The following is a 452,926-nucleotide window of genomic DNA, read 5'->3' on the forward strand; positions in this document are numbered from 1 at the left end:
AGATCAGGCGGCCACTGGCCAGTGCGAACTCGTACAGCTCTGCGCCTTGCTTTCCTTCCAGCCTTGCGATTGGCATGTTGGTGTTTTTGCCAAGGGCGTCAATCAGCCTGAGGATGCGCAGGTCCTCATCAGTTACGTAACGTGGCGTGTAGTAGAGCATCTCAGGCAGCGAGCTGGCACGGGCGAGTTTCAGCTGGCCATCGGCTTCGCGGGTGCCTTTGGATACGCTGAGCGTGCAAAGGCCGTGCTCATTAACGACCTTGTAGTAGAGCGACGGGCCTTTGCGCCTGGCAGGCTCGGCAGGCTTTGTCGGAGCTTCCAGGGCCTCGACCCAATGGGCGAGTTCAGGTGGGAGGTCCAGAGATTGCCGGGCTGCGTCAACCGTTGGGTGAGGGGCATCATGGCTGCCCTCGGCGTAATCCGGCCCGCGCTCCAGCAAATAGAGCGCAGCCGCACAATGCTTGCAGTCTTCGCCCACCGGGCATGAGCAAGTGCCTCGGCACTCCAGGCCATCTTCCGTCATGTCCAGCGTGATGCGCTGGTAGTAGGTCCGGCCGCCGGAACCTGCGCACTGGGCGCGGACGGTCATGTCGAGGATGGACACGATTTCGCTTCTGCCTTCCTCGGCGTAGTCCAGGCCGCGTTGCAGGGACTTGCGGTCAAACGCGAACGTCCAGCCGTCGTGCTCCCGCACAAAGAACTGCGCATCGCTCTCGCTCACATCACTGCTCCATCATCTCCGGGTCCATCACTGGCATTTTAGGCGTACCTGGTGGTGTCACCTTCAGCAGCACCGCCAGGTGCCCACCGTCGAGGAAGGTCAGCTGGCCGCCCTTGACGTTGCTGTTGCTCTGCTTGAACTGCTCGCTTTGCAGCACGCTGCCGTTGCCGTCCAGCTGGTTGACCCAGAAGTTGGCCTCGACCGCAATGAAACGGCCCTCGGCGATGCTCAGGTTGCCTTCGATGGGGAAGTGGCCGAACTGCTCGGTGCCTTCGCCCAGGGCGATGCGGCTGGGCTCGCTGCCCACTTGCTGCTGCCAGGCCTTGTGCAGTAGCACGGTGTAGTCCGCGGTGGCTTCCAGGCGGGTGGCTTCGTCTTCCAGCGCCAGGCGGCGCTCGGCGTCCTTTTCCAGGCGCGGAGCGCCGGCGCTCCAGTCTTCGGGGGCGAACGGGCTGGTGAAGGCGGGCACGCTGTTCTGCCGCACCAGGATCATTTCTACCTGATACAGGCCTTCGGCGAAGGCGGCCGGGGCGAACAGCGCCAGCAGCAGGGTCAGGCAACGGATGGCACGCATGGATCTTCCTTAGGCAGGCTGTGGGGTCAGGCGCTCGAACAGCGCCTCCAGGTTATTGAAGCGTTCGTCGGGGCGTTCCATGGGTACCAGGAAGCGGAACTGGGTGGCGCCTTCGAACTTGTAGCGTTTGGGCTGGCCCTGAATCAGCTTGATCAGGGTCAGCGGGTCGACCGGGGTCTCGGCCTCGAACTCGATCTTGCCGCCGTTGGGGCCGGCGTCGACTTTCTTGATGCCGAGCTTTTCCGCGTGCAGCTTGAGCGAGGTCAGGCGCATCAGGTTCTTGGTCGGCTCGGGCAGCAGGCCGAAGCGGTCGATCATTTCCACCTGCAGGTCCTTGAGGCCTTCTTCATCGGCGGCCGAGGCAATGCGCTTGTACAGGATCAGCCGTGTATGCACGTCGGGCAGGTAGTCCTCGGGGATCAGTGCCGGCAGGCGCAGGTTGATTTCCGGACCACCACCCAGCGGCTGCTCAAGGTTGGGCTGGGTACCCTTGCGGATCGCCTTGACCGCGCGTTCGAGCATTTCCATGTACAAGGTAAAGCCCACCGCCTGGATCTGCCCGCTCTGGCCTTCGCCCAGCAGCTCGCCGGCTCCGCGAATCTCCAGGTCGTTGGTGGCCAGCACGAAGCCGGCACCGAGGTCCTGGGTGTTGGCGATCGCCTCCAGGCGTTTTTCGGCGTCGGCGCTGACCTTCTGCCGGGTTGGCGTCAGCAGGTAGGCGTAGGCCTGGTGGTGGCTTCGGCCAACACGGCCGCGCAGCTGGTGCAGCTGGGCCAGGCCGAACTTGTCGGCGCGCTCGATGACGATCGTGTTGGCGCTGGGCACGTCGATGCCGGTTTCGATGATGGTCGAGGCCACCAGCACGTTGAAGCGCTTGTGGTAGAAATCGCTCATCACCTGTTCCAGCTCGCGCTCGCGCATCTGCCCGTGGCCGATACCGATGCGCGCCTCTGGCACCAGTTCGGCAAGGTCGGCGGCGCATTTCTCGATGGTTTTCACATCGTTGTGCAGGTAGTACACCTGGCCACCGCGCAGCAGCTCGCGCAGCAGCGCCTCCTTGACCGTGCTCTTGTTCTGCTCCATGACGAAGGTGCGTACCGACAGGCGGCGCGCTGGCGGCGTGGCGATGATCGACAGGTCGCGCATGCCCGCCACCGCCATGTTCAGCGTACGCGGGATCGGCGTGGCGGTGAGGGTGAGGATGTCCACTTCGCTGCGCAGGGCCTTGAGCTGTTCCTTCTGGCGCACGCCAAAGCGGTGCTCTTCGTCGATGATGGCCAGGCCCAGGTCCTTGAAGCGTACATCGTCCTGCAGCAGCTTGTGGGTGCCGATGAGGATGTCGATCTTGCCTTCGGCCAGATCGGCGGCGGCGTTGGCCACTTCCTTGGCCGACTTGAAGCGGCTCATCACCTCCACGGTCACCGGCCAGTCGGCAAAGCGGTCGCGGAAGCTGTTGTAGTGCTGCTGGGCGAGCAGGGTGGTGGGCACCAGCACGGCCACCTGGCGGCCGCTGTGTACGGCGATGAACGCTGCGCGCATGGCCACTTCGGTCTTGCCGAAGCCGACGTCGCCGCACACCAGGCGGTCCATCGGCTTGGGCGCCAGCATGTCGGCACGCACGGCTTCGATGGCAGCCTGCTGATCCGGGGTTTCCTCGAACGGGAAGCCGGCGCTGAAGGTGGCGTAGTCGGCGGACGGGTCGGCAAATGCATAGCCTTTGCGCGCGGCGCGGCGGGCATAGATATCGAGCAGTTCGGCGGCGACGTCGCGCACTTGTTCGGCGGCCTTGCGCTTGGCCTTCTGCCAGGCCTCCGAGCCCAGCCGGTGCAGCGGTGCCAGGGCATCGTCGCTCCCGGTGTAGCGAGCGATCAGATGCAGGTTGGCCACCGGCACGTACAGCTTGGCGCCCTCGGCGTATTCCAGGGTGAGGAATTCGGCGGCCTGGCCGTCGATTTCCAGGGTGGCCAGGCCCAGGTAGCGGCCCACGCCATGGTCGATGTGCACCACCGGCGCGCCTTCGCGCAGCTCGGTCAGGTTCTTGATCACCGCGTCGTTGGCGGTTTCGCCACGCTTGTCGCGGCGCCGGCGCTGCATGACTCGCTGGCCGAACAGCGGGCTTTCGGCGATCAGGGCCAGGCCTGGGTCGTCCAGCAGCAGGCCTTCGTCCAGTGGGGCGATGGTGATTGCCAGGCGTTCGCTGCCGGTGATGAAGTCGGCCCAGCCGTCGACGGTATGCGGGCGCAGTTTCAGCCGCTCGAGCAGCTCCAGCAGCACTTCGCGGCGGCCCGCCGATTCGGCGGTGAACAACACCCGGCCGGGGAACTGGTCGAGGAAGTTGGCCAGTTCGGCCAGGGGCTGGTTGGCCTTGGCTTCGATTGCCAGGTTGGGCAGGGCGCGTGCCGGGAAGCGCTCGCGACCCACGCCCGGGTCGAGGTCTTCGGTGCTGACCACTACCCGTGGCCATTGCTTGAGCCGGGCAAAGCAGTCTTCCACCGGCAGGAACAGCTCGGCCGGCGGCAGCAGCGGCCGGCTCAGGTCGCCACGGCGGTCTTCATAACGCCCGCGCACGTCGTTCCAGAAGTGTTCGGCGGCCTGTTCCACGCCGGGCAGCGAGAACACCTGGGTGTCGGCCGGCAGGTAGTCGAACAGGGTCGAGGTTTCTTCGAAGAACAGCGGCAAGTAGTACTCGATGCCGGCGGGGATGATACCGCTGGCCAGGTCCTGGAAGATCGCGCTGCGGCGGAAATCGACATCGAAGCGTTCGCGGAAGCGCGCCTTGAAGCGGGTCACTTCCTCTTTCTGCATCGGGAACTCGCGCGCCGGCAGCAGGCGCACCGAATCCACCTTGTCGATCGAGCGCTGGGTCTCGGGGTCGAAGGTGCGCAGCGTCTCGATCTCGTCATCGAACAGGTCGATACGGTAGGGCAGCTTGCTACCCATCGGGAACAGGTCGATCAACGCGCCGCGCACGGCGAACTCGCCATGCTCGTAGACGGTGTCGACGCAGCGATAGCCACTGGCCTCCAGGCGCAGGCGCATCTGCTCCACATCGATGGTCTGGCCCACGTCCAGCACCAGGCTGCTGCCCAGCAGGAAGCGGGTCGGCGCCAGGCGGTGCAGGGCGGTGGTGACCGGCACCACGAGGATGCCGTGGCTCAGCTCGGGCAGGCGGTAGAGGCTGGCGATGCGCTGGGAAATGATGTCCTGGTGCGGCGAGAACAGGTCGTAGGGCAGGGTTTCCCAATCGGGGAACGGCAGCACCGGCAGGTCCGGGGCAAAGAAGCGAAGTTCCTGTTCCAGACGATCGGCAGCCTGGCTGTCGGCTGTCAGCAGCAAAGTGAAGCGGCCCGCGCTGCTGGCGGCCTCGGCGATGGCCAGGCTGAGGGCGGCACCGGGTAGATTGCCCCAGGTTTGTTTGCCGGCCGTGGCCGACATTTGCGGTAGGCGCAGAACTGACACGGGAGATTGCACTCCAAGCGTTGCGGCAAAGAGATCGATTGTACCGGTGACGGTGCCGGCTGTCAGGTTCGAAAGGGCGTGAACGCTGGCTTGCGTGGCCGCGACAGGCGCTCATTGCCCGTAACGCGTTGGGGCGTCATAATGTAGCCCCTTTTTTCTGTCCCTACATGTGGAAGGTTCCCGTGACTCAGAAGCCCGACCAGTGTCTTGGTGAGTGGATCGATCGTGAAGCCCTGGCTGAAGCGATGATCCCGCTTATCGGTCAGCTCTACCGCAACAACAACGTGGTGAGCTCGATTTATGGCCGTAGCCTGATCAACCGTTCGGTTATCTCGATCCTCAAGGCGCACCGCTTTGCGCGTCATCGTCAAGCCGACGAAACCGAACTGTCCGTCCACGAGACATTCCCCCTGCTCAAGGCCATGAGCGAGCTGAAACTGGGCGCCGCTTCGGTCGACCTGGGCAAGCTGGCCAACAAGTTCAAGCAGGAAGGCAATGGCCGCACTGCCGAGCAGTTCGTCCGTGAAGAACTGGCCGAGGTGGTTGGCCAGCAGAACGCTTCGGCGCGCAAGGGCACCGACGTTGTGCTGTACGGTTTCGGTCGCATCGGCCGCCTGCTGGCGCGCATCCTGATCGAGAAGACCGGTGGTGGCGACGGCCTGCGCCTGCGCGCCATCGTCGTGCGCAAGGGCGCCGAGAACGACCTGGTCAAGCGTGCCAGCCTGCTGCGCCGTGACTCGGTGCACGGCCCGTTCGATGGCACCATCACCATCGACGAAGCCAACAACACCATCACCGCCAACGGCAACCTGATCCAGGTTATCTACGCCAAGAGCCCGAGCGAAGTCGACTACACCCAGTACGGCATCGAAAACGCGCTGATCGTCGACAACACCGGCGTATGGCGTGATGCCGACGGCCTGGGCCAGCACCTGGCCTGCCCGGGCGCTGCCCGCGTGATCCTCACCGCACCTGGCAAGGGCGCGCTGAAGAACATCGTGCACGGCATCAACCACGGCGACATCGCTGCCGATGACAAGATCATCTCGGCCGCTTCCTGCACCACCAACGCCATCGTGCCGGTGCTCAAGGCCATCAACGACCAGTACGGCATCGTCAACGGCCATGTCGAAACCGTTCACTCGTTCACCAACGACCAGAACCTGATCGACAACTTCCACAAGGGCAGCCGCCGCGGCCGCGCCGCGCCGCTGAACATGGTCATCACCGAAACCGGCGCCGCCACTGCTGCCGCCAAGGCACTGCCAGTGCTGAAGGGCAAGCTGACCGGCAACGCCATTCGCGTACCGACGCCGAACGTTTCGATGGCCATCCTCAACCTGAACCTCGAGAAGGCCACCAGCCGCGACGAGATCAACGAGTACCTGCGCCAGACCGCCATGCACTCGGAACTGCACAAGCAGATCGATTACGTCAGCTCGCAGGAAGTGGTTTCGACCGACTTCGTCGGTTCGCGCCACGCCGGTGTGGTTGACGCCGAAGCGACCATCTGCAATGACAACCGCGTTGTTCTGTACGTTTGGTACGACAACGAATTCGGTTACAGCTGCCAGGTGGTTCGTGTGATGGAAGAGATGGCCGGTGTGAACCCGCCAGCGTTTCCGCACTGATACGCTTGTAAGGCAATGAAAAAACGGGAACCTTCGGGTTCCCGTTTTTTTATCCAAAATTTTTGTTGCCTGTGCCGGCCTCTTTGCGGGTAAACCCGCGAAGAGGCCGGCACAGGCAACCGAGAGCCCGAACCTTGCGCACAGCCTTGCTGTTCATCCTCATGCTGCTCACCGCCTGCAACCAGGGCCCCACCCTGGAGCGCCTGGGTGGCCCGACCATGGGCAGCAGCTACAGCATCCAGTACGTGCGCGAACCCGGCGGCCCGGCGCCGGTTCAGGTGCAGGCGGCAGTCGAAACCATCCTGCACGGCATCGACCAGCACTACTCGACCTACCGCGGCGACTCCACCATCAGCCGTTTCAACCAGTTGCCCGCCAACCAGTGCCAGGTACTGCCGCCCGACATGCTCGAACTGGTCAGCCTTGGTCAGCACCTGGCCGAGCAGAGCGGCGGCGCCTTCGACCTTACCGTCGAACCCTTGCTCGACCTGTGGGGGTTCGGCCCCCAGGCCCGTCACGAACAGGTGCCCGACCCGTCGGCCCTGGCCCAGGTGCGCCAGCGCGTGGGCTACCGGCATCTGCACATCGACGGCCAGGCCCTGTGCAAGGACGCCCCGGTGAAGCTCGACTTCAACAGCATCGCCGCCGGCCATGCCGTCGACCTGATCGCCGCGCGCCTGCAGGCCATGGGCGTGGCCAACTTTGTCGCCGAAGCCACCGGCGAGCTCAAGGCCGCCGGCCGCAAGCCCGATGGCAGCCCATGGCGCATCGCCCTGGAGCTGCCACGCGAAGATCGCCAGATAGCCCGCCAGATCATCCCGGTCAATGGCCTTTCAGTATCAACCTCGGGTGACTATCGGCACTATTTCGAGGAGAATGGCCGGCGCTATTCGCACACCTTCGATGCCCGCCTCGGGCGCCCGGTGCAGCACGACCTGGCCGCGGTCACCGTGCTCGATGCCTCGGCGCTGCAGGCCGACGGCTATTCGACGCTGCTGTTGATCCTGGGCCCGGAACGTGGCTGGGATTTTGCCGTGGCGCATGACCTGGCCGCGGTATTGGTGACTCGGGCCGAGGGTGGCTTCGTCTCCCGAGCTACGCCCGCATTCGAACGGGCAGTGAAAGGCGAATGAAAGCGCAAGCAGGGATGATCGCCGCCAGGGAATGGTTCACACATGTAGTGCGGGCAAAATTGGCCTACGACGCGACCAAGGGTTAATGTGCGCGGCGTTCACGCTTGATTAGACTGCACCCGAATTTTCTCATGACGCCCCGGCGGCATGATCGCGCCCCGCGAGCGACCGTGGCTTGCGGGCCAGTTCTGAAGGAGTACGCATGGCTGTCTACAACTACGACGTAGTGGTGCTGGGTTCCGGCCCGGCCGGAGAAGGTGCGGCAATGAACGCCGCCAAAGCAGGGCGCAAGGTGGCGATGGTCGATAGCCGTCGCCAGGTCGGGGGCAACTGCACCCACCTGGGCACCATCCCGTCCAAAGCACTGCGTCACTCGGTGCGGCAGATCATGCAGTTCAACACCAACCCGATGTTCCGTGCCATCGGTGAGCCGCGCTGGTTCTCGTTCCCCGACGTGCTGAAAAGCGCCGAGAAGGTCATCGCCAAGCAGGTAGCGTCGCGCACCGGCTACTACGCACGTAACCGCGTGGACGTGTTCTTCGGCACCGGCAGCTTCGCCGACGAGCAGACCGTCGAAGTGGTTTGCCCGAACGGTGTGGTGGAAAAGCTCAACGCCAAGCACATCATCATCGCCACCGGCTCGCGCCCGTACCGCCCGGCCGATATCGACTTCCACCACCCGCGCGTCTACGACAGCGACACCATCCTCAGCCTCAGCCACACCCCACGCAAATTGATCGTGTACGGAGCCGGCGTGATCGGTTGCGAATACGCCTCGATCTTCAGCGGCCTGGGTGTATTGGTAGAGCTGGTAGACAACCGTGGCCAGTTGCTGAGCTTCCTCGACTCGGAAATTTCCCAGGCGCTGAGCTACCACTTCAGCAACAACAACATCACCGTGCGCCACAACGAAGAGTATGAGCGCGTCGAAGGCCTGGACAACGGGGTGATCCTGCACCTGAAGTCGGGCAAGAAGATCAAGGCCGACGCCTTGCTGTGGTGCAACGGCCGTACCGGCAACACTGACAAGCTGGGCCTGGAAAACATCGGCATCAAGGTCAACAGCCGCGGCCAGATCGAGGTCGACGAGGCTTACCGCACCAGCGTGCCGAACATCTACGGTGCCGGCGACGTGATCGGCTGGCCAAGCCTGGCCAGCGCTGCCCATGACCAGGGCCGTTCGGCAGCTGGCAGCATCGTGGACAATGGCAGCTGGCGCTTCGTCAATGATGTGCCAACCGGTATCTATACCATTCCGGAGATCAGCTCGATCGGCAAGAACGAGCAGGAACTGACCCAGGCCAAGGTGCCGTACGAAGTGGGCAAAGCCTTCTTCAAGAGCATGGCTCGTGCACAGATCGCCGGCGAGCCGCAAGGCATGCTGAAGATCCTGTTCCACCGCGAAACACTGGAGGTGCTGGGCGTACACTGCTTCGGCTACCAGGCTTCGGAAATCGTCCATATCGGCCAGGCCGTGATGAACCAGCCGGGCGAGCTGAACAACCTGAAGTATTTCGTCAACACCACATTCAACTACCCGACCATGGCCGAAGCCTATCGGGTAGCTGCCTACGATGGCCTGAACCGGCTTTTTTGAGCGGCTCCGACCGGTGGCCTGAGCCGGTCGGAGAGACCGATTTCAACCCTGCCCGAGGGTGGTCCTGGCCAAACCGGGAAAGTCTGTAATCAGGCTGTCCACACCGAAGTCAGCGAGCCGGCGCATCAGTGCCGGTTCGTTGACCGTCCACACCGACACATGCAAACCCTGGGCCTGGGCTTTCAGCAGGCGCTCGGGGGTGCACAGCGTCCAGTTCAATGCCAGCAGGTTGCAGCCGTAGTTCTGTGCCACCTTCAATGGGTCGAGCCAGGCGTATTCGGCTACCAGCCCGCGTTTGACGTCCGGCACCAGCTCCAGGGCGGCACCCAGCACTTCGCGTGAGCTGGAGGTAATGGTCACCTTGTCCAGCAGGCCGTACTGCTGGGCCAGTTCGCGGATCGCCAGCACGGTGGTCGCGGCGCGGGTACGCGAGGCGCTTTTCACTTCCAGCTGCCAATGCTCGAACGGGCACTTCTGGAACAGTTCTTCCAGCCTCGGAATCGGGCAGGGCTGGACATGGCCCGGGCCGCCTTTGCGGGCATCTATCTTGACCAGGTCTGCGGCCGGGTGCTCGACCACCTTGCCGCGTTTGCCGGTGGTGCGCTTGAGGGTCGGGTCGTGGATCACCATCAGCTCGTTGTCGGCCGACAGGTGCAGGTCCAGCTCGCAGCGGGTCACGCCATGGGCGAGGCATTGCTGGAAGCTCTTCAGGGTATTCTCGGGCGCTTCGCCCTTGGCGCCGCGGTGGCCGTAGATCAGGGTCACGTTCGTTCCTTCAAATCAGAGAAAAATGGGCTCAGGAGGCGGGGTCGTTCTGTTCCAGCTGCTGGCGCCGTTGCTGCTGCTGGCGTTGCAGGATGTAGCGGGCCAGCAATTGCCGTTGGGCGTCGGTCATGTCGGTGAATTCGGTGCCGACCTCGAAGCCGCCCTCCGGGCGCGGGTCGCAATGGGTGACCTTGCCGCGCAGCAGCAGGCCGTGGGCGCGCGGCATCAGCACCATCTTCACCTTCACCCGGGTGCCGGGGGCAACCGCTGTGGCTTGTGCGAACTCGATGCCGCCCTCGGAAATGACCACCGGCTGGGGCTGGCCAACTTCGCCGAGCAGGGTCTGGGCAACTACTGCGCTAAGCAGGTCGAGGCGTTTGTTCTGTGCGCGCAGGAAAGCGGCGAGGGTGCGGTCCTTCTCGCTCAGCTGGCGCAGCAGGTGCTGCGACTCGAAGTCGGACAGGTGCAGCTCGCTGAGCAGGTTGAACAGAGGCGAATCATCTTGCAACACATCTGGGTCAAGGGCTTCGGCCGCGCTGAGGGGGCTGATTTGAAGTGCGATCCGATCTTCGATGCGGTAGTATTCGCGGCGATCTTCTTCGTCTAATGTCGTCATGGCGAACCCAAGGTAGCGGCGGTGGTCCGAGTGTAAAGCCGCCGTAGGCGCCTCGCCACAAGGACGTTCCCTTTCATCCGAACAAGCCCCGACATGTTCAGACCTCTTTTCGCATTCATCGGCACGCGTTATACCCGTGCCAAACGTCGCAATCACTTCGTCTCGTTCATTTCCCTGACCTCGATGATCGGCCTCGCCCTGGGTGTGGTTGTGATGATCGTGGTGCTCTCGGTCATGAACGGTTTCGACCACGAGATGCGTACCCGCGTGTTGGGCATGATCCCCCATGCCACGCTGGAGAGCGGCCAGCCCATTGCCGACTGGCCGGCCCTTGCCCAACAAGTAAAGCAGAATCCGCAGGTGGTGGCGGTTGCGCCCTTCACCCAGATGCAGGGCCTGCTGACCCACGAAGGCAAGGTGCAGAAGGTGCTGCTCAACGGCATCGACCCGGCCCGCGAGCGCGAAGCGTCGATCATCGACAAGTTCGTCCTGCAAGGCCGCCTGGACCAGCTGGCGCCGGGCGAGTGGGGCATCATGATCGGCGACAAGGCCGCGGCCAAGCTGGGCGTGGGCATCGGCGACAAGCTCACCTTCGTCGCCCCCGAGGTCAGCGTGACCCCGGCCGGCATGTTCCCGCGCATGAAGCGCTTCACCGTGGTCGGTACCTTCCACGTGGGCGCGGGCGAAATCGACGGCTACCTGGGCCTGACCAACATCAGCGACCTGTCCCGGCTGCACCGCTGGAAGCCTGACCAGGTCCAGGGCCTGCGCCTGAAGTTCGACGACCTGTTCCAGGCGCCGCGGGTGGCCTGGGACATCGCCCAGCGCCTGGGGGACCAGGAGTTCTACAGCCGTGACTGGACCCGCACCCACGGCAACCTGTACCAGGCGATCCGCATGGAAAAGGCCATGATCGGCCTGCTGTTGCTGCTGATCGTGGCGGTGGCGGCGTTCAACATCATTTCCACCCTGGTGATGGTGGTCAACGACAAGCGTGGCGACATCGCTATTCTGCGTACCTTGGGCGCCACGCCTGGGCAGATCATGCTCATCTTCATGGTCCAGGGCACGGTGATCGGGGTGATCGGTACCCTGATCGGCGCCGTGGTCGGGATCGTCGCCGCGCTGAACGTGAGCGCGGTGATCGCCGGCATCGAGAAACTGATCGGGCACAAGTTCCTCAACGCCGACGTGTACTTCATCGATTACCTGCCGTCGCAGATCCAGGCCCAGGACGTATACATGGTCTGTGGTGCGGCGCTGGTCCTGAGTTTCTTCGCCACCCTGTACCCGGCCTGGCGTGCGGCCCGCACCCAGCCTGCAGAGGCGCTACGTTATGAGTGAGTCGCGCATGAGTGATAAAGCCGTTCTGAGTTGCCGCAACCTGGGCAAGTCCTACGACGAGGGCCCGGAGTCGGTGCAGGTGCTGTCCGGGCTCAACCTCGAGCTGCACGCCGGTGAGCGGGTAGCCATCGTGGGTAGCTCCGGCTCGGGCAAGAGTACCTTGCTCAACCTGTTGGGCGGCCTCGACCGGCCGACCCAGGGCAGCGTCTGGCTGGCCGGCGAGGAGCTGTCGGCACTGGGCGAGCGTGCCCGTGGCCTGTTGCGCAACCGCGAGCTGGGCTTTGTCTACCAGTTCCACCACTTGCTGCCGGAATTCACTGCCATCGAAAACGTGTGCATGCCGTTGCTGATCGGCCGCACGCCGATCCCCGAGGCCCGTGAGCGTGCCGAGGCGCTGCTCAAGCGTGTTGGCCTGGCCCACCGCTTCAACCACAAGCCGGCCGAGTTGTCCGGTGGTGAGCGCCAGCGGGTAGCGATTGCCCGCGCACTGGTCAACCGCCCCGGCCTGGTAATGCTCGACGAGCCGACCGGCAACCTCGACCACCACACCGCCCAGGGCATCCAGGAGTTGATGCAGGAACTGTCCAGCGCGTCGCGCACGGCGTTCCTGGTGGTCACCCACGACCTCAACCTGGCGCGCCAGATGGACCGTGTATTGAAGCTCGACGACGGCCACCTGGTGGCGATCTGATCGACTGCACGGGGTGGCCGGTGCCGCCCCGTTTTCCTGTTTTCATTGGGTGTTTCCGTACATGTTCAGACCCTTGCCCATCTTCATCGGCGCGCGCTACACCCGAGCCAAGCGCCGCAACCACTTCATCTCGTTCATCTCGATGACCTCGATGATCGGCCTGTCGCTGGGCGTGCTGGCGATGATCGTGGTGCTGTCGGTGATGAACGGTTTCCAGCGCGAAATGAGTTCGCGCATCCTCGGCCTGGTGCCGCATGCCGCCATCCTCGGCGTGCAGCCACTGGACGACTGGCACAAGGTGGCCGACGCGGCCATGCGCGACCCGGCGGTGATGGCGGCAGCGCCGATTACCGAAATGGAAGGCATGCTGTCGTACAAGGGCGCGATGCAGCCGATCCAGGTCGGCGGTATCGACCCGGCCGAAGAGGGCAAGGTCTCGATCGTCGGCCAGCATATCGTCCAGGGCCGCCTGCAGGACCTGCAGCCGGGAGAGTTCGGCGTGGTCATCGGTGAGCTGACTGCGCGGCGCTTCCGTTTGAATACCGGCGACAAACTGACCCTGATCGTGCCGGAAATCAGCAAGGAGCCGGGCGGTATCACCCCGCGCATGCAGCGCCTGACCGTGGTCGGTATCTTCAAGGTCGGCGCCGAGCTGGACGGCTCGCAGGCTTACATTCACGTCGACGATGCCGGCGCCATGCAGCGCTGGGCGCCGGGCCAGGTGCAGGGCGTGCGCCTGAAACTGCACGACCTGTATGCCGCGCCGCAGGTGTCCAAGGCCATCGCTGCCGGGCTGGGCGATGCCTACCGTGCCGATGACTGGTCGCATACCCAGGGCAGCCTGTTCAGTGCCATGAAGATGGAAAAGACCATGATCGGCCTGCTGTTGCTGATGATCATCGCGGTCGCGGCGTTCAACATCATCGCCACCCTGGTGATGGTGGTGAACGACAAGGGGCCGGACATCGCCATCCTGCGCACCCTGGGCGCCACGCCGGCGCAGATCATGGGCACGTTCATGGTCCAGGGCAGCCTGATCGGTATTGTCGGGACGCTGATCGGTGGCGTGCTTGGGGTGGTTGCGGCGTTCAACGTCAGCCAGATCGTCGGTTGGCTGGAGCGGGTGAGCGGGCAGCACATCTTTACTTCGGATGTGTACTTCGTCAGCAGCTTGCCGTCGCAGTTGCAGTGGGGCGATGTGGCGATCATCTGCACTGCCGGGTTGGTGATGAGCTTCCTGGCGACCATTTACCCGGCTTATCGGGCATCGCAGGTGCAGCCGGCGATTGGCCTGGCAGTTTGAGTGACTGTTGAGGGCCTCATCGCCGGCAAGCCAGCTCCCACCCCGACCGCATCGGCCTCAAGCCCTGCGCAGTCCCTGTAGGAGCCTGGCTTGCCAGCGATGAGGCCAGTACAGGCAGTACAAGACGGTCGCCCCCACAGGATTGCATCAAGCTCAAGACCTGCGCTGTACCTGTGGGAGCTGGCTTGCCGGCGATGGGCTGCAAAGCAGCCCCGATGTCACTGGTCTTCAGTGAAATCGATCACGAATCGCGTCCACCCGTCCGCACACTCCGCCCTGATGCGCCCACCATGGGCCTGCACGATCGACCGGGTAATCGCCAACCCCAACCCGGCATGCTCGCTACTGCCTTCCCGCCGCGCCGGGTCCACCCGGTAGAAGCGGTCGAACAACCGTGGTAACACTGCCGGCTCGATAGCCGCCCCGGTATTGGCCACGCCAACCCTCGGCCCTGGCCCCAATGTCACCTTTATCTGCCCACCCGACGGGGTAAAGCGCAAGGCATTGTCCAGCAAGTTGGACAGCGCCCGGCGCAGCATATGCCGGTCGCCCTGCAGCAGCGCCTCACCCTCGCGCAGCATCTGCACGCCGCTGTCCTCTGCCAGCGGCGCGTAGTACTCCAGCAGCGCATCCACCTCCTCATGCAGCACCAGCGGTGCTTGCCCCGGCACCAGCAGGCCATGGTCGGCCTTGGCCAGGAACAGCATGTCGTTGATCATCTGCGCCATCCATTGCAGTTCCTCGAGGTTGCCGTGCAGGGCTTCGCGGTACTCTTCGAGGCTGCGCGGGCGGGTGAGGGTGACCTGGGTGTGGGTCAGCAGGTTGGACAGCGGCGTGCGCAGCTCGTGGGCGATGTCGGCAGAGAATGCCGACAGGCGCTGGAAGGCATCGTCCAGGCGCTGCAGCATGGCGTTCATGGCCGTCGCCAGCTCGGCCAGCTCTTCGGGCATCTGTGCCACCGGCAGGCGGGTGGTGAGCGAGCGCGCCGACACGCTGGCAGCCACCTGGCCCATCTGCCGCAATGGGCGCAACCCGCGGCGTGCAGCCCAGGCACCGAGCAGCGCCGTGGCCAGCGCCGACAGGCCCACCGTCAGCCAGATCAGCCGTTGCATGCCCTGCAGGAAGTGCTGGTGATGGGTGATGTCGAGGTACAGGGTCAGTTGTGGCGACTGCGGGGCGCCTTGCGCCAGGTGCACGGCCAGGCTGCGGTAGTCGGTGCCTTGCGCATGCAGGGTTGCCAGCCCGTCGGGCAGCGGTGTCCGGGGCAGGCCTGTGCGGCTTTCGAACCAGGTGGCGCCGTCGCTGCCGTTGATGCGCAGGGCCAGGTCGGCCTGGTGGCCCAGTTCATCGCGCAAGGCGGGCAGGCGCGCCTGCAGCTCGGCCGGGGTGGAGATGCCGGCCAGCTGGGTGCGGAACAGCGACAGGCGCGAGTCCAGCAGCTGCTGGTCCAGTTCCACGAAGTGCTGCTCGCTGGCCCGGCTGAATATCAGGCCCGCGCCGAGCGAGACAGCGGCGGTGCAGGCGGCGAACAGCAGGGCCAGGCGGCTGCCGAGGGAGACCTGGCGCATCACTCCGCGCGCTCTTCGAGTACATAGCCCATGCCGCGTACGGTATGGATCAGCTTGTTGGGGTGCGGGTCGTCGATCTTCAGGCGCAGGCGGCGGATCGCCACTTCGATCACATTGGTATCGCTGTCGAAATTCATGTCCCACACCTGCGAGGCGATCAGCGATTTGGGCAGCACCTCGCCCTGGCGGCGCAGCAGCAGTTCAAGCAGGGCGAACTCCTTGGCGGTCAGGTCGATGCGCTGGCCGGCGCGCTCGGCGCGGCGGCGGATCAGGTCCAGGCGCAGGTCGGCCAGCCCCAGGGTGGTGTCCTGGCTGGGGCTGGTGCCCCGGCGCAGCAGGCTGCGCACCCGCGCCAGCAGTTCGGAGAAGGCAAACGGCTTGACCAGGTAATCATCGGCGCCCAGCTCCAGGCCGTGCACCCGGTCCTCCACGGCATCGCGGGCGGTGAGAAACAGCACCGGGGTGTCCAGGCCGGCCTGGCGCACGGCCTGGAGGATCTGCCAGCCGTCACGGCCGGGCAGCATCACGTCGAGAATCAGCAGGTCGTGGTCACCGGTCAGGGCGAGGAACTGGCCGGTCTCGCCGTCGGTGGCCAGTTCGGTGGCGAAGCCGGCCTCGTTCAGGCCCTGGCTCAGGTACTGGCCGGTCCGGGCCTGGTCTTCGACGATCAGCAGTTTCATTGGGTGAATTGACTCCAGCAAACGGCACAAAACCCTGTGGGAGCGGGTTTACCCGCGAAGAATTCAACACGGTGCATGGCACCGGCTTTGCCGGTGTTCGCGGGTGAACCCGCTCCTACAGGGACCGGGTGATGCTGAGATGATACGTGACGATGCACCCGCTCGCCCCAAACTGACGAAGATGTAATACCGCTGACTTGCGCTCCAAGGTGGGGTGCAAAACCGGTAGACTAGGGGCAATTTCGAACCTTCAGGTCAGTTTCCATGCATCCCGCTGCCGAACATTCCCCGCTGGGCAAATCCAGCGAATACATTGCCACCTATTCCCCGGAGCTGCTGTTCCCGATCCCGCGTACCGCCAAGTGGGCCGAGCTGGGCGTTACCGCCCAGACCTTGCCGTGGCAGGGTGTGGATTACTGGAACTGCTTCGAGCTGAGCTGGCTGCTGCCTTCGGGCAAGCCGGTGGTGGCGATCGGCGAGTTCGCTATCCCCGCCGATTCGCCGAACATCATCGAGTCCAAGTCGTTCAAGCTGTATCTGAACTCGTTGAACCAGACGGTGTTCGCCTCGCTTGGCGAGCTGCAGGCGTGCCTGGAGAAAGACCTGTCCGCCGCCGCCGGCAAGCCGGTGGGCGTGAAAGTGCGCACCCTGGCCGAGGTCGAGGCCCAAGGCGTGGTGGCGTTGCCGGGGCAGTGCATCGATGCGCTGGACGTTGCCATCAGCAACTACGAACAACCACAGCCAGAGCTGCTGCACTGCAACCCGGAGCGGCAGGTGGAAGAAACCCTGCACAGTCACCTGCTGAAGTCCAACTGCCCGGTCACCGGCCAGCCGGACTGGGGCAGCGTGGTGGTCGAGTACAAGGGCAGGGCGCTGGACCATGCCAGCCTGCTGACCTACCTGATCAGCTTCCGCCAGCATGCCGACTTCCACGAGCAGTGTGTGGAACGGATCTACCTGGACTTGAAGAACCTGCTGCAGCCGGAGCATTTGACGGTGTATGCGCGCTATGTGCGCCGGGGTGGGCTGGATATCAACCCTTACCGCAGCACGAGGGCGATCAGCCCGGACAACAAGCGCCTGGTTCGGCAGTAAGGTTCGCAAGTACGCCGGGGGGCGCTTCGCGCCCCTATCGCGACACAAGGCCGCTCCTACAGGTACAGCGCAAGATTTGGGGCTTGCGCTGTACCTGTAGGAGCGGCCTTGTGTCGCGATAGGGCCGCAAAGCGGCCCCAGTATTTCTAGATCCCCATGCTGTGCAGCGAGTTGGCAATGCTGCGCAGGGTAGCGGTGAGGTCGGGGTGGTCGGCCTCGAAGCGTTCGATCGCCAGGTTCACGCCGTCCACCAGGTTATGGTCTGGCGTGGCTTCCTCAAGCTTCAGTTGCGCCTCGATCTGGCGCGCTTCTTCGTGCAGCGCGGCCAGTTCCTCGTCCGAAAGCGGCACGTTGCGGTCCAGTTGCTCGCGCAAGCTGTTCAGGCGCTCTTGCAATTCGCGGGCAGGCATTGGCAGTTCTCCATCAATGGCTTGGCAAGCCATGGACCTCAGCGAAGCGGCAAAGGTTCTGGCCTGTCTTCAGCGTAATCCACCTGCCGTTGCTTTGCATGATCCGCGTCAATGGTGCTGTATCAGGGTTTTTCGCCCTTGCGCCGGCGTTGGGCGATGTCCTGCAGGCAGGTGTCCAGCGCTTCCAGGTGGTCGATGACCGAGTGCACGCCCAGGCTGAACAGTTCCAGCGTCGCCTTGCCACGGGCCAGGTCCTGCTCCTGCGGGGTCAAGGCTTGCCATTGCCGCGAGCTGCGGTCGCAGAACGGGCTGCAGGCAGCCAGCCCCACCGTCCACAGCCCCGCGTTCAGGCCAGACTGCAGCAGGGGTGGGTCGCCGCTGACCAGCACGCAGCCGTCCAGGCGTTCGCTGTCCAGCGTCATCAGGGCCTGCCAACAGGCGTTCGGCGCCGGCCAGCGCACGCCGTTCACCGAATGCCCCGGCAGCCAGGCGGGCAGTACGTGCGCCAGGCGCTTGCTTTGGGGGGCGTCGAGGTCGTCCAGCCAGATGCACGGCACCTGGCGCTGGCGCAGGCTGGCGAGGGTGGCTAGCGCGCCGGGGGCGGGCGAGGGGGTACCGTTGGCGGCTTGCACCAGGCAGCCGCGCAAGCCGAATAGCACAGCGGTGAAGGCGGGTGCATTGTCCATGGCAACTTCCCTCAAATAGTCCGCAGGCTATTCGGCGATTGTTACCGCCCTGTGACAACCGGCACCGCGCAACAGTTGTTCACAAAATATTGAGCAGAGATGTGTAAAGCTGTTTATCAGCCCGCAAGCCTCTATACTGCCGCCGTACAGCAGCGCACCCGTTTGCGCTTGCGGCCGAGAAATTCGATGGAGAAACACCTATGCGTAGGATCGGTGCCAGTGTGATCGAACGAGTCACCCAGGCCTGTGTCTGCGCCAGCATGCTGCTGGCGCCCGTGGCAGCCACCCAGGCAGCCACCGAGGAAGATCCCTGGGAAGCGGTCAACCGCCCGATCTTCCGTTTCAACGATACCCTCGACACCTATGCCCTCAAGCCATTGGCCAAGGGCTACCAGGCGGTCACCCCGCAGTTCCTCGAGGATGGCATCCACAACATCTTCCGCAACCTGGGCGACGTGACCAACCTGGCCAACGACCTGCTGCAGTTCAAGCCCCATGCGGCGGGCGTGGACACTGCGCGGCTGATCGTCAACACCACCTTCGGCCTGGGCGGCTTCTTCGACGTGGGTACCAAGATGGGCCTGCAGCGCAACGACGAGGACTTCGGCCAGACCCTCGGCTACTGGGGCGTGCCGAGCGGCCCGTACGTGGTCATCCCGCTGCTGGGCCCGAGCACCGTGCGTGACGGCGTGGCCAAGTACCCGGATACCTACACCAAACCCTACCGCTACATCGACCATGTGCCGACGCGCAATTCGATCTTTGCCCTGGACATCATCGACACCCGCGCCGACCTGCTGTCGGCAGAGAAGCTGATCCAGGGTGACAAGTACATCTTCATTCGCAACGCCTACCTGCAGAACCGCGAGTTCAAGGTCAAGGATGGCGAGGTCGAAGACGACTTCTGATCCTGCACGTGCTTGGTCCTGTGCAGTCCCCGTGTAGGAGCGGCCTTGTGTCGCGATAGGGCCGCAAAGCGGCCCCGGCAACTCATGCGGCGAAGCTGAATCCGGGGGCTGCCGCGCAGCCCATCGCGACACAAGGCCGCTCCTACAGGGGGGGGCCAGCAGGGCCATCAATGCATCGCCACAATCCGCAACCCGAACTTCTGCTGCCCGCCCGGCTGGTCGGCAATCCACACCACTTCCGTGCTGGCGTGCAGCCCTTTCAGCGCCGGATGCTCGGACTCGATCCGTACCTCGATATGGTCCCCCACCTGGAAGCGCTGCGGTGCCTGCACCTGCATGCCGCCGCTGGACAGGTCAAGGCACACTGCCGCGATCACCTGGCCTTCGTGCAGAAGGCTGACCTCGGTGTCAATGCGCATGCGGATGAAATCGCGTTTCTCGCCATGGCTGGAGGGCGTGTGGGGCATGCTGCATCCTTCCCGTCGGGTTGCGCTGGTCGACTTTCTTATAACTCTCGGTGATTTGCCCTGTAAAGTGCGCCGGGGTCGACCCTTGCATGCTTGAAACGCCTGCCGGATGGGAGTACCGTCTGCGCCTTACAAGGTAGCTCTCGCAGTTGCCAGACAGTTGCCGGGCAGGTGTTCTTGTCCTACAACTCAAGTAGAGTGTGACCATAAAGAATTCCCGTAGCTGGCCGTCTGCCTTGCCGACACCGCTGCACCAACCTAAATCGGCGCCGTTCGCCCACATGCAGAAAACCAGTGCAACGCTGCTGATCATCGATGACGACGACGTGGTCCGTGCAAGCCTCGCCGCCTATCTTGAAGACAGTGGCTTCAGCGTCCTCCAGGCCGGCAATGGCCAGCAGGGGCTTCAGGTCTTCGAAGAACACCAGCCCGACCTCGTGATCTGCGATCTGCGCATGCCGCAGATGGGCGGCCTCGAACTGATCCGCCAGGTCAGCGAGCGCGCCCCGCAGTTGCCGGTGATCGTGGTGTCCGGTGCCGGCGTCATGAGTGATGCGGTGGAAGCGTTGCGCCTGGGCGCTGCCGACTATCTGATCAAGCCGCTGGAAGACCTGGCCGTGCTCGAGCATTCGGTGCGCCGCGCCCTCGACCGCTCGCGTCTGGTGCTGGAAAACCAGCGCTACCGCGACAAGCTCGAAGCCGCCAACCGCGAACTGGAGGCCAGCCTGCATCTGCTGCAGGAGGACCAGACCGCCGGTCGCCAGGTGCAGATGAACATGCTGCCGGAAAGCCCTTGGGTGGCCGGCGAGTTCGCCTTCGAGCATCAGATCATCCCGTCGCTGTACCTGTCGGGTGATTTTGCCGATTACTTCCGGGTGGACGAACGGCGCATCGCTTTCTATCTCGCCGACGTCTCCGGGCATGGCGCGTCCTCAGCGTTCGTCACCGTGCTGCTGAAGTTCATGACCACACGGCTGTTGTTCGAATTCAAGCGCGGCAGCAAAATGCGCGAGTTCAAACCCTCGCAGGTGCTCAGCCACATCAACCGCGGGCTGATCAACTGCAAGCTGGGCAAGCACGTGACCATGGTTGGCGGGGTGATCGATGAAGACACCGGCCTGCTGACCTACGCCGTTGGCGGCCATCTGCCGCTGCCGGTGCTGCACACCCCCGAGCACACCCGCTACCTGGAAGGCCGCGGCCTGCCGGTGGGGCTGTTCGACGAGGCTACCTACCAGGACCTGGTAGTGGAGCTGCCGCCGCAGTTCAGCCTCAGCCTGATGTCCGATGGCATTCTGGACCTTTTGCCGGGTGATACGCTCAAAGATAAAGAAACCGCCCTGCCGGAAATCGTCAGGGCAGCAGGTGGCAGCCTGGATGGGCTGCGTCAACGATTCGGATTGGCTACGCTTGGGGAGATGCCGGATGATATCGCCCTATTGGTGTTGAGCAGGAACCTTCAATGAGTACCGGTAGAATCCAGTTCGCCGAGCAGAGCGGTACCTTCGTCCTGAAATTCGTCGGTGAAGTGCGCCTGACCCTGTGTTCGGCGCTGGATGCGACGATCGAGAAGATTTTCACCGCATTGAACTTCTCGGCGATTGTCATCGACCTGACTGAAACCGAGAGCATCGACAGCACTACCCTGGGCCTGCTGGCCAAGCTGTCGATCCTGTCGCGCCAGAAGGTGGGCCTGTTGCCGACCGTGGTCACCACCAACCCGGACATTTCCCGGTTGTTGCAGTCGATGGGCTTCGATCAGGTGTTCAACATCGTCGATCGGCCGATCCCGTGTCCGGAATGCCTGACCGACCTGCCATCCCAGGACCAGAACGAAGACGTGGTGCGCTCCAAGGTGCTGGAGGCGCACAAGATCCTCATGGGCCTGAACGACTCCAACCGCGAAGCCTTCCATGACCTGGTCAATGCGCTGGAGCGGACCTGATCTTCAGCCTGTACCGGCCTCTTCGCGGGTAAACCCGCTCCCACAGGTTATGCACCAGTCTTGAGTCATGCACTCACCTGTAGGAGCAGCCTTGTGCTTCGAAGAGGCCAGCACTGCCACAGAATATCTTTTGTCATACCTGCCTCTTCGCAGCACAAGGCTGCTCCTACAGGTACTGCGTTGCATTCGAAACCTGTGTTGCCCCTGTGGGAGCGGGTTTGACCGCGAAGAGGCCGGCAAGACCAACACAAGCATTACCTGCCTGATCACCCCTGCCGCGCAAACTCGGTAGCCTCACCCCCACCCGCATCCAGCTGATACACCCGCGCCGGCCGCCCCTGTTCATCGAAGAACACCTGCCCCAACCCCGCACCATTCCACAACCGCTCGCCAGCCTTGCTATGGCTGGGCGTACGCGGCACCACCTCCATTTCCCGCCGCTTGGTAAACCAGTTGAGCGGCGAGCGTGGCGCATACAGCCAGCGGTTGAGCCGGTCGAGCACATCCAGCAGGCGCCGCGGGAATTCGTTCTTGATCCCGCTGCTGGTCACCTGCCACAAGTGCGGGCTGCGCTGGCGGTGGCGGATCAGCACTTCATAGACGAATGAGTAATGCACATCGCCGGACAGCACCACGTAGTGCCCCGGCGTGCGCGAGTGGCGGAAGATGTTGAGGATGACCTGCGCTGCGCCGCGGTGGGCCATCCAGTTCTCGGCATCCACCAGCAGCGGGTAGCCCAGCCAGCTGAACAGCTTCTGCACCGTCTCGATCAGCTTCACGCCAAAAATCGGCGCAGGCGACACGATGATCGCCGAGGGGTGGTCCAGCAGGGCTTGCTGCAACTCGCTCAGCGCCTCCCAGTCGAGCAGCCCGGACGGCTTGGCCAGGCTGCTTTCGCTACGCCAGCGGCGGGTGCGGGTGTCCAGCACCAGCAAGGGTGGGTTGGTGGGCAGGCTGAACTGCCAGCCCTGGAAGCGCAGCAGTGCGCCGATCAGCTCATCCTGGGTCTGGCTGTTCAACGCCTGGCATTGCCCGACCAGTGGCTTGCAACCCTGCGGGTCGTTACCCCAGGCCTGGCACAGCAGGTAGCCGAGCAGGGCATTGCCGATGATCCGCCGCGAGAAGGGGTGGCCGTAGGCGGTTTCTTCCCATAGCGCCGATAGGTTCCAGTCGTCGGTGATGTCGTGGTCGTCGAAGATCATCAGGCACGGCAGGTGGGCCATCACCCGCGCTACCTGGCCGAGGTTGTCGGCAAACGCCTGGATCAGCGGCAGCTCCTGCCGGTAACGTGCCTGGCGCGGTGCGGTGAGCCCGTCGGGCATGTCCAGGTTCACCAGCTGCCAGGGCACCGGTGACCACACCAGCAGGTACATGGCCATGACCTCGGCGAAGGTCACCAGGTGGTTGTCGGCGTTGCTGGACGAGAATATCGGCTTGCGCTTGCCGCCGAAAAAGCGCTCGCGCAGGGTTTCGTTGCGTTCCTGCGCTGGCAACAGGTCGGCGCGATGGTAATAGCAGGCCGGGTGCTGGTACAGCGCCTGGCTGTCGGGCACCACCGCGCCCTCAAGTTGCTCATCGAACAGGCCCAGCCGCGCAATCAGGCTGTGGATGGCGCGCAGCATCGGGCCGGCAACGTCGTCGGCATAGACCTGGTCGCCGGTCATCAGCAGCACGGCGGGGCGGTCCGCGGGTTTTTCGCAGGCCTGCAGCAGGCGGTCAGCGCATAGCAGGCCATCGGCGGCCGGGAAATGCGGCTTGCGGCAGGAACCGTGCAGCAGGTGGTCGAGCCGATCACGCAGTACCAGGCTTGGGCGCCGGGCGCCGGGGTAGAGCAGGTGCGGCGCCCAGCCTGCGATGCCCTGGCCGTTGATGAGCAGGTCATAGTCGAGCAGCTGGTTGCAGGGCAGCGGCTGGGCGAAGTGGATGTCCAGCAGATGGATGAAGGCGTATTGGCCCACCGCCACCACCTGGCAATCGACCTGGGCCTCGCCTGCCGGGAAGATGAATTCGGGTTGCAGCGGTTGCGTGGCGACCAGCCAGATGGCCAGGCGCTGAGGTTCCAGGCGGCGCAGTACCGGGCCGGCGAGTACGAGGGGCAATGGGGTAGAGGAGGTCATCGACAGCTCTGAGGGCTAACCGGCCCTATCGCCGGCAAGCCAGCTCCCACAGGTACAGCGCTGATCTCGAAGGCTGTGCAGTAACTGTGGGAGCTGGCTTGCCGGCGATAGGGCCATTGAATTCAACAAACTGCTAAAGCCCGGCACTTGATGGGGCCAGACGAAAAACGGGCGGAAAATGCTGAACACTTCCCGCCCGTCAGGCAATCCTGAAATGTATCAGGCCTTTTCAGCCATCAACTTCTCCAGCTTCTCCTGGTCCCGTGCGAACTGGCGAATGCCCTCGGCCAGTTTCTCGGTACCCATGGCATCTTCGTTCATCGCCCAGCGGAACTGGCTTTCGTTCAGCTGCTGCTTGGGCTCGCCGGCATTGCCCGGCTTAAGCACCTGTGGCAGGTCGCCCTGGTCATCGCTGAGCTGCTGCAGCAGTTCCGGGCTGATGGTCAGGCGGTCGCAGCCGGCCAGCTGTTCGATCTGGCCGATATTGCGGAAGCTGGCGCCCATCACCACGGTGCCGTAGCCGTTGGCCTTATAGTAGTTGTAGATGCGAGTGACCGACTGCACGCCCGGATCTTCGGCGCCCACGTATTCCTGGCCGGTGCTCTTCTTGTACCAGTCGTAGATACGGCCCACGAACGGCGAAATCAGGAACACCCCGGCATCGGCGCAGGCCTGGGCCTGGGCGAAGGAGAACAGCAGGGTGAGGTTGGTCTGGATGCCTTCCTTCTCCAGCTTCTCGGCGGCGCGGATGCCTTCCCAGGTGGAGGCCAGCTTGATCAGCACGCGGTCGCGGCCAACGCCGGCGGCTTCGTACAGCTCGATCAGCTTGCGCGCCTTGGCCAGCAGCGCGGGTTCATCGAACGACAGGCGGGCATCGACCTCGGTGGAGATACGACCCGGGATGACCTTGAGGATGCCCGAACCCACGGCCACCGCGAACTTGTCGCAGGCCAGGTCGACATTACCCTTGGCATCGGCCTTCACCTGCTTGAGCAGCTCGGCGTAACCCGGGATGGCCGCAGCCTTGAGCAGCAGCGACGGGTTGGTGGTGGCATCGACCGGTTTCAGGCGGGTGATGGCGTCCAGGTCCCCGGTGTCGGCGACCACGGTGGTGAACTGCTTGAGTTGTTCCAGCTTGGAGGTCATGGGCGTGCTCTGTCCTGTGCAATGACTCGACATTACCCGAGCCCCGACGGCCACTCAAGGGCTCGCGAAGCGCGGTGCGAAAGGTGAGGATTCGAGTCGCAAGCGGCCCCGAGGTTCCGTATGCACACTTCTGAAGCTGTCGCGACCCCTTGTAGGAGCGGCCTTGTGTCGCGAAAGGGCTGCAAAGCAGCCCTGGCAATTTGTGCACCAGCGCTGAAGCCCTGGGGCTGCTTTGCAGCCCTTTCGCGACACAAGGCCGCTCCTACACCCGACCGCGTGAGATGCTTGGGCCGGGTTACCGCCCCTGCAACAGCTCCACCGCCTGGTCGAACACCGCCAGCGGCTCCGCCGCCTTATGGATATCCGCCGACAGCAGCTGACGGAAGCGCCGCGCCCCCTTGAACCCTTGGGCTAGCCCCAGGATATGCCGGGTAACGTGGTGCATCGCGCCACCATTTTCCATGTGCGCGACGATATAAGGCCGCAACTGCGCCAGTGCCTCGCTGCGGCTGACCACTACCGCCTCGCTGCCGAACAACTGCTGGTCCACCTCGGCCAGCAAGTAAGGGTTGTGGTACGCCTCACGCCCCAGCATCACCCCATCGAAGGTTTCAAGGTGTGCCTGGCACTCGTCCAGGGTCTTGATCCCGCCGTTGAGCACGATCTCCAGGTCCGGGAAGTCCGCCTTCAACTGCGCCGCCACGTCATAGCGCAGCGGCGGAATCTCACGGTTCTCCTTCGGCGACAGACCTTCCAGGATCGCGATGCGCGCATGCACGGTAAAGCTCTGGCAACCTGCCTCGCGCACCTGGCCGACGAAGTCGCACAGCTCGGCGTAGCTGTCGCGGCCATTGATACCGATGCGGTGCTTGACCGTCACCGGGGTCGACACCGCGTCACGCATGGCTTTCACGCAATCGGCCACCAGCGCCGGGTGGGCCATGAGGCAGGCGCCGATCATGTTGTTCTGCACCCGGTCACTCGGGCAGCCGACGTTGAGGTTGACCTCATCGTAGCCAGCCTCCTCGGCCAGGCGGGCACAGGCGGCCAGGTCGGCCGGCACGCTGCCGCCCAGTTGCAGGGCCAGCGGGTGCTCGGAGACGTCGTGGCGCAGGAAACGGTGGGCGTCGTTGTGCAGCAGGGCACCGGTGGTGACCATTTCGGTGTAGAGCAGGGTGTTTTTGGAGAGCAGGCGCAGGAAGAACCGGCAGTGGCGGTCTGTCCAGTCCATCATCGGTGCAACGCTGAAGCGACGAGAGGGCTCAGGGCGCGTGGTTTGTGGCTTTGAAGCTGATTCTAGGGGCATTCTGGTCTACGCATTTTTGTGCCGTTTTTTGGGGTTTTTGGGCGTTTTGGGTGTGACAGTGGTCCGAGGTACCACCGCCAATCACGCTTGTACCACCGAAAATCATGGCAACGATCAGAGCAAGGAAAGAGGCCGATGGGACGGTCAACTACACCGTCCAGATCCGCCTCAAGAAAAAGGGTGTCATAGTTTACCAAGAAGCCCAGACATTCGCCCGCAAGCAGGCTGCTGAAGCCTGGGCGAAGCGACGGGAGACCGAATTGGCGGTACCTGGCGCTATCGAGCGGGCCAGCCGCAAGGGGCACACGGTCAAGGACATGATCGAGCGCTACCTGGTCGAAGCCGAAAAGCCCGGCCGTTGGGTGAGACGAAGCGGCGAACGTTGAATGCCATCAAGAACAGCCACTTGGGCGAGAAGGTGGATTCGGACCTCACACAGCAGGTGCTGGTGGATTACGCGCTCTGGCGCATGAGTCCTGAAGGTGGAGGCATTAAACCGCAGACGGCCGGCAATGACCTGGCGCACCTGGGATCGGTGCTGTCCCTGGCCAGGGCGGCGTGGGGGTATGAGATTAACGCGCAAGCCATGCCAGATGCGCGCCTCGTGCTGAAGAAGCTCGGCTACAACCTGAAGAGCCGAGCGGGATCGGCGTCCTACGTTGGATGAGATAGATAAGGTGATAGAGCACTTCTTCGAGATGTTGCAGCGGCGTTCAAGCGTCATCCACATGCCGAAGGTAGTAGCGTTCGCGATTTTTTCGACCCGCCGAATGGACGAGATCACACGCATACGGTGGGAAGATCTGGATGAGCACCGGCAGGCAGTGAAGGTGCGGGACATGAAAAAAACCGGTCAGAAGATCGGCAACGATGTCTGGTGTTACTTGCCGGATGAGGCGTGGATCATTGTGCAGAGCATGCCCCGAGAGTGTCGCGAGATATTCCCCTACAACACTGATTCAATCGGCACAGCCTGGTCGAAGGCATGCAAGATGAAAGGGATAGAGGACCTGCACTTCCACGACTTGCGTCACGAAGGGGTGAGTCGGTTGTTTGAAATGGACTGGGACATACCCAGGGTTTCAAGCGTATCTGGTCACCGTGATTGGAACTCGCTGCGGCGATATACCCATTTGCGTGGGCGCGGGGATGGGTATAAAGGTTGGAAGTGGCTGGATCGGATCATTCAGGCACCGGTTAAACTCGGCGCCCGGGCTGAGTAGGCGGGTGGATAACGATGCTAGCTCTATATGCGCTTAGAGGGGTAGGCATCGGCTGTGTGTCGATTGCGGTCAGTCGCGAACGGCTGCTCTCGACCCATAGCAGCCGTTCGACGTGTCTACGGAACCACCGGCGATTCAGAAAGCCATAAGCTTTTTTGCGGTTGGGGCGCAATTCAAAGCTAAAACCGCTCGTAAAGCCATGGCTCCAAGTCTATTCGCGTTTTCTCGAATTGCCGAATAGCATCCGCCTTGCGTAACGTCATACCGACTTCGTCCAAACCATTCAGTAAGCAGTGTTTTCGGAACGGGTCGACATCAAACGGAACGCGGCTGCCTTGGTCGTCTAGGATCTCTTGTTTCTCAAGGTCAATGCTAAGTTGATAACCTGGTAGGTGCTCCACTGCGACGAATAAATTTTCGACGGTAGCCTCGTCCAGCGCGATGGGTAGAATCCCGTTTTTGAAGCAGTTCCCATAAAAAATCTCAGCAAAACTCGGTGCTATGATCGCCCTAATTCCCCAGTCATGTAGAGCCCAAGGAGCATGCTCCCGGCTAGAACCACAACCAAAATTACCCCGAGTCAAAAGAACCCCAGCGCCTTCAAAGCGTGGCTGGTTCAACGGAAAACTCAAATTGAGCGGCCTCTTTGAACAGTCCTGATAGGGTTCTCCATGGTCAAGATAACGCCACTCGTCAAAAAGATGCTGGCCAAAACCACTGCGCTCGATAATCATCAAGAATTGCTTTGGCAGAATAGCGTCAGTGTCCACATTGGCGCGATCCAACGGAACAACCTTACTTTTTAGGAAAGTGAATGGTTGCATAGTGGCTTATACCTCTCCAATATCGACAAAGTGACCGGCGATTGCTGCAGCAGCTGCCATTGCAGGACTGACAAGATGAGTCCGACCACCAGGGCCTTGACGCCCTTCAAAATTCCGGTTTGACGTCGATGCGCAACGTTCGCCAGCGGTCAGCCTGTCCTCGTTCATGCCCAGACACATCGAACATCCAGCGTCCCGCCACTCAAAGCCGGCATCAATGAAAATACGATCAAGCTTTTCCGATTCGGCCTGTTTTTTGATCAAGCCAGAGCCCGGAACTACTAGCGCTTGCTTAATATTCGATGCTACCTTTTTTCCTGCGACAACGGACGCAGCTAGACGAAGATCTTCGATCCTGGAGTTTGTACACGACCCAATGAAAACTTTATCCAGAAAGATGTCCTTGATTGCCGTCGCTGGCTCTAAATCCATGTACTTCAAGGCGCGCTCAATACTTTGTCGTTTAACTGGATCAAGTTCTTCCTGCGGGGATGGAACGCGTCCGTTGATATCCACGACCATTTCCGGAGAGGTTCCCCACGTAACGTGCGGTCTGATAGCGCTCGCATCCATATGGACCTCTGCGTCGAAGACCGCCCCGTCATCACTGCTGAGGGTACGCCAATAGCGTTCGGCGTCGTTCCACCGCTGCCCCGTCGGTGCCATCGGCTTTCCTCGGATGTACGCAGCTGTCGTATCGTCGAATGCCACCATGGCACAACGCGCGCCTGCCTCGATTGCCAGGTTGCACAATGTCATGCGTGCTTCCATCGTCATGCGCTCGACCGTGGAACCTGCAAACTCAATGGCATACCCCGTCGCTCCGGCGGTACCTATTCTGCCGATTAGTGCTAATGCGAGATCCTTAGACGTTATGTAGGGATTAAGCACGCCCTCGATGGTGATACGCATGCTTTTAAGCTTTCTCATCGAAAGGCATTGTGTGGCCAGAACGTGCTCAATTTCCGACGTACCAATACCAAAAGCGAGTGCAGCAAATGCACCATGGGTCGTTGTGTGAGAGTCGCCGCACACGATCGACATTCCAGGAAGGGTAACCCCTTGCTCAGGGCCAATCACATGGAGAATCCCTTGACGATGATCGTCCATACCGAAAAGCGTGAGGTTGAATTCTTCGCAGTTTCGCTCAAGTGCCTGAACTTGACGACGAGCAATATCGTCCGTAATGCCTTTAGGCCGATCCTTGGTCGGAACGTTATGATCAGCAGTAGCCAACACAGAATCTACACGCCATGGACTGAGACCATTCATACGCAGTGCATCGAACGCCTGCGGACTTGTGACTTCATTGATCAACTGCAGGTCAATGTATAATAAAGTCTGGCCATCATCTGTATCAAGAACTGCATGGCGACGCCAGAGTTTTTCGAAGAGGGTAATCGGGTTCATTGTACTTCTCTTATCAAAGGTCAGCGAATCCGACTCTGCATTTGACCCTGCATTGTGGGGAGGCAAAACAGAGCCGGATACGCGAACGCGGGGAGCACGAATGGGCGTAAGCGCCTACAGAGACACCGTGCCCATAAGTACCTATGCACATTTGATGCTACAGAACGTGGGAGCTTCTGATTGAGCAAGCGCTCGTGCGTAAGGAGTTCTGAGCCTCTACTCAAACTTTCCCGAACCTGGACTTAGAAGGCTAAAGCCAGCAATGGCAATCTTAAAATCATCATTTTTTATCCAAAGTCCTCAAGCTCTCAGGCAAGGCCCAGATCAATAGCGCTGCTGCAATCAGACAGGTAGTACCGATCAAATAAAGCGCCGGTGTCGTGCTGCCGGTAACGTCTTTGATGAAGCCGACCATTACAGGGCTGACAATGCCACCTACCTGCCCCATCGTGTTGATGAGCGCAATTCCCGCAGCAGCTCCCGCCCCTGCCCCAGCAAGCAGTTTTGGAGGGAGTGACCAGAACGTTGGAATGGAGGCGATAATACCTGCGCCCAAAAGTGCCAGCGATACGGTGAGGTAAAGCACGTGCGCCTCGAAAATACCCGCGCTGAAGAAGCCGATCGACCCGATGATTACCAGGCCACATACAAATTTTCTCCGTTCGCCCGTAGCGTCAGACAAACGACCAACCAGCACCATGCTGATAGCACCACATACGTAAGGCACAGCAGTCAACAATCCAATGGTTGTCGCACTTTCGATGCCAGCACTACGAATGAGCTGCGGAGCCCAGAAATTCAGACCATAAGATGCTACTTGGATCAGGAAGTAGATGAACGCCAGCATCAGGAATCCCGGGAGGCGCAGCGCCGTCAGCAGAGACCCTTCGTGCTTGTTCATTTCATGGCTCGCAATCCGGCTAGCCAGGTAGGACTTCTCATCCGAACTCAACCAGTTAGCGTCACTGATGCGGTCTTTCAATGTGATGAGAACAACCAGGCCCAGTGCGATGCAGGGAAGTCCACCTAAGAGGAACAACCAGTGCCAGCCACGCATCTCGAAAAGTCCATCCATATGGCCCAGCACCAAGCCGGAAACGGGGGCTCCAATTAGACCGGCGAATGCCGACGCCAAGAACAGCATGGATGTGATACGGCCTCGGTAGTGTTGCGGGAACCAAAGTGTCAGGTAGTAAAGCACTCCTGGTGCAAAGCCCGCCTCCATGGCACCGATCAGGAAACGCAAGAGGTAAAATTGCCACTCTGCTGTCACGAAGACCATGAGCGCGGTAGCAAGGCCCCAGGACATCATGATCCGGGCGATCCACCGCCTGGCTCCGACCTTATAAAGCATCATGTTGCTCGGCACTTCGAACAACACATAACCCACAACAAATAGGCCAGCGCCAAGCCCGTAGGCAGTGTCGCTCAGGCTGAGATCCGCCTGCAGTTGAAACTTCGCGAAACTGATGTTGATTCGATCAAAAAACGCGAAGAGATAGCAAATCATAATCAGCGGCATCAGGCGCCATGCCACTTTCGATATTAGTTTCTTTTCATCGATGGAGGTGGCGGCAATGCCGTCGCCAGGCGCGGATACGGAAATAGACATTTAGGGTTCTCCAGGTGAGCTTTCTCGAGGGAAGCTCTAATTGTTTTTGTTTTCTGGCTCGCGACGTTTGTCGCTTTGTCAGGTATCAGCCAATACCTAGCGGTAAAGGATGAAGGTCACAATTTCGGCCTGCTTTCGCCACTTGCCCCGGCATCTCATGGCCCAGTAAGGAAGGCAGCGAGCGAGACAACGTGAGCAGATGCGGAAGATCTATTCCTGTGTCGATCCCGACCTCTTCGCACAGATTGACCAAGTCTTCCGTGCAGATGTTGCCTGAGGCGCCAGGCGCGAAAGGACAGCCGCCCAACCCACCCAGCGAAGCATCAAATCGGCGAGCTCCAGCCTCGTATGCAGCCAATACATTACTCAGGCCGAGACCTCGGGTATTGTGAAAGTGCAAGGTCAGCTGCGAGGCAGGGAGCTGGGTCAGCACGCGTTTCACCAGATGGTAGACTTGGCGGGGATTCGCCATCCCCGTTGTATCCGCCAGGGTGACACCTTGCATCCCGAGCTCTTGATACGCATCAATCAAACGGATGACGACATCTTCATCAATGCGGCCCTCGAATGGGCAGCCAAATGTCGTTGCCACTGTGCCGTTCAAGCTGACGGAGCTGCCACGGACGAGCGAAACCACCTCGTTGAATGCAACGAGTGATTGCTCTCGAGTCATACGCATATTGGCTTTATTGTGGCTTTGGCTAGCTGACAACACCAAGTTCAACTCGTCAGCTTTGGAATCCAAGGCCCGCTGGGCACCTTTCAGGTTTGGTACAAGCGCCACATAAACCACGCCCGGTCGACGTTCAATTCCCTGGAACACCGCTTCGCCATCGCGCAGAGCAGGAATTGCCTTGGGCGATACGAATGACCCAGCCTCAATTCGACTGAAGCCACCCAAGGACAAGTCGTTAATGAGCTTGATCTTATCTGCTGTCTCGACCCAGACCGGTTCGATCTGCAGGCCATCACGAGGCGACACCTCTTGGACGATGAGGCGTTGGGAGTAGTCTGTGATCATTGCACTACCCCCTCATCCTTCAGGCGTTTGATCATCTCGTCAGGCAAACCCAGATCACCGAGAACGGACTGCGTGTGCTGCCCAAGGCTTGGCCCCTGCCAATTGATACGGCCTGGAGTGTCGGACAGTTTCGGTACGATCCCCGGCATTTTCACGGTAGCCCCGCCAGGAAGCTCCGCATTCAAAATCATGTCGCGCGCCTGGTAGTGCGGGTCAGCCACGATATCCGCTACGGAGTAGATGCGGCCTGCAGGAACCTCCGCCTTTTCCAAGGCTTCAAGTACGGCATCTATCGGCAGCTTGGAGCTCCACTGAGTGATTGCCTCATCCAGAAGCTCGCACTGAGCGGCTCGACCATCGTTGTGTTCAAGCGCCGGGTCATTCGCCAGATCTGGCCGACCAATCGTAGTCATCAAGCGCTTGTAAATCGGATCGCTGTTACCTGCGATGACTACATACCCATTGTCTGCCGTCGGGTAAGTGTTGGACGGGGCGATGCCGGGCAATGCACCACCGCTACGCTCACGAACATGGCCAAGCATGTCGTATTCAGGCACCAAGCTTTCCATCACGTTGAAGACGCTTTCTGCGAGGGATACATCAACTACCTGCCCGTCACCTTGGCCCGTCTTGACCCGCAATACGGACATGAGCGCACCAATTACGGCGTGCATGGAGGCCAGCGAGTCACCCAAGCTTACACCGACACGGGCTGGTGGAATGCCGGGAGTACCAGTGGTATAGCGGATACCTCCCATGGCTTCACCGATGGCACCAAAGCCGGGACGATCTCGGTAAGGGCCCGATTGACCGTATCCTGAGATGCGCACCAGCGTCAGTTTTGGATTCAACGCGTGGAGCACATCCCAACCGAGGCCCAACTTCTCCAGCGCCCCGGGGCGCAGGTTCTCAATGAGAACATCAGCGCTCTCAACCAGCTGCTTGACGATGTCAATGCCAAACGCTGACTTCAGGTTCAATGCAATCGACTTTTTGTTCCTGGATTGCAGGTACCACCACAGCGACGTCCCTTCGTGCAGTTTTCGCCATTTACGAAGAGGGTCTCCCTGCCCCAAGGATTCGATCTTGATAACTTCGGCGCCGAATTCGGCCATCATGCGGGCAGCAAACGGTGCCGCGATGAGCGTACCGATCTCGATCACCCGAAGTCCGTTGAGAGCAGTCATGGTGCAACCTCTGTTTCTTGGAATTTGAACCAAGATTAGGGGTTCACCTTAGATAAACTCCAACGGTATATCGGAAAGAGGCGTTCGCGTTTCGCGAACACGAGAGGCTAGCGAGGCTGTTGCAGATGGTCGAACAGCAGCTGACTGACCGGCGATAACGCTTCGCCCTCACGCACCAATAGAACCAACGTTCGATCTGACCACTCATCGCTGAGTTGTACGGCTGTCAACCCCAACCCTCTTCCGAAAAGCTCGAACGCCTTGAGTGGCAAAATACCTATGCCCATGTCTGCCTGAACCATGCGACACACTGCGTCGAAGCCAGGGACATGAATACGTAAACGAAGGGGTTGCCCTAAAGCCTTTGCCGCAGCATGTATTCGATTATTGATCGAGCTAGCTGAGTGCAGCCCTATGTGGTCATACATCAGCGTTTCAGCGAATGCGACCTGATCACGTTCTGCGAGGGGGTGATCATTGCGCGTCACCACCACCAGTTGATCGTGACGATATGGCACCTTGTGCAGACCATGGCTCTCGCTGTCCATAGAGCAGATACCCAGGTCAGCGACTCCGTCGATGATCCCCTGCACCACTCCGTCACTCGGACGCTCCTCCAAATCCACCTTTACCTGGGAATGGCTAAGTACGAAATCATGCAGATCCTCCGGCAGGAACTGGATGATTGCCGACAGGTTCGCGAGCATCCGCACATAGCCTCTGAGCCCCTGCAGGTGCTCACCTACCTCAATGCCGACTTTCTCCACTTCAGTCAGGATGCGTCGAGCGTGGTGTAAGAGTGTCTCACCAGCAGCTGTAAGATCCATACCTTTGGCTGTGCGGGAGTAAAGCGGAACACCCAATGCCTCTTCCAGTTCCATCAACCGCTTACTGGCGGCCGATACCGCAATCGCCTCCCTGGCAGACGCACGCGTCAGTGTGCCTTCCTCGTGTACAGCTACGAAGAGCTGCAAGGTGATCAAGTCCAAACGCCGGATCAGCTGCTTATGAAGCATTAGGTTCCCCACACTGGATTGCCAACACACCGTCCTTAATCTCACCAAATTGGCACATAAGGTGGCGGCCTATTTCGCTATGGTAGCGTTTCCAAACCGCCGGTGCGGACAACAAGGCGAAGTACGCTACCTCAACCCGCCTCCTTTTCTGGAATCACGCACGCTCATAGACGTCGTCGACGACCATGACAAAACCTCTTGCTGCATCACCCGAACGTACAGCTTCAATCGTGGCAGCGGCGTGGGTCGCGCATCCACTTCAGGCCTTTTGACTTGTGGTGAAGGGCAGCTATGGGTCGTTAGCTGCCCTCGCCAAAGGCAGGTCCGGGTTGATCGCCGACGATGTCGCCGGCCACCGGCGCCTTGCCAGGCGAGGTGCAATCTCCCGGTTAGCCGGCCCGAAACGTCTTGTTTAATTGCGCACATTCCTTCAGGGCAGCCTCCCGCTGTTGATCTAAGTATTGCGCCAGATCGGCAATATGAATGCCTCGTGCGCTCTTCTGGCTTGTCTCGATCCTAGTGATAGGAAGCTTGATCTGTCCGGCAAGAACCTTCCGCTGAAACATGTCAGGGGTGAGGTGGGTGAAGTAGTCGGTGCACACCTGGTCGATTGGGATGATGGCTAGCCCGTTGTATTGCGCCATTAGCATGAATGCAGTGTTCATGGCTTGCGCCCTCGCATGATGATGAAGCCAGCTGCCTGGCGGGTCTTGGAGCACTGGTCGTGGTTGCCTTTAACGCGAGCTTTCCCGCAGATATCGCAGATGAACGACATGGCGGGACGAAACATCGGCTGTACGCCCTGCGTCGTCCGGGTGGTCGGGGTGTAGCTCTGTGTGGTACTGGCAGCGGGCGGGGCTTAATACCCTGGCTGACAAGGTGCTGCAGGCCGATGACTCGGTGTTCGAGCTGATCACCCGCCGTATCAATGGCGGCCTGAATGGACTGAAGGATCGCCAGACCCTCTACAAGCGTGCGCTTGAGGTGCTGCAGTAATGCCGCTCAATTGGCGTATCGCACTTCTCGCCGCTGCTGTTGGGCTCTATGTGGGCGGGCGAGGGGCCTGGATATGGCAGGCCAGCGAATACGGAAAGCAACTGGCTGAACAGGCTTCAGGTTATGTCCTGCAGTTGGCAGACAAGGATCGAGCTCATGGTCGTGAACGTGAGGAGGCAGCAGCTGCAGCCTTGCAGCAGTTGGCAGCGCAGAAAAGTCAGCGACAAGCCCTGGAAGATCGCCTGCAGGAGCTGGGCAAAACACATTGGAAGGAGATGAACGATGCACAACAGATTCAAGCTCGCCTGCGTGACAGGCTGGCTACTGCTGATTTGCGGCTGTCAGTCCTTGTCGACGCCGGAACCTTTGCCGCCCCGGGTAGTGACCGTGGGGTGCGAGAAGCCGCCGGCACCGGAGGCGTGGTTCATGGAGCCGTTCGCGCCCAACTTGACCCTGCGCATGCTCAACGAATTGTCGGCATCACCGACGACGGTGACCGAGGACTGATCGCACTGAAGGCCTGCCAGGCCTACGTCCGCGAAGTCATCAAATGAAAAGAGGCGAGCCGGGTAGATGCGCCAACATCCAGCCCGGCCCGCCGAACTCGCAGACCATTCCTGCAAGTCCAGCCGTGGCCTCTGCCTTGTGCACAAAGCGCGGCGAGCCTAACACCTGTTTATTCATACAGTAAAGACTTGCATATCTATGACCTCTCCAATCATTCCTTGGATGGGTGGCAAACGCCGCCTGGCCGACCGCTTGATCCCTCTATTCCCCCCTCATGAATGCTATGTCGAAGTCTTCGCCGGCGGAGCCGCGTTGTACTTCATGCGTCCCCAGCCCGCCCCGGTGGAGGTGCTGAACGATCTCAATGGTGACCTGGTCACCCTTTACCGTGTTGTGCAGAACCACCTGGAGGAGTTCGTGCGCCAGTTCAAATGGGCGCTTAGTTCCCGTCAGGTCTTCGAGTGGCAAAAGATGACGCGCCCCGAGACCCTGACCGACATCCAGCGTGCTGCCCGGTTCTTCTATCTCCAGCAGCACGCTTTCGGTGGCAAAGTCACCGGGCAGACGTTCGGTACCGCAACCACCGGGCCGGCCATCAATCTGTTGCGTATCGAGGAGAACCTATCCGCCGCGTGGCAGCGACTCGCCGGCACCTACGTCGAGAACCTGTCCTGGCTCACCTGCGCCGAGCGCTACGATCGAGCACACACGTTCTTCTACATGGATCCGCCTTATTGGCAGACCGCCGGCTACGGCGTGGATTTTCCCTTCGAGGAATACGAGCGCATGGCGGAATTCATGCGCCGCTGCAAGGGCAGGGTGATGGTCAGCATCAACGACCATCCAGACATCCGGCGTGCTTTTCACGGCTTCCACTTCGAGTGTCTGGATATCCGCTACAGCAACACGAACCAGCGTCAGGGCAAGGCCGATGTGACGGGGGAACTGGTTATCATGAATTGGGACCCAGCCCCGCTAGGGCAACTGTTCTGATACTGCACAGGCTCGATGAGCTCTGCTCCCTGATTGCGCACGTTGCCAACCGGCTTGCTCACTGGATGCCACTTGAAGTCGCCAGCTGGGCGGCACCCCAGCTGTGCGATCTCTTCGGCACGCGCTGCTGTTGTAATTGGATCTATCCATTCCCTGGCCAGCTCGGGTCTTAGGACAAGTGGCTTGCGGTCATGGATATTGACCATGCCTTGGTCGGCTGCGGCGGTGATAATCACAAACCCGTCGCGGTCGTCGGGCTCGATCCCTTCATGCACTTCAGCCAGTGCTGCGAAGAACATCGGCTCATCGTCTGCGGCCGTTATGTAATAGGGCTGTTTCCGCTTCGGATCGACTGGGTCGGGTATCCACTCGAACCAGCCGTCAGCCGGTGCGAGAGCCCGGCCTACTGGCCATAGCGCCTTGAAGAATTTCCCCGTCATCACCGTCTCGGCCCGCGCATTAATCGGGTCGGGACGCTTCCCCTTCGCCCAGAAGGGCGCCCATCCCCATTTGACTCGATCCACCCGCAGCCCTGCAGCGCTCTGCCGGATCAGCTCGACCCGTGTTGATGGCGCGACGTTATAGCGGTTGATCCGCTCATGGTCATAGCCATTGATCACCACCAGGTCGAGTGCCAGCTGCCTGAGGTAAACATCCATTGCCTCGTAGATCGAGTACCTTCCGCACATACCTACCTCTAACGTTTATCGGGATCCTCTCGCTCAGACATTGACCGGAGCGCGATCTATCAGTTAACTGTATGTTTATACAGTTTTCCGAGTCCGTCCATCATGTCCATCACATTTTGGGGAACGCCAATCGGTGGCCCCACGCAGTTGCCGGTGTATTCGTTCCGCGTGCCTGCAGGCTTCCCGTCGCCGGCGGCGGATCACCTCGAGCGGCACATTTCCCTGGACGAGCTCTTCGATCTTCGGGCGCCGCATATGTACCTGGTGCAGGTTGAGGGCGACAGCATGCAGGGCGCCGGCATTTACTCCGGGGATTTGCTGATCGTAGATCGTAGTCGTGATGCCGAGCACGGTGACATCGTGATAGCGGCCATCAACACAGAGCCGGTCTGTAAGCGGCTATACCGGCGTAACGGTGTGGTGATCCTGCAGTCTGAAAACCCAGCCTATCCACCGAGGTATGTGATGGAAGGTGATGACCTGGTGATCTGGGGTGTGGTCCGCTACAGCGTGCGTGACCATGCGCAGTGACCAAGTGTTCGCGCTGATTGACTGCAACTCGTTCTATGCGAGCTGTGAGCGCGTGTTCCGGCCGGATCTGGCCAAGACCCCCATCGTGGTGCTGAGCAACAACGACGGCTGCGTGATCGCCAGGTCGTACGACGCGAAGCCATTCGTCAAAATGGGCGAGCCTTACTTCCAGTGCAAGGACAAGCTGCAGCGGCACGGCATTGTGACCTTTTCATCAAATTATGCGCTTTACGGCGACATGAGCGAGCGCGTCATGTCGCTGATTGAGTCGATGGTTCCAGCCGCAGAGGTGTATTCGTTGATAGTGCTTTGCCGATCTGACTGGGGTTCAGGGCAACCTTACCGAGTTCGGCCGCCAGGTGCGTGCCAAGGTGCTTAAGTGCACCGGTATCCCGGTAGGGGTAGGAATTGCCCGTACCAAGACGCTGGCAAAACTGGCCAACCATACCGCGAAGCGCCTGCAGGCGCAGACCGGGGGCGTAGTCGATATCTGCGACCCGTTCAAGCGGGACTGGGTATTGCGCAACACCGAGGTCAAGGAAGTTTGGGGGATCGGCCGGCGGATGACAGCGCACCTTGAGTCGATGGGAATACGCACGGCAATGGACTTGGCCAAGACGGACCCGTGGACGCTGCGCCAGAAGTTCAGCGTGGTCGTTGAGAAGACAGCCAGGGAGCTCGCCGGCACACCGTGCCTAGAGCTCGAGGAGGCTGCCCCGCCCAAGCAAGAGATTTGCTGCAGCCGGATGTTCGGCAAGCGCCTGACTGAATTGGCACCGATCAAGCAGGCGGTGGCCAGCTATGCCGGCCGGGCGGCCGAAAAGCTACGAGGGCAGGGTTCTGTGTGCAAGCGTATGCGAGTGAGCATCCGCACAGGCATGTTCAACCCGGACGAAGCCAAATACGCTAAGGGCGTCCTGGTAGAGCTGCCGTATCCCACTAACGATACGTTGTTGCTCACCAGGGCTGCTACCGAGGCGGTGGACAAGGTCTATCGCCCTGGGTACCGATACAGCAAAGCCGAGGTGCTGCTTATGGATCTGCGGCAGCCGGGCGAGTTCACGGATGACTTGTTCGCGGTAACTCAGCCGGTGGCCTGTGACCGGCTGATGTCGGTGCTGGACGAAATTAATGGCAAGTACGGCCGGGGGACGATGCGTTCGGCCAGCGTCCCCCGCACCCCCGATTGGGTGATGCGCCGCGAGATGATGAGTAGGTCGTATACTACGCGAATCGATCAGCTATGGCGGGTGCGCTGAGCCCGCTTAAGAGCTGATATCGTACCGTTTCTGGTGGGGGAGGTGGCTGGCTGATTTCATGCGCCGCTGCAGGGGCAGGGTAATGGTGGCATCAACGACCATTCAGATATCCAGTATGATTTAGACGGTTTTCCCTTCGAATGTCTTAATCATCACTCCAGCAGTGCGACCCAGCATTAAGGCGAGGCCGAATTGGCTGGAAAGTGCTAGTCATGAACGCGTCCAACGGAGCTAGATTTACTATTCTAGCTCTCGTCGGACGTTGGTAAACTATATGGTTGATAACTACTTTGATCTTGAACGGAGACTCATTAATATTTCGTCCGCTTTGGGGGAATCTTTGAGAGTAGAATAAATCCCAAGGGCAGCTATATTGGCAGTGAAGGCCTGTTCTAAGGACGACGGCTCATCCCTGTATCTCGCACCTGTGGCACAGTGGGCGCTACGGATAAGATATGGATCAATAAAGATGTTGAGCTTTACTCGTATTAACTCGCTCAGGGTTGCGAGGTCGTGACCTTGTGCGCCTTTCGGGTACTTTTCTTCTGCCAGTTCTAAAAAGCCCTTTAACGTCTTTTCAACGCACTGCTGAGACGCCCATCGGCTTTGTGAGTAGCGATCAGATAAAATGTCTTCGGTCGAGGAGCTGTAGTCGTCCTTGCCAGCTTCGAATAAATTTGTAGTCGGGAGGTTGTTTCGCCATTGAAGAGCATGTAAAGCGAACATATGATATCGGTGATGGTTTATTATTTCTGCATCACTTAGCCTGTCAACCATGCCTTGGGGTAAATTATCCACAAGGGTTAAGATGTTTAAGCTCGGTCCGTCTTTGTTCGTGCCTTTTTGATTGCCACGGTTTCCTAAATTTCGGTGTGCGAAGAAATTTACAGTGCCCGCCCACTCACATAAGCGGACTCGCCATATGGCATTGCCGATTTTTGCGGGGACGTCACCTAAAGACAACTGTATTTTAAGCCGCTGTCCTAGGACGTCTTCGTACCATCGATTGGCTTTGGCCATCAAGATATCACCAGCGAAGCCGGTTTGTTCTGCCAAAGAGTCGGGTGGGAAAACCCGTCCACCCCAACCGAATGCCTCCCAGAATTTTTTACCAACGTGTAGGGGGCGCTGATGTGGCTTTACACCTTCGGAGTGGAGTACGCGATCTATCTCCATCATAAGTGCATCGAACTCAGCTGTATTCGCAGGGTAATTCGGCCATGAAAATTTTGGCATTCCGATATAACCTCTGAATCATATGTTCTGCAAGCTTCAAGGAAATCAATTAGTGGTGAAGTTTTTAATGGTTGGAAAGATGCTGCCAGCGAAGCTGCGTGAAGGCTCACTCCCGCAAGCGTTCTATTCCGGATGTGATCCCCTCAACATGGGAATCAAGGGTCGCTAGAACGCCCATGACGTTTTCATGGACGTGGACAGAGCCGCGATGACTTACCCATAGCGAGAGTTCCTCCAGCGCCGCTCTGATGGCAACCTGGTTCAGAAGCATAAGCTCAAGCGTGTCAGCTGTGATTGAGGCTTGTTCATCCATGACCATACTCCTAGTCTGAGAGTTCTTAGGATAGATTAGGGAAAATTCTAGGACGCACTAGACCTAGACAGACCATTCGCTGACGCGAGAATAGCCGTTTTCTGATCTATAGCAGCAAATTGAGAGGGTTGAGGCGGGCTCAAGATCCTATCTCTGGTCGCTGAAGATGCAGTACAGGCAGGGCCTCCCATACATTTCCGTTCTTATGCTGCAATGCGAAAAGGCGCACAAGCCATGATTTCTGCCTTGCGCGCCTTTTTCTGTCCCTTTAGCAACACAATTAAAGTAAGGTTTGCTTTTGTCGCTCAGGTTAAATGGAAATGCTATGTGGAGAGTTCTTTATTGAAAGCGTAGCGCCGGTGTGGTTAAAAAAATCAATGCTTCGTTTGCGGGTAGTAGCTCCGTGTTTCGGCACGCGCGTAGTGATGGCGTAACATTCTCGAGCGTACCGAGAGTACTGGGCTTTGGTGTCGCTTATAGTGGATTTTAATTGGGAAATGGCTTTGTCCAGGTCGCATCCTTTTAATTCTATATATATAGCTTTCGGGGTCGGTTGTTCGCAAGTGATTAGCCAGTCACATTTTTCTTGGTTTTTGGCGATTAGGCAGCCATCAACTTGTATCTTATTCACCTCAAGACGATTAATGTTTAGGATTTCTATGCGGCTTTTATTTTCGCTGACAACAATTTTGGGGTCTGTAACGGTGGTTGTACATAGCGCGTAATTCATTGTTCAGATCCACTAGAAATCATTTTGTTCATGACGTGCTCAAAGTGCTCAGAGATGTCGTCGAGTAAATCAGCGCCTATCATTCTATACTCAGGGTCAGCAATAGGAGTTGAGACGCCATCTAGGATCGTATAAGCTGCAGTATCCTCGAAGCTAATTGGACTACTTGGTCCGTTGAGCTCTACGAAGTCTTCTAGGCTCATATTTCCGTTGGAAATTGTATCGTTGGCCAAAATTAAATTATTAATGGCTGAAAGTATGTATGGGCTATGCGATGTTATGAAGTAGCTATTGTTTGCGTGATCTTGGATTTTAGAGAGAAGTGAAATAACTTTGTTTTGAGCCGTTGGGAAGAGGTGTGCTTCTGGCTCTTCGATGAAGTACATGTCACCTACTGAGTTACTTCTGAGTACAGGCCAGATCATTAATACCAGTAGCATTGGTAGCGACTCTTGCTGGCCTGAAGATGCATTGGCTAAGTTTATCTTTCTTCCCTTTGTCACAATCCAATCTTGTTCGTCTTCGTATTGGTACTTTCCGCTAACGACTGTTTCAAAAATATCAGAGTAATTTGCAACGGCTTCGTCGACGCGGCCAATCAGATATGGTTCTCCGTAAAATCGCTTAGATTGCTCATAAATACGGCCGAAGTCTTTGAGGTAAGGGTCGATTTCAAGGTTGGACGCCAAGAAGGTGAAAATATTTTTCTGAAGATTGGCAAAGAAACTTCGGCTGGCAGGGATAAAAATTGGCTCGCCATTGAAGAATGAATACTCTGATCTGAGTGGCTCGGTGATGTGATTTCGCACCAAGCTCCAGTCTTCTAGGAAGTCATCCTCGGGCGCCTTGAGTTTGTGTTCTTCAGTTTTACGTTTGTATGTGGCTTTTTTTGCATTGAAAGTTTTGGTTAGGTTTTCAGAGTATTTAAGGGTGATGGTTGTCTTGTTTTTTTTATTAGACTTTCCGTCAATGGCTATACTGATTTCACCATTGACGTATAGGATATTGAAACTAGAGCCTTCCCAGGAGTACCTAGGAAACCGCTCTTCGAATTTGGAAAGAATTTTTTTATCAAATTCTCTTTTTGTATCGAAAGTGCGAATGCTTTGGATAAATATATTTGGGATGGTTTTAAAGAAGTTTGTAAGTTTTGCTAATAGACTCTTGCCGTTGGCTTGAGGGCCTATGATGACATTGAGTTTTTTGATTTCTATTTCAGCGTTCTTTAGTACTACGAAGTTTTTTACTTTGAGTTTTTCCACTCGATAATCCCTTATTGTGACTCCAGTGCGATACGTATAATGCAATGGGCCGAACGGAACCCATCTGCATCAAATGAGTGTGGGCAGATTGATATTATTTGCGTTGCAAGTCAATACGCAAAAACACGGTAGCGAGGCCTATTGGTGCGGGTAATTAGGATGACGAACGGCAAGGGCAGAGCAGTTGATGAAAGAGAGGTAGGAGGCGGGCGAGTTGCTGACGGGGGCTATAGGACAACGCGAAGCATTTTCAAACAGCGAAGGGTTATTCGGCGCTTTGGTTTGTCCGCTGAGCTCTAGGTGGACGCAGGCGGAGGGAACCGATTAAGGGCAAGGTCTACTTTGACTGGCAGTAGGAAAGCCGATCAGCTTTTTGCGCATTGGTAGTGGTAAAAAAATGGTACAGGCTCAAGCTAGGAGGGATAGAGGCCAATTGAGTAGCGGGTTTCAGGAAGCACCTGCCCAATCCATCATCGGTGCAACGCTGAAGCGACGGGAAGGCTCAGGGCGCGTGTTTGCTGGGTTAGAGCCTGGGTTTGTGGTCATATCGTTCAACGTGTCTTGTACCAAATTCAGCAGTTTCGAAGGTGTTTGTAGCAATCCGGTTGCGCGCCCTGGCAAAAGTCGACGGCAAGTGCTCGGTGATAGCCAGGGCAGGCAGCTAGTTTACCAAGAGAGCCGGGCATCCGTCTGGACTCGATCTATGCGCGGCCCTGCAGCCTTCTCCCCAGATTAGCCACCAGCCAACTTACTTGAGCGGCACGTAGATATCCGTTTGCCATTGCTCCAGCGGCGTTTCCGGATACACGCTCAAGTAGTGAAAGAACAACGGATGATCCCGCAGTTCCTCGTCGCTCGAAGGCAGCCAGTCCCGATAAAGCGGATAGATGGTTTCGCCAATGTAGTCAGGCGAGCCGGTATGCCGGATCACAGCGCAGCGGCCCGCCGGGATGATGCGTTCGTGCACGCCGAAATCGTTGGGCTGCACGGCTTCGCATATCTCGCCACACACGGCGAAGCGAAAGGCGGGCGCCGGGGTGGTGTCGGGGTTGTCGTAGGGGATGCCGAAGGTTCGGCTGCTGGCCACCGGTGACTGGCGGCTCTGAATGCGCCATTGGCGAAAACGCGCAACGCTTTCACTGACCAGGCCGGGCGCCCCTTGGTGTTCGAGCGCGGCCACATGGGTTTCGGCGAAATCCACGATGCGGATCTGCATGGTGATACTCCTTGAAAGATGAGGAACAACGAAAACCGCACTCCAGGCCTGCCAGTTCGGGGCCTTGGCGAATACGCTCGGTGCCACGCCAAAAGCACGCTTGAAGGCCCTGGAAAAGGCTTCGGGGCTTTCGAAGCCGGCGCCGAAAGCTGCTTCCAGCACGGAGATGGCAGGCGAGGCAACCAGTTGGTGCGCCGCGCGTCGAAGCCTCATCAGTTGCACATACCGTGAAACCGAAACGCCCATGTATGCCGTGAACTGCCGATGGAAATGAAATGCCGAGAAGTGCGCGACGCGGCTCAGGGCATTTACCGACAGGTCACCTTCGAGGTGGCTGTCGATGTAGGCAAGCACGGCTTCGAACCGTTTCGCGTAAGTCGCTTTGTGCTGTGAATCAGTCAACGAACGGAATCTCCGGGAGGTGCGGTGAGCGCTAGCATCCGTTGTTCAGTCATGCAGGCGCCTAGCCGGGATTGCTGTATCGTGGATTGTCTTGACCGTGCCGTGGATGGCACCGGTGCTTTCGGTGTTCGCAGGGGAGGGCAGCAGGGTGAGTGCGGTCGCTGGCGCTTCCGTGCAAGGGGAAGCGCCAGCGTAACCGGCCCGGCATGATCGGTCGACTGGGCGAAGCGGGTCGTTCACGCTGATCAATGAACTCCGAGCATCGCCAGCGCACTTCGCCGCCACTTTCACTGCGGCAGTGCCTGCAGGCGGGAGCTGGTGAGGCAGCACCAGGCCATGCATAAAACCACTGGAGTAAATCAATCTGATTTACAATTGCGTCCCTTTTGCCGAGGCTGACGTTTCGTGGATGCCCTGTCGCTTGTCTTTGAGCACCTGACCGAGTGGGTAATTACGCCCGTTACCGACCAGTTTCTCGGCATTTTCAATATGAACGGCCGTTTCGGGGCCTTGTTCCTTTGCATCTCCTATGGCGCAGCCTACGGTCTGTTCCGTTTCAGGAAGCGGCGCGGCCTGAGCGACGCCCAGTCGTTCTGGCTATTCATCGGCGGCGCCCGGGTACATCTGCATCCCTCGGCGCTGCTGGACTACCGCTACTACTTCGTGCGGGCCATCCTCAAGGTTGCACTGGTGCTGCCCGTCGTCCAACTGGTCGACCCCTACATCCTGCGCTCCGGCGATTACCTGGCCTTTTTCAGCAACCTCTGGGGCGCGCGCCCGCGCCTGGGCGAGAACCTTGCACTGTCCCTGCTCTATGGGTTGGGGGTGTTCCTGCTCAAGGACTTCATCCATTACTGGGCGCACCGGGCCTTTCACTCCCGCTGGCTCTGGGCCTTTCACAAGGTCCATCATTCGGCGCCCGTGCTGGTGCCGGCGACAGCGAGCCGGGTGCATTTCGTGGAAAAGATCGTCGAGAAACTGAGCACCGGCATTGGCATCGGCTTCTACGCCGGATGCTTCTGGTACCTTTGCGGCGGTGAAGTCAGCCGCTACACCCTGTTCGGCGTGACCTACCTTGTGTTCATCTTCAACAGCCTGGCGGCCAACCTGCGGCATAGCCATGTCTGGCTGTCGTTCGGCCCGCAGCTGGAACATGTGTTGAACAGCCCGGCCCAGCACCAGATCCATCACAGTGATGCCCCGCGCCATTTCAACCGGAACTTCGGCACCAACCTGTCCCTCTGGGACTGGATGTTCGGCACGCTCTATGTCACTACACCAACGCCCGAAAACATCCGCTTCGGCACCGTTGAGCAGGACCACCAGCGTTACCTGACGGTCTATAGCCTGATCGTCACGCCCTTTGTCGAAACCGGCCGTAAGGTCCTGATGAAATGCCAGCGCATGGCTGTGCTCGGCGCGTCTGGCAGGGCCGGCCGTTAGCTGATCCCGCGTTTGTTGCGAACCAGCGACCGCTCAGGCGGGTACTGGGCTATCCAGTGCCTGGCAATCTCTTCTCGCCGGCAGATCCACACCTCGTTGTGGCCCTGCACGTAATCGAGAAAGCGCGCCAGCGCCATCGCACGACCAGGATGGCCACTGATCCGCCCATGCAGGCCCACGCTCATCATCTTCGGGTGGTGCGCGCCCTCCTGCCACAACAGGTCGAAAGCATCCTTCAGCAGCCGGAAGAAGTCTTCACCGCAGGCGAAGCCATTGGGCAGCAGATAGCGGGCGTCGTTGTTGACCAGTGTGTACGGAATCACCAGGTGGGCGGGCGAGCCTGGGAGCCAGTAGGGCAGATCATCGTTGTAGGCATCCGAGCTATAGAGAAACCCACCTTCCTCACGCAACAGGCGGCGGGTGTTCTGGCTGACCCTGCCTGTATACCAACCTACGGGGCGTTTACCGCAGATCTGCTCGATCACGTCGATGGTGAGGCGGATATGGCGCCGCTCCTGGTCTTCAGGCATGTCGCGATAGTCCAGCCAACGGTAGCCATGCCCGGCAATCTCATGCCCGGCAGCGCAAAGCGCATGGCCAATCGCCGGGGTCAGTTCCAGTGCTCGGCCAACGGCAAAGGCGGTCAGCGGCAGGCCCCTGGCGCCGAACAGCTCCAGAATGCGCCACACACCTGCGCGCGATCCGTATTCGTACATGCCTTCGACGCTCAGGTCCGGTTCCCCCACACGCGGCGGGCGGCCGGGTAGCTCATGAAGCCAGGCCTCCGACTGTGCGTCGCCATTGAGCATGCATGACTCCGCACCCTCTTCGATGTTGAGTACGAACTGGACCGCGACGCGCGCCCCACCGGGCCATCGCGGGTGGGGTGGGTTGCCGCCATAACCGATCAGGTTGCGAGCGGACATCAGCCCAGCTCGAAGGTCGTGACGGCGAACACACGTTCGTGTGCGATCGCCGGAGGAGGGCCCAGATACATGCGTGCGCAGCCGAAAACCTCGATCATGCCCTGTTGGCGCACAAGCGCCATCGCGGCGGGGTTATTCTCGGGGGCATCCAGAAACAGCGGGCAACCTTGCGCAAATTCTGCCAGGCGTGCGTAGAGGGCATTGGCTGCCAGGGCGTCATCGGCGAACAAGGGGCCGATCTTGTAGCCTTCCCGGCAGCGCCTTGCCACGCCATAGCCGCTAAGCCTGCCCTCGCGGCGGCAACCCACGGCGAGTGCATCGGCCTGGGCTATCCACCCGCTCAGGAAGGCTGCGCGCGGGGCAGGGAAGCAGGTGCGGTCGTAATCGACCACCTCATCGAACGGGAAGGTGGCCAACGGAACGATGTCCTGGTTGTCTACCTGCGAAGGCGCCGGGCGTTCGGTGGCCTTGGCACGAAAACGCATGTTGCGATGGGAGAAGACGAACCCACCCTTGGCGTAGTAGTCCTGCATTGCGAACACGCCGTCCATGCCAATGCTCGCGCCTGGGCGCAGGCGGGCGAGGAGTCGCTCGCGGCGTGCGTGCCAGAGGGTATTGCCCAGGCCTTGACCGCGATACTCAGGCCGGACGATGAAAAAGCCCATGAAACCGAATTCGCCGTTGTAGGAAGTGATGGCACCGCCACCGATCAATTCACCGCCCCAGGACGCTGCAATGAAGGCGGCAGGGTCCGTGGCCCAGAACAGCTCGGCATCGTGAACGCCGGGATTCCAACCCTCACGGGCAGCCCAATCGACGAGCTCGTCCAGTTCGGGACGGGTCATGTTGCGTATGACCAGCTGATTCGACACCGCGAAGTTCTCCCAGTCGCTAACAGGGCGGATGGTTCATCGCCCCTCGGAACCCTTTGGGTATAGCTTCAACGCGAGTATTGATCCAGGCCGTTACGACGCCTGCAGAACAGGCCCCAGTTATCTCTTAGCGTCTGCTTGGGTCGAAAGCAGTCACTCGCGACTGGCAGCTTTCGACCCTAAGCGGACACTCTGACCTTTAAAAAGGCCTGATTTACATTTTCGCGCTAACCTCTAAGCCACCAAGCCACAAGCCCGCTTCGAAGCAACCCTTGCTGCCGCTCACTTCTAGAGGTTCAAAAAGCATGGTCAAACGCTTGGCAGCTTACCCTAGGGCGAGTTGGTGCAACTCCTTGCAACCATTGCCGAAACCTGTGGTGTGCCTATCGCTTTCGACAACCTGTCGCCGATTAACATGGGATGCTGTCCGGTGATCTCCGTTGTCTGCCACCACCATCAGCTTTCGCTTCCACCGGGGGGGTGAATGCATTGCTAACACCGATGTCCGAATCGCGAGATGCCTTTGGATCGATGCGCATAATGTGAAGCTAGGAATGGATTAAATGCATATATCACGAGTAAGTATCAAGAATTTTGCCAACTTCAGTTCACTTGATGTGAATACGGGTAAGAGTATTGTCATTGTTGGAGAAAACAAGGTAGGCAAGAGCAATTTCCTCCGAGCGCTACAGCTAGTTTTGGATCCTGGGCTTTCCGAGCTTGATAGGCAGCTTGGACTGGAGCATTTCTGGGACGGCCTTGGTGAAAAGAAAATTGGCGCAGCAGTAGAAATTTCGGTTGAGCTAAAGGACTTTGATGATAATCCAGATTTGATTGCGGTTCTGGCTGACAGTCTTATCGATATAGGTCCGCCAATCGTTGCACGGATAACTTATAGGTTCAAGCCCAAAGCTGCCCTGAATGGAGACGCACCAAAAAGTCTTTCGGACTATGAGTATTTGATTTTTGGAGGCGATGATGAAGATAACTCAGTTGGCCCGGTGCAGCGGCGCCAACTGCCGCTGGATGTGCAAGTGGCGTTGCGTGATGCAGAAAAAGATCTTTCCAGTTGGAGACGCTCGCCGCTGCGGCCGTTGATTGAGGAACTCACCTCCGATCTCGATGCTGATGCTCGTGAGGAAATTCAACAAATGGTGAGTGAGGCGCAGACTGATCTAGCTGATCGTGACGAGGTGGTTCGAGTCGCAGAGCGTATCGGTCAGCGATTGCTAAACATAGTGGGGAGTAAGCACACGGTTCCTATAAAGTTAGGCTTAGCTCCAACGAGAGTAGATGCACTACTCAGAAGTCTCCGCATTTTGATTGACCATGGTGTACGTAGCATAGGAGACGCCAGCCTAGGCACTGCGAACCTGATTTTTATGGCGTTGAAAAGCTTGGAGCTTGACCGATTGGTACTCAAAGGCGAGCGAAGCCATACCTTTTTCGCTATTGAGGAACCTGAAGCGCATCTACACCCCCATGTGCAGCGCTTAGTTTATCGCTATTTTCTAGATGCCGAGCCCGCGGACGATAACAATCAAGCTTCAAATCTCACTACTATTTTGACTACTCATTCCCCGCATATTGCCAGCGTTGCGCCTATAAGATCAGTGGTGCTTCTGCGACATGAAGCAGGTGCGACTATTGCCACATCTACCGCTAATGCGCCCCTAGATGAATGGGATGAAGAGGATCTTCAGCGGTATATCGATGTTACACGCGGAGAGCTATTTTTTGCCCGTGGTATTATTTTCGTAGAGGGGGATGCCGAGCGATTCCTGATCCCGGCATTTGCCGAGAAGCTTGGTGTTCGCCTGGACGTTCTGGGGGTATCTATATGTTCGGTAAGCGGAACAAATTTCCTTCCCTACATAAAGTTAGTTGGGGCGGGCGGCCTTAGAATCCCGCACGTTATTCTGACCGATCTCGATCCAATCGAAGGAAAGAGTGTGCTTGCCAGAACGCGCCTCATTAACTTGCTTGATCTCTCAGATGGCGATCACGACTTCAATGATCTGGATGACGAGCAAATAATTGCTTTGGCCGAGCAAGCTGGTTATTTCGTCAATAATAGTACATTGGAAGTCGAGCTATTTTTATCGGGCCTGGGTCCTGCGATGAAAGAGATTTTCGAAGGCGAGTGGAATCTTCAACAAAAGTCGAAAGCCATATTAGATGGCTGGATTGCAAACCCTAGCACTTTAGATAGTGCTAAGCTTTTGTCGCGGATCGAACGGATAGGTAAAGGCCGTTTTGCGCAGATGCTTGCGCCATTCGTTACAGTTCGCTCTTGCCCCGCTTATTTTAAACGCGCACTGGAGTATATCTGCGATGCCGTTGCGTAGAGTAAGCGCTGCTTATCTAGCGCAGGCCGAAGAATTGCGCGATAACGTTCAACAATGGGCTGCTTATGAGTCTCGTGGAAATTGTATTGTGTTGGCGGGGCCTGGAAGCGGCAAGACAAAGACGCTCGTGCTCAAGATGGCGCGCGCCCTAGCTGAAGACGTTCGAGCACCACGCGGGATCGCCTGTATCACGTACAGTCAGGAGTGCACGCGTGAACTTACTCGGCGGATGGAGTCGCTCGGGCTGCGGGAGTCGTCCCGTCTATTCATTGGTACGGTACACGGATTCTGCCTGCGCCATCTGCTGATACCTTATGGGAGATTAGCGAATTTAGGTCTCCCCGACCCGATTACTGTTTCGACCACAGATCATTCCCAACAGGTGTTCCTGAGGGTAAGGGCTCGTCTATTTGGTGAAGCCTCCACCCACAGGAAAATTGACATGGATAAGCATCGACGCATCCATCTTGATCGAGCGGCACCATCTTGGCGAGAGTTCGAGGAGCTTGCCACCTTGGCCGAGGCCTACGAAGAGGCCTTGCACCATGATGGTTTTGTCGACTATGAGGATCTAGTTATCTACGGGGAGCGTCTAGTAACTCAACATGATTGGGTCTTGCCGCTCGTTAAGGCATGCTTCCCCATGTTAGCTGTTGATGAGTATCAAGATTTGGGAGTAGGTCTTCATCGCATCGTTAAGCGACTCGCGTTTGACGGAGGAGTTCGCTTATTTGCCGTAGGAGATGCAGACCAATCGGTGTATGGCTTCAATGGTGCCGACTCTAGTCTATTACATGACCTAGCTGAGCGGCCGGATGTCGAATGTATAAAGCTGAAAGTGAACTATCGTTGTGCTGAGGCCATTGTACGAGTGTCTGAACGAGCCTTGGGGGAGTTCAGAGAGTATCGCTCCTACGATCCAGATAGGCAGGCTCATATTGATTTAATCGAGTGTCCTGATGGGTTAACACAGCAAGCAAAGTGGGCGATCGAGAAAATAATTCCTGCTGCCTTGAGAAGACAGCCGGGGCGACAAATTGGCGATATAGCAATTCTTTATAGGAATGCGGGCATTGGGGATGTGGTCGCAGGTGCAGCTGCCGATGCAGGGGTGAGCTTTATTCGTGTCGACACTTCAGCCCCTTACCGAAAGTGTGCTATCACGAGCTGGGTTGAGGACTGCTCAGCATGGTGTGCAGGGGGGGGGCGTGATGCGAAGCCGATGTTACAAGGGTTGATTGATCGATGGTTGGCATTTCACCGCCTACCCCTGGCAGACAATAACGCTCGGATCCACATTAAGAAACTAACTGAGTTTCTGTGGTCTCATAGGGAAAATCGATCAGCTTGGTACTTTGTGAGTGCCATACGTGAAAAACTTCTTGATAACTTGATTGCGGGCAATGCCTGTTTGGTTGACCAGGCTGCTCAGATGGACGCGATGACCCGAGCGCTTCAAGTTGGTGGTATTCTGCATGATCTAGACATGGCAGGTCTTGGCGGGCGCGACGGATCTCCCGATCAGCTGAACTTGTTGACCCTCCATTCCGCAAAGGGATGTGAATACGACGTGGTAATCATGCTTGGTCTAGATGAAGGCACCTTTCATTGGACGAATGTTCAGGGCAATGATCTTCTTGAAAGCCGTCGCCTTTTCTATGTAGGAGTGACACGTGCTCGTGATGAGGTGTATATGTTGTATTCAGGCTGGAACGAGAACCGAGGCCGTCGATACTACTCCGGCCGTTTGCGCTTTCTTGAAGAGCTTAATGCAGACTAAACGAGATGGCGGTGGATGACCCTAGGGGGACTGGTGATCAATAGTCACTTGCCCCGTTAGCTTGTACAATTGTCCGCTTTAGCTCGAAAAATCTGGAACGCTCTAGATAAGGATAATCAATGCTTTCAAAAGCAGAAAAATCTATATTGGTGCGCATTTTTGAGGCCTGTGTGCTGGATCGATCTGTTTTAGAGGCCCTCCCTCCCTTTTCAGCGGCTGGCGTGGTCGAGAATGTCATAAGAGAGACCGACCCCGAAGCCTTCAACAAGGGAGTTTCGGACTTTTTGAAAACCAACACTGGCAAAGATCTTTCTAGACAGACACTGCTAACAGTCATCCGATCATCGCACGTCTTCTGTAAGAATCATGATGACACCAACATCAATAAAAAGCTTTTAACGTTTGTCGATCTTTTCAAAGCGTGTGAAGTTAAGGCTCATAGTACGTTTAAAATACTTCATGGGGCCGACCCTGCTAGCTTACTAGAACCAAAGATAATTGGTCCGATCACTATCTATGCAATTCCGAGACACACCGATCAGATAGAATCTCCTTTTAAGAACTGCAAGCATCAATTTAGAGAAGGGGTTGACAGAGTTGTAGTTGAACATCGCTCAATGGTCAGGGATCAAATAAAAGCTTTGGAGATTGCCAATAAAGCATTTAATACACTCGACTTGCTAATCGCTTTCCTGTTGGGTGATAGAAATAAAACTTACGCTGCGGGCGTTATGCATTTACGTTTTGATCCATTTCAGAGTGCCATAATCACGAGTGCTAATGGTATTTTTGGTGGGGAAGAGGAATTCCTGGGATTTAGGAACAATGTTGATATTCATGATTTGTTAAGCACCGATCTTTACCAAGGTACAGATATGTCCTCTGATCTAATATCAAGTGTAATGGATCCGGGTGATGAGATAGAAAGAAAAATCTCAAGAGCTGTTGAGTGGGTGGGCGAGGCTTATATTGAAAAAAATAAGGCAAGCGCGTTTCTTAAGGTGGCAGTTGCGATGGAAGCGATGTTGAAAGTTGATGAGAAGGGATTAATCAGCGCGTCAATAGTGTCGACAATCGCTGAGCAGTGCGCATTTATTTTGGGGGAGGATGCTGATGATTGCCTTAGGATTGAACATAAAGTAAAAGCAATGTATGGCGTCAGGTCTAGTATTGTCCATAGCGGAAGCAGTTCAGTGGATGATTTGCTACTTCAGGATTTTCTTGATCTAATTCGTAAAATAATTTTCAAAGTAGTTAATCTTAAAGTTTCACTCGACTTAAAAAATGTGAAAGAACTACAAGCGACGCTAAAGAAAAGAAAATACAGTGGAGTCTGGTAATTAAGCATATGCCATGATTATTTAGAGTGGTGATTTATAGAAATTCAACTTTCAGTTTCTTCCGAGGTGGCTAAATTACAGAGAGCGATTTTCTGGGTTGACTACGTCCGCTATGGGTCGAAAGCAGTCATTTAAAACTGATCGCTTCGGCCTCCCAACAGCCTTCACGCCTGCCAAAAAAATCGATCTGGCCTGCATGGACCAAGAACACTGGAAACCTCGCCACCGATAATCTCCTCGCTGGCAAGACGCCCCACTATCGCCGCCAACGTAATGCCAGGGTGCACTGCACACACATAGACGCCACCCACTTTTGGCAGATAACCGATGATGGGAATACCATCGGCAGGCATGGGCCTGAACCCGACACAAGCCCATTCCAGCTCTATTGAAGCAGCCCCATGGAGCTCGTTCTGAATCGCCTTGGCCGTTCGCAGCGCTATCGCTACCGGCTGATTCTCCACTGCGTCGCCCAGATAATCTTCTGCTGCCAGCAACGCACCATCCATGGTTTGCCTCACTTCCATCTCAGGGCTGGAGATGATCGTGCGCACAAGGTTGGGTTGTGCCTTATAGCGGATGAGGAGGGCGGGTGAGGCGTCTATTGGAAGTGTTACTTCCAGCCTGTCCATCAGTTTCGTGATGCCTGTCCCTGCTGCCACTACGACAACATCGGCATCGATGATGCCCATCGTTGTCTCAACTCCGCTCACCTTTGCACGCTGGATTGCAATACCGAGCACTGGCGTTTGAGTGAGCACTTTCGCCCCATAGGCCTCGGCACCCGTGATCAACGCATGCACAGCTGCCACCGGGTCCAACGCCCCCTCTGCTGGTGCATATGAAGCAGACCCAGGTGGGTGTTTGAGATTGGGCTCAAGCTCGAGAATCCGTGATCGGGAGACCCTGTCAGGCGCAGACGGATTACCTGCAACCGACGGTGCTTCGCTCGACATCTCGTTGTAAGACAAGGCGCCAGTCCATCGCACCGTCAAGCCCGGCAGCTCGTTTTCGAGTTGGCGGTACGCCTCGATTGCAGCACTGCGCAGTTGCGCGATGGGGTCCGATTCGGAGGATGAGGTATTGATCCATGCGAATGAACGGCCAGTCACACCCGACGCTATGTTCTTAGCGTCGATCACGGTGACATCCGCACCTTTGCGAGCCAGGTGATATGCCAGTGATGCGCCCACGATGCCTGCACCAATGACAACGACCCGTTTGCCCTGACCAGTTGTCATACCAACCTCCGTTCTGTCGACGTGCCAATGGTAAGGCAGCGGGGGTAATGCCTGTCAGTTAACCAGTTTGGGGCCGCTTTGCGGCCCATCGCAGGCAAGCCAGCTCCCACAGTGATCGCACAACTTCTGAGTTTTACGCGGTCCCTGTGGGAGTTGGCTTGCCTGCGATGGGCTGCCCTTGATGCCCCTCTCCGAAGGTAGCTTGGCGCGGTAGTTCCAGAATGTCTGGAACAGGGCGCCTGCCGTCAACATGCAGTGCGGGATATCCAGCGCTGGCAGGGCGGCCAGCAATGCCCGGTTTATCGGGTTCTCGTGGATGATTGCCAGCACTTGTTCATTGGTCAGTGAATGCATGGGTACCCTCCTTGGTGGCTGCATTGCGCTGGGCTGAGCATTACCTGAATGCCAGGGTGAGTGGCTGTGCGCAACGGATTGCTGCTTGCCGTGATCCCATTGGAAGATCGTCCAGCCCGTTGGGCTGTGCTGTCGCGTAGAAAACTGAATTCGCAAGCGGTCCGCGTACTCTGTGGGAGCGGCTTTAGCCGCGAAGAATCCAACGCGGTGCATGGCACCGGCTGCGCCGGTGTTCGCGGCTAAAGCCGCTCCCACAGGGTCCCTGCTAATGCAATGAGTTATGTGCTGCTATATGAGCGCCCGCCCGCCGCCGTGGCGCTGAGCAGCGCCGGATTTCGTGTAGTTGAATGCCTGAGCGAGGTGTTTCCTTGGGAGGGTTTACCCGCGAACTGGGCAGTCGGGGCTAGTCATGAAAGCGTTGGTTACACAGCTCTGCGCTACGGTGCGGACGATGGGTTCATAATGCATGCTTTTTCGAGTTTCGCAGGCTAGGGCGCCAATTATTGCTCCGGCCAGGTCATCCGGTTGATCAGCATTCACTAACGAGTACTCAGATAATGAAAATTCTTGCCGAAGGGGTCACCGGTAAAGCGCTTTGCGAACACTGCCAGGTAGTGGTGCCTACGTACTATGCCCGTCGTGATGTACCGTTCAGCGATGGTCAAGGGGTGGTCAAGGATATCCTGGTGGGTGTGTGTTTCCGTTGCGATGGCGTGGTCGCCCTTACACCTCAATCTACGCCAGCCATCCGAGAGTCACGCCGTCGTTTCGGATAATCCCGATCAATTGTTATCGCGCCATTCTTTCGCCAGTCGAGCCAGATACTGCATGGTCGAAATATCCCGGGCTTTGGTGTGCGCATCCGGCCATAAAAAGGCCAGTATCAGATAGCGATCTTCATACAACTCGCCCTGGACGTAGATGAGTGCTGCGTCATCACCCGGCCTTCCCATCTTGCAGACTCTGTCATGCTGAGGAACGTTTTTGGGGAATAGGGCAGGTGGGATGCAGATATGGATGTGCATCAGACAAGCCTGAAACGCAAGTGGCGGCTGCGTGTAAGGTACGTCCCGCCCGAATATCGAGGGGATGAGTTGGCGCCTGGATTCGATGTAGCGTAGGAATTCGCTTTTCAACACTTCCGACAAGCCGGGATGTTTCGCATCGACAGGAAGGAAGAACTCTTCAAACGTTTCGGGATGAAATGAAACCTCGACTGGCATTGGTCACCTTACGCCAGTCGGTTGAGCTTGCGGGTAGTGTGATCGGCAAGATCGCGAAGGCCAGGGGCACTCAGTGCGCTCTGGAACTCATCCGGCGTGAGGAAGAACTGCTGGTAGATCCCATCGATGACAACCATTTTGCTGCGTACCTTGGCCACTGCTCGGCGCAGGTTCTGGTGCTCATCGTAAAGAGCGGTTGGCACGTTTGCCGCTTGCAGTCCGCCCTCCAACTGCCTTACCGCTTTGAGCAACTCAGCATTCTTGAGGTATTTGGTCTGGTCGAAGGTATCCGATTTCATGAGTGCAACGACACGCCTCGAATAGATCGACTCCAGGACCAGCCAGCCATGAGTCAGCTCAGCGATTACGCTGCGCAGGTCAGGGGAAGAGGGGGGGGTAGCGCTGGCTTCACGAACCTCAACGGCACGTGATTGAAGTGAGAGAGTTGTGTAATCACCCACCAATGCGAGCGCGGCGACGATGAGCGCCGGTGCTGCTGCTTTGACTGGCATGAATACCTCCATTTGCTGCTCGGATTTTGCTGCGATTACTGAAAACTTGGGGGCAATTATCGGCGTTGAAGCCTGATAGTCAATTGCTGCCAAGTCTGGAAATTGTAAGCCTAAAAAACGTTGAGCGTATGGTTCTGGTGCGTCGGTGTGAGCTGGTCCTACAAGACCGAATCAGTTTTTTCCCCTTCCGTGTAGTCCATTTCTGAATCATCCTTTTCAAGCCGTTTCACCATTGCGATGGAAACCTGAGCCCCCTAGTCTCGCCCTGTCGTTGCAAATTCAACGACCGGGTCTGCAAGCCCGATGCTTGGTTTGGTCTCAGTTTGCTGTTGGCTTCGTTCAACGGTGGCTGCGTGCGGGTGGTCTTCGGGCCAGCCGGGAATCGACCTCCAAGCCCGGTCTTGCAGGCCCGCATGTAGCCGCCACCCTATCATCTGCAAGTGATCTGGCGACGGTCCGACTTGTTATTGTCTGGAGGCTGTCATGCTGAAACTCGTTCCCGATCCACCTTTCTCCACTGAGTCACCCCATCACCTGGAAGACACCCTGATCCAAGCCGCGGAATACGTATTCTGCGCCTTGTCCGTAGGCCATCACGCGATAGCCTCGCTCCCCAGGTCTCCCGCCACGATCATGACCCTCGCGGTCATGCATGAAATGGAGGCTGTGCGCACGCTGCTGGAGTCGGCGATTGCTCAGGTGCAGCTCCGGGGCGGGCAGCCGGTGCATACATTGCACTGATGAGCTGATTTTCAAATTTTGCCAGCCTGGGCGGTGTGGTTTTCCTGCCAGGGACTGCAACCGGGAAATCGCACTGGCCGGCAGATTCAAAAGAGGGTTTCAGATGGACAAGGAATTGGATGACGACACCGGCACACTGGGCCTGACCGTAGGCGCGGCCACGTTCCTGGATGGTGTGCTGGACGGCAAGAAACTGTTCCGCGTAGAACCGGGAAACTGCTGCGACCATGCCATCGAACAAGCGTCGGTCTTGATGGACTGCTCACGGCGAGCATCGTTTATCGGGGTGATGGACAACGAACCGGTGCTGGTCTGGGCTTCGCACTTTCTTTGCGACATGGCCAAGGCGCTGATGGATGACGCGCATATGGGCATGCGCAAGAACCGCTGACCTGCCCCGGGGCGGCGATGTTGTGCAGGCAACAGCGATCCAGCAGCTTGTTCGACCGCATGCAGCCAACATCGCCGCCAATTTCAGCTAACCCATTGAAATAAAAACACTTTAAAGCCTGGCATGTTTGCTGCTCCTGCCTCCTTGAACCCGAGGATCACCAAGGAGCCTTACCATGAGCCAAGCCCCGATCAAGTTCGCCTACTGGGTCCCCAACGTCAGTGGTGGCCTGGTGGTCAGCACCATCGAGCAACGCACCAGTTGGGACATCGACTACAACCGCAAGCTCGCGCAAATCGCCGAACAGGCCGGTTTCGACTACGCCCTGTCGCAAATCCGTTTCACCGCCGGCTACGGCGCCGACAATCAGCACGAGTCGGTCACCATCAGCCACGCGCTGCTCGCTGCCACGGAAAAGCTCAAGGTCATCGCCGCCATCCTGCCAGGCCCGTGGAACCCGGCGCTGGCGGCCAAGCAGCTGGCGAGTATCGACCAGTTCACCAACGGCCGCATCGCCATCAACGTGGTCTCGGGCTGGTTCAAGGGCGAGTTCCACGCCATCGGCGAACCCTGGCTGGACCACGACGAACGCTATCGCCGTTCCGAGGAATTCATCCGCGCGCTGAAGGGCATCTGGACCCAGGACAACTTCACCTTCAACGGCGACTTCTATCGCTTTCGCAACTACAACCTCAAACCCAAGCCGCTGCAGCAGCCGCACCCGGAGATTTTCCAGGGCGGCAGCTCGCGTGCCGCACGGGACATGGCGGCGCGCGTGTCGGACTGGTACTTCACCAACGGCAACAGCGTGGAAGGGATCAAGGCGCAGGTCGACGATATCCGCGCCAAGGCGGCGGCCAACGGCCATTCGGTAAAGGTTGGAGTCAATGCCTTCATCATCGCTCGCGACACCGAAGAGCAGGCGCGTGCGGTGCTGCAGGAGATCATCGACAAGGCCAACCCCGAGGCGGTGCGGGCGTTTGGCCAGGAAGTGAAGCATGCCGGTTCTGCCAGCCTGGAGGGCGAGGGCAACTGGGCCAGGTCCAGCTTCGAAGACCTGGTGCAGTACAACGATGGCTTCAAGACCAACCTGATCGGTACACCGCGGCAGATTGCCGAGCGCATCGTTGCGCTGAAGGCGGTGGGTGTGGATCTGATCTTGTCCGGGTTCCTGCACTTCCAGGAGGAAGTAGCGTACTTCGGCGAACATGTGCTGCCGCTGGTGCGTGAACTGGAGGCCGGGCGCAGCGTGGACAAGGCGGTAGCCTGAAGCCGGGGGCAGGGTGGGCTTGGCACCCTGCCAGTATTGTCTGATTGTCATGCAGGGGTTAGGTTGCTGGGCTCTTTTCAAGGAAGATGACCGATGAAACGGACCCTGCCGCTGGTATTCGCCTGCGCGCTTTTCCCCCTGCAAGCCTGGTCGGCGCTGGAAGTCGGCCAGTTCACCCTGGGCATGCCCAAGCCCCAGGCCATGGCCATTCTGCAGCAGCAGTTCGGTGAAGTTGAGCATTTCACCGGCTATCACTACCAGGTGCCCACCTAGTTCTTTCAGGGGAGCAACCCGAAGGGCGATTACAACCTGGGCGGTATTGCCATCACGCAAGTGAAGGCGTCGTTCAACGAGGCCGACCAGCTTCGCCAGGTGGAGGTGCGGCTGGCCAGTACCGACGAGGCGCGGGTCCAGCAACTGCTGCCGATGACCAGGCAGGCCAAGCCTGTGCCGAACAGTGGTGGCCGGCTCGAGGCGTTTTCCGCTGAAGGTGAGTTGGTGTACTGGGTGGCCAAGGACCGGGACTGGACGGTGGTGACCATCGCCGACAAGGCCAGCTCGGACCAGAACGTCAAGGCGCGGGCCAAGAGCGATGAGCGCTTTGCCCAGCTGAACCGCAAGTTCGACAAGCTGATCGAGACGGCCAAGGCGGTGGAAGGCAAGCACTGATCGACAAAGCCGTGCAGCTTTGAAGCCTTGCGCATACCATGCATTCATGGGACTGCACATAACTCATTGAATTAGCAGGGACCCTGTGGGAGCGGCTTTAGCCGCGAACACCGGCGCAGCCGGTGCCATGCACCGCGTTGGATTCTTCGCGGCTAAAGCCGCTCCCACTGGGTACGCGGACCGCTTGCGAATTCAGTTCTCTAAGCGACAGCGCAGCAGACTGCATAAGGCCAGAAACAACCCGCGTCGGTTTCAGGATGCGCCTGGTCGTTCGCACGCAACCCCCCGGCGCCACAAGTGCCATGCTTGCAGGATGCCTCGGACCAGCGCGCGCAGACGTGCGGCCGCAGGCAAGGAGGCCGCTGGTACCACGCAACCGTGACGTGGCCGGCGCGCCGCAGCAGAACACGCCGGATACCTGCCCTTACAACAATTCAGGCAGGGTCCGTGATGCCGAGGTCCGCTGTATGCCTGATGAATTGCTCCACCTGCCTGTGATCCACCGCATTCTGGCCCGTGACAAGGATACCCCCGGCGCGCTGTTGCCGATCCTGCATGCCATCCAGCACGACATCGGCTACATCCCCGATGCCGCTGTCGCCGAAATTGCCCATGCCCTGAACCTCAGCCTGGCCGAGGTGCGTGGGGTGATCAGCTTCTACCACGATTTCCGCACCACGCCACCGGCGCGCCACACCCTGCGCCTGTGCCGCGCCGAGTCGTGCCAGAGCCGGGGCGCCGAGGCGCTGGCCGCGCAACTGCGCGAACAACTGGCGCTGGACGACCACGGCACCAGCGCCGACGGCGCCATCAGCCTGCGCCCGGTGTACTGCCTGGGCGCCTGTGCCTGCTCGCCAGCGCTGGAACTGGACGGCCAGGTGCATGCGCGCCTTACCCCGGAGCGCCTGCGCGCGCTGGTCAACGCTTGCCAGGAGGACGCAGCATGCTGAAGCTGTATATCCCCTGCGATTCGGTAGCCCGTGCCGTGGGCGCCGACCAGGTTGCCGATGCATTGCAGCGTGAGGCCGAGCGCCGCCAGCTGCCGCTGGATATCCAGCGCACCAGCTCCCGCGGGTTGTACTGGCTGGAGCCGCTGCTGGAGTGCGACAGCGCGCAAGGTCGCCTGGGTTTCGGCCCGGTCACCCCGGAAGACGTGCCGTCCTTGCTCGACGCCTTTACCGGTGAGCCCGGTGAACCTGGTGGCCACTCGCTGGCCCTGGGGCCGGTCGAGGACATCCCTTACCTCAAGACCCAGCAGCGCCTGTTGTTCGCCCGCGCCGGCATCACCCGCCCGTTGTCGCTGGACGACTACCGTGCCCATGGCGGTTTCGCCGGCCTTGAAGCGGCCGTGGCCCTGGACGGTGCCGAGGTGGTCGCCGCCGTGCTCGATTCCGGCCTGCGCGGCCGCGGCGGTGCGGCGTTCCCGGCCGGCATCAAATGGCGCACCGTGCGTGACGCCGGGGCAGGGCAGAAGTACGTGGTGTGCAACGCCGACGAGGGTGACTCCGGTACCTTCGCCGACCGCATGCTGATGGAAGGCGACCCGTTCCTGCTGATCGAAGGCATGATCATTGCCGGCCTCGCCGTGGGTGCCGACAAGGGCTACATCTATGTGCGCTCGGAATACCCCGACGCCATCCGCGTGCTTGACCAGGCCTTCGCCATCGCCCGTGACGCCGGCTATCTCGGCAGCGACGTGGCCGGCAGCGGCCAGGCCTTCGACCTGGAAGTGCGGGTCGGCGCCGGCGCCTATATCTGCGGCGAAGAAACCGCGCTGCTCGAATCCATCGAAGGCAAGCGCGGCATCGTTCGCGCCAAGCCTCCGCTACCCGCGCTGCAGGGCCTGTTCGGCCTGCCGACGCTGGTGCACAACGTACTCACCCTGGCCTCGGTACCCGTCATCATGGCCAAGGGCGCGGCGTTCTATCGCGACTTCGGCATGGGCCGCTCGCTGGGCACCATGCCGTTCCAGCTGGCCGGCAACATCCGTCAGGGCGGCCTGGTGGAACGCGCCTTTGGCCTGACCTTGCGCGAGCTGGTGGAAGGCTATGGCGGCGGCACGGCCAGCGGCCGGCCGTTGAAGGCCGCGCAGGTTGGTGGCCCGCTCGGTGCCTGGGTACCGCCCAGCCACTTCGATACGCCGCTGGACTACGAAGCCTTTGCCGCCATGGGCGCGATGCTCGGCCATGGTGGTGTGGTAGTGGCCGACGACACCCTGAACATGGCCAGCATGGCGCGCTTCGCCTTGCAGTTCTGCGCCGAGGAGTCCTGTGGCAAATGCACCCCGTGCCGCATCGGCTCGACCCGGGGCATGGAAGTGGTCGACCGGCTGATCGCCACCAGCGACATGACCGAACGGCATGACCAGGCCCTGTTGCTGCGCGACCTGTGCGACACCATGCAATACGGCTCGCTGTGCGCCATGGGCGGCATGACCGCCTATCCGGTGGCCAGCGCGCTGAAGTACTTCCCCGCCGATTTCGGGCTGACCCACACGGAGGCCGCGCAGTGATCAATTTCTTCGACCCCGCTTCTGATAAAAGCAGCGACCTCGGCACCCCGGCCCGTGACAGCGAGGTACAGGTCAGCCTGAGCATCGATGGCCGCGCCATCACTGTGCCCGCCGGTACTTCGGTGATGCGTGCCGCGGCCATGCTCGGCACCAGCATCCCCAAACTGTGTGCCACCGACAGCCTCGAAGCCTTTGGCTCGTGCCGCATGTGCATGGTGGAAATCGAAGGCATGCGCGGTTACCCGGCCTCCTGCACCACCCCGGTCAGCGAAGGCATGGTGGTGCACACCGAAACCCCGCGCCTGGCCGGCCTGCGCCGCAATGTGATGGAGCTGTACATCTCCGACCACCCGCTGGACTGCCTGATCTGTTCGGCCAACGGCAACTGCGAGCTGCAGACCGTGGCCGGCCAGGTGGGCCTGCGCGAGGTGCGCTATGGCTACGACGGCGCCAACCACCTGGCCGAGAAAAAGGATGTATCCAACCCGTATTTCGACTACGAGCCGAGCAAGTGCATCGTCTGCAGCCGCTGCGTGCGTGCCTGCGAGGACATCCAGGGCACCTTCGCCCTGACCATCACCGGGCGCGGTTTCGAATCGCGGGTGGCGGCGGCGGGTGGTGAAAACTTCCTCGCCTCCGAGTGCGTGTCTTGCGGCGCCTGCGTGCAGGCCTGCCCGACCGCGACCCTGACCGAAAAGAGCCTGGTACAGTTGGGCCAGCCCGAGCGTGCGGTCATCACCACCTGCGCCTATTGCGGCGTCGGCTGCTCGTTCCGCGCCGAAATGAAGGGCGACCAGCTGGTGCGCATGGTCCCGGACAAGAACGGCGGCGCCAACCACGGCCACGCCTGCGTCAAGGGCCGCTTCGCCTGGGGTTACGCCACCCACCCGGACCGCATCACCAAGCCAATGATCCGCAAGCGCCTGGAAGACCCATGGCAGGAAGTCAGCTGGGACGAAGCGGTGACCTACGCCGCCAGCGAGTTCCGCCGTATCCAGCTGAAGTACGGTCGCGATTCCATCGGCGGCATCACCTCCAGCCGCTGCACCAACGAAGAAGCCTACCTGGTGCAGAAACTGGTGCGCACGGCGTTCGGCAACAACAACGTCGACACCTGCGCGCGGGTATGCCATTCGCCCACCGGCTATGGCCTGAAGCAGACCCTGGGTGAGTCGGCCGGTACACAAAGCTTCGACTCGGTGATGCAGGCCGACGTGGTGCTGGTGATCGGCGCCAACCCCACCGACGCCCACCCGGTATTCGGCTCGCAGCTCAAGCGCCGCCTGCGCCAGGGCGCGCGGCTGATCGTGATCGACCCACGGCGCATCGACCTGGTCGACTCGCCGCACGCCCGCGCCGAGCTGCACCTGCAACTGCGCCCCGGTACCAACGTGGCCATGCTCAACGCCCTGGCCCACGTGATCGTCACCGAAGGCCTGCTGGCCCAGCGCTTCATCGATGCCCGCTGCGAAACCGAAGATTTCGCCCGCTGGCGCGACTTCGTCAGCCTGGCGGAAAACGCCCCCGAAGTGCTTGGCCCGGTCTGCGGCGTGCCTGCCGAGCAGATCCGCGCCGCCGCCCGGCTGTACGCCACCGGCGGCAACGCGGCGATCTACTACGGCCTGGGTGTGACCGAGCACAGCCAGGGCAGCACCGCGGTGATGGGCATCGCCAACCTGGCCATGGCCACCGGCAACATCGGCCGTGAAGGGGTAGGGGTGAACCCGCTGCGCGGGCAGAACAACGTGCAAGGCTCGTGCGACATGGGCTCGTTCCCCCACGAACTGCCCGGCTACCGGCACATTTCCAACGAAGTTGTACGCGCCGAGTTCGAGCAGGCCTGGGGCGTGACCCTGCAGCCTGACCCGGGCCTGCGCATCCCCAACATGTTCGAGGCTGCGCTGGACGGCAGTTTCAAGGCCCTTTACTGCCAGGGCGAGGACATTGCCCAGAGCGACCCCAACACCCAGCACGTCACTGCGGCCCTGCTGGCCATGGAGTGCGTGGTGGTGCAGGACATCTTCCTCAACGAAACAGCCAAGTTCGCCCATGTGTTCCTGCCGGGCAGCTCGTTCCTGGAGAAGGACGGTACCTTCACCAATGCCGAGCGGCGTATTTCGCGGGTGCGCAAGGTCATGGAGCCGCTGGCCGGGAAGGCCGACTGGGAGGCGACCATAGCCCTGGCCAATGCCCTGGGCTACCCGATGAGCTACCGTCACCCGTCCGAGATCATGGACGAGATCGCCCGCCTTACGCCTACCTTCCACCGCGTCAGCTACGCCGAGATCGACCGCCACGGCAGCCTGCAGTGGCCGTGCAACGACGCAGCGCCGGATGGCACGCCGACCATGCACATCGACCAGTTCGTACGTGGCAAGGGGCGCTTCATGCTCACCGGCTACGTGCCCACCGAGGAGAAGGTCAACAACCGCTACCCGCTGCTGCTGACCACCGGGCGCATTCTCAGCCAGTACAACGTCGGCGCCCAGACCCGGCGTACCGGCAACGTCGCCTGGCATGACGCCGACCGCCTGGAAATCCACCCGACCGACGCCGAAAGCCGTGGCATCCAGGATGGCGACTGGGTCGGTATCGGCAGCCGCGCCGGGCAGACGGTGCTGCGTGCCAAGGTCAGCACGCGGGTGGCGCCGGGTGTGGTGTACACCACCTTCCACTTCCCAGAGTCGGGGGCCAACGTGATTACCACCGACAACTCCGACTGGGCCACCAACTGCCCTGAGTACAAGGTGACGGCGGTGGAGGTGGTGAAAGTGTTCCAGCCGTCGCAGTGGCAGAAGCGCTACCAGGACTTCAGTGACGAGCAGCGGCGGTTGTTGAAGGAGCGTCGTATTGCCGAGAAAACCGAGGTGCGCCGATGAGCAGTGAGAATCTGGTCAAGATGGCCAACCAGATTGCCCATTACTTCGACAGCGAGCCAGACCGGGCGCTGGCGGTGCAAGGGATACGGCAGCATCTGCAGAGCTTCTGGACGCCTGCGATGCGCCGGCAACTGGCGGAATGGGCCGAGGCCAATGCAGGGGAGGGGCTGGACCCGAAGGTGCAGGAAGCGTTGGCCTAGCGTTTGGTGTCGAATGGGGCTGCTGCGCAGCCCATCGCCGGCAAGCCAGCTCCCACAGGTACTGCACATGACTCATTGGTTCAGCGAGGCTCTGTAGGAGCAGCCTTGTGCTGCGAAGAGGCCGGTACAAGCCATAGACAGGCTTTGTCAGTACCGGCCTCTTCGCAGCACAAGGCTGCTCCTACAAAGGACGCTTCAAACGAGCGATATTTGTTTTCTGCCCTACAGCGCAGATCAAAAGGGCTGGGCAATCTCCCACAGGTACTGTCGATGTGGGAGCTGGCTTGCCGGCGATGGGGCCCTGACAGATTGAACTCAGCCGCGGGCCAGTTCCGCCAGATGGGCAATTGCCTCCTCGCTCTTGAGCACCAGCACATCCCCCTCCAGCGAATCCAGCACCACCTCCGCGGTATTACCAATCAACGCCCCGGAAATCCCCGTGCGGCACACCGTGCCGATCACCGTTACCACGGCATCGAGCTTCTTCTCGGTATGCGGAATCAGCACATCCGCCGGCCCTTCGGCCACATGCAAGCGGTCTTCGCTGATGTCGTACTCTGCCTGGAACGCCTTGCACGCCTCGCGGTAGCGCTTTTCGATGGTATCGCTCAGCTGGTACACCGGGTCCGACGCCGACAGCATCGGCGACGGATGGGCGCTGATGACGTGAAGCTCGCCTTTGGCCAGCCCGGCAATGGCATAGCCATGGTCGATGATGCTGGCATGCAGGCGGCGGTGGTCCTCGTCCTGGTTGCCCACGTCCACCGCGGCCAGGATCTTGCCGCCGGTCCACGGCCGCTCGCTCTTGACCATCAGCACGGCACACGGGCATTGGCGCAGCAGCTTCCAGTCGCTGGGGGTGAGCAGGGCCTTTTTCAGCGGGTTGTCCGGGCGGTGTTCCTTGATCACCAACTCGCAGCCCTCGGCCTGCTGCACGTAGATGATGGTGTCGTGCAGGTTGTCGCGCCAGGTCTCCTCATGGGTGACGCTGTCGTACCCGTCATCATGCAGCTGGCTGCTCAGCAGGCTCAGCAGCGCGCTGTGGTCATGCCTTTTGTCGCACATCAGCAGGTGCAGGCGGGCGCCGGTGACGCCGGCGATCAGCTTGGCCCGGGTCAGTGCCCGGCTGTGGGCGTGCTCGGGGTCGAGGACGACGAGGATGCTGCGGACGGCTTGCATGGGCGTTAACTCCCTTCAAAGGTGGCGACCAATGCCTGACTATAGTCGGCGCTTCCCCCGCTGGCGCTTGATGTACATCAAGCATAGTCACTGGCGCCGCCCGCCGCCGCCGGTATAATCGCCGGCCCTGCCAGTTCTTTGTGGTTGCACGCTCATGTCCCTGATCCCCGAAATCGACGCCTTTCTTGGTTGCCCGACACCAGACGCCTGGATCGAAGCGGCGCTCGCCGACCAGGAAACCCTGCTGATCGACCACAAGAACTGCGAATTCAAGGCTGCCAGCACCGCCCTGAGCCTGATCGCCAAGTACAACACCCACCTCGACCTGATCAACATGATGTCGCGCCTGGCCCGCGAGGAGCTGGTGCACCACGAGCAGGTGCTGCGCCTGATGAAGCGTCGTGGCGTGCCGCTGCGCCCGGTGTCGGCGGGGCGTTATGCGTCGGGGCTGCGGCGCCTGGTGCGCGCCCACGAGCCGGTCAAGCTGGTGGATACGCTGGTGGTGGGGGCGTTCATCGAGGCGCGCAGCTGCGAGCGCTTTGCCGCGTTGGTACCGCATCTGGACGAGGAACTGGGCCGCTTCTACCACGGCCTGCTGAAGAGCGAAGCGCGCCATTACCAAGGTTATCTGAAACTGGCGCACAACTATGGCGAAGAGGCAGACATTGCCCGCCGGGTGGACCTGGTGCGCGCAGCAGAGGTGGAGCTGATCCAGTCACCGGACCAGGAGCTGCGCTTTCACAGCGGTATACCGATGGCGCAGGCCGCCTGATTCGCACCAGGCAGCCCAGGGGTCAGTGACGGCGGCCCAGCAGCAGGCCGACCACCAGCCCGAGGCCAGCGGAAATGGCCACGGTCTGCCACGGGTGGCCACCGATATAGTCCTGGGTAGCGTCCATCACCGGTTGCGCCTTGCTGCGTACCTTGTCGGCGGCATTGCGCGCCTGACGTAGCTTGAGGCTTACCTGCGCGCGCAGGGTTTCCGCCTCGTCACCCACCAGGGCGGCGCTGTCGTTCAGCAGTTTTTCCGACTCTTCGATCAGCGCCTGCAGTTCGCTGAATACCTGGTCCTTGATCTGATCGCTGTCGGTCAGCGGGGCGTTTTTCCGGGCCATGAACTCGTCCTCGTCGATGGTGTGGCTTGAACAATGGATGCCGGCGCGTCGGGAAAGTTGCGGCGGCTTTGGGCTGTTGCAGTACCTGGGTGTAAGATAGCGGCCATTTTCAAACCTGCAGGTACCTTCATGAGTTTCAATCTGGCCAACATGAGCTTCGAGGAACGGGCGCAGATCGAGGCAGAGAAGGCCCGGCTGTTCGAGCTGTGGCAGAACAACCTGGGCAAGGCCAAGGGCGAAGCGGCACGGTTGATCGCCGAGAAACCACGGCGCAAAGGCAAATGGGCCGAGTGGGTGCGCGCCGAGCTGGATGGCATGTCGCCGCCCGAATACGCCAACATGGTGCGCAGCGAAGTCAACAAGCTGATGGCCGCAGCCAGCGCCAGCCGCTGATCACACCCCGCCAGGCGCCTACCAGTAGGCGCCCTTGGGCAGGTCCAGCTTGCCCTCGTCGGTAAAGCGCACGGTCCCCAGCAGCCCGCCGGCCAGCTTGCCGCGCAGCACATAGGGCAGGCCTTGCAGCGAGTCCACCTGGCCCAGCCCATAGGCCTGGCGCAGGAAGGAAAACGCCGTGATGCTCACCGGCACCACGATCACCGCTTCGCCATAACGGCCGATGTGCCCCTGCTGGTCGCTCACCCCGGCAGCCAGCGGCTGGCCGTTCACCTCCAGGTTCAGGGCGATGCCGTTGTAGTCGATCGGCGCCTCGTTGGGGTTTTGTACCCGCATCTTCACCGCCATGCGCAGTTCCAGCTCCTGCCCGGGCAGCGGCTCGATACCGATCACGCTGATATTGACCGGGTCGCGTGCCTGGAACAGCGCACAGGCCCCCAGGCCGCAGGCCAGCAGCAGGACCAGGAACAGGCGGGCGTAGCGGTGCAGACGGGCAGCCATGGGGTGCGACCTTGCCAGAGTGGGCGAATGGGCAGTGTGGCAAATACGCGTCGGCGTTGAAAGTCTCCGCCCAGATGAAAGATACTGTTTCTCATTAACGCCCGATAACTTCTCCTACTGGCCGTTCCCGAACCCATGCTGACCTCTCCCGCGCCGGGCCTGCTGGCAAGCTTCCAGGAGCACTACGACGACCTGCTTCAGTTCCTGACACGGCGCATGAGCGACCGTCAGCGCGCTGCCGATGTCGCGCAGGAAACCTACCTTAAGCTGGTGAACATCGACCAGCAGGCGGTGCCGGTGCTGCACGCGCGCAGTTTCATCTTCCGCGTGGCCGGCAACCTGGCGATCGATGCCTTGCGCCGCGAGCAGCGCATTGCCGCCAGCCACGACGACAGCGAGCGGGCAGGTGAGGTCGCCTGCCCGGCGCCGGCCCCGGAAGCGGCCTTGCTGGCCCGGGAGCGCTTGCAGATCCTCGACCAGGCGCTGCTGCAGCTGTCCGACAATGCCCGCCAGGCGCTGTTGCTCAACCGCGTCGACGGCCTGACCCAGGCGCAGATCGCGCAGCGCCTGGGGGTTTCCGAAAGCATGGTGGCGAAATACATCGGCCAGGCCCTGCGCCATTGCCGCAACTGGCTCAAACAGGCAGGGGTGGCTGCTGCACTGGTGTTGGCCGTTGGTGTGGCGGGTTGGCAGAAGGCGCCAATGCTGCTGGCGGATTACCACACCGGGGTAGGTGAGCGACAGGTGATTACTTTGGCAGATGGCACGCGGGTGACGCTGAACAGTGCCACAGCCCTGAGCGTGGTGTTCAGCGACCGTGAGCGGCGGGTGGTGCTGGAATCTGGTGAGGCCTTGTTCGAGACCGCCGATGATTCACGGCCCTTTGTGGTCGACACGGCCGGTGAGCGGGTGCAGGGGAGTGCGGCCACCTTCAGCGTGCGTCGTGATGGCCGCGTGGTATTGGCCCATGGCGAAGCCAAGGTTGGCGAGCATGAACTGGCAGTAGCGGCCGATGCCGGTACGCAGATGGCCTGGCAGCGCGGCAAGCTGATCTTCAACGGCAAGCCGCTGGGGCAGGTGCTGGCGGAGCTCGAGCGTTACCGGCATGGGCGGATCGTGTTGTCCGATAGCAAGCTGGCGGCGATGCAGGTCAGCGGGGTGTTCGACCTCGATGAGCCGGAGGCCCTGTTGCGGACCCTTGAGCAGCGTTATGGGCTGAAGGTGACCTACCTGCCGTGGTTGGCCGTGGTTCATTGATTCGCCTGTGCCGGCCTCTTCGCAGCACAAGGCTGCTCCTACAGCGAACTGCGATCCCTGTAGGAGCAGCCTTGTGCTGCGAAGAGGCCGGCACAGAAATAAAAATATTTTCCATTTGGCACTGCAAGTTCCTGCAAGCCAGATCGTCGTAGTGGGACTGATCAGCAACCAATTCTCATTTACGACTTGTCAGGAAGCTCATTCGTGCCTCTGATGCTCAAGCCCTTGCACCGCCGCCGCGGTCCGCTTCACCATGCCCTGATGTCCTGCAGTGCCCTGGCCATGCTGGTCGGCCCGCTGCAGGCGTTTGCCTCGACCGCCACCGAACAGGCCCAGACTCAGGCCCGCCAGGTCCAGCTCGACCTGCCGGCCCAGCCGCTGGACCACGCCCTGACCACGTTCGCCGACCAGGCCGGCCTGCACCTGCTGTACACCACCGGCGACGTCGCCGGCCAATCCAGCCCGGCCTTGCAGGGCAGCTACAGCATCGAGCAGGCCCTGCAGCAGTTGCTGTCCGGCAGCGGCATGAGCTGGCACTTCAGCGATGCCCGCACGGTGACCCTGCGCAAGGCCGACGCTGCGCCGCAGGCGGTCAATCTCAAGCCGATCGAGGTCAGCGTGGCCTCGCGCACCAGCACTGCGATCAGTGAAATCCCCGGCACCGTGTGGGTGGTCGACCAGCAGCAGTTGCGCGAGCAGATCGACAGCGGCGTCAGTTTGAAGGAAGCCATCGGCAAGCTGGTGCCAGGCCTCGACCTGGCGCCGGAAGGCCGTACCAACTACGGCCAGAACATGCGCGGGCGCAATGTGCTGGTGATGATCGACGGGGTCAGCCAGAACAGCTCGCGCGGCCTGTCACGCCAGTTCGACAGCATTTCGCCGTTCAACGTCGAGCGCGTCGAAGTGCTGTCTGGCGCCAGTGCCATCTACGGTGGTGGCGCCACCGGCGGCATCATCAACATCGTGACCAAGAAGGGCGAACCCGGCCCGGCGCGTTTCGAGACCCAGCTCGGTGCCAGCAGCGGCTTCAACAACAGCGACGACCTGGCCACCCGCTTCGCCCAGTCGATCAGTGGCGGCAACGAACGGTTCAACGCCCGCCTGGGGGTTTCCGGCGAGCAGAACGAAGCCTTCTACGACGGCGCCGGCGACCAGATCTTCATCGACAACACCCAGACCGACCTGCAATACAACCGCACCATCGACGTGCTCGGCACCTTGGGGATGCAACTGAACGACCAGCAGAGCCTCGACCTGCTGGCCCAGTACTATGACTCGGGCAACCACGGCAGCACCGGCATTTACTTCCCTAACCTGAACTACAACGCCCCGTCCGACCTGGAAGACGCCGAGCTGCGCAGTGGCTACTCGTCGGACCTGGAGCCGCGCACCCGGCGCCTGCTGCTGAACGCCAACTACCACCACACCGACGTGCTGGGGCAGGACTTCTACCTGCAGGCCTCGTACCGCAAGGAAGACGACAACTTCTACCCGTTCCCGTACTACAACCGCGCCACGCCCACCGGCTCGCGCGGGGTGTACTTCGCCGCCTCGCAGCAGAACTTCGAAGTCACCAGCCTCAAGGGCCTGTTCGCCAAGCAGTGGGACGCGCTGAAGCTGACCTACGGCGTCGACCTGGACCGCGAGCGCTTCAACGCCGAGCAGACCACCTTCAACGCCCAGACGTCGTCCGAGTCGGGTGGCCTGGAGCTGGAAAAGGAAAGCAAGGCCGCACGCTACCCCAGCTACCGGGTCGATGGCGTGTCGGTGTACGCGCAGCTGGACTGGCATGCCACCGAGAACCTTACCTTGTCCGGCGGCGCCCGGCGCCAGCAGATGGATGTGGACGTCAGCGACTTCAAGGGTGTGCCGGGTGGCAGCAACGATTACCAGGTCAACCTGTTCAACGTCGGTGCCATCTACGACTTCAAGAATGGCCACCAGGTATGGACCAACTACGGCGAAGGCTTCGACCTGCCCGACCCGGCCAAGTACTACGGCAAGCCCGGTCTGAGCGTGGCCGACAACCCGCTGGCCGGCATCAAGAGCCGCCAGGTGGAACTGGGCTGGCGCTATGCCGACCTGGACTGGGATGCCCAGGCGGCGCTGTACTACATCTGGTCGGACAAGATCATCAACGTCGACTCGCAGACGCTGACCATCAATGTGGAAGACCAGAAAAGCCGCGACTTTGGTTTTGAGGGCGCGCTGACCCGGCACTTCCAGACCGGCTGGGAAACCGGTGGCACCCTGCACCTGACCCGCTCCGAGGAGGAGGATGTCGATGGCGGCTGGATCAAGCGCGATGCCCGCTATGCCTCGTTGTCCAAGGCTACCGCGTTCGTCGGCTGGAAGGGCGATGGCCGCAGTGCGCGGCTACAGGCCAACCATGCCTTCAGCCTGAAGGACGATGCCGACCACGAGATCGACGGCTACACCACCTTCGACCTGCTGGGCAGCCAGGATACCGGCTTCGGCACCTTCAGCGCCGGCATCCAGAACCTGCTGGACAAGCAATACAGCACGGTCTGGGGGCAGCGTGCGACGCTGTTCTACTCGCCGACCTACGGGCCGGCTTACCTGTATGACTACCAGGGGCGCGGGCGTACCTACACGCTGACCTGGAGCATGGCTTACTGATTGATGTTGTCTGACCTGGCCTCTTCGCGGGCTTGCCCGCTCCCACAGGTACGGCGCCGCCCTCAGGCATTGTGAGGCCCCTGTGGGAGCGGGCAAGCCCGCGAAGAGGCCAGGTCAGGCAAACGACACCAGCAAATCCTGCGCAAACGCCTGCTGTGCCTCGCCAACCGCCTGCGCCCGGTGCCTGGCCAGGGTAAACGGCACCACAAAGTCCAGCCCAGGGTCCAGCGCCCACAACATCCCCTGAGTCTCCCACCCCTGCGCGCAATGGCATGGCAGATAGCCAATATGCCGCCCCGACAGAATGAACGTCAGCACGCTCTCGATCTGCTCCGCCACCGCCATGCTGCGCTGGCTCTGGAACGGCTCACCGCCCTTGAGAAACCGGTACGGATGGCGCACCTGGTCCATCGCCAGCAACCGCTCCCGGCCAACACCAGCCTCACCGAACAGCACATGGCCCTTGCCGCAATACAGCCGTTGCCGCTCCTGGAACAGCGGCTGGTAGTCGAAGGCTGCCTGGTTGCCGGAAAAGTAGCTGATGGCGTAATCCAGCCGCTGCTCCAGCAACAAGCGCTCCAGCTCTGCCGGTGGCGCACTGATCAGTTCCAGCTGCACCGCCTCCTCGCGCCTGCGAAACGCCGCAATGGCCGCCGCCAGCTTCAGGCTCACCGCCTTGTCCTGGTTCTCCGCCATGCCTATGCGCACGGTCCCCAGCAGCCGCCCGGCAACGCCATTGGCCTGCTGGCGAAACTGTTCGATGTTCAGCAATAGCCCACGGGCGGCGTCCAGCAACAACGCGCCCTTTTCCGTCAGGTGAAAGCCACCTTTGCCGCGGCTGCACAGGCGGTAGCCCAGCCGCGCTTCCAGCTGCGCCATGCGCTGGCTGATGGTGGGCTGGCTCAGGCCCAGCACGCCTTGCGCGGCGCTGAAGCCACCGGCCTCGACTACAGTGACGAACAGCCGCAGCAGATGCAGGTCGGGGTCGTGCACTTGTCCGAGCATTACATTGCTCCTGATGAATGTCAGCTTTGCAAACTTGCCATTCCTGCAATGTAACCCGGCTGGCATGCTCGCGGCATCCACCCATTTGCCGAGGTGTTCGCCATGCGTCGATCGTTGTGCCTGCTGTCCCTGGTCCTGGCCTTGCCGCTGCAGGCCGAAGAAAAGGTCGTCAACCTCTACAGCTGGGCCGACTATGTCGCCCCGCAAACCCTCCAGCGCTTCGAGCGGGAAACCGGCTACAAGGTGCGCTATGACACCTTCGACACCACCGAAGTGCTGGAAACCAAGCTGCTGACCGGTGGTAGCGGCTACGACGTGGTGGTGCCGTCGTCAACCGTACTGGCCCGGGCGCTCAAGGCAAATGCCCTGCAGCCGTTCGATCCCCAGGCCATGCCCGGCTATGCCAACCTCGACAAGGACCTGCTGGCCAAGCTCGCAGAGGCCGACCCCGGCAACCGCCATGCCGTGCCCTACACCTGGGGCACCCTGGGCCTGGGGGTGAATGTGGAAGCGGTGCGCCAGCGCCTGGGTGATGTACCGCTGGACAGCCTCGACCTGCTGTTCAAGCCCGAGTACGCCAGCCGGCTGAAGGACTGCGGCATCGCCATGCCCGACTCGCCCCAGGAGGTGATCGGCGTGGCCCTGAACTACCTGGGCAAGGACCCTTACAGCCAGGACAAGGACGACCTGGCCGCCGCGCAGAACCTGCTGAGCCAGCTGCAGCCGTCGATCAGCTACGTCGCCAATGGCCGGCAGATCAGCGACCTGGCCAACGGTAGCGTGTGCCTGGCGCTGACCTACAACGGCGATGCGGCGATGGCCGCCGACCAGGCGCGTCGCGCAGGCAAACCGTTCGAGCTGATCTACCGCATCCCCCGCGAAGGCACGCTGGTGTGGCAGGACAACCTGGTCATTCCCAAGGACGCCCCGCACCCCGAGGCCGCGCGGGCGTTCATCGCCTTCATGCTCAAGCCCGAGTCGGTCGCCGCGCTGACCAATACGCTGTTCTTCGCCAACGCCAACCAGGCGGCCACGCCGCTGGTGGACGAAGCAGTGCGCAACGACCCGGACATCTACCCGTCGGCCGCGGTGCGCCAGCGCCTGTATGCCGACCGCAGCATGGCCCTGGCCGACCTGCGCCAGCGCAACCGCCTGTGGACCGCGTTCCGCAGCCGCCAGTAACCGATAACGACAAAGGAGCTCGACCGTGGAGCAAGCCGTAAACAACGACCAGGCCATGACCCGCGACAGCCTGTATGGCACCGCTGCGGAAAGTACCTACGCCGGTATTACCAGTTTCTCTCGCCGCCGCTACAGCCGCGACCTGCGTGGTGTCGATGTGGTGGTCAGTGGTGTGCCGTTCGATACTGCCACCAGCAACCGCCCCGGTGCGCGCTTCGGCCCGCGGGCGATCCGCGCCGCCTCGGTGCAGCAGGCCTGGGCCCGGCACTGGCCATGGGCGTTCGACCCGTTCGACCACCTGGCGGTGATCGACTATGGCGATTGCGCCTTCGACAGCGGCACCCCGCAGTCGGTACCGGACAGCATCGAGGCCCATGCCACGCATATTCTGGAAGCAGGCTGCGCCATGCTCACCTTGGGTGGCGACCACTTCATCAGCTACCCGCTGCTCAAGGCCCATGCCCGTCGCCATGGCCCGCTGGCGCTGATCCACTTCGATGCGCACAGCGACACCTGGCCGGACGAGGAAGGCAAGCGCATCGACCACGGCACCATGTTCTGGCATGCCGCCCGCGAAGGCCTGGTGGACCCGGCCAGCTCGGTGCAGATCGGCCTGCGCACCACCAATGACGACAGCCAGGGCTTTGCCATCCTCGACGCCCGCCAGGTGCACCGGCAGGGCACCGAGGCGGTGATCGCGGCGATTCGCCAGCGGGTGGGCGAGCGGCCGGTTTACCTGACCTTCGATATCGACTGCCTCGACCCGGCGTATGCGCCCGGTACCGGCACGCCGGTGTGCGGTGGGCTGAGCACGGTGCAGGCGCTGGAGATCCTTGGCGGGCTGCGCGGCATCAACCTGGTGGGCATGGACCTGGTGGAGGTGGCGCCAGCCTATGACCATGCCGACATCACCGCGCTGGCCGGGGCGACCCTGGCGATGGAAATGCTGTGCCTGTATGCGGCGCGGCACAAGGTGGACAAGGGCCAGTAATTCGGCGTCCGTAGGGGCGGTGTGGGAGCGGCCTTGTGTCGCGAAAGGGCTGCGCAGCAGCCCCCAAGGCCCATACTGAAACATCAGGAATCATCTCCACCCGCATTCACACTTTTGCCGCGAACCCTTCGCGCCTTAGGCTATCAAACCCACCAGGCGCGGCATTTTCGTACAGGAGGTGAAGCATGACCCCGACCTTGCCCATCCTGGCCCTCGGCCTGGTGCTGTGCCTGCCCGCGCAAGCGGCCCCCGAGCCGCCCTTGCAACTCGCCGCCGGCAACAACAACCCCTACAACAGCCCGATCCAGCGCGCCAACCCCAACAGCCGACAGGGCAGCATGCCGGCCACGCCTCCCGTGCGCGGCCCGTCCACCGACCCGTACCAGCGCACGCCCACCCTGGACAACCGCGGCATCGGCAATGGCGACAACCTGCGCCGCCAGCAACAAACCCCGAACCTGGAGCCCAGCCGACCACCCCGCGACAACCCGCGCGCGCCATGAGCGCCCTACGAAAGGAATCCTGCATGCTTCGAGCACCCTGGCTTGTAACCCTGACCGCCGCCGCAGTCCTGCCCCTTTTGGCGCAGGCGGCGGCCGAACAGCAGTTTCGCAGTGAAGAAGGCACCTTGACCGTCAGCACCCTGGCCGACGGCCTGCGCAATCCCTGGGCCCTGGCGTTCCTGCCGGGCGGCAAGGACATGCTGGTCACCGAGCGTGCCGGCAACTTGCGGGTGGTCAATGCCGAAGGCAAGGTCGGCCCGCCGATCAGCGGTGTGCCCAAGGTCTGGGCCGAGGGCCAGGGCGGCTTGCTGGATGTGGTGCTGTCGCCGGAGTTCGCCAAGGACCGCACCGTCTACCTGTCCTACGCCGAAGAGGGCAGTGACGGCAAGGCCGGTACGGCGGTCGGCCGTGGCCAGTTGTCCCAGGACCGCGCCCGGCTGGAAAACTTCAACGTCATCTTCCGCCAGCAGCCCAAACTGTCGGAGGGCAACCACTTTGGCTCGCGTCTGGTGTTCGACCGCGACGGCTACCTGTTCATCGCCCTCGGTGAAAACAACCAGCGCCCGACTGCCCAGGACCTGGACAAGCTGCAAGGCAAGATCGTGCGTATCTTGCCGGACGGCGAAGTGCCCAGGGACAACCCCTTCGTCGGCAAGGACAATGTGCGGCCGGAGATCTGGTCGTTCGGCCACCGCAATCAGCAAGGCGCCGCACTCAACCCCTGGACCGGCAAGCTGTGGACCCACGAGCATGGCCCGCGCGGCGGCGACGAGATCAACATTCCCGAACCCGGCAAGAACTATGGCTGGCCGATTGCGACCCACGGCATCAACTACTCGCTGCTGCCGATCCCCGAGGCCAAGGGCAAGCATGTACAGGGTATGGTCGACCCGCACCATGTATGGGAGAAGTCGCCGGGTATCAGCGGCATGGCGTTCTACGACAGCCCTAGGTTCAAGGCCTGGGACCACAATCTGTTCATTGGCGCGCTGGCCACCCAGGAGCTGATCCGCCTGCAACTGGATGGCGACAAGGTGGTGCATGAAGAGCGTTTGCTGGGTGAGCTGAAGGCGCGTATCCGCGATGTGCGGGTGGGGCCGGATGGCTACCTGTATGTGCTGACCGATGACAAGGACGGCGCGCTGCTGAAAGTTGGATTGGGAGATAGCTGAGCCAAAGTCATTTGCACCGGCCTCATCGCCGGCAAGCCAGCTCCCACCTCGACCGCATTGGCCCCAAGCCATGCGCTATCCCTGTGGGAGCTGGCTTGCCGGCGATGAGGCCGGTGCAGATAATGCCGCATGGCTATCGATCCCCATTCCCTCTACCAGCAGGCCCTGACCACCCAGGGCTATGTCGCCGACCCCGCCCAGGCCCGCGCCGTCGAAGCCTTGCAGGCCTGTTTCCAGGCCGTCGAACAGGGCCGCCCCACCCAGGGTATCTACCTCTGGGGCCCGGTCGGCCGGGGCAAGACCTGGCTGATGGACCAGTTCCACCGCTGCCTGCGGGTACCCAGCCGGCGCCAGCACTTCCATCACTTCATGGCCTGGGTCCACCAGCGCCTGTTCCAGCTAAACGGCACCGCCGACCCGCTGCTGGCGCTGGCCGGGGAACTGGCCGGGCAGATTCGCGTGCTGTGCTTCGACGAGCTGTTCGTCAACGACATCGGTGACGCGATCATCCTCGGCCGCCTGTTCCAGGTACTGTTCGACCAAGGCGTGGTGATTGTCGCCACCTCTAACCAGCCACCCGAGCAGCTGTACCGCGACGGTTTCAACCGCGAGCGGTTCCTGCCGGCCATCGCCGCCATCCAGCGGCACATGCAGGTGCTGCCGGTAGCCGGCGAGCAGGACCACCGCCTGCACCCCGGCGCCGAGCGCCAGCGTTACTGGGTGGCGCAAGCGGGGCAGGCCAGCCAGCTGGGCGAGGTGTTCCGCCAGCTCAGCCCCGGCGACGAAGGCCACGATCAGCCCTTGGCGATCGGCTCCCGGCAGGTGCAGGTGGTGCGGCGCAGCGCGCAGGCCATCTGGTGCCGTTTCACCGACCTGTGCGAACAGCCGCTGGCGGCCATGGAGTTCATGGCCCTGTGCGACCGGTTCCCGGCCATCCTGGTGTCGGGCATTCCGGCGCTGGGGGGGGAACAGCGGGCCGGGCGTATTGCCCGGGGCACCGAGGATGCTGCGGCGCGGGTGGCAGCGGGCGACCGCGAGCTGCCGGCGCTGTCGCCCAAGGACGACGCGGTGCGCCGCTTCATAGCCCTGGTCGACGAATGCTACGACCGCCGGGTGGCGTTGTACCTGGAGGCACAGGTGCCGCTGGATGCCCTCTACACTCAAGGGTATCTGGCGTTCCCGTACCAACGGACCCTGAGCCGGCTACGGGAGATGCAACTGCAACGCTTCGCCTGAAAAGGAGCCGAACCATGGAGCCGCTGTCGCATCATCTGCTGACCCAGGCCTACAACAATGGCTGGGCCAACCACCGTCTGTACAAGGCCTGCCTGCAACTGACCCAGGACGAATTCGTCGCCCCCCGCTGCAGTTTTTTCCCGTCGATCAAGGCCACCCTCAACCACCTGCTGACGGTGGACTGGTTCTACCTGCACATGCTCGAGTGCGAGCAGCGTGGCGAGCAGCCCGACGCCGACGGCGAGCGCTTCTTCGACCCCGAACAGCCGTTTGCCACCTGCACCGACCTGCACGCCGAACAGGCCCAGGCCGATCACCGGCTGATCGCCTATTGCCGGGGCCTGCGCGATGGTGAGCTGGCGCGCTATGTGAGCATCGTGCGCCCCGAGCGGGTACAGCGCGAGCAACGGCTGCGGTTGTTGGCGCACCTGTTCGAGCACCAGATACATCATCGTGGGCAGGTGCATGCGATGCTCAGTGATACGGCAGTGAGGCCGCCGCAGCTGGATGAGTTTTTCTGCGAGGAGGAGGCGGTGTTGCGGGCGGCGGATTTTGCCGAGCTGGGCTGGACCGAGGAGCAGGTCTGGAAGATGTGACGGGCCAAAGGGGCTGCTGCGCAGCCCATCGCCGGCAAGCCAGCTCCCACCTCGACCGCGCTACGCTCAAGAGCTGGGCAGCTTCCACAGGTGTTGAACAAAGCTTGAGGTTGATGCGGTCAAGGTGGGAGCTGGCTTGCCGGCGATGGGCCGCAAAGCGGCCCCCAAATTAGATCTAGCGCCCTAACCACTCGACCAGCGTACGGTTGAACCGCACCGGCTCCTCGATCTGCGGCGCATGCCCCATGCCTTCAAAGGTAATCAGCTCACCCTTGGGGATCAGCTTGGCCACCTGCGGCCCCAGCACTGCATACTTGCCCAGCTTCGCTTTCACCTCCGGCGGCGCGATATCACTGCCGATGGCCGTGGTGTCCTGGTCACCGATCAGCAGCAGGGTGGGCATCTGCAGGTCCTTGAACTCGTGGTACACCGGCTGGGTGAAGATCATGTCGTAGATCAGCGCCGAGTTCCACGCCACTGCTTCATGCCCCGGCCCCTTGTTCAGGCCCACCAGCATCTGCACCCAGCGCTCGTACTCCGGCTTCCAGCGCCCGGCGTAGTAGGTCTTGCGCTCATACTCGCGCACGCCGTTGGCATCCAGCTTGAGCTCGCGCGCATACCACTGGTCCACCGTGCGGTAGGGCACGCCCAGGGCTTTCCAGTCTTCCAGCCCGATGGGGTTGACCATCGCCAGGCGCTCCACCTGCTGCGGGTACATCAACGCATAGCGGGTGGCGAGCATGCCGCCGGTGGAGTGGCCGAGCACGATGCTTTGCTTCACCCCCAGCTGTTCGAGCAGGGCATGGGTATTGCTCGCCAGTTGCTGGAAGCTGTACTGGTAATACGCCGGCTTGCTGGAGCTGCAGAAGCCGACCTGATCGGGGGCGATGACCCGGTAGCCAGCCTTGCTCAAAGCATCGATGGTGGTTTCCCAGGTGGCGGCGCAGAAGTTCTTGCCATGCATCAGCACCACGCTGTGACCGTTGGCCTGGCCCTGGGCGGGCACGTCCATGTAGCCCATCTGCAGGGCCTGACCCTGGGACTTGAAGTCGAAATGCTTGAGCGGATGCGGGTAGCTGAAGCCTTCCAACTGAGGACCGTAGGTGGGCGATTCGGCGGCGATGGCCGAACTGCCGGCGAGGCAGGCCAGGGCCAGGGCGGTTGCGCGCAGCATGGGGGCACTCCGTGTAGGGCCATGTAGGAAGGGGCGACTGTAGCAGTCAGTGGACCACGCGGAACGTGAAAGGTGTTACCAGGCGTGAAACCAGCCCAGGGTAATCATCGCCAGCACCCCATAGCGGCCGGCCTTGGCCAGGGTCACCAGCAGCAGGAAGCGCCAGAACGGCTCACGCATGATGCCGGCGATCAGTGTAAGCGGGTCGCCGATCACAGGCATCCAGCTGAGCAGCAGCGACCATTGCCCCCAGCGCTGGTAGCGCTGTTGCGCACGCTCCAGTTGAGCAGGGTTGAACGGGAACCAGTGCTTGTCACGCAGGTGCTCGATGGCCCGCCCCAGCACCCAGTTGACCACCGAGCCCAGCACATTGCCCAGGGTCGCCACCAGCAGCAGGGTGGCCCAGGCCTCGGGCTGGCGCAGCAAAAGGCCGACCAGCACGGCCTCCGATTGCAGCGGTAGCAGGGTGGCGGCGCCGAAGGCGCTGAGGAACAGCGCCCACAGGCTGAGCATCAGTAGTTGGCGACCACGGTGTCCTTGCCGTCCTGGGTCACGCCGATGACCTGGTAGGCATCCTTGTGGTCACCCATTTCCATGCCGGGCGAGCCCATGGGCATGCCCGGCACGGCCAGGCCCTTGAGGTCGTTGCGCTTGGCCAGCAGGCGCACCTGCTCGGCCGGAACATGGCCTTCGACGAACTTGCCGTCGATCACCCCGGTATGGCACGACGCCAGGCGTGGCGCCACGCCCAGGCGTTGCTTCACCTCGCTCATGTTCGGCTCGACATGGTCGTTGACGGTGAAGCCGTTGTCGCGCAGGTGGCTGATCCAGGCCTTGCAGCAGCCACAGTTGGGGTCGCGGTAGACGTCGATGGTCTCGGCAGCCTGGGCCAGGCCGGTGATGGCCAGCAGGCCCAGGGGCAGCAGGTGTTTACGCAGCATCATGAAACACTCCTTCAAAAACGTGGGCGGATACCGGCGACCAGGCCTGTGGCTTGCTCGCGCCCGGTGTCGTTGCGGCCCCAGGGGCGGTCCGGTATCCAGCGGTTGGCCAGCAGCATAGCGCAAGCGGCCTTCAGGCGCAGCGCGGCCTGTTGCCCTTCACCAGCGTTGCCAGGCAGCCAGTCTACCTGCCAGGTACTGGTTCCGGATGCCGGCCTGTCATCACGCTGGCTAACGTGCGGCACACCTATCTGAGAGCCTGCTTGATCATGACCCTACCACTGGACTGCCTGTTGTACTCCAAGACCAATCTGATCGGCATCGGACCAAACCTGTCCGAAGAGGAACGCCTGGACGTGCAAACGTTGCTGGACCATGCCGATGAGTTCGCAAGCCGCTTTCTCGACCGGGACGAACTATGGAAAAGCTGGTTCGACCGCTTCCGCAATCGCCTGGAGAAACATGGCTGCGTAAGGACGGCCGCCCTGGAGTTACCGCCCCAGGTCATCAGGGACCATGACGATTTCGATATCAGGCTCGAGCCCATCGGCACAGGCAGCACACCGACGCTGTTGGCCCAACTGGCGCGCGCATCCATGCAGGAACTGCGAATCAGTGCACACGCCAGCAAGTTCCTGCAGTCGGGTTGGCAGAACGACGTCGCCTCATCCTTTCTGATCACACCCTGCCAGAAGGACGAGGAGGGCCAGATCCATCTGGCGGTCTACTCGTTTCGCTTCAATGGCACCGTGGAGATGCGCGACTTCGGATTCTGGAGCGAGACCCAGCGTGACATCGTCGTGTGGAACACCGGCACTGTTTATCGTTTTGACGTGGAACGTTTTGCCGGTTTCCGTCAGCAGATTCGTAAAGAGTTGGGCGACCGACGGCTTGGTGCCGTTACCAGGATCGAGCTCTAGCCACCTTGCTCAAGCTGGCAGGTCACGCATCAGCAGGCCATATGCCAACGGCACCTGCTCGGGAACAGGAAGGTAGATGGTGTGGCCATCGCCTGGGGCGACCTGAAGCGGTTGCTGCTGGCCGTTGCTCATGTGCTCGAGATCGAAGTGGTAGTTGCCGCGCGGGGTCATCAGTTCCAGGTGGTCGCCCACGGCGAAGCGATTCTTCACCTTGACCTCGGCCAGGCCGTCGACGCGTGCCCCGGTCAGCTCGCCAACGAACTGCTGGCGCTCGGACACCGAGTTACCGCGCTGGTAGTTCTGGTATTCGTCGTGCACATGGCGGCGCAAGAAGCCTTCGGTGTAACCGCGTTGGGCCAAGGATTCGAGGTTGTCCATCAGCGAGCGGTCGAATGGTCGCCCGGCCACCGCATCGTCGATCGCCTGGCGGTACGACTGCACGGCGCGGGCGCAGTAGAAGTGCGATTTGGTACGGCCTTCGATCTTCAGCGAGTGCACGCCCATGGCGGCCAGGCGCCCGACGTGCTGGATGGCGCGCAGGTCCTTGGCATTCATGATGTAGGTGCCGTGCTCGTCTTCGAACGCCGGCATTTCGGTGCCGGGGCGGTTGCTTTCCTGCAGCAGGAATACCTGCTCGGTCGGTGCACCCAGGCCCAGGGTCGGCTGCACTTCGCGCACGATGTCGCCGGTGGCGTTCTCGGTGGCAGGTGTGGCGTCGTATTTCCAGCGGCAGGCGTTGGTGCAGGTGCCCTGGTTGGCATCGCGCTTGTTGAGGTAGCCCGACAGCAGGCAACGGCCGGAGTAGGCCATGCACAGGGCACCGTGGACAAACACCTCCAGCTCCATGCCCGGCACCTGCTGGCGGATTTCCTCGATCTCTTCGAGCGACAGTTCGCGCGACAGGATTACCCGGCTCAGGCCCAGTTGCTGCCAGAATTGCACGCTGGCCCAGTTGACCGTGTTGGCCTGCACCGACAGGTGCACCGGCATCTGCGGAAAATGCTGGCGTACCAGCATTATCAGGCCTGGGTCGGACATGATCAGCGCGTCCGGTGCCATCTCGATCACCGGCGCCAGGTCCTTGAGGAAGGTCTTGAGCTTGGCATTGTGCGGGGCAATGTTGACCACCACGTAGAAGCGTTTGCCCAAGGCATGCGCCTCCTGGATGCCCAGGGCCAGGTTGGCATGGTCGAACTCGTTGTTGCGCACCCGCAAGCTGTAGCGTGGCTGGCCGGCGTAGACCGCGTCGGCGCCATAGGCGAAGGCGTAGCGCATGGTCTTGAGGGTGCCGGCGGGGGCCAGCAGTTCGGGCTTGGCGATAGGGTTCATGTGCGCACCGGAGCAAAAGGCGCGGATGCTAGGGCTGGCAGATACGGCGCGTATTGATTTGCATCAAGGAAATGGCGGCACTTTTGCCAAGGCGCGGTGCACTAATAACGCATAAGCCATGCGAGGACCCGCGATGAACCAGACCGCCCTGCAGAACAAAGCCCTGGCAGTACTGCTGGCGCTGGTGACCATTGCCTTCATCTGGATCCTGCTGCCGTACTACGGTGCGATCTTCTGGGCGGTGATACTCGGCATCCTGTTCGCCCCGCTGCAGCGCCACCTGCTGCTGCGTTTCGGCCGAAGGCGCAACCTGGCTGCGGCGGCCACCTTGCTGGTGTGCCTGCTGGTGGCGATCCTGCCGGTGATCATCACCAGCGCGTTGCTGGTGCAGGAGGGAGCCGCCCTGTACCAGCGCATCGAGCACGGGGAGCTGGATATTGCCGGTTATGTCGAGCGCGGCAAGGACATGCTTCCGGCGTTTGCCCAGCAGGGCCTGGACAGCATGGGCATGGGCAACCTCGACGGGCTACGCGACAAGATCAGCAAGTGGGCCACCCAGGGCAGCCAGGTGTTGGCCAGCCAGGCGTTCAACTTTGGGCAGGGCACGTTCGAGTTCGTGATCAGCTTCGGCATCATGATGTACCTGTTGTTCTTCTTCCTGCGCGAAGGCGCGGAGGTCGCCCGCCAGGTGCGTCTGGCAGTGCCGTTGCCCGAACACCAGAAACGCCGTTTGCAACTGAAGTTCAACCGTGTGGTGCGGGCGACGGTAAAAGGCAACGTGCTGGTGGCCATTACCCAGGGGGCGCTGGGCGGTTTCATTTTCTGGGTGCTGGATATCCCGAGTGCGCTGGTATGGGCGGTGCTGATGGCGTTTCTGTCGCTGTTGCCGGCGGTGGGGGCGGGGATCGTGTGGGCACCGGTGGCGGCGTATTTCCTGCTGACCGGTGCGATTTTGTCGGGGGTGATACTGACCGCGTTCGGTGTGCTGGTGATCGGTCTGGTGGACAACTTGTTGCGGCCGATCCTGGTGGGCAAGGACACGCGCATGCCGGACTACCTGATTTTGGTGTCGACGCTGGGCGGGCTGGCGGTGTTCGGGCTCAACGGCTTCGTGATCGGGCCGTTGATCGCGGCGCTGTTCGTGTCGAGCTGGGCGATCTTCGCGGCAACCAAACCCCGGGTGCAGTTGCCGGAGTAGGGGCGGGCCTTGCTGGGGCTGCTTTGCAGCCCATCGCCGGCAAGCCAGCTCCCACAAGTACAGCGTTGTTCTCAAGATTGTCGCTGGACCTGTGGGAGCTGGCTTGCCGGCGATGGGCCGCAACGCGGCCCCCATGGCCGGGTCAGGATGTTTGCGGCATCTCACCCTTGGCCAGGCGCCGGTTGATGTCGGCGATCACTTCGGGCAGTTCGTTGATGGTGTCGATCAGGTAGTGCGGGCGGGAGCCGGCGAACAGGGCGTGGATGCGCTGGCGCTCGCTTTCCAGCTTCTCGGCGCTCAGCGCGCGGTAGCCTTCCCAGGTCAGCCCCAGGGCATTGCCCGAGCACACCAGGGCCACGGTCCACATGCCGGCACGGCGGCCTTCGAGAATGCCCGGCACGGTATCGTCGACCTTCACGCACGCCGCCACGTCGTCGATACCCAGCGCGATCACGTTGGCCAGGGCCTGGGCCGGCCATGGGCGGCCGTTCGGGGTTTCGTCGGTGGCCACCACATGGTCGGCCACGTAGCCGTTCTGCGCGGCCAGCTCCACCACCTTGTCCATCACCACCTTCGGGTAGCCCGAGCAAGAGCCGATCTTCAGGCCGTCCTGGCGCAGCCCGGTGAGAGTGTCCAGGGCGCCGGGGATCAGCGCCGAGTGCACGGCGATCTTCTCGATCTGCAGCGGCATGAAGCGGTTGTAGATGGCGGTGACATCATCGTCGGTCGGGGTACGGCCGAACACCTTGCGGTAGCGCTCGGCAATTTCCGGCACATCGCACAGGGTGCGGATGTGGTCCCACTTGCCCATGCCCATCGGGCCACGGGCTTCTTCGATGGACACCTGCACATCGAATTCGGCAAAGGCTTCGACAAAGATCTGGGTCGGGGCGAAGGAGCCGAAGTCGACCACGGTGCCGGCCCAGTCGAGGATGGCGGCTTGCAGCTGGGTAGGGTTGCTGTAGTTCATGTGCGCTTGTTCCTGAAATTGGGTGGGCAAAGGGTCAGATGTCCAGCACTTCCATTTCCCGCAGCACCTCGGCCACGGCATTCACGGCGGCCTGCATGCCATCCGCTCCGACCACGCCGATGCAGCCGACACGGAAGGTTTCCACCTGGGTCAACTTGCCCGGGTAGAGGATGAAGCCCTTGGCCTTGATCCGCTCGTAGAAGTCCTTGAACTGGTAGCGGGGATCGTTCGGTGCGTGGAAGGTGACGATGATCGGCGCCTGGATCTCGGCGGGCAGGAAGCTGCGCAGGCCGATGGCGGCCATGCCGTCGAGCAAGGTCTTGCAGTTGTCGGCATAGCGCCGGTGGCGTGCCGGCAGGCCTCCCTCCTCGTTGTATTGCTGCAGCGCTTCGTGCAGGGCAGCGACCACGTGGGTCGGCGGGGTGAAGCGCCATTGGCCGGTCTTGGCCATGTAGGTGTGCTGGTCGTGCAGGTCCATGGCCAGCGAGTGGGCGTTGCCTTCGGCAGCGGCCAGGGCGGTTTTCTCGGCAAACACGAAGCCCATGCCAGGTACCCCTTCCAGGCATTTGCCGGAGGCGGCGATCAGCGCCTCGAAGGGGATGGCGCGGGCATCGATCGGCAGTGCGCCGAACGAGCTCATGGCGTCGATGATCAGGCGCTTGCCGTGGCCTTTGACCACTTGGGCGATCTCGGGCAGCGGGTTGAGGATGCCGGTGCTGGTTTCGCAGTGGATCAGCGCGACATGGGTGATGGCCGGGTCGGCGGCCAGCAGGCGGTCGACGTCGGCGGCGGTGGTCGGCTGGTCTTCGGCGGTTTCGAAGGTGCTGTAGGCACGGCCCAGCACTTTGCAGATCTTCGCCAGGCGCTGGCCATAGGCGCCATTGATCAGCACCAGGACCTTGCCGTCACGCGGCACCAGGGTGCCGATGGCCGCTTCCACGGCGAAGGTGCCGCTGCCTTGCAGGGGCACGCAGTGGTGGCTGGCGCTGCCATCGATGATGGCCAGCAGTTGCTCGCAGACACTGGCAGTCAGTTGGTTGAAGTCGCGGTCCCAGGAGCCCCAGTCCACCAGCATGGCTTGGCGGGTGCGGATTGATGTGGTCAGGGGACCGGGGGTCAGCAGAATCGGGGCGTTGCTCATTCCGTTATTCCTCACAAGCGGTGGGCTGAAACTACGGGGCCTAGGTTGCAATTGGCGCTGTCATCAATCAAATTGTTTGTTGTTATCCGAGCTATAAGTAAGGCCGATAAATATGAACCTGTTCCAGTTGCGTGCCTTCGATGCCGTGGCCCGTGAGGGCAGCTTCACCCGTGCCGCCGCACGCCTGTTCATCAGCCAGCCGGCAGTGACCGGGCACGTGAAGGCGCTGGAGGAGCACTACCAGATCACCTTGCTGCGGCGTACCGCGCGGCGGGTTGAGTTGACCGAAGAGGGCACCCGCCTGGCAGCCATCACCCGCGCCATGTTCGGGCTGGCCGAAGAGGCGCAGGCCATGCTCGAGGCTAATCGCCAATTGCTGACCGGGCGCCTGGAGGTGGCGGCCGATGGCCCGCACCGGGTCATGCCGATGCTGGCGCTGCTGCGCGAGCGCTACCCGGGCATTACCGTCAACCTGCGCTTGGGCAATGCCCAGGAAACTTTGGCGGCATTGCTCAGCGAACATGCCGACGTGGCCGTGCTGACCGAGATCGAGCCGCGCAAAGGCCTGCATTTGCAGAACCTGTGCGAGTCGCGGTTGTGCGCCTTGCTGCCGGCGGGGCATGCCTGGGCCAGCGGCGAAGGTGATTTGCCGCTGGCCGAGCTGCACCAGCAGATCATGGTGTTGCGCGAGCCCAGCTCCACCACCCGGCGCACCTTCGACAAGGCCTGCAGCAAGGCCGCCGTGCAACCTCGGGTGCTGCTGGAGCTGGATAGCCGCGAGGCGGTGACCGAAGCGGTGGCCTCGGAGCTGGGCATTGGCGTGGTGTCGTCCACCGAAGTCGCCAATGACCCGCGGGTAGTGGCGCGCCCGCTGGCCGGTGACGGCCTGGTCAACCAGCACCTGATCGGCTGCCTGGAGCGCCGCCGTGAGCTGCGCCTGATCCAGGCGTTCCTCGGCCTGGCGGCAGGGCTGTGATGGCTGTTTTCAACGGGGCGGCCTAAGATGGCCGGCATTGAGCCGACAGGACCGTTGATGAGCGAGAAAGACACCATTTCCATGCAGCTGGTACGCGAGGCGCTGTTGCAGACCTGCCCCGCTGGCGAGCCCGATATCGGCTTGCTGGCCCGGGCGGGTATCGCCGTCGAACAGCTGCACCTGCCTGCGGCGCGAGTCAGCGCCGAGTCCTATGCCCGGCTCTGGCGCCTGCTGGCGCGGCGCTGCAACGATGAGTTCTTCGCCATGGACCCGCGCGGTCTGCGCAGCGGCAGCCTGGCGTTCATGTGCCGTGCCAGCATGGGCCAGCCGACCCTGGGCGCTGGCCTGGAAACCGCGCTGGCGTTTCTGTCACTGATGCTTGAAGACCTGCAGCCAAGCCTGGTGCGCCAGCAGGGCCTGGCCGAAATCGTCATCAATGAACCGCGTGACACCCCGCGCCGCGCTTTCACCTATTTCACCTTCTGGATGATCGTGCACGGTGTGACCTGCTGGCTGGCCGGGCGACGTATCCCGATCCTGGCCATCGATCTGCGCTGTGCCGAACCGCCGTTCTGCGATGACTACCGGGTGATGTTTTCGGAAAACCTGCAGTTCGAGCGCCCGCGCACACGCATGATCATCGCTGCCGAATGCCTTGAGCTGCCGCTGCGGCGCAGCGAAGAAGAACTGCAGCGTTTTCTGGCCGAGGCGCCGGGCAACATCCTGGTCAAGTACCGTGACCCGGCCAGCCTCGGGCGGCGCATTCGCACCGACCTGCTGCGCCTGGATCCGGGGCAGTGGCCCGATGGTGACAGCCTGGCGCGGCAGTTGTGCCTGTCGCCCTCTACCCTGCGCCGGCGGCTGGCCGAAGAGGGTCAGAATTACCAGGGGTTGAAGGACAGTGTGCGGCGTGAGCTGGCGATTGCCTGGCTGAGCCAGGAAGACGCAGCCATGAGCGAAATCGCCGAACGCCTGGGCTTTGCCGACAGCAGTTCGTTCTACAAGGCGTTTCGCAAGTGGTTCGGCTGCAACCCCGGGCATTACCGTGCGCTGATCCTCAAGCGCGGCAGTGGCGGCTAGGGGACCACGCCTTCCCGCTGCCGGCCGCCGCCGCTGGCAAGCATCGTGACGAGTCGATCACTGACCAGGAAATCGACGATGTCTCAACCTGCCTTGCATCCCAAGTTGCTTCACCCCGCCGAAGACTTCATCGCCCAAAGCTTGCCCGCCTGGTTGAAGGCGGCCAAGCCCAAGCAGCTTGCCAGGCTGCAACTGCGTTTCAATGCCTATCTTGCGAGTCAGAGGCAGATGGCAGGGTTCGCCGACCGCCTGCAGCCTCTGGACCGGTTTGCCAAGCAACTGTTCGAGCCTGCCTTGCGTCAGGACAGCCAGCTGAAGCTGCAGGTTGACCTGGACAAGCTGGTGTGGCGCGAAACACGCGCACGGCTGGATGTGAGAACCGGCTTGATCCCTGATTATCAACCGTACTTCGTGCGCATGCCGGCCTTGCAAAAGCTGTTGCAGAACTTCAAGGCCAACGAGTCCTTCTTCCTCGGCACCGCCTTGACCCTCCCGGGAGCCCACCAGGACGAGCAGGTGGTGAGCGAAGACATCGACCGGATTGTCAGCCTGTGCCGCCAGGTGGATGTCGGCAGCGCCTACCAGCGGCACCTGGCGCAGGTATTGACCCCTGACTATGAAAAAGCCCTGACCACCGACCGGCGCCTGGAACTGGCCGTGGCGGTCGAGATCGCGGCCATCAAGCAGCAGCTGGATCCGCAAGACCTGCTGCTGCTGCGTGTCGCGTGCAAGGATGAACACGCCGTGATCAAGGGGCCGCTGCAGCTGGAGATCGGTGCGCTTCAGGTCCTTGGCTGCCGGGTGGATGGCGCGCTGGCGGTTGAATTGATCGAGCAGTCCCGCCACCAGTCCACGTTTCCCTTCGGGGTACCTGGGCGCTTGAAAAGAGTGATCCTGTACACCCCTGACGATCAGGCGCAACCCCTGCGCGCGTTCACCAACTGGGATGAGGCGAACCGCGTCCTGGCCACGGCGATGGGCAACCAGGACTATCGGCAGGCATTCGTGCGGCGCATTGCCTTGGGTGATCGCGCCACTTGTGAGCAGGCCCTGGCCACCCGCTTGCAGGATGCACAACCTGACCTGGAACCCCGCAGGGTGTTGGAAGCGGGGGACGGTTTTGCGTCGATGGCCGCCTGGCACATTCAGCGAATCAAGGCCGATGGACGTTTCCTAGCGGTGCCCACCGCCCAGGCCGATGACGCGGCTTCGGAGCAGCGCCTGGACGAGCTCAAAGGCGCCGGCCTGGTATTGCTCAACCTGGCGGGCCTGTTCGTGCCGGTCATCGGGGCTTTGCTGCTGGCGGACCTGGCCAGGCAACTGTTGACCGAAACTTTCGAGGGCGTGCGTGACTGGCAGTTGGGCCATCAGCATGAGGCCTTGACGCATATGCTCCAAGTGGCCTTCAGCGTGGCAACCACCGGTGCGGTGGTTGTCGGTGTCCATCTGGCCCGCAGCGCATTCGTCGAAACCCTGGAGCCGGTCATCACCGAAGATGGCCGGCAACGGCTGTGGCGCAATGAGCTGGCGCCTTACCAGGAAACTACTCCACCCGTTCAGCTGACGGAGCTCGACAATGGCTTGCTCGCCGAGGGTGAGCGCCATTGGTGGCGGTCGAATGGTGCCTTGTATCGGGTAAGGCAAACCGCCAATGGCGCTTGGCGCTTGTTGCATGCCGAAGGTGACGCGGCGTTCGGGCCGGTGCTGGAACGTTGTTCTGCGCGTGGCTGGCGGCTGGCTTACGAGCGGCCACTGGAATGGCAGGGCGCCGCGCTGTTGCTCGGGCGGCTCTGGCCGGCTGCGGCCGCGATGGACGCTGTGCGGGTGGAGCAGGTGCTGAAAGTCGCGGATGTCGACGAGGCCTACCTGCGTGGCCTGCTGGTGGAGCGGCGAGCGATGCCAGTGCAGCTGCGCGATACCTTGCAGCGCTTTGCCGTGGACGCGCGCGCGCAAGCCTTTTTCAGCCGGCTGGAAGCGGGGGAGGCCGATACCGATTCCGACTTGTGGCAATGGTGCATCGAAAGGCTGCAGCTGCAGGATGAAACCGTCGAAGAACAGGCGCTGTCGATCGGTGACGCGGCAATCGAGTTGCGTGAGGCGATGCTCGAGCATTTCTCCAGGCTTTACCTGGCTGACGACCCGCTGCTGGGCTTGATCCAGCGCGACTTCCCGACGCTGCCAGAAGCCTATGCCCTCGATGTGCTGGAGCAGGCCACCGAGGCTGTGCGCTTACGCATGCAGGCAGAGTCCCGTCTGCCGCTGGCATTGGCTGAGCAGGCGCGGGTGGCCCTGCAACTGGCGCGCCTGACCCGCATGCGCGAAGCGTTGTACCTGCAAGGCAGTTACCGGCCGGAAGTGGTGGCGCTGGCCTTTGCCCTGCTGCGTCGGCATGGCCCCGGCGCTGCCGGGTTCAACCTGGTGTTGCGTCGTGACCCGTATGCTGGGGCGGCGATGGAACGGCTGTTCGCCGAGACCGACCTTGAGCAGGACGTGGTGCTGGTCAGGCGGGAAGGGCGCTTCCAGCTCTACAACGACAGAGGCTTGCCGGATGAGCGCGAGGTCGCTGCCCCCGAGGGGCTGTTCGAGGTGCTGGCCGCTTGCCTGCCCGTGGAATACCGGGTGCGACAGGGTTGGAATGGCACCGATGCGCCGACCAGAATCCGCGAGCAGATGCAGGCCTGGCTACCCGGTGACCGGCAGGCCCTGCTGCGCCTGCTCGGCTGGCGGGAGGCAAGGCCCATGGCATCGCCCATGCAGCGTTTGGCCGATGGCCGAGCGGGCTATCCACTGGGTGGCTGCCAGTCGTGCATCGGCTCGCCGGAGCGTGTGGTGCGGCAGCGGGTGCGCGCCTTGTACCCCGGTATCGGGGATGTCGGCGTCGATCGCTATGTCCAGAGCCTGTTGGACATGCGCGGGGGCCTGTTCGAGAACCTGCTGCGTGTCGAGCAGGAATACCGCCGCCTGGATGACAGCTTGCTGGCCTGGGTTGCAGAGGTGGCGGGCAGCGCCAGCCGCGCACGCCGACGCGTCGCAGATTCGTTGCGGCGTGCCTGGCAGATGCGCAGCGACCGCGCCGTCGGGGCTATCGGCAACGATGCGGTGCTCAGCCTGAGCATCGTCGCCGTACCGGTGGGCAGCCTGCCTGTATTGCCGATCGGGACGGACTTCTCGCACGTGTCGGAATTGACCCTGTCGGCGCTCGGTCTGGATGCCATCCCGTCGGGGTTCCTCGCCTGCTTCCCGGATCTGCTGTGCCTGGACATGAGCGACAACGCCTTGCGTGCGCTACCTGCGGGGCTGGAGCGGTTGACCGCCTTGCGCCAGTTGCTGATGCCGCGCAACCGTATTCGTATCTCGGAGCCGCAGGCCAATGTGCTGACCGGCCTGGCGCTCTTGCGTTCACTGGACCTGAGTGACAACCCGCTCGGCGACATCAGGCTACAGTTCGAGCGGTTGCCCAGCTTGCGGATCCTGCGTTTGAACCGCGTGCATATGACGGCGCTGCCCCGAGGCCTGGAGTGGTGTGGCCTGTTGGTGTTCGCCGACCTTCGCAACAACCAGATAGCCGAGTTGCCGGCAGCCTTGTTTCAGGCCCCGTTGCAGTTGCGCCGTGCCATGCACCTGGAGGGCAATGCACTGCCAGTGCAGGATCTCGATCGCCTTTATGCCGCCGAACGCCTGCTGGCCACGCCCCGCCCGCAACGGCACGCCCCGGCCCGGGAACAATGGCTGCAGACCCTGGACCCAGCGGCGCGGCAGGAGCAGCAAGGGAAATGGGATGCGCTGAATGCCGAGCCCGGCAGCCTGGCTTTCTTCGAGCTGCTCAGGCAACTGACGAGCACGGCCGAATTCAGCAAGGCGCCGGCCGAACTCGGGTTCAGGGTATGGGCAATGCTGGATGCCGCCCATGCCGATACCACCACGCGCATGGCGCTGTTTGACCTGGCAGCGGAGCCCACCACCTGTGTGGACAGCGTTTCCACCGTGTTCAGCCGCCTTGAGGTGCGCATGCATGTCGAGCAGGCCACCCGCGGCGGCGACCCGATCTCGACCCGCTCGGCACGCCTGCAGCTGGCCAAGCGGCTGTTTCGCGTGCACTGGGTGGAGAAAATCGCCCGGCGAGAAATCGACGCCCGCTACCAGGATGGACGCTGGAGCCGCGGGAACCATGATGAAGAGGAGGTGGAGGTCAATCTTGCCTACCTCAGCGGCTTGGCCCAGCGCCTGGACCTGTTGGGCCAACCTCGCCACATGCAGTTTGGCAGGCTGGCCAACGTGTCGCCGCTGCAACTGGAGGAGGCCTTCAAGGAAGTGCTTGAGGTTGAGGCGGGCGAGCAACGGATCGTGTTCATCAGCGAGCGTGATTTCTGGTTGCCGGTACTGCGGGCAGAGCATGCGGACGACTTCGAAAGCCTGGAAATGCAATTCTCCCTGCGGCTGGAAACACTGGACGAGCAAAGGGAGGCCTTGACCAGTGACGAGTACTGGAACCTGAGCAACGCTCTGCGCGACGAGCGCGAGCAGGCCCTGGCCAGCCTTGCCCAGCGCCTTACGCGCGAAGCGTTCATGGTGCCAGAGGCAAAGTGACGGCCCTTCAGGGGCGGCACGCAGTGTGCCGCCCTGCTTCTACCGCAGGGGTTCCCTCTGCGCAAGCGCCGGCAGGATGCACACCATGCGTGGCTTTCGACAGTCATCCAGGGACCTGCCATGACCCGCGAACCACACGCCCCACAGCCCCCCTCTGCATCTTCCAGCCACTTGCACGACGGTTTCATCGGTGACCGGTTGCCTGCCTGGCTCAAACAGGCCACGCAAAGCCAGATACGCACCTTGCGCGAAAGCCTGGAAGCCCATCATGCCACCCAGGCCCGGTTGCGCGGGATCACCCTGGCGCTGCCGTCACCACAGCAGTTCGCCGAACGGCAATTCGCCAGTTTGTTGCGCGAGCCGCTGCCGGGTGACGTAGCGTTCTGGCAGCTGGAGTGGCTGGAAGTTTCCCATCGTTTTTCGTCCACGCCCGGCGCAGAGCCGCCATTTCCCACTTACGGGCAACGGCGTGAAAACGGCTTGCTCCGCCTGATGCGCAACTTTGCCGTCAGCAACGATTTCTACCTGGGAACCGGGTTGGTCGCGCCGGGGCAGGAACGGGTACTTTCGCGAGGCACCGATGAACTGGTCGAGGCGTGCCGCAAGCTCGATGCCGGGCGCCTGTACCAGCAGGAACTGGACCGCACATTCGATGCCGCGGCACAGCGCATCTTGTGTGAAGACAAACGCTCCGGGCTGCGCCTGGCCGTGCAGGTTGCCGCGCTGAAAGGCGAGATTACCGAGCCGGTCAAGGAGGCATTGCACGCCCTGGTGGATAAACCCGCGGATCGGCGATCTGCCAGCCTCACGGGCCACCCGGGCCTGCTCGAAGCCCTCGGTTGCCCAGTGGCGGATGGTGTGTGGATTCAACTTCGCGACACGCATGGGCAAACGCAGGGTGGCGTGCTCTACCTGCCCAGCGACCCGGTACAGGCGTTGCGACACTTCGACAGCCATGCCTCGATCAACCGCGCGCTGGTGGCCGAGCTGCGCCATGAACCCTATCGCCAGTCATTCAGCCAGTTGATCGGCCTGGATCAGCGTGCCGGGTTCATGCACAAGCTGCGGGCCCGACTGGAGGATGACCAGCCGGACCTGGAGCTCGATGGCAGCGTGCCGCAGCATGACATTTTCCAGGCGCTGGCTGCACAGCAGACAAACCGGGTGAAGCAGGATGGCCGCCTGTTGCTGGTGCCGACCGCCGATGCCGATGAAGCCGCGTCGCGTGAACGGCATGAGGCGTGGAAGGCCGCCGGCCTCGATGTGCTCAACCTCGCTGGCCTGTTCATTCCGGTGGTGGGCGGCTTGCTGCTCGGGCAACTGGTGGCCCACACCCTCTCGGAGGTTTTCGAGGGCACGCAGGACTGGTTGCGAGGCCATCAGCACGAGGCGCTGGAGCACATGCTGGGCGTTGCCGAGATACTGGCGGGCACCGCCGCGACGGTGGCGGGCGTCACCTTCGTGCGCAGCGCGTTCGTCGCGGCGCTGGAGCCGGTAAGGCTCGCCAATGGGGCGGGGCGTTTGTGGTCCCGAGATCTGGCAGCTTTTGCCTCGACCCCTGAGACGATCACCTTGGGTACGGACGGGGCCTATGCTGATGGCGAGCGCCGCTGGATGAAGGCCGACGGGGTCTTCTACGAAGTTCATCGGCCTGACCCCGATGGCCCCTGGCGTCTGCGCCACCCCGGTCGCGAAGAGGCGTACGGCCCGGTCGTGCTGCACAATGGCGAACGCAGTTGGCGCCTGATGCACGATGAGCCCCAGCGTTGGCGCGACCCTGCGAAAATGCTCGATACACTTTGGCCGCGCGATCAACCTTTCGATAAACAGCAGGCGCAGCGGATCTTGCGCATGGCCGGCATCGATGAGGACGAACTGCGCGGCCTGCTGGTGGAAAACCGGCGAACGCCTGCCACCTTGCGGGAAACCCTCAAGGCATTCGATGCCGATGCCCGGATCGACACGTTCTTCCGCAACCTGGAACGCGACACTGTCTCCGATCAGGACTTGCAGCTGCTGGCCTGGTGCGAGGCCCGACCGGGCAGTGTAAAGGGGCGTGCGGCAGTGCTGGCGGACCGGCCAAGGTCGAGCGACCTGCTGTTCGCACGGCTGACACGCCTGCCCGAATCGACGGAGCCTTTGCTCAAGCCGCTGATGGCGCTGGGGCTGCCTGAGCCCTATGCGCGCGATCTGGCCGACGGAGCAAGTCACGAGGCTCGCCAGCTGTTCGTCAGTGGTGGAAAGTTGCCGCAAAGCCTGGCCACCCAGGCCAGGTCGTTGTGCTCGCAGGCGAAGGTGAGCAGGGCGCTGGCAGGGTTTTATCTGCCGAGTGCATATAGCGACGAAACGGGCATGCTGGTGCTGGCATTGCTGAATGTCGAGGCCATTGATGCGTTCAGCCTGGCGTTGAGCAATGCTGCTGCGGATGCCGTGGCGTTGAAACGCATCGGTTCGGTTGGCGATGCGGCCGAGCAACGGGTGCTGGTGCGTGAGCAAGGTGTCTTTGCCCTGTATGACGGGCAGGGCCGAAAACTCGCGATGCAGCCACCTGCTTCCTCATGCATCTTCCAGGCTGTGCTGGCCGCGCTCGAATCGCGCAACCTGCTGGGCCGGTTGGGCCTGGCCGAGAACGCCAATGCCGAGCGCCTGCGCGAGAAGCTCATGGCGCACCTGGGTACCCATGAGGAAATAGCCCGCATGCTGGGCTGGGCGTCGACGGAGCGCTGGTTCAACCCTGGGCAGCGCCTTGCCGATGGCCGCGTCGGTTACCTGCTCAGCGGGCGCGCGGCACTGCCCACCACATCCAGGGAACAACTGCGGGCCGGCCTGAGGCGATTCTTCCCGGGGCTGGGCGATTCGCTGGAAACGCAAGTTGACCGCTGGCTGCTGCAGAATGTGTCGGTCGCCGATGCGCTCCTGGCGCTGCAGGACGATTTTGAGCAGTTGAACCGCGCGCTCAATGGTTGGGTGTCGGCTGCGCTGAGTGACACTTTGCGGGCGCGACGCCAGCTGTTCGCCGAACGATTGCTGCGTGCCTGGCAGGCGCTTGGCGACCATGTGGTGGTCGACAGTGACGGCAAGCGCCAGGGGCTGCGCCTGGTGCTGAATGATCTGCCCACCGATTCGTTGCCGGTCATGCCTGCACCTATCGATTTCTATCACGTAACCAGCCTGGTACTGAGCGAGACGACCATCGGGGTGGTGAACGAGGAGTTTCTGCGGGCATTCACCTACCTGCAGGAGCTGGACCTGAGCCACAACCAGCTGTTGCGCTGCCCGCGCGGGCTTGGCTACCTGACCAACCTGCGCCGGTTGCGCCTGGGGCATAACCGCATTCGCCTGGATGCCCATGCCATCGAAGCACTGAACGGGTTGCCGCTGCTCAGTCACCTCGACCTGAGCCATAACAGCCCGCTGGGGGTGTACGAAATGCGCTTCCATCACCTGCCTCATCTGATCGAGCTGAATTTGCGTCGCTGCGGGCTCAGCGAGTGGCCCAGAGGGCTCGAGTTGTGTGGCTTCCTGCAACGAGCCGACCTGCGTGACAACTTCTTGCGGGGTGTGCCTGACGGCGTGCTGGCCATGCCGCTGGAGTTTCGCCAGCGCATCCTGATTGATGGCAACCGCCTGACCATGGCCGATTACGGCAAGCTCTACGCCTTGGAGCCGCTCCTGGAAGAGCCGCAGGAAGAGATAGGCCGAGCCTGGTGGGTCGGTTCCGACTCCGCCAGCCATGGGCGCGGCGAGCTTTGGGACCGGCTGAGCACCCGGGACGAAAACGCCCGCCTGTTCGATCTGCTGGAGCTTTTGCAAGGCTTGGCGGACTTCAGCTGGCCCAAGGCTTATCTGCTGCGCATGGGCTGGCAATGCCTGTCGATGCTGGAGACAGACGTCGAGTTCGCTCGCCAGGCGCAACTGGCGGCCGACGATGTGGTGATGGATGACAACGGTGCCATCGACCTGTTCAGCCGACTGCTGCGTCTGCATGCCGAGCGCGACGCGGCAGGCGATGGTGCGCAGTCCCGAGGCCCGAAGTTGCTGGCGTTGGGGCGCGCCTTGCACCGCCTGGACCGCCTTGACGAGTATGTCGAGACCGAGCGGCAAAACCTTGAAGGCTTCGCCGAGCCTGCAGTACTGGCGACGTTGGCAATGCGCTACAGGGTGCGCTTGCGGACCAGGCTCAGGTTGCCGTTCCAGCCTGCCAGAATGCGCCTCAGGGCGGCCGCCGTAGGGTTGAGCGAGCATCGGCTGCAGGCGGCAGAGGCAGCCGTGGGAAGGGCGGACGTTCTCGATGATGTAGTGGCCGACTTGTGCACGCGCGCGTTCTGGCAGCGCTTTGTGCAACAGCACTTTGCGCAGCCGTTCAACGACCTGGAGCAACTCGCCGCTGAGCAGCGGGCGGCCCTGGCGGTAAGGCGCGATGAACTGGGTGAAGCACAGTATCTGAACCAGGTACAGGCGCTGGATGCGCAGCTGCAGGCCGATCGGCTGACGTTGCAACTGCAACTGACCCGGCACTACGTGATCAGTCTGGAGCGCGCACCGGGCTGATGGCCACCGGCCAAACCGGTCATCCAGTTTGACAACTTAGGCCATTGCCGCGACGCCAGCGCGGCGCGAACATCGTCGGACCGATGGTTCAACTCCAAAAACAAGAAACCAGGAGTCCGACGATGCGCGATTACACCGAGGCCGCTCGTGCGTTCGACCATGGCCAGGCTGCTGCGGCGGCGCTACATGGCAACCTCGAAGCCCTCAATGCCTGTGTCGAATGTTGCGACCGCCATGCCGGTGAGGGCAAGACCGCACTGGTCTGGGAAGACCGCGAGGGCAACAGCGTGCGCTTGAGCTTCGACCAGTTGCAGGCACTGGCGGCCCGTTTCGCCAATGTGCTCGAAGCGCAAGGCGTGGGTGCGGGTGACCGGGTCGCCGGCCTGATGCCGCGTACCCCCGAGCTGCTGGTCACCATCCTCGCCACCTGGCGTCTCGGCGCGGTGTACCAGCCACTGTTCACCGCGTTCGGTCCCAAGGCCATCGAACATCGCCTGGAGCAGTCCCACGCCCGGGTGGTCGTTACCGACAGCCACAACCGCGCCAAGCTGGACGATGTGCACGCCTGCCCGACCATCATTACCGTCAATGCCCGCAATGGCGAGCTGGACTTCCAGCAGTGCCTGGACAAAGCCGCAGACAAATGCGAGCCGGTCATGCGCTCGGGCAACGACCCGTTCCTGCTGATGTTCACCTCCGGCACCACCGGCCCGGCCAAGCCACTGGAAGTGCCGCTGCGGGCCATCGTCGCGTTCCAGGGCTACATGCGCGATGCCATCGACCTGCGCCCCGAGGACAACTTTTGGAACCTGGCCGACCCGGGCTGGGCCTATGGCCTGTATTACGCGGTCACTGGCCCGCTGTCGCTGGGCCATGCCACCACCTTCTACGATGGCCCGTTCAGTGTTGAAAGCTGCGCACGGGTGATCGACAAGCTGGGCATCACCAACCTGGCCGGCTCGCCCACCGCGTACCGCCTGCTGATTGCCGCCGGGGATGACTTCTCGGCACCGATCAAGGGCCGCCTGCGGGTGGTCAGCAGTGCCGGCGAACCGCTCAACCCGGAAGTGATCCGCTGGTTCGCCGACGAACTGGGCGTGACCATCCATGACCACTACGGGCAGACCGAACTGGGCATGGTGCTGTGCAACCACCATGGCCTGCAGCACCCGGTACACCTCGGCTCGGCCGGCTTCGCCATCCCCGGCCACCGCATCGTGGTGCTGGACGAGCAGGGCAACGAACTGCCCGCCGGCCAGCCGGGCATCCTCGCGGTCGACCGCGAGCAGTCGCCGCTGTGCTGGTTCGCGGGCTACCACGGCCTGCCGACCAAAGCCTTCGTCGGCAAGTACTACCTCAGCGGCGACACCGTCGAGCTGAACCAGGACGGCAGCATCAGCTTCGTCGGCCGCAGCGACGATGTGATCACCACCTCCGGCTACCGGGTCGGCCCGTTCGACGTCGAGAGCGCACTGATCGAGCACCCAGCGGTAATCGAAGCGGCGGTGATTGGCAAACCGGACCCGGAACGTACCGAGCTGATCAAGGCCTTCGTGGTATTGGCCAGCGGTTACCAGGGCAGCGCCGAGCTTGAAGAGGCTTTGCGCCAGCACGTGCGCCAGCGCCTGTACGCCCATGCCTACCCAAGGGAAATCGAATTCGTCAGCGAGCTGCCCAAGACCCCGAGCGGCAAGCTGCAACGCTTCATCCTGCGCAACCAGGAAGTCGCCAAACAACAAGCGCAACAGGCCACCCCTGCCAGCGCCTGAAAGGAACCGATCATGCAGATAGCCAACAAACACTTCATCGTCAGCGGCGCCGCCTCCGGGCTGGGTGCTGCCACCGCGCAGATGCTGGTCGAGGCCGGCGCCAAGGTCATGCTGGTCGACCTCAATGCCCAGGCCGTTGAAGCCAAGGCCCGCGAACTGGGCGAAAACGCCCGTTTCGCGGTGGCCGACATCAGCGACGAGCAGGCCGCCCAGGCGGCGGTCGATGCGGCCGTCAGCGCCTTTGGCAGCCTGCACGGGCTGGTCAACTGCGCCGGCATCGTCGGTGCCGAGAAAGTGCTGGGCAAACAGGGCCCGCATGGCCTTGCCAGCTTTGCCAAGGTCATCAACGTCAACCTGATCGGCAGCTTCAACCTGCTGCGCCTGGCCGCCGCGGCCATGGCCGAAGGGGCTGCAGATGAGGGTGGCGAGCGCGGGGTGATCATCAACACCGCCTCCATCGCCGCCTATGACGGCCAGATCGGCCAGGCGGCCTACGCTGCTTCCAAGGGCGCCATCGCCAGCCTGACCCTGCCGACCGCCCGCGAACTGGCGCGCTTCGGCATCCGTGTGATGACCATCGCCCCGGGCATCTTCGAAACGCCGATGATGGCCGGCATGACCGAGGAAGTACGCGCCTCGCTGGCCGCCGGCGTACCTTTCCCACCGCGTCTGGGGCGCCCGCAGGAATATGCCGCGCTGGCCCGCCACATCATCGAGAACAGCATGCTCAACGGCGAGGTGATCCGCCTCGACGGTGCACTGCGCATGGCTGCCAAGTAAGGAGAGCGAACATGACCCTCGCCAATGACCCGATCGTTATCGTCAGCGCCGTGCGCACGCCCATGGGCGGCCTGCAGGGCGACCTCAAGAGCCTGACCGCGCCGCAGCTGGGCAGCGCCGCCATCCGTGGTGCCGTGGAGCGTGCCGGCATCGATGCTGCCAGTGTCGAGCAGGTGCTGTTCGGCTGCGTGCTGCCGGCTGGCCAGGGCCAGGCACCGGCGCGCCAGGCCGCGCTGGGCGCCGGGCTGGACAAACACACCACCTGCACCACCTTGAACAAGATGTGCGGTTCGGGCATGCAGGCGGCGATCATGGCCCATGACCTGCTGCTGGCCGGTACCGCCGATGTGGTGGTGGCCGGTGGCATGGAAAGCATGACCAATGCGCCGTACCTGCTGGACAAGGCCCGTGGCGGTTACCGCATGGGCCACGGCAGGATCATCGACCACATGTTCATGGACGGCCTGGAAGACGCCTACGACAAGGGCCGCCTGATGGGTACCTTTGCCGAAGACTGCGCCCAGGCCAATGCCTTCAGCCGCGAAGCCCAGGACCAGTTCGCCATCGCCTCGCTGACCCGCGCCCAGGACGCTATCAAGAGTGGTCGCTTTGCTGCCGAGATCGTGCCGGTCGAGGTTACCGAGGGCAAGGAGAAGCGCGTCATCAAGGATGACGAACAACCGCCCAAGGCGCGCCTGGACAAGATCCCGCAGCTCAAGCCGGCCTTCCGCGAAGGCGGCACGGTGACCGCCGCCAACTCCAGCTCGATTTCCGACGGCGCTGCGGCGCTGGTGCTGATGCGCCGCTCCGAAGCCGACAAGCGCGGCCTCAAGCCGCTGGCGGTGATCCACGGCCACGCCGCTTTTGCCGACACCCCGGCACTGTTCCCTACCGCGCCGATCGGTGCCATCGACAAGCTGATGAAACGCACTGGCTGGAACCTGGCCGAGGTCGACCTGTTCGAGATCAACGAGGCTTTCGCCGTGGTCACCCTGGCGGCCATGAAGCACCTCGACCTGCCGCACGACAAGGTCAATATCCATGGCGGCGCCTGCGCCCTCGGCCACCCGATCGGCGCTTCCGGCGCGCGCATCCTGGTGACCCTGCTGTCGGCCCTGCGCCAGAACAACCTGCGCCGTGGCGTGGCGGCCATCTGCATCGGCGGTGGCGAGGCCACGGCCATGGCTGTCGAATGCCTGTACTGAGGTGAATCATGCTGGTAACTGACGAGCAACAACAGATCGCCGACGCGGTACGCGCCTTTGCCCAGGAGCGCCTGAAACCGTTTGCCGAGCAATGGGACAAGGAACACCGCTTCCCCAAGGAGGCCATCGACGAGATGGCCGAGCTGGGCCTGTTCGGCATGCTGGTGCCGGAGCAGTGGGGCGGCAGCGACACCGGCTACGTGGCCTATGCCATGGCCCTGGAGGAAATCGCCGCCGGTGACGGCGCCTGCTCGACCATCATGAGCGTGCACAACTCGGTGGGCTGTGTGCCGATCCTGCGTTTTGGCAGCGAGCAGCAGAAAGAACAGTTCCTCACCCCGTTGGCCAGCGGTGCGATGCTCGGCGCCTTCGCCCTGACCGAACCGCAGGCAGGCTCCGACGCCAGCAGCCTGAAGACCCGTGCACGTCTGGATGGCGACCACTACGTGCTCAATGGCAGCAAGCAGTTCATCACCTCCGGGCAGAACGCCGGGGTGGTGATCGTGTTCGCCGTGACCGACCCGGACGCCGGCAAACGCGGGATCACTGCTTTCATCGTGCCCACCGATTCGCCGGGCTACCAGGTGGCGCGGGTTGAGGACAAGCTCGGCCAGCACGCCTCCGACACCTGCCAGATCGTTTTCGACAATGTGCGCGTGCCGGTGGCCAACCGCCTGGGCGCCGAAGGCGAGGGCTACAAGATCGCCCTGGCCAACCTCGAAGGCGGCCGCATCGGCATCGCCTCGCAGGCGGTGGGCATGGCCCGCGCGGCGTTCGAAGTGGCGCGTGACTACGCCAACGAGCGGCAGAGCTTCGGCAAGGCGCTGATCGAGCACCAGGCGGTGGCCTTCCGCCTGGCCGACATGGCGACGAAGATTGCCGTGGCCCGGCAGATGGTGCTGCACGCTGCCGCGCTGCGCGATGCCGGGCGCCCGGCGCTGGTGGAAGCGTCGATGGCCAAGCTGTTTGCCTCGGAAATGGCCGAAAAGGTCTGTTCGGATGCCTTGCAGACCCTGGGCGGTTATGGCTATCTGAGCGACTTCCCGCTGGAGCGGATCTACCGCGACGTTCGGGTTTGCCAGATCTACGAAGGCACCAGCGACATTCAGCGCATGGTCATTGCGCGCAATCTTTGAAGGAGCAGACTGCATGGCATTCGAAACTATCCTGTTGGATATCCACGGCAAGGTCGGCCTGATTACCCTCAACCGCCCGCAGGCGCTGAACGCGCTGAACGCGCAGATCGTCGGCGAGATCAACCAGGCCCTGGACCAGCTCGAGCGCGATCCGAACATCGGCTGCGTGGTGCTGACCGGTTCCGCCAAGGCCTTTGCCGCTGGTGCCGACATCAAGGAAATGGCCGAGCTGCAATACCCGCAAATCTACGTTGACGACCTGTTCAGCGATTCCGACCGCATTGCCAACCGGCGCAAGCCGATCATTGCCGCGGTGTCCGGTTTTGCCCTGGGCGGTGGCTGCGAGCTGGCGATGATGTGTGACTTCATCCTGGCGGCGGACAATGCCAAGTTTGGCCAGCCGGAAATCAACCTTGGCGTGCTGCCGGGCATGGGCGGCACCCAGCGCCTGACCCGCGCGGTGGGCAAGGCCAAGGCCATGGAACTTTGCCTGACCGGTCGCCTGATGGGGGCTGAGGAAGCGGAGCGTGCCGGGCTGGTGGCGCGTATCGTGCCGCAGGCGGAGCTGGTGGAAGAGGCGCTGAAGGTGGCCGCGACCATTGCCAGCAAGTCGATTCCGGTGAGCATGATGGTCAAGGAGAGCGTCAACCGTGCGTTCGAAGTCACCCTCAGCGAAGGTGTGCGCTTCGAGCGGCGGGTGTTCCATGCGGCGTTTGCTACCGAAGACCAGAAAGAGGGGATGGCTGCGTTCATTGCCAAGCGCGAGGCGCAGTTCAAGGATCGTTGATTGGAATCGGCATTGCCGTTGCTTTTGCTTTTGCTTTTGCTTTTGCTTTGCTTCTAAGCGCACGGTAGCTCAGGCGCCGCCGATTGCGACTTCAGGAGGCCGAGCGAAGGGACTGCGGAGGGAGGTGACGGGCATGGATGCCCGTCAAGCGCTGAGGCCCCATGGATGGGGCCTGCAGCGCGTACTCCCGGGAGCAGGCCCGTAGCGAGGGGACCCCGGAGCGAAGCGTAGGGGCCGGATGATGGGAGCCAGCGTTTTTTGGTTACTTTTTGTCGCGTTTGACAAAAAGTGACCCGCCGTAAGGGCGGAAAGGTGATTAAGCGCCACCTTCGAAAATGAATGTTGACCTTGTTGTTGATGCCCACGCTTGAAAGCGAAGAGCGAAGAGCGAAGAGCGAAGAGCGAAGAGCGAAGAGCGAAGAGCGGAAACGTACTGGTCTTGATCTCGCGCATAGTCCATTTACGATGGCGACGCTTACTCACCTTTTCGCCCTTACGGCGAGTCACTTTTTGTCAAACGCGACAAAAAGTAACCAAAAAACGCTGCGCTCCCATCATCCGGCCCCTCCGCTACGCTACGGGGTTCCCTCGCTCCGGTCTTGCTCCCGGGAGGACGCGCTGCAGGCCCCATCCATGGGGCCTCAGCGCTTGACGGGCATCCATGCCCGTCACCTCCCTCCGCAAAACCTCTGCTCGGCCTCCTGAAGTCGCGAAGATCAAGATCAAGATCAAGATCAAGATCAAGATCAAGATCAAGATCAAGATCAAGATCAAGATCAAGATCAAGAGCCAGAGCCAGAGCCAGAGCCAGAGCCAGAGCCAGAGCCAGAGCCAGAGCAGAGGGCGCCGACTGGCGGAATGTGGGCACCGGAAGCAAATTCGCACCCAATTGCAGTTGCTCCACGCGACGTGGCGCCTTAGACTGCCGCCCCCTGTAAAAGAGTGCCGGTTGGCGCTTGAAGAATTCCGCTGCCGATGCCAAGGCGTCGGCGGCACCCGAATCGCCCAAATGCACATTTTTTCATAGAGAAATCGATGACCAAGGAACAGTTGCTGGCCATGTCGGCCGATGACTACATGAACGCTGACCAGCTGGCTTTCTTCGCTGGCCTGCTGCAGGCGATGAAAGTCGAAACCCATGAACGCATCGAGCTGAGCCGTGCCACCATCGAAGGCCTGGACACCCCGTCGGACCCTGCCGACGTGGCTTCGGTCGAAGAAGAGCGTAGCTGGCTGGTGAACGCCATCGACCGCGACCAGCGCCTGCTGCCGCAGCTGGAAATGGCCCTGGACCGTATTGCCGACGAAAGCTTCGGCTGGTGTGATGACAGCGGTGAACCAATCGGCCTGAAGCGTCTGCTGATCAGCCCGACCACCAAGTACTGCATCGAAGCCCAGGAGCGCCACGAGCAGCTCGACCGCCACCAGCGCCAGGTGTAACCCCGCGCGGTGTGCCAAGCCCCACGGAGCGATCCCTGGGGCTTTTTGCGTTTCTTGCCGGCGGCGGTTTTGTTGCCCTGCACGTAACACTGCTGTACCGGGATGCGCTGTTTCAGCGCCGTAAGCAGGCGTATCATCACTTTATCGTTAGGGTGCTAATTAAATTCCGGAGGGAATGATGAATAGCCGGGTCGATGTAGCCGTGATGATTGGTTCTGGTGTGCCAGCCTCGATGCGGGCGTTGGGTAAACGCATCTGCTGGGTGGTGCTGGTCAATGGCGAACGCCGTGGTACCGCATTTGCCACCCGTGAAGAGGCCTTGGAGTGCCAGGCGGCCTGGCAGCAGTTGAAGAAGGGCCTGGCTGCCTGAGCACCGTGAGTGCTGCCGGCAAGCGAACGGGGTGTTGTTCAGGGCGTTCGCTTGTAAGAAATGTACTTTGCCTCTCGACGAATTTCGGTGTTTTCGTGCATATTCTTTCCCCAGTAATGCGCTGATGGATTGCAGGGCCCGTTCTTACGTGCGCTCTGGCATTGCCTGTCGCATTTTTTCTGGCGGTTTTGCTGTCAGACATTGCGCTTCCCGAATCGGGAATATGCCGAAAGCCTGTATTTGAGGCCAGATCTGGCAAGCCAGGGTAAAGATTCCCGCACGCTGCATCGCCAGCGGGCGCAGACATTTCGCATATCGCTTTATTACTCTTTTCGCCTATCGATAAGAAATGGCCGTGCCTCACCGAGCTTTGGGTGAGGGCGGGTTGTAACCGGTTGAGGATTACTTCATTGGCAGTCAGCACTCTTGATACCCATGCGTTGTTCGCCTTGGGCGACTTGCGCGGTAAATTGGCCCAGCTGTTCCAGGGCCGCTTTGTCTATGTTACGGAACAGAGTCCCGAAGGCCTGTACATGGCCGAAATCGACACCGAAAGCGCATTGGTCGTCGATGACAAGCAGCGTTTGGAACTGAAGGTCGGCGACCACTTTCGCGCCGCCGTGCTGCCCAGCCGCGAAGGCGGCAAACTGGAAATGCGCTTTCGCGAAATCAAGTTGAACGTATATGGCGTGGGCGACTATGCCTTTGTGTCGGTGCCTGAAGGCGAGGGCATCGTGTTCCGTGAAGGCCACGGTGTGATGCTGGTATTCGCCGCACAGCAACAAGTGCAGGAAGGCCTGGGCAAGTTGCTCAAGGCGGTGACCGGCAAGGTTGCCAAATGGCGCAAGGGTGAGCTGACCACCTTCAAGGCCAGTGAATGACCCACAGTGACGACGCGCCTGCCACGCGTGCCGAGTTCCATCGGCAGCACCAGGCGGATGCCGTGGCCGAGGCCGAGCGTTTGCTGGCCAGGCGCGAAGAACTGCAAGGCGCCTGGTTGAACTGGGTGGCAGGGGAATTGTATCGCCTCGACCCGCCGCCTTATGCGGCCATGGTCCGGCGCGAGTTGCAGCGCCTGTCCCAAGGGTGAGGTGGCGACCTGTCAGTTGCCTCGATCGCGGCCGCTGCTGACTTCTTCAGGGACCGGCTCTTTCGCCATGCGCTTGCGGAACAGCGCCGCCCGGGCCAGCAACAGTGTGGTCACCGGCACGGTGATCGACAGCAGGATCGGAATCAGCCAGGCGTGCAGCACCGGGGCTTCCTTGAGCCAGGAAAAGTAGATGATCGAAGCCAGTGCCACGCACCAGGCACCAATGGTCGAAGCCAGTGCCGGCGGGTGCATCCGCTGGAAGTAGTCCTTCAGCCGCAACAGGCCCACGGCACCGATCAGGGCGAACAGGCTGCCGGTCAGCAGCAGCGCGGCTGTGACCAGCTCCAGCCAGAAGGGGAGTTGCAGGGTTTCAGTCATTCGATCACCTCACCGCGCAGCAGGAACTTGGCCAGGGCAAACGAGCCAACGAAACCGAACAGCGCAATCAGCAGGGCACCTTCGAAGTAGGTGTCACTGGCATAACGGATTCCCAGCACCAGCATGGTCAGCATCGCCAGGATGTACAGGTAGTCCAGCGCCAGCACCCGGTCCTGGGCGGACGGGCCGCGGAACAGCCGGATAAGTGCCAGGGCCATGGCCAGGGCGAAGATGAACAGGCTGGCGAGGACAGCATTGGCGAGCAGGCCTGTCATTGGAAAATCTCCATCAGCGGGCGTTCGTAGGTGTCCTTGAAGTGCTGGATGAAGGCCGCCTCATCGTCCAGGTCGAACACATGCAGCAGCAACACGCTGCGGTCCAGGGCCAGCTCGGACCAGACCGTGCCGGGCACCACCGTGGTAATCATCGACAACGCCGCCAGGCCATGTGGGTCGTGCAGGGCCAGCGGGATGTGCACGAAGGCCGAGCGCGGCGGCTGCTTGCCGGCGCGCAGCACGCCACGGGCAACCAGGAGATTGGACATGATCACATCGATGCCGACACGGCCAATCAGCCGGGCGATGGCCAGCGGCCGTCGCACATGGGCATGCTGTGGGCGCAGCGGTGCCATCAGCAGTGGCGCCAGCACGCCGAGCGCGGTTGCCAGCAGCAGGTTGCCGGGGCTGACCGAGAGGTTCAGCAACAGCCACAGTGCGAACAGCGAAACCGATAACAGCGGTGCCGGGAACAGTCGATTCATGGCTGCACCTGTACGTCGAGCGAGGTGGGGCCAGGAATCGGCCGGGCGGCCATCACGGCTTCGATATAGGTGTCGGGGGCCTGCAGGCTGGCGGCGGTGTCCTGGGTGTAGCGCAGCAGCGGCTCGGCCCTGAAGCTGAGGATGAAGCACAGGCCGAGCAGGATGACGATGGGCAGACATTCATAGCGGCGCAGCACCGGCGACGGGCGCTCTTCAGGCTTCCAGAAGCGCTGGATGCCGACGCGGCCGAAGGCGATCAGCGAGGCCATGCCAGACAGGACCAGCAACGCCACCAGGCCCCAACCCGCCATGCCCAGCGGCTGCTCGGCAGGCACGCCCAGCCCTTGCGGGTTGAACAGCGCGCTGATCAGGTTGAGCTTGCCGACAAAGCCCGACAGCGGCGGCATGCCGATGATCAACAGGGCGCAGGCGATGAAGCTGAGGCCGAGGAAGGCCATGGTCCACGGGATGATCTGGCCGATCACCACCTTCTGTTCATCGTCGAGGTTGATACCCTTGGGCGGGTGCAGTGATTCCAGCGGTGGCGGCATGGCGTCTTCTTCGTCGTCCAGCGGTGCTTCGTTGGCCGAGCGCGAACGTTCGACCAGTTCGGCGAGCAGGAATAGCGCGCACAGCGCCAGGGTCGAATTGACCAGATAGAACAACGCCGCGCCGGTCAGCGCCGATTGCGCAAAACCGACGGCGCCGAGCAGGGTGCCGGCTGAAACCAGGATGCTGAGGGCGGCCATGCGCTCCAGGCGCTGCGCGGCCATGATCGACACTGCCGCCACCGCCAGGGTGACCAGGCCACCGTACACCAGCCATTCACCACCGAAGTGCGCCGAGGCCCCGGCCTGCCCTGAGAACAGCAGAGTCCACAGGCGCAGCACGGCATACAGGCCGACCTTGGTCATGATGGCGAACAGCGCCGCCACCGGCGCGCTGGCCGAGGCATAGGCCGGTACCAGCCAGAAGTTCAGCGGCCAGATGCCGGCCTTGACCAGGAAGGCCATGGCCAGGATCGCCGCGCCAGCGTGCAGCAGGCCACGGTCGGCCTCCGGCACCAACGGAATCTTCAGCGCCAGGTCGGCCATGTTCAGGGTGCCGGTCACGCCATACAGCATCGCTGCGCCGATCAGGAACAGCGACGAGGCGAACAGGTTGATGGCAATGTAGTGCAGGCCGGCACGCACTCGGGCGCGGCCCGAGCCATGCAGCAGCAGGCCATAGGAAGCGGCCAGCAGCACCTCGAAGAACACGAACAGGTTGAACAGGTCGGCGGTGAGGAAGGCGCCGTACAGGCCCATCAGCTGGATCTGGAACAGTGCGTGGAAGCTGGCCCCGGCACCGTCCCAGCGAGCGCGGGCAAACAGCAGGGCACTGAAACCGATGATGCCGGTGAGGGTCAGCAGCAGGGCCGACAGGTGGTCTACCACCAGCACGATGCCGAACGGTGCCGGCCAGTTGCCCGGCAGGTAGACACCGATCGATTCCGCCTGGCCCTGGGTGCGCACCCACAGCAGCAGGCTGACCGCGATGGCCAGGCCGGCAAAGGTCGACAGCAGGTTCAGCCAGGCCTTTGTCTGCCGGTGTTTCTCGCCCAGCAGCAACATCAATGCCGCGGTAACCAGGGGCAGCAGGATGGGCGCGATGATCAATTGGCTCATGCCACTCATTCGTCACGCTCCCGGCCATCCACATGGTCGGTACCGGTCAGGCCGCGCGAGGCCAGCAACACCACCAGGAACAGCGCGGTCATGGCGAAGCTGATGACGATGGCGGTGAGCACCAGGGCCTGCGGCAGCGGGTCGGTGTAGTGCAGCAGGTCCTGGGGCACGCCGTCCTTGATGATCGGTTCCTTGCCGATGAACAGGCTGCCCATGCTGAAGATGAACAGGTTGACCCCGTACGACAGCAGGCAGAGGCCCATGATCACCTGGTAGGTTCGCGGGCGCAGGATAAGCCACACTCCCGAAGCGGCCAGCACGCCGATGGCAACTGCAATCACTTCTTCCATCAGACGGCTCCTGCTTGGCTGGTTTTCGCCGGGTTACCCGGGCGGTAGGCGCGCACCGATTGGTGCGCCAGGGCGGTGAGGATCAGCAGGGTCGAGCCGACCACCACAGTGAACACCCCGACATCGAAGAACAGCGCGCTGGCCACGTGCACATCGCCGAGCAACGGCAGGTGCAGGTGGGCGGTATGGGTGGTGAGGAACGGGTAGCCCAGCAGCATGGCGCCCGCGCCGGTCAGGGTTGCGCACAGCAGCCCGGTGCCCATCCAGCGCAGCGGGCGCAGGCTCATCTGCGCCTCGACCCACTGGGTGCCGGCCACCATGTACTGCAGGATGAACGCCACCGACATCACCAGGCCGGCAACAAAGCCGCCACCCGGCTGGTTGTGGCCACGCATGAACAGGTACATCGACACCAGCAGGGCGATCGGCAGCAGCAAGCGCACCAGCACCGCGGGCACCATCATGAAGCCCAGGGCGGTGTCGGTGGCATGCCGCGGGTTGATCAGGTCGGTGACCACGTCGGGTGCCAGCTGACGCTGTTGCGCCGGCAGTTGCATGCTTTCCTTGGGCGGGCGGAAGCGCCGCAGCAGGGCGAACACGGTCAGCGCCACGGCCACAAGCACGGTGATTTCACCGAGGGTATCGAAGCCACGGAAGTCGACCAGCATGACATTGACGACGTTGGTGCCACCGCCCTGGGGTAGTGCCCGGCTCAGGTAGAACGAGGAAATGTCGTTCGGCGTCGGCCGGGTGAGCATGGCGTAGGACAGCACGGCCATGCCGCCACCTACAAGCACCGCCAGCAGCAGGTCGCGCAGGCGACGCATGCGCGCACGCTCGAGGCTGCCCGGCAGCGGCGATACGCCTTCGATTCGCCGCGGCAGCCAGCGCAGGCCGAGCAGGATCAGCACGGTGGTGACCACTTCCACTACCAGCTGTGTCAGGGCCAGATCGGGCGCGGAGAACCAGACGAAGGTGATGCAGGTCATCAGGCCGCAGACGCTGACCATGATCAACGCCGCCAAACGGTGATACTTGGCCTGGTAGGCAGCGCCGATGGCGCAGGCGATGGCGATCAGCCACAGCGCGACAAACACGCCCGAGCCCGGAATCTTCGGTCGGTCGCCCCAGCTGAGACCACTGTAGAGCATGGGGGTGAGGCCGGCGAGGAAGGCGGCGAGCACCAGCATGAACAGCTGCGATTGCAGGCGGCGGCTGGTGAGCAGGCGCTCGATGCGCCGCGCCAGCAGCATTAGCTGCACCTGGCCGTGTTCGAACAGGCGCTTGCCATTGAAGCGTTCGATCACCGGTGGGTAGGGGAAGCGGCCAAGGCGCAGCTGCTTGCGCAGCAGCAGGTAAAGCACGATACCGCCGCTCATGGCCACCAGGCTCATGATCAGCGGCGCGTTCCAGCCATGCCAGATGGCCAGGCTGTATTCCGGTAGGGTGCCGCCCACCACAGGCAGGGCGGCGGCGGCCAGCAGCGGGCCGACCGACTGGGCAGGGAAGATGCCCACCACCAGGCAGGTAAGCACCAGCAATTCGACCGGCGCACGCATCCAGCGTGGCGGTTCGTGTGGTGTGTGCGGGAGGTCCTGTGCAGTGGGGCCGAAGAACACATCGACGGTGAAGCGCAGGGCATAAGCCACGCTGAAGGTGCCGGCCAGGGTGGCGACCACCGGCAACGTGGCCTCGACCCAGGCAGTGGAGCTGATGAACACCGTTTCGGCGAAGAACATTTCCTTGGACAGGAAACCGTTCATCAACGGCACGCCGGCCATCGAGGCGCTGGCGACCATGGCCAGGGTGGCGGTGTATGGCACCAGGCGTATCAGCCCGCTGAGGCGGCGGATGTCACGGGTACCGCTTTCGTGGTCGATGATGCCGGCGGCCATGAACAACGAGGCCTTGAAGGTGGCGTGGTTGAGAATGTGGAACACCGCCGCGACCGCGGCCAGCGGGCTGTTCAGGCCCAGCAGCAGGGTAATCAGGCCCAGGTGGCTGATGGTCGAGTACGCCAGCAGGCCCTTGAGGTCGTTCTGGAACATGGCGGCGAAGGCGCCGAGCAGCAGGGTGAGGGCGCCAGCACCGCCTACGATCCAGAACCACTCTTCGCTGCCCGACAGCACCGGCCACAGGCGCGCCAGCAGGAACACCCCGGCCTTGACCATGGTCGCCGAGTGCAGATAAGCCGATACCGGGGTGGGCGCTGCCATGGCATGGGGCAGCCAGAACTGGAAGGGGAACTGTGCGCTCTTGCTCAGGGCGCCGATGAGGATCAGCGGCAGCAGCACCGGGTACAGCGCATGCTGGCGGATGGTGTTGCCGGCAGCCAGGACCTTGTCCAGGTCGTAGCTGCCGACCACATGGCCGAGCAGCAGGGCACCCACCAGCAGGCACAAGCCGCCCGCGCCCGTGACCATCAGCGCCATGTAGGCGCCACGGCGGGCGTCGGCACGGTGGTGCCAGTAGCCAATCAGCAGGAACGAGAACAGGCTGGTGAGTTCCCAGAAGAACACCAGCTGGATCAGGTTGCCGGAGATCACCAGGCCGAGCATGGCGCCCATGAAGGCGAGGAAGAAGGCGAAGAAGCGCGGCACCGGGTCTTGTGGCGACATGTAGTAGCGGGCATACAGCGAAACCAGCGTACCGATGCCCAGCACCAGCAGCGAGAACAGCCAGGCGAAGCCGTCCATGCGCAGCACCAGGTTCAACCCCAGGCTGGGCAGCCAGAGGAACTCTTCGCGAATCACGCCACCGTGGGCAACCTGAGGGTACAGCAGTGCTACCTGGACAGTGCCGACCAGGGCCACGAGCCCGGCAAGAATGGACTCCGCGTTACGTGCGTTGTGCGGCAGCACTGCTGCCAGGCAACTGCCCACGAACGGCAGAAGCAATAGCACTATCAATGACATAGCGTTCTATTCTGGAGAAGTTTGCAAAGAATCATACGTGCCGAGGGGTTGATCACCAACACGCAAGCTGTCGCAGAATCCTACAAACAGGCTGTGACAAGCTGTTTTTTTATAACAGATTCTTACAAAGCATAGCCGCAGTTGGCGGCTTTACAGGCCAGCCTGGCGTTCACCTTCATCCGTCACTTCCCGCGATTCGGCCACCTCGCGCGGGCGGCGCACCTTGAGTTCGCTGACCACCACCGCGATCACGATCAGCAGGCCGCCGAGCAGTGCCACGCCCGGCAGGCGCTCACCGGCGATGCGCCCGACGATCCCGGCCCATACTGGTTCGCCGGCATAGATGAGGGTGGCGCGGGTGGGCGAGACCGACTTCTGCGCCCAGTTCATGGCTACCTGGATCACCGCGCTCATGGCGCCCAGGCCCACGGCACTGGTCAGCAGCAGCCAGGAAAAATCGGGTATGCGCTCCTGGGTCGGCACGATCATCAGGAACGCCAGCAGCGAGGCGGTCGCCAGCTGCACCACGGTGACCCGGCGCACATCGACCTGCCCGGCGTAGCGGCTGATCAGGATGATTTCGCCGGCAATGGCCACGGCGCTGACCAGGGTTACCAGCTCGCCTTCGCTGAAGTGCAGGCTGCCACCCTCCGGACCGGCCAGCAGCATCAGGCCGATGAACGCCAGGCCGATACCGATGCTGGGCATCAGGCCGGGGCGCCGGCCCAGCACCAGCCATTGCAGCAGCGGCACGAACGGCACGTACAGCGCGGTGATGAACGCCGACTGGCTGCTGCTGATGGTTTGCAGGCCCATGGTCTGCAGGCCGTAGCCGAGCATGATCGACACCCCGATCAGCATGCCGGCCTTCAGTTCGGTGAAGGTCAGCCCTGGCAGCGCCCGCGCCGAGACCACCCCGACGAACAGCGCGGCTGCGGCGAAGCGCAGGCCGACGAAGAACATCGGGCCGCTGACGCTCATCACGTTGTGCACCAGCAGGAAGGTGCCGCCCCACAGCATGGTGATGAACACCAGCACCAATTCGGCCTTGCTCAGGCGAAAGGCAATGGCAGGGGTCGGTTTGCTGCTGGGCTGGCTCATGGTCTTGCGCACTCGGAGGGGGCGGCGCACAATCGCCGCAAAGTGGGCAGTATACTGCGCAATACCGACCAGTGAGCAATATAGTGCACAAAGATTCCTCGCACCGGGCATCGGTGCTGCAACATGTCAGCCTCAATGTACGCAGCCTGCGCAACGCCGCGGGTATGAGCCAGACGGCGTTGGCGGAGCGTTCCGGGGTCAGCCGGCGCATGCTGGTGGCGATCGAGGCGGGCGAGAAGAATGTCAGCCTGACTACTCTCGACCTGATTGCCGAGGCCTTGGGCGTGGCTTTCAGTACTCTGATCCAGGCACCTGACCAGCGCGACCCCGGGCGCATCGAAGAGTTGGCCTGGGCCGGGGAGCACCCGCAGAGTCGGGCGGTGCTGCTGGGCAGCAGCGTGGCGCGGCGCGAGGTGGAACTGTGGGAATGGACCCTGGCACCGGGCGAGTGCTATTCCAGCGAGGCTGATGCCGAAGGCTGGAGCGAGCAGATTTATGTGGCGCAAGGGCAACTGACGCTGATTATCGAAGGGGTCGAGCATCGCCTGCAGGTCGGGCAGTTCCATGTGTTTCCCAGTAACTGCCGGTATGCCTATCGCAACGATGGGGCGGTGGCGGTGCGGTTTGTGCGCAATGTGGTGATTTGATCGAGAGGTGTTGCTGCCTCCAGGGCCTCATCGCCGGCAAGCCAGCTCCCACAGGTTCGCCACTGGCTATGAGCCTGAAGGTGGACCTGTGGGAGCTGGCTTGCCGGCGATGAGGCCCGTATGGGCAACCAAGGTTCGCGGTCAGTCTCCTATCAACTCATCGGTCCTGACCACCTTGGCATAGGCAAACGCCAACGCCGCCATCACCGAATCATGCACCTGCGCCGCCGGCACCCGCTTGCCATCGAACTCCAGTGGCAGCGTGGCACAGGCGTCGTGCGCCACGGTCACGTCGTAACCCAGGTCGGCCGCGGCCCGGGTGGCGGCGTCGATGCACATGTGGCTCATGCTGCCGACGATGGTCAGGGCCTCGATGCCATGCCGGTCCAGCGTGTGCTCAAGGTCGGTACCGAGGAAGGCGTTGACCTTGTGCTTGAGCACCACCGGCTCACCGGCTTGAGGCTCGACCTTGGCATGGATCGCCGCACCCTGCGAGCCTGGCGCGAAGAACGGCGCATCGGCGCTTTCGAACTCATGCCGCACATGCACCACCAAGTCGCCCCGTTGACGCGCTGCCGCCAACAGGCGGGCAGCATTGTCGGCCGCCTGGTCGGCACCATCGAGGGTCCATTTGCCGCCCGGGAAGTAGTCGTTCTGGATGTCGATGATGATCAGCGCCTGCTTGCTCATGCTGCCTCCTGTGGCAGTAGTCGTTGGATGACGTTAGTTATAGGCTGTGTGCACTGACCTGAGGATTGGCGCGAACGACACTATGCAGGCAAAAACTGACAACCCCGCCAGCCTGGACATCGGCCTGCTGCTGTACCCCGGCGCGCAGCGTGCTGCCGTGCATGGGCTGGCCGACCTTTTCCTGGTAGCCAACCGGGTGGTTGCCGAACTGGGTGCTGTCGAGTTGCCGTCGGCGCGTATCAGCTTTTGGCAGGCAGACGAGGCAGGGCGGTTGCAGCTTGCCCCTGAGAGCCCGCCTGCCGCCGCGGCCGATCTGCGGGTGCTGATCATTCCGCCAAGCCTGGAGTCGGCACCACAGGGTGAGCTGCTTGAGCGCCATCGCGCGTCGTTGTGCCAGTTGCACGGGCACGGCACGGTGCTGGCATCGGTGTGCATCGGGGTGTTCTTCATCGCCGCCAGTGGTCTGCTCGACGGGCGCCCGGCCTGTACCCACTGGAACTACGTGCATTCGCTTGCCCAGCGTTTTCCCAAGGTGCGGGTCGAGGCCCAGCAGCCGTTGCTGGACGATGGCGACATCGTCACCTCGGCCGGGCTGATGGCCTGGACCGACCTGGGCTTGCGCTTGCTGGAGCGCTTCATGGGCGCGACGGTGGCGCGGGAAACTGCCCGCTACCTGGCGGTCGACCCGGTCGCGGCGCCACTGCCCGGTGCAGTGTTCAACCCACGCCTGGACCATGGTGATGAAGCAGTGCTGAAAGTGCAGCACTGGTTGCAGGGCAACGGTGGGCAGGATGCCGACCTGGCCAGCATGGCCGCATGCGCGGGGCTGGAGGAACGCACTTTCCTGCGGCGTTTTCGTGCTGCCACGGGGCTACGGCCGACCGAGTACTGCCAGCAGGTGAGGGTGGGGCGTGCGTGCCGCTTGCTGGAGTTCACCCGGCGCAATGTCGAGCAGATCGCCTGGGGCGTCGGTTACCAGGACCCGGGTGCGTTTCGCAAGGTGTTTCAGCGCATCACCGGCCTGACCCCGAGTGATTATCGGCGGCGCTTCGCGGTATCGGGTTAGGGCGCGGGGGCGTTCCCGGTGCGGAAACCGCTTGACCTTGACATAACTTGAGGTTTTACCCTGCTCTGCATCGCGCTGTAGGCGTCCGTCACCAGGAGACCGTTCATGACGGCAACATCCCATGCCCTGTGGTTTACCCAGATGATCGAATTTGAAGTGCCTGGCAAGTTCCAGCAGGCGTTGGCCCAAGCGCTGGTGGCGCGCAGCGAAGAGCTGGCCGCGCGTTGCGAAGGACTGCAGGGCGTCAGTATTCAGGCCAGCGACGATGGCAGCCGGGTGCTGCAGTACCTGCAGTGGCAATCCCGCCAGGCGTGGGCAGCGGCGGCCGTATATTTCGTCGGGGAACCTTTCCTCGACCTGCTTGGCCAGTACCAGGCGCGTGGCGTCAACTTTGCTGCCTACCAGACGCTGCGCAGCCTGGTGCGCGGTGCCGATGGCGGCCTGCATTGCCAGGTGGGTGAGCCTCAGGCATACCAGGGCGCGTAGTGCGGGTAGCGATCCAGGCGGGCGCCAATGACCATTTCGCTGACCCATGCCGCCAGGATCGAACTGTAGGCTTTCTGGCTCTCTTCGCTGGACAGCGCGTGGTCGGCACCGTCGACGATGCGGTGGGTGAGCGAATGGGCGCTGACGAATGCCGAGCGGTAGCTCATCAAGGTGCTGTGCGGTACGTAGTCGTCCTGCTCGGACTCGACCAGCAGTACATCGCCACCGAACTCGGCACAGGCTGCCAGTGCGCGGTTGTCTGCCGGGCCGAGCAGGCGTTGGCGATAGGCGTTCAGCCGTTGCCGGTCGAGGGTTTGCTTGGGGAGGTTCCATTCGTCGTCCCAGTACATCGCGGGTACCCTGAGGGCCAGCCATTTGACCGGCCGCTCACGGGTCAGCAAGGTGGCCAGGTAGCCGCCATAGCTGCTACCGATGATGGCGATGGCACTGGTGTCGACGGCTGGGTGGCTTGCCAGCCGGTCGTATGCCACCAGCAGGTCGGTCAGGTTCTGTTCGCGGGTTACCGTCAGCCGTTGGCTTTCGGTTTTTTCGTGGCCGCGCAGGTCGAAGGTCATGCATACGCAGCCCAGCCCGGTGATATGCCGGGCGCGGGCCAGGTCGCGTTGCTGGCTGCCACCCCAGCCGTGGACGAAGAGAATGCCCGGCATCTTGCTGCCGGGGCTGACCAAGGTGCCGACGATGCTGTCATCCTCGACCTGGAGTTCAACGGTTTCACTTTGAATGGTCATGTTCGCGAATCCGCGCAAATTTGCTGAGTTGTCCGAGTTCACTGTCGTTTCCTTGGTAAAAGAGGGTGGCGTCAGTGGGTAGTTCGGGGGCGCCGAACACTTCATGGGTGGAGGCACGTACCCGTTGCAATGCCGGGTCGTCGGCGAACGCCTGCAAGGCCAGCAGTTCGGCACTGCTGGCACCGCCCAGGCGCCAGGATTGCTCGAGTACGCCGCTGCGCAGGTGGCCCTGTGGGTTCACGCCGCGGGCAATGTCGTAGTTGCGCCGCGAGGCGATGAAGCCGGGGAAGTGCTGCTCGGCGGCCTGTTCGTAGGCCATCGCCTGGTTGATGGCCAGGCGCAGCGGCTCATCCAGCGGCAGTTGCAGCAGTGCCTGGTAGTCACCGCGTACCACTACCAGGTCGGAGCCGCCATACACTTCCGTGCCCTGATGGTCGCGGGTAAGTTGCTGGGTGCCGTGATAGCTGCAGGTCAGGCCGGCGACACGTACCTGGCCAACGCTGAAGGTTTGCACTTCGCTCAGGTCTTCCTCGAGCACCAACCCCCATAGCGCAAGGTCCTGGTCATCCATGCCGGCCAGCAGCGGTTCCAGCTCATCCGCCGTGGTTATGACCTGTTGCCCACGGCCTGCGCAGGCCAGTACCGGCTTGATTCGCAACGGGCCGTCCGTCAGTAACAGCTGTGCGGCGGTCCGTGCATCGGCCTTGCTGAATACGGTGTAGCCGCGCAGCAGGGCGTCGCAGGCTTGCCGTGCGAAGGCATCGGTCCAGCCCGGCGGGAAACTGGCCCCGGCCGGCAGCGGGTGGGAAATCGCCTTGGTCGCCATGTAGGGGTGTGCGACCAGGCCACCGAAAAGGTCCTGTTCGCTGCAGATGCCGAGGGCGGCATGGCGTTCGGGATCGACCAGGGTTTCGGTGGGCAGGTAGTAGTAGCCGTCGGTGGCGCTTGGTGGCTGGCTGGGTTGCACGTGCGGGCAGCCCAGAAGGCGGGCCAGGCCATCGGCAAGCTTCAGGTGCACGGCATGCTCGTGGTCGGGGGTGTGCGCGCGGGTGTCGAGCAGCACCACGCCGCTTTTAGGGGCGCAGGCGTTGGGCATGGTCATTTGCCTGTGTGCAATGAATGTACTGAGTGTGAAGCCGGTGCTTTGTGGAAGTTCAGCGGAACTGGATCGGTGGTTCTGGCCCGTCTGTAGGAAATGTCCGGTATGCGCAGGGCGTCACGGGCAATGCATGCCGTGTGTCGGTCGCCAAGATTGCAGGGCTTCGGCGGCTGTTCCATTATCGGCACACTGGATAAACCGTGATGTAGCCGCAGGAGAGCGCATGAACGTTCAGACCACCCTTGGGCAAAGCGTGCCGCAGCGTTTGGCGCTGGTTCGCCAGGCCATGGCCGCAGAGGGCATCGATGCCTTGCTGGTACCTTCGGCCGACCCCCATCTTTCCGAATATCTGCCTGGTTACTGGCAAGGGCGCCAGTGGCTTTCGGGTTTCCATGGCTCGGTCGGCACGCTGGTCGTCACAGCTGGCTTTGCCGGGTTGTGGGTCGATAGCCGCTACTGGGAACAGGCGGAACACGAGCTGGCAGGCAGTGGCATCGAGCTGATGAAGCTGCTGCCGGGCAAGCCTGGTGCGCTGGAATGGCTGGGCGATCACGTCGAGCCCAACGGCAGCGTGGCGGTAGATGGTGCGGTCATGGCGCTGGCTTCGGCGCGCCAACTGAGCGATCGGCTGAAGGCGCGCGGGGCGCGATTGGTGACTGACAAGGACCTGCTGGGCCAGGTCTGGGAAGGGCGCCCGGCGCTGCCAGGCAACCCGGTCTACCAGCATTTGCCGCCGCACGCCACGGTGAACCGTGCGGAAAAACTGGCGCAGTTGCGCCAGAGCGTGCAGGCCAAGGGGGCCGATTGGCATTTCATCGCCACCCTGGATGACATCGCCTGGCTGTTCAACCTGCGCGGTAGCGATGTTTCCTACAATCCGGTGTTCGTGGCCTTTGCCCTGATCAGCCAGCAGCAGGCCATCCTGTTCGTCGGCCAGGACAAGCTCGACGAACATCTACGCAAGGTGCTTGCGGCCGACGGTATCGAAGTGCGTGACTACGCCGAAGCAGGCAAGGCCCTTGCCGCCATGCCGGCCGGCAGCCGATTGCTGGTCGACCCGGCCCGGGTGACCTGCGGCCTGCTGGATAACCTGCCGGCCGAGGTGGAGCTGGTCGAGGGCCTCAACCCCAGCACCTTGAGCAAGTCGTGCAAGGGTGATGAGGACCTGGTGCACATCCGGCAGGTGATGGAGCAGGATGGCGCGGCCCTGTGCGAATTCTTCGCCTGGCTCGAGGCCAACCTTGGTCGTGAGCTGGTTACCGAGCTGACGATCGACGAGCAGTTGAGTGCCGCCCGTGCCCGCCGCCCAGGCTTCGTGTCGTTGAGCTTCTCGACCATTGCCGCCTTCAACGGCAATGGCGCGATGCCGCATTACCGCGCCACGGAACAGTCGCACGCGGTCATCGAGGGCGATGGTCTGCTGCTGATCGATTCGGGCGGGCAGTACCTGGGGGGCACCACCGACATCACGCGCATGGTGCCGGTGGGCAACCCGAGCCTTGCACAGAAGCAGGATTGCACACGCGTGCTCAAAGGCATGATCGCCCTGTCGCGTGCCACCTTCCCGCGGGGCGTGCTATCGCCGTTGCTCGACGCCATTGCCCGGGCACCGATCTGGGCTGACCAGGTGGATTACGGCCACGGCACCGGGCATGGTGTGGGCTACTTCATGAACGTGCACGAGGGGCCGCAGGTAATTGCCTACCAGGCGGCACCCACGCCGCAGACCGCGATGCAGGTGGGCATGATCAGCTCGATCGAGCCGGGTACGTACCGCCCAGGGCAGTGGGGAGTGCGCATCGAGAACCTGGTGGTCAATCGCGAGGTCGGCAAGAGCGCCTTCGGCGACTTCCTGAACTTCGAGACCCTGACGCTATGCCCGATCGATACCCGCTGCCTGGTGCCCGAGTTGTTGTCCAGGGAAGAACTGGACTGGTTGAATGGCTATCACGCCAGAGTACGCGAGCGTCTGGCGCCGTTGCTCAAGGATGACGCGCTGGCCTGGCTGGAGGCGCGCACCGCGCCCTTGTAAGGTGGCAAATGAAAAGGGCAGCTTGCGAGCTGCCCTTTTTTCTACTTGCAGATGACGATCATGCTGCGGCTGGTGTAACCCGCCGGGTTGATGCCGAACAAGTAGTCACCGGGTTCTTCATCGCTATCGCCCGAGCGTGCAATGACCCGGTATCCGCGCGTGCTGCAGGAGCTTGCGGCCTTGCTGTAGCAGTTGTCCCACGAGGAAGACAGGCCGGAGCAATTGATATGCAGGCCTTTCTTGCCCTTTTTGACCTCGGTCTTGGCCGTGGCGGCACATCCAGCAATAGCCAAGATGGCCAGGATGAGCAAAATACGTTTCATTCCTGTCCTTAAATGCAGGGCGGATCAGCTGCCTGGCCCTGTCGTTATAGCTTTGGTTCTTCCTGAAATTTCCCCAGCGTCCGTGTTCGGTCCAGTAGATAGCGTAAAGATGATGATTCTGTGACAGCTTAATCAGCGAGACGGGTCGCTACAATCACTAATCCTGTCTCAAATGAAAATATTTCTCATGTCAGTCAGTGGCAACGACCGGGCTGGGTTCCTTGCGCATGGACAGGGTGGTGCCGACAGACGCGGTGATGATCGCCAGAATAGCCAGCCACTGGGTAATCGTCAGTACCTCGCCCAGGAACAGCAGGCCGGACAATGCGCCGAATGCTGGCTCGATACTCATGAGGGTGCCGAAGGTGCGTGCCGGGATACGCGTGAGGGCAACCATTTCCAGGCTGTAGGGCAGGGCGGTGGACAACACCGCGACGCCTAGCGCCATGGGGATCAGGGCAGGTGTGAGCAATGCGCTGCCGGCGTGGGCGATACCGATGGGGGCAACGAACAGCGCGGCCACCACTACGCCCAGTGCGGCACTCTGGATACCATGCTCGGCCCCGGCACGTTGCCCGAACAGGATGTACAGCGCCCAGCATACGCCCGCGCCCAGGGCATAGGCAGCGCCGACCGGGTCGAGGGCCTGCCCGCCATGGCCGGCAGGCAGCAACAGCAGCAGGCCGACGATGGCCAGGGCAATCCACAGGAAGTCGATCGGCCGGCGCGAGGAGAAGATTGCCACGGCCAGCGGGCCGGTGAATTCCAGTGCCACGGCAATGCCGATCGGTACCGTTTGCAGGGCCAGATAGAAGAGGAAGTTCATGCCGCCCAGCGCCATGCCGTAGATGATGACGTTGCGCAGGGTATTGCGGGTCATGCGCACACGCCAAGGGCGCAGGATAAGCAGCATGATGATGCTGGCGAAGATCAGGCGCAGGGTGGTGGTGCCTTGCGCGCCGATGATGGGGAACATGCTTTTGGCCAGGGAGGCGCCGGACTGTATCGATGCCATGGCGATGAGCAGCAGGCCGATCGGGAAGAGGGTAGCGGCCAGGCTGCGGGGCTGGGTGTTCATTTCTGCGCGACGATCCTTGAGCGGGATTGGGGTGAGCAATATAGTGCGCAAATACGGTGGGTGGGGGCAAGGTGCCCGGCGTTGTTATTTCGGTGCTCGATCTCACCGGCGCTGCAAGGCTCGCGGCGAGCACCATGCGGCCCTGACGCGGTCTTTTTCAAAAAAACCTAAATTATTGAAATTAAAGGTTGACCTCCTGAAACACCGCCCTATAATGCGCACCACTCCAACGCGGTAGCGAAGCAAAGCCAGCCACCATGTTGAGTCAAGTGTTTTAAGCTAAACGAGTTTCTCGCAAAAAACTTCAAAATAAACGTTTGACAGCAAATGAGGAAAGCGTAGAATGCGCGCCTCGGTTGAGACGAAAGGCTCTTAACCAAACGCTCTTTAACAAATCGAATCAAGCAATTCGTGTGGGTGCTTGTGAGTACGGACTGATAGTCACAAAGATTATCAGCATCACAAGTGGCCATGCGAGAAATCACATAGTCATTTGAGATTGCTGAGCCAAGTTTAGGGTTTCTTAAAAACCCAAGCAGTATTGAACTGAAGAGTTTGATCATGGCTCAGATTGAACGCTGGCGGCAGGCCTAACACATGCAAGTCGAGCGGATGACGGGAGCTTGCTCCTTGATTCAGCGGCGGACGGGTGAGTAATGCCTAGGAATCTGCCTGGTAGTGGGGGACAACGTTTCGAAAGGAACGCTAATACCGCATACGTCCTACGGGAGAAAGCAGGGGACCTTCGGGCCTTGCGCTATCAGATGAGCCTAGGTCGGATTAGCTAGTTGGTGAGGTAATGGCTCACCAAGGCGACGATCCGTAACTGGTCTGAGAGGATGATCAGTCACACTGGAACTGAGACACGGTCCAGACTCCTACGGGAGGCAGCAGTGGGGAATATTGGACAATGGGCGAAAGCCTGATCCAGCCATGCCGCGTGTGTGAAGAAGGTCTTCGGATTGTAAAGCACTTTAAGTTGGGAGGAAGGGCAGTAAGTTAATACCTTGCTGTTTTGACGTTACCGACAGAATAAGCACCGGCTAACTCTGTGCCAGCAGCCGCGGTAATACAGAGGGTGCAAGCGTTAATCGGAATTACTGGGCGTAAAGCGCGCGTAGGTGGTTCGTTAAGTTGGATGTGAAAGCCCCGGGCTCAACCTGGGAACTGCATCCAAAACTGGCGAGCTAGAGTACGGTAGAGGGTGGTGGAATTTCCTGTGTAGCGGTGAAATGCGTAGATATAGGAAGGAACACCAGTGGCGAAGGCGACCACCTGGACTGATACTGACACTGAGGTGCGAAAGCGTGGGGAGCAAACAGGATTAGATACCCTGGTAGTCCACGCCGTAAACGATGTCAACTAGCCGTTGGAATCCTTGAGATTTTAGTGGCGCAGCTAACGCATTAAGTTGACCGCCTGGGGAGTACGGCCGCAAGGTTAAAACTCAAATGAATTGACGGGGGCCCGCACAAGCGGTGGAGCATGTGGTTTAATTCGAAGCAACGCGAAGAACCTTACCAGGCCTTGACATGCAGAGAACTTTCCAGAGATGGATTGGTGCCTTCGGGAACTCTGACACAGGTGCTGCATGGCTGTCGTCAGCTCGTGTCGTGAGATGTTGGGTTAAGTCCCGTAACGAGCGCAACCCTTGTCCTTAGTTACCAGCACGTTATGGTGGGCACTCTAAGGAGACTGCCGGTGACAAACCGGAGGAAGGTGGGGATGACGTCAAGTCATCATGGCCCTTACGGCCTGGGCTACACACGTGCTACAATGGTCGGTACAGAGGGTTGCCAAGCCGCGAGGTGGAGCTAATCTCACAAAACCGATCGTAGTCCGGATCGCAGTCTGCAACTCGACTGCGTGAAGTCGGAATCGCTAGTAATCGCGAATCAGAATGTCGCGGTGAATACGTTCCCGGGCCTTGTACACACCGCCCGTCACACCATGGGAGTGGGTTGCACCAGAAGTAGCTAGTCTAACCTTCGGGAGGACGGTTACCACGGTGTGATTCATGACTGGGGTGAAGTCGTAACAAGGTAGCCGTAGGGGAACCTGCGGCTGGATCACCTCCTTAATCGACGACATCAGCCTGCTGATGAGCTCCCACACGAATTGCTTGATTCATTGTAAAAGACGATGCTGTAACGCGACCCTGTTATAGGTCTGTAGCTCAGTTGGTTAGAGCGCACCCCTGATAAGGGTGAGGTCGGCAGTTCAAATCTGCCCAGACCTACCATTACATGGTTCAGCCGTAGAATACGGGGCCATAGCTCAGCTGGGAGAGCGCCTGCCTTGCACGCAGGAGGTCAGCGGTTCGATCCCGCTTGGCTCCACCACTTTCGCCGTACGCAGTAGCTTGTCAGAACTTAGAAATGAACATTCAGTTCGAATGTTGATTTCTGACTTTTGTCAGATCGTTCTTTAAAAATTCGGATATGTGATAGATATAGACTGATGACCAGTTTCACTGCTGGTTAATCAGGCTAAGGTAAAATTTGTGAGTTCTGCTCGAAAGAGCAACATGCGAATTTTCGGCGAATGTCGTCTTCACAGTATAACCAGATTGCTTGGGGTTATATGGTCAAGTGAAGAAGCGCATACGGTGGATGCCTTGGCAGTCAGAGGCGATGAAAGACGTGGTAGCCTGCGATAAGCTTTGGGGAGTCGGCAAACAGACTGTGATCCAGAGATCTCTGAATGGGGGAACCCACTCAGCACAAGCTGAGTATCTTGTACTGAATACATAGGTGCAAGAGGCGAACCAGGGGAACTGAAACATCTAAGTACCCTGAGGAAAAGAAATCAACCGAGATTCCCTTAGTAGTGGCGAGCGAACGGGGACCAGCCCTTAAGTTGATTTGAGATTAGTGGAACGCTCTGGAAAGTGCGGCCATAGTGGGTGATAGCCCCGTACACGAAAATCTCTTGTCAATGAAATCGAGTAGGACGGAGCACGAGAAACTTTGTCTGAATATGGGGGGACCATCCTCCAAGGCTAAATACTACTGACTGACCGATAGTGAACCAGTACCGTGAGGGAAAGGCGAAAAGAACCCCGGAGAGGGGAGTGAAATAGAACCTGAAACCGTATGCGTACAAGCAGTGGGAGCCTACTTTGTTAGGTGACTGCGTACCTTTTGTATAATGGGTCAGCGACTTATATTCAGTGGCGAGCTTAACCGAATAGGGGAGGCGTAGCGAAAGCGAGTCTTAATAGGGCGTTTAGTCGCTGGGTATAGACCCGAAACCGGGCGATCTATCCATGGGCAGGTTGAAGGTTAGGTAACACTGACTGGAGGACCGAACCGACTACCGTTGAAAAGTTAGCGGATGACCTGTGGATCGGAGTGAAAGGCTAATCAAGCTCGGAGATAGCTGGTTCTCCTCGAAAGCTATTTAGGTAGCGCCTCATGTATCACTCCAGGGGGTAGAGCACTGTTTCGGCTAGGGGGTCATCCCGACTTACCAAACCGATGCAAACTCCGAATACCTGGAAGTGCCGAGCATGGGAGACACACGGCGGGTGCTAACGTCCGTCGTGAAAAGGGAAACAACCCAGACCGTCAGCTAAGGTCCCAAAGTCATGGTTAAGTGGGAAACGATGTGGGAAGGCTTAGACAGCTAGGAGGTTGGCTTAGAAGCAGCCACCCTTTAAAGAAAGCGTAATAGCTCACTAGTCGAGTCGGCCTGCGCGGAAGATGTAACGGGGCTCAAACCATGCACCGAAGCTACGGGTGTCATCTTTGATGACGCGGTAGAGGAGCGTTCTGTAAGCCTGTGAAGGTGAGTTGAGAAGCTTGCTGGAGGTATCAGAAGTGCGAATGCTGACATGAGTAACGACAATGCGAGTGAAAAACTCGCACGCCGAAAGACCAAGGTTTCCTGCGCAACGTTAATCGACGCAGGGTTAGTCGGTCCCTAAGGCGAGGCTGAAAAGCGTAGTCGATGGAAAACAGGTTAATATTCCTGTACTTCCAGTTATTGCGATGGAGGGACGGAGAAGGTTAGGCCAGCCTGGCGTTGGTTGTCCAGGTTTAAGGTGGTAGGCTGAAATCTTAGGCAAATCCGGGATTTCAAGGCCGAGAGCTGATGACGAGTTGCCTCTAGGCGACGAAGTGGTTGATACCATGCTTCCAAGAAAAGCTCCTAAGCTTCAGATAACTGGGAACCGTACCCCAAACCGACACAGGTGGTTAGGTAGAGAATACCAAGGCGCTTGAGAGAACTCGGGTGAAGGAACTAGGCAAAATGGCACCGTAACTTCGGGAGAAGGTGCGCCGGCGAGGGTGAAGGACTTGCTCCGTAAGCCCATGCCGGTCGAAGATACCAGGCCGCTGCGACTGTTTATTAAAAACACAGCACTCTGCAAACACGAAAGTGGACGTATAGGGTGTGACGCCTGCCCGGTGCCGGAAGGTTAATTGATGGGGTTAGCGCAAGCGAAGCTCTTGATCGAAGCCCCGGTAAACGGCGGCCGTAACTATAACGGTCCTAAGGTAGCGAAATTCCTTGTCGGGTAAGTTCCGACCTGCACGAATGGCGTAACGATGGCGGCGCTGTCTCCACCCGAGACTCAGTGAAATTGAAATCGCTGTGAAGATGCAGTGTATCCGCGGCTAGACGGAAAGACCCCGTGAACCTTTACTATAGCTTTGCACTGGACTTTGAATTTGCTTGTGTAGGATAGGTGGGAGGCTTTGAAGTGGGGACGCCAGTTCTCATGGAGCCATCCTTGAAATACCACCCTGGCAACTTTGAGGTTCTAACTCAGGTCCGTTATCCGGATCGAGGACAGTGTATGGTGGGTAGTTTGACTGGGGCGGTCTCCTCCCAAAGAGTAACGGAGGAGTACGAAGGTGCGCTCAGACCGGTCGGAAATCGGTCGTAGAGTATAAAGGCAAAAGCGCGCTTGACTGCGAGACAAACACGTCGAGCAGGTACGAAAGTAGGTCTTAGTGATCCGGTGGTTCTGTATGGAAGGGCCATCGCTCAACGGATAAAAGGTACTCCGGGGATAACAGGCTGATACCGCCCAAGAGTTCATATCGACGGCGGTGTTTGGCACCTCGATGTCGGCTCATCACATCCTGGGGCTGAAGCCGGTCCCAAGGGTATGGCTGTTCGCCATTTAAAGTGGTACGCGAGCTGGGTTTAGAACGTCGTGAGACAGTTCGGTCCCTATCTGCCGTGGACGTTTGAGATTTGAGAGGGGCTGCTCCTAGTACGAGAGGACCGGAGTGGACGAACCTCTGGTGTTCCGGTTGTCACGCCAGTGGCATTGCCGGGTAGCTATGTTCGGAAGAGATAACCGCTGAAAGCATCTAAGCGGGAAACTTGCCTCAAGATGAGATCTCACTGGGATCTTGAATCCCCTGAAGGGCCGTCGAAGACTACGACGTTGATAGGTTGGGTGTGTAAGCGCTGTGAGGCGTTGAGCTAACCAATACTAATTGCCCGTGAGGCTTGACCATATAACACCCAAGCAATTTGCTAACGCAGATTGCGGTGGTGAAGACGAAGCAACCGAAAGTTCGCAACATCACAAATATCGCATATCCGAATTCGCTGGGCTGTCCATCTGGACATTCTGGCAACAGAATTTCTTGACGACCATAGAGCATTGGAACCACCTGATCCCATCCCGAACTCAGCAGTGAAACGATGCATCGCCGATGGTAGTGTGGGGTTTCCCCATGTGAGAGTAGGTCATCGTCAAGATTCATTTCGCAAAACCCCTATCTGCGCATGCAGGTAGGGGTTTTGTCTTTCTGGCCAATAAGTCCCAGACCTGTGCAACGCTCCCACAGAGGCCCGCGTAGCTCCGAAAGCAATCATGAAATGTGCGTCATTTATGCCTGACGAATCACAGGTCAATGCTACGCTCGCGGAAATACTCAGCACGGATACCCATCATGGAAATGAACTGGCACCAGGCCTTGCAAGAGAGCCTGAGCTGGCTGGCAATCGCCTCGTTCATCACCCTTGTCTGCTTCACAGCAGCCGCCACACTGGCCGTACGTTGTACGCGCTGGGGCAGCCAGTTCTGGCAGCTTGCCGGGCCCTATTTCAGTTTCAGGCGCAGTTGGCGGCCGTTACTGGTATTCGCCCTGCTGCTGGTTCTGACGCTATTCTCGGTGCGTCTGAACGTGCTGTTCTCATTCTGGTACAACGGCTTCTACAGCGCCTTGCAGGGCCTTGACCAAGCCGCTTTCTGGTACCTGCTCGGTGTCTTTGCAGTATTGGCCACCATCCATGTGCTGCGTTCGCTGTTCACCTTCTATGTAAGCCAGGCGTTCAGCATCCAGTGGCGAGTCTGGCTGACTGAGCGCCTGACCCACGACTGGATGCATGGCGATGCCTACTACCGTGGCCAGTTCCTCGCCGAGCCCGTGGACAACCCTGACCAACGTATCGAACTGGACGTCAACGCCTTTGTCAGCAACTCGGTGACCCTCGCCCTGGGCGCAGTCAGTGCGCTGGTTTCGCTGGTGGCGTTCACCGGCATCCTCTGGGGGCTGTCGGCGCCGCTGGCCGTTGCCGGTGTGGAGATTCCCCGGGCTATGGTGTTTGCCGTGTACCTTTACGTCATCGTCGCCACCTGGATCGCCTTCCGCCTCGGGCGACCGCTGATCCGCCTGAACTTCCTCAACGAAAAGCTCACCGCCAACTTCCGTTACGCGCTGATGCGTCTGCGCGAAAATGCCGAGAACATCGCTTTCTACCAGGGCGCGCAGGTCGAGCGGGGCACGTTGCTGGGTCGCTTTGGTGCCTTGATCGTGAATGCCTGGGCGCTGGTGTTCCGGAACCTGAAATTCAGCGGTTTCAACCTGGGCGTGAGCCAGGTCGCAGTGGTGTTCCCCTTCATTCTGCAGGCACCGCGCTTCTTCAGCGGGGCGATCAAGCTGGGCGACGTCATGCAGACCTCCCAGGCCTTTGGCCAGGTGCAGGATTCGTTGTCGTTCTTCCGCGAGTCGTATGATGCGTTTGCCCAGTACCGGGCCACCCTCGACCGTCTGACCGGCTTCCTCGATGCCAACGAGCAGGCGAGCGCTTTGCCGCGCGTCATCACCGAGGACCAGGAGCATGCCTTGGCGATCAGCCGCCTGCAGGTGCTGCGCCCGGACGGGCATGCCCTTATCACCGACCTGGACCTTGACCTGCATGCCGGCCAGGCGCTGTTGATCAAGGGGCCGTCGGGCAGCGGTAAAACCACGCTGCTGCGTGCGCTGGCGGGACTCTGGCCGTACGCCGAGGGTGAGGTCAGGCGGCCGCTGGGCCACCAGGCGCTGTTCCTGTCGCAGCGGCCGTACCTGCCGCTGGGCGATCTGCGCACTGTCATCGCCTACCCGGCGGCCAGCAAGCCTGAGGATGAATCGCGGATGCAGCAGGCCTTGCGCCAGGTCAACCTGGCCCACTTGGCCGAGCGACTGGAAGTCAGCTGTGACTGGTCACACATTCTCTCGGTTGGTGAGCAGCAGCGCCTCGCATTTGCTCGGGTGCTGTTCAACCGGCCGCAAGTGGTGTTCCTTGACGAGTCCACTTCGGCCATGGACGAAGGGCTCGAGCATGCCCTGTATTCACTGTTGCGTACGGAAATGCCGGGGGCATTGCTGGTCAGTGTCGGGCACCGCAGTACACTGGCAGGTTTCCATACCCACCGGCTGGAGGTGGATGGACATGGCGGCTGGTCGCTGCTGGAGCAGCAGCCAGCACTGGCCTAGTTCGGATTGCCGGTGATCGGGCCCGACCTGAGCAATACGACCCCGATCAGTGTGCCGCCGGCACACGCTGCGCCAAGCAGGAATGTCGCCTTGAAGCCGACTCCGTCCCACAACAGTCCGGCCACCACGCTCGCCACGAGCAGCGCCACGCCGGTCAGCAGGTTGAACAGGCCGAAGGCTGTACCGCGCAACTCGGAGGGGGCGCTGTCGGCGATCATGGCGGCAAAGATGCCTTGGCTGAAGCCCAGGTGCAGGCCCCAGGCAGCCACCCCCATGGCCAGCCCGGTCCAGCCCGGCAGCAGGGCCAGCAGCAGGTCTGCGGCGACCAGCAGCCCCAGCCCGATCATCAGCACGCCGCGGCGGCCTACGCGGTCCGACAGCATTCCCGCTGGGTAGGCCGACAGCGAGTACACCATGGCCATGAGCACCAGCACTGCCGGCGCCCACAGCGGCGCCAGGCCCATGTCCTGCGCGCGCAGCAGTAGAAACGCCTCGCTGAAGCGGGCGAGGGTGAACAGTGTGGCCAGGCCGATCAGCCGCCAGTAGGACGGGCCCAGGCGTGCCAATTCGAGCAGGGCCAGCGGTGAGCGCACCGGCCGGGTGGTGGCCGGCGTTTCAGGTTCGCGCACGAAGGCGATGAGGATGTACACCGCCACGAACGCCGGAAGCACCGCCACCCAGAATACCGTCTGGAAATGGCTCGCCGTCAGCCACATCAGCACGATCGCCAGCAACGGCCCAAGGAAGGCGCCCACGGTATCCAGCGCCTGGCGCAGGCCGAAGGCTGCACCACGCAGTTCGGCGGGCGTGACATCGGCCACCAGTGCATCGCGCGGCGCCCCACGAATGCCTTTGCCGACCCGGTCGACGAAGCGTGCTGCGGTCAACCACTCCAGCCCGGAGGCCATGGGGAACACCGGCTTGGTCAACGCTCCCAGGCCATAGCCCAGCACCGTAAGCAGCTTGCGCTTGCCCAGCCGGTCGCTGAGGGCGCCGGAAAACACCTTGGTGATCGAGGCGGTCGCCTCGGCAATACCTTCGATTAAGCCCACCGCCAATACCGAGGTGCCAAGCACGGTGACCATGTACAGCGGCAGCAGGGCGTGAATCATTTCCGAGGAAATGTCCATGAACATCGATACGAAGCCCAGCGCCCAGACACTGCGAGGGATCTTCGACAGGGACCTGGTGGCGTTCATGGCGTGGCTTTCTTCGTGGCTGCGCATCAGGAGGCTCGGCAGAGGGGGCTACGTTCGAAACTGTAGGAGCCGTCACGCAAGATGCAAATCGGACAGGTATATGCAAGCAACAGCGCGAATAGTCGGGCTGCGCGGGCAACGCTGTCGTGCCAGCAAAGTTCCGTTACAAACATGTAAACTTCGTAAATAAGATTTAAACACAATTGCGAATCTTTATATTTACCATCCCTGTTGGCCACCAAACTGTGTTTGCGAGGCCGGTGGGCGAGGGCTCCCGGTCTCCGACAGGGATGTGCCGTTTCGCTCATGAATCGCAGGAGATGTACCCATGCAGTGCAAGACTTCACCCAACAGCCTGGCCCTGGCGTTTGTCGCGCTGGCGTCACCGGCCATGGTGGCCACCGTGGCCCAGGCCGAAGAACAGCGTACGGGTGAGGTGCTGGAGATGCCGGTCGCCGACAACGCGCTGGTGATCCAGGACACCCTGGTCACCGCCGAGCGCGAGGCACGCCAGGCCTTGGGTACGTCGATCATCACCGCCGAAGACATCAAGCGCCACCCGCCGGCCAATGACCTGTCCGACATCATCCGCCGCGAGCCCGGGGTCAACCTGACCGGCAACAGCGCCAGCGGCGCGCGTGGCAACAACCGGCAGATCGACCTGCGCGGCATGGGCCCGGAAAACACCCTGATCCTCATCGACGGCAAGCCATCCAGCGCACGCAATGCCGTGCGCTATGGCTGGAACGGCGACCGTGATACCCGCGGTGAAACCAACTGGGTTCCGGCAGAAGCAGTCGAGCGCATCGAGATCCTGCGTGGCCCGGCGGCCGCACGTTATGGTTCCGGCGCCATGGGCGGGGTGGTCAATATCATCACCAAACGGCCCACCGACGAACTCAAGGGCAGCGTCAGCCTGTACACCCAGCTGCCGGAAGACAGCGCCGAGGGCACCAGCCGCCGGGCCAACTTCAACCTGGGCGGCGGCCTGACCGACAACCTCGGCTTCCGCCTGTACGGCGGTCTGGCCAAGACCGATGCCGACGACCTGGACATCAACGCCGGGCATGCAACCAGTGCGCTGGTGGCGGGCCGCGAAGGCGTGCGCAACAAGGACATCAATGGCCTGCTGAGCTGGAAGCTGAACGATGAGCACCGCCTCGAGGCCAGTGCCGGCTATAGCCGCCAGGGCAATATCTTTGCCGGTGACACCATGAACAGCAACGGCGGTGGTGACGTCGAGTTCGTGTCCAGCCTGTATGGCCATGAAACCAATGTGATGCAGCGCAGTACCTACGACCTGACCCACCTGGGCGATTTCATCTGGGGTACCAGCAAGACCGTGCTGTCCTACGAGTACGTGCGCAACTGGCGTCTAAACGAGGGCCTGGCAGGCCGTACCGAAGGTGCTCCCAATGCTGAAGGCGCCGCCATGTCGCGCCTGCGCAACACGCGCCTGAGCAGCGAAGTGAACCTGCCATTCGCCATGGGCAGCACCGAGCATGTGCTGACCCTGGGCGGCGAGTACCTGTACGAAACGCTCAATGATCAGGGCTCGCTGCGCCCACAAAGCTCGGACCCCACGGGTAATGACGGGCTCGTCGGTTTCGACCGCAGCAGCTCGAAGACGACCGCCCGCAGCTATGCGCTGTTCGTCGAGGACAACATCATTGTCGGCGACACCACCATTACCCCGGGCCTGCGTTTCGACCACCACGAAACCTTCGGCGACAACTTCAGCCCCAGCCTGAACCTATCGCACAAGCTGACCGAAGCACTGTCGGTCAAAGGCGGTATCGCGCGCGCCTACAAGACCCCGAACCTGTACCAGTCCAACCCCAACTACTTGTTGTACAGCCGCGGCAATGGTTGCAGCGTGCAGCAGACCAACAACGGTGGCTGTTACCTGCAGGGCAACGCCGACCTCAAGCCCGAGATCAGCGTCAACAAGGAAATCGGCCTGATGTACGACCGGGGTACCTGGCGCACCAGTGCCACGTACTTTCGCAACGACTACAAGAACAAGATCGTCGGTGATACCGATGTGTTGTACACCATCGGCACCGGCAGCCGCGTGACCCAGTGGGACAACGCTGGCAAGGCGCGGGTGGAGGGTATCGAAGGCAACCTGTTCATCGAACTGACCCCGGCCCTGGACTGGAACACCAACCTGACCTGGATGCTCGACAACGACAACCGCGAGACCGGCGAGCCGCTGTCGGTGATTCCGGAATACACCGTCAACACCACCCTCGACTGGCGCGCCACCGAGAAGCTGTCGTTCCAGGTGGCGGGTACCTACTTCGGCAAGCAGAAGTCGCCGACCTTCAACGACCGAACCCAGCAAAGCTACGACAAGGCCGCGCAACAGGATGTGGAAGCCTACGGGCTGGTGGACGTGAGCGCCGGGTACAAGTTCAACGCCAACTACGACGTGCGGGTGGGGGTGAACAACGTGTTCGACAAGCAGATCCTGCGTGGTGGCAACGCCAGTACTTCGGGCGCCAATACCTATAACCAGCCAGGCAGGGCGGTGTTCGCTGCGCTGAATATCACCTTCTGACATCGGGGTGCTGTACGGCCCATTCACCGACAAACCGGGGAACACTGGCGCAGGCGGTGCCATATTTGTTGCGGCAAAAAGTGCCGCAGCATGCTAAACCTTGCGCCTCAACCCGCCATGAGAAAAACCCGGTGAAAGCCGTCCGCCTGACGCTGATCTGCCATGCCCTGACCCAAGCCCAGAAGTCCGGGCGACTGCACCATGCCGAAGACGGCATTCTTCCACTGGGCCAACAGCCTTTCGCCGACCTTTCCGGTGTGCCGGTGCTGACTGCACCAGAGCGGCGAGCCTTCGAGACAGCGGCGTGGTTTTCGGGGCCGGTGCAGGTCGAGCCGGCATTGGCCGATTGCGACCTGGGGCGTTGGCAAGGGCTGACACTGAAGCAACTGCAGACCGAGCAATCGCAGGCGTTGACCGAATGGCTTCAGGACCCGGCCAGTGATGTTCACGGCGGCGAGTCGTTCGCCGTGCTTTGCCAGCGCATCGCCGCCTGGCTGGCGGCCTTCAACAGGCCTGGTGAATGGCTGGCAGTTACCCACCCGATGGTGATGCGCGCCGTGCTTGTACAAGTACTTGGCTGCCCGATGAGCGCCAGCCAGCGGGTCGACGTGTTGCCCCTGTCGCGCCTGGAGCTGAGCTTTACCGGGCAGTGGCGCCTGCGCCTGGGCTGAAGGTCAGAACGCCAGCTTGTAGCCGATCAGCAACAGCATCGCCGCCAGGCACGGGCGCAGCACGCGGTCGGAAATCCGCCCGGTGAGGTGGCTGCCCAGGTAGATGCCTGGCAGCGAGCCCAGCAGCAGGTAACCCAGCAGCGACCAGTCCATGTTGCCCATCCCCGCATGGCCCAGCCCTGCCACCAGGGTCAGCGGCACGGCGTGGGCGATTTCGGTACCGACCAGACGGCGGGTGACCAGGAACGGGTACAGCAGGAACAGCGCCACGGTACCCAGTGCGCCAGCGCCGATGGAAGTAAGGGTGACCATCACCCCCAGCACCACGCCGGTGAGCACGGTAAGGGTGTTCAGGCTGCGGTCGCTGAGGTGATAGTGGTCACCGGCATGGCGGCTGGCGAAGGCCTGCAGACGCGATTTGAACAGGATGGCCAGCGCGGTCAGGATCAGCACGACCGCCAGACCTTGCTTGATGACGGCGTTGAGCGCCGATGTGTCGGTGTGCAGGGTGCTGAGGAACCACAGGGTCAGCGCCGCGGCGGGCACGCTACCCAGGCTGAGCAGGCCGGTGATCTTCCAGTCGACGTTCTTGTTGCGCGCATGCACCCAGACGCCACTGGCCTTGGTGATGGCGGCATAGAGCAGGTCGGTACCGACGGCCGTTGCCGGGCTGATGCCGAACCACAACAGGATCGGGGTCATCAGCGAGCCGCCACCGACGCCGGTCATGCCGACGATGAAACCCACGACCAGGCCTGCAATGGTGAAACCGAAAGAACCTACATCCATACGCTACTCGACCGCCCAACTTTGCCCGTTATCGGATGCAGCCAGCATATAGATTTTTTTATAGCCAAATAGACTTGTTCGTTATTAGGTTATAACCAGGTGCTGCCTGCCAGGGCTCTATCAAGCCGGCTCCCACACCCACCGCATCAACCTCAAGGCCTGTGCCGTACCTGTGGGAGCTGGCTTGCCGGCGATAGGCCCTGGCAGGCAGCACCGGGTCAGCGATCAGTCATCACCACCATCACATGCGCATCTGCGCCATCGTCACTTTCCGACAGGTAGATATGTCCCACCTGGCTGTCGAAATACGCCGTCTCCTGCGGCCCGATGCTCACCGCTTCCCCGGTTTCGAACTCGATACGAACGCGCCCGCTCAGTACCAGCGCGAACTCTTGGCCCGGGTGGCGGATAAAATCGTCGAACTCGCCACGTTCACGGGCAATGATGCGAGCATAGGCGGGTGTCATGCGCCGTTCAGGGAAGTCGCCGGCAATCGGGTGATAGTCATAGGTGCCGGTCGAGTAGCCCGCCGCCGCTGGCAGTGAATCGACCACCACCGTCACCGGCACTGGTGAGGTTACCGTGCCGCTGGCGCGCAACAGCTGGGCAATGTCGACGTTCAGCGCCCGGGCGGCGGCGGCGAGTTTTTCGTAGCTGACCGAGACCTGCGCCAGCTCCATCTTTGACAAGGTGGACAGCGGGACGCCACTGGCTTCGGACAATTGCTTGAGTGTCATCTGGCGCGCCTTGCGCACCTGGCGCAGGCGCTGGCCGACCACGGCACGGTCCAGCAAGGGTAGGGCAGCGGGCATTCGGGGGTCTCGGCATGCGGCGTTGGTCGGGCATCTTACCTTGGACCCTTGCGTATTCGTAAATTCTCATATATTAGAATTCTCATATATGAAAATTCCCTGGCAGGAGCGTGCATGATCCCGATCTACGACACCCTCATCATCGGCGCGGGCATCGCTGGTGCATCCCTCGGTTATCGCTTGGCCGGCCGGCAGAAGGTGCTGCTGCTCGAGCGCGAGGCGCAGCCTGGCTACCATTCCACCGGGCGTTCGGCAGCCATGTTCATGGAGGCCTACGGCACTCCGCAGATACAGGCGCTGACCCGTGCCAGCCGGGCCTTCTACGAAGCACCACCGCAAGGGTTCTGCGAGCACCCGCTGCTGGAACCGCGCGGCTGCCTGTACGTCGCCAGCCTGGAACAGCGCACGCTGCTCGAGCAGACCCACGCACAGAACCTGGCCAACGGCACCAAAGTCAGCCTGCTCGACCGCGACGCAGCCCTGGCCCTGGTACCGAGCCTGCGTGCCGAGAACCTGGCCGGCGCGGTGCTTGAAGCGGGCGCAATGGACCTGGACGTACATGCCCTGCACCAGGGCTTCTTGCGCGGCTATCGCGCCGCTGGCGGTGAACTGCGCTGTAACGCCGAGCTGATCCAGGCCTGGTACCTGGATGACCTGTGGCAGGTGCAGCTGGGCGATGGCAGCCACGTACAGGCGCGCCAGCTGGTAAATGCCGCTGGCGCCTGGGCCGACCGAGTAGCCGAGCAGTGCGGGGTGGCGCGCATCGGCCTGCAACCCTGCCGGCGCAGTGCCTTTACCTTCCCCGGCCCGGCAGACCAGGACTTCGCCCGCTGGCCGGCGGTGATCGGCGTAGACGAAAGCTTCTACTTCAAGCCCGACGCCGGCCAGCTGTTGGGGTCGCCGGCCAATGCCGACCCGGTCGAACCCCAGGACGCCGTGCCCGAGGAGCTCGACGTGGCTTTGGGCATCTACAACATCGAAGCCATGACCACCCTGGAGATCCGCCGGCCGAGCCACACCTGGGCCGGGCTGCGCTCGTTCGTCGCCGACGGCGACCTGGTGATCGGTTTCGATGTGCGCGCGCCAGCGTTCTTCTGGCTGGCGGCACAAGGTGGCTATGGCATCCAGTCGGCTGCGGGCGCCTCGCGCCTGGCTGCCGACCTGCTGCTGGGCCTGCCCCTGTGTCCCGGCCTTGTCAGCCAAGGGGTGGTGCCCGAGCGCTTGTCCCCGGCCCGTTTCCAGCAACCCTGAAAGGAGCATCCCATGAGCAATGATATCCAGCGTTTCCCCAGCAGCCTGCCGTTCCCGTTCTCCCGAGCGGTGAAAGCCGGCGGCTTCCTGTTCCTCTCCGGCCAGGTGCCGATGAGTGCTGGCGGTGAAGTGGTGCGCGGCGACATCCAGACCCAGACCCGCGCCGCCTGCGAGCGTATCTCCGAAAGCCTGGCTGCCTGCGGCGCGCGTTTCGACCAGGTAGTCAAGGCCACGGTCTGGCTCTCGGACATGAGCCACTTCGCCGGCTTCAACGAGGTGTACAAGGAATTCTTCGGCGCAGCGCTACCGGTGCGCTCGACCGTGGCCTCGGCATTGGCGCTGGGGGTGGATGTGGAGATCGAAGTGCAGGCGTTCGTCGGCGACGCCTGAGCGCTTCTGTAGGAGCAGCCTTGCGCTGGGAAGAGGCCAGTAAAACCCATGCATTTGCAACAGTCATACCGGCCTCTTCGCAGCGCAAGGCTGCTCCTACAAAAAGTATGCGGTGGCAGTGAGACAACAACAATAAATCCAGAGGTTCACATGCAAGAGCAGCTGAAGATTGCCGGCGCGTTTGTCGGCGTGATCGTGGGGGCGGGGTTCGCTTCGGGGCGGGAACTGTTGTTGTTCTTTGTCGATTTCGGTGTGTGGGGGCTGGTCGGTGCGCTGGTCAGCGCAGCCTTGTTCACCTTCCTCGGCATGGCCCTGGCGGGGCTGGGCAATCGCCAGCAGGCCACTTCGCACAAGGATGTGATCCAGGCCATCTGCGGCCGTCACCTGGGCCTGTTCGTCGACTGGCTGATCACCTTTTTCATGTTTGCCGTCACCGTGGTCATGCTGGCCGGTGGTGGTGCCTTGCTGGAGCAGCAGTTCGGTATCCCGGCGCTGGCCGGCAGCGTGCTGGTGACGCTGGTTGTGGTGGGCATCGTGTGCCTGGATGTGCGCAGGGTGATCCTCGCCATTGGTGCCATCACGCCGTTGCTGATCCTGGTGGCCTCGGCGATTGCGTTGTACGCCGTGTTCAGCCGGGAACAGAGCTTCGCCCAACTCGACCAGCTGGCCAGCCAGCAACAGGCGGGCGCCCGTCACTGGCTGCTGGGGGCGTTCCTGTACGTGTCTTACAACATCGTTGCCGGCGCGCCGATCCTGGCCATCCTGGGTGGGTCGGCCAAGGGCGAGCGAACCGCTGTATGGGGTGGGCTGCTTGGTGGCGCCGCACTGGGTGGGCTGATGCTGGTGATGAGTGCCGGGCTGTTGTCGCGCCTGGACAGCGTGGCTGACCTGCCGATGCCGATGCTGTCGATTGCCAACGAAGTATCGCCACTGCTGGGGCTGGTGATGTGCCTGATTATTTTCGGCATGATCGTCAACACTGCGGTGGGTACGTTGTTCTCGTTTCTCTCGCGGCTGATGCCGGCGGGTACGGTGAGGTTTCGCTGGGGCTCGGTGGTGACCGGCGTGGCGGCGTTCGGATGCAGCCTGGTGGGGTTCATCAGCCTGGTGGGTGAGGTGTACCCGCTGTTCGGCTACCTGGGTTTCGTGCTGATGGCGGCGGTGCTGCTGGCCTGGGTCCGGCGGAGCAGAGTGGTTAAAGCGGCGGTGGCGTAGGGGGCTGCGCAGCAGCCCCCCTGGGCCATCAGATTCTGAAGCTGCCTACCAGCTGCTTCAGGCGCCCGGCCTGCTGGGCCAGTTGGTCACAATGGCGCAGGGTCTCGTTGAGGTTCTCCACCCCTTGCTGGTTCAGGGCGTTGATCTGGGTGATGTCCAGGTTGAGGCTCTCGACCACGGCGGTCTGTTCTTCGGTAGCAGTAGCCACCGACTGGTTCATGCCATCGATCTCGCCAATACGCTGGGTCACGCTGGCCAGGCGCTCGCCGGCCTGGTTGGCCACCTGCACGGTCTGCTCGCTGGAAACCTGGCTGGTGTTCATGGTGTGCACCGCTTCGCGCGAGCCTACCTGCAGGCTGGTGATCATGCGGTGGATTTCTTCCGCCGATTCCTGGGTGCGGTGCGCCAGGTTGCGTACCTCGTCGGCCACCACGGCAAAGCCACGGCCGGCCTCACCGGCACGGGCCGCTTCGATGGCGGCGTTCAGCGCCAGCAGGTTGGTCTGCTGCGAGATGCCCTTGATCACGTCGAGGATCTTGCCGATTTCGTCAGTGCTGGCGTTGAGCGTTTCGATTTGCGCGCAGGACTCGCTGATGCGCTGCGACAGGGCGGTCATGGCGCTGATCGCTTCTTCGACCACTTCACGGCCACCGTGGGCCTGCTCGCTGGCACCGCTGGCATGCTGCGAGGCATCGGCGGCGTTGCGGGCGATCTCCTGGGTGGCAGCACCCAGCTCGTTGATCGCTGCGGCCACGCTGTTGGTGCGCATGCTTTGCTCTTCGGAACCGATGATCGACGCATTGGAGGCATTGACCACCTTCTCCGACAGGTCGTGCACCAGGCGGGTTGCCGAGGACACTTCGCTGATCGAGGCATGAATGCGCTCGACGAAGCGGTTGAACGAAGTGGCCAGTTCGCCGAACTCGTCCTTGTTCTGCACGGTCAGGCGGCGGGTAAGGTCACCTTCGCCCTCGGCGATGTCGCGCATGGCGCGGCCCATGGTGGTCAGCGGGCTCATCAGTATCGGGATCAGCAGGCCGAGCAGGCCGGCGATGGCAGCCACCGCAATCAGCATCGCGATGATCGCCGAGGTGCGGAACTGGCTGAGCGCAGCGTAGGCCTTGTCCTTGTCGATCGACAGGCCGATGTACCACTGTGCCGAAGGCAGGCCGGCCACCGGGGCGAAGGAAATGATGCGGTCCTGGCCATTGAGGGTGACATCCTGCATGCCGGCGGCGACTCGCAGGTTGCTGCCGGGGTAGATGTCCTTGAGGTTCTTCATCACCTGGTCTTTGTCGGGGCTGACGATCACCTGGCCATTGCTGTCGGCCAGGAAGGCGTGGCCGATGCCGCCGAAATCGACTGAGTTGATGATCTCGACCAGGGTGTCGAGGGTGACGTCACCGCCGACCACGCCGATCAGCTCGCCATTGTTCTTGCTTTTCACTGGCGTGGCGATGGTTACCATCAGGCCGCCGACAGCCCCCTGGTACGGGGCAGTCAGCACGGTCTGCCCGGCGCTGGCCGCGGCGCCGTACCACGGGCGCTGACGTGGGTCGTAACCGGCGGGCATCTGCGCATTGGGGCGTTGGGTGAACGCACCGGTGGCCAGGCCCAGGTAAGTGAACAGGAAATTACGCGTATAGGATGGCTGCTCGATCAGTCCTTCCAGGGTATCGCCAGCGCCTTGCTGGGCGATGTCCTGGGCCAGGTTTTCCAGCACCAGGATGCGCCCGCTCATCCAGTTCTGCACACTACTGGCGGTCAGTGCGCCCGACTGCTGCACCGAAGCTTCGATGTTCTGGCGGATGGTATTGCGTTGCAGGTAGTCGTTGTAGAGCGTGAACAGGGCAAATGCCAGGACCACGACACCGCAGGCGCTGAGCAGGATCTTGTGGCGAAATTTCAGGTTCATGTTTCGAGACCTTGGGCCAATGAGGGGAGGGCGCAGCGCGCTCATGACGCATTGCGGAACCTATCGTTCGGGATATCGGCTCAAGGGTTAAAAGATTGAAGTGCTTACAGAATTTTCTTACGGTCATTTCGACGGACGGCATTCACTGGCTACACAACTGCTCGATCAACAGGCGTGCAGCCTGCTGCAACGGTTGTTGCTTGCGCCAGAAGATGTGTACCGGCAACTGCAGCTCGTTGCGGGTGTTGCGAAAATCCAGGCGCACCAGGCGCCCGCTGGCCAGCAGTGGCGCGACCCTCGACAGCGGCAAGTCGCCCCAGCCCAGGCCGGCCTCGACCATCTGCAGGGCGAGGTCGAAGCTGTCGGTTGACCAGTGCGTGGCGCCTATCAACGGGCGTGGGTCTGTCACCGGAAGGTCATGGCTACGCACCAGGATCTGGCGCACTCGGGTCAGGTCTTCGAGGTAGTGGATACGCCCCTCGCGCAAGGCCGGGTGAGCGGGGGACAGTGTGGCCACCAGCGATTCCATGCCGATGTGCTGGAAGCCGCGACGGGCATCGACCTGCAACCCGGCAAAAGCCACGCAGAGGTCGGCGCGGCCACTGTCCAGCAGGTGTACGGCCTCTTCCTGCGGGGCGCTGAGCAGGGCGATGTCCAGCAGCGGGTGCCGCTCACCCAGGTGAGCGATGGCCGCCAGCAGCGGGCGGTGGTCGATGTCCGGCACCACGGCCAGGGTCAGGCTGCTCTCCAGCCCCTGGGACAGTTCCAGGGCATGCACCTGCAGCAGCCCCAGTTGTTCGGCGATCAACCGGGCATGAGGTTCCAGCGCCTTGGCCTCGGCGGTGGGGCGGACTTCCCGTGGGCCGCGCTCGAACAGGGTGTAGCCCAGTTCGGCCTCGAGGTTGCCGATGGCCATGCTCACGGCCGAAGGCACCCGCTGCAGGGCCCGCGCAGCGGCGGAAAACGAACCGCGGTCGAGCACGGCGAGAAACAGCTGGATATTGTCGCTGGAAAAGTTCATGGCAGCCTCCTGTCAGAAGATCTGACAGCTGCTGACTTTTGCTGTCAAGAGCGATGAAGCATGATCGCGCCCCATCGCTTTGTCATTGGAGGTAATCCCGGGTGCAGGGACTCAAACGCAAACTCGTCTACGTGACTTTCTATGAACTGATCGGGCTGTGCATGTCGACCCTCGGGCTGGCCTACCTGTCGGACACCCAGGCATCGCATACCGGGCCTCTGGCGGTGATGATCACTACCATCGCCATGCTCTGGAACCTGATCTACAACACCCTGTTCGAGTGGTGGGAGAGCCGCCAGGCCACGCGCGGGCGCAACGTGGCACGGCGGGTGGCGCATGCCATCGGCTTCCAGCTGACCCTGGTGGTGTACCTGATCCCGCTGATTGCCTGGTGGCTGGACATGACATTGCTGGAGGCGTTGCTGGTGGACATGGCGTTCATCGTGCTGGTGCCGTGCTACACCTTTGCCTACAACTGGGCGTTCGACCGGATCTTTGGCTTGCCCAGCTCAGCCTTGGCAGCAGCCTGATTCAACCCGTTCCGGCCTCTTCGCAGCACAAGGCTGCTCCTACAGCGACCGCACAACCTTCAGGCGGGAGCGGTCCCTGTAGGAGCAGCCTTGTGCTGCGAAAAGGCCGACACAGTCAACCACTAAGGCGGCAGACGAATGATCAAAGGCTCCTCCTGCTGCTTCACCTGCTGCTCAACCGGTTGTTCCTCTGTCCTCGGTGCACTGGCCAGCAAGCTGTCCTCGACCTGCCCCGAAAGGTAGTACACCCCAGACATGGCCCCGCTCTGGCGGTTCTCCATCAGCTCCTGCCATTCCTGGTTCAGCGCCACGTTGAGGATCACCCGCAACTGCTCGACCATCTGCGGGTGTTCGCGGTCATGGGTCATGACCCCATAGCCGGCCGCCGCAATCGAAATCATCGCCCCCGCCACTTTGCCCACTGCTGACGCCACGGCACTGGCGATGCCGCGCGGGGCCAGGGTGGCGCCGAGCTTTTCGCTGGCCTGGTTGGCCACCGAGTTCAGCCCGACATCGGTCTTGCCCGGGCCTTTGCTGGCCTGCTGGTGCAGATGCTGGCGCATGGCTTGCCAGGCAGGTTGCTGGGCCAGCGACTTGGCCCGCAGCAGCTGGTAAAGGCTGGCATTGCGCGCATCCGGTGGCCCCAGGGCGATGGCGGGAATGCGGTTGAGGCGTTGGCTGAACTGCTCGGGGGGAGCGTTGTAGCGGCTGATGATGGCCGGCAGCTGCTGGCCGAGCAGTTGCAGGTACAGCTCGCTGGCGCGGTCGCGAATGCCTTCGGGGTTGATCTGCTCGGCCACCGGTTCGATCACCCGCTTGTGGTACTGCTCCTGCAGGTACAGCGCCAGGCGCTTTTCCGCCGGCTCCCGGCCTTCACCGCTGTCGATCTTGTACCAGGCCACCTTGAGGGTCAGCCACTGCTGGGTCCAGTAGCCGGTAAACCAAGGGATGAATTCGCTTTCGGTACGCTGCTGTACCTGTTCCTTCCACACCCGCATGGAACGGCGTGCATAGTCGTTGGCCGAGCTGCCGGCGCCGACCGAGGCTTCGATCAGCTCCTGGTCGATGCGTTGCCAGGTGGCGGGGGTGAGCACCACCGGTGGCGGCGGGACAGGTGGGGGCTTGCCTGCGCAGCCGGCCAGGGCCAGCAGCAGGCACAGCAGCAGGAGGACTCGAGTGCTCACGCAACCGCCTCCCTGATAGAGGCTGGGGTGGTTCTCGGAGTATAGGGTGGGGTTGAGAGAGCTGCCGTGCAGCCCATCGACGCGGTTCGTCGCCACGACAAGCCAGCTCCCACAGGGGCCGCGATGACCTCAAGAACAGCGCGAAACCAGTGGGAGCTGGCTTGCCGGCGATGGGGCGCGCAGCGTCCCCATTTACTCCAGGTCGAGCTTTTCTTCCAGGCGGTCGAGGTGCTTGTGCATCAGCCCCAGCGCCGCCTCGGCATCGCCATGCTCCACGGCATCGATGATCGCCGCATGTTCCTCCCACGCGCAGTGGTCGCAGCAAGGCGACTCGTAACGGGCGATGATCAGCGAGGTCATCGGCACCAGGCCATTGAGAAACCGCGCCAGTGGCGCATTGGCAGCCACCTGCGCCAGTTTCAGGTGAAACTCGCCGCCCAGGCGGATCGCCGCACAACGCTCGCCGTTTTCATGGTGCTGGCGCTCGCGCGCCACCAGTTGCCGCAGCTGGCGAATCTGTACCGGCCGGGCGCGTTGCGCGGCCAGGGTGATCAGCGTGGTTTCGGCCAGACGCCGGGCGCTGAGCACCTGGCGTGCCTGCTCCGGGTCGGGCACGGCCAGATGCGCAGTGTGGCTGGGGCGTTGCACCACCACCTGCTGGTCGGACAGGCGCCCGAGCACACGGCGGATCACTGTACGGCTGACACCAAAGGCATGGCCCAGCGCCTGTTCGGGCAACAGGCTGCCAGGTGGCAAGCGCTGTTCGAGGATGGCATCGAACAGCCGCGGGTAGATCTGCTCGGCCGACAGGCGGGTTTCGCCGGCCGCGAGCAGGGCCGGCAAGTGAGGGGCGGCGTTCATGGTCGCTCTCCTGGGGTCATGGATGCGGGTGTTCGTCCGGGATGTTCAACGGGATGCCCATGCGCAACCCTTCGGCCAGGATGTGCTGACGCATCTGGGCACTGGCCTGGGCGCTGCTGCGCTCACGTATGGCGCGCACCACCGCTTCGTTTTCCTTCAGCCGCGCGGCCAGGTGCTCTGGCGAATTGCGCAGCATGTCAGCGCTTTGCTTGAGGGCATTGCCGGTCTGTTGCACCACGCTCTGGAAGATCGGGTTGGTGGTCAGGGCGAACAGCGCTTCATGAAAGGCGATGTAGGCCCTGACGCCGGCTTCGCTGTCATCGGCCTCCAGCGCTTCACGCATGTCCATCAGGGTCAGGCGCAGTTGGCCGATGTCCTGACTGTTGGCCGACTGCGCCACCAGGCCGACGATGAAAGGCTCAAGGGTGTAGCGCAGCTCCAGCACGTCGGCCAGGCTGGCTGCGGCGCTGGTGTCCAGGCCCGGTTCCTGGGTGGCGGCATCGACATCCAGTACCAGCACACCCTTGCCTGGCAGCGAACGCACCAGGCCCAGGGTTTCCAGCACGGTCACCGCTTCGCGCAGGCTGGGGCGGCTGATGCCCAGTTGTTCGGCCAGTTCGCGCTGGCCTGGCAGCATGTCGCCGGTGCGCCATTGGCCTCGGGCCAGGGCCTGGCGCAGTTTTTCCACCACTGAGTTGACGACGGTAGATGAGCTGATCACGGTTCGCTCCTGGAAGGGCCGGCGTCAGTGCCGGCCACGTTCCCTCAGAATTCCTGTTGATGGGGGTTGGGCTGCTTGCGTGGCATGGGGGCGAAACCGGGCTTGCCGTCGAGCACGTTGTGCGCGCGTTCCAGGTCGATGTCCTTCTCCCAGCGGGCGATGGCCACGGTGGCCACGCAGTTGCCGATCAGGTTGGTCAGCGCCCGGCCGATGCCCATGAACCAGTCCACCGCCAGTACCAGTACCAGGCCGACCACCGGGATCGCCGGCACGGCGGTCAGGGTAGCGGCAAGGATCACCAGCGCCGAGCCTGGGATGCCGTGAGCGCCCTTGGAAGTCACCAGCGATACCAGCAGGATGGTCAGCAGGTCGGTCATTGCCAGTGGCGTGCCGGTGGCGTTGGCAATGAACACGATGGCCAGGGTCAGGTAGATGGAGAAGCCATCGAGGTTGAACGAATAACCGGTGGGGATCACCAGGCCGACGGTGGAGCTGCCGATGCCCAGGTGCTCGAGCTTGCGCATGATCTGTGGCAGTACGGCGTCGGACGAGGCGGTGCCCAGCACGATGGTCAGTTCTTCACGCAGGTACTTGATCAGCGGCAGCAGCTTCAGCCCCGACAGGCGCATGACCGTGCCCAGCACGATCAGTACAAAGCCGGCACAGGTCAGGTAGAACAGCGCCACCAACCCGCCCAGGTGCTGCAGCGATTCCAGGCCGTACTTGCTGGTGGTGAAGGCGATGGCGCCGAACACGCCGATCGGTGCCAGGCGCACGATCATGCCCATGATGCGGAAGATCACGTGGCTCAGTTCGTTGATCAGCCGCGAGATGCCGGCTGCCGAGTCACCCACCAGGTTCAGCGCGCTGCCGAACAGTACCGAGAACAGCAGTACCTGGAGGATGTTGTTGTCGGCAAAGGCGCCGATCACCGAGGTGGGGATCAGGTCCATGAAGAACGCCGTGGCACCGTGGATGTGCTGGCCGCGCTCGGCCAGGCTGCTGGCGTCGGCGCTGGACAGTTGGTCCAGGTGGATGTTGGCGCCGCTGCCGATGCCGCTGGTGAAGGCGAACACCAGGCCGATCACCAGCGCCAGGGTGGTCAGTACCTCGAAGTAGATCACCGACTTCAGGCCGATGCGCCCGACCTTTTTCAGGTCACCGGCGCCCGAGATACCGCTGACCACCACGCAGAACACGATCAGGCCGATGAGCATCTTGATCAGCTTGATGAAGCCGTCGCCAAGGGGTTTGAGTTGCAGGGAAAGGTCGGGGAAGCTGAGACCGCAGGCGATGCCGAGGGCAAGGCCGAGCACGACTTGAAGGAAGATCGAACGCGAGCACCATTTGAGCATGGGAGGGATCTCTGATCGGTGTCCTTGCTTCGGTAGCCGCACGGGGCGAAAGAGCGCAGGACTTAATTATTGTGGTCTTACCGGTTTGTTCAGCGCGAAGCCATGAAAGCGCGAAAAATCCGACATTGCAAGGATTTTTGGCCTTACCGGTCTGACCAGTTGTGGGGCAATCCAGCGTATCTGGCTCTAATTCGGTGCATCTGGTTGGGTGGAGCCGCAGTGCGGTCGTTTACAGGTGAATCGCAGCGGCGAACCGCGTGCGCACATGAATCAGATCAGGCTTTGGCCAGTGCCTAGGGCACCTTTGCAATCAGCTTGCCAATCGCCATGCCAACTTCGATATTTTCGATAACGCCATGATTCGTAAGGTTTATTTGCATTCCTTGGCTGACCTCGTAGAATCCGCGCCCGACCGGGAAGTCACCAAAGGGTCGATTGCAGGGGATTCATCCTGATAATCGCCTCGCAAGCAGGCTCCCGGCGTTTGAATGAATGGAGTCTCATAGTGCGTCTCAACCTTCCGGTTACCCCGGTCGAGCAACGTTTTCCCCCCGATCAGCGATTGATTTCCGCTACCGACACCACCAGCCTGATCACCTACTGCAACCCCGAATTCGCCGCCATCAGCGGTTACAGCGAGGCGGAGCTGATCGGCAGCCCGCACAACCTGGTACGCCACCCGGACATGCCGCCGGCGGTGTACCAGTTGATGTGGAGTTACCTGAAGGCCGGCAAGAGCTGGATGGGCATCGTCAAGAACCGCTGCCGCAACGGCGATTACTATTGGGTCAACGCCTACGTCACGCCTATTCTCGAAGCCGGGCGGGTGGTGGGCTATGAATCGGTACGGGTGTGCCCGACGCGTGAGCAGGTGGCCCGTGCCGAGGCCCTGTATGCACGCATGCGCAACGGTCAGGCTGTGTTGCCCTGGTCACGGCGCGCGACCATGCTGGCGCGTGACCTGGCCGTACCGCTCGTGGGCGGGGGGCTGGCTTTGGGGGCCAACAAACTGTGGCCCGGCCTGGTCGCGCAGGGGCTGACCCTGGGGCTGTTCCTGGCCTATGGCCTGTTGGCACGCAATGCCGTTGGGCGGCAGATGGAGCGCGTAGTGCAGGGCGCAGGCGGCACCTTCGCCGACCCGATCGCCGCCTTGACCTACAGCGACCTGCCCGGTGCTGGCGGACAACTGCAATTGATGCTGATCAGCGAGGAGGCGCGGCTGAAAACCGCGCTGACCCGGTTAAGTGACCTGGCGGCCCAGATGGCCGTGGCTGCACATGATGCCGGTGCGTTGTCGCGCAGCACCGAGGCGGCATTGCTGGAGCAGCGTGCGGAAACCGACCTGAGCGCCACTGCCATGAACCAGATGGCCGCTTCCATCGGTGAGGTTGCCAACCATGTGCAACTGACTGCTGCCGAAGCCCACACTGCGCACCTGCTGGCCGAGCAGGGCAGCCTGGTGGCCGACGCCAGCGGAACTGCAATCCGCACCTTGGCCGGTACCGTGGCCCAGATCAACCAGGCGGTCAGCCACCTGGCTGGTCAGACCGGTGCTATCGCCGAAGCCACCGGGATGATCCGCGGCATCGCCGAGCAGACCAACCTGCTGGCGCTAAATGCCGCCATCGAGGCGGCCCGTGCCGGTGAGCAAGGCCGTGGCTTTGCCGTGGTCGCCGATGAAGTGCGGGCACTGGCCGACAAGACCCGGCAGTCGACACTGCACATCCAGGCTATCATCGATGCTCTGCGCAGTGGCGCAGAAGAGGCCGTGGCGATTGCCAGCCAGGGCATCGACGGTGCCGAGCAGGGCGTTGCCCAGGTGCAGGAAGCGCGGCAGGCGTTGCATGGCATTCGTGATGCGGTGCAGCGCATCAGTGACATGAGCCAGCAGATGGCTACGGCTTCGCAGCAGCAGTCAGCCGTCGCCGAAGACGTCTCGAGGCAGATCAATGGTGTGGCCGGCATAGCCCAGCACAGCGCACACAGCGCCAACGCCGCAGCCTCTCGCGGCGCCGAACTGGAAGAGGTGTGCGCCGGACTGCGTGCCCTTGTGGAGCGCTTCAACCGTTAAGGCAGGATGCTTTATGGATGACAACTATCGTGCAGCCGTTGACGCGGCTGCGATCTTTTCCGAAACCGACCTGCGTGGAACCATCACTTACGTCAACCAGCAGTTCTGCAGCATCTCGGGCTACAGCCGCGAGGAGCTGCTGGGCGCCAACCACCGCATCCTCAACTCCGGCCTGCACGAGCCGGAGTTCTTCGTTGGCATGTGGCGGGCGCTGGCCGCCGGCCGGGTATGGAAGGGCGAGATCTGCAACCGCGCCAGGGACGGCTCGCTGTACTGGGTCGACAGCACCATGGTGCCACTGGTCGACCCGCTCACCGGAGAGGTGCGCAAGTACGTGTCGATCCGTTTCGACGTCACCGAGAAGCGCCAGCTGCTGCATACCTTGCAATGGCGTGTGGGCCATGACGTGCTAACCGGCCTGCCCAACCGCGCTTACCTGTCCGACCTGCTGAACCAGGCCCTGGCCTACTCGCGCCGTGAAGACATTTCGCTGGCTGTGTGCATGCTCGACCTGGATGGCTTCAAGGCAGTCAACGACGGCTACGGGCATGCCATGGGCGACCTGCTGTTGGTCGAGGTGGCGCAGCGGCTGAAGCACATCCTGCGCGATGGCGACGCAGTGGCCCGGTTGTCGGGGGACGAATTCGTGCTGATCCTGCGCAACGTCGAAGACCGCCAGTTGCATGCTGCGCTGCGCCGGGTGCTGCGGGCACTGGCGGCGCCTTATGTGGTACGCGAGCAGCGCCTGTCGCTCAGCGCCAGTATCGGCGTGACCCTGTACCCGCAGGACGACGAAGACGCCGACACCTTGGTGCGCCATGCCGACCAGGCCATGTATGTGGCCAAGCAACGTGGGCGCAACCGCTATCACCTGTTCGACGTGACACAGGAACAGGAACTCAAGGCTACCCACCAGACCGTGGCGCGGGTGCGCCGGGCCCTGCACAACGGCGAGCTGTGCCTGTATTACCAGCCCAAGGTCAACCTGCGCAGCGGCCAGGTGCTGGGCTTCGAGGGCTTGCTGCGCTGGCAGCGGCCAGGCCGCGGGCTGGTGCCGCCTGGTGATTTCCTGCCGGCGGTGGAGCAGACCGACCTGATCGTGGAAATCGGCGAATGGGTGCTCGACCAGGCGCTGAACCAGTTGCAGGCATGGCAACGTCAGGGGCAGCCCTGGTCACTGAGCGTGAACATCGCCGCGCGGCATTTGCAGCGTGGTGACTTTGTCGAGCGCCTGCAGCAGTTGCTGGCGGCGCACCCGGAGGTGGACCCGGCGCGGCTGGACCTGGAAATCGTCGAGTCGGTGGCCATCGATAACCTGCAGCATGTCAGCTGCTGTCTCGATGCCTGCCGCGCACTGGGTGTGCGCTTCTCCCTGGACGACTTTGGCACTGGCTATTCGTCGCTGAGCTACCTGAAGCGCTTGCCGACACAGACGATCAAGATCGATCAGTCATTCGTGCGCGACATCCTGCATGACCAGGACGACCTGGCGCTCACCGAAGCGGTGATCGGCCTGGCCCGGGCGTTTGGCCGCGAGGTGATTGCCGAAGGGCTGGAGAGCGTCGAGCACGGCCGCGTGCTGATGGGCCTGGGCTGCGAACTGGCACAGGGTTACTGCATCGCCCGGCCGATGCCGGCCAGTGCGGTGCAAGCCTGGGCGCAGGCCTACCGGCAGCCGGTGCAATGGCGTGACCCTTGATCATCAGCGGGCCATTGGCTTGACCTCGGCCAGCACCGGGTGCGCCACCAGCTTGTCGATGTGCAGGGCGTCGTCGTTCATCCAGCTTTCGCTGAGCAGCCGGTAGTGTTCCATGTCGCGGCAGCGCAGGCGCAGGCTGTAGTCGAAGTGGCCGCTGATCAGCTGGCACTCGTGCACTTCCGGGCAGTTGCGCAGGGTGGCTTCGAAGGCCTTCTGCGCGGCCCGCCCGCTTTGGTTGGACAGGGCGACCAGCACCAGCAGCGACACCCCGGGCGCGACCTTCTGCAGGTCGATGATCGCCCCGTAGCCGCGGATCACGCCACGGCGCTCCAGCTTGCGTACACGCTCCAGGCAGGGGCGCGGGGTGAGGTGGACGAGGCTGGAGAGTTTTTCGAAAGTGATGCGGCCGTCATGGCGCAGGATGTCGATGATCGCTTCGTCGATGCGGTCGAGGGGGTGGGCGTTGGCGTCCTTGGTGTCCATGCGCTTGGGCTTCTTTCAGAAGAGGGCATGGGACAGGGTAGGCGGTAAAGGGGGCCGCTGCGCGGCCCATCGCGACACAAGGCCGCTCCTACAAGGGATACGCGGTCCTTGTGTAGGAGCGGCCTTGTGTCGCGATGGGCTGCGCAGCAGCCCCAGGATCCATCAGGCGCAGACAGAACCAGCCTTGGGCACCGCCCGCAACTCCACCACCCGCGGCTGCAACAACCCATACAAATCCTTCGGATCCTCCAGCACCGGCACCAGCCCGATGTCCGTGCCGATACCCAGTGCCTGCGCCGTGTCCAGCACATAGCGCAATGCCGAGTAATCCTCCAGGGCAAACCCCACCGAGTCGAACAGCGTCACCTGTTCGCCGTGCTCACGCCCCTTGGCTTCCCCGGCGACCACACGCCAGAACTCGGTCACTGGCGAGTCTGCAGGCATCTGCTGGATCTCGCCTTCCACCCGGCTTTGCGGTTCGTACTCGACGATCACCCGGGCCCGCTCGACAATCGCCCGATGCAGCTCGGTCTTGCCCGGGCAGTCACCACCCACGGCATTCAGGTGCATGCCCGGCTCGATCATCTCCGGGGTGAGGATGGTGGCGCAGGCCTTGTCGGCGGTTACCGTGGTGACGATATCGGCCCCGCGCACCGCTTCGGCCACGGAGCTGGCGATGCTCAGCTTGAGGCCGGGGCGGTTGGCCAGGTTGGCGACCAGCTTGGCCGAGGCAGCCGGGTCGATGTCATACAGGCGGATTTCATCGATGCCCAGCAGGGCATTGAAGGCGATGGCCTGGAACTCGCTCTGCGAGCCATTGCCGATCAATGCCATGCTGCGGCTGTCCTCGCGCGCCAGGTAGCGGGCGGCCAGGGCCGAGGTGGCGGCGGTGCGAATGGCGGTGGTCAGGGTCATTTCGCTGAGCAGCAACGGGGCACCGCTATCGACGCTGGCCAGGGCGCCGAAGGCCATCACCGTGAGCAGGCCATGGCGAGTGTTCTTCGGATGCCCGTTGACGTACTTGAAGGCGTAGCGGCTGGCGTCCGAGATTGGCATCAGCTCGATCACGCCGTCCGCTGAATGGTTGGCCACCCGGGCGCATTTTTCGAAGGCGGGCCAGCGCAGGTAGTCCTGGCGGATGTACTCGGCCATTTCCAGCAGGCACGTGGGCAGGCCTTTGCGGTTGACCAGGCGGGCCAGGTCTTGCACATCGATATAGCGGGTCATGAGGGGTCTCCCTGCGGTCGACGCTTCCAGAGTGGGCTCTGGTTTCATTGTGCGGCGGGTGGGGAGGCAAAGCTGGCTGTAATGGGCTGTGGCGGCAGCGGCTTTGGCTGATTTCGCTGCGCTGGCAGCCGAATCGGCTGTGGCTGGGCCGGCGATGAGGCCAGTACAGGCCGGGGCAATCATCGCTCACGCAGCCGCTTGTACAGCGTGGTGCGGCTGATCCCGAGCCCACGCGCCACCGCCGAGAGGTTGCCGTTGGCTTGTGCCACCAGCTCGCGCAGGTCCGCCTTTTCGGTCGCAATCGGCACAGGCACCTGAGCCTCGGCGAGAAAACCCGCAGGCAGGTGTTCCAGGCCGACAGGCCCATTGCCCGCCAAGGCCAGCGCCACCTGCAGCACACTCACCAGTTCACGCATATTCCCCGGCCAGGGGTGCTGATCGAGCAGTTCGATAATGGCCGCAGGCAGCCGCGCAGGCTGCCCGGGATCACGGTAGCGCGCATGCACCTGCTCGATCAGCTGCCGGCGGTCATTGCGCTCGCGCAGCGGCGGCAAAACCACTGCCAGCCCGGCGATGCGGTAATACAGGTCCTGGCGAAAGCGCCCGGCGCGCACTTCTTCGGCCAGGTCGCGGTTGCTCGCCGACACCACGCGGATATCCACCGCCACCGGTTCGCCGCTGCCCAATGGCTGGATGCTGCGCGTCTGCAGCACGCGCAGCAGGCGGGCCTGGGTGGGCAACGGCATGTCGCCGATTTCGTCGAGGAACAGGATGCCGTGGTGGGCCTTGCGGATCAGCCCCGGGTTGCCCTTCTGGTGGGCGCCGGTGAACGCGCCCTTGTCGTAGCCGAACAGCTCCGACTCCACCAGCTCTGCGGGGATCGCCGCGCAGTTGACGGCTATGAGCGGCTGGCTGGCGCGGCTGCTGGCCCGGTGCAGGGTATCGACGAATACCTCCTTGCCTACGCCGGTTTCGCCCTGCACCAGGACCGGGATGTCCTTTTCCAGCAGCAGGCCGGCCTGCGCCAGGGCTTTCTCCAGGCGTGGCTCGGCGCTGCTGGCGGCGGGGCGGCCGGGAGCCTCGCGCGGCGGCTGCCACTGGCAATGAAAGCGGTTGCGCCCGGTGGCTTGCAGGGCGAAGGGCTGTTGCCGGGGATGGCTGAGCAGCTGTTGCAGGGGCAACTGGAACAGTTGCGCGATGTTCTGCTGCAGCGGGTTGCCCCCGAGCAGGGTGTCGGCCCGGTGATTGGCGGCCAGCACCTGCCCCTGCTCATCGAACACCAGCAGGCCGGCCCAGGGGCTGTCGAGGTTGTCGGAGGCGCTGTTGAAGATCAATTGCGCATGCTGGTCGGCATGCTTGGCGAGGATCAGGCGGTTCTCCAGGCTCTGGCCCATCATGCGTACCAGGCCCAGGGTCTGGCTGGCGGGCAGGTAGCCGTCGCTGGCCACATCGAGCACCCCGACCAGCTGCCGTTCGGCGTCGAACAGCGGCGCGGCGGCGCTGGACATATAGCGGTTCTGGCGCAGGAAGTGCTCTTCCTGGCCCACGTGGATCGCCTCGGCGCAGACCAGCGCGGTGCCCAGCGCATTGGTGCCGACACCGCGCTCGTGCCAGTGGGCACCGGCGCTGAAACCATGCTGCTGGCGCGGCTCGATGAACCGCCGCGAGCCCCAGCTGTCGAGCAGGCAGCCGCTGGCATCGGCCAGCATCACCAGGTAGCTGGCATTGCCCAGCAGGTGGGCATATTGCGGCAGCACCGCTTCGCGGGTCAGGTGCAGCAGGGCCTGGCGCCGCTCCAGCAGGGCGCTCAGCTCGGCGCGGGTCAGGCAGTCGAAGTCCGGGGCGTGTTGGGGGTGCAGGCCGTGGTCGCGGCAGCGGGCCCAGGAGGCCTGGATCAGTTGGGCATGGGGCGAAGCGGATGCGGCCATGGGCCTGTCCTGTGTGATTGTTGTCATGGGGCCGACCGCTGTTCAGTGTCGTGCACGGTTGTTCAATGTCAAACCGGCAAGTGTTCAGTTGTTCAGTGCTTGTGTTCAGTTGTGAACCTGCGATTGACCGGCATTGCCGGCCAGGCCCCGGGCCAGACGGTTGCGGCGCATCTGGCACGAAACTGGCTGTGTCCGGCAGACAAAAACCACAAGAAGGCCACGCCATGTCCCTGGTGCTGGAACAGGTCAGCCGCAGCGTCGACAACCAGGCCTGGATCGTCGATGCCTCACTGCGTTTCGAACCCGGCTCGTTCAACGTGCTGCTGGGCCGCACCCTGGCCGGCAAGACCAGCCTGATGCGCCTGATGGCCGGGCTCGATCGCCCGGACCGGGGGCGGGTGCTGATGGATGGCCAGGACGTGACTGGCGTGCCGGTGCGCCAACGCAATGTGTCGATGGTGTATCAGCAGTTCATCAATTACCCGACCCTCAGCGTTTACGAGAACATTGCGTCACCGCTGCGCCAGGCACGCATGGACGAGCCCCAGATTCGCCGACGGGTGCAGGAAACCGCCGAGATGCTGCGCATCGAAGCCTACCTGCAGCGCCTGCCGCTGGAGCTGTCCGGTGGCCAGCAGCAACGCACGGCAATGGCCCGGGCGCTGGTCAAGGATGCCTCGCTGATCCTGTTCGACGAGCCACTGGTCAACCTCGACTACAAGCTGCGCGAGGGCCTGCGCCAGGAGCTGCGCGAACTGTTCGCGGCGCGCCACTGCATTGCCGTGTATGCCACCACCGAGCCCAACGAGGCGCTGGCTCTGGGCGGCACCACCACCCTGGTGCATGAGGGCCGTATCGTCCAGAGCGGGCCTACCGCCGAGGTCTACCAGCGCCCGGGCAGCGTGCTGGCTGCCGAGCTGTTTTCCGAGCCGCCGATCAACCTGGTACCTGGCCGTATCAGCGGCAACGACGTGAGCCTGGCCCAGGCCGTGCACTTTGCTCGCAATGCCGACTTGCAGCCGCTTGCCGAGGGTGACTACCGCTTTGGCGTGCGGCCCAGCCACATCAGCCTGGTGCCGGCGCACGACGACGACCTGGAATTGTCGGTGCTGGTGGAACTCGCCGAGATCAGTGGTTCAGAGACCTTCCTGCATGTACGCAACGAACACTGGCGCATGATCCTGCACCTGCCAGGGGTACACGAATACCAGGTGGACACGCCGATCCGCGTGTTCATCCCCACCCACAAGCTGTTCGTGTTCGACAGTACCGGGGCGCTGGTGCAGGCCCCGGGGCTGCGCCAGGCAAGGAGAGGTTGATGGCCGAGATCCGCCTGCGCCAACTGGCGCACAGCTACAGCCGCCAGCCCGCCAGCGAGGCGGACTATGCCCTGCACGCGCTGGAGCATGTGTGGGAGCAGGGCGGTGCCTACGCCTTGCTCGGGCCGTCGGGCTGCGGCAAGTCGACCTTGCTCAACATCATCTCCGGGCTGCTGACCCCTTCCCACGGCGAGGTGCTGTTCGACGGCAAGCCGGTCAACCAGCTGTCACCGCAGGCGCGCAACATTGCCCAGGTGTTCCAGTTCCCGGTGGTTTACGACACCATGACGGTGTTCGACAACCTGGCGTTTCCCTTGCGCAACCAAGGGTTGGACGAAGCCCGGGTGCAGGCCCGGGTGGAAGAGATTGCCGAGGTGCTCGACCTGTCGGCCGTGCTGCGCAAGAAGGCGCGCAACCTCAGTGCCGACGAAAAGCAGAAGGTCTCCATGGGACGGGGCCTGGTGCGCGATGACGTGTCGGCGATCCTGTTCGACGAGCCGCTGACGGTGATCGACCCGCACCTGAAGTGGAAGCTGCGGCGCAAGCTCAAGCAGATCCACGAGCAGTTCAACATCACGATGATCTACGTCACCCATGACCAGCTGGAGGCCTCGACGTTCGCCGACAAGATCGCGGTGATGCACGGCGGGCGCATCGTCCAGTTCGGTACCCCGCGCGAACTGTTCGAGCGGCCGCGGCATACCTTCGTCGGTTACTTCATCGGCAGCCCGGGGATGAACCTGATCGAGGTGCGCGCCGAAGCGGACGGGGTGGCGTTCGGCGATATTCACCTGATGCTGCCCGGGCATTTGCGGGAACATCTGCAAGAGCGCCTGGCGGCCACAGGTGGTGGTGGTCGCCTGCAGCTGGGCATCCGCCCGGAATTCGTGCAGCTGTGGGACAGCCCGTTCGATGATGCCTACCCGGCACGGGTGCTGGACGTCGAGGACCTGGGCACCTACCGCATCGTCACCCTCGAGCTGGGAGGTGTCGCGCTCAAGGCACGCCTGGGCGAGGACCGCCCGGTGCCGGTGGCCCAGGCCTGGGTCAGCCTGCCGGCGCAGTGGCTGATGCTGTACCTCGACGATGTGCTGCTGGAGGCCGGGCCATGAACAAGGTGCCGAACAACAAGGCCTGGTGGCTGGTGCTGCCGGTGTTCCTGCTGGTGGCATTCAGTGCGGTGGTGCCGATGATGACGGTGGTCAACTACTCGGTGCAGGACATCTTCGACCAGTCCAACCGCTACTTCGTCGGCGCCGACTGGTACCGTCAGGTGCTGCGCGACCCGGCGCTGCACGATGCGCTGCTGCGTCAGTTCATCTATTCCGCCTGCGTGCTGCTGATCGAAATCCCGCTGGGTATCGCCATTGCCCTGACCATGCCGACCAAGGGGCGCTTGGCCTCGGTGTGCCTGATCGTCATGGCCATCCCGTTGCTGATCCCGTGGAACGTGGTCGGCACCATCTGGCAGATTTTCGGCCGGGCCGACATCGGCCTGCTCGGCGCTACCCTGGCCAAGCTCGGGGTCAGCTACAACTACGCCGGCGACCCGTTCGACGCCTGGCTGACCGTGCTGGTGATGGACGTGTGGCACTGGACATCGCTGGTGGCGTTGCTCTGTTACTCGGGGCTGCGCGCCATCCCCGACGTGTACTACCAGGCTGCGCGCATCGACCGCGCCTCGGGCTGGGCGGTGTTCCGCCATATCCAGTTGCCCAAGCTGAAGAACGTGCTGCTGATCGCGGTGATGCTGCGCTTCATGGACAGCTTCATGATCTACACCGAGCCCTTCGTGCTGACCGGTGGCGGGCCCGGCAACGCCACCACCTTCCTCAGCCAGACCCTCACGCGCATGGCCGTGGGGCAGTTCGACCTGGGCCCGGCGGCGGCGTTCTCGCTGGTGTACTTCCTGATCATCCTGCTGGTTTCTTGGCTGTTCTACACAGCCATGACCCATGCCGACAAGGACTAGGCCATGAGCACGCGCAAATCGCTGGCCCTGCTGCTGTACTTCTTCTTCCTGCTGGTGCCGATCTACTGGCTGCTGAACATGTCGTTCAAGAGCAACACCGAGATCCTCGGCGGCCTGACCCTGTGGCCACAGGCGTTCACCCTCGACAACTACCGGGTGATCTTCACCGATGCCAGCTGGTACAGCGGCTACATCAATTCGCTGTACTACGTGTGCCTGAACACGCTGATTTCGCTGCTAGTGGCGCTGCCAGCGGCATATGCCTTCTCGCGTTACCGCTTCCTCGGTGACCGGCACCTGTTCTTCTGGCTGCTGACCAACCGCATGGCGCCACCAGCGGTGTTCCTGCTGCCGTTCTTCCAGCTGTATTCGTCGATCGGCCTGTTCGATACCCATATCGCCGTGGCCCTGGCCCACTGCCTGTTCAACGTGCCGCTGGCAGTGTGGATCCTCGAGGGGTTCATGTCTGGTGTGCCGAAGGAGATCGACGAAACGGCCTATATCGACGGCTACAGCTTCCCACGCTTCTTCGTGAAGATCTTCATTCCGCTGATTGGCTCCGGCATCGGCGTGACGGCGTTTTTCTGTTTCATGTTCTCCTGGGTGGAGCTGCTGCTGGCGCGCACCCTCACCTCGGTGAATGCCAAGCCGATCGCCGCGGTGATGACCCGTACCGTGTCTGCCTCGGGCATAGATTGGGGGGTACTGGCGGCGGCGGGGGTACTGACCATCTTGCCGGGCATGCTGGTGATCTGGTTCGTGCGCAACCATGTGGCCAAGGGCTTCGCCCTGGGCCGAGTGTGAGGAGGGCAAGGCATGGAGTGGATGGCCTGGACCTTGCCGACGGCGCTGTTCTTCGCTGCCGTTGGTGTGCTGCTGCTGGGCATGACCCTGCTCGAACTGCGCCGCCCCTGCGTGGAGCGACGCGGCTTCCTGCCGCTGGTCACCAGCCGTGGCGACCGTTTGTTCATCGGCCTGCTGGCCAGCGCCTACCTGCATTTGCTGGTGGTTGGCGTCAGCGAGTGGCCATTGTGGGTGGCCTCGCTGCTGTCGCTGGCGTGGCTGGTGGTGGTGCTGCGCTGGGGCTGAGCGAGCGGCCCTGTGGGATAACTGAAACGGGAGATCACAATGTTCGACAACAAGTACAACAGGCGACATTTGACCCTGGCCGCGTTGCTGGTACTGGCCAGCGTGCAGGGCACAGCCTGGGCCGACCAGTACGAGGATGCGGCAAGGAAGTGGCTCGGCAGTGAGTTCAAGCCTTCGACCCTTACCCCTGAACAGCAGTTGGCCGAGTTGAAGTGGTTCATCAAGGCTGCCGAACCGTTCCGTGGCATGAAGATCAACGTGGTGTCGGAAACCATCACCACCCATGAATACGAGTCCAAGGTGCTGGCCAAGGCCTTCAGCGAGATCACCGGTATACAGCTGACCCACGACCTGCTGCAGGAAGGCGACGTGGTGGAAAAGCTGCAGACACAGATGCAGTCGGACAAGAACATCTATGACGGCTGGGTCAACGACTCCGACCTGATCGGTACGCACTTTCGCTACGGCAAGGTGGAATCGATCACCGACCTGATGGCCAACGAAGGCAAGGACTACACCTCGCCGACCCTGGACCTGAAGGACTTCATCGGCATTTCCTTCACCACCGCGCCGGATGGCAAGGTCTACCAGCTGCCGGACCAGCAGTTCGCCAACCTCTACTGGTTCCGTGCTGACTGGTTCGAGCGGCCCGAACTGAAGGCCAGGTTCAAGGAAAAATACGGCTACGAACTTGGTGTGCCGGTGAACTGGTCAGCCTACGAGGACATTGCCAGGTTCTTTACCGAAGACGTCAAGGAAATCGACGGTAAACGCGTCTATGGCCACATGGACTACGGCAAGAAAGACCCGTCACTGGGCTGGCGCTTCACCGATGCCTGGTTCTCCATGGCGGGTGGCGGCGACAAAGGTTTGCCCAATGGTCTGCCGGTGGACGAATGGGGCATTCGCGTGGAGGACTGCCATCCGGTGGGGTCCAGCGTGACCCGTGGCGGCGACACCAACGGCCCGGCTGCCGTGTATGCCACGCAGAAATACGTGGACTGGATGCGTGCCTATGCGCCCAAGGAAGCCCAGGGCATGACCTTCTCCGAAGCCGGCCCGGTGCCGGCCCAGGGCAACATCGCCCAGCAGATCTTCTGGTACACCGCGTTTACCGCCGACATGACCAAGCCCGGTCTGCCGGTGGTGAATGCCGACGGCACGCCGAAGTGGCGCATGGCGCCTTCGCCGAAGGGGCCGTACTGGGAGGAGGGGATGAAGCTGGGCTACCAGGACACCGGTTCGTGGACCTTCTTCAAGTCCACCCCCGAGAAGCAACGCCTGGCTGCGTGGCTGTACGCCCAGTTCGTCACCTCCAAGACCGTGTCGCTGAAAAAGACCATCGTCGGCCTCACGCCGATTCGCGAATCGGACATCAACTCCCAGGCCATGACCGAGCTGGCGCCCAAGCTGGGCGGGCTGGTGGAGTTCTACCGCAGCCCGGCGCGGGTACAGTGGACACCGACCGGCACCAACGTGCCGGACTACCCGCGGTTGGCGCAGTTGTGGTGGAGCCACATCGCCGAAGTGGCCAGTGGCGAGAAGACCCCGCAGGAAGCGCTGGACGGCCTGGCCCGCGACCAGGACCGGATGATGGAGCGCTTGCAGCGGTCCAACGCCCAGGCCACCTGCGCACCGAAGCTGAACCCGGAGAAGGATGCCCAATACTGGTTCGACCAGCCTGGGGCGCCGAAACCGAAACTGGCCAACGAAAAGCCCAAGGGCGAGACAGTCAGCTACAACGAACTGCTGAAGTCGTGGGAGGCGGCCAGGAAGTGATCGGCTGAGCACCGCGCTGGCTTCTTCCCACAGGTACCCCGCGCATCTTGAGAGCGGCGCAGTACTTGTGGGAGCGGGCAAGCCCGCGAAGAAGCCGGCGCGGTGCATAGTTTACGGGCAAAAAAAACGGCACCTGCCAGAGGTGCCGTTTTCATATCACGCGGTCTTACCTGTGCAGCTCTTCAGCCGCATACAGCGTGTTCTCCAGCAGGCATGCGCGGGTCATCGGCCCGACGCCGCCCGGCACCGGCGTGATCCAGCCGGCGCGCGGCAGGGCGGTCTCGTAGACCACGTCGCCGACCAGCTTGCCGTCTTCCTGGCGGTTGATGCCCACGTCGATAACGATGGCACCTTCCTTGATCCATTCACCCTTGACCAGGCCAGGCTTGCCTGCGGCCACTACCACCAGGTCGGCGCGGCCGACATGGCCGGGGAGGTCCTTGGTGAAGCGGTGGCAGACGGTCACGGTGCAGCCGGCCAGCAGCAGCTCCATGGCCATCGGGCGACCAACGATGTTGGACGCGCCGACGATGACCGCGTTCATGCCGTACAGGTCCTGGCCGGTGCTTTCCAGCAGGGTCATGATGCCCTTCGGTGTGCACGGGCGCAGCAGCGGGATGCGCTGGGCCAGACGACCGATGTTGTACGGGTGGAAGCCATCCACGTCCTTGTCCGGGCGGATGCGCTCGAGCAGCAGCGAGGCGTCCAGGTGCGCCGGCAGCGGCAACTGCAGCAGGATACCGTCGACGGCCGGATCGTCATTGAGGCGGTCGATCAGCTCGGTCAGGGCCTGCTGCGTGGTTTCGCTGGGCAGGTCGAACGCCTGCGAAATGAAGCCGACCTCTTCGCAGTCCTTGCGCTTGTGCGAGACATAGACTTGGGAGGCGGGGTCGGTGCCGACCAGGATCACCGCCAGGCCCGGCGTACGCAGGCCTTGCTGGCGACGCTCCACGACACGTTGAGCGATCTGCTGGCGCAGGCTGGCGGCGATCGCCTTGCCATCGATTAGGTGTGCAGTCATAGACGCGTGATTAACCATCGAGAAGGAAACAATTAAAGAGGGCGCATTCTCGCACGACATGGGCCAAGGGCAAAGGCGGGTGGTCGGGCAAATCCCCTAAGCCCTTAAATAATTTAAATTTTTTTGAGAAAGGTGTTGACGACTTTCAGGCTCGCCTATAAGATTCGCCGCACTTGTCGGGCACAGCCTAGCACTGGTTGGCGAAGTCGGGCAGAATGAGTGGTTTAGCAGTTACCTGTTAAAGGTCTCGTTCGGTTAGGCTTCAAGCTTAAGCGCCCGTAGCTCAGCTGGATAGAGCATCCGCCTTCTAAGCGGATGGTCGCAGGTTCGAGTCCTGCCGGGTGCGCCATTTAGGCAGCTTTGGCAAGCAAGTAGGCTGTAATGCAATATGGTGGGCGTAGCTCAGTTGGTAGAGCGCTGGATTGTGATTCCAGTTGTCGTGGGTTCGATTCCCATCGTCCACCCCATATTCTTCAAAGGCGCCTCGATAGCATCTGGCGCCTTTGTTTTAAGCGTTACGCGGACGTGGTGAAATTGGTAGACACACTGGATTTAGGTTCCAGCGGCGCAAGCTGTAAGAGTTCGAGTCTCTTCGTCCGCACCATGCTTCTGTAAGGTTGTACTGCAACATCGCAAGACCGCAATATGGTGGGCGTAGCTCAGTTGGTAGAGCGCTGGATTGTGATTCCAGTTGTCGTGGGTTCGATTCCCATCGTCCACCCCATATTCTTCGAAGGCGCCTTGATCGTGAGATCGGGCGCCTTTTTGTTTTGCGCCCTGATCTGGCGGCGCTGCGCTCAGGCGAGGGCAGGGCTGTTTTCCGGTATCAGGCGCACCTCTACGCGATGCCCGAGGGCGCGCGCTGCGCTGGCCAGGGTTGCCAGTGTCATGCCTGAGTCGTTCTGGTCGAGCGCCCGGTCAACCGCGGTGCGACTGGTGTGCATGCGCTCGGCCAATGCCTTCTTGCTGATCTTCTGCGCTTTCATGGCCTCGGCGATCTGCCAGGCGATCACGCGCTTCAGGGCGGCTGCGGATACCTCCTCTGCAAGGTCCTCGCTTGCCAGGAAGTCGTCGAAGTCGGAGCCGATATGTATGGTCATTGCTTGTGCCTCTTTATGGCGGCTTGGCGCTGCCTGGCGGCGGCCAGGTCCGGCGCTGGTGTTTTCTGGCTCTTCTTGATGAAGCCGTGAAGCAGGATCATGGTGTTTCCATCCACGGTAAAAAGTACCCGGGCGATCGTGTTCTCAAGGTTGACCCTGGCCTCCCATAGGCCTTTCCCGAGCTTCCTGACAATGGGCATGCCTAGCGGCCATCCGATTTGTATTGTCTTGATCTCGGTTCCAATCAGGTATTTGTGGGTGCGGGGGAGTGAGGTCAACCATTCGCGTACAGGCTCATTGCCGGCTTCGGTGCGAAAGAAGCGGACATCTAGTGTTGTCGTGTTCCTGCCCATGGAAGTGTACCAAAAAAGGTGCTCCATTCAAGCGCAGGGCAATCGCTTGTGCCATAGCGTGTTTCCCGCAGTGCTGTAGGAGTGTTCGCCGGGTTGCAAATCAATCGATCCCGGCCCTTGCAATCCTCTGGTGACACCCCAATAAAAGCTGTTAGATTTCAGCCGGTTGAAACACTGGCCCATTTGGCCGGCAGAGGAACAACCCGATGATCGCAAAAGAAGGCCGTCAGGCCCTGGCGCTACAGCGCTTTGCCGAGGCCAACCCGCAGCTGCTCGAAGAGATCCGTGAGCTGGATGCGCGCGAGCAGGCCCAGCAGATCGAGTGGGCGTTCGAGGATGCGGCCGAGGAGCTGGGTATCCAGCCTTGGGAGCTGGCCCTGCAACTGATCGCCGAAACCCCCGAGCAGCTGCAGGCCATGCGCCTGGAGACGCACCGCGAGGTAGCCGAGGCGCTGGGGATGGAGTGGGAGGAGTACTGCCAGTTCAACGAAATCGAACCTGAATAAAGGAAGCGAATTCGTTGGTGGCAGTTGTTTGACAAGGTATTTCGGCTGCAGGTCGCCTGGTGGCGTCGTGCGGCCCCATTGAAGCAGGCTCGGCGTTATGTCGTACGGGCCTTGAAAGTTAATCGACCGGCGTGGTTTCTCGTCGTCCCGAGTGGGGTGACTTCTGCTGCGCGACTCACTAGAATGCTTGCCCTTGATTCTGGAGTCGGGCTAACGCCGGCTAACGTCTGTGCAACGAGGAATATCCATGCAAGTTTCTGTTGAAAACACTTCCGCTCTCGAGCGCCGCATGACCATCGCCGTTCCGGCCGAGCGCGTCGAGAACGAAGTCAACAAGCGTCTGCAACAGACTGCCAAGCGCGCCAAGGTTGCCGGCTTCCGCCCAGGCAAAGTGCCGATGAGCGTGATTCGTCAGCGTTTCGAAGCCGATGCCCGTCAAGAGGCGTTCGGTGACCTCGTCCAGGCTTCCTTCTACGAAGCCATCGTCGAGCAGAAGCTGAACCCGGCTGGCGCCCCTGCGGTAGAGCCGAAGTCCTTCGAGAAGGGCAAGGACCTGGAGTTCGTCGCCATCTTCGAAGTGTTCCCGGAGTTCACCGTTGGCGGCCTCGAGTCGATCAGCGTCGAGCGCCTGAGCGCCGAAGTGGCTGATGCCGACCTGGACAACATGCTGGAAGTGCTGCGCAAGCAGAACACCCGCTTCGAGGCCGTCGAGCGTGCCGCGCAGAACGACGACCAGGTCAACATCGACTTCGTCGGCAAGGTCGACGGTGAAGTGTTCGCCGGTGGTTCGGCCAAGGGCACCCAGCTGGTACTGGGCTCCGGCCGCATGATCCCAGGCTTCGAAGACGGCCTGGTTGGCGCCAAGGCTGGCGAAGAGCGCGTTGTTAACGTGACCTTCCCAGAGGACTACCAGAACCTGGACCTGGCTGGCAAAGCCGCCGAGTTCACCATCACCGTCAACAGCGTTGCCGCTCCTGTGCTGCCAGAGCTGAACGAAGAGTTCTTCGCCCAGTTCGGCATCAAGGAATCGACCCTGGAAGGCTTCCGCACCGAAGTTCGCAAGAACATGGAGCGTGAACTGCGCCAGGCCATCAAGGCCAAGGTGAAGAATCAGGTCATGGACGGTCTGCTGGCTGCCAACCCGATCGAAGTACCGAAAGCCCTGCTGGAAAACGAAGTCAACCGTCTGCGCGTGCAGGCTGTTCAGCAGTTCGGTGGCAACATCAAGCCTGAGCAGCTGCCGGCCGAACTGTTCGAAGAACAAGCCAAGCGCCGTGTAGTCCTGGGTCTGATCGTGGCCGAAGTGGTCAAGCAGTTCGAACTGAAGCCGGACGAAGGCAAGGTTCGCGAAATGATCGAAGAAATGGCTTCGGCTTACCAAGAGCCTGAGCAGGTCATCGCCTGGTACTACAAGAACGACCAGCAACTGAACGAAGTCCGTTCGGTTGTGCTGGAAGAACAAGTTGTAGATACTGTTCTGCAGAAAGCGACTGTGACCGACAAGTCGGTCTCGTACGAAGATGCCGTTAAACCAGCACAGGCTCCAGCCGCCGCTGAGTAACAGGCTTCTCTCGTAGGAAACCCCCACAAGCCAGCCTTCGAGCTGGCTTGTGCGTATTCAAGCCATGACTATTTGGGAGTGAGCGCAGGACATGTCCCGCAATTCTTATATTCAGCAGAGCTCTGACATCCAGGCCGCAGGCGGTCTGGTCCCGATGGTTATCGAGCAGTCCGCCCGTGGCGAACGCGCTTACGACATCTACTCGCGCCTGTTGAAGGAGCGTGTGATCTTCCTGGTTGGCCCGGTAGAGGACTACATGGCCAACCTCGTCGTTGCGCAACTGCTGTTCCTTGAAGCGGAAAACCCGGACAAGGATATCCATCTGTACATCAACTCGCCGGGCGGTTCCGTCACCGCCGGCATGTCGATCTACGACACCATGCAGTTCATCAAGCCGGACGTCTCGACCATCTGCATCGGCCAGGCCTGCAGCATGGGCGCCTTCCTGCTGGCTGCTGGTGCCAAGGGCAAGCGTCACTGCCTGCCCAACTCGCGCGTGATGATCCACCAGCCGCTGGGCGGCTTCCAGGGTCAGGCCACCGATATCGAGATCCACGCCCAGGAAATCCTCAATATCAAGGCCCGCCTGAACGAGCTGCTGGCCTACCACACCGGCCAGGATCTCGAGACCATCAAGCGCGACACTGAACGTGACAACTTCATGAGCGCCTCGCGCGCGGCCGAGTACGGCCTGATCGACTCGGTCTACGACAAGCGGCAACTGGCCTCCTGAACCGGGGTGCCAGAGCAGGTAGGCGCGGAAAGCGCCTACCTGCGGACTTGAAAAAGCCCGCAATTGCCTTCATCTTGTGTTGCAAGCCTACCGGATTGGATCGATCGAATGACTGACACCCGTAACGGCGAGGACAGCGGCAAATTGCTTTATTGCTCCTTCTGCGGCAAAAGCCAGCACGAAGTGCGCAAACTGATTGCCGGGCCCTCGGTATTTATCTGCGACGAGTGCGTCGACCTGTGCAACGACATCATCCGTGAGGAGGTGCAGGAAGCCCAGGCCGAGAGCAGCGCGCACAAATTGCCTTCGCCGAAAGAAATCAGCGGTATCCTGGACCAGTACGTCATTGGTCAGGAACGCGCGAAGAAGGTGCTTGCCGTAGCGGTGTACAACCACTACAAGCGCCTGAACCAGCGTGACAAGAAGGGTGACGAAGTCGAACTCGGCAAGAGCAATATCCTGCTCATCGGGCCAACCGGCTCGGGCAAGACCCTGCTCGCCGAAACCCTTGCACGCCTGTTGAACGTACCGTTCACCATTGCTGACGCCACCACCCTGACCGAAGCCGGTTACGTGGGTGAGGACGTCGAGAACATCATCCAGAAGCTGTTGCAGAAGTGCGACTACGACGTGGAAAAGGCCCAGATGGGCATCGTCTACATCGACGAGATCGACAAGATTTCGCGCAAGTCGGACAACCCGTCCATCACCCGTGACGTATCGGGCGAGGGCGTGCAGCAGGCACTGCTGAAGCTGATCGAAGGCACCGTGGCCTCGGTTCCGCCGCAAGGCGGCCGCAAACACCCGCAACAGGAATTCCTGCAGGTCGATACCCGCAACATCCTGTTCATCTGCGGTGGTGCCTTCTCGGGCCTGGAAAAGGTCATCCAGAACCGCTCCACCAAGGGTGGCATCGGTTTTGGCGCCGAAGTACGCAGCAAGGAAGAGGGCAAGAAGGTTGGCGAGTCCCTGCGTGAGGTCGAGCCGGACGATCTGGTCAAGTTTGGCCTGATCCCGGAATTCGTCGGCCGCCTGCCGGTGCTGGCAACCCTCGACGAGCTGGACGAGGCCGCGCTGATGCAGATCCTCATCGAGCCGAAGAACGCCCTGACCAAGCAGTATGCCAAGCTGTTCGAGATGGAAAACGTCGACCTCGAGTTCCGCAGCGATGCGCTCAAGGCCGTGGCGCGCAAGGCCCTGGAGCGCAAGACCGGCGCCCGTGGCCTGCGTTCGATCCTCGAAGGCGTGTTGCTCGACACCATGTACGAGATTCCTTCGAAGAAGGATGTCAGCAAGGTGGTGATCGACGAGAGCGTCATCGATGGCACTTCGCAGCCGCTGATGATCTACGAAAACAGCGAGCCGCAAGCCAAGGCCGCGCCGGACGCCTGATCCAGGCAATGGCTGGTTGACGGTTGCAAGCAAGAAGGGGCCTACGGGCCCCTTTCTGCTTTTCCTGCGCTAGCGCTTGTAATTTCCCAAGCCTGCCCCCACATTAGGTCCAAGCATCATTTCCACCGGTTTCCGGCCATAAGGCCGCTGTAGAGGCGAAATCATGAAGACCACCCTGGACTTGCCTCTTTTGCCATTGCGCGATGTCGTTGTTTACCCGCACATGGTCATCCCGCTGTTCGTGGGGCGCGAAAAGTCCATCGAAGCCCTTGAGGCGGCGATGACGGGCGAAAAGCAGATTCTTCTGCTGGCCCAGAAAAACCCGGCCGACGATGATCCGGGCGAAGACGCCCTGTACCGCGTCGGTACCGTTGCCACCGTGCTGCAATTGCTGAAACTGCCCGATGGTACCGTCAAGGTGCTGGTCGAGGGCGAGCAACGCGGCGCCGTGGAGCGTTTCAGCGAAGTAGAAGGGCACATCCGTGCCGAAGTTTCCCTGATCGACGAAGTCGACGCCGCCGAGCGCGAGTCGGAAGTGTTCGTGCGCACGCTGCTGTCGCAGTTCGAGCAATACGTGCAACTGGGCAAGAAAGTCCCAGCCGAAGTGCTGTCGTCGCTGAACAGCATCGAAGAGCCAGGGCGCCTGGTCGACACCATGGCCGCACACATGGCCCTGAAGATCGAGCAGAAACAGGAAATTCTCGAAATCGTCGACCTGCCGACCCGTGTCGAGCACGTACTGGCGCTGCTGGATGCCGAAATCGACCTGCTGCAGGTCGAAAAGCGCATTCGCGGTCGGGTCAAGAAGCAGATGGAGCGCAGCCAGCGCGAGTACTACCTGAACGAGCAGATGAAGGCCATTCAGAAGGAACTCGGTGATGGCGACGAAGGCCACAACGAAGTCGAAGAGCTGAAAAAGCGCATCGAAGCCGCTGGCCTGCCCAAGGACGCACTGGCCAAGGCCCAGGCCGAGCTGAACAAGCTCAAGCAGATGTCGCCGATGTCGGCCGAGGCCACTGTGGTCCGTTCCTATCTCGACTGGCTGGTGCAGGTGCCGTGGAAGGCCCAGAGCAAGGTGCGTCTGGACCTGGCCAAGGCCGAGGAAATCCTCGATGCCGACCACTACGGCCTGGAAGAGGTCAAGGAACGCATCCTCGAGTATCTTGCCGTGCAAAAGCGCGTCAAGAAGATCCGCGGCCCGGTACTGTGCCTGGTTGGCCCACCCGGCGTCGGCAAGACCTCGCTGGCCGAGTCGATCGCCGCTGCCACCAATCGCAAGTTCGTGCGCATGGCCCTGGGTGGTGTGCGTGACGAGGCTGAGATCCGTGGTCACCGCCGTACCTACATCGGTTCCATGCCTGGCCGCCTGATCCAGAAGATGACCAAGGTGGGGGTGCGCAACCCGCTGTTCCTGCTGGACGAAATCGACAAGATGGGCAGCGACATGCGTGGCGACCCGGCCTCGGCACTGCTCGAAGTGCTCGACCCGGAGCAGAACCACAACTTCAACGACCACTACCTGGAGGTCGACTACGACCTCTCGGACGTGATGTTCCTGTGCACCTCGAACTCGATGAACATCCCGCCGGCGCTGCTCGACCGGATGGAAGTCATCCGCCTGCCGGGCTACACCGAGGACGAGAAGATCAACATCGCGGTCAAGTACCTGGTGCCCAAGCAGGTCAAGGCCAACGGCTTGAAGAAGGACGAGCTGGAAGTCGATGTCTCTGCGATCCGCGACATCATCCGCTTCTACACCCGCGAAGCCGGTGTGCGCGGCCTGGAGCGGCAAATCGCCAAAGTCTGCCGCAAGGTGGTCAAGGAACATACCGGGCAGAAGCAGGTCAAGGTCAAGGTAGCCAGCGAGCAGTTGGAGCACCTGCTCGGCGTGCGCAAGTTCCGCTACGGCCTGGCCGAGCAGCAGGACCAGATCGGCCAGGTTACCGGCCTGGCCTGGACCCAGGTGGGCGGCGAACTGCTGACCATCGAAGCCGTGGTCATCCCCGGCAAGGGCCAGCTGATCAAGACCGGCTCGCTGGGCGACGTCATGGTCGAGTCGATCACCGCCGCGCAGACTGTGGTGCGCAGCCGTGCCCGCAGCCTGGGTATCGCCGCCGACTTCCACGAGAAGCACGACGTGCATATCCACATGCCTGAAGGCGCCACGCCGAAGGATGGCCCAAGTGCCGGTATCGGCATGTGCACCGCGCTGGTGTCGGCGCTGACGCAGATTCCGGTACGTGCCGATGTGGCCATGACCGGCGAAATCACCCTGCGTGGCCAGGTGCTGGCCATTGGCGGGTTGAAGGAAAAACTGCTGGCGGCACACCGTGGCGGGATCAAGACGGTGATCATTCCCGAGGAGAATGTTCGCGATCTGAAGGAGATTCCGGAAAATATCAAACAGGATCTGCAGATCAAACCAGTCAAATGGATTGACGAAGTCCTGCAAATTGCGCTGCAATACGCCCCGGAGCCCTTGCCAGATGTGGCTCCGGAGATTGTCGCGAAAGATGAAAAGCGCGACGGCGATGCTAAGGAAAGAATTAGCACGCACTAGTAGTTTTTGGCTGGGGGGCTTTCCTTGACAGTTTTTTCGGGGCCTTGCTATAAAGCGGCACGCTATTGTCATCAGGCCACCCAGCGCACGTTTCATAAGCTTTTCATTACATACTTAGAAACAAACTCAATAGAGAAATAAGGGGACTTAGAGTGAACAAGTCGGAACTGATTGACGCTATCGCCGCATCTGCTGACATCCCGAAAGCTGTAGCCGGCCGTGCGCTGGACGCAGTCATCGAATCCGTCACCGGCGCCCTGAAGCAAGGTGACGATGTGGTACTGGTTGGCTTCGGTACCTTCTCGGTCAAGGAGCGTGCAGAGCGCACCGGCCGCAACCCGCAAACCGGTAACGCGATCAAGATCGCTGCCGCCAAGGTTCCAGGCTTCAAGGCTGGCAAAGGCCTGAAAGACGCCGTCAACTAAGTCGTCTCTTTCAGCCGGACCCGGCCTGGCCAGGTCCGAGCACGCTGATGGCGGGGCGCAAACGTTCCCGCCTGACACGTTTGCTAAGAAAAGGCGCATCCTCGGATGCGCCTTTCTTTTATCAGGTTTCTACCCACGCTCCGCGGTTGTCGACGCAGTGGTACAGCCGTTTCTGGGGGACGCATGCTGCAAAATATCAGGGACAATTCACAAGGTTGGATTGCCAAGACCATCATCGGCCTTATCGTCGTGTTGATGGCGTTGACCGGCTTCGAAGCCATTTTCCAGGCCGCCACCCATAGCCAGGACGCCGCCAAGGTGAACGGCCAGACCATCAGCCAGAACGAGCTGAGCCAGGCGGCCGACATGCAGCGCCGTCAGCTGATGCAACAGTTGGGCAAGGATTTCGACCCGGCGCTGCTGGATGACAAATTGCTGCGCGAAGAGGCACTGAAGGGGCTGATCAGCCGCAAGCTGCTGCTGCAAGGCGCCGAAGATGCCAAATTCGCCTTCTCCGAGGCCGCACTGGACCAGGTGATCCTGCAGACGCCGGAGTTTCAGGTGGACGGCAAGTTCAGTGCCGACCGTTTTGACCAGGTCATTCGCCAGATGGGCTATGGCCGCATGCAGTTCCGCGACATGCTTGCCGAGGAAATGCTCATCGGCCAGCTGCGCACCGGCCTGGCCGGCAGCAGCTTCGTGACCGACCAGCAGGTCGATGCCTTTGCCCGCCTCGAGAAGCAGACCCGTGACTTCGCTTCCCTGACCTTCAAGGCCGACCCGGCCGCGGTCAAGGTCAGCGATGAAGAGATCAAGGCGCACTTCGACCAGCACGCCAAGGAGTTCATGTCGCCAGACCAGGTGGTGATCGACTACATCGAGCTGAAGAAGTCGGCGTTCTTCGATCAGGTCAAGGTGACCGACGAAGAGCTCAAGGCCCAGTACGAGAAGGAAATCGCCAACCTCGCCGAGCAGCGCCATGCCGCGCACATCCTCATCGAGGTCAACGACAAGGTCACCGACGCCCAGGCCAAGGCCCGCGCTGAAGAGATCGAGCAGCGCCTGGCCAAGGGCGAAGACTTTGCCGCGCTGGCCAAGGAGTTCTCCCAGGACCCTGGTTCGGCCAATAGCGGCGGTGACCTTGGCTTCGCCGGCCCGGGCGTTTACGACCCGGCGTTCGAGGATGCGCTGTACAAGCTGCAGGACGGTCAGGTCTCGGCGCCGGTTCGCACCGAGTTCGGCTACCACCTTATCAAGCTGCTGGGCGTGCAGGCGCCGGAAGTGCCGAGCTTCGCCAGCCTGAAGGACAAGCTGACCCGTGACCTGAAGATCCCGCTGGTCGAGCAGCGTTACGTAGATGCCAGTAAGCAGCTGCAGGATGCTGCCTACGAGGCTTCCGACCTGGCCCAGCCGGCCCAGGACCTGAACCTGAAGGTGCAAACCTCCGCAGCGTTCGGCCGCGAGGGTGGCGAAGGCATCACTGCCAACCGTTCGGTCGTGCAGGCCGCATTCTCCGAAGAAGTGCTGGAGGAGGGTGCCAACAGCACCGCCATCGAGCTCGACCCGGAAACCACCGTGGTGCTGCGCGTCAAGGAGCACCGCAAGCCTGAGCAGCTGCCGCTGGAAGCCGTGGCCAAGAACATCAGCGAGCACCTGGCCAAGGAGAAGGCAACTGCCGAGCTCAAGGCCAAGGCGGACAAGCTGATTGCCGGCCTGCGTGACGGTTCCATCGCAGCGGGCAGTGTGCACGAAGGGCAGGGCTGGAAGGCCTATGAAGCAGTTACCCGCGGCGAGGACGGTATCGACCCGGCCGAGCTGCAGGCGCTGTTCCGCCTGGGCAAGCCACAGGCCAAGGACAAGCCGGTTTATGGCAGCGTCGTGCTGCGTGACGGTAGCCTGGTGGTACTGCAGCTCAAGGGTGTCAACGAAGGCGCTGCTGCCACCGACGAAGAGAAGCAGCAGATCCGCCGCTACCTCGCATCGCGTGCTGGCCAGCAGGACTTCGCGGCATACCGCAAGCAGCTGGAAGCCAAGGCGGACATCACCCGCTACTAAGGTGATGGATGCATGAACGAACAGGCCGCCCAGTGCGGCCTGTTTCGTTTCTGTTGCTCATCGCCGCGCTTTAGGCCTGTTCGATACCCCTGTAGGAGCAGCCTTGTGCTGCGAAGAGGCCAGCAGGGCAATAGATTCTCTTCGCCCTGATGGCCTCTTTGCAGCGCAAGGCTGCTCCTACATGTGCTTCACATGTCTTGACGTCGATGCCGGCAATGAGGCCAGTACAGGCCATGTTAGCGTTTCACCCCTTCATGGATATCCAGCGTATCCCGCGCAATCTCCCGCCCCAGGGCAATCAGCTCCGGCGCCTTGTAGAACTCGAAAAACCGGCACACTCGTTTGGGCACGTTGATCAGCACATCCGGTGGATAGCCTGCGATCTTGTACTGTGCCAACGAGGTCTGCATGACCTCGAAGCTCTGGTTGATCAAGTCCAGCAGCGAAGCGGGCCCCACGTTGTCGATGATGAACGAGCCGGTCGCAGACTTTGGCGCACCCTCGCGCTCCGGTGCCGCCGCCGGTTGCTGGCCTTCCGGGTTGGCGGCATCGGCCAGCCACGGGTTAGGCGGCGCCAGCCCTTCGGCGACGATTTCCTGCTCGATACGTATCAGCTCCTCCGCCGGCTTGCGCCGGAACGGCAAGCGCGAACCCAGCGAACTGAGTAGCGCATCGAAGCGCATCTTGAACGCCGCTGGGCGTTCGATCACCGGTAGCTGGTACTGCTTCTGGTTGGTGGCATTGAGGTTGATCGCGATGATCAGGTCGCAGTGGCTGGACACCACCGGCACGATCGGCAGCGGGTTGAGGATGCCGCCGTCGACCAGCATGCGGTTGCCTTGCATCACCGGGGTGAACAGGCTGGGGATGGCTGCCGAGGCGCGCATGGCCTGGTGCAGGCAGCCCTCCTGGAACCAGATTTCCTGCTGGTTGGTGAGGTCGGCTGCAACCGCGGTGTAGGGGATGCGCAATTGCTCGATGTTGATCTCGCCGACGATCTTGCGGATTTGCCCGAACACCTTGTCGCCGCGAATTGCGCCGAGGCGAAAGCTGACATCGACCAGGCGCAACACATCCAGGTAGTCGAGGCTCTCGATCCAGTTGCGGTAGTCTTCCAGCTTGCCCGCGGCGTAGATGCCGCCGATCACCGCGCCCATGGAGCAGCCGGCGATACAGGCAATGTCGTAGCCGCGGCGCTCGATTTCCTCGATCACCCCGATGTGTGCATACCCCCGGGCTCCACCCGATCCCAGTACCAGTGCCACGCGTTTGCTCATGAACATTCCCCGGCCAGTGCAACCATGGTCCTACAATGCACCCATCGCCACCTGTGCTTCAATGTGCATCGTGCTGAGCTACTGTAATAAAACTGGCTGGGCCAAGCTGGCTGGGCAGGGCACTTTTCAGATGCCGGGGCGTCGAACAGCCAATGTTTTTTCCATTGAGGTATTACCGATGAAAGCCTGGATCTGCCTTCCACTGATTGCCTTGGCCCTTGCTGGCTGCGCGGGCAAGACGGCCTACCGCGAGAGTTGCGCAACCCAACTGGATGCCGCCTGGAAGGAGCTGGACCTGGCCAAGGCCGAAGGCTTTGCCGGTGCCGTGAGCTACTCCAAGGCCTTGTCGCTGCTGACCGGTGCCAAGACCCAACAGCAGTTCGAAGGTTATGAAAGCTGTACCAGAAAAGCCGAAAAGGCCCGTTTCTACATTCGTGAGTCTCGCGCCGGGCGCTGACCAAGGAGCGTCTTTCAATGTCTGCCATGCTCGATCACGTGGTTGCCCAGATAGTGGCCTTGCAGGTGCGCCTGCTGGCCTGCCGCGAGCGCCTGGCTGCCGATACCGACAGCGAGGCCTTGCATGACCTGCGCACCACCCTGCGGCGCCTGCGCAGCCTGCTGCGGCCGCTGCGTGGGCTGCCGGGGGTGGAGCAGCTGGAGGAGGCCGCCAGGTCGTTGGGTGCCCTCACCACGCCGTTGCGCGACCGTGAGGTGCTGGCGGCCGAACTGATTGGGCATGGTTTTGCCGAGGCCGGGCAGCGGCGCCTGGAAGGGCGTGCCAGGACATTCGCCAGTGTTGCCGCCAGCCCCGAGCTGACGCGGGTGCTGGCGATTGTCGACGCGTTTCCGCTGTTCATGCGTGCAGCCGGTCGCGAGGGCCTGGTCAAGGCGCTGGAAAAGCGCATCGACAAACGCCTGGTCAAGCAGTGGCGCAAGTTGTACCAGGCGCTGCAGGACCCGGCCCACGACCGCCACCGCTTGCGCTTGCTGATCAAGCGTGCGCGCTATGGCGATGAGGCCTATCCGCAGCTCGACCATGCGGGCAAGCAGTTGCGGCGCTTGCTGAAGCAGGCCCAGGGCGATTTGGGTGACTGGCATGATCGCCTGCAATGGCTGCTGCAGGCGCGCGAGCATGCCGATCTGGCGCCGTGCAAGGTCGCCTGGGAGCAGGAATTGCATGAGGCCGAGCGCCATTCGGATGCGACGCTGGATGCACTGCAGCAGGCGTTGGCGCGGCGAAAGCCCGAAAAATGACCGAAATGCGGGCTGATCGGTATGGGTTTGCTGGCTAGGATGGGCAGACCTTATTCGCAGCAGGCAGGAGCCGGCCAATGAATTTCAACCAACTGCTCGACGCCGTGCGGGCCAACCCCGAAGCTGTATGTGTCCCGCCAAGCTGGGCCCAGGGGCGCGCCGCCTTTGGCGGGCTGATGGCGGCCATGGTGTATGAAGCCATGCGCCAGAAAATCTCCGATGACCGCCCCGTGCGTTCGTTGGCCATCAGCTTTGTGGCGCCAGCCGCGGCCGATGTGCCAATCCGCTTCGATGTAGAGGTGCTGCGTGAAGGCAAGGCTGTCAGCACCTTGCTGGGCCGTGCCGTTCAAGACGGCCAGGTAGTGACGCTGGTGCAGGGCAATTTCGGTGCAGGGCGGCCGTCGGTGGTCGATGTGCCAGCCTTGCCGGCCGAGGAAATGAAAGCGCTCGACGATGCAGCTCCCGAGCTACCCCATATCAAAGGCGTTACTCCGGAGTTCATGCAGCATGTGGCCTTGCGCTGGGCGGTGGGTGGTTTGCCGTTCAGTGGCAATCAGTCGCGGCAAATGGGCGGTTGGGTACGTTTGCGCGGGGTGGCCGAAGAACCGGTCAACGAGGCGCACCTGCTGGCGCTGGTCGATGCCTGGCCGCCAAGCCTGATGCCGTTTCTCAAACAGCCGGCTGCCGGCAGTACGTTGACCTGGACCATAGAATTCATGCAGCCCACGGCGCAGCTATCGACCCTGGATTGGTGCCGTTATTGCGTGGAAACCGAGCATGCGCGGGATGGTTACGGGCACGCTGCCGCTGCGTTGAGGACGGCGCAGGGCGAGTTGCTGGCCTTGAGCCGGCAGACGGTTACCGTGTTTGCCTAGCAGATACCTGCAGGCCTGCACGCTTTCCTGTAGGAGCGGCCTTGTGTCGCGAAAGGCCCGCAAAGCGGCCCCGGCAATCTTCGCGGCGAAGCTGTAAATCCGGGGCTGCTGCGCAGCCCTTTCGCGACACAAGGCCGCTCCTACAAAAGATTGCGCGTGATTGGAGCATCAATGGCGATGCTTGTGTCGTTCCCGCCAGGCCTTCCACCAGGCCCCGCTCAGCAAGAAGCGCGGAAAGGTGATGAACTGCTCGGTCAGCAGGCGTTGCACGGCATCCTTGCGGTTGGCGAAGGGTTCGGGTTGCTCGGCTTCCAGTCGGTGGCCCTGGCGTTGCAGGCCCAGGCCGGCGATCAGCGCAATGATGCCAACGGCAATCTGGCCCAGGTCCAGGCTGAACAGGCCGGACAGAATCAGCAACGTGCCAAGGATGAACAAAGGCACGGCGATCAGGTGCAGCACCAGGTTGGCCGGGTGGCGGTGATTGTGGTGGTAGCCGCGCCATTGCCAGGCGGGCAGGTTGGGCAGGCGTTTGCTCATGGGCATTTCCTCTCGGTCATGCCCAAAGCTTAGTGCGCCCCCCAGGCGGGGGCCAATCGAGGCTGGCTATGGTGACTATAGCTTGAGCTGGCCAATGGCCTTGTTCAGTTCACCGGCCAAGGTTGCCAGTTCGCTGCTGGTGGTTGCCGAGCCCACGGTCTGTTGCACGGTCTGTTCGGTGACATCGCGGATACTCACCACGGCGCGGTTCATTTCCTCGGCCACCTGGCTTTGCTGCTCGGCTGCCACGGCAATCTGGGTGTTGCTTTCGCGCATCTGCGCCACGGCACCGGTAATCTCGGCCAGTGCTTCGCCGGCCTCCTGGGCCTGGCGGACGCAGTCGTCGGCCTTGTACGAGCTCTCCTGCATGAACTCCACTGCATCCCGGGTGCCCGACTGCAGGGCCGAAACCATGGTGGTGATCTCGTCGGTGGAGTTTTGTACGCGCTTGGCCAGGTTGCGCACTTCATCGGCCACCACGGCAAAGCCGCGGCCCAGGTCGCCGGCGCGCGCTGCTTCGATGGCGGCATTGAGCGCCAGCAGGTTGGTCTGCTCGGCGATGCTGTGGATCACACTGACCACGCCATTGATCTTCTGACTGTCTTCGGCCAGTTGACGAATCATCTCGGCAGTTTGCTGCACGCCGCTGGACAGCCCGGAGATCGAGTCCTGTACCCGGCTGACCACCTCCTGGCCGCTACCGGCCAGGGCGTCGGCTGTTTGTGACAGGTCACGGGTGGCGCCGGCATGCTGGGCGATGTGGTGCACCGTTGCTGACATTTCGTTGATGGCGGTAGCGGCCTGGTCGGTCTCGCTCTGCTGGCCGAGCATGCCGTGGCGCACGTCGCTCATGCTCGCGGCCAGGCGCGCGGCACCGGAGTCCACTTGCGCAGCGGTGTGGGCGACAGTACTGACCACGCGGTGGTAGGTCGCCTGCATGGCATTGAAGGCCCCGGCCATCTGGCCGACCTCGTCACCACAGGCCAACGGCACGCGGGCCGACAGGTCGCCGGTCTTTTCCACGTGCAGCATCACATCCTTGAGGGTGTTGAGCTGGCTGAGCAGGAAGCGGATCAGCAACTGTGAGGCGCCGAGCATGGCCAGCATCAGGATCAGTACGCATACCGCGTAGTTGCTGAATCGGTCGAAGAACACCTGGCGCAGGCTTGGCGACTGGGCCAGCACGGCCATTTGCTGATCACCGTTGCGCAGTACCTGCGCGCCCTGTAGCGGGTTGTTGCCCAAGAGCCGGGCGGCAGGCAGTTCGACCCAGCCTTGGGCATTGCGCAGGGCCTCCAGGGGTTCGCCCGCGAAGGTGGGCGTTTGCCCGGGCGACCAGCTGATGACATTGGCCGGGCGGGGTAGCGGCTGGCCGGCCGGCCAGGCAGCAAGCAGTTGCGCCTGCGCGGCCGCCTGGGCCTGCGCGGCCTCGGCGCGGGCGCGCTGCTCCAGGTGCACGGCATAGAGCACCAGCAGCAAGGTCGTGACAAAGGCCACCGCGTTGACGGCCCAGAACTTGTACTTCAGGGAAACATTGCTAAGCCAGGCACCCATGGGCAGGTCTTCTCTGAGTTGAGCGGGAACAATATTGGCAAGGTGCCATCATTGTGCCTGCGCAAGCCAGGGCCTTTCTTGATGTGTATCAAGAAAATTCCGCCGCAAGTACTGCCGCGCTTTTGTAGGAGCGGCCTTGTGGCGCGATAGGGGTGCGAAGCGCCCCCAGGTTTTCAGCTTCAGCGGATAGATTGCCGGGGCCGCGTTGCGGCCCTTTCGCGACACAAGGCCGCTCCTACAGGAGAACGCGTCGGGTTCAGGGGAGTTGGAAAAACGCCCGCGCCGTTGCCGTGGTATGTGCCGCCGTATGTTCGGTCGACTCACCCCGGTGCAAGGCCACTTCACGCAACACCTCTGGCAGGAACGCTGGTTCGTTGCGCCCGTTCTTCGGCTTGGGCCGCAGGCTGCGCGGCAGCAGGTAAGGCGCATCGCTCTCCAGCATCAGCCGCCCCTCGGCAATGTTGCCCACCAGCGGATGCAGATGGGTGCCACGGCGTTCGTCGCAGATCCAGCCGGTAATACCGATGTGCAGGTCCATGTCCAGGTAGGCGAACAGCGCGTCGCGCTCGCCGGTAAAGCAGTGCACCACTGCGCCGGTCAGGTGGTCGCGGTAATCCTTGAGGATCGCCAGCAGGCGTTCGCTGGCGTCGCGTTCGTGCAGGAACACCGGCAGACGCAGCTCGGCAGCCAGTGCCAGTTGTGCCTCCAGGGCTTTTTCCTGCAGCGGGCGAGGGGAGAAGTCGCGGTTGAAGTCCAGGCCGCATTCACCCACGGCGCGTACACGTGGTTCACTCAACAGCTGGCGCAACTGGCGCTCGCTGCCGGCATCCCAGGTTTTGGCATCATGAGGGTGTACGCCTGCCGTGGCGAACAGGTGCGCGCCGCTCGCATCCAGTTGCTGGCACAGCTCCAGCGCCTGTTCGCTGACCGCCAGGCTGGTGCCCGTCAGCACCATCTGCGTGACCCCGGCCTCAAGGGCGCGCTCGACGATTGCCGCCTGCTGGTCGTGGAAACTGCTGTTGGTCAGGTTGACGCCGATATCGATCAGTTGCATGGTGCTATCTCGTGCCGCGGGGCGGCCAGCATAGCAAAAACCGTGTTTTTCTGAAAAAACCAAGAACTTCATGCTGTTGCCGTGGTCTTTTGCCGTCATTTCTCTCTTGGCGGTGCAACCCCATGGATGCCGCTCACCGACCACGGACACGTTTTCGCATGCAGCGATGCTGGCTCATTTTCCTGCTGATGCTTGGGCTGACCTTGACCGGGCCTGCCCACGCGCGCGTGCCGGGACCGCAGCAGAACATCGCGCCGGCCAAGGTCCGTGACCTGCAACAGATTCGCACCAGCCAGGTGCTGCGGGTGCTGGTCAACCAGAGCCGCAACAGCTCCGGTGAGGTCAAGGGCGAGCCGGTCGGCATCGAATACTATCGCTTGCGTGCCCTGGAGCATTACCTCAATGCCCGCGCCGCCGACGGCCAGGAGATCCAGCTCAAGCTGATCCCGCGGGCCAAGGAGCAGTTGCTGGGCGCCCTGGCCCGTGGCGAGGGCGACCTGGCCGCGCCGGGCGAGCTGCTCGACCCCGCCGTGGTGCGCGGGGTCAGCAGCAGCGCACCAGTGCTCGACCAGGTGCCGCTGCTGCTGGTGGGGCGCAAGGGCGAGCGCAGTTTCAGCCATGTCGAGCAGTTGTCCGGGCGTACCGTGGCCCTGACCAGCGCCAGCGCGGCCGGCCCTTTGATCCAGCAGGTCAACCAGCAGCTGGCGCTGCGCAAGCGCGCGCCGATCAAGGTGGAGTGGGTCGACTCGACCTTGGCGGTGGAGGATGTGCTGGAAATGGTCCAGGCCGGCATCTATCACCTGACCGTGGTCGAGCAGCCGATCGCCCGGCGCTGGGCCCGGGTGATGCCGCGCCTGCGCCTGGACAGCCGCGTAAAACTGGGGGCGCCGCAAGCCATGCGTTGGTATGTGAGGCCCGATGCGCCGCAGTTGCAGGCCACGGTCGATCGCTTTCTGCAGGGCTACCGCGCACCGGACAACCAGGACGCCGCGTTCGAGCGCATCTACCGCCGCCAGTACCGGGTGCACGACCCCTTGGCCAGCAAGAATCGCCAGCGCCTGACCGCACTGCGGGCGGTGCTGCAGAAACACGGTGAGGCGCAGCAGATCGACTGGCTCAACCTGGCCGCGCTGGCCTTCAAGGAGTCGACGCTCAACCCGGCAGCGCGCGGCACCGGAGGGGCCCATGGCCTGATGCAGATCACCCCTTCGGCGGCGCAGCGCGTGGGGGTGAGCAACACCGCCACGGTGGATGGCAATGTCCAGGCTAGCGCCCGTTACCTGGCGCTGATCCGGCGCAAGTTCTTTGCCAGCGCCAAGATCAACGAGCGCGAGCGCATGGCCTTCGTCCTGGCGGCCTACAACCTGGGGCCCGAGCGGGTCCAGGCCATGCGTGCGGAGGCGCGGCGTCGCGGGCTGAATGGCGACCAGTGGTTTTTCCAGACCGAACGTATCGCCATGGAGCAGGTGGGCATGGGGCCCGTCAACTTCGTCAATAGCGTGAACAAGTACTTTGTAGCGTTCAACCGGGAGCGTGCCGCGCTGGAGCGTGTGGCTAAACGTTGATAAATCGATTTTGTCGATTGTTATGTTGGGTTTTTTGCGATTCTCATATCTATAGAATCGATTATGATGGCGCCCATCCCAACACAACTTTCCCGCTTCAAGGAGTCTTCGACATGAACAACGCTACCCTCAACGCTCTGTTCTCCACCCGCGCCGGCGCTGGCCTGAGCGTCATCCGTATCCTGGTCGGCATCATCTTCATTGCGCATGGCGCGCAAAAACTGTTCGGCATGTTCGGTGGCTATGGCCTGGAAGGCACTGGCCAGTGGATGGAGAGCATCGGCCTGGCCCCGGGTTACCTGATGGCCCTGCTGTCCGGTAGTGCCGAGTTCTTCGGCGGCCTGGCGCTGGTGATCGGCCTGCTGGCCCGCCCGGCGGCCCTGGTGCTGGCGGTGACCCTGGTGGTGGCGATCCTCTCGGTGCACATCGGCAACGGCCTGTTCATGTCCAACAACGGCTATGAGTTCGGCCTGGCCCTGCTGGCTGGCACCGTCGCGGTGCTGATCGAAGGCGCTGGCCGCTTCTCGCTGGACCGCCTGATCGCCCGGTAACGACAGCTGCACGCTACAAGCAACAAGCCGCAAGCAAGAGCAGACCGAGTATTGGCCTGCCACTGCTTGCGGCTTGTTGCTTGCAACTTCCAGCTCATGGCTCTAGCATACCGTCTGCGCCGATTTAAACAGCTACTTGCGGGGCGCAGGAAAGCCCCTCTCCGGGTCATCCGAAATACCGCTAAAGCGCTGGTTCGGTGACGCCTCCCACCGCTGCCCAGCGGGATTCGCGAGGCGGAGAGAAGCTCCATGAGTTGCCCACGTACCAGTGTCTGTTTGAGCCCCTTGCCTGCCAGCCAGGCGTCCCGCACACCGCGCATCCTGCTCGGCGGCCAGCATCAACCCACTCTTTTGCGTCACCTTGAAGGCCTGTCCAGGCGCAAGGGCCAGGCGCGGGCCTTTCTGATCCAGTTTGCCGATAGCGGCTGTCACCTCGCGCAGTATGGCAATGACCGTTTCGACCTGGCCGTGATCCAGGCCCCGGCGCCGGACGAGGCCGCAGATATCATCGGCCACCTCACCCGTATCGCGCGTCAAGGCTTGATTACCCGCCGCTGAGGAGCGCGCTGTTGAGTACCAATATCATCACCACGGAAGGCCATGAGGCGCTGAAGAAAGAACTGGACCACCTGTGGCGGGTGTACCGCCCGGAGATTACCCAGAAGGTTACCTGGGCGGCCTCGCTGGGCGACCGCAGCGAGAATGCCGACTACCAGTACAACAAGAAGCTGCTGCGCGAGATCGACCGCCGGGTGCGTTACCTGCGCAAGCGTCTTGAAGATGTGAAGGTGGTGGCCTACTCGCCGCAGCAGGAGGGCAAGGTGTTTTTCGGTGCCTGGGTGGAGATTGAGAACGACGAGGGCGAGACCATGAAGTTTCGCATTGTCGGGTATGACGAGATCTATGGGCGCAATGACTACATCTCGATCGACTCGCCCATGGCTCGCGCCTTGCTGAAGAAGGAGGAGGGTGATGAGGTGGTGGTGCACACACCTACCGGTGAAGCGACCTGGTATGTGAACAGCATCAGCTACGGGCACTGATCTGATATTGCCTGTTATGGCCCTATCGCCGGCAAGCCAGCTCCCACAGGGATAGCGCATGCCTCGAGGCCGATGCGGTCGAGGTGGGAGCTGGCTTGCCGGCGATAGGGCCCTGACAGGTAAGTCTCACCCTTCCCGCAAGACCGCCAACGGGCTGGCATTCAACGCCCGCCGCGTCCCCAGCACCCCCGCCCCACCTACCAGCAGCGCCCCTGCCAGGGGCAACAGCAGCAACCATACATGCGGGCTCCATTGCAGGTCGAAGGCATAGCGGTACAGCACCAGGGTAATCAGCTCGCACCCGAACGCCGCCAGCAAGCCGCTGGCCGCACCCAGCAAGCCGAACTCGATCCGCCGCGCCTTGACCAGCAATGGCCGCGCTGCGCCCAGCGCACGCAGCAAGGCGCCCTGGCGGATGCGCTCGTCCAGCGTTGCCTGCAAGCCAGCGAACAGCACCGCCAGCCCGGCTGCCAGCACGAACAGCAACACATACTCGACCGCCAGGGTCACCTGGGCGAGGATGCTGCGCAGCTGATCGAGCAAGGCGTCCACCTGCAGGATGGTCACTGCCGGGAATGCCCGTGACAGCGCCACCACATCCAGGTCATGGCCCGGTGCCAGATAGAAGCTGGTCAGGTAGGTGGTCGGGAGCCCCTGCAGCGTGCCGGGTTGGAAGATCATGTAGAAGTTCGGCTGGAAGCTGTCCCAGTGCACGCTGCGCAGGCTGCTGACCCGTGCCTGGCGTTGCTGGCCGCCGATGTCGAAAGTCAGCAGGTCACCCAGTTGCAGCTTCAGGCTGTTGGCCAGTTCCGCCTCCACCGACACACCGGGGATTTCATCTTCGGCGGGCAACGCCTGCCACCAGTTGCCGCCTGTCAGTGCGTTGCCTTCGGGCAGTTCGGCCGCCCACGTCAGGCTGAGGTCGCGCTGAACGGCGCGCTCACCTGCCGAGTCCTTGCTGACCACCTGCTGCACCGGTTGCTCGTTGATTTTTACCAGGCGGCCGGGTGTCACCGGGTACAGCGGCGCCGAGGCGGCATTGACCTGCTGCAGGTGTTGGGCGAAGGGCTCACGATCATCCGGCAGGATGTTCAGGGCGAAATGGTTGGGTGCATCCTTGGGGAGCTGCGCTTGCCAGGTGTCGAGCAGTTCTGCGCGCAGCAGCGCGACCAGGGCCATGGCCAGCAGGATCAGGCCGAAGGCCAGTGCCTGGCCGGCAGCGGCCATGGGGTGGCGCAGCAGTTGGCCCAGCCCCAGTCGCCAGGTCAGTGGTGCCCCGGCCAGCAATTGGCGCAGGCTGCGCAAACCGAGCAGCAGCAGGCCGCCGAGCAGCAGAGCGGCGACCAGGCCGCCACCGAGCAGGGCGAAGGTGAGCAGCAGGTCGAGGCTCAGGCGCCACATGATCAGGCCCAGGGCGAACAGGGCCGCACCGTACACCAGCCAGCTGCTGGGCGGTATCGGCAGCAGGTCGCGGCGCAGCACGCGAAGCGGCGGTACCTGGCCCAGCGCGGCAATTGGCGGCAGGGCGAAACCGGCCAGGGCTACCAGCCCGGTAGCGATGCCGGCCAGGGCTGGGACGATGCCGCCTGCAGGCACCACGCTTGGCAACAGGCCATGCAGCAGGCGGAACAGGCCCAGTTGCGCCAGCCAGCCGAGCAGGGCGCCGGCCAGCGCGGCGACCAGGCCGAGCATGGCCAGCTGCAGGCAGTACAGGCCCAGTGCCTGGCGGCGCGAAAGGCCCAGGCAGCGCAGCAGGGCGCTGGCGTCCAGGCGGCGTGCGGCATAGCGGCTGGCCGACAGGGCCACGGCAACGCCTGCCAGCAGCACCGCCACCAGGCTGGCCATGTTCAGGTAGCGCTCGGCCTTGCCCAGCGCGCCGCCGACCTGCTGGTTGCCATCGCGGGTGTCGCGCAGGCGCTGGTTGGCGGCCAGGTCCTTTTTCAGTGCCCCGCGGTACTGGGCCAGCGCTTCGGCATCGCCGCGCCACAGGTCGCGGTAGGTGACCCGGCTGCCCGGCTGGACCACGCCGGTGGCTTGCAGGTCGGCCAGGTTCATCATTACCCGTGGTGTAAGGCTGTAGAAGTTGTTGGCGCGGTCCGGTTCGTAGGTCAGTACGCGGCTCATGCGCAGCGTCTTCATGCCCACGTCGATGCTGTCGCCAACCTTCAGCCCCAATGCCGCCAAAAGGCGTGGTTCGACCCATGCTTCGCCAGGTGCCGGGCCGCCGCCCGGGGTTTCTGTGGCATAGGGCTGCGCAGCACTGCGCACTTGCCCGCGCAATGGGTAGGCACCGTCGGCAGCCTTGACGCTGGACAGCTGGATGCCGTTGTCGCCGCCGACCACGCTGGTGAACTCGACGACCTGGGCGTGGCGCAGGCCCAGTGCCTTGCCGGCCTCGATCTGCTGGTCGCGGGCCGGGGCGCTGCCCTGCAGCACCAGGTCGGCACCAAGGAACTCGCTGGCGCGCAGTTGCATGGCGCCGTTGAGGCGGGCACCGAAATAGCCGATGGCAGTGCTGGCCGCGACCGCCACCAGCAGGGCGAAGAACAGCACGCGCACTTCGCTTGCGCGAATGTCGCGCAGCAGCTGGCGCAGGGCCAGGCCGCACAGGCGGGACAGCGGCATGTGGGTCATCAGGCCTCCGCCGGGGCCACCAGGCGGCCCGCATCCAGGCGAATCTGGCGGCGGCAGCGCCGGGCCAGGCGTTCGTCATGGGTAACCAGCACCAGGGTGGTGCCGCGCTCCTTGTTCAGTTCGAACAGCAAGTCGCTGATGCGTTCGCCGGTGTGGCTGTCGAGGTTGCCGGTGGGTTCGTCGGCAAACAGCACTGCCGGTTGCGCGGCGAAGGCGCGGGCGATGGCCACCCGTTGTTGTTCGCCGCCCGAAAGCTGGCGCGGAGTGTGGCTCAGGCGCTTGCCCAGACCGACCCGTTCGAGCAGGGTGCGCGCGTGTTCGCGGGCATCGCGGCGGCCATCCAGTTCCAGCGGCAGCATGACGTTCTCCAGGGCATTGAGGCTGTCGAGCAACTGGAACGACTGGAACACGAAACCCACATGTTCGGCGCGCACCCGCGCGCGCTGGTCTTCATCCAGCGGCCCCAGGTCGTGGCCAGCAAGGATGACCTTGCCGGCACTGGGCTGGTCGAGGCCGGCGAGCAGGCCGAGCAGGGTCGACTTGCCCGAACCCGAGGCGCCGACGATTGCCAGGCTGTCGCCTTGGGCCAGGTCGAGGGACAGGGCGTGCAGGATGGTCAGGTCACCTTCCGCGCTGGGGACCACTTTGCTAAGGTTCTGCGCAACGAGAATGCTGGGGCCCATGGAGAATCCGATGCGAGTGTGGTGGTTGAGTGCCGGTCTGGCCCTGTATTGCCTGGCCCAGAGCGCGGCGGCGGGAACACTGCTGGTTGTCGGCGATAGTATCAGCGCCGGTTTTGGCCTGGATACCCGCCAGGGCTGGGTTTCCCTGTTGCAGACCCGCCTGCGGGACGAAGGTTTCGACGACAAGGTGGTCAATGCATCGATCAGCGGCGACACCAGTGCAGGTGGCCAGGCGCGGCTGCCGGCGCTGCTTGCAGCGCACAAGCCGAGCCTGGTGGTACTGGAACTGGGCGGCAACGATGGCCTGCGTGGGCAGCCGCCAGCGCAATTGCAACAAAATCTTGCCTCGATGATCGAGAGCTCGCGCAAGGCCGGTGCCAAGGTGGTGCTGCTGGGCATGCGCCTGCCACCCAATTATGGCGTGCGCTACACCACCGCCTTCGCCCAGGTGTATGAGCAGCTGGCGACGGAAAAACAGGTGCCGCTGGTGCCGTTTTTCCTCGAGGGGGTAGGGGGCGTGCCTGAGTTGATGCAGGCGGATGGCATTCACCCGGCCCAGGCCGCCCAGCAGCGCCTGCTGGAAAATGCCTGGCCGGCGATAAAACCCTTGCTGTGACGCTTTAAACGGCGCCGGCTTTCGGCTAATGTTGCGCCCCCCGTTTCGAGTGCCACCGATGCCGCGCCCTGCCTGGTCCCTGTATGCCTACCAACTGATCGAGCCTGATGAGCAGCTCGACCTGTTCGCCTGCCAGGAAATCCGCGTCCACCTCGTGGCCCGCCAGCTGGAGCTGGGCGTACCGGCCGATCGCACCTTGTGCGGTGGCCTGCTGCCGGCGCAACCGTGCTGGTCGGGGGTGCCGCGCTCGATCTACCGCGATGGCCGCCTGTGCGACCTGTGCCGCGCCATCCTCGATGCCCAGCGGCGCGGCATGCGCCCGGTGTGGCCAGAGCTGCAGGGCGGCTGAACGCCGCACCTTTCATCATCTGAAACGCTTGCATGGCGCCAATGCCTCCCGCTTGCATCGGCGCGGGTGTACAATCGATTCTCTTGACCCACCTTTCGAAGGATTTACCGGATGTTGCCGCGCTTTCCTGCCGTCACCCGTAGCCTGTCCCTGGCCGCCCTGCTGGTAGCAGGCCCCGCTGCTGCGCTGGAGCTGCCACTGCCACCACCCGGTGAAGACATCATCGGCCAGGTGCATGTGATCAAGGCAAAGTACGAGGACACGTTCGCCGATATCGGCACTGCCAACGACCTCGGCTACCTGGAAATGATCGCCGCCAACCCGGGCGTGGACCCGTGGTTGCCAGGTGCCGGCACCGAGATCATCCTGCCGACCCGCTACATCCTGCCGCCTGGCCCGCGTGAAGGCATCGTTATCAACCTGGCCGAATACCGTATGTACTACTTCCCGAAAGGGCAGAACGTGGTGCATACATTCCCGCTGGGCATCGGTCGTGAAGGCTGGGGTTCGCCGATCGCCAATACCAAGATCACTGCCAAGACGCCAAACCCGACCTGGACTCCGCCAGCGTCCATCCGTGCCGAGCACGCGGCTGACGGCGACATCCTGCCGAGCGTGGTGCCGGCTGGCCCGGACAACCCGCTGGGGCCGTTCAAGTTCACCCTCGGCGTGCCGGGCTACCTGATCCACGGTTCGAACAAGAAGTTCGGCATTGGCATGCGTACCAGCCACGGTTGCTTCCGCATGCTCAACAACAACGTGCTGGAACTGTCGAAGATGGTGCCGGTGGGTACGCCGGTGCGCATCATCAACGAGCCCTACAAGTTCGGTATCAGTGGTGGCAAGGTCTATCTGGAGGCGCACACGCCGCTGGACGACCAGGGTAATCCGTCGGTGGTCGATAAACACACTGCTGTTATCAATGCCTTGCTCAAGCGAGAAGACCTGGCCAATAACCTACGCATGAACTGGGACATGGTGCGTGATGTGGTGGCCGCGGAAGATGGCATGCCGGTGGAAATTGCCGTACCGACCGAAAACCAGGGTGGTGCGCCGATGGTTTCGAGCATTCCGCCCGAACTGCAGTAAGGTAATTGCGACACACCCGGGCCTGCCTTAGTGCAGGCCTTTTCGTTTCTGCCTGGCGCGTTTGCCTTGTGCGCAGGCAATAAAAAAGCCGACCCACAAGTGGGTCGGCTTCATAACAATCCGTGAGGATTATTACTTGCGGCTGGCTTTGTCCAGCATACGCAGAGCGCGCTCGTTGGCTTCGTCAGCGGTCTGCTGAGCCTTCTGAGCGGCTGCCAGTGCGTCGTCAGCCTTACGGTAGGCTTCGTCAGCACGAGCTTGAGCGCGAGCTGCTGCGTCTTCAGTCGCAGTCAGACGAGCTTCGGTTTCTTTGGATACGCTGCTGCAACCGGTAGCCAGAACTGCGGCCAGAGCCAGAGCAGAGAATTTCAGAACGTTGTTCATCGTGTTCCCCTTCAAGGACTTTCTATTAAATAGCCATCTCTCGGAAAAGAGAAACTGGCCGGCGTACATAGTACCCATTACTTGTAGTAAGTAAACTGACTAAGCGCAAGAACTGCAAAAAAAATGTTGCCTGACGCCTTTTCGACAAGATTTGCGGCACGCTCCGTGAAAAAAACGTGCAAGGCTCGCAAGCGACTGTAGTACAGGAACTTTTTTGTTGAACTAAGGGTGACTCTAACTGTCTGCCAGCGTCTTAAGCCCTAGTACATCCGGTTGCTGCAGGGCGCGCGGTCAAGAATGGCATTTGGCTGCATTTTCGCCATTTTTAACCGCCACCACCTTGAGCAATCCTGCCTGCGGCGCCTACTATCTTGTGAGTGCCAGAAGATCCGAACGATTGCAATCGTCCAGTGGTCGAAGTGGGCAACAGGTGGCGTAGAGGATTCTGTGCCGGATAAACCACCATCGGTTAAGGTATGGGTCTGCCGAGAAGACCTGCGAGGAGTAGTGATGAGCGAAGCGCTGACCATCCATCATGACCAGGCCGGTCATCAGTTCGAGACCAGCGTGGACGGTCATCGTGCCTATCTGACGTACATGGACCTGGGCAAGCAGACGCTGGACATCTATCGCACCTTCGTACCCAACGCCCTGCGCGGCCGCGGGATTGCTGCCGCCCTGACCGAACGGGCCCTGGAGTATGCTGAGCAGATGGGCTACACCGTGATTCCGTCCTGCTCGTACGTGGAACGCTACATGGAGCGCCAGCAGCGGCATTCGAGCAAGGTCTGATTCTGTAAAAAAAGCGGGGCCGCTTCGCGCCCCATCGCGACACAAGGCCGCTCCTACAGGAAATCGCATAACCCTGTAGGAGCGGCCTTGTGTCGCGATGGGGCGCGAAGCGGCCCCGCTCTTTTATTGCATCAGCCGCGCTTACGCTGCGGCAGCACATCCTTAAGCTTGGCACGCATGCTGCGCAGGGTCTTCTCGGTAGCCGACCAGTCGATGCAGGCATCGGTAATCGACACGCCATACTGCAGCTCGTCCAGGTTCTTCGGAATCGACTGGCAGCCCCAGTTCAGGTGGCTCTCGACCATCAGGCCGATGATCGACTGGTTGCCTTCGAGGATCTGGTTGGCGACGTTCTCCATCACCAGTGGTTGCAGGGCCGGGTCCTTGTTGGAGTTGGCGTGGCTGCAGTCGACCATGATATTGGCCTTGATCTTGGCCTTGGCCAGGTCCTGTTCGCAGAGGGCGACGCTGACCGAGTCGTAGTTCGGCTTGCCGTTGCCGCCGCGCAGTACCACGTGGCCGTACGGGTTGCCCTTGGTGGTGACGATCGACACGCCGCCTTCCTGGTTGATGCCGAGGAAGCGGTGCGGCTTGGATACCGACTGCAGGGCGTTGATGGCAACGGTCAGGCCGCCGTCGGTGCCGTTCTTGAAACCGACTGCCGAGGACAGGCCCGAAGCCATCTCGCGGTGGGTCTGCGATTCGGTGGTGCGGGCGCCGATGGCCGACCAGCTGATCAGGTCCTGCAGGTACTGCGGGGAAATCGGGTCGAGCGCTTCGGTGGCGGTCGGCAGGCCCATTTCGGCCAGGTCCAGCAGCAGCTTGCGACCGATGTGCAGGCCATCCTGGATCTTGAACGAGTCATCCAGGTACGGGTCGTTGATCAGGCCTTTCCAGCCGACGGTGGTGCGCGGTTTTTCGAAATACACGCGCATGACCAGGTACAGCGTGTCGGACACTTCCTCGGCCAGGACTTTCAGGCGCTCGGCGTACTCGTGGGCGGCCTTGATGTCGTGGATCGAGCAAGGGCCGACCACGACGAACAGGCGATGGTCCTTGCCGTCGAGAATATTGCGCACCACTTCACGGCCGGCAGTCACGGTCTGCAGGGCCTTGGCGCTGAGGGGGATTTCCTTCTTGAGCTGATCGGGTGTGATCAGGGTCTCGTTGGAGGCAACGTTCAAGTCATCGATCGGTAAATCAGCCATCGTGTTACTCGTCAGGTCACGGGTGCCGGCCGCCAACTATCCCCGTGCGGCCCAGCAGCAAGAATAATCGCAGCGGGGAGCCGAACCTTAGCGCGTTACAGGTGGCGCGACAATGGGCTGGGCCCAGTCCGTGTGGGGTTTTTCCGAGATGGCAGGTGTTTGCCGTGCATGGGCTGCCCAGCGCCGCGCAACCTGTGTAAAAAGAGGGCTGACTTTTACCAGGAGATCGGCATGCACCCGCACACACCACGTATCGGCATCATCGGCAGTGGCGCCATCGGCGGCTTCTATGGGTTGATGCTGGCCCGGGCCGGCTTCGATGTGCATTTTCTTTTGCGCAGCGAGTACGAGGTTGTCCGCAAGCAGGGGTTGACCCTGGAAAGTGCCGAGCATGGCAAACTGCAGACAAAGGTGCAGGCCTATTCCAGTGCCGCCGGCATGCCGCCCTGCGACTGGCTGCTGGTGGGTGCCAAGGCCACCAGCAATGACCAGTTGGCGCCGCTGATCGTGCAGGCGGCTGCACCGGGCGCCAAGGTGGTGCTGTTGCAGAATGGTCTGGGCGTGGAGGAGCAGTTGCGTCCGGCCTTGCGCAGCGACATGCACCTGCTCGGCGGCCTGTGTTTCATCTGCGTCAACCGCCAGGCGCCCGGCGTGATTCGCCACCAGGCCCTGGGCGCGGTCAACCTCGGCTACCACAGCGGGCCGGCAAACGATGGCGGTGCCGCGCTGGTCAATGAGGGTGCTGAGCTGTTCCGGGCTGCGGGCATCGACTCGCAGGCCATGCCCGACCTGGCCCAGGCACGCTGGCAGAAGCTGGTATGGAATGTGCCCTATAACGGCCTGTCGGTGCTGCTCGGAGCCAGCACCACGCCGTTGATGGCCGACAGTAATGGCCGTGCCCTGATCCAGGCCTTGATGGCGGAGGTAGTACAAGGCGCGGCGGCATGTGGCTATGTGTTGCCCGAGGGATATGCCGAGCACCTGTTCCAGGTGACCGAGCGCATGCCCGACTACTGGCCCAGCATGTACCACGACCATGTCCACAAGCGCCCGCTGGAGCTGCAGGCCATCTATGCCGAGCCGTTGGCACAGGCGCGTGCGGCAGGCTGCCACTTGCCGCGCATGGAGATGCTGTATCAGGCGCTGGCTTTCATCGACCGGGGCCAACAGCCCCGCTGAGGGTGGCTCTGGCCCCGTCGGGGCGCTCCAGCCCGCATCGGCAGCGCGCCGGACGGCAAAGCGTGCGTCCGGCGCGCTGCTAAGCTGAAGCTTGCTCTGCCGCAGCGGCAGTCGAGGAGGTCGAATGATCCACTCCATGCTGTATGCCACCGACCTCGGTGTCTACGCCCCTTTTGTCATGCAACACGCGCTGGCGCTGGCGCGCACATTTGGCGCCGAGTTGTATGTGATCCATGCGGTGGAGCCCATGGGCCAGTTCGCTGAATCTCTCCTGCAGAGCTACCTGGATGAACAGACGCTCGACCAGTTGCACAGCCAGGGGGTGAATACGGTGATGGCCAATATCGAGCAGCGTGTGCTGGAAAACTTTCGCGACGAACTTGGCGAGGAGGCTGACCTGGCAGTGATCAAGGCAGTGCGGGTACGCCAGGGCGACCCAGCGCAGGTGATCCTCGACCAGGCACAGCGGCTGAGCGTCGATCTGCTGATTTTCGGTAGCCATAGTGCCGGCGCCGGCGTGGATGTGCCATTGGGGCGCACAGCGGTACGGCTGCTGCAGCTGTCGCCGGTACCGGTATACATGGTGCCGCTGGCGCAGCATTTGGGGCGTAGGAAAGCATGAAGATGGCCGTAGGCCATTTCGGGGTGGTATGTAACAAAATAGTTCTAGATTTATTTCCAGAACCACTAATATAGTTATATATCGTCGCCGCCTGCTGCCGCGGACTCATCGCTGAACCGAGGGAAACCTATGAAGCTTCAACAACTGCGCTACATCTGGGAAGTGGCGCACCATGACCTCAACGTCTCCGCGACGGCGCAGAGCCTGTATACCTCCCAGCCAGGTATCAGCAAGCAGATCCGCCTGCTCGAGGATGAACTGGGTGTTGAAGTCTTTGCCCGCAGCGGCAAGCACCTGACCCGCGTTACCCCGGCCGGTGAGCGCATCATCAATACCGCCGGCGAAATCCTGCGCAAGGTCGAAAGCATCAAGCAGATTGCCCAGGAGTTCTCCAACGAGAAGAAGGGCACGCTGTCCATCGCCACCACCCACACCCAGGCGCGTTATGCCTTGCCGCCGGTGATCAGCAACTTCATCAAGCAGTACCCGGAAGTGTCCTTGCACATGCACCAGGGTTCGCCCATGCAGATTGCCGAAATGGCTGCGGACGGTACGGTCGACTTTGCCATCGCCACCGAGGCGCTGGAGCTGTTCGGCGACCTGATCATGATGCCGTGCTACAAGTGGAATCGCTGCGTGGTAGTGCCGCAGGGCCATCCGTTGACCAAGCTGCCAAAGCTTACCCTGGAAGCGGTCGCCGAATACCCGATCGTTACCTACGTGTTCGGTTTCACCGGGCGTTCGAAGCTGGACGAAGCGTTCAACCACCGCGGCCTCACGCCGAAAGTTGTGTTTACCGCGGCTGACGCCGACGTGATCAAAACTTATGTGCGCCTGGGGCTGGGCGTGGGAATCGTCGCCAAGATGGCGGTGGACACCAAACTCGACAGCGACCTGGTGGCCCTGGATGCCAGCGAGCTGTTCGAAGCCAGCATTACCAAGATCGGCTTCCGCCGCGGCACTTTCCTGCGTGGTTTCATGTGCGACTTCATTGAGAAGTTCGCCCCGCACCTGACCCGTGAAGTGATGGCCAAGGCCATTCAGTGCCATAACAAGCAGGAGCTGGAAGATCTGTTCGAAGGCGTCGAGCTGCCGGTGCACTGATCCGGAATTGCAGGGGGCCGCTTTGCGGCCCATCGCGACACAAGGCCGCTCCTACAGGAGATCACATTCCCCTGTAGGAGCGGCCTTGTGTCGCGATGGGCTGTGAAACAGCCCCGGCTATTTCAAGCCTTGCTGATCAGGTTGCCCGCGTGCAACCCGCATTCCTTCTGCGTCGACTCTTCCCACCACCAACGCCCTTCGCGCTCATGCTGGTTTGGCAGCACCGGGCGGGTGCAGGGCTCGCAGCCGATGCTGATGAAGCCGCGCTCGTGCAGGCTGTTGTACGGCAGCTCCAGCATGCGGATATAACCCCACACCTCCTCGCTGGTCATCTGCGCCAGTGGGTTGAACTTGTACAGGGTGCGTTCGGGCGTGGAGAACGCGCTGTCGATTTCCACTGCAGCCACCTGGCTGCGGGTGCCCGGGCTCTGGTCGCGGCGCTGGCCGGTGGCCCAGGCGCTAACGGTGGCCAACTTGCGACGCAGCGGCTCGATCTTGCGGATGCCGCAGCACTCGCCGTGGCCGTCCTTGTAGAAGCTGAACAGGCCCTTTTCCTTGACGAACGGGTCGAGTTTGGCGCGGTCGGGGCTGAGGATTTCGATCGGCAGGTTGTACTGCTCGCGGACCTGGTCGATGAACCGGTAGGTCTCCGGGTGCAGGCGGCCGGTGTCGAGGCTGAACACCTTGACCTGCTTGTTCAGCTTCCAGGCCATGTCCACCAGCACCACGTCCTCGGCGCCGCTGAAGGAGATCCACAGGTCATCACCGAAGTGCTCGAAGGCAAGCTTGAGGATGTCCTGCGGGGACTTGTTGGCATAGGTCGCGGCCAGGGCGGCGACGTCGAAGGGTTGGCTCATCAGGCGGTTTCCATCTTGGCTGTGGCGCTGTGCGCTCGTAGTGAGGTGATGGTAACAAAAAATGCCGGGTTAGGCGGGCCTGGAGTCGGTGGCGCCTGCGCCCACAGGTACAGCGCACATCTGCCAGTTGTGGGAGCGGGCGAGCCCGCGAAGCAGGCGCCGCCGATCACAAGCCCTGCAAGGTCTCCATCAACACCCGCACCTTGGCAATCGACTCTTCATATTCGGCCTGCCACTCGGAGTCGGCCACCACCGCGCCGCCGCCCCAGCAACTGACCTGCCCACCCTTGACCAGCAGGCTGCGAATGGCAATCGAGCTGTCCATCTCGCCGCGCACATCCACGTAGAGCAGTGAGCCGCAGTACAGCGCCCGGCGTGCCGGCTCCAGTTCATCGATGATCTGCATGGCGCGGATCTTCGGCGCGCCGGTGATCGAACCGCCGGGGAAGCTGTCGCCGATCAGGTCAAGGGCATCCTTGTCGCTGGCCAACTGGCCGGTGATGCTGCTGACCAGGTGGTGCACGTTGGGGTAGCTCTCCAGGCTGAACAGCTCCGGCACCTTCACCGAGCCGATCTCGCAGGTACGCCCCAGGTCGTTGCGCAGCAGGTCGACGATCATCAGGTTTTCCGAGCGATCCTTGGGGCTGTGCAGCAGCTCCTCGGCATTGCGCATGTCTTCTGCCGGGTTGCTGGCGCGCGGGCGGGTGCCCTTGATCGGCCGGGTTTCCACCTGGCGCTGGCTGACGCGGATGAAGCGTTCGGGCGAAAAGCTCAGCAGGGCGCTGCCGTCGGCCAGTTGCTGGTAGCCGGAGAAGGGGGTGGGGCAGGCTTTGCGCAGGGCCTGGTAAGCGTGCCACGGGTCGCCCTGGCAGGGCGCGCGGAAGCGCTGGGTAAGGTTGATCTGGTAGCAGTCGCCGGCCTGGATGTAGCGCTGCACCTGGTCAAAGGCGGCCTTGTACTGCTCGGGCTGCAGGTCGCCGGCCATCGGCGCGAGTAGCTGGAAGCTGCCGCTTTCCGCGTTGTCGACACCTTCGAACAGGGCGATCAGGCGTTCCCGTTCGCTGTCCGGCAGGCGCGGGTGGAACACCAGTTGGCTGGTCGCGCACTGGTGGTCGGTCACCAGCGCCCAGGCATACAGCCCCAGTTGCGCGTCCGGTAGGCCAAGGTCGTCCACGGCCAGGCTGGGCAGGTGTTCCAGGCGGCGGCCGAAGTCATAGCTCAGGTAGCCGATCAGGCCGCCGGCAAACGGCAGCTCGCTGCCTGCGGGCAACTGCGCATGGCCCAGCTGTGCCAGGCCGGCGCGCAGGCGCTGGAGGAAGGTGCGGCCATCTTCGTCGGGCTGCGCCTGCAGGTGTTGCAGCGGCCAGGCGCTGAGCAGGTCGAAGCGCCCGCGTTCGGCGCCGGGGCGGGCGCTGTCCAGCAGGATCGCACCGGGGGCCTGGCGCAGGCGGGCGAAAAAGGCGGCAGGGTCGGGCTGGTAGGGCAGGGGGTGGAGCGTACAGGTCGGCATCAGTGTGGACGGCGATGTAAAAGCGAGGAGAGCGATTGTAGACCTGTGCAGGAAATGCGCCTAGCGCTGGGCGCGACATTCAACATTGTGTTTGGCGCCGGGGGGCTGTTTTGCAGCCCATTCGCAGCACAAGGCTGCTCCTGCAGGAGATAGCGTAAACCTGTAGGAGCAGCCTTGTGCTGCGAATGGGCCGCAAAGCGGCCCCCCGGGTTGCTAGCGCGGATGCACGTGCCCGAACAAACCTTGCGATACTCGCACGCGCTGTTCGGCATCTTCGCTGATGCCATCCTTGGCCAGTGCTTCCAGGTGCGCTTCGATGGCGTGGGTGCGCTGGGTCAGGCCGCAGTCGTTGGCGATCTGGATGTTCAGGCCGGGGCGGGCGTTGAGTTCGAGGATCAGCGGCCCCTTGTCCTGGTCCAGTACCATGTCGACACCGATGTAGCCCAGGCCACACAGCTCGTAGCAGCCGGCCGCCAGCTTCATGAAACCGTCCCAGTTCGGCAACTGCACGCCATCCACCGCATTGGTGGTGTCCGGGTGCTTGCTGATGATGTTGTTCAGCCAGGTGCCGCGCAGGGTAACGCCGGTGGCCAGGTCGACACCCACGCCGATGGCGCCCTGGTGCAGGTTGGCCTTGCCGCCGGACTGGCGGGTCGGAAGGCGCAGCATGGCCATCACCGGGTAGCCCATCAGCACGATGATGCGGATGTCCGGCACGCCTTCGTAGCTGATGCTCTTGAAGATCTGGTCGGGGGTGACCCGGTACTCGATCAGTGCGCGGTCGCGGTGGCCGCCCAAGGAGTACAGGCCGGTGAGGATGCTCGAGATCTGGTGTTCGATCTCCTCGTGGCTGATGATCTTGCCCGATACCGTGCGGTAACGGTCCTCGAAGCGGTCGGCGATCACCAGGATGCCGTCACCGCCAGCGCCCTGCGCCGGCTTGATGACGAAATCGTTGCGCCCGCCGATGATCTGGTCGAGCTTCTCGATCTCTTTCTCGGTCTCGATGATGCCGTACATTTCCGGCACATGGATGCCGGCCGCCAGGGCGCGCTCCTTGGTGATGATCTTGTCGTCGACGATCGGGTACAGGTGGCGCTTGTTGTACTTCAGCACGTAGTCCGCGTTGCGCCGGTTGATACCCATGATGCCCCGGGCCTCCAGGGCTTTCCACGTCTTGATCAGGCCAAACATCAGGCGTCAGCCTTCTTCAGGAATGCCTTGAAGCGCACGAGCTCGGTCAGGCGGTAGCCGCGGTAGCGACCCATTGCCAGCATGAAGCCCACCAGGATCAGCAGCACGGCCGGGAAGGTGAACACGAAGTACACCAGCTCCGGCACCATCATCAACAGGTGCGCCAGGGAAGCGGCGAACAGGGTGCCGATGGCCACTTTCATGGCATGGCCGCCGCCACGCTCTTCCCAGGTGATGGACAGGCGCTCGATGGTCATGGTCAGGATCACCATCGGGAACAGCGCTACCGACAACCCGCGCTCCAGGCCCAGCTTGTGGCTGAACAGGCTGATGGCGGCAATCAGCACCACGACGAAGGTCAGTACCACAGACAGGCGTGGCAGCATCTGCAGCTTCAGGTGTTCCAGGTACGAGCGCAGCGACAGGCCCAGGGCGGTGATTACCGTGAACAGCACGATACCGAAGCCCAGCTGGGTCTCGCGGAAGGCCAGGGCGATCAGTACCGGGGTGAAGGTACCCAGTGTCTGCAGGCCGACCAGGTTGCGCAGCACCAGGATCACCAGCACACCGATCGGGATCATCACCATGATCATGAAGGTTTGCTGGGTCTGCAGCGGCAGGCCGTACAGCGAATATTCTAGGAAGTCGGCGTCGGTATTCTCGTCGGTCAGCTTGGCCAGACGGATGGCGTTCATCTCGCTGTTGTTCATGCTGAAGGTAACGTTGGCCTTCTTGCCGCCATCGACGGTGATCAGGTTGTCGTCACCGGTCCACCACAGCAGGCGATCGCTGGGCAGGCCCTGCTCGCCGGTGTCCGGGTTGAAGTACAGCCAGTCGGTACCGTTGAAGCTGCGCAGCCACAGTTCCGGGGTTTGCGGGGTGTCGGCCACCAGGCGGATGGTGTGCACCTTCTCCATCGGTACGTGGGCGATCGACAGCAGCAGGTCGATGACCTGGGCCTTCTTCATGGCCGAGGTGTCGCCGGCCAGCAGAAGCTTGACGTTGTCGTCGTTGAGGTTGTTGACCCGCTTGATGGTCTCGCTGACGAAGGTCTCGACGTCGGCCGAATGCTGGCGGATCGGCGCCATCAGGGCCTCGGCGGCGATCTTTTCGGGGCCTTCCACTGCCAGGCTGTCACGGAAGGTCGGGCCTTTGACCGTGGTCTTCTCGTTGCTGTAGCGCTTGGTCAGCACTAGGCGGTAGTAGAGGGTCTGGTTGCCGCTGGCGCGGCGGGCCGACCAGGTAACCTTGCGGTTGCCGTCGGCACGGTTGACGCTCACCCCGTAGTTGTTGGAGATGAAGCTCTCGTTGAGGCTGACGTAGTCGCGGTTCAGCGGTGGCACGAACATCTGCACCTTGACCGGGTCCTTGGTGCTGGCCACGAACTCGACCTTGGCGTCGATGTTCCACAGGTCGTCGGTTTCATCCTCGGTTACCGGGATGCCGAGTACGAAGATCTGATAAGCCGTGACCGCCACGCCCAACAGCACCAGCACGGTGATCAGGACTTTCAGATGGAGGGTAAGAGAGCGCATCGGGATTACTCTGCTTTGGGAGCGTCGGTGGCACAGGCAGGTTTGCCGGCCGCGTATTTAAGGCTTGGGTCGACCAGCGCGTCGAAGTGCTTGAGCGCCTCGGAGCCGATCAGCAGCGGGAACTGGAAGGCGCTGCGGTCGGTGAGGTTGACTTCGATGGTGCGCATGGCCTGGCCCATGCAGATTTCAAGTTCGATGACCGGGCGCGCGGTGTAGGCCTTGCCCGATTCAGCATCATAGTCGCCGGCCCGGCGCTTGATCTTGCTTACGCGTGCCAGCGGGCGTTCGATAGGGTGCGAATGGGCGGCGTCGATGGCCAGGTAGAAGCGCACCCAGCTTTCGCCGTTGCGCTTGAAACGCTTGATGTCGCGGGCGCTGAGCGACGCGGTCTTGGCGCCGGTGTCGAGCTTGGCGGCCACTTCCAGGTCCAGGTCGCCCAGGCGTGCATATTCGTTGAGACCGTACACGGTCTTGCCTGCGGCCTGGCCAAGGGCCGGCAGCAGGGTGAGGCAGAGCAGCAATGATGCGGGTGTAAGTCTCATATTCCTGGCGCGGTGCAGTGCAAGGTTCGGGGCTGTTTTCAAAGCCATGTTCAGAGCCGTGTTCAGGGCAAGGCGACTGGCAGCGACTGCGCAAGCTTCCTCGTTCATCTGTCAACAGCATGAATGGATGACAGACAGGCTATCCATACTCCATCGGAGGCGCGGCATTCTATCACGCCGGCGCCTTGACGCCAGCGGTGCGCGATCTGACAGCACCGGGCTGGCATTAGTTCGTTCTTAGACGATTGTCGACAATATTGATTTTGTCTTTGACTGCTTCGGTCTAATTCGCTAATTTCTGGCAAAGAGATTTTCAAGGTGTCGACAATATGCAGGACCTATCCACCCCCAGCCCGGTGCTGACAGACGAAACGGAAACCTTGTCCGAAAACGTCTTCCGGCGCATCCAGGCGGCCATCGTCAAGGGCGATATCGCCCCCGGCAGCAAGATTTCCGAGCCGGAGCTGGCGCGTACCTATGGCATCAGCCGCGGGCCGCTGCGCGAGGCCATCCACCGCCTCGAAGGCCAGCGCCTGCTGGTGCGCGTGCCGCATGTGGGGGCGCGGGTGGTGTCGCTCAATCATGCCGAACTGATCGAGCTGTACGAAATTCGCGAATCGCTGGAAGGCATGGCTTGCCGCCTGGCCGCCGAACGCATGAGCCAGGCCGACATCGACGAACTGCGCCGGGTGCTCGACACCCACGAGCGCGATGCCGCGTTCCAGGCCGGCCTGGGCTATTACCAGCAGGAAGGCGACTACGACTTTCATTACCGGATCATCCAGGGCAGCGGTAACCAGACCCTGGTCAAGATGCTCTGCGGCGAGCTGTACCAGCTGGTGCGCATGTACCGCATCCAGTTTTCCGCCACGCCCAACCGGCCGCGCCAGGCCTTTGCCGAACACCACCGCATTCTCGATGCCATCGCCGACCGTGACGGCGAGCTGGCCGAACTTCTGATGCGCCGCCACATCGGCGCGTCCAAGCGCAATATCGAGCGTCACTATCTGGACGCCCACAACAACAGCCCACGAGGTGAGAAATGACTGTGAAGAGCACCCCCGGTCAGCGTTTCCGCGACGCCGTTGCCGCTGAACATCCGCTGCAGGTGGTTGGCGCCATCAATGCCAATCATGCCCTGCTGGCCAAGCGCGCCGGCTTCAAGGCCATCTACCTGTCCGGTGGCGGCGTCGCCGCCGGTTCGCTGGGCCTGCCGGACCTGGGCATCAGCGGCCTGGACGATGTACTCACCGATGTGCGCCGCATCACCGACGTGTGCGACCTGCCGCTGCTGGTGGATGTCGACACCGGTTTTGGTGCCTCTGCCTTCAACGTCGCCCGTACCGTGCGCTCGATGAGCAAGTTCGGCGCTGCCGCCATCCATATCGAGGACCAGGTTGGCGCCAAGCGCTGCGGCCACCGCCCGAACAAGGAAATCGTCAGCCAGCAGGAAATGGTCGACCGCATCAAGGCCGCAGTCGATGCCCGTACCGATGACAGCTTCGTGATCATGGCGCGTACCGACGCCCTGGCCGTGGAGGGCCTGAACGCCGCCCTGGACCGCGCCGCCGCCTGCGTCGAGGCCGGTGCCGACATGATCTTCCCTGAAGCCATCACCGAGCTGCAGATGTACAAGACCTTCGCCGACCGGGTGAAGGCACCGATCCTGGCCAACATCACCGAGTTCGGCGCCACGCCGCTGTACACCACCGAGGAGCTGGCCTCGGTCGACGTGTCGCTGGTGCTGTACCCGCTGTCGGCGTTCCGCGCCATGAACAAGGCAGCCGAGAACGTGTACACCGCGCTGCGCCGCGACGGCACGCAGAAGAACGTGATCGACACCATGCAGACCCGCATGGAGCTCTACGATGCCATTGGTTACCACGCCTTCGAGCAGAGCCTCGATGCGCTGTTTGCCCAGAAAAAAGGTTGAGCCTGTGAGGGCCTCATCGCCGGCAAGCCGGCTCCCACAGGTACCGCACAAGGTTCGAGCCCTGTGCAGGACATTGTGGGAGCTGGCTTGCCGGCGATAGGGCCGATACAGCCACCCCCGAATTAGCCAGAAAGAATCCATAACAAGTTCAAGAAAGGAGAAACACCATGGCCGAAGCAAAAGTACTCAGTGGCGCAGGCCTGCGCGGCCAGGTGGCCGGCCAGACCGCGCTGTCGACCGTGGGCCAGGCCGGTGCCGGGCTGACCTACCGCGGTTACGATGTGCGTGACCTGGCAGCCGGTGCCGAATTCGAGGAAGTCGCCTACCTGTTGCTGTACGGCGAGCTGCCGAACAAAGCCGAACTGGCCGACTACAAGCGCAAGCTCAAGGGCCTGCGCGACCTGCCGCAAGCCCTGAAGGAAGTGCTCGAGCGCATCCCGCGTGACGCCCACCCGATGGACGTGATGCGCACAGGTTGCTCGGTGCTGGGTACCCTGGAGCCCGAACTGACCTTCGAGGCCCAGCGCGACAAGACCGACCGCCTGCTGGCGCTGTTCCCGGCGGTGATGTGCTACTGGTATCGCTTCACCCACGATGGCGTGCGTATCGACTGCACCAGCGACGAAGACACCCTCGGTGGCCACTTCCTGCACCTGCTGCACGGCAAGAAGCCGAGCGAGCTGCACGTCAAGGTCATGAACGTGTCGCTGATCCTCTACGCCGAGCACGAGTTCAACGCCTCGACCTTCACCGCTCGCGTCTGTGCCTCGACCCTGTCCGACCTGTACTCCTGCGTCACCGCTGCCATCGGCTCCCTGCGCGGCCCGCTGCACGGCGGTGCCAACGAGGCGGCGATGGAATTGATCGAACGCTTCCAGAGCCCGCAGGAAGCCACTGCCGAGCTGCTGCGCATGCTCGAGCGCAAGGACAAGATCATGGGCTTTGGCCATGCCATCTACAAAGAGTCCGACCCGCGCAACGAGGTGATCAAGGGCTGGTCGAAACAGCTCGCCGACGAAGTCGGTGACAAGGTGCTGTACCCGGTCTCCGAAGCCATCGACAAGACCATGTGGGAGCAGAAGCGCCTGTTCCCCAACGCCGACTTCTACCACGCCTCGGCGTACCACTTCATGGGCATCCCGACCAAGCTGTTCACCCCGATCTTCGTCTGCTCGCGCCTGACCGGCTGGGCGGCGCACGTCTTCGAACAGCGCGCCAACAACCGCATCATCCGCCCGAGCGCCGAGTATGTCGGCGTCGAGCAGCGCCAGTTCGTGCCGATCGAACAGCGCTGACAGGCCGTACCTGTGGGGGTCTGTTCCGGCCTCATCGCCGGCAAGCCGGCTCCCACAGGGACTGCACCAGCCTCAGGAGCAGTGCAATACCTGTGGGAGCCGGCTTGCCGGCGATGAGGCCGGAACAGCTGACACAGGGCTGCAACTAGAAAGCTATCCACGACCGTACCGTGACCGAGCCTGATAACGATATGAACACTGCATTCCGCAAGCACCTGCCAGGCACCGACCTGGACTACTTCGATGCCCGCGCGGCGGTCGAGGCCATCAAGCCCGGCGCCTACGATGGCCTGCCTTACACCTCTCGCGTACTCGCCGAAAACCTGGTGCGCCGCTGCGACCCGGCTACCCTCGACGCCTCGCTGGGCCAGCTGATCGAGCGCAAGCGCGACCTCGACTTCCCGTGGTTCCCGGCCCGCGTGGTGTGCCACGACATTCTCGGCCAGACCGCACTGGTCGACCTCGCCGGCCTGCGTGACGCCATTGCCGACAAAGGCGGCGACCCGGCCCAGGTCAACCCTGTGGTGCCGGTGCAGCTGATCGTCGACCACTCGCTGGCCGTCGAGTGCGGTGGTTTCGACCCGCAGGCCTTCGAAAAGAACCGCGCCATCGAAGACCGCCGCAACGAAGACCGCTTCCATTTCATCAACTGGACCAAGAAGGCGTTCAAGAACGTCGACGTGATCCAGCCGGGCAACGGCATCATGCACCAGATCAACCTGGAGAAGATGTCGCCGGTGATCCACAACGACCGTGGCGTGGCCTACCCGGATACCTGCGTCGGCACCGACAGCCACACCCCGCATGTCGACGCCCTGGGCGTGATTGCCATCGGCGTGGGTGGCCTGGAGGCCGAGAACGTGATGCTCGGCCGTGCCTCGTGGATGCGCCTGCCGGAAATCGTCGGCGTCGAGCTGACCGGCAAGCTGGCGCCGAACATCACCGCCACCGACCTGGTGCTGGCCCTGACCGAATTCCTGCGCAAGCAGAAAGTCGTCGGCGCCTACCTGGAGTTCCACGGCGAGGGTGCACGTGCCCTGACCCTGGGCGACCGCGCCACCATTTCCAACATGGCCCCGGAATATGGCGCCACTGCGGCGATGTTCGCCATCGACCAGCAGACCATCGACTACCTGCGCCTGACCGGTCGCGAAGAGCAACAGGTCAAGCTGGTGGAAACCTATGCCAAGGCCACCGGCCTGTGGGCCGACAGCCTGGGCGGTGCAGTCTACGAGCGCACGCTGAGCTTCGACCTGTCGAGCGTGGTGCGCAACATGGCCGGCCCGTCCAACCCGCATGCCCGCGTCGCCACCAGCGACCTGGCGGCCAAAGGCATCGCTGGCAGCTGGGAAGAAGTGCCAGGGCAGATGCCAGATGGCGCGGTGATCATTGCTGCCATCACCAGCTGCACCAACACCAGCAACCCGCGCAACGTGATTGCCGCAGGCCTGCTGGCGCGCAATGCCAACAAACTGGGGCTGGCCCGCAAGCCGTGGGTCAAGTCGTCGCTGGCGCCTGGTTCCAAGGCCGTGCAGCTGTACCTGGAAGAAGCCGGGCTGGAGAAGGAGCTTGAGCAGCTCGGCTTTGGCATCGTCGCCTTCGCCTGTACCACCTGCAACGGCATGTCCGGTGCCCTGGACCCGGTGATCCAGCAAGAGATCATCGACCGTGACCTGTACGCCACTGCCGTGCTGTCGGGTAACCGCAACTTCGACGGGCGCATCCACCCGTATGCCAAGCAGGCCTTCCTCGCTTCGCCGCCACTGGTGGTGGCATACGCCATCGCTGGTACCATTCGCTTCGACATCGAAAAGGATGTACTGGGCGTGGTCGATGGCAAGGAAATCCGCCTCAAGGATATCTGGCCCAGCGACGAAGAAATCGACGCCGTGGTACGTGCCGCGGTCAAGCCGGAGCAGTTCCGCAAGGTGTACATCCCGATGTTCGCCATCGAGGAAGACCGTGGGCCGAAGGTGGCGCCGTTGTATGACTGGCGCCCGATGAGCACCTACATCCGCCGCCCACCGTACTGGGAGGGTGCCTTGGCCGGTGAACGGACCCTGCGCGGCATGCGCCCGCTGGCAGTGCTGCCGGACAACATCACCACCGACCACCTGTCGCCGTCCAACGCCATCATGCTCGACAGTGCTGCCGGCGAGTACCTGGCGAAGATGGGCCTGCCGGAGGAGGACTTCAACTCTTACGCTACCCACCGTGGCGACCACCTGACCGCCCAGCGCGCCACCTTTGCCAACCCCAAGCTGTTCAACGAAATGGTGCGCAAGGAAGACGGCAGCGTGAAGCAGGGCTCGCTGGCGCGTATCGAGCCGGAAGGCAAGGTCACCCGCATGTGGGAGGCGATCGAGACCTACATGGAGCGCAAGCAGCCGCTGATCATCGTCGCCGGTGCCGACTACGGCCAGGGTTCGTCCCGTGACTGGGCGGCCAAGGGTGTGCGCCTGGCCGGTGTCGAGGCGATCGTCGCCGAAGGCTTCGAGCGTATTCACCGTACCAACCTGGTGGGCATGGGCGTGCTGCCGCTGGAGTTCAAGCCGGGCACCGACCGCAAGACCCTCGGCCTGGATGGCAGCGAAACCTATGACGTGCTGGGCGCGCGTACGCCGCGGGCGACGCTGACCCTGGTGGTCACCCGCGCCAACGGCGAGCGCCTGGAGGTGCCGGTGACCTGCCGCCTGGACACCGCCGAGGAAGTGTCGATCTACGAGGCCGGCGGGGTGCTGCAACGCTTCGCCCAGGACTTCCTGGAAGCGACCGCCTAATTGCAGGGGGCCGCTTTGCGGCCCATCGCCGGCAAGCCAGCTCCCACAGGGATTGCACAATCCTGCAGCCAGCTGGGTTCCTGTGGGAGCTGGCTTGCCGGCGATGGGCTGCATGGCAGCCCTGGGTTTTCATGTCTATCAGACAGGACAGCACATCCATGGCTCATGTACCGCAAGTAAAAATCCCCGCCACCTACATCCGTGGCGGCACCAGCAAAGGCGTGTTCTTCCGCCTGCAAGACCTGCCCGAGCAGGCGCAGATCCCCGGCCCGGCCCGCGACGCACTGCTGCTGCGGGTGATCGGCAGCCCCGACCCTTACGGCAAGCAGATCGACGGCATGGGCGGTGCCACTTCGAGCACCAGCAAGACCGTGATCCTGTCGCAGAGCATCAAGCCTGAGCACGACGTCGACTATCTGTTCGGCCAGGTCAGCATCGACAAGGCCTTCGTCGACTGGAGCGGTAACTGCGGCAACCTCTCCGCCGCGGTCGGTTCGTTCGCCATCAGCAGCGGCCTGGTCGACCCGGCGCGCATTCCGCGCAATGGCATCGCCACCGTGCGCATCTGGCAGGCCAACATCGGCAAGACCATCATCGCCCATGTGCCGATCACCGAAGGTGAAGTGCAGGAAACCGGCGACTTCGAGCTGGACGGGGTGACCTTCCCGGCCGCCGAGGTGCAGCTGGAATTCTTAGATCCGGCGGCCGATGAAGATGGCGACGGCGGGGCGATGTTCCCCACCGGCAACCTGGTCGATGACCTCGAGGTGCCGGGTGTCGGTACGTTCAAGGCGACCCTGATCAATGCCGGCATCCCGACCATCTTCGTCAATGCGGCGGATATCGGCTACACCGGCACCGAACTGCAGGACGCCATCAACGGCGATCCGCAGGCGCTGCTGCGCTTCGAGACGATTCGCGCCCATGGCGCCGTGCGCATGGGCCTGATCGACAACGTCGACCAGGCTGCCGGGCGTCAGCACACGCCGAAAGTGGCTTTCGTCGCGCCGCCGAGCACCTACACTGCGTCCAGTGGCAAAGCGGTGCAGGCAGGTGATATCGACCTGCTGGTACGGGCCTTGTCGATGGGCAAGCTGCACCATGCAATGATGGGGACGGCCGCGGTGGCCATCGGTACCGCGGCGGCCATTCCGGGCACGCTGGTCAACCTCGCCGCAGGCGGGGGCGAGCGCAGCGCCGTGCGTTTCGGCCACCCCTCGGGCACCCTGCGGGTGGGGGCCGAGGCGCGCCAGGTGAATGGTGAATGGACAGTGACCAAGGCAATCATGAGCCGCAGTGCTCGCGTGCTGATGGAGGGCTGGGTTCGCGTGCCTGGCGATAGCTTCTAACGCACCACTGGCGCTCGGCTTTAGTTCGTTGGGGCCGCTTTGCGCCCCTTCGCGGGCAAGCCCGCTCCTACACGGTGTGCGCGGTACCTGTAGGAGCGGCCTTGTGTCGCGAAGGGCTGCAAAGCAGCCCCGGCAATTCTGAAGGGAGCTGGATATGAGCGCCAACGTAGACCTCAACGCCCGCCCAGACTATGACCGGGTGCTGCAAACCCTCGCCGATTACGCCCTCACGTACCGGGTCGAATCCGCCGAAGCCCTGGATACCGCGCGCAACTGCCTGATGGATACCCTCGGCTGCGGCCTGCTGGCCCTGCGCTTCCCCGAATGCACCAAGTTGTTAGGCCCCCAGGTGGAAGGCACCGTGGTGCCCAACGGCGCCCGCGTGCCCGGCACCGCCTACCGCCTCGACCCGGTCAAGGCTGCCTGGGACATCGGCTGCACGGTGCGCTGGCTGGACTACAACGATACCTGGCTGGCCGCCGAATGGGCCCACCCCTCGGATAACCTTGGCGGCATCCTGGCCGTTGCCGATCACCTGTCGCAGAAGCACGTGGCCGCAGGTGAGGCACCGCTGCTGATGCGTGATGTGCTCGAAGCCATGGTCATGGCTCACGAGATTCAGGGCGTGATGGCGCTGGAAAACGCCTTCAACCGCGTTGGCCTCGACCACGTGATACTGGTCAAGGTGGCCTCAACCGCGGTGTGTGCGAGGCTGATGGGGGCCAACCGTGAGCAGATGCTGAGCGCTCTTTCCCATGCCTTCGTCGACGGCCAGGCGCTGCGTACCTACCGCCATGCACCCAACGCTGGCTCGCGCAAATCGTGGGCCGCTGGTGACGCTTCCAGCCGTGGCGTGCGCCTGGCCGATATCGCCCTGCGTGGCGAGATGGGCGTGCCTGGCGTGCTCACCGCGCCGCAGTGGGGCTTCTACGATGTGCTGTTCAGCCACACCAACAAGGACCTGGCGCTCAAGCCGTCCGAGCAGCAAGAGCTGCGCCTGCCGCAAGCCCTGGGTAGCTACGTGATGGAAAACGTGCTGTTCAAGGTCAGTTTCCCTGCCGAGTTCCACGCTCAGACTGCCTGCGAGGCGGCGGTAGCCCTCCACCCACTGGTGCGTAACCGCCTGCACGAAATCGACCGTATCGTCATCACCACCCAGGAGTCGGCGATCCGCATCATTTCCAAGAGCGGTCCGCTGGCCAATGCCGCTGACCGCGACCACTGCCTGCAGTACATGGTGGCAGTGCCGCTGATTTTCGGGCATCTGGTGGCCGAGCATTACGAAGACGCCTTCCATGCCAACCATCCAAGCATCGACCGCCTGCGCGAGAAGATGGAGGTGGTTGAAGACCCGCGCTTCAGCCGTGAGTACCTGGAGGCGGACAAGCGCTCGATCGCCAACGCACTGCAAGTGTTCTTCAAGGATGGCAGCAGTACCGAGCAGGTGGTGGTGGAATACCCGATCGGGCATCGCCGGCGGCGAGGGGAGGGCATACCGTTGCTGGAGGCCAAGTTCAGGGAAAACCTGGCGACGCGCTTTGCGCGGCAGCGGTGTGGGGAGATCGTGGATGTGTGCAAGGACCAGCAGAAGCTGGAGCAGATGGCGGTGCACAGGTTTGTCGACCTGTTCGTGATCTGAGTCGGCCTGCACAGCGCTCAAGGCCTGTGCAACCCCTGTAGGAGCAGCCTTGCGCTGCGAAGAGGCCATTAAAGCTCAGGAGAGTCTGTCGCCTTGCTGGCCTCTTCGCAGCGCAAGGCTGCTCCTACAGGGGTCTCGGCTGGTGCGGGCAAAACAAGAAAGCCCCGACATTTCTGCCGGGGCTTTCTTTTACATCTTACAACTCAGCTTACGCCTGAACCACCGGGATCTTGGCGTTGGCTGCCGCTTCGCGGAACTCGGCGATCTGGTCGAAGCTCAGGTAGCGGTAAACGTCGGCAGCCATGCTGTCGATGTCCTTCGCGTACTGCATGTACTCTTCAACGGTCGGCAGCTTGCCGATGATCGAAGCGACAGCGGCCAGCTCGGCCGATGCCAGGTACACGTTGGTGGCGTCGCCCAGACGGTTCGGGAAGTTACGGGTCGAGGTGGAGACCACGGTCGAACCGGTCTGCACACGTGCCTGGTTACCCATGCACAGCGAGCAGCCTGGCATTTCCATGCGTGCGCCGGCCTTGCCGTAGATGCCGTAGTAGCCTTCTTCGGTCAGCTGGTGAGCGTCCATCTTGGTTGGCGGAGCCAGCCACAGACGGGTCGGGATACCGCCCTTGACCTTGTCCAGCAGCTTGCCGGCAGCGCGGAAGTGGCCGATGTTGGTCATGCACGAGCCGATGAACACTTCGTCGATCTTCTCGCCCTGTACCGAAGACAGCAGGCGGGCATCGTCCGGGTCGTTCGGTGCACAGAGCACAGGCTCTTTCACTTCGGCCAGGTCGATTTCGATGATCTCGGCGTATTCGGCATCGGCGTCGGCCGACAGCAGCTCAGGCTTGGCCAGCCAGGCTTCCATGGCCTGGGCGCGGCGCTCCAGGGTGCGGGCATCGCCGTAGCCTTCGCCGATCATCCAGCGCAGCAGGGTGATGTTGGACTGCAGGTACTCGGCGATGGCCTTCTCTGGCAGCTTGATGGTGCAACCGGCAGCGGAACGCTCGGCAGAGGCGTCGGACAGCTCGAAGGCTTGCTCGACGGTCAGCTCGTTCAGGCCTTCGATCTCGAGGATGCGGCCGGAGAAGATGTTCTTCTTGCCCTTCTTCTCGACGGTCAGCAGGCCCTTCTGGATGGCGTAGTAAGGGATGGCGTGGACCAGGTCACGCAGGGTGATGCCTGGCTGCAGTTTGCCCTTGAAACGCACCAGCACGGATTCTGGCATGTCCAGCGGCATGACGCCGGTGGCGGCGGCGAAGGCCACCAGGCCGGAACCGGCCGGGAACGAGATGCCGATCGGGAAGCGGGTGTGCGAGTCGCCACCGGTACCCACGGTGTCAGGCATCAGCATGCGGTTCAGCCAGCTGTGGATGATGCCGTCGCCCGGGCGCAGCGACACGCCGCCACGGGTGCGGATGAAGTCTGGCAGGGTGTGGTGGGTGGTGACGTCGATCGGCTTCGGATAGGCCGCGGTGTGGCAGAACGACTGCATCACCAGGTCAGCGGAGAAGCCCAGGCACGCCAGGTCTTTCAGCTCGTCGCGGGTCATCGGGCCAGTGGTGTCCTGGGAACCGACGGTGGTCATCTTCGGCTCGCAGTAGGCACCTGGGCGCACGCCCTGGCCTTCTGGCAGGCCGCAGGCACGGCCGACCATTTTCTGTGCCAGGGTGAAGCCCTTGCCCGAATCGGCAGGCTGCTCCGGCTTCTTGAACAGGTCGGAGGCGCCCAGGCCCAGTTCGGCACGGGCCTTCTCGGTCAGGCCACGGCCGACGATCAGCGGGATACGGCCGCCAGCGCGGACTTCATCCAGCAGCACTTCGGTTTTCAGCTCGAAGGTGGTGACCAGTTCGTCGCTGCCGTTACGGCGCACTTCGCCCTTGAACGGGTAAACGTCGATGACGTCGCCCATGGCCAGGTTGGTGCAGTCGAATTCGATCGGCAGGGCGCCGGCGTCTTCCATGGTGTTGTAGAAGATCGGGGCGATCTTGGTACCGAAGCAGAAACCACCGGCGCGCTTGTTCGGTACGTACGGGATGTCGTCGCCGAAGAACCACAGCACCGAGTTGGTGGCGGATTTGCGCGAAGAGCCGGTACCGACCACGTCACCGACGTAGGCAACCGGGTAACCCTTGGCCTTGACCGCTTCGATCTGGGCCAGCGGGCCGACCGAACCAGGCTGCTGCGGCTCGATGCCGTCGCGGGCCATCTTCAGCATGGCCAGTGCGTGCAGCGGGATGTCAGGGCGCGACCAGGCGTCCGGGGCAGGGGACAGGTCGTCGGTGTTGGTTTCGCCAGGCACCTTGAACACGGTCAGGGTGTACTTGTCGGCGATGGCCGGACGCGAGGTGAACCACTCGCCGGCAGCCCAGGATTGCAGCACGGCCTTGGCGTGAACGTTGCCGGCCTTGGCTTTTTCGGCCACGTCATGGAAGGCATCGAACATCAGCAGGGTGTGCTTGAGCTGTTCGGCCGCGACGGCGCCCAGTTCGGCGTCATCCAGCAGTGCGACCAGCGTTTCGATGTTGTAGCCGCCCTGCATGGTGCCCAGCAGTTCGGTGGCGTGCTTGCGGTCGATCAGAGGCGACTTGGCTTCGCCTTTGGCGACGGCGGAGAGGAAAGCGGCCTTGACATAGGCAGCTTCGTCGACCCCTGGCGGTACGCGGTGGGTGATCAGGTCTACGAGGAAGGCTTCTTCGCCGGCCGGCGGGTTTTTCAGCAGCTCGACCAGGCCTGCAGTTTGTTCGGCGTTCAGCGGCTGGGGCACGATACCCAGGGCGGCACGCTCTTCGATGTGTTTGCGGTAGGCTTCAAGCACAGTTATTTCCCTCATCAGTGGTCCCTAAAGGGGGTCCGGGACGCTCATCCAGCATTCAATGCACCCATGCGCTGCCACGGCTTTGTGGGCCGCCCAGCCAGAGTCGCAAAGAATCCTTACAGAAGCTGCTTTCAAAGTTTTACGCCTGCAGAACGGGGAGCTGATGAGGGCTGGCACGGGCATGCGAGGGATGCATGGCCCGGGCCAACGCCGTTCTACCGGATGAACTGTGCTCGTGACGCTTTGAAAACAGCTTCCAACGGACATTGTTGCCTTTGAAAAGGCGGGATGATTCTACGGCAAAAAAAGCCCGAAGGTAAGGCGGCGAAGATGACTTTAACGAGTGACCCTGGTTAGACAAAGGGCTAACATGGGTTCGTGTTCCATCGCCAAGCTGTTGTTTTTCATGTCCAACAAGTCCATCAAGACCCCTTGTGTCGGCCTGTGCTCCACGGTTTACGGAGACACGGTTTGCCGTGGCTGCAAGCGGTTTCACCACGAAGTGATCAGCTGGAACGGCTACGACGATGCGCAGAAGCGCGCCGTGTGGCTGCGCCTGGAGCAGCTGCTGGTGCAGGTGATGATGGCCAAGCTGGAGGTGTTCGACAAAGGTTTGCTGCGCCAGCAACTGGAGCAGCGTTCCATCCGCTTTGTCGAGCAGCAGTCGGAATATTGCTGGGCGTACCAGCTGATTGCCCGCGGGGCGCGGATGATCCGTGACCTGGAAGCCTATGGCATGGTGCTGTTGCCGGAGTTTCGCGACTGGGAACTGCCGCAGTTGCGCGACGCCATCGACCGCGAGTTCTTCCTGCTGTCCGAGGCGCATTACCAGCGCTACATCGCCCCCGGTTTCCTGCGCGATGCCTTGGAGGCGGGGCAGGGCTGAAGCTTTGTTGGGGAAGCTGCCGGCCTCTTCGCGGGCATTGCCCGCGAATGGGCTGGTGCGTTTACCAAATCAGTCGCCGGTATATTCGCAACCGCTGGTGCAGGTTTCGTGGATGCGCACCTTCGACAGTTCCGGCAGCAGCGGCTTGACCTGGTCCCAGATCCACTTGGCGATCACTTCGCTGGTAGGGTTTTCCAGGCCCGGGATGTCGTTCAGGTAGTTGTGGTCCAGTTGCTCGTAGATCGGCTTGAAGACCGCCTTGATCTCGGCGAAGTCGCGGATCCAGCCGGTGTGCGGGTCGAGCGGGCCGGTCAGGTGCAGGCCGACCTTGAACGAGTGGCCGTGCAGGCGACCGCATTTGTGCCCGGCAGGGACGTGCGGCAGGCGGTGGGCCGATTCGAATGTGAATTCCTTGAAGATTTCCACGCTGTCATAACTCTATGTGAATCAAGAATGCGCGCAGTCTACCAGCATGGCCGCTACAAGGCTTGCAGGCGTTCATGCAACCGCCCGGTGGCAATCAGCTCCAGCAACTCGTCGCCCAGCCGCTGGCTCTCGGCAATGGCCTTGTACCAGTAGCGCTTGCGGCCAGGCGCATCGCCCATGAAACGCTTGAAGTCATTGCGGTCGGGCAGCTTGCCGTAGGGCAGGGCCGCCAGGTACTGCGGCGAGGGCGTCATCAGCAGCACGTTCTGCAGGCGCGTGGCATCGCCCTTGCGCCAGGGCAGGGCCTTGTCGAACCAGCCGGGTACGACCTTGTCGGTGAAGTGCGGGTACAGCACCAGGTCGTCGCCGCGGTAGGGCAGGTCGAGGTGGTAGTCGAGCAGGCCGCCGTCGCGGTAGGTGCCTGCACCTGCGCCAGGGATGTCTTTCACGCCTTCCATGACCATGGGGATGGAGCCCGAGGCAAGCAGGGCATGGCGCAGGTTGGCCAGGTCCAGCGGCAGGCAGCGCGAGGGGAAGTCGGTCAGTGCGTCGAGCGGCGGCGTGGCGCGGCCGTCGTGCAGGATGACGCGCTCGAAGTGCCGTGCCAGGCGCGAGCGGCCGAGCAGGTTGCTGGCGATCACCGAACCCAGGCCGAGGCCCAGGCGGCCGCGATGGTCGTGGGCGAGCTGGCCATGGCTCTTCACTACCAGGATGTTCAGGCGATAGTGCGGGTTGGCCAGCAGCTGGCTGTCGCGGCCTTGCAGCAGGTCATCGAGCATGTGTTGGCAGCTGCGGCTGATTTCGGCCGGGGTGACGCCCTTGGCGAAATCCTGCTCGGTGTACAGTTCGCCCAGGCGACGGATGCCTGCTACCGGGTCGTCGAGGCAGGCACTGGCAAAGCGCCAGGCGCCGATCGAGGCGCCGATCAGCGCACGTTGGCGTGGCGCCGACGGCAGCCACTCACCGAACAGCGCCAGGTCCAGGCCCTGGATGCCCAGCGGCTTCGGCCCGCCAGCCGCACCCGGCAGCACACCGACGTCGGCCGCCTGCAGGCCGCGCTCGCGGACCTGCCGCAGGGCACGTTGGCCGGCCTTGAAGGTGAGGGCGGGGTATTTGATGTGAATGGCGCTCATGGCGGGTCTCTTGGGCGGCAGGCGAGTCATTGTAAAGGGTTCAAGGCATGCACAGGTATTTGTGCCATTGCCGAGGCCTGTGATGAACGGGTGGGAGCTGCGCTATCATGGCGCCAGTTGTTTTCAGGTTGAATTAAGGACCGGTGGTTAATCTTAACCCCGTAGACAACTTGTACAGTTCTCAGGAGAGAAGAACGATGAAACGCATGACTGCCCTGTTCACCGTAGCCGCCGCCCTTGCCCTGGGCGCCCATTCCGCCATCGCCAAGGATGTGCAGCCCGACGAAGTGGTCAAGCTGGTAGATGCCAAGACCGTCAAGTCGCTGGACGAACTCAAGGCCGCCGCCGTGGCCAAGCACCCAGGTGCCACCGTCACCGACTCGGAACTTGAAGATGAGTACGGTCGCTACATCTACAAGGTCGAGCTGCGCGACACGCAGAACGTCGAATGGGACGTGGCGCTGGACGCCAAGACCGGTGAAGTGCTGAAGGACGAGCGGGACAACTGATGATCCACCTACTGCGGCCGGCGCGCTACTTCGCGCTGGCGCTGCTGGCCGTGTGTTCCCTGGCCGTTGCCCGAGACCTCGATCAGGACGAAGCCCTGGAACTACGCCAGAAGGGCATCATCCTGCCGCTCGAGCATCTGCTGGAAACCGCCCTGGGGCGTCACCCCGGGGCGCGCCTGCTGGAGGCCGAGCTGGAAGAAGACGACAATCGCTACGAATACGAAGTCGAGTTGCTGACAGCTGAAGGCGTGGTGCGCGAGATCAAACTCGATGCCAGCAGCGGTGCCCTGCTAAAAGACGAGGAAGACGACTGAATGCGCCTGTTGCTTGTCGAGGACAATGTACCGTTGGCCGATGAACTTACCGCAGGCCTGCAGCGCCAGGGCTACGCCGTGGACTGGCTGGCCGATGGCCGCGACGCGGTGTACCAGGGCCAGAGCGAACCCTACGACCTGATCATCCTGGACCTTGGCTTGCCGGGCCTGCCGGGCCTGGAGGTGCTGGCCCAGTGGCGTGCCGCCGGCCTGGCCACGCCGGTGTTGATCCTTACTGCCCGTGGCTCGTGGGCCGAGCGTATCGAAGGGCTGAAGGCCGGGGCGGATGACTACCTGAGCAAACCCTTTCACCCCGAAGAGCTGCAGCTGCGCATCCAGGCGTTGTTGCGCCGTGCCCGTGGCCTGGCCAACCAGCCGACGCTGGAAGCGGCCGGCCTGCACCTGGACGAAAGCCGGCAGTGCGTGAACCGTGACGGCGTGGATATCCAGCTGACCGCCGCCGAGTTCCGCCTGCTGCGCTACTTCATGCTGCATCCGCAGCAGATCCTGTCCAAGAGCCACCTGGCCGAGCACCTCTACGACGGTGAAACCGAGCGCGACTCCAACGTGCTGGAAGTGCACGTCAACCACTTGCGACGCAAGCTGGGCCGCAGCGTCATCGAGACCCGCCGCGGGCAGGGCTACATCTACGCCGGGAGCGCCGCGTGAAGTCGATCCAGGCGCGCCTGAGCCTGGGCCTGGTGGCGGTGCTGGTGGTGGTCGGCCTGGTGCTTGCGCAGCTGACCCTGTGGTTGTTCGAGGTCGGCCTGCAGCGCTACCTGGAGAATGGCCTGCGCAAGGAAAGCGAAAACCTGCTGGTGGCCCTGGTGCGCGGGCCTTCGGGTCTGCAGTTGGATGAGCGGCGTATCTCGGCCGCCTACCAGCGGCCGTTTTCCGGCTATTACTTCCGCATCGATTTCGATAAAGGCACCTGGCGTTCCCGGTCGCTGTGGGATCTGGACATGCCCAAACCCGCCGCGCCGGGCCTTTCCGACAGCCACGAACTCGGCCCGGAAGGCCAGCAACTGCTTGCCCTGCGTGCCGACTACCGGCGCCTGGGCCAGGACATCTCGATCAGTGTGGCACAGGATTATTCACCGGTACGCGAAGGTTTCCGGCGCCTGCAGCAGATCGGCCTGGGCATGGGCCTGGTGGCGCTGATCCTGGTGCTGGTGTTGCAGCGCATCACCGTGACTCGCTCGCTGCGGCCGCTGGAGCGGGCACGCCAGCAGATCGCCCAGTTGCAGCAGGGCCAGCGCTCGCAGCTGGATGCCGAAGTGCCCAGCGAACTGGCGCCGCTGGTGGGGCAGATCAACCACCTGCTGAGCCATACCGAAGACAGCCTGCGCCGCTCGCGCAATGCCCTGGGCAACCTGGGCCATGCATTGAAGACGCCGCTGGCGGTGTTGCTGAGCCTGGCCTCCAGCGAGCGCCTGAAAGACCTACCGGATGTTCGCGTGCAGATGCGCGAGCAACTGGAGCAGATTCAGCAGCGCCTGGCGCGTGAGCTGAACCGTGCGCGCCTGGCGGGGGATGCGCTGCCTGGTGCGCAGTTCGACTGCGACGTCGAGCTGCCGGGGCTGCTGGGGACACTGGGCATGATCCATGGCGAGGGCCTGCTGCTGGCCAGGGATGTGCCGCCCGGGCTGCTGCTGCCTTGGGACCGCGAGGACATCCTGGAGCTGCTCGGCAACCTGCTGGACAACGCCTGCAAGTGGGCCGACAGCGAGGTGCGGCTGGGTATCGCGCCGAGTACCGATGGCTACCAGGTGTGGGTCGATGATGATGGCCCCGGTATCCCCGAGGGCCAGCGGCAGCAGGTGCTGGAGCGCGGCTCGCGGCTGGACGAGCAGGTAGACGGGCACGGGCTGGGGTTGGGCATCGTGCGCGATATCGTCGAGGCCTGGGGCGGGCGCCTGGCGCTGCTGGATAGCCCGTTGGGCGGCTTGCGGGTAAGCATCGACTTGCCGCGCAAGGCTCGGTAATGCCGGGGCCGCTTTGCGGCCCATCGCCGGCAAGCCAGCTCCCACAGGTACAGCGTTGCTCTCGAGGTTGTCGCTGTACCTGTGGGAGCGGCCTTGTGTCGCGAAAGGGCCGCAAAGCGGCCCCAGGATTGATGCGCAACAGTTGAAATTGCTGGGGCTGCTTTGCAGCCCTTTCGCGACACAAGGCCGCTCCCACAGGGAGCGCGCCAACTTTTAGAATTTGAGCAAGACAGTTGCTCCCACGCCGCTCGCATCGACCTCAAGCCATGTGCAGGGCCCTGTGGGAGCTGGCTTGCCGGCGATGGGCTGCAAAGCAGCCCCATTGTGGGAGCCGACAAGCATGACCCCGTGGGCCATATCACCACTGCAAAAAAATTGCAGTACAGCCGCATTTTTTTGAATTAGCCCAATCTCACCCCACCCGGCAAAATTCCCCCACGAAACCCTGTGGTTTCCATCTCTCCACGGACGGAGCCCCTTGTGCTATTGCGACCGCAATACGAGGCCCAGGCCACCTCGGCTGGGCTTTCTTTTTAACCAGAAAAACTACAGATTCCGATTACCTACATGCCTGCCTCGCGTTTCGAAAGTCGTTTGCAGCGGCTGTTGCCAGCGCCCCTGAATATTCCCCCCAAAGAATGGTTGCGTGCCGGTATCGGCGCGTTGTTCGGCCTTTTCCTCGCCGGCTGGCTGACCAGCATGGCCTACGGCCCCAGCATTGCCTTGCACCTGCTCGGCCCGCTGGCGGCTTCGGCCGTGCTGGTGTTCGCCGTGCACTCCGGCCCATTGGCCCAGCCCTGGCCTGTGCTGGGCAGCTACGCCCTGGCCGGTGCGGTCGGCCTGGCCATGCGCCAGGGCTTCGGCCCGCAGCTGTGGGTTGCCGCTGCAGCCCTGGGTATCTCGATTCTGGTGATGTGCCTGCTGCGCTGCCTGCACCCGCCAGGCGGCGGGGTGGCGGTGAGCGCGGTGCTGGCCGACCCCGGGCTTACCGCCATGGGCGACCACCTGCTGGAGCCGGTGCTGCTCAACGCGTTGATCCTGGTAGCGGTGGCGATCCTCTACAACCACCTCACCGGCGTGCGCTACCCGAAAGGCGCGGTGCCGCGCAAGGACCTGCACCACACCCATGACCCGCTGCCCAGCGAGCGGGTCGGCATCCGTGGGGAAGACCTGGATCAGGCTCTGGAAGAACTGGGCGAGTTCGTCGATGTCACCCGTGACGAACTGGAGCGCATCATCCTGGCCACCGAGCAACACGCCCTGCAGCGCAGCCTCGGCGGCATCACCGCGGCCTCGGTGATGTCCCGCGACGTGCAGTTCGCCACGCCCGACACTACCCTGGAGCAGGCCTGGAAACTGCTGGCCTGCCACCACCTGAAAACCCTGCCGGTGCTGCAGCAGGGCAAGCTGGTGGGAGTAGTCAGCCTCAGCGATCTGGTCGGCCCGGCCATGCAGCGTGGCCGCTTCAGTTGGCGTGGGTTGTTCGGCCGCAAGACGGTGCGCATGGAGCAGGTGATGAGCCGCCGGGTAATCAGCGTCAGCAGCCAGCACCCGCTGGAGCGCTTGCTGCCACTGCTGTGCGAACAGGGCCTGCATTGCCTGCCGGTGCTCGATGCCGACCAGTTGGTGGGGGTGATCACCCAGACCGATCTGATCGCCGGCCTCAAGCGCCAGTTGCTCAGCGAGGCCGAGGCTTCAGATAAGCGGGTCCCAGCGTTGTGACCAGTCGCTGGCGCCGGCGGCCACCAGCCGGCGCAGGATGGCGAAGGCCTGTTGCAGGGCTTCGCTGTCGCGTTTACGCGGGTACACCAGGAAGGTCGGGTAGGTGAATTCCGGCGCCTGCGGTACTCGTTCGAACACCCCGCTGTCCAGATAGGCCTGCACTACCCGCGTGCGGAAGTAGCCACTGCCGCCCTGGTCGAGTATGAACTGCAAGGCCAGCGGGCCCAGGTTGAAGCTCAGCGCCGGGCGCGCGCAGTCGGGCAGGGCGGCATCGTGCTGGCGACGGAAGGCTTCTCCCCAGTCGATATAGATGTACGGGTCCGGCTGGTCGACGCGGCGCACACGGATCAGCTTCTCCTCCATCAACTGCTCCACCTGCAGGCCCGGGCCGTAGATCGGCTGGTAGACCAGCGCGGCATCCAGCAGGCCCATCTCGACCTTGCGCAGCAGCGATTCGCCGTCGCTCACCTCGCTGCGGATGGCATGGCTGGGCAGTTCGCGGTGCAGGGCACCGACCCAGTCGAGCAGCATCGGGTTGCCCAGGCTCACCTCACCGCCCACGTGCAGCACTTGCTGGCAGCCTTCGGGCAGCGGCAGGTCGCGGCGCGCCGCTTCCCAGGTTTGCACCATCTGGTTGGCGTAACTGACGAATGCCTCGCCGTCGCTGGTCAGGCTGGCGCCGTTGCGGCTGCGCACGAACAGCTGGCAGCCCAGTTGCTGCTCCAGGCGCTGCACCCGCGCGGTGATCGCCGTTTGTGACACGAACAGGCGTTCGGCGGCGGCGACCAGGCTGCCGCAACGCACGATTTCCAGAAAGGTACGGGCCTGATCGATATCCATGAGCTGCTCGGTGGCTGAAGGGGTGGCCTATTCTAGAGGCTTTGCACCGTTATGGGGCGTTTTTGCGTTGTCTGCAAATTTGCAGGTCGGTTGTGACTTTAGTCCCATGGCGGCGCGGGTGTAGCGGTCCATACTCAAGTTTCGCCCTTCAATAACAACAAGTACCGGGTTTCTTTCGATATGAGCTACCAGCACAGCTACGCCCATTCCATTTCCGACCCTGCCGCTTTCTGGGCGGAGCAGGCCGCGCACCTGGCCTGGCACCGCAAGCCAGCCCTCACGCTGCAAGAAAATGCCGACGGTACCCACCGCTGGTTTGCCGATGGCCGCCTGAACAGCTGCTACCTGGCCCTCGATCACCAGATCGAGCAGGGCCGTGGCGAGCAACTGGCGCTGATCTACGACTCGCCGGTGACCGGTGTGCAACAGGCCTACACCTACCACCAGCTGCGTGACGAGGTGGCGCGCCTGGCCGGGTTGTTGCGCCAGCTGGGGGTGAACAAGGGCGATGGCGTGATCATCTACATGCCCATGGTGCCGCAGGCGGCCATGGCCATGCTGGCCTGCGCGCGGATTGGCGCAGTGCACTCGGTGGTGTTCGGTGGCTTTGCCGCCAACGAGCTGGCCTTGCGCATCGACGACGCCCGGCCGACGCTGCTGCTGACGGCGTCCTGCGGGCTGGAGTTCGACCGGGTAATCGAATACAAGCCGCTGGTCGATCGTGCCCTGCAACTGGCCCGCCACCAGCCGCGCAACGTGCTGGTGCTGCAGCGCCCGCAGGCGCGTGCCCAGCTGCAGCCAGGCCGCGACCTGGACTGGCAGGCGGCATTGGCCAAAGCCGAGCCGGTGCCGCCGGTGGAACTGGATGCGGGTGATCCGCTGTACATCATGTACACCTCTGGCACCACCGGCAAACCCAAGGGCATCGTGCGGGAAAACGGCGGCAATGCCGTCGCGCTGTGCTACGCCATGCGCCATATCTACGGCATGCAGGCCGGCGATGTGTGGTGGGGCATATCCGACGTGGGCTGGGTGGTTGGCCATTCGCTGATCGTCTATGGGCCGCTGATGAGCGGCTGCACCACGGTGTTCTACGAAGGCAAGCCGATCCGCACCCCGGATGCCTCGGCCTACTGGCGGGTGGTGGAGCAATACAAGGTCAACGCATTGTTCTGCGCCCCTACGGCCATGCGCGCCATCCGCAAGGAAGACCCTGAGGGCGAGCTGATCCGCAAGCACGACCTGAGCTCGCTGCGCCAGCTGTTCCTGGCTGGCGAGAAACTGGATTCCAGCACCCACGAATGGCTGGAACGGGTCAGTGGCAAGCCGGTGCACGACCATTGGTGGCAGACCGAGACCGGCTGGCCGGTCACCGCGCCCTGCGTAGGGCTGGAAGGCAGTGCGGCGAAGCCCGGGTCGAGCAACCGGGCGGTGCCGGGCTATCACGTGCGCGTGCTGGATGACGAGGGCAACCTGCTGGGGCCGAACCACCAGGGTTCGATCGTCATCGCCCTGCCATTGCCGCCCGGGTGCAGCCAGACGCTTTGGGGCGACCACGAGCGTTACCTGCAGGCTTACCTGCGGACTTACCCGGGGTATTACCACACGGGTGACGGTGGCTACCTGGACGATGACGGCTTCGTCTACATCATGGGGCGCACCGATGACGTGATCAACGTGTCCGGGCACCGGCTGTCCACCGGCGAGATGGAAGACCTGGTGGCACGCCACCCGGCAGTGGCCGAGTGCGCGGTGATTGGCGTGCATGACGAGATCAAGGGGCAGGTGCCGTTGGCGCTGGTGGTGCTCAAGGACGGCGAGGGCATTGCCGAGGCGCAGTTGCTGGTGGACCTGGTGGGCAGCGTGCGTGAGGAGATTGGCGCGTTGGCGTGTTTCAACCGGGTGCGGTTGGTGAAGCGACTGCCCAAGACCCGCTCCGGGAAGATTCTGCGGGCGGTGCTGCGCAAGATTGCCGACGGGCAGGACTATGTGCCGCCTTCGACCCTGGATGACCCGGCGGTGCTGGGGGAGATCGAGGCGGTGCTGGCGGATTTGCCCAGGGCTGGCTGAGGGTTTGACCTTGCTGGCCTCTTCGCGGGTAAACCCTCTCCTACAGGGATGTCACAGGCCTTGAGAACTGTGCAATACCTGTGGGAGCGGGCGTGCCCGCGAAGAGGCCGGCCCGGGCAAAGCAGTTCTAGGGTCCTACCTGATGCAGCTGGCCCAACCGGCTGCGCGTACGCATCAGGTCGGCAAGCGGCCCGCCCAGGCTTTCTTCCAGTGGCCGCTTGCCGATCACCAGCACCTGCCGGTCCTGGTCATACAGCACATCCACCAGGTTGACGAAGCGCTGCTGCGCCGCCAGGGAACATTCCGACAAGTCATCCAGCCCATCGATGATCCACTCATCGTATTGCCCGGCCAGCACCAGGTAGTCGATCACTGCCGTGGCCTTTTCGCACAGGTCGTCAAAGCCCAGCACCACCCGCCGGCCGTCCACCGCCAGTGCGCGCAGCGGGCGCTTGTTCACTTCCAGCATCACCGGCTGCGGCTCGGGCACATTCAGCGCCTGGCGCTGCGCTGCATTGCCCGGCCAGACATAGTGGCCCCGGGTAAAGCGCTGATGTTCGCGGTTGGCCGGCAGGCTGCGGAAATCGGTATCGCCACCCACTTCCAGCACTTCCATCGCGCTGTTGATCAGGCGGATCACCGGCAGGAAGCGCTCGTGGTACAGCGGGTTTGGCAGCAGCCCTTCGGGTGCATAGTTGGACGTCACCAGCAGGAATACGCCACGGCTGAACAACGCATTGAACAGCCGTGTGAGCAGCATGGCATCGCCAATGTCGTGCACATGGAATTCGTCGAAGCACAGCACCTGGCAATCACCCACCAGCTCGTCGAGGGTCGCGCCCAGTGCATCATCCAGCGCCCGGTGGCGGTGCATGCCCTGGTGCAGGCGGGCAAAGAAGTCATGGAAGTGCAGGCGCAGCTTGGCCTGCACCGGCACGGCCTGGAAAAAGCCGTCGAGCAGCCAACTCTTGCCACGGCCCACCGAACCGTACAGGTACAGGCTGCGTGGCTGGCCTTGTTCGAGCTGCGCCAGCTGTTCGGCCATGCAGTGGATTACCCGGCGTTGGCCGTCGCTGAGTTGGTAACCGCGGCTGTGCGCCTTGTCCTCGAACCAGCCGAGCAGTTCGCTCTGGTTGGCGGCGGCGCCGCGCAGGCGTTGGCCAAGCTGGCGTAGCGGGGTAGGGATCCAGGCAGGCAAAAGCAAAGCTCCTTGGGCGATGGCAGGGCAGGGTGCAGCTTGCCCGAGGGCGGCCATTTTGACTAATACAGAAAGTGCGCGGCAATCATCGCCTGACGAGATAGGTTCGCCATGCAGGCGTACAGTAAAGGCTGGAACCGGTGCGAGGAGGGGCGAGCATGCACGCCGACTTTGATCTGCAGCGCTTCGTAGAGGCGCAGAACCCTGTGTATGACCAGGTGATGCAAGAGCTGCAGGCCGGGCGCAAGCGCAGCCACTGGATGTGGTACGTGTTTCCGCAGCTCGATGGCCTGGGCCACAGCGCCATGGCCGAACGCTATGCGCTGGCCGGTATCGACGAAGCCCGTGCCTACCTGGCTCATCCGCTGCTCGGCCCGCGCCTGCAAGCGTGCGTGACTGCGCTGCTGCAGCACCATGACAAGAGTGCCCGTGAAATGCTCGGCAGCCCTGACTACCTCAAGCTGCGCTCGTGCCTGACCCTGTTCGCCCAGGCCGCGCCCGGCAACCCGTTGTTCCAGCTGGCGCTGGTGCAGTTCTACGACGGTGAGCCGGACGCCCTGACGCTGGCCATGTTGCAGGGTTAGTTCAGGCCTTTTGCTCCAGTTGGCGCTCGATCATGTACTTCACTGCCAGCCGACGTTCTTTCAGGCGGCGCAAGTCTTCATCCTCGAAGTTGCCCGCCGAAATCGACTCGGCGGCCAGCACCTGATTGTCGATGTCCATGTATTCGTCCAGCAGACGGTCCAGTGCCTTGTCCTGCTGTCGGCGCTGCTGGACGATTTCGCGCGGGTAGTGCAAGTCCTGGTAAAGATCGTGGGAGACAGGCATGGGGTCCTCCTTGGTCAATGCAGATGGTTCATCTGATTGGAAGGGAGGAATGCGATTGTGTTGAAGCCAAGCGGGCGGAAAGCGACGGATGGTCGCCTCGCCAACCGCGAAAATGACTAACTCGCTGTTTTTTGGTAATTTTTTTTCATCAGGGGGTTCACAGACCGAAAGTTTGTTGTTAAAGTGCCGCGCATTCCAAGACAACAACCCAGTTGTCACTCAGTTGGAATTGTCAGAGCAGCAGATGCTGCATCCGATACAGGGGCGTCGCCAAGCGGTAAGGCAGCAGGTTTTGATCCTGCCATGCGTTGGTTCGAATCCAGCCGCCCCTGCCATTTTCTTGCTTCAAACGTATCTCGGTCCGGTGCTTGGAAATACAAGCGCTGGGCTTTTTCGTTTCCGCAGGTTTTGCCGAAGGCTCTGTTCGGTCACCTGGCCGTTCCAAGCATCTCGTTCAGCAAGCGGGCCAGTTCATCGGCCTGTACCGGCTTCTGGATCACCAGGCTGCCCGGCAACTCCAGTCCCTGCAACTCTGCATAACCGGTAAGAAGCACCACCGGCAGGTGCGGGTAGCGCTCGCGCGCCGCCAGGGCCAGTTGCGCACCGTTGAACTCGGGCATGGCGAAATCGCTCAGTAGCAGGTCGATCTGCTCATCCAGCAAGGCCAAAGCCTGTTCGCCACTGTGCGCCTGGCGTACCTGGTAGCCGTACTGGCGCAACACATCACCAAGCATGTCGCGTACCAGATGGTCGTCATCCACCAGCAGCACGGTGCGATTACAACCGCTTTCGCTAGTCGAGTGGCTGAGCAGCGACGGCATCGGTTCGTTGACGGCTTCACCCTTGACTGCCGGCAGATACACGGCCACCTGCGTACCACGCCCCGGCGTGGTGTCGATGCGCACGCCACCCCCGGACTGTTTGGCGAAGCCGAATACCTGGGCCAGGCCCAGGCCCGAACCCTTGCCGATATCCTTGGTGGTGAAGAACGGTTCGAACACCTTGGCCAACACCTCTTCGCTCATGCCGCAGCCGGTATCGCGGATACTCAGCATCACGTACTCGCCAGGGTCCGGGTCTTCCGGGCGCTGTGGACGTGCGTCGATCCGGGTGTTGCGGGTCGACAGCGTCAGCTGGCCACCGTCGGGCATGGCATCGCGGGCATTGATCGCCAGGTTGAGAATGATCATTTCGGTCTGGGTCGGGTCGGTCAGGGCCTGCCACAAGGTTGGTTCCAGGTCCAGGCGCACCGAGACATTGCCGCCCAAGGTGCGGCGCAGCAACTCTTCCAGCCCGGCCAGGGTGCGGTTGAGGTTCAGCGCCACCGGCTCCAGGCGCTGGCGGCGGGAGAAAGCCAGCAACTGCGAGGTCAGCTTGGCGCCGCGCTCGCCGGCTTCGCGGATGTGCTTGAGCCGCGCACTGGCCTTTTCCAGGTCGGCTTTGGCCAGGTCGCGCTCAAGGAAGCTGGCGCCGGTGAGGATTACCGTCAGCAGGTTGTTGAAGTCGTGAGCCACACCGGCGGTCAGCTGGCCGACCGCTTCCAGGCGCTGCATCTGCTGCAGCGCGGCCTCGATGCGTTCGCGTTCGGCGATCTGCTCGCGCAGGCGGGCGTTGGCTTCGGCCAGGCCCAGGGCGGCTTCGCGCTCGCTGGTGATGTCGCGTGCCACCACGTACAGCAGGGTGTCTTCCGGCACCACCACCCAAGACAACCAGCGCTGCTGACCACCGGCATCCAGGATACGCCCGACAAAGCGGGCGCTGGTGCGACCATGGGCGAGGGCGGCCAGTTCGGTGAGCATCAGTTCCTGGTCATGCTCGGGCAGCAGGTGCAGCAAGGACGACTGGCTCAGACGTTCTCGGGACAAGCCCAGGCTGGCTTCCCAGGCGGGGTTCAGCGCGACTGGGGTCAGGTCCTTGTTGAGCACGGCCAGCAAGTCTTGCGACAGCTCCCAGGCACGGTCGCGTTCGCGGGTGCGGCGCTCGACCCTTTCCCCCAGCATTTCGTTGAGCTGGCGCAGTGCCTGGGTGGCCAGGCGTTGGGTGTGGATGTCCTGCAACACCCCGGAAAAGCGCACGCACTGGTCGTTGACGAACCGGCTCTGGCCGCTGCTGAGCAACCAGCGCGGTTCCAGGCCGTCGGGTTGGGCGATGCGGAATTCGACCCGATACAGGCCGCCACCTTCCGGGCACATGGCCTGTTCCACCGCCTCGCGCACCTGCGGCAGGTCGTCGGGGTAGATGCCGGCGTAAAACACCTCGAGGCTCATTTCAGTATCGGTGGGTAGACCGAACAGGGTCTTGCAGCGGTCATCCCACAACAACAGGCCTTCCTGCGGGCGCATGTCCCATGTGCCCATGCCGGCAGCGTCGATGGCAATGCGTGCACGTGCCTCGACGTCTGCCAGGGCCTCTTCGGCGCGGCGCCGGCGCTGGCGCTCCTGCACTTCGGTCAGGGCCCGGCGCACGGCCTTGGGCAGCAGAGGCAGGTTCTTCTTCAGCACATAGTCGGTGGCGCCCAGGCGGATCATTTCCACCGCATGTTCTTCGCCATAGATACCAGACAGGAAAATGAACGGAATGTCGGGTGCCAGGCGCTGGGCGATGGCCAGCACATCGGTGCCGGACGAGCCCGGCAGCACGCAGTCGCACAAGATCAGGTCGAAGTGGGCCTCGCTCAGGGCTTGCTCGACACCGGCATGGTCGAACACCAGCTGCGCCTGCACCTGCAACCCGCTGCGTTCCAGGCGCATCAGGGTCAGCTCGGCGTCCATCGAGTTGTCTTCGACCATCAGCAGTTTCAGCGGCGTTGGCTGCATCGTCGCGGGCACCTCAGATGCTGCCACGCCGGTTCAGGCGCAGCGAGCCGGGCGGTGGTTCGTTGAGTACCGCCCAGAATATCCCCAGGTCGGAAATGGCGGCGACGAATTCCTTGAACTCCACCGGCTTGACCACGTACGCGTTCACCCCCAGCTCGTACGCGCGCAGCAGGTCGGGCTCCTCGCGCGAGGACGTCAGCATCACCGTCGGGATACTGCGCAGCTCGGCGGTGGCGCGCACTTCCTTCAGCACCTCCAGGCCGTCGACCTTTGGCAGTTTCAGGTCCAGCAGCAACACGGCGGGGTTGCCATCGTCACGTTCGGCATAGGCATTGCGCCGAAGCAGGTAGTCGAGTGCCTCGGCACCGTCACGCAGCACGATGACCTCGTTGGCCAACTGGCTGCGCTCCAGCGCCAGGAGCGTCAGCTCCAGGTCCCGTGGGTTGTCTTCGACCAGCAGGATGGGTTTGAGCATGATGGTAGCGGTGCCTCAGGTAGTTGCGGGATGGCGCGGGAGGGTGAAGTGGAAGGTTGCACCCTGGCCAACCTTGCCATGGGCCCAGACCCGGCCGTCATGGCGTTCGATGATGCGACGCACGCTGGCCAGGCCGATCCCGGTGCCTTCGAAGTCTTCCATGCGGTGCAGGCGCTGGAACACGCCGAACAGTTTGTTGGCGTAGGCCATGTCGAAGCCCACGCCGTTGTCGCGAATGCAGATCTCGGTTTCGCCCGGGTGTTGCACGGCGCTGATGCCGATGCGCGCCGGTGTGCGCCCACGTGTGTATTTGATGGCGTTGGCCAGCAGGTTGTGCAAGGCCATGTTGATGAACGCCGGGTCACCGACCACCTTGGGCAGTTGGGCGATGTCCCAGACAATTTCGCGGTTTTGGTAGTCGGGCGCCAGTTCGCTGCGAATGGCCTCGACCAGGGCGTTGAGGTCGACCTCGGACAGGCGCAGGGCCGAGCGGCCCATTTGCGAGAAGTTGAGCAGGTTGTCGACCAGGCTTCCGGCAAAATGCGCGGCTTCCTCGATGTGCTGCAAAAAACGCCTGCCGCGCTCGCTGAGGCTCTGGCCCTCGATTTCGCCGAGCAGTTCGGAGTAGCCGGCAATATGGCGCAGGGGGGCGCGCAGGTCATGGGACACGCTGTAGGAAAACGCTTCGAGCTCCTTGTTCGAGCGGCGCAGCTCCCCAGCCAGCTGCGCCAGTTCCTCGGCCTTGCGCAGGACAATGCCGAGCACTGCCGTGCGCAACTCCTGCACGCCTTCGATGACCAGCGGGTGCCAGGGTTCACAGTAGCCGCGCAGTTTTTCCTGCCAGCTTTCGAAACTGTGCCGCGGGTCGAGGTTGCCCTGCGGCCCGACCTGTTTGTTCGGCTGCCCGGCCCAGTTCACCGTGCGCACCTGCTCGGGACGGAACCACAGCAGGTAGTGCGAGTGGATCTGCGAAATGGCCACTGCCAGCACACCGCCTGCATGGGCCGCGAGCTCGGGCAGTTCATCGATGTCGCGGCACAGGTTGTCGCTGTGGAACACGCTGTCTTCGCCACGCTGGGAGAGCCAGTGCACCAGGGCGTTTACCTGCGCGGCCGGAGGGGTCTTGCCGATCAGGTCGCAACGTTCGGCGGATATGACCGCGGCACCTTGGGCGCCGGCGAAGGCCAGCAGTACTTCGGGCAAGTCGCGCAGGCCGTCGCCGACACTGTCATGGTCGGCCATGGACGAGATCATGCGCACGATGTGCTGGCGCAGCTCCAGCAACTGGCGAGTGTTGGCGTGGGACTCGCGCGACTCGATCTGCAGCGACAGCACACTGGCCAGCAGTTCGCAGGCGGTACGGGTGCGCAGGTCCACCGGGCGTGGCTGTTCGTGGTGACAGGACACCAGCCCCCAGAGTTGCCCGTCGACCACGATCGACAGCGACATCGATGCCAGGGTACCCATGTTGCGCATGTACTGCAGGTGCACTGGCGACACGCTGCGCAGCGCGGCAAAGCTCAGGTCCAGCGGCTTGCCGGTGCGTGGGTTGGCAGCGGGCAGCAACGGCGAGGCCTGGTAGTTGGCATCCTCGATCACGCGGATGCGGTTGATTCGGTACAGCTCGCGCGCCTGGCGCGGTATGTCCGAAGCGGGGAAACACAGGCCCAGGTAGCTCGGGTAGCCCGGGTCGGCCACCTCGGCCAACACCTGGCCGTTGCCTTCGGCATCGAAGCGATAGGCCTTGACCCGGCCAAAGCCGGTGATGCGCTTGAGCTGCAGCACTGCTTGCTGCAGCAGTTCCTCGAGGCTGCCGGCCTGGTGCAGGCGGCCCACGAAGCTGCGCACCAGCGGGTAGTAGTCGCCTTGCCCGACAAGATCGGCCGGCAGGCGAGGGGGTTCGAATTCGGCGATCAGCACCTGGTCGTGACGATGGACCAGCAGGTGCAGGTTGCCACGATATGGAGCGTCCTGGCGCAGGTGCACATCGCTGATGTGGAACGGAAAGACCTCGTCCTGCGGCAGGCGGGCCAGGTGCAGGCGCAAGTCGAAGGCACCGCTGACCAGTTCGGCGAACTCGCGACCTATCAGTTCACTGGCCGGTATGCCCAGCCAATGCTCGACATTTTCACTGGCCTGGAGTACCCGCATGTCGGTTTCGTCCAGCACCAGCAGAAAACCGTGGGGCTGGATGCTGCCAGGTAGCTGGATCGGCTCCTGGGCGCAGCGCTCGAGGGCTTGGGTGAGCGTGCTGTCTGCAATCATCTATGAAAACGCTCCTGTCGTGTCCTTCCATGCATGCCGCATGAGTCTAGGCAGGATGAAAGGGATACACCCTAACAGAATATCGGTCCGGATAACGGCCTTTGGCCATTTGAGGAGAATGTCGGCGATGCGTTCTGTGTCGTGCGGCTTTTTTTTAGTGGTAGCGCTTTTTGGCTAATACAAAAAAATGGCTCGATGCCAGCATCGTGATGCCACCTCGCTGCTACGCTCAAGTCAGCAGATATCGACAAGGATAATAAGGTGAAGGAGCGCTACCTGGCCGCCCTGTTGGGCCTTATGTTGAGCAGCAGCGCCATGGCGGCGGACTTCCTGGTGGAGGTACGGGTGCTGGTGCAGCGTGGCTGCATGCTGGTCAACCAGCCCCGCGATACCGGGGCACAGGCGCTTGGGCGCATCGACCTGGGCGCTACTGCACGGCTGGATGGCCCTGGCGCGCCGCTCACCGGCGCGCTGTTGAGCCAGCGCCCGCCACGCCTGGAATGCAATCCCCACACCCCCTATCAGGTCCGCGTCGATGGTGGGCAGCATGGCGGCGTCGGCGAGTTGCGCTTTCTGGCCAGTGACGATGACACGGCCCGGCTCATCCCGTATCGCCTCTACCGCGACGCTGCCTGGCGCGAGCCGCTGGCGGTGAATGTGGCGCACTCGGCGCGGGTGCCGGACAGCGGCTCGGTCGAGCTGCCGTTGTACGCACGGATCGACAAGCTGGCCTGGGTACCGCCTGCAGGCCTGTACGCCGATCTGCTCAAAGTCACGGTCACCTGGTAGGGATGCAACCATGCTCAAGGACGCGACGCCATGAACCGCACCTCGATCCTGCTGCTTTCCCTGGGCCCGTTGCTGGTGCCCGGTGGAGCCGCGCATGGCACCAGCACCGGTTTCATCCAGGCGCGGCTGGTGATCAGCACCGCTTGCCAGATCAGCAGCAACGAGACGCAACCGGCAACGGTGGGTAACCCCGGCGTGATGGACTTCGGCGAGCGCGGACCGAACTGGGACCAGCCGCTGCGCAGCCGGGTTGATGATGTGAGCGGCGAAGGCAGCCTGCAGATCAGTTGTACGCCCGAGGTGCGGGCGTTCAACGTGCGCATCAACGGCGGCCTGAATGGCAGTGACGGCATACGGCGGCTGAGCAACGGCCGCGAGCTGATCCCCTACCAACTGGCGATCGACCCAGGTGGTAACAGCCGCTACGGCATCGGCCAGGCGCGTGCCTTCACCATCAGCAGTACCCGGCAGATCCCGATCCCCATCTACGGTGTGGTAATGGCGCAACCGCGTGCGCTGCCAGCCGGCCTGTACCGTGACACCCTGAGGGTGACCCTGGACTGGTAATGACACAAGGAGACTTCGATGCGAACGAACCTTTCACGCTGCATCCTCGCCGGTCTGGGGCTGATGCTGACTTACCAGGCGCAGGCCGCCACCACCGGGACTATCGAGTCGACGCTGACCTTGACCGCAGCGTGTCAGGTCAACGGCAGCTCAGCCACATCGGGGACCGACTTCGGTACCTTGGACTTCGGCACTCACGATGCCTTGTTCAACACCGCCGACGGCCAGGTAATCGGCGGCGGCGGTGGGGCGATCAGCATTCTCTGTTCGGCTGGCACGGTACCAGTCATCCGCGTGGGTGCAGGTTCCCACGATGGCCAGTCGGCCGGGGGCAGCCGTGCGCTGGCGGATGGCGTCGGCAACTTCGTGCCGTACGACTTCTACACCGATGCCGGGCGTACGCAGGTGTTGGCCATCAACGGCACCATCACCTTGCCGCTCAGCAGTGGTGTGGCCCAGACCGTCAACCTGTATGGCCAGGCGCGCGGCAAGGTCGGCCTGCCGGCGGGGGAGTACACCGACACAGTGTCCGTCGAGCTGTCGTTCTGAACCATGCGCAGCTGGCTGGCGGGCGGCCTGAGCGGCCTCGGCGTGCTGCTGGCCGCGCCTCTGGATGCGGCGACCACCAGCAGCTTCCAGGTGACGGCGCAGATCGTCGCCGGGTGCCTGGTGGTGGGCGGCGTGACCAGCTACGGGACGCTCGACTACGGCTCGCAGTCGGCACTGGCCACCGGAACTCTCGGCACCTCGTTGGGCGGTACCACGGTGACCTTCCAGTGCACCCCGGGCGTGGCCTTGAGCATGAGCGTGGATGGCGGGCAGAACAGTGCCAGTGGCACACGCAACCTCAAACGCACGGGCGGCACGCAGGTGCTGGCCTACCAGTTGTACCGGGACGCGGCATACAGCCAGAGCCTGGGGATCGGCCAGAGCGTGGCCGTGGGCTATACCGACCCGACGGCGATCAAGCTGCCGGTGTACGGGCGGGTTCAGCTGACCGGCACGATGCCGGCGGGGACTTACACCGATGTGGTGCAAGTGACGGTGACCTGGTGAATGCATCGGCACCAATGACCAGTATCCAAGGAGAGCTTCATGGGGGCAGGCGCGAAGTGGGCGCGAGGATTGATCGGGGTATCGTGGCTGGCGAGCCTGCCAGCCTGGGCGGCCACCTCGGTGCTGATCTGGCCGATCGACCCGGTGTTGGAGGCTGACCAGAAGGCTGGCGCACTGTGGCTGGAAAACCGCGGAACCGCACCGGCCAACCTGCAGGTGCGGGTGTTCGCCTGGCGCCAAGGTGATTACCAAGAACAGTATCAGGCACAGCGCGAGATCATTGGCAGCCCGCCGGTGGCCAACGTCGCCCCCGGGCAGAAGCAATTGATCCGCCTGACCCGCACCGGCCCCTCGCCAGTCGGCCAGGAGCAGGCCTACCGCATCATCATCGACGAAATCCCGCCCGCCATCCCGGTCGACAAGGCCGAGCCCGGCACCACCGCGGCGATCCGCCTGCAGATGCGCTACTCGGTACCCCTGTTCGTATACGGCGAAGGCCTGTGGGGCAAGGCAGGCCCTGAGGGCAAGCGCAATGCCGAGGGCGTCGGCAAGCCGCAACTCAGCTGGCGCGCGGTGACCGTGCAGGGCAAGCCGTACGTGGAACTGCGCAACACCGGCCCGGTGCATGCACGCCTGACTGATGTGGTGGTGCAGCAGGGCAGCCAGAGCAAACCACTGACCGATGGCTTGCTGGGTTATGTGCTGCCGGGGGCCAGCATGCGCTGGCCGGCACCGCTAACACCGAGTGCCGGCAGTGTGCTGAAGGGGAGGGTAAACGGCCAGAGCAGCGCGGACGCTATCCGCCAAAGCCAATGAGCCTGCGCCTGAATGCCGCGCAGAGGCCGTGGAGAACCCGGCAATGGTTGGAAACCATGTGTGATGTGGCTGACCCACCGTTGGTGCCTGGGGCTCGCCCTGGTCGGCCCTGGCCTGGTGCTGGCCGACGACCTGCCGCCACCACCTACGGAGATGTCCGCTATCGCCGATGCCACGTTGTACCTCGAGTTGCTGGTGAACCAGGTGCCCAGGGCTGAGCTGGTACCGGTGCAGCAGCGCGCCGGGCAGTTGTACCTGGACAGCGAGGTGTTGCGGGCGGCCGGCGTCTCGCTGCCAGGCAACCCGCAGGGCGAGGTGGCCCTGGAGGCCATCGTGGGGATGCATGCCGACTACGACAGCCAGAACCAGCGCCTGCTGCTGCAAGTGCCGCCGGCCTGGCTGCCCGACCAGCAGCTGGGCGACCGCAACCTGTACCCGGCCAGCGATGCGCGCAGTAGTTTCGGCGCCTTGTTCAACTACGACCTGTACCTGAACGACACCGATGACGGCGGCAGCTACCTGGCGGCCTGGAACGAACTGCGTCTGTTCGACAGCTGGGGTACGTTCTCCAGCACCGGGCAATGGCGCCAGTCGTTCAATGGTGCGCCGACCGACGACACGCGCCAGGGCTTCTTGCGCTACGACACCACCTGGCGTTTCACCGACGAGCAGCGCCTGCTGACCTACGAAGCCGGTGACCTGGTGACCGGGGCCTTGCCCTGGACCAGCTCGGTGCGGGTCGGTGGCCTGCAGTTGTCGCGCGATTTCGCTGCGCGCCCCGACCTGGTCACCTATCCGCTGCCGGCGTTCTCCGGTGAAGCGGCGGTACCGACCTCGCTGGACCTGTTCATCAATGGCTACAAGTCCAGCACCAGCGAATTGCAGCCGGGCCCCTACACGTTGACCAACGTGCCGTTCATCAACGGCGCCGGGGAGGCGGTGGTGGTCACCACCGATGCCCTTGGCCGGCAGGTGTCGACCACCTTGCCGTTCTACGTCACCAGCAGCCTGCTGCAGCAGGGCCTGGCGGATTATTCGGTAGCGGCCGGCAGCCTGCGGCGTGACTACGGGGTGCGCGATTTTGCCTACGGCCCCGGGGTCGCATCGGCCAGCCTGCGCTACGGGGTCAGCGACATCTTCACCCTGGAAACCCATGCCGAAAGCGCCGAATCGCTGATGCTGGGAGGCCTGGGTGGCAACATGCGGCTGGGCAACTTCGGTGTGCTCAATGCGGCGCTGGCGCAGAGCCGGTTCGACGGCGACAAGGGCCACCAGGTCGCCCTCGGCTACCAGTACAATAGCCAGCGCATCGGCTTCAGCTACCAGCGCCTGCAACGCCATGGCGACTATGCCGACCTGACCCGGGTCGACAGCCGGGACATACAGCTGAGCCAGCGCAGCGAGCAGGTCACGCTGAGCCTGAACCTGAACGAATACGGCAACATCGGCGCCGGCTATTTCGATGTGCGCGCCGGCGACGGCACACGTACCCGGCTGATCAACCTGAGCTACAGCAGGCCGCTGTGGGGCAACAGCAGCGTTTATCTGTCGGCCAACCGTGAAGTGGGGGACAGCCAGTGGGCAGTGCAGGCGCAACTGGTGATCCCGTTCGACCTGCACGGCACCCTGGCCCTGGGCATGGAGCGCAGCCAGCAAGGCGAAACCCTGCAGCGGGTCAACTACAGCCGCGCGACGCCGGTGGGGGGCGGTGTCGGTTACAACCTGGGCTACGCCACCGGTAGCGAGCGCGACGCCTACCGCCAGGCCGATGTCACCTGGCGCCTGCAGTCGGTGCAGTTGCAGGCCGGTTTGTATGGCAGCAGTGGAGAGATGACCCGCTGGGCCGACGCCAGTGGCTCGCTGGTTTGGATGGATGCCGGGCTGTTCGCTGCCAACCGTATCGACGATGCCTTCGTGTTAGTCAGCACCAGTGGTTACGCCGACGTGCCGGTGCGCTATGAAAACCAGGAGGTCGGCCGTACCGATGCCGATGGTCACCTGCTGGTGCCGTACAGCAGCGGTTACTACCGCGGCAAGTACGAGATCGACCCCATGGGCTTGCCGCCGGACATCCTCGCGCCGGAAGTGGAACAGCGGGTGGCGGTGCGCCGAGGCAGCGGCTACTTGCTGGAGTTCCCGCTCAGGCGCGTGCTGGCGGCCAGCGTCGAACTGGTGGACACCGAACAGCAGGCACTCAAGCTGGGCAGCCGTGTCACCCATGCAGAAAGTGGCAGCCAGGCGGTGGTCGGTTGGGATGGCCTGGTTTATCTGGAGAACCTGACGCCGCATAACCGACTGCAGGTTGAGTTGGAGGGGGGCGGGCATTGCCAGGTGGCGTTCGACCTGCCTGAGTCGCAAGGCTCGATCCCGTTGATTGGCCCGTTGGTGTGCAAGTGAAGGCCTGCTGGCGTGGTTTGTGGGCATGCGCCTTGTTGTTGTGGGCGGGCTCGGCCTGGGCCAAGTGCACGTCAGTGTTGACTGCGCCTGCGGCGTTTGGTTCGCTCAACTCGACTCAGGTACGTGGCACGGTCCAGACAGCTTCCAGCACCAACTCTGGCCTGCAGTGCAACGGTTCGGTGATCAGCGTGCTCAGTAGCACCGACTCCTTCAAGATCAAGATCACCTCCACCACCAGCGGCCTGGTAGGGCCTACCGGGGATGTGATCCCCTACACGCTCTATGCCGACGCCACAACCAACTATCCGATCACCCGTGGCACCCCCTTCGAATTCAGGACCACCGGCATCCTCGACTTGCTCGGGTTGCTCAACGGTACACCGAAGAACGTGCCCATCTACATGCGCACGCAGGTGGGCAGCAACGTATCGGCGGGGCTATATCAGGAACTCCTCGATGTCGAGTGGACCTGGGACTATTGCGACGGGATTGGTGTTGGCGGGCTTTGCATAGGGCGAGACCAGGGCTCCGGTACCAGGACCCTGCTGGTAAGCATGACGGTGACCAACGACTGCCAGATCACCACGCCCAGCATCAACTTTGCCAGCGCGCCGGTGGTGGCGGGGTTCGGCACGGTGAGCCAGAGCCTGAGCGTGTCGTGCACCAAGGGCAGCAACTACACGGTGGGCCTGGATGACGGGCAGAACGTGGCCAATGGTCGACGGCGGATGAAGTCGGCGGCCAACAACTACCTGGCCTATGACATTTTCAAGAGCGCCGGTGCGGTGCGCTGGGGTTCGACAGGGGCTGCGCGACGGGCCAGCGCCGATGCCGATGTGAACCCCGGCACGGGGACCGGCACCGGTAGCCAGGTGTTCAACTACAACGCCAAGGTCTACACCGACCAGGCTACACCACCGGCTGCGACCTATACCGACAGCGTGATTCTGGATGTGCAGTTCTGAGCGCAGGATTGCTATCGGCCGAGGGACCTTGTGGGAGCGGGCGTGTCGAGGCGTCGAACCGCCGCGAACACCGGCGAAGCCGGTGCCATACACCGTATTGGATTCTTCGCGGGCACGCCCGCTCCCACAGGGGACGCGTCAGCCAGGGGCCTCAGCGCAAATCGCCAACCATCTTCGCCAAGGTCTCAAGCACCGCCCCGGCCAACGCCTTCGAACGTGCCCCCGACCACCCGGTGACGGCATCCGGCGCGTCGTCATGGTCCTTGAACGGCATTTCCAGGGTCAGTGACAGGCAGTCATGCGCCATCCCCACCGCATTGCAGGCCAGCGTCGTGTTGGCTTGCCCCGGTTCGTCGCGGGTATAGCCATGCACGGTCTGGAAGTCGCGGGTCAGGCTGCACAGGGTGCTGCGGAACTGCTCCTCCAGTTTGGCCAGACGCGGCGTGTAGCCCGGGTTGCCCTCGCAGGCCGCGGTGAACACATGGGGGATCTCTTCGTCGCCATGCACGTCGATGAACGCATCCACGCCGTGTTGCTTCATCTGTGCCTGGGCGAAGAAGACCTCGGGGCTGAGCTCGACGCTGGCGTCCTGCCAGGCACGGTTGAGGTCCTTGCCCTTGAAGTTGGTGCGCAGGTGGCCGAGGAAGGCACCGTCGGGGTTCATGTTGGGGATCAGGTACAGGTCGGCCTTGGCCAGCAACTGCCGGATCACCTCGTCGTTGGCCTGCAGGCGGTCGATCACGCCCTCCATGAACCATTCGGCCATGTGTTCGCCCGGATGTTGCTGGGCAATCAGCCACAGCTTGCGCTTGCCTGCGGCACCATCACCGGCACGCAGCAGGGGAATGTCGCGGCCCTGTACGCTGCGGCCACTGGCGAGCAATTCCACCCCCGGCAGTTGCCGTGCACGTTCGATCAGCTGGTTGTGACGAGCGCGCGGGTAGGGCTCGAAGTAGGCGAACCAGATGTGCGGCTGTTCGGCCTTTACCTCGAACGACAGCGCCGTGCCGTCGAACTGGCTGGGGACGCGGAACCAGGTTTGCTGGTCGTAGGAGGCCACGGCGTTGTAGCCGCTCCAGGCGTTCTTGTAGGAGGAACCGGAGGCATTGTCGAGGCTGAAGCGATGGACCTGGCCTGGCGTCAGCCCGCTGACCTTGAAGTGGAACCACTGGTAGTGGCCGCTGTGGGTGTCCGGGCGGATAGCCAGGTGCACCCGGGCCGGGTTGCTGGCATCCAGCACCTGAATGTTGCCGGAGTCGAAATCGCAGTCGATCTGCAGGGGGGACAGCGTCACTGTCATGTGCCGGGCTCCTTCTGGGGGCTTTGTTGTGAGGGTACTGTACACGGCTTGACAGGGTTGCTGTGCGAGATCAGGCGACGCGGGGGCGATCTCATATGTTTCCTACAGGCTATTTGAAGAACTGACTCGGCGTGATACCGAACTGGCGCTTGAACATGCTGGCGAAGGCACTGGGGCTGTCATACCCCAGCGTCCCCGCCACATCGATGATCCGCTCGCCCAGGGCGATCCGCTCCAGTGCCTGCATCAGCCGCGCCTGCTGGCGCCACTGGCCGAAGGTCATGCCGGTTTCCTTGCGGAACAGGCGCTGGATGGTCTTTTCGTCCACCCCCAGCTGCTGGCCCCAGTCGGCCACGGTGGCGTTATCGTCAGGCCGCTCGTGCAGCGCGGAGCAGATCGCCTGCAGGCGCTTGTCGCCGGGCTGCGACAGCTTCAGCGGCAAGGTCGGCAGCACGCAGATCTCGTCGAGGATCAGGCGCATCACCCGGGCTTCACGCGAGTCTTCGGCAAACGGCGCGGTAAAGCCTACGGAGGCCTTGATCAGCTCGCTGAGCAATGGCGAGATGCTGATCGCCTTGCTCTGCAGGGGCAACTGCACTGCCGCGTCGACGCGCACGAACACACTGCGCATTTTCACCTCGCCCACGCAGCGTATCGCGTGCACCTGGCCGCAAGGCATCCATACGCCGCGGCTGGGTGGCACGGTCCAGCGTTCGTTACCGGACTCGACGATCATCAGGCCTTTGGTGGCATAGATCAGTTGGTGCTTGGCATGGCTGTGGGGCTCGATGAACCAGTCGGTCGGGTAGTCCGTCGCACGGCTGCCCACCTCCCAGCTCCACTCATCCACCTCCACCAGCAATTCGTGCTGCGGCTTCAGCATTTCGACCTCTTGTACGGGCAGCCTGGCACGCCCACTTTAACAGCAGCGGCTGGGGCGGGCTTGCGAGCGGGTTGCCGGCAGCAGCGCGGTGGCCAGCCCCAGCAGCGGCAGGAACGAGATGATCTGGTACACCCACTCGATGCCATGCCGGTCGGCCAGTTCGCCAAGCCCGGCGGCGCCGATGCCGCTGATACCGAACATCAACCCGAACATCACCCCCGACACCATGCCGACCCGGCCCGGCACGGCCTCCTGGGCATACACCACCAGGGCGGCGAAGGCCGAGGACATCACCAGGCCGATGCCCACCGCCAGTACCGCCGTCCAGGCCAGGTTGGCGTAGGGCAGGGCGAGGGCGAAGGGCGCCACGCCGAGGAACGAGACCCAGATCACCGCCTTGCGCCCGATACGGTCACCCACCGGGCCACCAGCGAAGGTGCCCAGGGCCACGGCCGCGAGGAACACAAACAGGTACAGCTGGCTGTGCTGCACGCTCAGGCCGAAATGCTCGATCAGGTAGAAGGTGAAATAGTTGGTGAACGAGGCGATGTAGACGAACTTGGCGAACATCAGCACGGCGATGACCGCCACGGCGCGCCACATGGCGCCACGCGACAGGCCGGGGGCCTGCTGGCCGGCGAAGGTCTTGAGCCGGGTCTGGCCGTGACGCACGGTCCAGCCGGTCACCCGCAGCAGCACGAATACCGCCAGCGCGGCCGCCAGCATGAACCAGGCGATGGCCGGCTGGCCGTGCGGAATGACGATGGCAGCGGTCAACAGCGGGCCGAGGGCCGAGCCGGTGTTGCCACCGACCTGGAAGGTCGATTGCGCGGTGCCAAAGCGCCCGCCGGAGGCCATCCTGGCCACTCGCGAGGCTTCGGGGTGGAAGGTCGCCGAGCCCACGCCGACCACCGCGGCGGCCACCAGCAGCATTTCATAGCTGCTGGCGAAGGCGAGCAGGGCGATGCCCACCAACGTCACCAGCATGCCGGCCGGCAGCAGGTAGGGCTGCGGGCGCTTGTCGGTGTACAGGCCGACCCAGGGTTGCAGCAAGGACGCGGTCACCTGGTAGATGAGGGCGATCCAGCCGATCTGGGCAAAGCTGAGTGCGAAATCGCTCTTGAGCATCGGGTAGATGGACGGCAGCACGGCCTGGATCAGGTCGTTGAGCAGGTGGGCGAATGCCGCAGCGCCGACGATGCGGACCAGAAAGCCCTGGGGTTGGTCGGCAGGTGTGGTGGCGGCCATGGAGGCGGTGGAGGTCGTCATGGGCGATCTTCTTCTGGCGAAAGGGAACAAGGCATTTGCCGAAGAAGGGTAGCCAGTGCCCGGTTTGCCTGTCTCACGCCGAACAGGCAGCCACTGTCGCGTTTCGGACATCCGTCAGAGGAACATGCACGATCCCTTGTAGGAGCGGCCTTGTGTCGCGAAAGGGCTGCGAAGCAGCCCCAGAGTTTCAGCGCAGATGCACAAATTGCTGGGGCCGCTTCGCAGCCCTTTCGCGACACAAGGCCGCTCCTACAAGGGCCCGCGCTGGGTGGAAGAAGCCGGTCCCTTTCAGAACGATTGACCCTGCCGCGCCACCCAGCGCAGCAATGCTGCAATCGGTACGCTGCGGTGAGCCTCGTGTCGGTAGGGCTTGCCCTCGGCGGTAAAGCGTTCGCGATAGCGGCTCAGCACCAGGCTTCGGCCATCGGCCGAAACCCGGGCCTCCAGTTCATGCAGCAACAGCGGTTGCCGGGCAGCGCCTTCCAGGCGCCTGAACAGCAGCATGGCGCCTTGGGCATCATTCTTCATGGGCACCCCCTGCGCAATCCACTGGCCAGGTGCCCGGCTCGCCGGCCTTGCCTTCTGCCACCCGGTTGCTGCGCCGCTGCGCGGTGTAGTCACGCATCGCAACGTAGTAGTCAGGCCAGGTGCGCAGCAGGTCGGTCAGTGGCAGTGCTTCGGCCCGTGCATCGACGATGCCGCCGGCCATGGCTACGTTGCCCATGGTTTCGACGGTATCGCTGTTGCCACCAAACGGGTCCAGTGCCAGACCCAGCAGCGTGCCGGTGGCATCGCGCAGGTTGTGGGTGCCCAGCAGCGGCAGCTCGACGATGGGGCCAGAGGCGATGTTCCACACCCCGAAAGTCTGGCCAAAGTCCGAGCGATGCTGGCTCAGCCCCATCTTGCCAGACACGTCGACCAGCCCTGCCACACCCAGGGTGGTGTTGAAGATGAAGCGGGAGAGGCTGGTCATCGCCCGTTCGCCATTGCCCTGCAGCAGGTCGTTGACGAACACCTTCGGCTCACCGAAGTTGCTGGCAAAGTTGTGCATGCCCTGCCGGGCAAAACCGGGCAGCGCGGTGTAGCCCCGTGCGACGGGGGCCAGCAGATAGTCGTCGACCGTGCGGTTGAAAGCGAATACGGCGCGGTTGGCGGGCTCCGCCGGGTCACTGACCTGATAGGCGACATTGCCGCAGGCCGCCGTGGCCGGTGCACGTTGGCTGCAGCCTCCCGCCGCAAGCAGCGACAAGGCCAGCGCGGCTGAGCGCGCTGAGCGGGAGGCGGATGATGAACGGGACATAGATACATTCCTGGCAAGAACTGGCAGCGATGCTGCGCAGTTTTCTTTGCCTGGTAATGTCCGGATTGTCTCGGCGTCGACACTTTGTTTCCGGGTTGAAATATATGACGGCTACGTGGGGATGGCCTTAAAGTACGGCCTGATAACCTTGTTTTGCGGTGCTTTTTTGTGAGCCATTTGCTGATAGTCGACGATGATGTCGAGGTGCTCGACCTGCTGCAGAAGTTTCTCTGCCAGCATGGCTACGAGGTTGACGTGGCCAGGGATGGCAAGGCGCTGTGGCAGGCCGTCGAGCGGCGGGTGCCGGACCTGGTCATCCTGGATGTGATGCTGCCTGGCGACAGTGGCCTGGTGTTGTGCCAGCGCTTGCTGGCCGAGCACAAGGTGGCAGTGATCATGCTCACCGCCATGGGCGAGTTGAGTGACCGGGTGGTTGGCCTGGAGCTGGGGGCAGACGACTACCTGACGAAGCCGTTCGCCGCCCGTGAACTGCTGGCCCGGGTGAGGGCAGTGCTGCGCCGTGCCGGCGAAGCGGCCGGGAGCGTGGCGGGCCATGCCTGCGCGACCCTGGAGTTTGCCGGCTGGCGGCTGGATGTGGTGCGGCGCGAGCTGCGTTCGCCGGACAACGTCATGATCCCCTTGTCCAACGGTGAGTTCGAGCTGCTGCTGGTGTTCGCCGAACATCCGCGGCGGGTGCTCAGCCGCCAGCAGTTACTGGACATGGCCCGTGGCGATGCCTACGACGCCTATGATCGCAGCATCGACGTCCAGGTCAGCCGGCTGCGCCGCAAGCTTGAAACCGACAACGGCAACGAGCCCTTGATCCGTACCCTGCGCAACGCCGGTTACCTGTTCACGCCCACGGTCGCGAAGCGATGAAGCTGCTCGCCAGGGTTCGCCAGGCCCTGCCACGGCCCAGGATCACCATTGCCCGCTGGATCGCGCTGACCACCCTGACGGCGATGCTGTTCCTGTTGCTGCTCAAGGGGCTGTTCAGCCTGTTGCTGAGTGTCTGGGCGCAGCCACCGCTGCTGGAGAGCGGGGTGATCGAGAAGGTTGCAGCGGTCACTCGCATCCTCGACGTCGCGCCCATGGCGCAGCGCGCCAACATCGCCAGTGCGGCGGGCGACGGCTCATACTCCGTGCGCTGGCTGCGCCGCCATGACGAAGCGGGCGTACCCGTGCTGGTCGATGCCGAGTTCAGCGAGGGCACGCCTATCCTGCGCGCATTGCTCAAGCGCCCGGATGCCAGGGTCGAGGCCTTCGCACCGTCCGACATGCCGGAGTACGCACCTGAACGTGGTTATGCGCTGATGATCGAGCTGACCGACAAGTCCTGGGTACTGTTCCGTGCCACCAGCCGTAGCTGGGGCCTGGACGAACTGCCGCGCAACCTGATCATCCTCGGGCTGATGCTGGTTTCCAGCCTTGTCGTCGCGCTGCTGGCCACCCGCTACCTGGCCAAGCCGCTGGAACGCTTTGCCGAAGGTGCGCGGCGTTTTGGCAAGGACTTCAACGCCCCGCCCATTCCGGTGGTTGGCCCGCACGACCTGCGTCAGACCATTCTTGCGTTCAATGCCACCCAGGCGCAGCTCAAGCATTTTCTCAACGACCGCACCCAGATGCTCGCGGCCATCTCCCATGACCTGCGTGCACCGCTGACGCGCATGCGCTTGCGCGCCGAGTTCATCGACGATGCCCAGCTACAGGCCAAGTTGTTCAAGGACGTCGACGAGATGCAGGCGATGGTCGATGCGGCGTTGGGGTTCTTCCGTGATGACGCGCGGCTGGAACAGACGACCGTATTCGACCTGGGCGAATTGCTGCTGACCGTGGTGGACGACTTCAAGGACGCGGGGGTCGAGGTCGGCCTCAGCGGGCCGCGTCGCTGTGTGTATACGGGGCGGCCGGTGGGTATCAAGCGGGTGCTGGTCAACTTGATCGACAATGCAGCGAAATACGGCTGCGAGCCCACGGTGGTGTTGGCGGTAAACGCCAGGCAGATCGAGATTACCGTGCAGGATCGCGGGCCGGGCATTGCGCCGGAGCTGCACGAGCAGGTATTTGCGCCGTTCTACCGTATCGAAGGTTCACGCAACCGCAATACCGGTGGCGTGGGGCTGGGCCTGCCCGCAGCACGTGCCATCGTGCTGGAGCAGGGGGGCAGCATGTCCCTGGGCAACCGCCCGGGTGGCGGGCTGGAAGTCAGAATCATGCTGCCGCAGGGCTGATCAGAGCCCCAGTTCGCTGAGCCCGGGGTGATCATCCGGGCGCCGGCCCAGCGGCCAGTGGAACTTGCGCTCGGCTTCACTGATAGGGTGCTCGTTGATGCTCGAATGGCGGTTCTGCATCAACCCGTCCTCGGCAAACTCCCAGTTCTCGTTGCCATAAGCGCGGTACCACTGGCCACTGTCGTCGTGGTACTCGTAGGCATAGCGCACGGCAATGCGGTTGCCGGTGAAGGCCCAAAGCTCCTTGATCAGGCGGTACTCCAGTTCATGGTTCCATTTACGCGTCAGGAACGCCTCGACCTCGGCACGACCGCGCGGGAACTCGACGCGGTTGCGCCACACGGTGTCGATGGTATAGGCAAGCGCGACCTTGGCCGGGTCGCGGCCGTTCCAGCCATCCTCGGCCAGGCGGACCTTTTCGATGGCGCTTTCGCGGGTGAAGGGCGGCAGGGGTGGGCGGGACATCGGGGTTCTCCTCAGTTCGATTGGCTGGTAGGAGAGTAGTAGCCGCTGGCTGAACAGAGAATGGGTGTGCCTGGCACATCATAATTGCAGTGCGTGGAACAATGAAGACCGCTGGAGATGGGGCAAGGGGGCTCTATCAGGCTGCGTCGGCTGCAGTTTTCCCGGCAGCCTTGCTACGCCCACCCAGCCACACCAGCAGCAGCCGGTGGCCGCCAGCACGCCACCTGCCATCGGCACGGCCGCATAGTCCAGGTCCAGGCTGATCACCGCACCACCCAGCGCCGCGCCTACGGCATTGCCCAGGTTGAACGCGCCGACATTGATCGATGAGGCCAGCCCCCGTACGCAGGACGCGGAGCTCGGCCGCCAGCGCCTTGCGGCCGCCGCGGAAACCGAAACGCCAGCGTTGCAACGGTTCGTCAGGGTTGTCCGCCAGGTCCAGGCGGATGAAGCTGCTGTAGGGCTTGTTGCCCGCCACCGTGCGCCAGGTGGCGACCCGGTGCCGGTGGTCGTCCGGTGTGCCGGGGTGGGCCAGGCAGCCGTCGAGGTTGCTGCCGATCCATTCCGGGTTCTGCTGGGTCAGGCCGGCTACCAGCTGTTGGCCGATTTCAGGGTCATACCTCGAACACCTGGGCGGCATCGCCGAACGACGGGTCGTACAGCGGCACATCGCGGACCCACAGGGCGCGGTAGCCCAGGCGGTCGGCCAGTTGTGCCAGTTCTGCGTGGCGGGCCAGGTCCGGCTCGCCGAACTGGCGGCCATCGCGGCGCCGCGCCTGGTCGCCGGCGGGCGTCCAGTCGTGGTCCAGCGGTGCTTCCAGGCCGATGCTGAAACCGCCAGCGGTCAGGCGTTCGAGGGGCGTGGTCATGGTATCAATCCCAGATTGGCGCCAGGCCGTCAGGGCTGACTTCACGGCCGTTGCGCTCGAGCTTGGCGATGCGTGCCATGTCGTCAGCGTCCAGCTTCAGGTCACGTGCGAGCAGGTTGCTGGCCAGGTTTTCCCGCTTGGTCGACGACGGGATCACCGCGTAGCCCAGCTGCAGGGCCCAAGCCAGGGCAACCTGGGCCACGGTGGCCTTGTGCTTGGCGGCGATGTCGGCCAGTACCGGGTCTTTCAGCACCTTGCCGTAGGCCAGGGTCATGTACGAGGTGACGGTGATGCCTTGCTCCTTGAGGAACGCGGTCAGCTTGCCGTTCTGCAGGTAGGGGCTGAGTTCGATCTGGTTGGTGGCGATCTCGCCTTCGCCGACCACTTCGATGGCCTGGCGTGTCAGTTCGATGTTGAAGTTGGATACACCGATCTGGCGGGTCAGGCCCAGCTTCTTGGCTTCGGCCAGGGCGGCCATGTACTCGGGCAGCTCAACGCCGTTGCCTGGGGCTGGCCAGTGGATCAGCAGCAGGTCGACGTAGTCGGTGCCCAGTTTTTGCAGGCTGTCGCGCAGGCTGGGGACCAGCTTGTCGGCGGCGTAGTTTTCGACCCAGATCTTGGTGGTGATGAACAGCTCGCCGCGCTTGACGCCGCTTTCGGCGATGGCCTGGCCGACGTCGGCTTCGTTCTTGTAGATCTGCGCGGTGTCGATGACGCGGTAGCCAAGTTCCAGGGCCGACTTGACCGAATCGATGACGGCTTGGCCGGTTAGGCGAAAGGTGCCGAGGCCGAAGGATGGAACGCTCATGGATCTGCTCCTGGTGAGTGAGGGGGGGGCCGAATCGAGCTTGGTCGCTCGGGTTCGATCGCTCTTCGTGTGGGGGAGCAGTGTGCGGCTTTGAGGGGGATTGATTAAGATGGGGCGGGGCCAAGGTCATTTGATTCACAGTCAAGAATCAGCGGCAAAGTCGTGACTGTGTTGCTGGAATAGCAGATTCTTCCTGTACCGGCCTCTTCGCGGGCTTGCCCGCTCCCACAGGTACACCACAGGCTTCAAGGAATGTGGCATTCCTGTGGGAGCGGGCAAGCCCGCGAAGAGGCCGGTACAGGAAAACGAAACGGCCCGCCATATAGGCGGGCCGTCTGGCATTGCAAGGTGACGATCAGCGCCGGCGGAACAGCGGCAGCGGCTCGTCGGTGGCGGCCTGGTAGGTCACCGAGAAGTCCTTCAGGCTTTGCAGCGCGTCTTCCGGGTCCTTGTCGGCACGGATGGCGAACGCGTCAAAGCCGCAACGGGCCATGAAGAACAGCTGGTCGCGCAGCACGTCGCCAATGGCGCGCAGCTCGCCCTTGAACTTGTAGCGGTCACGCAGCAGGCGCGCATTGGAGTAGTTGCGCCCGTCGGTGAACGCCGGGAAGTTCAGTGCGATGACCTGGAAGTGCTGCACGTCTTCGCCGATTTCTTCGGCTTCTTCGTCACTGTCCAGCCATATGCCCAGCCCGCCGTCACGGGCTTTGAGCGCATGGGCATGGTCGCGCCACATCTGCAGCGGGACGATGTAGTCGTCGCAGTTGGTCAGCTCGTCAAAGGACGTTTCCTTGGGCAGCAGATGCCAGGTTTCGTCGACGATCTGGTTGTTCTTAATGATTCGCTGCATAGACGCGTTCCTTGAAGGGGTCGATGCCGATACGCTGGTAGGTGTCGATGAAACGCTCTTCCTCGGTACGTTGCTCGACGTACACGGCGATCAGCTTCTCGATCACATCGGCCATGTCATCCTGGGCGAAGGACGGGCCGAGGATCTTGCCAAGGCTCGCGCCACGCGCGGCATTGCCGCCCAGCGACACCTGGTAGAACTCCTCACCCTTCTTGTCCACGCCGAGGATGCCGATATGGCCCACGTGGTGGTGGCCGCAGGCGTTCATGCAGCCGGAGATGTTCAGGTCGATCTCGCCGATATCGAACAGGTAGTCCAGGTCGTCGAAGCGGCGCTGGATGGATTCGGCGATCGGGATCGACTTGGCGTTGGCCAGCGAGCAGTAGTCACCGCCCGGGCAGCAGATGATGTCGGTCAGCAGGCCGATGTTCGGCGTGGCGAAGCCGTTTTCGCGCAATTCCAGCCACAGGGCATGCAACTGACGCTGCTCGACGTCGGCAAGAATGATGTTCTGCTCGTGCGAGGTGCGCAGGAAACCGAAGCTGTAGCGTTCTGCCAGGTCGGCCACGGCGTCCAGCTGCTTGTCGGTCACATCGCCCGGGGCAACGCCGGTGGGCTTCAGCGACAGGGTTACGGCCACGTAGCCAGGGCGCTTGTGGGCGCGGGTGTTGCGCGAGCGCCAGCGGGCGAAGCCTGGGTACTCGGCGTCCTGCGCGGCGTAGTCGACGTTGTCCAGGGCCAGGTAGGCCGGGTCGACGAAGTGGCGCGATACACGCTGCACTTCGGCTTCGGTCAGGGTGGTGCTGCCGCCACGCAGGTGGACCATTTCGGCCTCGACCTTCTCGGCGAACACTTCCGGGGTAAGGGCCTTGACCAGGATCTTGATCCGCGCCTTGTACTTGTTGTCACGGCGACCGTAACGGTTGTACACGCGCAGGATGGCGTCGAGGTAGCTGATCAGGTCCTGCCACGGCAGGAACTCGTTGATGAACGAGCCCACCACCGGGGTACGGCCCAGGCCGCCACCGACCAGTACCCGGAAGCCCAGCTCGCCAGCGGCATTGCGCACCGGCTCCAGGCCGATGTCGTGCACTTCGATGGCGGCGCGGTCTTCCTGCGAGCCGTTGATGGCAATCTTGAACTTGCGCGGCAGGTAGGCGAATTCCGGGTGGAAGGTGGTCCACTGACGGACGATTTCGCACCACGGGCGCGGATCGACGATTTCGTCTGCGGCCACACCGGCGAACTGATCGGTGGTGGTGTTGCGCAGGCAGTTGCCGCTGGTCTGGATCGCGTGCATCTGCACGGTGGCCAGTTCGGCGAGGATGTCCGGGATGTCCTCCAGGGCCGGCCAGTTGAACTGCACGTTCTGGCGGGTGGAGATGTGGGCGTAGCCCTTGTCGTAGTCGCGGGCGATCCTGGCCAGGGTGCGGACCTGGGTGGCGTTCAGCTGGCCGTACGGCACGGCGACGCGCAGCATCGGCGCGAAACGTTGGATGTAAAGGCCGTTCTGCAGGCGCAGAGGGCGGAATTCTTCTTCGCTCAGCTCACCGGCCAGATAGCGGCGGGTCTGATCACGGAACTGCTTGACGCGGTCCTCGATGATCCGCTGATCGTACTCGTCGTATACGTACATAAAAGTCCTGTCTCAGGCATGCAGCTATTCGCGCGCACGGCCGCGCACTCCGCTTCGGAGCCGGGGAACGATAGCAGGTTGCGTTTATGCGCTAAAGTGATGTTTTTGCATATGAAAAGAACCAAATGGACTATGTGAGACTGACTGCCATTTGTGCGCTGGGCGTGGCTTGGCGTTTATAATCTGGCGTTTGCTTCGCAGGGATGTCAGCCCATGCTCAAGGCGTTGTGCCAAAGCTTGTGTCTTGCCTTGCCGCTGGCGGCAAGTGCGCAACCGGCTTCGGTGGTTTTCCTCAACCCGGGGCTGTCCACCGAAACGTTCTGGACCAGTTATACCCGCTTCATGCAGGCCGCTGCAGACGATCTGGGCATGACCCTGCACGTGGAATACAGCGAACGCCGCGCCGACCTGGCGCTGACCCAGGCCAGGGCGATCCTGGGCGGACCGCAGCGGCCGGATTACCTGGTCCTGGTCAATGAGCGGTACGTGGCGCCGGAGATCATCCGCCTGTCGCGTGGCACCGGCGTCAAACTGTTCCTGGTCAACAACGGCCTGACTGCCAGCCAGGCCCGTAGCATCGAGGCCCAGCCGGACAAGTATGCCGAGCTGCTGGGCACCTTGACGGCCAACGACGAGCAAGCGGGTTTTGAGATGTTGCACCAGATGGTCGCGCAATTGCCCCGCGACAGTGGGCCGGTGGACCTGCTGGCGTTTGCCGGGGTCAAGACCACCCCGGCCTCGCAGCTGCGCGAGGAGGGCATGCGCCGCGCCCTGGCCGACTTCCCCCAGGTGCGCCTGCGCCAGGTGGTATATGGTGGTTGGAGCCGCCAGCGCGCCTACGAGCAGGCGCAGCAACTGGTGGAGCGCTACCCGGCCACCCGCCTGGTATGGTCGGCCAACGACGAAATGGCCTTTGGTGCCATGCAGGCGTTCGAGGAGGCAGGGCGCAAGCCGGGGCGCGATGTGCTGTTCAGCGCCATCAACAGCTCGCCCGAGGCCCTGCATGCCCGTATCGACGGGCGTCTTAGCGTGCTGATGGGCGGGCATTTCACCCTCGGCGGCTGGGCCATGGTGATGCTGCACGATGATGCCCAGGGACTGACGGTGAACCGCGACGGCCTGCGCGAGCATCGCATCCCGGTGTTGCAGTCGATTGACCAGGCCAAGGCAACCCGTTGGCTGAAACTACTGGAACGGCCCGACTACGGTATCGATTTCCAGCATTACAGTGCCGAAGGGCGGCCGCCCGACTACCAGTACCCATTTCTGACATCACCGATCAATTATTGAAAGACCCTGCTTGAGGGAAGGGCATTGCTCGTCTTAACTGCTGGTGGTGAAGTGCATTCCCATAACCACTACAAGAGGCAATGCAATGGGAAACTCAACCAAGGTCCGCAAAGCTGACAGCAGCGTCGATGCCTGGGCGATCCTCTGCCTGATCGTTCTGGTGGTGGTCACTGCCGTGTATTGGGTCAGCCACCAGTAGACTTGTATTCAAGACCGTGATGCAGCCAGAGCGCCTGCGGGAGGGAGTCCCGCAGGCGTTCTTGCTAGCGCGCAAGGTGCAGGGCCAATTGCACCAGGCCGATCAGTACGGCAATGAACACCAGGGTGAACAGCGTCCCCAGCGCAATGAAATGGCTGGCCTTGCCGTGGGTGAAGTCGCGGGCGCGGTTCTTGCCGCTTTGCACGCCGAAGGCGGCAGCGAGGATGCTGTGCAGCATCTGCCAGAAGGTAGGGGGCTTGCCCTGGCTGGAATCGTCCATGGTGGCTCCTGAGGAAATCAGAGGCAATCAGGGACAGTGTAGGTGGCTATTGGGGCTGCTGTGCAGCCCATCGCGACACAAGGCCGCTCCTACAAGGGATTGCATTCTCCTGTAGGAGCGGCCTTGTGTCGCGATGGGCCGCAAAGCGGCCCCAAGGGTCTTAGCTGTCGTAACCCAGGTTAGGCGCCAACCAGCGCTCGCTGACACTCACATCCTGGCCCTTGCGCGCGCTGTAGCGCTCGATCTGGTCCTTGTCGACCTTGCCCACCGCAAAGTACTGCGCCTGCGGGTGGGCAAAGTACCAGCCGCTGACCGCCGCTGCCGGGAACATCGCAAAGTGGTCGGTAAGGAACACGCCGCTCGGCCCGGTCTCACCGATGGCAGTGCCATCAAGCAGGCGGAACAGGGTTTCCTTCTCTGTGTGGTCCGGGCAGGCCGGGTAGCCGGGGGCCGGGCGGATGCCGCGGTACTGCTCCTTGATCAGCGCCTCGTTGTCGAGGTGTTCGTCGCGGGCATAACCCCAGTGCTCTTTACGCACCTGCTCGTGCAGCCATTCGGCACAGGCCTCGGCCAGGCGGTCGGCCAGGGCCTTGACCATGATCGAACTGTAGTCGTCGCCCTTGTCCTGGTAGGCCTTGGCCACTTCCTCGGCACCGATGCCGGCGGTAGTGATGAAACCGCCCACGTAGTCGGTAACGCCACTGGCCTTCGGCGCGACGAAGTCGGCCAGCGACCAGTTGGGCTTGCCGTCCGGCTTGATGGTCTGCTGGCGCAGGTGGTGCAGGGTAGCCAGGGCCTGGCCGTCCTCGCCGTACACTTCGATATCGTCATCGGCCACCTGGTTGGCCGGCCAGAAGCCGAACACCGCGCGGGCGCTGATGAGTTTTTCGTCGATCAGTTTGTCGAGCATCTCGCGGGCATCCTTGTACAGCGCCGTCGCCGCCTCGCCGACCACTTCGTCGGTGAGGATGCGCGGGAACTTGCCGGCCAGGTCCCAGGAGATGAAGAACGGGGTCCAGTCGATGTACTCGGCCAGCGTGCGCAGGTCGATGTCTTCCAGCACCTTGACGCCGGTGAAGGAGGGCACCGCTGGCTGGTAGCCAGCCCAGTCGTACTGCGGCTTGGCGGCGATAGCCTGGGCGTAGCTCAGGCGCTCGGTGCGGGCACTGCGGTTGGCGGTGCGCTCGCGTACTTCTTCGTATTCCTGGCGGGTCTTCTCGACGAAGCCGGCTTTCAGCTCCTTGGACAGCAACTGGGTGGCAACACCTACCGCGCGCGAGGCGTCGGTGACGTAGACCACGGCGTCGTTGCTGTACTTGGGCTCGATCTTGACTGCGGTGTGCGCCTTGGAGGTGGTGGCGCCGCCGATCATCAGCGGCAACTGGAAGCCCTGGCGCTGCATTTCGCGGGCCACGTGGACCATCTCGTCCAGCGACGGCGTGATCAGGCCGGACAGGCCGATGATGTCGCACTTCTCGTCGCGGGCGGTTTGCAGGATCTTCTCGGCCGGCACCATCACGCCGAGGTCGACGATGTCGTAGCCGTTGCAGCCCAGCACCACGCCGACGATGTTCTTGCCGATGTCGTGCACGTCGCCTTTTACCGTGGCCATCAGGATCTTGCCCTTGGCTTCCGGCTTGTCGCCTTTCTCGGCTTCGATGAACGGAATCAGGTGCGCTACCGCCTGTTTCATCACGCGGGCCGACTTGACCACCTGAGGCAGGAACATCTTGCCCGCGCCGAACAGGTCGCCGACCACGTTCATGCCATTCATCAGCGGGCCTTCGATCACTTCGATCGGGCGGGCGCACTGCTGGCGGCATTCTTCGGTGTCTTCGACGATGAACGCGGTAATGCCCTTGACCAGCGCGTGCTCCAGGCGTTTTTCCACCGGCAGCGAGCGCCACTCTTCGTTTTCCACTTCCCTGGTTGCGCCGCCGCCCTTGTAGTCGTCGGCAATGGCCAGCAGTGCGTCGGTGCCATGCGGGGTGCGGTTGAGCACCACGTCCTCGACCTTTTCACGCAGTGCAGGCGGGATCTCGTCGTAGATCTCCAGCTGGCCGGCGTTGACGATACCCATGGTCAGGCCGTTCTGGATCGCGTGGTACAGGAACACCGAGTGGATGGCTTCCCGCACCGGGTTGTTGCCACGGAACGAGAACGACACGTTGGACACACCGCCCGAGCTCAGGGCGTGCGGCAGGTGGTCGCGGATGTAGGCGCAGGCCTCGATGAAATCGACGGCGTAGTTGTTGTGCTCTTCGATGCCGGTGGCGACGGCGAAGATGTTCGGGTCGAAGATGATGTCTTCCGGCGGGAAGCCCACTTCATTGACCAGGATGTCGTAGCTGCGCTGGCAGATTTCCTTCTTGCGCGCGGCAGTGTCGGCCTGGCCGACTTCGTCGAAGGCCATCACCACCACGGCAGCGCCATAGCGCTTGCACAGGCGGGCGTGGTGCTTGAACTGCTCGACGCCTTCCTTCATGGAAATGGAGTTGACGATGCCCTTGCCCTGTATGCACTTGAGGCCCGCTTCGATCACTTCCCACTTGGACGAGTCGATCATGATCGGCACGCGCGAGATGTCCGGCTCGCCGGCGATCAGGTTGAGGAAGCGGACCATGGCGGCCTGGGAGTCGAGCATCCCTTCGTCCATGTTGATGTCGATCACCTGGGCGCCGGCCTCGACCTGCTGCAGGGCGACTTCCAGGGCTTCGGTGTAGTTCTCTTCACGGATCAGCCGGGCGAACTTGGCGGAGCCGGTGATGTTGGTGCGCTCGCCGACGTTGACGAACAGCGACTGGCGGTCGATGGTGAACGGCTCCAGGCCCGACAGGCGGCAGGCCTTGGCGATTTCCGGAATCTCGCGCGGCTTGTACTTGGCCACGGCCTCGGCGATGGCCTGGATGTGGCCAGGGGTGGTGCCGCAGCAGCCGCCGATGATGTTGAGGAAGCCGCTGGCGGCGAACTCCTCGACCACCACGGCCATTTCCGCCGGGGTTTCGTCGTATTCACCGAAGGCGTTCGGCAGGCCGGCGTTGGGGTGGGCCGAGACATGGGTGTCGGCCTTGGTCGCCAGCTCTTCCAGGTACGGGCGCAGGTCCTTGGCGCCGAGGGCGCAGTTCAGGCCCACGGAAATCGGCTTGGCGTGGCGCACCGAGTTCCAGAACGCTTCGGTGGTCTGGCCCGACAGGGTACGGCCCGAGGCGTCGGTGATGGTGCCGGAGATCATGATCGGCAGTTCGATGCCGTCTTCCTCGAACACCTGCTGCACGGCGAAGATCGCCGCCTTGGCGTTGAGGGTGTCGAAGATGGTCTCGATCAGCAGCAGGTCGGCGCCGCCCTCGATCAGGCCGCGGGTGGCCTCGATGTAGTTCGTTACCAGCTCATCGAAAGTGACGTTGCGGTAGCCTGGGTCGTTGACGTCCGGGGAAATCGAGCAGGTGCGGCTGGTAGGGCCGAGCACGCCAGCGACGAAGCGCGGCTTGTGCGGGGTTTCCAGGGTCTTGGCATCGGCCACCTGGCGGGCGATGCGCGCGCCCTCGACGTTCAGCTCGTAGACCAGCGACTCCATGCCGTAGTCGGCCTGGGAAATCTGCGTGGCGTTGAAGGTGTTGGTTTCGAGGATATCGGCGCCGGCATCCAGGTAGGCCTTTTCGATGGCGGCGATCACATCCGGGCGGCTGAGCAGCAACAGGTCGTTGTTACCTTTGACATCGCTTGGCCAATCGGCGAAACGCGTGCCACGATAGTCGTGTTCCTCGAGCCGGTAGCTTTGGATCATAGTACCCATGCCGCCGTCGAGGATCAGGATGCGCTCCTTGAGTGCGTTCTGGAGTGCTTGGAGACGAGCGCTGCGGTCGGACATAGGAACTACCTGGTCGGGCAAATTTCAGAAGGTGCAGAATCATAACAAAGCTGCGCGGTTTTTAGGCGCATCGCCCATTTGCATGAAAATGGCTCATGTTGGGCGGGCGTCGGCGAAGCAGGGCACCCAAGGACGACCAGGCAACAAATCGTGATGGCTTTCAATACCCAGGACTTTCCGCACATGGTGCATCGTATTCTTGCCGGCGTTTTCGCCCTGCTCATCAGCAGTATGGCGTTCGGGCAAGCCCCCCAGTCGAGCCCGGCTATTTCCTACACCCGGGACATTCAACCGATCTTCACCGAGAAATGCGTGGCCTGCCACGCCTGCAACGACGCCGCCTGCCAGCTGAAGCTGGAAAGCCCCGAAGGCGCGGTGCGCGGCGCCACCAAGGTGCCGGTGTATCAGGGCGAGCGCAGCAAGGCAGTGCCCACCACGCGGCTGTTCTACGACGCCCACAGCGAGGGCGAGTGGCGCAAGAAGGGCTTTTACTCGGTCCTCGACAACCAGGGTAGCCAGGCCGCGCTGATGGCGCGCATGCTGGAGCTCGGGCACAAGACCCCGCTCACGCCCAATGCCAAGCTGCCCGAAGAAATCGTCCTGGGCCTGAACCGCAACAACATGTGCCCGTTGCCGCAAGAATTCGATGCCTATGCCGGCGCCCATCCCAAGGAAGGCATGCCACTGGCGGTGACCGGCCTGACCGACAAGGAATACGACACCATGCGCCGCTGGCTGGCCGCCGGTGCGCCGGTCGAGTACCAGCCGATCAAGCCAAGTGCGGCCGAAGCCAAGCAGATTGCCGACTGGGAAGAGCTGCTCAACCGCCCGGGTTCCACCGAGGCGCTGGTCGGCCGCTGGCTGTACGAGCACCTGTTCCTGGCGCACATCTATTTCGTCGGTGGCGAGCAGGGCCACTTCTTCCAATGGGTACGTTCGCGTACACCGAGCGGCCAGCCGGTCGACCTGATCGCCACGCGCCGCCCCAATGACCCGCCGGGCACCGATTTCTACTACCGGTTGATCCCGGTGCAGGGCGTGATCGTGCACAAGACGCACATCACCTACCCGATGGGGCCGCAGAAGCTCAAGCGGGTCAAGCAACTGTTCTATGCCGGCGACTGGCATGCCGCCGCACTGCCAGGCTACGGCCCGCGCCACCGGGCCAACCCGTTCGAAACCTTCGAAGCGATACCGGCAGTGGCGCGCTACCAGTTCATGCTGGATAACGCCGAATACTTCGTGCGCACCTTCATCCGTGGTCCGGTATGCCGTGGGCAGATTGCCACCGACGTGATCCGCGACAACTTCTGGGCGTTGTTCCAGGAGCCGGCCCACGACCGCTACATCACCGATGCCAAGTACCGTGGCGAGGCCACGCCGCTGCTGGCCATGCCTGGGCAGATCGATGACGTGGGCAGCGTGCTGAGCCTGTGGCACGCCTACCGTGACAAGCGCAACGAGTACGAAAAACTGCGCCGCGAAGCCTATGCCGACATGCCGGCCCCGGGCTGGGCGACGCTATGGGCCGGTAACGACAACGCGTTGCTGAGCATTTTCCGCCACTTCGACAGCGCCTCGGTGACCAAGGGCCTGATCGGTGATGTGCCGCTGACCGTGTGGCTGTTCGACTACCCATTGTTCGAGCGCACCTATTACCAGCTGGCGGTCAACTTCGATGTGTTTGGCAACGTCTCGCACCAGTTGCAGACGCGCCTGTACTTCGACCTGATCCGCAACGGCGCCGAGGTCAACTTCCTGCGCCTGATGCCGGCCGACCAGCGCAAGGCGATCCTCGGCGACTGGTACCAGAACAGCGGCAAGGTAAAGATGTGGATGGATTATGAAGACATCGACACCGACACCCCGAGCGGCATCCAGCTCGACCCGCGCAACCCCAAGCGCGACTTCGGCCTGAAGCTTCTGCAGCGTACCGGCAGCCTGAATGCCGCGCCTGACCCCATCAACCGCTGCCAGGGCGCGTTCTGTTCACGGCCGCAGGTCAGCGAAGAGTTCCGCAATGCCGAGCAGTCGCTCAGCCGCCTGGTATCGCGCCCGGCTGCCGGGTTGAAGGTGATCAACCAGTTGCCCGAGGCAACCATGCTGCGCATCGAAGGGCAGGGCGGCCAGCGCCAGGTGTACAGCCTGCTGCGCAACCGCGCGCACAGCAACGTGGCGTTCCTGCTGGGCGAGGCGTACCGCTACCAGCCGGGGCTGGATACCCTGACCCTGTACCCGGGCGTGCTCAGCAGCTACCCCAACTTCATCTTCAACATCCCGACCAGGGATGTGCCCGAGTTCGTCGAGGACAAGGAGTATGCGAAAGATGACCCGGCCAGGTTCGAGCGCATCGTCATGCGTTGGGGTGTGCGCCGCAGTCACCCAGAGTTCTGGCGCTACTTCCATGACCTGAACAGCTTCATCAAGGAGACCGAACCGGTCGAGGCGGGCGTGCTGGACATGAACCGCTACGAGAACCTCTGATCGGTTGGGCTGACCTTTCCGATTACCCTGCGGTCGGAATGGGTGGGTGGTCCGGGGGTTGCTGTGCAGCCCCATTCGCGGGCTTGCCCGCTCCCACAGGATATGTGGTGCCTTCGGGCGTGGCATGAACCCTGTGGGAGCGGGCAAGCCCGCGAACGAGCGCGGTGCGCTCGCCGGGCCTCAATGCACCGGCAATTGCAGGGTTCTCCATGCTGTATTCGCTTCAGGCACTGCGGGCGTTCGCCGCCTGGGTGGTGGTCTGCCACCATTTCATGCAGATCTTCTTCGACTTCCAAGCCTCCGGCCCCATCGGCCAACTACTCACCGACCGCGGCGCCGCAGGCGTCGACATCTTCTTCGTCATCAGCGGGCTGGTCATCTACCTGTCGACCTGCGACAAGGCCATCGAGCCCCGCCAGTTCCTGCTCAACCGGGCGCTGCGTATCGTTCCGGCCTACTGGTTCTACACGGCGCTGATGGCAACCTTGCTGTTGGCCTTCAGCCAATGGATGCCGCACCAGGCATTCACCTGGCACCACCTGCTGCTGTCGCTGCTGTTCATCCCGGCGGAAAACCCCGGTGGCTACGGCTTGTATCCGACCCTGAACGTGGGCTGGACGCTGAACTTCGAGATGTTCTTCTATCTGCTGTTCGGCCTGGCCTTCCTGGTGCGCCAACGTCATCACCAGCTGTTGGTAACCGCCGCGCTGCTGCTGGCCAGCGAGATACTGGGCAGACTGGGCGTGCTCAGTCGCTTCTACAGCAACGACATCATCTACGAGTTCCTGCTCGGCATCGGCCTGGGCGTGCTGCACCGTCGCGGGCTGATTCACCAGGGCCGCTGGCTGCCATTGGCATTGCTGGCGGTGGCAGGCCTTGCCATCTACCACCTGGACGCTTCCCGGCGCTTGCTGCACTGGGGCGTGCCGAGCGCAATGATCGTGCTGGCCTTCGTCGCCCTGGAGCCGGTGTTCCGCGGCAACCGGGTGCTCAAGGCGCTGGGCGACTGTTCGTATTCGGTGTACCTGGTCCATGTGCTGGTGCTGTACGCCGGCTGGTTCGCCAGCCAGCGCCTGCAGTTGAACCCGTACCTGGTGTTCGCCCTGTGCGTGCCGTCCATTGGACTAATGTCGTGGTTCAGCTACCAGTGGCTGGAGCGCGGCCTGTACCGGCGCATGCAGGCCTGGCTGGCGGCGCCACGGGGGCAGGCCCCTGAATATGCGCTTTCCCGAGTCAAATACTAGGACTTTGTTCGAAGGCCGGGTTGGCGTACACTTGGCCGCAAGTCTGTGAGGAACCTACATGAGCGCTATAACCATTACCGACGCCGCCCATGACTACCTGGCCGATCTGCTCTCCAAGCAGAACACGCCTGGCATCGGCATTCGCATTTTCATCACCCAGCCGGGCACCCAGTACGCCGAAACCTGCATCGCCTACTGCAAGCCGGGCGAAGAGAAGCCTGACGACACCGCCGTGGGTCTGAAGAGCTTCACCGCTTACCTGGACGCGGTCAGCGTGCCGTTCCTGGAAGACGCACTGGTCGATTATGCCACCGACCGCATGGGTGGCCAGCTGACCATCAAGGCGCCGAATGCCAAGGTGCCGATGGTCAACGAAGACAGCCCGATCAACGAGCGCATCAACTATTACCTGCAGACCGAGATCAACCCCGGCCTGGCCAGCCACGGCGGCCAGGTGAGCCTGGTGGATGTTGTCGACGACGGTATTGCCGTGCTGCAGTTCGGTGGTGGTTGCCAAGGCTGTGGCCAGGCCGACGTGACCCTGAAGGAAGGCATCGAGCGCACCCTGCTCGAGCGTATTCCCGAACTCAAGGGCGTGCGTGACGTGACTGACCACAGTCAGAAAGAGAACGCCTACTACTGAGGCAGACGCGGTCTGTTGCGTGTGGGAGCGGCCTTGCGTCGCGAAGGGCTGCGGAGCGGCCCCAGCAATATCAGCTTCGCCGCCAATACCCCGGGGGCTGCTACGCAGCCCTTTCGCGACGCAAGGCCGCTCCCACAACGACCGCACAACCTGGTCAGGCCTTAGCAACAAAGTGTTACTGTTTCAACCCCTGCGACAACAGGCCGCAGCCCGTATTCAAAGGGCTGCAGCCGATCCTTGCCTTCGTCGGGTAGAACCCCTCGGGGTGTCGTGCCAGAATGCCCCGGTTTTTCGACCGGCCCGTCCCGAGGGCCGGCACCTTCCCTGTAAAGGATGGTTTCATGAATGATCTATATACCCGGCGCGCAGTTGTCGCCGGGATGGGCGTTCTCGGGCTTGGCCTGCTGGCAGGCTGCAGCCCGGCCCGGGGGCTCGAGTTCAAGTACGGCAAGAACATGAGCAACGAAATCCTTGGGCGCAAGTTCAGCCTCAAGGACACCCAAGGCAATGTGCGCACCCTGTCGAGTTTCTACGGCAGCATGCCGATGATCTTCTTCGGCTTCACCCAGTGCCCGGCCGTGTGCCCGACCACCCTGGCGCGCGCGGCGCAAATCCGCAAGCTGCTGCGCGGCCGCGATCGCGACCTGTTCCAGGTGGTGTTGATTACCCTGGACCCGGAACGTGACACCCCCGAGGTGCTCGATGCCTACGTGAAGGCGTTCGACCCGTCGTTCACCGCGCTGACCGGCACCCCCGAGGAAATCGCCGCGGTGGCCAAGGAATTCAAGGTGTTCTACGAGAAAGTCCCGGCCGGTGATACCTATACCGTCTCTCACTCGTCCACCAGCTACGTCTACGATACGCGTGGCACCCTGCGCCTGAGCCTGGGCCATTCCCTTACCGCCCAGGAATGCGCCGAAGACCTGGTCACCCTGATGGAGATCTGCTGAATGTCGATGCAACCGATCAAGCGCGGCCTGGCTGCCCTGGTCCTGATGGGCCTGGCGCTGCCGGCCCTGGCCCAGACCACCGTAAGTGACGCCTGGGTGCGGGCGACCGTGCCGCACCAGCAGTCCACCGGTGCCTTCATGACCCTGACCGCCAGCAGCGACAGCAAGCTGGTGGGCGTGGCTTCGCCTGTGGCCAAGACCGTGCAGGTGCACGAGATGACCATGAACGGCGATGTGATGGGCATGCGTGAGGTCAAGGCGGTCGAGTTACCGGCCGGCAAGGCGGTGACCCTCGACCCGAATAGCCTGCATGTGATGCTGATGGGCCTGAACAACCAGGTGAAGGAAGGCGAGAAAGTGCCGCTGACCCTGACCATCGAAGATGCCAAGGGGGCCAAGGAAACCCTGGACGTGCAGGCCGAAGTGCGTGCGCTCAACGCCGAGGCGGGCGGCGGGCATGATCACATGCACATGAAGCACTGATCAGGCTGAACCCTTTGGGGGCTGCCAGGCAGCCCCCGGTTCAATCAGCTGCGAAACTTGGGCAGCGGTCTGTCCAGGGTCAGCGAGGTCAGGGTCTTGCGGACCTGGGCCTCATCAGCCTCCAGAGCCTTGAGGCTTGCGCGGATCTTGCCGGCGGCGGGCACGTCGCCCTGCCGGTCGATCCAGTCGGCTATCTCCTTGCAGGCACTGCTCAGGCAGGCCTGGCGCTGGTTCATCAGCGACAGGAGGGTGGTGAGCTCTCTTTCGGACATGGCAGGATCCTCCATTCAGCCTTGTCAGTGTAGCAGTGGCTGGCCGGCCTGCCTGAGGCCGGCTGTCGCAGCTCAGCCTTGCAGGCAGGCGCTGCGATAAGCCCCTGGCGTTACCCCGTAGGCCTGCTTGAACTGCCGGCTCAAATGGCTCTGGTCGGCAAAGCCCAGGTCGAACGCCACTTCCGAGGCCACCCAGCCACGCTTGAGCATTTCCCGCGCACGGGCCAGGCGCCGCTGTTTCAACCAGGCATGTGGCGGCAGGCCAGTGGCCTGGCGGAACACCCGGGCGAAGTGGAACGGTGACAGGTTGACCGCCGCCGCCAGGGCTTCGAGCGAGGGTGGGTCGGCCAGTTGGCTTTCCAGCAGCTCACGGGCGCGGGCCACTGCCAGCGGTTCGTGGCCAGGGGTGGCAGGATCGGCGCATTGCCCGTGCCGTTGCACCAGGGCCAGCACCGCCTGGCGCCAGGCGGTCTGCTGCTGCAGGGCACTGGCGCCGGCTTCGGACAGCTGGTGCAACTGGCTGAAGGCAAGCGCCAGGGCCGGGTCGTGGATCACGCTGTCCTTGAAGCTGGGCATGCCGTGGCGGCCCAGTTCCAGTTCGTCGAGCACCCCGGTTACCCGTTCATGTTCCGGGTAGAACCCACGGTAGCGCCAGCCCGCTTCGTGGGCGGTGGCACCGGTGTGCAGCTCGTCGGGGTTGATCAGCACCATGCTGCCGACCGGCGCCAGGTGCTCACTGCCGCGATGCCAGAAGCGCTGTGCGCCCGACTCGATCACGGTGAACACATAGCCTTCATGCACATGCGGGGCGAAGCGCTGCTGGAAATAACGCGCGTGCAGCATCTCGACGTCGCCCAGTGCCGGCGCCTGCCAGAGGTGTGTCTGTTCGCGCAGGGGCGTGCTCATGCCAGCCAGCTGCGCAAAAGGAAGAAGATCAACATGCTCACCAGCATGCTCAGCAACACGCTGCGGGTCAACAGCACCAGGGCGATGGCCACCAGCGAACCCAGCAGGTAAGGGTTGAGCAGGCTCAGGTTCAACTGATGCTCGGGCATGAAGATGATCGGGCCGCAGATTGCGGTGAGCATGCCCGGCACGGCAAAACCGAGGAACTGCCGGGCGTTGGAGCTCAGGCGCAAGGGCAGGCGCGGCTCCAGGAACGCATAGCGGTTGAGGAACACGATGGCGCCCATGGCAAGAATCAGGACCCAGGTCATGCGCGGGCTCCGGCGAATTTCTGGCAGACGAAACCGGCGCTCATGCCCAGCAGGCCTGCGGCCACCAGGGCGGTTTCCCAGTGCCAGTAGCTGAACAGCACCGAACAGAACAGCGACACCGCCACGCACACCAGCGTGGCCAGGTTGCGCACCAGCGGCGCGATCAGGGCGACGAAGGTGGCGACAATGGAAAAGTCCAGGCCGAGCTGGTCCAGGTGCGGAATGTTCTGCCCCAGCAGGATGCCGGCCAGGGTGAACAGGTTCCAGGCGACGTAGAAGGTCAGGCCCACGCCCAGGGCGTACCAGCGGTTGAACTGCTGCTGGTCGTACTGGCTGGTCAGGGCGAAGAACTCGTCGGTGAGCAGGAAGCCCAGGCCCAGCCGCCAGCGCAGCGGCTGGCTGGACAGCACCGGGCGCATCGTCAGGCCATACAGCAGGTGCTGCGAGGTCAGCAGCAGGGTGGTCAGCAGGATCGACGCCAGGTTGGCGCCGCCCTTGAGCATGCCGATCGCCACCAGTTGCGCGGCACCGGCGAAGACGATGGCCGACAGCCCTTGCCCCTCCCAGGCGCTGAGGTTGGCCTCGATGGCCATGGAGCCGGCCAGCAGGCCCCAGGGGGCGACGGCCAGGGACAACGGGAGAATGGCGATGGCGCCGTGGAGAAAGGCTTGGCGGGCGATGTGGGGCATGGTGGCTGCAGTGCGTGTACGTTGGCAGGCCAGCATGCCAGACGGGGCGGGGGATGGCTTGAACGATCTTGCTATGCCTGGGCACGGTCCCTTGTAGGAGCGGCCTTGTGTCGCGATGGGGCGCGCAGCGGCCCCGGCAATATCTGCGGCGAAGCTGAAATCCTGGGGCCGCTGCGCGCCCCATCGCGACACAAGGCCGCTCCTACACAGAAACCGCGTCCGTGTTACGGATGGCTGGTCAGGTGCTGCTGCGCCGTCACGCAGCCGTTGGTGTCCACGGCCTTCTGCAGCAGGCTCTGGCGGTGCTGCGGGTCCAGGTCGCCGAGCAGGCGGTATACCTCGGCCTGGTAGTCACGCTGGCGCCCCCACTGCATTTCCAGGCCTTGTGGCCGGTTGCGGTTGCAGGCCAGGTGCGTGGCCGGTTGCGGGTAGTAGGGCGCATACACGGTGGCCATGTTGGGGATGGCCTCCAGCGCAGTACGGTACTCGTTGCTGGCGTTGTAGGGAGGGCACCAGGTGGCGATGGCCGGTGCCGGTGCGGCAAAGCCCTGCCTGAGGCTGGCTTCGAGCAACGGGCAGGCGGCATCCGGGATTTGCGCGGCGGGCAGGTAGGTCATGTAGTACAGCGCCAGGCGGTACTGTGCGACCGGGTGGCCCAGCTCCACGGACTTTTTCAGCAAGGCGACCGCGGTCGGCAGGGTGTGGGCCATTGCCTGGCCCTGGCGGCTGAGCTCCGGGTCGCCGCCGATGGCCGTGCGCAGCGTGCTGGCGCCGTCGTCCTGGTTGTCGGCCTGCTCCAGCAGGGGCAAGGCCTGGCGGTAGAGCAGGTCGGCATGAGGGTCGATGCGCACCTCCAGCGCGTGCGCAGCCAGTGGCATCAGGGCGATCAACAGCGGGGGCAAGCGAAGCATGCGGCTCACAGGCAAGCTCCAGAGGGTGCCAGGTACTGATGGAAGGCTTCGATGTTCATGGCGGTCAAGCGTGCGCCTCGGGCAGATCGGAACGACGGCCTATTCTAGCCACCCAAGGGGCCTGGCCGAAAGACCACCCGGCAATTCTCAGACGAGCTTGATCGGCGTGACCTTGCGCTGGGCATGTTTTTCCTGGGCCAGGCCAAGCTTGGCGGTAATGACCTTGGCAAGGGCATTGTTGCCCAGGTCGTTCAGATGCAGGCGGTCGATGAACAGGTCGGCGCCGAACACCGGCGAGCTGCTGAGCATGCAATTCATGTCGTAGCAAGGCACCGGGTCGGCCTGGCTCTTGATACGGCGGAAGAAGGCCGAGTGCAATTGGCTGTCGAATGCGCCGTCCAGCAGCCGGTCGAAATTCGCCGGTTGCCGCTGAAGCGCATCCAGCATCGCCTCCTCGCCAGCGGGCACGCTATCCCGGCACCAGGGCAGCAACGGCTGCAGGATGAAGGTGAGGGTGGAGTGGCTGTCTGCCAGCAGCCGGTCCCATTGGCGCAAGGTCCGGCCAATGTTGTCGGCGGCTCGGGTGAGGCGCTTTTCCGGAGGCGACAGCGACCAGGTGGCAGGTATCGCGGCCGGGGGCGTGACCAACGCCTGACCGATGCGCCGCCACAGCGATTGCCGACGTGGCGTTGTCGTGGGCTGCATGCCTTCGCTGAAACTGTTGAGAAAGTCCTGATAGGCCTTGGCGTGCCGCGGGTCGTTCAGGTTTTCGAGGACTTCGCAGAGGGCTTCGTGTGCCAGGGTGTTGAGGCCGCTGAGCACCACCACATGGCCAAGCTGGCCAAGGCGGTGCTGGTGGGTCAGGAACATCAGCAGCTCCTGGCTCGCATTGAGCCCGCAGCCGGCCAGGCTCAGCCAGACTTCGCCAGTAAGCATCGACAGGTGCGAGGCCACCGTGTGTTCGTCGGAGCTGGCACCGATGCCCAGCGCCGCGGAACCGCCGACCAGCAGGTTGACACGTGATGCACCACCGCGTTCGGCCACCGAAAAACGCTTGCCGGCGCAATGGCTGTATCGCAGGCCCAGGGCATCGGTATTGATGGTGCCGGAGCGGTAGCCGGTTTCGTGCACACGCACGGTGTGCGGTGCACGCCGGCTGCCCAGCAGCAGAAAGCGCTGGTAGTCCTGTTGCAACGGCGAAGGTGAAGGGCTCGTGTCAATCGCAGTCATGGGGTCTCCTTCTCTCGCAGCGGGCACCGTGCATCACATTCAGGCCGCCAGCTCCCTGACGTTGTACAGCAGGCCGCCGGCGGCAATCAGCAGCAGGGCGACCCCCGAGGCCAGGCTGATCATGCGGTTGCTGCGTTGCGAGGCGATCTTGCCGATGGCGAAGATGTAAAGGCTGAGCACGGCAAAATCGATGGCCACCCACAGCAACGACAGCACCACCATGCTCTTGCCGAATGACTCGGTGATCTGGATGAACTGCGGGAAGAAGGCGATGAAGAAGATGATGTCCTTCGGGTTGGAGATGCCCACCATGAAACCTTGCAGCAGCCCGCCGCGGCCAGGCTTGGCGAGGTCGCTTGGCGCCTCGGTTGCAGGCGCCTGCAGGGCTTCCCGCAACGTGCCGACGGCGATGTAGCCGATGAACAGGCAACCCAGCAGGCTCATGGCGCTGAGCCAGGCCTTGTCGATGGCGGCGCTGGTGAGAATGATCCAGGCCGCTGCGCCGATCAGCACCAGTGATGCCCAGTTGGTGCCGACAGCGGTGAACATGGCCTTGCGTGAGCCGGAGGCGGCCGCGGTGTTGACGATCAGTGCCACCACCGGGCCGGGGGTGGCGATCAGTAGCAGGACAGTCAGGGCGTAGGTAGCGGTGAGTGCGGTATTCACGGTCAGGTCTCGATCAGTATGTCGGGTGTTGCCGGCTGTACGGCATGGGCGTGGAACGGGCAGCGGGACGGGTTGAGCGACCCTGCCTCCTGCAGTTGGTACTGCTTCCACTCGTAGTTGTCGGCATCGCCGAAGAAGCCAAGGGTGTCGGGCATGACGCCGTCGTTGTAGTGGTGCACGCGCTCGCGGATGCGTTCGCGGATACGATGGCCGCTTTCGGTGTTGACGTTGGCCACTTCGTCGAAGTTCGCCCGCGGGTTGATGACGAAGGTAATGTGTGGCCCCAGGTTGCGGCTTTTCATCTGCTGGTGGCCGGGGAAGTTCATGTTGATGAACAGCGGCATGCCGGCAAAGCAGAACGACCAGGCATTGTCGTCGGGGTCGGTCGGGATGCCCTGCGGCCAGGGATGCGGGTCGCGCGCGTGCACACCACGCAACACCTTCCAGGCCAGCGCCTGTTGCTCGGCCAGTGTGTAGTCGGCGGCGGTTTCGAGAAACACCACCAGTGGGCTGCCGATACGCTGCTTGGGTGGGATAGGTGCGACGGTGCGCACGTAGTCGGCCAGGCCCATGGCGATGTCATCGGCCAGTTGCCCGGCTCGGGCGAAGAGGATGTGGCAGGTTGCGCCGTTTACCGCCTTGCGGCCGAACAGGCAGGGAAACTCGGGGTTGGCGAGGACACTGCGAAAATGTTCTACGGCTTTGTAGGTCCAATGTCGCGTGTTGCGCACATGGTCAGCGGCCAGCTCTAGCGCATCCAGGCGATAGCAAGTTCCATAACCCGTCGACATGATTTCCCCAGGCGTAAATTTGATGAACGTTCAAGTCACATGCAGGCAGGATCTTGGTTATGTTTATTATTTACCTGCATTTTCCGAGACGTCCTTGACGTTGTAAAACGCGTGGAACTATGACCTACTATTAGTCTTACTCATGCTCGGGGCGTCGCCATGTCGGAACGGATTCAGGCTTTGCACGCGCTGCGTGCCTTCGAGGTAGCCTCTCGCTATGGCTCATTTACCCGTGCCGCGGAAGAGCTGGCCCTGACCCAGGGCGCCGTCAGCCACCACATCAAGACCCTCGAAGCCATGTTCGGCTGCGACCTGTTCGAACGCCGCGGGCCGAAGCTGGCCCTGACCGAGCACGGCCGCCTGCTGGCGCAGGAACTCAAGGTTGGCTTCAAGATCATCGAAAATGCCTGCGCCCTGTTGCGCCAGGACCGCTACGGCCTGCGTCTGAAGGCACCGTCCACGCTGACCGTGCGCTGGCTGCTGCGTGCGCTGGATGCGTTCAAGAAGACCGAGGACAACTGCAGCGTGCAGCTGTCCAGCGTGTGGATGGACATCGACAGCGTGGACTTCTATTCCGAGCCCTACGACTGTGCGATCCTCCTGGCCAACGGGCGTTTTCCCGCCGATATCGAGAGTTTCAAGCTGTTCGATGAATGGCTGATCCCGGTGTGCCACCCGGATTACATGGCCCAGGCGCAACCGGACCTTGCCGATCTGGCCCAGTGCGAATTCCTGCACCCGTCCCCTGACCGGCGCGACTGGCGGCGCTGGCTGGCTCGCATGGACGCGCTGGACATCAGCATCGACCACGGGCAAGTGTTCGATACCCTCGACCAGGGCATCTCGGCCGCACAGCAAGGCCTGGGTATTTCGGTGGTCGACCTGGTGCTGGCCAGTGCCGACCTGCTGGCCGGGCGCCTGGTTACGCCGTTCAAGCACGCGGTGGCCACCGGCGACGGCTATTACATGACCTGGCTCAAGGCCAGCCCCAAGGCGCGGCAGATGCACAAGCTGCGCGAGTTCCTGCTTGGCCAGGTGCCACCGCTGCCCTGCAAGGACATCAATTACCTGTACGGCTGAACACGCGTTCGAGCATGCGCCCGGCCGTCGGCAAGCGCCCGGCGCTGAAAATATTTCGGCAAACACCTGCTGGCCCCAACAAAATGCGCTGCGACGGTGCGTCAGCGGTAGAATCGCCGCAATCAGCACAACAAACGATTCAGAGGTCGACGCGGTGGAGTTGCAGCAGGGCTTTGTCCTGACCCGACATTGGCATGACGCGCCCGAAGGCACCTTCGTGGAGTTCTGGCTGGCCACCGACCAGGGGCCACGGCAGCTGCGCCTGGCGCCACAGGCATCGGTGGCATTCATCCCCCAGGCGCAGGAAGCGCACGCACGGGTGCTGCTGGCCAACGAAGCCGGTGTCGAGCTGCGGCCGCTGCAGCTGAAGGACTTTGACCACCGCCCGGTGCTGGGCCTGTACTGCCGCCAGCACCGGCAACTGATGCAGTTGGAGCAACGCCTGCGCACGGCCGGTATCGAGGTGTTCGAAGCCGATATTCGCCCGCCCGAGCGCTACCTGATGGAGCGCTTCATCACCGCCCCGGTGCAGTTCACCGGCCAACCGGATGCCCAAGGCGTGCTCTGCGATGCCCAGCTCAAGCCCCTGCCGGGTTATCGCCCGCCGCTGCGCCTGGTGTCGCTGGACATCGAGACCAGCGAGCGGGGCGAGCTGTACAGCATTGCCCTGGAAGGCTGTGGCCAGCGCCAGGTGTACATGCTCGGGCCGGCCAACGGCACGGCTGATGGCCTGGACTTCGACCTGCACTACTGCGCCGACCGCGCCGACATACTGGCCTGCCTCAACCTGTGGATGGCCGAGCACGACCCGGATGCAATCGTCGGCTGGAACCTGATCCAGTTCGACCTGCGCCTGCTGCACGAGCACGCCAAGCTGCTGCAGGTACCACTGGCACTGGGACGCAATGGCGCGCCGATGACCTTGCGCAGCCATGCCGGTGGTGGCCACGTGTTCGCCGATGCCCCGGGGCGGCTGCTGATCGACGGCATCGAGGCGCTGCGCTCGGCGACCTGGAGCTTCCCGTCGTTCAGCCTCGAAAGTGTCGCCCAGACCTTGCTCGGTGAAGGCAAGGCCATCGATACGCCGTACCAGCGCATGGATGAAATCAACCGCCGCTTCGCCGAGGACAAGCCGGCGCTGGCGCGCTACAACCTCAAGGATTGCGAGCTGGTGACGCGCATCTTCGCCCACACCCGCCTGCTCGAATTCTTGCTGGAGCGGGCCTCGGTCACCGGCCTTGCGGTGGACCGCAGCGGTGGCTCGGTGGCTGCGTTCTGCCACTTGTACATTCCGCAGATGCACCGCCTGGGCTTCGTCGCGCCCAACCTCGGTAGCCGCCCCGACGAAGCCAGCCCCGGTGGCTTCGTCATGGATTCGCGCCCGGGCCTGTACGACTCGGTGTTGGTGCTGGACTACAAGAGCCTGTACCCGTCGATCATTCGTACCTTCCTGATCGACCCGGTGGGGCTGGTCGAAGGTTTGCGCCTGCCCGACGATGAACACTCGGTGGAAGGCTTCCGGGGTGGGCGTTTTTCCCGTAGCGAGCATTGCCTGCCGGCCATCGTCGAGCGGGTATGGCAGGGCCGGGAAGCAGCCAAGCGCGAGGGCAATGCGCCGCTGTCGCAAGCGCTGAAGATCATCATGAATGCCTTCTACGGGGTGTTGGGTTCGAGCGGCTGCCGCTTCTTCGACCCGCGCCTGGCTTCCTCGATCACCATGCGCGGCCACCAGATCATGCGCCAGACCCGTGCGCTGATCGAAGCCAGGGGCTACGAGGTGATCTACGGCGATACCGACTCCACTTTCGTCTGGCTCAAGGGCGCCCACGGCGAGGAGACTGCAGCACGCATCGGCCGTGAGCTGGTGGCCGAGGTCAACCAGTGGTGGCGCGAACACCTGCGCGAGCAGATGAGCCTGGATAGCGCGCTGGAGCTGCAGTTCGAGGTGCATTACCGGCGCTTCCTGATGCCCACCATCCGCGGTACGGACGAAGGCAGCAAGAAGCGCTACGCCGGGCTGGTGCAGCGGGCCGATGGCAGCGAGCAGATGGTCTACAAGGGCCTGGAGTCGGTGCGTACCGACTGGTCGCCGCTGGCCCGGGAGTTCCAGCAGGAGCTTTATGGCCGGATATTCCGCGGGGAGCCTTACCAGGCGTATGTGCGCGATTATGTACGGCGCACCCTGGCGGGCGAGCTGAATGAGCTGATGGTGTACCGCAAGCGTTTGCGCCGGCCGCTAGTCGATTACCAGCGCAATGTGCCACCGCACGTGCGTGCGGCCCGGCTAGCCGATGACTACAACCGCCGCCTTGGCCGCCCGTTGCAATACCAGCGCGGCGGCTGGATCAGCTATCTGATCACCCTGGCGGGCCCCGAACCCCTGGAAAACCTGCAAGCGCCGGTGGACTACGAGCATTACCTGACGCGGCAGCTGCAGCCGGTGGCCGATGCCATCCTGCCTTTTGTTGGCGACAGTTTCGAAGGGTTGACCGGCCAGCAGCTGGCGCTGTTCTGAAGAGGTGGTACCTATCTAGCTTATCGCTTGGCAAGCCTGCGTCTAGTGTCGGGCCTTTTGATCAGCCCGAGGCGCAACAACGTGACTACACCCAGCCAGGAACAACCGCCAACTGCCGATACGCTGGCCATGGAGCAGGCCTATCAGGACAACCTCATCGTCAAGCGACTGCCCAGATGGATTCGCCGGCTGCGAATCGTATCGCTGACCGAGCAGAACATCCCGGCCAACGGTCTGTATGAATCGCAGCATGCTGCATTACGCGACGCGTTGAAAGACAGCCTGGCCTGTCGACAGTGGCTGGAAAAGGAGCTTGCGCGAATCGAGGGCATCGACCGTTTCGTCAAGCCGCTGCTTCGACACGCCATGCAGGAAGAATTCGGCACCACGGAAAATGTCGATGGCCTGTATTTCAGGCGCTGGTACACCTACACCGCTCCCAGCCAGGGCACCGTGTGGGGGCGCTACCCGGTGGTGGAAAAGGACTATTTCGACGTACCGCTGATCGAGGCGGCACTGGACAACTTCACGCCGGGCGAGGGGCGGAACGAACAGCACAAGGACAACTGCATCGTCGACAGCCTGTCGCAACGGCTCCCCTCACCAACCGCGCCAGCCTTCGCACGCTTGTGCCGCAAGCTGGATCTGGGCAGGCGCTATCAACAGCACCTGGACAGTGTACTCAAAGCGCCGAGCAGCCAGGCAAGCGGCTGGCGCAGCATGGCTTCGACGCTTGCCCAGCTTTACAGCTCGGTCATGCTGATCGATGCGTGCAAGGCCAAGAGTGATGGCGTACTGAACGCCGCTGAACTGGAACTGGTGGTGGACCTGTGCAAGCACGGACGCCCCGGCACGCTCTACGAATCGAAAGTGGTGGCCCGGCAACTGAAGGCGTTCGGCTGCGACTTGCAACAGATCGTGATACTCGATGTATTTCATGACAAGGTCAGCCGCAAGATCATTGTCTATATTCCCGATGACCCCCACGGTCCCTGGACCGCAAGCCCCGACCTGGAAAGCTTCACCCGCAAGGTCTTGGGCAAGCGTCTGCGAGACAAGCGCTATCAGGATTTCTTCAAACGCTTCGTACGCCGGCGCGACAGCCAGCAGTTCTTCTCCAGGGTTGCCAAGGAACTGGTGGGCGTCGCCGATTGGGCAACTCGGGAAATGGACCAGCACATGCGGGACTACCCGCTGCCGTTGTTCGCCCAACTTGCCGCCGCGCGCATTGCCCATATCAAGGACGATGCTGCGCTGATTGCAACGCCGGTGTCAGACCTTGACCGCAAGGCCCAGGAAGCCCATCGGCAAAGGTTGGTTGCCGAGGGTTGGACCCTGGCCACGGTGGCGGGCGTGTTCATCCCCGCACTCAATGCACTGCTGCTGGCGGTAATGGTCTGGGACCTGCTGGGCGAGCTGTTCCAGGCCGTTGAAGACTGGCGCGAGGGCGATACCAGCGCCGCAATGGAGCATGTGCTCAACGTGACCAAAGACCTGGCCGTGATCGGTGTCACCGCCGTGGTATGGCGGGAAGCGAGCCGGGCCTGGGCCGCATTGGACCAGTGGGTGCCAGCGCGCCTGGAAGACGGCAGCGAGAAGCTCTGGAATGGAGACCTGGTGCCGTTTCGCAGCGCTGCACCTCCCGCTGGGGAAGTGGCCGATGCAATGGGCATCTACCGTGCCCAGGACAGAAGCTGGATGATCATGGACGGCCACAACTACGAAATCGTCCAGCGCGCAGATGAAGAGTGGCAACTGGCACCACGAGGTGGTCATGGACCTTTGTTGCGTCACAATGACGCCGGTGCCTGGCGGCTATGGACCGAGCAACCGGCCAGCTGGACAGACAAGCACAGGATGTTCCGCCGCCTTGGTGAGCGTTTCGCTCGCCTGGATGATGAACAGATTGACCAGGCCATGGCCGTCCATGCTCTGGATGCAGACCATCTACGGGCGCTGCATGTGTACGGCCGGCCACCTGAGGCCGAGCTGGTCGATACCGTAGAGCGCCTGCTGATCGATCGCCGGCTGCAAACCCTGCTGGACGATTTGAAGCTCGGGCGGGTGCCGGAGGACGCGCCGTTGCTGGCGAAGGCCCGCGCCCTGCCTGGCGTCACCGAGCAGGGCGGGCCAGCATTGGCGGCGCAGGTCTCGGCAAGGCGGCGCCAGCTGTTTCAACAGGTGTATGACGGGCAGCAGGAGCCAGACGATGCGGCGGTGGCAACCTTGCGCAAGGCGTTCCCGAGCCTGCATTGCCGAGCGGCGCGCGAGCTTGTGGGCGAGCTGTCGGCAGAAGGTGCGGAATTTCAGGCACTGGTCGGCGGCACAGTGCCGCTCCGGTTGGTCGAAAGGGCCAGGCTGAGCGTACTGCGCATACGCGTTGCGCGTGCCTGCGAGGCGCTGTTCATCGAGACGCCCCAGACCCTGGACCAGGCCAAGGTCGCGCTGACACTGTTGGAGACTCTGGATGTCAGGGAGACCAGGCCGCGCTGGCGGCTGTACGATGGCGGTAGCCCGCAGCCGATAATGACTACTGCTGGCGACGGGCAGAACTACAGGCTTGTGCATGACAACGGGCGGTTCGAGCTTGAGAACGCGTTAGGCCTCGAGCTGCGCGGCCCCGGCGAGCTGTTCGAGACCTTGGCGGAAGCGTTTGCCCCGGCCGATCATGCGGCACTCGGTATCACTGAACCCTACGCCCCGAGTTTGAGAGCAGTGTTGGCTCGGCAAATGCCCGGGCACAGCAGGGTACTCGCCCAGGTGTTGGGCAAAAACCCTCGACAGCCATGGATGCTGGCGCCAGTGCGCCTGGAGGATGGCAGGGTCGGATACCCGCTGGGCGGCTGCCAGGGATGCTTTGCCCGGTCTGCGTCTCGACCCCGGGCGTTCGAGGCGCGCCTGCGCGACCTTTACCCAGCGTACAGTGATGAGCAGATCGAAGATTGGCTGACCACCTTGCATGCTTCGGGGCGTGATACCGACACCGAACTCGGTGTGCTCGAAGAGCAGGCCCGCAGGTTGAACGACCACCTGAAAAGCTGGGAGTGGCGAGGGTTGCTGAATCGCGATCGACCCGAGCGCAAGCGGTTTCGCAAAGCACTCATGCAATGCTGGCGGGAACGGGTGCCCGCTCAGGTTCTCGCTCAGCATGAACGTCTGACGGTAACTTGGCAGTTCAGCGCGTATGACCTGCGCTCATTGCCTGAATTGGGCCCACTCTTCAGCTTCCCGCACGTTACCGAGCTTTCCCTGCGCAGCCTGTTGCTGAAGGAGGTACCAGAGCAATTCCTGCTTTCATTCCCCAATCTGAGCTCGCTGGAACTGAGCTACAACAAGTTGCAACGTCTGCCAGAGAGCCTGTCGTTGCTCAATGACTTGCGCATACTCGACTTGTCCGGCAATCGCATCTCTCTGGACGAGTCCCAGGCTCAAGTGCTGGCGCAATGCAGCCGGTTACGCTACCTGAACCTTTCGCACAATCGCTTGAACATGACCTTTTCTGTGGCGCAGATGAACCAGTTGGCCGAACTGCGTTTGCGCAATGCCGGGTTGGTATTGCTGCCCGAGGGCATCACGGATTGTCAGACGTTGTACATGCTCGATGCTTCCAACAACTTCATCAATCTGTTGCCCCCTAACTTCATCCAGTCCCGGTTGTGGCGGGAAGGCTACGTGGCGCTGTCAGGCAATCCTGTGCTGCTGCAACAGGCTGAAGATGTGCAGGAGGCCTGGAACATTCCGGAGGACAGTTCAGTCCCTCACAGGTTTCGTTGGATGGACCGCCTGGACGGTGTGGAACGCGAAAATCTGGGTATCCGCTGGAGCACTATCGAGCAAATGGATGGGGTGACGAACTTCATGCAACTGCTGAAACAGCTTACGCGCTCGCAAGACTTCACCCATCCTCGATATGGGGAAATGCTGGCCTCACGCGTTCTGGCCATGATGGAAAAGGTGGACAACTCAGCAGCACTGGCCAATGAAATTTTCGCCCATGCACTGGTCGAGAACTGCGCCGACAATGCCACGGTGGTCTTCCAGCAGCTTGAAATCCGATGCCTTGTGTGGGACGCCGAGCAGGCTGCCCCCTCTGGCAGCCAGGAACAAGCCCTGGTGAAACTGGCGCGGCAGTTGTGGAGGCAACAGGAGGTTGACTTCATCGCCTTGCGCGAGGCTGAGGCTGCAGGTGCGGGCAATGAGTCGATCGAATGGGCGCTGGCCTACTCGATCCGCTTGCGCGAGGACCTGGGCCTCCCTGGCAACGCGCGGAGCATGCTACACGCGGGCATCCCGGACCTGGATGACGCTTCGGTGATGCGCGCGGCTGATCAAATCAGGCGTAACGAGACAGACCAATCGGTGGCAGTGTGGATGGTCCAGCAACCGTTCTGGAGAAATTATCTCGAGAAACGCTACGTGCGTGAACTGGAAGTGCCGCCAAGTTTTCAGAACCAGTTGGCAGAGGATGCCAATGCCGAGGACGCCGCCAGGTTGATGGCGGAAATCAGGCTGTGGACCGAGAGGACCGAGCTTCAACTGACCATCGAGGCTCTGCAACGGCCGGTATGACCAGGGCGCATTGGACTATGCTCAAGCTACAAGTGATAGAGGTACTTTTTCGGGCTCGGGACGGGGAGCGACCGCACTTGGTAACCGCCGGTTACTGTTCATTCAAACATGGAGGCCTTTTGCTGGTTTACGCTCGCTTGTCGGATCTTTCGCCCTGATCTGTAGTCTTCTGGTTTATCGAGAGAATAAGGAGATACGCATGCTCGTCCGGTCACTGACCCTCGCCACCTTGCTCGCGCTCGTCGGCCCTGTGTTTGCTGCCGACAGTGACGCGCCGCTGGCCAAGGAACTGGGCAAGGCCAGGCCCTTGGTCGTCATTGCGCCCAGCAGCGCCGACCCGACGTTGCGTGGGTTGAACGAGGCTCTCAAGGATCCGGCCACCCAGGCCGCCTTCAAGGAGCGAAACCTGGTGCTCTACAGCGTTGCCAACATGATGGGCAAGCGTGAGGACAAGAACCTGGAGCAGCAGACTACCATGGCCTTGATCCGCGAGTTGAAGCTGGGTGCCAGCAAAGGCACCAAGGTGATCCTGGTGGGCAAGGACGGTGAACGGCACATGCTCAAGGACGATGAGGAGGGCGGGGCCATTGACCCGCAGGTTATTTTCAAGGCGGTCGATGAGCTGCCTGCCAGCGAAAAAGCCATGACGGCGCCCGAACCTGTGGCTGCAGCGGCACCGGAAGCCAAGGCCAAGGACAGCAAGCCCGCCAAGCCCGCCAAACCTGCCGCGCCGCCCAAGCCGCTGGAAGACTGACCCTGCACGACGGCCCCGAGGCACCTTGGGGCCGTTGTGTATCCCACTGTATCTGCCCACGCTGCAGACCCATTCCCATACAAAACCGCACCCCGCGCGATACATCCACGACATACCGCAACGGCCTAATGGCTCCACATTCCAACCACAGTGGAGCGACACCATGACTCAAGTACGAAACACCCTCGGCCTGCTCGGCGCTGCCCTGATCGGCAGCATGGCTTTGAGCAGCAGCGCTTTTGCCGTCGAGCCGTTGGCCCAGGGTTACCAGCTGGCTTCGGCCAAGGTGGCAGGCGAGGGCAAGTGTGGTGAAGGCAAATGTGGTGGCAGCGCAAAGGCCACCCAAGGCGAAGGCAAATGCGGTGAGGGCAAGTGCGGCGCCAGCGCCAAGGCCGGGGCCGAAGGCAAGTGTGGCGAGGGCAAGTGTGGTGATGCCTCGTTCGCCAAGACCGACAGCAACCACGACGGCAAGGTCTCTCGCGACGAGTTCCTGGCGGTGGCCAAGGACCGTGCCGGCGACTTCGACAAGATCGACAGCAACCATGATGGCTTCATCTCCGAACAGGAGGCGGCGGATCACCTCAAGGCGATCTACCAGGCTAATGGCAAGGCCATGCCCGAAGGATTGTTCAGCCACCTGACCGGCAAGTCCTGACCTTCTGCCCCATGAACCGCGCAACGCCCCTCCTGCTGGTCAGGCGGGGCGTTGTGCCTGTTGCGGAGACCTGTTCATGCACCCCACATCTTTGCCCCCTGCACCGTTACAGACCGGGCTTGGCCTGCGCCGCGGCCTGTTGCCGGAACTGCTGGCCATGGAGGCTGGCGCCGTGGACTTCCTGGAATGCGCACCGGAAAACTGGATTGCCGTGGGTGGTGCCTATGGCAAGGGCCTGGCGCAGTTGGCCGAGCGTTTTGCCATTACCTGCCACGGGCTGTCGTTGTCGCTGGGTGGCAGCGAGCCGCTGGACCGCCATTTCCTTGGCCAGACCCGCCAGTTTCTCGATCGCCACCAGGTGCGCCTGTACAGCGAGCACCTGAGCTACTGCAGTGATGACGGGCACCTGTATGACCTGATGCCCATTCCGTTCACCGACGAAGCGGTGCACCATGTGGCCGCGCGGATTCGCCAGGCCCAGGAACACCTGGAGCGGCGTATTGCCGTGGAAAACATCAGCTACTACGCGGCGCCGTACCAGGCGTTGAGCGAACTCGATTTCATCCGTGCGGTCCTCGATGAGGCCGACTGCGACCTGCTGCTGGACGTCAACAACGTATTCGTCAACGCCTGCAATCACGGCTACGACGCCCGCGAATTCCTGGCGGGCTTGCCCCAGGCGCGGGTCACCGGCATGCACGTGGCTGGCCATTACGATGAAGCGCCGGACCTCAAGGTAGACACCCATGGGGCTGCGGTGAAGGAGGATGTGTGGGCGCTGTACGCGGTCGCCTGTAAGCGTTTCGGTGTGCAACCGACGGTACTCGAGCGTGATTTCAACTACCCGCCGCTGGTCGAACTGCTCGCCGAAACGGCGCGCATCCGTGCTGTGCAGCGTGCTTCTGGAGGGCATGCAGATGAATGAGGCCTTGCGTGAGCAGCAGTACACCTTGGCCCGACACCTGCGTGACCCGCAGCGCCATGCGCCGCCGCCGGGCGTGGAGGCCCGGCGCCTGAAGGTTTACCGCGAGCTGTTCTATGGTGCTATCGAAGGTTTGCTGGCCGGCAGTTTTCCGGTGATGCGCCAGGCGTTGGGTGAACCGCGCTGGCATGCCCGAGTGCGAGACTTCTATGCCAACTATCGCAGCCAGACACCGTTGTTCACCGAGATTGCCGAAGCGTTCGTCGATTACCTGCAAGGCATCGAACTGGATGCACCCTGGCAGCTGGAGCTGGCGCACTATGAGTGGGTCGAGGCGCAGTTGTATCTGAGCGATGCGCAGGACCCGCCCCATGACCCGGCAGGCGACCTGCTGGAAGGGGAGCCACTGTTGTCGTGTGTGGCGCGGGTGTTGGCCTATCGCTGGCCGGTGGAGCGGATCGGGGCGGATTACCAGCCAGCGGTCGCGCCAGAGGCGCCGACCTTGTTGCTGGTTTATCGCGATGCGGGGCTGAAGGTGCGCTTCGCGCGCCTGGCGCCGCTGGCGTACCGGTTGCTGGCGCTGGAACAGGGCAGTGGGCGGGCGCGGTTGCAGGCGTTGGGCGGTGCTGTGGAGGAGGGGCTGCCGTTGCTGGAGGGGCTGCGCGAGCAGGGGGTCATCATCGGTACATGTTGAATCGTGGTATTGGGGCGCTTTGCGCCCAATCGCCGGCAAGCCAGCTCCCACAGGTACAGCGCATGCCCAGAATCTTGCGCAGTACCTGTGGGAGCTGGCTTGTCGTGGCGACGAACCGCGGCGATGGGCTGCAACGCAGCCCCGGCGATATCACCTGCAGAACCGCCCTCTGAGCCAATGATCCAGGCTCAACCGCCCAGCCCCTTTCAGCAGCAGTGGCAGCAACGCCACCAGGTAGATCAGCGGCAGCTTGAAGTTGCCAAAGCCCTGGTCGGTAATCGCATAACCTTGGGCCAGTTCGGCCAGGCTCGACCAGTGCGCCGGCCAATGCACCGCGGCAATCGCCACCACGGTCACCACCATCAGCCCAAACGAGGCCAGCCGGGTACCCAGCCCCAACAACAGCAGTAACGGCAGGATCAGCTCCGCCCACATCGACAGCTGCCAGTTCAGCTCTGCAGGCAGCAGGTTGAAGGGGAACGGGAAGTTCGCCTGCAGGTCGGCGAACCAGTTGCTGCCATTGAATTTCTCCCAGCCGGATTCAAAAAACTCCCAGGCCAGAAACAGCCGCAATGGCAGGTCGGCGCTCCAGGTACCGAAGCGGTCGAAGGTGGTCAGGGTGCGGGTCAAGGTGGTCATGTTGGATTCTCTCTTCAGGAAAGGGCACGGGCGTTACGGCGTTGCTGACGGGCCAGCTTGGCGGTGAGCTTGACGGCGATGGCGCTGAACATCAGGGCGAACGCCAGCGGGTACCAGCCGCCCATGGGGATGCGTTTGTAGAACGACAGGCAGAACACCGCGGCCAGTACCCACATGCCGGTACTGTGCAGGGCCTGCCAGGCATGGCCACCCAACAGGCGCATCGGGGCCTTGAACGAGGTGATGGTGAGCAGCAGCAGGAACAGGTAGCCGAGGGTGCCGGGCAGGCTGGAAGTAAACGTGCGGCCGGCCCAGAACAGCTCGGGGAATTGCTGGGCATAGCGGTAGATCAGTACGCCGTGCACGGTGTGGGAAAAGGCGAATGCCAACCCCAGATAGCGCCGTTCCTGGAGGATGCGGCGGCTGCTGGTGCCAGGCAGCAAGGTCACCAGCGACGAGGCCAGAAAGGCCAGCAGGAATAGCGCGAAGGAGCTGCGCGCAGTGGCACGGATCGCACTGCGCAGGCCGTCCGGATCAGGTTGGCTGGCCAGGACCACGGCGGTCATCGCCAGGGTCAGGCCGGCGAGCGTGGCGAACAGCTTCCAGCCGGAGGGAAGGGTGAGGGGTTTCATCAGGGAGGCTCCCGGGGTGTGGTTGTGTGACCGGGAGTGTGTCGGGGTGGGGTATCTGCAGTGTGTCGGCGGTGGTGGGGTTGTGTATCGGATTGTAGAAGTCGCTCAAGCGCCGCAGTCCCTGTAGGAGCGGCCTTGTGTCGCGATGGGCTGCGAAGCAGCCCCAGGTTTTCAGCTTCGCCGCATGAATTGCCGGGGCCGCTTTGCGGCCCGATCGCGACACAAGGCCGCTCCTACCTGAGATTGCCTTACTTCAGCTCGATCTGCGCGCACAGCCCGCCGCCTGCGCGGTTGCTCAGGGTCAGTCGGCCGCCCATGGCCTGGATCAGCTGATGGGCAATCGCCAACCCCAGCCCGGTGCCGCCGGTGCTGCGGTTGCGTGAGCCTTCCACGCGATAGAACGGCTTGAGTACTTCATCCAGTTCGCCACCGGGGATGCCTGGCCCGTTGTCGAGCACTCGGATCACGGTCAGGTCCCCTTCGCGGCATACCTCCAGCTCGGCAGCACCAGCAAACTTGAGGGCGTTGTCCACCAGGTTCACCAGCACCCGACGCAGGGCATGCGGGCGGGTTTCCAGCAGGCTGCCGCTGCTGCCATGGCGCAGCACCTGGGCACCACTGTCCTGGTAGTCGAACACCAGGCTGTCGAGAAAGGCATCGAGGTTGACCCGGCACGGTGCCTCGGTGCTGGTATCCATGCTGCGGGCATAGGCAACGCCTTCGCGCACCAGATGCTCCATCTCGCCAAGGTCGTTCCACAGCTTGTCCTTCTCTACTCCTTCGTCCATCACTTCGACACGCAGTTTCATGCGCGTGATCGGTGTTTGCAGGTCGTGGGAAATGGCCGCCAGCAACTGCATGCGTTCCTTGAGGTAGGCAGCGATGCGCGCCTGCAGGGCGTTGAAGGCCACGGCGGCGTAGCGCACCTCGCGCGGGCCGCTTTCATCCAGCTGCACGCCAGGCTTGTCCGGGTCGAGATTGTCCACCGCGCGGGCCAGACGGGTCAGCGGGCCGATCGCCAGGCGTACCGCCAGCCAGGTGCACAGCAACAGCACGGCCAACTGGATCAGCAGCACCACGGGCAGCCAACGTGCCACCGGGAGCGGCGACGGGGTTACGTCGATGGTCAGCGGAGCGCCATCGGCGAGGGTCAGGTGGGCCTGGAAGTGCGCATTCGGGCCGGGGATTTCCTGGAAGGAAAGGCGATAGTCGGCGCCAATGGCCTTGACGATCGAGTCCGCGGCCATGGGCGGGTCGCTGGTCGGCATGGCTTCGCCCGCCAGGCCCTGGTCCAGCCGGTAGCGGTAGGTACGCCGCTCCAGACGCGGCAGCCAGGCGGGGCGCTCGGCCGCGGGCAGGCGGTCGAGGATGGCCACCGAGGTGGCCACGTCCTGCTCCAGGGTGCTGAGCATCATCGAGCGGCTGCTGATGTAGCGCTCGTAGGCCTGCAGCCCGAACGACAGGCCGTAGGCCAGCACCAGGCCGGTGAAGAAGATAAGTGCCAGGCGCGAGGCCAGGGTACGTGGCCACTTCATGATGGTGACTCGAGCAGTTGCACCGGCAGCGAGAACACGTAGCCCTCGCTGCGCACGGTCTTGATGCAGCTGGGTTCGCGGGCGTCGTCACCCAGGCGCTGGCGCAGGCGGCTGACCAGCAGGTCGATGGAGCGGTCGAAGATGTCGGCTTCGCGGCCCTGGGTCAGGTTGAGCAACTGCTCACGGCTGAGCACCCGCTGCGGGTGGTCGAGAAACACCCGCAGCAGGCGGTATTCGGCACCGCTCAGGGCTACCAGGGTGCCTTCGCTGTCGAGCAGGTGGCGCGCGGTGGTGTCCAGCCGCCACTGGCCGAAGCCGAGCAGGCGGCTGCTTTCGCTGATGGTCAGGTTGGGCGGCAGCATGCGCGTGCGGCGCAGCACGGCGTTGATGCGGGCCAGCAGTTCCCGGGCCGAGAACGGCTTGGTCAGGTAATCGTCGGCGCCCATTTCCAGGCCGATGATGCGGTCGGTTTCGTCGTTGCGGGCGGTCAGCATCAGCACCGGGGTGTTGCGGTGCTTGCCGGCGCGCAGCTCGCGGCACAACAGCAGGCCGTCGTCGCCGGGCATCATGATGTCCAGAACGATCAGGTCGACGCTGTTGGCTTCGAGAAAGGCGCGCATCTGCCGGCCGTCGGCGACGATGCTGGTGCGCAGGCCGTTCTTCTTCAGGTAGTTGCCGACCAGTTCGCGGATTTCGCGGTCGTCGTCGACGATCAGGATGTGATCGACGTGTTCCATGCGCTGCGTTCCTGTTCAAGAGGGGATGGGCGCAGTGTACCGAGCGCGTTCGCGCTTGCCTGCGGGGGTTTGTATTGCAGTGTATCTGCCATGCGTACAGACACAGGAGGAAGCACATCACAGCTTCGGGCGACACATACGGGATACCTGGCCGGCGTGAAATGGCTCTCGACCGGGGAGCGCAACTCCCCACCCTCAAGCGTTACACAGGAGAGATGCCATGAACTTCAATACCTTCGCCCGTGCCAGCCTGCTTGCCGTGCTCAGCTTCGGCGCCATTGCCGCCCAGGCCTCCACCATGCCGATGGACGACAGCGGGGTCATGCAGTACCGCTACGGTGACCACCTGGATGTGAAGAAAGTGCTGTCGATACAGGATGACCAGAGCGACGCCTGCGGCCTGGTGAACACCCGCATGGACTACCTCGACTCCAAGGGCCAGCGGCAGAGCGTGCAGTACCGCACCTATGCCACCGGCGGTTGCCATGAGAATTGATCGCCGCTTGTTGTTGAAGGTTGGCGGCATTGCCCTGGCGCTGGCCGGCCTGGGTCTGGGCGGGCACCTGATGGCCCGCGACAGCTACGGTGCCATGCCGTCGCTGTCCGGCGCCAGCCAGTGGCTTAACTCGGCGCCGCTGGATGGCCCCGGGCTCAAGGGCAAGGTGGTGCTGGTGGACTTCTGGACCTGGGACTGCATCAACTGCCGGCGCAGCCTGCCGCATGTGAACGAATGGGCGCGGCGCTATGCCGACCAGGGCCTGGTGGTGGTCGGCGTGCACACCCCGGAGTACGACTACGAGCACGATGTAGGCACCTTGCGTGACAAGGTGGCCAGCCTGGGGATCGCTTACCCGGTGGCGGTGGATAACGACTACAAGGTGTGGAATGCCTGGGGCAACCAGTTCTGGCCGGCACACTACTTTGTCGACCGCAAGGGGCAGGTGCGCCATGTGCACTTTGGCGAGGGGGATTATGGTGGGCAGGAGCAGGTGATACAGACGTTGCTGGATGAGAAAGGGTGAGTTGTCTGTGCCGGCCTCTTCGCGGGCTTGCCCGCTCCCACAGGGATTTGCGTAATCAGTGAAATTTGCGCAGTACCTGTGGGAGCGGGCAAGCCCGCGAAGAAGCCGACACCTGTCTGTCAGGTGAAACTGGCAAAGTGCGCCTGCATCCGCGCCGCATCCGCTTGGCGCCCGCTGAACAACTCGAACGCCTTCACCGCCTGGAACACGGCCATGTTGCTGCCATCCAGGGTGCGGCACCCCAGTGCCCGGGCGGCGCGCAGCAGTTCGGTCTCCAGCGGGAAGTAGATGATCTCCGCCACCCACAGGCGAGCATGCAGCAGCTCCACCGGCAGCGGCGTGCCCGGCAGCTTGGCCATGCCCACCGGTGTGGTGTTGACCAGCCCGTCCGCCTCGGCCAGGGCCGTGGCCAGGTCGGTGCCGACAACGGCGCGCCCGGCACCGAAATGGGCATTCAGGTTGTCCACCAGGGCCTGTGCACGGGCCACGTCCACTTCGAACAGTACCAGCCGCTCGACCCCTTCACCCAGCAGGGCATGGGCCACGGCCGAACCTGCGCCACCGGCACCCATCTGCACTACCTGGCGCCGTGCCACATCCGGCAGGCCACGGCGCAAACCTTCGGCAAAGCCCAGGCAGTCGGTATTGTGGCCGACCCGCTTGCCGTCCTTGAGCACAACGGTATTCACCGCACCGATGCCGCGGGCTTCGTCCGACAGTTCGTCGAGCAACGGCAGGATCGCCTGCTTGAACGGGTAGGTGATGTTGAGCCCGGTAAAGCCGGTGTGTTGGGCGGCGTCGAGCAAGCCGGGCAGGGCGCTGTCGTCCAGTTGCAGCTGGTCGGCATCGATCAGCCGGTACAGGTAGCGTAGCGCCTGGGCATCACCTTCGTGTTCGTGCAGGGCAGGGGTGCGCGACAGCTGGATGCCGCGGCCGATCAGGCCGGCGAGGATGGCTTGCTGGCTCATGCGCTGCGCTCCTGCAACATTTCGGCAAAGTGGCTGATGGCCATGCGATAGCCATGGCTGCCCAGGCCGCAGATGACCCCGACGGCGATGGACGATATGAACGACAGGTGACGGAACGGTTCGCGCTTGTGCACGTTGGACAGGTGCACTTCGATAACCGGCACTTCGCCGGCCACCAGGGCATCGCGGATGGCCACCGAGGTGTGGGTCCAGGCACCCGGGTTGATCACGATGCCGGCGCAGCGGCCACGGGCGGCATGGATCCAGTCGATCAGTTCGCCTTCGTGGTTGGTTTGGCGGAATTCGATTTCCAGGCCGAGGGAGTGGGCAGTGTCGGCACAACCCTGGGCCAGGTCGGCGAGGGTTTCGTGGCCGTACTGGGCAGGCTCGCGGGTGCCCAGCATGTTCAGGTTGGGGCCGTTGAGTACGAGAATAAGGGGCTTCATTACGGGCATCGCTTTGTTGTTGTTGGATGCTTCCTAGTTTTGTACCGCCTGGTTAGTTTAGTCAATTGGACTAAACCGCTGTTCCGGGAAAGTGGGCGATTATCGAACCCTCAGCAACTCAGACTGGATTACAAAATTGTAATTTTCCCGCCACCGCCCCGATAAGCGCGGCTTTCTACAGTCCCTCGGCAAATCTCGCCGACGAGGACTGTTTCGTGCCCATCCCCCGCAAGACCGCCTTGCTCTGCCTGTTGCTGGCTGGCGCCGGCACTGCCCAGGCCAGCCAGAGCCTGAGCCTGCCCCAGGCGCTAGACGCCGCCTTTGCTCAGAACCCGGAGCTGGCCGCAGCCGGACGGGAAATCGGCATTGCCGATGGCGAACGGCGCCAGGCCGGGCTGATCCCCAACCCGGAGCTGTCCTGGGAGGTCGAGGACACCCGCCGTGACACCAGCACCACCACTGTCACCCTCAGCCAACCGCTGGAGTTGGGCGGCAAGCGCGGCGCACGCATCGCCGTGGCCGGTGCTGGCCAGGCCATTGCCCTGCTGGACCTGGAACGCCAGCGCAACGGCCTGCGCGCCGATGTGATACAGGCCTTCCACGCGGCCCTGCGCGCACAGACCGCGCTGGATTTGGCGCAGCAATCGCAGGCGTTGACCGAGCGTGGGCTGCGAGTGGTGCAGGGGCGGGTGACCGCTGGCCAGTCATCGCCCGTCGAGGCCACCCGGGCCCAGGTGCAGTTGGCCCAGGCCCAGGCTGAAGTGCGCCGTGCGCAAACCCAGCGCAGTGTGGCCTACCAGGCCCTGGCACGGTTGACCGGCAGCCCGCTGGCAAGCTTCGACCAGTTGCAGGCAGCCAACCTGTCCCCCGGTGATGCACCCAGCGCCGATGCTCTGCTCGACCAGGTCGAGCAAACGGCCGAATGGCGCCTGGCCGCCGCCCAGGTCGAGCGCGGCGAAGCGTCCCTGGGATCGGAAAAGGCCCTGCGTATTCCCAACCTCACCGTCAGCCTTGGCAGCCAATACAGCCGCGAAGACCGCGAGCGGGTCAATGTGGTGGGCCTGTCGATGCCCTTGCCGCTGTTCGACCGCAACCAGGGCAACGTGCTGGCCGCGGCCCGCCGTGCCGACCAGGCGCGTGACCTGCGCAACGCCGTGGAGCTGCGCCTGCGCAGTGAAACCCGCAGCGCCGTCAGCCAGTGGACCACGGCCATGCAGGAAGTGCAGGCCTATGACCGCACCATCCTGCCTTCTGCCCAGCAGGCCGTGGACACCGCCACACGCGGTTTCGAAATGGGCAAGTTCGCCTTTCTCGATGTACTCGACGCCCAGCGCACGCTGATCGAGGCACGCGGGCTGTACCTCGAGGCGCTGGCCTCGGCGACCGACGCGCGGGCACAGGTCGAGCGGATCTATGGCGACCTCGATGAGCTGAGCAACAAATTGAACAGCAGGAGCAACAATGACTAATCCACGCAAGATAGCCCTTCTGGCTGCCGCCATTGCCGCGCTTGGCCTGGGTGGCCTGGCCTGGACCGGCAACCTCGGCAACGCGTCAGGCACTGAAGCCCGGCACGACGACCACGGCGAAGACAGCCACGGCCACGGCGAGGAACAGGCCGGCGAAGGCCACGAAGAAGAGGAGGGCAAGCTGCACCTGTCCATCGCCCAGATCGAAGCTGCCGGTGTGCAACTGGCCAATGCCGGCCCTCGTGAACTGGGCACCGCCATCAGCTTCCCGGGTGAAATCCGCTTCGACGAGGACCGTACCGCCCACGTCGTGCCACGCGTGCCCGGTGTGGTCGAGTCGGTGCAAGCCGAGCTGGGCCAGGCGGTCAAGCGTGGTCAGGTGCTGGCGGTAATTGCCAGCCAGCAGATTTCCGACCTGCGCAGCGAACAACAGGCTGCCCAGCGCCGCCTGGAACTGGCGCGCCTGACCTTCCAGCGCGAACAGCAGCTGTGGCAGGAGCGGATCAGCGCCGAGCAGGATTACCTGCAGGCCCGTCAGGCGTTGCAGGAAGCAGAGATTGCCTTGGCCAACGCCCGGCAGAAGGTCGCCGCCGTGGGCCCGGCCGGTGCCGGCAACCGCTATGAACTGCGCGCGCCGTTCGATGCAGTGGTGGTGGAAAAGCACCTGACCGTGGGTGAGGTGGTCGATGAGACCAGCAATGCCTTCACCCTGTCTGACCTGAGCCGGGTCTGGGCCACCTTCGCCGTCGCCCCGCGCGACCTGGACAAGGTGACCACCGGCCGCAATGTCACGGTCAGCGCGCCGGACCTGGGTGCCCGGGTCGAGGGCAAGGTCAACTACGTCGGCAGCCTGCTCGGCGAGCAGAACCGTGCCGCCACTGTCCGCGCCACGCTGGCCAACCCCAACGGCGCCTGGCGCCCTGGGTTGTTCGTCAACGTCGCGGTCAGCGTCGAACGCTTCAACGCCGCCGTGGTGGTACCGGAAAGCGCATTGCAATCCTGGGAAGAGCAGACCGTGGTGTTTGCCCGTACCGAGGAAGGCTTCGAGGCCCGCCCGGTGAAGGCCGGCCGCCGCGACGCCGGCCTGGTGGAAATCACCACCGGCCTTGCCGCCGGAACCCAGGTGGCCGCTGCCGGCAGCTTTGTCCTCAAGTCCGAGCTGGGCAAGGGCTCGGCCGAGCACAGCCATTGATCACGGGGACACCTGCATGTTCGAACGCCTGATCCAATTCGCCATCGAGCAACGCCTGGTGGTGATGCTGGCCGTGGTCCTGATGGCCGCGGTGGGTATCCACAGCTACCAGAAACTGCCGATCGACGCTGTACCGGACATCACCAACGTCCAGGTGCAGATCAATACCGCCGCACCTGGCTATTCGCCGCTGGAGACCGAGCAGCGCATCACCTTCGCCATCGAGACCGCCATGGCCGGCCTGCCCGGGCTCAAGCAGACCCGCTCGCTGTCGCGCTCGGGCCTGTCGCAGGTCACGGTCATTTTCGACGACGGCACCGACCTGTTCTTCGCCCGCCAACTGGTCAACGAGCGCCTGCAAGTGGCGCGTGAGCAGTTGCCCGCCGGCATCGAAGCGGGCATGGGGCCGATTTCCACCGGGCTGGGTGAAATCTTCCTGTGGACGGTGGAAGCCGAGCAGGGCGCGCTGAAGGAAGACGGCACACCCTACACCCCGACCGACTTGCGGGTAATCCAGGACTGGATCATCAAGCCGCAGTTGCGCAACGTGCCCGGGGTGGCCGAAGTCAACAGCATCGGCGGCCATGCCAAGCAGTACCTGATTGCGCCGGAGCCCAAGCGCCTGGCGGCCTACAAACTCACCCTCAACGACCTGATCGCGGCGCTGGAGCGCAACAACGCCAACGTCGGCGCCGGCTACATCGAGCGCAATGGCGAGCAGTTGCTGATTCGCGCGCCAGGCCAGGTGGCGTCGGCCGAGGACATCGCCAATATCGTCATCTCCAGTGTCGATGGCACGCCAATCCGCGTCAGCCATGTTGCCCAGGTCGGCCTGGGCGAAGAGCTGCGCTCGGGCGCGGCCACCGAAAACGGCCGGGAAGTGGTGCTGGGCACGGTGTTCATGCTGATTGGCGAGAACAGCCGCACAGTGGCCCAGGCGGTCGCCGCCAAGCTGGTGGAGATCAACCGCAACCTGCCCAAGGGCGTGGTCGCGGTGACGGTGTACGACCGCACCAACCTGGTGGAAAAGGCCATCGCCACGGTGAAGAAGAACCTGGTCGAGGGCGCCATCCTGGTCATCGCCGTGTTGTTCCTGTTCCTGGGCAACATCCGCGCTGCATTGATCACCGCCATGGTCATTCCGTTGTCGATGCTGTTTACCTTCACCGGCATGTTCAGCAACAAGGTCAGCGCCAACCTGATGAGCCTGGGCGCCCTGGACTTCGGCATCATCGTCGACGGCGCGGTGGTGATCGTGGAGAATGCCATCCGCCGCCTGGCCCACGCCCAGCAACGCCATGGCCGCATGCTGACCCGCACCGAGCGCTTCCATGAAGTGTTCGCTGCCGCCCGTGAGGCGCGCCGGCCGCTGATCTACGGCCAGCTGATCATCATGGTGGTGTACCTGCCGATCTTTGCCCTGACCGGGGTGGAGGGCAAGATGTTCCACCCTATGGCCTTTACCGTGGTCATCGCCCTGCTTGGTGCCATGATCCTCTCGGTCACCTTCGTGCCGGCGGCCATTGCCCTGTTCGTCACCGGCAAGGTCAAGGAAGAGGAGGGCCTGGTAATGCGCACGGCGCGTCAGCGCTATGCCCCGGTGCTGGCCTGGGTGCTGGGCCGGCGCAAGCTGGCATTCGCTGCCGCCGCTACCTTGGTGTTGCTGTCCGGGGTGATGGCCAGCCGCATGGGCAGCGAGTTCATCCCCAGCCTCAGCGAAGGCGACTTTGCCCTGCAGGCCCTGCGCGTGCCGGGCACCAGCCTGTCGCAGTCGGTCGACATGCAGCAGCGCCTGGAACAGGCGATCATCGCCCAGGTGCCGGAAGTGGAACGGGTGTTCGCTCGCACCGGCACCGCCGAGATCGCCTCCGACCCGATGCCGCCGAACATTTCCGACGCCTATGTGATGCTGCGTCCGCGTGAGCAATGGGGCGACCCGGGCAAGCCGCGTGATGAGCTGATCGCCGAGGTACAACGTGCCGCCGCCAGCGTGCCGGGCAGCAACCACGAGCTGTCGCAGCCGATCCAGCTGCGCTTCAACGAGCTGATTTCCGGTGTGCGCAGCGATGTGGCGGTGAAGCTGTTTGGTGATGACATGGACGTGCTCAACCGCACCGCAGCGCAGATCGCCAGCAGCCTGCAAGGCGTGCCGGGCGCGTCCGAGGTAAAGGTCGAGCAGACTACCGGCCTGCCGGTGCTGACCATCGATATCGACCGCGACAAGGCGGCCCGCCATGGCCTGAACGTGGGCGATGTGCAGGACGCCATTGCCATTGCCGTGGGTGGCCGCACCGCCGGTACGCTGTACGAAGGTGACCGCCGTTTCGACATGGTGGTGCGCCTTTCGGAAACCCTGCGCACCGATGTCGACGGGCTGGCCAGCCTGCTGATTCCGGTGCCGGCCAGTGCTGCTGCGGGTGCCGGGCAAATCGGCTTCATTCCGCTGTCGCAGGTAGCCACGCTGAACCTGCAGCTGGGGCCGAACCAGGTCAGCCGCGAGGATGGCAAGCGGGTGGTGGTGGTCAGTGCCAACGTGCGCGGGCGTGACCTGGGCTCGTTTGTCGAGGAGGCAGAACAGACGCTGATCCAGCAGGTGCAGATACCGCCGGGTTACTGGACCCGCTGGGGCGGCCAGTTCGAGCAGCTGCAGTCGGCGGCCGAGCGCCTGCAGGTGGTGGTGCCGGTGGCCTTGCTGTTGGTCATGGCGCTGTTGCTGATGATGTTCAACAACCTCAGGGATGGCCTGCTGGTGTTCACCGGCATCCCGTTCGCCCTTACCGGCGGGGTGCTGGCGCTGTGGTTGCGCGACATTCCGTTGTCCATATCCGCTGGCGTGGGGTTCATTGCCTTGTCGGGGGTGGCGGTGCTCAACGGGCTGGTGATGATCGCCTTTATCCGTAGCTTGCGGGAGGAGGGGCGCACGCTGCGGGCAGCGGTCGAGGAGGGCGCGCTGACGCGCTTGCGGCCGGTGCTGATGACGGCACTGGTGGCGTCGCTGGGGTTCATCCCGATGGCCTTGGCTACCGGGACCGGGGCCGAGGTGCAAAGGCCGCTGGCGACCGTTGTGATTGGCGGGATTCTGTCGTCCACCGCACTGACCTTGCTGGTGTTGCCTGCGTTGTATCAGTGGGCGTATCGGCGGGAAGAGGTGCAGGAGGGGTGAGCGTTTTGGGGCCGCAAAGCGGCCCCAAATTCTCAAACAGTACGACGAGCCCCAGCCCTTGCACCGTCGCCCCCAGCCTCATCATGCAACGAAATCCGCGAAGTCTCCGGCAACGCCAAACCACCCACCAAAGCCACCAGCGCAATCACCACCAGGTAGAACGCCGGTGCCAGGCTGCTGCCGGTCTGCCCGATCAGCCAGGTCGCCACCAGCGGCGCAGTGCCGCCAAACAGCGTATAGGCCACGTTGTAGGTAATTGCCGAAGCGGTATAGCGGGTGCGGGTGGGGAAGCTTTCCGACAGCAATGCCGCCGTGACCACGCCACTGCACAGCGCTCCCACCGCCAGCAGGATCACTCCCAGCAGTGCACCGGGCATCGAGCCGGAACTGGCCAGCCAGTACGCGGGGAACACGCACAGCATCACCCACAGGCAGGTAAAGCCGATGGTCTTGCGTCGCCCCACGCGGTCCGAGAACGCTCCGGCCAGCGGGCAGCCGACTGCGGCGAACAGCAGGGCCACGGTGGTTACCAGCAGCGATTGCGCGCGGGTCAGGTTGCCGACCAGTTGCAGGTAGGTGGCGAAGTAGGTGGTGAACATGTAGAACGACAGCGCGGTCAGCGAAATGAAAGCCCCCAGGTTGCGGATAGCCCGGCCATGGTTGCGCAGGGTTTCCTTGAGCGGCGAATGTTCATGCTCCTTGCCTTGGGCGATGGCTTCGCGGAACGCCGGTGTTTCTTCCATGCGCCAGCGCAGGTACAGGCCGACCAGCCCCAACGGCGCGGCGATCAGGAACGGAACGCGCCAACCCCATGCATTCATCGCCTCGGCCGACAGGCTGGCTTCCAGGCCATAAGCGATCACCGCCGCGCAGGCAAAGGCGGAAAAGGTCGACACCGGCACGAAGCTGCCATAGAAGGCGCGCTTGTCGTTGGGCGCGTGCTCCATCAGGTAGGCGCAGGCCCCGGCATACTCGCCACCGGCAGAAAAGCCCTGCAGGCAGCGCGCCAGGGTCAGCAGCGCGGGGGCTGCCAGGCCGATGCTGGCGTAGGTCGGCAGCAAGCCGATGAGGGTAGTGGAGCCGGCCATCAGCAGGATGGTCAGCGACAGGATGCGCTTGCGCCCCAGGCGGTCACCCAGCGCGCCGAACACGATGCCGCCCAGCGGGCGCAGGGCGAAGGCCACGGCGAACACCGCAAAGGTCTTCAGCAAGGCCACGCTGGCGTCTTCGCTGGCGAAGAACTGGCTGGCGATCAGGGTTGCGAGAAAGCCGTAGACGGCGAAGTCGAACCATTCGACGAAATTGCCGATGGCCGAGGCGGCGATCACCCGGCGCAGGGTGGCGGGGGATACCTCGTGAGGTGTGGGCATGCGAGTGCTCTCCGGTTCCATGGGCAGGCATGATGAAAGTGGCGCGGTCGGGCCGCGCCATCATTGTTGTGCTTGCCAGTAGATCGCCGGGTGCTGGAGGACGCTTTGTCGAGGGCGACCTCGGGATACCTGATTCAACCGCGAGCTGTTCGCTTGGCACGGTCCACTGTAGGAGCGGCCTTGTGTCGCGAAAGGGCTGCGCAGCAGCCCCTCGATTGCAGCTTCGCTACTGACATCGCCGGGGCCGCTCTGCGACCCTTTCGCGACGCAAGGCCGCTCCCACAAGAGCCAATGCAGGCCGGGATGTTCATGCAAGACAGGCCATGCGCTCAGAAGCGCATGTCCAGCGCCAGTTCGAAGGTGCGCGGCGGCCCCATGTAGTACTGGCTGTTGTAGGCCTGCTTGGCATACACCTCGTCGGTCAGGTTGCGTACCCGACCGGTGAGCGTGGTGTGTTCATCCAGCCGGTAGCGGGCGAACGCACCGAACAGGGTGTACGCCGGGGCCTTGAGGCTGTTGGCGTTGTCGGCATACACCGAGCCCACGTAGCGCCCGTCTGCCCCCACCGACCACGCCGGGGTCAGGCTGTAGGTAAGCCACAGGTTGGCGACGTTGGCCGGTACGTTCACCGGTGCGTTGCCCTTGCGCGACACCGACACGCCGTTGACCGCCTCGTTGAACTCGTCGTACTGCGCATCGACATAGGCATAGTTGGCCTCGGCCAGCAGCTTCGGCGTCACCTGCAGGCGCCCGGACAGCTCGACGCCGCGGGAGGTCTGCTGCCCTGCCTGGACCGTGAGGTTGGCGTCGTTGGAGTCGCGCACGGCAAAGTCCTTGCGCACGATCTGGTACAGCGCCAGCGTGGCCGCACCGCGCCCGTCGAGAAAGTCGAACTTGCTGCCCACTTCCCACTGCTCGCCCTTGGACAGGTCGAACATCCCGACGTTGGAATAGGTCGCCGCCGCCAGCGAGCCTGCCGGCAGGTCGGCAGAGGTACTGTACTGCGCATAGACGCTGGCGGACGGGGTCAGCGCATACGTCAGGCCGATACGCCCGGAAAGCGGTTCCCAGCGGCGTTCGAAGAACGCCGGCGAGGTTGGCGTCACCGCGCCGTAGTTGGTCACCTGCATGTCCAGGTAGTCGTAGCGCAGGGCGGTCAGCAGGGCCAGGCGTTCGGTGAGTTGCAGGCGGTTTTCGGCAAACACCGCGCGGTTGGTCACCTCATGACGGCGTTGCTTGGTCAGGCCGGCATTCACCCCGGGGATGTCGTCGAAGCTGCCGGGGGCGAAGTGCTCGGCATCGACCACGTCGCTCCAGCTGCTTGAGGTGGGGTAGAGGGTCTGGCGCATGCGCGAGTACTCCAGCCCCAGCGACCACTGGCTGGCCAGGCCGAACAACTGGTTGTCGTGGCGCAGCTCGATGCGGTCACCCAGCAGGTTCTGGTCGTGGCGCTGCAGGTAAGGGCTGCTGCGTCGTACCTTGCCATCGCTGGTGTAGCTGTAGCGTTCGAGGTTGCGGTAGTCGCGCTGGGCGTTGTAGTGGTACAGCGTGTTCTGCACGCTGGTGCTGTCGCTGAGCTGGTAGTCGAGGATCGAGCGTAGCCAGCGTACCCGCTGCTCATAGCGCCCGTCGCCGACGTTGTAGTTTTCGAAGCGGCGGCTGTTGTCGATCTTCATCGTGCTGCGCCCGGGCAGGATCGGCGAGCCCCAGTAAGGGCTGTCTTCGCGGTCTTCCTGGTATTCCAGGGCCAGGGTGTGGGTGAGGTTGGGCGTGAGGTCGCTCAGCAACGAAAAAGCCAGGCTGTCTGTGTGCCGTTCGTTGCGGTCGATGTAGCCGTTGCCCTGCCCGCGGCTGAAGTCCAGGCGCATGAAGTGGCGGGCATCGGCGGGGTTGCTGGCCAGAGCCTGGTTGATGCCGAACGCCACTTCGCTGTCGTCGAAGCTGCCATGGCGGATACGGCCGTCGATGGTCTGCTGATCGCGGCTGGCCAACTTGGTGATGTAGTTGATCGAGCCGCCGACCGCGCCGGCACCATGCAGGAACGACGACGGCCCGCCAATCAATTCGACGCGGTCGAGTACCCAGGCATCCACTGGCCGGGTGGCGCTGCTGTAGCCCAGGTTTATGCCGTTGTACAACTGGGTGACCTGGTTCTGGGTGAAGCCGCGGTAGGCGACGAAGCCGCCAAAGCCGAGGTTGGCCGAGGCGTTGACGCCGGTCATGGCGTTGATCACGTCCTGGCTGTCCTTGGCGCCGCGCTCTTCGATCAGGCGGCGGTCCGAGACGCTGACCGAGGCTGGCGTTTCCCGCGCGGTGAGGCCCAGGCGCGAGCCAGTGCGGATCGGCTCGTCCAGTTGCACGCCGCTGGCGGCGTCGCGTTCACCGTCGATGGTGGTGGCGCTCAGTTCTACCGGGGCAGCATCCGCCCAGGCAAGGTTGCAGGTGCCCATGAGGAGCACCAGGGAGGTTTTGCGAAGCATGTTGGTGTGTCTTCCACGCAAAGGTCATGGCTGACCGCGAACGCGCACAGTCAGGCGCGCCCGGCTGAGGTCAGGCGAAATGAGGTACGGCTGCGGGGAAGGTGGCAGGGGAGGCGCGGGGGTTGAGGGCGGGGCGCTGATAACGCGGCGGCGGTTGCGCCCAGCTGCGCACCACGATGGGCGAGGTGGCCACGGCTTGCGCCGGGGTGAACGACCAGCCGCTGCTGCTGAGCGGCACGGCCAGGCCGAACGAGGAGCACACCGGGCAATCGAGCTGGGCCATGTGCTGGTCGCCGCCAGCGCCTTCCAGGTCGATGGCTACGCCGTGTTCGCTGTTGATCGAGCAGAAACCGCCTTCCAGGCCGGCCAGGCGCAGGCCACCCATCTGGCCATGGTGCAGGCCACACAGAACCAGGCTGAACAGGACGCTGGCGTAGAGCGTCCAGGCGGTCAGCGTGCGGGTGTGCCGGGTGGTTTTCATGGCGGCGAATCTACCACCCGGACGAACGGTCGGGTAGTGCTTCGGCCTTGATATTTTTGCGGCGCTTTGCGCCCTGGGGTTCTGTCAGGCCGCACGCTCCAGTACATCCAGCAAATCGACGAACTCCAGCGCCAACTTGTGCCGCGGCGCCAGGTGCACCAGCGGCACCGAGGCATGGTGCGACTCACGCATCTTGATCGAATGGCTAAGGTATACCGGCAGCACCGGCATGCCCTCGCTGCGCAATTGCTCGACCAGGGTCTGGTGCAGTGCGGTGCGCCCGGCGAACTGGTTGACCACAACACCTTCCACCAGCAGCGCCGGGTTGTGGTCCTGGCGCAGTTCTTCGACCTCGGCCATGACGTTGCGCAGGGCCTGGCGCGAGAAACTGTCGCAGTCGAACGGAATCAACAGCCGCTCGGCCGCTACCAGCGCGCTGAAGGTATAGAAGTTGAGCGCCGGTGGTGTGTCGATGTAGATCCGCTCGTAGTCCTCGCCCAGCTCCACCAGCAGCTTGCGCAGCTTGTTGATCTTGAACTTGCGATCCAGCTTGCCTTGCAGGTCGCTGAGGTCGGGGCTGGCGGTGACCAGGTGCAGGTTGCGGTAGCGGGTCTCGGTGATCGCCACCCGGTGCTTCTTGCCGGCAGCGGTGACCGGCGACAAGGTCTGGCGGAAGAAATCGGCGATGCCGGAAGGAATGGCGTCATTGACCAGCCCGGTCAGGTAGTAGGTGGCATTGGCCTGCGGGTCGAGGTCAACCAGCAAGGTCCGATAGCCTTCGGCGGCACTGGCTGCGGCCAGGTTGCAGGCGATGCTGGACTTGCCGACGCCACCTTTCTGATTGAAAACCACACGACGCATCAGACGTTCATCCATGAAGTGAAAATGTCAGGTTGGGGTCAATCCTATGACTGAAACAAGACAGTTTCATGACAATGAATGTTACAACCTGCCCATTCATTATTGTTTGTTCCGGCCCTTTCGCGGGCATGCCCGCTCCCACAGGAACTCTGTTGCCCCCAAGGGTGGCGCATCATCTGTGGGAGCGGGCGTGCCCGCGAAAGGGCCGGAACAGGCAAGCAAGGGCGCTCAGGCAACAACCACCCGATTGCGCCCCTCCTGCTTGGCCCGGTAAAGCGCCCGGTCAGCCTCGCTGAACGCATCCCCCGGTTCGCTCTCGGCCTCGCCATCCCAATGCGCCACCCCCAGCGACACCGTCACCGCGCCCACCGGCTCCACCGGCGTATCCTGCACCGTTAGCCGCAGCCGCTCGGCCACCCCTGCAGCAACGTCCAGGCTAGCCCCTGGCAGCAGCATCAGGAACTCCTCGCCGCCGGTGCGGCACAGCAGGTCACCCTCGCGGCAGCAGCGGCGCATCAGCTCCGCCAACCGGCGCAACACCTGGTCACCCACCTCGTGCCCGTGGCAGTCGTTTACCCGCTTGAAATGGTCGACATCCAGCACGATGGCCGCAAACGCCCGGCCTTCGGCTTCCAGCAGCGACAGGCTGAACTCCAGGCTGCGGCGGTTGCCCAGGCCGGTCAGCGGGTCGGTCTGGGCGTCGCGGTTGAGCCGACCGATGCGCTCATGCAGCAGGTTCAGCCCGAACAGCAGCGCACGCTTCAACTCGGCCGCCTCGAAATACCAGGCCGGTACCCGATGCAGGCGTTCGGCAGTGCCGGCCCGATCCATCGAGCGGGCACCGGCGGCCAGCTGCCACAGCGGCCGAGCGATGGTCATGGCCAGCCACCACAGCAGCATGCTGCCCACGAGTGCCAACGGCGCGGAGGTGCCGACCACGTTGAGGATCAGATGGCTCAGTGGCATCACCGTCTGGGTCAGCGGCTGCTGCGCCACCACGCCCCAACCGGCGCTGGGCACGGTGGCGTATCCGGCGAGCATTTCCACGCCGAGGCTGTTGGTCAATTGCCGGGTACCATTGCCCAGGCCCGCCAGCTGGTCGATCAGTGCATTGCCCTCAACCACCGTACCCACCCGCTGACTGTCGGGGTGGTACAGCAGACGGCGGTTGCGGTCGACCACGTACAGGTAGGAACCGTCCTTGTAGAAATGCTCGCCCAGCAGGCTGTTGAGAATGTTGCGTTCACGCAGGTACAGGCTGCCGCCGACATATCCCAGGTAGCGGCCGTTGCTGTCGTAAATGGGTTGCGACAGCGCCACCACCAGGTTGTTGGCCGCCGAAATGTAGGGCGTCGACACCAGTGGGCGGCGCGCCTGTAGCGCTTCCTGGACACCGGGAGAATGCATGTGCCTGCCGACCAGGTGCCGCAAGGGGGCGGGAGAAATCGCCAGCAGCACCCCGTTTGCATCGATCACGAACGTGGAATTGAAGGCCATGCTCTGGCTCAGGACACGCTCGGCCTCCGCCTGCAGGGCGACGGCGTCACCCAGCTGGCGGCCTTGCACGCCCGCGCTGAACGACAGCTGTTGCAAGGCGTTGTCGATAAAAGTCTCGGTAATGCTGGCCAGCTTCATCGCATACACCCGGTTGGCTTCCAGGGCGTGGTCGATCAGCAACTGGCGTTGCACCCGGTAGCTGGCGAAATAGCTGGCGCACAGCATCACCACGGCGGTAAGGGCGCAAAGCACCAGAATGAGTGTGCGTAGATCCAGGCGCAGTCCGTGCTTGGTGTGTGGCAATCCTGACCTCGAGTGATCAAAAACCGGCTACGAAATGTGGGCAACATTACGCGTTATGGGCGCAGTGGGGAACTGCGTTCAGGAGCCTGCGTTTTCCAGCGCGTCCAGCTCGTCTTCAACCTGTTGCATGCGCTGCTGCGCCAAGGCCTGCACCTTTGCGTCGCGGGCCGATTCGCGCATCAGGGCAGTGAGCTTCTCGCTCAGGCGTTTGCCGGCCTCGGTGTCTTCCAGGGCGCGGGCCTTCGCCGGGTCCTGGGTGGCCTCGACGATGGTGGCGAACTCGGCATCGCTGAAGTTCTTTTCGCTGTACAGGCGGAACAGGTCCTGGCGCTGGTCCTCGACCGTCAGGTGCTTGCGCAGCACGCCCTGGATGGTCGCCTGCGACAGCTGCGGGTGCGTGCTGCCGAGCAGCGCGGCCATGCGCTCGATGTTGTGCGTGTAGGCATCCTGCAGCGGCAGCTGGGCCAGGATCTGTTCTTCGCGGGAGGGTTTCTGGTCGCAGGCGGTGAGGGCTGCAGTCAGCAGCAGGGGCAACAGCAACTTCTGGAGGCGAGGCATGGTGTGGCCTGGTTGGGCAGTGAGTGCTGCCGATTATACGGCAGTTGTGGTCGCCTGATGGATTTTGGGGGCCGCTGTGCGGCCCATCGCGACACAAGGCCGCTCCTACAGGGAGCGCGCCTGGCCGGATCTTTGCGCGAATCCCCTGAGCGGCCTTGTGTCGCGATGGGCTGCAATGCAGCCCCATTCAGGCAACGCGAAACATCAGAACCCACCCCCCAACGGCCATTCCACCGCCAAGCGTATCTGGTCCCCATCCAGCTCCGCCTGTGCCGTATTGCCCCGATGCACGTTATGCCGCAGCGAAAACGCGGTGCCTTTGGCCTTGCCGCTCTGCACCACATAGCGTGCCTCCAGGTCGCGCTCCCAATGCTTGCCCCCCTTGCCATACCCCAGGTAGGCATACCCTCCCGCAGGGTCGACATGGCTGCCGTCGATATCGAACCCGCGCACGTACAACGCCGTCAGGTTCAACCCCGGCACGCCGTAGGCGCCCATGTTCAGGTCATAGCGCGCCTGCCACGACTTTTCGTTTGGCGCGTTGAAGTCCGACATCTGCACCGCGTTGGCAATGAAGATCGCCCCTCGCGTCACGTAGTCGAACGGTGTGTTGCCGTCCACCTGCTGCCAGCCCAGGCTGAAACCGTGCGGCCCATGGTCGTAACGCGAGACCAGGCTCCAGGTGGTGTTGTCGATGCGCCCGGACAGCGCCTTGCCGGTGTCGGTGGTGCGGTACAGGTTGAGGTCGAGGGTGAGGCTGCGTCGCTCATCCAGGGCATGGCTTAGGGTGCTGCCCAGGTAATGCTGGTTCCAGCTGTCCTGGTAACGTGAGGTGTACAGGCTACCGCTGGCGGCGCCGGGGTTCCACACCACGCCGGCCAGGTCGAAGCTGTTGCCTTGGCGGCCATTGGAGTAGTTCACCACGAAGCCTTGATCGTGGCTGGAAGCATTGCGGTCGGTGTTTTCGTTGAAGTGCCCGGCCACCAGCCTGAGGTGGTCGAACTCGGTGCTGTCAAGGAAGAACCCGGTCGCTGTCTCGGGTAGCAGGCGGCTATCGGATGAACTGAACACCGGGGTCTTGACCCGTTGCTCGCCGTAGGACAGCACGGTATTGGACACGCGCAGTTTCAATGCCGCGCCGGCACGGCTGTATTCGTTCTTCGGGTGCCCCTCGTTATCCACCCCGAGCAAGCGTGCCTTGCCCACGCGCCCGCCACCGCTGTCGAGTTGCACGCCCAGGTAGGCGTGGGCGTCGACCCCGACACCGATCAGCCCCTGGGTGAAACCGGACCGGAAGGTGCCCATCAGGCCATAGGCCCATTCCTCGGCCTTGCCGCTACGTTCATCGCGCGGCTTGTAGGCGTTGCGCCCGGCACTGTTGCGCCCGCCATGCTTGTAGTCGCGCTGGTCGAATACGCTGCGGTTGAGCAGGCTCCAGCGGCCATCCTCGACAAAACCGTTGCTTTGCGACTGGGCGGAGTCGGCCAGCGCAGGGGGCGCGAGCAGGGCGCTGGCGAGCAGCAGGGCGACACGGCGCGGCATAGGCAGAACTTCCTGTTCAGGGGGCGCGCAAACGCAGGATGTGCGCGCCGTCGAAGGGGTCGATGAGGTAGTGGGCGCGCACGCCGAAAGTGTTCAGCAGGCGCTCGGGGGTGAGCACCTCCAGCGGTTTGCCGAGGGCGACCAGGCGGCCTTTGTCGAGCACCGCGACGCGGTCGCAGGTGAGCGCCTGATTGAGGTCGTGCAGGGCCACCAGGGTGGTCACCGGCAGGGCCTGCACCTGTTGCAACAGGCTCAGCTGGTGCTGGATATCCAGGTGGTTGGTCGGCTCGTCCAGCAGCAGCACCTGCGGCCGCTGTGCCAGGGCTCGGGCGATGTGTACCCGCTGGCGCTCGCCCCCGGACAGCGACCCCCAAAGGCGTGCGCGCAGGTGCAAAGCGTCGAGGTCGGCCAGAGCCTGCTCGACGATCGCGCGGTCTTCCCCGGAGAACGGCGCCAGCGCCGACAGCCAGGGGGTACGGCCCAGGGCAACGGCATCGAACACGCTGATCGCATCGAGAGTGTCGGCCTGCTGTTCGACCAGCGCCAAGGCCTGGGCGACACGGCGGCGGGGCAACCGTGCCAGCGGTTCGCCCAGCAACTGCACGCTGCCGTTGCCTGGCTTGCGCAGCCCGGCCAGCACCTTCAGCAGCGAGGACTTGCCGGAACCGTTGGGGCCGACGATGCCCAGGGTTTCACCGGCGACAACGCTCAGTTCGATATCGCTGAGCACGGTATTGCCGGCCAGTTGCAGCCCCAGGTGCTGGCAACTCAAGGGGGCCAGCTGTAGCGCCGTCATGACCGTCATGGGCGCCCCCGGCGGCTGACCAGGATCAGCGCGAAGACCGGTGCGCCGAGCAGCGCCGTGACTACGCCCACGGGGATCACCTGGCCAGGGATCAAGATGCGCGACAGGATGTCGGCGGCAATCAGGAACAGTGCCCCGCCCAGTGCGCTGGCGGGCAGCAGGCGGCTGTGCCCGGGGCCGAGCAGCAGGCGCAGGGCATGGGGGATCACCAGCCCGACAAAACCGATGGCGCCGACGATGGACACCATCACGGCGGTCACCAGCGCCGCGCAGCTGATCAGCAGCAACTGGGTACGCCGCACCGGGATGCCCAGCGACGCCGCCGAGTCGGCACCGAAGGTGAAGGCATCCAAGGCACGGCGATGCCACAGGCACACCAACAGCCCGAACAGTACAACTGGCACGGCCAGCCACACCGAAGGCCAACGTACACCACTGAGGTTGCCCAGCAGCCAGAACAGGATGCCGCGCGCCTGCTCGGCGGTGGCCGACATGGTGATGAGGAAGGCGGTAAGGGCGTTGAACAGTTGCGAGCCGGCGATCCCGGCAAGGATCACCTGGGCATTGTTGCTGCTGGGGCCGGCTGCCCGGGCCAGCATCAGAACCAAAGCGAACGCTGCCAGGGCACCGATGAACGCGCCGCCGGACATGCTCAGCGCCAGGCTGCCGAAGCCCAGCAGGCCCACCAGCACCGCACCGGTCGAGGCGCCGGCAGACAGGCCCAGCAGGTAAGGCTCGGCCAACGGGTTGCGCAACAGTGCCTGGAGGATCACGCCGCAGGTGGCCAGGCCGGCGCCGCAGGCTGCGGCAACCAGGGTGCGGGGCAGGCGGTAGTTCCAGACGATGCCGGCGTCGATCGGGTCGACCGGGTAGCCGGCCTGCCACAGGTGGTTGGCCAGTACCTGGCCGACCACGCCGGGCGACAGGTTGGTTTCGCCGATGGCGGTGCCGGCCAGCAGGGCCGCCAACAGGGCGGCCAGGGCAACGGCGATGCAGGGTAGCAGGCGCATCATTACTGGGCTGCTTTGCCGCTGGCGAAGGCAGCGGCCAGCGTCTGCAGGCCGCTGAACAAGCGAATGCCGGCCTGCATGGCGTCGGCGTCGAGGATGATGATGCGGTCGTGCTTCACCGCGTCCATGTTGCGCGTTACCGGGTCGCTACGCAGGAATGCCAGCTTCTTCTGGTAGTCGTCGGCGGGGTAGCGGCGGCGGTCCATGCGGGCAATGATCAGCCAGGTGGGGTTGGCCTTGGCCAGAGTTTCCCAGCCTACGGTCGGCCATTCTTCGCTGGACTCGACCACGTTGCGCACGCCAAGGGTGCGCAGCATGAAATCGGCGACCCCCTGACGGCCCGCCACATAGGGGTCGATGTGCAGATCGGCGCTGGAGAACCAGAACAGCGCCGAGGTGGCGGACAGGTCCTTGTCGGCCAGTTGCGCCTTGGCACTGTCCAGGCGGCCTCTGAGCTCGGCATTCAGGGCTGTGCCACGGTCCTGCACGTCGAAGATTGCCGCCAGCTGGCTGACGCTCTTGTAGAGGGTGTCGACCTGAAACGCCTGCAGGCGAGTACCGTCGGCACCCACCAGGTTGTCCTTGCCTTCGCAGTCCGATGGCAGCAGGTAGGTGGGGATGCCCAGTTCATCGAACTGTTCGCGGGTGGCGACCGCCCCCTGGGCACCGACCATCCATTCGAACTGCACCGTCACCAGTTGCGGGCGCTTGCCCACTACCGCCTCGAAGCTGGGCTCGTTGTCGGCCAGGCGCGGCACCTTGGCGTTCTGCACCTGGTACTCGGGCAGCACATTGTTGAACCACAGCGAGGTGGCCGCCAGTTTGTCGCCCAGCCCCAGCGCGTAGAGCATCTCGGTACTGGCCTGGCCAATGGTGACCGCGCGTTGCGGCGCCTGGGCGAAGGTTTGCGGCTTGCCGCAGTTGTCGACCGTCAGCGGGTAGTGGGTGGCAGCAGCCTGGGCCAGGCCGGTAAGGCCGAGGCCGGCGAGCAGGGTGGCAAAACGGGGCAGCATGCTGGGCGATCTCCTATCGGACAGTTCGGGTGAGGAACGCACGGACAGGCATCGCCGAGCCCCAGCTGGCGGCAGGGGCAACACTGATGGCCAATCCCGGACACCCCGCCGGTTGGTGAATGTGGGCCGGCAGGTCTCCTGACTGGTGCGTCATGGCCTGGCTCCGGCCTTCCCGGGTTCGTGGCCCAGTGGCATTGATGGAGCAGGCTCGGCACCTACAGTTGCGGGGGCAGTTCCGTTTGGCCCGAATTGGCGGGCCTGGGATTCCCTATTGATTCCGTGGTGGAAACCGGCGGCCGGCATGGTAGACCATCGTGCCGCCGGGTGAAAACGCTTTTCAGAAGTACTTCAGCCAGGTGATGTCGCGCCGCCGCGCCTTCAGGCGGGCGAACCAGCGCACCGGCAGGTACAGCGAAACTGCCAGCAGCACTGCCCCCAGCCACACCGCGGCGATGCCATCGAAGCCGAAGTAGTCACCATGGTTGCGGCCGAACAGCGCCACGCTGGCCAGGTACAGCAGCTTCAGCACATACAGGTGCAGCAGGTAGAAGAACATCGGTGCCGCGCCGAACACCGCCAGGGCACTGATCCAGCGGGCCTGGCCGGCGCGTTCGAAGGCGCGCAGCAACAGCAGGCCACAGCCCAGGGTCAGGGCCAGGAACAGCAGCGATGGCGGGTACTTGGTGATGTTGAAGAAGCTCATCAGGGTTTGCGTGACGGTCGGGTAAACGCTCCACGGCGCCTCGCCGTAGCCGTTGACCAGGCGCAGCACGACAAAGCCCAGCAGCGCGATCAGCCCGGCCAGCAGCAGGCGATGCTGACGCTGGCCGGCCTCGCTGGTACGGGCGAACCAAGGGCCCAGGCCGTAGCCCAGGGCGATGACCCCGATCCACGGCAGCACCGGGTAGGAGGTGCGCAGGCGCAGGTTTTCGGAGAACTCCAGCCAGCCCCGGTCATGCAGGATCGCCCATGGCACGTGCAGGGCGGATTCGACGCCGAAGTGCAGGCCATCGAGCAGGTTGTGGCCGGCGATGATGATTGCGCCCACGGCGATCAGGGCGGCACGTGGCAACCACACCAGCAACGACAGGGCGATCATGCTCACGCCGATGGCCCAGATCACTTGCAGGTAGATGACGCTGGGCGGCAGCTGGAAGGTCCAGGCGAAGTTGACCAGGGTGAACTCCAGCACCACCAGGAACAGCCCGCGCTTGAACAGGAATGCCGAGACATCGCCGCGGCCCTGGTGTTTCTCGCCGTACAGCCAGGCTGAAAGGCCGGTCAGCAAGACGAACACCGGCGCGCACAGGTGGGCCAGGGTGCGGCTGAAGAACAGCGTGGGCTCGGTGGTATCAATGGCCATCGGGTCACTGACCTGGCGGTGCAGGAAGAAGGTTTCACGAACGTGGTCCAGGAGCATGAACAGGATTACCAGGCCGCGCAGGGCGTCGATGCTCTGCAGGCGCTGGGTGACCAGGGTGGGGTTGGCGCTGGCGCTTGTCATGGGAGGTCGCTGATAGGAATGGATGTCAACTGAAACGTTATCTTATAACTATTTGTTCGGCGTCGGGTAGTGGTTTCTGTGTTGAGCGATCTCTTCGCGGCTACCCAGCGGACCTGTAGGAGCAGCCTTGTGCTGCGAAGGGGGCGGCATGACAGAAGCTTTTCTGTGGCAGTTATGGCCTCTTCGCAGCACAAGGCTGCTCCTACAAAGGTTTCTCATCGGGCCTGAGGGCAGCGGTACTCCTGTGGGAGCGGGCAAGCCCGCGAAGAGGCCGGTGCAGGCAGTTCAGATCAGAAGCTGTAATCCACCGTCGCAAAGTACGACCGTGGCATCCCCATCAGCCACTGCTGGCCACTGAACGCCGACTGCACATACTCACGGTCGAACAGGTTGTTCAACTGCAACCCCAGCCGCACATCCGGCAACACCTGCCAGCCGATGTCGGCATCGACCACGGTGTAGCCGGGGGCGCTCTGGGTGTTGGCGGTATTGGCATAGCGCTCGTCCACATAACGCGCGCCAATGCCGGCCTCCAGCCGCTGGCCGAAGCCTTTGCTCAGCCACAGGTTGGCGGTACGCCGCGGGACATTGGCCGGGCGATTGCCCGCACGATCCTGCGCCACGCCGCCGACCATTTCGTCGAAGTCGTCGTACCTTGCGCGCACGATCGCCGCGTTGGCCGACACCTGCCACTGGTGCGCCAGCGCCAGTTCCAGGGTTGCCTCCAGGCCGTCGGACGTCTGCTGGCCAGCCTGTTGCTTCTCGTGGGTGACCGGGTCATCCACCAGCAGCTTCTTCTTGACGATGTGGTAGGCCGCCAATGTCCATTCGCCACGCCCTTCCCAGAAGCGCTGCTTCAGGCCCACTTCGGTCTGCCTGGCCTCGGTCAGGTCGTAGTGCATCTGGTTGGCGCTGAGGCTGATGAGGTTGTCGACCCCATCCTCGCTGGTGGAGTACTGGCCATACAGCGACAGGTCGTCGCTGACCGCGAACACCAGCCCGGCACGCCAGTTGCCGCCTTGCAGGCTGCGGTCGCTGCGGCTGTCGGTGGTCAGTTTTTCCTGGTCGATGTGGTTCTGGTCGCGGCGCACGCCGGTGACCAGCGACAGGCGATCGCTCAACTGCAGGCGGTTTTCGGCAAACAGGGCAAAGGTGTGGGTGGTAGAGAGCGTTTGCGGGCGCAGAGGCGACGCGCTGTGGAACCAGCCTGGTTGCGGCTGCCAAGGGTCGACGTAGTCACCGCCCACATCGTTGTAGGGCGCGTTGCTGTCGACGTTGAAGCGGACCTTGTTGTACTCGGCGCCGACCACGGTCTTGCTGGCCAGGCCAAACAGCCTGTGGTCGAGGGTGAAGGCCTGTCGGTCGCCGAACTGTTCCTGGTTGTGCTTGATCTGCAGATAGCTGCCGCGCAGCAGCTGCTGGCGCCCGGCATCCCAGCTGTACTCCTCGGCATTGCGCCAGTGACGGCGGCTCTTGATGTAGTAAAGCTGGTTGCTGGCGCTGAGGTGGTCGTTCAACGTCCAGTCGGTATTCAGGCGGGTCCATTCATCGACGTAGTGCTGCACGTCGTCCTGCACGTTGTAGTTCTTCTTGCGCAGGCTGCTGCGGTAGTGGCCGTCGATCAGCGGGGTGCCGTAGTAGTTGGCAGGCTGCGCATCGCCACGGTCGTGAGCGAGGGTGAAGCTGAGGTCGTCGCTGGCATCGAAGCACAGCGCGGCGCTCAGCGCCAGGCTGCGTGACGGGGTGCGGTCGACCCAACCGTTACCGGTTTGCTGGTTCAGGGCCAGGCGGTAGCTCAGGCGCTCACCGAGGCTGCCGCCGCTGTCCAGGCCGAGCTGCTGGCGGTCCCACGAACCGTAGCCCAGGCGCAGGTGGTTGCGTACCTCGCCGGCAAACGGCTTTTTCGGGATCACGTTGACCACCGCCCCGGTGGCGCCTTCGCCATACAGCACCGAAGCCGGGCCGCGAATGACATCGATGCGCTCGACCATCCACGGGTCGACCGGGAACGTCTGGGTGCCGGCACCGGTGTACAGGCGTGTGCCGTCGAACAAGGTCATCACCGAGCCGTGCCCGGTAAAGCCGCGGGCGGACAGGCCCGTGCCGCCGTCGCCCGGGGAGCCGATGTAGCTGATGCCCGCTGAGCGGGTCACCGCGTCCTGCACAGTGAGGTTGTTGCGCTGCTGGATCTGTTCGGCGCTGATGCTGCTGGTGCTGGCCGGTGTCTCCAGGGCGCTGAGGCCAAGGCGCGAACCAGCCTGGGTCGGTGTGGTCAGGTCGATGGCGTGGCTGTCTAGGGTGTCGGTGATGGCCGTGGAGGGCAGGGCCAGTGGTTGTCGCTCGAGGTCATCGGCCAGGGCCGGCAGGGAAACGGCCAGGCAGGCCGCCAAGGGGTGAAGCTTGAAGATACGGGACATGTCGTTCCACTACTGCAGGAATGAATGGATCCCGGTGGAAAACACGCAAAGGCGCACCGTGCACGCAGGCGCACGCACGGATACCGGCCTGCGCCCGCCCACCGCGGGTTGCCAAGTGAAGCTCCAGGCCGGTCTCCGGGCTTGCGAGGGGCATGAAACCTTCACCTTCCCATGCATGTGCACAGTGGTATCTCGAAGGGTTCGCTCGCTTACCGTTGCGGGGGCAGCGCCGGACTTGTCGTGGGCAACACGACGCACCGGCTTCCCGTTTCACCCTGCGCGCGGCGGCGCAGGGCACCTGAAACTGGCGGGCATATGACCATTGAAACGCGGGGGCGTCAATTCTGCCTGTTACCAGTTAAACAACTCTCGTCGTGCCCCCTCGGTAATCGCCACGATTCCCGGGTGCTTGACCTTGCGCTCCACCGAAATGGCATAGAACGACTCATGCACCGCCTCGGTCTGCCCGATCAGCTCCACGCCATATTGGCGGCACACCTCCTCGGCGATCACGCTGGGCGCGACGAAGATGCCGCTGCCCGACTGCCCGAATGCCTGCATCAAGGCACTGTCATCGAACTCGCCCACGATGCGTGGCTGCACCTGCTGCTCACCCAGCCAGCGCAGCAGGCGGCTGCGTACCACGGTTTCCTGCCCGGGGATAAGCAATGGCGCATCCTGCAGGCAGGCGGGGAAGGGGCCTTCCAGGCGGTGTGCCAGCGCCGGGGTGGCGAAGAAGCTCAACCCACACTCGCCCAGTTTCTGGCTATAACCCTTGATGTCCAGGTGGCTGGGCATGGGGCTGTCGGAAATCACCAGGTCCAGGCGCTGGATCGCCAGGTCGGCCAGCAGCCGTTCGAGCTTGTCTTCGCGGCAGTTGATGCGCAGCACGTCGTCCAACTCCATGGTCGGTGCCAGCAGGCGGTAGACGATGGACTTGGGCACCACGTCCGCCACGCCCACGCGGAACAGGATCTGCTCCTGCGGGCCGGCCCGCAGCATGGCCTCCAGCTCGCTTCCCAGCTGGAACATCTGCTCGGCATAGATCAGCGTCTGGCGCCCGGTTTCGGTCAGTTCCAGTTGGCGCCCCACGCGCTGGAACAGCTCCAGGCCATAGGTCTGCTCGAACAGGCTGATCTGACCGCTGATGGTTTGCGGGGTCAGGTTCAACTGTTCGCTGGCGCGGGCGATGCTGCCGGTCTTGGCCACGGCCCAGAAGTAGTGCAACTGCCGATAGTTGAGCATCGGTATCGTTCCGGATTCGTAAAAACCGAAGTATAACCGCTGAAAATACGAATTTTCCGGATGTGTTGCGCTCTTTAGAATGCGACTCCATCAGGCGCCGTGTGCGCCGCCGGAACATGAAAAGCGAGGAACCCATGCTGCAACTAAAATCCATCGGCACGCCGCTGGTGCTGGCCTTGGCCCTGTTCACCCTGGCCGGTTGCGAGCAGGCCGAGAAATCCGCCCAGCAGATGCTCGACCAGGCCGCGCAGTCGGCCAAGCAGGCCATCGACGACACCAACAAGGCCGCACAGCAGGCGTTGAGCGAGGCCATCGGCAGCGAAGGGCAAAAGCCCAAGGACGCCGACAACAAAGAAGACACCCAGGAAATCTGACCCCCAACCGCTGCTGCAGGATTTGAACAATGGAATACTTGCTGGAACTCGTCGCTAGCCCTACCGCCTGGGTTGCCCTGGCTACGCTGGTGGCCATGGAAGTCGTGCTGGGCATCGACAACCTGATCTTCATCTCCATCCTGACCAACAAGCTGCCGGTGGAGTACCGCTCCAAGGCGCGCCGTATCGGTATCAGCATGGCCTTGGTCATGCGCCTGGCCTTGCTCAGCACGGTGGCCTGGATCGTCCAGCTGACGGACCCGGTGTTTGAAGTATTCGGCAATGCCTTCTCCTGGAAGGACGTGATCCTGATTGCCGGTGGCCTGTTCCTGCTGTGGAAGGCGACCAAGGAAATCCACGAGAACGTCGACCCGCACGGGGCCAAGGAAGAAGCCAAGGTGTCGTCGACGGTTACCCTGGGCTTTGCCGCGGCGATCTTCCAGATCCTGCTGCTGGACATCGTCTTCTCGGTCGACAGCATCATCACCGCCGTGGGCATGACCGAGCACCTGCCTATCATGATCATTGCCGTTATCACTGCCGTGATCGTCATGATGGTGGCCGCCGACCCGTTGGCCAACTTCATCAACGACAACCCGACCGTGGTGATGCTGGCCCTGGGCTTCCTGATCATGATCGGCATGACGCTGATCGCCGAAGGTTTCGGCGCCCATGTACCGAAGGGTTATGTGTACGCGGCCATGGCCTTCTCGACGGCGATCGAGATCCTCAACATCCTGGCCCGTCGGGCACGGTTGAAGCGTGAGGCGGCTGAAGGTTGATGTAAAAAAATGCGGGGCGCTCGCGCCCCGTTCGCGGGCTTGCCCGCTCCCACAGGTGCCGCGTCAGCCAGATAGCTACGCGGCCCCAGTGGGAGCGGGCAAGCCCGCGAATGGGGGTAGGGAAAATCTGTAGTCAGTGCACCCCGGCATGCCGCCGCGACCGGCGCACAGGCTGTGGCTTGGCGGGGGCTTGCGGTGGCAGGTGGTGGTGGGAATGACGCCGCACGATACGCAGTACACCCCATAGCATGGCGGCTGCAACGCTCAGCCACATGCCAACCAGCATGAGGATTGCCATGGTCAGGCTCATCTGTGCCTCCATCTCTACGGGCCGCGCTCGGTCGCCGACGCTGGCCTTCCAGACACTGCTTTAGTCTAGTCTTTCGCCTGTGACGTTCCATTGACCAAAGGTCTATTGCTTGGTCCGATTTGCTCCTAAGCGGTGTCGGACTATACCCGCGCCGCTGTCCGACCTATGATCGGTGGCCAGAGCCGGGCGCTGCCTGCCCGGCGTTGGAGCAAGCGAGTGTCCATGCAGCAACCTTCCTTCAAGACCATCCCTCGTCGGCTGCTGGCTGCCTGCCTGGTTGCAGCCAGCCTGGCCGGTTGCGCCAGCGCACCCTCCGGCAACCTCAAGGGCCTGCCGCAGCGGGTCGAGATCAGCAGCGTGCCGTTCTACCGTGGCAACGCCAACCACAGCGGGGCCATGGCATTGGCGGCGGTGCTGTCGCAACAGGGGGCTCCGATCACGCCGGGGCTGCTGGACAAGCCGCTGAACCTGCCGCAGGGCGCCGAGGCCCTGGACACCGGCATCCCCCGGGTGGCGCGCGACTACGGCATGGTGGTGTATCCGCTGGACAAGCAGCTGGACGCGCTGTTGACCCAGGTGGCGGCGGGCAACCCGGTGCTGCTGCGTTACGAGGATGGTTCGGCCTGGTGGAGCGAGCCACGCTACGCCGTGCTGATCGGCTACGACCGCTACAAGCAGCGGGTGCTGTTGCGCTCGGGCATGCACCGGCGGCAGTTGATGGCGTTCGATGACTTTGCCTCGGCGTGGGCGAAGCTTGGGAGCTGGGCGGTGCTGGTGCAGCCACCTCGGCAGCTGCCAGCCCAGGTGGACCGCCAGCGCTGGTTGCAGGCTGCCGATGAACTGGCCCGGGCGGGGCAGGAGATTGCGGCGAAGCAGGCTGTGAGTAGCCTGAACAAATAGCTTTGTCTGTACCGGCCCTTTCGCGGGCACGCCCGCTCCCACAGGGACCGTGCAACCAGCACAAATCCTGTGGGAGCGGGCGTGCCCGCGAAGAGGCCAAGCCTGCCTACATCAGAAGCCCAGGCGATCGCGCAGGCTGTAGTACCAGGCCCCAATGGCGCTGAACGGCACGCGCAGCATCTGGCCACCCGGGAACGGGTAGTGCGGCAGCCCGGCGAAGGCGTCGAAACGCTCGGCCTGGCCACGCATGGCCTCGGCCAGCACCTTGCCCGCCAGGTGGGTGTAGGTCACGCCGTGACCCGAGCAGCCCTGGGAGTAGTAGATATTGTCGCCGATACGGCCAACCTGTGGCAGACGCGACAGGGTCAGCAGGAAGTTGCCGGTCCAGGCGTAGTCGATCTTCACGTTCTTCAGTTGCGGGAAGGCCTTGAGCATCTTCGGACGGATGATCGCCTCGATGTTGGCCGGGTCACGCGCGCCGTACACCACGCCACCACCGAAGATCAGGCGCTTGTCGCTGGTCAGGCGGTAGTAGTCGAGCAGGTAGTTGCAATCCTCGACGCAGTAGTCCTGCGGCAGCAGGGTGCGCGCCAGCTCGTCGCCCAGCGGTTCGGTGGTGATCACCTGGGTGCCGCATGGCATGGACTTGCTGGCCAGCTCCGGCACCAGGTTGCCCAGGTAGGCGTTGCCGGCGACGATGATGAACTTGGCGCGGACCTTGCCCTGCGGGGTGTGCACCACCGGGTTGGCGCCGCGCTCGATGCGTACGGCCGGGGTCTGCTCATAGATGATGCCGCCCAGCGACTCGACCGCAGCGGCTTCGCCCAGGGCCAGGTTCAGCGGGTGGATGTGGCCGCCGCTCATGTCCAGCATGCCGCCCACATAGTTGTCGCAGGCGACCACTTCGCGGATGCGCTTCTGGTCCATCAGCTCCAGCTGGTTGTGACCGAAGCGTTCCCACAGGCGCTTTTGCGACTCCAGGTGGCCCATCTGCTTGCTGGTGAGGGCAGCGAACACGCCACCGTCCTTCAGGTCGCACTGGATGTTGTACTTGGCCACGCGCTCACGAATGATGCGCCCGCCTTCGAAGGCCATGTGGCCCAGCAGCTGAGCCTGCTTGGGGCCGACGGTGCGCTCGATGACGTCGATGTCGCGGCTGTAGCTGTTGACGATCTGGCCGCCGTTGCGGCCCGATGCGCCGAAGCCGACCTTGGCTGCTTCGACGATGCTCACCTTGAAGCCGTTCTCCAGCAGGAACAGGGCGCTGGACAGGCCGGTGTAGCCGGCGCCGATGATGCACACATCGGTTTCCACCTCACCCTGCAGCGCCGGACGTGGCGGCACCGGGTTGGCCGAGGCGGCGTAGTAGGACTGGGGGTAGGGGGTGTTAGCCATGCTGCAGGAACCTCGTGTTTTATATTTTTAACGAATGTACCGATGCTATCAATAATAATAAACACCCGCTAGTCGTCCGTTGAAAATCCTTTACTCGGTCCCCGCCAGCGCACTTTTCTATAAAGAGTTTAAGATTCAGTAGGTTAGCGCGAAAAAAAGTGTTGACAGGGTTTTTGGAATGGGTAGAATGCGCACCACACGACAGGCACATAGCTCAGTTGGTTAGAGCACCACCTTGACATGGTGGGGGTCGTTGGTTCGAGTCCAATTGTGCCTACCAAATCGAAGAAGGGGTGATCCGCAAGGGTCACCCCTTTTTTCATTGGGTTCTCGCGGCCTGGTGCTGCGCAGCAGGCCCTTATGCACGAATTCGCAAAGTTTTTGATTTTTCTGAAAAAAACGCTTTACAGGTACGCATTCGATCACTAATATGCGCACCACACGACAGGCACATAGCTCAGTTGGTTAGAGCACCACCTTGACATGGTGGGGGTCGTTGGTTCGAGTCCAATTGTGCCTACCAAATCGAAAAAGGGCGATCAGTAATGATCGCCCTTTTTGCTGTGCGCATGAAGCAGCATGTAACGTTTGGTCGCGGTTCGGGGCATTGCCCGGCGTGCTAGAATCCGCCCCTTCGAATCTGGAGGTACACGCGTGCGCAAACTGGCTGTGGTAATGGCAGTGCTCGCCCTGGCGGGCTGTGAGAACGAAGTCGAAGGCGTGCACAAACAGGTGGCCGAACACCTGCACAACCCCAAGACCGCCAAGTTCGGCAACGTGCGGATCGACACCCAGGGCACCATCTGCGGCCAGGTCCGTGGCAAGGATGATACCGGGCAGTACGAGGCCTACCGCAGCTACGTGGCCATCAAGCGCGATGGCCAGTACGAAATCATCGTCGACGACAGCGGCAACAACCTGCGCATCCGCGAGATGTGCGGCGGCGCCGAGCTGCAGCGCCGCGCCGAGGCCCTGGCTGGCCAGCCGGCCCCGCAAGGCTGGGATGTGGAAGTGATCCAGGGTGCCAACATGGGCGCGCTCAGCGACATGACCGCACGCCTGATCGAAAAGGGCATCCCGTCCTCGGTGGAGTACCGCGACGGCAAGCCGGTGGTGCTGATGGGGCCATTCCCCACCCGTGAGGAAGCCGAAGCGCGCAAGGCCGAGGTGATGGCCAAGCTGGGTACCGATTCGGTGGTGATTCAGCACGGCGCAGCGCGCTGAAAACTCTGTGTGAGTGGGGGCTGTAGGAGCGGCCTTGTGTCGCGACGGGCTGCGAAGCAGCCCCACAGAATCTGCTGTGATGCCGAATCCCGGGGCTGCTTTGCAGCCCGTCGCGACGCAAGGCCGCTCCTACAGGGCATGCGCCAGCTTCCGGATTTCGAGCAGTCACACGCGCGCTAGACATTGTCCGCACAGTTTTGGCTATGCTTGTCAGGAAGAAGCCGAACGGGGAGGGCCTCATGTCTACACTGGAGCGGGCCATTGCCGTGGCCGCCAGGGCGCATGAAGGGCAATACGACAAGGGTGGGGCCGCTTATATCCTCCACCCGCTACGCGTGATGATGCGGGTTTCCACAACCGAACAACGGATTGTCGCGGTGCTGCACGATGTGATCGAAGACACCCCGCTGACCCTGTCCGACCTGGCGCGCGAGGGTTTCGCGCTGAAAATCCTTGCCGCCTTGCTGGCGCTCAGCCGCCGTGAGGGCGAGGCCTACCAGGACTTCGTGGTGCGCCTGGGCGGTGACCCGCTGGCGCGCACCGTCAAGCTGGCCGATCTGGCCGACAACAGCGACCTTTCGCGCATCCCGTGCCCAGGCCCCACCGACCTGGCACGGCTGGCGCGTTACCGCGAAGCCAGCGCCTACCTGCAGGCCTTGGCTTGAGGCTGAATGCAGTCAGTCTTCCTTCGGTACCGTCCAGAAAATCTGCACGCCGCCATCGTCGCGGTGGGCGAGGGTGACGTTATCGTTTTCGGCGATTTCCTCTAGCAGGGTTTCCCAATCTTCCGGGGTTTCCTGCTCCAGACGGAAAATCAACGCCGCACGGCTGCGCTGGGCAGTGGGGCTGTTGATGATTTTCTGAATGCGCATACCCAGTTGTTCATAGCTGCTTGGGGTGGCGGAGGCGGTGCTGGACACAAGTGTTTCCTTGTTTTTGCTGTATGCGCATACAGTATTTCACTGTAAGTAATTTCGCAACAGTCAGACAGCAAACGCCCCGCCTGGGCAGCGGGGCTGTTTGCATTTCAGGGGGCGGCTGGCGATCAGTACTCCCAGAAGATGCGCTGCAGCTCCTTGCTGTCCTGGGTCCTGGTCATCGCTACCATCGCCAGAATCCGCGCTTTCTGTGGGTTCAGGTCATGGGCCACGATCCAGTCGTTCTTGTCATCCGGCTGCTCGGCGTTGCGCAGCACGAAGCCACCCTGGTTGACGTGCGACGAGCGAATGATCTGCACGCCGTTCTTGCGCAGCTCCTGCAGCGCCGGTACCACCCGCGACGACACCGACCCGTTGCCGGTACCGGCATGGATCAGTGCCTTGGCGCCATTCTGCGCCAGTGCCTTGTAGGCGGTGTCAGTGACGTTGCCATAGCCATAGGCGATATCCACCTGCGGCAGGCTGCTGATCTGCTTGATGTCGAACTCGGAGTTGACCGTGTGGCGCTTGGCCGGCAGGCGGAACCAGTACGACTTGCCTTCCACCACCATGCCCATCGGGCCCCAGGCGCTCTTGAAGGCTTCGGTCTTGATGTTCACTGCCTTGCTGACATCGCGCCCGGACTGGATCTCGTCATTCATGGTCACCAGCACGCCCTTGCCGCGCGACTGCTTGTCGCTGGCCACGGCCACGGCGTTGTAAAGGTTGAGCATGCCGTCGGCGGACATGGCGGTACCCGGGCGCATCGAACCGACGACCACGATCGGCTTGTCGGTCTTTTCCACCAGGTTGAGGAAGTAGGCGGTCTCTTCCAGGGTGTCGGTGCCGTGGGTAATGACGATGCCGTCGACGTCCTTGCTTTCGGCGAGTTCGGCAACGCGTTTGCCCAACTTGAGCAGGTCGTCGTTGGAGATGCTCTCAGAGGCGATCTGCATGACCTGCTCGCCGCGTACGTTGGCCAGGTCGGCCAGCTCCGGTACGCCAGCGATCAGCTTGTCGACGCCCACCTTGGCGGCCTGGTAGGTGGCGCTGTTGGCGGCGCTGGCGCCAGCGCCGGCAATGGTGCCGCCGGTGGCGAGGATGACCACGTTGGCCAGCTTCTGCTGGGTTTCAGCCTCTTTGGCCGAAACGGTGGCTGGAATGGCCAGCAGCACGGCGAGTGCGCTGGGGGCAAAGATTTTCAGTGCGGCATTCATCGTTATTGTTCTCTCTCTTCCTAATGAGATGGTTGTTTTGTCGCACAGGGTGCAAGGCAGGTTTCGTACCAGGCATGTGTGCGCTGCCTGTAGGAGCGGCCTTGTGTCGCGATGGGGCGCGTAGCGGCCCCGGATTCACTGGCAAATGCACAAATTGCCGGGGCTGCTGCGCAGCCCATCGCGACACAAGGCCGCCCCCACATGAAGGTGCGTTCCATTCGAGATTCCGAACAAATGCAGGAAAAGACGTTCGGCTTTTCGGAAAAAATCCGGATAAACTGCGCCAAGTTCGACTTGACCTCCGACAGCCAAACGGATTTGACAAACCCCGGTCCTGTTTCCATAGTTAGGCAACGCAAACGTTTGCGATCCGACAAAAAACACAAGATTCGGAGTCATCGTCCATGAAACTGCCGTTCCCCGGTCGTCTGCTGGCCCTCGCGGTCATTTCCTCGCTGTCCCTGGCCCTGCCATTTTCCCCCGCCCACGCCGAAGACAAGCCCAAGGTCGCCCTGGTCATGAAGTCGCTGGCCAACGAGTTCTTCCGCACCATGGAAGACGGCGCCAAGGACTACCAGAAAGCCCACGCCGATGAATTCGAGCTGATCGCCAACGGCATCAAGAACGAGACCGACACCGGCGAGCAGATCCGCATCGTCGAGCAGATGGTCAACGCGGGCGCCAAGGCCCTGGTCATTGCCCCGGCCGACTCCAAGGCGCTGGTATCGGCGGTGAAGAAGGCCATGGACCAGGGCGTTGTGGTGATCAACATTGACAACCGTCTGGACCCTGAACTGCTCAAGAGCAAAGGCATCAGCGTACCCTTCGTGGGCCCCGACAACCGCAAGGGCGCGCGCCTGGTCGGTGACTACCTGGCCAACGAGAAGCTCAAGGCCGGCGACCAGGTCGGCATCATCGAAGGCGTGCCGACCACCACCAACGCCCAGCAGCGTACCGCCGGCTTCAAGGACGCCATGGACGCCGCGCAGATCAAGATCGTTTCGGTGCAGAGCGGCAACTGGGAAATCGACAAAGGCAACGCCGTCGCCGCCTCCATGCTCAACGAATACCCCGACCTGAAAGCCCTGCTGGCCGGCAACGACAGCATGGCCCTGGGCGCGGTGTCGGCCGTGCGTGCCGCCGGCAAGACCGGCCAGGTGCAAGTGGTGGGCTACGACAACATCAACGCCATCAAGCCGATGCTCGCCGATGGCCGTGTGCTTGCCACCCTCGACCAAGCGGCCAGCCAGCAGGCGGTGTACGGCATCCAGGCGGCGCTGAAAATGGTCAAGGGCGAGAAACCCGACGTGGATGCCGACAACGTCATCCAGACCCCGGTCCAACTCATCACCAAGCCCTGATCGCTGGCAGGAGAAACGGCCATGCCTGCATCGGCCAACGAAGTAGTGCTCGCCGCCAGTGGCCTGGGCAAGACCTACGCCCAGCCCGTGCTCGGCGAGGTCAGCCTGAACCTGCGTGCCGGCGAAGTGCTGGCCCTGACCGGCGAGAACGGCGCCGGCAAGAGCACCTTGTCCAAGCTCATCAGTGGGCTGGAAACCCCCACCACCGGGCACATGCGCTACCGCGGCCAGGCCTACGCGCCTGGCAGCCGCAGCGAGGCTGAGCGCCTTGGCGTGCGCATGGTCATGCAGGAACTCAACCTGCTGCCCACGCTGACCGTGGCGGAAAACCTGTTCCTCGACAACCTGCCCGGCCGCTTCGGCTGGATCAGCCAGAAGCGCCTGCGCCAACTGGCCACGGCCGCCATGGCCCAGGTCGGCCTCGACGCCATCGACCCGGACACCCCGGTCGGCGAGCTGGGCATCGGCCATCAGCAGATGGTCGAGATCGCCCGCAACCTGATTGGCGACTGCCATGTGCTGATCTTCGACGAGCCCACCGCCATGCTCACCGCGCGCGAAGTGGAGCTGCTGTTCACCCAGATCGAGCGCCTGCGCCAACGTGGCGTGGCCATCGTCTACATCTCCCATCGCCTGGAAGAACTGCAGCGCGTGGCCCAGCGCATCGTCGTGCTGCGCGACGGCAAACTGGTGTGCGATGAGCCGATACAGCGCTATAGCAGCGCCGAACTGGTCAACCTGATGGTCGGCCGCGAGCTGGGCGAGCATATCGACCTAGGCCGCCGGCAGATCGGCGCGCCGCTGCTCAAGGTCGACAGGCTCAGCCGTGCCGACAAGGTGCGTGAAGTGTCGTTCGAGGTCAGGGCAGGGGAGATCTTCGGCATTTCCGGCCTGATCGGTGCCGGCCGTACCGAACTGCTGCGCCTGATCTACGGCGCCGACCGTGCCGACAGCGGCAGCATCGCCCTCGGCCAGCCGCCCAAGGCTGTCACCATCGACTCGCCCAAGGCTGCGGTGCAGGCCGGTATCGCGCTGATCACCGAAGACCGCAAAGGCGAGGGCCTGCTGCTGACGCAGTCGATCAGCGCGAATATCGCCCTGGGCAACCTCGGCGCGGTATCACGGGCCGGGGTGCTCGATGGCGAAGCCGAAGCGGCATTGGCCGAACGCCAGATCCAGGCCATGCGCATTCGCAGTGCCGGCCCGCAGCAGGTGGTAGGCGAGCTGTCTGGCGGCAACCAGCAGAAGGTGGTGATCGGCCGCTGGCTGGAGCGCGACTGCCAGGTGCTGCTGTTCGACGAGCCCACCCGTGGCATCGACGTCGGCGCCAAGTTCGACATCTATGGCCTGCTGGCCGAGCTGGCGCGCCAGGGCAAGGCCCTGGTGGTGGTGTCCAGCGACCTGCGCGAGCTGATGCTGATATGCGACCGCATCGCCGTGCTGTCGGCCGGTCGCCTGATCGACACCTTCGAGCGTGACCATTGGAGCCAGGACCAGTTGCTGGCCGCGGCCTTTGCCGGTTATCAGAAACGTGACGCACTGCTGCATGAAGCAGCTCCCAGGATGGATGCATGAAAACCACCCCGCTCGACAGCCAAGGCGCCGCACCGGTGCGCCGCAGTGGCACCTATCTTGGCCTGGGTACCTACCTGGGCCTGGCCGGCGCCTTGCTGGCGATGATCGTGCTGTTCTCGTTCCTCAGCAGCCACTTCTGGTCGTACAACACCTTCAGTACCCTGGCCAACCAGATCCCCGACCTGATGGTACTGGCGGTGGGCATGACCTTCGTGCTGATCATCGGCGGCATCGACCTGTCGGTGGGCTCGGTACTGGCGCTGGCGGCCTCCACGGTCAGCGTGGCGATCCTCGGCTGGGGCTGGGGCGTGCTGCCTTCGGCCCTGCTGGGCATGGCCGTGGCCGCGCTGGCCGGCAGCATCACCGGCGGCGTCACTGTGGCCTGGCGCATTCCGTCGTTCATCGTTTCGCTCGGGGTGCTGGAAATGGCCCGCGGCCTGGCCTACCAGTTCACCGACTCGCGCACCGCCTATATCGGTGATGCCTATGCCTGGTTCTCCAACCCCATCGCATTCGGCATCTCGCCGGCGTTCATCATCGCCTTGCTGGTGATTGTGCTGGCCCAGTTGGTGCTGACCCGCACGGTGTTCGGCCGCTACCTGATCGGTATCGGCACCAACGAAGAGGCCGTGCGCCTGGCCGGCATCGACCCGCGCCCGTACAAGGTGCTGGTGTTCGCCCTGATGGGCCTGCTCGCCGGCCTGGCCGCGCTGTTCCAGATCTCGCGCCTGGAAGCCGCCGACCCCAATGCCGGCTCCGGCCTGGAGCTGCAGGTAATCGCCGCCGTGGTGATTGGCGGCACGAGCCTGATGGGCGGGCGCGGCTCGGTCATCAGCACCTTCTTTGGCGTGCTGATCATTTCGGTGCTGGCCGCAGGGTTGGCGCAGATCGGTGCCAGCGAACCGACCAAACGCATCATCACCGGGGCGGTGATCGTCATCGCCGTGGTGCTCGACACCTACCGTAGCCGGCGTGCAGGCCGGCGGAACTGAGAACATGGCAACCATCAAAGACGTCGCGGCACTGGCGGGCATTTCCTACACCACCGTGTCCCATGTGCTGAACAAGACCCGGCCGGTCAGCGAGCAGGTGCGGTTGAAAGTCGAAGCCGCCATCGCCGAACTCGACTACGTACCCAGCGCCGTGGCCCGCTCGCTGAAGGCGCGCAGCACGGCCACCATCGGCCTGCTGGTACCCAACAGCGTCAACCCGTACTTCGCCGAGTTGGCGCGGGGCATCGAAGACGCCTGCGAGCGCAACGGCTACTGCGTGATCCTGTGCAACTCCGACGACAACCCGCAGAAGCAGCGCAGCTACCTGCGCGTGCTGCTGGAAAAGCGCATCGACGGCCTGGTAGTGGCTTCGGTAGGGCAGGACAGCGACCTGCTGCAAAGCCTGGCTGGCGTGCGCACGCCCATGGTGATCGTCGACCGCGAACTGGACGGTGTCGATGCCGACCTGGTGCGCATCGACCACGAGCAGGGCGCCTTCCTGGCCACCCAGCACCTGCTGGAACTTGGTCACCATGACATCGCCTACATCGGCGGCCCCGCCGAGACCGGTGTGACCCAGCTGCGCCTGAGCGGCTTCCGCCGCGCCATGGCCGAAGCCGGTGTGCCGGTGCGCAACGACCGCGTGCTGCACTGCGATTTCACCAGCCCCGGCGGCCATGCAGCCGCAGGCCGGCTGCTGGAGGGCAAGCGGCCTACGGCGATTTTTGCCGGCAACGACATGATCGGCTTCGGTGTGTTGCGTGCCGCGGCCGAACGCAATATCAACGTGCCCGGCGAGCTGTCGGTGATCGGCTTCGACGACATCGAGCTCAGCCGTTATGTGTACCCACCGTTGACCACGGTGGGCCAGTCGATTCGCGAGCTGGGCGAGAGCGCCGCGTCGCTGTTGCTGGCGCGTATCGGCACCCCCCGGCAGGGCGCGGCAGAGCAACGCATCGTCGCCCCGCGCATTGTGCTGCGCGAGTCCACCGGGCCGCGTCCGGACCTGTTCAACGATTACCGCTGATGCTAAGGAAATGTCATGAATGCCAAGGTTGTGGTAGTCGGTAGCCTCAACATGGACCTGGTGGCCCGCGCGCAGCGCCTGCCCCGGGCCGGCGAAACACTCCCCGGCGAAAGCTTTTTCACCGTGCCGGGCGGCAAGGGGGCCAACCAGGCAGTGGCCGTGGCGCGCCTGGGTGGCAGCGTGGCGATGATCGGCAACGTTGGCGACGATGACTATGGTCGACAACTGCACCGGGCCCTGTATGTGGAAGGCATCGACTGCCAGGGCGTCAGCACCTGCCAGGGCGTGTCCAGCGGGGTGGCGCTGATCACCGTGGATGCCGCCAGCCAGAACTGCATCGTCATTGTCCCCGGTGGCAACGGCCTGCTGACGCCGCAGTCGGTGCAGCGGTTCGATGCGCTGCTGCAGGCGGCCGAGGTGATCATCTGCCAGTTGGAAGTACCGGCCGACACCGTGGCCTGGACCTTGGCCCGGGGGCATGAACTGGGCAAGCGGGTGATCCTGAACCCGGCGCCGGCGACCGGCCCCTTGCCGGCGGACTGGTTCGCCCGCATCGACTACCTGACGCCCAACGAAAGCGAGGCCGAAGCCCTGACCGGCGTGGCGGTGACTGACCTGGACAGCGCCCGACGTGCCGGCGAATGCTTGCTGAAACTGGGCGCGGGCAAAGTGATCATTACCCTGGGCGCGCAAGGGGCCTTGCTGGTCACCCCGCAGTGCCATCAGCACTTCCCCGCGCCTGTGGTGCAGCCGCTGGACACCACGGCAGCCGGCGATACCTTCATCGGCGGCTTTGCCGCAGGCCTGGTGCGCGGCCTGGGTGAGGGCGAAGCCATCGCTTTCGGCCAGCGCGCCGCAGCCCTGTCGGTTACCCGCGCCGGCGCCCAGCCGTCGATTCCCTACCTGGCGGAGCTTGCGCCATGAAGAAGACCCCGCTGCTGAACGTTGCCCTGTCGCGGACCATCGCCGGCATGGGGCATGGCGACATCCTGGTGATCGGCGATGCCGGGCTGCCGGTGCCGCCGGCCGTCGAACTGATCGACCTGGCCGTCACGCCTGGCCTGCCGGATTTCGCCAGCGTGTTGCGGGTTGTGCTGAGCGAGTTGCAGGTAGAGCGCCACGTGCTGGCCGAAGAGATGCAGAAAGTGGTGCCGCCGGCGCTGGTCGAGATCGAGCGGCTGCAGGGCAAGCTGGGCAAGCGCGAATGGCTGAGCCATGAAGATTTCAAGGCATTGTCACGCAGTGCCCGTGCGGTAGTGCGCACCGGCGAGTGCCAGCCCTACAGCAACATCGCGCTGATTTCCGGCGTGACTTTCTGAAGGCGGGGGCTGCGCCCCCGAATCGCCGGCAAGCCAGCTCCCACAGGTACTGCACAATGCTTGAGGCCGATGCAGTACCTGTGGGAGCTGGCTTGCCGGCGATTGGGCCGCAAAGCGGCCCCAGAAACCACCACCCAGGCAACAGGAGTGCCACCCATGCTCAAACCCCTGCTACAAGGAATCGCCCTCATGGCCGCAGCCACCACCCTCCAGGCCGCCCCCATCGACCTGATCATCGACACCGACCCCGGCGCCGACGACGTGGTCGCGCTGTTCCTGGCCATGGCCTCGCCCGACGAGCTGAACATCCACGCCATCACCACCGTGGCCGGCAACGTGCGCCTGGAAAAGACCTCGCGCAACGCCCGCCTGGCCCGCGAATGGGCCGGCCGCGAAGACATCCCCGTGTACGCCGGCGCCGCCCGCCCGCTGGTGCGCAAGCCGATCTACGCCGCCGAGGTGCACGGCGAAGAAGGCCTCACCGGCATCCAGGTTCACGAACCGAAAGCGCCGCTGGCCCAGGGCAATGCCGTGCAATACCTGGTCGACACCCTGGGCGCCGCCAAGCCCCACAGCATCACCATCGCCATGCTCGGCCCGCAAACCAACCTGGCCCTGGCGCTGATCCAGCGCCCGGACATCGCCAAAGGCATCAAGCAAGTGGTGGTCATGGGCGGTGCCCATTTCAACGGTGGCAACATCACCCCGGCGGCGGAATTCAACCTCTATGCCGACCCACATGCCGCCGAAGTGGTGCTGGCCAGCGGCGTGCCGCTGACCTACCTGCCGCTGGACGTCACTCACAAGCTGCTGACCAGCGACGCCCGCCTCAAGCAACTGGCGGCGGTGAACAACCAGGCCAGCAAGCGGGTGGTGGATATCCTCAACGCCTACATCACCCACGACATGGACCTGTACGGCATGCCCGGCGGCCCGGTGCACGACGCCAGCGTCATCGCCTACCTGCTCAAGCCCGAACTGTTCAGCGGCCGGCGTATCCACATGAGCATCGACAGCCGCGAAGGCCCCAGCTTCGGCCAGACCCTTGCCGACTGGTACGGCGTGCTCAAGCAGCCGGCTAACGTGATGTGGGTGGGCGAGGGCGATGCCCAGGGCCTGTTCGACCTGCTCAGCGCCCGTTTGGCGCGATTGGAATAGCCGTGTGCGGCGCATAGCGCTCGAACACCTGGTCGAAGAAGCTGCGTGCCGCCTCGGCGCCGCGATCGCGCACCAGCAGGTCGATGGCAATCAGCAGCAACTCCTCCGGCGTGCCAGGGCTGTAGGCGCTCTGGCCTTCGGCCCATTTGACCTTGATATCGGCTTCGATGCTGTGGCTGCTCATGAAAGGCTCTCGCTTGGGGCCCGGGACGAAGGGGCGAACACCTGACCCTGGTGTTCGATGGAGGCGGGGTGCGCTCCACTTCTTGCACTAAATCATGACTTTGCGTCAGTGACCTTGCGGCTTAAGCATATGGCAAACGCAGCGGCTTGTGCAAAATCCGGTCACGATTGCGTTTTCGCCTCGGCTGGCGAGTTCAGGCAGACTTGACCGGTTTTGCAACAAAAGATCAGCGGAACTGTCGGATCAGACAGTTCCCGGACCGATTTAGGAGGCTTCATGTTCCGTACCCGTGCTTACCTGGCAACCCTGGCGGTGGCTGCTGTCCTGGCTGGTTGCAGCACTGGTGGCAATTCTGCTGGTGGCGCTGCGCCAGCCACGCCGGCAGGCAACGATGGCCGCTGCGAAGCCAGCGGCGCCGATTTTGCCATTGGCAAGCCGGCCAGCGCCGAGCTGCTGGAGCAGGCGCGCAAGGCCAGTGGCTCGCAGATGGCCCGCATTCTCAAGCCGCACGACGTGGTTACCCTCGAGTACCGTTCCGAACGCTTGAACCTGAATGTGGACGAGCAGGGCAAGGTGGTTCGCGTCAACTGCGGCTGACACGCGGTCCTTGTAGGAGCGGCCTTGCGTCGCGAAAGGGCCGCAAAGCGGCCCCGGCCATTGATGCTGCGAAGCTGAAACCCAGGGGCCGCTTCGCGCCCCGTCGCGACACAAGGCCGCTCCTACAAAAAAAGCGAGCGCGTGCAGCCTGGTAAACGCCCATAAAAAAACCCGCCACAAGGGCGGGTTTTTTTACAGCTATCCGAATTACTCCGGACGAACCTGTGCAGCCTGCATGCCCTTCTGGCCGCGCTCGGCGACGAAGGAAACAGTCTGGCCTTCTTTCAGGCTCTTGAAGCCGTCAGATTCGATGGCCTTGAAGTGAACGAACAGGTCGTCGCCGCCGCCTGCTGGGGTGATGAAGCCGTAGCCTTTCTCATCATTGAACCATTTGACGGTGCCTTGTTGGCGATTGGACATGGGTGAATCTCCAGAACATTTAGTTTTTTCAGTGGTGCAATGCGGCCGAGGCTACGGAGCACGGAACACATCATAGTCTAATTCTGCGCATCTAGCGCCTTTTACCTTCGCAGGATGTTGATCCAGCTCAAAGAATGGCTGGTCTGCTCTGGCTTTAAGGTTTCAGCTCTTCGGTGCACAGGCCTGTTTCACGACCATCTGGGCCTTCTGCATCAGCTTGGCGTCCACGCCATCGTTGCTGTCGAGGTCGGCAATTTCCGCGTCGGTGAAATTCTTTTTGATGGTTTGCGCGCCACAGTCGCAGTGTTTTTTCGCGGCCGCAGCGTCAACGCCTTGGCCTTGAGCCACTTGCGTGCACTGGGTCATGTAGGCGGCTTCCTTCCCGGTCGGGAAGTTGCCGGCGTTCGCAGCCATGGGCAGCAGCAGGGCCCCAGCGGCCGCCAGGGCCAGAAGAGACGGAACTCGCATAACCAGTTACTCCTTGGGTTAAGGTCTCATCAAGAGTAGGTTGCTTCCCAAGGTCTGATAGGAATTTTTCCGCGTTAGTTCACCGCTGCGGCGTAATTTCCAAATATTTCTGCCTGGCGTGCAACCCGCGTGCTAGCATGCCCGGCTTGCAGCTGACAACTTGCAGCTTGCAGCTATCTTTTTTCTTTCCAGTCACTCTGGTTCGTCTCTGGCAAGCCGAAAGGCTTCTGCCACTGTGAGGCAGGCTTCCCGTTGCGGGAAGGCAGGTCGGATCTTGTACTGGCTCATCCCAACCCACGTGACCTTTGGTAGGGGTCACCACTAGGAGAGGAGGCGCCATGCCCGTTATTACTCTTCCCGATGGCAGTCAACGTTCGTTCGATCATCCCGTATCCGTAGCCGAAGTCGCCGCTTCCATCGGCGCCGGCCTGGCCAAGGCCACCGTGGCCGGCAAGGTCGACGGCAAACTGGTCGATGCCTGCGACCTGATCAGCAACGACGCCACCCTGCAGATCATCACCCCTAAAGATGAAGAGGGACTGGAGATCATCCGTCACTCGTGCGCCCACCTGGTCGGCCACGCGGTGAAACAGCTGTACCCGACCGCCAAGATGGTGATCGGCCCGGTCATCGACGAAGGCTTCTACTACGACATCGCCTACGAGCGCCCCTTCACCCCTGAAGACATGGCCGCCATCGAAAAGCGCATGATGGAGCTGATCGACAAGGACTACGACGTCATCAAGAAGGTGACCCCGCGCGCCGAAGTCATCGACGTGTTCAAGGCCCGTGGCGAAGACTACAAGCTGCGCCTGGTCGAAGACATGCCGGACGAGCAGGCCATGGGTCTGTACTACCATGAAGAATACGTCGACATGTGCCGCGGCCCGCACGTGCCGAATACCCGCTTCCTCAAGGCATTCAAGCTGACCAAGCTGTCCGGCGCCTATTGGCGCGGCGATGCCAAGAACGAACAGCTGCAACGCGTGTACGGCACCGCTTGGGCCGACAAGAAGCAGCTGGCTGCGTACATCCAGCGCATCGAAGAAGCCGAAAAACGCGACCACCGCAAGATCGGCAAGCAGCTCGACCTGTTCCACCTGCAGGAAGAAGCCCCGGGCATGGTGTTCTGGCACGCCAACGGCTGGACCGTGTACCAGGTACTCGAGCAGTACATGCGCCAGGTCCAGCGCGTCAACGGCTACCAGGAAATCAAGACCCCGCAGGTTGTCGACCGCATTCTCTGGGAACGTTCCGGCCACTGGTCCAACTACGCCGAGAACATGTTCACCACTTCTTCGGAAAGCCGTGACTACGCGGTCAAGCCGATGAACTGCCCGTGCCACGTGCAGGTGTTCAACCAGGGCCTGAAGAGCTACCGCGACCTGCCGCTGCGCCTGGCCGAGTTCGGTGCCTGCCACCGTAACGAGCCGTCCGGCGCCCTGCACGGCATCATGCGCGTGCGTGGCTTCGTGCAGGACGACGCGCACATCTTCTGCACCGAAGAACAGGTGAAGAAAGAAGCCGCCGACTTCATCAAGCTGACCCTGGACGTGTACAAGGACTTCGGCTTCACCGACATCGCCATGAAGCTGTCGACCCGCCCGGCCAAGCGCGTGGGTTCCGAAGAGCTGTGGGACCGTGCCGAAGGCGCACTGGCCGACGCCTTGAACGAATCGGGCCTGGAGTGGGAATACCAGCCGGGCGAGGGCGCCTTCTATGGCCCGAAGATCGAGTTCACCCTGCGCGACTGCCTCGGCCGTAACTGGCAGTGCGGTACCCTGCAGTACGACCCGAACCTGCCGGAACGCCTGGATGCCAGCTATATCGCCGAAGATAACAGCCGAGTTCGCCCGGTCATGCTGCACCGCGCCATCCTTGGTTCGTTCGAGCGCTTCATCGGCATGCTGATCGAGCACTACGCTGGCGTGTTCCCGGCTTGGCTGGCACCCACCCAGGCCGTGATCATGAACATCACCGACAAGCAGGCCGATTTCGCCCTCGAGGTGGAAAATACCCTGAACGGTAGCGGTTTCCGTGCCAAGTCGGACTTGAGAAATGAGAAGATCGGCTTTAAAATCCGCGAGCATACTTTGCTCAAGGTCCCGTACCTTTTGGTTATAGGGGATCGCGAAGTCGAAACGCAGACCGTCGCCGTACGCACCCGTGAAGGCAAAGACCTCGGCTCCATGCCGGTGGCTGAATTCACGCAGCTGCTCAACAGCGCTGTTGCCCAGCGCGGTCGCCTAGAATCGGAGTAATGACTATTAAGCGTGAAATGAGAAACGATAAACGAACTGCACCGAAAGCCCCGATCAACGAGAATATCTCGGCACGCGAGGTTCGGTTAATTGGCGCTGACGGCGAGCAGATTGGCATCGTCTCGATTGATGAAGCGCTTCGTATCGCTGATGAAGCGAAGCTGGATCTGGTGGAAATCTCTGCAGACGCGCAACCGCCCGTCTGCAAGGTGATGGACTACGGCAAGCACCTCTTCGAGAAGAAGAAGCAGGCCAACGAAGCCAAGAAAAACCAGAAGCAGATCCAGATCAAAGAAATCAAGTTTCGTCCAGGGACGGAAGAAGGGGATTACCAGGTAAAACTACGCAACCTGGTACGTTTCCTTACCGATGGGGACAAGGCCAAGATCTCTCTGAGATTCCGTGGTCGTGAGATGGCCCACCAGGAGCTGGGCATGGAGCTGTTGAAGCGGGTCGAAGCCGACCTCGCCGAATACGGCTCTGTTGAGCAGCATCCGAAGATGGAAGGACGCCAGCTTATGATGGTCATCGCCCCCAAAAAGAAGAAGTAATCTCCCGGGCACGGCAGGCCTGATGATTATTGTGTAATTTTATCGAATGCGGAGTTCCAACATGCCAAAAATGAAAACCAAGAGCGGTGCTGCGAAGCGCTTCCTGAAGACCGCTTCCGGCTTCAAGCACAAGCACGCTTTCAAGAGCCACATCCTGACCAAAATGTCGACCAAGCGTAAGCGTCAACTGCGCGGTGCCAGCCTGCTGCACCCGTCTGACGTGGCAAAAGTCGAGCGCATGCTGCGCGTACGTTAATTCTGGTTTAGATAGAGGAAGTTACTCATGGCTCGTGTTAAGCGTGGCGTCATCGCTCGTAAGCGTCACAAGAAAATTCTGAAACTGGCTAAAGGCTACTACGGTGCACGCTCGCGCGTATTCCGCGTTGCCAAGCAGGCTGTCATCAAGGCAGGTCAATATGCCTACCGTGACCGTCGTCAGAAGAAGCGTCAGTTCCGCGCACTGTGGATCGCTCGTATCAACGCCGGTGCCCGCACCAACGGTCTGTCCTACAGCCGTCTGATTGCTGGCCTGAAAAAGGCTTCGATCGAAATCGACCGTAAGGTTCTGGCCGATCTGGCAGTGAACGAAAAAGCGGCGTTTGCTGCGATTGTCGAGAAAGCTAAAGCCGTTCTGGCTTAAGTACCCGCGACAATCACCCGGCGGCGCTAGCGCCGTCGGGCATTGAACGTCATCGATAGGGGAAGAGCCTTCAAAGCTCTTCCCCTATTTTCGTATCTGGAGTCTGTACATGGAAAACCTGGATGCGTTGGTCTCCCAAGCCCTAGAGGCCGTGGAGCGCGCTGAAGACATCAATACCCTGGAACAGATCCGGGTGAATTATCTCGGCAAGAAAGGCGAGCTGACCCAGGTGATGAAGACCCTGGGCAACCTGCCAGCCGAAGAGCGGCCGAAAGTCGGCGCGCTGATCAACGACGCCAAAGAGCGCGTCACCGTTGTGCTCAATGCCCGCAAGGCCGCCTTCGAAGAAGCCGAGCTCAGCGCTCGCCTGGCTGCCGAATGCATTGACGTCACCCTGCCAGGCCGCGGCCAGGCCACCGGTGGCCTGCACCCGATCACCCGTACACTCGAGCGCATCGAGCAGTTCTTCACCCACATCGGCTACGGCATTGCCGAAGGCCCAGAGGTGGAAGACGACTACCACAACTTCGAAGCGCTCAACATCCCAGGCCACCACCCGGCCCGGGCGATGCACGACACCTTCTACTTCAATGCCAACATGCTGCTGCGCACCCACACCTCGCCGGTGCAGGTGCGGACCATGGAGTCCACCCAGCCGCCAATCCGCATTGTCTGCCCGGGCCGCGTATACCGTTGCGACTCGGATATCACCCACTCGCCGATGTTCCACCAGGTCGAAGGCCTGCTGATCGATCGCGATATCAACTTCGCCGACCTCAAGGGCACCATCGAAGAATTCCTGCGCGTGTTCTTCGAAAAAGAACTGGCGGTACGTTTCCGCCCATCGTTCTTCCCCTTCACCGAGCCGTCCGCCGAAGTCGACATCCAGTGCGTGATGTGTTCCGGCAAAGGCTGCCGCGTGTGCAAGCAGACCGGCTGGCTGGAAGTGATGGGCTGCGGCATGGTGCACCCGAACGTGCTGCGCATGTCCGGCATCGACCCTGAAGAGTTCCAGGGCTTCGCCTTCGGCATGGGCGCCGAGCGCCTGGCCATGCTGCGCTACGGCGTCAACGATTTGCGTCTGTTCTTCGATAACGACCTGCGGTTCCTTGCCCAATTCCGCTAGGCCCAATCGACGCACATTCTAGGAGAACAGCATGAAATTCAGTGAACAGTGGCTGCGCGGTTGGGTAAACCCGCAAGTCTCCCGTGACGAACTGGTCGCCCGCCTGTCCATGGCTGGCCTCGAAGTCGACAGCGTTACCCCCGCTGCCGGCCAGTTCAGCGGCATCGTCGTGGGCGAAATCCTCGCCACCGAACAACACCCGGACGCCGACAAGCTGCGCGTGTGCCAGGTAAGCAACGGCCAGGAAACCTTCCAGGTCGTGTGCGGCGCCCCTAACGCCCGCCCAGGCATCAAGATTCCGTTCGCCATGATCGGCGCCGAACTGCCAGGCGACTTCAAGATCAAGAAGGCCAAGCTGCGCGGCGTCGAGTCCTTCGGCATGCTGTGCTCGGCTGCCGAGCTGCAAATCAGCGAAGAGAACGACGGCCTGCTGGAACTGGCTGCCGACGCCCCGGTTGGCGAAGACATTCGCCAGTACCTGAGCCTGGATGACGCCAGCATCGAAATCGGCCTCACCCCCAACCGCGGCGACTGCCTGTCCATCGCCGGCCTCGCCCGCGACGTCAGCGCCCTGTACGACACCCCGGTCACCCGCCCGGTAGTGCCAGCCGTACCGGCTGCCCACGACGAAGTGCGCCCGGTCGAAGTCAGCGCCCCGGCTGCCTGCCCACGTTACCTGGGCCGCGTCATCCGTAACGTCGACCTGAGCAAGCCGACCCCGCTGTGGATGGTCGAACGCCTGCGCCGCAGCGACGTGCGCAGCATCGACGCCGCCGTCGACATCACCAACTACGTGATGCTCGAACTCGGCCAGCCGATGCACGCCTTCGACCTGGCAGAAATCAACGGCGGCATCCGCGTACGCATGGCCGAAGAGGGCGAGAAGCTCGTCCTGCTCGACGGCCAGGAAGTTGCCCTGCGCGCCGACACCCTGGTAATCGCCGACCACACCCGCGCCCTGGCCATCGCCGGCGTCATGGGTGGCGAGCACAGCGGTGTGAACACCGAAAAAACCCGCGACCTGTTCCTGGAAAGCGCCTTCTTCGAGCCGATCTCCGTCGCCGGCAAAGCCCGTTCCTACGGCCTGCACACCGACGCCTCGCACCGCTACGAGCGCGGCGTAGACTCGCAGCTGGCCCGCGAAGCCATCGAGCGCGCCACCCAGCTGCTGTTGGACATCGTCGGCGGCGAAGCCGGCCCGGTCGTCGAAGCCGTCAGCGAACAGCACCTGCCGCAAGTGGCCCCGGTCACCCTGCGCGCCGAACGCATCACCCAGATGCTCGGCATGGAAATGGATCCCGCCCAGGTCGAGCAACTGCTCAACGCCTTGGAACTGACCACCACCAAGAGCGGGGAAGGGCAGTGGACGGTGAACGTGCCGAGCCACCGCTTCGACATCAGCCTGGAAGTGGACCTGATCGAAGAGCTGGCCCGCCTGTACGGCTACAACAACCTGCCGGTTCGCTACCCGCAAGCCCGCCTGGCCCCCCAGGGCAAGCCGGAAACCCGCGGTGACCTGCCGACCCTGCGCCGCCTGCTGGTTGCCCGCGGCTACCAGGAAGCCATCACCTACAGCTTCATCGACCCGAAACTGTTCGAACTGTTCAGCCCGGGCGTAGAGCCGCTGCTGCTGGCCAACCCCATCTCCAGCGACATGGCCGCCATGCGCGCGTCCCTGTGGCCGGGCCTGGTCAAGGCACTGCAGCACAACCTGAACCGCCAGCAAGACCGTGTGCGCCTGTTCGAAAGCGGCCTGCGCTTCGTCGGCCAGCTCGGCGACCTGAAGCAGCAGCCGATGATCGCCGGCGTTGTCACCGGCAGCCGCCTGCCAGAAGGCTGGGCCAACGGCCGCGACGGCGTCGACTTCTTCGACGTGAAGGCCGACGTGGAAGCCCTGCTGGGCTACTCCGGCGCCTTGAGCGACTTCACCTTCAGTGCCGGCAAGCACCCAGCCCTGCACCCAGGCCAGACCGCCGCCATCGAGCGTGACGGCAAGCTGGTCGGCTACCTCGGCGCCATCCACCCAGAGCTGGCAAAAGCCCTGGACCTGGACCGCCCGGTGTTCCTGTTCGAGCTGGTGCTGGGTGACGTGGTCGAAGGCCGCCTGCCGAAATTCAGCGAGCTGTCCAAGTTCCCGGAAACCCGCCGCGACCTGGCTTTGATCGCAGGACGTGATGTGGCTTCTAGCTCGGTGCTTGAAGTAATTCGTGACAATGCAGGCGAATGGCTCACAGACCTCAGGCTGTTTGATGTCTACCAAGGTAAAGGCATTGATCCTGATAGAAAAAGCCTTGCCGTCGGCTTGACCTGGCAGCATCCATCGCGCACTCTTAACGACGATGAGGTGAACGCCGCACTGCAAAACATCCTCACCTCGCTCGAACAAAGGTTGAACACCACGTTAAGGAAATAACGGCATGGGTGCTCTGACGAAAGCTGAGATGGCCGAAAGGCTGTACGAGGAGCTGGGGCTTAACAAGCGTGAGGCCAAGGAGCTGGTCGAGCTGTTTTTTGAAGAAATTCGGCACGCACTTGAAGAGAACGAGCAGGTCAAGCTGTCCGGTTTCGGCAACTTCGACCTTCGCGACAAACGCCAGCGGCCGGGCCGCAACCCCAAGACAGGGGAAGAAATCCCGATCACCGCACGGCGCGTCGTCACCTTTCGTCCAGGGCAGAAGTTGAAGGCCCGGGTTGAGGCCTATGCTGGAACCAAGCCATAACGACGAACTGCCCCCCATACCGGGCAAAAGGTACTTCACCATTGGTGAAGTGAGTGAGCTTTGTGCGGTAAAACCGCACGTGCTGCGGTATTGGGAGCAGGAGTTCGATCAGCTCAATCCCGTGAAGCGGCGGGGGAACCGGCGGTATTATCAGCGGCAGGATGTGCTGATGATTCGCCAGATTCGTGCGCTGCTTTATGACCAGGGGTTCACTATTGGTGGGGCTCGGTTGAGGCTCTCCAGTGATGAGGCCAAGGATGAGTCTAGCCAGTACAAGCAGCTGATTCGGCAGATGATTGTCGAGTTGGAGGATGTGTTGGTGGTGTTGAAGAAGTGATCTGGGTTTTTGATGAGTGAAATTTTTTTGAGAAAAAGCTTTCATTTATCAGGAGGTTAGGGTACATTCTTCAACGTTCTCGGTAGCATTGAGAACATGCTTCAAAGCCCAGTCGGGGCGTAGCGCAGCCCGGTAGCGCACTTGCATGGGGTGCAAGGGGTCGAGTGTTCGAATCACTCCGTCCCGACCATTATTGAAACGAAGAAGCCACCTCAAGAGGTGGCTTTTTTGTATGCGAATCAATATAGCGTATTGATTTCTTATGTCTTTCTAGTCAGCACTTCTCACCCATCCATGGGTGCTACGAGCCAATTCTTGGTTCCGATCCTGTATAATCACGTCTTTTGTAGGTCATGAAGGACTCATGAGGATGCAGATCGGGATCGGAGGTGGCATTTTTTGCTATGAAAAAACTCACTGGTAAAAAAAGTTCTGATCAGATTTCCATGGCGGAAGCCCAAATAGTTGAGCTTTCAAAACGCATTGAATTTTATCTCACGGAATATAGCGTTGAGCTATTAGTGAATAAAATGCAAGGTGGTGACTTCGTTGTCCCAATGTATCAGCGCGAGTATACGTGGGAGCCGGAGAGAAAATCTCGGTTCATCGAGTCGCTTTTGTTGGGGCTGCCAATTCCATTTTTGTTTTTTTGGGAGATGCCCACGGGTGAGCTTGAAATCGTGGACGGTTCGCAGCGACTTAGAACTCTTGAGGAATTTGTTGCAGGCGGATTCAGGCTTGGTGAACTGGAGACTTTAACCGCTCTCTCTGGTTTTGAATTTTCCGATTTGCCAAGCTCACGGCAGAAAAAGGTAATCAACCGATCTATTCGCGGTATTGTTCTCAACGAGCATGCGGATGAACAGGCCCGATTTGACATGTTTGCTAGGATTAACACTGGCAGTAAAATAGCAAACAAAGCAGAGGTTAGGCGGGGCGCACTGGCTGGGCCATTTATGGATCTGGTGATCGAGTTAGCCCAAGATCAACAGTTTGTTGACTTGGCGCCAGTATCCAAAAAAGATCTAAATGAGCGCGAGCGAGAAGAGCTTGTTACCAGGTTCTTTGCTTATGGTGATGGACTTGAAGGCTATAAAGATCGACCTGCGGAGTTTATTTTTCAAATATGTAAAAAATGAAAATCAAAAGGTTGCTAGAAACCCGGGCCTTATTGGTATTCATAAGTCTGAGTTTTTGCGGGTAATGAAGTTTGTTAGTGAAGTGTTCCCGTACGGCTTTAGACGGAATGCAAATGGGAAGGCGACCCCTCGGACACGCTTTGAATCCATTGCAGTAGGTGTTTTGTTGGCATTGAGAGAAAAGCCGAAATTGAATGCTAAACGTGTGAAGCCAGTCGAGGGGTGGTTGACGGATAGTGAATACACGGATGTTATCAGTTCGGATGGTGCTAATGCTATCGCACGATTGAAAGAGCGCGTTGAATTTGTGAAAAAGAAGCTCTTGGAGTAATCATGGAGAACCTTCGTGATACTTTTAAAGAAAGGTTGGATGAAGTTGATTCTTATATTGATTTTCTGTTAGAGCTCGATAAGCAGTCAAAAAATGGTCCTCCAAGACTTGAGGGGGCTTGTTCTCCAATTAGTGTGACGCAGCAGCGCATTCTATATTCTGGCGTTTTTCTGCATTTATATAATCTAGTCGAGTCAACAATGACTATGTGTATAGATGCAGTTGCTCGCGCAGCGTACTCTGATAAAAAATTGCGGCCAGGGGACTTGGCAGACACGTTGAAAAGAGAATGGGTGCGTTCGTTTGCGAGAACTCATACTGATATGGCCTCTGATAAGCGTCTTGATTCTGCGATTAAGCTCTGTCAGCATTTGGTTGATTCGCTTCCTATACCCGAATTCACAATAGAGAAGGGCGGTGGGGGTAATTGGGATGATGATGCCATCGAGCAAATGACCGAAAGGCTAGGGTTTAAGTTAAAGGTGAATAGGAGCGTCTACAGGGGTGTAAAGTCTCCTTTTAGAGATGATCTTGGGCCGCTTGCGCTTGTTAAAAGTCTACGAAATAAGTTGGCACATGGAGCAATATCTTTTTCTGAAAGCGTAGGGTCTTTAGATGTAGGGCGTTTGTCAGATTTGAAAAATAAATTGGTGGACTACTTGCGGGAAGTGATTAGATGTTTTTCCGAGTTCATATCTGCGCATGAATATTTGTGTCCACGGAAGCGACCAGTTTAAAGGTGAAAGGTTTGAGTCTTCCGAGAATTAACGCCGTTGATCTTTTCTGTGGGGTGGGTGGACTAACTCACGGTTTGATGCGTGCGGGGATCAATGTGGCCGCTGGTGTTGATTTGGATGTGAACTGTAAATTTGCATTTGAATTGAATAATGCGTCAAAATTTATTGCCGCAGATATATCTAGCCTACAAGGTGCTGATATTGCTTCCTATTTGAAAGGTGGAGAGTATAGCCTATTGGCTGGCTGTGCACCTTGCCAACCATTCTCTACTTACAGTCGAAAAGGAAGAAACAAAAAGCACGAGCAACAGTGGCCGCTAGCTTTAGAGTTTGCTCGGCTTGTCGAAGAGCTTCAGCCTGATTTTGTTACAATGGAAAACGTGCCTCAGCTTGCAGATCATCAGGTTTTCTTGGACTTCGTTGCACTCCTCAAGGGGTATAGCTGTTGGTGGGGGGTTGTCGACTGCTTGCAATACGGTATTCCACAGACGAGAAAGAGGTTGGTTTTAATTGCATCTAAGCTTGGAGGGGATTACCTTCAATTAACCCCAACACATGCTAAGCCAGTAACAGTTAGAGATGTTATTGGTCATCTGCCGGCAATTAACGCAGGTCAGGCTGATTCTTCAGATCCTTTACATACAGCATCATCCCTGAGTCCTTTAAATATGCGGCGGATAAAGGCCTCTTCTCCTGGGGGGACCTGGCGAGACTGGCCTCCAGAACTTCTTGCTACTTGCCATATCAAAAGTTCTGGATCCACTTACCCGAGTGTGTATGGCCGAATGGAATGGGATAAGCCGTCGCCAACGATCACAACTCAATGTTTCGGGTTTGGTAATGGCCGTTTTGGCCACCCATCGCAAGACCGAGCTATTTCTCTGCGGGAAGCGGCGATACTTCAAACTTTCCCAGAGGAGTACAAATTCTTACCTGATGATGAGAAGGTTAGATTCAACAAGCTTGGTAGACTTATTGGGAATGCGGTTCCTGTAAGGCTTGGTGAGGTTATAGCGGAAACGTTATTTTCTCATTTGGGTTCATTCGTTCAGGCAAAGTTAGCAAATTCTTGATATTTTGCTTCGGAAGCTATACGGCTTCCGTATTATTAGGTGATCGTTGTGGGTTTTTACAGTGCTTGACCTGGATTTGAAAAAACTATCATATATTATAAGGCGCAATTTGGTCGGTATTATAGTTGTCTTTATATTTTATGGTGGTGCCGGATGGAAAATGTGGGATGTCCATAAGGAACAGGAGGCTCAAGCCAGTCGGCTGACTGAGCAGAGAATATCTGTGAATGAACTAAGGCTGGCGTTTGAAAAGGAGAAGGCGGATTTTAAAGTCGAGCAAGCGAAGCGTGAGTTGGAACTTCAGAAGCGTGAGTTTTTGAGTGAACGAGCGATGGAACAAATAGCTCAACAGAAATTGGAGTTGTCTGATAGAGAAAAGGCTTTCCTTCTAGAGAGTCGGAGTCTTCAGGCTGATCGAAAGCTATTAGCTAGAGATCAAGTTTCTGCCAGCATGGAAGAAAAGATACAAAAGCTAATGAGTGAGTTCTCTGAGCTTGGTGTTAATCTAGATGTTAATTACCATTGTCTTTCTGGTGAGTCGCTAATGCGATATAATGTTGCCAAGGGTAAATTTATTCAAATATATACGTTGGCTAAGTCAAATCTATTGCTCGGAAAGTATGGCGAGTTTATCGAGCAGAATAAGCAAAAAGCTCAGTGGTATGGTTGTGGTCGGTAGCTGTGATTTGGGTTTGGTCGGTTCCAAACCAACATTGCCTGGATTGACTTTCGGAAGTTGCGGTTATTTCTCGGGGTGGTTACCCATAACGCTAAGCAGTTAGGGGAAGTAAACAGATTTGGCTATGGCTTTCGGGGTGGTTGAAAAAAGCCTGAGAGCGCATATTCGTTGTTTGCGACTTGAGAAGAGTGTCAAGTGACTGTAAGAAGTTATACTAGGGAAGCCCCGAACAAGTCGCTCTACAAACGAAAATTGGCTAACCCACGGAAGCGGTTTCCACATAACCGAACTGGTGTTTTTTCACGTGAAAGGGATGTTTGACTTTCGCCCGTGTCTGCGCTTCACCTTCTCGATCTGACGTTTGGACTTGTGGAAAACACTGTGTTTGCTCAAATGCTTGTAAGTACTGCGGAGGGCTGCGATCCGCACGTTGGGATTTTCCGTTTGGTTGCACGTTTGCGCCTCGAAGAAAATACGTCGTGCATGAGCCTGATTAACTATTGGCAATAGTGTTGAACCTAAACTCAAGCGCCAGGCGGCTCGGGCGCTCCGCCTCATTTTCTGGTAAGAATAGCGATTGCCCTTCAAATGATACATATTCGCTACTCCTCAGCACCTCGGAAATCTCGATACGCAAATCATCTGGGTTTACCCACAGCAACCCTAAGTCGAATAGGGTATGCACATCAGCTCTGAGCAACAGGCCATTGGAGACGACGTTCGTTTCATCGCCCAGGTAGGGATGTATATGGGCGGCTTCCAGCACCTGCTGTAACGAACAAGCCGTGATGGCACATCGTCCTTGGTAGGCCTTGAGCAATTCCTTTCTGAATTGAGGCTGGCCGCGCCGATGGACGATGGACGCTACTGTACGCGTGCGTGCATCACTGATGTCTTCGGGGTTGAACTCGCCTTGAGTGCTGAACTGTTGCTCGATCTTAGCTGACAGCGTTTCATCAGCCGTAGTCTGATCGCGACTCAATACAAAGGAAGTAGGAGCGGTGCCAGAATGTCTCTGGTAGGTGAAGATCCCTTCGTATTTGAAGCCGGCGTGTGGGTATTCGTACTTTGCTTTCCGATAGAAAAGCAGTAGCTCCAGACCGCGCTTGTGGTGATCCGAAATGAGCGCATCGGTTCGCCCCATGCGCTGGCCTTGCATGTGGAGGGTATCGCCTTCCAGCGCATCTACGTACTGCGTTCTATCGGATGTCTTATGCTCGGTAATGAACAGCCAAACGGAGTCGTATCCCTTAGGTCGAAATATGCCGGTGTTGAGAGTGGCATCCTTTATGTCGAAAAGAACCCTAAGATCCTCTCGTGTATAGATGGTGCCTGGCTCCAACCGCTCCGATGCCAAAAGCCCGTGCGGTTTTATGTTTGGCGTTGGGGTGATTGGAGTGGTCACGGGCGGCTTCCTTGCGTGTGGCGTAGGCGAAGGGCTGATACCCGCTTTCGCCTCTTTTAGAGATGCACAACACCTTACTTCCTTCAGACTAAAAGCGGAAGAGCGTAGGAAAATACCGTTTGGTGTGTAGGTCTAAGCCGCAGTGGACCGAGCTATGGGGTAGCGATTGGCTTACTACGAAGTGAAAGGCGCGTAACCCTTGCAAGCCGGTCTCTGGCTGACGGGAGGAAAACAATTGGAGGTACCATCGTGTTTGTTCGCCCCATAGCCGCAAATGAGTGGCGGCTTTATCGGAATCTGCGTTTGCGGGCCCTGCGAGAGTCACCGGACACATTCGCAAGCACCTACGAGCGTGAGGCAACTCGAAGCGACGATGATTGGGAAGCCCGTGTTTCCGCTGTAGCAACCTTCACCAGCGCACAGGCTTTTTTGGCTTTTCAGCACGCCGAGCCTTGTGGCTTGGTTAGGTGCAAAGCATCAGAAGCTGAGCCAGCTGTCGTCGAGGTTTTTCAGATGTGGGTAGACCCCGTCTCACGCGGTACTGGAGCCGGTCGGGCTCTGCTGGCAAGAGCTGTTGCTTGGGCTGAAGGTCGAGGGGCGCAACGTATACGCTTGGGCGTGACGATCGCAGATACCCCGGCGATGCGCCTTTATAGGTCAAACGGGTTTTGTGACATCGGTTTGCCGGAACCTTTGCGCCAAGGTTCTTCTTTGAGCTCTCAGTCGATGGAACTGAACCTATGTTTACGCTCTGGTACTGATAGCCCGGCTCAATAGCTGCTGTGGCTGAGTTGTGGTGTCGGGCGGTGAAGCGGGGATATTTAGTCGCATGGTTCCGGCGGGAGAAAAGCCTTCAGAGGTTTCTGAAGGCGGCCCTGAGTAACGAGTAGGCACTTCAGCGCATCATGCCCAGCTCGGCATCATCCATCAGCGCCTTCGCCAATGCGCAGAGGTAATGCGATGCCCAGATCAGCTGAGGTTTGTCTTCCATCAAGCCGTCCAGGGTCATATCCCGTGCATAGCCCATCAGCTCCGAGGCCTGTTCGCGGGCGCTCTGGCAGGGGATGCCTGCTTCGATGCGGAACAGCGGATGGGTCTGGTTTTCACCTTGGTAGAAGGTGGTTTTGCCGACGGTGAATTTGGTTTCTTCTGTGGACATTGTTCAATCTCCCCGAAATTTCTAGTGCCTGGTCTGGCCTCATCGCCGGCAAGCCAGCTCCCATAGGTACTGCACAGGCCTCGAGATCTGTGGCGTAGATCAGATCCATGCGGGAGCCCGGCTTGCTCGCGATTGGGGCAGCCCAGGCGACACATCAATGAAGCCTTAGTGCAATGTCCTAGGCTCAGTGGGCATCTGTACTTGAACCAGCGCAGATTCAAGCAAAGCTCGCAGCGTCTCTAGCTCATGCATCGAAGCCATCATCAGAATCGACGCTGGCGACTTGGGCTGCAGCAGTATTGCCTGATGCACAACGGTCGCCGCGCATAGCGCGTAATCCGTGGCCTGGATCAGGGTGTCTTCAAGGGATAGAACATTGTGGGGTGGATCAGGGACTATCTTCAGCATAAACCCTCTCAGTGCCTTAAAGGGCTGCCGCAGATCCGCTGTCAAACGGAAGGGTGGCAGCTGTTTGTGGGTTGACAGACCGGGGGCACTGAGAATCCCGGCGCACACAAAGGTGCCCCACGCACAGCTGCCATAACTGGCATTGCACATGCTCTCAGTGAACCACGGCCTGTCAAAACCGTGCCGCCAATTGGTAGCGGCAGGTCGAGACTATGGTTCACGATTTCCATGTGCAACGAAAAACAGGCGCAGGGAGTATCTTTGGGAAATGGCCTACAAGGAAGGGGCTAATTCTGACTTTTTTTGCCCATTCACCCTCACAGCATGCAACGCCGGCTGCTCTGTTAACGGTTTGTGGCTCACAAAAAGCTTTCCACTCACGAATCCCTGTATCCAGTTATGTCGCGATGCCAACAAACGGTCCAGCATGGACTTTCACCACTCAAGCCTTGAAACTGACTCGCTCGCATCTGGACCAAGGCAGGTCACGGGCCTGCCCCCTGCAACGGACGCCAAGTATCAGCCCATGGAATGCACCGAAGATGACTATCGAAGCTTTTGCCCCTTTCCCGCGCTTTGCCGCTGACCTGCTGAAGTATCTACCGGCTGACCAGCCAGATGGCTCCCACGACCTGTCCCACATCTATCGCGTATGGGTCAACGCACAACGGATACAGCGCGTAGAAGGCGGCGACCTGGAAGTGCTGCTTGCAGCGACTGTGCTGCATGATTGTGTCGCAGTAGAAAAGAACTCGCCCTTGCGTGGGCAGGCGTCAACGCTGTCCGCACAAAGGGCGGCGTCAATCCTGGCTGATATGGGCTGGCCCTTGCAGCGCATCGAGCAGGTGGCGCATGCAGTCAAAACCCACAGCTACTCGGCTGGCTTCGAACCACTCACCCTTGAGGCCAGGATTCTTCAGGACAGCGATCGCCTGGACGCCATAGGTGCAGTGGGTATCGCCCGGTGTTTTTACGTTTCCGGGCGAATGGGGTCGGCGCTGTACGATTTCGAGAACCCCACGGCGTGGGGGAGGGAGTATCAGGACAAGGCGTATGCGGTCGAGCACTTTCATACCAAGCTGCTCAAGCTTGCGTCAGGTTTTAAAACTGCTGAAGGGGCTCGGCTGGCTGCTGAGCGCCATGCTCGGCTTGAAGTGTTTCTTGCGGATTTCATGGATGAGATCGGGGCCGGCGGGGTAGGGATGCAGTGACGGGGCTTGGGGCGATTGGCAGGTTGTTTTGGGCGTTGGCCAGTTGTCCTGGAACTGCGTATGGCTGATCGATTTGGCAGGTGCCTTTGGGCAAGGTGCAAGGCCTTGGGTTTTGGAGGCGGGTAGCTGTGGTCTCATGGCCCTGAGTATTGCGTTTGGGCGGGGAAGAATCTGGCGTGGGCATGGCACCGGCTGCGCCGGTGTTCGCGGCTGAAGCCGCTCCTACAGGGGGACCTGCTAATTCAGGGAGATGTGGGCAGTTTTGAGGGCGGATTTGTTCGTGGAGACCTTTTGTGTGCGGTTCTGCTTATTGATGAGTGGCTTGCAGCTTTTTTAGCGGGTTTACCGTGGATGGCACGGGCTGCGCCCGTGTTCGCGGGCGCGCCCGCTCCCACAGGGGGGGACGCGCAGGGTTTGAGCGCTGTGTTGGGGCATTCAGATAATCCAGCTTTGGCGGAGCGGGAGTGTCGAGCGGGGCGGGGTCTGGGGCAATGAATAGGCGGGCTGAGAGGCGAGAAGAGATGCCGCACAACCCGGATCGTGCTCGTCTCAGAGAGGTGGCGCTATGTAGACAACCCGGTTCCGACCATTCTGTTTGGCGTCGTAAAGCCCTTTGTCAGCGCGTTCCAGCGCGTCATCCAGCGTTTCTCCTGTGGCAAACAGGGTGCACCCGATGCTCAGGGTTACGTTCAACTGACCACAGGGCAACTGCATCGGGCTAGCACCCACCTGTTCGCGAATCCGCTCAGCAATCCGGGTCAGCTCTTCGCTGTCCTTCACCTGCAAAATTGCAACAAACTCCTCACCCCCATGGCGCACCACCAGGTCATCGGGGCGCAGTGCAGCGCGCAGGCGACGCGCAGTTTCGCAAAGCACCTTGTCACCGCCGCCATGGCCGTACTTGTCGTTGATGGACTTGAAGTGATCCAGGTCGGCATAAACCGCACCCAGTTGTAAGCCGTTCACCTCGGCCAATCGCCGTTCATGCGCTTCAAACGCCGACAACGCACCGCGGTTCCACAGTTGTGTCAAAGGGTCGAGCAGGGCTTTGCGCTGCTCGCGATCCATTTCAAGCCGCAGATCGCGGTTCACCTGGGCCAAGGTACGCAGCTGCAGATACCCCTCGGCGAGCGTGGCCAGGTCCCTGAAGTTCGCTTGCTGAGCCTCGCTGAGCACGCGTGGGCGCGGGTCGAACATGCACAGCGTGCCGATGGCTTTACCGTTGCCGGCGCGCAAGGGGTGGCCGGCGTAAAAGCGGATGTAGGGCGCGTTCAGCACGAGCGGGTTGTCGACGAATCGTTCGTCGCACTTGGCGTCGGGCACCGTCAGGGTGTCCTCGCCGAGAATGGCGTAGCCGCAGAACGAAACACTGCGCGTCGTCTCGCTTGCCTCAAGGCCTATGCGGGCCTTGAACCACTGTCGGTCCTGGTCGATCAGGCTGATAAGCACAGTGTCCACATGGGCCAGGTCCTGGGTGAGCCGCACCAGGGTATCCAGGTAATGCTCGGCTGGCGTGTCGACCAGGTTCATGTCGTCGAGCGTGCGCTGGCGCAGCGCTTCGTCAGCGGGCAAGGGGCAAGCTGGCATTGTGGGTCCTCCGTTCCTTGGTTGGCTTGGGTACCTGGCGGGTGCGCGGTCTGTATACCGTCGAAACAAGCACAGCATAGGCCATGGCGTGATGCACGGTCGGCCGACAATTTCTTGCCGGGAGTGTGATTTCTTTCGCTCGATCTTCGTCAAGAATGCTACCCCTTAGCCGTCGTCTGGGGACTGATACAGGGCCTTTCATGCAAACGCTGTTGAACGAGATTCTCGAAGAAGTACGTCCCTTGATCGGCAAGGGCAAAGTGGCTGACTACATTCCCGCGCTGGCCGATGTGCCGGCGAACCAGCTGGGCATCGCGGTCTATGGCAACGATGGCAGCTATTACTGTGCAGGCGACGCGCTGGTGCCGTTCTCGGTGCAGAGTATTTCCAAAGTGTTCAGCCTGGTGCAGGCGATCGGGCACTCCGGGGAAGCCATTTGGCAGCGGCTTGGCCATGAGCCTTCCGGCCAACCGTTCAACTCGCTGGTGCAACTGGAGTTCGAACGCGGCCGGCCGCGCAACCCCTTTATAAATGCGGGTGCGTTGGTGATCTGCGATATCAACCAGTCGCGCTTCGCTGCACCCACGTTGTCGATGCGCGATTTCGTGCGGCGGCTATCGGGCAATCCCCATATCGCGATCGATGCCCGCGTTGCCGACTCGGAGTATCAGTTCCGCGCGCGCAACGCGGCCATGGCTTACCTGATGCAGTCGTTCGGCAACTTCCATAACGAGGTGGAAACGGTACTGCGCAGCTATTTCAGCTACTGCGCGCTCCAGATGAATTGCCTGGACCTGGCCCGGGCGTTCTGTTTCCTGGCCAATGATGGGTTCTGCAAGCACAGCGGTGAGCAGATTCTGACCCGGCGCCAGACCCAGCAGGTGAACTCGATCATGGCCACCAGCGGGTTGTATGACGAAGCAGGGAATTTCGCCTATCGGGTGGGGTTGCCGGGCAAGAGTGGCGTGGGGGGCGGGATTGTGGCGATCGTGCCGGGGCAATTTACCGTGTGCGTGTGGTCGCCGGAGTTGAATGCGGCGGGTAACTCCCTGGCCGGCATGGCGGCGCTCGAACTGCTCAGTTCGCGGATCGGCTGGTCGGTGTTCTGATCGGCGGGCCCGGTGGCTGAGGTAGGCCCGGTCGATACCTCAGCTCGTCGGGTCCTGCCCCAGTACCTTGGCCAGGGCCACGCGGGCATCTTCAAGCTGTACCAGTGAAGCATGCCGCGCGCCCAGCGCGTCACCGTTCTGGATAGCGGTCAGAATCGCCTTGTGCCGGGGCAGGGCGAGTTCGTCGAAATTCGCCCGCTGGTTGGAGTAGCGCACCGACTCGCGCAGCGCCATCGACAGCATGTTGCACAGGTAGGCCAGCAGGTCGTTGTGGGTGGCGTCGGCGATACGGGCGTGGAAGTCCAGGTCCGGCTGCAGGCGCTCTTCATGGTTGCGGGCGGCTTCCATGCGCTGGTAGGCCTCGGCGATCGAATCGACGTCGTCGGCGCTGGCGTTGGTGGCGGCCAGTGCGGCGGCGGCGGGTTCGATGACCCAGCGTACGCTGCTCAGCATGTTGAAGAATTCCTGTTGCGGTGTGGCCTGCATCAGCCAGTGCAGCACGTCCGGGTCGAGCATGTGCCAGTCATGGCGCGGCCGCACCAGGGTACCCACCCGCGGGCGGGCCTCGATCAGGCCCTTGGCGGTAAGGGCGCGCATCGCCTCGCGGAACACCGGCCGGCTGATCGCGTAGGCTTCGCACAGGCTGGCCTCGGAAGGCAGCTTTTGCCCGGGTGCGAGTTGGCCGGATACGATCTGTACGCCAAGGTCCTGGACCAGGGTGGCGTGCATGCTCTTGCGCGTGGTGGGCTGGCGGTAGTTCATGTGGGGCGGGGCGGATCCTTCTGGCGGGGGCAGCATCATAGCATTAGCGCGTCGACGCGGTGCATGGCACCGGCTGCGCCGGTGTTCGCGGCCACGGCCGCTCCCACAGGTACCGCGTGAGCCTAAAGCCTGCGCCGTCCCAGTGGGAGCGGGTTCACCCGCGAAGCAGGCGACGCGGTGGATGGCACCGGCTACGCCGGTGTTCGCGGCTGAAGCCGCTCCTACAGGTACAGCGCGAGCCCGAAGCCTGCGCCGGACCTGTGGGAGCGGGTTCACCCGCGAAGCAGGCGACGCGGTGGATGGCACCGGCTTTGCCGGTGTTCGCGGGCATGCCCTGATGCCAGTCAATTAAGCGGTCTGGGGGCCGCTTTGCGGCCCATCGCCGGCAAGCCGGGCTCCCACAGGGACCGCGTAGCTCTTGGGGGGGCGCCGTACCTGTGGGAGCCCGGCTTGCCGGCGATGGGCTGCGCAGCAGCCCCGATGACGCTAAACGACAGGCTTCAGGCCTTAGTGCGAGTGCTTGGGCACCGCCGCCCCGCGGCATCCGACCAGGAAGTCGAAGTCACAACCCTCATCGGCCTGCATGACGTGGTCCAAATACAGCTTGGCGTAACCACCGCTGATCAACTGCGGCGGGGCTTGCAGGTCGGCCAGGCGGCCGGCCAGTTCCTCGTCGGTAATGTCCAGGTGCAGCCGGCCTTCCTTGCAATCCAGTTCGATCCAGTCACCTTCGCGCACGGCAGCCAACGGCCCGCCAGCTGCCGCTTCCGGCGCCACGTGCAGCACCACGGTGCCGTAGGCGGTGCCGCTCATGCGGGCATCGGAAATACGCACCATGTCGGTCACGCCCTGTGCCAGCAGCTTGGCCGGCAGGCCCATGTTGCCGACCTCGGCCATGCCCGGGTAGCCCTTGGGCCCGCAGTGCTTCATCACCAGCACGGAACTGGCATCCACATCCAGCTCGGGGTCGTTGATGCGTGCCTTGTAGTCGTCGAAGTTCTCGAACACCACGGCGCGGCCACGATGCTGCATCAACGCCGGGGTGGCTGCCGAGGGCTTGAGCACGGCGCCCTTGGGCGCCAGGTTGCCGCGCAGGATGCAGATGCCGCCGTCGGCCACCAGCGGCTTGTCGATCGGGCGGATCACCTCTTCGTCGTACAGCGGTGCGGCCTGGCAGTTGTCCCACAGGCTCTTGCCGTTGGCCGTCAGCGCGGCAGGGTTGGGCAGCAGGCCGTGTTCGCCCAGGCGGCGGATGACCGCAGGCAGGCCGCCGGCGTAGTAGAACTCTTCCATCAGGAAACGGCCCGAAGGCTGCAGGTCGACCAAGGTTGGCGTACCGCGGCCGATGCGGGTCCAGTCTTCCAGCTGCAGGTCCACGCCGATGCGCCCGGCAATGGCCTTCAGGTGAATCACCGCGTTGGTCGAGCCACCGATGGCGGCGTTGACGCGGATGGCGTTCTCGAAGGCTTCGCGGGTGAGGATTTTCGACAGGCGCAGGTCTTCGCGCACCATGTCGACAATGCGCATGCCCGACAGGTGGGCCAGCACGTACCGGCGTGCATCCACCGCCGGGATGGCGGCGTTGTGCGGCAGCGAGGTGCCCAGCGCTTCGGCCATGCAGGCCATGGTCGAGGCGGTGCCCATGGTGTTGCAGGTACCCGCCGAGCGCGACATGCCGGCCTCGGCCGAGAGGAACTCGTTGAGGTCGATCTGGCCGGCCTTGTAGGCCTCGTGCATCTGCCAGACGATGGTGCCGGCGCCAATGTCCTTGCCTTTGTGCTTGCCGTTCAGCATCGGCCCACCGGTAACCACGATCGCCGGCACGTCACAGCTCGCCGCGCCCATCAGCAGCGCCGGGGTGGTCTTGTCGCAGCCGGTCAGCAGCACCACGGCGTCCACCGGGTTGCCACGGATGGCTTCCTCCACATCCATGCTCGCCAGGTTGCGGGTGAGCATGGCCGTGGGGCGCAGGTTGGACTCGCCGCTGGAGAACACCGGGAACTCCACCGGGAAGCCGCCAGCCTCCAGCACACCCTTCTTGACGTGTTCGGCAATCTTGCGGAAGTGCGCATTGCACGGGGTCAGTTCCGACCAGGTGTTGCAGATGCCGATGATCGGCTTGCCCTGGAATTCGTGGTCCGGAATACCCTGGTTCTTCATCCAGCTGCGGTACATGAAACCGTTCTTGTCGGCGGTGCCGAACCATTGGGCGGAGCGCAGTGGGCGTTTGTTATCAGACATGGGAACACCTAATTAGTATTACTATTTGTCGTTGTGCGATCGACTTTACTGATAAAAATGGTCTCTGTGAAGGCTTGTTGGCTCAATTAGTAATACTATAAGATCATTCCCCCAGGTCAGAGGTCTGCCAAAAAGTCCCCGGCCAGGTGCTGTACCCATTACAAGAACAATTGGAGACATCGCCATGATTCAGGAGCAGCGGCTCGTCCGCCTGATCACACTGAAACTCATCCCTTTTCTGGTACTGCTTTACCTGGTGGCCTATGTCGACCGTTCCGCGGTGGGCTTCGCCAAGCTGCACATGGGCGCCGACATCGGCCTGGGTGACGCGGCCTACGGCCTTGGTGCCGGGCTCTTCTTCATTGGTTACTTCCTGTTCGAGGTGCCGAGCAACCTGTTGCTCGACCGCTTTGGCGCGCGCCGCTGGTTCGCCCGCATCCTGGTCACCTGGGGCGCAATCACCGTCGGCATGGCGTTCGTTACCGGGCCTAACGGTTTCTACGTGATGCGCTTTCTGCTGGGGGCGGCCGAGGCGGGCTTCTTCCCGGGCGTGCTGTACTACATCACCCAGTGGTACCCGGTGCGCCATCGCGGCAAGATCCTCGGCTTCTTCATCCTCTCCCAGCCGCTGGCAATGCTGATCACCGGGCCGCTCTCGGGTGCGCTGCTGGGGCTCGATGGCATCTACGGCCTGCATGGCTGGCAATGGCTGTTCATCTGCATCGGTACCCCCGCGGTGCTGCTGGCCTGGCCGACCCTGCGCCTGCTGCCAGACAGCCCGGCCAAGGTGCGCTGGCTCAGCGACGAACAGCGCAGCTGGCTGCAGGAACAGCTGGCCAACGACCTGCGCGAGTTCGGCCAGACCCGCCATGGCAATCCGTTGCATGCCCTGAAGGACAGCCGGGTGCTGTTGCTGGCGCTGTTCTACCTGCCGGTGACTCTGAGCATCTACGGCCTGGGCCTTTGGCTGCCGACGCTGATCCACCAGTTTGGCGGCAGTGACCTGGTCACCGGTTTCGTTTCGGCCGTGCCTTACCTGTTCGGCATCATCGGCCTACTGATCGTGCCGCGTAGCTCCGACCGCCTGAACGACCGCTATGGCCACCTCGGCCTGCTGTATGCCCTGGGTGCGATCGGCCTGTTCTTCAGTGCCTGGCTTAGCGTGCCGGTCATGCAGCTGGCAGCGCTGTGCCTGGTGGCATTCGCGTTGTTCTCCTGCACCGCCATTTTCTGGACCTTGCCGGGCCGGTTCTTCTCCGGGGCCAGCGCCGCAGCCGGCATCGCCTTGATCAACTCGATCGGCAACCTCGGCGGCTACCTGGGCCCGTTCGGTATCGGCGCGCTCAAGGAGCACACCGGGCAACTTTCGTCGGGGCTGTATTTCCTGGCCGTGGTGATGCTGTTCGGGCTGTTGCTCACCGGGGTTGTCTACAACCGCCTGGAGCGCCGCCAGCGCCTGGCTTCCTCGCGGGCAGCCGAAGCCTCCCGCTAATTTTCGCAACCGAGAAGCGAGCACAAATATGCGATTGATCCAATTTGAAACCGCCACCGGCGAGCGCTGCGTGGGCGTGGTGGAAGGCGATTACGCCCTGCAGGTGCAGGGCGCTGGCAGCACCCGCCAGCTGGCCCTGCAAGCCATTGCCGCCGGCCGTGACCTGGCCGCTGAAGTGCAGGCTGCCGGCCTGGGCGAGCGCCACGACTACCTGGCCCTGCTGGCCGAAGGCCGCGTGTTGCCACCACTGGACCACCCGGACCCGGCGCACTGCCTGGTCACCGGCACCGGGCTGACCCACCTGGGCAGTGCCGCAACCCGCGACAAGATGCATCAGCAGCAGGCCGAAGGCGCGGTGACCGACAGCATGCGCATGTTCCAGTGGGGCCTCGATGGCGGTCGGCCGCCGGCAGGCCAGGAGGGCGCGCAGCCGGAGTGGTTCTACAAGGGCGACGGTGGCATCGTCGTGCGCCCTGGCGCCGACCTGCCGCTGCCGGCGTTCGCCGAGGATGCCGGCGAGGAGCCAGAGCTGGTCGGGCTGTACCTGATCGGTGCCGACGGCACGCCTTACCGCCTTGGCTATGCGTTGGGCAACGAGTTTTCCGACCATGTGATGGAGCGGCGCAACTACCTGTACCTGGCCCATTCCAAGCTGCGCGCCTGCAGCTTCGGCCCAGAGCTGCGCCTGGGTGCGCTGCCGGCTCACCTGGAAGGCACCAGCCGCATCCTGCGCGACGGCCAGGAGCTGTGGCGCAAGCCGTTCCTCTCGGGCGAGCAGAACATGTGCCACAGCTTCGAGAACCTGGAATTCCACCACTTCAAGTACACCCAGTTCCTGCGCCCCGGCGATATCCACGTGCATTACTTCGGCACCGCCACGCTGTCGTTCGCCGACGGCATCCAGGCGCGCCCGGGCGACACCTTCGAAGTCAGCCTCGACGCCTTCGGCCAGCCGCTGCGCAATGGCATTGCCGCCGCGCCCGGGCAGGTTCGCCCCGGGGTGGTGAGAAGCCTTTGAGCCCGCTGCCAGCCAGTTGCTGAATCGGGGCCGCTCTGCGCCCCTTTCGCGGGCTCGCCCGCTCCCACAGTTACCCTGTAGGAGCTGGCTTGCCTGCGATGGGCTGCGCAGCAGCCCCCTTACCGCCATGAGCATCTGAACCGTCTTTCTCAATTACAGGAGCCAACCATGTCTGGAAGCAACTTCATTGGCGGCCAGCGCAGCGCTGCCGGCAGCGTGCGCCTGCAAAGCCTCGACGCGCGCACCGGCGAAGCCCTTCCGCAGGCCTTTGCCCAAGCCACCCCGGAGGAAGTGGACGCCGCCGCCCAGGCTGCCGAAGCGGCCTTCGCCGAATACAACGCCCTGGCGCCGCAGCGCCGTGCGCAGTTCCTTGATGCCATTGCCGACCAGCTGGATGCGCTGGACGACACCTTTGTCGCCACCGTGTGCCGCGAAACCGCACTGCCGGCCGGGCGCATCCAGGGCGAACGCGCGCGTACCAGCAACCAGATGCGCCTGTTCGCCTCGGTGCTTCGTCGTGGCGACTACCTGGGTGCGCGCATCGACCGCGCCCAACCCCAGCGTCAGCCGCTGCCGCGCCCTGACCTGCGCCAGTACCGCACCGGCGTCGGCCCGGTAGCCGTGTTCGGCGCCAGCAACTTCCCGCTGGCCTTCTCCACTGCTGGGGGGGATACCGCCGCAGCGTTGGCCGCTGGTTGCCCGGTGGTGGTGAAGGCGCACAGCGGCCACATGGCCACTGCCGAACGGGTCGCCGAGGCCATCGAGCGGGCGGTAGTAGCCACCGGCATGCCCGCGGGCGTGTTCAACATGATCTACGGTGCCGGTGTCGGCGAAGCGCTGGTGCGCCACCCGGCGATCCAGGCCGTGGGCTTCACCGGTTCGCTCAAGGGCGGCCGTGCGCTGTGCGAGCTGGCTGCAGCGCGCCCGCAGCCGATTCCGATGTTCGCCGAAATGAGCAGCATCAACCCGGTGCTGGTCTTGCCTGAGGCCTTGCAGGCCAGGGGCGAGCAGGTAGCCAGGGAGCTGGCCGGTTCGGTGGTGCTGGGCTGCGGGCAGTTCTGCACCAACCCCGGGCTGGTCATCGGTATTGCCGGCGAGACGTTCAGCAACTTCCTGGCGGCCCTTGGTGCGCAGCTGGCCGACCAGCCCGGGCAGACCATGCTCAATGCCGGAACATTGCGCAGCTATGCCCAGGGCGTGCAACGCCTGCACCAGCACCCGGGCGTGCGTCATCTGGCCGGCGCCGACCAGGCTGGCGACCAGGCGCAGGCGCAGCTGTTCCAGGCGGATGTGAGCCTGCTGCTTGACGGTGATGCGTTGCTTCAGGAGGAGGTGTTCGGGCCGGCCACGGTGGCCGTGGCGGTGGCCGACGAAGCCGAACTGCGCCGCGCGCTGCAAGCCTTGCACGGGCAGCTGACGGCGACGCTGATTGCCGAGCCACAAGACCTGCAGCGCTTCGCCGCGCTGGTGCCGCTGCTGCAGCGCAAGGCCGGGCGCCTGCTGGTCAATGGTTACCCGACCGGTGTCGAAGTGTGTGATGCCATGGTGCATGGCGGGCCATACCCGGCCACGTCCGATGCCCGTGGGACCTCGGTCGGCACCTTGGCCATCGACCGCTTCCTGCGGCCGGTGTGCTACCAGGACTACCCGGATGCGCTGCTGCCCGACGCCCTGAAAAACGCCAACCCGCTGGGCCTGCAACGCCTGGTCGACGGCCAGCATAGCCGCGAGGCGCTGGCCTGACGCCAATGGCTTCGGCGTGGTACCGCTGCACCCGCCCGGGTAGGCCCGGGCGGGTTGTCAGATATGCGGCCAGAACGCCAGCAGCAGTCCACCAGCGATAAGCAGGGCGCCACTGTAGCGGCGCCAGGCCGCGCCCAACCGCAACACTTTCTCCGCCAGAACCAGCATCGCCAGCGCGGCCATGCCCCACAGGCTCATGGCGCCAACCACCAGCAGCACCAGCATCAGCGCCCAGCAGCAACCGATGCAGTACAGGCCATGCTGCAACCCCAGTCTCCAGGCGCCGCCAAGGCCCGGGTGTACATGGTGCTGAAGAAAGAACAGCGGGCTCTGGCAATGCTCCAGGCAAGCGGCCTTGCCCTGGCTCATCTGGTAGCCACCGGCCAGCAGAAGCAGTAGCGCACCCATGAGAGGTGGCAAGCGCAGGGTCATGGGATCGAGCCAGCCAAGCCATTCGCCAAGGGCCTGCAGCAGGGTCATCAGCAGGGCGAAGCCACACCAGAGCAGTGCATAGGCCGCGCAGAACAGCAGCAGCTTGAATGGGCCGGCGCTGTCGCGCACCAGGCAGCGTCGGTAAAGCAGGAACACCGGCAGGGCGGCCGGCAGCATCATCGCCTGCATCATCGCCAACCACATCAGCAGGGTCAGCGCGCCCTGGCGCGACCACCAGGCGGTGGGTGGCATCTGCATCTCGCCCATCGCCGCCATGGTCGTTGCCTGCTCGACGTGCCACCACCAACCCAGCGCGCTGATCATCAGCACCAGCGCGCCGGTCAGCAGCGCGCCCGGGGCTGGCCAGCGGCTAGCCGCGGATGATGCCATTTGGCCCCATATCCAGGTCGTAGAGCATGGCGTTGCGCCCGGCATAGTCCAGCTTCACCGCCCCGGAGCAGTTGAAGGTGGCGCTGGCGCAATCCGTCTCGCCGAACTCGAAGCCCTCTGGCAGCACCAGCCTGGCCCGGTGCACCGATCCGTCCACGGGGTTGCGGATCGGCTCGGCCCGGCCATCCAGCACCCCGGGCACGTGGATGCTGGCGGTCAGTGCGGCGCGGTCGGTGTGCACCTCAACCGGCACGAACTGCGGTGCGTGTATGGTCTGCACCGTGCTGGCAAAAATGGCGAAGAAGGCCGTGGGTTCCTGCTCCTGGCCGCTGAGAATGGTCAGCAATGCCTGGCGCTGGGCATCGTTGGCGCGTTCATCGATAAAGGCCTGGCATTGCCCACCGCCTTCGTGGATGGGCCCAGGCCAGGCGAAGGTGCAGGCCACATTCAAGCCGGCCAGCGACACCTCGTCGAAGTACCCCTCCTCGATGTGATAGCCCACTGCCGCTTCGCAAGTGCCATGGGTGGGCAAGGCATTGAACTGGCAGGGGCAGCCATAATCGCAGTTGCAAAGGTCGACCCCTGCGCCGCGCAATCGCCAATCGACATAGGCCATGATCCTATCCTCGCAAACAAGTGCCACTTGTTAGTTTAGTTCCGGATCATGCCGCCATATTTAGATAGATTCGGCATCTGACGCGGGCCATATAAAACCACTGCTTCAAAGCATCGGCCTTCTCAGTCAGATGGGGCAGTGCGGGATTCACGGTCAATGTCCTCCGGCCAATGAACCTTGGGTGCCAGGCAATGCATGTGGCTCAGGCCATCGTCATCGTTCCAGTCACGGGGTGGATGTACGAACTTCGGCAGGGCTTCGGGGCCTTGCTGCATGAATAGTCGGGCGATAGCCCAGTAGGCTTCGCCGTGGTAGAGGTCGTGAGTGAAGAACACGCGGTCGATGACTTCGTTGGTTTCCGGGTTGCGTACCGACAGCATGACGTTCTCGATCAGGCCGCCGTGGCCGGGTGCGTAGACTCGGTAGACTTCGGCGGTTACGTCGTCCCAGTTGTAGGCGACCGGTTTGACGCCCCAGCGTTTGCGACTGAAGATGAATATGCGGTCATATCGAAACTCATAGATATATATCTTTTGGCGAAGTCGATTGAAGCGGATAGGCTCGTCTCTAGGAGCAACCAGATCAAGTTTAATGTAAGGAATCAAAGACCATGATAGTACTGGGGTGATAATTGCCAATGACAAGCTCATCAGCCAATCGTCACGCAAAAAACTCCAGTACATGTAAAGCGTTATTCCAAGAAGAAGAAGCAAACCTGCAGCACCGATTAGGAATGTCAAACCTCGAAGGATGCTGCTGCTCCGTGGCAACTCTAGAAACACATCATCGAAATAGTTAGGGGCCGGTTTCACGCTCGCCCACCCAATTCGCCATTTTGGCACTTCGCCCACCTTCGGCAGGTCATAACTCCAGCCCAAAGCACGCTCCCACAAAACTTTTCCATCACGCTTCACTCGTTAACCTCCCTGACACAAATCTCAACGTACCCACTTGGCAAGCTCCGATCCGGCCAGTACATCACCAACAGCGTAGCTGCCAGGATCGTGTGCTTTCCTATAGTCGCCATGAGCGATATCGAGCCAGAAATCTCTAACTGACAGAGTCCGGTAGGGTAAGGTTTTCGCTTCTCGCTGATTGAATAATTGCGGTCGTGATCGGGTATTCGCGGTGATGTAAAGCTCGAAAATGAAGAGGACGGTGATAGAGGCTCTTCAGTGGTCGCAAAAAAATTGCCCGAAGCAATAGTTTCCCCGCCAACGTAATCAGGGTGATTGCCGTCACCGTGACGATGTACAATCAATTTCCAGCGATATCCCGAGGACCGCTCATCGTACATAGGCAATGTGATCAATAATCTTAGCTTTCTAATTATTTCGGCGCTAATCAAGCCACCGATTTTCAGAAGACCTGGATCAGTTGCCAAGAGCGATTCAAAATTCAACTTTGCCTTAGTGCCTAGTGTGGCAGCATTGAGTTCGGCAAACGCGATATCCGCATGTTCTGGTACATTCCAATGGATGATCGGTATTTCGTCTGCTTTTCCAAAGCAGCACCGCCTTACCCAGCGTTCCAAATCAATTGATTCATTTTCCTGAGCCAGTTTGCTTAGTTGATAAGCAGCAAGCGTGAAGACAATCGCCAGCCCCAGCGGACCGACAACCAAGGGTTGGAGTACCGCAAGACTAAACGCTACAGCGCCAGAGCCATACAAGAGGGATGAAAAAAGATGTTGGTTCCTCGCTGTTTCATCACCCGCAGAGGCGGTTCGTCTGGTCGCATTAATTGCCTGGGCCGCATCAAAGACCCCTGCAACCGCACTCACCAAAGCACCAAGCCTTATCAAGGCCTCCCCTGTGGCTGCTACACCCTTTGCTCGTGCCAAATTCAGTGGACCAGCACTTGATCTCAAAATGAGCCCAACCAGTTCGACTTGCCCTCCCAATAGGCCCAACTGGGATCCTTGCAACGCCAACCTGGCCTCATACGCCTTGGGCCCAATCTCCGTTTCCGCCTTTTCCTGATTCCTGCCCAGGCTGTCCTGCTGTAAATACAACCCGCCTATCGCCAGCAATAACTCCCAACTACCTGCCACACCACGTAAACCGGAGAACCCGGTCCGTACTAACCTGGCAGCCTGCTGCGATGTGATCTGCATCCCTTGAAACAACTTGCGCGCATTTGTCTCCAACGTCCCCGCTGCCACCGAGATATCCACCAGGGCAAGCTGCGCCGCGCTGCTCGCCTGGGTCACGCCCATGCTGGCCTCCTTGAACAACCGCCCATGCACTTCCTCAGCCTTGCCCTCGACCCACACCGTCACGCTGATCATCGAATTGGTGAACCGTGGATCGAGCACGGCCAGGCTCATCAGCCCATGCTGGATGATCGGCCGCACCTTGCGCATGGCCTTCATCGAGCCAAACTCGAAGTCATCGATATTGCGGTGCATCCGGTCCCGCGCCTCGGCGATCGACGCGTTGGCCTTGTGCTGCAACTCCCGGAGGTGGGCACTCTGCAAGGCGTAGTACTCGCCCAGCTTCATCTTCACTTCCAGCTCGATCAGGTGGACGCCGTTGTAGAGAAACTGCGTGGCACTGTTCAAATGCCGCACAGCCTTCTGAATACCTGGCGACAGACATGGCGCCAGCCGCTGACTGGCCGCATTGAGCGCACCCTGCGTTTCCGCAATGGCCTGCTTGAGGGTATTGCGCGTGCGCAGGCCGGCGTCATCGCTGGCGATGATCTTGCTCAGCATGCCGTAAAGCTTGTCGCTGTCGTTCCAGTTGATCGCTTCTGTGGCGGAGAAACTGGGCAGCAGCCCGGCCAGCAGTGCCTGGTCGCGCATCAGCAAGGCACGATAGGGCGGGCTGTCAGGGTCCTGCAGCCATTTCAGCCAGAGCAGTTCGCTGGTGCCGGAAGCGGGAACACGCGGTTCAAGGCGGGGGACGACAGCTTCCGTAACCCCACCGCCCAGGCACAGGGCCATGGTCTTGGCGTAGGCCACCCCGGACTCACGATCGTTACCGTCGTAGTCGTACGCCTCGGCCACCTTGAACATGGGCGTATCGAACAAGGCAACGTACGCCTTTGCGTCCTTGTCGATGTAACGCTGAAACTCGCGTTCCTGCTGCTCATATTCAGCCTGGAACGCGGCCCGCTGCGGTTCGTGGTAGCGCTCTTCAAGCCGCTCGTCACTCTCCTGCTGCGCACGCTCGACCAACAGCTGCCGCTCGACTGCCGGGTCGGTGAACACCGGCGGCCCATCACCCGTCATCGGTTCCAGCGACGGCACCTTCTGCGCCGCCCATTCCCTGTGCGTGGCACGAATGATCTGCAGGATCTGCGAGGTCTGCAGCTGATAGGCGCGCATCGGGTCTTCACGCCAGGCCTGACGCTTCAGTACCCAGGTCAGGCGCTGATGGTTGTACTCCTGAACCAGCCCGACAGTGTCGTCGAGCACCACTGCCAGCACGCCGTTTTCCAGCTTGTGCCGGTTGATCGCATTGACCAGATACCCTCGCAGGGCGAACCGGCGCAACCAGCGGCTGTGGAAGCCATGCGCACTGTCGAAGGGGGCACAGCCATGCTGGGCGTACTCGAACACCTGCTGGTCGACCCCAAGCTTATCGGGCGTCATGGCGATGCCCAGCAGTTCGGGATTGTTGCGCGCCTGGATCAGGTCCAGGCCCTCGAAGCGATGCGCAGGCGCCGCGCCGCTCTTGTAGGCGTTCAGCACGCTCACCGGCCAGGCATCACTGGAAAAGGCCAGCCAGGCGCTGTCATATTTTTCAGTATCGATGGTGAGAAAGGCCGAAGGAATGTCGTGATCTGCGTTCACGCATTTTTCGGGCAGCGGCGAAGGCGGGCCATCTGGCGGCTCGTAAGGGTTGAAGCGGCGCAGATGACCTTGCTCGCTGACGGCATAGGCATGCCAGACCTGCTGGTCGAGCAGCACATACAGGAAGCCCCTGCGCAAGGTGCGCAAGCCGATCTTTGTCGAGATATGCCTGTTATCCGCCACGGTGGAGACACACTCGGGGCGGGTATCCGGCACCAGGGCGCGGCGCAGCGGCAGGATCGGCAGGCCCTGGCGCTCGCAGAACATGCACTGGTCGTGCGGCAGCCCGGCTTCGGCGATCGCGAGGGCAATACGTTGGCTGATGGTCATGAGCGATCCTCGTGTTGGACAGGTCCTTGTCGACCCCTGAACACTAACGGGGAATCGCTTTCCAGAGAGGCTTTGGGCTTCCCAAAACCTTGTAGGAAACGTCTCTGAATAATGGTTTAGCTCTATATGGGGTCATGATCGGTACCCCGGCCTTTTGCGCCACCTGTCGAGCCCAAGGCACTGCTGCTGGCCGTTTTCCGTCCGATCTGTATGCGCGATCAACGCGCAAACCCAGGAGAACGTCCATGGCAAACGATCAGAATGACCCCGGCCCCGAGCAAACCGAATCCCAGCCCGGCAGCGGTGACAGAGAGGTCCCGCTACCATCGGATGACGAAGGCCCGATAGAAGAGGAGATGGAGGACGTGCAGGCAAACAATTCGGTTTCTGCCGAGCACCCGCAGCCTCGGTGACGGAATTGGCCCGGAACGAATGTGGTTCACACCTTTCTTGCGAGGTAGGCAGCGATGAGCCCCAACCCGAATGCACAAGGCGGCACGAACCCGGACATGCCCACTTCACCCGACCCGGCCGTTGACCCCGACCGCCCGACCATACCCGACCCTGACGACGACCCGCTCATGAACGAAGAGGAGGGTGGTGATTGGCAGGAGGAAGACAGCTTGGCTGATGACGGCAGGCAGAGCGTGGAGCAGCCTGCGGTAGACCTGGATCAGCGCAGGGAGTGACCATTGATAGGGCAGGGCCCTGTGGGAGCGGGTTTCCCCGCGAAGAATCCGACACGGTGTATGGCACCGGCTACGCCGGTGTTCGCGGGTGAACCCGCTCCCACAGGTACTGCGGCTGCCTTGAAGGTTGTGGTAATCCTGTAGGAGCGGGCATGCCCGCGAAGAATCCAACGCGGTGCATGGCACCGGCTACGCCGGTGTTCGCGGGTGAACCCGCTCCCACAGGTACTGTGGCTGTCTTGAAGGCTGTGGTGATCCTGTGGGAGCGGGCATGCCCGCGAAGAATCCAACGCGGTGCATGGCACCGGCTACGCCGGTGTTCGCGGGCATGCCCGCTCCCACAGGTACTGCATCTGCCTTGAAGGCTGTAGTGATCCTGTAGGAGCTGGCTTGCCTGCGATGGGCTGCGCAGCAGCCCCAATCGACGCAGCCCTGGCATGCGCGCCGGCGTATCACCCCCGTCGCAACGCAGCCGCCAGCCCCACGGTCAGGATCACGGCACAAAGCATTGCCAGGCTGATGGCAATTGCGACACCCCAGGCATCGAGCAGCCCTGCCAATACCAGATAAAACGCAATCACCCCCACCGCCCCAATCGCATTGCCCCGCACCATCGCCGCCATTCCGGCACGGCCAGTCTGCACATGGGCGAACACCACCAGCGGCCAGGCAATCACCGGGATCGGCGCCAGCATCCCGCTGGTCGCCGGGCCCAGCCAGTTGGCCAGGCTTGTGGTGACCATCAGCAACGAAGTGGCAGACACCATGCGCAGAGGGATTTCCCAAAATCGATGCCGGGGCCGGACCAGGGTGTCCGGCCTGGGCTCGCGGCCGCTGGCGCGTATCAGCACGCCGATCAGCACTAGCGCCACGGCAATCGACAGGTACAGGTTGCCCCCGTGGGTAAACGCGTAGGCCGCGACGCCATAGAACAGCATCGCCAGCAATACGGCCCAGCCGATGCCGAGCCTGCGTGTGGCGAACAGGTAGAAGGTGTACGTGGCCTGCACCGCCGCCAGGCCGCCCAGCGCGCCGGGCACCGCACCCAAGGCAAAGGCCGTGCCCTGTTCCAGGCACAGGAAGGTCATTACCAAGGCCGAAGTGATCGGAAGGCCGGACAGCAACCCGCCGAGCAGGCCGCCCCAGCGACGCGAGGCGAGGGAGATGGCCCACATCAGGAGCGGGGTGACGATCAGCTTGAGGTAGAACAGGGTCATCGCAGGGCTATCCAGATGTGCGAAAGGTGCGCCCGCCGTCGATATGGGTAGGGCGCAGATGAATCAGCTGCGGCTGGCCTCCAGCGCCTGGGCCAGGTCGGCGATGATATCGTCGCTGTGCTCGATGCCGATCGACAGGCGCACCATGTCCCGTGGCACGCCGGCCTTCTCCAGTTCCTCGTCATTGAGCTGGCGGTGAGTAGTGGAGGCGGGGTGGCAGGCCAGCGACTTGGCGTCGCCGATGTTCACCAGGCGCACCACCAGCTGCAACGCATCGATGAAGCGCGCACCGGCCGCCTGGCCGCCCTTGATGCCGAACGACAGGATCGACGCCGGCTTGCCGCCGGTGTAGCGCTGGGCCAGTTCATGCTCGGGGTGGTCGGGCAGCCCTGCATATTTCACCCACGCCACCTGCTCGTGGGCTTGCAGGTAGCGGGCGACCTTCAGCGCGTTCTCGGTGTGGCGCTCCATGCGCAGGGCCAAGGTTTCCAGGCCTTGCAGGATCAGGAAGGCGTTGAAAGGCGACAGCGCGGCACCGGTGTTGCGCAACGGCACCACCCGGCAGCGGCCGATGAAGGCGGCGGGGCCGAAGGCTTCGGTGTAGGTGACGCCGTGATAGGACGGGTCGGGGGTGTTGAGCAGGGCGAAGCGTTCCTTGTTGTCGGCCCAGGGGAACTTGCCGGAGTCGATGACGATGCCGCCGATACTGGTGCCGTGGCCGCCGATGTACTTGGTCAGCGAGTGCACGACGATATCGGCACCGTGCTCGAACGGCCGGCACAGCACCGGGGTGGCCACGGTGTTGTCGACGATCAGCGGCACACCATGGCGGTGGGCGGCCTCGGCCAGCGCGGCGATGTCGACGATATTGCCGGCAGGGTTGCCGATGGACTCGCAGAACACCGCCTTGGTGCGCGAATCGATCAATGCTTCGAGGGCGGCGATGTCGTCATGGGCGGCGAAGCGGGTGTGGATGCCCATGCGCGGCAGGGTGTGGGCCAGCAGGTTGTAGGTGCCGCCGTACAGCTTGGCCACCGAGACGATGTTGTCGCCGGCCTCGGCGACGGTCTGGATGGCGTAGGTGATGGCCGCCATGCCCGAGGCCACCGCTAGCGCGCCAACCCCGCCCTCCAGGGCGGCCATGCGCTGCTCGAGCACGTCGTTGGTGGGGTTCATGATGCGCGAGTAGATGTTGCCGGCCACCTTCAGGTCGAACAGGTCAGCGCCGTGCTGGGTGTCGTCGAAGGCGAAGGAAGTGGTCTGGTAGATCGGTACAGCCACTGCCCGGGTAGTCGGGTCGGGGCTGAAGCCTGCGTGGATGGCGAGGGTTTCCAGCTTCATGCAATCGTTCCTTGAGCGTGGGTGGAGCGATCGAGCATGTGGCGGGGGAAGGGTATGGGTCAAGCGTGAACGCGCGATGGGCTGCCCGGCAGCAGCCCATCGCGTTCAAAGGTGCTTCTACTGGTCCTGGCGGCGTACCTGCATCAACCACTGCCCCAACTGCCAGGCGCCGCCTACCGCGATCAGGCCCGCCACTGCACGCCAGTCACGGAAGAACAGTCGCATCGCGTTGATGGTGGGCGGTGCGTCGCTACTGCGGACGTAAATGCGGATCCGCGAGGGTTGTGGGGCGGGATCGGTCTCCACGCTGTCGTGTTGCGACAGCGAAGCTGGGTTGACGCCCTCTTGGATGATCAGGTAGTCACGGCCCTGCTGCGCCACGCGGGCGTTGATCTTTTCCTTCTTCAACTGCTCGACCAGGCCTTTGGTGACGCTTTCGATCTGCTGATCCACGGTATGGACGAAGTCCAGTAACTGGGCGCCACTCACCTTTGGGTCGGCGGTAAACGCCAGCGGGCCGGCGTTGAGGGTGGCGATTTCTATGGGTTTGTTCATTCTCAGCTCCTTGCCGAATCCGGCGACAGCAGGCCGGCGCGCTGCTGCGCGCCGGCCGCAGCTTCAGGCGTGTTCCAGAACCCTGCCAAGGCGCTCCTGGCGGGCAGCGATCAACCGTTGGGTAGCCTCGTAGGATACTTTGGTCACTTCGGAGTAGGTGATGGTCAGTTTGATATTGGCGCCGTCCATGCGCGCAGTTGCGGTTGCGCAGTTCATGCCACTGGGGAACTTGATCTCTCTTGGGCCGACAACGACGTTGCTGCTGATGACTTCACCCAGCTGTACTTTCTGGAACAGCCCCAGGTAATAAGTGGGTGTCACCTTGAACTGAGCCTGGCCGCTACCGACCACATCCGGCTTGAACACCGAACCCTGCCCGCTCATGCCGATACCCAGGTTGGCAGGCAAGTTCGATTTGTTGTTGATCTGGATGCTGTCTCCGGGCGCGGAGCCGCTACCCAGCACCAGTTGCTGGACGTTGTCCTTGAACACACAGTCCCAGACCGATCCGAGCTGCGTCGACAGCGTCTGGCTGGCCTTGTACACCCCGACGCCACCGACCTGCCGATAGTTGGCGATCACCACGTTGTAGTCGATGGTCCACTCCACCCCGCTGAAGCCCTGGGTGGGCACGGTGGTCTGCTTCCAGGACACGCTGTCGAGCCCTACCGAGCTTGGCAAGGTCTGGTAGACCGCGAGGGTCCAGGTATCGTTGGTCTGGTTGTCGAAGTCTACATAGTAGTCAGTGCTCATGATGCTCTCCTTGTCATGTGGGCCGAGCGTGTGGGGTCACGCGCTCGGCCCGGTGACAGGAGCATCGATCATGCCAGGCTGGTGATCGCTTTCCTTTCAACCAGTTAGGCCGAAAAGCAGGGGTACAGGTGGACGTTTTCGTCCACCTGGGGGAGCCCATGGCGGACGTATCCGGCCACCTCAGCCAAGGGGCGCCCTGGCGTAGCACAAACGGCTCGGTCGCACCTTCATTCGCACCAGCGACAGCAGGAAGCCGAAGCCACACTGGTTGGGGTCCAGCACCGGTACGTAGCAGCCAAGGTCCTGCTCGATAAGCTTCGACAAGCGCTCGGCGACACCCATGAAGCCGGTACAGCCGAGCAACAGTGCCTGCGCGCCATCCTCATTGATGGCAGCCAGCCCGGCTTGCAATGCCTTGACCAGTACCACCTCCACATCACCCAACTGGGCTACCGGGCAGTCGATGGAACGGATGGAGGCAAAATTGATGCTCTGGCCATAATTGGCCACATGACCGCGTTGCAGGGCCAGGGTGCTCTGCAGGATGGTGATGATGGAAAACCGCTGACACAACCCCAGGGCACTGAACGCGGAGGTGGGGAAGCCGCCAATGATCGGGATATCGATCACTTCGCGGGCAGGCTCCACGCCGCACATGTCGAAATCGCTCAGCCAGATGCCGTCGAACCCCTGCTGCTCAAGGTGCTGTGCCAGGCGTACCACTGCCAGGGCGTTCTCGGCGAGATTCAGCCGGTTCTGGATACACGGGCTGCCCTGGTCGATGTTGTACACCTGGACCTCGACATCCGGGGGCACCACTGGGGCTATCGAGGCCAGCAGGCCCTCGTTGTAGTCGCTGCTGTTGACCGGTGCGAGAACCGCAATACGCAGGCTCATGGTCGTAACTCCTGCAGTTGCTCGATGCTTCGGTAAGCGCCCATGTAACCCAGGTCTGCCAGCAACTGCTCGAAGCTCCACGCGATCAACCCACCGGGCTGGCGTAGCGGCGCCGCCGCCTGCCAGCCGATCAGGCAGGCAGGGCGCCCGGCATAGCTCGGGTCCAGCGAGCCATCGGCGCGCACCAGGTCGCCGTTGGAGGCCAGTGCCGGCCCCGCACCTTCGAAGAACCAGGCAATGCTGTCCGGGGCCATGGCCAGCGGTTGCGGCTGGTGCTTGTCCCACAGCAACAGCGACTCGTTCTCGTAGCACAGGCGCAAGCTTCCTTCGTGGCTGTCGAGGTCGATGCGGCCGATGTCGAAGCCGCCCTGGGTAGTCACGCCGGCGTGGGTCAGGCGCGCATTGCGGGACAGGCAGCGGGCCATCAGGCCGAACTGGCCAAGCCAGTCGAGCACGGCCTGGCAAGTGTGCAGCTGCCCCGCAGCCAGGGCTCTGCCCAGCGCCAGGGCGCGGCTGAGGGTGCCGCGCATCGGCAGTGCGGAAGGCAGCTGGTCGGGGCTCATGCACCATAGCGCCAGGCCACCGAACTCACCGAACGCCGGCGAGCCGACCACAGGGCGCAACATTTGCTCGGCGATCACATTGGCGTTTTCAGCGTACCCCTGGGCCTTGGCCGGCGGCGTCACATTCAGCTCCACCACCAGTCCGCCCTGGCTGACCACGAACGCCGGCCGCGGCGGTATACCGGCAGCAGCGAAGGTGAGCATCGGCAATGAGGGCACCGCGCGTCCGGCGCCGTCCGCATCGACCACCGCCAGGCCCAGCTTGGCGGCGGCCAGGCACGCAACCAGAAAGCCCAGCGCGCCGCTTTCCGGCGGCACGACATAGGCAAGCTCGCGGCCCTGCTCATTCAGGCGCTGGCGCAAGCATTCCAGGGCCTGAATCGGCCCGAGGGGGTACTGGCAACGCCCGATCGTTTCCGGTGCACCCATGTACGCCACTACCGCGGCGTCGCCGGCACGGGCCTCATCCACCGTGACCACCCTGACGCGGTCGCGCGGGTAGAATTCCCCGACATTGAACGCGGCCAGCAAGTGCCGGGCCGACGCCAAGGTGCCGCCACCACCACTGCCAAAGAAACAACCACCGTTGATCAACGCTTGCAGATCCTTGTGCTCCAGCTCGAACGCCATGATCGTGCTCCTGCTTTCCGGTTGAGGGGGTCAGCTCGACAAACGTGCCAGCCAGCTACGCACGTTGCTGGCGGGCGGGTAGTCCAGTTGCGGGTCGAGGCCGCGAAGCGCACGCATCAGGATCGACTGCACCTGGGCGCCACGTTCGCTGCGTTCGAGCAACCGGGCCAATTCCAAGGCGGCATGCAGCCGCGCCGGCACCACGCCGAGGGTCAGCGCGGTGGACAAGGCGACGCGCAGGGTCGCCTCGGCTTCGCGGTCGTCGCCAAGCGCCAGCAGCGCCCGGCCGCGTAACAACATCAGTTCGCACAGGTAGGCACGCTCCTGATGGTCCTGGGCCAGGTCCAGGGCGACATCCACCAGTTCCAGGCAGGCCTCTGCGCGCCCGCCCAGCAACAGCACTTCGCCGCGCTTCCAGGCCTGGAAGCCGTGGAACAACAGGCCCCCGTTACGCAGCACATGCTGCTGGTAGCCTTCGGCAATGGCCTGTTCACCGGCTTCGTACTCACCCGATAGGCCCTGGTGATAGCCGCGCAGGATCATGCCCACGCCCCGGTAGAAGGAGAACTCGTGGCGCGCACTGAGCAGCTCCAGCTCGCGGGCCTGGCGCCCGAGTGCATCGCGCTCGCCCAGTACTGCGGCGAGCCAGGCCGCGCCCTGCAGGGCGACCGCGCGGTTGAAGGGGTTGTCGACCGCCTGCTCGGCGCGGGACTGCAAGCGGGCCAGCGCCTGGCGCGCCTGGCTGAACAGGCCCAGCTCGAAGGCGGCCAGGCCTTCGAAAGTGCGGGCCAGGCCCACCAGGTCCAGCCCTTGGTTCGATGGCCAACTGGCCTGGTCGTCCTCCAGCAGCCTGCCGCGCGTCAGGCAGGCCAGGCTTTCCTCGAAGTCGCCGAGCCAGAACAGGGTATTGGCCATGGCCAGGTGGGCCTCGATGCGCAGTGCCTCGCCACCGGCTATCTGCGCCTGCTGCAGCATCTGTTGTGCCGTAGCGCGGGCCTCTGCCAGTTCCAGGCCCATCAACAGAGTGGTCCACAGCCCGAACGACACCGACGCCATCTCTTGCGGCTGGCCTTGACGCGCGGCCAAGGCCTGGGCGTCCCGGTAGCTGGCCAGGCTGGTGATGCTCAACCAGCCCTCGATACTGCGAAAGCTAACTCCCAGTAACCGGTGCAACTCAAATTGCAAACGCCACAGGTCTTTGCCCTCGTAGACCCGCTCGGCCACTTCCAGGCCTTTCTGCAAAGGGCCCAGGGCGCCGCGGAAGTCGGCCCCGTCGATCAGCTTGCGGCCTTCGGCCAGGTAGCGCTCCACGGTCAGGCGCAAGTCCTGGCGCAACCGGACCCGCCTCTCGATCACCTTGCGGTTGACCCCCAACAGCTGCGCCGCAGCACTCTTGTTGCCGTTGCAGCGGTTCAGCGCATGCTCTATCAGCAGTGTCTCCACCGCTGCCAGTTTGTCCGGCCCCTCAAGCCCGAGCAGCGCTTCGGCCAGCTCTACGGCAGGCGCTGAGGCGGGCGAGGGCGGTACCAGCAATTGCTCGAGGGTTTCCCGATCGACCAGTGGTGACGGGGCCAGGGTGCCGATGCGATCGATCGAATTGCGCAGTTCGCGCACATTGCCAGGCCAGTCTCGTTGGCACAGCAGCTCCAGCGCTGCTGCATCGAAGCGCAGCGGTCGCCGTTGCTGGCGGCAAAAATGCTCGATCAGGTCCGGGATGTCCTCACGGCGCTCGTTCAGTCCCGGCAGTTCGAGCTCGAACACTGACAAGCGGTAGTACAGGTCTTCGCGAAAGCGCTCCTCGGCCACCAGGCGCTTGAGGTCACGGTGGGTGGCCGCCACCACCCTGCCGCGGAAGCGCCGGTTTTCGCTGCTACCAAGCGGCCGGTACTGCCCGGTTTCCAGCACCCGCAGCAGCTTCGGCTGTAGGGCCAGGGGCAGTTCGCCGATCTCATCGAGGAACAGTGTCCCCGCCCCAGCCATCTGCAGGTGGCCCATGCGCTCGCCAACCGCGCCGGTGAACGCGCCGCGGGCATGGCCAAACAGCTCGGACTCGAGCAGTGGCTCGGGTATTGCCCCGCAGTTGAGGTCGATGAATGGTTTGCCCGGCGCGCTCAGGCGGTGCAGTTGCTGGGCGATGACTTCCTTGCCGGCTCCCGTCGGGCCGAAGATCAGTACCGGCCGGTCGCTCTGCGCCACCCGCCGCAGCAAGGCCTGCAGCGCCTGCATGGCGGGCGAACGGCCAGGCACGCCATCCTCGTCGCCCGGGTGCGTGGTGCACAGTGGCTCCATGAGAATCCATCCTCGTTGGGGTGAGCCAGGCAATGAGGTATAGCAGAACGACGCGGCCGCTGCTGGTGTCCGGGCGGCCACCGGTCAGAACGTCGAAAATGCGCGCGACCAGCCCGCCAGAAACGATGGAAGCGGCGGCCGAGGCCACTGTCTGGTTGATTTGCTTTCGTGCAACGTCCATGCGGGCCGGCCCTTGCTGCGCCCCGCCAGGCCCTGCCACAGGGTGAAACCGACCAGCAAGGCGATGATCGACATGTTGAACGACCAGCCGATCCGAAGGCCCGCGTACACATTCGAGGGCGTCAGCAGAATGCCCAGCGCTACGCCGGTGAGCACCGCCCGCGGGCTCAGTTCACGTTCGATGCGAACCTGGGGAGGGGCGGTAGACGGGGCAGGTCTCATGGCAATCCCTTGTCGGAGTGGTAAGCGCGCTTTGCACAACTGAGCCACTGATGCCACAAAGGTTCACTGTCGCTTCTGGTTGTGAAAGGTGTCCAGCAACGGCCCGGAAGTGCTAGCGGCTACACCGTCGGGTCTCAAGAAAAGTGCTGCGCACAGGGGCCCGCTCTTGCTGACACTGCCGAATCAAGAGAGATTAGTTAAGTTATCCAAATTCGATAACTTTCCTAATCTTGGTATAAGTCAGGAGTGGGGCAAGCATTCATGGGATGTAGCCTCGCAGAGCCCCATCACCAGCGCTGATGTCGAAACCGCTTCAGAGCAGGCCATTGCCACACTGGATGAGAGCTTCTTCCGGGTGCGCTTTGACCGCCTTACGCTTGCGGAAAAGAAGTACCTGCGTGGCATGGCGGATCTGGGGGCCGGCCCTCATCGTTCTGGTGATATCGCCGCCAGCCTGGCGCGGAAGGTTTCCACGCTCGCACCACTGCGCAGTGCATTGATCGAGAAAGGGATGATCTACAGCCCGAACCACGGTGATACGGCGTTCACTGTGCCGCTTTTCGATGAGTTCATGCGGCGTATCATGCCGGGCGATGATTGGCGGATGGGCTAGCCTGCTTTACGGCGCTGCAAGCCGCAACCACAGGCAACGCTCCTCGGCCGGGACGCAAAAGCGTACCCGGCGCGAGCGCACGCACACCACGGTTCATTTCCCCCCCGACTGCCCAAACCGCTTGCGATACTCCGCCGGCGTAACCCCCACATGCTTCACGAACGCCCGCCGCAACGTATCCGCATTGGCAAACCCGCACAGCGCCGCCACCTGCTTCGGTGCCTCTCGCCCTGCCTCCAGCCGCACCCGCGCAGCATTCACCCGCGCCAGCTCCACCCACGCGGCCGGGGTCATTCCCACATCACTCTGAAACACCCGCGCAAAATGCCTCGGGCTCAGCCCAACCCGCGCGGCCAGGCTGGCAACCCCGTGGTCCAGTGCAGGGTTGGCGGCCACGTAACGCTGCAACCCCTGCAATGCCGAACGCCCAACCGGTGATGTCCCACCTTGCCGGCTGAACTGCAGCTGCCCGCCAGGCCGCTTGAAGTACATCACCAGATGCCCGGCCACCTGCCTGGCAATGTCGCGCCCCAGATCCTCTTCGACCAACGTCAGTGCCAGGTCCAGCCCGGCCGTTACCCCCGCAGCGGTACGCAGGTTGCCGTCATGCACCTGAATGGCATCGGCATCCACCTGCACCCGCGGATAACGCTCGGCCAACGGCTGCGCCACGGCCCAATGGGTGGTCACACGCCGTTCATCCAGCAACCCGGCAGCCGCCAGGGCAAACGCCCCCGTGCACACCGAGCCGTAACGTCGGCAAGCGCCCGCGCGTTGCTGCAGCCAGTCGAGAATGCCGGGGCGCAGGTATTGCTCGGCAGCCTGCGGTGTGCCGGCGACCAGCAGGGTGTCGATGGCTTCCAGGTCTTCGCCGATCCAGCCGTCGGCGACCAGGCGTGTACCGGAAGAGCTCACCAGCGGCCCCGGTTCGCAAGCCAGCAACAGCAGGCGATAGGCGTCACGGCCGGCCTGGCGGTTGGCTTCGGCGAATACATCGAGCGGGCCGCAGGCATCCAGCAGTTGTACGCCGGGCATGGCCAGTATGGCGACCGTGATGGGGGCAGAGGGCATGGTGGCTCCGGGCGTTGCGCCGCAAGTCCGTAATCCGCCGACAATGGCAGTATTTGGCTGTACAAGTCAATTGAGGACATTGGCCCATGACCGCAGACTGGGCTCGTCATCAACCCACCCAGGAGCGACCATGTCCTCATCCATCGCCGGTATCCAGGTGCCCGACAGCGCCATGGCTCGGGAAATCACCGAGCTCGTCCGTGACACGGCTTCCCCTTTGCTGTTCCACCACTCCAGCCGGGTGTTCTACTTCGCGGCCCTTGCCGGGCAGCGGCTTGGGCTGCGTTACGACAGTGAACTGCTGTACGCAGGCTGCATGTTCCATGACATGGGCCTGACCCATCAGCACAGCAGCGATTGCTGCCGCTTCGAGGTGGACGGTGCCAATGCGGCGCGCGATTTCCTCCAGCGCCACGGCGTGGACGAGCGCGATGTCGAGCGTGTGTGGACGGCGATCGCGCTGCATACCACGCCGGGCATTCCAGAGCACATGCACCCGCTGATCGCCCTGGTCACGGCGGGGGTGGAGACCGATGTGCTGGGGCTGCACCACGAAGGGCTGGAAATTGCCGCACGGGACGCCGTGGTCCAGGCGCACCCGCGTGGGGAAAGGTTCAAGGAGGCGATCATTCAGGCGTTTTACGACGGCATCCGGCACAAGCCGCAGACCACGTTTGGCAACGTGAAGGCGGATGTGATCGCGGACAAGGAGCCTGCATTCCGGCCTGGGAATTTCTGCAGCGTCATTCGGCAGTCCTGCTGGGCGAGCTGAGTAAAGCGGGCTGGTGCTGCCGGTGTTCGCAGGCCCTGGTGCCTGTCAGCTAAACAGATTGGGGCCGCTTTGCGGCCCTTCGCGGGCGTGCCCGCTCCCACAGGTTGCGCATTAGATCAAACCGGTGCTATCGAAGTGGGAGCTGGCTCGTCGAGCGCAGAGTCCGCCGCCGAGCGCTCGCGATTCGCCACCCCGAACGGCACATGCACCATCGGCAAATCCCCCGCCGGTGATTGCAAATGGCTGCGTTGGTCATCAAAGAACACATGCGGCTTCAGTATCGACAGCACCCTGGGTTTTTCCATCCCGCCCAGAAAGAAGCACTCGTCCGGCGATACGCCCCAGTCCTTCAGCGTCGTCACCACCCGCTCATGCGAAGGGGCATTGCGCGCCGTCACGATGGCAATCCGCAAGATGCGCTTGTACGCCGGGTCTTCGGCCAACTTGCGGTCCTCGAGCATGCGAATCAGCGAAAGCTTGCGGTACAGGTCCGCCAAGGGCCCCGGCGAATGCGGGATCCCCTTGCGCACACGTTCATGCTCCTGAAACTCGTCCAGGTTGTCGTCGCGCTTGTACACGCGCTCGGCCTCGTCATCGGCAATCACCCCGTCAAAGTCGAAGGCCACCCGCAATTCGGTGTCGATCTCGTCATCGTAGATGCGTGTCGGCAGCACCCGCCCGGCCGGGTAGTTGGCGTCGATGGCTTTCTGTACATCTTCCTCGTTGGCACTGAGGAACAGCGAGGCATTGAATGCCGGGATGTACTCGTAGGGCGAGCGGCCCGACATGAATGCCGCGCGGGTGATGTCCAGCTGGTAGTGGTTGATCGAGCGAAACACCCGCAGGCCGGTCTCCGGCGAATTGCGCGACAGCAGCACCACCTCCACCGGCAACTGCTCGGGGAAGGCCTGGTTGATGCTCAGGAAGCGGCGAATGAACGGGAACGCCACGCCCTTGGGGAAGGGTGCGTCCAGGTTCTGCTGCTGGTGCTGACGGTAAGCCTCGACGCCCTCGGTCTGGTAGATGTCGTCCGAGACGGTGAGGTCGAACAGCGCACTCGAAGCAACGCCGATGACCAGTTTCTGTTCGATGGGGTAGGGCATGAAACAACTCCTGCGTGAGCTGAAGGCAAGTGTACCCGTGCGCTGTGACGAAAGCCCTCAGTACCCACAGGCGCTATCGGCATCAGATGAGGATGTAGTCACTACGCACCATCAGCGGCTCATGCGCCCCTTCGACCAGGTGCACGAACTGCCCTGCCACCTGGTCGATCGCCAGGCAGTCGTCGACATCCAGCAAGGCATCGGTATGCGGCTTCAGCCAGTCCGCCTGCATGCGTTGCTTGCCCAGGGCCTTGGCCTCGGTCTTGCTGTGGGCGGTGACCAGCAGGTAGCGGTGCGCCTCGCCGAATACCTCCCGTTCGTAGCCACCGAGGTTGATGAAGTACAGACGCAGGGCACCAGGGGCAGGGGCGTGCGGGCGCAGTTCGATGCGCTGGCCGTCGACACCATGCACTTCCAGCCATGAATCGATGTGCAAACCTTTCGGGCTGCCGAACCAGGCCTGGCGCAACTGCGGGTAGGCCTGTTCGAAGGTGTCGGCCAGGGCGAACACCACATCGTGAACTTCGATCTTGGCGCCGGGGTGGCGGCCTCCGAGCATGACGACGTAAAGCATGGGCGGTCCTTTGCATGGTGGATGTAAAAGTGCGGCATTGTACTGCCAGATCAGCGGATGCCGCATGGATCCAGTGGCCCCTTGTAGGAGCGGCCTTGTGTCGCGAAAGGGCCGCAAAGCGGCCCCTGGATTTCAGCAACTGTGCATAGTCTGTTGGGGCTGCTCTGCAGCCCTTTCGCGACACAAGGCCGCTCCTACAAGGCGCTGGGCATGCCTGACAGTTGCTCCACCAGAAAATCCACGAACACCCGCACCCGCGCCGGCATCGCCGGGCCGCCGACGAACACCGCATGGATCGGCTCGCGATCACCGGGGTTGTACGCCTGCAGCAACGGCACCAGCTGCCCGTTGGCCAGGTCATCGGCCACGGTAAAGGTACCGATGCGCGCCACGCCGGCGCCGAGCCTGGCCAGATGCGCCAGGGCCTCGCCGCTGCTGCATTCGATATTGCCCGTCACCTTCAACGAGAATGCCTGCCCGTCGCGACGGAACGGCCAGTCGGGTGCGGCGCGGCGGAAGTTGAAACGCAGGCAGTTGTGCCGGGCCAGGTCCTCTGGCACAAGCGGGGTACCGCAGCGCGCCAGGTACTCGGGCGAGGCGACGATCACCTGGCCGGTTTCGCCAATGGCACGGGCGCTCAACGAGCTGTCCGGCAGGTGGCCGAAGCGCAGCGCCACATCGGCCTGGCCGCCGAGAATGTCGGCCACTTCGTCGCTGAGGGTAAGGTCGACCAGCACCTGCGGGTAGCGCGCGCTGAACGCCGCCAGCAACGGCACCACGGTCAGCCGGCCATGGCCCAGTGCTGCGCTGACCCGCAAGCGCCCGCGGGGCACACCCTGGTCGGTGATGGCCTCTTCCACTTCGAGCATGTCGGCCAGCACCCGCCGTGCACCGCGCAGATACGCTTCGCCCTCAGGCGTGAGGGTGATCGCCCGGGTGGTACGCAGCAGCAGGCGGGTGCCCAGGCGCTGTTCGGTCCGCGCGAGGATGCGGCTCACCGCCGAAGGCGTCAGGCCCAGCGCGCGGGCGGCGGCGGACAGGCTGCCCTCCTGGGCCACCTTGGCAAATATTTCCATCTCTCCGGATCTTCCACTGAAGTCCATTTGTGCCTCTTGAGCAAAGGTGGTTCGCAAAAATGCAGTCTAGTGCGGCTCAGCTTCGGATCGTAGCATTTGCAGCACAGATAAGGAGCTTGCCATGCGTATCAATCCACCTCTTGTCGCACTCGCCATCGGTGCCTTCGGCATCGGTGTCACCGAGTTCGCCCCCATGGGCATGTTACCCAGCATCGCCACCGATCTTGGCGTCTCCATCCCCGCAGCCGGGCTGTTGGTCAGTGCCTATGCAATCGGTGTGCTGATCGGTGCACCGCTGATGACCCTGGCCACGGTGAAGATCCCGCGGCGTTACCTGCTGATCGGGTTGATGGCCATCTTCACCCTCGGCAACCTGATGTCGGCCCTGGCCAGCGACTATGCCAGCCTGCTGGTCGCCCGTGTGGTCACCTCGCTGAACCACGGTGCGTTCTTCGGCATCGGCTCTATCGTCGCGGCCAGCGTGGTGCCGCCCGAGAAGCGCGCCGGTGCCGTGGCCGCCATGTTCATGGGGTTGACCCTGGCCACCATCGGCGGTGTGCCGCTGGCGACCTGGTTCGGTGAAATGCTGGGGTGGCGTACGGCGTTCTGGGGCATCGCCGGGCTCGGCTTGGTGGCAATGACAACCCTCTGGTACGCACTACCCGATGTGCCGTCGCCCAAGGGTGGCGGGGCCATGGCCGAAATCCGCGTGCTGGGCCACGGGCCGGTGCTGGCGGCGTTGCTGCTGACCGTGGTGGGCTCCAGTGCGATGTTCACGGTATTCACCTATATCGCGCCGATCCTGCAGAGCGAGGCGGCAGCGTCCACCACCTTCGTCACGGCCATGCTGGTGTTGTTCGGTGTCGGCCTGACCTTGGGCAACGTGTGGGGTGGCAAGGCCGCGGACCGCTCGATCGACCGTACCCTGATGCTGTCGTTGGCCGTGCTGATTGCGGTGTTGCTGGTGTTCCCGCTGGTGATGGACTGGCCGCTGCCGACTGCGCTGGCGATCCTGGTGTGGGGCGCTGCCAGCTTTGCCCTGGTGCCGCCGCTGCAAATGCGGGTGATGGAGGCGGCCAAGGATGCGCCCAACCTGGCGTCGGCGGTGAATATTGGTGCGTTCAACCTGGGTAACGCGATAGGTGCGGCGCTGGGTGGAGCGGTGATCAATGCCGGGCTTGGGTATTCGGCGGTTTCCCTGGCGGGGGCGGCGATGGCGGTTTTGGGCCTGGTGATGGTGCTGCTGTTCGCTTGGCGGGGGCGGGCGGGGGCTGCGGCGAGTCAAGTTGCTGTGTAACAGGTGGAGATCTTCGGGGGCGCTTTGCGCCCCATCGCGACACAAGGCCGCTCCTACAGGAAACCGCGATTCCTTGTAGGAGCGGCCTTGTGTCGCGATGGGCTGCAAGGCAGCCCCACAGTCTTGCCCATCACGGCGTACCGTTGCGGCCATGCAGGTGATAGGCAGGGCGCTCGCTCAGCCGCTCGTAATAGTCGCGCACGGCCGGCAGGTGCGGGTGCTCGAAGGGCGTTTCGAACCAGCGGTTGACCGACAGGCCAATGGGGATGTCGGCCAAGGTGAACTGGCTGCCGGCCACGTAGGCACCGGTGCTTGCCAGCTGGCGGTCGAGAATGTGCATGTAGCGCGCCCAGTCCGCGCAGCCGGCGGCCAGGGCCTGTGGGTCCTGGTGGGCCGGCGAGTGCCTGACCAGCGACATGAACGCGTAGCTCCAGGAACGGTTGAGGTCCGAGGCCTGCCAGTCAATCCACTGGTCGATCCTGGCCCGCGCCTGCGCCTCGGCCGGGTAGAACGCGGTGGCACCATAGCGCGTGGCCAGGTAGCGGATGATGCTGTTGGATTCCCACAGGGTGAAGTCGCCATCCTGGATCACCGGGATCATGGCGTTCGGGTTCAACGCAAGGAATTCGGCGCTGTCCGTGGGCTTGAAGCCCGCCCCCCAGTCTTCGCGCTCGAACGCGACCTCGAACTCGGCGCATGCCCACAGGACTTTTCGCACATTGATGGAGGAGGCTCTGCCCAATATCCGTAGCATGGTGTTCATCCTTGTGAGGGGAGATTGATCGTCCGTCACTGCCGCTTGCCGGTCAAGAGCCAGCGTGGTGGCGGAGCGTCCTCTTTGTAGGGTTCTTGTAGTCCATTTCCGAAAGTAAGCCTTTCCACCCCCAAGGTTATTGTGGCGGGGCAGGCAGCGCCCTAGTCTCGGCACGCTCGTAACCCGAGGAAATGGACATGGACAAAGACACTCCGAAAGAAAGCGGCAATCTCAATGTCGTGCGTGCAGCGGGCCGTTTTGGCAACGGCGGTGCCGAACTGGTGCAGATGAACGCGCAGTTGCCGATGCGCACGGCATTGATGGAGGCCTCGAGCATCATGGGCTGCATTACCGAACTCACCCGCAAGGCCATCGACCGGCCCGGTGACCGCAAGGCGATGATGCAGGCCACGTACTACCTGGCAGGCATGGCCAAGGCGCTGATCGACGGCCAGTTGCAGCAGTTGCGCCAGGCTCGGGGAGGCGAGCAGGAGCCTTAGTCAGGCTTGCCTGGGGACCATGAACTTGGCACCCTTGGTCAGTTTGAATCTCTGTATCACGACAGAAGGAAGTTCGCATTGAGCTGGGACAAGGTGGGGAAACTCCTCGTAGCCGTGCTGCTTGGCCTGATGGTCCTGCTGGCCGCCTATGGGTTGCTCAGGGGTAACCCGCGCCTGGAGGCATCGCTGACCTATGCCTACCTCACCTATCCCAGCCAGTTCAGCGAACGCATCACCAAAGCCAGTGAACAGCTCAAGTACGAGCAGTTGCAGGGGCGTATCAATGCCATCAGCGAGGGCGGGCTGAGCCACGATCAGGTCGAGCGGCTGATCGAAATGGCCCAGGCGCCGTATGCCCAGCTGTTCGCCAAGCCCTTCGAGGCCGGGTTGGTCGACCACCGTACCGGTCTGCTCATCGAGCTGCGCAACCGTGGTGATGCGCAAGTGCGCCAGGTGAAAATCCGCCTGCCGGCGAAAGGCCTGGTGCAGGTGCGCGATGCAGCTGGCAATGACACCATCGTGGAAACCTCCACCATGCAAGCGGATATCCCCACCATCGAGCCGGGCGGCGTATGCAAGGTATGGGTGTATTTCGATGCAGACTATTCGCAGATCCGCCAGGGCGGGGTCAGCATCAGTCACGCCGATGGCAAGGCTGACATACAGGTTTACCGCGAGGTCATCGGTTTCCCGGCCTGGGTGGCCCGCTACAGCCGCGAGCTGATGATGCTGCTGGGCGTATTGGCGGCCAGCGTTTTGGGCCTGGGGTATGCCTGCCTGTCGCGCCGTAACCCGCACTGAACGCCTCACCAGTAGGAGCAGCCTTGTGCTGCGAAGAGGCCGGTACTGACTGAACATGTGTATCGCCTGTACCGGCCTCTTCGCAGCACAAGGCTGCTCCTACAAGGAGTTGTGCAGGCTGTCAGTGAGCCATACTGCGTCCCAGTGTGGATAATCGCCAATCTCTGCTACCAGGCCAGCCCGCAGAGGGTTGGCAACGATGTATCGGGCTACCTTGCGCACATCATCTTCCTGGCGCAGCGCTCGGTCATGAAACCCGCGTTGCCAGACTGGGCCCGGGCTCACGCCCGCCTTGCACAGTGCCGTACCAGATCGCGATTTGAACTGTCGCATCAGGCTGCTCAATGTGACGGCACGCAGCTCCACCAGCCAATGCAAGTGGTCAGGCATCAGCACCCAGGCAAGTGAGCGGCAAGCGCCAAGGCGTTCCGTCTGCCTCAGCTCACTGATGACCAGGCGAGCTGTACGAAGATCCTGAAACAGTGGCTTGCGTGCATGGGTGACAGTGGTCAGCAGGTACAGCCTGCCAGGCTCTGAAAAACGCCCCCGACCTAGCCGGTTGGCCTCAGCACGATCCATGTAATCTTCCTCGCATCCGTTCCGTGTGGGATACCTACAATAGAGATCCCAGACGCTACCGACGTTGGCAGATCGTTACCCGTTTTTTCAGTCATACACATTTGTAGGAGCAGCCTTGTGCTGCGAAGAGGCCGGTACGAGCGATACACATGTTTGGTCAGTACCGGCCTCTTCGCAGCACAAGGCTGCTCCTACAGGTCAGTGCCCAATGGCACTGGTAGTCAGTGACTCGCCACGGGGTTGGTGTTCTTGCCGGTCAACAACCACCCTCGTGCAGCGCCAGGCTCTGGCGCAACTGCACGAGCATGGCCTGTCGCAATGCCTGCGGCGCCTGCACGCGGATCGAGCCGGCCTGGGACAGCAGCCAGCCCATCAGCGAGCGGTTGTCGTCGACGGTAGCTACCAGGGTGGCACCACCTTCCGCCTGCAGCGTCAGTTGCATATCTGCCGACAGCGGCGACGCCTCAAGGCGCCGGGCAAGGGCATCATCGACCCAGGCGTGCAACTCGACCTGTTCCGCAGGTGTGAGCGCATCGGGCTGCAGCTGTTTCGCTTCGCCAGGGCTCAGGCCCGCTTGCCAGTACCAGCCGTAGGGCATGCCTTTGCTGTTGCACTGCAGCGGGAACAGTGCCGCGAGTTCGACCAGGTCGCGTTCGACCGTGCGTTTGCTGGTGATATGGCCAACGGTGGTCAGGGCGGCCTGCAACTGGGTGGAACTCATCCCCGGGTGACGGCCTGGCAGCAGCTTGAGCAACTGCCATTGGCGGGCGATGGTGTGGCGGGTAGGGTGGCTGGGCAAAGGGCTCGTCCTTGAAGGCAGGCACGAAGCCTGCCTAAGTAGTGGCGTTTAGCTATTGCTCAGCATACCTTGTAGCAGAATGGGATCCAAGTTTTCGCATTTAGCGTTCAGTCCAGGCGCGTCACCCATTTGCCTGTGCCTTGGCCCTCTTTCAGCTGCCGCAGAGCCTGTGGCAAAGCAGAGAAGGTGAACTCGCGGCGCTGTGGCACCTTCGGGAACCTTGGCCAAGGCCTGCCAGGCGGTCAGGGCGGGGCAGGGCACGGCGGCCGCGGCGGTGTCGCTGAGCGCGCTGTGGATATGCATGACCAGGCTTGCATCGAGCAGGCAGAGCTCGGCAAAACTGCCGTCACGCGCCAGCGATTGGGTGCGGGTCCTTTCGAGACGGGTGTGGGCTGCAAAGCAGCCCCAATTCACTTAGCCGGGGGGGTTCGCCAAGGCTTCCAAGCCACCTTCATAGATGGCCTTGAACAGCGCTTCGGTCGCTTGGTAGCCGGGGTTGAATTCAGATAGCCAGGCTGTCGACCACGCCGCCGTCGACCCGCAGCGCTGCACCGGTGGTGGCGGGCGTGCCCGCGAATGCGTCTGTCAGGCAACACAAAAGATTGACCCTTTCGCAACAGCCCAGTCGCAACCTTTGCTTCCAGATCAAAACTCATTGTCCCGCGCCCATCTTTTTCCCATCCCCACGTCCCCCCGAGAATCCACCCATCCCAACCTTCCACAGGTGATTCTCAAATGCCTCTCGCCTTGTTAGCCCTGACCCTGGCGGCCTTCGCCATCGGCACCACGGAGTTCGTGATCGTCGGCCTCATCCCGACCATCGCCAATGACCTGGCAGTGACACTGCCTTCGGCCGGCCTGCTGGTAAGCCTTTACGCCCTCAGCGTCGCCATCGGCGCGCCCCTGCTCACCGCCATGACCGGTCGCGTCCCGCGCAAGCTGCTGCTGGTCGGCCTGATGGCGCTGTTCACCGCCGGTAACCTGGTAGCCTGGCAGGCGCCCAGCTACGAATCGCTGATCATGGCGCGCATCCTCACCGGCCTGGCCCACGGGGTGTTCTTCTCGGTGGGCTCGATCATCGCCACCAGCCTGGTGCCGAAAGAAAAAGCCGCCAGCGCCATCGCCACCATGTTCAGTGGCATGACCGTGGCCTTCGTCACCGGTATCCCGCTGGGTACCTTCATCGGCCAGCACTTCGGCTGGCGCGTGACCTTCCTGGTGGTGGCTGCCTTCGGCCTGGTGGCGCTGCTCGGCGCACTGCTGTTCGTGCCCAAGCGCATCCAGCACAGCCAGCCGGCACCGCTGCTGCGCCAACTGCGGGTGATGCTGCAACCGCGCCTGCTGCTGGTGTATGCCATGACTGCCGTGGGTTACGGCGGCTCGCTGATCGCCTTTACCTTCCTTGCCCCGATCCTGCAGGACCTCGCCGGCTTCGGCGCCAACAGCGTCGCCCTGGTGCTGCTCGCCTACGGTGTTTCGGTTGCCCTGGGCAACATCTGGGGCGGCCGCCTGGCCGACCGCAAAGGCCCGGTCAAGGCACTGTCGATCATCTTCCTGCTGCTGGCCGTGGTGCTGCTGGCGCTGACCTTCACCGCGCCGCATCCGGTACTGGTGGTAATCACCGTACTGGCCTGGGGCGCGGTGGCCTTCGGCAATGTGCCGGGCCTGCAGGTGTACGTGGTGCAGCAGGCGGAAAAGGTCGCCCCCGACGCAGTCGACGTGGCTGCCGGTTTCAACATCGCCGCATTCAACCTGGGTGTGGCCGGTGGCTCCTGGGGCGGTGCCCAGGTAGTGCAACAGCTCGGCCTCGGCCACACCCCATGGATTGCCGCGCTGGTCACCCTCGGTGCCCTGGCCCTGACCCTGTACAGCGGCCGCCTCGACCGCCGCGTACCTGCCCAGCCACAACCTGTCGTCAGCCGCGCCTGACCCCTGATTCGCCTTACGGAGATGCTCGCAATGGCTCAAGATCCACTGTTCCAACCCCTGCAATTCGGCGCCCTTAACCTGGCCAACCGCGTGCTGATGCCACCGATGACCCGCTCCCGCGCTGCCCAGCCTGGCGATGTACCGACCGCGCTGATGGCCGAGTACTACGCACAACGCGCCAGTGCCGGGCTGATCGTCAGTGAAGGCACCTGGATCTCGCCACTGGGCAAGGGTTACGCCCGCACCCCGGGTATCCACACCCAGGCGCAGATCGACGGCTGGCGCCTGGTCACCGAGGCTGTGCATGCCGCGGGCGGGCGCATGTTCGCCCAGCTCTGGCACGTCGGCCGCCTCAGCCACAGCAGCCTGCTTGGTGGCCAGGCACCGGTGTCGTCCTCGGCGATGCAGGCTGAAGGCGTGAATGTGTTCATCGACAATGCCGACGGCACGCCAGGCTTTGTCCAGGCTTCCAAGCCGCGCGCGTTGAGCGAAGCGGAAATTGCCGAGACCATCGAGCAATACCGCCAGGCTGCGCGCAACGCCATGGCCGCCGGTTTTGATGGTGTCGAGTTGCACGCGGCCAACGGTTACCTGGTCAACCAGTTCCTCGATTCCGGCGCCAACGACCGCACCGACCGCTTCGGCGGTTCGCTGGAAAACCGCCTGCGTTTCCTCGACCTGGTCACCCGTGCGCTGGTCGAAGGTACCGGCGACGCCCAGCGTGTAGGCGTACGCCTGGCGCCGCTGACCACGCTCAATGGCTGTGTCGACGCCGACCCGGTCACCACCTATACCGCAGCGGCCAAGCGCCTGGGTGAAATCGGCATCGGCTACCTGCACATTGCCGAAGCCGACTGGGATGACGCGCCGGACATGCCGGTGGACTTCAAGCAACAGCTGCGGGCGGTGTTCCCCGGGGTGATGGTGTATGCCGGCAAATACACCGGCGAACGTGCACGGCGCGCGCTGGAGGAGGGCTGGGCTGACCTGGTCGGCTTCGGCCGGCCATTCGTGGCCAACCCGGACCTGCCGGCGCGGCTGAAACTGAATGCGCCCCTGGCCGAGCACGAACGTGCCACGCTGTTCGGTGGTGATGCCCATGGCCTGACCGACTATCCGGTCATGGCAACAGCCTGACCCCGACCGCTCCTCATGGAACTGCAAATGACTCATTGAGTTAGCAGGGACCCTGTGGGAGCGGCTTTAGCCGCGAACACCGGCGCAGCCGGTGCCATGCACCGCGTTGGATTCAAAGGGCTGGTCGATCTCCCACAAAGACGGCATTTCGCCTGTCGTGTCTCACCTCTATGCTTGAGCAGTGACGACTTGTTTGTGTCCTATATATGGACCAAAATATGGCTCTCTATTGAGGGTGCAAACATGCAAAACATATTCGCTGACGTGGCCGTAAGCGTGTCGGAACTGAAAAAGAACCCATCCGCGGTGATGACCGGCGCTGCGGGTATGCCCGTCGCCGTGCTCAATCACAACCGCGTGATGGGTTACATGGTGCCGGCCGAACTGTACGAGGCCATGATGGAGCGCTTGGAAGATCTCGAATTGAGCGAACTGGCCAAGTCGAGGTTGGGTGAAAAAGGCGTACCGGTTTCCCTGGATGACCTATAAACTCGAATTCCTGCCTTCGGCACTGAAAGAGTGGGGCAAGCTAGGCCACACCGTGCGCGAACAGATCAAGAAAAAACTCGCCGAGCGCCTGCAGTCACCCAAGGTACAGGCCGACGCGCTGCGTGACCTGCCGAACCACTACAAAATCAAGCTCAAGGCCTCTGGATATCGCCTCGTCTATCGAGTCGAGGACGAGCGGATCGTTGTAGTGGTGGTATCGGTTGGCAAACGCGAGCGTAGCGAGGTGTATCGATCCGCTCAGAAGCGGTAAACGCCATCATGGCCATCAACCAAACGCCGCACGCTGCCAATGCGCCTCGCTTATGATCGCAATGTTCGCACCCGCTTCCCTGATTTCCACGGCTTTCTTGATCTTCGTGCCATAACTGCTGTGCAGCCACTGCTCGTTGCCAATACTGCCAATGACCAGGTAGTGGGTCTTCTTGTTCACCCCCGCGGCGATTGAACCCCCACGTTCGACTACCAGCGCTTCGCATGCTTTGCGAGGCCCGTAAGCCATTGTGCCGGTAAACAGGAACATGCGGCCTGTCCACTCCAGTGTGGGTTCGGGGTTATCGAGTGGCAGTGAGGTGGGTGAAGAGAATGGGTTGTCGCTGCAGCGCGGCTTGCCGGTGAACTGCTGCAATAGCTCAAGCAGTTCAGCCGACTCGGCAGCATCCAGCATATTGTCCTTGAGCATGTCGCTCAGGCGCCGGTACAGCAAATTGATGACCGGATCCTCAAGATGAACGAGTTGCTGCTCCATCCATCCTTTGAGGAACTCGGCTTCTTGTTGATTGACCTGATTGTCAGCAGTCAGGCCCGCAGCGATTCCAATCAACCCATCAACCGAGCGCTGCGCGATCCGCGCTTCGTGAAAAAAGCGGCTGTTCTGAAATTCCTGATGAAGATCGACCATTCCCTGTTCCTCGTTGCTATTCCATCAGCATCACAGCGTTGGCGTATTTTTCCTGGTCCGGTGTGAACGTTGTCAGCATGCCGGTGTGATTACAGGTCAGGGTGAGCTCTGTTCGCGTATCGATGAACAGATCCTCGCCGCGAAGGCCCTGCCATTGCGCCAGGTACTTGAACGAACCGTACTTCATCGGTTTCTTCAATGCGCGATCATGGCCACCTTTCCAACCTAGCACCGGGAGCGCGCCATCGGCGCAGTGCCGGGCAAGTTCTGGCTGGGCCAGAGCCCGCTCACGGCCAATCTCCCAGCAGCGGATCAAGCCCTCGTCGGGCCCCTTCCATGCTTCTTCCCAGGTGATCAAGGGGCGGATGGGGTGATGAATGGGGCGTCGAATGACCCCGGTAGCTCGATCCATGACTGAGATTGTCCGTAATGTTCAGTTGGTCTGGATGCTACTAATTGGCCACTATCGTGTCCAGTGCTCGCCGACCCCAGCTCTGCGTTCAGTCAAGGCTGTGCTGCAACGCCTCGATAAACACCTCTTCCGCGCGGCTGAAGCGCTGCTCCCTGTTCCACAACAGGTGGATATCCACATCGGCAATCCCTTCCTGCGGCGGCAGCTTCCACAACAACCCGGCGTCTACATCCGGCGCTACCACATGCTCGGGCAGGCAACCTATGCCAAACCCGGCAATCACCAGCCGGCGTACCTCCTCAAGGCTTGGTGACGATGCCACGATCCGCCCGGCAAACCCCTGCTGGTCGCGGAAAATGGTCAGGGGCGACAGCATGCCGCCAATCTGGTCACTGGTGAAACTGACGAAGTTCTCGCGCTGCAGATCGCCCTCGTCCTGGCCAAATAATGCGTGGTGCTTGCCACAGAAGAATGCATAGCGCTGGCGCAGGAACAACCGTTGCTCCAGCCGTGGCTGCGCACGCCGGTTAAGGCTGAGGCCCGCCGTGGCGGTTTTTTCCTGCAGGGCGGCAACGATGTCGGAGCTGCGCATCACGTCGATCTCCAGCTCCACCCGCGGGTGCTGGCGGTGGAAGTCGGCGAGGAAGTCGTCGAAGTGTTCGTTGACGATACGGCTGATCATCAGCAGGCGTACCTTGCCCACCAGTTCGTCCGCCGGCTGCTCCAGCAAGCCGCCGATCTGCGACATCTGCCCATAGACCTCGCCAGCCAGCTGGAACAGCTGCTCGCCCATTTCCGTCAGCACGAAGCGCGGCCCGCGGCGGGCGATGAGCTGGCGGCCAAGCTGTTCTTCAAGGCGCTTGAGCGCCTGGCTCACTGCCGGCTGGGTGAGGTGCAGGCGGGCGGCCGCACGGCTGATGGACAGCTCCTGGCCGATGACCCGGAAGGTGCGCAGCAGGTTCCAGTCGAGGCGGTCGTTGAGCAGACGGTCGGGCATGGCAGGGCTCGATAATAAGCAAGGCTAATATTTCGAATAATAAATAGAAAATTGACTAATCATAGCCCCGGGCCGATAAATCGCAGGTATCGAGGCCTGCCGAGTCGGTGTTGGATTCTTCGCGGGCTTGCCCGCTCCCACAGGGTTACCACAAGTTTCGAATGCTGCGCAGTACCTGTGGGAGCGGGCGAGCCCGCGAAGAATCCAACACCGATTCAACAGGTCAAGCGCCACAAGAGCGCCCCCGTGCCCCTGACAACTCCTGCCAGAACAACAAGCAAAGGAGCCCCCATGAAGCCCACCGCTTCCCCCCAGCCACGCCGTGCCGCCGCCGCCGCGTTCATCGGCACCATGATCGAGTGGTACGACTTCTACATCTACGCCACCGCCGCCGCCCTGGTGTTCGGCGCGCTGTTCTTCCCCTCCGACAACAGCCTGTTCAGCACCATGGCCGCGTTCGGCACCTTCGCCGTTGGCTTCTTCGCCCGGCCGCTGGGGGGCATCGTCTTCGGCCACGTGGGCGACCGTATCGGCCGCAAGAAGTCGCTGGTCATCACCTTGCTGATGATGGGCATCGTCACCGTGGGCATCGGCCTGCTGCCGACCTACGCACAAATCGGCGCCACCGCGCCGGTACTGCTGATCCTGCTGCGCATCGTCCAGGGCATTGCCGTGGGCGGTGAGTGGGGCGGGGCGGTGCTGATGGCCGGTGAACATGCACCCAAGGGCCGGCGCAACTTCTTTGCCTCGTTCGCCCAGTTGGGCAGCCCGGCGGGCCTGATCCTGTCGCTGCTGGCCTTTGGCGCGGTCACCCGCCTGCCGGAAGAAGACCTGATGAACTGGGGCTGGCGCGTGCCGTTCCTGGCCAGCGCGCTGTTGCTGCTGGTGGGCCTGGCGATTCGCCTGGGGGTGAATGAGTCGCCCGAGTTCATCGCCAGCCGCGAGCAGGCGGAAAAGGCCCGGCGCAAGGAGCAGGCCCCGGTATTCGAAGTGCTTCGCACGGCCTGGCGCCCGCTGTTGCTATGCATCGGTGCCAATACCTTGGGTATTGCCGGGGTCTACTTTACCAACACCTTCATGATCAGCTACACCACCACGCAATTGCACCTGGAGCGCTCCTTGATCCTGGAGTGCCTGTTCTTCGTGGCGATCATCCAGTTCTGCGTGCAGCCGTTGGCCGCCTGGCTATCGGAAAAGATCGGCGCCACCCGCTTCCTGGCCCTGGTCGCGTTGCTGGCGATGGCCTCGCCTTACCCGATGTTCGTGCTGGTCAGCTCTGGCCAGGGCCCGTTGATCGTGCTCGGCATCGCCCTGGCCGCAGCGTGCATGGCGTCGTTCTACGCGGTGATCGCCGGCTATGTCAGCGGCATGTTCGACACCCGCGTGCGCTACACCGCCATATCCCTGGCCTACCAGATCTGCGGCGCCATCGCCGGCGGCCTGACCCCGCTGATCGGTACGTGGCTGGCCCACACCTTCACCGGCCAATGGTGGCCGATGGCGGTGTTCTACACCCTGATCGCAACCATTTCGCTGGTCTGCGTGCTCGCCCTGGCGCGCCAGTACGCCCGCAGCCAGCGCCTGGAACTGGCCTGATCGAACCGCTTTTTTCTGGAGTACCCGCACATGTTGAAAAGCAATGGCGAACGCCTGTGGGCGAGCCTGATGGCCATGGCCGAAATCGGCGCTACCGCCCGTGGCGGCAGCTGCCGCCTGGCCCTGAGCGACGAGGACAAGGCTGGCCGTGAACTGTTCAGCCACTGGTGCCGCGAAGCCGGCCTGACGCTGACTGTGGATGCCATCGGCAACCTGTTCGCCCGCCGCGCTGGCAGCGACCCCGATGCAGCGCCGGTGATGATGGGCAGCCACCTCGACACCCAACCTGAGGGCGGCCGTTTCGATGGCGTCTACGGTGTGCTGGCAGGCCTTGAAGTGGTGCGCCGGCTCAATGACCTGAACATCCAGACGCGCAAGCCGCTGGAAATCGCCGTATGGACCAACGAGGAGGGCGCCCGCTTCACCCCGGCCATGTTCGGTTCGGCGGTGTTCACCGGTACCCTGGCGCTGGACGAAGCGCTGGCCATTCGCGACGCCGATGGCATCAGCGTCGCCGACGAACTGCAACGCACCGGTTACGCCGGCCGGCGCCCGCTGGGCGGCCAGGTCGATGCCTATTTCGAGGCGCATATCGAGCAAGGTCCGATCCTTGAAGACAACGCCAAGGCCATTGGCGTGGTCAGCGGCGGGCAGGCTATCCGATGGCTCGACGTCACGGTCGAAGGCATGGCCGCGCACGCCGGTACCACGCCGATGCCACTGCGCAAGGATGCCCTGTATGGCACCGCGCGGATGATCCAGGCAGTCGAGCAACTGGCTGCCGATTTTGCCCCTGAAGGCCTGACCACGGTGGGTGAACTGTCCATCGCCAAGTCCTCGCGCAACACCATTCCGGGGCTGCTGCAGTTCACAGTCGACCTGCGTCATCACCGAGACGAAGCCATCGAGGCGATGGAACGCGAGCTGACGTTGAAGCTGCAAGCCATCGCCAATCAACGCGGGTTGCAGGTGCGTATCGAGCGCCACTGGACAAGCCCGGCCACGCCATTCGATGCCGATTGCGTAGCCGCCGTGCAGCAGGCGGTGGATGGCCTGGGCTATGCCCAGCAGTCGATCGTCAGCGGTGCCGGCCACGACGCCATCCTGCTGGCCCGCTACTGCCCGACCGCCATGGTGTTCATCCCCTGTGTCGGCGGCTTGAGCCACAACGAAGCCGAAGACGTATTGCCCGACGACGCCCGCCAGGGTGCCGATGTACTGCTCAATGCCGTGCTGGCCCGCGCGGGCATTGTCGAACAAGGAGAAGCCTGATGCGTTGCTACTTCCACCCCGAACAACTGCTGCACCACCCACGCAGCTACTACTCGCGCGGCGCCATGCGCACCCCGCAGGAAGTCCCCGAGCGTGCCCAGCGCCTGCTGCAGGCGGCCAAGGATCTGGGCTTCGACATCCGTCAGCCTGAGGACGCCGGCCTCGAGCCGCTCAAGGCAGTGCATGGCGAGGCCTACCTGGCCTTCCTCGAAGAGGCCCATGCGCGCTGGAAGGAAGTGCCCGAGGACTGGGGCGACGAGGTCATGTCCAACATCTTCGTGCGTGAACCCAACGCCTTGCGCGGCATCCTCGCCCAGGCCGGGCGCTACCTGGCTGACGGCAGCTGCCCTGTAGGCGAACACACCTGGCGCTCGGCCTATTGGTCTGCGCAAAGCGCAGTGGCCGGTGCCAAGGCCATTCTCGACGGCGAGCCGGCGGCCTATGCCCTGTGCCGACCGCCAGGCCACCATGCGCGCTTCGATGCGGCCGGTGGTTTCTGTTACCTCAACAACGCCGCTGTCGCTGCCCAGGCCTTGCGCAGCCGCTACAGCCGCGTGGCCATCCTCGATACCGACATGCACCACGGGCAGGGGATTCAGGAAATCTTCTACGACCGCCGGGATGTGCTGTATGTGTCGGTGCATGGCGACCCCACCAACTTCTACCCGGGTGTGGCCGGGTTCGCGGACGAGCGTGGCAGCGGTGCGGGGGAGGGGTACAACCTCAACTTGCCGATGGCGCATGGGGCTAGCGAAGCGGACTTCATGGGCCAGCTGGAGGTTGCGCTGGCTGCAGTGAAGGACTTCGGCGCCGAGGTGCTGGTGTTGTCGCTGGGGTTCGATATCTACGAACTCGACCCGCAGAGCAAGGTGGCGGTGACGACTGAAGGGTTTGCGGTATTGGGCGAGCGGATTCGGGCGATGCGCTTGCCGTGCCTGATCGTGCAGGAAGGGGGGTATCACCTGGAGAGCCTGGAGGCGAATGCGCAGGCGTTTTTTGCCGACAAGGCGGACTGGCGATAACGTAGTGTCGGGGCTGACAGGTGCTTGCCTTGACAGTTTCAGCGCCTATGAGATCGAGCGCCGCCCGCGCGGCGCTTCGCGGGACAAGCCCGCTCCCACATCTGTTTCGGGCCAGTCACTCCTGTGAGGGCACCTGTGTCCGCCTTGTTTGTTCCATTCGATATCGAGGGGGCGCGACTGCTCTTCATCGATCTTCAGCCATGCCCCAAGGCTGCAACCTATCTGGCGCAGGAGTAATTGGCCCGAAACAGATGTGGGAGCGGGCTTGTCCCGCGAAGCGCCGCGCGGGCGGCGCTCGATCTCATAGGCGCTGAAGGTGTTGTGGCGAACACCCCGCAGCCCGTTACACCCCACCCCGCCGCACATGCTTCACCAACACCTTCTCCAGCAACTCCCACATCGCCGGCTCGGTACTGAACGCCACGTTGAACCGCATCCAGCCGGTCGCTTTGGCATCGACCATGAACAACTGCCCAGGCCCCAACATGATGCCTTTCTCCAACGCATCATCCAGCAACGCCGCGCTGTCCGGAATCGCCGGGTGGCGGGTCCAGATATACATCCCTTCATCCGACTCGATGAACAGCTCGAAGCCCAACCGATGCAGATGCCGGCCAACTTCCTGGTGCGCCTCGGCCAGCCGCTGGCGCAGGCGCTTGAGGTGCTTGCGCCAGCGCCCGTCGATGATCGCGGCATACACCACACGCTCCATAACCTGCGAGGTGGTCAGGCCAGAGCGCATTTTCAGGTGCAGCAGCTTCTGCATCAGCTCGGGGTTGGCCAGCATGTAGCCGACCCGCACATTGGGCGAAATGCTCTTGGAGTAGCTGCCCACGTACACCACCTGCTGCAGGTGGTCGAGGCTGGCCAGGCACGGCTGCGGTTCGGCGACCATGTCGGCGTACAGGTTGTTCTCCACCAGGCGGAAGCCGTGCTGGCTGGCCAGTTGCAGCAGGCGGTGCAGCTGCGGTAGCGGCGTGCGCGAGCAGGTCGGGCTGTGCAGGTGCGGCTGGGTGAAGAATGCAGTGGGGCGGTGATGGGTGAGCAACTGCTCCAGCTGGTTCAGGTCGTAGCCGGCCGGTGTGCGCGGCACGCCGACCAGAGTCGCGCCCTGGGTACGCAGGATGCTCATCAGGTTGGGGTAACCGGGGTCGTCCACCAGCACCACGTCGCCCGGGCGTACCAGGGTGCGCGCGGCCAGGTCCAGGGCCTGGCTGGCGCCATGGGTAAGCATCAGCTGCGCCGGGTTGGCGACGATCGACAGTTCCTGCTGCAGGTTCTGTGCGGTCAGTGCACGCAGCTCCATCAGGCCCATGGGGTCGCCGTAGCCCGACAGCTCCAGCGGGCTGCCGGCCACCTGGCGCAGGCCGCGGCGCAGGCCGTCTTCGTACATCCAGTCGTTGGGCAGCCAGCCGCAGCCAGGCTTGAACGGCAGCTGGCGGATTTCGAAGATCTGCTGCAGGTACCACTCGGAGTTGAACGTTGGTCGACTGGTGTCGGCCTCGGCGTTGTGCGGGTCGAGCAATTCGCCCGCCGCGCGGTTGACGAAGAACCCCGCATTGCCCCGGCTCACCAGCAGGCCCTGGGCGACCAGACGGTCGTAGGCCTCGACCACGGTGAAGGTGCTCACCGAATAGCTCGCGGCAAAGGCGCGGATCGAGGGGACCTTGGCGCCTGGCTTGAGGGTCTGGTTGTCGATCAGCTCGCGCAGCCCGTCGATGATCTGGTTCACCAGCGGGGTCGAGGAGTCTGGATGTAATTCGAACATTTGGGCCTTCAGGTTGCGTATCGCCCGGCGTTTGCAAGGTGTATTGCATGGGCGACCTGTACAGTGCAGTGCGAGTTTCATGCCACTGTGCATGGCTCTCTGCGTCGGACATTTTTACATTAGGTGTCAGATATCGCCACCTAAAGCATGTTCAGTTCGCTCCAGGCGCCTGCCCTGGGGCGCGTCAGCAGGCCGCCATGGAAGGCCTGCGTGTGTTCGCTCACACCATCCTGCGCGCATTAGCACTGATGTACGTGAAACCGCCAGCCATCGGGGTTTCACAGTTTTCCTTGGATAAAAAGAAGCACGGGGTACACAACTGATGGACGCAACATCCACAACCACCACCGCGAAAAGCGGGCATGAGAGCAAGCTCAGTGCCTCGCTCAAGTCGCGCCACCTGACGATGATGTCGATCGCCGGGGTTATCGGCGGCGCCTTGTTCGTCGGTTCCGGCAGCGTGATTCACAGCGCCGGCCCAGCTGCTGTGCTGGCCTACCTGGCAGGCGGCATCCTGGTGGTACTGATCATGCGCATGCTGGGTGAAATGGCGACTTCCTCGCCAGACACCGGTTCGTTCTCCACCTACGCCGATCGCGCCATCGGCCGTTGGGCCGGTTTCACCATCGGCTGGCTGTACTGGTGGTACTGGGTCATCCTCATGGCCTGGGAAGCTTATGTGGCGGGCAAGATCCTGCATGGTTTCTTCCCCGACGTCAGCGTCAACGTGTTCGTGCTGGCCACGACCCTGTTGCTGATCACCGTCAACTTCTTCAACGTCAAGCACTACGGTGAGTTCGAGTTCTGGTTCGCCTTGATCAAGGTGATCGCGATTGTCTGCTTCCTGATCGTGTGTACCGCTGCCGTGCTGAACATCTGGCAGTTCGGTGAAGTGCGTGGCATCAGCCACCTCACCGCCGAAGGCTTCATGCCCAATGGCATCACTACAGTGATCGGTGCCTTGCTCGGGGTGATGTTCGCCTTCCTCGGTGCGGAAATCGTCACCATCGCCGCTTCCGAAGCCAAGGACCCGGCCGCGCAGATCGTCAAGGCGACCAACTCGGTGGTCTGGCGTGTGTGCCTGTTCTACGTGGGGTCGATCTTCCTGATCGTCTGCCTGGTACCGTGGAACGACCCGCACTTGGGCGTTTCCGGCTATGGCGCCTACCGCCGCACCCTGGAGCTGCTGGGCGTGCCGTATGCCGAGCTGCTGATGAACTTCGTGGTGCTGACCTCGGTGAGCAGCTGCCTGATCTCGGGCCACTACACCGCTTCGCGCATGCTGTTCTCCCTGGCCCAGCGTGGCGACGCGCCGTCGTTCTTCAAGATCACCCGCGCCGGCACCGGTGTACCGGTGTACGCTATCATGGGTTCGTGCGCCGTGGCCGTGGTGTGTGCGCTGATCAACTTCAGCGAGACCCTGCGCCCGAAAGACGTGCTGGAAACCCTGATGAACACCACCGGCATGATTGCCCTGCTGGTGTACCTGGTGATTGCTTTCTCGCAGCTGCGCATGCGCCGCAAGCTGGTTGCCGAAGGCAAGGAAGTACGCCTGAAGATGTGGCTGTTCCCATGGCTGACCTACCTGGTGATCGCGTTCATCGTGGCCGCCCTGGTAACCATGGCCTTCATGCCTGACTACCAGATCCTGGTGATTTCCACCGGTATCGCCGCGGCAATCGTGGTGGCGATGGGTGTAGTGCACCAGATCCGTACTGGCAAGCAGCACTAAGCGTCACTCGCTTCTCGAAACGGCCGGCTCCCTGGGGGACCCGGCCGTTTTGCGTTATTGGGCCAGGGGTATATGGCCGCCTGTTACATGGCATATGCTGAACACATTGCCCGCCCAAAGGAGCTTCACATGGCCTGGTCCGCCACCCAGTATTCGCAATTCGAAGACGAGCGTACCCGCGCGGTGCGTGACCTGCTGGCCGCTGTACCGGCACGCCCTGTACGCCACGCCACCGACCTGGGCTGTGGCCCTGGCAATTCCACCGAGGTGCTGCTGCAACGTTACCCGGATGCCCAGGTGACGGCCCTGGACAGCGACCCGGACATGATCGACAAGGCCCGCGAGCGCAAACGGCTGTGCATCCCCCGCGTGCGCACAGTCATCGCTGACATTGCCGGCTGGTCCGCCCCCGAGCCGCAGGACCTGATCCTGGCCAATGCCTCGCTGCAATGGGTACCCGACCACGCCTCGCTGTACCCGCACCTGGTGCGCCAGCTGAGCGAAGGTGCCAGCCTGGCCGTGCAGACCCCGGACAACCTCGATGAGCCGGCCCACCGGCAACTGCGCGAAATCGCCAGCCAGGGACCTTGGGCGGCGAAGTTCGCTGATTTCCAGCTGCCGCCACGGCACAGCGCGGCGTTCTACTACGACCTGCTCAGCCCGCTGTGTGCACGGGTGGATGTGTGGCGCACCACTTACCACCACCCGTTGGCCGGTGGCGCAGAAGCCGTGGTGGAATGGTTCAAGGGTTCGGCCTTGCGACCGTACCTGGCGCGGTTGGATCCCCAGGAGCAGACGGATTTCCTGCAGATGTACCTGCAGGCGATGCAACGCGACTACCCGCCGGCCACCGATGGCAAGGTGCTGTTGCCGTTCCCGCGGCTGTTCGTGATCGCTACCCGCTAGGGCGGCGCCAGCGCCAGGCCACGTAACCGTAGACGCCGAGGTTGAGCAGCAGCACGAAAGTGCCCAGCAGCAGCTGGATGTGTGGAGTCAGCCCGGCGGGGTAGATCAACGGCCAGATATAGTGCTCGACGAAGCCGCCCTGGTAGCCCGCGTCACCAGCCGCGTTGCGCATGCGGTTTTCCCAGGTGGTCAGCGGGCAGCCCAGGTGCAGGCATTCCACCGCCAGGCCCCAGGCCAGCACCGGCAGGTGCAGCAGCAGGGCAGGGCGCCAACGCAGTACCAGCAGGCCGCCGAACAGCACCAGCAGGATGAAGAGCAGGTGCAGCAGGACCAGGGTGTCGGCGGCAAGGCGGTAGAGCATGGGTTGTGTGCCGAGGGTTGAGGTTATCCCAGCATAGTTGGGTTGCCTGTACCGGCCCCTTCGCAGCACAAGGCTGCTCCTACAGGGGAATGCGATAATCCTGCAGGAGCAGCCTTGTGCTGCGAAAGGGCCGGCACAGGCTTACAACCCTTCCTCCACCATCTGCAGGAAGGTCGCCACCACCCGCCGCGTGCGCTGCTCGCTCAGGCACACCAGTGTCTCGGTCAGGTGCCGCTGGCAATCGACGATCGGCAACGCGCACACCCGCGCATCCGCACCAAACTCAGCCGCCGACACCACCCCCACACCAATCCCCACCACCACCGCTTCCCGCGCCGCTTCCCGGCCTTCCACCTGGATCGCCGGGCGAATCCGCAGCCCGGCCCGTTGCATTTCTTCTTCCAGCGTCTGCCGCGTCACCGACCCGGGCTCGCGCAGTACCAGCGGTGTATCGTCCAGGTCCGCCAGGCTGATCGCGCCGCGGCTGGCCCAGGGGTGCTGGTGCGAGACAAACGCCACCATCGGGTCGCGGCGCAGCGGCAGGCAGTGCAGCCGCTCATCGTCGACGTCCCGCCCCAGCAGGGCCAGGTCGGCTTGGTAGCTAAACAGCCGGGCCAGCGACTCGTCGGTGTTGCCGGTCTCGATCTTGACCTGGATGCCCGGGTAGCGCTGGCAGAAGCGGGCGATCTGCGGCAGCACGTGCACCGGCGCGTCCACCGCCAGCACCAGGCTGCCGGTGTGCAGCGCACGCGAATCCTGCAGCAGTTCATGGGCCTCGGCCTCGCAGGCGAACAGGCGCTGGCTGATGCCCAGCAGGCGTTCGCCGAGGTCGGTGAGCTGCACCGAACGCTTGTTGCGGTGGAACAGCAAGACGCCGAAGCGCTCCTCCAGTTTGCGCACCTGGTCCGACACCGCGGGCTGGGTAAGAAACAGCTTTTCGGCGGCGCGGGTAAAGCTGCCGTGCACCGCGACGGCGTGGAAGGCCTTGAGTTGTGCGTGGGAAACCGACATGACGACCTCAGTAACAAGCTGGGCTTATGTGTGAAATACGATAAATCGATTTTATTTATCTTAGCGCAACTGTTTCCATGCATGTCAGCCCGACGCTGGCACCACAAGTGCCGCCAGGGCCATGGCACCCAAACGGCGCCATCTGACCCGATGACAGCCTCGTCATCGCTGTGCGTAACACAAGAACAAGACAGGCGTTTCTTCACATTCTGCCGGCACACTCAAGCAAGAGGTCAGACTTACATGAACCAATCCCTAGCCGCGTTCAAACGCTGGCGTATCCAGATTTTCGCCATTACCTGGCTGGCCTACGCCGCCTTCTACTTCACCCGCAAGGCCTTCTCGGTGGCCAAGCTGGGCATCGGTGAAGACCCCGACTTCATGCTCGACAAGGCCGCCATGGCCAACCTCGACGCCATCTACCTGGCCGCCTACGCCGTGGGCCAGTTCACCTGGGGCATGCTTGCCGACCGCTTTGGCCCACGCGTGGTGGTGCTCGGCGGCCTGCTGATTTCTGCTGTTGCGGCGGTGGTAATGGGCAGTTACGCCACATTCCCGATCTTCGCCACCTGCATGCTGGTGCAGGGCCTGGCGCAATCCACCGGCTGGGCCGGGTTGTGCAAGAACATCGGCAGCTTCTTCCCGGCGTCGCAGCGTGGGCGGGTGCTGGGCCTGTGGAGTTCCTGCTATGCCTTCGGCGGCCTGGTGGCCTCGCCGTTCGCCGGCTGGTGGGCCTACACCCTGGTCGGTACCTGGCACGCGGCATTCTTCTCCAGTGCCGCGGTGGTGGCACTGGTGGCCGTGCTGTTCTTCTTCCTGCAGCGCAACAAGCCTGAAGACGTCGGCCTGCCGGCGGTGGAGCCCGAGCCGCAGAGCATGGCCCCGGCCGGCAACCTGTGCAGTGTGTGGGCGCCCCTGAAGGAGATCATGCGCAACCGCACGGTGCTGACCCTGGGGCTGGCGTACTTCCTGTTGAAACCGGCGCGCTACGCCATCCTGCTGTGGGGGCCGGTGATCGTCTTTGAGCAGATGCCCTCGGTGGGCAAGGTGGGGGCAGCGATCATCCCGACAGCCTTCGAACTGGCCGGGCTGCTCGGCCCGATCATCATCGGCCTTGCCTCCGACAAGCTGTTCGGCGCCCGGCGCATGCCGGCCTGTGTCATCAGCCTGGTGCTGCTGACCGTGGCGCTGGCGGCATTCATGGCGGCCATGCACACCGGCAGCGTGATCCTGGTGGTGGCCCTGCTGTTCGTCATGGGCCTGACCCTGTACGGGCCAGACTCGATGATCAGCGGTGCTGCGGCCATCGACTTCGGCACCGCCAAGGCCGGTGCCACCGCAGCAGGTTTCGTCAACGGCTGCGGCTCGGTGGGGGCGGTGCTGGGCGGGCTGCTGCCGGGATACTTCGATGGCGTCACGGTGTTCATCGTGTTTGCCGGCTGCGCGCTGTTCTCGGCGCTGGTGCTGCTGCCGCACTGGAACAGCCGCCCGGCCAGCGCTGCGCAAAGCACCGACGTGGCACCGAATACCAGCATGGCAATCAAGCCATTGCGTACCTGAAAGGAAAGCGAGCGAATGAGACCCTTCTGGCTGCAACAGGCCCTGGATTCGGCGCAAGAGGCGGTGTGCCCGCCGCTGCAAGGCGATGCCCGTTGCGATGTATGCATCGTCGGCGGCGGCTATACCGGCCTGTGGACCGCACTGATGCTCAAGGAAGCGGTGCCGGCCCTGGATATCGTGCTGATCGAGGCCGATATCTGCGGTGCCGGTGCCAGTGGCCGCAATGGTGGCTGTGCGTTGTCCTGGTCGGCCAAGTACTTCACCCTCGAGCGGTTGTTCGGGGTGGCCGAGGCGGTGCGCCTGGTGCGTGAGTCCGAGCGTAGCATCGGTGAAATCGGTGCGTTCTGCGCGGCCAATGGCATCGACTGCGACTACCGCCTGGACGGCACGCTGTACACCGCTACCAACGCCGCGCAGGTCGGCGCCACCGACGCGGTGATCGCTGCGCTGGAGCAAAAGGGGATCAACTCGTTTCGCCGCCTGCCGCTGCCGCAGGTGCAGCGTCTGGCGGGTTCGGCGCGGCACCTGGAAGGCTGGTTCTCGCCGGCCGCGGCCACGGTGCAGCCGGGCAAGCTGGTGCGCGGCCTGCGCCGGGTGGCCTTGCAGCGCGGCGTGCGCATCCATGAGGGCACCGCCATGACCGGCCTGGAGCACGGCGCCCCGGTGCAGGTGCGCACGGCCCATGGCACGGTGCGCGCCGACCGCGTGGTATTGGGCCTGAATGCCTGGATGGCGCGGGCTTTCCCGCAGTTCGAACGCAGCGTGGCGATTGTTTCCAGCGACATGGTGATCACCGAACCTTGCCCCGAGCTGTTGCACCAGGTCGGCCTGGACAGCGGCATCAGCGTGCTTGATTCGCGGATTTTCGTGCATTACTACCACAACACCTCCGATGGTCGGCTGATGCTCGGCAAGGGCGGCAATACCTTCGCCTATGGCGGGCGCATGCTGCCAGTGTTCGACCAGCCGTCGCCGTACCGGCCGCTGCTGCGTGAAAGCCTGGGCGGGTTTTTCCCGGCGCTGGCCGAGGTGCCGCTGGCGGCCAGCTGGAACGGGCCGTCCGACCGCTCGGTGACCGGTTTGCCGTTCTTTGGCCGGCTGGACGGGCAGGGCAACGTGTTCTACGGCTTTGGTTACTCCGGCAGCGGCGTCGGGCCGTGCCACATGGGCGGGCAGATTCTGTCGTCGCTGGCACTGGGGCTGGACAACCCATGGACCCGTTCGCCGCTGATCAAGGGGCCGCTGGGGCTGTTCCCGCCCGAGCCGATCCGCTACCTGGGTTCGCTGATGGTGCGCAATGCCATCCGCCGCAAGGAGCGGGCCGAGGACCGTGGGCTGCGGCCGCGCAGGCTGGATGTGCGCCTGGCGCGGTTTGCCGCGGCGGCGGGCAAGGCCGATAAAGGCTGATATTTTGGGGGCGCTTCGCACCCCTGTCGCGACACAAGGCCGCTCCTACAGGGGGACGCGCAAGCCCAGATTGGCGCGCTTCTTCTGTAGGAGCGGCCTTGTGTCGCGATAGGGTCGCGAAGCGGCCCCAGCGATTTCTTGTCGAACACAGGCCAGAGGGCGTATAAACTGCACCCACTTTTGGCCGGTCGCTTCCTGAACCGGCCGCTGAAACAAGAGAGTCGACATGGGCGCACAGTGGAAAGCCAAACATAAAGAAGCCGCGGCCAACGCCAAAGGCAAGATCATGGGCAAGCTGTCCAAAGAGATCCAGATCGCCGCCAAGTCCGGCGCCGACCCGGACATGAACCCACGCCTGCGCCTGGCCATCGAGCAGGCCAAGAAGGCCTCGATGACCCGCGAGACCCTGGAGCGCGCAATCCGCAAGGGCGCGGGCCTGGACGGCGATGCCGTGCAGTACTCGGCGGTAAGCTACGAAGGTTTCGCCCCGCACCAGGTGCCGCTGATCGTCGAGTGCCTGACCGACAACGTCAACCGCACCGTCGCGCAAATCCGCGTGCTGTTCCGCAAGGGCCAGCTGGGTGCCAGCGGTTCGGTGGCCTGGGACTTCAACCATGTCGGCCTGATCGAAGCCACCCCGAACGGCGACGCCGACCCGGAAATGGCGGCCATCGAAGCCGGCGCCCAGGACTTCGAGGAAGGTGACGAAGAGGGTTCGACCCTGTTCATCACCGACACCACCGACCTTGACGCCGTGCAGAAGGCCCTGCCGGAGCACGGCTTCACCGTGACCTCGGCGAAGATCGGCTACACCCCGAAGAACCCGGTGAGCGCGGCCAGCCTGAGTGCCGAGGCGCTGGCCGAGGTGGAAGCGTTCCTCGAGGCGATCGACGAGAACGATGACGTGCAGAACGTTTATGTTGGCCTGACTGACTGATCTGCTTCTCTGGGGCCGCTTTGCGGCCCAATCGCCGGCAAGCCAGCTCCCACAGGTACAGCACAAGCCCCGATGGTTGTGGTGACCCTGTGGGAGCTGGCTTGCCGGCGATTGGGCCGGTCGATCCTTTAGAAGGGAGCCTGTATGAACCCCGCTTTCGCCTCCCTCAGCCTCGCCCACCTGCGCACCCTCGACCACCTGCTGCAGCTGAAGAACCTCAGCCACGCCGCCGAGCGCCTCGGCGTCAGCCAGTCCGCACTTAGCCGCCAGCTGGCCCACCTGCGCGAAGCCTTCGACGACCCCTTGTTGGTACGCCAGGGCCGCGGTTACGTACTCAGCGAACACGCCGAAGCCCTGGTCGAACCCCTGCGCCAGGTTCTCGAGGAGCTGCACGCCCTGCGCCAGCCCGCAGTGTTCGACCCGGCGCGTTGCGAGCGGCGCTTCTGTCTGGCCGCGTCGGACTATGTGGCCGAGCACATGCTGCCGCTGCTGGTGGCGGCGCTGGAGCGCGAGGCGCCGGGTGTATCGCTGGAGTACCGCACCTGGCAGGCCGGCCAGTACGCCTTGCTGGCCAGCGGCGAGATCGACCTTGCCACCACGTTGTTCGACGAGTCGCCACCCAACCTGCACGGTCGGCTGTTGGGGGAGGACCGGGCAGTGTGCCTGATGCGCCACGACCACCCGCTGGCTGCCCACGGTGCGCTCAGCCAGGCCGACTACCTGGCGCACAAGCATGTGCGTATTTCCGGCGGAGGCGACAAGGACAGCTTCATCGACCGCCACTTGCGCGCCCAGGGCCTGCAACGGCAGGTCAGCCTGGAAGTGCCGTTCTTCTCGGCCACCGTGCAGGTGATTGCCAACAGCCAGGCGCTGGCCACCGTGCCCGAGCACATCGCCCGGCAGCTGTGCCGCCTGCATGACCTGGCCTGGCGGCCGCTGGGCTTCATCGACCACAGCCAGCGCTACTGGGTGGTGTGGCACCAGCGCCTGCAGGCCTCGGCCGAACACCGCTGGTTGCGCAACCGGGTGTTCGAGTTGTGGCGCCAGTCGCAGTTCGGTGTGCAGGGTGGGCATGCGGGTTTGCCATAGCAGGTATGCGCGAAGCGGGGTTATTCACTTCGGGACAGGTGCCTAGACTGGGGGCATTGTGCTGCCTGCGCTGGCCTCTTCGCGGGCACAGGCAGCGAAAAACCCCACAGGAGACCCCAGGTGACCCCCGAACAATTCCGCCAGTACGGCCACCAACTGATCGACCTGATCGCCGACTACCGCCAATCCGTCGGCGAGCGCCCGGTCATGGCCCAGGTCGAGCCCGGCTATCTCAAGGCTGCGTTGCCTGCACAGGCCCCCCGGCAAGGCGAGCCTTTCGCAGCGATCCTTGACGACGTCAACCAGTTGGTCATGCCCGGCCTGTCCCATTGGCAGCACCCGGACTTCTACGGCTACTTCCCCTCCAATGGCACCCTGTCGTCGGTCCTCGGTGACTTCCTCAGCACTGGCCTGGGCGTGCTGGGCCTTTCGTGGCAGTCCAGCCCGGCCCTGAGCGAGCTGGAGGAAACCACCCTCGACTGGCTGCGTCAGCTGCTCGGCCTGTCTGGCCAATGGAGCGGGGTGATCCAGGACACCGCATCCACCAGCACCCTGGTGGCGCTGATCTGCGCACGGGAACGCGCCAGCGACTACGCACTGGTACGCGGCGGCCTGCAAGCCCAGGCCAAGCCGCTGATCGTCTATGTCAGCGCCCATGCCCACAGCTCGGTGGACAAAGCCGCATTGCTGGCCGGTTTTGGCCGCGACAACATACGCCTGATCCCGACCGACGAACGCTACGCTCTGCGCCCGGAGGCCCTGCAGGCTGCGATCGAGCAGGACCTGGCCGCTGGCAACCAGCCTTGCGCGGTGGTCGCGACCACCGGCACCACCGCCACCACGGCCCTCGACCCTCTGCGGCCGATCGGCGAGATCGCCCAGGCCCATGGCCTGTGGCTGCATGTGGACTCGGCCATGGCCGGCTCGGCGATGATCCTGCCGGAATGCCGCTGGATGTGGGACGGCATCGAGCTGGCCGATTCGCTGGTGGTCAACGCGCACAAGTGGCTGGGCGTGGCCTTCGATTGCTCGATCTACTACGTGCGCGACCCGCAGCACCTGATCCGGGTCATGAGCACCAACCCCAGCTACCTGCAGTCGGCGGTGGATGGCGAGGTGAAGAACCTGCGTGACTGGGGTATCCCGCTGGGCCGCCGGTTCCGCGCATTGAAGCTGTGGTTCATGCTGCGCAGCGAGGGGGTCGAGGCGTTGCAGGCACGGCTGCGGCGTGACCTGGACAATGCCCAGTGGCTGGCCGGGCAAATCGGCGCGGCGGCGGAGTGGGAGGTGCTGGCGCCGGTGCAGTTGCAGACGTTGTGCATTCGCCATCGGCCGGCGGGGCTGGAAGGGGAGACGCTGGATACGCATACCAAGGGCTGGGCCGAACGGCTGAATGCGTCTGGGGATGCCTATGTGACGCCGGCGACGCTGGATGGGCGGTGGATGGTGCGGGTGTCGATTGGCGCATTGCCGACCGAGCGGGAGCATGTCGAACAGCTCTGGGCGCGCCTGCAGGAAGTAGTCAAGGGCTGAAACTGCCGGGGCCGCGTTGCGGCCCATTCGCCGGCAAGCCAGCTCCCACAGGAACCGCACAAGGCTTGAAGCCTGTGCGGTCAAGGTGGGAGCTGGCTTGCCGGCGAAAGGGCTCCCACAGGGACCGCACAAGGCTTGAAGCCTGTGCGGTCAAGGTGGGAGCTGGCTTGCCGGCGAAAAGGCTCCCACAGGGACCGCACAAGGCTTGAAGCCTGTGCGGTCAAGGTAGGAGCTGGCTTGCCGGCGAAAGGGCTGCAGAGCAGCCCCCTGCAATCTCAGTGGCTCACCGCCTGAAAGCTACCTTTACGGCTAGCTTCATACGCGGTCTTGTCCATCGGCTTGGCATCGGGGTTACCCAGGTCTTCCATCGCCAGGCGATGGGTTTCCGGTGCAATGTAGGCTGCCAAAGCACACACGCAGGTGATGAAGAACGCCAGGCTACCAACCACCAATGGGATGTTGTCCGAACCGGGCGGGGCTACCAAGGCGAACAGCGCCGGCAGCATGGCGGTCAGCATGGTGCCGATGTTCTGCGCGATGGCCATGGCCGAAACGCGGTAGCGAGTGTGGAACAGCTCTGGGTAGAAGCTTGGGAACACCGCGTTGTAACCCTGGTACACCATGCCCCACATCACGATCGACGAGGCGAACGCCAGCGGTACGTTCTGGATGCTGATCGCATACAGGTAGACGAAGGCCAGCAAGCCCGAGCCCAGGCAACCGGCGATCATGGTCGGGCGACGGCCGATCTTGTCGGACAGGTTGCCGACAAACGGTATCACCAGCACCGCGACGATGTTGCCGACTACCGGAATCCACAGGTACACGCTCTTGTCGAAGCCGATGCCATAGGCCGGCTGCACCGCGTAGGCCGCACCGAAGATGGTGGCGACCACCGGGATCACGTTCATCAAGGCCATGAACATCACCAGCACCATGTGCTTCCAGCTGTGGCGGAAGGCCTCGCTGATCGGCGACTTGGCGACCTTGTCCTGCTTCTCTTCCTTCACGAACGCCGGGGTTTCGTGCACTTCCTTACGGATGATGAAGCCGGCGATCAGCACGAAGGCGCTCAGCAGGAACGGAATGCGCCAGCCCCAGTCGTTGAAGGCTTCGCTGGGCATGAAGTAGGCCAGCGGCAGGAACACAGCCGCCGCCAGCACCTGGCCAGCCTGCACGCCTTGCAAGGTGAAGCTGGCGTAGTAGCCCCGTCGACCGAACGGTGCGTGCTCCATGATCATGGAACTGGCTCCGGAGATTTCCCCGGCCACGGCAAAGCCCTGGACCAGGCGCAGCACCACCAGCAACGCCGGGGCGAGCAGCCCGATGTCGTGGTAGGTGGGCAGCAGGCCAACGGCCATGGTCGACAGGCCCATCAGGAACATGCACAGCAGCAGTACGTTCTTGCGGCCGCGGGTGTCACCCCAGTGGCCCAGCACGAAGGCGCCGACCGGGCGCGCCAGGTAACCCACGCCGTAGGTGGCCAGCGAGGCGATGATGGCCATTTTCGGGTCGGTGTTGGGGAAGAAGATCTGCGGGAAAATCAGCGCAGCAGCCTGGGCGTAGATGAAGAAGTCGTAGTACTCGAGTGCCGAGCCTATCCATCCACTGGCAGTCGCTTTCTTGGCTTGAGAGCTGGAGTGAGCCATCGTTGTCTCCGTTGTTATTGTTGTTTGCACAGGTTCCGCCGGAGATTCGCCAAGGCAGGAGGCGAGGGTCGGTGTGCCTGCGTCTGTGGTTCATGTTGACCACGGGCCAGTGGGCTGGCAATTCGCTAAAATCGGTTTTGTTCGATAATCGAACGCAAAACTAACCATTCCGTACAAAGGGATTGAAGCGACGACTTTACCTGCGAATAATCGATCGTGCCAGGAACTGTGGTCCTGATTTTCCAGGTCTGGCCCTATCGCCGGCAAGCCAGCTCCCACAAGGTATGCGCCAATCCTGTGGGAGCTGGCTTGCCGGCGATAGGGCCGGTACAGGCAGCCCTGGCCTCAACTCTCCAACAACAAGGAACTCCCGCCATGCAGCGTTCGATCGCTACCGTGTCCTTGAGCGGCACCCTGCCGGAAAAGCTCGAAGCCATCGCCGCCGCCGGTTTTGACGGCGTCGAGATCTTCGAAAACGACCTGCTCTATTACGCCGGCAGCCCGCGCCAGGTACGGCAGATGTGCGCCGACCTGGGTATTGCCATCACCCTGTTCCAGCCGTTCCGCGATTTCGAGGGTTGCCGCCGCGACCGCCTGCAGAAGAACCTCGACCGCGCCGAGCGCAAGTTCGACCTGATGCAGGAACTGGGTACCGACCTGGTGCTAGTGTGCAGCAACGTCCAGGCCGATGCCCTGGGTGAAGAGCAATTGCTGGTCGACGACCTGCGCCTGCTGGCCGAGCACGCTGGCAAACGCGGCCTGCGCATTGGCTACGAAGCCCTGGCCTGGGGCCGCCACGTCAATACCTACCAGCAGGTCTGGAACCTGGTGCGCCAGGCCGACCACCCGGCCCTCGGGGTGATCCTCGACAGCTTCCACACCTTGTCGCTCAAGGGCGACCCGAGCGCGATCCGCGACATCCCCGGCGACAAGATCTTCTTCGTGCAAATGGCCGACGCGCCGATCCTGGCCATGGATGTGCTGGAGTGGAGCCGCCACTTCCGCTGCTTCCCGGGGCAGGGCGAGATGGACATGGCCGGTTTCCTGGCGCCGATCCTTGCCACCGGCTACCGTGGGCCGCTGTCGCTGGAAATCTTCAACGACGGCTTCCGCGCCGCGCCGCCCCGGCAGAATGCCGCCGACGGCCTGCGTTCGCTGCTGTATCTCGAAGAGCACACCCGCCTGCGCCTGGAGCAGGAAGGTACCTCGATCGAGCCCGGTGTGCTGTTCACCCCACCGGCGGCCAGTGCTTATGACGGCGTGGAGTTCCTTGAGTTTGCAGTCGACGAAGCCGTCGGCGCGCGCCTGGGCAGCTGGCTGAAGCGCCTGGGCTTTGCCGATGCCGGCAAGCACCGCAGCAAAGAGGTGCAGTTGCTGCGTCAGGGCGATATCAACATTGTGCTGAACGCCGAACCCTATTCCTTCGGCCACAACTTCTTCGAGGCCCACGGGCCGTCGCTGTGCGCCACCGCGCTGCGGGTCAAGGACCAGCAAGCCGCCCTGAAGCGTGCCACCGCCTTCCGTGGCCAGCCGTTCCGTGGCCTGGTCGGGCCCAACGAGTGCGAAGTGCCGGCGGTACGTGCGCCAGATGGCAGCTTGCTGTACCTGGTGGAGCAGGGCACTGCCGGCCAGACCCTGTACGACACCGACTTCAGCCTGGACAAGAACGCCACGGCCACCGGCGGCCTGCGCCGTATCGACCACATGGCCCTGGCCCTGCCGGCCGAGTCGCTGGACAGCTGGGTGCTGTTCTACAAGAGCCTGTTCGATTTCGAAGCCGATGACGAAGTAGTGCTGCCGGACCCGTACGGCCTGGTCAAGAGCCGCGCGCTGCGTAGCCAATGCGGCACCCTGCGCCTGCCGCTGAACATCTCGGAAAACCGCAACACCGCCATCGCCCATGCGCTGTCCAGCTATCGTGGTTCGGGCGTGCACCACATCGCTTTCGATTGCGACGACATCTTCCGCGAAGTGGCGCGGGCCAAACTGGCCGGGGTACCGTTGCTGGAAATCCCGCTGAACTACTACGACGACCTGGCGGCGCGTTTCGATTTCGACGACGAGTTCCTCAGCGAACTGGCCTACTACAACGTGCTGTACGACCGCGATGCCCAGGGCGGCGAGCTGTTCCACGTGTACACCGAGCCGTTCGAAGAGCGTTTCTTCTTCGAGATCATCCAGCGCAAGGGGGGTTATGCCGGTTACGGTGCGGCCAACGTTGCGGTGCGCCTGGCGGCCATGGCCAAGGCCCGCAGCGGGGCGGCGCGCAAGCCGGTCCTCTGAGCCCGGCGCGGTCCCTGTAGGAGCGGCCTTGTGTCGCGATGGGCCGCAAAGCGGCCCCAGGATTTCAGCAGCACCGCATGAATCCTGGGGCCGCTTTGCGGCCCATCGCGACACAAGGCCGCTCCTACACCGACCGCGTGTGCTTCAAGGGCGTTCGGCCACCAACAGCAGCGACTGTGGCAGCGCACTCTGGGGGTGCTGTGGCTCCTGCAGGCTGACCAGCCGCAACCCCGCCATGTCCAGCGCGTTCAGCCAGCTGGCCAGGGTGCGGAAGTACCACGGCATCACCTGCCAATCCCCGGCGAACCCGGCAAACGACTCTTCCCGCCAGCCATCCTGGTAATCGCCATCCGCCACGCTCCACGGGTGCAGGGTCTGGATCACTAGCGCACCGCCAGGCGCCAGCAAGGCATTCATCGCTGCCAGCAGCGGGATGATGTCCTGCTGCAACAGGGCGAAGTTGGCACAGATCAGGTCATAGTCCTTGCCAACATAGGCCTGCGCAGCGGCCAGCTGGGCATAGCTGGCCAGGTGTACCTCGGCGGAACCCGCAGCACGCGCGGCATCCACCAGCGCCCGGTCACCGTCCACACCTACCGCCTCGACACCCCGGTCGCCCAGCGCGCGCAGCAGCCAGCCTTCACCACAGCCCAGGTCGAGCACCCGTTCGGGCTGGCGGCCCAGGATGGCCAGCAGGATGGCCTGGTCGGTAACCTGGCGACGGCTCTCGATACTGCCGCTGCGCACCGCATCGATCCAGGCCTGGGCGTTGTGCTGCCAGCTGTCGAGCAAGGCGTCTTCAGGGTTGCGCATGTTCATCTCCGTTGGATTGGAGATAGGCCCTGCGACCTATCACTACCCTCTGTAGGAGCAGCCTTGTGCTGCGAAGAGGTCAGTATGGCAGACAGATTTCCGCCAGCCATGCGGGCATCTTCGCAGCACAAGGCTGCTCCTACAGTGGGCTCGACAGATGGGTGGCAAGCCCCGCCAGGGCACAGGCTATCAACACCTGGATCACCCCACGCTTGTAACGGAACAGCGCCACCGCCGCCGCCAGCGCAATCAGCGCCGAAGGCCAGTCGAACCGCCCGTCGAAACCGGCCGGCCACAATACGTGGTAGCCGAAGAACAGCGCGAGGTTGAGGATCACGCCCACTACCGCCGCGGTTATCCCGGTCAGCGGGGCGGTGAATTTGAGTTCGTTGTGGGTCGATTCCACCAGCGGGCCACCGGCCAGGATGAACAGGAACGAGGGCAGGAAGGTGAACCAGGTCACCAGGCTCGCTGCTACCGCGCCGGCCATGAACGCCTGGTCGGTGCCGAACATGGGGTGCAGGTAGCCACCGACGAAGCCGACGAAGGCCACCACCATGATCAGCGGCCCGGGGGTGGTTTCCCCCAACGCCAGGCCATCGATCATCTGCGTCGGCGACAGCCAGCCGTAATGGCCGACGGCCCCTTGGTAGACGTAGGGCAGCACCGCGTAAGCGCCGCCGAAGGTCAGCAATGCCGCCTTGGTGAAGAACCAGCCCATTTGCGTCAAGGTGCCTTGCCAGCCAAAGGTAGCCATCAGTACACCCATGGGCAGCAGCCACAGCGCGGCACCCACCAGCAGCAGGCCCAGCAGCCGCCCCCAGCTGAAGCGGGCGTGCTCTGGCGCCGGTGTGTCGTCGTCGATCACGGCCGGGCCATGGCTGGCTCTGGTTGCGCCGTGGCCACCACCAGGCGCGAACTGCCCCGGTAGCAGCCGCCCGCCGATATGGCCCAGCAGCGCGGCCGCCAGCACGATCAGCGGGAAGGGAACGTCGAGCGCGAAAATGGCCACGAACGAGGCCGCGGCAATGGCCCACAACCAGCCGTTTTTCAGGGCGCGCGTGCCAATGCGATGTGCGGCATGCACGACGATCGCGGTCACGGCCGGCTTGATCCCGTAGAAAATACCAGCCACCACCGGCACTTCGCCCCAGGCCAGATAGACCCACGACAGGCCGATCAGGATGAACAGCGACGGCAGTACGAACAGGGTGCCGGCAATCACCCCGCCCCAGGTGCGGTGCATCAGCCAGCCAATGTAGGTGGCCAGTTGCTGGGCCTCGGGGCCAGGCAGCAGCATGCAGTAGTTGAGGGCATGCAGAAAGCGCCGCTCGCTGATCCAGCGGCGCCGCTCCACCAGTTCCTGATGCATGATCGCTATCTGCCCCGCCGGGCCGCCGAAGCTGATGAAACCCAGCTTTAGCCAGAACAGCAAGGCCTCGATCCGGCTGATGTGACCACGCGTTTGCTCGGCGGCGCCTTGCAGGTGTTCCGTCATTTTCTTCCCTTTGGTATTCAGCTGGCCGCAGCGCGCTGTCGCTTGATCCGGTACATATCGCCATCAGCATGGCGCAGCAGCATGTCGGCATCATTGCCGTCTTCGGGGAAACGGGCCACGCCAATGCTGCAGGACGGCGCTCCGACGCCTGCAAACTCGGCGCCGAGTGGCTCGGCCATGGCTGCCAGGATGCGTGCCACCTGCTCGGCAATGGCCTCTGGCGAGGCGTAGTCGGTCAACAGCACGGTGAACTCGTCACCGCCCATCCGCGCCACTGTATCGGCCGCCCCAACGCAGCCTTCCAGGCGCCGCGCCAGAATGCACAGCACCCGGTCACCCACGCTGTGGCCGTGGTTGTCGTTGATATCCTTGAAGTCATTGATATCGATGAACAGCAACGCCAGCGGGTGGTTGTGGTGCCGGGCCGCGACAAGTGCGGTGCCCAGCCGCTCATTGAACATGGCACGGTTGGCCAGGCGAGTCAGCGGGTCATGGTGGGCCAGGAAACGCAATTCTTCCTCGGCCTGGTGTTGGGCGGTGATATCCCGCGCTACACCAATGCGGGCATTGGCCTCATCGGACCAGGAGGCCGACCACAGAATATGCACGATACTGCCATCCTTGCGGATGTAGCGGTTACGGAAGTCGTAATGGGGTTGGCCGTTCATCACCCGTACGATCGACGCGCGGGTAATCGCCAGGTCGTCAGGGTGCATGTAGTCGGTGATCGGGGTGCCGATCAGCTCGCAGGCCTGGTAGCCCAGCAGCGCCTCGCAGGCATCGCTGACGAAAACGATCTGGTTGCCCCTGTCGACCACGAACACCGTGTCCAGCATCAGGTGGATCAGCCTGGGGTATAACGATTGCAGGTCTACGGGCATGGGGCATGGCGTCCGCGGCGGGGTCACCGATCATAGCCTGAAATAGAACAAAATGCGGTAGGCGCCGCTGTGGGAGCGGGCCGCCGATAGTCAGTTGCTTACTACCAGTTCGGGCCCGAGGTAATCGTTGATCTGCTGGATATCGTCATCTCCCAGGCTGCCCACCGACGATGCCAGGCGCAGCCGCGACATCAGGTAGTTCAGCTTCGCCTCGAACAGGTCATGCCGGGCGTCAAAAAGCAATTCCTCGGCATTGAGCACATCCGAGTTGGTGCTGGTGCCGCCCTCCCTGAAGCCCTTGCGGGCCGAAAGCAGCGAGCGTTCGTTGGATGCCACGGCCTTTTCCAGCGCCTGGATGCGCAAGGCGCCACTCTGTACGCCGCGGTACTCGCGGGTGGTGTCGGAGATCACTTCCTGGCGCGTGGCATCCAGTTCATCCAGTGCCTTGGAACTGTTGGCGCTGGCCTGACGGGTGAGGGCGCTGGTGCTGCCGCCGCTGTATAGCGGAATGTTCAGCTCCAGCCCGATCGAGCTGTAGTGGTTGCGCTGGTTCAGTTCGGAGATCGACTGGCTGCTGCCGGCGGTATAGCCCGCCACGAAATCCAGGGTCGGCCAGTGCCCGGCGCGGGCGCGTTTCACTTCTTCTTCGGCCAGCTCGTAGTTGTGCCGGCGCGCATGGATCAACGGGCTGTCGGCCTGGGCCTTGACCAGCCAGTCCTGCAGGTTGCCCGGCATCAGCGGCGGTGTGTTGAAGCCCGGTTGCAAGGTGGTCAGCAACTCCGGCGTTTCACCAATGTATTCCTCCAGCTTGCGGCGGGCGTTGACCAGGTTGTCCTGGGCCTCGATCAGGTCGGCCTCGGCCAGGTCGCGACGGGCTATCGACTCGTCGATGTCGGTGATGGTGCCGGCGCCCAGTTCCATGCGCCGCTTTGCCGACGCCAGCTGCTCTTCGAAGGCATTCAGCTTGGCCTTGGCCAGGGTGATGGTTTCGCTGGCCAGCAGCACGTCGAAGTAGGCATCGGCCAGGCGCACCGCAGCGTCCTGGGTCTTGGCATCGAACACCGCCACGCTGTAGTCGGCACGTTGCTGGCCCTGATGGTATTCGGCCATCTTCTGCTTGTTGAACAGCGGTTGGCGCAACCGCACGTTGGCGCCCTTGGAGTCATAGTCCAGGTCGTTGTCCCGGCCACTCTGACGCTGGCTGCCATTGACCTTGTTGAAGTAACCCACAGCGTTGATCTGCGGCAGCAGGCCGGCCTGGCCGATGGCGCGGTTCTCGCTGCCGGCTTCTTTCTCGTGCACCGCGGCGCGGTAGATCGGGCCCTGGTACTGCAGCAGGTCCCAGGCTTGCTTCAGGTCCATGGCACTGGCCTGTACGGACAACCCCAACAGGCACAACATCAGGCACGGGCGATTCATGTCATTGCTCCTTGAACGAGGCGTCCACGCGTTCGAGCATCGGCTTGAGCAGGTAGCTGAGCAGGTTGCGCTCGCCGGTCTTGATGGTGACGGTGGCCGGCATCCCGGGGCGGATATGGTTGCTGCCCAGCAGGGCCATGCCGTCCTGCGTCACTTCCACCTGGGCCAGGTAGTACGGCTGCTTGCTTTCTTCGTCCATCAGGCGGTCGGCGGAGATGGTCTTGACCCGCCCCGGGATATTCGGTGTCTTCGCATGGTTGAAGGCCGGGAAGGCCAGGTCCACGTCCAGGCCCGGCACCATCTTGTCGATGGCCTGTACCGGGATCATCGCGTCCACCTGCAACGGCTGGTCCAGCGGCACCACCTCCATGATCTTGGCCCCTGGCTGGATGATGCCGCCTACCGTGGCGATGCTCAGGGCCTGGACCATGCCGTCGATCGGCGAGCGGATCACCGTATGGGTCACTTCGTAGTCCAGCGCGCGCAGGCGATCGGCCAGGGTGGTGTTCTCCTTGGCGGTATCGGTCAGCTGCGATTCCACTTCCTTGAGGTAGTCGTGCTGGCGTTGCAGGATGCGCAGCTTGATCTCGGTGGCCTGGCTGCGCGCCCGGGCAATGTTGTTGAGGTTTTCGGCCTGGCCGGCGGACAGGTCGGCATTGTTGCGCTCCAGCTCCAGCAGGCGGTTGCGTGGTACATAGCCTTCGGCGGCGAGCACGCGTGTGCCTTGCAGTTCCTGGTTGAGGAAGCCGATCTGCGAGGCGCGGGCGCCGTACACCTGCTGCAGGCCCTTGAGCTGCACCGCCGTGGCAGCCAGGTTTTCCTCGAGGATGCTCAGTTCGCCAGCCAGGCCCGCGCGGCGGGTGTCCAGCAGGCGCTGTTGCAGGTCCATGGCTGCCAGCAGGCGCGGGTCGCCGCCGTAGTGCTTGAGCAGGGCAGGGTCGAAGGTGACCTGGTCTCGGCCATCGCGCTCGGCTTCCAGGCGGTTCTCCACGGTCTTGCTGACGATGTACTGGGCACTGACCGCGCCCTGTTCGGCCACCGCGCGCAGGGCGTCCAGGCGTACCACCTCCTGGCCTTTCTTCACAACATCGCCTTCACGCACCAGGATCGCCTCGACCGTGCCACCGGTCAGGTGCTGCACGGCTTTGCGGTTGCTGCTGACCTTGACGGTACCGGTGGCGACCACACCGGCATCCAGCGGCGCCAGGCCCGACCACAGCAGGAAACCGCCAAAGCCGGCGACGACCAGCCACACGCCCCAGCGTGCCGGCCGATGAATGTCCAGGTCGATCTCGTTGCGAGCCTCGGCGGGAATCAACTCGGTGTGTTGGGTCATCTGCATGATCGGTCACTCCCGTACTTTTACCGACGCCAGCGGCGCAGCGGTCGCCGTCGGGATCACGCTGGCCTTGCGCAGCGCCGCGAACACTTCGTCACGGCTGCCGAGCATGTGCACGGCACCGTCACGCAGCATCAGCACCTTGTCGACCGCGCACAGCACATTGGGCCGGTGGGAAATCAGGATTACCGTGGCCCCGCGCGCCTTGAGTTCGGCCAACGCATCGACCAACGCCTTTTCGCCAACGTCATCGAGGTTGGCGTTGGGCTCGTCCAGCACCACCAGGTTCGGCTCGCCATACAGCGCGCGGGCCAGTGCGATGCGTTGCTTCTGGCCACCGGAGAGCGGGCTGCCGTCGGCTGCCAGACGGGTGTCGTAGCCCTGCGGGAAGCGCAGGATCATGTCGTGCACACCGCTGCTGCGGGCAGCGCGGATCACCGCTTCGCTGTCCACTTCGGCAAAGCGTGCGATGTTTTCGGCGATGGTGCCCTCGAACAACTCCACGTCCTGCGGCAGGTAGCCGAGCCACGGGCCGAGTTCGGCCTTGTTCCAGGTGAAGATGTCGGCGCCGTCCAGGCGCACCTTGCCGGCCTGGGTCGGCCACACGCCTACCAGCAGGCGGGCGAGGGTGGATTTGCCCGAAGCCGACGGGCCGATGATGCCCAGGCTTTCACCCGGGACCAGGCTGAAGCTGACCCCGCGCACGATGCTGTTGCTGGTGCCGGGAGCACCGGCAACCACGTTTTCCACGGCCAGCATGCCCATTGGCCGTTGCAGCGACATGCTTGGTGGCCGCTGCGGGTAGTCGTGCAGCAGATCGTTGAGCCGGCCCCAGGCGGAGCGGCTGCCTTGCAGTTGCTTCCACGCGGCGATCACCTGTTCTACCGGGGCCAGGGCGCGGCCGGTGAGGATCGAGCAGGCGATCATCATGCCGGGTGTGATCTTGCCCTCAATCGCCAGCAGTGCGCCGGCGCCGAGGATCACCGATTGCAAGGTAATGCGCACGAAGCGCCCGGTGCTACTGATGATCGCCGCGCGGTCGGAGGCCAGGGTCTGCATCTGCAGGATGCGCAAATGGCCCTGAAACCAGCGCTTGCCAATCGCTGGCAGCATGCCCATGGCTTCGATCACTTCGGCGTTGCGCAGGTTGTTGTTGGCATAGCTGGCCGACGACAGGGCTGCCTGGTTGGCTTCGGCCAAAGGTTTTTGCGTGGCCTTCTCGGTGAGGTAGGCCAGGCCCACCAGGATCAGCGAACCGATCAGCGTGATCAGCCCCAGCAGTGGGTGGATCAGGTAGCAGACCAGCAGGTAGATCGGTGTCCACGGGGCATCGAAGAAAGCGAACAGGCCGTTGCCGGTGAGAAACTGCCGTACCTGGGCCAGGTCCTGCAAGGCCTGGGCCGGGTTGCCGCCGGCGCGGCTCAGGTTGCGTTCGAAGGCAGCGCTGAAGATGCGTCGGTTCAGATCCATGTCGAGGAAGTTGCCGACCCGGATCAGTACGCGGGTGCGGACCATCTCCAGGGCCGACATCAGCATGAACAGGCCGATCACCAGCAAGGTGAGCATGGTCAGGGTGGTGACGTTGCGGCTGACCAGGGCGCGGTCGTACACCTGCAACATATAAATAGCTGGCGTCAACATCATGACGTTTATGACGCCGCTGAAGGCGGCCAGGGCAAAAAAGCTGCGGCGCAGGCGGAACAGCACGTCGGCCAGCTCGGAACGGGTGCGTGGTGGCTTGTGCATCGGGGGCCTCCCTTTATCACAAACGGGAAGCCCTTGCGGCGGCCCGTACAGCGGTAATTGTGGCTTCTGGTCGGCTCGCAGGCGGGTCGCTCTGAGGGCGAATGGTCCAAAACGCTGCGTTGCTCCCACATGCTGGAGCGTAGGTTGCAGTGAAACACTCGGTAATATCGTTTTGCTCTATAAAAACTTTGAACTTTTCATAAGTGCCGTGAAAACAGTAAGTTGTATAGCATTGTCGGCGCTGCATGAATTTTTGACGGGATATTGACAAGGTTTTCTTCTGCGACTTTAGTCTGATGTATTCGGACCCTGTGCGAGCTGGGGTCGATGTGTGTGCGGTACCAACCTGTATCGCACCATTTACAAGGTTCCCGCCGTTCCTGTGGGAGCCGGCTTGCCGGCGATGAGGCCAGTGGCGATAACGCAGCACCGTAGTGCCCAACTGCCCCAGAACCCAAAATCAGAACTGCGCACGTCACATTGACTGGGCGCGGGAAGGACCCTGTTGCCCTGAGTCATCTCCCGACAGATCGAGGGCAATTGAAATGGCAGATTTCAGCAAGTCGGACCTGGAGTTCATCCTTCAGCAGATCTTCATCGCCGAAGCGCATGCCGATGGCGCCAGCCTGATCGACCTGCTGCCCAACAGCCAGGTGCCGTTCGGCCTGCGTACCGTGGACGGCAGCTACAACAACCTGGTGACCGGGCAGAGCGAGTTCGGCGCCGCCGACACTTCGTTCCTGCGCCTGCTCAGCCCATCCTTCACCGGCGACTATGCCGGCACCGGCACGGTCATCGACTCGCAACCCCGCACCATCAGCAACCTGATCGTCGACCAGACGGCGAACAACCCGGCAGCGGTCGAAGCCAATGGCGGCGCCGCCCCGGTGATCAGCCCCGGCATCGACGGGGTATTCGGCACCGCTGACGACACGGAGGTGTTCTTCATCCCCAACGTGTCGCCCGACGTCGGCCTGACCGCCGGCTTCAACGCCTGGATGACCTTCTTCGGCCAGTTCTTCGACCACGGCCTGGACCTGGTCACCAAGAGCAGCACCGACGTGGTGTTCATCCCGCTGCAGCCGGACGACCCGCTGTACGTCGAAGGCAGCCCGACCAACTTCATGGTGCTGCCGCGCGCCGTGCGTACTGCAGGCGCCGATGGTGTGGTGGGTACTGCCGACGATGGCCAGACCAACACTACCTCGCCGTTCGTCGACCAGAGCCAGACCTACAGCTCGCACCCCTCGCACCAGGTGTTCCTGCGTGAATACACGCTCAATGCTGCAGGCGACCCGGTAGCCACCGGGCGGTTGATCACCAACCGTGACCTGGGCGCCGATGGCCGCTTCGGCACCGCCGACGATGGCAATGGCGAAAGCGGTGGCATGGCCACCTGGGCAGTGGTCAAGGCCCAGGCCCGCGACCTGCTCGGCATAAACCTGACCGACGCCGATGTGCACAGCGTGCCACTGCTGGCCACCGACCCCTACGGCAACTTCCTGCGTGGGCCCAACGGCATGCCACAGGTGGTGATGCGCGTGAACAATGGCGCTGACGGCATCGCCGGCACCGCCGACGACGTCACCACGCTGGTCGAAGGCAACCGCGACGCGCCGATCAGCCTGGCCAATGCCGTCAGCACCGGGCATGGCTTCCTTGACGACATCGCCCACAACGCCGCGCCGGTGATCGTGAACGGTGTGCTGCAGGCCGACGCCGATATTGCCGTCGGCAACGCGCAACCAACCGGGCCTGGCGGCAACAACCTGACCTACGACAACGAACTGCTCGACGCCCACTACATCGCCGGCGACGGCCGGGTGAACGAGAACATCGGCCTGACTGCCGTGCACCATGTGTTCCACTCCGAGCACAACCGCCTGGTGCAGCAGACCAAGGACACCCTGCTGGCCGCCGGTGACCTGGCGTTTCTCAACCAGTGGCTGATCGATGATGTCGCTGCCATCCCCACCACGCCCGCCGAAATCGCCGCGCTGGTATGGGACGGCGAGCGGCTGTTCCAGGCTGCCAAGTTCGGCACCGAAATGCAGTACCAGCACCTGGTGTTCGAGGAGTTCGCCCGCACCATTCAGCCGCAGATCGACGAGTTTCTCGCCCCCAACGGCTATGACACCTCGATCGACCCGGCCATCCTCGCCGAGTTCGCCCATGTGGTTTACCGCTTCGGCCACTCGATGCTGACCGAAACCGTCGACCGCTACGACCCGACGTTCGCCACGGTGAATGACGACCCGCAGCTGGGCCTGATCGCTGCCTTCCTCAACCCGCTGGCATTCGCCGGCAGTGGCGCCACTGCCGATGAAGCGGCCGGTGCGATCATCCGCGGTGTCACCCGCCAGTTGGGCAACGAAATCGACGAGTTCGTCACCGAAGCGCTGCGCAACAACCTGCTCGGCCTGCCGCTGGACCTGCCTGCGCTGAACATCGCGCGTGGCCGTGACACGGGCATCCCAACCCTGAACGAGGCGCGCCGCGAGTTCTACGCCATGACTGGCGACAGCCAGCTCAAGCCCTACATCAGCTGGGCCGACTTTGCCGACCACCTCAAGCACCCGGCGTCGCTGATCAACTTCATCGCCGCCTACGGTACCCACGCCACCATCACCGGGGCGGACACCGAAGCGGCCAAGCGCGCCGCTGCCGTGGCGCTGGTGCTTGGCGGTGACGGCGCGCCAGCAGACCGCCTGGACTTCCTCAACGGCACCGGCGCCTATGCCAACGTGACACTGGCCGGTGCCGACGGCATCGCCGGCACCGCCGATGACATCACCGGGGTGACCGTGACCGGTGTCGATGCCATCGACTTCTGGGTCGGCGGCCTGGCCGAGAAGAAAATGCCGTTCGGCGGAATGCTCGGCTCCAGCTTCAACTTCGTCTTCGAAACCCAGCTGGAAGCCCTGCAGAACGGCGATCGGTTCTACTACCTGTCGCGTACGGCGGGCATGAACTTCGGCACCGAACTGGAGAACAACTCCTTCGCCAAGCTGATCATGCTCAACTCCGATGTCACCCACCTGTCCAACACCGTGTTCCTCACGCCCACCTTCACCCTGGAAGTGGACCAGACCAAGCAGTTCACCGGCCTGGGCGCCGACGGCCGGGCCGACCCGACGGGCGGCATCATGATCAACGGTGTCGAAGTGGTGTCGCAGGTGATTCGCGACAACCCCGATACCGTGGGCACCGACACCAACTTTTTGCATTACACCGGCAAAGACCACGTGGTGCTGGGCGGCACCGCCAGCAACGACATCATCATCTCCAGTGAGGGCGACGATACGCTCTACGGCGACGCCGGCAACGACACCCTGGAAGGCGGTGCGGGCAACGATGCGGTGCTGGGCGGTGCCGGTGATGACATCATCACCGACTCCTTCGGCGACAACCGCCTGGAAGGCAACGATGGCAACGACGTCATCGTTGCCGGCAGCATGCTGGCGGCCGGCAACCTGATCCTGGGCGGCAACGGCCAGGACTTCATCATCACCACCGAAGACATCAGCCTCACCTTCGGCGGCCAGGGCGACGACTTCATTCTCGGCGCCAAGACCAACCTGCCACCGACCGGCAACGAGGGTGACGACTGGATCGAGAAGGGCACCCAGGACGGTGCGCCCGGCGACAACTTTGCGCCGCTGCTGGGTGACGAAGTGGTCGGCAACGACATCTTCGTCGGTGGTGGCGGCTTCGACGAAATGATAGGCGAGGGCGGCGATGACATCTTTGTCGGCAGCGATGCCCAGGACAAGATGGATGGCATGTCCGGTTTCGACTGGATTACCAACAAGAATGACCAGGTCGGCGTCACCGTCGACCTGACCCTGGCCGCCCTGGCTCAACCCCATGGCAACGCTCCGAACCAGAACACCGGTATTTTCAACCCGGTCGGCGCCTCGCCGGCCTCCATCCTCGACCGCTTCGCCGAGGTCGAGGGCGTGTCCGGTTCGAACTTCGCCGATGTGCTCAAGGGCGATAATGTCGATGCCGTGACCATCCTCAACCATGGTGGTGCTACCGGTAGTGCGCTGACCAACGTGGCGCTGATCCGTGGCCTGCAGCAGTTCCTGGCCGATGCCGGATTGCCGACCACCGGCTTTGCCACCGGTAACATCATGCTCGGCGGCAACGGCAGCGACCTGATCGAAGGCCGTGGCGGTGATGACCTGATCGACGGCGACAAGTGGCTCAACGTGCGCATCGCCGTGTACGCGCCGGGAGACGTCAACCACACCGGCCCTGAAATCGCCAGCTTCGACAGCATGGTCGACATGATTCCGTTCATGCTCGACCGCACCTACAACCCTGGCCAGCTCAAGGCCGTGCGGGAAATCCTGCCCGGCACCTCGACGGGTGGGGCGGCGTTCGACACGGCGGTGTTTTCGGGGGTGCAGAGCGAGTACACGGTGACGCAGAACACCAAAGGTACGCTGGACACTTCCGATGACGTCTGGACGGTGACCGACAACGTGGCCGGCCGCGATGGTGTCGATACCCTGCTGCACATCGAGCGCCTGCAGTTCTCCGACAGCCAGCGGGTGCTGGTGGAAGGGCAGAATGCGCAGCCTGTCGGCAGCCCGGCCGTTACTGATAACAACGGCGGCGCGATTACCGTGGGCGACCTCCTTACGGTAAACGTGGCCGGCGTGCGGGATGCCGACAACATCAGCGCCGGCAACCCGCTTGGCACACTCGCTGACCGTTCGGTGTCGTACTACTGGCAGTTCGAGGCCACCCCGGGCAGCGGTGTGTTCGAAGACATCATCCTGCTGCCGGCAGGCGACCTGGCGTTCCAGAGCGCCGACGGCACCACGTTCAAGGTGTCGCCGGACCTGGCCGGGTTGTCGTTGCGGGTCAAGGCGATCTACCAGGACGCCCATGGCACCACCGAAGTGCTGTTCTCCCAGCCCACCACCGTGGTGCAACCGGGCGCCCCTGTGGTACCGACGCCAGCCACGCCGGTGGTGGATGCCACGGCAGGCGGTGCCGGGCTGCACATGGTGCGCTCCGACCTCAACTTCATCCTCGAGCAGATCAAGATCGCCGAGGCCGACGCCAACGGGGCAGACATCCTCTCGCTGCTGCCCAACATCCGTGCGCCACTCGGCCTGCGGGCGGTGGATGGTTCGAACAACAACCTGATGAACCTCAACGGCATCAACAACACCGAGTTCGGTGCGGCCGATAACGTCTTCCCGCGCGTGACCGACCCGGTGTTCAACCCGGCCGAAGGTGCACCGGCCGGCTTCTTCGGCCCTGGCTCGCCGGCCATTCCGGGCTCGTCGTACGAGCAGACCAGTGGCCCGGTGTTCGATTCGCAGCCGCGCACCATCAGTAACCTGATCGTCGACCAGACCTCCAACAACCCGGCGGCCTATGCCACCGCGTATGATCCGGGTGCGGACGGCGTGCTCAACTTCGGCGTCGAGGGCAATGACGACGTGCTCAAGGACGGCGTGCGCATTGTCGCCAGCCCGGGCCTGGACGGCCAGTTCGGCACCGACGACGATCACGACGTTTACCTGTTCGAGAACACCGCCGCCGATGCCGGCCTGTCCGCGCCGTTCAACGCCTGGATGACCTTCTTCGGGCAGTTCTTCGACCATGGCCTGGACCTGGTCACCAAGGGGGGCTCGGGCACCATCTACATCCCACTGCAACCGGATGACCCGCTGTACGTGGAGGGCGGTTTCACCAACTTCATGGTGGTGACACGTGCGACCAACCAGCCTGGACCGGACGGCGTGCTTGGCACGGCCGACGACATCCACGAGCACACCAATACCACCTCGCCGTTCGTGGACCAGAACCAGACCTACAGCTCGCACCCCTCGCACCAGGTGTTCCTGCGCGGCTATGTGCTGACTGACGACGGGCCTATTGCCACCGGCCGGTTGATCACCAACCGGGACCTGGGCGCCGACGGCCGCTACGGTACCGCCGACGACACCGAAATTGGTGGCATGGCGACCTGGAAGGTGGTCAAGGCCCAAGCTCGTGACGTACTGGGCATAAACCTGACCGATGCAGACGTAGACAACGTGCCGCTGCTGGCGACCGATGCCTACGGCAACTTCATCAAGGGGCCCAACGGCTTCCCGATGGTGATCATGAAAGGCGCCGACGGCATTGCCGGCACGGCCGACGACCAGCAGGTCGAGGGCAACCCGCTGGCGCCGATCGACCTGACCAACGCCGTGCGCACTGGTCACCAGTTCCTTGCCGACATCGCCCACAATGCCGTGCCGGTGTTCAGCAATGGCGTGCTGGTGCCTGATGCTGATACCGATGTCGGCAACGCCGTGCCGGTGAACCCGCAGACTGGCGCCAACCTGGCCTACGACAACGAGCTGCTCGATGCGCACTACATCGCCGGCGACGGCAGGGTCAACGAGAACATCGGCCTGACCGCCGTGCATGCGATCTTCCACTCCGAGCACAACCGGCTGGTGGCGCAGACCATGGACACCGTGCTCGACTCGGGTGACCTGGCCTTCATCAACGAGTGGCTGCTCAACCCGTTGAGCGCGCTGCCGGCCAACCAGGCCGAGATCGACGCACTGGTGTGGAATGGCGAGCGGCTGTTCCAGGCCGCCAAGTTCGGTACCGAGATGCAGTACCAGCACCTGGTGTTCGAGGAGTTCGCCCGTACCGTGCAGCCGCGGGTCGACTTGTTCTTCGCCCCGACCCAGGTGTATGACGTCGACCTCGATGCGTCGATCGTGGCCGAATTCGCCCACACCGTGTACCGCTTCGGCCACTCGATGCTGACCGAAACCGTCGACCGCTTCGACGTCGACTTCACCGTCATCAGTGACCCGGCCAGCGCCAACCCCGACCAGCAACTGGGCCTGATCGCGGCGTTCCTCAACCCGCTGGCGTATGCCGCCAGTGGCGTCACCCCCGAGGATGCCACCAGCGCCATCGTGCGCGGGGTAACCCGCCAGGCCGGTAACGAAATCGATGAGTTCGTCACCGAGGCGCTGCGCAACAACCTGCTCGGCCTGCCGCTGGACCTGCCGGCGATCAACATCGCTCGGGGCCGCGACGTCGGTATCCCTTCGCTGAACGCAGTGCGTCGGGACATCTACGCGCAAACCGGCGATACCCAGCTCAAGCCCTACACCAGCTGGGTCGACCTGGTGCAGCACCTGAAGCATCCGGAGTCGTTGATCAACTTCATCGCCGCCTACGGCACCCACAGCACCATCACCGGGGCCACCACGTTGCTGGAGAAACGCGCGGCGGCCATGGCCCTGGTGTTCGGCGGCGACGGCGCGCCAGCCGATCGCCTGGAGTTCCTCAACAGCACCGGCGCCTACGCCAACGTCACCCTGCCTGGCAAGGATGGCGTGCTCGGCACCGTCGATGACCTGCGGGCAGTGACCGTGACCGGTGTCGATGCTATCGACCTGTGGATCGGTGGCCTGGCGGAGGCGAAAACCCCGTTCGGCGGCATGCTGGGCAGCACGTTCAACTTCGTGTTCGAAAACCAGATGGAGAAACTGCAGGACGGCGACCGTTTCTACTACCTGGAGCGCACCGCCGGCCTGTCGATGAACGCCGAACTGGAAAGCAACTCGTTCGCCAAGCTGATCATGGCCAACACTTCGGCCACCCACTTGCCGGGCCTGGTGTTCTCCGACGTTGGCTTCTACCTGGAAGTGGACCAGAGCAAGCAGTTCAACGAAGGGCTGGGCAATGCCGACCCAGTGGGCGAAAACGGCGAGCAGGTGGTGTTCCGCGACAGCCCGCTGACAGTAGGCCCGGACACCAACTACATACGCTACGCCGGTGACCAGCATATCGTGCTGGGTGGCACCAACGGTGACGACATCCTGGTTTCCAGCGAGGGTGACGACACTGTCTGGGGCGATGGCGGCAACGACCGCATCGAGGGTGGCGACGGCAACGACCAACTGCGTGGTGGTGCCGGCGACGACATCATCAGCGACATGGGTGGTGACGACAACATCCAGGGCGGCGACGGCAACGATGTGCTGCACGGCGGTAATGGCGTCAACCTGATCATCGGCGGTTTCGGCAACGACTTCATCGTCACCGGTGAGGACGCCTCCGAAGCCATTGGCGGCCAGGGCAACGACTTCATCCTGGGCAGCAAGGCCAACGAGCAGGACATGGGCAACGAAGGTGACGACTGGATCGAGAAGGGCACCTCGGACGGTGCGCCTGGCGACAACTTCGACCCGCTCGGCAACGACCCGATCATCGGCAACGACGTGTTCATCGGTGGCAACGAGAACGACAAGTTCAACGGTGAAGGCGGTGACGACATCATGGTCGGCAGCCTGGGCTTCGGTGACCGCTACATCGGTGGCTCCGGCTACGACTGGGCGACCTTCAAGGGGCTGGCCCAGGGCGTGACTGTCGACTTCAGCGACCGCTTCTTCAATGTGCCGCCGGTACCGGGCTCGGGCGCGTCTGCGCTGGTGCGTTTCGACATCATGGAAGGCCTGTCGGGGTCGGCTCATGGTGACTTCCTGCGTGGTGACAGCGAAACCTCTGCCACCTTGCCGACCAATGGCGCCAACGGCAGCGTACTGACCAACATCAGCCTGATCAACGGCCTGTCCAGCCTGCTGGCCGCCGGTGCAACGTTCTACGATGGTGGCAACATCATCCTCGGTGGCAGTGGTAGCGACCTGATCGAAGGCCGCGGTGGCGACGACATCCTCGACGGTGACAAGTGGCTGAACGTGCGCATCAGCGTGCGCGCCAACAGCGACGGCACCGGCCCGGAAATCGCCAGCTTCGACAGCATGGAGCCGATGGTGCCGCTGATGCTCAAAGGCACCTACAACCCGGGCCAGCTGGTGATCGTTCGCGAAATCCTCAACGGCACCGAAAGCTACGACACGGCGGTGTACTCCGGGGTGGCCAGCGACTACAGCGTGGTAGTCGATGGCAACTCGGTGATCGTCACCGACTCGGTGGCCGGGCGTGATGGTGTCGACCGCCTGACCGGCATTGAGCGCCTGCAGTTCTCGGATGGCTCGCAAGCTTCCGGTGTGGGTACCGCCGTCAACGCCGGCCCCACCGGCAGCCTGGTGATCCTTGACGCTGCCACCGGCGTGCGTGACGACACACCGGTAAGCGGCCAGCTGCTGCGGGTTACCCCGCTGGCGGTACATGACGCGGACAATGTCAGCGCAACCAACCTGACCGGTGCGATCACCGGCCCGGTGGCGTACTACTGGCAAGTAGAGACCCTGCCAGGTTCGGGGGTCTATGAAGACATCACCTTCGTTGCTGCCGGCGAGGTTTCGCGAGCTGTCGGTACCACCTACCGGGTCACGGACGATGTGGCGGGGCTGAACATCCGCGTACGCGCGGTGTACCAGGACACCAAGGGCACGCTGGAAATCGTCGATTCGGCGCCGAACAACGCGCCGACCGCCGGGCCTACCGTGACCGGGCTGCTGGTGCAGAACCAGACGCTCACCGCCAACCCGGCAACCATTGTCGATGCCGACGGCCTGAGCAACCCGCGGTTCACCTTCCAGTGGCAGTCAAACCGGGGTACCGGCTGGGTCGACATTGCTGGCGCCATCAACAGCACCTTCCTCCTTACCCAGAACCAGGTGGGGCAGAACATGCGGGTGGTGGTCAGCTACGTGGATGACTTCGGTGTACAGGAAAGCATCGCCTCCGACATCCTCGACCCGGTGGCCAACGTCAACGATGCGCCCACCGGTGCCGTGCTGATCAGCGACACCACGCCAGACCAGGGCCAGACGCTGACCGCCCTCACCGGCAGTATCGCCGACCTGGATGGGCTGGGCGCGTTCAGCTTCCAGTGGCAGCAGAACATTGGCGGCACCTTCAGCAACATCGCGGGTGCCACTGCTGCAACCTTCACTCCGGGCTTCGAACAGGGTAACCGGCAGTTGCGGGTGGTCGTGAGCTACACCGACGCCTTCGGCACCCTGGAATCGCTGACATCGGCAGCGACTGCGGCGGTGGTGCCGCCGGCAGGCGTGGTGCTGGTCGGTACTGCCGGGGCCAACACCCTGACCGGTGGCGCGGGCAACGACACGCTCTCGGGGCTGGGCGGCAACGATGTGCTCAACGGCCTTGGCGGCGCCGACCAACTGTTCGGCGGTGATGGTAACGACATCCTCAACGGGGGTAACGACCCCGACAGCCTCGACGGCGGTGCCGGCAACGATACCCTCAACGGCGGGCTTGGTGCGGATGCCATGGTTGGCGGTGCAGGCAACGATACCTTCGTGGTCGACAACCTCGGCGATACCGTGAGCGAGGCGCTGAACGGCGGTGTCGACCTGGTGCAGACCACCCTTGCCAGCTACACCCTGGGTGCCAACGTCGAAAACCTGACCTTTACCGGGGCAGGCAACTTCACGGGTACTGGCAACACGCTGGCCAACACCATCACCGGTGGTGCTGGCAATGACCTGCTCAATGGCGGTGCCGGTATCGACCGCCTGGTCGGTGGCCTGGGCAACGACACCTATGTGGTGGACAACGCCGGGGATGTGGTAGTCGAGGCTACGGCTGCCGGTACGGATACCGTGCGTGCCACGGCGGCCAGCTACACGCTGGGTGCCAACGTCGAGAACCTGACCTACATCGGGGCGGGCAACTTCACCGGTACCGGCAATGGCTTGGCGAACATCATTACCGGCGCGGCGGGTAACGACACCCTCAACGGCGATGGCGGCAACGACCAGTTGCTCGGTGGCCTGGGCAGCGACACCCTGAACGGTGGCGCTGGCAACGACACCCTCGACGGCGGCGCCGGTAACGACTCGCTGTTCGGGGACGCCGGCAACGATAGCCTGCAGGGTGGTGCCGGCGATGACAACCTTGACGGCGGCAACGGCGTCGATGTGCTGCAGGGTGGCGATGGCAACGACACGCTGTTTGGTGACGTTGGCAATGACACCTTGCAGGGCGGTGCCGGCAATGACTTCCTCAACGGTGGGGCGGGTAACGATACCGTCGAGGGCGGTGCCGGCAACGACACGATGATGGCCACCGATGGCAATGATGTCTTCCTGTTCAGTGCAGGCTTCGGCAATGACCTGATCATCAACTTCGACGCAGTCCCGCAGGGTGGCCAGGACCGGCTGGATATCTCTGCCCTCAACATTACCGCTGCCACCTTTGCCGCCAACGTCACCATCGCCGATGTCGGCAATGACACGCTGGTCAGCATCGGTGCTACCGACTCCATCCGCCTGGTGGGGGTGGCGGATGCAACCACGGTGACCGTAGCGGACTTCAACCTGGCAGGTTGAGGGCCTGGGAGAACGCAGCAAGGGCCGCTCTGCGGCCCATTCTCGGGCAAGCCCGCTCCTACAGGGATATCACTGCCCTCAGGCTTGGTGATACCCCTGTAGGAGCGGGCTTGCCCGCGATGAGGTTGGTTCAGGCAACAGATAACTCACAGATACCCCACAATACTCAGCCCTGTGGTGAACCTGTGGGAGCAACCTGCATCGTGTTACGCCAGAATGACGCCGCGTTCGGTATCTGGCGGCTGAGCCGCGGCAAGCAGAGCGAGTCGGTGAAGGTGCATGGCAGCCTCAGCACCAATGATGGCGAGGTCGCCCTGAACTGGGCGCTGGACGGGCAGGGTATCCTGTTGCGGGCCGGGTGGAACCTGGCCGATCACCTGCGCAGCGGGCGCCTGGTGGAAGTGCTTGGCGATTACCAGGGGGACAACCTGGCAGCGTGGCATTGAGGCCTTTCCCACAGGCGATCGCGTTATACTCCGCGCCTTTGCCCATGCCCGGAATCCGCCCATGCGCCAGGTTTTGCTCATTGTCGATGTCCAGTCCACCTTCAGCCCGCCCGAGTGGCTGGTCGATGGCCTGCGTCGGTTGTCGGCCAACATCCCCACCATTGCCTCGGTCGAGTTGCACGACGAACAGGTCACGCCGTTCGAGCGCCAGCTTGGCTGGCACCCGGCGGCGGAGGACGAGAGCCTGGTCGAGGCCGACCAGGTGTTCGTCAAGCATGGCTACGGGCAGAGCGCCGAGGCCATCGAGTACATCCGGCAACTGGGCGTGGAGAGGGTGCTGGTATGTGGGCTGCAGACCGAAACTTGCGTGCTGGCCGCCGGTTTTGCCCTGTTCGATGCGGGGCTGATGCCCACCCTGGTCACGGACATGACTGTAGGGTCTTCGCTGGACAGGTCGGGCAAACTGGGCACCGACCTGTGGAAGCATCACTTCCGCCAGGTCACCACCTCGGCCGAGGTGCTCGCCGAAGTGGCTGCGCTAGGCTAGAACCGTAGCCAAAAGGCCTAAATTGTAGGAGCGGCCTTGTGTCGCGAAAGGGCCGCAAGGCGGACCCGGCAATATGTGCAGCGCAGCTGAAATCGAGGGGCTGCTGCGCAGCCCGATCGCGACACAAGGCCGCTCCTACAGAGAACGCGTCGCAAGACGAAAGCCTCAGGCCACATCCACCAGCACGATCTCGCTGTCCTCGATGGCGGTCACCCGCAGCACCTCCTCCTGCTCGATCGCCACGCCATCGCGCGCCTTGGCACGCAGCCCGTTGACCTCCACCAGCCCCTTGGCCGGCACCAGGTAACCCCGGCGAGCGGTATCGAAGCGGTACTCGGCAGTTTCACCGGCCCGCAGGGTGGCAGCCACCAGCCGCGCATCGGTGCGGATCTGCAGGCTGTCCTCATCGCCCGCACGGCCGCTGGCCAGGGTCACGAAGCCTTCGCCACGCTCACCTTTGGGGAACGGCCGGGTACCCCATTGCGGTGCTTCGCCGGTGCGCTCCGGCACGATCCAGATCTGGAAAATACGCGTGTCGACGTCTTCCAGGTTGTACTCGCTATGCACGATGCCAGTGCCGGCACTCATCACCTGCACGTCACCGGCTTCGGTACGGCCTTTGTTACCCAGGCTGTCCTGGTGACTGATCGCGCCTTCACGCACATAGGTGATGATTTCCATGTCGCGGTGCGGGTGCGGCGGGAAGCCGCTGCCGGCAGCGATCAGGTCGTCGTTCCACACCCGCAGGTTGCCCCAGTGCATGCGCGCCGGGTCGTAGTACTCGGCAAACGAGAAATGGTGGTGGGCGTCGAGCCAGCCGTGGTTGGCGTGGCCGAGGCTTTCGAACGGTCGCAGTTGCAGCATGGTCGTGCTCCTTGAATCAGTGGAATGAGGCCATGATGCGTCAAAGAAGCATCGAAAATAAGCGTAAATATCGGCTTAAAACAATCAGTAAAATTGATTTAATGCGATCGAGTGTTTTATTCGCTTCATCGCCTAATCCACTGATCTGCAAGCATTCGCTGGCGATTTTTTGTCGATGCGGCGAACATGCCCGCTGAATTTGGTTTTCAACGGAGTGACCGTGGCCCACGAGCAACCCCAGGCCCCCGCCGACCTTACCCCTCCTGCACAACTGCCTTGGTTTCGCCGCCTGGCGGCCCGCCTGCTGGGGCGTGGCCTGACCCGCCTGCAGGCCCAGCACCGCGACTCCTGGTTCCTCGGCCACGCCAGCGGCCAGCGCAGTGGCCATGCCGATGGCGTGCGTGAAGGGTTCGAACGCGGGCGGGTGGAAGGTTACGAGGCCGGGCGCCAGGTGCTGGTGATCCGCGACACCCGGCCAGACACCGCCGCCGTACCGGGCCGGGATGACAACCTGTTCGATGACTGGCGCCTGCCGCTGACTGCCGAGCTGAAAAAGCGTTTCAAGGCCGATGTCGCCCAGCGTCTGCCCGCCGAGGCGCAACCCAGTGCCGCGCAATGGAAGCTGATTTTCAGTGACACACCGTCCACCTGCGTGGTGGCAGGGGCCGGGGCGGGCAAGTCCACCTCGCTGGTGCTGCGCATCCTGCTGTTGCGCCACTACCTGGGCTACGAGCTCGATGCGATGACCGTGGTCACCTTCACCCGTGAGTCGCGCAAGGACTTCATCAAGCGCCTGCTGCAGGTTTTCGCCCTGTGGCAGATCAACCTGCAACCGCCACAGGCCCGCGAGCTTGTGCGCACGTTCCATTCGCGCATCCTGCCGCTGGTGCGCAGCCTGCCGGGCTTTGGCCAGGTGCGCGCGTTCGAAACGCTGGGCAACGAGATGCCGGCCGGGCGTGAAGCCGAGGCCGAGAGCAACCCGTTCGACCTGCGCCTGAACGATGCCCAGCGCCAGCAGCTGAACCAGTGCTACAGCACGCTGCTGGGCGAGAGCCAGCGCTTTGCCGAGCTGGTCGGCCTGTTGCGCAGCGAAGCCCTGCAGCTGAAGCCGCTGGACCCGAACAACCCCGATGTGCAGAAGCGCGCCCAGGTAACCCAGCTGGCCGCCCAGCGCGACGAAGAACTGTGCGATGTGATCGAAGACCTGTGGTTCGCCGCCGGCGCCTGGCCGATCAAGGGCATCGAACCCTGCCGCGAGACCATCGAGATCCGTGGCAGCCGCTTCCATGTGCATGGTCGTCTGGCCGGCCAGGGGCCTTTGCTCGTGCTGGGCTTCGACCCTGCGGAAAGCGCGCAGTACCAGCGCCCCGGCGCCAAGCTGGCGGTGCGTGCCGAGTGGGCGGTCAAGCGCACCCTGTTGCAGGCCTTCTGCGACCAGCCGCTGATCTGGCTCGACAACTACGCCATGGCCCGGCGCCTGGCAGCCTCGCTGGCCGGTGATGCCGTGGCCGGCCCCGGCTTCGAATACAAGGTCAAGGGCGAACTGGCCCCGGCGCCACTGCTCGATGCCTTTGTCGGCGCGGCGAATTTCATCGAGAACCTCGGCCTGGAAGTGAACACTGCCGTGGCGGCGATGAGCTTCCCCTCCGGCGACAGCGATGCGCTGTTTTTCGAGGCCCTGGCCCTGTACTGGAAGGCCCTGGAGGCCCACCTGCTGGACCAGTCGCCGCCGGTGATGAGCTACAACCGCATGTTCGCCTTGTTCGGCGAGAACAACCCGGAAAACCTGCAACTGCTGCCCGACCCGTTGCTGCGGCCGCTGGCGCACCTGATGATCGACGAGTTCCAGGATGTGTCGCCGCAGATCGTCAGCTGGTTGCGGGCCAGCCTCGCCGAGATCCGTCGTCGCGGCCCGGCGATGCACATCGGGCGCCATGCGCAGCATTCGTCGCTGCTGTGTGTGGGCGACGACTGGCAGTCGATCTACGGCTGGCGTGGCAGTTCGCCCAAGTACTTCATGGAGTTCACCAAGGCCTTCCCGTCGCCGGCCAACACCCGGGTGATGCTGGTCGACAACTACCGTTGCCAGCAGCAGGTGATCGACGCGGCCGAGCACCTGGTCAAGGGCACCCCGGCGATAGCCGGCAAGAAAGCCCGGGCCAGTGGGCCGGCGGCCGAGTTGCCAGGCTCGCCGGTCAAGGTATTCGACCGTGACGAGGCAGCCCTGGGTGAAACGCTGATCGAGCACTACCAGCGTGGCGAGACGGTGATGATGCTTTACCGCAAGGGCAGCGACAGGGCGCTGATGAACGAGCACCTGCAGGGCGTGCTGCACGCCGAAGCGGCGTTGCCGGCCGAGCAGCGTCGTCTGCGGCAGTTGACCTACCACAGTGCCAAAGGCTTGCAGGCCGATGCAGTGTTCATGCTGGGCGACTGTCAGTACCTGACCAGCTCGCCCTACAAGAACCAGGTGTATCGCCAGGCCGGGTTGGGCAAGGCCGGTGATGCCCAGCCGTTCGATACCGCACAGAAGGAAGAGGTGCAGCGCCTGGCCTATGTGGCGGTAACCCGCGCGGTCAGGCACTGCTATTGGCATGTGGAGGCGGCCAACGCAGAGGCGGCGGCAGCGCCGCGTGCGTCGAGCCAGGTGGATGGACGGCAGGCCTTCTTCGAAGACCTGCGAGGTCATTGATCAGCCTTCAGGCATCGAGGACGTCCGCTTGCCGGGTAAGGCTCAGCAGTAGCCCGGCTTCCACCTCCTGCTGTGCCTCGGTCAAGGCTTTCGTAGCCCTGACATAGGCTTGCTCATTGAGAGGAACCCGACGTAGCGTGCCGTTTTCGTCCAGTGCAGGGTCAGGCATTTCCGGGGCCAATGCACGTAATATCGCGTCGTCCAGGTGCGTGACCGGCTCCTGAGTTTCATCCAGGCAATAGAACAGGTAATCGAGGCCCGGGCGCCAGAAGTCGGTAATGGCTTCGAACTGGTTGGCATATTGGCGCTTGAGGTAGTCAGCCCAGACCGGCTGTTTGCTCGTCCACTGCTGTCGGGTGGTGGAATCGGCATCGAGTTCGAGCACAGCAGCGCGGACGTTGTCGACGATTTGCTGGTTTATGTTGGCGAAATGGCGATAAATCATGCCGCTGCTAGGTTCGGGGAAATCGAGCTCTTCGGCCAAGGACTGGCGCAGTGCCAGGCGAACTTCGATATCGTCGACCCGTTCTCTGGCCAGGACCGCATCAGGGATTGCCGCAGGGACATCCAGCACGTCAAGGTCCGGTAACTGACCGGCATCTCCACCTAGCGCCGCCCTGCGCACGATGCGATGCGTGCTGATGCGGTCCGCCAGTTCGTTGACTTTTTCGCGACGATACAGCTTGCGGTAAAGGTCGAGCAGCGGCTTGGCCGTGTCCCGTGCCCGCCCTGAGGCCTGGCTGGCCAGCAACTCCACTTCCAGGGCGCTGAATGCATCTGCGCCGGCATCGCCGCAAGTGGGTGGGAAGGTATGCGCCACCTCGTTCAACCGCTCGCGCAGCGCTGTATCCTCGTGGGCCTGCTTCAACAGTGCCCACACTCGGGCACGCAGGCCATCCGGATCCCTTCGCGCTACCAACGAGTAGGTCAGGGGCTCCAACACCGCTTGCAGGTCGCCATTGTCGTTCTGGTCGAACAGGTCGGACCACAGCTGCTTTTGAGGGTCTGTCGCGACATTGCGCCAGAACCCTTGCCACTCCTGTCTTTCGGGCGTGTGCTCGAAGATACTGACGCCGCTGGCTCCCAGGCGCCTGGCCGACTCGGTCTCCAGATCGTTGTAGTTGAAGAGCCAGCGGCGCTCGGGCAAGCGGGCGGCGACGTCCCGCGCATAGGGGCTGCGCAGGATACCTTCGAGGTCTGGAACATGGTGAATACGGTTGGATGAGAGGTCCAGGTAGCGCAACTGGTACTGTGGCTGATTCATCAACGTGGTCAGGCCAGTAGGAAATGCCTGCAACTGAGCATTGGATAGGTTCAGGCGCTGCAGCCGCGCCATGTAGCGTACATCAGGCGCGTGCTGCAGCGGGTTGAAGTCCAGGTCCAGTTGCTGCGGATGGATCATGTCCTGAAAGCGCGTGGAGAGGTTTTCATCGAGCGTGATGCGATTGTGCCCCAGCCTCAGGACATCCAATGGCCGGCCGCAGAGGAAAGTCAATGTCGCTTCATCCAGTGTCAGCTGGTTGCGGCGCAAATTCAGTTGGCGCAGGTCTGGCATCGCCGCCAGCACACGTTGTGCGGTGGGTGAGAGGGTAGTAAGGGTGTTGTTGGTCAGATCCAGCGTGCGCAGCCTGGGCACCGATTCAAGTGCCTCGAACAGTGCTTGCGCGTCGATTGTACGGTTGTTGGTCACTTCCAGCACTTGCAGGTTGGGGAAGCGTGACAGGAACGCCCTGTCCAGTCGTTGCAGTTGCAGCTCGTCCAGCTTGAGTTCACGGATGTGGGGCAGGCTGGCTGTGATCGCTGGCAACTCGCCTAACTGCATTCGCTCCAGCACGAGTGTGCCCAGGTTGCCGGGACCCTCCCGTCGCCAGGCGGCTTTGAGGCGGTCGGCGCATTGTTGTCGCTCGAAGCGCTGGCTGATGTTGCGTGCGGTCAGGTACCACGTTTCCAGATAGCGTTTCAGATCTTGCCACTCTGCCTGCAGTTGCCGCACTGCCGTGCCCAGGTCACCGGTCTGGCTCAGTTCGGCTCTCAAGGCGCTGATCTCGTTGCTGTTCAGTGAGGGGAAAAGTGACTTGAGCCGGCGTGTCGCGGCGCTTTCGCCGAAAGGGCCTGCTCCTCGGCCACTGAGCGGGTAACCGATTCGCCCATGTGCCAGGCGCATGGGTGAGCGAAAACCAGGCCTGATTGGCTGCTGGCCGAGCAGCACCGCGCAGCCCGAGCGGTCGGCGAGGGCGCTGGCGAACAGCTCGGCTTCACTCGCCTGCGGCTGTTCGGCTACCAATGCATCACGCAGCAGTTGGCTGTCGGCATTGGCCAGGTCTGCTCGGTACAGGCCGGTCAAGGCACGATCGAGGCGGGCACGAGCTTGCAGGTAGCGGGCTTCTTCAGCCACGCGCAAGGGCACGCGCCCGTTCTTCAGGCGTTCGCGTTCGGTGCTGTCGGCATGCGCGACGAGTTCTTCCAGGGCATTGTCAGGCAAACCGGGGAACTGGCGGCCCAAGGTCTGCGCTTCGTCGCCAAGCGGTGCGCGATGGCTTTCCAGCATGCTCGCGAAGACTTCGCGACGACGTGCTGACAGGCGGTTGGCCAATAGCTCGTTAAGGGCGCCCGGGCGCTGCTCTACTGGCGTATCGGGTAGTAGCTGCTCTATGACATCTTCATCCATCCCCGCCAGGACAATCTTGCTCAGTTCGCCATCGTCAAGCTCTTCGCGGCCGATCTCGATCTGCAGCGTGTCGGCTTTTGGCTCCGCACCGAAGTAGACTGCGTCCCCCCACTTTTCGGCACCGGTGAAGACCTTCAGCCTGTAGTTCGCGGGCCAGCCAGGCAGCTGTACCAGTTCCGGCAGCGCGAAGTTCATATGTGCAGCCAAAGGCTGGCCATGACGTACTCGGGTGATGATGCCCTCCACGTCGTCAGCCAGTCGCAGGCGCAACAAGGTATCGGCCAGCAGAGCCGGCGGCTGCGAGCCGGTGACCTGGCTGCGACGCAAGGTGTCTGCGTCGACTTCGGTAATGCGCAATGCGGCAAGTTGCTCCGATGCATCCAGCCCCTGGCCGAACCGGCCCAGCCCCTCGAGCAACTGCGCATCGTCCCATTCGAGCGGGTTGTCGTGGGCCAACTGCCAGCGCTGGTCGCCGAGGTAGCGCAAGGCCGGAGTGTAGGCATCGGGGGCGTCCGGGTGGCGCACATGCCACTGTCCGTCGGTTTCGAACACCTCATACAGTTTGCCTTGAAGCCAAACGTGGGTTTTGCCATTGATGATGTAGAGCCCTTGGGCATTTTTCTGCACACCCACCGGCAACGAGCTCGAAGTGCTGTAAGGGCCCATGTCTGGGTGCCAAAGCCGTTCGCGGCCACCTTTCCAGACGCTTTCCAGCGCATCGACGAACCCTGATGCCTTGACCGCGCTGCTGCCGACGGCAAAACCGGCGATCACGGCGGCATTGATGGCCAGTGACTCAAGTTGTTGCAGCGCTTCCTGGGTATCGCCTTCTTCCCAGGCTTCGAACCCGGTGAACACCGAATCCATGAGATCGTAGGCAAACACCCCAAGCATCGCGGCATCCAGCCCAGGCACGAAAAAGGCGGCCACGTTCAGTACGTTCATGCCTGCGTCCAGCCAGTGCTGCAGCCGTTCCTTGCGTGCCTTGGCGTCGGCATCTGCGGTCGGTACTGCGATCGTTCTGGCATTTACTTTGATGCGACGCTTGTGGTCCCTGTAAAGCACTTGCCAGATGGGAAAGGCCAGGCGGGTTCGCTTGAAGTGCAGCTCAGGCTTGTTCTTGGGTTTGCGCGTGGAGGTGCCATGCTCGAACAGGGCATTTTCGAGCTTGCGGCTCAGTTCGACCTGGTTGTCCTGGTCAGCGAAGCTGATCAAGTGCTGGCGAAACGTGGTTTGCAGCAGGCGTTGACGCATCAGCGAGCCGGCCTTTTGCAAAGAAGCAAACTCCCTCACCGGGTGTTCGGAATCGTGGGGAATGTAGAGCATGCAGGGGTTGGTCTGGTCGGCTTCATCGGGGCCTATCAGCAGTACGCCATGAAGCGGGATGCCGAACAGGCTGAAGCGCCAGCAGCGAAGCTTGTGTTCGCCGTAACGCGGCGTGCTTTCGTTGTCGCATAGCTGTACCAGAGCATCGTGGCCTTTGAGCGTCAACAGGCCCTTGAGGTAGGCGATCATTGCCTCGGTTTTCAGTGCCTGCTGGCTTGCATCGATCCACTGCTGTTCGATCGCGGCCTTTCTGGCGCCTTCATAAATGCCCTGCAGGTGGTCTTGATACTGCTGGCCGAGGTCCAGGCTTCGGCAAAGGTTCACGAACGCTTCGGGCTCGAGCCCGGGAAGTGAGGCGACGTTGTCCGGGCCAAGGGTCAGGGTGTCGAACGGGCCCACTTCGTCGGGGCCTTCGAAATTGTGCAGTGCGGCTTCCAGCAGCGAGCGCTTCTGTGGCGGCCCTTCGGGGCGCTTGATGTACGTATCGTCACCGCCGAGTGAAAAATCGAGGCCTGGGACATTTTCCAGCGTGGTGTACACCTTGAACGGCTGGTGCAGGTACTGGGCTTTGTCCACTTCGACATCCGGGCCCAACCGGCCCTCGAGCAAAGGCTTGCAGAATTCGCTGATCTGCCTGAAGTCATCGAGCAAGGCTTGCAGCGCTTTGAACCCGGCATTGCGGGCGCTGATCAGCTGTCGCAAACGCGCCTGGTCTTCATCGCTGGCTGCAGCGTACCAGGCGTAAGGCGAGCCGTTTTCGTCGAGGTAGTCCTTGCGCACGCTCTGCACGATGCGGCGGGTATGGTCGGGGTGCATCGTTCGGCACCAGGTAGGCAGGTTACGGACAATCTGGGCCTGATGGAAAGGCACGGGTGTGCTGGTCATGCTGAATACTCCGTGATCAATGGAGGCGCCAGTCGACAGGTTTCGCCTCGGCATGCGGTGGTATTTAGTTGAATGCACAGGTCGGTCCTGTGCACGACAGCGTCGGTAGGGGAGCAGCGCGGGCAGGGCTGTTGGGAGATGGTGGAGCAAGGCATGGGGTAGGCATGTCGTGTGGATGACGCCGGCACGTGGGGTATGGGCCGGCGTCATGTGATGCCTGGCCATGGGCCGGCGTTCTATCAGGGAGAACTACGATGCATTCGCTGTGCAGTCCCAAGGATCACCTGCTGGACCTCGACGGTATTGAAATAGCGGTACGCACCTGGGGGGCGGAGGACGGCATCCCGGTGCTGGCTCTGCACGGCTGGCTGGACAACGCCGCCTCGTTCGAACGCCTGGCACCGATGCTCGACGGCTGCTTCGTGGTCGCCCCCGACCTGGTTGGCCACGGCCGCTCGGACCATCGCCGCCACGACAGTGGCTACTACCTGTGGGAACATGCCGAGGACATGCTGGCAGTGACCGACAGCCTGGGCCTGTCGCAATTCCATGTGCTGGCCCATGGCATGGGCACCGGGGTGGCGTCGCTGCTGGCGGCCATGACCAGCGGTATTGCCAGCATGACCTTCCTCGACGGCATGGGCGCACCGTTCACGGTGGCCGAGGATGACCGCGTGCAGCACCTGGCCCGGGCCTACCGGCTCAAGCGCATGGTGCAGCGCAGCCAGTTGCAGGGTTTTTCCGAGCCGGACGTCGACCGTTTCGAGGACCTGGACACGGCGTTGGAACAACGCCGCGAGCGCCTGGACACCGAGCTGTCGGAAGAGGCGGCACGGCTGCTGGCGCTGCGTGACCTGCTGCAACTGGGCGAGGGCTATTGCTGGCGCCACGACCCACGCCTGGTGCTGCCCGAACCCATGCCGCTGACCGAGCGCGAAGCCTGCGACCTGCTCAGCCAGATCCGTTGCCCGTTGTACCTGCTGTTCGGGCGCCAGGGGGCATTCACCGGCGAAGCCTTTACCCGGCGCCAGGCGGCCTTGCCCAGCCAGGCGAAGATCTCCTGGCATCCGGGCGGGCACCACTTCCACCTGGATGCGCCGGACCGGGCGCTGGTCGATCAACTGCTGCGCATCCTCACCCGCCATGAAGGGGGCGTTCTGCAACGGTTGGTAAACGAATAACTGCATATGGTCATGCCATGCGCACGTGGGCTATGGTGGTGAATCTCATCGGGCTTGCGTGATCCCTTGTGGGAGGTTGTCCAGCTCTTTGGGCTGCGCTGTCGCGCAGATAACAGATATCGCTCGCTTGGTGCGTCCTTTGTAGGAGCAGCCTTGTGCTGCGAAGAGGCCGGTAAAGTCAACAGACAAGCATTGTCAGTACCGACCTCTTCGCAGCACAAGGCTGCTCCTACAGGCCCCTGGCAAACCAATGAGCCAAAGCGGGCACGCCCGCTCCCACAGGAATCCAGCGGCCACAAGGAGCCTTGGCATGCGACCATTCGTCATCAAGCACATCGACCACCTCGTCCTGCGGGTCAGCGACCTGGAGCGCAGTGTCGCCTTCTACACCGAGCTGCTCGGCTGCACGGTCAGCCGCGTGCGCGACGACCTGGGCATGGTCCACCTGGCCACGGGCACGGCGATGATCGACCTGGTGACCCTGGATGGTCCCCTGGGCCAGCCAGGTGGTGCGGCGCCGGGGGCCGAGGGGCGCAACCTGCACCATTTCTGCCTGCGCATCGAGCCGTTCGACGAGGCGGCACTTACGGCATACCTGCAAGCTGCAGGGGTTAAAGTCGAACCTGCCGAAAAACGCTATGGCGCCGAAGGCGAGGGGCTGTCGCTTTACTGCTACGACCCCGATGGCAACCAGGTCGAGCTGAAAGGGCCGGTACCGGCAACGCAGGCTCCATGAGCAACCTGCACACTCGCGCGCGGTAGAGATCGCGCAAGGTTCAGGTGGATATCCCGGCAAAGCCTATTATGCTTCATTTACCTTGCTGCGATCCGAGGCGGCCCGCCTCGTCGTGCTTCGCATATCCAAAGCAAGCCCCCCAGGGCCTGGGTGCGACGGTGAAAAAAATATGAGGTGCTCCCGGCCTGCATGACGACAAGACGGAGGCACCCCATGGCGGTTCTCGACAGCACATCCACGGGCAGCGCGCCCCAACGCGGTATCACCCGGGAGGAGCGCAAGGTCATCTTCGCCTCGTCCCTGGGCACGGTATTCGAATGGTACGACTTCTACCTTTACGGCTCTCTGGCGGCGATCATCGCCAAGCACTTCTTTGCCGGGGTCAATGAAACCACCTCGTTCATCTTCGCCTTGCTGGCCTTTGCCGCCGGCTTTGCCGTGCGGCCATTCGGCGCCATCGTGTTCGGTCGCCTGGGCGACATGATCGGGCGCAAGTACACCTTCCTCATCACCATCGTCATCATGGGCTTGTCCACCGCTGTGGTGGGCCTGTTGCCCAGCTATGCCACGATCGGCGTGGCAGCGCCAATCATCCTCATCAGCCTGCGCCTGCTGCAGGGCCTGGCACTGGGTGGCGAGTACGGCGGTGCGGCCACCTACGTGGCCGAACATGCACCCAAGGGCCGGCGCGGCTTTTTCACCGCCTGGATCCAGACCACGGCCACCCTGGGGCTGTTCCTCTCGCTGCTGGTGATCATGGCCTGCCGCACGGCCATGGGTAACGAGGTGTTCGAGGCCTGGGGCTGGCGAGTGCCATTCCTGCTGTCGATACTGCTGCTGGCGATTTCGGTGTACATCCGCATGCAACTCAACGAGTCGCCGGTGTTCATGAAGATGAAGGCCGAGGGCAAGGCGTCCAAGGCGCCACTGACCGAATCGTTCGCTCGCTGGGACAACCTCAAGGTGGTGGTCATGGCGCTGCTCGGTGGCACCGCCGGCCAGGCCGTGGTGTGGTACACCGGGCAGTTCTATGCGCTGTTCTTCCTGTTGCAGATGCTCAAGATCGAGCCGCAGACCGCCAACCTGCTGATTGCCGGTTCGCTATTGATCGGCACACCGTTCTTCATCTTCTTCGGCAGCCTGTCTGACCGCATCGGCCGCAAGAAAATAATCATGGCCGGTTGCATCATCGCCGCGCTGACCTACTTCCCGATCTTCAAGGCACTGACCCAGTACGGCAACCCGGACGTGTTCGTCGCCCAGGAGCAGAACCCGGTGGTGGTGATGGCAGACCCTGCCCAGTGCGCGTTCCAGTTCGACCCGGTGGGCAAGGCCAAATTCACCAGTTCGTGCGATATCGCCAAGAGCCTGCTGGCCAAGCGGGCCATCCCCTATACCAACGAAGCGGCAGAACCTGGCAGCGTGGCGCAGATCCGCATTGGTGAACGGGTGCTGCCAAGCTTTGATGGACGCAGCCTGGCGGCAGCGGACTTCAAGGCACAGAGCGATGCCTTTACCGCGACCTTGACCGGGGCGTTGAAGGAAGCCGGCTACCCGGAAAAGGCCGACCCGGCGAAGATCCACTACCCGATGGTGCTGTTGCTGCTGACCATTCTGGTGATCTACGTGACCATGGTCTACGGGCCGATCGCGGCCTGGCTGGTGGAGCTGTTCCCGGCACGCATCCGTTACACCTCGATGTCGCTGCCTTACCACATCGGCAACGGCTGGTTCGGCGGCTTCCTGCCGACCGTGGCGTTTGCCATGGTGGCGGCGACCGGGGATATCTATTACGGCTTGTGGTACCCGATCGTGATTGCAGTGATGACGGCGGTGCTGGGGATCTTCTTCCTGCCGGAGACCAAGGACCGCGATATCAACCACACTTGAAGGTGAGGCTGCCTGTACCGGCCTTTTCGCGGGCTTGCCCGCTCCCACAGGGATACCACTGCGCCCTGTGGGAGCGGGCAAGCCCGCGAAGAGGCCGGTACAGTCAACCCATCAGTCGAAATAGCCACGCAACCCAAAGGCATACCCGGTATCCACCCCAGCAGCCTCGCCGCGGCTCCAGCGCTTCTTCAACACGAACTCGAACGCTGGCTCGTACAGCCCGTCCCGCACCAGTGCACCCGCCAGCACCTCCACGTCATACCAGCCATTGTCCAGCTCGATGATCGGCCGCCCCGGCACCTGGTAACGCGCCATCAGGTCACCCAGTGTCTTGGGCGTGAAGTGCTGCAGGATGCGCCAGGTGTACAGCATCAGCGCACCGTGCTCGACCTGCAGCACATAGCCATTGCGGCGGTGCTTCAGGCGGCTGCCGGGTTCGCGCAGGGCCGGGGTATGGTTGTCCAGGGTGAACAGGATGCGGTAGGGCAGGTTATCGACCCCGGCCAGTGGCAGCACGACCCCTTCGCGCACGGCCTGGTCGCCGCTGTCGCCGTGGGTGAAGGCATGGGCAAGGTCGTCGGGCAATTCATGTTGTTGCTTGAAGCGCTCGAGCAACTGGATATCGCCGAGCAGAAAGTAGTCGACCAGGTCGTTGAGCACTTCGCTGAATTCGTGGCGCATCTGTTTTCCTTGTTGGTGCGCGTGAGGGCAATGGCAAATGTAGCACTTCAGATTGGCTTCAGATTGCCCCCTGATACTGCCCCCAACACCTGACTTGAAAGGGGGACCGCCATGACTCAGGCAGACAGCGCCAGCCTGTTTCCACTGGCTATCGGCAGCCACGGCGAGCGCCTTGCCCGCATGACGCTGAAACGCTCGGGGGAGCCCGGGCGCGACGAGCTGGAACAGTTCATTCACGCCCGCTTTGCCTGCGCGCACCACGCCGACGTGCAGCACTACCTGCCCGAACTGCTCGGCCTGCATGACAGCCACGGGCGCCTGATGGCCGCCGCCGGCATACGCCTGGCCAGCAGTGGGCCGACCTTCCTCGAGCGTTATCTGGATGAGCCGCTGGAAGCGGCCGTGACCCGGCTGTCTGGCAGCTCGGTGAGCCGTGCACAGCTGGTCGAAGTGGGCAACCTGGCCGCGCTCAGCGCCGGCAGCGCGCGGATCATGATCATTGCCGTGACCTGGTTGCTGGCTGCCCGCGGTTTGCAGTGGGTGGCCTTCACCGGTGCCGCGACCCTGGTCAACAGCTTTCATCGCCTGGGCCTGGTGCCGACGGCGCTGGCCGTGGCCGACCCTGGCCGGCTGAACGGCGATGCCGACAGTTGGGGCAGTTACTACGCGCAGCACCCGCAAGTGTTCGTCGGCAACATCGGCTACGGCCATGCAGCCCTGGCCCGCGGCGGCGTTTTCGAGCGGCTGGGCTTGCCCGCGAGCGTGCAGGAGGCCGGCCATGCCGCGTGAATGCCAGCTGTTCAGGGAAGTGTTGCAACTGCATGCCCGCCACCGAGGGGCGCAACCGGCGTTGCTGGGCCTTGGCGGGCCGTTCACCTATCAACAATTGCTGGACGAGGTCGAGCAACGCCAGGCCTGGCTGAGCGCGCAGCCACCGGGCACTTTCGCTCTGGCCCTGGAGAACGGTCCCGAGGCGCTGTTCTGGGACCTGGCGGCGCTGTTCGCGGCGCGCCCCATCGTTATTCTGCCGGCGTTCTTCAGCAGCGCCCAGCGCCGCCACTGCCTGGCACAGAGCGGGGCGGTGCTGGCGCTGGCCGACGAGGCCTTCGCTGACGACTTGCACGCCAGCGGCTTCTCTGCCGGTGAGCGCTTCTGGAGCCGGCAGCCGCCAGCGGCCGCACCCTTGCCACCGGGTACCGCGAAGATTACCTACACCTCCGGCAGTACCGGTGCACCCAAGGGCGTATGCCTGAGCGCCGAGGCCATGCTGCGGGTAGCGCGTGAGCTGGAGGCTGCCAGCCGGCCCACGGCGCCCGGCAAGTACCTGGCGGTATTGCCTCTGGCGGTGCTGCTGGAAAACCTGGGCCTGTACGCGGCCCTGCTGGCCGGGGCGAGCATTGCCCTGTATCCGCAGGCGCAACTGGGTTTTCGCGGTGCCAGTCAGGTCGACTTCAAGCAATTGCTGGGCGCCATCGCCTTGAGTGGTGCCGAAAGCCTGATCCTGGTGCCGCAACTGCTGCTTGGGCTGGTCACTGCCATCGAGCGCGGCCTGATGCGGGTCGGCCCGTTGCGCTTCGTGGCGGTGGGCGGCGCGCGGGTGGCGCCGAGCCTGCTGGCCCGGGCCCAGGCCATCGGGCTACCGGTGTTCGAGGGCTATGGCTTGTCCGAATGCGCTTCGGTGGTATGCCTCAACCGCCCCGGGGCGCATCGTGCGGGCAGTGTTGGGCGGCCGCTGCCGCATGTGCAGGTGCGCATTGCCGAAGATGGCGAAGTGCAGGTGGCCGGTTCGGCGTTGCTCGGCTACCTGGGCGAACCACCCTTCAGCGAGCCGTGGTTGTCGACCGGTGACCTGGGCCACTTCGACAGCGACGGCTTCCTGTACCTGGCCGGGCGCAAGAAGCACCAGTACAGCACCAGCTTCGGGCGCAACGTCAACCCCGAATGGGTCGAGGCCGAACTGACCCAGGGCGGGGTGATCGCCCAGGCGTTCGTCCACGGCGAAGGCCTGGCATACAACCTGGCGTTGATCTGGCCGTTGGACCCGCAGGCTGACGACCACACCCTGGAACAGGCCATCCGCCAGGCCAATGCCGGCCTGCCGGACTATGCCCGGGTGCATGCCTGGCGGCGTCTGCCCGAACCTTTGAGTGCCGCCGGGCAAACCCTGACCGCCAACGGCCGGCCACGCCGCGAACAGATCCTGCGGTGTTACCAGTCCCTGTTATCCGACCTTCAATGATCTACGAGGTTTGCCATGCTTTTCTTCGACATGCTGCAGCAGGAAACCGCCGACGAGCGTACGGCATTGTTCAGTGTCCCGGTCATCCGCGACGCGCTGGCCGGCAAGGCCAGCCTCGAGGCCTATGTGGCCTTTCTCACCCAGGCCTACCACCACGTGCGGCACACCGTGCCATTGATGATGGCCTGCGGGGCCCGTTTGCCGGCGCGGCTGGAGTGGCTGCGCGGCGCAGTGTGCGAGTACATCGACGAGGAGTACGGCCATGAGCGCTGGATTCTCGATGACATCGCCGCCTGCGGTGGCGACCCGCACCAGGTGGCCGGCGGCCGGCCGGCATTGCCCATCGAGCTGATGGTGGCATTTCTCTACGACCAGATTGCCCGTGGCAACCCGGTCGGGCTGTTCGGTATGGTCAACGTGCTCGAAGGCACCAGCATTGCCCTCGCCACCCAGGCAGCCGGTACCCTGCAGAGCAGCCTCGGCCTGCCGGACAAGGCGTTCAGCTACCTGAGTTCCCACGGCGCCCTGGACCAGGACCACATGGCCACCTACCGTGGCCTGATGAACCGTCTGGACCAGCCCGAAGACCAGCAGGCGGTAATCCACGCTGCCAAAGTGGTGTATCGCCTGTATACCGCCATGTTCGAAGGGCTGCCGCGTACCGCGCAGCAGGAGGTAAAGCATGCGCTTGCCTGATTGCGTGGCGGTGCTCACCGGTGCCAGCGGTGGCATCGGCCTGGAGTTGGCGGCCCAGCTATGCAGTGCCGGTGCTCGCGTACTGGCGGTCAGCCGGCAGCAGGGCAAGCTGACCGAACTGATGGCGCGCTACCCCGGGCAATTGCGCTGGCAGCAGGCCGACCTGCGCTGCGCCGAAGGCCGCCGTGACGTGCTGGAGGCAGCGCGGGCGATGGGTAGTTGCAACCTGTTGATCAACGCCGCCGGGGTCAACCGCTTCGCCTTGCTCGAACAGATGGACGAGGCCGCCCTCGACGAGTTGTTCGACCTCAACATCAAGGCCGCCGTGCAGCTCACCCGCCTGTGCCTGCCGCTACTGCGCGCCCAGCCCAGTGCGCTGGTGGTGAACGTGGGGTCGATCTATGGCTCCATCGGCTACCCAGGCTATGCCACCTACTGCGCCAGCAAGTTTGCCTTGCGCGGGTTCTCCGAGGCATTGCGCCGCGAGCTTGCCGACACCTCGGTGAACGTGTTGTATGCCGCACCGCGCACTACCCGCACGACGATGAACAGTAGCGCCGCGCAGGCGCTGAACCAGGCGTTGAAGGTAGGCGTCGATGACCCGCAGGATGTCGCCCGGGCAGTGCTCGACGCGGTACAGGCCGAGCGCAGCGAACTGTACCTGGGTTGGCCGGAGAAACTCTTCGTGCGCCTTAACGGCATGCTGCCAGGCGTGGTCGACCGCGCCCTGCGCAAGCAATTGCCGCTGATCCGTCGCTACAGCAACTGGCACAGCAAGGAGTCGAGCAAATGAAACGTCTGATACTGGCCAGCCTGCTGGCCATCGCCCCGTTCACCTGGGCCCTCGACCAGACCGGTACCCAGCAACTCAACGCCATCCAGCAGCGCTGGGCGGTGGTTCGCTATAACCTGCCCGAAGCCCAGCGTGCCGGGGCATTCGAGGCCCTGGCGGCACAGTCGGCGGCGTTGGTGCGCCAGCATCCGGGCTCGGCCGAGCCGCTGATCTGGGACGGCATCGTCAACAGCAGCTGGGCCGGCGCCACCGGTGGGCTGGGCGCGTTGGGCAAGGTCAAGGCCGCCCGCGCCAGCCTGGAAAAGGCCCTGGCCATGGACCCCAAGGCGCTGCAAGGCTCGGCCTACACCAGCCTGGGCGCGCTGTACGACCAGGTGCCCGGCTGGCCATTGAGCTTCGGCGACCAGGCCAAGGCCGAGGCCATGCTGCGCCAGGCGCTGGCGATCAACCCCGACGGTATCGACAGCAACTATTTCTGGGCCGACCACCTGTACCGGCAGAACCGCTATGACGAAGCCCGCGCCGCCCTGCAAAAGGCGTTGCAGGCACCGCCCCGGCCCGGGAGAGAGTTGGCCGACCAGGGCCGGCGTGGTGAAATCGATGCTTTACTCAAAGCGATCAAGGACAAACAGGATTAAGCATGCGCCTGCTGCTGGTAGAAGATGACGTCGCGTTGGGGGAGGGGATTTGTGACGGCATGCGCCGCGAGGGCTATACCCTCGACTGGTTGCAGGATGGCGCCAGTGCCTTGCATGCCCTGTGTCACGAAGAGTTCGACCTGGCCATCCTCGACCTGGGCTTGCCGCGCCTGGATGGCATCGAGTTGCTGCGGCGCCTGCGTGCGGCCGGGAAGAGCCTGCCAGTGCTGGTGCTGACCGCCCGCGACGCCACCGATGACCGCATTGCCGGGCTGGATGCCGGCGCCGACGACTACCTGGTCAAACCCTTCGACCTCAACGAACTCAAGGCCCGCTTGCGGGCCTTGCTGCGGCGCAGTAGTGGCCGCGCCCGCGTGCTGATAGAGCATGCCGGGGTATGCCTGGATCCGGTCAGCCAGCAGGTGCACTACCTGGGCCAGCCGGTGGTACTCACGCCCAAGGAATACCTGCTGCTGCACGAGCTGCTGGCCCAGCCGGGCAAGGTGTTCACCCGCGAACGCTTGACCCAGTTGCTGTATGGCTGGGATGAAGAGCCGGAGAGCAACACCCTGGAAGTGAACATCTACCACCTGCGCAAGAAGCTGTTCAACGGCCTGATCCGCACCGTGCGCGGGATCGGCTACCTGGTGGAACGCAAGTCATGAGCTCGTTGCGCCAACGCACCTTGTGGCGGGTGATGCTGCTGTTGCTGGTCGGCAGCGGGTTGCTGGCGCTGTACAACTATCACGACAGCCGCCACGAAATTAACGAAGTGTACGACGCCCACCTGGCACAGGACGCCCGGCTGCTGCAGGGGATCATGAGCCTGCCGGTGCAAGAGCAGAGCCGTGACGAGTTGTACCGCGCATTCGACGAGGCCTTGAGCAAGGCCGGGCACCACAAGGTGGGGCACCGCTACGAGAGCAAGCTGGCCTTCCAGGTATGGGCCGACGACGGCGGGCTGCTGGTACACACGCCCAGCGCCCCGCAGCTGGGGCAGGCGCCGCGGGTGCCGGGTTTCGCCGACGTGGTGGTGGATGGGCGGCGTTGGCGCAGCTTTGTCTTGCCGGTGCCGGAAAAACACTGGGTGATCTGGGTGGGCGAGCGCAACGACGTGCGTGACGACCTGATCGAACGCATCGTGCAGCACACGCTGTTGCCATTCCTGTTCGGCAGCCTGGCCCTGGCCTTGCTGGTGTGGGCGGCCATAGGCTGGGGGCTGCGGCCGCTGCAGAACATGGCCAGGGTGATCCGCGCCCGACACGCCGAGTCGCTCGAGCCGTTGCAGCTGGTGCCGTTGCCTAAGGAGCTGGAGCCGATGCAGGCGGCGATCAACCGCCTGCTCGGGCAGATCGACGACCTGCTGCGCCGCGAACACCGTTTCATCGCCGATGCTGCCCACGAGATGCGCACGCCCTTGGCCATCCTGCGCCTGCACGCGCAGAACGCCCTGAATGCAGACAGCGCTGCCGAGCGGGACAAGGCCCTGCAGTTCCTGATGGGCGGTGTCGACCGCCTTGCCCGGGTGGTCAACCAGCTGTTGACCCTGGCCCGCCTGGAGCCGCGACCAGGCCGGCGTGACTGGCCGCGGGTGGACCTGGAGGGCGTGGTGGCCGAGACCCTGGCAGAGCTTACCCCCTGGATACTGGAGCGCGGGCTGGAGCCTTCGCTGGACATCGCGGCCGGCGACTACCACTTGCACACCGACGCTGGCGCGTTGGGTATTGCGCTGCAGAACCTGGTGGCCAATGCCGTGGACCATTCGCCGGCAGGCGGTCGGGTCACCGTGACACTGCAGTGCGAAGGGCAGGCCTTGCTGGTCAGTGTCGACGACGAAGGGCCGGGCATCGCCGAAGTCGACCAGCAGCGGGTATTCGAGCGCTTCTACAGCAAGGGCTCGACCAATGGCGCCGGGCTGGGGTTGTCGATCGTCAGCACCATCATGACCCGCCTGGGTGGCAGCGTGCAGTTGCGCAACCAGACGCCACACGGACTGCGCGCGACCTTGCGCCTGCCCGTGGAGCCCTGAACGCTTGCTAGTGTTTCTGGGCGATCTGGATCAGGTTGCCGCAAGTGTCATCGAACACCGCTACGGTGACCGGCCCCATGGCAGTAGGCGGTTGGGTGAACTGCACGCCCGCTGCGCACAGCCGGGTATATTCGGCCTGGATGTCCCGCACGCCGAACGAGGTGGCGGGGATGCCGTCCTGCTTGAGCGCGGCCTTGTAGACCTTGGCGGCCGGGTGCGCGTCGGGCTCGAGCAGCAGCTCGACGCCGTTGGGGTCGTTGGGGGAGGTGAGGGTCAGCCAGCGGTGTCGGCCCATGGGGATGTCGTGCTTGGGCTCGAAACCGAGTACGTAGTGGTAGAAAGCCAGGGCCTTGGCCTGGTCGTCGACGAGGATGCTGGTGACTATGATCTTCATGAACGCACACCGTATGCCTGGAGTCGTTGAGTACCAGTAAAGACAATCAGCGGCATTTGGCCAGGGCACCGGGTTCACCGCGAACCCTGCAACGCGATCCGACAGCATTTCTCTTCTCTTCACGGTCAAAGTTCCAGATGGGTTGGTGGCAATGGGGGTTGTAGCGTTGATCGGGCGATACCACCCAAACAAAGGAGTGAACCCCATGCAAGAAGAACCCGTTAACGAGCCAGACGACACGCTCGACCACGAACAGCTGGAAAATGCAGAACCGCAGGTAACGTTGTCCCGGCGCAAGCGCGGTATAGGGCCAGTAGTCGGCATGCCCTGCAGGCCAGGGTACAAGCTGATTGGTGATGACTGTGTAATCGCCAATATCGATTTCGAGTGAAGCAAAGGGGGGGCGCATCGCGCCCCTCGTAAAAACCTGCTCAAGCCATAGGTAAATCCTTCATCACCCGGCCCCCACCCAGCCGCTGCCGAGGGTAAAGTGACAGGCATGATCCCAGCGCGCCCAGACCGGCGTCAGAGAGGTGCCCGTGGCGGCCTACACATTGCGACAACTCAAGTACTTCGTTACCACTGTCGAGGCCGGCAGCGTGGCCGAAGCTTCACGCCAGCTGTACATTGCCCAGCCGTCCATCTCCACGGCCATCAAGAGCCTGGAAGAAAGCTTCGGCGTGCAGCTGTTCATCCGCCACCACGCCCAGGGTGTGTCTCTGACGCCCAGCGGCAAGCGCTTCTATGCCAAGACCAAGTCGCTGCTGCAGATGGCCCACGAATTCGAGCAGAACGCCCTGGCCGACAACGACACCGTGGCCGGGCAAATCGACATCGGCTGCTTCGAAACCGTGGCACCGCTGTACCTGCCGCGCCTGATCGCCGGCTTTCGCCAGCGTTACCCGGGGGTGGATATCCGCCTGCGCGACGGCGAGCAGCAGGACCTGATCCAGGGCCTGACTGCCGGTACCTTCGACCTGGCGTTCCTCTACGACCATGACCTGGACGGCACCATCGAGGCCGAGCCGCTCATGCCGCCGCAGAAGCCCTATGTGCTGCTCCCCGAGAACCACCGCTTTGCCGGGCAGGCCCAGGTGTCGCTGCGCGATCTGTGCCCGGAGCCGATGATCCTGCTGGACGTTGCCCCCAGCCGTACCTACTTCGTCAGCCTGTTCAACGAAATGGGCCTGACGCCCAATATCGTCTTCAGTTCGCCGTCGATCGAGATGGTACGCGGCATGGTCGGGCAGGGCTTTGGCTTTTCGTTGCTGGTGACGCGGCCGCATTCGGAGTACACCTACGACGGGCAACGCCTGGCCATGCTTGATATCGCCGAGCCAGTGGCGCTGTCAGGGCTGGCAGCGGCGTGGTTGAAGCGGGTGCAACTGACCAAGCCGGCGCAGTTGTTCGTCGAGTTTTGCCGGGAAGAACTGGCCAAGTTCTGAAACGGGCACGCCATGCAGGAGCATGGCGTGCCCGTTGGTCAGGGGTTGACCTGATAGCCGCGCCCTTGCAGGCAGCCGGCATAGGCACTGGCATGAGCCTGGGCTTTCGCTTCGTCCTGGCCGCGCCGGTCCTGACGGCGGTCCTGACGCTGGCGCATGCCACCGACCGCAGCACCGGCGGCGGCCACTTCGCCGGCGCGGTTCTGTCGGTATTGCTCCTTGGCATCGTCACCGACCCGGTCATACAGCTCGTCGTGCTGGTTGCCGCGCACCTGCGCGCCTGCCGCACCGGCAACCGCGCCGGCGGCGGCACCGCGTACCCGGCCACCGACATGGGGGTCGCTGGAGGTCGCGGCACTGTTCGCGGCATTGGTCGCGACAGTATTGCAATCATTGATATCCAGTTGCATCTGCTGGCTGCTCTGGCCCTTGAGCGGCACCACCGACTGCGCCTGGGCTGCCGATGCCGCGCACAGCAGCACCAGCAGGCAACTCCACGTGAACGTACGCATGGCAAACCTCCAGCGGGTGGGGATCCCGTTTCACAGGATAGTTCTCTTTGCTGCCGATGATGGCAGTTTTGCCGGGATGGTCTAAACCGGATAACAAACGTGGTTCGCCTGCGTATCACGGCGTGAATCCGGGCTACCTGTGGAAACCCCATGAGCCAGAGCCAGCAACTGATCATCTGTGAGTACTGTGACACGGTTTACAACCGTGCGCCGCTGCTCAAGCACCAGCGCGCCGTTTGCCAGCGCTGTGGCGGCGTACTGTACCGGCATACCTCGCTGACGGTGCAGCAACGCCTGGCCCTGAGTGTGACGGGTGGCATCCTGCTGGTGTTCGCCAACGCCTACCCGGTGATGACCATCGGCATGCAAGGGCTCACCCATTCCGCGACATTATGGGACTCGGTACAGATCCTCAGCCACGGCAGCATCACCTTCATCGCCCTGGTCATGGCCCTGTCGATCATCTTTGCGCCGGTGCTGCAGATTACCCTCTTGTGCTGGGTGTTGGGTTTCGCCCTGGCCGGCCAGCGCGCCCCCGGTTTTGCCCTGTGCATGCGCAGCCTGGAGGGCCTGCGGCCTTGGAGCATGCTGGAGGTGTGCCTGCTGGGGGCGATGGTGGCGGTGATCAAGCTGGCGGGGTTTCTCGACGTGATACCTGGCATCGGCCTGCTGGCGCTGGCAGCGCTGAGCATGCTGATCATCCATATCGCCGGCAAGGACATCCGCGGCCTTTGGGAGCAGGTATGAATACCCCGGCCAACGCCGACGACCTGGGCCTGTGCCTGTGCCATGGCTGCGGTCAGGCCTGCGAACTGGGCAGCGACAAGCACACCTGCGAGCGCTGTGGTGCCGCCATCCACCGGCGCAAGGCCAATGCAATCAGCCGTGGCTGGGCGTTTCTGCTGGCGGCGCTGGTTTTCTACATTCCCGCCAACCTGCTGCCGGTGATGCACACCGAAATGCTCGGCAGTGGCAGCGAAAGCACCATCGGTGGCGGCGTGCTGGAGTTCTGGGAGGCAGGGGCCTGGGACATCGCGCTGATCATCTTCATTGCCAGCGTGGGTGTGCCGGCCATCAAGTTCTTCTCGCTCGGCCTGTTGCTGTTCACCGCCCAGCGCGGTTCTACCTGGGCCTGCCGGCAGCGCTCGCAGCTGTACCGTTTCGTCGAGCTTATCGGCTACTGGTCGATGCTCGATGTGATGGTGGTGGCGCTGGTGGCGGCGCTGGTGCAACTGCGTGGGCTGGGCACCATCGAGCCGCGGGTGGGCATCCTGTTTTTCGGCATGGTGGTGGTACTGACCATGTTTTCTGCGATGAGCTTCGATCCACGCCTGATCTGGGATAGCCGTACCAACGAGGGAGGCCGCATTGATGGTGCAACAGACTGACAAGCGCGAGGGCGCGGGGCAGGTTGAAGTGCGCACCCGGCGCTGGAGCGTGTCGCTGATATGGATCGTGCCGATACTGGCGATCCTGATCGGCGCTTCGCTGGTGGTGCGCAACTGGATGCAGCAGGGCCCGGTCATCGCCATTTCCTTCCACACCGGGGAGGGGCTGGTGGCGCACAAGACCCAGGTCAAGTACCGCAGCGTGGTGATCGGCGAAGTCACCACGGTGGACCTGGCCGACGACAAGAAGAGCGTGGTCGCCAAGGTCCAGCTGTCCAACGACGCCCGTGCGTTCGCCACCCAGGGGGCGCGCTTCTGGGTGGTACGGCCACGCATTGGCGTGGGCGGCGTGTCCGGCGTGGACACGCTGCTGTCGGGCAGTTTCATCGGGGCGGATTCCGGCGAGTCGAAAGTGCCGGAAAAGTCCTTTGTCGGCCTGGAGCTGCCACCGCCGATCACCTACGACGAGAAGGGCAAGCGCTTTGTCCTGACCGCAAGTGACCTGGGCTCGCTGGATATTGGCTCGTCGATCTACTACCGCAAGATCCCGGTGGGCGAGGTGGTGTCCTTTGCCCTGCAGGGCGATGGCAAGGGCGTGGAGATCGGCGTGTTCGTGCAGGCCCCTTACGACAGCTTCGTCACCGCCGATACCCGCTTCTGGAACGCCAGTGGCGTCGACATGCAGATCGGTGCCAACGGCCTGAAGATCGATACCGAATCACTGTCATCGATCCTGGTGGGCGGGTTGGCCTTTGGCTCGCCCGACTTCGCCCCGCAAGCCGAGGCTGCTGCCGACCAGGCGCACTTCCAGCTGTTTGCCGACCGCGATACCGCCCTGGCACCGCCCAGTGGCCAGGCCCAGTACCTGCAGTTGCGCTTCGACCAGGCCATGCGCGGCTTGTCGGTAGGCGCCCCAGTGGAGTTCAAGGGGGTCGAGTTTGGCCGAGTCACATCGGTGCAGCTCGACTATGATGCCACCCGCCAGACCTTCCCGGTGGTGGTCAAAGCGGTGATCTACCCGCAGCGGCTGGGGCCGGTACACCGCAAGATGCTGTCTGTGTTCAAGCATTCCGAAGGTGACATGGACGGTGCGCGGCGGCTGATCGGCACCTTCGTCGAGCACGGCCTGCGGGCCCAGGCGCGCAGCGGCAACCTGATCACCGGGCAGATGTTCATCTCCCTGGACTTCTACCCGGATGCCCCCAAGGTGGCCTTCGACAAGACCGCAGACCCTATCACCATCCCCACATTGCCCGGCAGCCTGGAGCAGCTCCAGGAACAGCTGCAGCGGGTGGTGGAGCGCATCAGCAAACTGCCGCTGGAGAGCATCGCCAGCAACCTGGACGGCAGCCTGCGAGAGCTGCGTGCCAGCCTCAAGCAGTTCAATGGCCAGACGCTGCCGGAGGTGAAGGTGGCACTGGACGAAGTGCACAAGACCCTGCGCACGGCCAATTCGGCCATTTCCGAGGACTCGCCGCAGCGCGAGCGGATGGGGGAAACCCTGGACGAACTGGAGCGCATGTCGCGTTCGCTGCGAGACCTTGCCGATTACCTGGGGCGGCACCCCGAATCACTGATACGCGGCCGGCCGAAAGCGGCCACTGCCGCCGAGCTGGAACCCTGAGGAGACAGCCGATGCTTCGACTGCGCAATGTATGTGGCGCCGGCCTGCTGGCAGTGCTGTTGGGCTGCAGCAGTACCCCGAACAACTATCACACGCTGGTACCGAGCGAGCCAGTACGCGACGGTGGCCAGCGCATCCAGGTGGCGAGGGTGGTCGTGCCGCCGCAGGTGGACCGCCCGCAGTTGGTGGTGCGACAAGGGCAGAGCGGCCTGGCCATCCTCGAGACGGAGTGGTGGGGTGCCAACCTGGTGGATGAGTTTCGCAGCGCCTTGCAGGACCAGTTGGGCGGGCCGGTGGGTGGCGGCAAGGTGTTGTTGCGCGTGGACGTGCAGCGCTTTGATACCGTGCCGGGGCGCTACGCCTCGCTGGAGGCGGTATGGCGCCTGACGCGCTCGGGGGAGGCCGAACTGACCTGCCGTACCTCGCTACAGACGCCCGCAGACAGCAGCATCGCCAGCCTGGTCAATGCCCACCAGGCCAACCTGCGCAAACTGGCCGAGGCGGTGCGGGGGAGTGCCCGTCAGGGCAGCTGTTCTGCATCCTGAGCGTCTCGCGGACCGTTGTAGGAGCGGCCTTGTGTCGCGATAGGGCCGCTCCTACAAGGTAATCAGTTCAGGCGTCCAGCATTCTGTTTCTTGCCACTGCTGACCATTTCCTGTCCCCGCTCGGCTTTGTCCATTGGCAACTGGTCGAATTCGCGCAGGCCATCCTTGCGGTACGGGTCGCCGATCCAGCGCGGCGCCACCACAAACTGCGGGCTCACCAGGCTCTTGGCCGGCTCGTAACGGTCGTAGCTCAGCCCGGCCAGGTCGGACAGGGTATGGATCAGGTGCGAGCTGCTGTAGGGGCGATCGGCCATCGCCTGCAAGTCGCGCGGGTGCTCGGCCTGCCAGCTTGGCGAAGTCCACAGCAAGAACGGGATGGTGTACATCGGCCGGGTCGGCGCGCCTTCGTTGCGCCCCAGGCGGTCGTGGTTGCCAGAGCTGTACACATCTTCGCCATGGTCGGACAGGTACAGCAGGAAACCATTGGGGGAACTGGCCGAGTAACGCTTGATCAGGCTAGACACCACGTAGTCGTTGTAGCGCACCGCGTTGTCGTAGAAGTTGTAGGTTTGCACCTGGTCGTCCGTCAGCTTGCCGGGCACCCCCTGACGGTCGTTGAAGTGCGCGTAGTCGTCCGGGTAGCGGTAGCGATAGTCCATGTGCGTACCCAGCAGGTGCACGATGATGAACTTGTTTGGCGCCGGGTCCTGCAGGGCCTTCTCGAACGGCGACAGCACCACGTCGTCGTATTGGCTGGCATTCTGGTTGCGCTGGTTGTTCAGGTAGACCGGCGCGTCCGACTGCTGCGAGAAGGTGGTCAGCATGGTGTTGCGCTTGGTCATGGTCTGCTGGTTGGTGATCCAGAAGGTCTTGTAGCCGGCCTGTTTCATCAGGTTGATCAGCGACGGGTCGGTGAGGAAACGGTCCGGGTTCTGCTCGTCGCCGAAAGTGAGGATCTGCTGCATCACTTCGATGGTATACGGGCGTGGCGACACCACGTTGCGGAACACCGTCAGGCCCTTGTCGCTGGCGGCCAGCGCATCGAGGTTGGGCGTGGTGTCGCGGTTGTAGCCATACAGGTGCATGTGTTCGCGAGTGGTGGATTCGCCCAGCACCAGCACCAGCGTGCGTGGCGCTGCACCGCTGCTGTCACGCAGGTTCTGCAGGGGCGGCAGCGCGGCGTTCTGGGCCAGCAGCTGCTGCATGTTGTCCAGTTGCTGGCGGTACTGGCGGTAGCCGACCAGCAGTTGCCAGGGCACGGCGGGCTCCATGCGTTGCTGCACTTTCTCCGCCGCGTCGGCGAAGCTGCGCTCCTGGGTGACCATCTGCTTGTAGAACGGGTACACCAGGTTGGCCAACAGCAACAGGGCGACCACCGGCAGGCGGCTGCGCAGTGGCAGGCTGACCGGGCGTATGCGCTTCCACAGCAGCACCGCCCCCAGCGTGTAAAACAGCAATGCCAGGCCCAGCCAGGCGCTGAAGTACTGGCTGAAGTACTCACCGGCCTCGGCAGTGTTGGACTCGAACATCACGAAAATGACGCTTTGCGAGAACTCCTGGCGATAGATGCCGAAGTAGCTCAGACCCACCAGTGAAGCGGCCCACAGCACCAGGCCTATACCTGCGGCCGTGGCGCGGGTGAAGCGCGGCAGCAGCAGTACCGGTGCCAGCCACAGACTGCTGAGGAAGAATGCATCGCGAAAGCCGGCGAACCCGGTGGTACCGCTGAACAGCAGCAACGCCTGGGTCACCCCCGAGAAGTACCAGAAGAACAGCAAAAGCCAGCCCAGGCCGGCCCAATCCACGCGCTTGGGCGAGGAGGGGGATGGAGTGTGTGACACGTATGCCTCGTCGTACTTGGCGGCCAGCGGATGTGCTCGTGGCCGGAAAGGGCGTGACGCTAATCTGCCGAGCGTGAAAATAACGTCAACGAGACGCTGGCCCAGGCAAGGTATGATGTATTCAGCCAAACCGGACTGACAGGTCGAGTGAGAATGAACCGTCGCAAGAAGATCAAGCAGCTACTGCAGGCGCACGCCAAGAAGGCCAGTGCCAAGCTGGCGCCGCGCAAGCCCAAGTACATTTGCAAGGCCGACCGTTTGAAGATGGAGGCCGAGGCGGCAGCGGATACCCCCACCTGACTGACTGGCGCGGACCTTGTAGGAGCGGCCTTGTGTTGCGATCGGGCCGCAGAGCGGCCCCACGATATCAGCATTGAAGCAGATATCGCCGGGGCCGTTTTGCGGCCCGATCGCGACACAAGGCCGCTCCTACAGGGAGCGCGTTGGCGGCTTGCGGTCAGCGGCGATAGTAGCGGTGGTCATCATTGTAGCGGTGGTGCATGGCCCGCTCATGGCGGTGCTCCCAGTCGCGGCGCCGTTCCCAGTCGCGTCGGCGTTCCCAGTCTCGCCGGCGCTCCCAATCACGGCGGGCCTGCTCGCGGCGCCACTGCTCGCGGCGCCAGTCGCTGCGGTGGTCATGCCAGCGGTCGTCATCGTGGGCCAGCAACGTGGCTGGCTGTTCATCGGCCACACTGGCCACCCTGGACCAGGGGTTGCCGGCAGGCTGCAACGGTGATTGAACCGCCGGGGCAGCCACTGCGGGCGCCTTCATCTGTGTTGCCGATGCCGTGCCCATCGCCGCGAACGAGAACAGGCCGAGCAGCATCAACCTTGCGACATGTATTTTCATGAGCGAAGCCAACCTCTGATAACAATTGAGCCATCAGGCCAGCAGGTGTCGGGCGAACCTAGTCTCGCGTTCCGTTTCCTTTCTGTGCCTCCCACATAGACCGGTAAACGGGAAAAAGTTCGCAGCGGCAACAACTTGTAGAACTTCAGCGCTTCAAAAAAGGGCACCTTGCGCCTATGGCGACACAAAACAAGCTGTACCTGTGGCAGCGGAGCTCATTTACCATGGCGGCCGTTTTTGACCATTACCAAGGAAACCCGCCATGAGCGCCCCCCAGTTTCGCACCCCCACAGTCGCCGATGCCGAACGCTGCTATGCCATCGAAATCGGTGCCTACGAAGGCGACGAGGCGGCCACGCTGGAGAAGATCCGCACCCGCATCGCGCAGTATCCGCAGGGCTTCCTGGTGCTGGAAAACGCGGGCGAGATCGTCGGTTTCATCAATAGCGGCTGTGCCCACGAAGTGGTGATGTCCGATGAGGCATTCAAGGAGTTGGTCGGGCACGACCCGGCGGCGCCAAACGTGGTGATCATGTCGGTGGTGGTTGACCCGGCGTACCAGGGCAAAGGCTACGCCAAGCAGTTGATGGATGAATTCATCGCACGCATGAAGGCGGCGGGCAAGCTGACCATTCACCTGATGTGCAAGGAACAGCATGTGGCGTTGTACCGGAAGCTGGGCTATCAGTACGTGAAACCGTCGCCGTCGGACCACGGCGGCATGGCCTGGCATGAGATGCTCATGGTCCTCTGATTTCGCAAGACACGGCAGCGTTGCCGGCGATGGGCCGCCAAGGCGGCCCCGAATGGTTGCTTATTCGCCGCTGACCAACTGGCGTGCCAACTGGTTGTGGCGCTCCAGCACCCGTGGCAGGTCGACCGTGGCCAGCTGGCCGTCCTTCACCACCACACGGCCATTGATGACACTGGTGTGCACCTGGGTCGGGGTGCAGAACACCAGCGCCGCCAACGGGTCGTGGTGGCCACCGGCATAGGCCACGTGGCCAAGGTCGAAGGCGACGAAATCGGCCACCATGCCTGGCGCCAGTGCGCCGATGTCATTGCGGTTGAGCACCTTGGCGCCGCCGAGCGTTGCAATTTCCAGCGCCTCGCGTGCAGTCATCGCGTCGGGGCCGAAGCCCACCCGTTGCAGCAGCAAGGCCTGGCGCACTTCACCGATCATGCTGGCGCCGTCGTTGGATGCCGAACCGTCGACCCCAAGGCCCACCGGCACCCCGTGGTCGCGCATCTTGCGCACCGGCGCGATGCCCGAGGCCAGGCGCATGTTCGAGCATGGGCAGTGGGCGACACCCGTGCCGGTGCGGGCGAACAGCTCGATGCCATGCTGGTCGAGTTGCACGCAGTGGGCGTGCCAAACGTCGTGGCCGACCCAGCCGAGGTCTTCGGCATATTCGGCGGGGGTCATGCCGAACTTCTCGCGGCTGTAGGCGATGTCGTTGACGTTCTCGGCCAGGTGGGTGTGCAACGACACCCCGTACTGGCGCGCCAGCACGGCTGCTTCGCGCATCAGGTCGCGGCTGACCGAGAACGGCGAGCAGGGCGCCACCACGATGCGGCGCATCGAGCCGTGGCTGGCGTCGTGATAGTCCTCGATCAGGCGCTGGGATTCCTTGAGGATGTCGGCTTCCTTTTCCACCACCGAATCAGGCGGCAGTCCGCCCTGGCTGCGGCCCACGCTCATGCTGCCGCGCGCGGCGTGAAAGCGCATGCCGATCTCGTCGGCGGCATGGATGCTGTCGTCGAGCTTGCAGCCGTTGGGGTAGATGTACAGGTGGTCGCTGGAGGTGGTGCAGCCGGACAGGATCAGTTCGGCCATGGCGGTCTGGGTCGACACCGCGATCATCTCGGGTGTCAGGCGTGCCCAGATCGGGTAGAGGTTGGTCAACCAGTTGAACAGCTCGCCGTCCTGGGCCGCCGGCACCACGCGGGTGAGGCTCTGGTACATGTGGTGGTGGGTGTTTACCAGGCCCGGGATGACCACCTTGCCGCCCATGTCCAGCACCACGTCGGCATGCTGTGGCAGGGTATCGCTGGGGCCGACCTGGCGGATCAGGTTGCCTTCGATGAACATTCCGCCGTTCCTGATCTCGCGGCGTTCGCCGTCCATGGTGACCAGAAGTTCGGCGTTTTTGACCAGTAGCGTTGTTGGAGCATTTGTAGATGACATGGCTTGAGTCTGTCGCAATACGCATCGGCGATTACCGATGTCATAGGCGCAGGGCATTGTAAGCAAGGTTTTTGCGGATTGTATACAGGGCTGATGGTCCTGTGCTGGCCTCTGTATGTGCGGCCCCCTGTGGGACCGCGCAAATGCTCGACAGCGGGGTCACTCGGCCATCTGCAACTCAGGCAGCTTCACCCGGAACGCGCGGGTCAGCCCCAGCAGCACCACAAGGCCCATGCCCATCCAGCACAAACCGATGGTGAACGACAGGCTGGTAAGGCTGCTCCACAGCCACAACGTGCTGAGGAAGCCCAGGCCGGGAATGGCGCCATACAGCAAGTAGTTGCGACCACCACGCAGCTTCTGGTCGATGAGGTAGTGCTTGACCACGGCCAGGTTCACCGCCGAAAAGGCGAACAGCGCGCCAAAGCTGATCATGTTTGCCACCGTGTCGAGGGTGATCACCAAGGCAATCAGCGACAGCAGGCTGACCAGCAGGATGGCCGTGGCCGGTACGCGCTTTTTCGTCACCAACTGGCCGAACGCGCGGGGCAACGCACCGTCGCGGCCCATGGCGAACAGCACCCGCGACACGCTGGCCTGGGACACCATGGCCGAGGCGAAGCAGCCGGCCACGTAGGTGGCGGTGAAGGCGGTCACCAGCAGCTCGCCGCCAACCCGGCGCATCACGTCCACCGACGCCGAGTCCGGGTCGGCGAAGCTGCCCCAGTCAGGGAACACCATCTGTGCGCAGTACGACACCACCAGGAACAACATGCCGCCGATCAGCGACACGGCGAGGATCGCCACGGGGATGCGGTAGGTGGGGTTGCTGGTTTCCTCGGCCATGGTCGAGACCGCATCGAAGCCCAGGAACGACAGGCACAGCACGGCGGCGCCGGTCATGATCAACGGCACGCTGAAGCCTTCGTGGTGGAACGGCGCCAGCAGCGACACCGGCTGCGCCTGCCCGCTGAGGTTGTGGATGGACAGGGCGACGAACACGATGATGAACACCAGTTGCACCACCACCAGGATCCAGTTCACCCGGGTGATCGACTCGATGCCGATCAGGTTGAGGAAGGTGACCAGGGCAATGGAGCCCGCCACCCACACCCAGGCGTGGATGGCCGGGAAGTACTCCGACATGTAGATGCCGATCAGCAGGTAGCTGAGCAGCGGCAGGAAGATGTAGTCGAGCAGCAGGGTCCAGCCGGTGATGAAACCGATGTGGCTGCCGAAGGCCTTGCGGGTGTAGGTGTAGACCGAGCCGGAGTAGGGGTGGGCCTGGACCATGCGGCCATAGCTGTAGGCGGTCAGCAGCATGGCGGCGAGGGTCAGCAGGTAGGCGATGGGCAGGTGCCCCTTGGTCATCTGGGTGACCAGCCCGTAGGTGGTGAATACTGCAAGGGGGACCATGTAGGCCAGGCCGAACAGCACCAGGGCGGGCAGCCCCATGGACTTGCGGAAACGGCCGTTGCTGGCGGTGGGTTGCGACGGGCTATGTGCAGGGCTATGGGCTGTACTTGTTGTTGTATGCATTGCTAACTCCTGGAAAGGGATGCAGGACGCCGCGGTATGCGAGCGGGCTCGATACCGGTGGGTGTTGTGCAAGGAGGTCGAGCGGGTGGCTCGCAGCGCTGGGGCGGGTTGATGCTCCCACACCCCGCCGGCACCCGGAATCACCCTTTGGGGTGAGCCGGCAGGGGGCTTTGCCTGCTCACCCCAAAGGGTGATTTCGGTGTTTGCAGTGCCATGGGAGTATCTGGCCAACGACGCACCGCACTGGCGGCGGTGCCTTTACTTGAGACGGCAGGCCCACAGTGACTGATCAATTGCTTTCGCAACAGTGGTTCGAGCACCTGGCCAAGGTCACCGAGGCGATCGGCCGACCGGGCTTTGCCGCCTCCCTGTTTGCTGCGTTTGGCGTGATCCGACCGATCCAGGCGACCACGGTGTACCTGTACCCGCACGATGGCATGCCCTGCGCGCTGTTCGAGCAGGACGACAAGGCGCCCTGGCAGCCCGAGGGCAATGTCAGCCGCTACCTGTCCGGCTTCTATCTGCTCGACCCGTTCTACGGCGCCTGTGTGGAGCAGGTCGAGTCCGGTTGCTACGGCCTGTTCGAAGTGGCGCCCGACCATTTCGAGGTCAGCGAGTACTACCAGTCGTTCTACCGGCACTCGCACCTGGAGGATGAGCTCAACTACATCCTGCAGGTCGCGCCCGGGCAGAGCCTGGCAGTATCGCTGGCGTTCACCGACAAGCTCGATGGGCAAACCCGTGCGTTGTTCGCGCGTATCACGCCCTGGGTGCTGGCGGTGCTCAGCAAGCATTTCGCCGGGCTGGACAGCCGCGCCGGGCGCTTCGAGAACATCCTCGAGCAGCGCATCCACGCGGCGCTGAACAACTTCGGCAGCTCGCTGCTGACCGAGCGTGAATGCCGCATCGCCCAGCTGATCCTGCGGGGCCACTCGACCAAGTCGCTGGCCGAGCGCCTGGGGGTATCGGAGGACACCATCAAGTCACACCGCAAGAACGTCTACGCCAAGCTCGACATCGGCACCCAGTCCGAGCTGTTCTCCCTGTTCATCGACGCGCTGGCCAATGCCCAGGGCGTGCTGGGCAAGGACCCGCTGGAAAGCTACATGGGCAAGCTGCGCTGAGCGCAAGCCACCCTGCAACCCCACCGCAAAGGAAAACCAACAATGAATGCGCCTTTCGCCCCGCAACGCCAGACCCGTGACTATCAGGCAGCCGATGCCGCGCACCACATCCATGCCTTCCTCGACCAGAAGGCGCTGAACGCCGAAGGGCCACGAGTGATCGTCGGTGGCGAACGCCTGCACCTGTGGGACAGCGAGGGCAAGCGCTACCTGGACGGCATGTCCGGCCTGTGGTGCACCCAGCTCGGCTACGGCCGCCGCGACCTGACAGCCGCCGCGGCCACGCAGATGGACCAGTTGGCTTACTACAACATGTTCTTCCACACCACTCACCCGGCGGTGATCGAACTGTCCGAGCTGCTGTTCAGCCTGTTGCCTGGGCACTACAGCCACGCGATCTACACCAACTCCGGCTCCGAGGCCAACGAGGTGCTGATCCGTACCGTGCGCCGCTACTGGCAGGTGGTCGGCCAGCCGGACAAGAAGATCATGATCGGCCGCTGGAACGGTTACCACGGCTCGACCCTGGCGGCCACGGCGCTGGGTGGCATGAAGTTCATGCACGAAATGGGCGGGTTGATCCCGGATGTGGCGCACATCGATGAACCGTACTGGTACGCCGAGGGCGGCGAGCTGACCCCGGCCGAGTTCGGCCGCCGCTGCGCCCTGCAGCTGGAGGAGAAGATCCTCGAACTGGGGGCCGAGAACGTCGCCGGCTTTATCGCCGAGCCGTTCCAGGGCGCGGGCGGCATGATCTTCCCGCCGGAAAGCTACTGGCCCGAGATCCAGCGCATCTGCCGCCAGTACGACGTGCTGCTGTGCGCCGATGAAGTGATCGGCGGCTTTGGCCGCACTGGTGAATGGTTTGCCCACGAGTACTTCGGCTTCGAGCCCGACACCCTGTCCATCGCCAAGGGCCTGACCAGCGGCTACGTGCCCATGGGTGGCCTGGTGCTGAGCAAGCGCATTGCCGAGGCGCTGGTGGAGCGGGGCGGGGTGTTCGCCCACGGCCTGACCTATTCGGGCCACCCGGTGGCGGCGGCGGTGGCCATCGCCAACCTGAAGGCGCTGCGTGACGAAGGCATCGTGCGCCAGGTGAAGGACGACACCGGGCCGTACCTGCAACGCATCCTGCGCGAGGTGTTCGCCGACCACCCGTTGATCGGCCAGGTTCAGGGTGCCGGGTTGGTGGCGGCGCTGCAGTTCGCCGAGCACAAGCCGACGCGCAAGCGCTTTGCCAACGAGAACGACCTGGCATGGCAATGCCGTACCTTCGGTTTCGAGGAAGGGGTGATCATTCGCTCCACCCTGGGCCGGATGATCATGGCGCCGGCACTGATCGCCAACCACAGCGAGCTGGATGAGCTGGTAGAGAAGACCCGCATTGCCGTGGACCGCACGGCGCGCCTGGTCGGCAAGCTCTAGACCGCTGATCCCTGTGGGAGCGGGCAAGCCCGCGAACACCGGCGAAGCCGGTGCCATCCACCGTGTCGCCTGGTTCGCGGGCATGCCCGCTCCCACAGAGGGAGTGCGGCGTGCTTGCGGACTGTGTGGTACCTGTTACTTGCGCAAGACGACCGCATGACGGTCGCCTGGAGTACAAATGTACACCCTCGAATTCTGGCAACAACGTGCCTCGGACCTCTACCTCCCGGCCAATGCACTGATCGACGGCAAGCCCGTCAACGCACAGGACGGCGCTACCTTCGCCGCCATCAACCCCGCCACCAACAAGGTATTGGCCCAGGTCACCGCCTGCGGTCAGGCCGAGGTCGACCTGGCCGTCGCCAGCGCCCGCAGGGCTTTCGAACAAGGCCCATGGCCGCGCATGGCCCCGGGTGAGCGCAAGAAAGTGCTGCTGCGCCTGGCCGAGCTGATCTTGGCCCATCGCGAAGAACTGGCGTTGCTGGACTCGCTGAACATGGGCAAGCCGGTCATGGACGCCTACAACATCGACGTGCCGGGCTCGGCGCAGGTGTTCGCCTGGTATGGCGAGGCGCTGGACAAGCTGTACGACCAGGTGGCACCCACCGCGCCCAACGCGTTGGCCACCATCACCCGCGAAGCCCTCGGCGTGGTCGCCGCCGTGGTGCCGTGGAACTTCCCGCTCGACATGGCCGCCTGGAAGCTCGCCCCGGCGCTGGCTGCCGGCAACAGCGTGGTGCTCAAGCCCGCCGAGCAATCACCGTTCTCGGCCCTGCGCCTGGCCCAGCTGGCGCTGCAGGCCGGTGTGCCGGAAGGCGTGCTGAACGTGGTGCCGGGCCTGGGCGAGCAGGCCGGGCAGGCACTGGGCCTGCACCCGGACGTGGACTGCCTGGTGTTCACCGGCTCCACCCAGGTGGGCAAGTACTTCATGCAGTATTCGGCCCAGTCCAACCTCAAGCAGGTATGGCTGGAGTGCGGCGGCAAGAGCCCCAACCTGGTGTTCGAAAACTGCCAGGACCTGGACCTGGCTGCGGAAAAGGCGGCATTTGGCATCTTCTTCAACCAGGGCGAAGTGTGCTCGGCCAACTCGCGGCTGTACGTGCAGCGCTCCATCCATGACGAGTTCATCGAGCGCCTGCAGGCCAAGGCCCGCCAGTGGCTGCCAGGCAACCCGCTGGACCCGGCGAGCCGTGCCGGTGCAATTGTCGATGCCGGTCAGGCTGGCCGGATCGAAGCCGCCATCGCCCGCGCCGGGCAGGATGGCGCGCGGTTGGTGTGCGGTGGTCGGCGCCTGACCATCGACGGCTCGGACAATTACATCGAGCCGACCATTTTTGCCGGTGTCGATGGCCGTATGAGCCTGGCGCGGGAAGAGGTATTCGGGCCGGTTCTGGCGGTCAGTGCCTTCGACAGTGAAGAGCAGGCCGTGCGCCTGGCCAACGACAGCATCTATGGGCTGGCGGCGTCGGTGTGGAGCGATGACTTCAACCAGGTGCACCGCGTGGCACGGGCGTTGAAGGCCGGCACCGTGTCGGTGAACACGGTCGATGCGCTGGATGTGACGGTGCCGTTCGGCGGCGGCAGGCAGTCCGGGTTTGGCCGCGACCTGTCGCTGCACTCGTTCGACAAGTATTCGCAGCTCAAGACCACCTGGTACCAGTTGCGCGCCTGATACCCTGAAGGCATACCCAGGACCTGTAGGAGCGGCCTTGTGTCGCGATAGGGCTGCAAAGCAGCCCCAGGGTTTCAGCACAGATGCACAAATTGCCGGGGCTGCTTTGCAGCCCTATCGCGACACAAGGCCGCTCCTACAAGGGCCGGTACTGGCTAGAAGAGCCATGCAAGACTAAATTTCTTCTCTAGCCCGGCAAAAAGCCCGTCCGCCCTCTACACTGCTGCGGGTATCAGCCAAGGCAATGTGCCATACATGGAGTACCTGGGATGGGCTGCGTGTCGAATGGTCGTGCTGCTGGCAACGCCGGACGTGGCATTTCACTGCAGTGGCTGGTGGCACTCGCCATCGTGCTGGGCATGTTGCTGCTCGGCGCCGCCCTGGCCTGGCAGGGCTATCACGGCATTCGTCAGACCTTGGTGGCCGCAGCGGGTGATTCTGCCCAGCAAATAGGCAAGACCATCGACGAGCGCGCCCGGCGCCTGATCGACCCCGTGCACAGCAGTATCCGCCTGCTGGCCCACAACCCGGCCGCGCAAACCCCGGCTCAGCGCCTGGAACGCTTGCCGCAACTGGTCGAGACGCTGGACGCCAACCGCATGCTAAGTGCTGCCTACATGGGTTACCCCAGTGGTGAGTTCCTGCTGGTGCGCCGCTTGCGTGACCCGCAGTTGCTGCAGCGTTTCGCTGCGCCGCCGGGCACGGTATTTCTGGTGCAGAGCGTCAGCCGTGAGGGCGGGGAGGTGCAGGGTGAATGGCGCTTCTACGACCGCTCGCTGAACCTGCTGCAGGCCCAGGCCAAGCCTGAATACCGCTACGATCCGCGCACGCGCCCATGGTTTGTCGAAGCCAGTGCCCAGCCCACCACCGTGCTGACCCACCCCTATGTGTTCTTCACCACCCGCGAGATCGGCCTGACCATGGCCCAGCGCAGCCTCGCCGGCGGGGCGGTGATCGGCATGGACGTTTCGGTCGACGACCTGGCCAGTGAGACTCAGGGCCTGCGCATGACCCCCAGCACCGAGATCGTCGTGATCGACGACCAGGGCAGCGTGGTGGCCTACCCGGACCTGCAGCGGGTAATCGTGCACGAAGGGCAGGCCGTGCGCTTGTCGCGCATCGCCGAACTGGGCATCCCCAGCCTGGAGCACCTTTACGCCGACCTGCCGCAAGGCCCCCGGCCGCAGCCTTATCAGGTGGACGGGCAGACCTGGTATGGCATGCGTGTGCAACTGACCAACCTGGCCGGGCAGGACCTGCAGGTGCTGATTGCCGTGCCAGGCCATGAGTTGCTGGCCGGTGCACGCAAGGTACTGCTCGAACAGTTGCTCTGGACCGCTGCCCTGATAAGCGTGCTGCTGGTGCTCGGTGGTGTGCTTGGCCGGCGTATCGGCCGCCCGTTGCGGTTGCTGGCTGAACAGGTACAAGGCCTGGCTGGCTTTGATTTCAGCCGCGAAGTCGGGGTGCGCTCGCGGGTATCCGAAGTGCGCGAGCTGAGCCGCGTGCTTAGCCGCATGTCCGGCACCATCCGCAGCTTTCAGGCGATTACCCTCACACTCAGTAGCGAGCGCGACCTGGAACGCATGCTCGACGGTGTGTTGACCCATCTGGTGGAAGCCGCTGGGGGCAGTGCCGGCGTGGTTTACCTGTTCGATGCCGAACACGCCTTGCTGCGCCTGGCCGCTGCCTGCCATGGCGAGCAGTACCCTGGCGAGCTGGCCGTGGACGAGACTGCCCAGCAGCACCTGGCCACGGCAGTGAGCCAGGCCCTCGGCCTGCATGAGGGCACCCTGGCCTTGGTGCTGAATGACCGCAGCCAGGCGCTGCTGGGCATATTGATCCTGCAACTGGGCGATGGACATGTACACGAGCAGGCAGGCCAGCCGTTGCGCAGCTTTGTCGCGGAACTGTCCGGGGTGGCGGCGGTGGCCATCGAGACGCGCCAGCTGGCCGAAGCCCAGCAACGCCTGCTGGATGCCATGATCAAGTTGCTGGCCGATGCCATCGATGCCAAGAGCCCCTATACCGGTGGCCATTGCGAGCGGGTGCCACAACTGGCGCAGATGCTGCTGGACCAGGCGGTGGCGGCCGAAACCGGCCCGTACGCCAGTTTCAGCATGACCGCGGCTGAACGCTACGAATTCCACGTCGCGGCCTGGCTG

General features: G+C 62.9%; 396 protein-coding genes, 10 tRNA genes, 3 rRNA genes, 10 pseudogenes and 2 riboswitches (2 of these 421 running past the window's edge). Of the genes and pseudogenes, 231 read left to right on the plus strand and 188 right to left on the minus strand.

Annotation, left to right across the window (positions count from 1 at the left end):
* The 3 genes in view from GEV38_RS09495 to mfd are tightly spaced (at most 9 nt apart) and all read right to left on the minus strand, a layout consistent with a single transcriptional unit that may run on beyond the window.
* Window positions 1-721 carry the 5' end (the start) of a DEAD/DEAH box helicase gene (locus GEV38_RS09495; protein WP_081013962.1) on the minus strand. Its footprint begins 2,624 nt before the window's first position, so the window shows 721 of its 3,345 coding nt (coding positions 1-721); it begins with the start codon at window positions 719-721; the stop codon falls past the left edge of the window.
* Between the two features lies 1 nt (window position 722).
* Complete coding sequence (locus GEV38_RS09500) at window positions 723-1,295, minus strand: CsiV family protein (protein ID WP_004376408.1); 573 nt, start codon at window positions 1,293-1,295, stop codon at window positions 723-725.
* A gap of 9 nt (window positions 1,296-1,304) precedes the next feature.
* On the minus strand, window positions 1,305-4,754 hold the full coding sequence (gene mfd / locus GEV38_RS09505) for a transcription-repair coupling factor (RefSeq protein ID WP_054572728.1): 3,450 nt from the start codon (window positions 4,752-4,754) through the stop codon (window positions 1,305-1,307).
* 167 nt (window positions 4,755-4,921) lie between these two features.
* Here mfd and GEV38_RS09510 point away from each other — a divergent pair, with 167 nt between their 5' ends.
* From GEV38_RS09510 to sthA, 3 genes are all read left to right on the plus strand, one after another.
* The gene (locus GEV38_RS09510) at window positions 4,922-6,385 is read left to right on the plus strand and encodes a glyceraldehyde-3-phosphate dehydrogenase (RefSeq protein WP_031324543.1); all 1,464 of its coding nucleotides are present in this window, start codon (window positions 4,922-4,924) and stop codon (window positions 6,383-6,385) included.
* A gap of 134 nt (window positions 6,386-6,519) precedes the next feature.
* Entirely contained in the window at window positions 6,520-7,518 is a 999-nt protein-coding gene (locus GEV38_RS09515; protein WP_054572727.1) for an FAD:protein FMN transferase, read from the plus strand.
* A 202-nt stretch (window positions 7,519-7,720) separates the two neighbouring features.
* Window positions 7,721-9,115 (plus strand): Si-specific NAD(P)(+) transhydrogenase, encoded by a 1,395-nt coding sequence (gene sthA, locus GEV38_RS09520; protein ID WP_013971726.1) that lies wholly within the window; start codon window positions 7,721-7,723, stop codon window positions 9,113-9,115.
* A 42-nt stretch (window positions 9,116-9,157) separates the two neighbouring features.
* Here sthA and GEV38_RS09525 read toward each other — a convergent pair whose 3' ends face one another.
* On the minus strand, window positions 9,158-9,880 hold the full coding sequence (locus GEV38_RS09525; RefSeq protein WP_013971727.1) for a glycerophosphodiester phosphodiesterase: 723 nt from the start codon (window positions 9,878-9,880) through the stop codon (window positions 9,158-9,160).
* Window positions 9,881-9,911: 31 nt separating this feature from the next.
* On the minus strand, window positions 9,912-10,496 hold the full coding sequence (locus GEV38_RS09530; RefSeq protein WP_013971728.1) for a PilZ domain-containing protein: 585 nt from the start codon (window positions 10,494-10,496) through the stop codon (window positions 9,912-9,914).
* 93 nt (window positions 10,497-10,589) lie between these two features.
* Between GEV38_RS09530 and GEV38_RS09535 the strand changes: the two genes are divergently transcribed.
* The 3 genes from GEV38_RS09535 (at window position 10,590) to GEV38_RS09545 (ending at window position 13,834) form a co-directional block, all read left to right on the plus strand.
* Window positions 10,590-11,840 carry a lipoprotein-releasing ABC transporter permease subunit gene (locus tag GEV38_RS09535; RefSeq protein WP_054572726.1) on the plus strand — a complete coding sequence of 417 codons (1,251 nt, stop codon included), beginning with the start codon at window positions 10,590-10,592 and terminating at the stop codon, window positions 11,838-11,840.
* A gap of 7 nt (window positions 11,841-11,847) precedes the next feature.
* A complete protein-coding gene (gene lolD, locus GEV38_RS09540; RefSeq protein WP_169774647.1) occupies window positions 11,848-12,531 on the plus strand; it encodes a lipoprotein-releasing ABC transporter ATP-binding protein LolD in 684 nt (227 codons plus the stop codon).
* 61 nt (window positions 12,532-12,592) lie between these two features.
* Window positions 12,593-13,834, plus strand: coding sequence for a lipoprotein-releasing ABC transporter permease subunit (locus GEV38_RS09545; RefSeq protein ID WP_015269544.1), 1,242 nt, complete (start codon window positions 12,593-12,595; stop codon window positions 13,832-13,834).
* Window positions 13,835-14,052: 218 nt separating this feature from the next.
* On the opposite strand, the gene GEV38_RS09550 is transcribed toward GEV38_RS09545, so the two are convergent.
* A complete protein-coding gene (locus GEV38_RS09550; RefSeq protein ID WP_043935476.1) occupies window positions 14,053-15,405 on the minus strand; it encodes a heavy metal sensor histidine kinase in 1,353 nt (450 codons plus the stop codon).
* Entirely contained in the window at window positions 15,402-16,082 is a 681-nt protein-coding gene (gene cinR, locus GEV38_RS09555; RefSeq protein WP_015269546.1) for a two-component system response regulator CinR, read from the minus strand. Before cinR ends, GEV38_RS09550 begins: the two co-directional genes overlap by 4 nt.
* Before the next feature lie 264 nt (window positions 16,083-16,346).
* Between cinR and queF the strand changes: the two genes are divergently transcribed.
* Window positions 16,347-17,177, plus strand: a complete 831-nt coding sequence (gene queF / locus GEV38_RS09560; RefSeq protein ID WP_015269547.1) for an NADPH-dependent 7-cyano-7-deazaguanine reductase QueF — start codon at window positions 16,347-16,349, stop codon at window positions 17,175-17,177.
* A gap of 146 nt (window positions 17,178-17,323) precedes the next feature.
* Here queF and GEV38_RS09565 read toward each other — a convergent pair whose 3' ends face one another.
* Complete coding sequence (locus tag GEV38_RS09565; RefSeq protein ID WP_015269548.1) at window positions 17,324-17,587, minus strand: DUF4404 family protein; 264 nt, start codon at window positions 17,585-17,587, stop codon at window positions 17,324-17,326.
* A gap of 122 nt (window positions 17,588-17,709) precedes the next feature.
* Window positions 17,710-18,273 (minus strand): hypothetical protein, encoded by a 564-nt coding sequence (locus tag GEV38_RS09570; protein ID WP_015269549.1) that lies wholly within the window; start codon window positions 18,271-18,273, stop codon window positions 17,710-17,712.
* Window positions 18,274-18,473: 200 nt separating this feature from the next.
* Between GEV38_RS09570 and GEV38_RS09575 the strand changes: the two genes are divergently transcribed.
* Window positions 18,474-19,181, plus strand: coding sequence for a VacJ family lipoprotein (locus GEV38_RS09575; protein WP_015269550.1), 708 nt, complete (start codon window positions 18,474-18,476; stop codon window positions 19,179-19,181).
* A gap of 167 nt (window positions 19,182-19,348) precedes the next feature.
* Here the strand turns inward: GEV38_RS09575 and GEV38_RS09580 are convergent, their stop codons facing one another.
* Window positions 19,349-19,648, minus strand: a complete 300-nt coding sequence (locus GEV38_RS09580) for a PilZ domain-containing protein (protein WP_013971739.1) — start codon at window positions 19,646-19,648, stop codon at window positions 19,349-19,351.
* Window positions 19,649-19,929: 281 nt separating this feature from the next.
* Here GEV38_RS09580 and rssB point away from each other — a divergent pair, with 281 nt between their 5' ends.
* Both rssB and rssC read left to right on the plus strand, forming a co-directional pair.
* Window positions 19,930-21,114, plus strand: a complete 1,185-nt coding sequence (rssB, locus tag GEV38_RS09585) for a two-component system response regulator RssB (RefSeq protein WP_015269551.1) — start codon at window positions 19,930-19,932, stop codon at window positions 21,112-21,114.
* Complete coding sequence (gene rssC, locus GEV38_RS09590) at window positions 21,111-21,593, plus strand: anti-sigma factor antagonist RssC (protein ID WP_013971741.1); 483 nt, start codon at window positions 21,111-21,113, stop codon at window positions 21,591-21,593. The genes rssB and rssC overlap by 4 nt, the downstream gene beginning before the upstream one ends.
* A gap of 266 nt (window positions 21,594-21,859) precedes the next feature.
* Here rssC and GEV38_RS09595 read toward each other — a convergent pair whose 3' ends face one another.
* From GEV38_RS09595 to dusA, 3 genes are all read right to left on the minus strand, one after another.
* Entirely contained in the window at window positions 21,860-23,710 is a 1,851-nt protein-coding gene (locus GEV38_RS09595) for an alkaline phosphatase D family protein (RefSeq protein ID WP_054572448.1), read from the minus strand.
* A 219-nt stretch (window positions 23,711-23,929) separates the two neighbouring features.
* Window positions 23,930-24,856 (minus strand): transaldolase, encoded by a 927-nt coding sequence (gene tal / locus GEV38_RS09600; protein ID WP_054572447.1) that lies wholly within the window; start codon window positions 24,854-24,856, stop codon window positions 23,930-23,932.
* Window positions 24,857-25,151: 295 nt separating this feature from the next.
* Window positions 25,152-26,162 carry a tRNA dihydrouridine(20/20a) synthase DusA gene (gene dusA / locus GEV38_RS09605; RefSeq protein WP_085721137.1) on the minus strand — a complete coding sequence of 337 codons (1,011 nt, stop codon included), beginning with the start codon at window positions 26,160-26,162 and terminating at the stop codon, window positions 25,152-25,154.
* 104 nt (window positions 26,163-26,266) lie between these two features.
* Here dusA and GEV38_RS09610 point away from each other — a divergent pair.
* Window positions 26,267-27,385: pseudogene (locus GEV38_RS09610) on the plus strand (tyrosine-type recombinase/integrase).
* A gap of 179 nt (window positions 27,386-27,564) precedes the next feature.
* On the opposite strand, the gene leuD reads toward GEV38_RS09610, so the two are convergent.
* The 8 genes from leuD to GEV38_RS27630 all read right to left on the minus strand — a co-directional run bounded on the left by leuD (window position 27,565) and on the right by GEV38_RS27630 (window position 35,245).
* Window positions 27,565-28,209, minus strand: a complete 645-nt coding sequence (leuD, locus tag GEV38_RS09615) for a 3-isopropylmalate dehydratase small subunit (protein WP_054572219.1) — start codon at window positions 28,207-28,209, stop codon at window positions 27,565-27,567.
* Between the two features lie 6 nt (window positions 28,210-28,215).
* Window positions 28,216-29,619 carry a 3-isopropylmalate dehydratase large subunit gene (leuC, locus tag GEV38_RS09620; RefSeq protein WP_054572220.1) on the minus strand — a complete coding sequence of 468 codons (1,404 nt, stop codon included), beginning with the start codon at window positions 29,617-29,619 and terminating at the stop codon, window positions 28,216-28,218.
* 280 nt (window positions 29,620-29,899) lie between these two features.
* Window positions 29,900-31,231, minus strand: a complete 1,332-nt coding sequence (locus GEV38_RS09625) for an MFS transporter (RefSeq protein ID WP_012053991.1) — start codon at window positions 31,229-31,231, stop codon at window positions 29,900-29,902.
* An 85-nt stretch (window positions 31,232-31,316) separates the two neighbouring features.
* Window positions 31,317-32,252 carry a hydroxymethylglutaryl-CoA lyase gene (locus tag GEV38_RS09630; protein ID WP_054572221.1) on the minus strand — a complete coding sequence of 312 codons (936 nt, stop codon included), beginning with the start codon at window positions 32,250-32,252 and terminating at the stop codon, window positions 31,317-31,319.
* Window positions 32,249-33,439, minus strand: a complete 1,191-nt coding sequence (locus GEV38_RS09635; protein WP_012053993.1) for a CaiB/BaiF CoA-transferase family protein — start codon at window positions 33,437-33,439, stop codon at window positions 32,249-32,251. The genes GEV38_RS09630 and GEV38_RS09635 overlap by 4 nt, the downstream gene beginning before the upstream one ends.
* 107 nt (window positions 33,440-33,546) lie before the next feature.
* The gene (locus GEV38_RS09640) at window positions 33,547-34,455 is read right to left on the minus strand and encodes a LysR family transcriptional regulator (protein WP_054572222.1); all 909 of its coding nucleotides are present in this window, start codon (window positions 34,453-34,455) and stop codon (window positions 33,547-33,549) included.
* Between the two features lie 389 nt (window positions 34,456-34,844).
* A complete protein-coding gene (locus tag GEV38_RS09645; RefSeq protein WP_054572223.1) occupies window positions 34,845-35,120 on the minus strand; it encodes a pyocin activator PrtN family protein in 276 nt (91 codons plus the stop codon).
* Window positions 35,117-35,245: a hypothetical protein gene (locus GEV38_RS27630; RefSeq protein WP_256573362.1), complete on the minus strand. Its 129-nt coding sequence runs from the start codon at window positions 35,243-35,245 to the stop codon at window positions 35,117-35,119. The genes GEV38_RS09645 and GEV38_RS27630 overlap by 4 nt, the downstream gene beginning before the upstream one ends.
* A gap of 38 nt (window positions 35,246-35,283) precedes the next feature.
* On the opposite strand from GEV38_RS27630, the pseudogene GEV38_RS09650 reads away from it, so the two are divergent.
* The 3 genes and pseudogenes from GEV38_RS09650 to GEV38_RS09660 all read left to right on the plus strand — a co-directional run.
* A pseudogene (locus GEV38_RS09650) lies at window positions 35,284-35,451 on the plus strand (glycoside hydrolase family 19 protein); the annotation flags it as partial.
* Entirely contained in the window at window positions 35,451-36,005 is a 555-nt protein-coding gene (locus GEV38_RS09655; RefSeq protein WP_054572224.1) for a lysis system i-spanin subunit Rz, read from the plus strand. The pseudogene GEV38_RS09650 and the gene GEV38_RS09655, both read left to right, overlap by 1 nt.
* 151 nt (window positions 36,006-36,156) lie before the next feature.
* On the plus strand, window positions 36,157-36,951 hold the full coding sequence (locus GEV38_RS09660) for a DNA adenine methylase (RefSeq protein ID WP_054572225.1): 795 nt from the start codon (window positions 36,157-36,159) through the stop codon (window positions 36,949-36,951).
* Here GEV38_RS09660 and GEV38_RS09665 read toward each other — a convergent pair.
* Window positions 36,876-37,640, minus strand: coding sequence for an SOS response-associated peptidase family protein (locus GEV38_RS09665; RefSeq protein WP_081013928.1), 765 nt, complete (start codon window positions 37,638-37,640; stop codon window positions 36,876-36,878). The two genes, GEV38_RS09660 and GEV38_RS09665, sit on opposite strands and share 76 nt — an antisense overlap.
* Window positions 37,641-37,742: 102 nt before the next feature.
* On the opposite strand from GEV38_RS09665, the gene GEV38_RS09670 reads away from it, so the two are divergent.
* Entirely contained in the window at window positions 37,743-38,171 is a 429-nt protein-coding gene (locus GEV38_RS09670; RefSeq protein ID WP_054572226.1) for a LexA family transcriptional regulator, read from the plus strand.
* Window positions 38,161-39,430: pseudogene (umuC, locus tag GEV38_RS09675) on the plus strand (translesion error-prone DNA polymerase V subunit UmuC). The gene GEV38_RS09670 and the pseudogene umuC overlap by 11 nt, the downstream one beginning before the upstream one ends.
* A 285-nt stretch (window positions 39,431-39,715) precedes the next feature.
* Here the strand turns inward: umuC and GEV38_RS09680 are convergent.
* From GEV38_RS09680 to GEV38_RS09695, 4 genes are all read right to left on the minus strand, one after another.
* Window positions 39,716-40,666: a HEPN domain-containing protein gene (locus GEV38_RS09680; RefSeq protein WP_081013930.1), complete on the minus strand. Its 951-nt coding sequence runs from the start codon at window positions 40,664-40,666 to the stop codon at window positions 39,716-39,718.
* 106 nt (window positions 40,667-40,772) lie between these two features.
* Window positions 40,773-40,979 carry a hypothetical protein gene (locus tag GEV38_RS09685; RefSeq protein WP_054572229.1) on the minus strand — a complete coding sequence of 69 codons (207 nt, stop codon included), beginning with the start codon at window positions 40,977-40,979 and terminating at the stop codon, window positions 40,773-40,775.
* A 726-nt stretch (window positions 40,980-41,705) separates the two neighbouring features.
* The gene (locus GEV38_RS09690; protein WP_173895779.1) at window positions 41,706-42,971 is read right to left on the minus strand and encodes an AAA family ATPase; all 1,266 of its coding nucleotides are present in this window, start codon (window positions 42,969-42,971) and stop codon (window positions 41,706-41,708) included.
* Window positions 42,972-43,719: 748 nt separating this feature from the next.
* A complete protein-coding gene (locus GEV38_RS09695) occupies window positions 43,720-44,589 on the minus strand; it encodes a GyrI-like domain-containing protein (RefSeq protein ID WP_054572231.1) in 870 nt (289 codons plus the stop codon).
* A 405-nt stretch (window positions 44,590-44,994) separates the two neighbouring features.
* Between GEV38_RS09695 and GEV38_RS09700 the strand changes: the two genes are divergently transcribed.
* The gene (locus GEV38_RS09700; protein ID WP_054572232.1) at window positions 44,995-46,032 is read left to right on the plus strand and encodes a sterol desaturase family protein; all 1,038 of its coding nucleotides are present in this window, start codon (window positions 44,995-44,997) and stop codon (window positions 46,030-46,032) included.
* Here the strand turns inward: GEV38_RS09700 and puuE are convergent.
* Together puuE and GEV38_RS09710 are read right to left on the minus strand one after the other, a co-directional pair.
* On the minus strand, window positions 46,029-46,958 hold the full coding sequence (gene puuE / locus GEV38_RS09705) for an allantoinase PuuE (RefSeq protein WP_054572233.1): 930 nt from the start codon (window positions 46,956-46,958) through the stop codon (window positions 46,029-46,031). The two genes, GEV38_RS09700 and puuE, sit on opposite strands and share 4 nt — an antisense overlap.
* Complete coding sequence (locus GEV38_RS09710) at window positions 46,958-47,830, minus strand: GNAT family N-acetyltransferase (protein WP_054572234.1); 873 nt, start codon at window positions 47,828-47,830, stop codon at window positions 46,958-46,960. Before GEV38_RS09710 ends, puuE begins: the two co-directional genes overlap by 1 nt.
* 563 nt (window positions 47,831-48,393) lie before the next feature.
* Between GEV38_RS09710 and GEV38_RS09715 the strand changes: the two genes are divergently transcribed.
* From GEV38_RS09715 to GEV38_RS09725, 3 genes are all read left to right on the plus strand, one after another.
* Entirely contained in the window at window positions 48,394-50,178 is a 1,785-nt protein-coding gene (locus tag GEV38_RS09715; RefSeq protein WP_054572235.1) for an ATP-dependent endonuclease, read from the plus strand.
* Window positions 50,165-51,958, plus strand: a complete 1,794-nt coding sequence (locus GEV38_RS09720; RefSeq protein WP_173895780.1) for an ATP-dependent helicase — start codon at window positions 50,165-50,167, stop codon at window positions 51,956-51,958. Before GEV38_RS09715 ends, GEV38_RS09720 begins: the two co-directional genes overlap by 14 nt.
* 119 nt (window positions 51,959-52,077) lie before the next feature.
* Window positions 52,078-53,298, plus strand: coding sequence for a HEPN domain-containing protein (locus GEV38_RS09725; protein WP_054572325.1), 1,221 nt, complete (start codon window positions 52,078-52,080; stop codon window positions 53,296-53,298).
* Between the two features lie 164 nt (window positions 53,299-53,462).
* On the opposite strand, the gene GEV38_RS09730 is transcribed toward GEV38_RS09725, so the two are convergent.
* The 4 genes from GEV38_RS09730 to GEV38_RS09745 form a co-directional block, all read right to left on the minus strand.
* Window positions 53,463-54,539, minus strand: coding sequence for an FAD-binding oxidoreductase (locus tag GEV38_RS09730; protein ID WP_054572326.1), 1,077 nt, complete (start codon window positions 54,537-54,539; stop codon window positions 53,463-53,465).
* A 54-nt stretch (window positions 54,540-54,593) separates the two neighbouring features.
* Entirely contained in the window at window positions 54,594-54,893 is a 300-nt protein-coding gene (locus GEV38_RS09735; RefSeq protein WP_054572327.1) for a hypothetical protein, read from the minus strand.
* A gap of 782 nt (window positions 54,894-55,675) precedes the next feature.
* A complete protein-coding gene (locus GEV38_RS09740; protein WP_023660674.1) occupies window positions 55,676-56,116 on the minus strand; it encodes a type II toxin-antitoxin system YafO family toxin in 441 nt (146 codons plus the stop codon).
* Between the two features lie 8 nt (window positions 56,117-56,124).
* On the minus strand, window positions 56,125-56,628 hold the full coding sequence (locus tag GEV38_RS09745) for a hypothetical protein (RefSeq protein ID WP_054572328.1): 504 nt from the start codon (window positions 56,626-56,628) through the stop codon (window positions 56,125-56,127).
* Between the two features lie 483 nt (window positions 56,629-57,111).
* On the opposite strand from GEV38_RS09745, the gene GEV38_RS09750 reads away from it, so the two are divergent.
* The 9 genes from GEV38_RS09750 to GEV38_RS09785 all read left to right on the plus strand — a co-directional run bounded on the left by GEV38_RS09750 (window position 57,112) and on the right by GEV38_RS09785 (window position 65,290).
* Window positions 57,112-57,369: a hypothetical protein gene (locus GEV38_RS09750; RefSeq protein ID WP_054572329.1), complete on the plus strand. Its 258-nt coding sequence runs from the start codon at window positions 57,112-57,114 to the stop codon at window positions 57,367-57,369.
* A 103-nt stretch (window positions 57,370-57,472) separates the two neighbouring features.
* Window positions 57,473-57,760 (plus strand): DUF3077 domain-containing protein, encoded by a 288-nt coding sequence (locus tag GEV38_RS09755; protein ID WP_015269622.1) that lies wholly within the window; start codon window positions 57,473-57,475, stop codon window positions 57,758-57,760.
* A 175-nt stretch (window positions 57,761-57,935) separates the two neighbouring features.
* Complete coding sequence (gene sfnG / locus GEV38_RS09760; protein ID WP_054572330.1) at window positions 57,936-59,030, plus strand: dimethylsulfone monooxygenase SfnG; 1,095 nt, start codon at window positions 57,936-57,938, stop codon at window positions 59,028-59,030.
* A gap of 93 nt (window positions 59,031-59,123) precedes the next feature.
* On the plus strand, window positions 59,124-59,303 hold the full coding sequence (locus GEV38_RS27635) for a UPF0183 family protein (protein ID WP_239688266.1): 180 nt from the start codon (window positions 59,124-59,126) through the stop codon (window positions 59,301-59,303).
* A 60-nt stretch (window positions 59,304-59,363) separates the two neighbouring features.
* Window positions 59,364-59,699: a hypothetical protein gene (locus tag GEV38_RS27640; RefSeq protein WP_239688267.1), complete on the plus strand. Its 336-nt coding sequence runs from the start codon at window positions 59,364-59,366 to the stop codon at window positions 59,697-59,699.
* A gap of 467 nt (window positions 59,700-60,166) precedes the next feature.
* Window positions 60,167-60,649 (plus strand): formate dehydrogenase subunit gamma, encoded by a 483-nt coding sequence (locus tag GEV38_RS09770; RefSeq protein ID WP_054572333.1) that lies wholly within the window; start codon window positions 60,167-60,169, stop codon window positions 60,647-60,649.
* Window positions 60,643-62,211 (plus strand): NADH-quinone oxidoreductase subunit NuoF, encoded by a 1,569-nt coding sequence (locus GEV38_RS09775; protein ID WP_054572331.1) that lies wholly within the window; start codon window positions 60,643-60,645, stop codon window positions 62,209-62,211. The genes GEV38_RS09770 and GEV38_RS09775 overlap by 7 nt, the downstream gene beginning before the upstream one ends.
* Window positions 62,208-65,090, plus strand: coding sequence for a formate dehydrogenase subunit alpha (gene fdhF, locus GEV38_RS09780; RefSeq protein ID WP_173895782.1), 2,883 nt, complete (start codon window positions 62,208-62,210; stop codon window positions 65,088-65,090). Before GEV38_RS09775 ends, fdhF begins: the two co-directional genes overlap by 4 nt.
* Complete coding sequence (locus GEV38_RS09785) at window positions 65,087-65,290, plus strand: formate dehydrogenase subunit delta (protein WP_013971803.1); 204 nt, start codon at window positions 65,087-65,089, stop codon at window positions 65,288-65,290. The genes fdhF and GEV38_RS09785 overlap by 4 nt, the downstream gene beginning before the upstream one ends.
* A gap of 315 nt (window positions 65,291-65,605) precedes the next feature.
* Here the strand turns inward: GEV38_RS09785 and GEV38_RS09790 are convergent, their stop codons facing one another.
* The gene (locus GEV38_RS09790; protein WP_054573652.1) at window positions 65,606-66,469 is read right to left on the minus strand and encodes a universal stress protein; all 864 of its coding nucleotides are present in this window, start codon (window positions 66,467-66,469) and stop codon (window positions 65,606-65,608) included.
* A gap of 154 nt (window positions 66,470-66,623) precedes the next feature.
* Here GEV38_RS09790 and GEV38_RS09795 point away from each other — a divergent pair, with 154 nt between their 5' ends.
* Window positions 66,624-67,241, plus strand: coding sequence for a tRNA-(ms[2]io[6]A)-hydroxylase (locus GEV38_RS09795; RefSeq protein ID WP_013971805.1), 618 nt, complete (start codon window positions 66,624-66,626; stop codon window positions 67,239-67,241).
* Window positions 67,242-67,263: 22 nt separating this feature from the next.
* Here GEV38_RS09795 and GEV38_RS09800 read toward each other — a convergent pair whose 3' ends face one another.
* The gene (locus GEV38_RS09800) at window positions 67,264-67,584 is read right to left on the minus strand and encodes a YqjD family protein (RefSeq protein WP_003256286.1); all 321 of its coding nucleotides are present in this window, start codon (window positions 67,582-67,584) and stop codon (window positions 67,264-67,266) included.
* 129 nt (window positions 67,585-67,713) lie between these two features.
* Between GEV38_RS09800 and GEV38_RS09805 the strand changes: the two genes are divergently transcribed.
* Entirely contained in the window at window positions 67,714-67,977 is a 264-nt protein-coding gene (locus GEV38_RS09805; RefSeq protein WP_003256287.1) for a hypothetical protein, read from the plus strand.
* An 18-nt stretch (window positions 67,978-67,995) separates the two neighbouring features.
* On the opposite strand, the gene GEV38_RS09810 is transcribed toward GEV38_RS09805, so the two are convergent.
* Window positions 67,996-68,478 (minus strand): LEA type 2 family protein, encoded by a 483-nt coding sequence (locus tag GEV38_RS09810; RefSeq protein WP_013971807.1) that lies wholly within the window; start codon window positions 68,476-68,478, stop codon window positions 67,996-67,998.
* A gap of 135 nt (window positions 68,479-68,613) precedes the next feature.
* Here GEV38_RS09810 and GEV38_RS09815 point away from each other — a divergent pair, with 135 nt between their 5' ends.
* Window positions 68,614-69,735 carry a sigma-70 family RNA polymerase sigma factor gene (locus tag GEV38_RS09815; protein ID WP_013971808.1) on the plus strand — a complete coding sequence of 374 codons (1,122 nt, stop codon included), beginning with the start codon at window positions 68,614-68,616 and terminating at the stop codon, window positions 69,733-69,735.
* 213 nt (window positions 69,736-69,948) lie between these two features.
* A complete protein-coding gene (locus GEV38_RS09820) occupies window positions 69,949-72,375 on the plus strand; it encodes a TonB-dependent receptor (protein WP_054573653.1) in 2,427 nt (808 codons plus the stop codon).
* Window positions 72,376-72,489: 114 nt separating this feature from the next.
* Here GEV38_RS09820 and GEV38_RS09825 read toward each other — a convergent pair whose 3' ends face one another.
* Entirely contained in the window at window positions 72,490-73,380 is an 891-nt protein-coding gene (locus GEV38_RS09825) for a LysR family transcriptional regulator (protein WP_054573654.1), read from the minus strand.
* Between the two features lie 102 nt (window positions 73,381-73,482).
* On the opposite strand from GEV38_RS09825, the gene GEV38_RS09830 reads away from it, so the two are divergent.
* From GEV38_RS09830 to GEV38_RS09855, 6 genes are all read left to right on the plus strand, one after another.
* Complete coding sequence (locus GEV38_RS09830; protein WP_015269635.1) at window positions 73,483-74,562, plus strand: extracellular solute-binding protein; 1,080 nt, start codon at window positions 73,483-73,485, stop codon at window positions 74,560-74,562.
* A gap of 25 nt (window positions 74,563-74,587) precedes the next feature.
* Window positions 74,588-75,553, plus strand: coding sequence for an agmatinase (speB, locus tag GEV38_RS09835; protein ID WP_015269636.1), 966 nt, complete (start codon window positions 74,588-74,590; stop codon window positions 75,551-75,553).
* Window positions 75,554-75,738: 185 nt separating this feature from the next.
* Complete coding sequence (locus tag GEV38_RS09840; protein ID WP_003256290.1) at window positions 75,739-76,056, plus strand: hypothetical protein; 318 nt, start codon at window positions 75,739-75,741, stop codon at window positions 76,054-76,056.
* A gap of 23 nt (window positions 76,057-76,079) precedes the next feature.
* Complete coding sequence (locus GEV38_RS09845) at window positions 76,080-77,228, plus strand: PQQ-dependent sugar dehydrogenase (RefSeq protein ID WP_054573655.1); 1,149 nt, start codon at window positions 76,080-76,082, stop codon at window positions 77,226-77,228.
* Between the two features lie 129 nt (window positions 77,229-77,357).
* The gene (gene zapE, locus GEV38_RS09850; protein WP_054573656.1) at window positions 77,358-78,464 is read left to right on the plus strand and encodes a cell division protein ZapE; all 1,107 of its coding nucleotides are present in this window, start codon (window positions 77,358-77,360) and stop codon (window positions 78,462-78,464) included.
* 14 nt (window positions 78,465-78,478) lie between these two features.
* Window positions 78,479-79,060, plus strand: coding sequence for a DinB family protein (locus tag GEV38_RS09855; protein WP_015269639.1), 582 nt, complete (start codon window positions 78,479-78,481; stop codon window positions 79,058-79,060).
* 175 nt (window positions 79,061-79,235) lie between these two features.
* Here the strand turns inward: GEV38_RS09855 and GEV38_RS09860 are convergent, their stop codons facing one another.
* The 4 genes from GEV38_RS09860 to GEV38_RS09875 all read right to left on the minus strand — a co-directional run bounded on the left by GEV38_RS09860 (window position 79,236) and on the right by GEV38_RS09875 (window position 81,420).
* The gene (locus GEV38_RS09860) at window positions 79,236-80,234 is read right to left on the minus strand and encodes an alpha/beta fold hydrolase (protein WP_015269640.1); all 999 of its coding nucleotides are present in this window, start codon (window positions 80,232-80,234) and stop codon (window positions 79,236-79,238) included.
* 75 nt (window positions 80,235-80,309) lie between these two features.
* Complete coding sequence (locus GEV38_RS09865) at window positions 80,310-80,747, minus strand: YqaA family protein (RefSeq protein ID WP_054573657.1); 438 nt, start codon at window positions 80,745-80,747, stop codon at window positions 80,310-80,312.
* A complete protein-coding gene (locus GEV38_RS09870; protein WP_015269641.1) occupies window positions 80,747-81,175 on the minus strand; it encodes a DUF411 domain-containing protein in 429 nt (142 codons plus the stop codon). Before GEV38_RS09870 ends, GEV38_RS09865 begins: the two co-directional genes overlap by 1 nt.
* 14 nt (window positions 81,176-81,189) lie before the next feature.
* The gene (locus GEV38_RS09875; RefSeq protein WP_054573658.1) at window positions 81,190-81,420 is read right to left on the minus strand and encodes a hypothetical protein; all 231 of its coding nucleotides are present in this window, start codon (window positions 81,418-81,420) and stop codon (window positions 81,190-81,192) included.
* A gap of 24 nt (window positions 81,421-81,444) precedes the next feature.
* Here GEV38_RS09875 and GEV38_RS09880 point away from each other — a divergent pair, with 24 nt between their 5' ends.
* Window positions 81,445-82,095, plus strand: coding sequence for a hypothetical protein (locus tag GEV38_RS09880; RefSeq protein ID WP_054573661.1), 651 nt, complete (start codon window positions 81,445-81,447; stop codon window positions 82,093-82,095).
* Between the two features lie 9 nt (window positions 82,096-82,104).
* Here the strand turns inward: GEV38_RS09880 and yegQ are convergent, their stop codons facing one another.
* Window positions 82,105-83,424 carry a tRNA 5-hydroxyuridine modification protein YegQ gene (gene yegQ / locus GEV38_RS09885; RefSeq protein ID WP_015269644.1) on the minus strand — a complete coding sequence of 440 codons (1,320 nt, stop codon included), beginning with the start codon at window positions 83,422-83,424 and terminating at the stop codon, window positions 82,105-82,107.
* Between the two features lie 133 nt (window positions 83,425-83,557).
* On the opposite strand from yegQ, the gene GEV38_RS09890 reads away from it, so the two are divergent.
* A complete protein-coding gene (locus tag GEV38_RS09890; RefSeq protein WP_013971823.1) occupies window positions 83,558-84,622 on the plus strand; it encodes an AI-2E family transporter in 1,065 nt (354 codons plus the stop codon).
* A gap of 142 nt (window positions 84,623-84,764) precedes the next feature.
* On the opposite strand, the gene phnX is transcribed toward GEV38_RS09890, so the two are convergent.
* Entirely contained in the window at window positions 84,765-85,592 is an 828-nt protein-coding gene (phnX, locus tag GEV38_RS09895) for a phosphonoacetaldehyde hydrolase (RefSeq protein WP_015269646.1), read from the minus strand.
* Window positions 85,593-85,626: 34 nt separating this feature from the next.
* Window positions 85,627-86,733, minus strand: a complete 1,107-nt coding sequence (locus tag GEV38_RS09900; RefSeq protein ID WP_054573659.1) for a 2-aminoethylphosphonate--pyruvate transaminase — start codon at window positions 86,731-86,733, stop codon at window positions 85,627-85,629.
* Window positions 86,734-86,845: 112 nt separating this feature from the next.
* On the opposite strand from GEV38_RS09900, the gene GEV38_RS09905 reads away from it, so the two are divergent.
* The 14 genes from GEV38_RS09905 (at window position 86,846) to GEV38_RS09970 (ending at window position 106,504) form a co-directional block, all read left to right on the plus strand.
* Complete coding sequence (locus tag GEV38_RS09905) at window positions 86,846-87,709, plus strand: LysR substrate-binding domain-containing protein (RefSeq protein WP_015269648.1); 864 nt, start codon at window positions 86,846-86,848, stop codon at window positions 87,707-87,709.
* 57 nt (window positions 87,710-87,766) lie between these two features.
* A complete protein-coding gene (locus tag GEV38_RS09910; RefSeq protein ID WP_015269649.1) occupies window positions 87,767-88,789 on the plus strand; it encodes an AraC family transcriptional regulator in 1,023 nt (340 codons plus the stop codon).
* Window positions 88,790-88,867: 78 nt separating this feature from the next.
* Window positions 88,868-93,376, plus strand: a complete 4,509-nt coding sequence (locus GEV38_RS27900) for an NEL-type E3 ubiquitin ligase domain-containing protein (RefSeq protein WP_173895784.1) — start codon at window positions 88,868-88,870, stop codon at window positions 93,374-93,376.
* A gap of 120 nt (window positions 93,377-93,496) precedes the next feature.
* Complete coding sequence (locus tag GEV38_RS09920; protein WP_054573660.1) at window positions 93,497-97,927, plus strand: dermonecrotic toxin domain-containing protein; 4,431 nt, start codon at window positions 93,497-93,499, stop codon at window positions 97,925-97,927.
* 122 nt (window positions 97,928-98,049) lie between these two features.
* On the plus strand, window positions 98,050-99,696 hold the full coding sequence (locus GEV38_RS09925; protein ID WP_013971830.1) for an acyl-CoA synthetase: 1,647 nt from the start codon (window positions 98,050-98,052) through the stop codon (window positions 99,694-99,696).
* Window positions 99,697-99,708: 12 nt separating this feature from the next.
* Window positions 99,709-100,476 carry an SDR family NAD(P)-dependent oxidoreductase gene (locus tag GEV38_RS09930; protein WP_013971831.1) on the plus strand — a complete coding sequence of 256 codons (768 nt, stop codon included), beginning with the start codon at window positions 99,709-99,711 and terminating at the stop codon, window positions 100,474-100,476.
* An 11-nt stretch (window positions 100,477-100,487) separates the two neighbouring features.
* Entirely contained in the window at window positions 100,488-101,681 is a 1,194-nt protein-coding gene (locus tag GEV38_RS09935) for an acetyl-CoA C-acyltransferase (RefSeq protein WP_024086601.1), read from the plus strand.
* An 8-nt stretch (window positions 101,682-101,689) separates the two neighbouring features.
* Entirely contained in the window at window positions 101,690-102,817 is a 1,128-nt protein-coding gene (locus GEV38_RS09940) for an acyl-CoA dehydrogenase (RefSeq protein WP_013971833.1), read from the plus strand.
* Window positions 102,818-102,830: 13 nt separating this feature from the next.
* Window positions 102,831-103,604, plus strand: coding sequence for an enoyl-CoA hydratase (locus GEV38_RS09945; protein WP_023662690.1), 774 nt, complete (start codon window positions 102,831-102,833; stop codon window positions 103,602-103,604).
* Between the two features lie 661 nt (window positions 103,605-104,265).
* A complete protein-coding gene (locus tag GEV38_RS09950) occupies window positions 104,266-104,631 on the plus strand; it encodes a hypothetical protein (RefSeq protein WP_173895514.1) in 366 nt (121 codons plus the stop codon).
* Between the two features lie 8 nt (window positions 104,632-104,639).
* A complete protein-coding gene (locus GEV38_RS09955) occupies window positions 104,640-105,044 on the plus strand; it encodes a TraR/DksA C4-type zinc finger protein (RefSeq protein WP_003259022.1) in 405 nt (134 codons plus the stop codon).
* Window positions 105,045-105,222: 178 nt separating this feature from the next.
* The gene (locus GEV38_RS09960; RefSeq protein WP_015269656.1) at window positions 105,223-105,414 is read left to right on the plus strand and encodes a hypothetical protein; all 192 of its coding nucleotides are present in this window, start codon (window positions 105,223-105,225) and stop codon (window positions 105,412-105,414) included.
* A 410-nt stretch (window positions 105,415-105,824) separates the two neighbouring features.
* On the plus strand, window positions 105,825-106,295 hold the full coding sequence (locus GEV38_RS09965) for a hypothetical protein (protein WP_003259020.1): 471 nt from the start codon (window positions 105,825-105,827) through the stop codon (window positions 106,293-106,295).
* Entirely contained in the window at window positions 106,292-106,504 is a 213-nt protein-coding gene (locus GEV38_RS09970) for a hypothetical protein (RefSeq protein WP_054572864.1), read from the plus strand. Before GEV38_RS09965 ends, GEV38_RS09970 begins: the two co-directional genes overlap by 4 nt.
* Before the next feature lie 12 nt (window positions 106,505-106,516).
* On the opposite strand, the gene GEV38_RS09975 is transcribed toward GEV38_RS09970, so the two are convergent.
* The 7 genes from GEV38_RS09975 to GEV38_RS10005 all read right to left on the minus strand — a co-directional run bounded on the left by GEV38_RS09975 (window position 106,517) and on the right by GEV38_RS10005 (window position 113,675).
* Complete coding sequence (locus GEV38_RS09975) at window positions 106,517-106,882, minus strand: Na+/H+ antiporter subunit G (protein WP_003259017.1); 366 nt, start codon at window positions 106,880-106,882, stop codon at window positions 106,517-106,519.
* A complete protein-coding gene (locus GEV38_RS09980) occupies window positions 106,879-107,157 on the minus strand; it encodes a K+/H+ antiporter subunit F (RefSeq protein ID WP_003259015.1) in 279 nt (92 codons plus the stop codon). The genes GEV38_RS09975 and GEV38_RS09980 overlap by 4 nt, the downstream gene beginning before the upstream one ends.
* On the minus strand, window positions 107,154-107,642 hold the full coding sequence (locus GEV38_RS09985) for a Na+/H+ antiporter subunit E (RefSeq protein ID WP_054572863.1): 489 nt from the start codon (window positions 107,640-107,642) through the stop codon (window positions 107,154-107,156). Before GEV38_RS09985 ends, GEV38_RS09980 begins: the two co-directional genes overlap by 4 nt.
* Window positions 107,639-109,318, minus strand: a complete 1,680-nt coding sequence (locus GEV38_RS09990; protein ID WP_015269659.1) for a monovalent cation/H+ antiporter subunit D — start codon at window positions 109,316-109,318, stop codon at window positions 107,639-107,641. Before GEV38_RS09990 ends, GEV38_RS09985 begins: the two co-directional genes overlap by 4 nt.
* A complete protein-coding gene (locus tag GEV38_RS09995; RefSeq protein WP_013971840.1) occupies window positions 109,315-109,659 on the minus strand; it encodes a Na+/H+ antiporter subunit C in 345 nt (114 codons plus the stop codon). Before GEV38_RS09995 ends, GEV38_RS09990 begins: the two co-directional genes overlap by 4 nt.
* A complete protein-coding gene (locus GEV38_RS10000; protein WP_054572862.1) occupies window positions 109,659-112,574 on the minus strand; it encodes a monovalent cation/H+ antiporter subunit A in 2,916 nt (971 codons plus the stop codon). The genes GEV38_RS09995 and GEV38_RS10000 overlap by 1 nt, the downstream gene beginning before the upstream one ends.
* Window positions 112,575-112,724: 150 nt before the next feature.
* Window positions 112,725-113,675, minus strand: a complete 951-nt coding sequence (locus tag GEV38_RS10005) for a DMT family transporter (protein ID WP_015269661.1) — start codon at window positions 113,673-113,675, stop codon at window positions 112,725-112,727.
* Window positions 113,676-113,758: 83 nt separating this feature from the next.
* Between GEV38_RS10005 and GEV38_RS10010 the strand changes: the two genes are divergently transcribed.
* A complete protein-coding gene (locus tag GEV38_RS10010; RefSeq protein WP_015269662.1) occupies window positions 113,759-114,322 on the plus strand; it encodes a helix-turn-helix domain-containing protein in 564 nt (187 codons plus the stop codon).
* A gap of 141 nt (window positions 114,323-114,463) precedes the next feature.
* Here GEV38_RS10010 and GEV38_RS10015 read toward each other — a convergent pair whose 3' ends face one another.
* The gene (locus GEV38_RS10015; protein WP_054572861.1) at window positions 114,464-115,012 is read right to left on the minus strand and encodes a cysteine hydrolase family protein; all 549 of its coding nucleotides are present in this window, start codon (window positions 115,010-115,012) and stop codon (window positions 114,464-114,466) included.
* 82 nt (window positions 115,013-115,094) lie between these two features.
* On the opposite strand from GEV38_RS10015, the gene GEV38_RS10020 reads away from it, so the two are divergent.
* Together GEV38_RS10020 and GEV38_RS10025 are read left to right on the plus strand one after the other, a co-directional pair.
* Window positions 115,095-116,078: a GlxA family transcriptional regulator gene (locus GEV38_RS10020; protein ID WP_054572860.1), complete on the plus strand. Its 984-nt coding sequence runs from the start codon at window positions 115,095-115,097 to the stop codon at window positions 116,076-116,078.
* Window positions 116,079-116,183: 105 nt separating this feature from the next.
* Window positions 116,184-116,564, plus strand: a complete 381-nt coding sequence (locus GEV38_RS10025; protein ID WP_015269665.1) for an antibiotic biosynthesis monooxygenase — start codon at window positions 116,184-116,186, stop codon at window positions 116,562-116,564.
* Here GEV38_RS10025 and GEV38_RS10030 read toward each other — a convergent pair.
* Both GEV38_RS10030 and GEV38_RS10035 read right to left on the minus strand, forming a co-directional pair.
* Complete coding sequence (locus tag GEV38_RS10030) at window positions 116,543-117,313, minus strand: S9 family peptidase (RefSeq protein ID WP_054572859.1); 771 nt, start codon at window positions 117,311-117,313, stop codon at window positions 116,543-116,545. The genes GEV38_RS10025 and GEV38_RS10030 overlap by 22 nt on opposite strands.
* Entirely contained in the window at window positions 117,297-118,415 is a 1,119-nt protein-coding gene (locus GEV38_RS10035; RefSeq protein WP_054572858.1) for a DUF3182 family protein, read from the minus strand. The genes GEV38_RS10030 and GEV38_RS10035 overlap by 17 nt, the downstream gene beginning before the upstream one ends.
* A gap of 220 nt (window positions 118,416-118,635) precedes the next feature.
* Here GEV38_RS10035 and GEV38_RS10040 point away from each other — a divergent pair, with 220 nt between their 5' ends.
* Window positions 118,636-120,444, plus strand: a complete 1,809-nt coding sequence (locus GEV38_RS10040) for an aminopeptidase P family protein (RefSeq protein ID WP_054572857.1) — start codon at window positions 118,636-118,638, stop codon at window positions 120,442-120,444.
* A gap of 41 nt (window positions 120,445-120,485) precedes the next feature.
* On the opposite strand, the gene GEV38_RS10045 is transcribed toward GEV38_RS10040, so the two are convergent.
* Together GEV38_RS10045 and rhtA are read right to left on the minus strand one after the other, a co-directional pair.
* The gene (locus GEV38_RS10045) at window positions 120,486-120,767 is read right to left on the minus strand and encodes a hypothetical protein (protein WP_003259745.1); all 282 of its coding nucleotides are present in this window, start codon (window positions 120,765-120,767) and stop codon (window positions 120,486-120,488) included.
* A gap of 168 nt (window positions 120,768-120,935) precedes the next feature.
* Window positions 120,936-121,845, minus strand: a pseudogene (gene rhtA, locus GEV38_RS10050) (threonine/homoserine exporter RhtA).
* 543 nt (window positions 121,846-122,388) lie between these two features.
* Here rhtA and GEV38_RS10055 point away from each other — a divergent pair.
* The 6 genes from GEV38_RS10055 to GEV38_RS10080 all read left to right on the plus strand — a co-directional run bounded on the left by GEV38_RS10055 (window position 122,389) and on the right by GEV38_RS10080 (window position 129,572).
* Window positions 122,389-123,925 (plus strand): 16S ribosomal RNA (locus GEV38_RS10055).
* 85 nt (window positions 123,926-124,010) lie between these two features.
* A tRNA-Ile gene (locus GEV38_RS10060) sits at window positions 124,011-124,087 on the plus strand.
* Window positions 124,088-124,111: 24 nt separating this feature from the next.
* Window positions 124,112-124,187, plus strand: a tRNA-Ala gene (locus GEV38_RS10065).
* A gap of 243 nt (window positions 124,188-124,430) precedes the next feature.
* Window positions 124,431-127,322 (plus strand): 23S ribosomal RNA (locus GEV38_RS10070).
* A gap of 131 nt (window positions 127,323-127,453) precedes the next feature.
* A 5S ribosomal RNA gene (gene rrf, locus GEV38_RS10075) occupies window positions 127,454-127,569 on the plus strand.
* Together the 16S, 23S and 5S rRNA genes with 2 tRNA genes alongside form the textbook arrangement of a ribosomal RNA operon.
* Window positions 127,570-127,763: 194 nt before the next feature.
* The gene (locus GEV38_RS10080; RefSeq protein ID WP_015269669.1) at window positions 127,764-129,572 is read left to right on the plus strand and encodes an ABC transporter ATP-binding protein/permease; all 1,809 of its coding nucleotides are present in this window, start codon (window positions 127,764-127,766) and stop codon (window positions 129,570-129,572) included.
* On the opposite strand, the gene GEV38_RS10085 is transcribed toward GEV38_RS10080, so the two are convergent.
* Window positions 129,569-130,798, minus strand: coding sequence for an MFS transporter (locus GEV38_RS10085; RefSeq protein ID WP_054572828.1), 1,230 nt, complete (start codon window positions 130,796-130,798; stop codon window positions 129,569-129,571). The two genes, GEV38_RS10080 and GEV38_RS10085, sit on opposite strands and share 4 nt — an antisense overlap.
* A gap of 301 nt (window positions 130,799-131,099) precedes the next feature.
* Here GEV38_RS10085 and GEV38_RS10090 point away from each other — a divergent pair, with 301 nt between their 5' ends.
* Together GEV38_RS10090 and GEV38_RS10095 are read left to right on the plus strand one after the other, a co-directional pair.
* The gene (locus tag GEV38_RS10090) at window positions 131,100-133,334 is read left to right on the plus strand and encodes a TonB-dependent siderophore receptor (RefSeq protein WP_054572829.1); all 2,235 of its coding nucleotides are present in this window, start codon (window positions 131,100-131,102) and stop codon (window positions 133,332-133,334) included.
* A gap of 131 nt (window positions 133,335-133,465) precedes the next feature.
* Window positions 133,466-134,005, plus strand: a complete 540-nt coding sequence (locus GEV38_RS10095) for a histidine phosphatase family protein (protein WP_015269672.1) — start codon at window positions 133,466-133,468, stop codon at window positions 134,003-134,005.
* 3 nt (window positions 134,006-134,008) lie between these two features.
* Here the strand turns inward: GEV38_RS10095 and GEV38_RS10100 are convergent, their stop codons facing one another.
* Together GEV38_RS10100 and GEV38_RS10105 are read right to left on the minus strand one after the other, a co-directional pair.
* Window positions 134,009-134,794 carry a sulfite exporter TauE/SafE family protein gene (locus GEV38_RS10100; RefSeq protein WP_013971855.1) on the minus strand — a complete coding sequence of 262 codons (786 nt, stop codon included), beginning with the start codon at window positions 134,792-134,794 and terminating at the stop codon, window positions 134,009-134,011.
* Between the two features lie 218 nt (window positions 134,795-135,012).
* Entirely contained in the window at window positions 135,013-135,606 is a 594-nt protein-coding gene (locus tag GEV38_RS10105) for a helix-turn-helix domain-containing protein (protein WP_054572830.1), read from the minus strand.
* Between the two features lie 114 nt (window positions 135,607-135,720).
* Here GEV38_RS10105 and GEV38_RS10110 point away from each other — a divergent pair, with 114 nt between their 5' ends.
* From GEV38_RS10110 to GEV38_RS10120, 3 genes are all read left to right on the plus strand, one after another.
* Complete coding sequence (locus tag GEV38_RS10110; RefSeq protein ID WP_015269674.1) at window positions 135,721-136,857, plus strand: FAD-binding oxidoreductase; 1,137 nt, start codon at window positions 135,721-135,723, stop codon at window positions 136,855-136,857.
* Window positions 136,858-136,869: 12 nt separating this feature from the next.
* Window positions 136,870-137,247: a RidA family protein gene (locus GEV38_RS10115; protein WP_015269675.1), complete on the plus strand. Its 378-nt coding sequence runs from the start codon at window positions 136,870-136,872 to the stop codon at window positions 137,245-137,247.
* A gap of 150 nt (window positions 137,248-137,397) precedes the next feature.
* Entirely contained in the window at window positions 137,398-138,462 is a 1,065-nt protein-coding gene (locus GEV38_RS10120) for a hypothetical protein (RefSeq protein WP_054572831.1), read from the plus strand.
* Window positions 138,463-138,490: 28 nt separating this feature from the next.
* Here GEV38_RS10120 and GEV38_RS28015 read toward each other — a convergent pair whose 3' ends face one another.
* The 3 genes and pseudogenes from GEV38_RS28015 to GEV38_RS10130 all read right to left on the minus strand — a co-directional run bounded on the left by GEV38_RS28015 (window position 138,491) and on the right by GEV38_RS10130 (window position 141,398).
* The gene (locus GEV38_RS28015) at window positions 138,491-139,231 is read right to left on the minus strand and encodes a methyl-accepting chemotaxis protein (RefSeq protein ID WP_370290711.1); all 741 of its coding nucleotides are present in this window, start codon (window positions 139,229-139,231) and stop codon (window positions 138,491-138,493) included.
* A 114-nt stretch (window positions 139,232-139,345) separates the two neighbouring features.
* A pseudogene (gene mcpA / locus GEV38_RS28020) lies at window positions 139,346-140,422 on the minus strand (methyl-accepting chemotaxis protein McpA); the annotation flags it as partial.
* 97 nt (window positions 140,423-140,519) lie between these two features.
* A complete protein-coding gene (locus GEV38_RS10130) occupies window positions 140,520-141,398 on the minus strand; it encodes a LysR family transcriptional regulator (RefSeq protein WP_023661323.1) in 879 nt (292 codons plus the stop codon).
* Window positions 141,399-141,499: 101 nt separating this feature from the next.
* Here GEV38_RS10130 and GEV38_RS10135 point away from each other — a divergent pair, with 101 nt between their 5' ends.
* A complete protein-coding gene (locus GEV38_RS10135) occupies window positions 141,500-141,928 on the plus strand; it encodes a PACE efflux transporter (RefSeq protein ID WP_054572833.1) in 429 nt (142 codons plus the stop codon).
* Between the two features lie 122 nt (window positions 141,929-142,050).
* Here GEV38_RS10135 and GEV38_RS10140 read toward each other — a convergent pair whose 3' ends face one another.
* The 4 genes from GEV38_RS10140 to GEV38_RS10155 form a co-directional block, all read right to left on the minus strand.
* A complete protein-coding gene (locus GEV38_RS10140; protein ID WP_054572834.1) occupies window positions 142,051-143,112 on the minus strand; it encodes a hypothetical protein in 1,062 nt (353 codons plus the stop codon).
* Between the two features lie 192 nt (window positions 143,113-143,304).
* Window positions 143,305-143,973, minus strand: a complete 669-nt coding sequence (locus tag GEV38_RS10145) for a GntR family transcriptional regulator (RefSeq protein ID WP_015269681.1) — start codon at window positions 143,971-143,973, stop codon at window positions 143,305-143,307.
* A 16-nt stretch (window positions 143,974-143,989) separates the two neighbouring features.
* Complete coding sequence (locus tag GEV38_RS10150) at window positions 143,990-144,694, minus strand: FadR/GntR family transcriptional regulator (protein WP_015269682.1); 705 nt, start codon at window positions 144,692-144,694, stop codon at window positions 143,990-143,992.
* Window positions 144,695-144,738: 44 nt separating this feature from the next.
* Entirely contained in the window at window positions 144,739-146,049 is a 1,311-nt protein-coding gene (locus tag GEV38_RS10155) for a C4-dicarboxylate transporter DctA (protein WP_054572835.1), read from the minus strand.
* 505 nt (window positions 146,050-146,554) lie between these two features.
* Between GEV38_RS10155 and GEV38_RS28025 the strand changes: the two are divergent.
* The 3 genes and pseudogenes from GEV38_RS28025 to GEV38_RS10165 form a co-directional block, all read left to right on the plus strand.
* Window positions 146,555-146,836: pseudogene (locus tag GEV38_RS28025) on the plus strand (PAS domain-containing protein); the annotation flags it as partial.
* 159 nt (window positions 146,837-146,995) lie between these two features.
* A complete protein-coding gene (locus GEV38_RS10160) occupies window positions 146,996-148,120 on the plus strand; it encodes a methyl-accepting chemotaxis protein (protein ID WP_371034806.1) in 1,125 nt (374 codons plus the stop codon).
* A gap of 13 nt (window positions 148,121-148,133) precedes the next feature.
* Complete coding sequence (locus GEV38_RS10165; RefSeq protein ID WP_015269685.1) at window positions 148,134-149,819, plus strand: bifunctional diguanylate cyclase/phosphodiesterase; 1,686 nt, start codon at window positions 148,134-148,136, stop codon at window positions 149,817-149,819.
* A gap of 3 nt (window positions 149,820-149,822) precedes the next feature.
* Here the strand turns inward: GEV38_RS10165 and GEV38_RS10170 are convergent, their stop codons facing one another.
* The 3 genes from GEV38_RS10170 to GEV38_RS10180 all read right to left on the minus strand — a co-directional run bounded on the left by GEV38_RS10170 (window position 149,823) and on the right by GEV38_RS10180 (window position 153,457).
* On the minus strand, window positions 149,823-150,302 hold the full coding sequence (locus GEV38_RS10170) for an Lrp/AsnC family transcriptional regulator (protein WP_015269686.1): 480 nt from the start codon (window positions 150,300-150,302) through the stop codon (window positions 149,823-149,825).
* Window positions 150,303-150,464: 162 nt separating this feature from the next.
* A complete protein-coding gene (locus tag GEV38_RS10175) occupies window positions 150,465-151,529 on the minus strand; it encodes an ornithine cyclodeaminase (protein ID WP_054572837.1) in 1,065 nt (354 codons plus the stop codon).
* A gap of 179 nt (window positions 151,530-151,708) precedes the next feature.
* Entirely contained in the window at window positions 151,709-153,457 is a 1,749-nt protein-coding gene (locus tag GEV38_RS10180; RefSeq protein ID WP_015269688.1) for a sigma-54-dependent Fis family transcriptional regulator, read from the minus strand.
* A 224-nt stretch (window positions 153,458-153,681) separates the two neighbouring features.
* Between GEV38_RS10180 and GEV38_RS10185 the strand changes: the two genes are divergently transcribed.
* Genes GEV38_RS10185 through GEV38_RS10210 form a run of 6 tightly spaced genes read left to right on the plus strand, consistent with a single transcriptional unit; the run spans window position 153,682 to window position 159,616 of the window.
* Window positions 153,682-154,776: an ABC transporter ATP-binding protein gene (locus GEV38_RS10185; RefSeq protein WP_015269689.1), complete on the plus strand. Its 1,095-nt coding sequence runs from the start codon at window positions 153,682-153,684 to the stop codon at window positions 154,774-154,776.
* Window positions 154,776-155,888 carry an ABC transporter ATP-binding protein gene (locus GEV38_RS10190; protein ID WP_015269690.1) on the plus strand — a complete coding sequence of 371 codons (1,113 nt, stop codon included), beginning with the start codon at window positions 154,776-154,778 and terminating at the stop codon, window positions 155,886-155,888. The genes GEV38_RS10185 and GEV38_RS10190 overlap by 1 nt, the downstream gene beginning before the upstream one ends.
* The gene (locus tag GEV38_RS10195) at window positions 155,885-156,748 is read left to right on the plus strand and encodes a carbohydrate ABC transporter permease (protein ID WP_015269691.1); all 864 of its coding nucleotides are present in this window, start codon (window positions 155,885-155,887) and stop codon (window positions 156,746-156,748) included. The genes GEV38_RS10190 and GEV38_RS10195 overlap by 4 nt, the downstream gene beginning before the upstream one ends.
* Before the next feature lie 3 nt (window positions 156,749-156,751).
* The gene (locus tag GEV38_RS10200) at window positions 156,752-157,552 is read left to right on the plus strand and encodes a carbohydrate ABC transporter permease (RefSeq protein ID WP_013971876.1); all 801 of its coding nucleotides are present in this window, start codon (window positions 156,752-156,754) and stop codon (window positions 157,550-157,552) included.
* Between the two features lie 12 nt (window positions 157,553-157,564).
* On the plus strand, window positions 157,565-157,837 hold the full coding sequence (locus tag GEV38_RS10205; RefSeq protein ID WP_013971877.1) for a DUF2160 domain-containing protein: 273 nt from the start codon (window positions 157,565-157,567) through the stop codon (window positions 157,835-157,837).
* A 39-nt stretch (window positions 157,838-157,876) separates the two neighbouring features.
* A complete protein-coding gene (locus tag GEV38_RS10210) occupies window positions 157,877-159,616 on the plus strand; it encodes an ABC transporter substrate-binding protein (protein ID WP_013971878.1) in 1,740 nt (579 codons plus the stop codon).
* A gap of 166 nt (window positions 159,617-159,782) precedes the next feature.
* Here the strand turns inward: GEV38_RS10210 and folD are convergent, their stop codons facing one another.
* Window positions 159,783-160,637, minus strand: a complete 855-nt coding sequence (gene folD / locus GEV38_RS10215; RefSeq protein ID WP_015269692.1) for a bifunctional methylenetetrahydrofolate dehydrogenase/methenyltetrahydrofolate cyclohydrolase FolD — start codon at window positions 160,635-160,637, stop codon at window positions 159,783-159,785.
* 272 nt (window positions 160,638-160,909) lie between these two features.
* On the opposite strand from folD, the gene GEV38_RS10220 reads away from it, so the two are divergent.
* The 4 genes from GEV38_RS10220 (at window position 160,910) to GEV38_RS10235 (ending at window position 161,361) form a co-directional block, all read left to right on the plus strand.
* Window positions 160,910-160,986, plus strand: a tRNA-Arg gene (locus tag GEV38_RS10220).
* Between the two features lie 42 nt (window positions 160,987-161,028).
* A tRNA-His gene (locus GEV38_RS10225) sits at window positions 161,029-161,104 on the plus strand.
* Window positions 161,105-161,156: 52 nt separating this feature from the next.
* A tRNA-Leu gene (locus GEV38_RS10230) sits at window positions 161,157-161,241 on the plus strand.
* A gap of 44 nt (window positions 161,242-161,285) precedes the next feature.
* A tRNA-His gene (locus tag GEV38_RS10235) sits at window positions 161,286-161,361 on the plus strand.
* Window positions 161,362-161,434: 73 nt separating this feature from the next.
* Here the strand turns inward: GEV38_RS10235 and GEV38_RS10240 are convergent.
* Window positions 161,435-161,737, minus strand: coding sequence for an XRE family transcriptional regulator (locus GEV38_RS10240; RefSeq protein ID WP_015269693.1), 303 nt, complete (start codon window positions 161,735-161,737; stop codon window positions 161,435-161,437).
* Window positions 161,734-162,090: a type II toxin-antitoxin system RelE/ParE family toxin gene (locus tag GEV38_RS10245; protein ID WP_015269694.1), complete on the minus strand. Its 357-nt coding sequence runs from the start codon at window positions 162,088-162,090 to the stop codon at window positions 161,734-161,736. Before GEV38_RS10245 ends, GEV38_RS10240 begins: the two co-directional genes overlap by 4 nt.
* Window positions 162,091-162,296: 206 nt before the next feature.
* On the opposite strand from GEV38_RS10245, the gene GEV38_RS10250 reads away from it, so the two are divergent.
* From GEV38_RS10250 to GEV38_RS10280, 7 genes are all read left to right on the plus strand, one after another.
* Complete coding sequence (locus GEV38_RS10250; RefSeq protein WP_015269695.1) at window positions 162,297-162,596, plus strand: DUF6388 family protein; 300 nt, start codon at window positions 162,297-162,299, stop codon at window positions 162,594-162,596.
* Window positions 162,597-162,843: 247 nt separating this feature from the next.
* Entirely contained in the window at window positions 162,844-164,157 is a 1,314-nt protein-coding gene (gene tig / locus GEV38_RS10255; protein ID WP_015269696.1) for a trigger factor, read from the plus strand.
* A 91-nt stretch (window positions 164,158-164,248) separates the two neighbouring features.
* Window positions 164,249-164,890 (plus strand): ATP-dependent Clp endopeptidase proteolytic subunit ClpP, encoded by a 642-nt coding sequence (gene clpP / locus GEV38_RS10260; RefSeq protein WP_003259400.1) that lies wholly within the window; start codon window positions 164,249-164,251, stop codon window positions 164,888-164,890.
* A gap of 108 nt (window positions 164,891-164,998) precedes the next feature.
* The gene (gene clpX, locus GEV38_RS10265; protein WP_173895786.1) at window positions 164,999-166,282 is read left to right on the plus strand and encodes an ATP-dependent Clp protease ATP-binding subunit ClpX; all 1,284 of its coding nucleotides are present in this window, start codon (window positions 164,999-165,001) and stop codon (window positions 166,280-166,282) included.
* 163 nt (window positions 166,283-166,445) lie between these two features.
* Entirely contained in the window at window positions 166,446-168,842 is a 2,397-nt protein-coding gene (gene lon, locus GEV38_RS10270) for an endopeptidase La (protein WP_015269697.1), read from the plus strand.
* Between the two features lie 152 nt (window positions 168,843-168,994).
* Window positions 168,995-169,267 (plus strand): HU family DNA-binding protein, encoded by a 273-nt coding sequence (locus tag GEV38_RS10275; protein WP_003259401.1) that lies wholly within the window; start codon window positions 168,995-168,997, stop codon window positions 169,265-169,267.
* Window positions 169,268-169,450: 183 nt separating this feature from the next.
* Window positions 169,451-171,322: a SurA N-terminal domain-containing protein gene (locus GEV38_RS10280; protein WP_173895788.1), complete on the plus strand. Its 1,872-nt coding sequence runs from the start codon at window positions 169,451-169,453 to the stop codon at window positions 171,320-171,322.
* Window positions 171,323-171,558: 236 nt separating this feature from the next.
* Here the strand turns inward: GEV38_RS10280 and GEV38_RS10285 are convergent, their stop codons facing one another.
* Window positions 171,559-172,599 (minus strand): patatin-like phospholipase family protein, encoded by a 1,041-nt coding sequence (locus GEV38_RS10285; RefSeq protein ID WP_173895790.1) that lies wholly within the window; start codon window positions 172,597-172,599, stop codon window positions 171,559-171,561.
* Window positions 172,600-172,777: 178 nt separating this feature from the next.
* On the opposite strand from GEV38_RS10285, the gene GEV38_RS10290 reads away from it, so the two are divergent.
* From GEV38_RS10290 to GEV38_RS10300, 3 genes are all read left to right on the plus strand, one after another.
* On the plus strand, window positions 172,778-173,056 hold the full coding sequence (locus GEV38_RS10290) for a hypothetical protein (RefSeq protein WP_003259403.1): 279 nt from the start codon (window positions 172,778-172,780) through the stop codon (window positions 173,054-173,056).
* A gap of 17 nt (window positions 173,057-173,073) precedes the next feature.
* On the plus strand, window positions 173,074-173,853 hold the full coding sequence (locus tag GEV38_RS10295; RefSeq protein WP_054572838.1) for a CHAD domain-containing protein: 780 nt from the start codon (window positions 173,074-173,076) through the stop codon (window positions 173,851-173,853).
* A 77-nt stretch (window positions 173,854-173,930) separates the two neighbouring features.
* A complete protein-coding gene (locus GEV38_RS10300) occupies window positions 173,931-174,728 on the plus strand; it encodes an acyl-CoA thioesterase II (RefSeq protein WP_015269701.1) in 798 nt (265 codons plus the stop codon).
* 168 nt (window positions 174,729-174,896) lie between these two features.
* On the opposite strand, the gene GEV38_RS10305 is transcribed toward GEV38_RS10300, so the two are convergent.
* The 3 genes from GEV38_RS10305 to GEV38_RS10315 all read right to left on the minus strand — a co-directional run bounded on the left by GEV38_RS10305 (window position 174,897) and on the right by GEV38_RS10315 (window position 177,873).
* A complete protein-coding gene (locus GEV38_RS10305; protein ID WP_054572839.1) occupies window positions 174,897-175,265 on the minus strand; it encodes an Mpo1-like protein in 369 nt (122 codons plus the stop codon).
* Between the two features lie 75 nt (window positions 175,266-175,340).
* Window positions 175,341-176,819, minus strand: a complete 1,479-nt coding sequence (locus GEV38_RS10310; RefSeq protein WP_054572840.1) for a methyl-accepting chemotaxis protein — start codon at window positions 176,817-176,819, stop codon at window positions 175,341-175,343.
* Between the two features lie 256 nt (window positions 176,820-177,075).
* On the minus strand, window positions 177,076-177,873 hold the full coding sequence (locus GEV38_RS10315; protein ID WP_015269703.1) for a TatD family hydrolase: 798 nt from the start codon (window positions 177,871-177,873) through the stop codon (window positions 177,076-177,078).
* 158 nt (window positions 177,874-178,031) lie between these two features.
* Here GEV38_RS10315 and GEV38_RS10320 point away from each other — a divergent pair, with 158 nt between their 5' ends.
* The 4 genes from GEV38_RS10320 (at window position 178,032) to greB (ending at window position 181,032) form a co-directional block, all read left to right on the plus strand.
* A complete protein-coding gene (locus GEV38_RS10320; protein WP_015269704.1) occupies window positions 178,032-179,438 on the plus strand; it encodes a transglycosylase SLT domain-containing protein in 1,407 nt (468 codons plus the stop codon).
* Between the two features lie 113 nt (window positions 179,439-179,551).
* Window positions 179,552-179,989 (plus strand): DoxX family protein, encoded by a 438-nt coding sequence (locus GEV38_RS10325; protein ID WP_015269705.1) that lies wholly within the window; start codon window positions 179,552-179,554, stop codon window positions 179,987-179,989.
* A gap of 249 nt (window positions 179,990-180,238) precedes the next feature.
* Entirely contained in the window at window positions 180,239-180,547 is a 309-nt protein-coding gene (locus GEV38_RS10330; protein WP_054572841.1) for a hypothetical protein, read from the plus strand.
* 11 nt (window positions 180,548-180,558) lie between these two features.
* Window positions 180,559-181,032 carry a transcription elongation factor GreB gene (gene greB / locus GEV38_RS10335; protein WP_054572842.1) on the plus strand — a complete coding sequence of 158 codons (474 nt, stop codon included), beginning with the start codon at window positions 180,559-180,561 and terminating at the stop codon, window positions 181,030-181,032.
* A 126-nt stretch (window positions 181,033-181,158) separates the two neighbouring features.
* Here the strand turns inward: greB and GEV38_RS10340 are convergent, their stop codons facing one another.
* Window positions 181,159-183,666: an ABC transporter permease gene (locus tag GEV38_RS10340; RefSeq protein ID WP_015269708.1), complete on the minus strand. Its 2,508-nt coding sequence runs from the start codon at window positions 183,664-183,666 to the stop codon at window positions 181,159-181,161.
* On the minus strand, window positions 183,666-184,349 hold the full coding sequence (locus tag GEV38_RS10345) for an ABC transporter ATP-binding protein (protein WP_003259775.1): 684 nt from the start codon (window positions 184,347-184,349) through the stop codon (window positions 183,666-183,668). The genes GEV38_RS10340 and GEV38_RS10345 overlap by 1 nt, the downstream gene beginning before the upstream one ends.
* A 10-nt stretch (window positions 184,350-184,359) precedes the next feature.
* On the opposite strand from GEV38_RS10345, the gene GEV38_RS10350 reads away from it, so the two are divergent.
* The 3 genes from GEV38_RS10350 to GEV38_RS10360 all read left to right on the plus strand — a co-directional run bounded on the left by GEV38_RS10350 (window position 184,360) and on the right by GEV38_RS10360 (window position 186,403).
* The gene (locus GEV38_RS10350; protein WP_015269709.1) at window positions 184,360-184,965 is read left to right on the plus strand and encodes an arylesterase; all 606 of its coding nucleotides are present in this window, start codon (window positions 184,360-184,362) and stop codon (window positions 184,963-184,965) included.
* Between the two features lie 58 nt (window positions 184,966-185,023).
* Entirely contained in the window at window positions 185,024-185,314 is a 291-nt protein-coding gene (locus GEV38_RS10355; protein ID WP_173895791.1) for a hypothetical protein, read from the plus strand.
* Between the two features lie 111 nt (window positions 185,315-185,425).
* Window positions 185,426-186,403, plus strand: coding sequence for a L,D-transpeptidase family protein (locus tag GEV38_RS10360; protein ID WP_003259779.1), 978 nt, complete (start codon window positions 185,426-185,428; stop codon window positions 186,401-186,403).
* A gap of 132 nt (window positions 186,404-186,535) precedes the next feature.
* On the opposite strand, the gene oprI is transcribed toward GEV38_RS10360, so the two are convergent.
* Window positions 186,536-186,787: an outer membrane lipoprotei OprI gene (gene oprI / locus GEV38_RS10365; protein WP_003259780.1), complete on the minus strand. Its 252-nt coding sequence runs from the start codon at window positions 186,785-186,787 to the stop codon at window positions 186,536-186,538.
* 510 nt (window positions 186,788-187,297) lie between these two features.
* Between oprI and GEV38_RS10370 the strand changes: the two genes are divergently transcribed.
* A complete protein-coding gene (locus tag GEV38_RS10370; RefSeq protein WP_003259781.1) occupies window positions 187,298-187,579 on the plus strand; it encodes a GNAT family N-acetyltransferase in 282 nt (93 codons plus the stop codon).
* A gap of 131 nt (window positions 187,580-187,710) precedes the next feature.
* Here the strand turns inward: GEV38_RS10370 and GEV38_RS10375 are convergent, their stop codons facing one another.
* Window positions 187,711-188,787 (minus strand): 3-deoxy-7-phosphoheptulonate synthase, encoded by a 1,077-nt coding sequence (locus GEV38_RS10375; protein ID WP_013971901.1) that lies wholly within the window; start codon window positions 188,785-188,787, stop codon window positions 187,711-187,713.
* 231 nt (window positions 188,788-189,018) lie between these two features.
* Between GEV38_RS10375 and GEV38_RS10380 the strand changes: the two genes are divergently transcribed.
* From GEV38_RS10380 to cysB, 3 genes are all read left to right on the plus strand, one after another.
* Complete coding sequence (locus GEV38_RS10380; RefSeq protein ID WP_015269710.1) at window positions 189,019-189,966, plus strand: putative 2-dehydropantoate 2-reductase; 948 nt, start codon at window positions 189,019-189,021, stop codon at window positions 189,964-189,966.
* Between the two features lie 124 nt (window positions 189,967-190,090).
* Window positions 190,091-190,588: a universal stress protein gene (locus GEV38_RS10385; RefSeq protein ID WP_015269711.1), complete on the plus strand. Its 498-nt coding sequence runs from the start codon at window positions 190,091-190,093 to the stop codon at window positions 190,586-190,588.
* Window positions 190,589-190,717: 129 nt separating this feature from the next.
* Window positions 190,718-191,692: an HTH-type transcriptional regulator CysB gene (gene cysB, locus GEV38_RS10390; protein WP_013971904.1), complete on the plus strand. Its 975-nt coding sequence runs from the start codon at window positions 190,718-190,720 to the stop codon at window positions 191,690-191,692.
* A 122-nt stretch (window positions 191,693-191,814) separates the two neighbouring features.
* Here the strand turns inward: cysB and GEV38_RS10395 are convergent, their stop codons facing one another.
* The 5 genes from GEV38_RS10395 to GEV38_RS10415 form a co-directional block, all read right to left on the minus strand.
* A complete protein-coding gene (locus GEV38_RS10395) occupies window positions 191,815-192,549 on the minus strand; it encodes a phosphoadenylyl-sulfate reductase (protein ID WP_015269712.1) in 735 nt (244 codons plus the stop codon).
* A 166-nt stretch (window positions 192,550-192,715) separates the two neighbouring features.
* Window positions 192,716-194,059: an aminodeoxychorismate synthase component I gene (pabB, locus tag GEV38_RS10400; protein WP_054572631.1), complete on the minus strand. Its 1,344-nt coding sequence runs from the start codon at window positions 194,057-194,059 to the stop codon at window positions 192,716-192,718.
* A gap of 213 nt (window positions 194,060-194,272) precedes the next feature.
* The gene (locus tag GEV38_RS10405; protein ID WP_013971907.1) at window positions 194,273-195,253 is read right to left on the minus strand and encodes an alpha-L-glutamate ligase-like protein; all 981 of its coding nucleotides are present in this window, start codon (window positions 195,251-195,253) and stop codon (window positions 194,273-194,275) included.
* The gene (locus GEV38_RS10410; protein WP_013971908.1) at window positions 195,253-196,788 is read right to left on the minus strand and encodes an inactive transglutaminase family protein; all 1,536 of its coding nucleotides are present in this window, start codon (window positions 196,786-196,788) and stop codon (window positions 195,253-195,255) included. Before GEV38_RS10410 ends, GEV38_RS10405 begins: the two co-directional genes overlap by 1 nt.
* A gap of 5 nt (window positions 196,789-196,793) precedes the next feature.
* Window positions 196,794-197,330, minus strand: a complete 537-nt coding sequence (locus GEV38_RS10415) for an ATP-dependent zinc protease (RefSeq protein WP_023662146.1) — start codon at window positions 197,328-197,330, stop codon at window positions 196,794-196,796.
* 329 nt (window positions 197,331-197,659) lie between these two features.
* Between GEV38_RS10415 and GEV38_RS10420 the strand changes: the two genes are divergently transcribed.
* From GEV38_RS10420 to prpD, 6 genes are all read left to right on the plus strand, one after another.
* A complete protein-coding gene (locus GEV38_RS10420) occupies window positions 197,660-198,376 on the plus strand; it encodes a GntR family transcriptional regulator (RefSeq protein WP_013971909.1) in 717 nt (238 codons plus the stop codon).
* Window positions 198,373-199,263 (plus strand): methylisocitrate lyase, encoded by an 891-nt coding sequence (gene prpB / locus GEV38_RS10425; protein ID WP_003259689.1) that lies wholly within the window; start codon window positions 198,373-198,375, stop codon window positions 199,261-199,263. Before GEV38_RS10420 ends, prpB begins: the two co-directional genes overlap by 4 nt.
* A 167-nt stretch (window positions 199,264-199,430) precedes the next feature.
* Complete coding sequence (prpC, locus tag GEV38_RS10430; RefSeq protein WP_015269714.1) at window positions 199,431-200,558, plus strand: 2-methylcitrate synthase; 1,128 nt, start codon at window positions 199,431-199,433, stop codon at window positions 200,556-200,558.
* Between the two features lie 191 nt (window positions 200,559-200,749).
* Entirely contained in the window at window positions 200,750-203,338 is a 2,589-nt protein-coding gene (gene acnD, locus GEV38_RS10435; protein WP_015269715.1) for a Fe/S-dependent 2-methylisocitrate dehydratase AcnD, read from the plus strand.
* A gap of 158 nt (window positions 203,339-203,496) precedes the next feature.
* Window positions 203,497-204,687: a 2-methylaconitate cis-trans isomerase PrpF gene (prpF, locus tag GEV38_RS10440; protein WP_054572632.1), complete on the plus strand. Its 1,191-nt coding sequence runs from the start codon at window positions 203,497-203,499 to the stop codon at window positions 204,685-204,687.
* A gap of 154 nt (window positions 204,688-204,841) precedes the next feature.
* Window positions 204,842-206,326 carry a 2-methylcitrate dehydratase gene (gene prpD / locus GEV38_RS10445; RefSeq protein WP_015269717.1) on the plus strand — a complete coding sequence of 495 codons (1,485 nt, stop codon included), beginning with the start codon at window positions 204,842-204,844 and terminating at the stop codon, window positions 206,324-206,326.
* Window positions 206,327-206,534: 208 nt separating this feature from the next.
* On the opposite strand, the gene acnB is transcribed toward prpD, so the two are convergent.
* Entirely contained in the window at window positions 206,535-209,144 is a 2,610-nt protein-coding gene (gene acnB, locus GEV38_RS10450; protein ID WP_015269718.1) for a bifunctional aconitate hydratase 2/2-methylisocitrate dehydratase, read from the minus strand.
* 406 nt (window positions 209,145-209,550) lie between these two features.
* On the opposite strand from acnB, the gene GEV38_RS10455 reads away from it, so the two are divergent.
* Window positions 209,551-210,030 carry a DUF1289 domain-containing protein gene (locus tag GEV38_RS10455; protein ID WP_015269719.1) on the plus strand — a complete coding sequence of 160 codons (480 nt, stop codon included), beginning with the start codon at window positions 209,551-209,553 and terminating at the stop codon, window positions 210,028-210,030.
* A 69-nt stretch (window positions 210,031-210,099) separates the two neighbouring features.
* On the opposite strand, the gene queD is transcribed toward GEV38_RS10455, so the two are convergent.
* Together queD and GEV38_RS10465 are read right to left on the minus strand one after the other, a co-directional pair.
* On the minus strand, window positions 210,100-210,456 hold the full coding sequence (gene queD / locus GEV38_RS10460; RefSeq protein ID WP_015269720.1) for a 6-carboxytetrahydropterin synthase QueD: 357 nt from the start codon (window positions 210,454-210,456) through the stop codon (window positions 210,100-210,102).
* A gap of 53 nt (window positions 210,457-210,509) precedes the next feature.
* On the minus strand, window positions 210,510-211,589 hold the full coding sequence (locus tag GEV38_RS10465) for a patatin-like phospholipase family protein (RefSeq protein WP_015269721.1): 1,080 nt from the start codon (window positions 211,587-211,589) through the stop codon (window positions 210,510-210,512).
* 197 nt (window positions 211,590-211,786) lie between these two features.
* On the opposite strand from GEV38_RS10465, the gene GEV38_RS10470 reads away from it, so the two are divergent.
* From GEV38_RS10470 to GEV38_RS10490, 5 genes are all read left to right on the plus strand, one after another.
* Complete coding sequence (locus GEV38_RS10470; protein ID WP_015269722.1) at window positions 211,787-212,098, plus strand: PepSY domain-containing protein; 312 nt, start codon at window positions 211,787-211,789, stop codon at window positions 212,096-212,098.
* The gene (locus GEV38_RS10475; RefSeq protein ID WP_013971918.1) at window positions 212,098-212,412 is read left to right on the plus strand and encodes a PepSY domain-containing protein; all 315 of its coding nucleotides are present in this window, start codon (window positions 212,098-212,100) and stop codon (window positions 212,410-212,412) included. Before GEV38_RS10470 ends, GEV38_RS10475 begins: the two co-directional genes overlap by 1 nt.
* The gene (locus GEV38_RS10480) at window positions 212,413-213,081 is read left to right on the plus strand and encodes a response regulator transcription factor (protein ID WP_013971919.1); all 669 of its coding nucleotides are present in this window, start codon (window positions 212,413-212,415) and stop codon (window positions 213,079-213,081) included.
* On the plus strand, window positions 213,078-214,397 hold the full coding sequence (locus GEV38_RS10485; RefSeq protein ID WP_054573835.1) for a sensor histidine kinase: 1,320 nt from the start codon (window positions 213,078-213,080) through the stop codon (window positions 214,395-214,397). The genes GEV38_RS10480 and GEV38_RS10485 overlap by 4 nt, the downstream gene beginning before the upstream one ends.
* 567 nt (window positions 214,398-214,964) lie before the next feature.
* A complete protein-coding gene (locus tag GEV38_RS10490; RefSeq protein WP_054573128.1) occupies window positions 214,965-216,119 on the plus strand; it encodes an HPP family protein in 1,155 nt (384 codons plus the stop codon).
* On the opposite strand, the gene GEV38_RS10495 is transcribed toward GEV38_RS10490, so the two are convergent.
* Complete coding sequence (locus tag GEV38_RS10495) at window positions 216,093-216,959, minus strand: LysR family transcriptional regulator (RefSeq protein WP_015269725.1); 867 nt, start codon at window positions 216,957-216,959, stop codon at window positions 216,093-216,095. The two genes, GEV38_RS10490 and GEV38_RS10495, sit on opposite strands and share 27 nt — an antisense overlap.
* A gap of 180 nt (window positions 216,960-217,139) precedes the next feature.
* Here GEV38_RS10495 and GEV38_RS10500 point away from each other — a divergent pair, with 180 nt between their 5' ends.
* Window positions 217,140-219,029, plus strand: coding sequence for a propionyl-CoA synthetase (locus tag GEV38_RS10500; protein ID WP_015269726.1), 1,890 nt, complete (start codon window positions 217,140-217,142; stop codon window positions 219,027-219,029).
* Between the two features lie 127 nt (window positions 219,030-219,156).
* Here the strand turns inward: GEV38_RS10500 and zapE (GEV38_RS10505) are convergent, their stop codons facing one another.
* Entirely contained in the window at window positions 219,157-220,227 is a 1,071-nt protein-coding gene (gene zapE / locus GEV38_RS10505) for a cell division protein ZapE (protein WP_015269727.1), read from the minus strand.
* A 158-nt stretch (window positions 220,228-220,385) separates the two neighbouring features.
* On the opposite strand from zapE (GEV38_RS10505), the gene GEV38_RS10510 reads away from it, so the two are divergent.
* Entirely contained in the window at window positions 220,386-220,811 is a 426-nt protein-coding gene (locus GEV38_RS10510) for a DUF1810 domain-containing protein (protein ID WP_003256418.1), read from the plus strand.
* 1 nt (window position 220,812) lies between these two features.
* On the opposite strand, the gene GEV38_RS10515 is transcribed toward GEV38_RS10510, so the two are convergent.
* Window positions 220,813-221,055 (minus strand): DUF465 domain-containing protein, encoded by a 243-nt coding sequence (locus GEV38_RS10515; protein ID WP_013971925.1) that lies wholly within the window; start codon window positions 221,053-221,055, stop codon window positions 220,813-220,815.
* A gap of 260 nt (window positions 221,056-221,315) precedes the next feature.
* Between GEV38_RS10515 and GEV38_RS10520 the strand changes: the two genes are divergently transcribed.
* Window positions 221,316-221,390: transfer RNA gene (locus GEV38_RS10520), tRNA-Gln, on the plus strand.
* A 93-nt stretch (window positions 221,391-221,483) separates the two neighbouring features.
* On the opposite strand, the gene GEV38_RS10525 is transcribed toward GEV38_RS10520, so the two are convergent.
* Genes GEV38_RS10525 through GEV38_RS10535 form a run of 3 tightly spaced genes read right to left on the minus strand, consistent with a single transcriptional unit; the run spans window position 221,484 to window position 226,611 of the window.
* Window positions 221,484-223,871, minus strand: coding sequence for a hybrid sensor histidine kinase/response regulator (locus GEV38_RS10525; RefSeq protein WP_054573129.1), 2,388 nt, complete (start codon window positions 223,869-223,871; stop codon window positions 221,484-221,486).
* A 13-nt stretch (window positions 223,872-223,884) separates the two neighbouring features.
* A complete protein-coding gene (locus tag GEV38_RS10530) occupies window positions 223,885-224,346 on the minus strand; it encodes a response regulator (protein ID WP_054573130.1) in 462 nt (153 codons plus the stop codon).
* A 15-nt stretch (window positions 224,347-224,361) separates the two neighbouring features.
* A complete protein-coding gene (locus GEV38_RS10535; RefSeq protein WP_015269731.1) occupies window positions 224,362-226,611 on the minus strand; it encodes an ATP-binding protein in 2,250 nt (749 codons plus the stop codon).
* Between the two features lie 261 nt (window positions 226,612-226,872).
* On the opposite strand from GEV38_RS10535, the gene GEV38_RS10540 reads away from it, so the two are divergent.
* From GEV38_RS10540 to GEV38_RS10570, 7 genes are all read left to right on the plus strand, one after another.
* On the plus strand, window positions 226,873-227,400 hold the full coding sequence (locus GEV38_RS10540; RefSeq protein WP_054573131.1) for a spore coat U domain-containing protein: 528 nt from the start codon (window positions 226,873-226,875) through the stop codon (window positions 227,398-227,400).
* Window positions 227,401-227,430: 30 nt separating this feature from the next.
* A complete protein-coding gene (locus tag GEV38_RS10545) occupies window positions 227,431-227,967 on the plus strand; it encodes a spore coat U domain-containing protein (RefSeq protein WP_054573132.1) in 537 nt (178 codons plus the stop codon).
* An 18-nt stretch (window positions 227,968-227,985) separates the two neighbouring features.
* Window positions 227,986-228,516 carry a spore coat U domain-containing protein gene (locus GEV38_RS10550; protein ID WP_054573133.1) on the plus strand — a complete coding sequence of 177 codons (531 nt, stop codon included), beginning with the start codon at window positions 227,986-227,988 and terminating at the stop codon, window positions 228,514-228,516.
* A gap of 3 nt (window positions 228,517-228,519) precedes the next feature.
* Window positions 228,520-229,023 (plus strand): spore coat U domain-containing protein, encoded by a 504-nt coding sequence (locus tag GEV38_RS10555; protein ID WP_054573134.1) that lies wholly within the window; start codon window positions 228,520-228,522, stop codon window positions 229,021-229,023.
* A gap of 39 nt (window positions 229,024-229,062) precedes the next feature.
* Window positions 229,063-229,839 carry a molecular chaperone gene (locus GEV38_RS10560; RefSeq protein ID WP_054573135.1) on the plus strand — a complete coding sequence of 259 codons (777 nt, stop codon included), beginning with the start codon at window positions 229,063-229,065 and terminating at the stop codon, window positions 229,837-229,839.
* A 63-nt stretch (window positions 229,840-229,902) separates the two neighbouring features.
* Window positions 229,903-232,236, plus strand: coding sequence for a fimbria/pilus outer membrane usher protein (locus tag GEV38_RS10565; RefSeq protein WP_015269736.1), 2,334 nt, complete (start codon window positions 229,903-229,905; stop codon window positions 232,234-232,236).
* Window positions 232,233-233,201 carry a spore coat U domain-containing protein gene (locus GEV38_RS10570; protein ID WP_054573136.1) on the plus strand — a complete coding sequence of 323 codons (969 nt, stop codon included), beginning with the start codon at window positions 232,233-232,235 and terminating at the stop codon, window positions 233,199-233,201. Before GEV38_RS10565 ends, GEV38_RS10570 begins: the two co-directional genes overlap by 4 nt.
* Window positions 233,202-233,352: 151 nt before the next feature.
* On the opposite strand, the gene GEV38_RS10575 is transcribed toward GEV38_RS10570, so the two are convergent.
* The 5 genes from GEV38_RS10575 to GEV38_RS10595 form a co-directional block, all read right to left on the minus strand.
* Entirely contained in the window at window positions 233,353-234,501 is a 1,149-nt protein-coding gene (locus tag GEV38_RS10575) for a M14-type cytosolic carboxypeptidase (protein WP_015269738.1), read from the minus strand.
* Between the two features lie 109 nt (window positions 234,502-234,610).
* Entirely contained in the window at window positions 234,611-235,384 is a 774-nt protein-coding gene (locus tag GEV38_RS10580) for a helix-turn-helix domain-containing protein (protein WP_054573137.1), read from the minus strand.
* A 36-nt stretch (window positions 235,385-235,420) separates the two neighbouring features.
* On the minus strand, window positions 235,421-236,653 hold the full coding sequence (locus GEV38_RS10585) for an MFS transporter (RefSeq protein ID WP_015269740.1): 1,233 nt from the start codon (window positions 236,651-236,653) through the stop codon (window positions 235,421-235,423).
* A gap of 288 nt (window positions 236,654-236,941) precedes the next feature.
* Window positions 236,942-237,181, minus strand: a complete 240-nt coding sequence (locus tag GEV38_RS10590; RefSeq protein WP_061302719.1) for a hypothetical protein — start codon at window positions 237,179-237,181, stop codon at window positions 236,942-236,944.
* Window positions 237,171-237,953: a VacJ family lipoprotein gene (locus GEV38_RS10595; RefSeq protein ID WP_054572709.1), complete on the minus strand. Its 783-nt coding sequence runs from the start codon at window positions 237,951-237,953 to the stop codon at window positions 237,171-237,173. The genes GEV38_RS10590 and GEV38_RS10595 overlap by 11 nt, the downstream gene beginning before the upstream one ends.
* A gap of 168 nt (window positions 237,954-238,121) precedes the next feature.
* Here GEV38_RS10595 and GEV38_RS10600 point away from each other — a divergent pair, with 168 nt between their 5' ends.
* Both GEV38_RS10600 and GEV38_RS10605 read left to right on the plus strand, forming a co-directional pair.
* Window positions 238,122-238,832, plus strand: coding sequence for a response regulator (locus GEV38_RS10600; RefSeq protein WP_054572708.1), 711 nt, complete (start codon window positions 238,122-238,124; stop codon window positions 238,830-238,832).
* Complete coding sequence (locus tag GEV38_RS10605) at window positions 238,829-240,184, plus strand: ATP-binding protein (protein ID WP_015269743.1); 1,356 nt, start codon at window positions 238,829-238,831, stop codon at window positions 240,182-240,184. Before GEV38_RS10600 ends, GEV38_RS10605 begins: the two co-directional genes overlap by 4 nt.
* Here GEV38_RS10605 and GEV38_RS10610 read toward each other — a convergent pair whose 3' ends face one another.
* The 6 genes and pseudogenes from GEV38_RS10610 to GEV38_RS10635 all read right to left on the minus strand — a co-directional run bounded on the left by GEV38_RS10610 (window position 240,185) and on the right by GEV38_RS10635 (window position 244,812).
* Window positions 240,185-240,649, minus strand: a complete 465-nt coding sequence (locus GEV38_RS10610; protein ID WP_015269744.1) for a DUF1348 family protein — start codon at window positions 240,647-240,649, stop codon at window positions 240,185-240,187.
* A gap of 136 nt (window positions 240,650-240,785) precedes the next feature.
* A complete protein-coding gene (locus tag GEV38_RS27905; protein ID WP_052329209.1) occupies window positions 240,786-241,289 on the minus strand; it encodes a hypothetical protein in 504 nt (167 codons plus the stop codon).
* Window positions 241,270-241,518, minus strand: a pseudogene (locus GEV38_RS27450) (LLM class flavin-dependent oxidoreductase); the annotation flags it as partial. The pseudogene GEV38_RS27450 and the gene GEV38_RS27905, both read right to left, overlap by 20 nt.
* 4 nt (window positions 241,519-241,522) lie before the next feature.
* The gene (dkgB, locus tag GEV38_RS10625) at window positions 241,523-242,326 is read right to left on the minus strand and encodes a 2,5-didehydrogluconate reductase DkgB (RefSeq protein ID WP_015269745.1); all 804 of its coding nucleotides are present in this window, start codon (window positions 242,324-242,326) and stop codon (window positions 241,523-241,525) included.
* Between the two features lie 355 nt (window positions 242,327-242,681).
* Entirely contained in the window at window positions 242,682-243,176 is a 495-nt protein-coding gene (locus GEV38_RS10630) for a DUF934 domain-containing protein (protein WP_013971943.1), read from the minus strand.
* On the minus strand, window positions 243,160-244,812 hold the full coding sequence (locus GEV38_RS10635; protein WP_013971944.1) for a nitrite/sulfite reductase: 1,653 nt from the start codon (window positions 244,810-244,812) through the stop codon (window positions 243,160-243,162). The genes GEV38_RS10630 and GEV38_RS10635 overlap by 17 nt, the downstream gene beginning before the upstream one ends.
* Before the next feature lie 213 nt (window positions 244,813-245,025).
* On the opposite strand from GEV38_RS10635, the gene GEV38_RS10640 reads away from it, so the two are divergent.
* Complete coding sequence (locus GEV38_RS10640) at window positions 245,026-246,102, plus strand: ABC transporter substrate-binding protein (protein WP_015269746.1); 1,077 nt, start codon at window positions 245,026-245,028, stop codon at window positions 246,100-246,102.
* Window positions 246,103-246,365: 263 nt separating this feature from the next.
* Here GEV38_RS10640 and GEV38_RS10645 read toward each other — a convergent pair whose 3' ends face one another.
* Both GEV38_RS10645 and metH read right to left on the minus strand, forming a co-directional pair.
* Window positions 246,366-246,581: a DUF2970 domain-containing protein gene (locus GEV38_RS10645; RefSeq protein WP_003256398.1), complete on the minus strand. Its 216-nt coding sequence runs from the start codon at window positions 246,579-246,581 to the stop codon at window positions 246,366-246,368.
* 160 nt (window positions 246,582-246,741) lie between these two features.
* Window positions 246,742-250,449, minus strand: coding sequence for a methionine synthase (gene metH / locus GEV38_RS10650; RefSeq protein ID WP_013971946.1), 3,708 nt, complete (start codon window positions 250,447-250,449; stop codon window positions 246,742-246,744).
* Between the two features lie 183 nt (window positions 250,450-250,632).
* Here metH and GEV38_RS10655 point away from each other — a divergent pair, with 183 nt between their 5' ends.
* The 5 genes from GEV38_RS10655 (at window position 250,633) to GEV38_RS10675 (ending at window position 256,253) form a co-directional block, all read left to right on the plus strand.
* Entirely contained in the window at window positions 250,633-252,933 is a 2,301-nt protein-coding gene (locus GEV38_RS10655) for a fatty acid cis/trans isomerase (RefSeq protein WP_173896073.1), read from the plus strand.
* 209 nt (window positions 252,934-253,142) lie between these two features.
* Window positions 253,143-254,177 carry an acyltransferase gene (locus tag GEV38_RS10660; RefSeq protein ID WP_054572707.1) on the plus strand — a complete coding sequence of 345 codons (1,035 nt, stop codon included), beginning with the start codon at window positions 253,143-253,145 and terminating at the stop codon, window positions 254,175-254,177.
* A gap of 58 nt (window positions 254,178-254,235) precedes the next feature.
* Window positions 254,236-254,820: a Fe-S biogenesis protein NfuA gene (gene nfuA, locus GEV38_RS10665; RefSeq protein WP_003250416.1), complete on the plus strand. Its 585-nt coding sequence runs from the start codon at window positions 254,236-254,238 to the stop codon at window positions 254,818-254,820.
* A gap of 341 nt (window positions 254,821-255,161) precedes the next feature.
* Window positions 255,162-255,770 (plus strand): SCO family protein, encoded by a 609-nt coding sequence (locus GEV38_RS10670; protein WP_024086651.1) that lies wholly within the window; start codon window positions 255,162-255,164, stop codon window positions 255,768-255,770.
* Window positions 255,771-256,253 (plus strand): copper chaperone PCu(A)C, encoded by a 483-nt coding sequence (locus GEV38_RS10675; protein WP_015269749.1) that lies wholly within the window; start codon window positions 255,771-255,773, stop codon window positions 256,251-256,253.
* Window positions 256,254-256,297: 44 nt separating this feature from the next.
* Here GEV38_RS10675 and GEV38_RS10680 read toward each other — a convergent pair whose 3' ends face one another.
* The 8 genes from GEV38_RS10680 to GEV38_RS10715 all read right to left on the minus strand — a co-directional run bounded on the left by GEV38_RS10680 (window position 256,298) and on the right by GEV38_RS10715 (window position 262,029).
* Entirely contained in the window at window positions 256,298-256,525 is a 228-nt protein-coding gene (locus tag GEV38_RS10680) for a hypothetical protein (protein WP_003260451.1), read from the minus strand.
* Window positions 256,526-256,597: 72 nt separating this feature from the next.
* Window positions 256,598-257,431, minus strand: a complete 834-nt coding sequence (locus GEV38_RS10685) for an AraC family transcriptional regulator (protein ID WP_015269750.1) — start codon at window positions 257,429-257,431, stop codon at window positions 256,598-256,600.
* Entirely contained in the window at window positions 257,428-257,742 is a 315-nt protein-coding gene (locus GEV38_RS10690) for an AzlD domain-containing protein (RefSeq protein ID WP_046615691.1), read from the minus strand. Before GEV38_RS10690 ends, GEV38_RS10685 begins: the two co-directional genes overlap by 4 nt.
* The gene (locus tag GEV38_RS10695; protein WP_013971958.1) at window positions 257,739-258,431 is read right to left on the minus strand and encodes an AzlC family ABC transporter permease; all 693 of its coding nucleotides are present in this window, start codon (window positions 258,429-258,431) and stop codon (window positions 257,739-257,741) included. Before GEV38_RS10695 ends, GEV38_RS10690 begins: the two co-directional genes overlap by 4 nt.
* Window positions 258,432-258,655: 224 nt before the next feature.
* Window positions 258,656-259,351: a hypothetical protein gene (locus tag GEV38_RS10700; protein ID WP_015269752.1), complete on the minus strand. Its 696-nt coding sequence runs from the start codon at window positions 259,349-259,351 to the stop codon at window positions 258,656-258,658.
* A gap of 138 nt (window positions 259,352-259,489) precedes the next feature.
* On the minus strand, window positions 259,490-260,572 hold the full coding sequence (locus tag GEV38_RS10705) for a hypothetical protein (RefSeq protein ID WP_015269753.1): 1,083 nt from the start codon (window positions 260,570-260,572) through the stop codon (window positions 259,490-259,492).
* 39 nt (window positions 260,573-260,611) lie between these two features.
* A complete protein-coding gene (locus tag GEV38_RS10710; protein ID WP_015269754.1) occupies window positions 260,612-261,238 on the minus strand; it encodes a LysE family translocator in 627 nt (208 codons plus the stop codon).
* A gap of 2 nt (window positions 261,239-261,240) precedes the next feature.
* Window positions 261,241-262,029, minus strand: coding sequence for a YqcI/YcgG family protein (locus tag GEV38_RS10715; RefSeq protein ID WP_015269755.1), 789 nt, complete (start codon window positions 262,027-262,029; stop codon window positions 261,241-261,243).
* Between the two features lie 159 nt (window positions 262,030-262,188).
* Between GEV38_RS10715 and GEV38_RS10720 the strand changes: the two genes are divergently transcribed.
* The 7 genes from GEV38_RS10720 to GEV38_RS10750 all read left to right on the plus strand — a co-directional run bounded on the left by GEV38_RS10720 (window position 262,189) and on the right by GEV38_RS10750 (window position 273,218).
* On the plus strand, window positions 262,189-263,109 hold the full coding sequence (locus tag GEV38_RS10720) for a LysR substrate-binding domain-containing protein (RefSeq protein ID WP_003260436.1): 921 nt from the start codon (window positions 262,189-262,191) through the stop codon (window positions 263,107-263,109).
* A gap of 154 nt (window positions 263,110-263,263) precedes the next feature.
* Window positions 263,264-265,624 carry a DNA polymerase II gene (locus GEV38_RS10725; protein WP_015269756.1) on the plus strand — a complete coding sequence of 787 codons (2,361 nt, stop codon included), beginning with the start codon at window positions 263,264-263,266 and terminating at the stop codon, window positions 265,622-265,624.
* 81 nt (window positions 265,625-265,705) lie between these two features.
* Window positions 265,706-270,193 (plus strand): NEL-type E3 ubiquitin ligase domain-containing protein, encoded by a 4,488-nt coding sequence (locus GEV38_RS10730; protein WP_173895793.1) that lies wholly within the window; start codon window positions 265,706-265,708, stop codon window positions 270,191-270,193.
* A gap of 199 nt (window positions 270,194-270,392) precedes the next feature.
* Window positions 270,393-270,947 carry a DUF4174 domain-containing protein gene (locus GEV38_RS10735; protein WP_015269758.1) on the plus strand — a complete coding sequence of 185 codons (555 nt, stop codon included), beginning with the start codon at window positions 270,393-270,395 and terminating at the stop codon, window positions 270,945-270,947.
* A 163-nt stretch (window positions 270,948-271,110) separates the two neighbouring features.
* Entirely contained in the window at window positions 271,111-271,602 is a 492-nt protein-coding gene (locus tag GEV38_RS10740) for a hypothetical protein (RefSeq protein ID WP_013971966.1), read from the plus strand.
* A gap of 76 nt (window positions 271,603-271,678) precedes the next feature.
* On the plus strand, window positions 271,679-272,527 hold the full coding sequence (locus GEV38_RS10745) for a DUF692 domain-containing protein (RefSeq protein ID WP_015269759.1): 849 nt from the start codon (window positions 271,679-271,681) through the stop codon (window positions 272,525-272,527).
* Window positions 272,520-273,218 carry a DUF2063 domain-containing protein gene (locus GEV38_RS10750; protein WP_173895802.1) on the plus strand — a complete coding sequence of 233 codons (699 nt, stop codon included), beginning with the start codon at window positions 272,520-272,522 and terminating at the stop codon, window positions 273,216-273,218. The genes GEV38_RS10745 and GEV38_RS10750 overlap by 8 nt, the downstream gene beginning before the upstream one ends.
* Before the next feature lie 150 nt (window positions 273,219-273,368).
* Here GEV38_RS10750 and GEV38_RS10755 read toward each other — a convergent pair whose 3' ends face one another.
* The 4 genes from GEV38_RS10755 to GEV38_RS10770 all read right to left on the minus strand — a co-directional run bounded on the left by GEV38_RS10755 (window position 273,369) and on the right by GEV38_RS10770 (window position 276,761).
* Window positions 273,369-273,857, minus strand: a complete 489-nt coding sequence (locus GEV38_RS10755; RefSeq protein ID WP_054572705.1) for a DoxX family protein — start codon at window positions 273,855-273,857, stop codon at window positions 273,369-273,371.
* A gap of 14 nt (window positions 273,858-273,871) precedes the next feature.
* Complete coding sequence (locus GEV38_RS10760) at window positions 273,872-274,489, minus strand: ferric reductase-like transmembrane domain-containing protein (protein WP_015269762.1); 618 nt, start codon at window positions 274,487-274,489, stop codon at window positions 273,872-273,874.
* 248 nt (window positions 274,490-274,737) lie between these two features.
* The gene (locus tag GEV38_RS10765; protein WP_015269763.1) at window positions 274,738-276,024 is read right to left on the minus strand and encodes a HAMP domain-containing sensor histidine kinase; all 1,287 of its coding nucleotides are present in this window, start codon (window positions 276,022-276,024) and stop codon (window positions 274,738-274,740) included.
* Entirely contained in the window at window positions 276,021-276,761 is a 741-nt protein-coding gene (locus tag GEV38_RS10770) for a response regulator (RefSeq protein ID WP_003250463.1), read from the minus strand. Before GEV38_RS10770 ends, GEV38_RS10765 begins: the two co-directional genes overlap by 4 nt.
* 220 nt (window positions 276,762-276,981) lie before the next feature.
* On the opposite strand from GEV38_RS10770, the gene GEV38_RS10775 reads away from it, so the two are divergent.
* Window positions 276,982-277,257 carry a DUF2790 domain-containing protein gene (locus tag GEV38_RS10775; RefSeq protein WP_054572704.1) on the plus strand — a complete coding sequence of 92 codons (276 nt, stop codon included), beginning with the start codon at window positions 276,982-276,984 and terminating at the stop codon, window positions 277,255-277,257.
* Complete coding sequence (locus GEV38_RS10780; protein ID WP_225903900.1) at window positions 277,247-277,783, plus strand: thioredoxin family protein; 537 nt, start codon at window positions 277,247-277,249, stop codon at window positions 277,781-277,783. The genes GEV38_RS10775 and GEV38_RS10780 overlap by 11 nt, the downstream gene beginning before the upstream one ends.
* Window positions 277,784-277,902: 119 nt before the next feature.
* On the opposite strand, the gene GEV38_RS10785 is transcribed toward GEV38_RS10780, so the two are convergent.
* Together GEV38_RS10785 and aroQ are read right to left on the minus strand one after the other, a co-directional pair.
* A complete protein-coding gene (locus GEV38_RS10785) occupies window positions 277,903-278,751 on the minus strand; it encodes a shikimate dehydrogenase (protein ID WP_015269766.1) in 849 nt (282 codons plus the stop codon).
* Window positions 278,748-279,197: a type II 3-dehydroquinate dehydratase gene (gene aroQ / locus GEV38_RS10790; protein WP_013971975.1), complete on the minus strand. Its 450-nt coding sequence runs from the start codon at window positions 279,195-279,197 to the stop codon at window positions 278,748-278,750. Before aroQ ends, GEV38_RS10785 begins: the two co-directional genes overlap by 4 nt.
* Before the next feature lie 215 nt (window positions 279,198-279,412).
* On the opposite strand from aroQ, the gene GEV38_RS10795 reads away from it, so the two are divergent.
* Genes GEV38_RS10795 through GEV38_RS10805 form a run of 3 tightly spaced genes read left to right on the plus strand, consistent with a single transcriptional unit; the run spans window position 279,413 to window position 285,021 of the window.
* The gene (locus GEV38_RS10795) at window positions 279,413-280,666 is read left to right on the plus strand and encodes a TolC family protein (protein ID WP_015269767.1); all 1,254 of its coding nucleotides are present in this window, start codon (window positions 279,413-279,415) and stop codon (window positions 280,664-280,666) included.
* Entirely contained in the window at window positions 280,659-281,858 is a 1,200-nt protein-coding gene (locus GEV38_RS10800; RefSeq protein WP_173895804.1) for an efflux RND transporter periplasmic adaptor subunit, read from the plus strand. The genes GEV38_RS10795 and GEV38_RS10800 overlap by 8 nt, the downstream gene beginning before the upstream one ends.
* Window positions 281,859-281,874: 16 nt before the next feature.
* Window positions 281,875-285,021, plus strand: coding sequence for an efflux RND transporter permease subunit (locus GEV38_RS10805; RefSeq protein WP_054572703.1), 3,147 nt, complete (start codon window positions 281,875-281,877; stop codon window positions 285,019-285,021).
* 32 nt (window positions 285,022-285,053) lie between these two features.
* On the opposite strand, the gene GEV38_RS10810 is transcribed toward GEV38_RS10805, so the two are convergent.
* From GEV38_RS10810 to nhaR, 13 genes are all read right to left on the minus strand, one after another.
* Entirely contained in the window at window positions 285,054-286,391 is a 1,338-nt protein-coding gene (locus tag GEV38_RS10810) for an MFS transporter (protein ID WP_015269770.1), read from the minus strand.
* Window positions 286,392-286,720: 329 nt separating this feature from the next.
* A complete protein-coding gene (locus GEV38_RS10815) occupies window positions 286,721-288,871 on the minus strand; it encodes a TonB-dependent siderophore receptor (RefSeq protein WP_054572702.1) in 2,151 nt (716 codons plus the stop codon).
* A gap of 70 nt (window positions 288,872-288,941) precedes the next feature.
* The gene (locus tag GEV38_RS10820) at window positions 288,942-289,352 is read right to left on the minus strand and encodes a DUF2946 family protein (protein ID WP_013971980.1); all 411 of its coding nucleotides are present in this window, start codon (window positions 289,350-289,352) and stop codon (window positions 288,942-288,944) included.
* A gap of 84 nt (window positions 289,353-289,436) precedes the next feature.
* A complete protein-coding gene (locus tag GEV38_RS10825) occupies window positions 289,437-290,213 on the minus strand; it encodes a ParA family protein (protein ID WP_015269772.1) in 777 nt (258 codons plus the stop codon).
* Window positions 290,214-290,441: 228 nt separating this feature from the next.
* Entirely contained in the window at window positions 290,442-292,013 is a 1,572-nt protein-coding gene (locus GEV38_RS10830; RefSeq protein WP_054572701.1) for a sensor domain-containing diguanylate cyclase, read from the minus strand.
* A 78-nt stretch (window positions 292,014-292,091) separates the two neighbouring features.
* Window positions 292,092-292,571 (minus strand): hypothetical protein, encoded by a 480-nt coding sequence (locus GEV38_RS10835; protein WP_054572700.1) that lies wholly within the window; start codon window positions 292,569-292,571, stop codon window positions 292,092-292,094.
* Between the two features lie 204 nt (window positions 292,572-292,775).
* Window positions 292,776-294,113: an OprD family porin gene (locus GEV38_RS10840; RefSeq protein ID WP_054572699.1), complete on the minus strand. Its 1,338-nt coding sequence runs from the start codon at window positions 294,111-294,113 to the stop codon at window positions 292,776-292,778.
* Between the two features lie 16 nt (window positions 294,114-294,129).
* Window positions 294,130-294,918, minus strand: coding sequence for an ABC transporter ATP-binding protein (locus GEV38_RS10845; RefSeq protein WP_054572698.1), 789 nt, complete (start codon window positions 294,916-294,918; stop codon window positions 294,130-294,132).
* Complete coding sequence (locus tag GEV38_RS10850; RefSeq protein WP_054572697.1) at window positions 294,915-295,931, minus strand: iron ABC transporter permease; 1,017 nt, start codon at window positions 295,929-295,931, stop codon at window positions 294,915-294,917. The genes GEV38_RS10845 and GEV38_RS10850 overlap by 4 nt, the downstream gene beginning before the upstream one ends.
* The gene (locus GEV38_RS10855; protein ID WP_015269777.1) at window positions 295,931-296,941 is read right to left on the minus strand and encodes an ABC transporter substrate-binding protein; all 1,011 of its coding nucleotides are present in this window, start codon (window positions 296,939-296,941) and stop codon (window positions 295,931-295,933) included. The genes GEV38_RS10850 and GEV38_RS10855 overlap by 1 nt, the downstream gene beginning before the upstream one ends.
* Window positions 296,942-297,051: 110 nt before the next feature.
* Window positions 297,052-297,250: riboswitch (cobalamin riboswitch) on the minus strand.
* 28 nt (window positions 297,251-297,278) lie between these two features.
* Window positions 297,279-298,445 carry a DUF1624 domain-containing protein gene (locus tag GEV38_RS10860; RefSeq protein ID WP_054572696.1) on the minus strand — a complete coding sequence of 389 codons (1,167 nt, stop codon included), beginning with the start codon at window positions 298,443-298,445 and terminating at the stop codon, window positions 297,279-297,281.
* 290 nt (window positions 298,446-298,735) lie between these two features.
* Window positions 298,736-300,862, minus strand: coding sequence for a TonB-dependent siderophore receptor (locus GEV38_RS10865; RefSeq protein ID WP_054572695.1), 2,127 nt, complete (start codon window positions 300,860-300,862; stop codon window positions 298,736-298,738).
* Between the two features lie 108 nt (window positions 300,863-300,970).
* Window positions 300,971-301,179: riboswitch (cobalamin riboswitch) on the minus strand.
* 34 nt (window positions 301,180-301,213) lie between these two features.
* Window positions 301,214-302,107, minus strand: coding sequence for a transcriptional activator NhaR (gene nhaR / locus GEV38_RS10870; protein WP_054572694.1), 894 nt, complete (start codon window positions 302,105-302,107; stop codon window positions 301,214-301,216).
* A 134-nt stretch (window positions 302,108-302,241) separates the two neighbouring features.
* On the opposite strand from nhaR, the gene GEV38_RS10875 reads away from it, so the two are divergent.
* The gene (locus GEV38_RS10875) at window positions 302,242-302,481 is read left to right on the plus strand and encodes a hypothetical protein (RefSeq protein ID WP_015269781.1); all 240 of its coding nucleotides are present in this window, start codon (window positions 302,242-302,244) and stop codon (window positions 302,479-302,481) included.
* Between the two features lie 29 nt (window positions 302,482-302,510).
* Complete coding sequence (locus GEV38_RS10880) at window positions 302,511-303,263, plus strand: TerC family protein (RefSeq protein ID WP_003260907.1); 753 nt, start codon at window positions 302,511-302,513, stop codon at window positions 303,261-303,263.
* A gap of 133 nt (window positions 303,264-303,396) precedes the next feature.
* Here the strand turns inward: GEV38_RS10880 and GEV38_RS10885 are convergent, their stop codons facing one another.
* Window positions 303,397-303,573 (minus strand): hypothetical protein, encoded by a 177-nt coding sequence (locus GEV38_RS10885; protein ID WP_015269782.1) that lies wholly within the window; start codon window positions 303,571-303,573, stop codon window positions 303,397-303,399.
* 165 nt (window positions 303,574-303,738) lie between these two features.
* Here GEV38_RS10885 and GEV38_RS10890 point away from each other — a divergent pair, with 165 nt between their 5' ends.
* Window positions 303,739-304,473, plus strand: coding sequence for a peptidase C39 family protein (locus GEV38_RS10890; RefSeq protein WP_013971993.1), 735 nt, complete (start codon window positions 303,739-303,741; stop codon window positions 304,471-304,473).
* A gap of 111 nt (window positions 304,474-304,584) precedes the next feature.
* On the opposite strand, the gene GEV38_RS10895 is transcribed toward GEV38_RS10890, so the two are convergent.
* Entirely contained in the window at window positions 304,585-305,868 is a 1,284-nt protein-coding gene (locus tag GEV38_RS10895) for an FAD-binding oxidoreductase (protein WP_013971994.1), read from the minus strand.
* Between the two features lie 203 nt (window positions 305,869-306,071).
* On the opposite strand from GEV38_RS10895, the gene GEV38_RS10900 reads away from it, so the two are divergent.
* The 4 genes from GEV38_RS10900 to GEV38_RS10915 all read left to right on the plus strand — a co-directional run bounded on the left by GEV38_RS10900 (window position 306,072) and on the right by GEV38_RS10915 (window position 307,757).
* Window positions 306,072-306,148: transfer RNA gene (locus GEV38_RS10900), tRNA-Val, on the plus strand.
* A gap of 166 nt (window positions 306,149-306,314) precedes the next feature.
* A tRNA-Val gene (locus GEV38_RS10905) sits at window positions 306,315-306,391 on the plus strand.
* A 131-nt stretch (window positions 306,392-306,522) separates the two neighbouring features.
* Window positions 306,523-307,092, plus strand: coding sequence for an SPOR domain-containing protein (locus GEV38_RS10910; protein WP_054572717.1), 570 nt, complete (start codon window positions 306,523-306,525; stop codon window positions 307,090-307,092).
* Window positions 307,093-307,331: 239 nt separating this feature from the next.
* Window positions 307,332-307,757, plus strand: a complete 426-nt coding sequence (locus GEV38_RS10915; RefSeq protein ID WP_003260953.1) for an HD domain-containing protein — start codon at window positions 307,332-307,334, stop codon at window positions 307,755-307,757.
* A gap of 12 nt (window positions 307,758-307,769) precedes the next feature.
* On the opposite strand, the gene GEV38_RS10920 is transcribed toward GEV38_RS10915, so the two are convergent.
* Both GEV38_RS10920 and GEV38_RS10925 read right to left on the minus strand, forming a co-directional pair.
* Entirely contained in the window at window positions 307,770-308,012 is a 243-nt protein-coding gene (locus tag GEV38_RS10920; RefSeq protein WP_003260955.1) for a DUF1654 domain-containing protein, read from the minus strand.
* Window positions 308,013-308,137: 125 nt separating this feature from the next.
* Complete coding sequence (locus GEV38_RS10925) at window positions 308,138-309,226, minus strand: asparaginase (RefSeq protein ID WP_054572716.1); 1,089 nt, start codon at window positions 309,224-309,226, stop codon at window positions 308,138-308,140.
* A 404-nt stretch (window positions 309,227-309,630) separates the two neighbouring features.
* Between GEV38_RS10925 and GEV38_RS10930 the strand changes: the two genes are divergently transcribed.
* The 7 genes from GEV38_RS10930 to GEV38_RS10960 all read left to right on the plus strand — a co-directional run bounded on the left by GEV38_RS10930 (window position 309,631) and on the right by GEV38_RS10960 (window position 316,658).
* Window positions 309,631-310,587, plus strand: coding sequence for a sugar ABC transporter substrate-binding protein (locus GEV38_RS10930; RefSeq protein WP_013971996.1), 957 nt, complete (start codon window positions 309,631-309,633; stop codon window positions 310,585-310,587).
* Between the two features lie 21 nt (window positions 310,588-310,608).
* Window positions 310,609-312,162: a sugar ABC transporter ATP-binding protein gene (locus GEV38_RS10935; RefSeq protein WP_054572715.1), complete on the plus strand. Its 1,554-nt coding sequence runs from the start codon at window positions 310,609-310,611 to the stop codon at window positions 312,160-312,162.
* Window positions 312,159-313,154: an ABC transporter permease gene (locus GEV38_RS10940; protein ID WP_015269786.1), complete on the plus strand. Its 996-nt coding sequence runs from the start codon at window positions 312,159-312,161 to the stop codon at window positions 313,152-313,154. The genes GEV38_RS10935 and GEV38_RS10940 overlap by 4 nt, the downstream gene beginning before the upstream one ends.
* 4 nt (window positions 313,155-313,158) lie before the next feature.
* Entirely contained in the window at window positions 313,159-314,181 is a 1,023-nt protein-coding gene (locus tag GEV38_RS10945) for a LacI family DNA-binding transcriptional regulator (protein ID WP_015269787.1), read from the plus strand.
* Between the two features lie 15 nt (window positions 314,182-314,196).
* Window positions 314,197-315,105: a ribokinase gene (rbsK, locus tag GEV38_RS10950; protein WP_054572714.1), complete on the plus strand. Its 909-nt coding sequence runs from the start codon at window positions 314,197-314,199 to the stop codon at window positions 315,103-315,105.
* The gene (rbsD, locus tag GEV38_RS10955; RefSeq protein ID WP_173895811.1) at window positions 315,102-315,500 is read left to right on the plus strand and encodes a D-ribose pyranase; all 399 of its coding nucleotides are present in this window, start codon (window positions 315,102-315,104) and stop codon (window positions 315,498-315,500) included. The genes rbsK and rbsD overlap by 4 nt, the downstream gene beginning before the upstream one ends.
* 156 nt (window positions 315,501-315,656) lie before the next feature.
* Entirely contained in the window at window positions 315,657-316,658 is a 1,002-nt protein-coding gene (locus GEV38_RS10960) for a nucleoside hydrolase (RefSeq protein WP_054572712.1), read from the plus strand.
* Here GEV38_RS10960 and GEV38_RS10965 read toward each other — a convergent pair.
* Window positions 316,630-316,842, minus strand: a complete 213-nt coding sequence (locus tag GEV38_RS10965) for a hypothetical protein (RefSeq protein WP_003260960.1) — start codon at window positions 316,840-316,842, stop codon at window positions 316,630-316,632. The genes GEV38_RS10960 and GEV38_RS10965 overlap by 29 nt on opposite strands.
* Window positions 316,843-317,118: 276 nt before the next feature.
* On the opposite strand from GEV38_RS10965, the gene GEV38_RS10970 reads away from it, so the two are divergent.
* Window positions 317,119-317,439 (plus strand): I78 family peptidase inhibitor, encoded by a 321-nt coding sequence (locus tag GEV38_RS10970; RefSeq protein WP_003260961.1) that lies wholly within the window; start codon window positions 317,119-317,121, stop codon window positions 317,437-317,439.
* A 207-nt stretch (window positions 317,440-317,646) separates the two neighbouring features.
* Here GEV38_RS10970 and GEV38_RS10975 read toward each other — a convergent pair whose 3' ends face one another.
* Both GEV38_RS10975 and GEV38_RS10980 read right to left on the minus strand, forming a co-directional pair.
* Window positions 317,647-317,859: a cold-shock protein gene (locus GEV38_RS10975; RefSeq protein ID WP_003250656.1), complete on the minus strand. Its 213-nt coding sequence runs from the start codon at window positions 317,857-317,859 to the stop codon at window positions 317,647-317,649.
* Between the two features lie 162 nt (window positions 317,860-318,021).
* Window positions 318,022-318,327, minus strand: a complete 306-nt coding sequence (locus GEV38_RS10980; protein ID WP_054572420.1) for a hypothetical protein — start codon at window positions 318,325-318,327, stop codon at window positions 318,022-318,024.
* 338 nt (window positions 318,328-318,665) lie between these two features.
* Between GEV38_RS10980 and thrS the strand changes: the two genes are divergently transcribed.
* The 14 genes from thrS (at window position 318,666) to GEV38_RS11045 (ending at window position 329,921) form a co-directional block, all read left to right on the plus strand.
* Window positions 318,666-320,588, plus strand: a complete 1,923-nt coding sequence (gene thrS, locus GEV38_RS10985; protein ID WP_054572421.1) for a threonine--tRNA ligase — start codon at window positions 318,666-318,668, stop codon at window positions 320,586-320,588.
* Window positions 320,588-321,139: a translation initiation factor IF-3 gene (gene infC / locus GEV38_RS10990; protein WP_013972005.1), complete on the plus strand. Its 552-nt coding sequence runs from the start codon at window positions 320,588-320,590 to the stop codon at window positions 321,137-321,139. Before thrS ends, infC begins: the two co-directional genes overlap by 1 nt.
* 61 nt (window positions 321,140-321,200) lie before the next feature.
* Window positions 321,201-321,395 (plus strand): 50S ribosomal protein L35, encoded by a 195-nt coding sequence (rpmI, locus tag GEV38_RS10995; protein WP_003250667.1) that lies wholly within the window; start codon window positions 321,201-321,203, stop codon window positions 321,393-321,395.
* A gap of 27 nt (window positions 321,396-321,422) precedes the next feature.
* Window positions 321,423-321,779 carry a 50S ribosomal protein L20 gene (gene rplT / locus GEV38_RS11000; RefSeq protein ID WP_003250671.1) on the plus strand — a complete coding sequence of 119 codons (357 nt, stop codon included), beginning with the start codon at window positions 321,423-321,425 and terminating at the stop codon, window positions 321,777-321,779.
* Window positions 321,780-321,888: 109 nt separating this feature from the next.
* Window positions 321,889-322,905, plus strand: coding sequence for a phenylalanine--tRNA ligase subunit alpha (pheS, locus tag GEV38_RS11005; RefSeq protein ID WP_013972006.1), 1,017 nt, complete (start codon window positions 321,889-321,891; stop codon window positions 322,903-322,905).
* 31 nt (window positions 322,906-322,936) lie between these two features.
* A complete protein-coding gene (pheT, locus tag GEV38_RS11010; RefSeq protein WP_024086742.1) occupies window positions 322,937-325,318 on the plus strand; it encodes a phenylalanine--tRNA ligase subunit beta in 2,382 nt (793 codons plus the stop codon).
* A gap of 4 nt (window positions 325,319-325,322) precedes the next feature.
* A complete protein-coding gene (gene ihfA, locus GEV38_RS11015) occupies window positions 325,323-325,625 on the plus strand; it encodes an integration host factor subunit alpha (protein WP_003250679.1) in 303 nt (100 codons plus the stop codon).
* Entirely contained in the window at window positions 325,606-325,962 is a 357-nt protein-coding gene (locus GEV38_RS11020; RefSeq protein ID WP_003250681.1) for a MerR family transcriptional regulator, read from the plus strand. Before ihfA ends, GEV38_RS11020 begins: the two co-directional genes overlap by 20 nt.
* Before the next feature lie 113 nt (window positions 325,963-326,075).
* Window positions 326,076-326,152 (plus strand) — tRNA-Pro (locus GEV38_RS11025).
* A gap of 214 nt (window positions 326,153-326,366) precedes the next feature.
* Window positions 326,367-327,101: a DUF262 domain-containing protein gene (locus tag GEV38_RS11030; RefSeq protein WP_204375507.1), complete on the plus strand. Its 735-nt coding sequence runs from the start codon at window positions 326,367-326,369 to the stop codon at window positions 327,099-327,101.
* Entirely contained in the window at window positions 327,046-327,432 is a 387-nt protein-coding gene (locus GEV38_RS27455; RefSeq protein WP_204375506.1) for a hypothetical protein, read from the plus strand. The genes GEV38_RS11030 and GEV38_RS27455 overlap by 56 nt, the downstream gene beginning before the upstream one ends.
* 2 nt (window positions 327,433-327,434) lie before the next feature.
* Complete coding sequence (locus tag GEV38_RS11035) at window positions 327,435-328,169, plus strand: MAE_28990/MAE_18760 family HEPN-like nuclease (RefSeq protein ID WP_081013978.1); 735 nt, start codon at window positions 327,435-327,437, stop codon at window positions 328,167-328,169.
* The gene (locus tag GEV38_RS11040) at window positions 328,145-329,242 is read left to right on the plus strand and encodes a DNA cytosine methyltransferase (RefSeq protein ID WP_239688286.1); all 1,098 of its coding nucleotides are present in this window, start codon (window positions 328,145-328,147) and stop codon (window positions 329,240-329,242) included. Before GEV38_RS11035 ends, GEV38_RS11040 begins: the two co-directional genes overlap by 25 nt.
* A 61-nt stretch (window positions 329,243-329,303) precedes the next feature.
* Window positions 329,304-329,921, plus strand: coding sequence for a hypothetical protein (locus tag GEV38_RS11045; RefSeq protein WP_152976812.1), 618 nt, complete (start codon window positions 329,304-329,306; stop codon window positions 329,919-329,921).
* A 254-nt stretch (window positions 329,922-330,175) separates the two neighbouring features.
* On the opposite strand, the pseudogene GEV38_RS27650 reads toward GEV38_RS11045, so the two are convergent.
* Together GEV38_RS27650 and GEV38_RS11050 are read right to left on the minus strand one after the other, a co-directional pair.
* Window positions 330,176-330,347: pseudogene (locus GEV38_RS27650) on the minus strand (IS5/IS1182 family transposase); the annotation flags it as partial.
* Between the two features lie 67 nt (window positions 330,348-330,414).
* Window positions 330,415-331,326 carry an HNH endonuclease gene (locus tag GEV38_RS11050; protein WP_054572974.1) on the minus strand — a complete coding sequence of 304 codons (912 nt, stop codon included), beginning with the start codon at window positions 331,324-331,326 and terminating at the stop codon, window positions 330,415-330,417.
* Window positions 331,327-331,575: 249 nt separating this feature from the next.
* On the opposite strand from GEV38_RS11050, the gene GEV38_RS11055 reads away from it, so the two are divergent.
* The gene (locus GEV38_RS11055; protein WP_239688285.1) at window positions 331,576-332,103 is read left to right on the plus strand and encodes a GNAT family N-acetyltransferase; all 528 of its coding nucleotides are present in this window, start codon (window positions 331,576-331,578) and stop codon (window positions 332,101-332,103) included.
* Window positions 332,104-332,221: 118 nt separating this feature from the next.
* Here GEV38_RS11055 and GEV38_RS11060 read toward each other — a convergent pair whose 3' ends face one another.
* On the minus strand, window positions 332,222-332,485 hold the full coding sequence (locus tag GEV38_RS11060) for a DUF3077 domain-containing protein (protein WP_003250694.1): 264 nt from the start codon (window positions 332,483-332,485) through the stop codon (window positions 332,222-332,224).
* A 165-nt stretch (window positions 332,486-332,650) separates the two neighbouring features.
* Window positions 332,651-332,893: a hypothetical protein gene (locus tag GEV38_RS27655; RefSeq protein ID WP_054572973.1), complete on the minus strand. Its 243-nt coding sequence runs from the start codon at window positions 332,891-332,893 to the stop codon at window positions 332,651-332,653.
* A 542-nt stretch (window positions 332,894-333,435) separates the two neighbouring features.
* Between GEV38_RS27655 and GEV38_RS11065 the strand changes: the two genes are divergently transcribed.
* Window positions 333,436-334,104, plus strand: a complete 669-nt coding sequence (locus GEV38_RS11065) for an HD domain-containing protein (RefSeq protein WP_054572972.1) — start codon at window positions 333,436-333,438, stop codon at window positions 334,102-334,104.
* Between the two features lie 549 nt (window positions 334,105-334,653).
* Here GEV38_RS11065 and GEV38_RS11070 read toward each other — a convergent pair.
* Window positions 334,654-335,691 (minus strand): sensor domain-containing diguanylate cyclase, encoded by a 1,038-nt coding sequence (locus GEV38_RS11070; RefSeq protein WP_054572971.1) that lies wholly within the window; start codon window positions 335,689-335,691, stop codon window positions 334,654-334,656.
* A gap of 200 nt (window positions 335,692-335,891) precedes the next feature.
* Between GEV38_RS11070 and glsB the strand changes: the two genes are divergently transcribed.
* Complete coding sequence (gene glsB / locus GEV38_RS11075; protein ID WP_015269909.1) at window positions 335,892-336,800, plus strand: glutaminase B; 909 nt, start codon at window positions 335,892-335,894, stop codon at window positions 336,798-336,800.
* Window positions 336,801-336,839: 39 nt separating this feature from the next.
* On the opposite strand, the gene GEV38_RS11080 is transcribed toward glsB, so the two are convergent.
* Entirely contained in the window at window positions 336,840-337,562 is a 723-nt protein-coding gene (locus GEV38_RS11080; RefSeq protein WP_024086746.1) for a FadR/GntR family transcriptional regulator, read from the minus strand.
* 507 nt (window positions 337,563-338,069) lie between these two features.
* Entirely contained in the window at window positions 338,070-339,803 is a 1,734-nt protein-coding gene (locus GEV38_RS11085) for an IlvD/Edd family dehydratase (protein WP_054572970.1), read from the minus strand.
* Window positions 339,804-339,987: 184 nt separating this feature from the next.
* Between GEV38_RS11085 and GEV38_RS11090 the strand changes: the two genes are divergently transcribed.
* From GEV38_RS11090 to GEV38_RS11100, 3 genes are all read left to right on the plus strand, one after another.
* On the plus strand, window positions 339,988-341,295 hold the full coding sequence (locus GEV38_RS11090) for an MFS transporter (RefSeq protein WP_013972014.1): 1,308 nt from the start codon (window positions 339,988-339,990) through the stop codon (window positions 341,293-341,295).
* A gap of 28 nt (window positions 341,296-341,323) precedes the next feature.
* Window positions 341,324-342,313, plus strand: a complete 990-nt coding sequence (araD1, locus tag GEV38_RS11095; protein ID WP_054572969.1) for an AraD1 family protein — start codon at window positions 341,324-341,326, stop codon at window positions 342,311-342,313.
* Window positions 342,314-342,481: 168 nt separating this feature from the next.
* Complete coding sequence (locus GEV38_RS11100) at window positions 342,482-344,056, plus strand: aldehyde dehydrogenase (NADP(+)) (RefSeq protein WP_054572968.1); 1,575 nt, start codon at window positions 342,482-342,484, stop codon at window positions 344,054-344,056.
* Between the two features lie 57 nt (window positions 344,057-344,113).
* On the opposite strand, the gene GEV38_RS11105 is transcribed toward GEV38_RS11100, so the two are convergent.
* The 4 genes from GEV38_RS11105 to GEV38_RS11120 all read right to left on the minus strand — a co-directional run bounded on the left by GEV38_RS11105 (window position 344,114) and on the right by GEV38_RS11120 (window position 349,623).
* Window positions 344,114-344,878: a DUF2182 domain-containing protein gene (locus GEV38_RS11105; RefSeq protein WP_173895813.1), complete on the minus strand. Its 765-nt coding sequence runs from the start codon at window positions 344,876-344,878 to the stop codon at window positions 344,114-344,116.
* The gene (locus tag GEV38_RS11110; protein ID WP_054572966.1) at window positions 344,859-345,494 is read right to left on the minus strand and encodes a DUF1326 domain-containing protein; all 636 of its coding nucleotides are present in this window, start codon (window positions 345,492-345,494) and stop codon (window positions 344,859-344,861) included. Before GEV38_RS11110 ends, GEV38_RS11105 begins: the two co-directional genes overlap by 20 nt.
* A gap of 122 nt (window positions 345,495-345,616) precedes the next feature.
* Window positions 345,617-346,408 carry a DUF6708 domain-containing protein gene (locus tag GEV38_RS28030; RefSeq protein ID WP_235891302.1) on the minus strand — a complete coding sequence of 264 codons (792 nt, stop codon included), beginning with the start codon at window positions 346,406-346,408 and terminating at the stop codon, window positions 345,617-345,619.
* Window positions 346,405-349,623: a T6SS effector BTH_I2691 family protein gene (locus GEV38_RS11120; protein ID WP_173895815.1), complete on the minus strand. Its 3,219-nt coding sequence runs from the start codon at window positions 349,621-349,623 to the stop codon at window positions 346,405-346,407. The genes GEV38_RS28030 and GEV38_RS11120 overlap by 4 nt, the downstream gene beginning before the upstream one ends.
* A gap of 245 nt (window positions 349,624-349,868) precedes the next feature.
* On the opposite strand from GEV38_RS11120, the gene GEV38_RS11125 reads away from it, so the two are divergent.
* Both GEV38_RS11125 and GEV38_RS11130 read left to right on the plus strand, forming a co-directional pair.
* On the plus strand, window positions 349,869-350,036 hold the full coding sequence (locus GEV38_RS11125) for a hypothetical protein (protein ID WP_160320193.1): 168 nt from the start codon (window positions 349,869-349,871) through the stop codon (window positions 350,034-350,036).
* Between the two features lie 96 nt (window positions 350,037-350,132).
* Window positions 350,133-350,312: a hypothetical protein gene (locus tag GEV38_RS11130; RefSeq protein WP_170978830.1), complete on the plus strand. Its 180-nt coding sequence runs from the start codon at window positions 350,133-350,135 to the stop codon at window positions 350,310-350,312.
* 452 nt (window positions 350,313-350,764) lie between these two features.
* Here the strand turns inward: GEV38_RS11130 and GEV38_RS11135 are convergent, their stop codons facing one another.
* From GEV38_RS11135 to GEV38_RS11170, 8 genes and pseudogenes are all read right to left on the minus strand, one after another.
* Window positions 350,765-351,529, minus strand: coding sequence for a hypothetical protein (locus GEV38_RS11135; protein ID WP_054572963.1), 765 nt, complete (start codon window positions 351,527-351,529; stop codon window positions 350,765-350,767).
* 63 nt (window positions 351,530-351,592) lie between these two features.
* Window positions 351,593-352,870, minus strand: a complete 1,278-nt coding sequence (locus GEV38_RS11140) for a bifunctional O-acetylhomoserine aminocarboxypropyltransferase/cysteine synthase (protein WP_015269919.1) — start codon at window positions 352,868-352,870, stop codon at window positions 351,593-351,595.
* Window positions 352,871-352,987: 117 nt separating this feature from the next.
* A complete protein-coding gene (locus GEV38_RS11145) occupies window positions 352,988-353,425 on the minus strand; it encodes a hypothetical protein (protein ID WP_054572962.1) in 438 nt (145 codons plus the stop codon).
* 63 nt (window positions 353,426-353,488) lie between these two features.
* A complete protein-coding gene (locus GEV38_RS11150; protein WP_046614039.1) occupies window positions 353,489-354,178 on the minus strand; it encodes a hypothetical protein in 690 nt (229 codons plus the stop codon).
* A gap of 180 nt (window positions 354,179-354,358) precedes the next feature.
* Complete coding sequence (locus tag GEV38_RS11155) at window positions 354,359-355,075, minus strand: aspartate/glutamate racemase family protein (RefSeq protein ID WP_054572961.1); 717 nt, start codon at window positions 355,073-355,075, stop codon at window positions 354,359-354,361.
* Window positions 355,072-356,268, minus strand: a complete 1,197-nt coding sequence (locus tag GEV38_RS11160; RefSeq protein WP_054572960.1) for a DUF917 family protein — start codon at window positions 356,266-356,268, stop codon at window positions 355,072-355,074. The genes GEV38_RS11155 and GEV38_RS11160 overlap by 4 nt, the downstream gene beginning before the upstream one ends.
* 30 nt (window positions 356,269-356,298) lie before the next feature.
* Complete coding sequence (locus tag GEV38_RS11165) at window positions 356,299-358,557, minus strand: sigma-54-dependent Fis family transcriptional regulator (protein WP_054572959.1); 2,259 nt, start codon at window positions 358,555-358,557, stop codon at window positions 356,299-356,301.
* A gap of 67 nt (window positions 358,558-358,624) precedes the next feature.
* Window positions 358,625-358,959 (minus strand): annotated as a pseudogene (locus GEV38_RS11170) (OPT/YSL family transporter); the annotation flags it as partial.
* A 166-nt stretch (window positions 358,960-359,125) separates the two neighbouring features.
* Between GEV38_RS11170 and GEV38_RS11175 the strand changes: the two are divergent.
* Window positions 359,126-359,572 carry a hypothetical protein gene (locus tag GEV38_RS11175; RefSeq protein WP_015269926.1) on the plus strand — a complete coding sequence of 149 codons (447 nt, stop codon included), beginning with the start codon at window positions 359,126-359,128 and terminating at the stop codon, window positions 359,570-359,572.
* A gap of 93 nt (window positions 359,573-359,665) precedes the next feature.
* Here GEV38_RS11175 and GEV38_RS11180 read toward each other — a convergent pair whose 3' ends face one another.
* Window positions 359,666-360,643, minus strand: a complete 978-nt coding sequence (locus GEV38_RS11180) for a GlxA family transcriptional regulator (RefSeq protein WP_054572957.1) — start codon at window positions 360,641-360,643, stop codon at window positions 359,666-359,668.
* A 130-nt stretch (window positions 360,644-360,773) separates the two neighbouring features.
* Between GEV38_RS11180 and GEV38_RS11185 the strand changes: the two genes are divergently transcribed.
* The gene (locus GEV38_RS11185) at window positions 360,774-361,415 is read left to right on the plus strand and encodes an HD domain-containing protein (protein ID WP_015269928.1); all 642 of its coding nucleotides are present in this window, start codon (window positions 360,774-360,776) and stop codon (window positions 361,413-361,415) included.
* Window positions 361,416-361,531: 116 nt separating this feature from the next.
* Here the strand turns inward: GEV38_RS11185 and GEV38_RS11190 are convergent, their stop codons facing one another.
* The 3 genes from GEV38_RS11190 to GEV38_RS11200 all read right to left on the minus strand — a co-directional run bounded on the left by GEV38_RS11190 (window position 361,532) and on the right by GEV38_RS11200 (window position 364,195).
* On the minus strand, window positions 361,532-362,518 hold the full coding sequence (locus tag GEV38_RS11190; RefSeq protein ID WP_054572956.1) for a 5'-nucleotidase: 987 nt from the start codon (window positions 362,516-362,518) through the stop codon (window positions 361,532-361,534).
* 82 nt (window positions 362,519-362,600) lie between these two features.
* Complete coding sequence (locus GEV38_RS11195) at window positions 362,601-363,092, minus strand: DUF1543 domain-containing protein (RefSeq protein WP_013972028.1); 492 nt, start codon at window positions 363,090-363,092, stop codon at window positions 362,601-362,603.
* Between the two features lie 194 nt (window positions 363,093-363,286).
* Entirely contained in the window at window positions 363,287-364,195 is a 909-nt protein-coding gene (locus tag GEV38_RS11200) for a LysR family transcriptional regulator (protein ID WP_054572955.1), read from the minus strand.
* Between the two features lie 94 nt (window positions 364,196-364,289).
* Here GEV38_RS11200 and GEV38_RS11205 point away from each other — a divergent pair, with 94 nt between their 5' ends.
* On the plus strand, window positions 364,290-365,465 hold the full coding sequence (locus tag GEV38_RS11205) for an MFS transporter (protein ID WP_015269930.1): 1,176 nt from the start codon (window positions 364,290-364,292) through the stop codon (window positions 365,463-365,465).
* 130 nt (window positions 365,466-365,595) lie between these two features.
* Here the strand turns inward: GEV38_RS11205 and GEV38_RS11210 are convergent, their stop codons facing one another.
* Window positions 365,596-366,219 (minus strand): glutathione S-transferase family protein, encoded by a 624-nt coding sequence (locus tag GEV38_RS11210; RefSeq protein WP_054572954.1) that lies wholly within the window; start codon window positions 366,217-366,219, stop codon window positions 365,596-365,598.
* Window positions 366,220-366,416: 197 nt separating this feature from the next.
* Here GEV38_RS11210 and GEV38_RS11215 point away from each other — a divergent pair, with 197 nt between their 5' ends.
* Window positions 366,417-366,719: a DUF3077 domain-containing protein gene (locus GEV38_RS11215; RefSeq protein ID WP_015269932.1), complete on the plus strand. Its 303-nt coding sequence runs from the start codon at window positions 366,417-366,419 to the stop codon at window positions 366,717-366,719.
* A gap of 78 nt (window positions 366,720-366,797) precedes the next feature.
* Window positions 366,798-367,520, plus strand: coding sequence for a hypothetical protein (locus GEV38_RS11220; RefSeq protein ID WP_015269933.1), 723 nt, complete (start codon window positions 366,798-366,800; stop codon window positions 367,518-367,520).
* Between the two features lie 99 nt (window positions 367,521-367,619).
* On the opposite strand, the gene GEV38_RS11225 is transcribed toward GEV38_RS11220, so the two are convergent.
* Both GEV38_RS11225 and GEV38_RS11230 read right to left on the minus strand, forming a co-directional pair.
* Window positions 367,620-368,099 carry a transposase gene (locus GEV38_RS11225; RefSeq protein WP_015269934.1) on the minus strand — a complete coding sequence of 160 codons (480 nt, stop codon included), beginning with the start codon at window positions 368,097-368,099 and terminating at the stop codon, window positions 367,620-367,622.
* Window positions 368,100-368,355: 256 nt separating this feature from the next.
* On the minus strand, window positions 368,356-368,898 hold the full coding sequence (locus tag GEV38_RS11230) for a WYL domain-containing protein (protein ID WP_054572953.1): 543 nt from the start codon (window positions 368,896-368,898) through the stop codon (window positions 368,356-368,358).
* Between the two features lie 735 nt (window positions 368,899-369,633).
* Between GEV38_RS11230 and GEV38_RS11235 the strand changes: the two genes are divergently transcribed.
* The 4 genes from GEV38_RS11235 to GEV38_RS11250 all read left to right on the plus strand — a co-directional run bounded on the left by GEV38_RS11235 (window position 369,634) and on the right by GEV38_RS11250 (window position 372,724).
* A complete protein-coding gene (locus GEV38_RS11235) occupies window positions 369,634-370,827 on the plus strand; it encodes an MFS transporter (RefSeq protein ID WP_015269936.1) in 1,194 nt (397 codons plus the stop codon).
* A 30-nt stretch (window positions 370,828-370,857) separates the two neighbouring features.
* Window positions 370,858-371,964, plus strand: a complete 1,107-nt coding sequence (locus GEV38_RS11240) for an alkene reductase (protein WP_054572951.1) — start codon at window positions 370,858-370,860, stop codon at window positions 371,962-371,964.
* 243 nt (window positions 371,965-372,207) lie between these two features.
* Window positions 372,208-372,453: a type II toxin-antitoxin system Phd/YefM family antitoxin gene (locus GEV38_RS11245; protein ID WP_013972043.1), complete on the plus strand. Its 246-nt coding sequence runs from the start codon at window positions 372,208-372,210 to the stop codon at window positions 372,451-372,453.
* The gene (locus GEV38_RS11250) at window positions 372,443-372,724 is read left to right on the plus strand and encodes a type II toxin-antitoxin system RelE/ParE family toxin (RefSeq protein ID WP_003259987.1); all 282 of its coding nucleotides are present in this window, start codon (window positions 372,443-372,445) and stop codon (window positions 372,722-372,724) included. The genes GEV38_RS11245 and GEV38_RS11250 overlap by 11 nt, the downstream gene beginning before the upstream one ends.
* A gap of 15 nt (window positions 372,725-372,739) precedes the next feature.
* Here GEV38_RS11250 and GEV38_RS11255 read toward each other — a convergent pair whose 3' ends face one another.
* The 3 genes from GEV38_RS11255 to GEV38_RS11265 all read right to left on the minus strand — a co-directional run bounded on the left by GEV38_RS11255 (window position 372,740) and on the right by GEV38_RS11265 (window position 374,781).
* Window positions 372,740-373,372, minus strand: coding sequence for a BRCT domain-containing protein (locus GEV38_RS11255; protein ID WP_015269938.1), 633 nt, complete (start codon window positions 373,370-373,372; stop codon window positions 372,740-372,742).
* A 16-nt stretch (window positions 373,373-373,388) separates the two neighbouring features.
* Window positions 373,389-373,784, minus strand: a complete 396-nt coding sequence (locus GEV38_RS11260; protein ID WP_023662326.1) for a hypothetical protein — start codon at window positions 373,782-373,784, stop codon at window positions 373,389-373,391.
* Window positions 373,785-373,872: 88 nt separating this feature from the next.
* Window positions 373,873-374,781, minus strand: coding sequence for a LysR family transcriptional regulator (locus GEV38_RS11265; RefSeq protein ID WP_013972045.1), 909 nt, complete (start codon window positions 374,779-374,781; stop codon window positions 373,873-373,875).
* 291 nt (window positions 374,782-375,072) lie between these two features.
* Between GEV38_RS11265 and GEV38_RS11270 the strand changes: the two genes are divergently transcribed.
* Genes GEV38_RS11270 through GEV38_RS11280 form a run of 3 tightly spaced genes read left to right on the plus strand, consistent with a single transcriptional unit; the run spans window position 375,073 to window position 378,671 of the window.
* Window positions 375,073-376,377 carry an MFS transporter gene (locus tag GEV38_RS11270; protein ID WP_013972046.1) on the plus strand — a complete coding sequence of 435 codons (1,305 nt, stop codon included), beginning with the start codon at window positions 375,073-375,075 and terminating at the stop codon, window positions 376,375-376,377.
* A gap of 30 nt (window positions 376,378-376,407) precedes the next feature.
* On the plus strand, window positions 376,408-377,649 hold the full coding sequence (locus tag GEV38_RS11275; protein WP_015269941.1) for a Zn-dependent hydrolase: 1,242 nt from the start codon (window positions 376,408-376,410) through the stop codon (window positions 377,647-377,649).
* Window positions 377,649-378,671 (plus strand): histone deacetylase family protein, encoded by a 1,023-nt coding sequence (locus tag GEV38_RS11280; protein WP_015269942.1) that lies wholly within the window; start codon window positions 377,649-377,651, stop codon window positions 378,669-378,671. The genes GEV38_RS11275 and GEV38_RS11280 overlap by 1 nt, the downstream gene beginning before the upstream one ends.
* A gap of 343 nt (window positions 378,672-379,014) precedes the next feature.
* Here the strand turns inward: GEV38_RS11280 and GEV38_RS11285 are convergent, their stop codons facing one another.
* Window positions 379,015-380,439, minus strand: a complete 1,425-nt coding sequence (locus GEV38_RS11285; protein WP_015269943.1) for a PLP-dependent aminotransferase family protein — start codon at window positions 380,437-380,439, stop codon at window positions 379,015-379,017.
* Window positions 380,440-380,486: 47 nt separating this feature from the next.
* On the opposite strand from GEV38_RS11285, the gene GEV38_RS11290 reads away from it, so the two are divergent.
* The 3 genes from GEV38_RS11290 (at window position 380,487) to tam (ending at window position 383,077) form a co-directional block, all read left to right on the plus strand.
* Entirely contained in the window at window positions 380,487-380,762 is a 276-nt protein-coding gene (locus GEV38_RS11290; RefSeq protein WP_085619209.1) for a hypothetical protein, read from the plus strand.
* Window positions 380,762-382,171: an amino acid permease gene (locus tag GEV38_RS11295; protein WP_013972050.1), complete on the plus strand. Its 1,410-nt coding sequence runs from the start codon at window positions 380,762-380,764 to the stop codon at window positions 382,169-382,171. The genes GEV38_RS11290 and GEV38_RS11295 overlap by 1 nt, the downstream gene beginning before the upstream one ends.
* Before the next feature lie 129 nt (window positions 382,172-382,300).
* Complete coding sequence (gene tam / locus GEV38_RS11300) at window positions 382,301-383,077, plus strand: trans-aconitate 2-methyltransferase (protein WP_015269944.1); 777 nt, start codon at window positions 382,301-382,303, stop codon at window positions 383,075-383,077.
* Here the strand turns inward: tam and GEV38_RS11305 are convergent.
* Together GEV38_RS11305 and GEV38_RS11310 are read right to left on the minus strand one after the other, a co-directional pair.
* The gene (locus GEV38_RS11305; RefSeq protein WP_015269945.1) at window positions 383,067-383,438 is read right to left on the minus strand and encodes a DUF2784 domain-containing protein; all 372 of its coding nucleotides are present in this window, start codon (window positions 383,436-383,438) and stop codon (window positions 383,067-383,069) included. The two genes, tam and GEV38_RS11305, sit on opposite strands and share 11 nt — an antisense overlap.
* A 141-nt stretch (window positions 383,439-383,579) precedes the next feature.
* The gene (locus tag GEV38_RS11310; RefSeq protein WP_013972053.1) at window positions 383,580-384,449 is read right to left on the minus strand and encodes a LysR substrate-binding domain-containing protein; all 870 of its coding nucleotides are present in this window, start codon (window positions 384,447-384,449) and stop codon (window positions 383,580-383,582) included.
* A 243-nt stretch (window positions 384,450-384,692) separates the two neighbouring features.
* On the opposite strand from GEV38_RS11310, the gene GEV38_RS11315 reads away from it, so the two are divergent.
* The 5 genes from GEV38_RS11315 to GEV38_RS11335 all read left to right on the plus strand — a co-directional run bounded on the left by GEV38_RS11315 (window position 384,693) and on the right by GEV38_RS11335 (window position 390,975).
* Window positions 384,693-386,009, plus strand: a complete 1,317-nt coding sequence (locus GEV38_RS11315; RefSeq protein ID WP_003259277.1) for an MFS transporter — start codon at window positions 384,693-384,695, stop codon at window positions 386,007-386,009.
* A gap of 15 nt (window positions 386,010-386,024) precedes the next feature.
* The gene (locus tag GEV38_RS11320) at window positions 386,025-387,416 is read left to right on the plus strand and encodes an FAD-dependent oxidoreductase (protein WP_015269947.1); all 1,392 of its coding nucleotides are present in this window, start codon (window positions 386,025-386,027) and stop codon (window positions 387,414-387,416) included.
* A gap of 226 nt (window positions 387,417-387,642) precedes the next feature.
* A complete protein-coding gene (locus tag GEV38_RS11325) occupies window positions 387,643-388,353 on the plus strand; it encodes a YebC/PmpR family DNA-binding transcriptional regulator (RefSeq protein ID WP_013972055.1) in 711 nt (236 codons plus the stop codon).
* Window positions 388,354-388,497: 144 nt separating this feature from the next.
* Window positions 388,498-389,442, plus strand: a complete 945-nt coding sequence (locus GEV38_RS11330) for a LysR family transcriptional regulator (protein WP_015269948.1) — start codon at window positions 388,498-388,500, stop codon at window positions 389,440-389,442.
* Window positions 389,443-389,562: 120 nt separating this feature from the next.
* The gene (locus GEV38_RS11335) at window positions 389,563-390,975 is read left to right on the plus strand and encodes a DOPA decarboxylase (protein ID WP_015269949.1); all 1,413 of its coding nucleotides are present in this window, start codon (window positions 389,563-389,565) and stop codon (window positions 390,973-390,975) included.
* A gap of 275 nt (window positions 390,976-391,250) precedes the next feature.
* On the opposite strand, the gene GEV38_RS11340 is transcribed toward GEV38_RS11335, so the two are convergent.
* Window positions 391,251-392,624 carry an MFS transporter gene (locus GEV38_RS11340; RefSeq protein ID WP_015269950.1) on the minus strand — a complete coding sequence of 458 codons (1,374 nt, stop codon included), beginning with the start codon at window positions 392,622-392,624 and terminating at the stop codon, window positions 391,251-391,253.
* Window positions 392,625-392,999: 375 nt separating this feature from the next.
* On the opposite strand from GEV38_RS11340, the gene quiC reads away from it, so the two are divergent.
* Complete coding sequence (quiC, locus tag GEV38_RS11345; RefSeq protein ID WP_038409298.1) at window positions 393,000-394,907, plus strand: 3-dehydroshikimate dehydratase QuiC; 1,908 nt, start codon at window positions 393,000-393,002, stop codon at window positions 394,905-394,907.
* A 144-nt stretch (window positions 394,908-395,051) separates the two neighbouring features.
* On the opposite strand, the gene GEV38_RS11350 is transcribed toward quiC, so the two are convergent.
* The 6 genes from GEV38_RS11350 to GEV38_RS11375 form a co-directional block, all read right to left on the minus strand.
* Window positions 395,052-395,720, minus strand: a complete 669-nt coding sequence (locus tag GEV38_RS11350) for a bifunctional 2-polyprenyl-6-hydroxyphenol methylase/3-demethylubiquinol 3-O-methyltransferase UbiG (RefSeq protein WP_054572801.1) — start codon at window positions 395,718-395,720, stop codon at window positions 395,052-395,054.
* A 139-nt stretch (window positions 395,721-395,859) separates the two neighbouring features.
* Window positions 395,860-397,218 (minus strand): chromate efflux transporter, encoded by a 1,359-nt coding sequence (chrA, locus tag GEV38_RS11355; RefSeq protein ID WP_054572802.1) that lies wholly within the window; start codon window positions 397,216-397,218, stop codon window positions 395,860-395,862.
* Window positions 397,219-397,235: 17 nt separating this feature from the next.
* On the minus strand, window positions 397,236-398,099 hold the full coding sequence (locus tag GEV38_RS11360) for a sensor domain-containing diguanylate cyclase (protein ID WP_054572803.1): 864 nt from the start codon (window positions 398,097-398,099) through the stop codon (window positions 397,236-397,238).
* Window positions 398,100-398,189: 90 nt separating this feature from the next.
* The gene (locus GEV38_RS11365) at window positions 398,190-399,518 is read right to left on the minus strand and encodes a TolC family outer membrane protein (protein WP_054572804.1); all 1,329 of its coding nucleotides are present in this window, start codon (window positions 399,516-399,518) and stop codon (window positions 398,190-398,192) included.
* Between the two features lies 1 nt (window position 399,519).
* Window positions 399,520-400,860: an HlyD family type I secretion periplasmic adaptor subunit gene (locus GEV38_RS11370; RefSeq protein WP_054572805.1), complete on the minus strand. Its 1,341-nt coding sequence runs from the start codon at window positions 400,858-400,860 to the stop codon at window positions 399,520-399,522.
* Window positions 400,861-400,866: 6 nt separating this feature from the next.
* Window positions 400,867-402,603 (minus strand): type I secretion system permease/ATPase, encoded by a 1,737-nt coding sequence (locus GEV38_RS11375; RefSeq protein WP_054572806.1) that lies wholly within the window; start codon window positions 402,601-402,603, stop codon window positions 400,867-400,869.
* A gap of 545 nt (window positions 402,604-403,148) precedes the next feature.
* Between GEV38_RS11375 and GEV38_RS11380 the strand changes: the two genes are divergently transcribed.
* The 3 genes and pseudogenes from GEV38_RS11380 (at window position 403,149) to GEV38_RS11390 (ending at window position 414,899) form a co-directional block, all read left to right on the plus strand.
* Complete coding sequence (locus GEV38_RS11380; protein WP_173895817.1) at window positions 403,149-413,906, plus strand: peroxidase family protein; 10,758 nt, start codon at window positions 403,149-403,151, stop codon at window positions 413,904-413,906.
* 197 nt (window positions 413,907-414,103) lie between these two features.
* Window positions 414,104-414,325, plus strand: a pseudogene (locus tag GEV38_RS11385) (LysR family transcriptional regulator); the annotation flags it as partial.
* 88 nt (window positions 414,326-414,413) lie between these two features.
* Entirely contained in the window at window positions 414,414-414,899 is a 486-nt protein-coding gene (locus GEV38_RS11390; protein WP_054572808.1) for an isochorismatase family protein, read from the plus strand.
* A 165-nt stretch (window positions 414,900-415,064) separates the two neighbouring features.
* On the opposite strand, the gene GEV38_RS11395 is transcribed toward GEV38_RS11390, so the two are convergent.
* Window positions 415,065-415,763, minus strand: coding sequence for a pirin family protein (locus GEV38_RS11395; RefSeq protein ID WP_013972071.1), 699 nt, complete (start codon window positions 415,761-415,763; stop codon window positions 415,065-415,067).
* Window positions 415,764-415,938: 175 nt separating this feature from the next.
* Between GEV38_RS11395 and GEV38_RS11400 the strand changes: the two genes are divergently transcribed.
* Window positions 415,939-418,455, plus strand: coding sequence for a UvrD-helicase domain-containing protein (locus GEV38_RS11400; RefSeq protein WP_054572809.1), 2,517 nt, complete (start codon window positions 415,939-415,941; stop codon window positions 418,453-418,455).
* A 7-nt stretch (window positions 418,456-418,462) separates the two neighbouring features.
* On the opposite strand, the gene GEV38_RS11405 is transcribed toward GEV38_RS11400, so the two are convergent.
* Window positions 418,463-423,334, minus strand: coding sequence for an NEL-type E3 ubiquitin ligase domain-containing protein (locus tag GEV38_RS11405; RefSeq protein ID WP_311165296.1), 4,872 nt, complete (start codon window positions 423,332-423,334; stop codon window positions 418,463-418,465).
* Window positions 423,335-423,588: 254 nt separating this feature from the next.
* Between GEV38_RS11405 and GEV38_RS11410 the strand changes: the two genes are divergently transcribed.
* The 3 genes from GEV38_RS11410 to GEV38_RS11420 all read left to right on the plus strand — a co-directional run bounded on the left by GEV38_RS11410 (window position 423,589) and on the right by GEV38_RS11420 (window position 427,141).
* Window positions 423,589-424,515 carry an alpha/beta fold hydrolase gene (locus GEV38_RS11410; protein WP_015269963.1) on the plus strand — a complete coding sequence of 309 codons (927 nt, stop codon included), beginning with the start codon at window positions 423,589-423,591 and terminating at the stop codon, window positions 424,513-424,515.
* Window positions 424,516-424,825: 310 nt separating this feature from the next.
* Window positions 424,826-425,251 carry a VOC family protein gene (locus tag GEV38_RS11415; RefSeq protein WP_054572810.1) on the plus strand — a complete coding sequence of 142 codons (426 nt, stop codon included), beginning with the start codon at window positions 424,826-424,828 and terminating at the stop codon, window positions 425,249-425,251.
* A gap of 213 nt (window positions 425,252-425,464) precedes the next feature.
* Window positions 425,465-427,141: an MFS transporter gene (locus GEV38_RS11420; protein WP_013972077.1), complete on the plus strand. Its 1,677-nt coding sequence runs from the start codon at window positions 425,465-425,467 to the stop codon at window positions 427,139-427,141.
* 111 nt (window positions 427,142-427,252) lie between these two features.
* On the opposite strand, the gene GEV38_RS11425 is transcribed toward GEV38_RS11420, so the two are convergent.
* Window positions 427,253-427,822: a hypothetical protein gene (locus GEV38_RS11425; protein ID WP_013972078.1), complete on the minus strand. Its 570-nt coding sequence runs from the start codon at window positions 427,820-427,822 to the stop codon at window positions 427,253-427,255.
* 111 nt (window positions 427,823-427,933) lie between these two features.
* Between GEV38_RS11425 and GEV38_RS11430 the strand changes: the two genes are divergently transcribed.
* The 7 genes from GEV38_RS11430 to GEV38_RS11460 are packed head-to-tail and all read left to right on the plus strand — an operon-like array spanning window position 427,934 to window position 434,217.
* Entirely contained in the window at window positions 427,934-428,611 is a 678-nt protein-coding gene (locus tag GEV38_RS11430; RefSeq protein WP_015269965.1) for a thermostable hemolysin, read from the plus strand.
* A complete protein-coding gene (locus tag GEV38_RS11435; protein ID WP_054571874.1) occupies window positions 428,601-430,061 on the plus strand; it encodes an AMP-binding protein in 1,461 nt (486 codons plus the stop codon). The genes GEV38_RS11430 and GEV38_RS11435 overlap by 11 nt, the downstream gene beginning before the upstream one ends.
* A gap of 15 nt (window positions 430,062-430,076) precedes the next feature.
* Window positions 430,077-430,757, plus strand: coding sequence for a TenA family transcriptional regulator (locus GEV38_RS11440; protein ID WP_023663323.1), 681 nt, complete (start codon window positions 430,077-430,079; stop codon window positions 430,755-430,757).
* Window positions 430,744-431,550: an SDR family oxidoreductase gene (locus GEV38_RS11445; protein WP_013972081.1), complete on the plus strand. Its 807-nt coding sequence runs from the start codon at window positions 430,744-430,746 to the stop codon at window positions 431,548-431,550. Before GEV38_RS11440 ends, GEV38_RS11445 begins: the two co-directional genes overlap by 14 nt.
* The gene (locus tag GEV38_RS11450; protein WP_015269968.1) at window positions 431,547-432,188 is read left to right on the plus strand and encodes a tetratricopeptide repeat protein; all 642 of its coding nucleotides are present in this window, start codon (window positions 431,547-431,549) and stop codon (window positions 432,186-432,188) included. The genes GEV38_RS11445 and GEV38_RS11450 overlap by 4 nt, the downstream gene beginning before the upstream one ends.
* A 2-nt stretch (window positions 432,189-432,190) precedes the next feature.
* Window positions 432,191-432,853, plus strand: coding sequence for a response regulator (locus tag GEV38_RS11455; RefSeq protein WP_015269969.1), 663 nt, complete (start codon window positions 432,191-432,193; stop codon window positions 432,851-432,853).
* Window positions 432,850-434,217 carry a sensor histidine kinase gene (locus GEV38_RS11460; RefSeq protein WP_015269970.1) on the plus strand — a complete coding sequence of 456 codons (1,368 nt, stop codon included), beginning with the start codon at window positions 432,850-432,852 and terminating at the stop codon, window positions 434,215-434,217. Before GEV38_RS11455 ends, GEV38_RS11460 begins: the two co-directional genes overlap by 4 nt.
* Window positions 434,218-434,224: 7 nt before the next feature.
* Here the strand turns inward: GEV38_RS11460 and GEV38_RS11465 are convergent, their stop codons facing one another.
* Window positions 434,225-434,611: a VOC family protein gene (locus tag GEV38_RS11465; RefSeq protein WP_013972085.1), complete on the minus strand. Its 387-nt coding sequence runs from the start codon at window positions 434,609-434,611 to the stop codon at window positions 434,225-434,227.
* 205 nt (window positions 434,612-434,816) lie between these two features.
* Between GEV38_RS11465 and GEV38_RS11470 the strand changes: the two genes are divergently transcribed.
* Together GEV38_RS11470 and GEV38_RS11475 are read left to right on the plus strand one after the other, a co-directional pair.
* Complete coding sequence (locus GEV38_RS11470) at window positions 434,817-435,002, plus strand: hypothetical protein (RefSeq protein WP_054571873.1); 186 nt, start codon at window positions 434,817-434,819, stop codon at window positions 435,000-435,002.
* A gap of 148 nt (window positions 435,003-435,150) precedes the next feature.
* Window positions 435,151-436,056, plus strand: a complete 906-nt coding sequence (locus tag GEV38_RS11475) for a LysR family transcriptional regulator (RefSeq protein WP_013972086.1) — start codon at window positions 435,151-435,153, stop codon at window positions 436,054-436,056.
* Between the two features lie 38 nt (window positions 436,057-436,094).
* Here the strand turns inward: GEV38_RS11475 and GEV38_RS11480 are convergent, their stop codons facing one another.
* Entirely contained in the window at window positions 436,095-436,568 is a 474-nt protein-coding gene (locus GEV38_RS11480) for a YMGG-like glycine zipper-containing protein (RefSeq protein WP_003259312.1), read from the minus strand.
* 150 nt (window positions 436,569-436,718) lie between these two features.
* Here GEV38_RS11480 and GEV38_RS11485 point away from each other — a divergent pair, with 150 nt between their 5' ends.
* The 4 genes from GEV38_RS11485 to GEV38_RS11500 are packed head-to-tail and all read left to right on the plus strand — an operon-like array spanning window position 436,719 to window position 440,125.
* Window positions 436,719-437,315, plus strand: coding sequence for a paraquat-inducible protein A (locus GEV38_RS11485; protein WP_015269972.1), 597 nt, complete (start codon window positions 436,719-436,721; stop codon window positions 437,313-437,315).
* The gene (locus GEV38_RS11490) at window positions 437,312-437,956 is read left to right on the plus strand and encodes a paraquat-inducible protein A (protein WP_024086789.1); all 645 of its coding nucleotides are present in this window, start codon (window positions 437,312-437,314) and stop codon (window positions 437,954-437,956) included. Before GEV38_RS11485 ends, GEV38_RS11490 begins: the two co-directional genes overlap by 4 nt.
* Window positions 437,940-439,580: an intermembrane transport protein PqiB gene (locus tag GEV38_RS11495; RefSeq protein WP_054571872.1), complete on the plus strand. Its 1,641-nt coding sequence runs from the start codon at window positions 437,940-437,942 to the stop codon at window positions 439,578-439,580. The genes GEV38_RS11490 and GEV38_RS11495 overlap by 17 nt, the downstream gene beginning before the upstream one ends.
* 11 nt (window positions 439,581-439,591) lie before the next feature.
* On the plus strand, window positions 439,592-440,125 hold the full coding sequence (locus GEV38_RS11500) for a membrane integrity-associated transporter subunit PqiC (RefSeq protein WP_054571871.1): 534 nt from the start codon (window positions 439,592-439,594) through the stop codon (window positions 440,123-440,125).
* 62 nt (window positions 440,126-440,187) lie between these two features.
* On the opposite strand, the gene GEV38_RS11505 is transcribed toward GEV38_RS11500, so the two are convergent.
* Complete coding sequence (locus GEV38_RS11505) at window positions 440,188-441,966, minus strand: phosphoethanolamine transferase CptA (RefSeq protein WP_081013895.1); 1,779 nt, start codon at window positions 441,964-441,966, stop codon at window positions 440,188-440,190.
* A 153-nt stretch (window positions 441,967-442,119) separates the two neighbouring features.
* Here GEV38_RS11505 and GEV38_RS11510 point away from each other — a divergent pair, with 153 nt between their 5' ends.
* Complete coding sequence (locus tag GEV38_RS11510; RefSeq protein ID WP_015269977.1) at window positions 442,120-442,266, plus strand: DUF2986 domain-containing protein; 147 nt, start codon at window positions 442,120-442,122, stop codon at window positions 442,264-442,266.
* 157 nt (window positions 442,267-442,423) lie between these two features.
* On the opposite strand, the gene GEV38_RS11515 is transcribed toward GEV38_RS11510, so the two are convergent.
* Window positions 442,424-442,792 (minus strand): hypothetical protein, encoded by a 369-nt coding sequence (locus GEV38_RS11515; RefSeq protein ID WP_015269978.1) that lies wholly within the window; start codon window positions 442,790-442,792, stop codon window positions 442,424-442,426.
* Window positions 442,793-443,078: 286 nt separating this feature from the next.
* Between GEV38_RS11515 and GEV38_RS11520 the strand changes: the two genes are divergently transcribed.
* A complete protein-coding gene (locus GEV38_RS11520) occupies window positions 443,079-443,570 on the plus strand; it encodes a GNAT family N-acetyltransferase (RefSeq protein WP_015269979.1) in 492 nt (163 codons plus the stop codon).
* Window positions 443,571-443,630: 60 nt separating this feature from the next.
* Here GEV38_RS11520 and GEV38_RS11525 read toward each other — a convergent pair whose 3' ends face one another.
* Together GEV38_RS11525 and GEV38_RS11530 are read right to left on the minus strand one after the other, a co-directional pair.
* Window positions 443,631-445,004 (minus strand): 8-oxoguanine deaminase, encoded by a 1,374-nt coding sequence (locus GEV38_RS11525; RefSeq protein ID WP_054571869.1) that lies wholly within the window; start codon window positions 445,002-445,004, stop codon window positions 443,631-443,633.
* A gap of 159 nt (window positions 445,005-445,163) precedes the next feature.
* Entirely contained in the window at window positions 445,164-446,543 is a 1,380-nt protein-coding gene (locus GEV38_RS11530; protein WP_054571868.1) for an APC family permease, read from the minus strand.
* A gap of 281 nt (window positions 446,544-446,824) precedes the next feature.
* Here GEV38_RS11530 and GEV38_RS11535 point away from each other — a divergent pair, with 281 nt between their 5' ends.
* From GEV38_RS11535 to GEV38_RS11550, 4 genes are all read left to right on the plus strand, one after another.
* Window positions 446,825-447,667 (plus strand): helix-turn-helix transcriptional regulator, encoded by an 843-nt coding sequence (locus GEV38_RS11535; RefSeq protein WP_054571867.1) that lies wholly within the window; start codon window positions 446,825-446,827, stop codon window positions 447,665-447,667.
* Between the two features lie 42 nt (window positions 447,668-447,709).
* Entirely contained in the window at window positions 447,710-449,092 is a 1,383-nt protein-coding gene (locus tag GEV38_RS11540) for an aspartate aminotransferase family protein (RefSeq protein WP_015269983.1), read from the plus strand.
* A gap of 178 nt (window positions 449,093-449,270) precedes the next feature.
* A complete protein-coding gene (locus tag GEV38_RS11545) occupies window positions 449,271-450,764 on the plus strand; it encodes an aldehyde dehydrogenase (RefSeq protein ID WP_054571866.1) in 1,494 nt (497 codons plus the stop codon).
* 269 nt (window positions 450,765-451,033) lie between these two features.
* Window positions 451,034-452,926, plus strand: the 5' portion of a protein-coding gene (locus GEV38_RS11550; protein WP_054571865.1) for an HD domain-containing phosphohydrolase. It continues 993 nt past the right edge of the window; 1,893 of the gene's 2,886 nt are visible here — the first part of the coding sequence; the start codon lies at window positions 451,034-451,036; its stop codon lies beyond the right edge, outside the window.

This window comes from Pseudomonas sp. 13159349, from assembly GCF_013305685.1.
Classification (GTDB): domain Bacteria; phylum Pseudomonadota; class Gammaproteobacteria; order Pseudomonadales; family Pseudomonadaceae; genus Aquipseudomonas; species Aquipseudomonas asiatica.

What these genes read in the sequence shown, in the direction of transcription:
- GEV38_RS10420 (WP_013971909.1), top strand. Translation starts at nt 197,660, where the DNA reads ATGCAGGACCTATCCACCCCCAGCCCGGTGCTGACAGACGAAACGGAA.
- GEV38_RS10775 (WP_054572704.1), top strand. Translation starts at nt 276,982, where the DNA reads ATGAACTTCAATACCTTCGCCCGTGCCAGCCTGCTTGCCGTGCTCAGC.
- cinR (WP_015269546.1), bottom strand. Translation starts at nt 16,082, where the DNA reads ATGAAACTGCTGATCGTCGAAGACCAGGCCCGGACCGGCCAGTACCTG.
- GEV38_RS10185 (WP_015269689.1), top strand. Translation starts at nt 153,682, where the DNA reads ATGTCCCTGGTGCTGGAACAGGTCAGCCGCAGCGTCGACAACCAGGCC.
- GEV38_RS10475 (WP_013971918.1), top strand. Translation starts at nt 212,098, where the DNA reads ATGATCCACCTACTGCGGCCGGCGCGCTACTTCGCGCTGGCGCTGCTG.
- GEV38_RS10105 (WP_054572830.1), bottom strand. Translation starts at nt 135,606, where the DNA reads ATGCCCGCTGCCCTACCCTTGCTGGACCGTGCCGTGGTCGGCCAGCGC.
- GEV38_RS09855 (WP_015269639.1), top strand. Translation starts at nt 78,479, where the DNA reads ATGGAGCCGCTGTCGCATCATCTGCTGACCCAGGCCTACAACAATGGC.
- GEV38_RS11470 (WP_054571873.1), top strand. Translation starts at nt 434,817, where the DNA reads ATGCAAGAAGAACCCGTTAACGAGCCAGACGACACGCTCGACCACGAA.
- lolD (WP_169774647.1), top strand. Translation starts at nt 11,848, where the DNA reads ATGAGTGATAAAGCCGTTCTGAGTTGCCGCAACCTGGGCAAGTCCTAC.
- GEV38_RS10510 (WP_003256418.1), top strand. Translation starts at nt 220,386, where the DNA reads ATGCACGCCGACTTTGATCTGCAGCGCTTCGTAGAGGCGCAGAACCCT.
- GEV38_RS09720 (WP_173895780.1), top strand. Translation starts at nt 50,165, where the DNA reads ATGCCGTTGCGTAGAGTAAGCGCTGCTTATCTAGCGCAGGCCGAAGAA.
- GEV38_RS11520 (WP_015269979.1), top strand. Translation starts at nt 443,079, where the DNA reads ATGAGCGCCCCCCAGTTTCGCACCCCCACAGTCGCCGATGCCGAACGC.
- GEV38_RS09905 (WP_015269648.1), top strand. Translation starts at nt 86,846, where the DNA reads ATGAACCTGTTCCAGTTGCGTGCCTTCGATGCCGTGGCCCGTGAGGGC.
- GEV38_RS11490 (WP_024086789.1), top strand. Translation starts at nt 437,312, where the DNA reads ATGAATACCCCGGCCAACGCCGACGACCTGGGCCTGTGCCTGTGCCAT.
- GEV38_RS10875 (WP_015269781.1), top strand. Translation starts at nt 302,242, where the DNA reads ATGCTGCAACTAAAATCCATCGGCACGCCGCTGGTGCTGGCCTTGGCC.
- GEV38_RS11295 (WP_013972050.1), top strand. Translation starts at nt 380,762, where the DNA reads ATGGACGCAACATCCACAACCACCACCGCGAAAAGCGGGCATGAGAGC.
- GEV38_RS10300 (WP_015269701.1), top strand. Translation starts at nt 173,931, where the DNA reads ATGAATTTCAACCAACTGCTCGACGCCGTGCGGGCCAACCCCGAAGCT.
- GEV38_RS10635 (WP_013971944.1), bottom strand. Translation starts at nt 244,812, where the DNA reads ATGTACGTATACGACGAGTACGATCAGCGGATCATCGAGGACCGCGTC.
- GEV38_RS10805 (WP_054572703.1), top strand. Translation starts at nt 281,875, where the DNA reads ATGTTCGAACGCCTGATCCAATTCGCCATCGAGCAACGCCTGGTGGTG.
- GEV38_RS11515 (WP_015269978.1), bottom strand. Translation starts at nt 442,792, where the DNA reads ATGCTGCTCGGCCTGTTCTCGTTCGCGGCGATGGGCACGGCATCGGCA.
- GEV38_RS09740 (WP_023660674.1), bottom strand. Translation starts at nt 56,116, where the DNA reads ATGCCAGTCGAGGTTTCATTTCATCCCGAAACGTTTGAAGAGTTCTTC.
- GEV38_RS10320 (WP_015269704.1), top strand. Translation starts at nt 178,032, where the DNA reads ATGCAGCGATGCTGGCTCATTTTCCTGCTGATGCTTGGGCTGACCTTG.
- GEV38_RS11255 (WP_015269938.1), bottom strand. Translation starts at nt 373,372, where the DNA reads ATGGTCGATCTTCATCAGGAATTTCAGAACAGCCGCTTTTTTCACGAA.
- GEV38_RS09930 (WP_013971831.1), top strand. Translation starts at nt 99,709, where the DNA reads ATGCAGATAGCCAACAAACACTTCATCGTCAGCGGCGCCGCCTCCGGG.
- araD1 (WP_054572969.1), top strand. Translation starts at nt 341,324, where the DNA reads ATGCGATTGATCCAATTTGAAACCGCCACCGGCGAGCGCTGCGTGGGC.
- GEV38_RS10720 (WP_003260436.1), top strand. Translation starts at nt 262,189, where the DNA reads ATGTCGGAACGGATTCAGGCTTTGCACGCGCTGCGTGCCTTCGAGGTA.
- GEV38_RS10375 (WP_013971901.1), bottom strand. Translation starts at nt 188,787, where the DNA reads ATGGCTGATTTACCGATCGATGACTTGAACGTTGCCTCCAACGAGACC.
- GEV38_RS11350 (WP_054572801.1), bottom strand. Translation starts at nt 395,720, where the DNA reads ATGCGCAACCCTGAAGACGCCTTGCTCGACAGCTGGCAGCACAACGCC.
- GEV38_RS09755 (WP_015269622.1), top strand. Translation starts at nt 57,473, where the DNA reads ATGGACAAGGAATTGGATGACGACACCGGCACACTGGGCCTGACCGTA.
- GEV38_RS10495 (WP_015269725.1), bottom strand. Translation starts at nt 216,959, where the DNA reads ATGGATATCGATCAGGCCCGTACCTTTCTGGAAATCGTGCGTTGCGGC.
- GEV38_RS10115 (WP_015269675.1), top strand. Translation starts at nt 136,870, where the DNA reads ATGAGCAATGATATCCAGCGTTTCCCCAGCAGCCTGCCGTTCCCGTTC.
- clpP (WP_003259400.1), top strand. Translation starts at nt 164,249, where the DNA reads ATGTCCCGCAATTCTTATATTCAGCAGAGCTCTGACATCCAGGCCGCA.
- GEV38_RS10360 (WP_003259779.1), top strand. Translation starts at nt 185,426, where the DNA reads ATGTTGCCGCGCTTTCCTGCCGTCACCCGTAGCCTGTCCCTGGCCGCC.
- GEV38_RS09820 (WP_054573653.1), top strand. Translation starts at nt 69,949, where the DNA reads ATGCTCAAGCCCTTGCACCGCCGCCGCGGTCCGCTTCACCATGCCCTG.
- GEV38_RS09575 (WP_015269550.1), top strand. Translation starts at nt 18,474, where the DNA reads ATGCGTAGGATCGGTGCCAGTGTGATCGAACGAGTCACCCAGGCCTGT.
- GEV38_RS11030 (WP_204375507.1), top strand. Translation starts at nt 326,367, where the DNA reads ATGAAAAAACTCACTGGTAAAAAAAGTTCTGATCAGATTTCCATGGCG.
- pheT (WP_024086742.1), top strand. Translation starts at nt 322,937, where the DNA reads ATGAAATTCAGTGAACAGTGGCTGCGCGGTTGGGTAAACCCGCAAGTC.
- GEV38_RS09680 (WP_081013930.1), bottom strand. Translation starts at nt 40,666, where the DNA reads ATGCCAAAATTTTCATGGCCGAATTACCCTGCGAATACAGCTGAGTTC.
- queF (WP_015269547.1), top strand. Translation starts at nt 16,347, where the DNA reads ATGCATCCCGCTGCCGAACATTCCCCGCTGGGCAAATCCAGCGAATAC.
- GEV38_RS09655 (WP_054572224.1), top strand. Translation starts at nt 35,451, where the DNA reads ATGCCGCTCAATTGGCGTATCGCACTTCTCGCCGCTGCTGTTGGGCTC.
- GEV38_RS09785 (WP_013971803.1), top strand. Translation starts at nt 65,087, where the DNA reads ATGAGCAGTGAGAATCTGGTCAAGATGGCCAACCAGATTGCCCATTAC.
- GEV38_RS11380 (WP_173895817.1), top strand. Translation starts at nt 403,149, where the DNA reads ATGGCAGATTTCAGCAAGTCGGACCTGGAGTTCATCCTTCAGCAGATC.
- GEV38_RS09995 (WP_013971840.1), bottom strand. Translation starts at nt 109,659, where the DNA reads ATGGAAGAAGTGATTGCAGTTGCCATCGGCGTGCTGGCCGCTTCGGGA.
- GEV38_RS10515 (WP_013971925.1), bottom strand. Translation starts at nt 221,055, where the DNA reads ATGCCTGTCTCCCACGATCTTTACCAGGACTTGCACTACCCGCGCGAA.
- GEV38_RS11285 (WP_015269943.1), bottom strand. Translation starts at nt 380,439, where the DNA reads ATGTTCGAATTACATCCAGACTCCTCGACCCCGCTGGTGAACCAGATC.
- GEV38_RS10800 (WP_173895804.1), top strand. Translation starts at nt 280,659, where the DNA reads ATGACTAATCCACGCAAGATAGCCCTTCTGGCTGCCGCCATTGCCGCG.
- GEV38_RS11190 (WP_054572956.1), bottom strand. Translation starts at nt 362,518, where the DNA reads ATGCCCTACCCCATCGAACAGAAACTGGTCATCGGCGTTGCTTCGAGT.
- GEV38_RS10480 (WP_013971919.1), top strand. Translation starts at nt 212,413, where the DNA reads ATGCGCCTGTTGCTTGTCGAGGACAATGTACCGTTGGCCGATGAACTT.
- GEV38_RS10030 (WP_054572859.1), bottom strand. Translation starts at nt 117,313, where the DNA reads ATGACCATTCAAAGTGAAACCGTTGAACTCCAGGTCGAGGATGACAGC.
- GEV38_RS09770 (WP_054572333.1), top strand. Translation starts at nt 60,167, where the DNA reads ATGCCTGATGAATTGCTCCACCTGCCTGTGATCCACCGCATTCTGGCC.
- GEV38_RS10975 (WP_003250656.1), bottom strand. Translation starts at nt 317,859, where the DNA reads ATGTCCAATCGCCAACAAGGCACCGTCAAATGGTTCAATGATGAGAAA.
- GEV38_RS10395 (WP_015269712.1), bottom strand. Translation starts at nt 192,549, where the DNA reads ATGAGCCAACCCTTCGACGTCGCCGCCCTGGCCGCGACCTATGCCAAC.
- GEV38_RS09660 (WP_054572225.1), top strand. Translation starts at nt 36,157, where the DNA reads ATGACCTCTCCAATCATTCCTTGGATGGGTGGCAAACGCCGCCTGGCC.
- GEV38_RS10325 (WP_015269705.1), top strand. Translation starts at nt 179,552, where the DNA reads ATGAACAACGCTACCCTCAACGCTCTGTTCTCCACCCGCGCCGGCGCT.
- prpC (WP_015269714.1), top strand. Translation starts at nt 199,431, where the DNA reads ATGGCCGAAGCAAAAGTACTCAGTGGCGCAGGCCTGCGCGGCCAGGTG.
- rpmI (WP_003250667.1), top strand. Translation starts at nt 321,201, where the DNA reads ATGCCAAAAATGAAAACCAAGAGCGGTGCTGCGAAGCGCTTCCTGAAG.
- GEV38_RS10000 (WP_054572862.1), bottom strand. Translation starts at nt 112,574, where the DNA reads ATGTCATTGATAGTGCTATTGCTTCTGCCGTTCGTGGGCAGTTGCCTG.
- GEV38_RS10195 (WP_015269691.1), top strand. Translation starts at nt 155,885, where the DNA reads ATGAACAAGGTGCCGAACAACAAGGCCTGGTGGCTGGTGCTGCCGGTG.
- GEV38_RS09730 (WP_054572326.1), bottom strand. Translation starts at nt 54,539, where the DNA reads ATGACAACTGGTCAGGGCAAACGGGTCGTTGTCATTGGTGCAGGCATC.
- GEV38_RS10980 (WP_054572420.1), bottom strand. Translation starts at nt 318,327, where the DNA reads ATGCGAGTTCCGTCTCTTCTGGCCCTGGCGGCCGCTGGGGCCCTGCTG.
- GEV38_RS10565 (WP_015269736.1), top strand. Translation starts at nt 229,903, where the DNA reads ATGTGGCTGACCCACCGTTGGTGCCTGGGGCTCGCCCTGGTCGGCCCT.
- GEV38_RS10535 (WP_015269731.1), bottom strand. Translation starts at nt 226,611, where the DNA reads ATGATTGCAGACAGCACGCTCACCCAAGCCCTCGAGCGCTGCGCCCAG.
- GEV38_RS09635 (WP_012053993.1), bottom strand. Translation starts at nt 33,439, where the DNA reads ATGACTGCTCTCAACGGACTTCGGGTGATCGAGATCGGTACGCTCATC.
- GEV38_RS10770 (WP_003250463.1), bottom strand. Translation starts at nt 276,761, where the DNA reads ATGGAACACGTCGATCACATCCTGATCGTCGACGACGACCGCGAAATC.
- GEV38_RS11290 (WP_085619209.1), top strand. Translation starts at nt 380,487, where the DNA reads ATGGGCGACCTGTACAGTGCAGTGCGAGTTTCATGCCACTGTGCATGG.
- GEV38_RS11280 (WP_015269942.1), top strand. Translation starts at nt 377,649, where the DNA reads ATGCGTTGCTACTTCCACCCCGAACAACTGCTGCACCACCCACGCAGC.
- GEV38_RS11320 (WP_015269947.1), top strand. Translation starts at nt 386,025, where the DNA reads ATGAGACCCTTCTGGCTGCAACAGGCCCTGGATTCGGCGCAAGAGGCG.
- GEV38_RS11125 (WP_160320193.1), top strand. Translation starts at nt 349,869, where the DNA reads ATGGCAAACGATCAGAATGACCCCGGCCCCGAGCAAACCGAATCCCAG.
- GEV38_RS10960 (WP_054572712.1), top strand. Translation starts at nt 315,657, where the DNA reads ATGCTCAAACCCCTGCTACAAGGAATCGCCCTCATGGCCGCAGCCACC.
- rssC (WP_013971741.1), top strand. Translation starts at nt 21,111, where the DNA reads ATGAGTACCGGTAGAATCCAGTTCGCCGAGCAGAGCGGTACCTTCGTC.
- GEV38_RS11275 (WP_015269941.1), top strand. Translation starts at nt 376,408, where the DNA reads ATGTTGAAAAGCAATGGCGAACGCCTGTGGGCGAGCCTGATGGCCATG.
- GEV38_RS10080 (WP_015269669.1), top strand. Translation starts at nt 127,764, where the DNA reads ATGGAAATGAACTGGCACCAGGCCTTGCAAGAGAGCCTGAGCTGGCTG.
- GEV38_RS10085 (WP_054572828.1), bottom strand. Translation starts at nt 130,798, where the DNA reads ATGCGCAGCCACGAAGAAAGCCACGCCATGAACGCCACCAGGTCCCTG.
- GEV38_RS11160 (WP_054572960.1), bottom strand. Translation starts at nt 356,268, where the DNA reads ATGGCGTTCGAGCTGGAGCACAAGGATCTGCAAGCGTTGATCAACGGT.
- GEV38_RS11080 (WP_024086746.1), bottom strand. Translation starts at nt 337,562, where the DNA reads ATGAACTACCGCCAGCCCACCACGCGCAAGAGCATGCACGCCACCCTG.
- GEV38_RS11530 (WP_054571868.1), bottom strand. Translation starts at nt 446,543, where the DNA reads ATGCATACAACAACAAGTACAGCCCATAGCCCTGCACATAGCCCGTCG.
- GEV38_RS09625 (WP_012053991.1), bottom strand. Translation starts at nt 31,231, where the DNA reads ATGTCTATTTCCGTATCCGCGCCTGGCGACGGCATTGCCGCCACCTCC.
- GEV38_RS11140 (WP_015269919.1), bottom strand. Translation starts at nt 352,870, where the DNA reads ATGAAGCTGGAAACCCTCGCCATCCACGCAGGCTTCAGCCCCGACCCG.
- GEV38_RS10605 (WP_015269743.1), top strand. Translation starts at nt 238,829, where the DNA reads ATGAAGCTGCTCGCCAGGGTTCGCCAGGCCCTGCCACGGCCCAGGATC.
- GEV38_RS10020 (WP_054572860.1), top strand. Translation starts at nt 115,095, where the DNA reads ATGCAGGCAAAAACTGACAACCCCGCCAGCCTGGACATCGGCCTGCTG.
- GEV38_RS10670 (WP_024086651.1), top strand. Translation starts at nt 255,162, where the DNA reads ATGAATGATCTATATACCCGGCGCGCAGTTGTCGCCGGGATGGGCGTT.
- rbsD (WP_173895811.1), top strand. Translation starts at nt 315,102, where the DNA reads ATGAAGAAGACCCCGCTGCTGAACGTTGCCCTGTCGCGGACCATCGCC.
- GEV38_RS11330 (WP_015269948.1), top strand. Translation starts at nt 388,498, where the DNA reads ATGAACCCCGCTTTCGCCTCCCTCAGCCTCGCCCACCTGCGCACCCTC.
- GEV38_RS10040 (WP_054572857.1), top strand. Translation starts at nt 118,636, where the DNA reads ATGAACGTTCAGACCACCCTTGGGCAAAGCGTGCCGCAGCGTTTGGCG.
- GEV38_RS10645 (WP_003256398.1), bottom strand. Translation starts at nt 246,581, where the DNA reads ATGGACGATTCCAGCCAGGGCAAGCCCCCTACCTTCTGGCAGATGCTG.
- clpX (WP_173895786.1), top strand. Translation starts at nt 164,999, where the DNA reads ATGACTGACACCCGTAACGGCGAGGACAGCGGCAAATTGCTTTATTGC.
- GEV38_RS10750 (WP_173895802.1), top strand. Translation starts at nt 272,520, where the DNA reads ATGAATGAGGCCTTGCGTGAGCAGCAGTACACCTTGGCCCGACACCTG.
- GEV38_RS10045 (WP_003259745.1), bottom strand. Translation starts at nt 120,767, where the DNA reads ATGAAACGTATTTTGCTCATCCTGGCCATCTTGGCTATTGCTGGATGT.
- GEV38_RS10100 (WP_013971855.1), bottom strand. Translation starts at nt 134,794, where the DNA reads ATGGATGTAGGTTCTTTCGGTTTCACCATTGCAGGCCTGGTCGTGGGT.
- GEV38_RS10825 (WP_015269772.1), bottom strand. Translation starts at nt 290,213, where the DNA reads ATGCGTCGTGTGGTTTTCAATCAGAAAGGTGGCGTCGGCAAGTCCAGC.
- GEV38_RS11020 (WP_003250681.1), top strand. Translation starts at nt 325,606, where the DNA reads ATGCTGGAACCAAGCCATAACGACGAACTGCCCCCCATACCGGGCAAA.
- metH (WP_013971946.1), bottom strand. Translation starts at nt 250,449, where the DNA reads ATGTCCGACCGCAGCGCTCGTCTCCAAGCACTCCAGAACGCACTCAAG.
- sfnG (WP_054572330.1), top strand. Translation starts at nt 57,936, where the DNA reads ATGAGCCAAGCCCCGATCAAGTTCGCCTACTGGGTCCCCAACGTCAGT.
- infC (WP_013972005.1), top strand. Translation starts at nt 320,588, where the DNA reads ATGACTATTAAGCGTGAAATGAGAAACGATAAACGAACTGCACCGAAA.
- GEV38_RS10575 (WP_015269738.1), bottom strand. Translation starts at nt 234,501, where the DNA reads ATGACAGTGACGCTGTCCCCCCTGCAGATCGACTGCGATTTCGACTCC.
- leuC (WP_054572220.1), bottom strand. Translation starts at nt 29,619, where the DNA reads ATGAACCCGATTACCCTCTTCGAAAAACTCTGGCGTCGCCATGCAGTT.
- GEV38_RS10415 (WP_023662146.1), bottom strand. Translation starts at nt 197,330, where the DNA reads ATGAGACTTACACCCGCATCATTGCTGCTCTGCCTCACCCTGCTGCCG.
- GEV38_RS10380 (WP_015269710.1), top strand. Translation starts at nt 189,019, where the DNA reads ATGCACCCGCACACACCACGTATCGGCATCATCGGCAGTGGCGCCATC.
- GEV38_RS10685 (WP_015269750.1), bottom strand. Translation starts at nt 257,431, where the DNA reads ATGAGCACGCCCCTGCGCGAACAGACACACCTCTGGCAGGCGCCGGCA.
- GEV38_RS11370 (WP_054572805.1), bottom strand. Translation starts at nt 400,860, where the DNA reads ATGCAGATGACCCAACACACCGAGTTGATTCCCGCCGAGGCTCGCAAC.
- prpD (WP_015269717.1), top strand. Translation starts at nt 204,842, where the DNA reads ATGAGCGCCAACGTAGACCTCAACGCCCGCCCAGACTATGACCGGGTG.
- prpF (WP_054572632.1), top strand. Translation starts at nt 203,497, where the DNA reads ATGGCTCATGTACCGCAAGTAAAAATCCCCGCCACCTACATCCGTGGC.
- GEV38_RS11545 (WP_054571866.1), top strand. Translation starts at nt 449,271, where the DNA reads ATGTACACCCTCGAATTCTGGCAACAACGTGCCTCGGACCTCTACCTC.
- chrA (WP_054572802.1), bottom strand. Translation starts at nt 397,218, where the DNA reads ATGACGGAACACCTGCAAGGCGCCGCCGAGCAAACGCGTGGTCACATC.
- GEV38_RS10935 (WP_054572715.1), top strand. Translation starts at nt 310,609, where the DNA reads ATGCCTGCATCGGCCAACGAAGTAGTGCTCGCCGCCAGTGGCCTGGGC.
- GEV38_RS10765 (WP_015269763.1), bottom strand. Translation starts at nt 276,024, where the DNA reads ATGAAGTGGCCACGTACCCTGGCCTCGCGCCTGGCACTTATCTTCTTC.
- GEV38_RS11200 (WP_054572955.1), bottom strand. Translation starts at nt 364,195, where the DNA reads ATGGACTTCAGTGGAAGATCCGGAGAGATGGAAATATTTGCCAAGGTG.
- GEV38_RS11215 (WP_015269932.1), top strand. Translation starts at nt 366,417, where the DNA reads ATGGACAAAGACACTCCGAAAGAAAGCGGCAATCTCAATGTCGTGCGT.
- GEV38_RS10810 (WP_015269770.1), bottom strand. Translation starts at nt 286,391, where the DNA reads ATGCCCACACCTCACGAGGTATCCCCCGCCACCCTGCGCCGGGTGATC.
- quiC (WP_038409298.1), top strand. Translation starts at nt 393,000, where the DNA reads ATGCAGCGTTCGATCGCTACCGTGTCCTTGAGCGGCACCCTGCCGGAA.
- GEV38_RS10330 (WP_054572841.1), top strand. Translation starts at nt 180,239, where the DNA reads ATGAGTTGCCCACGTACCAGTGTCTGTTTGAGCCCCTTGCCTGCCAGC.
- GEV38_RS09825 (WP_054573654.1), bottom strand. Translation starts at nt 73,380, where the DNA reads ATGCTCGGACAAGTGCACGACCCCGACCTGCATCTGCTGCGGCTGTTC.
- GEV38_RS10130 (WP_023661323.1), bottom strand. Translation starts at nt 141,398, where the DNA reads ATGAACTTTTCCAGCGACAATATCCAGCTGTTTCTCGCCGTGCTCGAC.
- GEV38_RS10545 (WP_054573132.1), top strand. Translation starts at nt 227,431, where the DNA reads ATGAACCGCACCTCGATCCTGCTGCTTTCCCTGGGCCCGTTGCTGGTG.
- GEV38_RS11195 (WP_013972028.1), bottom strand. Translation starts at nt 363,092, where the DNA reads ATGCTTTACGTCGTCATGCTCGGAGGCCGCCACCCCGGCGCCAAGATC.
- GEV38_RS09910 (WP_015269649.1), top strand. Translation starts at nt 87,767, where the DNA reads ATGAGCGAGAAAGACACCATTTCCATGCAGCTGGTACGCGAGGCGCTG.
- GEV38_RS10780 (WP_225903900.1), top strand. Translation starts at nt 277,247, where the DNA reads ATGAGAATTGATCGCCGCTTGTTGTTGAAGGTTGGCGGCATTGCCCTG.
- GEV38_RS10560 (WP_054573135.1), top strand. Translation starts at nt 229,063, where the DNA reads ATGGGGGCAGGCGCGAAGTGGGCGCGAGGATTGATCGGGGTATCGTGG.
- GEV38_RS09840 (WP_003256290.1), top strand. Translation starts at nt 75,739, where the DNA reads ATGACCCCGACCTTGCCCATCCTGGCCCTCGGCCTGGTGCTGTGCCTG.
- zapE (WP_054573656.1), top strand. Translation starts at nt 77,358, where the DNA reads ATGGCTATCGATCCCCATTCCCTCTACCAGCAGGCCCTGACCACCCAG.
- GEV38_RS11400 (WP_054572809.1), top strand. Translation starts at nt 415,939, where the DNA reads ATGCGGCGAACATGCCCGCTGAATTTGGTTTTCAACGGAGTGACCGTG.
- GEV38_RS10970 (WP_003260961.1), top strand. Translation starts at nt 317,119, where the DNA reads ATGTTCCGTACCCGTGCTTACCTGGCAACCCTGGCGGTGGCTGCTGTC.
- GEV38_RS10820 (WP_013971980.1), bottom strand. Translation starts at nt 289,352, where the DNA reads ATGAAAACCACCCGGCACACCCGCACGCTGACCGCCTGGACGCTCTAC.
- pabB (WP_054572631.1), bottom strand. Translation starts at nt 194,059, where the DNA reads ATGCCGACCTGTACGCTCCACCCCCTGCCCTACCAGCCCGACCCTGCC.
- GEV38_RS09670 (WP_054572226.1), top strand. Translation starts at nt 37,743, where the DNA reads ATGTCCATCACATTTTGGGGAACGCCAATCGGTGGCCCCACGCAGTTG.
- GEV38_RS11135 (WP_054572963.1), bottom strand. Translation starts at nt 351,529, where the DNA reads ATGACCCTGTTCTACCTCAAGCTGATCGTCACCCCGCTCCTGATGTGG.
- tig (WP_015269696.1), top strand. Translation starts at nt 162,844, where the DNA reads ATGCAAGTTTCTGTTGAAAACACTTCCGCTCTCGAGCGCCGCATGACC.
- GEV38_RS10025 (WP_015269665.1), top strand. Translation starts at nt 116,184, where the DNA reads ATGACGGCAACATCCCATGCCCTGTGGTTTACCCAGATGATCGAATTT.
- GEV38_RS09510 (WP_031324543.1), top strand. Translation starts at nt 4,922, where the DNA reads ATGTGGAAGGTTCCCGTGACTCAGAAGCCCGACCAGTGTCTTGGTGAG.
- GEV38_RS09545 (WP_015269544.1), top strand. Translation starts at nt 12,593, where the DNA reads ATGTTCAGACCCTTGCCCATCTTCATCGGCGCGCGCTACACCCGAGCC.
- GEV38_RS10815 (WP_054572702.1), bottom strand. Translation starts at nt 288,871, where the DNA reads ATGCTTCGCAAAACCTCCCTGGTGCTCCTCATGGGCACCTGCAACCTT.
- GEV38_RS10760 (WP_015269762.1), bottom strand. Translation starts at nt 274,489, where the DNA reads ATGAAACCCCTCACCCTTCCCTCCGGCTGGAAGCTGTTCGCCACGCTC.
- GEV38_RS11455 (WP_015269969.1), top strand. Translation starts at nt 432,191, where the DNA reads ATGCGCCTGCTGCTGGTAGAAGATGACGTCGCGTTGGGGGAGGGGATT.
- rssB (WP_015269551.1), top strand. Translation starts at nt 19,930, where the DNA reads ATGCAGAAAACCAGTGCAACGCTGCTGATCATCGATGACGACGACGTG.
- GEV38_RS10680 (WP_003260451.1), bottom strand. Translation starts at nt 256,525, where the DNA reads ATGTCCGAAAGAGAGCTCACCACCCTCCTGTCGCTGATGAACCAGCGC.
- GEV38_RS11315 (WP_003259277.1), top strand. Translation starts at nt 384,693, where the DNA reads ATGAACCAATCCCTAGCCGCGTTCAAACGCTGGCGTATCCAGATTTTC.
- GEV38_RS10155 (WP_054572835.1), bottom strand. Translation starts at nt 146,049, where the DNA reads ATGCTCAAATGGTGCTCGCGTTCGATCTTCCTTCAAGTCGTGCTCGGC.
- GEV38_RS09980 (WP_003259015.1), bottom strand. Translation starts at nt 107,157, where the DNA reads ATGACAGGCCTGCTCGCCAATGCTGTCCTCGCCAGCCTGTTCATCTTC.
- GEV38_RS09940 (WP_013971833.1), top strand. Translation starts at nt 101,690, where the DNA reads ATGCTGGTAACTGACGAGCAACAACAGATCGCCGACGCGGTACGCGCC.
- GEV38_RS10550 (WP_054573133.1), top strand. Translation starts at nt 227,986, where the DNA reads ATGCGAACGAACCTTTCACGCTGCATCCTCGCCGGTCTGGGGCTGATG.
- GEV38_RS10690 (WP_046615691.1), bottom strand. Translation starts at nt 257,742, where the DNA reads ATGACCTGGGTCCTGATTCTTGCCATGGGCGCCATCGTGTTCCTCAAC.
- GEV38_RS10695 (WP_013971958.1), bottom strand. Translation starts at nt 258,431, where the DNA reads ATGCCCCACATCGCCCGCCAAGCCTTTCTCCACGGCGCCATCGCCATT.
- GEV38_RS11360 (WP_054572803.1), bottom strand. Translation starts at nt 398,099, where the DNA reads ATGCCCGTAGACCTGCAATCGTTATACCCCAGGCTGATCCACCTGATG.
- GEV38_RS11430 (WP_015269965.1), top strand. Translation starts at nt 427,934, where the DNA reads ATGACTCAGGCAGACAGCGCCAGCCTGTTTCCACTGGCTATCGGCAGC.
- GEV38_RS10015 (WP_054572861.1), bottom strand. Translation starts at nt 115,012, where the DNA reads ATGAGCAAGCAGGCGCTGATCATCATCGACATCCAGAACGACTACTTC.
- GEV38_RS11450 (WP_015269968.1), top strand. Translation starts at nt 431,547, where the DNA reads ATGAAACGTCTGATACTGGCCAGCCTGCTGGCCATCGCCCCGTTCACC.
- GEV38_RS10745 (WP_015269759.1), top strand. Translation starts at nt 271,679, where the DNA reads ATGCACCCCACATCTTTGCCCCCTGCACCGTTACAGACCGGGCTTGGC.
- GEV38_RS10880 (WP_003260907.1), top strand. Translation starts at nt 302,511, where the DNA reads ATGGAATACTTGCTGGAACTCGTCGCTAGCCCTACCGCCTGGGTTGCC.
- dusA (WP_085721137.1), bottom strand. Translation starts at nt 26,162, where the DNA reads ATGCCCCTAGAATCAGCTTCAAAGCCACAAACCACGCGCCCTGAGCCC.
- GEV38_RS10755 (WP_054572705.1), bottom strand. Translation starts at nt 273,857, where the DNA reads ATGACCACCTTGACCCGCACCCTGACCACCTTCGACCGCTTCGGTACC.
- GEV38_RS09805 (WP_003256287.1), top strand. Translation starts at nt 67,714, where the DNA reads ATGAGTTTCAATCTGGCCAACATGAGCTTCGAGGAACGGGCGCAGATC.
- GEV38_RS10500 (WP_015269726.1), top strand. Translation starts at nt 217,140, where the DNA reads ATGAGCTACCAGCACAGCTACGCCCATTCCATTTCCGACCCTGCCGCT.
- GEV38_RS09970 (WP_054572864.1), top strand. Translation starts at nt 106,292, where the DNA reads ATGACCCACAGTGACGACGCGCCTGCCACGCGTGCCGAGTTCCATCGG.
- GEV38_RS10285 (WP_173895790.1), bottom strand. Translation starts at nt 172,599, where the DNA reads ATGAGCAAACGCGTGGCACTGGTACTGGGATCGGGTGGAGCCCGGGGG.
- GEV38_RS10850 (WP_054572697.1), bottom strand. Translation starts at nt 295,931, where the DNA reads ATGATGCGCCTGCTACCCTGCATCGCCGTTGCCCTGGCCGCCCTGTTG.
- GEV38_RS10930 (WP_013971996.1), top strand. Translation starts at nt 309,631, where the DNA reads ATGAAACTGCCGTTCCCCGGTCGTCTGCTGGCCCTCGCGGTCATTTCC.
- GEV38_RS10595 (WP_054572709.1), bottom strand. Translation starts at nt 237,953, where the DNA reads ATGTCCCGTTCATCATCCGCCTCCCGCTCAGCGCGCTCAGCCGCGCTG.
- GEV38_RS10705 (WP_015269753.1), bottom strand. Translation starts at nt 260,572, where the DNA reads ATGACTGCGATTGACACGAGCCCTTCACCTTCGCCGTTGCAACAGGAC.
- GEV38_RS10355 (WP_173895791.1), top strand. Translation starts at nt 185,024, where the DNA reads ATGCCGCGCCCTGCCTGGTCCCTGTATGCCTACCAACTGATCGAGCCT.
- GEV38_RS09775 (WP_054572331.1), top strand. Translation starts at nt 60,643, where the DNA reads ATGCTGAAGCTGTATATCCCCTGCGATTCGGTAGCCCGTGCCGTGGGC.
- GEV38_RS09665 (WP_081013928.1), bottom strand. Translation starts at nt 37,640, where the DNA reads ATGTGCGGAAGGTACTCGATCTACGAGGCAATGGATGTTTACCTCAGG.
- GEV38_RS10940 (WP_015269786.1), top strand. Translation starts at nt 312,159, where the DNA reads ATGAAAACCACCCCGCTCGACAGCCAAGGCGCCGCACCGGTGCGCCGC.
- GEV38_RS10170 (WP_015269686.1), bottom strand. Translation starts at nt 150,302, where the DNA reads ATGGACACCAAGGACGCCAACGCCCACCCCCTCGACCGCATCGACGAA.
- GEV38_RS10180 (WP_015269688.1), bottom strand. Translation starts at nt 153,457, where the DNA reads ATGGCCGCATCCGCTTCGCCCCATGCCCAACTGATCCAGGCCTCCTGG.
- puuE (WP_054572233.1), bottom strand. Translation starts at nt 46,958, where the DNA reads ATGTCCGCTCGCAACCTGATCGGTTATGGCGGCAACCCACCCCACCCG.
- GEV38_RS09815 (WP_013971808.1), top strand. Translation starts at nt 68,614, where the DNA reads ATGCTGACCTCTCCCGCGCCGGGCCTGCTGGCAAGCTTCCAGGAGCAC.
- GEV38_RS10165 (WP_015269685.1), top strand. Translation starts at nt 148,134, where the DNA reads ATGGATGACAACTATCGTGCAGCCGTTGACGCGGCTGCGATCTTTTCC.
- GEV38_RS10090 (WP_054572829.1), top strand. Translation starts at nt 131,100, where the DNA reads ATGCAGTGCAAGACTTCACCCAACAGCCTGGCCCTGGCGTTTGTCGCG.
- GEV38_RS10865 (WP_054572695.1), bottom strand. Translation starts at nt 300,862, where the DNA reads ATGTCCCGTATCTTCAAGCTTCACCCCTTGGCGGCCTGCCTGGCCGTT.
- GEV38_RS10925 (WP_054572716.1), bottom strand. Translation starts at nt 309,226, where the DNA reads ATGAATGCCGCACTGAAAATCTTTGCCCCCAGCGCACTCGCCGTGCTG.
- GEV38_RS11540 (WP_015269983.1), top strand. Translation starts at nt 447,710, where the DNA reads ATGAATGCGCCTTTCGCCCCGCAACGCCAGACCCGTGACTATCAGGCA.
- GEV38_RS09945 (WP_023662690.1), top strand. Translation starts at nt 102,831, where the DNA reads ATGGCATTCGAAACTATCCTGTTGGATATCCACGGCAAGGTCGGCCTG.
- lon (WP_015269697.1), top strand. Translation starts at nt 166,446, where the DNA reads ATGAAGACCACCCTGGACTTGCCTCTTTTGCCATTGCGCGATGTCGTT.
- GEV38_RS10385 (WP_015269711.1), top strand. Translation starts at nt 190,091, where the DNA reads ATGATCCACTCCATGCTGTATGCCACCGACCTCGGTGTCTACGCCCCT.
- GEV38_RS10345 (WP_003259775.1), bottom strand. Translation starts at nt 184,349, where the DNA reads ATGGGCCCCAGCATTCTCGTTGCGCAGAACCTTAGCAAAGTGGTCCCC.
- GEV38_RS09860 (WP_015269640.1), bottom strand. Translation starts at nt 80,234, where the DNA reads ATGCTGCGCGCAACCGCCCTGGCCCTGGCCTGCCTCGCCGGCAGTTCG.
- GEV38_RS10465 (WP_015269721.1), bottom strand. Translation starts at nt 211,589, where the DNA reads ATGAGCGCCATTCACATCAAATACCCCGCCCTCACCTTCAAGGCCGGC.
- GEV38_RS11465 (WP_013972085.1), bottom strand. Translation starts at nt 434,611, where the DNA reads ATGAAGATCATAGTCACCAGCATCCTCGTCGACGACCAGGCCAAGGCC.
- GEV38_RS10840 (WP_054572699.1), bottom strand. Translation starts at nt 294,113, where the DNA reads ATGCCGCGCCGTGTCGCCCTGCTGCTCGCCAGCGCCCTGCTCGCGCCC.
- GEV38_RS09530 (WP_013971728.1), bottom strand. Translation starts at nt 10,496, where the DNA reads ATGACGACATTAGACGAAGAAGATCGCCGCGAATACTACCGCATCGAA.
- GEV38_RS11100 (WP_054572968.1), top strand. Translation starts at nt 342,482, where the DNA reads ATGTCTGGAAGCAACTTCATTGGCGGCCAGCGCAGCGCTGCCGGCAGC.
- GEV38_RS09565 (WP_015269548.1), bottom strand. Translation starts at nt 17,587, where the DNA reads ATGCCTGCCCGCGAATTGCAAGAGCGCCTGAACAGCTTGCGCGAGCAA.
- GEV38_RS10530 (WP_054573130.1), bottom strand. Translation starts at nt 224,346, where the DNA reads ATGCTCAAACCCATCCTGCTGGTCGAAGACAACCCACGGGACCTGGAG.
- GEV38_RS09830 (WP_015269635.1), top strand. Translation starts at nt 73,483, where the DNA reads ATGCGTCGATCGTTGTGCCTGCTGTCCCTGGTCCTGGCCTTGCCGCTG.
- GEV38_RS09500 (WP_004376408.1), bottom strand. Translation starts at nt 1,295, where the DNA reads ATGCGTGCCATCCGTTGCCTGACCCTGCTGCTGGCGCTGTTCGCCCCG.
- GEV38_RS10120 (WP_054572831.1), top strand. Translation starts at nt 137,398, where the DNA reads ATGCAAGAGCAGCTGAAGATTGCCGGCGCGTTTGTCGGCGTGATCGTG.
- GEV38_RS09745 (WP_054572328.1), bottom strand. Translation starts at nt 56,628, where the DNA reads ATGCCAGTCAAAGCAGCAGCACCGGCGCTCATCGTCGCCGCGCTCGCA.
- GEV38_RS10035 (WP_054572858.1), bottom strand. Translation starts at nt 118,415, where the DNA reads ATGACCATGCCCAACGCCTGCGCCCCTAAAAGCGGCGTGGTGCTGCTC.
- GEV38_RS11205 (WP_015269930.1), top strand. Translation starts at nt 364,290, where the DNA reads ATGCGTATCAATCCACCTCTTGTCGCACTCGCCATCGGTGCCTTCGGC.
- GEV38_RS11060 (WP_003250694.1), bottom strand. Translation starts at nt 332,485, where the DNA reads ATGTCCACAGAAGAAACCAAATTCACCGTCGGCAAAACCACCTTCTAC.
- GEV38_RS09570 (WP_015269549.1), bottom strand. Translation starts at nt 18,273, where the DNA reads ATGGACAATGCACCCGCCTTCACCGCTGTGCTATTCGGCTTGCGCGGC.
- GEV38_RS27655 (WP_054572973.1), bottom strand. Translation starts at nt 332,893, where the DNA reads ATGCTGAAGATAGTCCCTGATCCACCCCACAATGTTCTATCCCTTGAA.
- GEV38_RS10405 (WP_013971907.1), bottom strand. Translation starts at nt 195,253, where the DNA reads ATGTTTGGCCTGATCAAGACGTGGAAAGCCCTGGAGGCCCGGGGCATC.
- nhaR (WP_054572694.1), bottom strand. Translation starts at nt 302,107, where the DNA reads ATGCTCAACTATCGGCAGTTGCACTACTTCTGGGCCGTGGCCAAGACC.
- GEV38_RS11525 (WP_054571869.1), bottom strand. Translation starts at nt 445,004, where the DNA reads ATGTCATCTACAAATGCTCCAACAACGCTACTGGTCAAAAACGCCGAA.
- GEV38_RS11340 (WP_015269950.1), bottom strand. Translation starts at nt 392,624, where the DNA reads ATGGCTCACTCCAGCTCTCAAGCCAAGAAAGCGACTGCCAGTGGATGG.
- GEV38_RS10715 (WP_015269755.1), bottom strand. Translation starts at nt 262,029, where the DNA reads ATGTCGACGGGTTATGGAACTTGCTATCGCCTGGATGCGCTAGAGCTG.
- GEV38_RS10295 (WP_054572838.1), top strand. Translation starts at nt 173,074, where the DNA reads ATGTCTGCCATGCTCGATCACGTGGTTGCCCAGATAGTGGCCTTGCAG.
- ihfA (WP_003250679.1), top strand. Translation starts at nt 325,323, where the DNA reads ATGGGTGCTCTGACGAAAGCTGAGATGGCCGAAAGGCTGTACGAGGAG.
- phnX (WP_015269646.1), bottom strand. Translation starts at nt 85,592, where the DNA reads ATGAACTACAGCAACCCTACCCAGCTGCAAGCCGCCATCCTCGACTGG.
- GEV38_RS10245 (WP_015269694.1), bottom strand. Translation starts at nt 162,090, where the DNA reads ATGGGCAGGAACACGACAACACTAGATGTCCGCTTCTTTCGCACCGAA.
- GEV38_RS10305 (WP_054572839.1), bottom strand. Translation starts at nt 175,265, where the DNA reads ATGAGCAAACGCCTGCCCAACCTGCCCGCCTGGCAATGGCGCGGCTAC.
- GEV38_RS10160 (WP_371034806.1), top strand. Translation starts at nt 146,996, where the DNA reads ATGCTGGCGCGTGACCTGGCCGTACCGCTCGTGGGCGGGGGGCTGGCT.
- thrS (WP_054572421.1), top strand. Translation starts at nt 318,666, where the DNA reads ATGCCCGTTATTACTCTTCCCGATGGCAGTCAACGTTCGTTCGATCAT.
- GEV38_RS10555 (WP_054573134.1), top strand. Translation starts at nt 228,520, where the DNA reads ATGCGCAGCTGGCTGGCGGGCGGCCTGAGCGGCCTCGGCGTGCTGCTG.
- GEV38_RS11495 (WP_054571872.1), top strand. Translation starts at nt 437,940, where the DNA reads ATGGTGCAACAGACTGACAAGCGCGAGGGCGCGGGGCAGGTTGAAGTG.
- prpB (WP_003259689.1), top strand. Translation starts at nt 198,373, where the DNA reads ATGACTGTGAAGAGCACCCCCGGTCAGCGTTTCCGCGACGCCGTTGCC.
- GEV38_RS09960 (WP_015269656.1), top strand. Translation starts at nt 105,223, where the DNA reads ATGAATAGCCGGGTCGATGTAGCCGTGATGATTGGTTCTGGTGTGCCA.
- GEV38_RS10590 (WP_061302719.1), bottom strand. Translation starts at nt 237,181, where the DNA reads ATGAAGAATGATGCCCAAGGCGCCATGCTGCTGTTCAGGCGCCTGGAA.
- GEV38_RS11415 (WP_054572810.1), top strand. Translation starts at nt 424,826, where the DNA reads ATGCGACCATTCGTCATCAAGCACATCGACCACCTCGTCCTGCGGGTC.
- GEV38_RS11245 (WP_013972043.1), top strand. Translation starts at nt 372,208, where the DNA reads ATGCAAAACATATTCGCTGACGTGGCCGTAAGCGTGTCGGAACTGAAA.
- GEV38_RS09595 (WP_054572448.1), bottom strand. Translation starts at nt 23,710, where the DNA reads ATGACCTCCTCTACCCCATTGCCCCTCGTACTCGCCGGCCCGGTACTG.
- GEV38_RS11410 (WP_015269963.1), top strand. Translation starts at nt 423,589, where the DNA reads ATGCATTCGCTGTGCAGTCCCAAGGATCACCTGCTGGACCTCGACGGT.
- GEV38_RS11070 (WP_054572971.1), bottom strand. Translation starts at nt 335,691, where the DNA reads ATGCCAGCTTGCCCCTTGCCCGCTGACGAAGCGCTGCGCCAGCGCACG.
- GEV38_RS10580 (WP_054573137.1), bottom strand. Translation starts at nt 235,384, where the DNA reads ATGCTGAAGCCGCAGCACGAATTGCTGGTGGAGGTGGATGAGTGGAGC.
- GEV38_RS09925 (WP_013971830.1), top strand. Translation starts at nt 98,050, where the DNA reads ATGCGCGATTACACCGAGGCCGCTCGTGCGTTCGACCATGGCCAGGCT.
- GEV38_RS10525 (WP_054573129.1), bottom strand. Translation starts at nt 223,871, where the DNA reads ATGCAGCCAACGCCGCTGAAACTGCTGATGGTCGAAGACAACTCGATG.
- GEV38_RS09985 (WP_054572863.1), bottom strand. Translation starts at nt 107,642, where the DNA reads ATGAATCGACTGTTCCCGGCACCGCTGTTATCGGTTTCGCTGTTCGCA.
- GEV38_RS09640 (WP_054572222.1), bottom strand. Translation starts at nt 34,455, where the DNA reads ATGCTTCATAAGCAGCTGATCCGGCGTTTGGACTTGATCACCTTGCAG.
- GEV38_RS10845 (WP_054572698.1), bottom strand. Translation starts at nt 294,918, where the DNA reads ATGACGGTCATGACGGCGCTACAGCTGGCCCCCTTGAGTTGCCAGCAC.
- GEV38_RS10585 (WP_015269740.1), bottom strand. Translation starts at nt 236,653, where the DNA reads ATGACGACCTCCACCGCCTCCATGGCCGCCACCACACCTGCCGACCAA.
- GEV38_RS09685 (WP_054572229.1), bottom strand. Translation starts at nt 40,979, where the DNA reads ATGGATGAACAAGCCTCAATCACAGCTGACACGCTTGAGCTTATGCTT.
- GEV38_RS10190 (WP_015269690.1), top strand. Translation starts at nt 154,776, where the DNA reads ATGGCCGAGATCCGCCTGCGCCAACTGGCGCACAGCTACAGCCGCCAG.
- GEV38_RS09990 (WP_015269659.1), bottom strand. Translation starts at nt 109,318, where the DNA reads ATGAGTGGCATGAGCCAATTGATCATCGCGCCCATCCTGCTGCCCCTG.
- GEV38_RS09900 (WP_054573659.1), bottom strand. Translation starts at nt 86,733, where the DNA reads ATGAGCAACGCCCCGATTCTGCTGACCCCCGGTCCCCTGACCACATCA.
- GEV38_RS10660 (WP_054572707.1), top strand. Translation starts at nt 253,143, where the DNA reads ATGCTGTATTCGCTTCAGGCACTGCGGGCGTTCGCCGCCTGGGTGGTG.
- GEV38_RS10315 (WP_015269703.1), bottom strand. Translation starts at nt 177,873, where the DNA reads ATGCAACTGATCGATATCGGCGTCAACCTGACCAACAGCAGTTTCCAC.
- GEV38_RS27900 (WP_173895784.1), top strand. Translation starts at nt 88,868, where the DNA reads ATGTCTCAACCTGCCTTGCATCCCAAGTTGCTTCACCCCGCCGAAGAC.
- GEV38_RS10785 (WP_015269766.1), bottom strand. Translation starts at nt 278,751, where the DNA reads ATGAGCCAGCAAGCCATCCTCGCCGGCCTGATCGGCCGCGGCATCCAG.
- GEV38_RS11305 (WP_015269945.1), bottom strand. Translation starts at nt 383,438, where the DNA reads ATGCTCTACCGCCTTGCCGCCGACACCCTGGTCCTGCTGCACCTGCTC.
- GEV38_RS11105 (WP_173895813.1), bottom strand. Translation starts at nt 344,878, where the DNA reads ATGGCATCATCCGCGGCTAGCCGCTGGCCAGCCCCGGGCGCGCTGCTG.
- GEV38_RS10205 (WP_013971877.1), top strand. Translation starts at nt 157,565, where the DNA reads ATGGAGTGGATGGCCTGGACCTTGCCGACGGCGCTGTTCTTCGCTGCC.
- GEV38_RS10915 (WP_003260953.1), top strand. Translation starts at nt 307,332, where the DNA reads ATGTCTACACTGGAGCGGGCCATTGCCGTGGCCGCCAGGGCGCATGAA.
- GEV38_RS11395 (WP_013972071.1), bottom strand. Translation starts at nt 415,763, where the DNA reads ATGCTGCAACTGCGACCGTTCGAAAGCCTCGGCCACGCCAACCACGGC.
- GEV38_RS10370 (WP_003259781.1), top strand. Translation starts at nt 187,298, where the DNA reads ATGAGCGAAGCGCTGACCATCCATCATGACCAGGCCGGTCATCAGTTC.
- GEV38_RS09920 (WP_054573660.1), top strand. Translation starts at nt 93,497, where the DNA reads ATGACCCGCGAACCACACGCCCCACAGCCCCCCTCTGCATCTTCCAGC.
- GEV38_RS10110 (WP_015269674.1), top strand. Translation starts at nt 135,721, where the DNA reads ATGATCCCGATCTACGACACCCTCATCATCGGCGCGGGCATCGCTGGT.
- GEV38_RS10280 (WP_173895788.1), top strand. Translation starts at nt 169,451, where the DNA reads ATGCTGCAAAATATCAGGGACAATTCACAAGGTTGGATTGCCAAGACC.
- GEV38_RS11435 (WP_054571874.1), top strand. Translation starts at nt 428,601, where the DNA reads ATGCCGCGTGAATGCCAGCTGTTCAGGGAAGTGTTGCAACTGCATGCC.
- GEV38_RS09715 (WP_054572235.1), top strand. Translation starts at nt 48,394, where the DNA reads ATGCATATATCACGAGTAAGTATCAAGAATTTTGCCAACTTCAGTTCA.
- GEV38_RS11405 (WP_311165296.1), bottom strand. Translation starts at nt 423,334, where the DNA reads ATGACCAGCACACCCGTGCCTTTCCATCAGGCCCAGATTGTCCGTAAC.
- GEV38_RS10965 (WP_003260960.1), bottom strand. Translation starts at nt 316,842, where the DNA reads ATGAGCAGCCACAGCATCGAAGCCGATATCAAGGTCAAATGGGCCGAA.
- GEV38_RS09750 (WP_054572329.1), top strand. Translation starts at nt 57,112, where the DNA reads ATGCTGAAACTCGTTCCCGATCCACCTTTCTCCACTGAGTCACCCCAT.
- GEV38_RS11120 (WP_173895815.1), bottom strand. Translation starts at nt 349,623, where the DNA reads ATGACCATCAGCCAACGTATTGCCCTCGCGATCGCCGAAGCCGGGCTG.
- GEV38_RS11325 (WP_013972055.1), top strand. Translation starts at nt 387,643, where the DNA reads ATGGGCGCACAGTGGAAAGCCAAACATAAAGAAGCCGCGGCCAACGCC.
- GEV38_RS09870 (WP_015269641.1), bottom strand. Translation starts at nt 81,175, where the DNA reads ATGCTGCGTAAACACCTGCTGCCCCTGGGCCTGCTGGCCATCACCGGC.
- sthA (WP_013971726.1), top strand. Translation starts at nt 7,721, where the DNA reads ATGGCTGTCTACAACTACGACGTAGTGGTGCTGGGTTCCGGCCCGGCC.
- GEV38_RS11260 (WP_023662326.1), bottom strand. Translation starts at nt 373,784, where the DNA reads ATGGATCGAGCTACCGGGGTCATTCGACGCCCCATTCATCACCCCATC.
- GEV38_RS11510 (WP_015269977.1), top strand. Translation starts at nt 442,120, where the DNA reads ATGAACCGTCGCAAGAAGATCAAGCAGCTACTGCAGGCGCACGCCAAG.
- GEV38_RS09580 (WP_013971739.1), bottom strand. Translation starts at nt 19,648, where the DNA reads ATGCCCCACACGCCCTCCAGCCATGGCGAGAAACGCGATTTCATCCGC.
- GEV38_RS11250 (WP_003259987.1), top strand. Translation starts at nt 372,443, where the DNA reads ATGACCTATAAACTCGAATTCCTGCCTTCGGCACTGAAAGAGTGGGGC.
- GEV38_RS09725 (WP_054572325.1), top strand. Translation starts at nt 52,078, where the DNA reads ATGCTTTCAAAAGCAGAAAAATCTATATTGGTGCGCATTTTTGAGGCC.
- GEV38_RS09890 (WP_013971823.1), top strand. Translation starts at nt 83,558, where the DNA reads ATGAACCAGACCGCCCTGCAGAACAAAGCCCTGGCAGTACTGCTGGCG.
- GEV38_RS11425 (WP_013972078.1), bottom strand. Translation starts at nt 427,822, where the DNA reads ATGCGCCACGAATTCAGCGAAGTGCTCAACGACCTGGTCGACTACTTT.
- GEV38_RS10250 (WP_015269695.1), top strand. Translation starts at nt 162,297, where the DNA reads ATGATCGCAAAAGAAGGCCGTCAGGCCCTGGCGCTACAGCGCTTTGCC.
- GEV38_RS27630 (WP_256573362.1), bottom strand. Translation starts at nt 35,245, where the DNA reads ATGTTTCGTCCCGCCATGTCGTTCATCTGCGATATCTGCGGGAAAGCT.
- GEV38_RS11130 (WP_170978830.1), top strand. Translation starts at nt 350,133, where the DNA reads ATGCCCACTTCACCCGACCCGGCCGTTGACCCCGACCGCCCGACCATA.
- GEV38_RS11210 (WP_054572954.1), bottom strand. Translation starts at nt 366,219, where the DNA reads ATGCTACGGATATTGGGCAGAGCCTCCTCCATCAATGTGCGAAAAGTC.
- GEV38_RS11500 (WP_054571871.1), top strand. Translation starts at nt 439,592, where the DNA reads ATGCTTCGACTGCGCAATGTATGTGGCGCCGGCCTGCTGGCAGTGCTG.
- GEV38_RS11065 (WP_054572972.1), top strand. Translation starts at nt 333,436, where the DNA reads ATGACTATCGAAGCTTTTGCCCCTTTCCCGCGCTTTGCCGCTGACCTG.
- GEV38_RS10655 (WP_173896073.1), top strand. Translation starts at nt 250,633, where the DNA reads ATGGTGCATCGTATTCTTGCCGGCGTTTTCGCCCTGCTCATCAGCAGT.
- GEV38_RS09535 (WP_054572726.1), top strand. Translation starts at nt 10,590, where the DNA reads ATGTTCAGACCTCTTTTCGCATTCATCGGCACGCGTTATACCCGTGCC.
- GEV38_RS10005 (WP_015269661.1), bottom strand. Translation starts at nt 113,675, where the DNA reads ATGAGCCAGCCCAGCAGCAAACCGACCCCTGCCATTGCCTTTCGCCTG.
- GEV38_RS09950 (WP_173895514.1), top strand. Translation starts at nt 104,266, where the DNA reads ATGCCCGTCACCTCCCTCCGCAAAACCTCTGCTCGGCCTCCTGAAGTC.
- GEV38_RS10855 (WP_015269777.1), bottom strand. Translation starts at nt 296,941, where the DNA reads ATGCTGCCCCGTTTTGCCACCCTGCTCGCCGGCCTCGGCCTTACCGGC.
- GEV38_RS10455 (WP_015269719.1), top strand. Translation starts at nt 209,551, where the DNA reads ATGTCCAACAAGTCCATCAAGACCCCTTGTGTCGGCCTGTGCTCCACG.
- GEV38_RS10470 (WP_015269722.1), top strand. Translation starts at nt 211,787, where the DNA reads ATGAAACGCATGACTGCCCTGTTCACCGTAGCCGCCGCCCTTGCCCTG.
- cysB (WP_013971904.1), top strand. Translation starts at nt 190,718, where the DNA reads ATGAAGCTTCAACAACTGCGCTACATCTGGGAAGTGGCGCACCATGAC.
- yegQ (WP_015269644.1), bottom strand. Translation starts at nt 83,424, where the DNA reads ATGAACCCTATCGCCAAGCCCGAACTGCTGGCCCCCGCCGGCACCCTC.
- GEV38_RS10885 (WP_015269782.1), bottom strand. Translation starts at nt 303,573, where the DNA reads ATGAGCCTGACCATGGCAATCCTCATGCTGGTTGGCATGTGGCTGAGC.
- GEV38_RS11460 (WP_015269970.1), top strand. Translation starts at nt 432,850, where the DNA reads ATGAGCTCGTTGCGCCAACGCACCTTGTGGCGGGTGATGCTGCTGTTG.
- GEV38_RS11035 (WP_081013978.1), top strand. Translation starts at nt 327,435, where the DNA reads ATGGAGAACCTTCGTGATACTTTTAAAGAAAGGTTGGATGAAGTTGAT.
- GEV38_RS11235 (WP_015269936.1), top strand. Translation starts at nt 369,634, where the DNA reads ATGCCTCTCGCCTTGTTAGCCCTGACCCTGGCGGCCTTCGCCATCGGC.
- GEV38_RS10340 (WP_015269708.1), bottom strand. Translation starts at nt 183,666, where the DNA reads ATGACCCACATGCCGCTGTCCCGCCTGTGCGGCCTGGCCCTGCGCCAG.
- GEV38_RS09630 (WP_054572221.1), bottom strand. Translation starts at nt 32,252, where the DNA reads ATGATCACAGACTACTCCCAACGCCTCATCGTCCAAGAGGTGTCGCCT.
- GEV38_RS11145 (WP_054572962.1), bottom strand. Translation starts at nt 353,425, where the DNA reads ATGAACAAACCCATAGAAATCGCCACCCTCAACGCCGGCCCGCTGGCG.
- GEV38_RS09955 (WP_003259022.1), top strand. Translation starts at nt 104,640, where the DNA reads ATGACCAAGGAACAGTTGCTGGCCATGTCGGCCGATGACTACATGAAC.
- oprI (WP_003259780.1), bottom strand. Translation starts at nt 186,787, where the DNA reads ATGAACAACGTTCTGAAATTCTCTGCTCTGGCTCTGGCCGCAGTTCTG.
- GEV38_RS11185 (WP_015269928.1), top strand. Translation starts at nt 360,774, where the DNA reads ATGTCCTCATCCATCGCCGGTATCCAGGTGCCCGACAGCGCCATGGCT.
- GEV38_RS09735 (WP_054572327.1), bottom strand. Translation starts at nt 54,893, where the DNA reads ATGCATTCACTGACCAATGAACAAGTGCTGGCAATCATCCACGAGAAC.
- GEV38_RS10835 (WP_054572700.1), bottom strand. Translation starts at nt 292,571, where the DNA reads ATGCCTCGCCTCCAGAAGTTGCTGTTGCCCCTGCTGCTGACTGCAGCC.
- glsB (WP_015269909.1), top strand. Translation starts at nt 335,892, where the DNA reads ATGCAAACGCTGTTGAACGAGATTCTCGAAGAAGTACGTCCCTTGATC.
- GEV38_RS10735 (WP_015269758.1), top strand. Translation starts at nt 270,393, where the DNA reads ATGCTCGTCCGGTCACTGACCCTCGCCACCTTGCTCGCGCTCGTCGGC.
- GEV38_RS10740 (WP_013971966.1), top strand. Translation starts at nt 271,111, where the DNA reads ATGACTCAAGTACGAAACACCCTCGGCCTGCTCGGCGCTGCCCTGATC.
- GEV38_RS11150 (WP_046614039.1), bottom strand. Translation starts at nt 354,178, where the DNA reads ATGAGCACTGACTACTATGTAGACTTCGACAACCAGACCAACGATACC.
- GEV38_RS27905 (WP_052329209.1), bottom strand. Translation starts at nt 241,289, where the DNA reads ATGCCGCCCAGGTGTTCGAGGTATGACCCTGAAATCGGCCAACAGCTG.
- GEV38_RS11390 (WP_054572808.1), top strand. Translation starts at nt 414,414, where the DNA reads ATGCGCCAGGTTTTGCTCATTGTCGATGTCCAGTCCACCTTCAGCCCG.
- GEV38_RS10410 (WP_013971908.1), bottom strand. Translation starts at nt 196,788, where the DNA reads ATGCGCTCTCTTACCCTCCATCTGAAAGTCCTGATCACCGTGCTGGTG.
- GEV38_RS09800 (WP_003256286.1), bottom strand. Translation starts at nt 67,584, where the DNA reads ATGGCCCGGAAAAACGCCCCGCTGACCGACAGCGATCAGATCAAGGAC.
- GEV38_RS10895 (WP_013971994.1), bottom strand. Translation starts at nt 305,868, where the DNA reads ATGGCTAACACCCCCTACCCCCAGTCCTACTACGCCGCCTCGGCCAAC.
- GEV38_RS11420 (WP_013972077.1), top strand. Translation starts at nt 425,465, where the DNA reads ATGGCGGTTCTCGACAGCACATCCACGGGCAGCGCGCCCCAACGCGGT.
- GEV38_RS10640 (WP_015269746.1), top strand. Translation starts at nt 245,026, where the DNA reads ATGCTCAAGGCGTTGTGCCAAAGCTTGTGTCTTGCCTTGCCGCTGGCG.
- GEV38_RS11310 (WP_013972053.1), bottom strand. Translation starts at nt 384,449, where the DNA reads ATGTCGGTTTCCCACGCACAACTCAAGGCCTTCCACGCCGTCGCGGTG.
- GEV38_RS10145 (WP_015269681.1), bottom strand. Translation starts at nt 143,973, where the DNA reads ATGAACGCCGCCCCTCACTTGCCGGCCCTGCTCGCGGCCGGCGAAACC.
- GEV38_RS11480 (WP_003259312.1), bottom strand. Translation starts at nt 436,568, where the DNA reads ATGCGTACGTTCACGTGGAGTTGCCTGCTGGTGCTGCTGTGCGCGGCA.
- GEV38_RS28015 (WP_370290711.1), bottom strand. Translation starts at nt 139,231, where the DNA reads ATGCGCACCAACAGCGTGGCCGCAGCGATCAACGAGCTGGGTGCTGCC.
- GEV38_RS10200 (WP_013971876.1), top strand. Translation starts at nt 156,752, where the DNA reads ATGAGCACGCGCAAATCGCTGGCCCTGCTGCTGTACTTCTTCTTCCTG.
- GEV38_RS27635 (WP_239688266.1), top strand. Translation starts at nt 59,124, where the DNA reads ATGAAACGGACCCTGCCGCTGGTATTCGCCTGCGCGCTTTTCCCCCTG.
- GEV38_RS11085 (WP_054572970.1), bottom strand. Translation starts at nt 339,803, where the DNA reads ATGTCTGATAACAAACGCCCACTGCGCTCCGCCCAATGGTTCGGCACC.
- GEV38_RS11180 (WP_054572957.1), bottom strand. Translation starts at nt 360,643, where the DNA reads ATGCCCTCTGCCCCCATCACGGTCGCCATACTGGCCATGCCCGGCGTA.
- GEV38_RS10240 (WP_015269693.1), bottom strand. Translation starts at nt 161,737, where the DNA reads ATGACCATACATATCGGCTCCGACTTCGACGACTTCCTGGCAAGCGAG.
- rbsK (WP_054572714.1), top strand. Translation starts at nt 314,197, where the DNA reads ATGAATGCCAAGGTTGTGGTAGTCGGTAGCCTCAACATGGACCTGGTG.
- GEV38_RS10490 (WP_054573128.1), top strand. Translation starts at nt 214,965, where the DNA reads ATGCCTGCCTCGCGTTTCGAAAGTCGTTTGCAGCGGCTGTTGCCAGCG.
- GEV38_RS10175 (WP_054572837.1), bottom strand. Translation starts at nt 151,529, where the DNA reads ATGACCCGCTATATCGATGTGCAAGACCTGGCCCGCCTGGTCAACCGC.
- GEV38_RS09845 (WP_054573655.1), top strand. Translation starts at nt 76,080, where the DNA reads ATGCTTCGAGCACCCTGGCTTGTAACCCTGACCGCCGCCGCAGTCCTG.
- GEV38_RS11270 (WP_013972046.1), top strand. Translation starts at nt 375,073, where the DNA reads ATGAAGCCCACCGCTTCCCCCCAGCCACGCCGTGCCGCCGCCGCCGCG.
- GEV38_RS11485 (WP_015269972.1), top strand. Translation starts at nt 436,719, where the DNA reads ATGAGCCAGAGCCAGCAACTGATCATCTGTGAGTACTGTGACACGGTT.
- rplT (WP_003250671.1), top strand. Translation starts at nt 321,423, where the DNA reads ATGGCTCGTGTTAAGCGTGGCGTCATCGCTCGTAAGCGTCACAAGAAA.
- GEV38_RS10290 (WP_003259403.1), top strand. Translation starts at nt 172,778, where the DNA reads ATGAAAGCCTGGATCTGCCTTCCACTGATTGCCTTGGCCCTTGCTGGC.
- nfuA (WP_003250416.1), top strand. Translation starts at nt 254,236, where the DNA reads ATGAGCGCTATAACCATTACCGACGCCGCCCATGACTACCTGGCCGAT.
- GEV38_RS11165 (WP_054572959.1), bottom strand. Translation starts at nt 358,557, where the DNA reads ATGGAGCCACTGTGCACCACGCACCCGGGCGACGAGGATGGCGTGCCT.
- GEV38_RS11155 (WP_054572961.1), bottom strand. Translation starts at nt 355,075, where the DNA reads ATGAGCCTGCGTATTGCGGTTCTCGCACCGGTCAACAGCAGCGACTAC.
- GEV38_RS11440 (WP_023663323.1), top strand. Translation starts at nt 430,077, where the DNA reads ATGCTTTTCTTCGACATGCTGCAGCAGGAAACCGCCGACGAGCGTACG.
- tal (WP_054572447.1), bottom strand. Translation starts at nt 24,856, where the DNA reads ATGACCTCCAAGCTGGAACAACTCAAGCAGTTCACCACCGTGGTCGCC.
- GEV38_RS09790 (WP_054573652.1), bottom strand. Translation starts at nt 66,469, where the DNA reads ATGCAAGCCGTCCGCAGCATCCTCGTCGTCCTCGACCCCGAGCACGCC.
- GEV38_RS10310 (WP_054572840.1), bottom strand. Translation starts at nt 176,819, where the DNA reads ATGGGTGCCTGGCTTAGCAATGTTTCCCTGAAGTACAAGTTCTGGGCC.
- GEV38_RS11375 (WP_054572806.1), bottom strand. Translation starts at nt 402,603, where the DNA reads ATGCACAAGCCACCACGCACCCGTTCCGAGCTGGCCGACGTGCTGTTC.
- GEV38_RS10630 (WP_013971943.1), bottom strand. Translation starts at nt 243,176, where the DNA reads ATGCAGCGAATCATTAAGAACAACCAGATCGTCGACGAAACCTGGCAT.
- GEV38_RS09865 (WP_054573657.1), bottom strand. Translation starts at nt 80,747, where the DNA reads ATGCTCAGCCTGTGGGCGCTGTTCCTCAGCGCCTTCGGCGCCGCCACC.
- aroQ (WP_013971975.1), bottom strand. Translation starts at nt 279,197, where the DNA reads ATGAAGCCCCTTATTCTCGTACTCAACGGCCCCAACCTGAACATGCTG.
- pheS (WP_013972006.1), top strand. Translation starts at nt 321,889, where the DNA reads ATGGAAAACCTGGATGCGTTGGTCTCCCAAGCCCTAGAGGCCGTGGAG.
- GEV38_RS11110 (WP_054572966.1), bottom strand. Translation starts at nt 345,494, where the DNA reads ATGGCCTATGTCGATTGGCGATTGCGCGGCGCAGGGGTCGACCTTTGC.
- GEV38_RS10860 (WP_054572696.1), bottom strand. Translation starts at nt 298,445, where the DNA reads ATGACAAGCGCCAGCGCCAACCCCACCCTGGTCACCCAGCGCCTGCAG.
- GEV38_RS09795 (WP_013971805.1), top strand. Translation starts at nt 66,624, where the DNA reads ATGTCCCTGATCCCCGAAATCGACGCCTTTCTTGGTTGCCCGACACCA.
- GEV38_RS11240 (WP_054572951.1), top strand. Translation starts at nt 370,858, where the DNA reads ATGGCTCAAGATCCACTGTTCCAACCCCTGCAATTCGGCGCCCTTAAC.
- GEV38_RS10945 (WP_015269787.1), top strand. Translation starts at nt 313,159, where the DNA reads ATGGCAACCATCAAAGACGTCGCGGCACTGGCGGGCATTTCCTACACC.
- dkgB (WP_015269745.1), bottom strand. Translation starts at nt 242,326, where the DNA reads ATGAGCGTTCCATCCTTCGGCCTCGGCACCTTTCGCCTAACCGGCCAA.
- GEV38_RS10890 (WP_013971993.1), top strand. Translation starts at nt 303,739, where the DNA reads ATGATCGGTGGCCAGAGCCGGGCGCTGCCTGCCCGGCGTTGGAGCAAG.
- GEV38_RS11265 (WP_013972045.1), bottom strand. Translation starts at nt 374,781, where the DNA reads ATGCCCGACCGTCTGCTCAACGACCGCCTCGACTGGAACCTGCTGCGC.
- GEV38_RS09935 (WP_024086601.1), top strand. Translation starts at nt 100,488, where the DNA reads ATGACCCTCGCCAATGACCCGATCGTTATCGTCAGCGCCGTGCGCACG.
- leuD (WP_054572219.1), bottom strand. Translation starts at nt 28,209, where the DNA reads ATGCAACCATTCACTTTCCTAAAAAGTAAGGTTGTTCCGTTGGATCGC.
- GEV38_RS11445 (WP_013972081.1), top strand. Translation starts at nt 430,744, where the DNA reads ATGCGCTTGCCTGATTGCGTGGCGGTGCTCACCGGTGCCAGCGGTGGC.
- GEV38_RS11365 (WP_054572804.1), bottom strand. Translation starts at nt 399,518, where the DNA reads ATGAATCGCCCGTGCCTGATGTTGTGCCTGTTGGGGTTGTCCGTACAG.
- GEV38_RS09645 (WP_054572223.1), bottom strand. Translation starts at nt 35,120, where the DNA reads ATGAACACTGCATTCATGCTAATGGCGCAATACAACGGGCTAGCCATC.
- GEV38_RS11090 (WP_013972014.1), top strand. Translation starts at nt 339,988, where the DNA reads ATGATTCAGGAGCAGCGGCTCGTCCGCCTGATCACACTGAAACTCATC.
- GEV38_RS10210 (WP_013971878.1), top strand. Translation starts at nt 157,877, where the DNA reads ATGTTCGACAACAAGTACAACAGGCGACATTTGACCCTGGCCGCGTTG.
- GEV38_RS10350 (WP_015269709.1), top strand. Translation starts at nt 184,360, where the DNA reads ATGCGAGTGTGGTGGTTGAGTGCCGGTCTGGCCCTGTATTGCCTGGCC.
- GEV38_RS09975 (WP_003259017.1), bottom strand. Translation starts at nt 106,882, where the DNA reads ATGACTGAAACCCTGCAACTCCCCTTCTGGCTGGAGCTGGTCACAGCC.
- GEV38_RS10675 (WP_015269749.1), top strand. Translation starts at nt 255,771, where the DNA reads ATGTCGATGCAACCGATCAAGCGCGGCCTGGCTGCCCTGGTCCTGATG.
- folD (WP_015269692.1), bottom strand. Translation starts at nt 160,637, where the DNA reads ATGACTGCACACCTAATCGATGGCAAGGCGATCGCCGCCAGCCTGCGC.
- GEV38_RS09810 (WP_013971807.1), bottom strand. Translation starts at nt 68,478, where the DNA reads ATGGCTGCCCGTCTGCACCGCTACGCCCGCCTGTTCCTGGTCCTGCTG.
- GEV38_RS10610 (WP_015269744.1), bottom strand. Translation starts at nt 240,649, where the DNA reads ATGTCCCGCCCACCCCTGCCGCCCTTCACCCGCGAAAGCGCCATCGAA.
- acnD (WP_015269715.1), top strand. Translation starts at nt 200,750, where the DNA reads ATGAACACTGCATTCCGCAAGCACCTGCCAGGCACCGACCTGGACTAC.
- GEV38_RS11225 (WP_015269934.1), bottom strand. Translation starts at nt 368,099, where the DNA reads ATGGATCGTGCTGAGGCCAACCGGCTAGGTCGGGGGCGTTTTTCAGAG.
- tam (WP_015269944.1), top strand. Translation starts at nt 382,301, where the DNA reads ATGGCCTGGTCCGCCACCCAGTATTCGCAATTCGAAGACGAGCGTACC.
- GEV38_RS09880 (WP_054573661.1), top strand. Translation starts at nt 81,445, where the DNA reads ATGACCCTACCACTGGACTGCCTGTTGTACTCCAAGACCAATCTGATC.